Here is a 461,373-nt window from a genome sequence, read left to right as displayed (position 1 = left end):
CGCCGACTGCCGGGATATACTCCTTCGGAATCGCGCCGCCGACAACGGCAGAATCGAACTTGAATGTCTCCTCTGCGTTTGCATCCATCGGCTCGAATTTAACCTTACAGTGTCCGTACTGACCGCGTCCGCCGGACTGCTTTGCATACTTGTATTCCTGGTCAACTGCCTTTGTAAATGTCTCCTTGTAAGCAACCTGAGGAGCGCCTACGTTTGCCTCAACGTGGAACTCGCGGAGCAGACGGTCAACGATAATTTCCAGGTGAAGCTCGCCCATACCGGAGATAATGGTCTGTCCTGTCTCCTGATCGGTGTGAGCGCGGAAGGTCGGATCCTCCTCGGCAAGCTTTGCCAGGGCCTCGCCCATCTTCTGCTGTCCAGCCTTTGTCTTCGGCTCGATAGCGATGTCGATAACCGGCTCCGGGAACTCCATGGACTCAAGGATTACCGGATTCTGCTCGTCACAGATTGTATCGCCCGTTGTGGAGAACTTGAATCCGATTGCTGCGGCGATGTCGCCGGAGTAAACCTTATCAAGCTCCTGTCTCTTATTTGCATGCATCTGCAGGATACGTCCGACACGCTCCTTCTTGCCCTTTGTAGCGTTCAGCACATAGGAACCGGAGTTTAATGTACCGGAGTAAACGCGGAAGTAAGCAAGCTTTCCTACGAACGGGTCTGTCATAATCTTGAATACCAGAGCGGAGAATGGCTCCTCATCGGAGGAATGTCTCTCAACTTCGTTTCCGTCCATATCAACGCCCTTGATATCCGGGATATCTGTAGGCGCCGGCATATACTCTACGATAGCGTCGAGAAGCTTCTGAACACCTTTGTTTCTGTAGGCGGAACCGCAGCATACCGGGATAGCCGCGCACTCGCAGGTTCCCTTTCTCAGCGCCTTCTTCAATTCCTCTACAGAAGGCTCCTCGCCCTCAAGGTACTGCATCATTAAATCGTCATCTAACTCACAGATCTTCTCAATGAGCTCGGTGTGGTACAGCTCAGCCTCATCCTTCATATCCTCAGGAATGTCAACGATGGAAATATCGTCGCCCTTCTCATCGTTGTAGATGTAAGCCTTCATCTCGAACAGGTCGATGATTCCCTTGAAATCATCCTCCTTGCCGATGGGGAGCTGTAAGCAGATAGCGTTCTTTCCGAGTCTGGTGCGGATCTGCTCTACTGCGTTGTAGAAATCTGCGCCGAGGATATCCATCTTGTTGATGAATGCCATTCTCGGTACGTTGTAGGTGTCTGCCTGACGCCATACGTTCTCAGACTGTGGCTCAACACCGCCCTTTGCGCAGAATACGCCGACAGCGCCGTCAAGTACACGCAGGGAACGCTCAACCTCTACTGTGAAGTCAACGTGTCCTGGAGTATCAATGATGTTGATACGGTGCTCTAAAGCGCCTGGCTTCGGTTTGCAGTTCTCTTCCAGAGTCCAGTGACATGTTGTAGCCGCAGAAGTGATTGTAATACCTCTCTCCTGCTCCTGCTCCATCCAGTCCATGGTAGCATTACCTTCGTGAGTATTACCAATCTTATAGTTTACACCAGTGTAATAAAGGATACGCTCTGTTAATGTGGTCTTACCAGCATCAATGTGAGCCATAATACCGATATTTCTGGTTCTCTCTAACGGATATTCTCTTCCAGCCAAAGCTTTTTCCTCCTATTAGAATCTGTAATGAGCAAATGCCTTGTTAGCCTCTGCCATCTTATGCATATCTTCTTTCTTCTTTACGGAAGCGCCTGTGTTGTTGGCTGCATCCATAATTTCCTTTGCAAGCCTCTCCTCCTGAGTCTTCTCGCCTCTCTTGCGGGAGTAGAGTGTGATCCAGCGAAGCGCGAGAGCCTGTCTTCTCTCCGGCTTAACCTCGATCGGAACCTGGTATGTGGCGCCGCCGATACGTTTTGCCTTAACCTCGAGAACCGGCATGATGTTGTTCATAGCCTCCTCGAAAACCTCAACGGCATCCTTGCCTGTCTCAGCTGCTACACGGTCAAATGCGCCGTATACGATCTTCTGAGCAACACCCTTCTTGCCGTCTAACATAATGTTGTTGATTAATTTAGTAACAACCTTGTTGTTGTACAGCGGATCTGCTAATACGTCTCTTTTCTGAGTATGTCCTTTACGTGGCACGTTACTTCCCTCCTTAATATGGCTGCCTGAAACTTATTTTACGCTGCATATGCAGGCAGATTTCGTTTCCCGCAGCGTTTCATTAGATCTTAGGTACTCGCATGAATTCCAATGCGTGTCGTGCTCGGTTCTTATGATTAAACCTGCAACCTACAAGTCAATATCAAAGTCCGGCACTAAAATTCATCTGAATTTTCACCTAATTATTTCTTATCTTTCGGCCTCTTAGCACCGTATTTGGAGCGGGCCTGCTTTCTGTTGGCTACACCTGCTGTATCAAGTGTACCACGGATGATGTGGTATCTTGTACCTGGTAAGTCCTTAACACGGCCGCCGCGGATCAGAACAACGCTGTGCTCCTGTAAGTTGTGTCCCTCACCTGGAATGTAGCTTGTTACCTCGATTCCGTTGGACAGACGTACTCTGGCGATCTTTCTAAGAGCTGAGTTCGGCTTCTTAGGTGTTGCAGTCTTAACTGCTGTACAAACACCTCTCTTCTGAGGAGCAGATACGTTTGTAGCTCTCTTCTGTAAAGAGTTGTATCCCTTCTGCAGAGCCGGTGCTGTGGATTTCTTTTCAGATGTCTGTCTTCCCTTTCTTACTAACTGGTTAAATGTAGGCATCCTTTTCACCTCCTGTGATATTGTCTGTTGGTTGCGGCTTTTACGTTTAAAGCCCTGTTTTTACGCACAAAAATCCTGTATGAAAATTTTGCACGCTTACTCATTATAGCAGATTGTCATGTTCTGTCAAGGCTTCCAGAATATTTTTTTGCGGATTTTCCTTGTTTTTAGGGGGTTGAGAGGGGTTTGAAAGATTTAATGCCGGGGAAGACAAACGTGCCTGTGACTTAACGCTTCAGTACAGCGATGACCTCAGACTGGCTCCTCAGATGCAGGAATGGGGTGGGATTCAAATGAATCCCACCCCAACTATTAACATAGAACCATAAATCTACTTTGAAAGTTACGCACAACTTTTGGGGACTTATCCAAAAATGTTATTTTTCATAACAAATGACCAGGTTCTTGTGGAGCCCATTTTTAAATTAGTTGTTAAAGTCGCTCCGCAAATTCCTCCCATTTCAGGTAATACATATCCACTAAACCCTGTATTCACGCTAAAATTATTATTTACTGCCTTAGTTCCACTTTGAGAATGCCCTGTATCTGAACAACCATAAGTTAAGGATGCGCTGCTTACTGATACCCGAGAATCTAATATATCCCAATTCCCCGTTACCTTTGTCAGAAGATATTCACTATTTTGTCCATTGGGCTGTGTTTTGTAGTGTAAGTTTAAATATACTCTGATTGATTCAGAACCATCCGTCTGATTGCCAGATAAAATATACTCCGGATTTCCGTATAATATAAACTCATATGTAACCGTATTTTCATCTGACAAAAGTGTAATCGGAGTGTTAACACGTTTCCCTTCTACAAAAAGACTTTCACCTGTATCGCTTATAAGATAACCTTCAGCACTGCCCTTTACCTTTTCTTCGTTTGTTGCTGCAAAAGCCTGAATTGAAAAAGCTAATACAAAAATCGTTGTTAAGATACTAATTAGTTTTTTCATAATGTTTCTCCTTCCTAAAATGTTTCCTAATAACCTATTGCTATAAGAATTCCAGGAATTATAAATAACCACGGATTATTGACAAGAATAATAAATCCAAGAGGGTAGTTGTTTGTAATAAAAAAATATATCAACATTACTAAATATATTAACAATAGTAGTATACCAATTTTAGCTGCTAATTTAATAATGGAATCATTTTTTTGAAATAAGTATTGCTTTATAAGTCCTACTATAATCAATGCTGCTGTAAAATAAAATATTGGAAACGCTATTATGTACGCAATATTAAAATAAAATGCTGAATAATTCTTGGCATCTATATTTTTTAGAATTATAAAATAACTAATCAAGTAGAATAAACTTATAATACATGCTATATATTTCAGTAAAAAAATTTTTATTTTTATTCCAAACGCCTCCTTCATCTTCTCTTCTTATCTTATCTTATCTTTTTCTAGCTTACCATTTTACATCACCCGCCTCTTTGTTTTATCTATTTTGTTTGTTTTTTTATAAGAATATTATGTCATTTCTATGTTTTTTTGTCAATATTTTTTATTTATTGTTTTACCATCCGATTATTGCTAATTATTTATATATAAATATTATTATTTTTAGTCTTTTCTATTTTTTTATTATTTTTCCATTTACTTTACAATGCCAAAATTTATGCTAGACTATTTTATATTAAGGTTACGGCTTATCCGCCACCGAAAAAGCTCTTGTTTTTATTTAGGAAAGGAAGGAAAAATCCATGAAACTTGTTATCATTGAACCTTTAGGCGTGGAAAAGGAGCGGCTGCTTTCCATGGCGGCAGAGCAGCTCCCCAAGGAAATAGAAGTGGTCTATTACGACACACGCGTCACAGACACCAAGGCCCTGATTGAGAGGGGAAAGGACGCAAACATTATAGCAGTCTCCAACCTGCCGTTAAATGCTGAAGTCATCGACGGCTGCAAAAACTTAAAGATGCTCTCCGTGGCCTTCACAGGCATTGACCACATTGCCATGGATGCCTGCAGAAAAAACGGCGTCCTGGTGAGCAACTGCGCCGGCTACTCCACTGCCGCCGTGGCGGATCTGGTTTTCGGAATGCTGATCTCTTTATATAGGAACATTCCCGCCTGCGACGAGGCTGTGCGGCGCGAGGGGACTAAGGACGGTCTCATCGGCTTTGAGCTGGAGGGCAAGAAGTTCGGCGTGATCGGAACAGGCGCCATCGGCCTTCGGGTGGCCGCCATCGCCCAGGCCTTCGGCTGTGAGGTTCTGGCCTACAGTCGGACAGAGAAGGATATTCCCGGAATTACATACACGGATCTTGACTCTCTGCTCTCCCAGTGCGACATCGTCTCCCTCCACACGCCGTTAAATGATTCCACGAGAGGTCTCATCGGGCGGGAACAGCTGGCTCTCATGAAGCGAAGCGCCGTTCTCATCAATACCTCCCGGGGCCCTGTGGTGGACAGCGAAGCCCTTGCAGAGGCGCTGAATGAGGAGCGCATCGCCGGCGCAGCCATTGACGTATTTGAGACAGAGCCGCCCATCAGGAAGGAGCACCCCCTCTTAAATGCAAAGCATGTGATCGCCACGCCTCACGTTGCCTTTGCCACGAAAGAGGCTCTCATCAAGCGCGCCGCCATTGTCTTTGACAATATTACGGCCTGGATAGACGGAAAACCTCAGAATGTAATGTAAGCCCGGGACCTCCTCCCCGGCAGAAAACGGCGCCGGAAAGCCTCCTGCCTGCTTTCCGGCGCCGTTTTTGTACTGCTTTTTCCGGGACGTTTTCGTTTCTTCCCGCTTTCAGCCCACTCCTGCTCGCTTTTCCTCATTTCCATTCATTTCTTCTCTTGCATTTCTGCCCCTGCCCTGCTATAATGTTCAATATCTAATTATTTTTCAAATAAATGAACATTATCAGAGGATCAATGATTGCTCCCGCTGACCGTGTTCTGCTCGCAAGGAGGTATCATATGAACCGTATTTCCAAAAACAGCGGGGCGCCCCTTAAATCTCAGCTCGACTGGATTCCCATCGCCCTCCCCTTCGCCGTTATCCTGCTTTTGTGCGGCTGCTTTTTCGCCGCACCGGAAAGCTCCAGACAGACGCTGGATTCTGTCAGGGCCTTCCTGGGCGATCAGTTCGGCGTCTGGTATCTGGCTGTGGGACTTGGCTTTTTTCTGCTGTCTATCTATCTGGCCTTCTCGCCCTACGGTTCCATCCGTCTGGGGAAACCGGGCGAAAAGCCTCAGTATCCTGCCTTTGTTTGGGGTTCCATGATGTTCACCTCCGGCCTGGCTGCCGATATCCTCTTCTACTCTCTGTGTGAGTGGATTCTGTATGCCAATGATCCGCATCTGGCAGAAATGGGCTCCATCCAGGACTGGTCAAGCGTCTACCCTCTGTTTCACTGGGGTCCGATCCCCTGGAGCTTCTACCTGGTTCTGGCCGTATCCTTCGGCTTCATGCTCCATGTGAGAAACTGCAGGAAGCAGAAATATTCTGAGGCCTGCCGGCCCATTCTTGGCTCCCTGGTGGACAAAGCTCCCGGAAAGCTCATCGATCTTTTGGCTGTCTTTGCCCTTCTGGCGGGGACTGCCACCACCTTCAGCCTGGCCACCCCGCTGATGGGGCAGGCTCTGGCCAGCCTTCTGGGTCTTGACGCCTCCGGCTGGCTTGCGGCCCCCGGGCCCTTCGGCATTGCCTGCTCCAAATGGCTCACCATCCTCATCCTCGCAGCCACCTGCGCAGTCTACACCTTCTCCGTAGTCCGCGGGATGAAGGGCGTGGCAAAGCTGGCCTCCTCCTGTGTCTACCTGTTCTTCATCCTTCTGGCCTATGTGTTTCTGGCTGGAGGGGAGACAAGGTACATTGTAGAGACCGGGTTCTCTGCCCTGGGAAATCTTGCCCAGAACTTTTTAACTCTCGCCACCTACACGGATCCTGCGAGAACCACCTCCTTCCCCCAGACCTGGACGATCTTCTACTGGGCCTACTGGATGGTCTGGTCTGTGGCCTCCCCCTTCTTTATAGGAAGCATCTCCAGAGGGCGCACGGTAAAGCAGACGATTCTGGGTGGCTATCTCTTCGGCCTTGGCGGGACCTTTACCAGCTTTATTGTCCTTGGAAACTACAGCCTGGGACTCCAGGTATCAGGACGCCTTGACGTGATGGCCATCTACGGGGCAGCACAGGATCTGTACAGCACCATTATAGCCATCCTCCAGACCCTTCCCCTGGCCTCCCTCGTTTTAGTGGTCCTGCTGCTGGCCATGATCGCCTTCTACGCTACCAGCTTTGACGCCATTGCCCTGGTGGCTGCCTCCTACTCCTACAAGGAGCTTCCCGACAGCCATGAGCCTCACATGGGAGTCAAGGTATTCTGGTCCCTGATGCTGATCCTGCTTCCCATCGCCCTGGTGTTTTCAGACAGCTCCATGGCAAACCTTCAGACGGTGTCCATTATCGCGGCCTTTCCGCTGGCTTTCGTGATCGTCCTGATTGCTGCCAGCTTCTTAAAGGATGCAGGCAGGTATCTTAGGGAGCAGAATAAAAAAGCGGGCAGGCCCGCCTCAGCTCCCCATCCCCCTCAATCATAAGGGGCTTGCCTGCTTTTTCGCGCCGCCGCGCGGCTGCTTTAAGCAGCCTTTTCCTCTGCGCGGCGTGCGCATCCCGCCCGGCAGGGCTTTTTGTATTACAGGAAATTCCTCCGAATTTCCTGTAATACAAAAGAGCGGCCCTGAGGCCGCCCCATTCTGACTGATATGCTGTTCCGATTCACAGGCCCTTTTCACAGAGAGCTCAGTATTTTTGTGATAAAAGGCTTTGTGAGTTCATATACAGAGCGTTCTGTATAGTTCACATGGGCCAGCTCCATGGCCGCCTTCTGTTTGTCCGTGTGTGAGGTGTATGGGTAAACGCCGAACAGAAATGGGAAAAAGGCGCAGAGAAACCCTTCCTTATCCTCCTCTGTCATGGAAGGGAAGAATTTTTCCAGACAGCCGGTGACTGCCCCCAGTGCATGTCCATACACCTGCTTGAAAGCTGCCAGATTTTCCAGGCGGCTGTTTGCCTCCATATCATAGAGATTCATGCTGATCAGCCTCAGCATACAGCCTCGTTTTTCCAGAGTATGGGCCAGCTTATCTGCAAACTCCTCCGGCGGCAGGGACTCATTCTGTTCCCGGATCCTCTCCACATCCTCGATCCACGCCTCGTACTCCCGCTGAAGGAGGGCCAGGAAAATCTCTTCCTTCGTCTGAAAATAGTTATAAATCGAAGTGCGTGTAAACGAGGTCCTGGCCCCGATATCGCGGAGCGTAATATCCTTAAACCCCATAGTCTCATACAGCAGGGCACAGGCATTAATGATTTCTTCTTTTCTTGCATTCGTCAGCTCTTCTGAACCTTTTGGCATAACTGTTTCCTCTTTCCCGGCCTGCTTCCCTGCACACAGGGACAGCAGGCCGTTTCTGACAATCGTATGGGCATTTTTCGGCACCGGTCAAATCAGGGCCCCACAGCTCCGTCAAAAGCAGATGATGCTGCAAAGCTGTCTTTTCATCCTTTCAGAATGCGTTTCGCCCAGTCCCCGGCGCCGGAGCCGTTCAGAAGCTGCCCGCTCTTCCAGTTTGCCTTGGGGCAGTGGGCCTGCATGCTCTTCTCCGCCTTTCCGATGCCGCTGCCGCCGGAGGTGGCAAAGGCGATCATCGTCTTTCCGGAAAAATCATAGCTCTCCAGGAACGTATCCACAATCCGCGGTTCCACATACCACCAGATCGGGAAGCCCACCAGAACCGTGTCGTACTGCCCCATATCCTGTACCGGCTCTGCGATAGCCGGGCGGGAAGCAGGGTCGTTCATCTCCAGGGTGCTGCGGCTGTTTTTGTCCATCCAGTCCAGATCAGCGGAGGTGTAGGGCTGCTCTGGCCGTATCTCATACAGATCGGCTCCCACGGCATCTGCCATCTCCTTTGCCGCCTGTGCTGTCACTCCGCTGGCTGAAAAATAGGCAATCAAGGTTTTACTCATCATCCATTCCTCCTTTATTTATCGCTCAATCAGTTCATATTCCCGCTGTCCCATTCCCAGAGCAGCGGCAGCCTCTATGGTATGGATGCCGTTTCTGCTGTTCACCCGCTCCATAAAGTGTTCCCTGCCCGGATCGTCAGAGCCTGAAACCAGGTCAATACATGCCTGGTCGATGGCCACCGGATCCAGGGATGCCAGGATACCGATATCCCTCATGCAGGGATCCTCGGCCACGGCACAGCAGTCACAGTCCACTGAGAGATTTTTCATCACATTGATAAATGCGATTTTTCCTTTAAAGTGAGCGGTCACACTGGATGCGGCGTCGGCCATGGCCTCGGGAAAGACCGTGTTGTCTGCATGCAGCTTCCAGGTCTCAAAACGGTCATCGGTTCTGCCTCCGGAGTGGATCAGCGCCTTTCCGGCACGGGAGGCACAGCCGATGGCAAGCTGCTTGAGTGCACCGCCGTAACCGCCGGCTGGATGCCCCTTAAAGTGAGCCAGCACCAGCATGGAATCATAATTTTCTATGTGCCTGCCCAGGCGGTTCTCCTTCAGCACCCTGCCGTTCAGAACAGGCCAGACCACATCCGGCCCCTCAGCATCCATCAGATCCACCGGGAAGTATTTCGTCCAGCCGTGCTCATCCATCAGTTTTAAGTGGGATTCTGTGTGATCCCGCACCCCCGCTGTGGCATCTCCATAAGCAGTATTGCACTCCACGATCGTGCCGTGTACTTCCTCCACCATAGGCTTCCAGAACTCCGGATGCAGAAAATTCTGATTTCCCTTTTCCCCGGAATGAACCTTGACAGCTACCCTGCCGGGCAGCTCGATTCCCAGCTCATGGTAAAGTCTCACCACTGCCTGGGGTGTAATCTCCCGCGTAAAATAGACCTTTGATCCCATAATCATCCCTCCTGCTGTTTTCACCCTTATACTGCACTGTTTTCAGAATGCCGGCATTTCGCTGAAACTCCATGGCCCGGCAGATACCAGGCCATGGCACAGTCACTCCTGCACGCGGCAGATGCCGTCCGGCGTAAGAGTCCGTACCGGTTATCCCTCTCTGTTCTGACACTGTGTCATTATCTGTAATATAGCACCGTTCTGACACTGTGTCAATGTACCAGACAAAATTATTTCCTGCCTTTCTCAGAAACCCCCGCAGTTACAAAAAGAACCGGCCGGCAAAAAAGCAGGCGGCATCTCTGTCCCGTAAAAAAGGGGCATCCCGCAAGTCTTTCACGACCTCCGGGATGCCCTCATCCTTCCTGTTTTGCAGTTTCTCTGATGTTTCTCTATATTTTCCTACAGTTTCATGGTAAGCCCGATCCGCTTCTTTTCCAGATTCACATCCAGCACCTTCACCTCCACGATGTCGCCGACGCTTACCACCTCAAGAGGATGCTTAATATAGCGGTCTGTCATCTGGGAAATATGGACCAGCCCGTCCTGATGGACTCCAATATCCACAAAGACGCCGAAGTCAATAACATTTCTCACCGTTCCCTTGAGGATCATTCCCGGCTTCAGATCCTTTATGTCCATCACATCTGTCCTGAGAATCGGCTTTGGCATCTCGTCCCTGGGATCTCTGGCCGGCTTCTCCAGCTCCTTTACCATATCCCTGAGCGTGAGCTCACCGATGGACAGTTCCTGTGACAGTCTGCCGTAATCCCCAATCTTTCTTCCGATTCCCTGGAGTCCGGATTCCGAAAGTTCCTTCATCTGGTAGCCCAGGCGGGAGAGAAGCGCCTCTGCGGCTCCGTAGCTTTCCGGGTGGACGCTGGTAGCGTCGAGAGGATTCTCTCCTCCCCGGATTCTCAGAAAGCCCGCGCACTGCTCAAAGGCCTTGGGGCCCAGCTTCGGAACCTTCAAAAGCTCTCTCCTGTTATGAAAGCCGCCGTTTTCCTCCCGGTAGGCCACAATATTTTTCGCCACGGTCTTTGTGATTCCTGAAATGTACTCTAACAGGGAGGCAGACGCCGTATTCAGATCCACGCCCACGCTGTTCACGCAGTCCTCCACAACGCCCTCCAGCGCCTGTCCCAGGTTCTTCTGGTTCATGTCATGCTGATACTGCCCTACGCCGATAGACTTGGGATCAATTTTCACCAGCTCTGCCAGGGGATCCTGAAGCCTTCTGGCAATGGATACAGCGCTTCTCTGGCCCACGTCGAACTTGGGAAATTCTTCTGTGGCCAGACGGCTGGCAGAGTAGACAGAGGCGCCTGCCTCATTGACGATCACATACTGAACCTTCTCCGGTATCTCCTTTAACAGCTCCACGATCACCTGTTCCGATTCCCGGGATGCCGTCCCGTTTCCCAGAGAAATCAGAGAGATTCCATATTTTCGAATCAGGTTCTTTAGGATCTGCTTTGACTCCTCCACCTTATTCTGGGGAGCGGTGGGAAAGATCACCACTGTATCAAGCACCTTTCCAAGGCCGTCTACCACGGCCAGCTTGCAGCCGGTCCTAAAGGCCGGATCCCACCCGAGCACCACCCGGTCTGCCACAGGCGGCTGCATGAGAAGCTGTTTCAGATTTTTTCCGAATACGCGGATGGCCCCTGCCTCCGCCTTCTCTGTGAGCCCTGCGCGGATCTCCCTCTCAATGGCCGGCCCGATCAGCCTTCTGTAGCTGTCCTCCAGGACAGCCTGCAGAACGGGCGCCGTGTTCCGGCTGTCCTTTTTTATGATCTGCTTTTCCAGATAGCGGAGAATCTTCTCCTCCGGCGCCTCTATCTTCACATTCAGAAACTTTTCTTTTTCCCCGCGGTTCAGCGCCAGAATCCTGTGCCCTGCTGCCTTTTTAACCGGCTCGGAAAACTGATAGTACATCTCGTAGACGGAAGTTTCCTTCTCGTTCCTGGCAGAGGAGGTGAGCATTCCCTCCTCCATGGTTATTTTTCTGATGTAGGTCCTGTACTCGGCCGTCTCTGAAATCCGCTCCGCCAGAATATCCATGGCTCCGTCCAGAGCCTCCTTTGCCGTAGCCACTCCCTTTTCCTCCGATACGAAGCCCTCTGCCTCCTCTATGGCAGGGACGCTCATCTCCTGAAGGAAAATCTGATCTGCCAGAGGCATAAGCCCCTTCTCCCTGGCTATGCCGGCTCTCGTTCTTCTCTTGGGGCGGTATGGCAGATAGAGATCCTCCACAGCCACCAGGGTTTTCGCCTCCCGAATCTTCCTTTCCAGCTCTTCTGTCAGCTTTTCCTGCTCGCCGATGGACGCGATCACCTGCTCCTTTCTGTCCTCGAGATTTCTCAGGTACTTAAGCCTCTCGTCCAGGTTTCTCAGCACCTCATCATTTAAGGAGCCTGTGGCCTCCTTCCTGTATCTGGCTATAAACGGGATGGTATTTCCCTCATCAATCAGCTTTACGGCCGCCTGCACCTGTCCCTCACGGATCTGAAGCTCCCCGGCCAGTGTCTTTATTACATCCATATCTGTTTCTCCCTTAAACGGCTCTGCTCTCTGCTGCCGCTTCTATTGTTCTGTCTTTTCTGTACACCTGTTTATTATAAGGGATCCCCTGCTAAGTTGCAACCGGAACGCTTTTCTGGTATAATCGTGGGAGTCCGATGCGGTAAGCACGTCTGCCGCGTTCCTACACTTACTTACATTTACGGAGGATTTCTATGGAGTATTATGACGATTACGATAACAGAGAGTTAAAGGAGGCGAACGGGCCTTCACGGCAGCCGAAGCCGCCGGCCAACAATATGGCGATTGTATCCATGATTCTCGGAATCTTTGCCATTCTTCTGCTCTGCATGTGCATCGCTTTTCCGGTATCCATCCTGTTAGGCGCCGGTGCTGTCTGCCTTTCCATCATGTCGAAGAAGGGCGGACCGTTTTCCGGCTTTGCCGTGGCAGGGCTGGTTCTGGGAATTCTGGCTATTGTCTTCGGTATAATCGAGTTCCTTTACCTGATATTTGTAAGCCAGCTACTAAATGATCCCTATTTTACAGGGATATTAGAGGAGATGATGGAACAGTATCCTCTGAGCGATTAAAAAAGAGATGTATGGCCAAAGGGGAGGGAGGAAATTTTTTGTGACTTCGCTGGAACAAAAAATTTCCTCCCTCCCCTCCGTATTTCCAGATAAGCAGCTGAATGAGCAGAATAGAAGGACGGCATTTACCAGGCCCTCCCCGGCCAGCCTGCGGCGACTGAGTGGAGGTCGAGGCCCATGACGAGAAGCAGGTTTTTAATCAGAAATCCGGCGGCGGTCACTGCCAGGAGGCCCCACAAAAAGCAGAGAACCGGGCGCGGAAGGGCACTTTTCCTTAAGAATTGTGCCCTGTCTTTTTCTTCAGCCTTTCCTTCAGTTTTTCCTGCAGCCTCCAGCAGTACTGCCGCTATACACCACAGGCCGCCGAACAGAAGATAGGCCGGAATCGGGTTGTAGAGAAGACTTTTTACCACCTGACCCCGAAGGAGGGCCAGAGCTGCCCTCGTTCCCCCGCAGCCAGGGCAGTACAGACCCGTAATCATATGAAAGAGGCAGGGAATCTCTCCCTGCCCCAGCTTCATCAGCAACTCTGCTGCTGTATTCATAAGAATTCCCCTTTAGTCTGCCAGAGAGAACGCATCGTGAACGACTCTCATAGCCCTGTTGGTATCCTCCTCATTGATGAGAACCGTGATGCGGATCTCTGAGGTGGCGATCATACGGATATTGATATTTGCGCTGTAGAGGGCCTCAAACATTCTGGCCGCCACTCCGGGATTGCTGGTCATGCCGGCTCCGATAATGGAAATCTTGGCAACGCCTGTGGCACACTCTACGGACTGAGCCGTTAAGGACTCCCTGTTGTCATTTAATATGGTCATTGCCTCCTGAAGATCGGTTCTCGCCACGGTAAAGGAGATGTCCTTCCTTCCGTCACGGCCAATGGACTGGATGATAATGTCCACATTGATATGATGTCTTGCCAGAAGGTTGAACACCTTGAATGCGATTCCCGGCTCGTCAGCCACTCCTATCACGGAAATTCTGGCGGTATTCTTATCGGCTGCCACACCGCTGACTAACATTTTCTCCATCTTCGTACTCTCCTTCACAACTGTTCCCTCTGCCCTGGTAAGGCTGGAAAGAACCACTAACTGCACTCCGTACCGCTTTGCCATTTCCACAGAACGGTTGTGCAAAACCTTGGCTCCCAGAGACGCAAATTCCAGCATCTCGTCATAGGAGACCTCGGGGAGCTTTCTCGCATTGGGCACAATCCTCGGATCCGCCGTGTAAACTCCATCCACATCCGTATAGATCTCGCAGGCATCCGCGTGAAGAGCTGCCGCCAGGGCCACTGCCGTCGTGTCGGAACCTCCTCTGCCCAGAGTCGTCATGTCATCGAACTTATTGACCCCCTGAAAGCCTGTGATGATCACAATCTTTCTGGCATCCAGCTCATTTTGAATGCGCTCGGTATCGATCCTCTTCAGCTTCGCCTGCCCGTAGGCGGAGGTCGTTTTCATAGGGACCTGCGCCGCGTTCAGGGAAATGGCCTGAACGCCCAGAGACTGGATGGCCATGGCCATGAGAGCCACGGAAACCTGCTCTCCCGTTGCAAGCAGCATATCCAGCTCCCGTCTGGACGGACTTTCTGTAATCTCATGAGCCTTTGCAATCAGCCCGTCCGTGGTCTTTCCCATAGCGGAGAGAACTACTACCACGTCATTTCCCTTGTTATAATCCTCAATGCAGCGCCTGGCCACATTAAAAATCCTCTCCCTGTCAGCAACTGAACTGCCGCCGAACTTCTTTACGACTAACATGCTCTTCCTCCCTGGTATCATGCATCCGGGACTGGTTTTTGCAATTTCCCGCATCCCGGTTTCCGTCCTGCCCTTCTCTATATCTGAGCCCGGATCATCTGTCGGATGTCTCCGAAGGCTGCTGATACCTTTCTGTAATGTTCTTCCGTCATCTCTCCCGTGAGGACTGCAAACTCATCCATTCCCGGAAGCTCTGCAAACCTGGACGGGCCAAAAGCTGCCTCAATCTCAGCCCTCTTTTCCTCCAGCCTTCCCTCCACTCTCAGGAAGTAGGAGAACCTGGCCTCCGTAACCGGTGAAAGCTCCTGCCTCTCATCGCTCCAGCCTATGGGGATATTTCTGTCCATATTGCCTGCGATTTCCATTATATCCGCCACCACTGCACTGGCTGTAGGCAGTTTTCCCGCACCGCTTCCGTAGAACATCAGAGTTCCCACCATGTTTCCCTTCACCATCACCGCGTTGTACACATCGCTCACACAGTAAAGAGGGTTCTCCTGAGGAATCATCATAGGGCATACAAAAACTGTCACCCTTCCGTCTTCCATGCGGCTGCTTCCAAACAGTTTAATGGAAGCCTGAAATTTTGCCGCATACTGAAAATCCGTGTCTGTGACTGCCGTGATTCCCTCAGTGTACACATCCTCATAGTGGATTTCCTTTCCTGTAGCCAGGGCAGTCAGAATGGCAATCTTGCGGCAGGTGTCAAACCCTTCCACATCGGCTTCCGGATTTCTCTCCGCGTATCCCAGCTCCTGAGCCTTTCTCAGGGCCTCCTCAAAGGTCTGGCCCTCTCTGTCCATTTTCGTGAGAATATAGTTGGTTGTTCCGTTTAAAATACCGCTGATCTCCAGGATTTTCTCTCCCGCAAGAGCCTCTGTCAGCGGGCGGATAATCGGAATGCCGCCGCCTGCACTGGCCTCAAAGAGAAAGTTCAGATTCTTCTGCCTGGCAATGGAGAGAAGCTCCGTCCCATGTGCAGCCACCAGCGCTTTATTGGAGGTCACCACATGCTTTCCGGCAAGAAGGCAGGCCTTCGCAAAATCATAGGCCGGGCGCACACCGCCCATAGCTTCTACCACAATCCCTATCTCCTCATCCTTCTCAATCACGGAAAAATCGTGTATCAGCTTATCTTCATTGGGATCTCCCGGAAATTCCCTGAGATCCAGAATATATTTGACCTGAATCTCCTCTCCTGTCCTGGCCGAGATCACGTCTCTGTTCCTGTCAAGAACCTCCACAACTCCTGAACCAATAGTTCCATAACCCATTACTGCTGCATATATCATATCTGTCACTCCCTGGCAATAATTTTTACATGATGAATCCCCTTCTGTTCCTCCATTTCTTCCACCATACGGGAAATATTCCCGGTATCCGGGCGCACTTCCACACTCAGCGTCAGTGACGCCACATTGTTGACCGGAATACTCTGATGGATTGTCAGGATATTGGCCTTATAAACTGCCACGATATGCAGGATATCGGAAAGCAGCCCCCGCTCGTCGTCCATCTGGAGCACCAGGGTGATCGTTCTGCCCTTTGCATTGTCATAAAATGGAAAAATATCATCCTTATATTTGTAGAAGGAGCTTCTGCTGATCCCGACCCGCTCTGTCGCCTCCTGAACGGTCATGGCCCGCTCAGATTCTATGAGCCGTTTTGCCTGGACTACCTTCAGAAGCACCTCCGGCACAGCCTTCTGCTTTAGCACAAAATACTTTGTCTGCTCTTCCATTCCTCTCCCCTCATCTTCTGCCTGCAGCTTTCGGCACAAAGCCTTCTTTGAAAGGCAGACGGCACAGAGTCAAAGCGCTGCCGCTCCGGTGACGTTGTGTAAACCGCCTCAAAATGTTTGCGCCAGAAAAACATTTGTGTTCATAGGGAAGATATTATCACATTTATCAGACACAATCAATCACTTTTTTTATCGTTCAGGTTAATCCACTTCAAATACGCACTGATAAACAGGTCAATGTCTCCGTCCAGCACAGCGTTTACATTGCCGCTCTCCGCTCCCGTCCTGTGATCCTTGACCAGCGTGTACGGCTGCATTACGTAGGAGCGGATCTGGTTTCCGAAATTAATATCCTTCACATCTCCGCGGATGTCTGAGAGCTTTTCCGCATGCTCCTCCTGCTTCAGCATGTAGAGCTTTGTCTTCAGCATCTGCATGGCCACTTCCTTGTTCTGGAACTGGGATCTCTCATTCTGACACTGCACCACAATTCCCGTCGGAAGATGGGTAATGCGGATGGCGGAGGAGGTCTTGTTGATGTGCTGTCCGCCTGCGCCGCTGGAGCGGTAGGTATCAATCCGCAGCTCATCGGGGTTAATCTCCACATCCAGATCCTCCTTAATATCCGGCATCACGTCGCAGGAGACAAAGGAGGTCTGCCTTTTTCCGGCAGAGTTGAAAGGTGAAATTCGCACCAGCCGGTGGACGCCTCTCTCAGACTTGAGAAATCCATATGCATTTTCCCCGTTGATCTGGAGGGTAATGGACTTAATTCCCGCCTCTTCACCGTCCAGATAGTCAATGACGGCTGTGGTAAAGCCCTTTTTATCTGCCCACCGCTGATACATCCGGTACAGCATACTGCACCAGTCGCAGGCTTCCGTTCCGCCTGCGCCCGCATTCAGCTTCAGAATCGCATTATTATTGTCATACTCACCGGAAAGGAGAGTCTGGATGCGGATAGCTTCCAGCTTCTCTACAAAATCGTCCATCATTCCCTGAATTTCAGGAATCAGGGAGGGATCATTCTCCTCATATCCCATTTCCAGCATCACCTGGATGTCCTCATATTCCTGCTCCAGCTTCCGGTAGCTCTCCACCGTATCCTTGAGATTTTTGGCCTCGCGCATCAGCCTTGTGGACATCTCCGGATCGTCCCAGAAGCCGGGCTCCTCCATCGATTTATCCAGCTCGTCAATCCGTTTCACCTTGCCATCCAGGTCAAAGTGAATCCCTCACTTCCACCAGGGTATCGTCATACGTTGACAGCATGTACTTAAACTGATCTAACTCAACCATAGCTTCACCCACTTTCTTACTTTATTCTGGCTTACGCCTTACAGTTTCCTATTCTACATGATAGAAGGAATTTTAGCAAGGGCAGGAGCTGGAGAAGAGGCGGCAGGGAAAGAGGCGGCGTGGGAAAAAGCCGCGGAAAGAAAAGCGGCGGGAAGAAAAGCCGCGGAAAGAAAAGGGAAGGAGAGGAAGCTGACTGTGACTTCGCTGGAACTGTCAGCTTCCTCTCCTTCCCTATCCCCCCTCTCCTTCCCTATCCCCCCTCTCCTTCCCTCTCTGCTTCAAGTTTACATATCCCCCCCTTAACCAGGAAAAGGAGAAGATTTACTGTGACTTTTCCGGAACAGTAAATCTTCTCCTTTTCCCACCTGTATGCCTACTCGTCAGCCTTCTCGCTGCTGTCTGCCGTTTCTCCTGCGGCCTCCCTCTGGGCCATTCTCTCTGCCTTTCTGGCCTGTCTTTCCGCTCTCTGAGCTTCTTTCTCCGCCTGATGCTCCTTGCGTCGCTCATCTCGGCGGGCCTTCTTTTCCTGCTCGCTCACCTGGCGGGCCTGCAGGTTTGCAAGCATCTCACGTCCATGGCACTGCTTGAACTTCTTTCCGGAACCGCAGGGGCACGGATCGTTCGGATAAATCTTCTTTGTCTCTCTCTTCTGAGGAGCCTGAGGACCTGCATCCTTATTGGTTCCTGTCACCCTGGCTGCCGGTTCCCTCTCTACCTTCTGCTCCACGCGGATGTGGTAGAGGATTCTCACTGTATCCTCGCGGATTGCCGCTGTCATGGCGTCGAACATCTCGTAGCCGCTCATCTTGTATTCAACCAGAGGATCCTTCTGGCCGTAGGCCTGAAGTCCGATTCCCTCACGGAGCTGATCCATATCGTCAATGTGAGCCATCCACTTATTGTCGATTACCTTCAGAAGAACTACACGCTCCAGCTCGCGGATCTGCTCTGCCTGCTGGAATTCGGCCTCCTTGGCCTCGTAGAGCTTGGTAGCCGCCTCTTTGAGCATGTGCTTTAACTCGTTCTTCTTCATCTTCTTCTGATCATCCTTCAGGACAATCGGCTGAAGCGGGATGATGGAGAGCAGAAGGGAGTTGAGCTCTGTCAGGTTCCACTCCTCCGGACTCTGGTCATCGGAGATGGACAGATCCACTGCATTCTCCACAATATCCGTGATCATCTTCATGATCACATTTCTCATATTCTCTCCGTCCAGAACACGGCGGCGCTCCTCGTAGATAACCTCGCGCTGCTCATTCATAACCTCGTCGTACTTTAAGAGGTTTTCACGGATTCCGTAGTTATTTGTCTCAATCTTCATCTGTGCCTTCTCAATGGCATTGGAAAGCATCTTGTGCTCGATCTGCTCATTCTCCGGCACTCCCAGAGCATTGAACATGTTCATCAGCTTCTCGGAGCCGAACAGACGCATCAGATCGTCCTCCAGGGAAATGTAGAAGCGGGACTCTCCCGGATCTCCCTGACGTCCGGCGCGGCCTCTCAGCTGATTGTCGATACGCCTTGACTCATGGCGCTCTGTACCGATAATCTTCAGTCCGCCCAACTCCTTGGACACATCGTCCAGCTTAATATCCGTACCACGTCCGGCCATGTTGGTGGCGATGGTCACTGCGCCGTGAATTCCGGCATCCGCCACGATCTCAGCCTCCAGCTCATGGAACTTAGCGTTTAATACCTTGTGGGGAACACCGCGCTTTTTCAGCATCTTGCTCAGAAGCTCAGAGGTCTCAATGGTGATCGTACCCACCAGAACCGGCTGTCCCTTCTCGTGGGCTGCACAGACTTCCTCCACAACTGCGTGGAATTTCTCTTTCTTTGTCTTGTAAACTGCATCATTCTTATCAATACGGATTACCGGGCGGTTCGTCGGGATCACGATAACGTCCATCTGGTAGATGTTCCGGAACTCCTTCTCCTCGGTCTGGGCCGTACCGGTCATACCCGCCTTCTTCTTAAACTTGTTGAAGAAGTTCTGGAAGGTGATCGTCGCCAGAGTCCGGCTCTCCCTCTTGACCTCCACATGCTCCTTGGCCTCGATAGCCTGGTGAAGTCCGTCAGAGTAGCGGCGGCCCGGCATGATACGTCCTGTAAACTCGTCTACGATCAGAACCTCATTGTCCTTCACCACGTAATCCTTGTCGCGGAACATCAGATAGTTGGCCCTTAACGCCATGATCATGTTGTGCTGGATTTCCAGGTTCTCCGGATCTGCCAGGTTTTCAATATTAAAGTATTTCTCAACCTTCTTGACACCGTCCAGAGTCAGGTTGACAACCTTATCCTTCTCATTGACAACGAAATCTCCGGTCTCCTCAATCTCCTCGCCCATGATGGCGGACAGCTTCGTGAACTCGGCAGACGCCTCGCCCTGCTCCAGCTGCTTTGCCAGAATGTCGCAGACTTCGTAGAGCTTCGTGGATTTTCCGCTCTGTCCGGAGATGATCAGCGGTGTTCTGGCCTCATCGATTAAGACAGAGTCCACCTCGTCGATGATGGCGTAATCCAGATTTCTTAAAACCATCTGCTCCTTGTAGATGGCCATATTGTCCCTCAGATAGTCAAAGCCAAGCTCGTTGTTTGTCACATAGGTGATATCGCAGCCATAGGCCGCCTTTCTCTCCGGCGGAGTCATGGAATTTAATACCACGCCTACACTCAGCCCCAGGAAGCGGTGAACCTCTCCCATCCACTCGGCGTCACGCTTTGCCAGGTAATCGTTGACTGTAACGATGAAAACACCTTTTCCCGTAAGCGCATTCAGGTAAGCCGGGCAGGTGGACACCAGCGTTTTTCCCTCACCGGTCTTCATCTCCGCAATACGTCCCTGGTGAAGCACGATACCGCCGATGAGCTGTACCGGATAATGCTCCATCTTCAGCACACGCCTGGAAGCCTCACGGACAGTGGCAAATGCCTCTGGAAGAATATCGTCAAGGGTTTCCCCGTTTGCCAGACGCTCCTTAAACTTCCTGGTGTTGTCTTTCAGCTCCTCGTCCGTGAGCTTTTCCATCTCAGGCTTCAGAGCTACGATTTTATCCACAATGGGATAGATCAGCTTCAGCTCTCTGTCGCTGTGAGTTCCGAACACTTTCTCTATAAGATTCATTCCTTAATCTCCTACTTCTTTCGATTTCTCTTAATCTGGTTCTCCGGCTTTCGAATCCTGAGCGCCTGGGCTTTTCTGCTCCTGTTTTGTGAAACCTTCTGTCTGTTTTCTGCCCCGGGCGCCGGCCTGCCGCCTGCACAGTCAAATTTATCCTCCGCCTGCCATGGCGGTTTTATCAAAACGGCATAATCTGCCGCTGTACAATCTTAATTATTTTATCATTAACTTCCCTATCTTTCAATACATTCACAAATTTTTTACAGTTTGCTCGCATTTCGTTCATTTTTTATCCTGTTTTTCCCCAGGTCCATTCTCTGCCGCCCTTCAGCGCGGCATTTTTCTGGTTTTTCGCGCTGCGCTGCTTCTCTCTTTTCCTCTCCTGCCGGATCGATCTCAGCCCTGCCGCGCTCTGTGTCTCTTATGATTTCCCTTAAGCGCCTCCTTTTATTTACATAATTCGATTTATTATTGTAAACCCAGCAGGTTGCACAAAAAATATGTTCTGTTTTCGACTCATCCACACTATCCACAATCATTTTCCCGAAAATGTGCAAAAGTTATGCACATCAACTTCTGTCCGTTTTACAGGAAAAAGCAGTTATACACCGACTTATCCACATTATCCACATTTTTTCTCTGTTTATCACCAGTTTTCTCCAGACAAGGAAATCTGCGGCTCTTTTTGTACACATCTCATAAATTTTCCTTTTTCGACAAAAAATACACGATTCTGCCTTGACAGACTTTCCCACCCGACAGTCGTTTGTCAACCTGGTTTTAAAGAAAAAAAAGACACACAGGTCCTGTCTTTTTCTGTTTTTGCGCACCATCCGTCACATAACCCCAAAAACGCACCTCATTTCTTTACGGATGTCCAAATAAAAACCTTTTAGTGAAAATTAAGATTAATTTTCATAATATTTTTTATTTTTAATTGAATTTTTCTGATAAACATGCTATAATAAGGACATCCCAATAAAAAAGGAGCGATGACTTATGCGTTATACGATTACTGGAAGAAATATTGATGTTACGCCTGGACTTAGGGAAGCGGTTATTGAGAAAATCGGAAAGCTGGAACGCTATTTTAACCAGGATACAGAGGCCATCATTACCCTGAGTGTGACGAAAGACCGTCAGAAAATCGAGGTTACCATCCCGGTAAAAGGCCATATCATCCGTGCAGAAGAGCAGAGCACAGATATGTATGTATCCATCGACCTGGTAGAGGAGATCATCGAGCGCCAGCTCAAGAAATACAAGAGAAAACTCATTGATAAGAAACAGGCCCCTGTGGATTTCAGCGAGCTTTTTGTACAGGAAGAATCAGAGCCTGATGACGAGATCAAGATCGAAAAGGTAAAGAAATTCGCCATGAAGCCAATGGATCCGGAAGAAGCCTGCGTTCAGATGGAGCTGCTCGGACATTCCTTCTATGTATTCTTAAACGCAGAGACAGAGGAAGTCAACGTAGTATACAAGAGAAAGGGACACACCTACGGACTGATCGAACCGGAATTCTAAACCTTCATCTTTATAAACCATAAAATCTGCGGCTGAGACAGTACACGGCGGAGGGAACAAAAGCCCCTCCGCCGTGTACTGTCTCCTATTTTTTTGCAGCAGTTTTTTACTGCCGCCGTTCTTCTGCCATAGTCCGGCAGCTCTCCCTCATCCTCTTACCGCTCTCTAAACGCTTCTGCCAGCTCTCTGACCAGCCTCTCACTCACTCTGTCGTAATCCCTCTCGTGAGGCGCAGGGGCGATGCTGTAGTTCACCCCTTCCCCTACAGTAGTGACATCCCTCTCCCAGTATCGGCAGGAGGAGTGGAGCTGTCTGATACCCGTATACTCTGCAAGGGCCCTTGCATTTCCTGCATTGACGCCGCTTCCCGCCAGGAGCTGAATCCGGGAACCGTACGCGGCCTGAAGCTGCCTGAGAAGCTCCTTTCCCTGTTCTGCCTTCTCCTGCTGCCCGCTTGTGAGAATCCTGTCTGCTCCCAGCCCAATCAGCTCTTCAATAGCTCTCACCGGATCTTCTGTGCAGTCGAAGGCCCTGTGAAATACTGCTTCCCTTCCGTAGCTGTGAATCAGCTCTGTCATCCTGCCCGTTTTCTCCAGATCCACACACCTGTCCTCAGTCAGAAATCCAAAGGCAAGTCCGTCGCTTCCGTTCTCCAGAAGCTCCCTCGCCTCCTCAAACATCTGCTCCGTCTGAGCCTCTGTGTAGCAGAAACCGGCCCCCCTGGGCCGAACCATCGACACCACCAGCAGATCCGTACAGCGCTTCACCATTCTCAGGCAGGCGGCTGACGGCGTGAGGCCTCCCAGGGCCAGGGCGCTGTTTAACTCGATCCTCTCTGCCCCTCCCCGGGCAGCCGCCAAGGCATCCTCATAGCTTCCGCAGCAAATTTCAATCGTCATTTCTCTGTTTTCTGCCATTCTATCCCTTTTCCTTTCCTCTGTTTTCAATATCTTCATCTTACCGAACAGCCGGCTTCCCGGCTGCCGGTCATGGGTATTTCGCTCTTTCACCACACGCCCCAGGGCGTAAATCAGCCTTTTCCTTCCGGAGGGACCGGGATGTTTTCTGAAAGATAAAAAGCAGGGAAAAACTCCCTGCTTTTTATCATACCAAAATTTCAGTTTTTTCTGTAGCATTTTTTAATGTATATCTCTAGGCGCCCTTCTTCTGAATCTCCTTGGTGGCAATCACATCCACACCTGTCCCGCAGACATCCTTCAGAATCACATCCCCGATATGGACCGGCGCCTCCACGCAGACTCCCTTTAAGGCCCGCACGCAGTCGAAAATTTTCCCCTTGGGAATGTCGTTTCTTGTCTTAACGGAAACCATGTCGAGATTTCCTCCCTTAACCATCACTGTGGAGGTCACAATCCTCGTCGGATTCGTCACCTCCTTGCGGGCATAGTCATCGCCCCGCTTGCAGGTATTTCCTGTCACGCTCTTAATCTCACCGTTTTCCATCTCAACGGTTACCATACATCCCAGAGGGCAGCCAATACAGATCAGTTCTCTCTTTTCCATCGTCCTACGCCTCCTCTATTTTCAGTGTAATCGTCTTTAAGTCCGGACAGCCCAGAAGCTGCTCTTTTTTGAAGGTTACATTCTCCATCTCCCCCGGCGCCACCACCGGACGTTTTCTGTGAATGACCCGCTCATCGTCAAAGTATACGCTCACATAGCAGTTTTTGTAGACATTGCCCACACGGAAGCGCACAGTCAGAGCATCTGCCATCCGCTCCGGATCGATGGTCTTTGGAACAGTGTAGCGCACGCCCTCTGTGGGGATAAGCCGGATCTCTCTTCCGCTTCCCTCCGGAAGGGCTCCCTTCACATACTTGGCCGCATTTTCGCCTGCCACGGCCGCCTCCTCAGACACATAATCCACCAGATCGTGAACGTGGAGCACATTTCCGCAGGCAAACACGCCCTCTATGTTTGTCTCCAGGCTCTCGTTGACAGACGGGCCAGAGGTGACGGGCTCAATATCCACGCCCATTCCGCGGCTTAATTCATTTTCAGGGATCAGTCCCACAGACAGAAGGAGGGTATCGCAGTCATAGTCCTCCTCTGTTCCGGGAATCGGCTTTCCTTTCTCGTCCACCTGGGCCAGGGTGATGCCTGTAAGCCTCTCCTTTCCGCGGATCTCCACAACCGTGTGGCTCAGCTTTAACGGAATGCCGTAGTCGTCCAGGCACTGGACAATGTTCCTCTTAAGGCCGCCGGAGTAAGGCATCAGCTCTGCCACCACCTTTACCTTGGCGCCCTCAAGGGTCATTCTCCTGGCCATGATCAGCCCGATATCTCCGGAACCGAGGATGACAACCTCACGGCCCGGCATAAAGCCCTCCATATTTACAAGGCGCTGAGCCGTTCCCGCTGAGTAAATTCCGGCCGGACGGTAGCCGGGGATATTCAGAGCTCCCCTGGATCTCTCCCGGCAGCCCATAGCCAGGATCACCGCCTTTGCCTGGATCTCAAACAGCCCCTCCTCCCGGTTCATGGCTGTGACAACCTTCTCGTGGGAGATGTCAATGACCATTGTGTTCAGGTAATATTCAATCTGAAGCTCCTCCACCTGGTCGATAAACCGGCGTGCATACTCCGGTCCTGTCAGCTCCTCCTTGAAGGTGTGAAGCCCGAATCCGTTGTGAATGCACTGGTTCAGGATTCCTCCCAGTTCCTTGTCCCTCTCCAGAATCAGGATGCTGTCAATTCCGTTTCTCTTTGCGGCAGCGGCCGCAGCCAGTCCGGCAGGGCCTCCTCCGATAATGACAATATCATATGATTTCATGGCGTCCCCCTCCTTACAGTCTGTCCTTGTTGGTTCCCACTACGATTTTGGAATCGCCGCCGGACTTTGTAACCTCGTACATGCTGATATTAAGCTCCCTTGCCAGGATATCCATGGTTCTCGGTGAACAGAATCCTGCCTGGCAGCGGCCCATTCCCGCTCTTGTACGCCGCTTCACTCCGTCTAAGGACTTTGCTCCCAGCGGTCTGTGGATGGCGTCGAGAATTTCTCCCTCAGAGATCGTCTCGCAGCGGCAGATAATATTTCCGTAGGCAGGCTGCTCCTTAATGAGCCTGCTTCTCTCCTCCTTGGACAGAGATTTAGGATCGAGGATTCCCTTTCTGGTGGCAATGAAGTTGTCCTTCTCCTTCAGATCAGCCTTCTCCCTCAGAATGTCAGCGACCATCTTTCCGATGGCAGGGCTGCTGGAAAGTCCCGGAGACTCAATTCCGGCGCAGTCGATAAATCCTTTGCAGTCAGGAAGCTCCCTGATAATAAATTCATGGTGATCCTCATGGGCGCGCAGCCCTGCGAAGGAGGTGATAACCTGGCGCATGGGAATGTTGTTCACGCTGTTCTGCGCCTTCTCGATAACCTCGTCAAGCCCCTCTCTGGTCGTATTCGTCCCTTCCTTGTCATCGATGTCGATGGCAGTGGGGCCCAGAAGCAGGTTCCCGTGAATTGTCGGTGTGACGAGAATTCCCTTTCCGAACTTTCCGGGGAGGGTAAATACTGTCTTATCTACCAGATTGCCGGCTGTGCGGTCAAGGAGGCAGTAATCGCCGCGCCTTGGCGTAATATGGATTTTCTCCTCGCTCATCATGTTGTGGAATTTATCTGCGTATACGCCTGCCGCGTTCACCACAAATCTCGTCTTCAGTACCCCGTTGTTCGTGTGAAGCTCAAAGGTTCCGTCCTCCGTCTTCTTAATATCCTGAACCTCTGTGTTGAACTTGAATTCCACCCCGTTCATGTTGGCATTTTCAGCCAGGGCAATCGTTAAGCCGAAGGGACATACGATTCCTCCCGTAGGAGCGTAGAGTGCAGCTACTGCATTGTCCGTGATATTGGGCTCCATCGCCTTTAACTCTTCCCTGTTTAAAATACGAAGCTCCTTCACTCCGTTTTTGATTCCCCGCTCATAGAGGGCCTGAAGGTTCGGCAGCTCCTCCTCATGGAGACAGAGAACCAGGGAGCCGTTTCTCCTGAAGTGAAAGTCCAGATCCTTTGAGAGCTGCTCCATCATCTGGTTTCCTTCCACATTGAGCTTGGCCATCAGTGAGCCAGAGGCCGCGTCATATCCTGCATGGATAATGGCACTGTTGGCCTTGGATGTGCCGCAGCAGACATCCTCTTCCTTCTCCACGACGCAGAAGCTTCCCTGGTACCGTGACAGCTCTCTGGCTGAAGCACAGCCTGAAACGCCTGCGCCGATAATAATAACGTCATACATACTCCATTCCTCCTCGCTGCAGTTTGGCTGCTAAAGTGTTAAGGAAGCGCAGTGAAATACGCCTGGGCCTATTTCCCGCGTTCCAGTATCGGTCAAATCGCGCTGCGGACAGCGCATTTTCTTTTGCCGTTGGTTTAAAATCTGTGAAAATCAGACGGTGAAAATCCCGCCGCGCGGCTGCCTTAAGCAGCCCTTTTCCTCTGCGCGGTGTGCGCATCCCGCCCGGCAGGACTTTTTGTATCGCAGGAAATTCAAAGGGATTTCCTATGATACAAAAAGCCAGGCAAAAGAAACCAGCCTGTAAGCTGATGATTTCCTTGCCCGGCTCATCTCTCCATGCAATACCTATTTAATTAACTTCACGCACTCCGTGCGTTCAGTTGTGCTTTACCATGGAATAGCTCCGTAGAGCAATACAGCGACGATGGCGCCAATGATCGGGCCAACTACCGGAACGTATGCATAGCCCCAGTTGGAACCGCCCTTGCCCTGAATCGGGAGAACTGCATGGGCAATTCTCGGGCCGAGATCACGGGCCGGGTTGATTGCATATCCTGTCAGACCGCCCAGGGACATGCCGACGGATACGATGATTCCGAATACCAGGAATTTATCTAAGCCGACTTCTGCTGCTCCTGGAACATTGCCAAGACCCTTGATAGCAAATACAAGGACGAATGTGCCTATTGCCTCAGACAGAATGTTGAGCGGCTTGTTGTCGATAGAAGGACCTGTACAGAACACGCCCAACTTTGTGCCTGCATCGGGAGTTGCGTCAAACTGATCCTTAAACAGGATGTATACCAGGCAGGCTCCCACAAAGGCTCCTGCAAACTGAGCAATGATATAGCCCGGGACAAGTGCCCAGTCAAAGCTTCCGTCAATGGCCAGAGCCAAAGTCAGAGCCGGGTTGAAAGAAGCGCCGGAGGCAGCTCCGAAGATAAATGCCGGAACCATTACCGCAAGGCCCCATGCAAAGGTAATCTGGACAGAGCCTCCGCCCTTCATACCGGATTTGTTCAGATTCACGTTAGCTACAACGCCGTCGCCTAAAAGGATCAGCATCATGGTTCCCAAAAATTCAGCTATATATGGCAGCATAAAATTTCCCCCTTTTCTTCTCCTGTCACGGACGGCGGAAATTCAGTCTCTCCCGCCCGGGGAAAAACTGATGTCTTTCCCGCCGCCCTTTTATCAATCCACAAAATTCACACTGCATTGAGGCTGCCGGCAGTCTGTGCTTTCCCCCGCCTGCAGCTCACCCCGTGACCGCTGTCGGGATTAATCCTCCTTCGCCCAGCCGAAGGAATACTTCACTGCCTTATTCCAGCCTTTGACCTTCTTATCTCTCTCCTCAGCCTCAATCTGCGGAGCGAATACACGGTCAATCGCCCAGTTCTTAATTACATCCTCTTTGCTTGCCCAGTAGCCAACTGCAAGGCCTGCCAGGTAAGCAGCTCCCATGGCTGTAGTCTCTACACATTTCGGGCGATGTACCGGAGCCTGGATAATATCAGACTGGATCTGCATCAGCAGATTGTTGGCGCTGGCGCCGCCGTCCACCTTGAGTGCTCCAAGATGAATGCCGGAATCAGCCTGCATAGCCTGCAGTACGTCATTTGTCTGATATGCCAGAGATTCCAGAGTCGCGCGGATAATATGATACTTGTTGACGCCTCTCGTAATTCCTACGATTGTTCCTCTTGCGTACTGATCCCAGTGGGGAGCGCCCAGTCCCGTGAAGGCCGGAACGACGTAGCATCCGTTTGTATCCTTAACCTTCTTGGCCATGTACTCAGAGTCCGGGGAAGAATCGATCAGTCTCATCTCATCTCTCAGCCACTGGATCGCTGCACCTGCAACGAAGATGGAACCCTCAAGGGCGTAATTTACTTTGCCGTCAAGTCCCCATGCGATTGTAGTTACAAGTCCGTTCTTGGAGAATACCGGCTTTTCGCCTGTGTTCATCAGCATGAAGCAGCCGGTTCCATATGTATTCTTTGCCTCGCCCGGGTTAAAGCAGGTCTGTCCGAACAGAGCGGACTGCTGATCGCCTGCTGCGCCGCCAATCTTGATGGGGCCGCCGAACCAGGACGGATCCGACTCGCCATATACGCAGCTGGATGGCTTTGCCTCAGGAAGCATGCATTTCGGAATATTTAACTCTGCCAGGATCTCATCATCCCACTGCAGTGTGTTGATATTGAACAGCATCGTTCTGGATGCGTTGGAGTAATCCGTTACATGGACAGCACCCTTTGTCAGCTTCCAGATCAGCCAGGTTTCCACTGTACCGAACAGGAGTTCACCCTTCTCAGCTCTCTCTCTCACGCCCGGAACATTGTCCAGGATCCATTTTAACTTGGTTCCTGAGAAGTAGGCATCAATGACAAGGCCTGTTTTTTCTCTGAATTTGTCTGTCAGCCCCTTCTCCTTAAGAGAATCACAGTATTCGGAGGTACGGCGACACTGCCATACAATCGCATTGTAAACCGGTTCCCCTGTTTCCTTATCCCAGACAATCGTGGTTTCACGCTGGTTGGTAATACCGATAGCGGCAATATCCTCTGCGGTCGCACCAATCTGAGCCATAGCCTCCACTGCTACGGAGAGCTGAGAGGACCAGATCTCATTTGCATTGTGCTCAACCCAGCCTGGTTTTGGGAAATACTGTGTAAATTCCTTCTGCGCCACGCTGCACATCTCACCCTTTTCATTAAAAAGGATACATCTGTTACTGGTAGTTCCAGCGTCCAATGCCATTACATACTTTGCCATAAGAAACCCCTCCTTACATAATATAGTTTTATGGTAGCATCTTTATTGTCAAATGTCTTTAGACAATAATCTCAAATTGTTAAAACAGAACAACTTCAAGCTGTTTTTATCCTGTTTTTAGTATACTTTTCCTCGCTTTTTTTAGACGAAGATGCACATTTGGCGCAAATCAGCGAACATACCTGCAAAAGCTCCCTGAGATTCTGTGCATTCTGTTCCTTTGGAACCTTCCGACAGGATACATATCGGAAAATGTACTGGATCACCGATTCTGTCAAAAAATCCACAAGAAGTTCTCTTCCCCCTGAAAGACTCCTTGTCTCACTCTCTGTCAGCATATTCCCCACCAGGCGGCGAATCTGAGCCTCTACCGCAGGTTTCAGGTGGTTCGCAACCCGATCCCACTCCATCTCCTGAAGCATTTTTCTGTAAAACCACCGGTTCTCCTCTATCAGCGCCATGAGATGTTCCAGCCAGTGTGAAAAGCTCTCCTCCTGCCGGTAGGCAATCTGGTCAATCAGCTCATACTGGCAGATCAGTTCGATCACCTCATAGATGTCCTGAAAGTGATAGTAGAAACTCTGCCTCGTCATGTGGCTTCGCTCGACGATATCCTGAATTGTAATCTTTTTAATGGGCTTTTCCGCCATCAGCTCCTTCAATGCCTGGGCCAGCCTTCTTTTCGTGTCTGACATCCAAAAGCCTCCTCTCAGATAAACCAGGTGTTCTGATTCGTGGATGAGATGGAAATGGCTCCGGCCTCAATAGCCGCGTAGATATCTGCCTTCTCCCCAATCAGACCGCCTGCGATCACAGGCGCGGATACCATTTTTGTAACCCTTGTTATGATTTTCGGCATAATGCCGGGAAGAATCTCCACAAAATCCGGCAGAGCCGCATCATACTGCTTCTTAATATTGTCAAACGCCATGGAATCAATGACGAAGAAACGGAACACCGTTGCCATTCCCAGCTCCTTGGCTCTTCGGATGAGCGGCAGCTTTGTGGAGATAATCCCGTCGGCCCTTGTATTCCGGTGAAGGAAATCAACCGCTATCTCCTTTCCTGAAAGGCCGGATATCAGATCCACATGTATCATGGCAAATTTTCCCTTTTCCTTAATCCTCTCCACAATCTCCGGGATTCCGACAATATCCCCATACAGCACAAACACAATCTGGATATCTGAGCTAAGGCACTTCTCAAGCCCTGCCTCATCCTTGACAGCCGCGATCACCGGGCAGTCTGTCACTGTATCATACAGCTTCTGTTCCATATCACACCTTCCTTCAGTCCGCCGCCCGCCCATAGAGGCAGGCCGTCTCTGCGGCAAATTCTATTCTGCCGCAGTGCGATCCCCGCGGAGCGTTTTTATATAACAGGGAACGAAGTTTCCTGTTATATAAAAAAGAGCCGGGTTAAAAACGGCATCTCTGCCGTTATTCAACCTGCTCCTCTCTCCTGGTTCATCTTTGATTATAAATTATCCTAACACAATACACAATTTAAGTCAATATATCGTTATTTTATTATCATTTTTGCACAATTTTTTCTTCTCTTCCTACCGGAGAAGGGCTAAAAGCTCTTCCAGGCTCTTTTCTCCCATGTACATCGCTTCCCCGATCAGAATCGCCGGCACTCTCGAGAGCTTGTACTTTTCCACTAAATCCGGATACAGCCTTGCATCTACCATAGTACATTCCACATTGGGGCTCAGAAGAGCCAGGGTCTGCCCTGCTGTCACAACACTCTGGCAGTGGTGACAGGAAAGTGACACGAACACGCGGATAACATTTTTCTTTTTGAGCTTTGCGATTTTTTTAAGCAGTTTCTGATCCAGTTCCTTTTCAGGCCCCGCCGCATTGAGGATAGCCGCCACAAAAGAATTAATCTCCTTTCCTCCCGGAACTCCCAGAAAGGCTGCTCCCAGATAGCCGTTTTCCCCGAACAGCCCTGTAGAGGGAAGATGTTCTGTGTCCAGCGCCCCATCCGCCTCACTGTCCTCTCCCCGTTCCAGCAGCTGCAGTTCTATCCAGGGGCTCAGCTGCGCCACTGCCTTCAAAAAGGATCCCATCTCCACGCTGGCCGGCTGTTCCGGATCGAGTACCGCCTTCAGGCAGACCGGGCGCACCAGTCTCTCAAAAATCATCTTAAGGTTTTTTTTCAGCTCCTCATTCACCAGGCTGCTCTCACTTGGAATTTTCGCTTCCAGACTCTGACTCATATCCTGCTTTCTCCCTTCTGACTGTCAGCGCAACCGCTATCCTGCAAAATAGCTTCCGCATCTGCAGCGCGCCTTCATCTTATCCTCCTCGCTTTTTCTCTGCCCCTTTTTTCAGTCACACTGGTTTGGGGCTTTGTCATATGGTTCCATTATACCGGCAGTATAGAGAAAAAGCAACTCTTCGCCCCATAAATAGCAGACGAATCCTGAAGTCCCCTCCCTTGTTTCCCAAAAGTCTGTACAATTTTTTCTAATTGTCAAATTTTGCTCTTAATTCCTTTTATTTACAGCCGCCTCTCCTTGAATTTTTTCCTCTGTGCGGATATAATATGCTTATCAAAGTGTGAGGAGGTATCGGAGATGGAAGAAAAGAAACAGACTGGCTGGGCCAACTTAAACGGAATCAGTGACGATGACAAAACCTGCGGCTTGAACGATATGAACTGTCTCGGGGAGGACGACGATTCCAGCTGCGGACTCAACGATATGAACTGTGTAGATGGAAAAGACGATCTCTCCTGTTCTCTGAACAACATGAACTGCGAGGACGACAAGAAATAGCCTGCCTGGGCAGGATCAGATCGGATGTTGTCCTCATAAGAAAAAGGAGCCGGACTTACGCAAACGTCTGACTCCTTTTCCTATTATTCTTGCCGCTTCTTATTTTTTCTCCTTCTCCCATGCATGGCCAAGCCACATAAGAATTCCCACTGCCAGGCCTCCGGCCAGGTTCCCCAGTGTGACGGGAATCAGGTTTCCAATGAAAAATCCACTCCAAGTGAGGGCAGAAAGATTCACTCCTGCCTCCGCTGCCTTTGCCGCGTACTCCGGAACAGTGGCGGCAAAAATTCCGGCCGGTATGTAATACATATTTGCCACACAGTGTTCAAAGCCGCAGATGACAAAGAAACTGATGGGGAAAAAGACTCCCGCTATCTTTCCGGCCGTATCTTTGGCGCTGAGGCTTGCAAGGACAGCCAGACAGACCAGCATATTGCACATAATTCCCAGCACAAATGCATTTGCAAAAGGCAGAGTACTCTTAGTGACAGCCAGCTTCATCGTAAATACAGCCAGCCCTCCGTCAGAATAGTTAAACTGGCCGAACTTTGCGCATGCAAAGGCTATCAGGAGACTCCCGATCAGGTTGCCGATGTAGACTACAATCCAGTTTTTTATCATGGCGGAAATCTTCGCCTGTTTTTCCAGTACGGAAATAGAGATCAGGCAGTTTCCCGTAAACAGTTCTCCCCCCAGAAGGACAACCAGCGTAAGACCGCCGGGGAACAGCACTCCCAGAACGATCCGCATGGCTGAGACATTTTCAATAGAATGTCCCGCTGTATTGGTGGCCGCTGCCCCAAGGGCAATGAAAATACCTGAGAGAATACCGAGAATAAGCATTTTCATTGCCGGCATCTCCGTCTTTTTTCTTCCAGCTGCACTGTAATTTTTCACTATCTCTGCCGGTGTAAAAAAATTCATTTGCAAATTCCTCCCATCGTGTCTTCTGTGTCCATATCCTTCATCTGTGTCATTCATCCCGCTCCCCTTCTGCCCGCAGCCATGTCTCGGCCCAAATACATACTGTTTATGCAGGGATTTTTCTTACTGATTTTCCCTGAATTTCCACTGCGGAAGAAAGGGCAGTGCCGCAGGGAAGCAGTACGCTCCCCTGCGGCACTGTAAATCCTGGTCCGCTTGTTAAAGCGGCACAAATTTCTTTTTTAGAACAGACCTGAAATCCTTCCAGTTTCGTCCACATCGATTTTCTCTGCAGCCGGAACCTTGGGAAGTCCGGGCATGGTCATAATATCGCCTGTCAGAGCTACAATAAAGCCTGCTCCAGCCGATACCTTCAGATTTCTCACAGTTACTGTGAAATCCCTGGGCGCACCCGTCAGCTTCTGGTTGTCAGAAAAGCTGTACTGTGTCTTTGCCATACAGATCGGGAAGGAGCCGAAGCCCAGCTCTGTGAGCCTCTTTGCCTGCTTTTTGGCGCCATCTGTCAGCACTACCTTTGTACCCCTGTAGATCTTTGTGACAATGGCATTTAACTTCTCTTCAATGGAGAGTTCATCCCCATAGCAGTACTGGAAATGATTCTCCTCCTCGCAGAGGCGCACTACCTCTTTTGCCAGATCAATGCCGCCGTCTCCGCCTTTGCCCCAAACCTCGGAGAGAGCTACATTGACACCCAGCTCCCTGCACTTGTCGGCGATCAGCTGTAACTCGGCCTCTGTGTCAAACGGGAAGCGGTTGATGGCAACTACGCACGGAAGGCCAAATACCTTTGTGATGTTCTCCACATGCTGCAGCAGATTCGGAAGTCCCTTCTCGAGAGCCTCCAGATTCTCTGTATTCAGGTCTGCCTTGGCCACTCCTCCGTGATGCTTCAGCGCTCTCACTGTCGCCACTACCACTACGGCTGAGGGCTTCAGGCCTGCCATACGGCACTTAATGTCAAGGAATTTCTCAGCTCCCAGATCGGCTCCGAAGCCGGCCTCTGTGATCGCGTAGTCTCCCAGCTTTAAGGCCATGCGTGTGGCGATAATAGAGTTGCAGCCGTGGGCGATATTGGCAAACGGGCCTCCGTGGATAAAGGCCGGCGTGTGCTCAAGGGTCTGCACCAGGTTCGGCTTCAAGGCATCCTTTAAGAGAGCCGTCATGGCTCCGGCTGCCTTCAGATCTCCGGCTGTCACCGGCTCGTCATCGTAGGTGTAGCCCACGATGATCCTGGAAAGCCTCTCCTTTAAGTCTGTCACGTTCTTTGCCAGGCAGAGGACAGCCATAATCTCGGAGGCGACGGTAATGTCATAGCCGTCCTCTCTTGTGACTCCATCCACGCGGCGTCCCAGTCCGTCCACGATGTTTCTGAGCTGTCTGTCGTTCATATCCACCACGCGGCGCCAGGTAATCCGCTTCGGATCGATTCTCAGCTCATTTCCCTGGTAAATATGGTTGTCCAGCATGGCTGCCAGAAGATTGTTGGCAGCTCCAATCGCATGGAAATCCCCCGTAAAGTGAAGGTTAATGTCCTCCATCGGCACCACCTGGGCGTAACCGCCGCCTGCTGCCCCTCCCTTAACGCCGAATACCGGGCCCAGAGAAGGCTCCCTCAGGGCTACTACCGCATTTTTCCCCAGCTTTCTCATCCCGTCTGCCAGGCCGACTGTGGTAGTTGTCTTGCCCTCTCCAGCCGGAGTAGGCGTAATGGCTGTCACTAAAATCAGCTTTCCGTCAGGACGGCTGTCCTCGTTGAGCAGGTTATAATCCACCTTAGCCTTGTACTTTCCATACTGTTCCAGATACTTCTCGTCAATATCCAGGCTCTCTGCGATCTCTGTGATATGTAACGGGGTTGATTCCTGAGCAATCTCAATATCTGTCTTCATGTTTGTTTTTCCTCCTCCTGAAAATGATGCCGACTGTATGGTTCAATGCATTCTTCTATTCTATACTGTGTTTTTGTAAAATGCAATCACGTTTTTTCTTTCTTTTGTTAAGTGATTTTTAGCAGAGCGAATCTGAGAGCTCCGAGCTTTTTAAAATTCTCTTCTCATACTCCACTGCCTCTGCCTCCAGGCGGCTGACCTCCTTTTCCATTTCGGCCCTGAATTCCTCATCCTTGATGGAACCCAGGTTAATTTTTACATTAAACAGCGCGCCGATCACGGCTGTGCGGGCCATCATGGCAGCCACCAGACCGTCGGTCACCGCATTCGTATTCCCCCTTGCAATCACTGCCTCCGCCAGCGGAAAAATCTCTGCTGCCGTCCTGGCCACAGAGAGCGGAACCCTGGCCGCCTCCTTAAGCCCATTCTGCATGGCCTCCCTGCGGACTGCCTTCTGCTCCTCTGTGTCCTTCGGCATCCCCAGAGCTTTCATATAAAGGGTAAAGGATTCACTGTCTCTCTCAATGTCGTCCACCAGCGTTTTTCTTATTTCTGCTCCCTTTGCTGCAATCTCCTTCATCTCCTCCTCTGCATCGGCATACTTGGCCTTCCCCACAGTGAGATTTGCCACCATCTCAGCCAAAGCTGCCGCCAGGGCGCCTGCCACAGCAGAAACACTGCCTCCTCCCGGCGCCGGAGCGTCAGATGCCGCCAGGGCGGCAAACTCCTCAATACTTAAATCCTTTAACTCTGCCATCTCTACTCCTCCTCTAAAAGTCTGTTCTCCATTACCTGGGCGCTGTCAAAGTTTTCAACCTGAAGATAATACTCAGCGCAGTCAATTAATGCCTGCATGGGAAGGAGCCCCACAATCTCCGTTCCAACGGCCCGCACGCCGTAGCGTCTCGCCTCCATCTTTACAGCCTCAAAGGCGCGGTAGATTGCCGTTTTGGTATAGTCGGTCAGGTTCATGGAAACCTGGGCAATCCCCCTTTCCTCCAGCATGACGCCGATGGCCTTGACATAGCGGTATCCTCCGTTAATGTGGCGGATCTTTCTGGCGATCTGGTTGGCAATCTCCAAATCTGAGGTATCCAGGTTTACATTGAAGGCCACCAACGGCATTCTGGCTCCGACAGCTGACACACCTGCAGTCGGATGAATGGTTTCCGGACCAAAATCAGGGGTCCACAGCTCCTTGTCCTTCATCTTCTCAGCCATTCCCTCAAACTGGCCCTTCCTGATACTGGCAAGATTCACTCTGTGGGGAGCTGTGGCTGAAGATTCATATAGGAAGCAGGGAATTGCGTACCTCTCTCCTACTGCCTTCGCTACCTCCTTTGCAACGGCATCCGCCTCCTCCAGGGAAGTATTGCGGCATGGAATAAAGGGGACAACATCCACAGCTCCCATCCTCGGGTGCTGTCCCTCATGCTTTGTCATATCAATCAGCTCTGCAGCCTTTCCAAAGGAAGCAATGACTGCGTCCCTTAAAGCCTCCGGCTCTCCGATTGCAGTCACAACGCAGCGGTTGTGATCCTTATCCGTCTGATAATCCAGAAGTTTCACACCCTTTTTCCCCCGAAAGCAGTCTACAATCTGCTCTACCTTCTGCATATCGCGTCCTTCACTGTAATTGGGCACACACTCAAGCAACTTGTTCATCATCATTTTTACCTCCTGATTCAGCGCCTTATGCCGTTCTTGTCCGAATCACAGCAGCCGTCACTGTTTCCGCCTTACGCCGCCTCCCAGGCGGGCAAAGCCTTTCGCAGCCTTCGCCATATCCGGTCTCAAGGGCTATAATTTTTTCATTGTAAGATAATTCTAACATTTACGCAACATTATTGTACAGGTTTTTCATTTACTTTGATTATTCTTTTTCCTAACAAATCTGTTTCCGATTGATTAACCAGCTTACAGAATTCATTTACATTTCATCGTCAATGGTCTATACTATTATAGTTTGGGGAAGATACTGCAAAGGAGGAATCTGATTGGACAATACTGATATAAAAATCATCAATATCCTGCAGAAAAACTGCAAAACCTCCACCCGCGAAATCGGACAGCAGGTAGGCCTTACAGCTCCGGCCGTTGCGGAGCGGATCAATCGTCTGAAGGACTCAGGGGTCATCTCGGGATTTCACGCCAAGATCAATGACCGGCTGATGGGCAGCCATATCTCGGCTTTTATCTGGATCAACGTACCTCCCAAGGAATACGACGGCTTCTGCCGGTTCTGTGAAGCTGCTCCGGCTATTATCGAGCATCATCACATTGTAGGTCTGAACAACGCTCTATTGAAGGTGCGGGTTGCAAATTCCGCAGAACTGGAGTCCCTTTTGGAGCAGATACGAAAATTCGGCCTTTCCAACACCTCCGTTCTTCTTTCCACCTATTTCACCCAGAAGTCCTTTTCAGAGCTTGAAGCCTCCTCCGGGAAGACGGCTGGCGAACCGTAAGTATCACTGGAAATCATGTTCTTTCCTATAGATTAAAAAAGTGTGCGCCAAGGCGCACACTCGCGCCGAGCGCGGTTGCCTTCAGGCAACATCTACCTTGCGTGTGAGTGCGCATCAACGTCATTTCTTATTCAATAGGAAATGAAATTTCCTATTGAACAAGAAAGAATCCTGCAAAGCAGGATTCTCCGCCTGCGGCGGGTCGCAAAAGCGTCATTTTCCTCTCCAACCCAGTGCGATCCCCGCGGAGCGTTTTTATATAACAGGGAACGAAGTTTCCTGTTATATAAAAAAGTCCGGCATCAGAGCTTATGTCTCTCTGATGCCGGACTTTTTCTGACCTTTCCCTAATCCAGGAAGGTGACAGCCTTGCACGGTGTCCTGTAGTTGGACGGTGAAATGCAGATTCCCGTTTTAGGGTTGCTGGCGTGAATTACCTGGCCTCCACCTATGTACATAGCCACATGGTTGATGTAGCTTCCGCTGGCATAGAAGAGAAGGTCGCCCGGCTGAGCCTCATCCACCGGAATCTCCTTTCCTCTGGCCGCCTGATCCCTGGAGCTGCGCCCGGTAGTGATTCCGAAATGAGCATAAACCGCCTGAGTGAAGCCGGAGCAGTCTGCGCCGTTTGTCAGGCTTGTCCCGCCGTAAACATAAGGATTTCCCAGGAACTGCTTTGCATAGGCAACTACCGCCGTCCTTGTAGCTTTCTCAACCTTTCCGGAGCTGCCGGACGAGCCTGAGTTTCCGGAAGAGTTGCCTGGGCCTGCCGGAGATTTTGGCGAGTCATCCTTCTGGGTTTCCTTGGCCTTGGTAGTTTCCGGCGCCTTGGTAGTCTCCTGCTTCTTCGACTCCTGTGTTTCCCGAGGCGTTCCATCCGGGTTCTGCTCAATCGTTCCGCTGAATTCCGAATCCGGCTCTTTGGTTTCCCTGGCCTTGGTGGTCTCCTTCGCTTTTGTCGTCTCCTTGGCCTTAGTCGTCTCCGGCGCTTTTTCTGTCTCCTTGGCAGCCTCTTTCTTGGCAGCTTCCAGCTCTTCGAGAGCCTTCTTTGCCTCCTGCCTGCGCGCCTCTTCCTCCGCGGCTTTTGACTCCTCCTCGGAGCTGGAGACAGCCTGGTCAAATTCTACTCTTGTGTCCACATAATCCTTAAACACATAGCCCACCAGATCTGTGTCCACGGAAATCTTGTAGAAATCACCCTCCTGTCCGATTACCTCATACTCTGCATCAGAAGAGAGCAGGTCAAGGGTCGCACTCTCAAGATTCGGCTCCTGCCTCAGGCGGAGAGTTGCGGTATGAGCCACTTTCGCATAGGTAGTTCCGACCTCCCTGGCCTTTTTCTCCGCCTCAGCGCCTGTAATGAAGTACTGGGCCTTAATGTAGCCGTTCACAGTACCGGACTGAATCCTGTACCATTTTCCTCCCTCTCCGTCTACTGTGTCAAGAATGGTTGCAGCACAGTTGTTGTAAATCTTGCCCACCACATCACTGGTGGTATTCGGCTCTGTCCTGACATTGACATAGTTGGAAACCTGGGACACGGCCACCTTGTCGTAGTCAGAGGATGAGGAGGTCTTTACAACCGGCGCATCTTCTTTTCCGCTCTTTTCTACCTGGGCAAGCGTCTCATCTGACGAGAAGGCCTCTGCCAGCTCTGTTTCCGGATCAAGGCTGCCTGCATAGTAATTGTTCATCGCCACAGAAACTCCTGCCACAGACGCATCAGTTTCCAGGTTAATCGCCGCCTGCGCTCCGAAAGGCGCTGCCGCTGCTAAAGCGGCAACCGTACACAGGCAGGCCAGTGCTTTAAATGGCGTTTCCATCTGTACATTTCCTCCTATCTCTCTGCCAGATACCTCTCCGCGCTGGTGACACAGTTGGCCCCGTCCGCTGCCGCTGTGATCACCTGGCGCAGCTGCTTCGTGCGCACATCTCCGGCTGCAAACACGCCCGGAACTGAAGTTACGCCATCCTCCCCTGCGATGATATATCCCTGCTTATCCATTTCCAGAGTGCCTTTAAAGGGCGCGCTTTCCGGCTCGATGCCTACGGCAATGAACACTCCGTCCACGGCAATTTTTTTCTTTTCACCCGTCTTCTTATTGGACACGGCAATCTGCTCCACGCGGTTTTCACCCTCGATGGCATCCACCACCGTATCCCAGACTGTCTCAATCTTTTCAGACTCAAATATGCGGCTCTGAAGCGTCTTGGCTCCCCGCAGCTCATCTCTGCGGTGAATCAGATATACCTTGCTGCATATCCTGGACAGAAAAATCGCGTCCTCCAGAGCTACATCTCCTCCCCCGATCACTGCCACAGTCTTGTCTCTGAAAAATGCCCCGTCGCAGGTAGCGCAGTAGGAAACGCCGGCTCCGGAGAGTTCTTCCTCCCCCGGCACTCCCAGCTTTCTGTGATGGGCCCCTGTAGCCAGAATCACTGTTTTCGCACGGTAACTCTCTTTTTCACAGACAACCGTCTTAATCTCACCGGAAAGTTCAAGCTTCTCTATCCTGTCCTCTGCAAAGGAAGCTCCCAGACGGTCTGCGTGCTCCCGGAACTTCATCCCCAGATCAAAGCCGGAGCTTCCAGGAAGCCCGGGATAATTGTCAACCTCGTACGTATTGAGGATCTGTCCCCCGCTCATCATCTCTCTCTCAACTACCAGAGTGTCAAGCTCTGCCCGCTTTGCATATATCGCCGCCGCGAGCCCCGCCGGCCCGGAGCCGACAATAATCAAATCATATATCTTTTCCATCCAGTCCTCCCGACTCTCCCCTCGGAGCACTTCTCATGCATCATGTTTCATAACTTTAAGTATAACACAAGTTCTATAGGCAGTATACATCATTTTCTAATTTTCACCGCACAATTTTCTGGAAAAAGCTGGAAAATCCTTCTCTTCTTCTTTTCATCAAAAAAAGACAATTCTTCACTCACCTTCCCGGCAATTTGAGTACGAATATTCGCAACAAATCTCCCCCACTTTTTTTCTATGTGATATAATTACATTAACCTGGCAGCATATGGCATTGCGTTCCACAGTGCTGTCTGACATTTCAGAAAGGACGTGAATCTCTATGGCAAGAAAAACAGTACTCGTCACCGGAGCTTCCCGGGGAATCGGGAAAGCTATCGCTGTAAAATTTGCAAAAAAAGGCTACAATGTGGTAATCAGCTGTGTCAGACGTGAGGAACAGCTCCTTCAGACCAAAAAAGAGATCGAGAGTTTTCAGGTATCCTGTCTCTCCTACCTGGGCGATATGGGAGTTGCGGAAAACTGCGCAGAGTTGTTTAAAAAAATCCGCAAGCAGTTTGGCGGCCTCGATGTCCTGGTCAACAATGCCGGCATTTCCTACATCGGACTTCTCCAGGATATGAAACCCGAGGACTGGGAACTGATTCTGAGAACCAATCTCACCTCCGTCTTTAACTGCTGCAAACTGGCCATTCCCATGATGCTTGAAAAAAAGCAGGGAAAGATCATAAACATCTCCTCTGTCTGGGGCGTATGCGGAGCCTCCTGCGAGGCTGCCTACTCTGCCACAAAGGGCGGAGTCAACGCCCTTACTAAAGCTCTGGCAAAAGAGCTGGCCCCCAGCAACATCCAGGTCAACGCCATCGCCTGCGGCGCCATCGACACCGAGATGAATCACTTCCTCGACGATGAGGAACTGATTGGCCTGATCGAGGAAATCCCCGCCGGAAGACTGGGCCGCGCCGAGGAGGTGGCCGATTTAGCCTACCATCTGGGATATAAAGAAAACTATCTGACCGGACAGATTATCGGACTGGACGGAGGATGGGTGTAAAGGGGGGAAAAGGAGCGGTTTTTTTATTCCAGCGAAGTCATAAAAAAACCGCTCCTTTTCCCTGGGAAGTGAGTGGACGGCGAATGAGAAAGAGAATGTGAAAGGATGAGGGAGTCTGTATAGATGGGAAGTAATGGGGGATTGGTAGGATTTAATTTAATGGGAGTTTTGATGGGAGTGATGGGAGGTGTGGGGGTAAGCGGAGTTTGGGAGAGGAATTAAGCGGGAGAAGGCGGCCGGAGCAGGATGTTGCAGAAGCTTAAAAGACTTATGCTCGAAATGACTGCTGAATCGAAAAGGCACAGGAGAGCAGAAAGGAGCTGAAATAAGCCAGTATGTCTGTAACCATACATGAGCAAGCGACACCCTGCATCGGCCGGAATCTGAAGTTTCGGAAGTGGGAAGGAAGGGGAGAAATTTGTGACTTCGCTGGAACTAATTTCTCCCCTTCCTTCCCCCGTGCCAACACACTACCCGTACCATCCCGCCATCTGCGCTGTCTCGCTTCCTGCGCCATCTCACCGCCGCGCCAGCTTCCACACAAAAAACCCGCTTTCACCGAAAGGCTGTTTCACCTTCTCAGAGAAAGCGGGTTTTTATCCCGTCTGAGCACTACGTCCTGTCCGAGTCTGATTCTGCGCAGACCTGGCTGTGCCAAATGCTGTGCAGACAGTTTTCTGCAGGACGCCGCCCGGCATGGGAGGGCATGTCCAGCAGGCCTGATGCCTCTGTCCATACCGTCCCCCGGCCGATTATTTAATTCTATGTATCAGGCTGTATCTGAAATGATACCTGCCCAAATGTTCTGTCTGATCCGCAAATTAAGCGTTCTGAGCAGCCTTTGCAGCTTTCAGCTTCTCTGTTAATAACGGAACTACCTTGTTCAGGTCGCCTACAATGCCGTAGTCAGCTACGTCGAAGATCGGAGCTGTCTCGTCCTTGTTGATGGCGATGATGATGTCAGACTCCTCCATACCAGCTACGTGCTGAATAGCACCGGAGATACCGATTGCGAAGTAAACGTTCGGACGAACAGTCTTACCTGTCTGACCTACCTGTAATGCCTTTGGCTTCCAGCCTGCATCTACAACGGCACGGGAGCAGCTTACTGTTCCGCCGATTGCCTCTGCCAGATCGTCAAGCAGCTTGAAGTTCTCTGGGCTTCCAACACCGCGGCCGCCGGATACCAGGATCTTTGCGTCCATGATATCTACTGTATCAGCCACTGCCTTTACTACGTCGAGGATCTCAACATAGTTCTTGTTTGGAGTAAAGCCTGGGTTGTACTCTACTACATTAGCCTTAACGCCAGCCTGCTTTGGAAGCTTCTGCATAACGCCTGGACGTACTGTAGCCATCTGAGGACGGAAATCCGGGCAGGCGATAGTTGCGATTGTGTTTCCGCCGAATGCAGGACGAGTCATTAATAACTGGTTGTGCTTCTGCTCCTTGCCTGGCATTGGGTTGATTGGGAAATCGCCAATCTCAAGCTGTGTACAGTCAGCTGTCAGACCTGTATGGATTCTTGCGCAAACACGAGGTCCTAAGTCACGGCCGATTGCTGTAGCGCCGATTAAGAAGATCTCCGGCTTGAACTCATTGATAACGGATGCCAGTGCGTGTGTGTAAGGCTCTGTTCTGTACTCCTTTAACTCCGGATCGTCTACAACGATAACCTTATCTGCGCCGTACTCAGCCAGCTCGTCTGCAAGGCCCTTCACGTCAGAACCTACTAAAACAGCTGTAACCTCTGTTCCTAAATCTTTTGCTAAATCTTTTCCTTTGCCAATCAGCTCAAATGCGATGCCGCTGATCTCATTGTCAACCTGCTGTGCAAAGACGAATACTCCCTTATATGCTTCTAAGTTCATTCTTATTCACCACACTTTTCTCTTATTTTTAATTAGATAACATGTTTTGCTGCCAGCTTCTCAACAATGTAGTCAGCTGCTGCTGCCGGATCAAGAGTAACCTGCTCGCCTGCTCCCTTTCTAACCTTATCGGAAGCTCTTGCGATCTGTGTCGGGGATCCCTTAAGTCCTAAGTTGGAGTCCTCTACATCCTTCAGGTCATTTCTTCCCCATACGGTGATTTCCTTCTTATAAGCATCGAAGATTCCGCCTGGAGTCATGTAACGCGGCTCGTTTAACTCTGCCAGAGCTGTGATTAAGCATGGCATCTGAGCCTTTAATACGTGGTATCTGTCGTCGTACTGACGCTCAACGATAACGCTGTCGCCCTCGATCTTGATATCCTGAGCGTAGCTGATTACCGGAATATTTAAGTGCTCGGAGATCTGAGGACCTACCTGAGCTGTATCTCCATCGATAGCCTGACGGCCTGTGATAATTAAATCATACTCAAGGTTTCTGATAGCACCTGCGATTGTCTGGGATGTAGCCCATGTATCGGCACCGCCCAGTACGCGGTCTGTAACCAGGATTCCCTTGTCAGCGCCCATAGCCATAGCCTCGCGGAGAACCTCCTCTGCCTTTGGAAGTCCCATGGTGAGAACTGTAACCTCTGCGCCGTACTGATCCTTTAAACGAAGGGCTGCCTCAAGGCCTGCCTTATCATCTGGGTTCATGATTGTGAGCATAGCTCCTCTGTCGAGAGTTCCGTCCGGGTTGAATTTAACGCCGCCCTTAGTATCTGGAACCTGTTTGATACAAACTATAATTTTCACTGTATTTTCACTCCTTATTTTTTAATGTCATACAGCCTGTCCCGCTCCGAACGGGCTGCAGCTTATTTAGAGCCACCGTCTGTACGATTGCCTGGCCGGCAGACCGGCGCGGCAAACGGTCTTCTGCGGATAGATGCAGAATACGGATACTATTTTAACAGAGCGCCGGAGATAACCATTCTCTGAACCTCAGATGTACCCTCGTAGATCTCTGTAATCTTTGCATCGCGCATCATACGCTCTACATCGTACTCTCTGATGTAGCCGTATCCGCCGTGAAGCTGTACAGCCTTTGTTGTAACTTCCATAGCAACCTCTGCTGCATACAGCTTAGCCATAGCTGCCTCTACGGAATAGGTCTTCTGTGTAGCCTTAGCCATAGCTGCTCTGTAAACAAGGAGCTGAGCTGCCTTAACCTTTGTTGCCATATCAGCAAGCTGGAACTGTGTATTCTGGAACTGTCCAAGAGCGCGTCCGAACTGCTTTCTCTCTTTTACGTACTCGATTGTTCTCTCAAGAGCGCCCTCTGCAAGACCAAGAGCCTGAGCTGCGATACCGATACGTCCGCCGTCCAGTGTGTGCATGGCAATGTTGAAGCCCTTGCCCTGCTGTCCTAACAGGTTCTCCTTCGGGATGCGGCAGTCTGTGAAGATTAACTCATATGTAGCAGATCCGCGGATACCCATCTTCTTCTCCTTTGTACCAAAGGTGAAGCCTGGCGTTCCCTTCTCAACGATGAATGCGGAGATCTCTTTCTTCTTTCTTCCTCTGGCATCCTCTTTTGTGCCTGTTACAGCGATAATCACATAGATGTCAGCCTCTTTACCGTTTGTGATGAAGATCTTGGAGCCGTTTAATACCCACTCGTCTCCGTCTAAAACAGCCTTTGTCTGCTGGCCCTGAGCATCTGTACCAGCGCCTGGCTCAGTAAGACCGAAAGCACCTAACTTCTCGCCCTTTGCAAGGGGAACCAGGTATTTCTGCTTCTGCTCTTCTGTACCGTATGTCTGGATTGGATCACAGCACAGGGATGTGTGAGCAGATACGATAACACCTGTAGTACCGCAAACTTTGGAGAGCTCCTCCACGCACATCGCATAGCACAGCGGATCGCAGCCCTGTCCGCCGTACTCCTTCGGAACCGGGATGCCCATGAATCCGAGCTTCTGCATCTTCTTAACTGTTTCTGTCGGGAAGTGCTCTGTCTCGTCAACTTCCTGCGCTAAAGGCTTAACCTCTTTCTCGGCGAAGTCATGGAATAATGTTCTCGCCATCTCATGCTCTTTACTTAATGTAAAATCCATGTCTAATCCTCCATCTTCTTATATCACGCTAAAAAGGGGCCTGACCTGGACCCCTTATGCGGTTGTAAATCTATTATAACAGAAAACCAAAAAAAGTGGTATCCATTATTTGCTGTAATCGTAGAATCCTTTTCCTGTCTTCTGTCCTAAATAGCCGGCACGAACCATCTTTCTTAACAGCGGATGCGGACGGTACTTTGTATCTCCTGTCTCGTGCTGCAGAACCTCCATGATGGCAAGGCAGACATCCAGGCCAATCAGATCGCCCAGAGCTAACGGTCCCATCGGATGGTTTGCGCCTAACTTCATGGCTGTGTCGATTCCCTCTACAGATGCGATTCCGTCAGCGTAGATGCCGACAGCCTCGTTGATCATCGGGATCAGGATTCTGTTTACAACGAAGCCTGCGCCCTCCTCAACCTGTACCGGAGTCTTTCCGATAGCCTTGGAGATTTCGATTACCTTGTCAACCATCTCCTTCGGTGTGTTGAGTCCTGCAATGACCTCTACTAACTTCATAACAGGAGCCGGGTTGAAGAAGTGCATGCCTACAACCGGTCTTGCGCCTGATCCAACTTCTGTGATGGAAAGGGAAGAAGTATTTGTGGCAAAAATGCAGTCTGGCTTGCAGATAGCATCTAACTCCTTGAAGGTCTGTTTCTTGATCTCCATGTTCTCAATGGCAGCCTCCACAACCAGATCGCAGTCGCCGCAGATATCCTTAACGCCTGTGGTGATCTTGGCAAGGATCTTATCTGCATCCTCCTGTGTCATCTTGCCCTTAGCGATTCTCTTCTCAAATCCTTTGGCAATCTTTTTCTTTCCGTTTGCGGCAAACTCTTCGTTAATATCACATAAAACTACTTCGTAGCCCTCTGTCTGTGCAAATGCCTGTGCGATTCCAGAACCCATGGTTCCGGCTCCGATAACACCAATTTTCATTGTTATCTCCTCCTCTGATTTAAAACAACAAGCGGCGGACTCAGTCTTAACAGTACCGTCGTGAACATTATGTACCATAAAGATTAACGGTTCTTAAACTGTTTCTCTTTTCTCTTTTCAAGGAAGGCTGCCATGCCCTCTTTCTGATCCTCTGTCTCAAAGCAGGCGCCGAACAGCTTTTCCTCGATGACAATCGCCTGATCCATATCTGTCTGCAGTCCGTCGTTTGCTGCCTTCTTGCTGTTTCGCACAGCAATCGGGGCGTTTGCGGCGATGATGCCTGCCATCTTCTTGGCTGCCGGCATCAGTTCCTCCTGCGGATAGACTGCGTTGACAAAGCCCAGACGGTATGCCTCGTCAGCCTTGATATTTCTGGCTGTGTAGAGCATTTCCTTGGCCTTTCCCACACCGATGAGGCGGGCAAGCCTCTGAGTTCCACCAAAGCCTGGAGTGATTCCCAGTCCCACTTCCGGCTGTCCAAACACTGCGTTTTCAGAACAGATTCTGATGTCGCAGCTCATGGCAAGTTCATTTCCGCCTCCGAGGGCGAACCCGTTCACTGCCGCAATTACCGGAATCGGGAATGTTTCGATTTTGCGGAAAATATCATTTCCATATTTTCCGAAGGCCTCTCCCTGCTCCTTTGTCATCGTGCTCATAGCCGCAATATCGGCTCCCGCCACAAAAGATTTCTCCCCTGCGCCTGTGAGGATCACCGCTCTCACTGTGTTCTGATCAATGGAATCGAACGCAGCTTCCAGATCCTTAAGCACTTCCTCATTCAGAGCGTTTAATGCCTTGGGCCTGTTGATAGTTACAATACCAACAAATCCTTCCTGTTCGTAATCTACATAACCCATGCCGTTCATCTCCTTAGGCTTTTTTGCAGCCGGAGAGCAAAAGGCGCTGCCCTGTGCATCTGCCGGCCGCTGACTGCTGCTTTATTTAATTTTATGCTTCGCACTATGTGCTCAGCTGTTTTTTATTTCACTCGTTCCTCGTTTCATAAAAACGGACGGGAAACCCAAACTCCGCTTCGCTTCGTTCGGGTAGCAAACAGCTTCGCACTATGTGCTCAGCTGTTTTTTATTCCACTCGTTCCTCGTTTCATAAAAACGGACGGGAAACCCAAACTCCGCTTCGCTTCGTTCGGGTAGCAAACAGCTTCGCACTATGTGCTCAGCTGTTTTTTATTCTCTCTCGACGATGGTTGCGCAGCCCATTCCGCCGCCGATGCACAGGGTTGCAAGTCCCTTCTTTGCATCGCGTTTCTGCATCTCGTGGAGCAGTGTAACCAGGATACGGCAGCCGGAAGCTCCTACCGGATGGCCGAGAGCGATGGCTCCGCCGTTTACGTTCAGGTTCTCTTTGTTGAAACCAAGCTCACGGGCTACTGCGATAGACTGTGCAGCGAATGCCTCGTTGGCCTCGATTAAATCAAAGTCGTTTACTGTAAGGCCTGTCTTTGCCAGAACCTTCTTTGTGGCAGCTACCGGGCCGATACCCATGATGCGCGGGTCTACACCGCCAAGGGCTCCTGCAACCCATGTAGCCATCGGCTTAATGCCGAGCTCTTTTGCCTTCTCCTCGCTCATAACGACAACTGCTGCCGCACCGTCGTTGATGGAGGATGCATTTCCTGCTGTCACGCGGCCGCCGTCTGGCTTAAATGCCGGGCGCAGCTTTGCAAGGCCTTCCATGGTTGTGCCTGGACGCGGACCCTCGTCTGTGTCAACGATAACGGTTTCTTTTTTCTTCTTAACCTCGATCGGCACGATCTCGTCTTTGAATCTTCCGGACTCTCTCGCTGCGCATGCCTTTGCCTGGCTTGCAACGGAGAACTCATCCAGCTCTTCTCTTGTGATGCCCCACTCGTCGCAGATGTTCTCTGCTGTGATTCCCATGTGGTAGTTGTTGAAAGCATCCCAGAGAGCGTCATTTACCATGGTATCAATCATCGGAGCGTTGCCCATGCGGTATCCGTAACGCGCATTCTTGAGGGCATATGGAGCAGCGGACATATTCTCTGTTCCGCCTGCTACAACAATGTCAGCGTCGCCTGCGATAATCATCTCAGCAGCTGCATTTACGCACTGAAGACCGGAGCCGCAAACAACATTCAGCGTAACTGCCGGAACCTCGATCGGAAGTCCTGCCTTGATGGATGCCTGGCGTGCCACGTTCTGTCCAAGGCCGGCCTGGATTACACAGCCCATGTAAACGTGATCAACCTGCTCCGGAGCAACTCCTGCTCTCTTGAGAGCTTCCTTAATAACAACTGCGCCCATCTCTGCCGCCGGAACTGTGCTTAACTGTCCGCCCATAGAGCCAATGGCAGTACGGCATGCACCTGCTATTACGACTTTCTTTGACATAATCTGTTTCCTCCTTGTCATGATTAGCCTGTAAGATAAGATATTTGCATAAATGATAGTAATTCTATAGTACCACCGCTTGGCAAAACTGTCAATGAAAAATTGATAAATAATTATCAATTTATAATTTATTAACTTATTTTACCTGCATTTCATAAGTAATCTTATTGACCTTGCCAGCGGGTAATGATAAACTATTAACAAAACTAAATATAAAAATAAAAGGAACAGGTGAACAATATGGATTATAAGAACATGTATGATCAGAAACTTGTGTCCGCAGACCAGGCCGCCGCTGTCGTTAAATCCGGGGACTGGGTGGACTATGGCTGGACTACCGGTACGACGGTTGCCTTCGACGCAGCTCTCGCCAAGAGAATGCCGGAGCTTCACGATGTAAACTTACGCGGCGGTATCCTCATGTGGGTGCCGGAGGTTTTCAAGATTGAGAATCCGGCAGAGCACTTTACATGGAACTCCTGGCATATGAGCGGAATCGAGCGAAAGGCCATTGCCCAGGGCTTTGCCTACTATGCTCCTATCCGTTACTCTGAGCTTCCAAGATACTACAGAGAGTCCTCCACTCCTCTCGATGTAGCTGTATTCCAGGTTGCTCCCATGGATGAGCACGGCTTCTTTAATTTCGGCCCCAACGCCTCCCACATGGCCGCCGTTTGTGAGAAAGCCAAGGTTGTGATTGTGGAAGTGAATGAAAACATGCCGGTCTGCCTGGGCGGCTTCGAGAACTGCGTACATATCTCTGATGTAGACATGATCATCGAGGGGGACAACCCTGCCATCGGAGAGATGGGCGGCGGCGCAGCTGCCTCCGAGGTGGACGAGGCTGTTGCAAAGCTCATTGTGGAGGAAATTCCTGACGGAGCATGCTTACAGCTGGGAATCGGAGGAATGCCGAATGCAGTAGGCTCCCTGATTGCCAAGTCCGACTTAAAGGATCTGGGCGTTCACACGGAGATGTACGTGGACGCGTTCGTAGATATTGCAAAGGCCGGAAAGATCACAGGCGCCCACAAGGCTATTGACAAGGGACGCCAGGTATATGCCTTCGGAGCCGGAACAAAGAAGCTCTACGACTACCTGCACAACAATCCGGAGTGTATGAGCGCTCCTGTGGACTACACAAACGACATCCGCTCCATCTCCGCCCTGGACAACTTCATGTCCATCAACAATGCAGTTGACGTGGATCTGTTCGGACAGGTAAATGCAGAGTCTGCAGGAATCAAGCACATCAGCGGAGCCGGCGGCCAGCTGGACTTCGTGCTGGGAGCTTACCTCTCCAAGGGCGGAAAGAGCTTCATCTGCTGCTCCTCCACCTTCAAGGGCAAGGACGGCAGCCTTCAGTCCAGAATTGTGCCGACCTTAAATCCGGGCTCCATCGTCACTGACACGAGAGCCAACATCCACTATCTGGTAACAGAGTTTGGAAAGGTCAATTTAAAGGGACTTACCACCTGGCAGAAGTGTGAGGCCATTATCTCCGTAGCTCACCCTGACTTCCGGGATCAGCTCATCGCCGAGGCTGAGAAGATGCACATCTGGAAGAAGAGCAATAAGCGTTAAGCCTTCTGTTTTTATCTGGCTTTTATGTTATACCAAAACAGCCACAAATAAAGGAGCAGAGCCGCTTCCTGAGCGGCCTTCCGCAGGTCAGATTTCGGTCTGGAATCTGACTTTCGGCAGGTCGTCTCAGGGGGAGGCTTCTGCTCCTTTTCCTTACTGTTCATCTGCTTTCTTTTAAACACCGGCTAATCCGGATGGCTCTGCGCCGGGCTTTTCTGGTTCTGACTGCTCCGCGCCGGGCTGCCCCGGATTCTGACTGCCTGATGCCTGGCTGCCCGGTTCCTGACTGCCTGATGCCTGGCTGCCCTGGTTCTGACTGCCCGAAGCCTGGATATCCGGCCCCTGACTGTCCCGATTCTGACTGCCCGAAGCCTGGATGTCCGGCCCCTGGCTGTCCCGGCAGTCTTCGTAGGATATGGGGGTACCGCACCTGCGGCAGAAATTTACTTTTTTTGCATAGACTGCCCCGCACCGGGGACAGAAAAAGCGGGCTTCCTGTTTCTCCGTTTGTTTTTTCTCTGCCTTTTTTCCCTCTTCCTCCTCTGACTCTTTTTTTGTCCCTGCTTCTTTTTCCGGTTCCTTTTCTGACTTCTGTTCCGGCTCTTTTTCTGACTCCTGTTCCGGCTCTTTTTTTGACTCCTGTTCCGGCTCCTTTTCTGTCTCTTTTTCCGGTTCCTCTTCCCCGCAAAGCTCCTCATTATTCTTCAGAGCACGCAGTTCTCTGGATGTCTTTTCCAGACAGACAATGTCCTTCTCCCTCTCCTGATTTTCCTCTTCCAGCTCCCTGGCCTGGGAAAAAGCTTCCTCAAGCTCCTCCAGAAATTCCTCTCCTTTCTTCCACTTCTCATAGGCCTCCATGGCAGCCTGGGCAACCAGCGCTTCCTTTTCTCTCTCTGTCTGGGCGATCTCTCCCCTCAGATTTCCGGCTTCCAGGCGCAGGCGGCTGAGCTCCAGGATGAGAGCTGCCTTCCGGTTCACTGCCGCCGCCTTTTTTCCAAGTTCCAGTTTCACTCTCTTGATCGTATCCTCTGCCATTGGTATCCCTTCTTCCCTCTTTCCCGTATCTTTTCCTGTCTTTTCCGCTTTTTTTCAGTGTCTTTCAGTTTTTCCTCTGTCCTCTGCCTGACGGCAGAATGTGTTTTATCACCTTTATTAGCTGCCTTGCTGTTTTTCTGCCGGATGTCCTAGCGGATCTCCGTCTGCCGCACAGCTCCTCTCTCCCGGCCGTCCGCCGACTCTGCGTAATAGGCCCAGACATCCGTATCTATCTGCTCTGTTTTTTGGCTTTCTCTGTCATACAGGTTCAGCGCAGCCCGCCCCCTCTGGGGTTCGTAATCAGTAAAATAGAAAATCTGTCCGTCTGACGTATACCCGTATCCGGAAACATCCTCTCCTATCTGCCTGGTTCCCCCTTCTGTCACCTCCAGCAAAACTCCGCTCCGAGCCTCAGCGTCATACTGGGCAATGCAGTATGCCTTTGTCTGCGCGCTGTCCAGCGTCACAGAATCCATCTTCACATCATAGGCCGCTCTCTCTTCTCCCAGGTAGAGATCTCCTGCTTCTTCGCTTCCATCCCTCAGATAAAGGGGCGTTTCCCCCAGCAGGCCGCACCAGGCCTCCACTGCCTGCGCTATCTCCTCTGTTCTCCCAAAGCTGTCCGGTTCAAGGGATACCCGGCACAGCGACAGCGGCACTCCCGGCTCCGGCTCTGCTGTATACCAGGCGTACCCTCTTTCTTCGGCAATCGGGGTTTCCTGCCCGCAGTCTACAGCTGCACTGCCATATTGTGTCGCAATTCTCACTTCTTCCCCGCTGTCCGAAACGGCCTTGTAGGTGAGAAATCCATCCTCCCCGTGAATCAGAAACAAAAATTCCCGGTCAAGCAGATTCTCCTCTCCATTTTCGTCCAGAAAATACAGGCTCTCTCCTTCGCCTTCCTCCCTGGTGAAAAACAGGGTTTTGCTCTCTGCTTCCGGCAGAAAGAGCTGTGAAGTATTCTGCACAAGCCGTTTCTTCTCCTTTCCTCCGAGGAGCAGCCACACATCTCCATCCTTCTCGTATAGGATGGAGCTTAAATCATCGGATACGTCAAGCAGGGTATCTTCCCTCTCTAAGCACACATTCTCTGCGTCTCCTCCGTCCAGCTGTCTGTAAAACAGCTCCCTTGTTCCATCTGCATTTTCCTCCTCCCAGATAACAGAGCTTCCATCCTCTGAGAGCTGGTAGAAGGCCACGCCTGCCGACAGCTTATCTCTCCCTTCGCCGCGGCTGACATACAAACCTGTATTGTTTTTTTCATATACCGCTGTGCTTCCCGCCGCCTGGAAGGATACCACACCGCTGTCTATCTTTTCCTGCTTCTTCTTATTATAATGCATCAGAGTGAAGGAGCTGTCCCCTATTTTTTCCGGATACCAAATCTGTGTCCCGTCTGCCGTGATAACGGGAGCGCAGGAATTGTCATAGGGAAGCCGCGTCTCTTCCCTCCGCTTCCAGTCTGACAGATAGTAGTCTGTCAGCTCCTCTGCCGCTCCATCCCCGTCGATGGCAAACAGGCTGTTATCCTTTATGTATCCGGAAAAGCTTTGACTCCCTTCTGTCTCCTTTCCCGGGGCAATCAGGAGAAGAATTACTCCGCAGGCGGCAGCAGTCAGGAAAACGGCCAGTTTCTTTTTTCCAGCTGCATTCAGAAATAATTTTCCTGTCTTTTTGCCTTCAGGTTCATCTGCAGCGTCCTTAGTTTCCTCCTCTAGCTCCCTTTCTATTTTCTCTCCGCAGAACTCACAGTACACAGATTCTTCCGGAAGAGGCCTTCCGCAGCTGGTACACCAGATCACAAAATCTGCAGAAAAATTCTCTTCTCCTTGATCCGCCTTTTCTCCTCTGCCGTCCGGCTGGCTCAGCTCCCCGCCCGTTTTTTTCTGTGTCTCTTCTTTTTCATCCCTGCAGGATGTATGTTCCCTGTCCCTCATCCCAGTCCTCCTGCCATATCTGTTTTATCCTGTCTGGTTTATCACGGCTGTTTTATCCCAGCTGTTTTGTCCCGGCCGCTTTGTCCCGGTCGCTTTGCCCTGGCTGCTTTGTCCCGGCTATTTTATCCCGGCCGCTTTATCCCAGCTGCTTTTCCCCGCTTTCATCCGCTCCGGGAAGGATCGAACGGCTCGCATCATCTCTTTTCAGCCGTTTCCTTAACCTGCCGTTTTCCGGCATTTTGCTCTCTGTCCAGTCTACCATAAAAGCGCGGACAATGGAAGGCAGATGAAAAGGTGTCTTTACACCCTGCCGTCCATTGTCCGCGCAGTCTTATTCAGAGGCAGATTTTCTGCTCTGCTTTTTACTTGATTTTAAGGGCCCTCATGGCATTTAATATGGCAATAACCGAGACTCCCACATCGGCAAATACTGCCTCCCACATATTCGCCATTCCGAAGGCGCCCAGAGCCAGAACCAGAGCCTTCACTGCCAGAGCAAACACAATGTTCTGCTTTACAATCGCCAGGGTCTTCCTTGCTATCCGAACTGTCAGCGCGATGCGGGCCGGGTCATCGTCCATCAGAACAATGTCGGCAGCCTCAATCGCTGCGTCAGAACCCATGCTGCCCATGGCAATTCCAATGTCTGCCCTGGTGAGAACGGGAGCATCGTTGATTCCATCTCCCACAAAGGCCAGCTTCCTGCCCTCGCCCTCTGATTTCAGCAGTTCCTCTACCTTCTCCACCTTATCGGCCGGAAGAAGCTCTGTGCAGACCTCGTCGAGCCCCAGCTTTTCAGCCACAGCCTCGCCTACAGCTTTTCTGTCTCCTGTAAGCATAACTGTCCTTCTGACTCCTGCCTTCTTCAGAGCAGCCACAGCCTGGGCGGAATGTTCCTTGATAGTGTCAGAGATCACGATGGTTCCTGCAAATACACCGTCCCTGGCCACATAGACTACTGTTCCTATGCTGTCACAGCTTTCATAGGGAATTCCCATCTGTTCCATCAGCTTTCCATTGCCCGCAAGGACTGTGGATCCTTCTATTTCTGTCTTGATGCCGTGTCCGGAAATTTCCTCACTCTGACCGAGAGCAGAGGTATCCAGTTTCGCCTGGCTGGATGCCTCATAGGCCTCCCGGATCGATGCCGCGATCGGGTGGGTGGAATAGGATTCAGCCAGAGCTGCCAGCCTCAGCAGCTCCTTCTCCTCTATTCCCGCCGGGAGAACCTCCGTCACCTTAAACTCTCCCTTGGTGAGTGTTCCCGTCTTGTCAAATACAATCGTATCCATCTGCGCCAGCGCTTCCAGATAATTGCTTCCCTTTACAAGCACTCCGTTTCTCGATGCAGCGCCGATTCCTCCGAAGAAGCCAAGAGGCACAGAGATAACAAGGGCACAGGGACAGGAGATAACGAGGAAGATGCAGGCTCTCTGAATCCATTCCCCAAAGTCTTCTCCCAGGAGGACAGGAGGCACGACTGCGAGAAGCACGGCCGCGATCACTACTATAGGAGTATAATATCTGGCAAAACGTGTGATGAAGTTCTCCACCTTGGCTTTTTTGCTGCTGGCATTTTCCACCAGCTCCAGAATCCTGGCCACTGTGGAGTCGTCAAATTCCTTTGTGACCTCTACGCGGAGAAGCCCGCTGCCGTTGACACAGCCGCTTATGATCTCAGAGCCCTCGCTCACTCTGCGTGGAACAGATTCTCCTGTCAGAGCCGAGGTGTCTACCATGGATTCACCGGAAACCACACGGCCGTCTAACGGGATTCTCTCGCCTGCCTTGATCACAATGATGTCTCCTACTTCCACCTCATCCGGATCCACCTGTTCAAGCGTTCCGTCCCGCTCAATATTGGCATACTCAGGGCAGATGTCCATAAGCTCTGTGATGGACTGTCTGGAACGGTTCACCGCATAGCTCTGGAAAAGCTCGCCTACCTGGTAGAACAGCATTACAGCTACCGCCTCTGAATACTCTCCCACTCCAAAGGCTCCGAAAGTGGCCAGTGTCATCAGGAAGTTTTCATCAAACACCTGTCCGTTTGCAATGCCCCGGAAAGCCTTGTATACAATATCCCAGCCAATCACCAGATACGGGACGAGAAACACCGCAAACTGAACCAGCCGGCTCATGCCCTCCGTCACACCCATATGGGCGGCTGCAAACAGTGGTATATAGATAATAAATGCTGCGATAATCCTTGCCAGCATCACTTTATGCTTCTTTGTCATAACGCCTCCGCCTTTCTCAAAATACTGTATCCCTGCAGCTGCTCAACCTTTTTATCTCCCACAGGAATGCCCTGAAGAGGGGCTGGGACCGCTCAGTCCCCTTACGCCCTCTGCTACATGTTGATGATGCAGTCCGGCTCCACCTTCCTGCACACCTCTACGACCTCTTTCATAATCGCGTCGAAGCGTTCCTCATCTGCCTCAATGGTCATTTTCTGCATCAGAAAGCTGACGCTTGCATCGGAAACCCCCTCGATTTTCTTGATAGCCGCTTCCATCTTTGCAGCACAGTTTGCACAGTCCAGATCCGTCAGTTTAAATTTTTTCTTCATATCAGATTCCTCCATCCTTCTGCTGTTCTTTTATTTTCTCAGCCCTTCTTCGGGGCCGGACATACGTTTTTTTGTTTCTCTCTATTCCTCAATATGCTCAATTCCCTGGTTAATGATGCTTCTCACATGACTGTCTGCCAGGGAGTAAAACACTGCCTTCCCGTCCCGGCGGCTTTTCACCAGCCTGGACTGCTTCAGTATCCTGAGCTGATGTGAGATTGCCGACTGGGTCATATTCAGAAGCTGGGCAATGTCACAGACGCACATCTCCGCCTCAAACAAAACGTAAAGAATCTTGATTCTCGTAGAATCTCCAAACACCTTGAAAATCTCGGCCAGATCGTAAAGCTCATCCTCCTGCGGCATCTTGTCCCTTACGGCCTGCACCACATCATCGTGCACCTGGTAGAAATCACAGCACTCGATATCGTTCAATGCCATCCCGTCCTCTCCTTTCCGGATTCTCTGTGAAAAGCCCGGCTCCTTCTGCCTTTCTTTTCCCTTTTCCTGTAAATGCTTTTCCTTTGCTCTAAGATTCATTCAAACATATGAATGATTGTTCATGTGTTTATAGTAAGATATTTTTATACGAATGTCAATAGATTTTCAAAAAATTATTTTCCAAAGACTTCCGCCTTAATCCTTCACTTTCCGTTATCCTCCCGGCACGTCAAAAGAGGCAGGCACCACCGGCCAATCAGCCCGGCAGTGCCTGCCTCTCTTTCTTCTATATTTAAAATCTTAAAAATTCAAAATCTTAAAAATCCTTCTTCTCCAGAATTGCTGCCGACAGAAGATAGGAAGGAAATACTGCTGCCACAGAAAGGATAAAGCAAAAGGCAGTGATTTTTAACACTCCGCTTTCTGTCAGGCTCAGATATCCCCGGGACACCGCATAGGTGCCTCCAAAGGCGATCACTGCCGCAGCAGCAACCATGGCGAAGCGGGCTCTGTTTTCCCCAAGGCCGTAGATAGCCGGAAGAAGAATCACCTGCATCAGGAGCGCCACATCGAAGACAGCGGCAAGTGAAAGACCAGCTTCTGCCAGATCCTCTCCAAACAGCCGGCTCAGAACCAGAGCCGTCCCTCCAAAGACAAAGACAGCGGCAGCGTCCCAGCTCAGCAGGCAGACGTATCTGGCTGCCGCAATCTCTTTTCGCATCACCGGAAAAGTTCCGGTATATCTGTCGCTTCTGCTCATCCGCTCAACTGTAAACGGCATAAAGGTATGAATCATAACAGAAGCGCAGAGCCCTCCCAGCAGGGGCCCGATATCCCTTGTAAACAGGCTGAAAACAATAAAAAACAGGAGCAGCGCAAGCCATGTTTTAATCTGGGCCGTAAAAATACAGTATTCTTTATAGAGCAGTCCCCTCATCCCTGTTCCCCCTTTCTCTCCTCTCTTCTTCCTTCATCAGACAGACCACAATCTCCTCCAGACTGGCCGGCTCTGTGACGACACTCTCTCCCAAAAGTCCTTCTCTGCCTTTTACGCTCTCCCTGTCTAACAGGGCCCAGGTGCCGAAGCTGCCTCTGCGCGTTCCCAGAAGGCGGACTTTCTTCTGCTCCAGGGAGGAAATATCTTCCCACGAACCCTTTACCGCCGCATACCGTTCCAGCAGGGCATCCTTTTCCTCATAGAGAACCACTTTTCCATCCGACAGCATGACGAGATAATCTGAGATTTTGTCCAGATCTGTCAAAATATGGCTGGATATGAGAACCGTGTGTTCCTCATCTGCGGCAAATTCCCTGATAAGCTCCAGAACCTCCTCTCTTGATACGGGGTCAAGGCCATTTAACGGCTCATCCAGCAGAAGCAGGGAGGCCCGGTGAGACAGGGCCCCTGCTATGGCCAGCTTTACCTTGGTTCCGGCCGAATAAGACTGAAGCTTTTTTTCCTGAGGAATCCGAAGCTGAGCGGAGAGCTCGCCAAAGCGCTCCCGGTCGAAATCCTCATATATTTTTTCCCAGAGCTTCGCAGCGTTTTTTGCCGTAAAGGTGCCGGGAAGCTCAATTTCCCCAAATACAGCTCCTGTCCTCCGGCGGATCTCACGTCCCTCTTTCCTGATATCCCGTCCCAGACAGCGGATCTCTCCGCTTTCCGTGCTCACCATTCCCAGTGCCGTTTTAATCAGCGTGGTCTTTCCCGCTCCGTTCTCCCCTGCCAGTCCGATGATACAGCCCGAAGGCAGCGCAAGGCTAATCGGCCCAAGACAGAAATCTCTGTAGCACTTTGTGACGTCCCGAAATTCCAGTGCCCAGCTTTTATTCTCCCCTGCGGGCTCTGCGGCAGCCCCCACGTCTGCTCTGTTTTTGTGCAGCCACTGACTTTCCCTCATGATTACAGCCCCTTTCTACTCCTCATAAAGCGTTCTGACTAATTCCTCCATCTCTTCGCAGGTAATGCCCGCCATCCTCGCCGCTTCCACTGCGCAGCCAAGATAGGATTCCACCTTGCGGAACTGTTCCTCCCGCAGCAGCTCCCGATTCAGTTTCGCCACAAAGCTCCCCTTTCCCGGAACAGAGGTGATATAGCCCTCCCGTTCCAGCTCCTCATACGCCCTCTTTGTGGAAATAACGCTGACTCTCAGCTCCTTCGCCAGAAAACGCAGTGACGGCAGCGCCTCTCCCGGCTGAAGCTCCCCTGCAATGACCGCATTTTTTATCTGCCTGGCAATCTGATCATAGATGGGAATCTCTCCGGAATTGCTGATAATAATATTCACTTTCCCACCACCCCTCTCTTATCTCTCATCAGATATTTCACCTGCTTGATTTTTCGTTTTACTGTATATCAACATTATATACAGTAGTTACAGTTCTGTCAACCCCTGATGTCTTTCAGGGCTGCGCGTATGGCAGAAAAAGGCAGAACCTGGCCGGGAATCATCCTGTTCCCGGTCAGGTTCTGCCTTTCTTGTCTGATACCTCTTGTCTGGTACTTCTTATCCTCTTTCTCCTGTCTGTTCCTATTCCCACTGGCCGTCCTGTTTCTGCTCCGGCCTTTCCCCCTGGCCTGCGGCTTTTTTCGTCCCGACTCCCCATTCAGGGCCGGTCCGGCCGTACAGACGGCTCAGGCGGTACAGATTTCTGAACCGTCCGCTCCTCTCACGGATATCCTTCTCAGATACCCCGTAATAGGAAAAGATCTCCCAGAGCATTTTCCCTGCTTTGTCGAGAGCCGGCCTCTCCCCTGAGGCCTCCGCCCGGACTGCCTGGCGCTTTTTCTCGATTCCCACCCGTATGACTGCCCCTGTCTTCCTCCCCTCCGGCTGGCTGCTCTGGCCGGTCCAGCGGTTTTTCAGGGCTGTGTACAGCCGTCTTGCCCGGGACGGCGTCTCCGATACACGGATGCCTATCTCATAGAAGGAAAACTCTGCAGGAAATTCCTCATGGGAAATTTCTCTGGCCTTCTCCTCCCGACGCGCCATATAGTCAAAATACCGCTTCAGCTTTTCGGCATCGTTTCTGTCAGAGGGGTATCTGGCCGGCCTGGGAAGAAGCCAGGGGGCATCCCTGTCTATCAGCTCCGTCTTCATGCTGTCGCGCATCCTGCTGCACCTTCTGGAATCCTCCGGAAGCTTCCTGGCGTGGCAGGTCCTGATAAGGTACTCTTCAAGCTCTGTCCCGGAGCGCGCGCCTGCCTTCAGATACCTGGCATACACATTCATCTCCCACTGGTGCTCCCTCTGTCTGCCTGCTTCCCTGCCCCCGGTGGAAAAAATCAGCTCTCTGGACTCCCGTTCTGCTTTTCGGTCTCTCGCCCTCTTCTTCAGCCTGTCAAGCCCGCTCATTTTGATCATCTCTTTTCTTCTCTTCCTCCCAAACCCTTGGTTTCTTATCATCTTACCAGAAATCGCAGTCTGCCGCCATGGCCTTTTTCCAATCTTTAAAAAATCGTCATAAAAATGAAAGAATTCCCTCTTTCCCTCCTTCGATTTGGCAGTCTGTGCGGTTGCAATTAGGAGAAAATTATAGTACACTGTAGAATCATTGATAAATATATGACAGGAGGAAGAAACCATGAAAGCAGTTCAGATAAAAGAAGGCATTTACTGGGTGGGTGCCCTAGACTGGCATGTGAGGAATTTCCACGGCTATACCACGGACCGGGGAGCCACCTATAATGCCTATCTCATTATGGATGAAAAAATAACCTTAATCGATACAGTGAAAGCCCCATTCGCCGCAGAAATGCTGGAGCGGATCAGCGATGTGGTTGATCCGGCCAAAATTGACTATATTATCTCCAACCATGTGGAGATGGATCACTCCGGTGCACTGCCAAAGCTTTTAAAGGTATGCCCAAATGCAACCATTGTCACAAGCTCTCCTAACGGAATCAAGGGGCTGACTGCCCATTACGGCGATTACAGCTACCAGCCGGTAAAGAGCGGAGATTCTCTGAGCATCGGAAAGAGAACGCTGTCCTTCGTCTCCACCCCTATGCTCCACTGGCCGGACAACATGGTTGTCTACTGCCCGGAGGAGAGGGCCCTCTTCTCCAATGACGCCTTTGGCCAGCACTACTGCACAAGCTGCCGCTTTGACGACGAGACCGATCTGGCCATCACTCTGTTTGAGGCTAAAAAATATTATGCGAACATCGTTATGTGCTACGGCTCTCAGGCAGCCGGCGCATGGAAGATTGTAAAGGAGTTAAATCCTGAGATGATCATTCCGGGACACGGCGTAATCTGGAGAAGCCATGTGACAGAGATTCTGGATGCCTACGAGAAATGGAGCACAAAAGCCCCTGAGACAGGAGCTCTTGTGGTCTTTGACAGTATGTGGAATTCCACCGAGTCTATCGCCAGGGCCATCGCCGAGGGCTTCTCATGCAAGGGCGTTCCGGTTAAGCTGGTTGATCTGAAGACAGAGCACATTTCCAATATCATCCCGTTTGTGCTGGACTGCAAATACATCGCTGTCGGCTCTCCGACTCTTAACAACAATATGATGCCGAACGTGGCAGCCTTCCTCTGCTACCTCAAGGGACTTTCCCCGAAAAACCGCGAGGCCTTTGCCTTCGGCTCCTATGGATGGGGAGGACAGAGTGTCGGACAGGTTGAGGAAGAGCTGGTTAAATGCGGCTTTAACATTTGCATGGACAAGATCCGCATCCAGTATGTTCCTTCCAGGGAGCAGCTGGAGGAGGTAGAGGCAAAGGTAGAGGCTCTGATCGGCGCATAGCCGGCACAATTGACTCTCCGGCAGACGGCAAGTCTTCAGCCCATGTGGCGCTGCATCTTTTGCGATAGAGAGAGGGGTCAAAAACATCGGTTTTCGGCCTCCTCTTTTCAGCTGGTCCAGACAGCCTCGGACGGGCAGATACAGGACAGAGACAGAATTCGGTCCGTCTTCCGGAAACATCAGGAAGTTTGCGGAAAGAATACTTCAGAGTCAGGAGGAGTTTTATGTACGAAACTATGTTTTCCCCTCTCTCCATCGGGAGTGTTACACTGAAAAACAGAATTATATTTGCCCCGACTACCATGGGATTTGCAGGAGAGGCGTATCTGTCCTCCATGGAACGGATCGCGGCCGGCGGGGCAGCTATGCTGGTAATCGGGGATGTCCCGGCGTTAAATGAGCCGCCTTCCTTCGGGGCTCCTTCCCCTCTGACGGAGGACGGTTTTTTCTTTTACCAGAAGCTGGCAGAAAAGATTCACCGCCACGGGGCGGCTGCCTGTGCCCAGCTCCATATGTCTGACACAGACACGTCTGCCGTGTCCGGCCTCATACCGAATCTGAAAGCTGGCCTCATCTCCATGGATGAGATGCGCCGTTTTATACACAGCCGTGTCCGGCCGTTTATCACCCAGATGTCTGCAGATCGGATTCGTTTCATCGCAGAGGGCTTTGGAAAAAGCGCAGCCAGACTGGAGCAGGCCGGCTTTGACATGGTGCAGATCCACGGCGACCGGATGTGCGGCAGCTTTCTCAGCCCACTGTTTAATGAGCGGAATGACCGGTACGGCGGCTCTCTGAAAAACAGGGCCCGCTTCGCCCTGGATACGATCTGTGCAGTGCGCTCCTGCTGTCCCGAACTGCCTCTGGAATTTAAACTGGCCGTCCGCATGGAACACCCACATTACGGCAATGCCGGTGTTACAGAAGCAGAGCTTGAGCAGTTAATCCCCCTTCTTGAACATGCAGGGATCAACTGCTTCCACGTCACTTTGGCCAACCATTCCAGCCTGAGCGATACAATCCCCCCGGCTAATCACCCCTATTTTGGAAAGGAAGGATGTTTCCTGCCGTTTGCTGACAAAGTCAAAAAATATACCGCACGCCCCGTCTGCGGCGTAGGCGGTCTTTCCAATCCGGACTTCATTGAAAAGCAGCTGGCTTCCGGCCGTATCGACTATGCCGCCATGAGCCGTCAGCTTCTGGCCGATCCGGAGTGGCCCCAAAAAGCAGCCTCAGGGTGCACAGACTCTATCTTCCGCTGCATCCGCTGCAATAAAAAATGCCTGGGAGGATTGAAATCCCGCCAGGGCACACACTGTATCTATGACGATCAAAGGAGAAAGTGACATGAAATATCCGGTTTTTTACAGCAGCAGCACCGGAAATACCGGTCTTCTGGCAAAAGCCCTCTCTGACCATCTGGAGGGCACTCTGATTTCAACGGAGGAAGCTCTTAGCAAAGCCCCTTCCCAGACTGTGGACAGCCTGCCCCAGGTTGTCTTCGTAGGCTTCTGGACTGACAAGGGAAGCTGCGATACAGATACTCTGAACCTTCTTTCCACACTTCATGGAAAGCAGATTCTCCTCTTCGGTACTGCCGGCTTCGGGCAGAGCGAATCTTATTTTTCTCAGATTCTCAGCCGTGTCAGCGCTGTTATTCCCTCTGACAGCCAGTTTCTTTCTGGCTTCATGTGCCAGGGCAGAATGCCCTCCTCCGTTCGTTCCAGATATGAAAGCCTTCTTGGCGCTGCCGGATCCGACGAAGAACGGGCCCGCCTTTCTGCTCTGATCCAGAATTTCGACAGCGCTCTCTCACATCCGGACAGCTCTGATTTACAATCTCTCCTCTCCTGGGCTGACAGCCAGCTTCCGGCTGTCTCAAAAGAAATCTGTTAATTTTCTGTTAAGTTCATCAAGACTGAAGGACATTTTTATAGTATAATAGCTGAAAAGGCAGGAGGCGGAAGCAGAGCTTCCGTCTTACCTGCCCGTATACTATACAGCTCAGGAGGCGACAACTGTGAAACAGGAACTGCATTTTGATCTTCCCATTCATTTTCTTATGGCTCTCTGCGGAGGTTTTCTGGGGGCTTACGCCATTTTCAACCGTATGGCAGTATTTGCCAATGCCCAGACAGCCAATCTCATCGAACTTATCGGCGACCTTGTAGGACGGGACTTTACGGAGGGAATGATCCGGCTGGGGGCCTTTCTTACTTTCGCCTTTGGCATTGTTCTGTCGGTGTTTCTGGAACAGCGCCTTCACCGAAAGCTCAAATATCTGGAAATTTTCGTTGAACTTGGAGTCGTCTTTCTTGTCGGTTTCTTCCCGGCAGGCCTGCATCCCATTCTGGCCGTCTATCCCATTTTCTTTATCGCCGCCCTTCAGTGGTGCGTATTTCCGGGTGCAGACGGCTTCACAGCTGCCAATGTCTTTTCCACAAATAATGTAAAGCAGACTGTAGCCTCCTTCACAGAATATCTGATGGAGCGCAGAAAAAATCCGGAAAAAGCCGCCAAAACGGCAAGAAAGGCGCGTTTTTTCGGCGGGACCCTTCTCTCCTTTCACAGCGGGGTTCTCTGCGGATACATAGGAAGTCTGTTCCTGGGTCTGAAAAGCATCTGGCTGTGCATGATTCCCCTGCTTTCTGTTCTCCTTCTCCTTTTCACGGAGGACAGGAAACGGGGCGGACACCTATCTTAAAAGGTGCACCAGCACGCCTCCCAGGGTCAGCATGAGAGCGCCGCAGGAGCGCGTCACAATCTGTGCAAAGGGAAGCAGCTCCATTCTCTTTGCACTGCTTAAAACAGCCACATTTCCTGAACCGCCCATATTGGTGGTGCACATTCCCGCTGCGATGGCTGCCTCAAGGGGATAAAAACCCACTGCTCTTCCCACTGCGGCAGCTGTCAGGGTAATCACTGCCACAGACGCCACCACAGTAAACAGGTAAAACGGCGTCAGGGTGTGAAGAATCGTCTTTAAGTCAATCAGAGTCGCCCCGATTCCCGTCAGCGCGGCAGCTGTCCAGCTATGGATGGCAAACTGTCCCCATTCTCTCGCCGCATCCTCCAGCTCCTCAGACAGAATTCCGGTTCCCTTTACCACCACAACTGCTATGATCATCCAGGCGTAGGTGGGAATGATGCTCACAAACCGGTTGCACAGGGCTCCCAGCTCATAAAAGGCAAGGGAGAGAATCAGCCCCGTGCAGAGGAGGGCAAAGGTAGGCTTCATAGGCATCCGCTCCGGTGTTTTCTGCCCGTCGTTGACAAGACGGCCGTTTCCTGTCAGGGACGGCCGCCTCTCCCCGAGATTATTTGCCAGGCCTCCGAAAATGATGGCCACACAGTTTCCCAGCACAGTCGCCGGCGCGATCCTTGTGAGGATTTCCCCGGCCTCGATTCCCAGCACAGGGGCGTACATGCCGGAGAGAGGCACAGCCCCCGCTGTCATTCCCCCGCTGGTCATGGGGATTCCGATAAACAGGATTCCCTCCAGAAAGGAGTTTCCCATAGCCATCCCGAGAATCCCGGCTGTGGCCACCCCGGCTGCCAGAGCCACTGCCGCTGTGGGAAGCAGCTTCACTGTCGCCCGAAGAAGCAGATCCCTGTCAATGTTGAACAGGCTTCCCGTGATCAGCGCCGATATGTAAAACACCAGAAAGCCCTCCTGGTTGACAAAGCTGTCCATCATCTCATAGGCATCCTGGGTGAATACTCCGGCCGCCTGAAGGACGGCTGCTCCCAGAATGCAGATGACGGAGCCGCCCAGATAGGTCTTCACCACCGGCACAGTATTCCCCACAGCATTCAGCCCTTCCCCCAGAACCATCAGAAGGATGAGAGAGCCCACCAGTCCCCTGGGCAGGCAGCCTGCATACATGCAGACAGCCACCAGGGCCAGAACTGCAAAGTAGAGGGGCAGGGGAAGCCCTGCTATCCTGAACCCTGTTCCTGGCAGCTTCTGCCCTGGTTTTTCTGCTTTCACGCTGTCTTTCTTCTTTTTATCTTTATCCTCTGTTTCCCTGTTTTGTTTCCTGCCGAAAATTCCTCTCACCAGTTCTTCCCTCCCGTCTTTTCCAGGCGGTCCTTCCTCTCTCCCTGTCATTAATAGCTGCGGATCGGATCCGTTCCGTCGTCTCCGGTCTTTTCAATTTTTCTCACTTCCACATAGTAGCCGGCTCTGTCGTTTACCTCCACATAGACCCGGTCGCCGACCTTATGGCCTCTGACGGCCTTTCCGAGAGGTGACTCGATACTGATCTTGTTTTCCAGGGAATTTCCCCTGATGCTTGTGACAAGGCGGTACACATCCTCCTCGTCATCGTCCTCAAAATAGAGGGTAATGGTGTCATTGAGCCCTACCTCATCAGACCTGGACTTATCTGACACAACTCTGGCATTTTTAATCATATTCTCCAGATAGCGGATGCGGCTCTCGTTCCTGTTCTTGTCCTTCTTGGCCGCGTAATATTCAAAGTTTTCACTCAGATCTCCCTGTGCCCGGGCCTCCTTCACCGCCTCAATGGCTTCCTTTCTCACTACCAGCTTCCTGTAGTCTATCTCCTCCTGAATTTTCCTGATATCGCTTTGTGTCAGCTGTTCCCTCATCACTCTCACTCCCATTCTGTCAAAACGCAAAACCTGCCTGCTCTGTCTTCAGAGGCTTGTCTGCCTGAAGCGTCTTAAACCCGCCTGCTCTGTATATGGCCAGGCATCTTCGCTTTTATATCGAAGGGCCGGCAGCGGCGCACAGGCATGTTCGCCTGCGGCCCTGCCAGCCCTGTCTGGTTATTCTTCCAATTTCTCCTCTGCGCTGCAGCAGCTATTATCTTTTATCTATTATCAGCTCTGAGTCAGAGCCGTTCTGCGGCCTCTGTCATTACAGCACATGTCCCTTGGCCTTCATCACCTCGATGACCTGATCCACATACTTCTCGCAGATCTCATCGGTCTCAGCCTCTACCATGACGCGGACTACCGGCTCTGTTCCGCTCTGTCTTAACAGAATACGGCCTGTGTCTCCCAGAGCCTCAGCCACCTTCGCTACCTCTGCCTGAACATCGGCGTCATCCTGAGCCTCTTTCTTATCGTGAACGCGCACGTTCTTTAATACCTGAGGATAAATCTCAATCTCGTCGGCCAGTTTTTTCAGGCTCTCCTTCTTCTCCAGCATAACCTCCATCACCTTTAAGGAGGTGAGGATACCGTCTCCGGTGGTAGCGTGCTTGCTGAAAATGATATGGCCGGACTGCTCGCCTCCCAGGCAGTGTCCGTTCTGAGACATGTTTTCATACACATATTTGTCGCCTACAGCTGTCTTTTCAAAGCGGATGCCCTCACGCTCCAGAGCCTTGTACAGACCGAAGTTTGACATAATGGTGGTGACAACGGTGTTGTTTACCAGGCTTCCCTGCTCCTTCATGTACTTTCCGCAGATGTACATGATCTTGTCTCCGTCCACCAGATTTCCCTCACTGTCCACAGCCAGGCAGCGGTCTGCGTCGCCGTCGTAGGCAAAGCCCACATCCAGGCCGTTCTCAACCACATATTTCTGGAGTCCCTCGATGTGGGTGGAGCCGCAGTTTGTGTTGATGTTCAGCCCGTCCGGATTGTTGTTGATCACGTGGGTCTCTGCACCCAGAGCGTCGAATACATTCTTCGCAATGGCAGATGCGCTTCCGTTGGCGCAGTCCAGTCCCACCTTCTTATTCTTGAAGGAACGGGTTGCAATGGAAATCAGATAGCCGATGTAGCGGTTTCTTCCTGCTGCAAAGTCCACGGTCCGTCCGATATTTTCTCTGGTGGCATAGGGGATCTCTCCCATCTCTCCGTCCAGATACTTCTCGATCTCAGTAATCACATCCTCCTCCAGCTTCTCTCCGCGCTCGTTGATGACCTTGATTCCATTGTCATAGAATGGGTTATGGCTGGCAGAAATCATAATTCCGCAGTTAAATTCCTCGGTGCGCACCACATAGGAGACGCTCGGCGTCGTCGTCACATGGAGCAGATACACGTCAGCCCCTGACGCGGTCAGCCCGGCTACGAGAGAGTACTCAAACATATAGCTGCTCCTTCTCGTATCCTTTCCGATTACCACGCGGCAGCGCTCCCCCTCATTCTTCTGTCCGTAATACCAGCCGAGGAAACGGCCTACCTTGTAAGCGTCCTCCACAGTCAGAGTCACGTTTGCCTCACCCCGGAAGCCGTCTGTGCCAAAATATTTTCCCATTTTTACCTGTCCTCCTGTTTTATGTCAACTTATTCTTACATGATTTCCTTTAAATATCTGGAAAGCGCGTCCTGCCATGCCGGAAGCGGCTCAAAGCCGTTGGCCGCAAGCTTGCTCTTGTCCATGCGGCTGTTCATCGGGCGCTTCGCCTTGGCCTTAAACTCATCGCTTGTCACCGGAGTCACCTTCACCTGATCCATACCGGCCTGTCTGAAAATCTCCGATGCGAACTCATACCAGCTGCACAGCCCCTCGTTGGTGGCGTGATAGCGCCCATACTTCTCGGACTCAATCATATCCACCAGAAGCCTTGCCAGATCATAGGTGTAGGTAGGGGAGCCGATCTGGTCGTCTACAACGCTCACCGCTCCGTTTTCTTTTCCCAGGCGAAGCATGGTCTTAATAAAGTTCTTTCCGTTTACCCCAAACACCCAGGCGATTCTGACAATGAAGAACTTTTTCACAAGCTCCTCCACTGCCATCTCGCCCTCACACTTGGTCTGGCCGTAGACATTTAACGGCTCCCTCTCATCATCCGGCTCCCAGGGGCGCAGTCCCTGGCCGTTGAACACGTAATCCGTGCTGATATACATCATTTTGATGTCCAGATCACGGCAGACAGCGGCAATGTTTCTTGTTCCGTCCGCGTTTACCCTGCGGCACAGGTCCACATTGTCCTCGGCTGCGTCTACTGCAGTATATGCGGCGCAGTGGATGACTGCATCTGGTCCGGCCTCTGTAATTACCCTGCGGCATGCCTGCCCATCCGTAATATCCATCTCCTCCACATCCACGCCCACTGCCTCATGGCCGCGCTTTTTCAGTTCATTTACCACATCATAGCCCAGCTGGCCCTTAACGCCTGTAACAAGTACTTTCATTATAATCGATCTCCATACATCTTTTCAAAATAGTTCTGATACTCACCGTTTAAAATGTGCTTCCACCAGTCCTCATTGTCCAGGTACCACTGGATAGTCTGGGCAATGCCTGTGTCAAAGTTGTATTTTGGCTTCCAGCCCAGTTCTGTCTCGATCTTGGTGGGATCGATGGCGTAGCGGCGGTCATGGCCAGGGCGGTCCTTCACATAGCGGATCAGGCTCTCCGGCTTGTCAAGAGCCTTCAGGATCGTCTTTACAACCTGCAGGTTTGTCCTCTCGTTATGGCCTCCGATATTGTAGACCTCTCCCACGCGTCCCTTGTGGATAATCAGGTCAATGGCCTCGCAGTGGTCAGATACATGGAGCCAGTCGCGCACATTGGCGCCGTCGCCGTAAACCGGAAGCTCCTCATCTGCCAGAGCGCGGCTGATCATCAGAGGAATCAGCTTCTCCGGGAAGTGGTAGGGACCGTAGTTGTTGGAGCAGCGGGAGATAGTCACCGGAAGCCCGTAGGTTCTGTGATAGGCCAGTACAAAGAGATCCGCGCTGGCCTTGGAGGAGGAGTAGGGGCTTGAGGTGTGCAGAGGGGTCTCCTCTGTGAAAAAGAGATCCGGGCGGTCTAACGGAAGATCTCCGTAAACCTCATCAGTGGACACCTGATGGTAACGCTTGATTCCAAACTCCTTGCAGGCGTCCAGAAGCGTTGTGGTTCCCATCACATTGGTGCGGACAAAGCTCTCCGGGTCTGTGATGGAGCGGTCCACATGACTCTCCGCGGCAAAGTTTACCACCACATCCGGTTTTTCCTCCCTGAATAAGTCAAATATGAATTTCCTGTCCGCAATGTCGCCCTTTACGAACTTATAGTTGGGTTTTCCCTCCACTGGCTTTAAGGTTTCCAGGTTTCCTGCATAGGTTAAGAGATCCAGGTTTACGATCTGGTAATCCGGATACTTGTTTACCATATGGTGTACGAAATTTCCGCCGATAAATCCGGCTCCTCCTGTTACAATAATCTTCATGATTCTTTCTCCTGTTTTGTTTCTGTTTATTGAATGCACCTGGCTGTGCCGAAATACGCCGCCCGCAGGCTGCACCCGGCTGGGCGCACGCGCCCCGGTCCGGCCTTAGTTCTGGTGCAGTTTATCTACGTACTTGCCGTCCAGAATGTCCTTCAGGTACTTGCCGTACTGGTTTTTCTTGTATACCTCATAGGCGGCCAGAACCTCTTCGCGGCTGATCCAGCCGTTCAGATAGGCGATCTCCTCCAGGCAGGCAATCTTTCTGTGCTGGTGGGTTTCCACGGTTTTTACGAAATTCGTGGCTTCCACCAGAGACTCATGGGTTCCCGTGTCAAGCCAGGTAAAGCCTTGACCTAAAAGGATTACATCCAGCTCTCCCTTTTCCAGGTAAATGCGGTTCAGGTCCGTGATCTCAAGCTCCCCTCTGGCAGACGGCTTTAAGCTCTTTGCAAACTCCACCACGCGGTTATCGTAGAAATAGAGTCCTGTCACACAGTAATTGGACTTTGGATGCTCCGGCTTCTCCTCGATGGAAACGGCCTTGCCGTTTTTATCGAACTCTACAATTCCAAACCGCTCCGGATCGTCTACATAGTAGCCGAATACAGTGGCTCCCTGATCCTTTGATGCAGCCGCTCTCAGGCGCTTGGGAAGTCCCTGTCCCTGGAAAATATTGTCGCCCAGAATCATGGCAACCGAGTCGCTGCCGATGAACTTCTCGCCGATGATAAAGGCCTGGGCCAGTCCGTCAGGACTTGGCTGCACCTCATAGCTTAAGCTGATTCCAAACTGATGCCCGTCCCCTAAAAGCTCCTCAAACCTTGGCGTGTCCTCCGGTGTGGAGATAATCAGAATGTCTCTGATCCCCGCGCTCATCAGCACCGAGATCGGATAGTAGATCATCGGCTTGTCGTAGATGGGCAGAAGCTGCTTTGATGTTACCTTGGTAAGCGGATACAGGCGTGTGCCTGAGCCGCCGGCTAAAACGATTCCCTTCATGTCTCTCTCCTTGCACTGTGGATTTCCCACGTTTTCTTTTTGTAATGTCCTGAAGTCAGTCCTTCTAAGTTTTGAGATTTTCTCCGTCTGCCCGCTTCCGGCACATGAGCGCTTTTATAAAGCTGCTGCAGGGCTGGTGGCCCGGGACACTGATGCACGGGCAGACTTATGCACTATAGGTAATATAGCATAGATAAAACCGTTAGTAAATGTTTAAGAATTACAAAATCCTTAATAGTTTCAGCGTTTTTTATGTTTTTCAGTCATTAAATGTCCGTCTGAAACTCTCTTTCAGCCGGGGCACCGTTATCCGGTGCCAAATTCGGTGCCAAAATCACTCCGAAGCTTCGTGTTTAAGGAGCCGCCCCGGCAGACCCGTCCCGCCTATGGATTTCCCGTGCTCCTTTTCCAGCTCATGGTATACTCTGTTTCTCCCGCATCTTCATCAAGCTGTTCTGACTGTACGGCAAAGCCCTCCCGGAAATAGAAGGAAACGGCCCGCTCATTTTTCTGATAGACGCCTAATGACAGGGAATCATATAATTGCTTGGCGCAGTTTAGAAGCTCTCTTCCTGCTCCCAGGGAACGGTACGCTCTGTCCACAAAAATTCCCGCAATATATCCCCCCACAATTCCGATAAAGCCCTGGATTTCTCCATCCGCCTCATATACGAAAACCTCTGCCTGCAGAATCTGTTCTTCCACCATGGAATAGTTGGCTTCCCAGTACTCTTTTGGAATAAAAGGATGGGCATCCTTATTTCCGTTCAGCCAGATTCTCATCACCTGTCCCGTATCTTCTTTCTGAAATTTCCTTATCATAATCACTGCCTCCTCTGTTCTGCCGTATGGCGGACAGCCACAAGGGCTGTAATGACTGTCATGCTCACTCCGGATATGAAAAACCAGGTATTTACGCCAACCTTTTCTGCTATGGGGCTGCTGAACAGCAGGCCCACCGGCATTGTCACGGACGAGATCAGGGTGAGCACAGAAAATGCCCGTCCCATTTTTTCACCGGCCACTGTCTCCTGTATATATGCAGTCAGAGGGATTGTATGCACATTTCCTGCTGCCCCCAGGCCGATGCAGGAAACCGCAAAGAGAAACCAGCCTGCGTAAACCGGCGGGATCAGGCCGCAGACTGCGGCCATAATACCCATGCCGAACAGGCCTGCGAAGGAAACTCTGATTTTTCGCTCTACCTTCAGCACACTGGAAAATAACAGCGAGGACACGAGCATCCCTGCTGCGAAGGAAAGCTCCACCGCACTTCCATATACAGCCGACAGACTGAAGTATTCGCTTGTCATAAGGGGATAAAAGGAGGACAGGGGCCCATAGAAAAACATGCAGAGAGCTTCTGCCATTACGATATGGAACAGCTTTCTGTCTTCTCTGAATATCCGGATTCCCTCTTTCACCTCTGCAGCAAAATGCTGTTTTTCTTTTTCTGCTTTGGGCAATGGCGGAATTTCAACCGCAGCCAGGGCAATACTTGCCAGAATCGCCCCCGCCACATCCGTCAGCAGGACAACGGGCATGGGGAAAGCTGCATACAGTGACGCTCCGATTACTGGTCCTAACAGGAAGGAACCTGAATTTAAAAGCTGCATCCAGCCATTGGTCCTGACCAGCTGATCTTTTGGCACAAGCTGCGGAATAATCGACTGTATGGCAGGCTGCTGAAATGTACTTCCGATTCCGCGGATGCAGAGCATAATAAATACAGTCCATACAGGCAGCTCAAACACAGAAAGCAGTACCGCATAAATCAGTGCGGCCGTTCCCATTGCCAGGTCCGAGAAAATAGAGATAAATTTCCGGTTATAGCGGTCTGCCGCAATCCCCGCTGCCGGGCTGAACAGTGACATGGGCAGATATGCCACAATGCCTGATATTCCCAGCATAAGCGGGGAAGACGTTTTTTCAGCAAGCCACCAGATCAGTGCAAACTGAACGCCGTGACTGCCAAGCATGGAAATTGCCTGTCCTGATGCCACAGTGATAAATTTTGTTTTCCATCTGTCTTTTTCAAACATTTCAATCATCCTTCCGTACTGTACTTTTTCTGAATGAAAAGGACAATAACAAAGAAAACGGAATGTTCCTCCTGAGGGATTCTCTGCCCGGAGGCGGACCGCTCCAAAAACAGACTCTGCTCTGCCGCAGTGCAGTCCTGTTGACCGGGGCTTTTTCACTCACAGAAATCCGGCAGAATTTCTGTAAAATAAAAAACAGATAACCCGGGAGACAGGTTATCTGCACAATTATTCTGCTTGCTCTCTCAGCGCAGCCAGATACAGGCAAAACGGCACACAAACTAACAGGCCCGCAAAAGCGCCTGAAAAGAGCTGGCTGTAATGAAGCTGTCCGCAGAATAAGTACAACAAAATAACCCATCACCGTATGATGAGGACGAAATTCTTTCGTTCATTTTATTGTCCTGTAATCAGCGAACAGACGACATCAAGCCACCTCCCTTTACTTTAAAATCTTTCTGAAGTCTACCACAGAACGGTTAAAAAGTCAAATCTGATAAAATTTTCCTCCTATTCCGACAGCTTGACAATGATCATCCCCTCCTCAAACAGGATGGAACCTTCTGCCGGATAACACGGCATGTCCCGGGAAAGCTCTTTAGCGCGGGCATACTGGCTGTCTGTCGGGTAGGAAGCCGGAAGCCCCAGGCTGTTCATCAGGCAGACGATGCGCACGCTTCCAATTCTCGTGGTGGGATCTGTCTCAAAAATCGACGCTCCCAGGGCATCCCACTTCAGCCTGTTGGAAGGAGTCTCCACTGCCTTCCTGCCGCCGATGAACACGAAGGGCACCGCTTTCTCGTCAGCCGGATCCCGGACACTCTGTGTCTGGGCGTAGATCTTCTCCGCCAGCATCTGATCCTGAAGAGCCGTCAGATGCATGGCCTCATAATAGCGGTTAGCAGTCTTTGTCTGCTCCAGTCCCGAAAACAGGAAAAATACACAGAGCAGGGCCGTCAGGATTTTCCTGTCTCCCACCAGCTTCACAAGAGCCGCGCTGCAGAACGCCAGAACGAAGGGATAGACCAGCTGAGCCCGGAGAATCTGGGGGCCCCCCACCACAAAGGTCATGAAAAATGTGGAGAGCACCGTGACGGCGGCAGCAAGCAGCAGGAATACCTTTCCCTTCTTCTCAGCCCTCCAGCCTCTAAAGAGACACAGAAGGAAAAACAGCACTGTCACCGGAAGATAAAAGCGGCTGTAGGCCGGCAGTTCATGGGCGAGGACTCTGACCAGATCCTGCCGGATTCCCGCAGCTATGCCGGACAGTTCCATACTGCCCCATCTGGAATAGGTCTGAAACAGCTTTCCCGTCCCTGCCATGTGGCTGAGCAGGGCTGCGGACACCCTGGCCAGAATCAGATATCCCGCAAGTCCGGCTGCAAACATGGCCGCCAGCCGGATGCAGACAGAAAACAGCCCCCTGCCGTCCCTTCTTTTTCCCTGATCCTCCAGGTAGTAAAGGACAAAGACGGATGCATTGACTGCAATATAAAACGGAACCAGTACCTGATAGGTGGAAAATCCCCATATCATCAGTCCTGCCGCCGGCACACACCACCATGGGCTTTTTCCAAACCAGGCCCAGGAGAAGGCGCAGAAGGCTGCTGTCACACAGAGCAGAAAGGCAAACGCCACCTCAAAGGCCTGGAATCCGAAATAGAACTGGTGAGGAAATACCGGACTCGTCAGGTAGAGGGCATTGAAGGCATAAAAAAGCAGGCTATTCTTTCCCTGCATCCCCTGAGCCAGGAAAAAATCAAAGGCGAGGCAGGTGAGAATCATGGCTCCCATCATAAACAGAATAAAAAGAAAAGGCGTGTAGCCGTCCATCCTGAAGAGCAGCTTTGTAAACAGAAGGCCGAATCTTCCAAGCCCCACAAAGGTCTTAACAGAATCCCTCCACTCCATGATATAATATTCTGTATCTGTCAGGATATCCTGGCTGTTTACCAGAAGCGCCGTATGGCATACGGCACAAACAAGCACAGTAAAAAGACAGAGCCTGAGGTTCTGTCCCAGCCACTGTCTCAGCTCTCTGCCTGTCTCTCCCGCCTCTTTTATAAACTGCTTCATTTCACACTCTCCATTTCCCCTCATTTGTCAAAAGCCATTATTGCCTATCCTCCGGTTATGCTGCCTCCGGCGGAATTTAGCGCCCGGATTTCAGAAGTAAATGCTGAAACCGCTCTGCGGTCATTATACCATTTCCTTCCTCGGGCTACAAGGCGGTTTGGGGAAATGGGGGAAATAGGGAGAAACGGGGCAGCGCTGTGCCCCTGCTTCGTCAGCAGACCTTGCTCCCGTTTGCTATCAGCTTAAAGCGGCATCCGAGAACCTCCGCCGCCCGGCGGCACATCAGCATCCGCTGAAGAAAAATTTCAAAATAGTCCATGACGGAGCACATGGAGTCATCCAGCTCCATCTCCATCTGGATCACCTTTTTCTCCTTCTGTATCTCCAGACTGGAGGACAGAACTGCATAATTTACCCTGTCATGGGCATCAAAGGTGGCTTTCACACGGTTTCTGACCCGGTTTCTCCTGACATCCGTCTTGTCCGCGAGAATCAGAGCCGCTGAAATGGGATCCACCGCTGTCCCCGTTTCCTCATCGTGATTTCCAATCGCAGACGCTATCACGGCTGCTTCCTTCAGGGACATACCCTCCTCCCTCAGTATCTGCCATGCCAGAATGGCGCCGCTATGAGCGTGATCGTGGCGGTTTACACTGTTTCCGATATCGTGCATAAAGCCTGCAATTCTGCTCAGCTCAGCCTCCCTCTCGCTGTAGCCCAGCTTGCTCAGTATCATTCCCGCCGTGCTGGCCGTTTTGACTGCGTGGGCAATGGAGTGTTCCGTATAGCCGAGAGCTCCCAGAACCTCGTTTCCCCTCTCTATCAGGACATTTACCTCCTCATTTTTGCGTATCTGCCGGAAGGTGAGGGGTTCCTCTCTATTCCGCTCCCACACAGCCTCAGCCGGTATTTCACTCTGTCTGCCTTCCCTCAGGTATTCCGGCTTTTCGGCTCTCCTGTCCTTTGTTTTCTCTTTCACTCTATTTTTTATCTTCACATCTGTTTGAAAATTTACCGTTTTTTTCTCCCTTTCTCTCCCGGCATTCTCTGCTGACTTTCCGTTCTTTTCACTTTTCAATTTTTTGTTCTTCTTTTCCTTTTCACTCATTCTACTGCCTTCTTACATCTTTTGTTTGTCGCTCTCCTGCCGTCCGAAACGCCTGTACTGTCATTCTCCCGTACGGGTTCGGCGCTTTTCACACGGCTTCTAAAATTTAGCCCATTCTCTGAACGGCATCCATGGCAAGCTTTGATCGCTCGCACTCAGAGGCCTTCATGGATACCTGCCAGCAGAGAGGACTTCCCTTCATATGCTCTGACGCATAGCTGAGCCCGTTTGTCCTCTCGTCCAGGAAGGGTCTGTCTATCTGGTTTGGATCCCCGAGAAGAATCACCTTCGTGTCCTTTCCGGCCCTTGTAATGATTCCCTTTGCCTGGCGCGGCGTCATATTCTGGGCCTCGTCAATAATCAGGTATGTTTTCACAATCGAGCGCCCTCTGATAAAATTTAATGCCTCCGCCTGAATCAGCCCTCTCTCAAAAATCTCATCGATTTTCCCCTGAAGCTCTCTCTCATCTTCATACCGACTCTCCTCGTCTGAATCGATAAGCTGCTCTAAATTGTCCATAATGGGCCTGAGAAGAGGGGAAATCTTCTCCTTCTCATCGCCTGGAAGAAAGCCGATGTCGTCATCAAACTGGGCGTTGGGCCTGCAGATCAGGATTCTCCGGTACTCTCCTGTCGGGTGATTCAGCAGCTTTTCAAGCCCTACTGCCAGCGCGTAGAAGGTCTTGCTGGTGCCGGCCATCCCCTTGACGATAACGAGAGGAGCCTTTTCTGCCGGCTGCATTAAAGCCTCCTGAAGAAAGTACTGCCCCGCATTCCTCGGATTAATTCCGTAAGGCCTGCTCTTTTTGTATTCCAGCTTCCTGATTTTTTCATTTTCTACCCGCCCCAGCTGCGTCTTGTCAGGGGACATCTCATTGTGGAGAATCACAAACTCGTTCTCAAAAAACTCCGGATTCAGCTTTCTTCCTTCCCCGTCCACTCTGTAAACTTCTTTTAAGGGAATTCCTTTTTTCTTAAATTCCCGAAAGTTTTCCTCTGACACAAAGACGTCCGTCCTGCCTCTGTACTGATCCGTATCCTCCCGCACCTGCTCTGAGGTAAAGTCCTCTGCCCTGATTCCGATCATCTGAGCCTTAATCCGGAGAAGAATGTCCTTGGTCACCAGGACGACCTGCCTCTCCTCTGTCTGGGAAAGACCCAGGCAGATCTTCAGAATCCGGTTGTCCATCCGGTCCTCCGGCAGATCCTCCGGGAGCTTCACATCGATGAAATTCTTTTCCACCCGCAGGCTCCCTCCGTTCTCCAGCTCCACTCCCTTTGTCAGGTCTCCCGCTCCTCTGAGTCTCTCTAAAAGGCGGATCGCTGCTCTGGCGTTAGCGCCCCGCTCCCCCTCCGCCTTTTTCAGATTGTCCAGTTCCTCCAGAACTGCCAGAGGCAGAACTACCTGATTGTCCTCAAAACACCTCAGGGCATCTGGAGCCTGAATCAGCACATTTGTGTCCAGCACATAGGTTTTAATCATTGAATGACCCTTTCCCGTCACAGCCCCTGTCAAATCCCCTTTCGTCCCTGTCTGCGCTTTGGGGATACATCTGTTATGATGTATGACAAAAGGCTGTTTCCTGCATATTTGTCCTCCGGCTCAGCCGGATGTGTCAACAGCTTACAGTCCGCCTTCCAAGCTTTTGCCTGCCCTGTTTTTTGTGTTTCCCTGACGCGCTTAATTCCTGATTTTCAGAAAGCCGGCAGAACCACTGTCTTCCCGCAGAGGATACCCCTGCTGCCATAGCCGTTCTGCAGGCAGAAATACTGGAAATTCCCTGGTCCTCTGTAAGGACAGCCAAAGGTCTGAACTGTTATCTCAATGGTACCATTCTTTTGTAAACTGCCATGGTTGGATTCTCGAAATCCAGGTAAAAAATAAGTAATTTTCTGTATGCAGACTCCTTAGCGCCATTCCCCTGAGAGTATCTTCCCTGTGCAGGCCCTCTGTTCTTTTTCAGCAGAAAACAAAAGCTTTAAAAACAATAGCTTTAAAAAACAATAGCTTTAAAAGACAAAAGGCAGATAAGCATTCCGCTTATCTGCCCTCAGACTTTCATTAAGATCAATCCTCTGAAAAATTTCTAGCCGGCACATCATCTTCAGCCGCCATATCATACTCCCGCCGCTGTCCTCACAATCCCGATGAGAAGCAGGTGGGCCGGATAGTAAATATAAAAGAACCATTTTCCCCATGTCCTGCTGCCCTTTCCTGAATTCTCTTTTCCATTGTAGAGAAACAGGATTGTGAGGCAGGCTGCCGCAGGGGCGACGGCACTGCAGACAGCCCTGAGCAGAGCCTGTGCTGCCCCGTAGACTGTGCCGCAGGTACTCACAAAGGTGAAAATCAGGTACAAAATCACCACAAATCCGCAGGCCTTTTTCCTCTCCTCCCAGTCTGTTCCTGCATTGTAGAACAGGAGTGTAAAGACAGGAGCCAGAAACGGCCAGTCACAAAAACTGCTGAGAAATACTACCAGAAGCCCAGGTACCAGCCTTTTTCCGGCAAAGCGCTCATCTGTCCTGATAACTAACAGCAGAAAGCACAGAAACAGAGTAAACATCATATTCAGAACAGGATATCCGAAGGCCATAAAAAACGGGATCTGTGAAATAAAGCCAAACAGCAGGAGCCTTAAACCGTACCGTCTTTTAGAGCTTGTGTACCGGAATCCCTCTGCCAGAAAAAAGCACATGACGATGGCCGTAAAGTATCCGATATCCTGCATAACTGTCTTTACAAGGCCATCGGGGAGCAGCCCTGTCCCGATGTGGTTCACTGTCATGGCAGCTATGGCAATGTACTTGATCTGCTCTCTTGTAAGTCCTGTACCTCCTGCTTCTGATCGTTCTGCCGTCATCCTTCAAAGTCCTCCCTGATAACCTCCCAGGCTGCGTCAATGCTGAAATGGTTTTTAATATAATCCTGTGTCTTTTCTGCCATCTCCCGGAGCTTTTCTGTATCGTCGTAGAGCCTGACAACTGCGGACGCAAAATCCTCCGGCTGATCCCTGACCTCGAGAACCTCCTCGACGCCGGGGATTCCCTCGCTTCCCACTGAGGTTGTGACAATCGGCGCACCGTTGTAGATGGCCTCCACCACCTTGCCCTTGACGCCGGCGCCGTAGCGCAGCGGAACCACCACCAGGCGGCAGCTCCGATAAAGCTCAGAAAGCTCCTCCTCGCTGACGAATCCTTTTACGATAATTCCGTTTCCCGGCTGTTCCAGGGCCTTGATTTCCTCTGTCACCTTAGAACCGACCACATAGAAATTAACCTTAAGCCTTGCCCTGATAAGCGGGAATACTTCCTTCGCAAACCACAGCACTGCATCTGCATTCGGCGGGTGGGCGAAGCCTCCCACAAACAGAAGCCCCTCCCTCTTCTCAAAGTCCAGATTCAGGCTGTCTAAAAATTCTTCATAGACGTAGGCTGTGATGGCCTTCGCGTTCACCGTATCGTCAACCTCATGGATTGCCTCTATCTCCACCTCAGAAGGGTAATAGGAAACCGCAGCCTTGCGCATCAGTGTAAACTCAATGGATTTCCAGTAATCAGACTCCCTCTTCTTTGCCGGATCCCCTGTCAGCTCAAACTCCCTGAACTCTCTCAGGAAGTGGAGATCATGGCCGTAGAAGATAATCTTCATATCTGTGTGTTCTGCAATATAGTCCACATACTTGGTGGCAATGTGGGGCCTGTTTAAATAGGCCGCGCTGATCTCGCTGCCGTTCTTATCCAGCCAGTCCCAGATCCCTGTCACATACTCCGGGCCGTAGAGGATCTCGATTCCCATCTGCTGAAGAACGGTGGAATAGGGCTCCTCGTGGAGATAGTTGTCTCCCAGGAACTTCACCACATACCCTTTCTTAAGGAACATTTTCAGGTACTGGAAGGTGGTCTTGGATCCCGCATCCCTGTCAAAGGTAGGCACATAGTGGTCCACCACCAGAATGATTTTCTTTCCCTGGCTGCGCTCTCTGGCCCGGAACGGATTGGGATTTCCCGTGTTGACGCACTGCTTTTTCAGCTCATCCTTCCACTTTTCTTTGAGTTTCTCGCTGTTCTCTACCTGATAGCGCTTTAAACCGCTTCCATTGACGTCGGTTCCATTGGAAATTCCCTCAAAATGGATCACCTTGGAGAGAGGCTGGTAAACCACCCGGTAGCCTGCCTTTCTCACCTCAAAGGCCAGATCCGAATCCTCACAGTAGGCAGGCGCAAACCGCTCGTCAAAGCCTCCAATCTGTTTCCAGAGCTTTGTGGAGAGCAGGATGGCCGCCCCTGAGATGTAGTCCACATCCTTCACATAGTTGTACTCTGCCTTGTTCGGGTCGTCCAGCCGTCCGTAATTCCATCCGGAGCCGTCGCTCCAGATAATGCCTCCGGCTTCCTGAAGCCTTCCGTCCGGGTAAACCAGCTTGGAACCCACCATTCCGATGGTTTCATCCGACTCGATTAGGTTTACCAGGGAGCTGAGCCAGCCCTCCGTCACCTGGGTATCATTGTTCAGAAACATAATATACTCACCCCTGGCCGCCTTTGCCGCCTGGTTGCAGTTTCTTAAAAAGCCCTGGTTCGTCTTGTTCCGGCAGATCACGATATTCTCCGCAAACTCAGACAGGTGCTCTGTGGCGTCTGCAGACACATCGTCGGCAATGATTACCTCATAGCTCACATCCTTCGTGTGTTCTAAAATAGAAACCAGACACAGGTAGGTATAGTGAATCTGATTGTATACCGGAATCACGATGGACACCTTCGGATGCTCCGTTCTGGGGAAAACTACCTTTCCGTGGGCCAGATACTCGTCACCGATCTCAAAATGGCCTTTGATCCGGTTCTTTCCCTCCGCAGTCGTATACATCCTGAAATATCTGGCCGGGTGGAGGATGGTATTTTTCACATATCCCAGCTTCTTGCGCTTCACCGTTCCCTTTGGCACTGCCCTGTTAAAGGCCTGGCCAAGCTTCCTCTTCACCTTAAAGATGATGGCTTCGTGTCTGTTTAAGTAGGTCAGGGTCTTTCCCATCTCTCCCACTTCCCGGCGCAGATCTCCGATGATCACTTCCAGATTCGCCACATGGTTGTTGGTCAGCCGCTGAACCTCCTGGCCCTTTCTGAGGGCGATTTCTTTTTCGGAAAGCTCTGCCTTCAGCTGCTCAATCCTGTCCTTGGCCTGGTAAAACTCCTTAGCCATCTGCCTTAAATCCTTCACGGGTTTCGTGGAAACGTAGTAGTTTTCCAGGAAAATTTCCTGATTTTCCCCGTGGACATAGAATTGGAAAGAGTGTTCCATTCTCTCGTAAACAGAAATCATGGACGGGGTAATGGAAAATTCCGATAAAAACCGTTCTCTGTCCCCAAACAGCTCCTGCAGCTCTTCCCTGCAGGAATCATAGAAATAAAACAGCGCTCTGTACCGAAGGAAGCTCTCCGGCACAGGAAAGGAAAATACCCATTCATAGTCGAGGGCCAGCGGTACTTCCTCCTGGCTTATCAGGGGCTTAGGCTGTCCTGCCTCTTCTTCTTTTCCCTTCCCCCTCTCTGTACAGAGCATAACATTTTCAAAGAGGGCATCCACATTCGATGTTCGAAAGGCCAGGCTTTCCTTCTCAAAATCCAGGTCGGAAAGCTCCGCTTCCTGCTTTCCTTCACCGGCTTTATCTGCCTGCGCCCTGCCAAACACCTCCAGAAATTCAGGTGTCACCGCAAAGGGGCTGATAAACTCCGGCCGGCAGGAGACGGCGACGTGAAGCGCTTCCTCCACGGCTGAGATGACATCCTTTTTTCTGCTGTCCTCCTCGCTGCCTGACTCCCCTCTCTGAGCAATTTCAGAAATTCTCTCCTTCAGGCGCTCTGCCAGAGTCACTCCCGTCAGAAATTCAAATCTCGCCGTCCTTCCTCCGTCCCTCAGCTCTGGTTTCAGGTAGGAGAGAACGCCGCTCTCTTCTGAGAGCAGGCGGTATTTTTCTTCAAAGGAACGGATGTGCGCCTCCCCTTCGGGGGAGAGGGCAGTCTTATCTACCGCCCGCTTCCCATCCTCTGAGAGAATGGCCGTCTTGATCTGGAAGGGCTCCCGCCTCGTCCTGTTGTATTTTACATAAATGGTTTCTGCCATGGTCTACTCTCCTTTTTCCCAGATGATGAGGAAGGAATCCGCAAAATTTCCAAACTGTCCGTCCTCGCAGGCCGCCTCAAAATCTGCTCCCACGTCCGTGAAAGGGTACTCCGGGAAGTCATACAGGGGATGCATTCCTGCAAGCTCTCCCCTCGCCGGCAGACAGCGGTCCGAATAGATCACAGAAGGCACCCTGTAATCCGGCATGGGATAGTAAAATTCACAGCCAGGGAACAGTCCCGCAAGCTGTCCTCTCATGACGCTCACCGAATCTCTTGGGGCTCCGGCAAAATATTTCAGGCCAAAGCGGTTGCAGGCCGCAAGGAGCAGTGTTCCCCCCGGCTTTAAGAGGGATTTTAAAAGCTCTGCCCACTCACTGACCGGCTCTCTGAGGCTTCCGGCACAGACCACATAGTCATATCGCTTCCCTGCGGCCGCGATCTTCTCAAGGGGCTCACTGGTGAGAGAAAGGGCGCAGGAGGCGGAAGGCTGTTCTGCCTCCTTTTTTACCTCCGGGAACCGGGCTCTCACCACATCCAGGCTTTCCTCTGACTCATCCCACACCTCCACATGGTTCACCCGCTGCCTGAAAAGGCCTGTCAGGGCTCCGAAATCGGCGCCTACCTGAAGAAGTGATGCGTCCCTGCGAAACTCATACCACTCGAGCAGGTTTTCTCTGAGTGGGGAAAGAGCCATGAAATATTCCAGGTTCACATGGGCCCTCAGAGCACTCCTGTAATCATTTCCATATTTATCTATCAGAGAAATAACCTTCTGATTCAGATCTTTCATAGTGATTTTTTGTTCTCCTTTTCTCTGCATTTCTCTGCATTCATCCGGCCACCCTCAGGCTATGGCTGACGTTTTATGCATCCGCGTTTGCCGGCGTGAGCTTTGTCTCCACCTGGGACTCCATATCATAGACACCCACCGTGTTCTTGTTGGAGATAACCGTAATATTGGCCACATCGTAAAGGCGGTGATACACCACATGCTCGCCGTTCTCAAAGCCGGTACAGCTCATGGAGAGCAGGTACTCCCCGCCCTGCAGCGTCATCTTCTGCCTGAAGGAGACCTCATAGACATCTCCCCGCTTCACAGGCTTAATGTCCGTTCCCTCAAACATGGTGTTGGTTCCCGTCAGATCCGTACCCTTTTTATCTTTGATGGTGTAAGTGAAAATCGGCGCCTGGATCTCTGTGCTGAAACGGATTTTCTCCTTGATCGTAAACATCTCGCCCTTTAGCAGCAGGTTTGTCAGATTTCCCCTCTCGTCGAACAGGCCCAGATCTACAATCTCCGCGCGGCCGTCGCCGTACTCGGTACGGTTTGCATTAATTGTGATCTTATCCTTCATCAGTCCCTTCTGATGCTGCTCTGAGCCGTCTTCTTCCTTCTGTCCGGCTGTGTCTGTGCTGCTCACCGCGCTGTCTCCGGAGAAATCGTTCATCTGTGACAGCTCCTCATTCAGGGAATCCAGCTGGCCTGCCAGAATCTTCTTGTAGAGATCCACCATCTTTCCGGCCGGGCCCTCAGCTACGAACTCACCGCGGTTTAACAGCACTACCTTGTCGCAGTACTTGATCACGCTTCCCATATCGTGGGTTACCATGACAATGGTGGTTCCGCTCTTTCTCAGCTCGTCCATACGGCGGTAGCATTTAGACTGGAAGAACACGTCTCCTACGGACAGAGCCTCATCTACGATCAGGATCTCCGGTTCCACATTGATGGACAGGGCAAAGGCCAGGCGGACAAACATACCGCTCGAGTAGGTCTTGACCGGCTGGTAGACAAAGTCTCCGATGTCTGCAAACTCCAGTATGTCCGGGAGCTTTTCATCCATCTCCTTCTTGGAAAAGCCCATCATGGTTCCGTTCATGTAAATGTTCTCAATTCCTGTATAATCCTGGTTAAAGCCGGCTCCCAGCTCCAGAAGGGCCGATATCTTTCCGTCCACCATGACTTCGCCGGAGGTGGGGGTAAGTACCCCAGTGATAATCTTCAGGATCGTGGATTTTCCTGAACCGTTGGTTCCGATAATCCCCACCGTCTCCCCCTTTTTCACGTCAAAAGAAAGATTCTGAAGGGCATAGAAATCCTTATGGTAGTTTTTATGGGTAACGCTTAAGGATTCCTTGAGCCTGTCAATGGGCTTGTCATACAGACGGTAGATCTTTGTCACATTCTTGACGGAAATTGCATTGGCTCCTGCTTCAGTATGTGTATTCAATGGAAGGTTCCTTTCTGTTCTGTCTTTCATTTTTATACGGTTTATCTCTCCTGTGGATCGGGCAGGTGGAATAAACCCCTGTCTGCTTCCTTCAGCCTGCAGAACTGTCTGCCCTATCCCAGAGTCGGTTCCTGCCCGGAGCTGTCCCGCAGGCAAAAAAGCACAGTTTGTTTTAGTATATCATACTTTCTGTTATTTTACAGCCCCTTTCACATGTTTGGATTCACTTGCAAAAACAGTGAGAGGCCGGATAAATGCCCCTCACTGTTTTCTGTTCCCGGCTGGATTTTCAAATCTGTCTGGATCTCTCCTTCCAGTTCTTTCATCTACTTTCCTTCTATGATCTCTTCCGCCATAGAAAACATCTCCTCAGCCCCGGCGGTGCCTGTGATGTCCACCAGACTGTACGCCTGATCCTCTGTCCTCCACTCCATGGAGTGAACCTCCTGCACCTTCACCTCGTCGGAACCGTAGGAAATGCCGAAGTTCGGATTCTCCATATCCTTTTTGTCCTGCTCCGTCAGCTCATAGTCCGGCGGCACAACCTTCATCGTAGTTTCCAGATAGCTTACAGAGACTCCTCCAATCTCGCGCACCTCCTTGGCCTCGGGCATTCCCTCTGACGATTCTTCCATCCCCTTAAGCTTCGGTGTGACAGAAGCCAGAATTTCATTCCCATCCTTCTCGTAGCTCACAAAGATATCGGTGTACTCGGTTCCCGGGATCGGGTTTCCGTCTGCATCCACAGCAGCCCCGTCTCCCGTGTTCACATACTGGAACTGATAGCCGTTTGAAAAGCTCTCCGGCATTCCCGTCTCAAGCCCTGTCTTTTTCTCTGCATCCGCCAGCCCGCTGTACTCTCTCACCTCTGTCAGATGGCTGCTGCCGACCATGGAGCCTGCCATTTTTCCTGCTGCAATACAGGTAATGCTTCCTATCATCATAACCGCCGCTGCCGCCAAAACCAGTTTTCTCTTTTTGAATCTCATATCTGAACCCTTTCTTTCTGAATGCTCTTCATTCTCCCTCATGCTGTCAATCACGGCAAGCTCCCTGTCAATCCGGTCTTTCAGGCTGTCAGGGGCTGTCATTTTTCCCGCTTCCCTCTCAAAAAACTCCTTTAACCTTCCGTCCGTTTCCCTGTTCACAGACAACTCCCTCCTTTCCCGGCTCACTCATAAGCTCTGCCCTGATTTTTCTTCGCGCCGTAAACAGCCTTGATTTCACCGTTCCCTCCAGGCAGCCCATGATGCGGGCAATCGTCCTGGTGGAAAATTCGTTGAAATAGTAGAGAATCAGCACCGTTCTGTGTTTTTCATCCAGACGGTCCACCGCGTCCCTGATCCTCTGGCGTTCTTCCTCCTTAAGAAGACGTTCGGGAGTCAGATCGGTCTGTATATCTGAGGATGCGTCTGCGTGAGTCAGTATCTCGCTGTCGGGAAATTCCCGCCTTCTGCCCTCTGACTGTTTCCAGGCCGTCCTTGTGAGAATCCTGTAAAACCAGCTCTTGAAGCCTCCTGCATCTTTAAGCTGTCCGATATTCACATATACCTTGACAAAGGTATCCTGGACAATATCCTCCGCATCCGCCCGGTTTCCGGCCAGAAACCATGCGGTTCGGAAGGCCTGATCCTTATAAAGTTCATACAGCGCGTCAAACGCCTCCCTATCTCCGGCCGCAAACCGTTCTACAAGTTCTGTTTCTCTCAAGTCCTCTGCTCTCCTTCCCGTTTTGGTGCACCTGTCTATAAGAGCATTCTGCAGGCAGGCTGGTTCATTTTTCCTGCATTTATTTTTCCCCTTTGGCGTTATCAGAGCGTGGAGTAAAAAAAGCCGCCCTCATTTCAGAAGGCAGCTGCTTTTCCTTTTATTTATTCTTTCCCTTTTGTGTCCGTCTCACTTTCCTCCCCGGACAGGCTCCTCAGGAAAGCAAGCCTTTCCCCTATCTGCTTTTCATATCCGTTTTCTGAGGGCTCATAGAATACAGCGTCCTCCATTCCATCCGGAAGATACTGCTGCTTCACATAGTGATAGGGGTAATCATGGGCATACTTATAATCAAGCCCCCGTCCCAGAGCGGCGGCACCGCTGTAGTGGCGGTCCTGAAGATGCACAGGAACCGGGCCCAGAGGTCTTGTCTTAACTGCGTTCATGGCAGCTTCTATGGCCTTGACTGCCGAATTGCTTTTGGGGGCGCTGGCCACATAGGTTGCGGCATTGGCGAGAATAATCTGCGCCTCCGGCATTCCAACCCGCTCCACCGCCAAGGATGCGCTGACAGCCACACAGAGAGCCTGGGGATCTGCATTTCCCACGTCCTCTGAGGCGCAGATCATAATTCTCCTGGCAATAAACTTGATATCCTCCCCCGCGTAGAGCATTCTGGCCAGATAATAGACTGCAGCGTCCGGATCCGAGCCTCTCATACTCTTGATAAAGGCAGATATCGTATCGTAGTGGTTGTCTCCCCCCTTGTCGTAGCGCACAGCCCGCTTCTGGATGCACTCCTGGGCCACGGCCAGGTCAATGTGGATGAGCCCGTCCTCCCTGCGCTCTGTGGTAAGGACGCCCAGCTCCACCGCATTCAGGGCAGCCCTCGCATCCCCGTTTGCCGCCTCTGCCAGAAATTCCTCAGCCTCCTGTTCCAGAACTGCCCGGTACATTCCCATCCCCTTTTCATGATCCGCCACAGCCCGCCTCATCAGCTCTATGATATCTCCCTTTTCAAGAGGTTTCAGCTCAAAGATCCTGGATCGGGAAATCAGAGCTCCGTTCACCTCAAAATAAGGATTTTCCGTGGTTGCGCCGATGAGAATAAGGGTTCCGTCCTCCACAAAGGGCAGAAGATAGTCCTGCTGGCTCTTGTTGAAACGGTGAATCTCATCCACAAAAAGGATCGTCTTCTGCCCGTACATTCCAAGAGCGTCTTTGGCCTCCTTTACCGCCTCCTCCATGTCCTTTTTTCCCGCTGTGGTGGCATTAATCTGGGTGAAGCGGGCGCTGGTGGTATTGGCAATCACTCTCGCAAGCGTTGTCTTTCCAGTTCCCGGCGGCCCGTAAAAAATCACTGAGCCCAGCTTATCTGCCTTGATCGCCCGATACAGCAGCTTGTCCTTCCCGATTATGTGCTTCTGCCCCACCACCTCATCCAGGGTGGACGGGCGCAGGCGGGAGGCCAGCGGCGCCTCCTTCTCCATCGTACTGCTCCTCATATAGTCAAATAAATCCATTGCGGTTTTCTCCCCTTCACCTGCTCACTGATAGGCGGCTCCCAGGAGCTTCTCTATTCTATCAGCAGCTCGTCTACTGTAACAAAAGTATAGCCCTGCTCCTTCAATGTGTCAATGGCCGCAAGGGCTGCCTTCACGGTGGAGGGAAACGTGTCATGCATCAGCACAATCTGGTGCTTTCCCGCCTGTCTTTCAATTTTCCCAAGGACGGCTGCGCTGTTCTGACTCTTCCAGTCCAAGGTATCAATATCCCAGAACACAGGAGTCATCTGAACCTTCTCCTCCAGTTCCTCATTCCACGCCCCGTATGGAGGTCTTATATAAGCCGGCTTTGTCCCTGTAATCTCCTCAATCATCTCGTTTGTCTTCTCAATCTGGCTGACTGCGCTCTCCATACTCTCCCGGGTCAGATCCACGTGGCTGTAGCAGTGGGTCCCGATGAGATGGCCTTCCTCCTTCATCCTCTGAATCAGTCTCTCGTTGCCGGGAATATTTTCTCCCATCAGAAAAAAGGATGCCTTCACCCCTCTGTCTTTCAGCCCGTCCAGCAGCTCCTCCGTACAGGACGAGTGGGGGCCGTCATCAAAGGTGAGAGCCAGAAACGGGCTTTTCTGGTTTGGATCAATGGCAGGTCCATTCTCCCGCTCCGAAGCGGGGACAGCAGAAATCTCTCCCCTTTCTCCCCCTCCCGCTTCCCAGACCACTCTCCCCAGATTGGCCGCCAGCAGAATATCTGCAAGCAGGACAGCCGCCAGTACCCCTGCCTGTAATCTCAGTTTCTTCAACTCCTGTCCCTCCTTACTGCCGTAAAGTTCCCTTGTCTAAATATACGGTTCTCCCTTCCCAGATATACATGCCCCCGCCAGCGTTTTCCGATGCCAGAACAAAGCGGCGGGTCGCAAAAGCGACATTTTCCTCTCCAACCCAGTGCGATCCCCGCGGAGCGTTTTTATATGGGGCTGTCGCACTAAATAATTAGTGCGGCAGCACTTTTTTGCAGAGAATAAGAGCCAGGTCTGTGCAAGGCCTGGCTCTTGGTGTAAAATTTATTTATGCGAATAAATAAAATCCTACAGAAAGATTATACCTTATCTTCTCTGTACTATCAAATCAAACTTCCGCTGGATGTGGAAATTTTGATTCCGGCAGATGATCCGGTCCGTCTTCTGAGTGCATTTGTGGAGGGAATGGAACTCAGCGATCTTTATCAGACTTATGGAAAGATAAAGAAAAATCAGGCGACACCGAGACAGCTGTTTAAGATCATGGTCTACGCCAGCATGAATCGGATCTATTCCAGCCGGGATATCGAAACTGCATGCCGCAGGGATATCAACTTCATGTACCTTTTGGAAGGGAAACCAGCACCTGACCATGCAACCTTTGCACGTTTTATTTCTCTGCATTTCGCACAATGCTCGAAAAAGACATTGGCCGAGGTGTCGAAACTCTTATATTCCCTTGGGGAGATTTCCGGGAAAAGTATCTTTATTGACGGAACGAAAATAGAATCCGTTGCGAATAAATATACTTTTGTCTGGAAAAAAGCCATTACGAAAAATCAGGCAAAACTATTCGATAAGATTCTTGTCTTTGTGGAAGAGTGTGAAAATCTTTACGGTTTCAGGATCGCTTATAACGGGAAAGTCTCTCTTCACACATTAAAAAGGCTGCGAAAAAAGCTGTGCAGGATCAGGCAGGAGGAAGGGATTGTCTTTGTTCATGGAACCGGACGACGAAAAACACACCTTCAGAAATCGCTGGAAACTCTGGAAACTTACATAGCAAAACTGAAGGAGTACAATAAAAAGCTTTATGTCTGTGGAGACCGTAACAGTTATTCTAAAACAGACCCGGATGCGACTTTTATGCGAATGAAAGAAGATGCCATGCTCAATGGGCAGCTGAAACCGGCTTATAATCTTCAGCATGGAGTGGATTCAGAATACATCACATGGCTGGATATCAGTCCACGGCCTACGGATACGAGGACCTTGATCCCATTCCTGAAAGATATGGAGTTGTATCTTCCGTTTAAATATCAGGAGATTGTGGCAGATGCAGGATATGAAAGCGAAGAGAATTACCTGTTTCTCGAAGAAAACGGTCAGCTGGCCTATATCAAACCCCAGAACTATGAAATTTCCAAACCCCGAAAATACCGTCAGGATATCGGGCGGATGGAAAACATGAAATATGATGAGAAAGCGGACTGTTATTACTGTAAAAATGGACAGGTGTTGACGATGCAGTACGAAAAGAGAGAAAAGACGGCCAGTGGATACCGGAGAACCGTTACCGTATATCGAAGTAACGGATGCAGCGGATGCCCTTTCAAAACAGACTGCATCAAGGGGAACAACTGCAAAACACCAATGGAAGACCGCCAGAAAGTACTGTACGTTTCGAAAAAAATGAAAGAAAAACGTCAGGAGACATTGGAGCGGATTACCAGTGATTATGGTACACAGCTCCGAATGAACCGAAGTATCCAGGCCGAGGGAAGTTTTGCAAACATCAAAGAGGATATGGAATTCAGACGATATTTATATCGAGGGAATGCAAATGTAACCGCCCAGAGTATCCTGCTGGCGATCGGGTATAACATAAACAAACTTCATCATAAGATTCAGGCAGGAAGGACAGGGCGTCATTTATTTCCACTCAAACAAACCGCCTGATTTTGACAGCTCAAAAGTAAATCCTGAAAATGAACCTTTTTTCAGAAAAGGTTTATTAAAGTTCGCCTTTTTATAGAAACGGAATAAAAGAAGTGAATATTTCGGCTTAAAAATAGCAAAAAGATGCTGCCGCATCTATGATTTTCTAATCATTGATGCGACAGCCCCATATAAAAACGCAGGCTCTGTCTCCCTGCCCAGAAATCCATTCTGGACAGGGAGACAGAGCCTGCGCCCTTCTTTTTCGCACACAGTTTTCTCTGTCCTGCTTTTTTTCCGTTTCTCTCCCCAAAGGATCTCTAAGCAGCCACAAGTGCAGAGATTCCGAAATAGGAAAGCACAATGATTCCCAGCACGATTCTGTAATATCCGAAGAACTTGAAATCATGCTGCTTTACATACTCCATCAGGAATTTAATGGAGTAGACAGAGACGCCGAAGGCCACTGCCATTCCAAAGAGCAGGTAGAACACCTCATATGCCTGGAAGGTCATTCCGTCAACAAATATAAATTTGATAATCTTTAAGAAGCTGGCGCCAAACATGACAGGGATTCCCAGGAAAAAGGAAAACTCTGCCGCAGCCCCCCTTGAGCAGCCTAACAGCATGGCCCCTAGGATTGTCGCTCCGGAACGGGAGGTTCCGGGAACCATGGCAAGAACCTGAAACAGTCCGATGCAGGCAGCCGTCCGGAAGGAAATCTGTGTCACCCTCTGGATTCTGAACTGCACGCCCCGGTTCCTGTTTTCCAGCAGAATAAAGAAAACGCCGTAGAGAATCAGCATGGCCGACACCACATAGCCGTTCATAAGCTTATCTAACAGGTTGTCAAAGGGAATTCCGATGATCGCTGCGGGAATACAGGCCACCACTATCTTCATCCAGAGGCGGATGGTCGCCCGCTTCTGGTTTTCTGTCTTTCGCGGTGAGAAGGGATTCAGTCTGTGGAAATACAGCACCACCACAGCCAGAATCGCACCCAGCTGAATCACCACCATAAACACTTCTCTGAATGCCTGGCTTACGTCCAGGTGAATAATCTCATCCACCAGAATCATATGGCCTGTGCTGCTGATGGGAAGCCATTCCGTAAAGCCCTCCACAATTCCCAGTACAAGCACTTTTAAAATCTCAAAAAAACTCATACCATTTCCTCTCTGCTAAATATTTTCGATCTGCCAGTCAATGGGCTCGATTCCGTTTTCCTTCAGATATTCGTTGGTGCGGCTGAAGGGCCTGCTTCCGAAAAATCCTCTGAATGCGGAGAGCGGGCTGGGATGGGGTGCTTCCAGAATCAGGTGTTTCGGGTTGGTCAGCATCGGCTTCTTCATCTGCGCCGGTCTTCCCCACAGGATAAACACCATCGGGCGATCCTGCTCGTTCAGTGCCCGGATCGCCGCGTCTGTAAACTCTTCCCAGCCGATTCCCCTGTGGGAATTGGCCTGATGGGCGCGCACAGTGAGAACCGTATTCAGAAGCATGACTCCCTGATCCGCCCACTTCTTTAAATATCCATTGTTGGGGATATAGCAGCCCAGATCGTCGTGAAGCTCCTGATAGATATTCACCAGGGAGGGCGGCGTTTCCACTCCCGGCTTTACGGAGAAGCACAGCCCGTGGGCCTGGCCGCGGCCGTGATAGGGATCCTGCCCCAGAATGACCACCTTCACCCTGGAAAGAGGTGTAAACGCAAAGGCGTTAAAAATATCATCGGCATCCGGATAAATCACCCTTGTTTCATATTCGTGCTTCACTGTCTCATACAGCTTTTTATAGTAAGGCTTCCTAAACTCCGCACTGAGCGGCGCAAGCCAGTCATTGCTGATCGCTCCCATTCAAGCTTCCTCTCTTTCGTCTGCGCCGTGCCTTCCCAATCAGTCATAGCCTGAAACTTCTGTAGTGCCTGACGCCCTTTATTTCTCTAAAAATATTATCACAGACAGGCAGAATAAACAATCGGAAAGTGCAAATTTTCGTTTTCCCCTATCGGCTGGAGCCTGCCGCCTCTTCTGCCGCCTTCACAATGAAATCTACAGAATTTTCCTTTATGGAGACAGCCCGCTCTCCAATTTCTTCGGAAATCTGGGCAAAGGTCTGGTTCACACGGTACATATGCGCTTTTTTGTTAAAAAATACCGTCTTTTCAAAAGGCCATCGTATCAGCTTCGGCATCCGGAAGTCCTCTCCCAGCTCCAGCGCCAGAAGCCTCCTGTTCAGTGTCCTTCCCAGCCACTCCTGGTAGGCCTTCCACTGAGGCAGATACCCTTCCTCTATGTAAGTTTCCGCATGGATGGTATTTCCCGTCAGAGGCGCGCCGCAGTGGGGACAGAGACCGTCCGGAATCTCCCCCGGCTCCCATATGTCCTTTGTGCAGGCTCTGCTGCACTGCTTCCACTGCTCGTTTCCGCAGGGCGCCACAATACGGCTCTGATCCAGGGAGCTCTCCCTGACTTTTCCGTCGGTCACCGTGGTGATAATAAAATAATCCTTTCCCTTCACCATATCTCCCAATGCCTCGTAAGCTCTTTTCGCCTGCTCCGGCTGGAGAGATGAGGGCCTGCCCGCCCCGGTCTCCCACTCTGCTCCGATTCCGATTAAAAGACAGTCGCTCTCCCTCAACATCTCTGAAAAATTCTCTGCAGATAAACCATTCTGTTCCATTCTCTCATCTCCCTGTGTGTCTTCTCTGCGTCTGTCAGGCCTGTGAGCACAGACGGGCAGAGCCTTTACTGCCTTCCGTCCGGCTGTTCCTGTTTTCCTCTCCCCGTATACGCCTCAAGCATGGCCTTCACCGATCGGGCCATCTCCTTTGAAAAAGCAGCGCCTGTCTTTCTCTTATAAAACGCCTGGGCAAAATTGTCCGCCGTGACAGCCGGCCCTTTGACGAAGCTCTCCGCCTTCCCGGCAAACATATCCTCCAGCTCCTCATCGGAAAGTCTCCGGTAGGTCTCCTCAAACACCACATACTTTCTGTCAAATCGTTCCCTGTGTACCCGCCTGTAGCCTTCCCTGTAATATCCGAGGCAGAGCAGGGAAATGGGAACCGCGTGCTGGGGCAGTCTGAAAAGCTCCCTGTGATATTCGAAATTTTCCAGAATATCTCCGATGTAGCAGGAGCCTATTCCCAGTGATTCCGCCATAATCACTGCATTCTGGGCTGCAATCATGGTGTCCTCGATGGACAGCAGCAAATCCGCCTCATTGGGCTCCTCCCAGGCAAGCCCCTCCTCCCTGCCTGCAAACTCCCTGCAGCCTTTCAGCCTGTAATAATCAAACCATTTCTGCTGATCCGCCACAAACAGGAGCAGAACAGGAGCCTTGGCTATAAACGGCTGATGGTCACAGCTTGCTGACAGCTTTTCCTTCATCTCCCGGCTCTTAATTACTATCACGGAATAGAGCTGCTGGTTTCCCGCCGTAGGCGCAAGGGAAGCTGCCTCAAGAATCTGATCTAAATCCGCATCTGAAATCTGCCTGTCATCATAGACACGCAGAGAAACTCTGTTTTTTACCGCATCTGATACCCTCATTTCTGTCCATCCCTTCTTTTTATGTTTTGCCTACCGTTTAAACAGCGCGCCAAAAGGGCTCCGCCTGTTCGGCCCTGCCCATTCCCTTTCTACCGTCCTCCATCTCATCTGCGGAAATTCTGAGGAATTTCCTGTAAATAAGAAAGTGGGCAGGCCCGCCTCAGCTCCCCACTCCCTCAATCATTAGGGGCTTGCCTGCTTTTTCGCGCCGCCGCGCGGCTGCTTTAAGCAGCCTTTTTCCTCTGCGCGGCGTGCGCATCCCGCCCGGCAGGGCTTTTCATATTATAGGAAATTCGGAGGATTTCCTATAATATGAAAAAGCCCAGAGTGTGCTTTCATACACTCTGGACTTTCGGTGTGTAATGCATTTAGTGTTTATAGAATGGCAATGGATTACTTTAATGTAACCTTTGCTCCCTCTGCCTCTAACTTTGTCTTAAGGTCCTCAGCCTCTTCCTTGGAAACGCCAGCCTTAACTACCTTCGGAGCGCCGTCAACTACTTCCTTAGCTTCCTTTAAGCCAAGACCTGTAGCCTCACGAACAACCTTGATAACCTTAACCTTGTTAGCGCCAACATCTGTCAGCTCTACGTCGAACTCTGTCTTCTCCTCAGCTGCCTCTGCTGCGCCGCCTGCTGCTGCAACTACAACGCCTGCTGCTGCGGATACACCGAACTCTTCCTCGCAAGCCTTTACAAGCTCGTTTAACTCTAATACGGATAACTCTTTAATAGCCTCAATGAACTCAGCTGTTGTTAACTTTGCCATTTTAATTTCCTCCTGTTTAATAATTTATTCTCTAATGAAATGTTTTCATACCGGATTCCCGGCTTCTGCAGTTCTGACGCTGCAGAACGGCTCTTCCATCACGCGGCTATGCAGCCTCTCTCATGTATGGAATTAAGCCTCCTTTGCCTCTGCGATCTGGTTGATAACGCGTGCAAAGTTTGCGATCGGGGACTGGATGCTTCCCAGTAACTTTCCGAGAAGAATTTCTCTGGACGGGATAGTAGCGATAACCTGAATTCCCTTCTCATCGTAATATGTGCCTTCCACAACGCCGGCCTTTAACTCTAACTTGTCTGCCTTCTTTGCAAACTCAGCTAATACTCTGGCCGGAGCAGTAGCATCTTCCTTGGATACAGCTAAAGCTGTAGGTCCTTCCAGATGTGGCTCTAAAGCTTCAAACTCTGTTCCCTTTGCAGCAAAGCGAATCATGGTGTTCTTGTATACCTTGTAAGTAACACCAGCTTCTCTTAACTGCTTACGAAGCTGTGTATCCTGCTCAACAGTTAATCCACGGTAGTCAACAACTACAGCAGACTTAGCGCCGTTGAATAACTCAGAGATCTCAGCAACGATAGGCTGCTTTAACTCAACTTTTGCCATGAATGGTTTACCTCCTGTATTATTTTCGTCGTATGAACCGCCAGGAGTCTTACAGAAAAAGCCTCCCTGCCAGAGACAGGGAGGCACCGTTTACATCAGTAAGTGTACGTTTCCTCGGCAGGCGTTTTCACCTTATGCCTTGCGGCACCTGCTGTCTTAGGCAGTCAATACTTAAGTAAGATAGCATATTTTTTTGTGGTTGTCAAGCAGTAAAATCGGGGATTGGCTGATTTTTTCAGGGCTTTTTATATTATAGGAAATTCGGAGGAATTTCCTATAAAAAAAGCGGAGCCCTTCCCGGATTTCTCCGGCGAAAGGGATCCGCTCTCTTCTATCTGCCGCAATTAGTTCACAAGCTTTGCTACGTTTAACTTCACACCTGGTCCCATTGTGGATGTCAGTGTTACGCTCTTTAAGTAAGCGCCCTTTAATGTAGCTGGCTTTGCCTTCAGAACTGCGTCGATAAGCGTCTGGAAGTTGTCCGCTAACTGCTCCTCTGTGAAAGAAGCCTTTCCTACTGGCACGTGGATAATATTTGTTTTATCAAGTCTGTACTCAATCTTACCGGCCTTGATATCGTTGATAGCCTTTGTCACGTCCATAGTAACGGTTCCGGCCTTCGGGTTTGGCATTAAGCCCTTCGGTCCAAGTACACGTCCTAAACGTCCAACAACGCCCATCATGTCTGGTGTAGCTACAACTACGTCGAAGTCAAGCCATCCCTCGTTCTGGATCTTCGGGATTAACTCCTCTGCTCCTACGTAATCAGCGCCTGCTGCCTGAGCCTCGTCAGCCTTCGGTCCCTTTGCGAATACAAGGATTCTGACTGTCTTACCTGTTCCGTGCGGAAGAACTACAGCGCCGCGGATCTGCTGATCAGCATGACGTCCGTCACAACCGGTTCTGATATGAGCTTCAACAGTTTCATCAAATTTAGCACCTGCTGCCTTCTTAACGATAGAGATAGCTTCGGATGCATCATAAAGATTTGTACGGTCTACTAACTTAGCAGCCTCTACGTATCTTTTTCCTCTTTTCATTATAAATAACCTCCTAGTGGTATTGTCGGGGATTGCCCTCCCACGTTTCTAATTCAACATCTCGTTTCCGCAGATTGTAAGTAAAACTTACTCCTCTACTGTGATACCCATACTTCTTGCAGTTCCGGCGATCATGCTCATAGCAGCCTCGATGCTTGCTGCATTTAAGTCTGGCATCTTGAGCTCAGCAATCTTTCTGACCTCTTCCTTGGAGATGGTAGCTACCTTTGTCTTATTCGGTACTGCAGAGCCGGATTTCAGCTTGCATGCCTTCTTTAATAAAACGGCAGCCGGCGGAGTCTTTGTAATAAAGCTGAAGCTTCTGTCAGCATATACAGTGATGACAACCGGGATTACCAGGTCACCCTGATCTGCTGTTCTGGCGTTGAACTCTTTTGTAAACTGTACAATGTTAACGCCGTGCTGTCCGAGAGCCGGACCAACTGGCGGAGCTGGTGTTGCTTTACCAGCAGGAATCTGTAATTTAATGTATCCTGTTACTTTCTTTGCCATGATAAGGCACCTCCTAATATTGTGGTAATGGCGGGATGAACCCTCCCACGAGCCTCTCAGATATGACAGGCCGCATCTTACATCTTCTTAACTTCTGTGAAATTAAGCTCAACCGGTGTCTCACGGCCGAACATTTCCACGGTAATTTCAAGTGTCTGTTTGTTCTCGTTGATGGACTTGATAACACCAACGGTATCCTTCCAGGCACCGGAGATAACGACAACCGCATCTCCAATCTCGTAATCGACAACTACTCCGGCTGGTTTAAAGCCGAGATTTGCCATCTCATCCTCTGTCAAAGGAACCGGCTTGGAACCCGGGCCAACAAAACCTGTTACACCGCGGGTATTACGCACTACATACCATGTGTCATCATTCATAACCATGTTAATGAGCACATATCCGGGAAACATCTTTTTGGCAACCTGCTTCTGGGCTCCATTCTTGATCTCGACTACATCCTGCATGGGAACGGACACCTCCAGGATCTGATCCTGAAGACCTCTGTTCTCGATGGTCTTCTCAATGTCTACCTTAACCTTGTTTTCATAGCCTGAGTAAGTATGAACTACATACCAATTCGCTTCTGACATAATCTCACCTTATCCCCTGTTATTAGATGATATAGTGCAGCAGGAACACGATTCCGGTATCCAGTGCTGCAATAATCAGACCTAAAGCGACAGCTCCTGCAATAACAGCCGCTGTCTCCTTCTGAAGGGTTTCTTTGTCAGGCCAGATTATCTTCTTGTACTCAGCCTCAAGGCCTTTCCAAAAGCTCTTCTTCTGAGCCTTCTCGGTATTCCCTGTCTCACCCATTCTCTGTCCTCCAAAATGTTCAAGCGAATGCCTGATCCTTTATACTGGCACGGAAATTATTTTGTTTCCTTGTGCATCGTATGTCTCTTACAGAATCTGCAGTACTTCTTCGTTTCCATTCTGTCTGGATGAGTCTTCTTATCCTTGGTCATGTTGTAGTTACGCTGTTTGCATTCTGTACATGCCAGTGTGATTCTTGTGCGCACGACTTCCACCTCCACATAAATTCAAATTTTTCAGGCTTTTCTCTGCTTTTTTGAGCATAAAAAAAAGACCTGGCTCTTCCATTCGCCCGTCTACTATACCATAAAACCTGTGATTCGTCAATATATTTATAAATCTATTTCTTGATTTAATAATATAAAGCTGATTATACCATACCGGCAGGTAAAAAGCAATTAGTTTTTCCCTGCCGGTCAATGCCTGTTTCTGTTTTCCCCTTCCCGCTGCCCCTCAGCCTTTTTTCCGAACCTGGCAGCTTTTACTCTTCCCACACAACCGGCTCCGTCACATAACCCCCTGTTTCCCTGTCCTTCCACATCAGGCAGAAATCCGTGAGCGCAGGCCCGTCGGCGCAGAGGAATACTTCCGTTCCATCTGCAGTCATGGCGCTGTCATAAATTTTCATGGCCGTTTTCCTCTCCGGCTCTGGCTCTGAACCCTTTCCTTTTTCCGCAGACGTTATACCTGATTTCTCATTCGCCTGCCGGATGGCAAGGAGCAGGCTCTCCGCCTCATCCCTTCCGATAGCAGATACGTCCAGCTGGAAGAGCTGCCCATTCTCCATGACAAGCTCATACATGGCCGTGATGCTTCCGCGTTCTCTTACAGAAATAAAAACCGCCCCTCCTGCCGGAAGCACTTCTGTATTGTCCCCGCTCTCCATATAGGAGCTTTCCATCTCTGCCATATCCACAGAGCGTTCCGCCAGCCAGGAGCCGTCCTCCCGATGCCGAAGCAGGATGACTCCAAAGGGGCCGTGAATTACTGCAGTTCCCATCTGATCCGTTCTCGGACTCCACTCACCGCTTTCTTCCAGGACATAGACTCCGTCACTCCGGACGCTGTCCAGAAAAACTTTTCCCTCCCCGTCCGGATCAATCTGTGTATCCCCTGCCATTTCCCTCAGAGATGGGTAATTTTCTATCTCCTGGGCGCTGTCCGCCTCCAGTGCGATAAAAATTGCCGTCGGACCGTCCGCCCCTCCGATTATCTCCGCCCCCTCTTCCTCTGAGCTGCCGGTGACCTCCCCCTGCTCCTGTTTTGTCTGTTCCTGTTTTGTCTGTTCCTGCTCTCTCGTTTCTGCCTGTACGGACGCTGTACCAGGCGGAGCTGCTGCGCCGCCTGTGCTGCTGCCGCATGCAGTCAGGAAAACAGCCGCTGCCGCTGCCAGAGCTTTTAAAGATTTTCTCATTCTTTCTCCCCTCTCTCCTCTTCTGAAAGTTTTCCCTTTGTCCTGATTTCAGCTTATCATACGCCTGCACAGGCCGCAAGGAACAAATCTCTTACAAATCATTACAAAAAACAGCGGTCCGCCAGGGCACCGGTTTCTGTCTGCTCTTCCCTATCTCCACAAAAATAGGAGGCGCACGGCCAGCCAACACCGGCAGTACACCTCCTTATCTGTCTCCTGCTCCATTCCGGGGCAGCTGTTTTATATTTCTATTCTGTTAATATTCGGGGTCCCTCTCAGACAAGGAGCTCATAATTGACAATGTCCAGCATTCTGCCGAATTTCTCCCCTACCTCGTGCATCTTGCCGCAGAAGGAAAAACCAAGCTTTTCATGAAGCCGGATGCTGGCCTGATTTTCTGCTGTAATCACAGAAATGACAGTCCTGGTATTTCTGTCCTCTCTTGCCAGGCGGATGATCTCCTGCATCAGCGCCTCGCCCACTCCCCTTTTCCGAAAATCGGGCGATACATAAACGGACAGCTCCACTGTTTTTTTGTACGCCTCGTGGGGACGGTACTGGGACAGGCAGGCATAGCCTGCAACCCTTCCATCCTCCTCAGCCACAATCAGCGGATGATTCCCCGTGCCGTGGGCGTGAAACCATTCCAGGCGATCCTCATAGGTCTTTTCCTGAATCGCAAAGGAGGCTGTGGAGTTTCTCACCTCATAATTAAATATTTCCATCATCTCCCTGACATCCTGCTCCAGGGCACTGCGTATTTTCAAGCCGATCTCCTCCTCTTTTACCTTGCTGAGCTGAGTCTGCAGCAGCTGCCAAAATCAGCTGAATTTTCAGACTGCTTTCACAAATTTCCGGCGGACTAAAGCTCTTCTGCCTTCTCTTCCTCCTGTTCCGGACAGTCCGCATCATCACCTGTTCTGCCATCTGTCTCTTCCTCCTCGCCTGAGCGCGCGAGGATGTTCGCCATCTGACCAATCTTTCCCATTCCCGCAGTATTCTGGTTTCTGACCACGTAGCCCTCTTCCCAGATATTCCCTTCTGTCTCATCACTGCCGGTGCCTGCAATAGCCCCCGTCTCTGTTCTTCTGTACTTCTCGGGATTTTCCCTGGCGTCCGCCATCTTCTCTCTCAGGAAGCTGAGAAATTCCTGCTTCTCTTCCTCAGTAAACACTCTTTTGGCCACAAACTGGTAACTTCCGTCAGATGTCTTTAAAAGCAGAAGGCGTTCCAGCTCCACAATGTCCTCCAGGCTGGTGTACTGGTAATGTACATGCTCAGCTTCCCTGTCAGGCCCGAAGAGATCAAAGCCGTCCTCCCGCACTGCCAGGTTGATGGTAGGAAATCCTGTCTTTTCCATCTTTTTAAGCCCGCTTTTCTTCCAGATCATTTTCTCCTGGTTCTGCGGAGAAATAAAATAGAGCATGATTGCTCCTAGTCCGATAAACGTCACCACCGAGCCAATTGCAGCGGCAATGGGTCTTCCCGACGAAAAATTTCCGATCAGGGTGACAGCCAGAAGAGCCAGCATTACTCCCACTGTGATCAGCTTCGCCTTCCTCTGATCATGTTTTTTAATGTTCCACCGGATCCACTCTCTGTAATCCTCTTTTTCCAGTTGATAGGTATACTCCTTCATTTGCAACTCCTTTTCGCAGCTTTTCAGGCCTGCGCTGCCATGTTTCCCGCCGCCTGCATAGGCAGCAGGCAATGCTTCCTGTTCTTTCTGGCAGCCGTCCTCTTTTTCATATTCTGGCAGAAGTCTGCTCCTCTGCCGGACAGAAAGTCCTTTTATCATCATATCCTACTTTAGCGTCCATGTCCAATACAAACAGCAAAAAAATAAACCTTTTTTACTCCGGCGTTTAAAAGTGCCCTGGTGCACGCCTCAGCAGTGCTCCCTGTGGTGTAAATGTCATCCACCAGGAGCACCCGCTCGAAACTTCCCGCTTCCGGCAAGGCCCGAAAGGCCTGTTCCAGGTTTTTGAGCCTTCCTCCTGCCCCCAGGCCTTTCTGGGGATCTGTCCTTTTTACCCTCAGAAGAAGCCCGGCGGCCGGAATCTTAAGCTCCTTTGAGAGCCTATCTGCCAGCTCCCCGGCCTGGTTAAATCCCCTTTTCCGAAACCGCGACGGGTGAACGGGAACCGGCACAATCCTCTGGATCCCCGCAGCCCGAATCCTCTCCCCGAAACGCACTGTGGCCGCGCAGGAATAAAAATCCAGATACTCCCTTTTATTCCTGTACTTCACTGCCGCCATGGAAGCCGCCGCAGTCTTATTATAATTCAGAAGGGCCATTCCGTATTCAAAGCTCTTGGGGCGCCGCGCGCAGTCCGGGCAGTACTCCAAAAGCCCGCTGTCTATCTCCTTTCCGCATTTCATGCAGACCGGCGGCGTCACAAAAGACAGCTTTTTTACACATCCGGGGCAGATAAGCCTTCCCTTTGGAAGCACTACATCGCCGCAGACGGGACAGCGCCGCGGAAACAGCAGATCTGCCGCCAGGAGGGCCAGCTCCTGCGCAGAATCTCCGCCTGCCCTGCCATATTTCAGCCAGATTTTCTTTAAATCGAACTCCAAGAATATCTCCCTCCCCGCACGGACTCTGTGCTTTCCCTTCCATTGCCCTGCTGTGAGCAGACTTCTGCCGCAGCTTCAGCATCCGCGGCCGCGGCAATGCAAGGTGCAGCGATTAAAAATCACAAAGATGGCAAAATAAACAAAAAAGAAGAATGATAGAAGATGGTCAAACAAACGAAAAAGAAGAATAATAGAAAACAGTAAGATTCCCAAAGTAAATACGATACGAAAAGTGAATACGATATGATAAGGATATGTTCCAGATAAAAGCAGCCTGGAAAAAGCGGTTCTCCGGCTGCTGCTCCCGCTGCCGGATGGGAGCGGGGCGGTTCCGGCTTCGCGAAAGGCGCCCCTTTTTCTCTTCTGTCTTTTATATTCTCCCGGCTTTCTACATCAGGCTCTCCTCAATCTCCTGAATCCTGTCCTTTAATCCACAATATCTCTTCTGTTCTGAAGCGTTATCCACCATGCTCTGAAAGATCTGTGGAATACCCACCAGGCAGACGCAGGTTCTGGCTCTCGTGACAGCCGTGTAGATCAGATTTCTCGTCATCAGCATCCTGGGCCCCGGATAGACAGGGAGCACCACAGCCGGGTACTCGCTCCCCTGAGATTTATGAATAGTGATGGCGTAGGCCAGCTCCAGCTCCTCCAGCTGCTTGAAACTGTATTCCACCATCTTTCCCTCGTCAAATTCCACGGTGACCAGCTCGGAGAAGGTATTGATATCCCTTATGATGCCTGTATCCCCGTTGAACACGCCGGTTCCTCTGTCCACAGGAATCCCGTACCTGTTTCTCAGCTCCCACTCCATCTGATAATTATTTTTTATCTGCATCACCTTGTCGCCTGTGCGAAACGTAATTCCTCCCGTCTCCTTCTCCTTCTTGTCAGGCGACGGCGGGTTCAGGTGCTGCTGCAGGACAGTGTTCAGCCGCTCCACCCCCAGGGCGCCCTTTCGCATAGGAGTCATGATCTGGATATCAAACACATCAGCCTTCACATAGCCCGGCAGCTTGTCCTTCACCAGGGTGATCATGGAGCTGACGATGGCTGACGGATCCTCCTGCCTGATAAAGAGAAAATCTCTGCTTCTCTTTCCCAGGGGAATCTGCTCTCCTCTGTTGATCCTGTGGGCATTGACGACAATATCGCTCTGGGCTGCCTGGCGGAAAATCCGCGTCAGCTTCACTACATGGAAACAGCCGGACTCAATAATATCTCTGAGCACATTGCCCGGCCCCACGCTGGGAAGCTGATCCACATCGCCCACCAGAATCAGCCTGGTTCCCACATTCACCGCCCGCAGCAGGGAATGCATCAGGTGGATATCCACCATGGACATCTCGTCGATGATAATCACATCTGCATCCAGAGGATTTTCCTCGTTTCGCTCAAAGCGCATCCCTCCGTTTGCCAGCTTTCCCCTCTGTCCCGCGTCATTTCCCTTTTCCTCCAGGGGCGCTCCCGTCAGCTCCAGCAGGCGGTGGATCGTCTTGGCCTCACAGCCGGTAGCCTCCGTCATCCGCTTGGCGGCTCTTCCTGTAGGCGCTGCCAGCAGGATGTCGAGACCGCCCAGCTCAAAGTATCGGATAATCGTATTGATGGTTGTGGTTTTTCCCGTTCCGGGGCCCCCTGTAATAACCAGAAGCCCGCAGTTGACCGCCTCGATCACTGCCTGTATCTGAAGCTCGTCCAGCTCTATATTTTCCTGCTCCTGAATGCGGCCAAGGCTCTTTCTGATGGACTCCTCGGACTGATCCCCGGTAATGTTCAGATCGTGGAGCATCTTCGCCGTGTTGAGCTCCGTGTAGTAATACTGGGAGGCATAGACAAGCTGGGGGCGCTCCCTTTCAGAATCAGGCCCTTCTTCCCCTTCCTCTCCCGTCTCCCCATGGGAAGCCGATGCCGTCTGTGTGCCGCTCTCCTCTCCGCTGCGCCCGTACTTGATCACAAGCCGCTTATCCATCTGCATGTCCGCCAGGTGCTTTTCAATCTCCTCCTGCTTTACGCCGAGAAGCTCTGAGGCCTGGGCGCAGAGAACCTCCTTTGGAAGGTATGTATGGCCGCCTGCCGTGGCTTTTAACAGAGTGTAGAGAATCCCGCTCTTGATTCTGAAGTCAGAGTCCGTAAATATCCCCACCTTCGCCGCGATCTCATCTGCCATCTTAAAGCCCACGCCGGGAATGTCGTCCGCAAGCTTGTAGGGATTCTGCCTGATAATCCCGTACATGGCCGGGCCGTACTCCTGATAGATCTTGGCTGCCAGATTCATGGAGATGCCGTACTCCTGCAGAAACATCATGGCCTGGCGCATATCGCGCTTCTCCTCCACCTGCTCCGCAATGGCCATAGCCATCTTTTCGCTGATCCCCTTGATCTCGGCCAGCCGCTCCGGTTCCTCCTCCATGATCCGGAAGGTGTCCGTCTTAAATTTTTTTACTATCCTTGAAGCTAAAGCAGCCCCGATGCCCTTGATGGCACCGGAGCCTAGATAGCGTTCCATGGAAACCGTATCCTCCGGCGGCCTGATCTCGTAGTGCTCCACCGCAAGCTGTTCCCCGTAAACAGGATGTTCGGTTATATGGCCCGACGCCTCAATAAGCTCCCCCTCACTGATGTAGGAGAAGCTGCCCACAAGGATGTATTCCTCCCCATCCTCCGAGCCGGTGACGCTTAAAACCGTATAGCCGTTGTCCTCGTTCCTGTATTTAATTTTTTCAACAAAACCTTTCACTGAAGCCATAGCTGTCCCTAGTCAAAATTCCTGGAGCCCTCTCCGTGGGCAAACTCAATGAACTTTCCGGTTCCGATGGCAACTGCTGTCAGAGGATCCTCGGCAATCATCGTGGTGATTCCTGTCTTTTCCTCGATCAGCGCATCCAGTCCGCTGAGCAGCGATCCGCCTCCTGTCAGCACAATGCCGCGGTCAAAAATATCGGCTGCCAGCTCCGGCGGCGTTCTCTCAAGCACGTTGTGAACAGCGTCCACAATCTGCATGGCCGGCTCTCTGAGTGCCTCCAGCGTCTCATCGGAGGTCACAACAATCGTCTTCGGAAGTCCTGTCACCAGGTTTCTTCCCCTCACCTCCATAGTGATCATCTCAGGTCTTCTGTAGGCTGCGCCGATGTTGATCTTGATCTCCTCAGCCGTCCTCTCACCGATCAGCAGGTTGTGCTTCTTTCTCATATAGCGCACCAGCGCCTCGTCAAAGTCATCTCCGGCCACCTTAATGGAGGTGCTGACAACTGTTCCTCCCAGAGAGATCACCGCAATATCAGCCGTACCGCCGCCGATGTCTACGATCATGTTTCCGCAGGCCTTGGAGATGTCGATACCCGCTCCGATGGCAGCCGCAACCGGCTCCTCGATGATGGAAACATCCCTGGCTCCTGCCTGGTAGGTCGCGTCCTCCACGGCCTTTCTCTCCACCTCTGTGGCGCCGCTTGGAATACATACGCTGATCCTCGGCTTTCTGAGGGTTTTCTTTCCAACTGCTTTATTGATAAAGTATTTCAGCATTTTCTCTGTCACTGTATAGTCGGAGATCACACCCTGGCGGAGCGGACGGACTGCCACAATGTTGCCCGGCGTTCTTCCGATCATCAGGCGGGCCTCTTCTCCGATCGCCATGATCCTGTTTGTGTCGCGGTCAATCGCAACTACGGATGGCTCCTTCAGCACCACGCCCTTACCCTTGATATACACAAGGATACTGGCCGTACCCAGGTCAATTCCAATGTCATTAGACATCATCATAGTTGTTCTTCCTCCTGTTTTTCTCCCATTCATCCAGAACAAAACGGACAGTCCTGCGTCAGCTCTCCTGCCCGGCTGCCAGTCAACCCTTCGCATTAAATGTTTTCTGGCTATCTAAGAAGCTGCACCGAATCCGGCGGCAGCTTTCATACTGTCATCTGCGTATAAGCAAACTATACCATTTACTATTATATACAATTTTTACCTGTTTTTAAAGGGTTTTTTCTTTTTTTATGATCTTTATTCTTTTTTTATGATGCTGACACACTTTGGTCACATTTCCACCCTATAATCTAAGTATGTTATCCGAAAGGGTAACAGGCCTTTGTTTCAAGTATTGCTTGAAATAATAAAAGCTTTTTCATACTCATACCGGACGGCCAGAGCCGTCCGGCCCCCCTAAGCCAATTTCTTTTTTATATATACCTACCATTCCCAATATTACAAAATGCCCGCCGGAAAATCGGCGGGCATTTTGTCTGTCTCCTCTCCCGATCCACGCTCTCACGTCAGGACAGCCGTCTCGCCTCCTGCCTATGAGCAGGCATAAAAACGCTTACCATTCAGGCCCCACCAGAATATCCTGGCTCACCCTTGTATAAAACATTTTCTTCACTGTTTCAAACTCCGTTGACTGTCCCATAATCCACATCAGCTTCACAGCCGCAGCCTCAACTGTCATATCGTAGGCCTGGAGCACATTGTAGTGGTTTACCGCCCGGTAGCCCACCTCATAGACCTCGGCGTCGCTTCCCTCCAGCATCACCTGAGTGGCAATCACGACGATTTTTCCTTTCTCCGTCAGGTCCTCCAGTCCGCTCAGAAAATTTCTCTTATTGTAGAATGGGATTCCTCCCACCCCGTAGCTCTCGATGATAATCGCATCGTACCGCTCTCCGATATACTGCAGAATCTCCGGCTCGATTCCCGGTATCAGCTTGAGCACGAATACTCTCGGATTCAGCCTGTCATAAAACACCGTCTCCCCTGTCCGGCTCTCCCCGTCTACGTACTGGATAATTCGGTTCTCGTCTATAAAGGCGGCCACCGGATAATTGATGCTCTCAAAGGCGCTGTAGCTCTTGGATCGGATCTTTCTGGCTCTGGTTCCCAGAATGGCCTTCCCGTCAAACACCAGATAGACACCCCGCACCCCGTCCCTGGACGCAAAGCGCAGGCTGTCCATCAGGTTTTTCCTGGCATCGGTAATGGGGACGCTGATAGGCTTCTGGGAGCCGGTGAGAATGATGGGCTTTTCCGGATTCTGAATCAGGTAGGACAGAGCCGCCGCCGTGTATGCCATGGTATCTGTTCCATGGGTTACGATGAACCCGTCATAGACTTCGTACTCCCTTCGGATCTCCTCGCTGATGCGAATCCAGTGCTCCGGCTGAAAATTCGTGCTGTCCAGGTTAAAAAGCTGTCTGACTGAAATTTCACAGAATTTCCCTGCTTCCGGAATATAGCTTAACAGCTCCTTTGGCGTTGCCGCCGGGGCAAGTCCGTTTTCCGTCATCACAGAGGCGATGGTGCCTCCCGTTGAAAGTAGTAATAGTTTTTTCATCCTGCCTCCTGTATCTGTCCCTTTCCCGCTGTCTTTTTTCTGTCTGGCTTTCTTCTGCCCGGCTTCTTTCGCCTTCCTTATCAAAGCGTCTCTGCTCCGCTCTCTTCCTCCCAGTTTTGCAGAGGCATCAGGCTGCCTCCCAGTCCCTCTCCTTCATAATCATAAACGTAAATGACATAATTATACGCAGGACGGCTCAGCTCGTTTTCGGACCCCACAGCCTCCAGAATCTCTTCCTGTTTTACGGTGCCCTCCTCTCCTGCTGCAAAATCTGCCAGCTGCCGGAGAATTTCCGCCGCCGTTTCATTTTCATCCGGTGAGAAAGCATTGACAGATACACTGTGGACCTCGCCTGTAACCGTGTCGCCGTTTAAGAGAATGGACAGGCGCTCCTCTCCGTTTTCATCCAGTACGATGCAGAAAATGCAGGTATCATAAAATTTATAGGAGCCTCCGTCTGAATATATTATGTAATTATCCGTATACTCATCTTTTTCAGCCTGGAGGCCAAGCTGTGAAATCACCTCGTCCAGCCGCCTGTCCATATCGGTAATGCTGCAGGAAAAATGTTCCTCCCCGTCGCATCGGGTCCCTGCCGCCATTATCTCTGCCTCATCAAGCTCTGTTACCCCATAGCCGTACTCTGGCTCTTTGGAAGCACTGTTCTCCTGGCTCCATTCAGCTGCAGCATTTTCCAGGTGAGACTGCGTCAGCCGATCAACCATCCTGCCTGCCGCCTCAAAAAAAAGGTTGATGACAATTAAACACACCACAATAGCTATGACAACATAGACTGTGCGCCCCTTCTTTTTCTCCTCTGAGCGGTAAAAACCGCTCGTCTTCACACGGACTTTCGCTTTTTTGGAGGTTCCGGAACTTTCATACACCGGTCTGGCTCTCTCACTCTTTTTCCTGCCTTTTTCCGTTTTTTCCCCGGCGGTCCTGATTCCCTTCTGCAGGTTTTCCGCCTGCTTCATGGCCTTCTGGCAGTACCCGGCCATCTTTTCCCGCAGATCTGTTTTCCCTCCTGCCTCCAGCTGGTTTTCCTCTCCGATTCTCTTCTGATTCAGAAGCGTCTGGTTATCCGGTCTGTTTTCATTGAGGTAGTAGTCAACGTCGCGCACCACCGGCTTAAACACCAGCCTCCTGCACAGACGGCAGTAGCCGGCTGCTGTCAGCTCTCTGTCACAGACTGGACAGATTTTTTTTCTCATATGCATGCACCTCCCCCGGTTCCCCTGCACGGTTCTCCTGCCTGGCTACAGCTTCAGGCTCCATTCTCTGCAGTCCCACACCTTTGTAGCCACATCACTGTAAAACTCTGGCTCGTGGCAGATGAGAAGGATGCTTCCCCTGTATTCGCGAAGAGCCCTTTTCAGCTCCTCCTTCGCGTCTACGTCCAGATGGTTTGTCGGCTCATCCAGCAGAAGAATATTCGTTTCCCTGTTAATCAGTTTACATAATCTTACTTTCGCCTGCTCCCCTCCGCTCAGGACTCTCACCTGGCTCTCTATGTGCTTCGTCGTCAGCCCGCATTTGGCAAGGGCGGAGCGCACCTGATACTGGGTGTAGGACGGAAACTCCTTCCATATCTCCTCAATACAGGTGGTGGTATTTCCAGGCGCCATCTCCTGTTCAAAGTACCCGATTTCCAGATAATCCCCCAGCGTCACCTTCCCCGAGAGCGCCGGAGTCAGCCCGAGAATGCTCTTTAAGAGGGTGGTCTTTCCGATTCCGTTGGCACCCACCAGGGCAATCTTATCCCCCCTCTCCATGCAGAGATTTAACGGCCTTGACAGCGGTTCCTTTTCATCATAGCCGATCACCAGGTTCTCTGTCTCGAAAATGCACTTTCCGGCTGCTCTGGCCTCCAGGAAGTGAAACTCCGGCTTTGGCTTCTCCCTTGCCAGCTCGATGCGCTCCATCTTGTCCAGCTTCTTCTGGCGGGACATGGCCATATTTCTCGTGGAAACTCTGGCCTTATTTCTGGCCACGAAATCCTGAAGCTCGGCGATCTCCTGCTGCTGCCTTTTGTACGCCGCCTCCAGCTGGGCCTTCTTCACCTCATAGACCTCGCGGAATTTATCGTAATCCCCCACATACCGATCAAGCCTCTGGTTTTCCATGTGGTAGATAATGTTGATCACGCTGTTTAAGAACGGAATATCATGGGAAATGAGAATGAAGGCATTCTCATACTCCTGAAGGTAACGCCTGAGCCACTCGATATGCTGCTCATCCAGGTAGTTGGTGGGCTCGTCCAGCAGGAGGATATCCGGTTTCTCCAGCAGCAGCTTTCCAAGCAGGACCTTTGTCCTCTGCCCGCCGGACAGCTCTGTCACGTCCTTATCCATGCCGATGTCAGAAAGGCCCAGAGCCCTTCCCACCTCCTCCACCTTTGCGTCGATGGTATAGAAATCATGGGCCATCAGAAGTTCCTGGATCGTTCCCAGCTCCTCCATCATGGCTTCCATCTCACTCTCCGGCGCTTCTCCCAGACGGTCGCAGATCTCATTCATCTGCTCCTCCATCTCAAACAGGAAAGAAAATGCGCTTTTCAGCGCCTGGCGGACTGTCATGCCCTTTTCCAGGACGGAATGCTGGTCCAGATATCCCACGCGCACACGCTTGGCCCACTCTACCTTTCCCTCATCCGGCTGCAGTTTCCCTGTGATAATGTTCATGAAGGTGGATTTTCCCTCACCGTTGGCTCCTATCAGCCCGATATGCTCCCCCTTTAAAAGGCGGAAGGACACATCGTGAAAGATTGCCCTGTCTCCAAAGCCGTGGCTCAGATGCTCTACATTTAAAATACTCACTCTTATTGCTCCTTTATCTGAATCTGTTTTTTCTTTTCAGCCCGGTTACGTCCGTTTACTCTCCCCGGCTCTCCTGAATCTTTATCCAGGCCTGTATGGCGGAAATTTATACATACCCATTCTACCTGAACCCGCACATTCTGGCAAGCAGAAAGAGACAGCCCGGCTTCTCTGGCCGTTTGACATCGGGAAATCCCGTGTTATAATGGCAGAAAAGCGTGTTTGTCTGGAATAAAAACGGCTTTTTGATCCAATAGTAACAGCAGTACACTCGCAGAATTTTACCACAGGAGATATTTTATGTACGACTATTCCTTCCTTCAATGGCTCGCCTTCTTTTACATTTACAGCTTTTTCGGGTGGATTTTTGAATCCTGCTATGTATCCATTTTAAAACACCGCTTTGTCAACCGGGGCTTCCTCAGGCTGCCTCTGCTGCCTCTCTATGGCTCAGGGGCTGTCATGATGCTGTGGGTCTCCCTCCCGTTCAGGGAGCATCCGGCTCTCGTCTGTCTCTCAGGTGTGATTGCAGCCACTGCTCTGGAATACGTGACCGGTTTTGTGATGGAGCGTCTGTTCTGCGTCAAATACTGGGACTACAGCAATAAAAAATTCCAGCTGGACGGCTACATCTGCCTGAGCTCCTCCATCGCCTGGGGCTTCCTGACGATCCTTCTCACAGAGTATATCCACCAGCCCATCGCCCGTCTGGTTTTAGGCGTCAGCTATCCCGTCCTGCTTGTCTGTGTCTCTGCTGTCAGCGTACTGTTCCTTTTAGATACTTACGAGTCTGTGAGGGAGGCTCTCGCTCTCGGAAACGCTCTCAAAGCTATGACCAGGCTTCACTCAGAAATCGAGGAGCTTCAGAAGAGGCTGGAGGCGCTCCAGGAAGAAGCGGCCGGCTTCAGGCAGGAGTTTTTAGATGAGACAGAGCTGAGGCTGTCAGCGGCAAGAGAAAACGCAAGAGAGCGGCTGGACACAGCCAGAAGCGATTTTGCCGTTCGGTTAGACGAGGCCAGGACCGGCATACAGGAGCGGCTGGATGAGGCCAGAAGCAGCATGAGGGAAAGGCTGGACGAGGCCAGAGCAGATGCCAGAGAACGGCTTTCCGGCGCTAAATTTGATACGAGGGAGCGGCTCTCATCTGTTGCAGAGCAGCTGAGTGATGCCCGGCTTCGCCGGGAACAGCTGACCGGAGGCGGAAAGCTTCGCCGTTTCTATCGCCGGGGACTCTTTTCAGGCAATCCCGGTGCCGTTTCCCACCGATTCCCTGAGGCATTTCTGGAACTGCAGCGTCTGTCTTTAAAGCAGACAGACGGGAAGTCCAAAAAAGAACCTGATAAAGACGTGAAAGAAAAACAGGAGCAAAAAGATAGCGAAAATTCTCCGTCATAACTTTCTGTCAGTTAAAAATACATGTATATACCGCAAAAATATGCCGCAAAAAATACGAGGAGCGCCCCCGGAACTGTGTCCGGACGCGCCCCTCGTATTCTTCTGCTTTACTTTGCTGTCTTTATATTTCCCCTTTCAGGCCTTCCGCCTTTCTGCCCTCTCTTTATGGTTCCGGCAGCTTCTACAGAAGTCCGTTCACAATATCCATGACGGCCTTTCCAAGCTTCTCAGCCTTCTCGTCTGCATCAGCCAGGGAGGTTCCCTTCACGCCGTAGTAGAACTTGATCTTCGGCTCTGTTCCCGACGGTCTCACACAGAGCCAGGCGCTGTCCTCCAGATCATAGTAGAGCACGTTGGAGGATGGAAGTCCGGTGGGCTTCACCTCTCCTGTGGCTGTATCCCGGATGGTATCTGCCTTGTAGTCCCTTGCGGACAGAACCTTACAGCCTGCAAACTCTGCCGGCTCATGGTTCCTGAAATACTCCATGATCTCCTGGATCTTGGCAAGCCCCTCGATTCCCTTAAGGCCGATGGACTGAACGGAATCCTTGTAATATCCGTATCTCTCATACATTGCAACCATGGCATCCCAGAGAGTCATGCCCTTTTCCTTGTAGTAGGCAGCCGCCTCGCAGAGAGCTGCCGTAGCAGAGATGGCGTCCTTATCGCGGGCATAAGTTCCGATCAGGCATCCATAGCTCTCCTCCATTCCGAACAGATAGGTTCCCCTGCCCTCCTGCTCGTTCTTGAGGATCTGCTTTCCGATCCACTTAAAGCCTGTCAGAACCTCAATCAGCTCTGCCCCATAGTACTCTGCCACCGCGTCCACCAGATTTGTGGTGACAATGGATTTTACCACCTGTCCGTCTGCCGGGATCTGTCCTCTCTCCTTTTTCTGGCTGAGAACGTAGTCACACAGGAGGGAGCCTGACATATTTCCTGTCAGCGGAATGTATTCTCCGGATTTTGTATCCTTCACATAGACACCCAGGCGGTCTGCGTCCGGGTCTGTGGCCAGAACCAGATCTGCGTTCTTTTCCTTCGCCAGCTTCAGTCCCAGCTCGAAGGCCTCCGCAGCCTCCGGATTCGGATAGCTTACAGTCGGGAAATTTCCGTCGGGAAGCTCCTGCTCCGGCACCACGTACACATGCTCAAAGCCCAGCTCCTTCATCACTCTGCGGGCCGGAATATTTCCTGTGCCGTGAAGCGGCGTGTAGACAATGGCAATCTGATCCTGCATCTTGTCAATGGCTTCCTGATTCACCACCTGAGCCTTCACCTGGGCGATGTATCTGTCATCTATCTCAGCTCCGATTGTCACATACCTTCCAGATGCCACAGCCTCCTCCCGGCTCATGGTCTTTACGGAGGAGAGATCTGTGATAGCCATAACCTTCTCCGTCACCCCTCTGTCGTGAGGAGGAGTGAACTGGGCGCCGTCCTCCCAGTATACCTTGTAGCCGTTGTACTCCGGCGGGTTGTGGCTGGCCGTGATATTGATTCCGGCGATGCAGCCAAGCTCTCTCACAGCAAAGGAAAGCTCAGGAGTCGGCCGGAGCGATTCGAAGCGGTAGGCCTTTATTCCGTTGGCCGCCAGAGTGCGTGCCGCCTCATCCGAAAATTCCGGTGACATGCGGCGGGAATCATAGGCAATGGCAACGCCTCTGTCAGCGCCTCCCTGCTCTAAAATATAGTCTGCCAGTCCCTGTGTGGCGCGCCTTACTGTGTAGATATTCATGCGGTTGATTCCGGCCCCGATCACACCGCGAAGACCTGCAGTTCCAAACTCCAGATCCATGTAGAAGCGCTCCTTTATCTCGTTTTCATCCCCCTGGATAGCCCTGAGCTCCTTCTTTGTATCCTCGTCAAAGTAAGGGTTTGCAAGCCACTCCTCGTAGATCTTCATGTAATCTTTCATTCTGATACTCCTCCTGTGCCGTTTCTGCCACTAGATTTTGTCCTAATTATAGTATATGACGGTGAAAAAATAAAGCAGAATTATTAATGTCAGGCACAGCGCCGTCTATCGCGCCGATCCGGCCTGCGCCGCTTTTCTTCATCCCCGGATTCGGCTCAGGAAACGGTTCCTGTCCTCCTGCTGCTGTTCCAGATTTTTCAGTTTTTCCACATTTCTGGCAGGAATCCAGGCCTTGTTTGCATTAAAATAGAAGTTGATCTGCTTCCAGTACTTTTCAGGATAGAGGAAGAGATAGTAGAGATACTCCCTCTCTGTCTCCCCCATGGGAAGGATCCGGTCGTAGGCCTCCAGCATCTTCATTCCAAGCTCCAGGTTCCAGCTGTGCTTTTCCATGGCCTTTCTGATAAAATGGTACAGATCTGCCGCCTGAACCCCCAGGTGCATGCGGTTGAACTCGATAATCGGCGTATCCTGATCTCCCATCAGAATGTGGTGCTGGTTTAACTCTCCATGGCAGAGATAATGCTCCGGCTCCCGCCCCTCCCGGGCCATCCTCTCGAGCCCTCTCTGAGCCTCCAGCGCCTGGTCAAAGAACAGGCTGAAGTTTCCAATCACACACAGCTCAAAGTCCGACTTTCCCCTTCTGGCGCTGATAAAACTCCTGGCTCTGCGAAGTTCCCGGTTGTGGCGCATCATCTCCTCCTCCATGGGTTCAGCGAGAATCGAGCCCAGGTTCCACTCCTCCCTCACCTCCACTCCTCTTAAAATCCGGTGAAGTCTGGCAATCTGGGCAACAGCCCTCAGGATTTCCGCCTCATCCCTGACATCGCATTCTCTCTCCGAAAACCAGTCCTTGACAATATATCTCAATCCGTCCTGCCCCACTGACTGTAGCTCTCCCTCCCGGTTTCTCACATACTGATCCACCTGGGTGAGCCCTTCGTCCTTCAGGACATTCAGAACCTCTTCTTCAAACTCAAGCCTCTTTTTCGTCCCTTTATACTCCCGAAGGAGCTTAAGGCCCCTGTCGGTTTCGCATATCCAGGCGCCGCGGCCTCTCCTTGCGGAGCTTACCTCCATCTCATACTGTTCCAGAACCTCTGTATTCCTGTCGTTCACACGTCACCCCTCCATACCATTCGCTGGCTTTTTCTTCAACTGTTTTCAGCTAATTCTAAGGTATGTACAGGAGGGTAAAAATATGTTTCTGACCGGGGAGATTCACTGTTCAGGCCAGGCAGGACAGTGTTCTAGCCAATGCTTCTGCCCAGGTTTCTGGCCTCCTCCGGATAGCGGCTCTTCTCGATTTCCTCGGGAACTGCGCAGTCGGCAGCATATACGGCCCCGGCATCCTCCCACTTAAGATACTGACAGACTGCATGGTAGTGGGCCTTCAGTGCCTCCACAGCCGATTTGTCATCTGCGCAGGCCGCCAGCATACAGGCCTTTTTGGCGCTGCTTCTCAGCTCCTCGTTAAATGCATAAAAGCGATCAATAGCTGTCTTCAGCTGTGCAGACATTCCGAAGTAGTAGAGAGGCGTCACAAATGCCACCAGATCTGCCTGGCTGACTGCCTCCCGCACCACGTTCATGTTATCCCTGTGGACGCAGACGCCTCCATGCTGCCGGCAGTGATCGCAGCCCAGACACGGGTGAATATTCATGGAAGCCAGATTCAGGCAGGTAACCTCATTTCCCGCCTCCTCGGCTCCTTCTGTAAATGCCTTTACCAGAACGGAAGTCGTCCCGTTTCTGTGGGGACTTCCGGCTAACACTGTAATCTTCATCGCTCTTCTCCTTTCATTCCATCTCTATTCTGCCGGCCGCCGCAGACGGCTCTGCAGGTTTTATCACAGCAGATTCAGGCAGGCGCTTCCGGCGCTCTCGCCTTTAAAAGCCAAAGTAGGCATGAATCCCGGCTACCAGCCCGTCAGCCAGTCGGTTCAGCGTATCCTCAGAGTGGCTGGATCCCTTATCTCCCAGCTCGATGTCCACACTGGGAACAGTCGAATAGGAAGTCTGCGTCAGATCCATCTCCATGGCTCCGCTGGAAAAGATTTTATTTCCGGCGCCGCGCAGCCCTTCTACCAGAGCCTCGCCCAGACTGTTGTGCTGCTGCCAGTGAGAAGCCACCGGCTCCATGGAGCGGTATCTCTCATTGGAGGGAACACTCATAAAAAAGCAGCCCTTATCGCTGGAAGTTGAATCCCAGTGAAGGGAAATATGGCAGTCCGCATAGTTATTCGCAAGTACCGTCCGGGCAATATTGTCCAGCTGTACATCCTCCCCGTCCCGGAGCATCAGCACATCATATCCCTCTGCCAGCAGGCGCTCCTTCAGAATCTGCGCCATCCGGAGGGTCACTGAGGCCTCCGGTGTGCCGTCTGCAAATGTCATTCCGGCTGACACTGCAGCGGCAGTGGTGGCGCCTGCCGCAGTGGTACCACCTGTTACCTTGGCGCTTCCGTCCGGGTGGCACAGTGTCTTTACGCTGCCTCCTCCGGCTGTGCCGTGGCCTGCATTCAGGCCGATGGTCTTATTTTTTCTGTTTTCTGCTGTGCTCTTATACAGAACGGCTTTCCCGCTGTTTATCTTGGAAAATTCAGCATACTGGAGGCTGCTGTTAAGCCCCACTTCCGTCCCGGACTGCAGCTGAGTCCCTGCTTCACCCTGGCCTTTGGTCTCCTCCTTCACCGGCTGTCCGGCTTTTTGCCCCTCTGCCAGGTATGCGGAGGACACATAGAATTCTCCGCTGTCCGTCCTCACCACACTCCATCCATTTCCCTCGTAAAGCCGTTCCAGGACTGTGCCTCCGGGAACTGTGCCCTTTATATTGTCTCCCTCTGTGTCAGGGGAGGTGCGCAGCCGGAGGGCATCAGCTGTGACGGTCACCTTGTCATTTCTGGCTGTCATGCCCTGGCTCTCATAGGCATTGGCCGTGGTCCGGGAGGACTCGGAGCCTGGCTGCACTGTCGCAGCTCCTGCCTCTGCCTGAACCTGGGCGGCAGGCTGAACCTTTCCCCCTCCCACGGATGCAGCTGCCGCCCCTGCTGCCAGGGCTGCGCAGACAAGCATGCAGGCTGCCGGAATCATGTATCGTTTTCTCATAAACCTTCCTCTCTCTGCTCTTCCCAGATGCGGGGAGCAGGTTCCCTGTTCTGAAACCCGCCATCGGGCTTCTGACTGTCTATAGCCGCTCAGCGTACACGAAAACGCCTTACAGGCACATGTAAATCTGAACTGATCCTATCATATCACAGGGCGCCTGTTTCTCAACTGACATTTTTCTTACAATTATGTACAGCGTCCCCTCCGCCGCCTGAGCAGATGCGCGGCGCCTTTCCTGTCACTCGATGCGATATCCGTTTTTTGTGGTCCGCTTGACACTGTAGAGGGCCTTATCTGCTCTCTCGATGGCAGATTCCAGTTTTTCATCCGGGAGAATCTCCGTTCCCCCCACGGATATGCTGGGCCAGGCCTTCTCTGTCCTGTGCGCTGCAATACAGTCCACTATCCTCTCAGCCAGCCTGGCCGCCCCTTTCATGCTGCTGATTCCGCCGCACAGCAGCAGGAACTCGTCCCCACCCATGCGGCATACGAGATCGTGAGTGCGCACAACACGGTTTAAGAGACCGGCGATTGTTTTTAATACCTGATTTCCTTCCATATGGCCATAGGTGTCATTGATCTTTTTAAAATCATCGAGATCTACTATAAACAGCCATTTCTCAGTTCTGTCTCCTTTTTTCCATATCTCCTCAAAGGTGTGGTAGTTGATCAGCCCTGTGAGCCCATCCCTCTGAGCCAGAAGCGCCATTCTGCCCGCCTCCTCCTGAGCCTTCTGCACCTGCTCAGTCAGGGTTTTGGGATAGTACTCTCCCTCTCTCTGCTCCAGGTTCGGCATGGACTGATGGATATGCACGATTTTCCATCTGTCTCCTCTCCTCTCATAGAGAACTGAATAGCGGCTGTCCATATCGATCTGTACCTTCCCATCGGCACTGCTGCCCCTGATATAGAGAACCCCGTATACCAGGCAGGCGTCCTCCCCGGTCTTTCTTTCCCGGCACCGGAGGTTTTCAAAACGGAAGGAAACCTCTTCCACTTCCTCACTCTCCTGTGACATCGCTTTATAAAAATCCTGTTTATTGGTGTAAAACTCATGGGCTCCTGTGCCGATAATCACACAGTCCTCATCCAGCCATTCGCTCACCATTTTCTGCTTTTCACCGGCGTCACCGCAGAGGTAAACTCTCCAAAGTTCCTCCGTCAGTCTGCAAAAATCCATCTGCCATCCTCCCTGACGCAGCCCTCCTCCTAACATACCCTGTCCGGATACCGCTGTCTGGCTGCCGATTCTGATACTGCTCTGATTCTGATATTGGCAAGAACCGGTAGTCCGGAGAGACTTCCCTATACTACAAAAGGATGCCTGAAGCTGTTTCCATCTTCAGGCATCCTCCTTGCCAGCCTAGAGCCGTCACAAGGCTTTATGGCGTCCTTTCAGACGCCTCTGCCTTTACTCCTCGCTCAGTTCATCTTCATTTAATACGATCTGCTCTGCCTCGTCCAACTCTCCGCTCTCAGGATACTCCTGGGACAGGACGGCTTCCTCGCTGCCCATGGACGTCTCAAGCTCCTCGCCGTCGGTGCTCAGCTTGATGGAACGGTATCTCTTCATACCTGTTCCGGCCGGGATCAGCTTACCGATCAGAACGTTCTCCTTCAGACCGATCAGGTTATCCACCTTGCCGTTGATAGCTGCCTCTGTCAGAACCTTGGTGGTCTCCTGGAAGGAAGCTGCGGATAAGAAGGAATCTGTTGCAAGGGAAGCCTTTGTGATACCCAGCATAACCTGGCGGCCCACTGCCGGCTCCTTGCCCTCTGCGATCAGGGCCTCGTTCATATCGTTGAACTCTAGAATGTTCATGGAGGTTCCCGGAAGAACGTCGGAATCGCCGCTCTCCTCAACCTTGATCTTCTTTAACATCTGGCGCACGATCATCTCGATATGCTTATCGTTGATCTCCACGCCCTGTAAGCGGTAAACTCTCTGTACCTCCTGGATCATGTAATCCTGTACGGCGCGCACACCCTTAATCTTTAAGATGTCGTGGGGATTTACACTACCCTCTGTCAGCTCGTCGCCTGCCTCAAGCACTGCGCCGTCCTGAATCTTGATTCGGGAGCCGTAAGGAATCAGGTAAGTCTTGGAGTTTCCTGTCTCGTTGTCTGTGATAATGATCTCGCGCTTCTTCTTCGTGTCCTTGATAGTAGCCACGCCGCCGAACTCAGCGATAATCGCAAGTCCCTTCGGCTTACGTGCCTCGAAAAGCTCCTCGACACGGGGAAGACCCTGTGTGATATCGCCGCCGGCCACGCCGCCTGTATGGAAGGTACGCATGGTAAGCTGTGTACCAGGCTCACCGATGGACTGTGCAGCGATAATTCCGACAGCCTCGCCTACCTGCACCGGCTGTCCTGTAGCCATGTTGGCACCGTAGCACTTAGCGCAGACACCGATGTGGGACTTACAGGTTAACACGGTACGGATCTTCACAGAGTTTCTGCCCTGCTTCTCAAGGGCCTTCATGACAACGGCTGCACGCTTCGGCGTACACATGTGGTTTGCCTTGATCACGATCTCACCTGTATCCGGATCCACGATATCCTCGGCGATGAAACGGCCTGTGATACGCTCCTGGAGGCTCTCGATGGTCTCCTGTCCGTCTGTAAAGCCCTTGATCTCCATATAAGGGATCTCGCCTTTTCCGGCGCAGCAGTCGTCCTCGCGGACAATCAGATCCTGGGAAACGTCTACAAGACGTCTGGTCAGGTAACCGGAGTCGGCTGTACGAAGAGCCGTATCGGAAAGTCCCTTACGGGCTCCGTGGGCGGAGATGAAGTACTCCAGTACGTCAAGACCTTCACGGAAGTTGGACTTGATAGGAAGCTCGATGGTGTGTCCCGTCGTATCTGCCATCAGGCCTCGCATACCGGCCAGCTGCTTAATCTGCTTATCGGAACCACGGGCACCGGAGTCAGCCATCATGAAGATGTTGTTGTATGCGTCCAGTCCTGTCAGCAGGTCATGAGTAAGCTGGTCGTCTGTCGCCTTCCAGGTCTCGATAACCTCTTTATATCTCTCCTCCTCGGTGATAAGACCGCGGCGGAAGTTCTTTGCAATTCTGTCAACCGTTGCCTGGGCATCGGCGATGAGCTTCGGCTTGCTTGCCGGCACAGTCATATCGGATACGGATACGGTCATGGCGGCCTTTGTGGAGTACTTGTAGCCGATGGCCTTGATGTCGTCCAGAGTGATAGCTGTCTGGGTAGCTCCGTGGGTATTGATAACCTTCTCCAGGATCTGCTTCAGCTGTTTCTTTCCTACGTGGAAGTCAACCTCCAGCTTCAGCTCATTGCCCTCGATGCTTCTGTCCACAAAGCCCAGATCCTGAGGGATGATCTCGTTAAAGATAAAGCGTCCCACCGTGGACTCTACCATTCCAGTCTTAACGGTTCCGTCCGGCATCTCCTTCTGCATTCTTACTTTTACCTTGGAGTGCAGCGTTACTTCCTTGTTCTCATAGGCAAGAATGGCCTCGTTCACGTTCTTGAAGGCCATGCCCTCTCCCTTTACGCCCGGTCTTTCCTGTGTCAGGTAGTAGATACCGAGAACCATATCCTGGGAAGGAACGGCCACAGGGCCTCCGTCGGAAGGCTTTAACAGGTTGTTCGGGGACAGAAGGAGGAAACGGCACTCTGCCTGCGCCTCTACGGACAGAGGAAGGTGAACAGCCATCTGGTCGCCGTCGAAGTCCGCGTTGAAGGCGGTACATACCAGCGGGTGCAGCTTAATAGCCTTGCCCTCTACCAGAATCGGCTCGAATGCCTGGATTCCCAGTCTGTGCAGTGTAGGAGCACGGTTTAACATAACCGGATGCTCTTTAATTACGTCCTCCAGCACATCCCACACTGCCGGCTGAAGGCGCTCTACCATCTTTTTGGCGTTCTTGATGTTCGGAGCGTACTGCTTTGCAACCAGCTCCTTCATAACGAACGGCTTAAAGAGCTCAATGGCCATCTCCTTCGGAAGACCGCACTGGTAGATCTTCAGCTCCGGTCCAACGACGATAACGGAACGTCCGGAGTAGTCAACTCGCTTTCCGAGCAGGTTCTGGCGGAAACGTCCCTGCTTACCCTTTAACATATCGGAGAGGGACTTTAAGGCTCTGTTTCCAGGACCGGTTACAGGGCGTCCGCGGCGTCCGTTGTCGATAAGGGCATCCACGGCCTCCTGCAGCATCCTCTTCTCGTTTCTCACGATAATGTCCGGGGCTCCAAGCTCCAGAAGTCTTGCAAGACGGTTGTTTCTGTTGATAATTCTTCTGTATAAATCATTTAAGTCGGATGTGGCGAAACGGCCTCCGTCCAGCTGTACCATAGGACGGATATCCGGCGGAATAACCGGAATAACGGTCATAATCATCCACTCCGGCTTGTTTCCGGAGTTTCTGAAGGCCTCCACTACCTCAAGCCTCTTGATGATTCTGGCTCTCTTCTGGCCGGTGGCATCCTTAAGCTGTTTTCTCAGATCCTCGGAATCCTTCTCAAGGTCAATGCCCTTTAACAGCTCCTGGATCGCCTCGGCTCCCATTCCCACGCGGAAGCTGCCGTAGCCGAAGTTCTCCACCGCATCGCGGTACTCCTTCTCGGAGAGAACCTGCTTGAACTGCAGGCTGGTTTTTCCCGGATCCAGTACGATGTAGGATGCGAAGTAGAGCACCTTCTCCAGGGTTCTAGGAGAAATGTCCAGGATCAGTCCCATACGGCTCGGGATTCCCTTAAAGTACCAGATATGGGAGACCGGGGCGGCGAGCGCAATATGGCCCACACGCTCCCTGCGGACGCTGGCCTTTGTGACCTCAACGCCGCACCTGTCACAGATAACGCCCTTGTATCTGATCTTCTTATATTTGCCGCAGTGGCACTCCCAGTCCTTGCTCGGTCCGAAGATTCTCTCACAGAACAGTCCGTCCTTCTCAGGCTTTAAGGTTCTGTAGTTGATTGTCTCCGGCTTCTTTACCTCGCCGTGGGACCACTCCAGGATCTTCTCAGGGGAAGCCAAACCGATTTTGATTGCATCAAACGTCAATGGCTCATAAGTTTCATTTGTCTCTGGCATGAGCGGTACTCCCTTCTATTTATTCTTCATCGTCAGAATATGAATCATCCTGATCGTTCACATAGTCATCCGTGTAGTCGTCTGTATAACTGTCAGATTCTACAGAGGCCAGCTCTCCGTCCTCCTTGAATTCCTGACGCTGAAAGCCCATGCTCTCGAAGGATTCGTTCTGTGAGTAGCTCTTGCTGTCGCCTTCCAGAATCGAGCGGATGTCGGTGTCGCCGTAGTCAATATTCTCGCTCAGCTCTACCTCGGAGCCGTCCTCCCGCAGTACCCTCACGTCCAGACCTAAGGACTGAAGCTCCTTTAAGAGTACCTTGAAGGACTCCGGTACGCCCGGCTCAGGGATGTTTTCACCCTTGATGATGGCCTCGTAGGTCTTCACACGTCCTACCACATCATCGGACTTAACGGTAAGGATCTCCTGTAAGGTGTAGGATGCACCGTAGGCCTCCAGAGCCCAAACCTCCATCTCTCCGAAACGCTGTCCGCCGAACTGTGCCTTTCCTCCCAGAGGCTGCTGTGTAACCAGGGAGTATGGTCCGGTGGAACGGGCATGGATCTTATCGTCTACCAGGTGGTGGAGCTTCAGGTAATGCATGTGTCCGATGGTAACCGGGCTGTCGAAGAACTCGCCGGTACGTCCGTCTCTCAGGCGCACTTTTCCGTCGCGGCTGATGGGAACACCCTTCCAGAGCTTTCTGTGCTCCAGGTGACTTCCCAGGTATTCCATTACCCCTTCATCCACCTTGTCTTTATATTTTGCCTCAAACTCTTCCCAGGAGGTGTTTACATAATCGTTTGCCATCTCCAGGGTGTCTGCAATATCGTTCTCGTTTGCACCGTCGAAGATCGGTGTGGATACATTGAAGCCCAGAGCCTTGGCTGCAAGGCTTAAGTGAATCTCAAGAACCTGTCCGATATTCATACGTGACGGCACGCCCAGCGGGTTCAGCACGATATCCAGCGGACGTCCGTTCGGCAGGAACGGCATATCCTCAACAGGAAGCACGCGGGAAACCACACCCTTGTTTCCGTGACGTCCGGCCATCTTGTCGCCCACAGAAATTTTTCTCTTCTGGGCAATGTAAATGCGGACGGTCTCGTTTACACCCGGGCTTAACTCGTCGCCGTTCTCCCTTGTGAACACCTTGGCGTCCACAATAATTCCGTAGGCTCCGTGAGGAACCTTGAGGGAGGTGTCGCGGACCTCTCTTGCCTTCTCACCGAAGATGGCGCGCAGAAGCCTCTCCTCAGCAGTCAGCTCAGTCTCTCCCTTCGGAGTAACCTTTCCTACCAGAATGTCTCCGGCACGAACCTCGGCTCCGATGCGGATGATTCCTCTCTCATCCAGATCCTTCAGGGCATCCTCGCCGACACCCGGCACATCCCTTGTGATCTCCTCCGGCCCTAATTTCGTGTCGCGGGCCTCTGCCTCGTACTCCTCAATGTGAACGGAGGTATATACATCCTCCTGAACAAGACGCTCGCTCAGGAGAACGGCGTCCTCGTAGTTGTAGCCCTCCCAGGTCATGAAGCCGATAAGCGGGTTCTTTCCGAGGGCAATCTCTCCGTTGCAGGTGGAAGCGCCGTCTGCGATAACCTCGCCGGCCTCCACATGGTCTCCCTTGTAGACGATAGGCTTCTGGTTGTAGCAGTTGGACTGGTTGCTTCGTGTAAATTTCGTCAGGCGGTATACGTCCTTCTGTCCGTCAGAGTCGCGCTTTACGATGATCTCATTGGAAGCGGAGCGCTCTACCACACCTGCATTCTTTGCCAGCACGCAGACACCGGAGTCAACGGCAGCCTTGCCCTCGATACCTGTACCTACAGCCGGAGCCTCTGTGGTCAGAAGCGGAACGGCCTGACGCTGCATGTTGGAACCCATCAGGGCGCGGTTTGCGTCGTCGTTCTGAAGGAACGGAATCATGGAGGTCGCCACGGAGAATACCATCTTCGGAGAAACGTCCATCAGGTCGATTCTTCTCTTCTGGAACTCGGAAGTCTCCTCGCGGAAACGTCCTGATACGTTGTTGTGAACGAAGTGTCCTTCCTCGTCCAACGGCTCGTTCGCCTGAGCAACCACGAAGTTATCCTCCTCGTCAGCTGTCAGGTAAACTACCTCGTCTGTTACCACCGGGTTAGACGGATCTGTCTTGTCTACCACGCGGTAAGGCGCCTCCACGAAACCGTACTGGTTTACTCTCGCATAGGTAGCCAGAGAGTTGATAAGACCGATGTTCGGTCCCTCAGGTGTCTCGATAGGGCACATACGTCCATAGTGTGTATAGTGAACGTCTCGCACCTCGAATCCGGCACGGTCTCTGGAAAGACCGCCAGGTCCCAGGGCGGAAAGACGTCTCTTATGTGTAAGCTCGGACAGCGGGTTGTTCTGATCCATGAACTGGGACAGCTGGGAGCTTCCGAAGAACTCCTTCACAGCCGCTGTCACAGGCTTGATATTGATTAAGGACTGAGGAGAAATATTCTCCATATCCTGTGTCGTCATCCTCTCGCGGACTACTCTCTCCATTCTGGAAAGACCGATGCGGTACTGGTTCTGTAAAAGCTCTCCCACAGCGCGGATACGTCTGTTGCCCAGGTGATCGATGTCGTCCGGCGTTCCGATTCCGCCTTCCAGGTGCATATTGTAGTTGATGGAAGCGATGATGTCTTCCTTTGTGATATGCTTCGGAATCAGCTCGTGGATATTCTTTCTGATGGCTTCCTTTAACTCATCCTCGCCCTTTCCGTCATTTTCTGCCAGGATATTCTCGAGTACAGGGTAGAATACTAACTCTGTCACACCGATCTCCGCAGGGTCGAAGGAAACATAGGCAGCCAGATCCACCATCATGTTGGAGAGAACCTTGTGATTCTTCTTCTCTCCGGCAATCCATACAAACGGCACTGCCGCGTTCTGGATCTTTGTTGCCAGCTCCTTGTCTACAACCGTTCCCTTCTCTGCCAGAATCTCGCCTGTGGACATGTCGACCACATCCTCAGCCAGTGTGTGTCCGGCGATACGGTTCTTGAAATGGAGCTTCTTATTAAATTTATAACGTCCCACCTTTGCCAGGTCATATCTTCTCGGGTCGAAGAACATGCTGTTTAATAAGCTCTCGGCGCTGTCCACAGAGAGCGGCTCGCCGGGACGGATTTTCTTGTATAATTCGAGAAGGCCGTCCTGATAGTTGTCGGAGGTATCCTTCTCAAAGCTCTTCTCCAGCTTTAACTCATCACCGAACAGGTCGATGATCTCCGCATTCGTTCCGTAGCCTAACGCACGGATCAGGACTGTTACAGGAACCTTTCTTGTCCTGTCCACACGAACATAGAAAATGTCATTAGAGTCAGTCTCGTACTCAAGCCATGCACCGCGGTTCGGGATAACCGTGCAGCTGTATAACTCGGTTCCGATCTTGTCATGTCCAATGCCATAATAAATACCAGGGGAACGTACTAACTGGCTGACGATAACACGCTCTGCTCCGTTGATCACGAAGGAGCCGGTATCCGTCATAAGCGGCAGATCACCCATGAAAATCTCATGTTCGTTAATCTCGTCCTTGTCCTTGTTGCAAAGCCTTACCTTCACCTTTAAAGGCGCTGCGTAAGTCGCGTCGCGTTCCTTGCATTCTTCGATTGTATATTTAATATCATCTTTACAAAGCGTAAAATCTACAAATTCCAGACTTAAATGGCCCGCAAAGTCAGCGATCGGGGAAATATCATCAAACACTTCCCGTAAGCCCTCGTCAAGGAACCACTGGTAAGAGTTTTTCTGAATTTCAATTAAGTTTGGCATTTCCAGAACTTCCTTCTGCCTAGAGAAGCTCATTCTGATACCTTTACCGGCTTTGGCCGGACGCATTCTGCTTTTCTCCATTCGACGTTTCACCCCTGTTTTCTTTCTATGTTTAATGGCGGGTTTCGCGCGCTTCACGATGCGGTTCTCTGTATAGCTTTAGGCGCACGACACCACAATAGTGCATTTTTCATAATATCATGGCTGTGTCAAGATGTCAAGAGGGGGGATGGAAAAATTTTTCTGCGGTCGGGGAACAGGAGAGGGATATTTATTCCAGCGAAGTCACAAATATCCCTCTCCTGTTCCTGGGACGGGTACGGAATTTTTTCTGGTTCTGGGGAGGTTCCTGGTCTGGAGAAGGGAAGAGAGCGGCAAAATTTTTCTGAAGAGGGAAAAAAGCAGAGGGATAGGGAAGGTGAAGATTTCGGGATGGCGGGGGACAGGCGGGAATTGGCTTCTGCGTACAGAGGGCAGAAAAACAGACGAATATTGCAGAAAATGGCACAATATATATAGAATACGCCGCAATGCCTGCACAGGCATTGCGGCGTATTCTGTTATTATTATATTGATTTTTACCCTTTTAGAATTTTCATAGGGCAGTTACATATACGATCAGCAGTATGGCGGACAGAATATACGGGATCCTCTCAATAAGCGTATAGTTTGTCTTCTCCCTGCCTCCCTTTATCTGTAAACAAATCACCCCTATATTGCACACGACGGTCAAACCGGCGATTACTGCGAAATAAGCTTCTGCTTTAAAAACCCAGCAGCATACCATAAGCAGAAAAAGAATGCCCGCTGTAATCCGAATGTATGCTTCTTTGTTCTTCCTATCCTCCATATCCTGCCCCCTACTGAACCTGAATATCAATGTATCCTGGAGTCCATCCTAAAACGCCGTCATTGTTGTAGCCATAGGTGTAATTAATGATAACTGTTACCGTTTTTCCTGCTGGCAACGAACCAACCATCGCTGTAACTATAGCGGCTACCGCAGCAAAGGAAGGTACAGCCGCAGCGGCTATGGCATTAATGATTGCAATTTTAGCCTTATCCTGATCGGAAGGCAGTGTAATCGGCCCTACTTTCCATCCATATGTCTGTCCTATTGTCGGATTCGATGGAAAACTGTATGTTGAAATATTATTGTTGGTATTGTATGCAGAATAAAGTAGCTTAACCTCTTCTTCTGAAAATCCATACTCATGAACCAACAACTTGCAGATCTCTTCATCTGTTAATCCCGAAAATTTCCGCATGGCATCTTCATAATTTTTCTGAATAGTTGAATCATTAAAAGATATCTCAATCCCTACACTGTTAGCATTATAAGATGCATATGCTACAGAGTTCATTGCCAGGCACAGAACTAATAATGCAGAAATAAGTGAACACATTCTTTTATATTTTTTCATTGTCATACCTCCCCATCTTAAATTTTTACCTTCTGTTTACTTTTATCAATCTTACATTTACAAATCTTCAGTATCCATTTTTATCATCTTCTTTCTATTGAATTTATACTTATATTTTATACTTTAATTTTAAGTATATCAATATTGATTTTGCATAGTTTTTATTTATGTTTTTGTACAAATTGTCTATATATCTTATCTAACAGAAATAGTTCCACCTACATGTACTGTTGAATCTGTAGTCCCCACAATCGTTATTTTATATTTTCCTTTTTTTTCTACTTTAAAGTTATATACTATCTGACCATTCAATGAATAAAGGCTTTTTTGTTTTCCTGATGAATCAGAAATACTTATCTTAAATTGATCGGTTTCATTTTCTCCATATGCACTGATGCTAATGGTATCTCCCAATTCCAGAGAAAGCTCTGAGAGTTCTGCTCCTTTTTTTCCAATTAGATCCACAGAAAAGCTGGAAGTTCCCCTGGGGGCAATTTCTATGCTCTGTGTGATCGTATCGTTTCCCTCCTCTTCTACTATTTTTGAAAAGACATTTCTCACCTCAGAAACTGTTTCAAATACCGTGCGTTTCTTATCTTCCCTCTCTTCCAGTATCTTTCCGGTCTGTATCACTGCGGCGTTCGACGCCAGCACCGCCGCCGGGCTAGCGATAGCTAAAATACAGGCTATTGCAGCCATGCAGGCCGCGCTTTTCTTTCTTTGATTTAACGTATTTTCCAACCTCCTGATAATAATATTTTTTTTAGAAGCCTTCAGGGCCGACGCCGAACATCCTGCCAGAAAGGATGTGGAAGTTTCCCCTATCAGCTTTGCGTATCTTTTCTTTTCATGCCCCTCTATCAGGCTGATTACCCTCTCATCGCAGGACAGCTCGCATATATCGTAGAACTCTTTTACCAGAATCTTGATTACCGGGTTAAACCAGTAAACGATACTGATCAAACCGGCCATATTTTTAAAGAGGAGATCCCCTCTTTTATAATGGATTCCCTCGTGCAGGAGGATCAGCTTTATTTCTTCCGGCGTGCAGTCCTCGCTGTTTACCATAATGACCGGCCGCGCGCCGCCGTACAGGATGGGGGTATCTAACCCTCTGCACAGCTTCACAGGCGGCATTTTTCTTATTTTTAGAATCCCTCTGACTTCTTTAGCCTGCTCCTGTATGTTCCTCCTTGCCTGCTCTGAAAAATGCTCCTCATTTCTTTTAATCTCCCTGCCAATCCTGTAATTTACAAAGGCGCCCCGGAAAACGCCTGCCAGTATGCCCACCAGCCATAAGATCCCCGCTGCCTCAATGAATCTCACAATCCAGCTATCCGGCCATCTGAAAAACAGGCTCCTCCACCCGAGCTGGAAGCTGTACATATACTGAAAATCTTCGCTCTCCATTTCCAGAACTTCTATGCCTCCTATCCCATTCTGAAAAAGACATGCGGTTAATGCCATGGCAGGAATCAGGAAAAATATAAATACCACTTCCATCAGCCGCAGCAAGAAGTCCATACTATAAGATTTAAACCGCTTCTCCATCCAGAATACCAGCAAAAAAATTCCCGTTCCCGCTATCGAAATCGTAAACATCATCAAGACATAATATGGCATCCTACTGTTCCTCCAGTTTTTTCAGCAGTGTGTCAATCTCCTTCTTTTCCTTTTCTGTCAATTCCTCCTTTCCGCAAAACATTCCCAACAGCCCCGCCATAGAATCCACACCCAGATACTTTTTCATCTTTTCCTTCATCAGCGCTTTCTCATACTCTCTCTTCGTCACGTTTGCCCTGTATCTGTAATTTCTTCCCTCCTTCTTAACCGTTACATAGTTTTTCTCTGCAATATGGGCCAGCACTGCAGATACAGTCCCTCTGACGATCGGAAATCGCCGGTAAAGTTCCTCCGACATGATTCCCTCCGGCTTTTCCCAGATTACTTCCATAAATTCTCGCTCCTGGGGCGACAACTTTTTCCTCCCCCCAAGCCCCCTGAGTCCTTCATCCGGCATCCTTCCCATAAAGTTTCCTCCATTCTTGCTTCCATTCGCCTGCTGTCCTGACCCTGGTGTATTCATTTCTGAAAGTCAGGCAATTCCTTATATACTTAAATTAACATCTTTTTTATAAGTATTCAAGCAGTATTTTTATTTTCTATATTACAGCTTATCTTTCATCCGACTTTGTGCAGCTCCCTTGTACCAAAACATCTTAAACGGGAACTGACAGCGGACAGAAAAAGGCGCCGCATCAGGGTTTCCCTTTCTGAATTCTTCTGGGAAATCCGCTGCTTTACAGCGCCTTTTCTCTCTTTCTATTTTCTCTTTCTATTTTTGCTTTAATTGCTCACAGCATTTCCCGGATGTCCGGGAAGGGCTCGACGCTTCTTTTCAGAATCCCGTTCATGTGGGCGATGGCAATTCCGTAGTTGGTCATGGAGATCTGCTGGTCTTCGGCACATTTCAGGCGGTATTTCATCTCCCGGGCGTTTAACATACAGCCGCCGCAGTGGATGATCAGGCTGTAGGGGCTCAGATCATCGGGGAATTCGGTGCCGGAGGTGAAGGAAAACCTCAGCTCCTTTCCCGTGTGCTTCCTGATCCAGGCAGGGAGTTTTTCAGTGCCGATGTCGCCGCACTGGCGGTGGTGGGTACAGCCCTCACAGATGAGAATGTGTGCTCCGTCCTCCAGGCGATCCAGGGCGGCAGCGCCCTCGACTGCGGTTTTTAAGTTTCCCTTGTATCTGGCAAAGAGGATGGAGAAGGAGGTGAGGAGGATGTCGTCCGGGACTTCCCCCTTTACCTTTCCGAATACCTGGCTGTCCGTGACTACAAGTTTCGGCTTTTTCCCCAGAACGGCCAGTGTGGTGGAAAGTTCATCGTCCTTTACTGTAACCGCCACGGCCCCTGCATCGAGGATTCCCCGTATTGTCTGCTGCTGGGGGAGGATCAGGCGGCCCTTGGGGGCCGCCTTGTCCACCGGGATAACCAGGACGACAAAATCAGATGGGGAGAGCAGATCTCCTATGAGAGGGACATGATCCCTCCCCTCCTCCACGGTTTTTATGTGGGCCAGGGTTTCTTTGAGCTTCTCAATTCCAAAGCCTGTCCTGGCGCTGACAGGAAGGACGGCTGCGGCGCCTGAAAGGACGGCTGCTTCCCGATTTTCGGTTCCCCTGTCTTCCGGTACGCCTTCCTTTGCTCCCGTTTTGTTCGTCTCTTCCTTATATATGTCCGGGATGTGATTTTCTGTTAAATCACATTTATTGAAGGCAACGACATAGGGAACTTCCTTTTCCTGAAACAGAAAAGCCAGCTCCCTGTCCTCTTTTCTGATCCCTGTCTGGCTGTCTGCCACGAGGACTGCGATGTCTGTCATATTTAAAATCTGTCTTGTCTTTCTCACCCGTCTGCCGCCCAGACTTCCCTCATCGTCGATCCCCGGGGTGTCGATGATGACGGCCGGGCCCAGAGGGAGAAGCTCCATGGATTTTTTCACCGGATCGGTGGTGGTTCCCTTTACGTCGGAAACTACGGCCAGATCCTGACCGGTGAAGGCATTTAAAAGGCTTGATTTTCCGGCGTTTCTGCATCCGAAAAAGCTGATGTGAACCCGCTCTGCGGACGGAGTTTCATTCATTCCCATTTTTTTCTCCTGATTATCTTTACTTGGCTGGTTTTGCTTTTTTGATCCATTCGTTTTTCCTGATCTGTTTCCTGAGCAGGCGTTGTCTGAAGTTTCAGGCGGCTGTTCCCGGTGCCCCGCCTGCCGGCAGACTGATCCGGCAGATGCTTTCCTAGAACCTGAAGTCCCTTCTGCCCTCTGCGATAGCCTTCAGATTCTTTCTCAGAATCTCCCTGACCCTCTCACTGGGCACATTCAGGATCTCTTTTTCTATCAGCTGATCGCCCAGCTTTCTGGTCTCCTCAGAGGCGTAGTCCTCCAGATACTCTTTCAGAGTCATCAGAGCGTTTGGATGGCAGCAGTTTCCAATCTGGCCGCTCTTTAAAAGGCTCATAAAGCGGTCTCCTGTCCTTCCCTCCCTGTAGCAGGCGGTGCAGAAGCTGGGAATGTAGCCTAATTCCATCAGCCATCTCACCACCTGATCCAGCGTGCGGCTGTCGCTTACGTCGAACTGGGCGGAGCTTTCATCCTCCGGCTCCTCCTCGGCATAGCCGCCTACGCTGGTTCTGGAGCCGCCGCTTATCTGGGAGATTCCCAGATTCAGCAGCCGCTCCCTGCACTTGGCGCTCTCCCTGGTGGAGATGATCATTCCCGTGTAGGGAACAGCCACACGGATCAGGGCCACGATCTTTGCGAAGGTGTCGTCGTCGATTCCGTTGTCAAACTCGTCCGGGTCAATGTCGTCGGCTTTCTTCACCCTTGGCACGCTGATGGTGTGGGGGCCGACGCCAAATCGCGCCTCCAGATGCTCCGCGTGCATGAGAAGGCCGGCAAACTCATATTTGTAGAGTTCCAGGCCAAAGAGTACGCCGATCCCCACATCGTCAATTCCCGCTGTCATAGCCCTGTCCATGGCCTCTGTGTGGTAGCAGTAGTTGTGCTTCGGCCCAGTGGGGTGAAGTATCTCATAGCTCTCCCTGTGGTAAGTTTCCTGGAACAGGATGTAAGTTCCGATTCCTGCCTCTTTTAATTTTCTGTAGTTCTCCTCTGTGGTAGCCGCGATGTTTACATTGACACGGCGGATTGCCCCGTTTTTATGCTTAATGCTGTAAATGGTCTTAATGCTTTCCAGCACATACTCAATGGGATTGTTGACCGGATCCTCACCGGTTTCCAGAGCCAGCCGCTTGTGGCCCATATCCTGCAGAGCCGTAACCTCCCGCACGATCTCCTCCTGAGTCAGCTTTTTCCTGGGAATGTGCTTGTTCTTCAGGTGGTAGGGGCAGTACAGACAGCCGTTGACGCAGTAGTTGGACAGGTAGAGGGGTGCAAACATCACGATACGGCTGCCGTAAAATTCCCTCTTGATTTCCCTGGCCAGTTTAAAAATCTGCTCATTTCTCTCCTCATCCTGACAGGCTAAGAGGACAGATGCCTCCCTGTGGCTGATTCCCTTTTTCTTTCTCGCCTTCTCGATGATCGCGTCTATCAGTTCAAAATTTTCCCTGTTCTTTTCCGCATAGTCAAGGGTTTCCAGAATCTCCTGATGGTTGATAAACTCCTCTGCCTTTGATGATTTTGGATCGTACTTTGTACTGCTGTTCATGTCTCTTTTCTCCTCTCTTATTCGGGTCAGGCGGAACTCCTCCGGCTTTCCCTTCAGTATCAGACCGTATCTGTTTTTCCGGTCAGCGCTGCGGCGTTTTTTTCTGTGTCCTGTCAGCCTGCCGTCAGGGACTCACATATCCGGCACAGTCTCCCCGCTCTGCCACAATCTCATATCCGATGGACTCCATGGATTTTCTGAGAGCCGAAAGCCCCTCCGAAGCCTCACATCCGGTGCACAGCTTATTGTCATAGAGGAGATAATTTCCTCTGACAGCTGCCGGCGAAAGGTTCGGCATCACCACATTGGCTCCGCAGAGAATTCCCAGCTCCCGGCCCCCGTCAAACACCGTGCCAAGAGCCGTGGTGGCCGGAAGGAGCACTCTCGGAAGCAAAAGGCGCACCAGCCCCAGAAGGTACAGGGTAAGTTCCAGGCTTCCCGCCTCCTCGCCGGCAAAAGGTGTGGCGTGGTGGGGGAGAAAGGGGCCGATTCCAACCATCTCCGGCTGAAGCTCTCTGAGAAATACCAGATCTTCAGCAAGGTGACGGACGGTCTGTCCCGGTGAGCCGACCATCATGCCGGCTCCTGTCTGGAATCCGATATCCTTTAAGGCACGGAGACACTCTTTCCTGCGCTGGCCGGAAAGCTCCGTCGGGTGAAGCCTCCTGTAGTGCTCCTCGTCGGCTGTCTCATGGCGGAGCAGATAGCGGTCGGCTCCCGCCTGAAACCACTGCTCGTAAACCTCCCGGTCCCGCTCTCCCACAGAAAGGGTAACGGCACAGTCAGGGAAACGCCTCTTTATCTCCTCCACGACTTTTGCCAGTGCCCGGTCTCCTCTTAATCCTTCACGTCCCTCAAAGTTCAGATCCTCCCCGCCCTGGAGCACGAAGGTCCGAAAACCCAGCCGGCGGCCCTCCTCACAGCAGGAGAGGATCTCGTCCGGCGTCAGGCGGTACCGGGATACCTCCTGATTGCTGCGCCTGATCCCACAGTAATAGCAGTCGTTCCTGCAGTAGTTGGTAAATTCAATCAGCCCTCTGATAAATACCCGCTTTCCATAGTATTTTTCCCTGATGCGGCGGGCTGTGCGGAACAAAAGGCCTGCCGTCTTCCAGGTTCTCACAGACAGGATTTCTGAAAACTCCTCCTCGGTCAGCCGTTCTCCTCTGGCCAGACGGGAGAGCAGCTCAAGGCAGCGCCTCTCCCTGTCCCCGCCGGGCACAAAACGGACGTCTCCTCCCTCTCGTTCTGACCTGTCAGAAAACAGCTCTTCCGGGAATATTCCCGCCTTTCCCGTGTAAACCGCATCTGTGATATGTCTCATGGCTTCACTTCCTTTCCTTCGCCTGTTCCTGCCCAGCTCCGGCTTTCGCATACAGAGCCTTGGTGCTGACCCCCGGAATACGGCCCAGCTTTCCCGACAGGGCGCTGATCACGTCCATGGGGGCGTCCAGCACAATGCTGATGATGCTGACATGTTTCTTTTCATAGGGAAGTCCCATCCGGCCGATAATATAGCTTCCGTACTGGTGAAGGGTCTCGTTGACACGCCCTGCCGCCTCCCTCTCCTCAACAATGATGCCTATAACGGCAATCCTGGTTTCCAAAATTCTTCCTCCTTCTGCCTTACACACCTGAATATCCCCAAAAACTAAGAAAGGATCCTGCTTCGCAGGATTCTCCGCCTGCGGCGGGCCGCAAAAGCGGCATTTTCCTTTTCGCCGCAGTGCGATCCCCGCGGAGCGTTTTTATATAACAGGGACGAAGTTTCCTGTTTATAAAAGAAAAGCGCCTCCAAAAGGCGCGCAGACACAGGCCTCTGTCCCGGACAGAAACCTGTTTTCTCTTTCATCTGAATGTTGCGGCGGAATGTTCAGAATCCCGTTGAAAGAGAATCCTGTTTCCGTACCAGTTCAGCTTTTCTTGGCCTCGGAGCATTTCCTCGGTGTCAGCGCAGCTTTCCTCTTTAGCTCTCCCTGTGTTTCCCCCGGCGCAGGAGCTGTGCAGGAAGCCGGCAGTCTGCCAGGGCTGATTCTCCTGCTGTCTTCGGCAAACTCATCCGTCCGTCCCGGGAGCCCGTATCTGAGAGTGCATTTTCTTCATATTAGCTAATTCCTGCCCGTTTGTCAAATATGTTTTCCTGCATTTTCTACAAGTATTTCCCGGAAGTTGCAGCCGTTTGGCTTGCCTTTTCCTATAGGGAATGTTATAATAATCAGCGAGACAAAATTACGGAGGTACTTCTATGGACATATTCTTCAACGTGCTGCTGGGCGTTCTTATCGTCGCAGTCATTGTGCTGGCAGTGCTGTATTTCCTGGGTCGGAAAATGGAAAAACGTCAGGCTGAACAGCAGTCCATGATGGAGGCTGCGAAGCAGGTAGTTTCTATATTAGTCATTGATAAGAAGAAGCTGAAAGCCAAAGATTCCGGTCTTCCGAAGATGGTTACGGATCAGGTTCCGTGGTACATGAGACGGGCCAAGTTTCCGATCGTAAAGGCCAAAATCGGACCGAAGGTTACCACTCTCATTGCTGACGAGAAGGTTTTCTTACAGCTTCCAGTCAAGACTGAGGCTAAGGTCGTTATCAGCGGTCTCTACATAACGGAGATCAAGAGCGTGCGCGGAGGCATCCCGCCGCTTCCAAAGAAAAAAGGATTTTTCTCCAGATTTAAGAAGGATAAGACAGAGAAAAAAGCATCCAAATAGCCTCCTTGGGATAGATGCCGGGGAGGGAAAAAGGAGCCGTTGCAAAATAGATGAGAAATCATCTATGGAGCAATGGCTCCCTTTTTATGTCTTTCATCTGGCCTTTCATTCTTTTCTCTCGTCTGCCTTCTGTCTGTGTTTGCTTTTTTGCCGGAAGTTTTTCCTTTATATGTAGCATTTCAGCTTGTTGGATCGGTTTGAAAATCAGGAATGGAATTTTGGCGCAGGAGAGTCTATTTTTCAGGGGAGAAATGTGTGCTGGTGAAGGGCCGGGTGGTGACAAGTCACCCGGCCTCTGGGGCATCGCCCGGCTTTGCCGGGCGAATAAATACTAATCATGATAATTATACTTTTGATACATCAAATCAGTTTTAGCAGCTGCTTTTTCAATAGTCCATGACGGGGATGGGTTCAGGCTTGCTTTTCTTCATGCTGGCACTTCCCGCACCCGCCGCAGTTGCCTCAGCCCTGGCAGGCATGGGCCTCCGGCTCCAGGCCAGTGAGCGCGTCTGCCAGTTTCGACTGTAACAGGGCAAGGGGCAGGCAGATGTTCATGTGGACAGTGACGGGTAAATAATCTGCTTCATACAGTGATCTCCTTCAATGAATTTACTGTTAAATATTCGTGCAAAGTATTGTTTTCTTCGTGCAAATAGCATATACTAAAAGTACCAGAGAAAGGGGTTGATGATATGGCTGGCAATACCACAAACATCAGCATCCGCATGGACGCGGATTTGAAGGCACAGGCCGACGCCCTGTTTGCGGAACTCGGCATGAATTTATCCACGGCGTTCAACATCTTCGTGCGCCAGTCGCTTCGTGAGGGCGGCATTCCCTTTGAAGTGAAGCTGGAACAGCCCAACAAGGAAACGATTGCTGCCATGCTGGAAGCGGAAAGGATTGCAAAAGACCCGTCTGTAAAGGGCTGCAATGACCTTGACGAGTTGTTTGCCGACCTGCAAAAATGAGGAAAACGAAGTATACCGTCAAGTACACAACCAGCTTTAAGAAGGACTACAAACGGGCAATCAGGCGAGGCCTGAAAATTGAATTGCTGGAGCAGGTCGTGGCGCTGCTGGCGATGGGCGAACCGCTGCCGGAGAAGAACCGCGATCACGATCTGTCCGGCGATTGGGTGGGCCATCGGGAATGTCACATTCTCCCGGACTGGCTGCTCATTTACCGCATAGAGGATGATGTGCTGGTTCTGACGCTGTCCCGCACCGGGTCACACAGCGACTTGTTCGGCAAATAAACCGTCCGCCGCCGTATGGGGAAACCTATACGGCGGTTTTTCTGTATTGGTCAAAGTTCCGGCCCCCGGTCATGAGATTTGTCCTGTTCCTGTCGGGCCAGTTGGTCGGCGGCCTTTCGGAGCCGTTCAACGGCTTTCAGGTCCTCCCGCAGCTTGTTGTCGGAGACGATCTGCCGGTTGACTTCTCCCTTGTCAGTGCGGATAGCGCGCTTCTCCATCTGGCTGGGCGCTGGCCGTTCTCGTCCAGGTCGTATGCCTTGCGGCACTTTGCGTCCCATGCGCCATTTTCTTTCAGGGGCCGGACGGTCAGCATGATATGAACATGGGGGTTGCCGGTTTCCTTGTCGTGGATGGTAAAATCGGCTCATCCAGCATTATTGCGTTAAATATATTATTCTCTTGTTTTTACTACCTTTATATTGAAAAATGCGTCATAAGGCATAGCCTTTTTCATTATAATAGGGCAAAGACACATACAACCCGACTACTATAAATACAAATCGCAATATGCCATGGGTTAAACTATAAAAGAGGTGCATATTCTCTGATAAAAATTCTACCTTAATTCCAGCTATCCTCTTTCCGATTCCAGAACCCTCCAATAATAACCACACCATAAAAGATCGTTATATAAATGGTATATCTTTTTTCTCTCTCATAGGCAATTGTTTTTTCACTTATCACTGACTGCATAATCTTGTCGGCAATCTCTGTTAGTTTCGCGTTATTAGTTTGGAGTGAGGATACAATATCATTCCATGATACTCCCCACCATTTTTCTATTTTCTCATTTGGAACGTATTCATTTTTTTCCGCATCCCAATATATTCTTTCATATTCATGGAACTGTTTGAGGTAAGTCACTACATCAGCCTCCATTCCATATGAACAGCTGAATATGCGGTCAGAAATAATTATATAAATACGCGGAATTTCATCTTCTCTTGGTTCTATTTTGGATGACGTATAATTAATTTCGCAAAATTAATTTCATAAAAATAGACATGGTCTATAGCCGTTTGGTAAAATTAAGTCACCACAACCAAATCTATCAAAGGAGGCTATAAAACCATGTCTGATAAGATTATACAGCTAAATGAGGATTTAATAAAGCACGATTTAAAGGATCTTGTCCGCAGCAGTGTTGAAGAGACTTTAAATGCCCTGCTTGATAAGGAAGCCGACGAATTAGTTAACGCTGAAAAGTATGAGCGTTCTTCTGATCGCCAGGGATATCGTTCCGGCCATTATAAACGAAATCTCCATACAGCTGCAGGCGAAGTGGAGCTGAAAGTTCCAAAACTCAAGGGCATTCCTTTCGAGACGGCCATTATTGAAAGATATCGCCGCAGAGAATCTTCCGTGGAAGAAGCTCTGATTGAGATGTATCTGGCCGGTGTTTCTGTACGCCGCGTTGAGGATATCACCGAGGCTTTATGGGGAACAAAAGTATCTCCTGGAACCATCAGTAACCTGAACAAAAAGGCTTATGAACATATCGAAACCTGGCGTACCCGTCCGCTTTCTGGAAGCTATCCTTATGTTTACGTAGATGGCGTTTACCTGAAACGCAGCTGGGGCGGCGAAATCCAGAATGTTTCTGTTCTTGTTGCCATTGGCGTCAGCCAGGATGGCTGCCGGGAGATCCTTGGTGCCGCTGAAGGGATGAAGGAAGATCGTGAAAGCTGGCGTTCTTTCTTCGTATGGCTGAAGGAACGCGGGCTTACTGGTGTTCGATTGATCATTGGCGACAAGAACCTCGGCATGCTTGAAACGATTCCAGAAGTCTTTCCGGATGCCAGATATCAGCGTTGTACAGTTCATTTTTACAGAAATATATTTTCTGTTACGCCCCGTAACAAGATGAAAACAGTAGCGCTTATGCTCAAGGCGATCCATGCACAGGAGAGCAAGGATGCTGCTCGTGAAAAAGCGCTCCAGGTATCGGAAAAACTCCGGTCTATGAAGCTTGCCAAAGCTGCCAAAAAGGTGGAGGACGGAATCGAGGAAACCTTGACCTATATGGATTTTCCTACGCAGCATTGGACCCGGCTCCGGACCAATAACGCGATTGAGCGTCTCAACCGTGAGATTAAACGCCGTACAAAAGCGATCGGCGCTTTTCCTGACGGGCAGAGCGCCTTGATGCTCGTATGTGCCAGACTGCGTCATGTAGCAGCAACAAGCTGGGGAGCCAGACGTTACATGAATATGGATCATCTTTTCAATCCAGAAGAGGATCAGCTGTCTGATATCATAGCCGGCTGCCAAACGGCAAGATTTTAATTTTGCGAAAAACTATTGACACAATCCCGGCTCGCCGTCAATGTTGGTGAGGTGTAATGTAAAATACGCATGAATTGTGATTGCCTTATAGAAAGAAAAAGGCTGCCGGGATTAGTGAAAGCATTAAACCCGACAGCCAGACTTCCATGAAACCTTTCCCCCTATTCCTGTCTCTAAGGAAAAGTTTTTAAGCCATTTTCAACCTCTCTTTTAGGTGGCCTGGCAGAACCCTGTATTTGAGAAAATCCGGATTCTGCCATCCTGCCCCCCAAAAATGCACCGTAAAATCAATGGATTTGCAGTCAGCATACGAGATTTCTGAATGGAAACACGTTCTTGGCTAAAGCAGAGGCCTTTCTGATTACCATACGAAGAACTACTTTTTTCTTACCCCTGTGACGCGCCGTGACCATCCGTGTACCGATTTTCAAGCATCACTCGGAAAGGTGTGTCGGCAGTCTCAGTATTCGGCTTATTGGCCCGATTTGAAAAGAGAGTTTTCAGTCCAAAAAGCAATTTCAATGGGTCGAAATGTATGCTAGTGAAAGGTCGGGCACCCGACCGTGGGACGTCATCCGGCAAAGTCAAGTGATATATCAGATAATAACTACCAGTCTCCTCTCACCATTTTCCAGAAACATCATCCGTAAAATTAATCAGAAATATTTACGATATTACTATTTCCATTTTTACGCCACTAATATTTGAACTTTTAGTTAAATATAAATATCTGTCTATATTTTCTTCATTTTCATTAATAAATAAATTATATCTCGAATATCCGACAAAACCAACAAACTCTAAAAACAACTCTTTACTTAATTTTCTAGAAAAATCATATAATTTTATATTAATGAATATTATTCCTTCATTTTTCATCTCTATTGTATGATTTTTTATATCATTTCTCCCTTCAAAAAAAGCTTGAATATCTTTACTCATTCCTAACTCTAAATGTGATTTAGCCTCCTGAAACATTTTAAAAAAATTTGTGTCCATGGTTACCTCCCAATATTAATTTTTAGGAATATAGTTACCGCCGTTCAATGAGGTAGGATGAGAATAAACTGTGACTATTTTATCTCCCCACTCGTTTGTAATTACTGTATTTCCTCTTTTATCTTGATATCTCCAAGTCACCTTTCCTGTAAGTTTATCAATTTCTTTTGTACGATGCTTATAATTGTTATCAATAATGCTATCAATCTTCTGAGAGTCAAATCCTCTCTCATTCGCCCTTTCTGCACCATGTTTTGTATATTCACGCCCTTTTGGAGTTTTATCTCCAGCATGTATCTCAGTCTCCTTCTCCCCCTCTTCCTCTGTTCCTTTTCCTCCAGAGTTCGAAGCTCCTGACATTTCCGATATCAGGCTATTCAGTGCTTCCGCTATGGAATTCCCTTTCGCCGCTATCACAGTTGCTCCTGCCGCTATTTCCACCGTCGCCGCTCCCGCTGCTCCCAGTGTCAATGCCATCGCTCCGCCCATAAAAGCGCCGCTGATTGCTCCTCCTCCTGCGAAAAACATTCCGAAAATCGCCGCAATTGCCGCCGCATTTCCTACTATCCTTCCCAGTTCAAAGGCTGCCCTGTCATATCCTCCGCTGTCGATCAGAAAGTCAAGCAGCACAGAGGCCGGTTCCAATGCTCCGTAAACCGTTCCTATTATGAAACTGAATATGGCATTTCCCACATCATGTAAAAGCTGAACCGTATCACTGCACACGATCATGACGCTTGCTTTTACAGCGGCTTCCATTAAGTCTTTCACTTTATTCTTTACCGCATGGCTGACATTTTCGCTGATCATGTCTACTGCATTGGCTACGCCCTTTGATACGCTTCCCCAAAGCTCTCTGACCGCCTCTGTTCCTGATACCACTGACACCGGAAACTCGGTTCTCTCTGAACCTGTCTGTGACAGCGGATAGTTGTTGGCTTTCCACGAATCATCCGGATCATACGACGGGCCTGTCAGATACTCTGACACAAATCCGCTCGGATCGATATAGTTTAACGGATTACTCTTTACATAGTTATACCGGTTCAGCGTCAGCGGATCGCTGATATCTCCCAGGTAAGTATCTTCAGTTAAGAAATTCCCCCTCTCCACGTCATAGTATCTGGCTCTCAGGTACTGAAGCTCCAGCATCGGATTGTAGCTCTCGGCATTGTATCCGTAGATCTGGTTGTACTCCGGCTCGCCAAAGGTCATCTTTCCCGTGGCATTATACCGGTAGGACGCCCACAGGCCTCCGTCTGCGTCCGCCACTCCGCTTACGCTTCCCCTCGGATCGTAGGTGTAGTATCCCGTCCAGCCGGTAAACCGCTCCACGGTCAGCCTCTCGTTTCCATAAGCATATGCCGTATCCGGCTCGCCGTCAATGTTGATGAAGTGTAATGCAAAATGTGTATGAATTGTGATTGGCTTATAGAAAGAAAAAGGCCGCCGGGATTAGTACAAACACTAAACCCGACAGCCAGATTTCTATGAAACCTCTCCCCCTATTCCTGCCTCTAAGGAAAAGTTTTTAAGGCATTTTCAGCCATTTGTAACTTCTCTTTTAGCTAGCCTGACGGCACTCGGTATTTGAGAAAATCCGTATTCCGCCGCCCTACTCCAAAAAGCACCATAAAATCAACAGATTTACAGTCAGCATACGAGATTTCTGAATGAAAACACGTTTTCGGCTAAAACAGCGGCCTTTCTGATTACCACACGAAGAACTACTTTTTCTTACCCCCGTGACGCGCCATGACCATCTGTGTGTTAATTTTCAAGCGTTACTCGGAAGGGTTGTACCGTCTGCCGCAGGATTCGGCTTATTAGCCCGATTTGAAAAAGAGAGTTTTCAACCCAAAAGTGAGTTTAATAGGGTAGAAATGTGTGCTGGTTAAAGGCCGGGTGGCTTGATGCCACCCGCCCGTGGGGCGTCGCCCGGCAAAGCCGGGCGAATAAATACTAATCATGATAATTATGCTTTTTATACATCAAATCGGTTTTAGTTGCTGCTTTTTCAAGCATCTCACTCTCCCCAGTGTTCTCAAGGATACTTTGGGTTTTTGAAAAATCAAAGCCAAATTTTGTCTGGTAAAATTGTAAAAAATCAAGTGTTGCGCTTATAATGTTTTGATTATTAAGAAGTGCTACATCATTTCGATCTTTCCAATCATTATACACAGCTTTATCCATTGGTTTACCATCCTCCCACAGTTCAGGAGATATTGACCCTAAAAAACCTCCTAAGTCATTTTCTGGACACTGCTCATAACACTGATCCAAAATATAGAAAAACATTAAAAACGATTGCATAACTCTCATATTTTCTCCTTATCATGGCTTTTTCAGGCCTGTTTCTGGATTCCACGGTTTCGGTGTATTATTAACTCCACCTTCAAAAATATTTCCATTTCTTGATTCTACCCATACTTGACTCCCATCGCTCTGAATCTTTGTATACCATTCATTCCCATACTTATCAGTTCCACGGAAATTGGCAGGATCATTCGCGACATCTTCTAATAATGCTCTATTTTCTGGAGTATCTGGAATATGACCTTCTGCATCTCTAAAAATGTGTCCTGTCGTTGAATCATTATCAGGTATTTTATTCTTTTTAGAATCAGAATTCCCCTTACCTTCATCGCTTGTATTCCCTTTTCCACTGCTGCTTCCCTCATTTGAAACTGCGAGTGTTAAATGACCCTGTGTCAATGCATTCCAGGTTATTGCAATTGCTGATGTTGTGACAAGAACTGCCGCTCCTCCTATGACAATCGTTGCTCCTGCCGCGGCTCCTACTCCTCCCACAAACATTCCTGCCATGATTGACAATACCGCTATTATACCTGAGCGGCCCAGAATCTTTCCCAGGTTGTAGGCGTCTGCATGCTCACTGAATATTTCATCAGATACATCCGTAGGTATTGCAAATGCATTATCAATCCCCATCAGCATTCCGGCCAGAAATGATACGAGTACTTCTCCTATCTCTTCTCCTATTTCTACCACTTTTCCGCATACATCAACAACTGATGCACCGACTGCTTCCTCCATCCATTTTCCTATTTGTTTTAGATATTTCGTACCAATATCTATCGCCTGATCAAGCTCTCTGAGAAAATGGTCAACACCTTTAGAGACACTTCCCCAAAGCTCTCTGACCGCCTCTGTTCCCGATACCACTGGTACTGGGAACTCGGTTCTCTCTGAACCTGTCTGTGACAGCGGATAGTTGTTGGCTTTCCACGAATCATCCGGATCATACGACGGGCCTGTCAGATACTCTGACACAAATCCGCTCGGATCGATGTAATTTAACGGGTTAGACTTTACATAGTTATACCGGTTCAGCGTCAGCGGATCGCTGATGTCTCCCAGGTAAGTGTCCTCGGTTAAGAAATTCCCCCTCTCCACGTCATAGTATCTGGCTCTCAGGTACTGAAGCTCCAGCATCGGATTGTAGCTCTCGGCATTATATCCGTAGATATTGTTATACTCCGGCTCGCCGAAGGTCATCTTTCCTGTGGCGTTATACCGGTAAGACGCCCACAGGCCGCCGTCTGCGTCCGTCACTCCGCTTACGCTTCCCCTCGGATCGTAGGTATAGTATCCTGTCCAGCCGGTAAACCGCTCCACGGTCAGCCTCTCGTTACCGTAAGCATACGCCGTATCCGGCTCGCCGTCAATATTGACTTCCATCAGGACTTCTGCGTATTCCCGGTTCACGTCGCTCACATACTCCACCAGCTCATAATTCTTCTGATGGCCTTCCGTCTTAATCAGGTCAATAAGGCCCTGCTCGATGGCTGATACCGGCTTTTCCGGCATCAGGATTCCGCTCTGGTTCTCGCTTCCGCCTGTGTTGTTGGTATTGCCGTTGCCGTTGTTGCCTTTGTCCTTATCTTTGTTCCCGTTGTTGCCTTTGTCCTTGTCTTTGTTCCCATTACCGTTCCCGTTATTTCCCTGATCCGGCTTTTCCTCCGCATCCGACGGGCTGGCGGCGTCCCAGCCGTAGTGGTTTCCGTTTCCTCCATCTCCGTTGTTGCCGTTGTTTCCGTTTTCATTCTTCTTTTTAAACAGGGAAATGATCTGGTCAGCTTCCTCCCTGGTTTCTGTTTCCGGCAGAAGTGCGTTTTCCGTCCTCTTCTCCTCTGCATCGGATGCTGTCGCTTTGCTCTCCTCCTGCGGCCGGAGCAGTTCCTCTAAGGACAGGGTCAGAGCCTGGTAGGATAACAGGGCGTCTTCCGGACTGATGGATGTTTTCTCTTTTCCGCTTTCCTTTCCGTTGTTCCCCTTATTTCCGCTTCCCGTATTGTCCTTGTTGTTCCCGTTTCCATTCCCGCTGTTTCCCTTGAAGTCGTCGTCCGTATGCAGGTTGTAGGACAGCTGGAAGGTCCGGTTCCCGTCTCCGTCGTAGGCCATGGCTGCCAGCAGGTTGTCTTTTTCGTATACAGCCTTCAGACGGTTCTCCACCGTATAGTAGTAGCTCAGCTCTACCTTATCGGTCCCCTTTGTCCCGTTCTCGGAAACCAGGTTTCCGTCCGCGTCATAGCCGTACTCCATTTCGGTATGCTTCTTCCCGTCATAGAGTTTTGCATGGACTGGCTGGTTGGACAGGTTATAGGTGTACTCCGCACTCTCCTGTACGGTTCCATTCCGCTTCTTCGTATAGCTTAACCGGTTCCCCATGTCATCGTAGGTATACTCATAGGTGTAGGTTCCCTGGTTTTCTTCCTTCTCTGTGGATTTTAACAGCTTTCCGTCCTCGTCGTACTCGAAGGTGCGGTTTGTCTCCACGATCTGATAGTTGTCTTTTCCGTCCTTATCATGTTTGTTCCGGTGCTGGCCTCCGTGAGGGTACTTGTCGTCATGACGGCCGTTCTCGTGCTTTCCGTCATGCTTGTCATCCCATGCGTAGCCGTAGAGAGATTCGATGGCATCCTCACCGATGATGAAACCGCGATCATCATAGGTATAATCGTACTGGCTCACGACCCATCCGCAGTCGTCACAGGTATTTTTCATGGTAACGATCTGATCTCTGGCATTGTAGGTATTGTAGGTGCTGATACCGTTTGGACGGTGGATCTGGGTGATCCGGTTGATGGCGTCGTACTCATAGGTGGTGCTTTCCCCATCCCGTCCGATGACCTCGGTCAGGTTGTCGTTCTTATCGTAGCGGTAATGGACGCTGGTTCCGTCGGGATAGGTGATGCTCTCCAGCTGATCGGAACCGTCATAAGTGTAGGAGACGGTCTGCCCGGATCCGTTTGTCACCTGGGTGATGCGGCCGAGGCCGTCATACTGGTAAGTGCTTTCCCCGGTAAGATCCATCATGGATACCCGCTGGCCCAGAGCGTCGTAGCCGTAAAGCACGCCTTTTTCTGCCTCTTCGTCCTGTCCGGCAGCCGGTTCCCCGTTTTTCCCCACAATCACCGTGTCTTCTGCATTTTCGTAGGACTTCTCCACCAGGTTATTCAGCTTGTTGTAGTCGTACCGGATGGTGTCGCCGCTGTTGGTCGTATAACTGGTCAGACGTCCTCCCGCGTCGTAGCTCCATTTCTCCGTCCGGCCCTCCGCGTTTGTCAGGCTGGTACGGTTGCCCTCCAGATCGTAGGTATATCCGGTGACGCGGCCCATGGTGTCTTCCACAGCCGTCACATTGCCCATCTCATCGTAGGTGTACCGGGTCTTCAGGCCGCTGGGCAGCGTTACCTCTGTCAGATTATCCAGGATATCATAGGAAAACCGGGTATTTAAGCCGCTGGTTCCTGTGAAGGTCAGAAGGTTTCCGTGGGGATCGTAGGCGTAATGCTCGCTTAATCCCATCCGATCCGTATAGTCCGTAATCCGGCTGCCCGGATCGTAAACAGTTTCGGTGGTCTCGCCTAAGGGGTTTTTCGTTCCAATCAGGCGATCGTCTTTATCATAGGTATAGCTGTAGAAATATCCTTTCGGATCTGTGATTCCGATGAGGTTGTAGGCCGGATCGTAGGAATACTGCGTGGTTCTCTCTCCCGGTTTTGTCTGGGAAATCAGGCGTCCCACCTGGTTGTAGGCATACTCAGTGGCCTTTCCCTCCGGATCCACACTGGCCTTCAGCTGATCAATGAGATCATACTCATAGTTCCAGGTATATCCCAGGGCATCGGTGACGGCGTTCTGATTGCCGCGGATGTCGTATCCGAATTCCGTAATTCCCCCTTCCGGATCTCTTACCTTCGTCATCCGGTGCATCACGTCGTACTCATAGGAGCTGTTTCTTCCCAGACTGTCGCTGTCCTCTATGATATTGTCTGCCGGATCGTACTCGAAGGTACGGGTCAGGCCCAGTGGGGTGGTGATACCGGTCAGACGGTGGACAGGATCGTAGGTATAGACGTAGGAGCCCCCGTTTTTCTGGGTCAGCTTTGTCACCAGGCGGTTTAAATCCACCTCGTAGACGGTGGTGTTTCCCGCCGGATCGGTTTCGCTGGTCAGCTCGTCATGTTTGTCATAGGTATAGGAAGTCTTTGCCCCCTTCGGGGAAATGGCCTCGATAAGGTTTCCCATCACATCGTATCGGTACTCGGTGATCAGGCCGTTGGGATCCTTAACCTTCGTCACGTTCCCCAGGGCGTCATATCGGTATTCCGTCTTATTTCCCTCCGGCGTGGTGAAGCTCAGCAGACGGGACAGCTCGTCATACTCGTAAAGTTCCGTGTTTCTGCGCCCGTTGGTGACGGAGGTGAGCCGGTCAGTATCATCGTAGGCGTAGGAGGTTTCAGCCCCTTCCGCGTCCAGGGCGGACAGGAGGTTTCCCACTGCGTCATAGGTATACCCGGTGACTGCTCCCAGAGGATTGGTTTCGCTGGTGACCCGGTTGATGGCGTCATAAGCGTAGATATAGACCGCCTCTCCCGGTTCCGTGGTCTTTATAAGATTTCCTGCCGGATCGTATTCGTAGGCATAAGCGGTGCCGTCCGGCTGTATTACTCTGGTCAGACGGTCCAGGGCATCGTACTCGTAGCGGGTAACGGTCTGTCCGAAGTCGGTCTGTTCTACCAGACGTCCGAAGGGATCGTACTCATAGAAGGCGGTCCTTCCGATGGTGTCGCTCTGCCAGATGAGATTCCCGCTTTCGTCGTAACCATAGAGGGTGGTATTCCCGATATTGTCCTTCTTCTTCGTGACGCGGCCCATCTCATCATAAGTGTAGGCGGTTACGACGCCGGCCTCGTCCGTGCTCGTAATGATCCGGTTGTTCGCATCGTATTCCATAGTGACAGTATCGCCGTCAGGCATCTGAATCCTTACCAGATTTCCGTTCTCGTCATAGGCGGTCTGGTACTCGTGATCCAGGGCGTCAGTCAGCGCAACCGGCTGGTTTAACTCGTCGTAGACAATCCTGGTTTCCCCTTTCAGGGCATCGGTGGTTTTCGTCACATTGCCCACTGGGTCGTACTCGCGGGCAGTCACATGGCCCAAAGCGTCTGTCTGGGCCAGGAACTCTCCGATTTCGCTGTAATAGAATTCATCACTGTGACCGTTGGCGTCGGTGCTTTTCACTATGCGGCCGTTTAAATCATAATCAGTGGCGGTCACTCCGTCCAGGGCATCGATCACTTCCTGTAAGCGGCTGGCCCCGTCATAGCGATACCGGGTGCTGTGGCCGTTGGCATCGGTGAAAGTCAGAAGGTTTCCGGCTCCGTCGTAGACGCAGGCGGTTTCACCTCCCAGCGGATCTCTCGCTTTCGTGAGCTGGTTGTTGTGGTTGTAGGTAAATGTATAAACCCTCGTCTCGTCATCGGACAGGCGGACGATATTTCCGTTTCCATCATAGCCAAGCTCTGTGACAAGACCGTTTGGCGCTGTCATGCGGATCACACGGCCGTTTTTGTCGTACTCATAGGCCTGGGTGGTTCCGTCAGGGTTCGTCTGCCTGAGCAGGCGGCCGTTTCGATCATACTCATACCGGCTCTCGTAGCCCATGGCGTCCGTTACCAGGACGGGAAGACCAAGGATCGAATCGTATTCGGTATGTACCGTGTTTCCTCTCCGGTCAGAAGCTGCAATCTGGTTTCCCTTCGCGTCCAGGATATAGGAAATCTTCTGCCCTTTGGCGTCCGTCACGGAAATCAGGCGGTTTCTGCCGTCATATGCGTAGACCGTGGTGCGGCCCAGAGCATCCGTTTCGGATATCCGATTGTAGTTCCCGTCGTAGGCGTAAGTCAGAGTATTTCCCTTTGCGTCTGTCCCGCTCAGGATGTTGTGCATGGGATCGTAGGTGAAGGCAGTTTCCGTTCCCATAGGATCGGTAATGGACAGCACCTCTCCCGCCGGGCTGTATTCATAGACCGTGGTTCCCCCGTCCCCTGCTGTTTCTGTAAGATTCCATCCGTTTTTATTGTAAGTCCACTTCTCTGTGCGGCCGGAACCGTCTGTCTGAGTTAAAAGGCGGTTCATGGCGTCATAGGTGAAATGGGCGGTATGCCCCTCCCCATCGGTGATGGATGTCACCGCAGCGCCGTCATACTGAAGGGTAACAGTACCGCCGTTTGCATCCGTCATGGAAATCAGGCGGCTCTGCCCGTCGTAGGTGAGGGAAACCGTATTGCCCTCAGGATCCGTGGCCGTCAGGAGATTGCCTCTTTCGTCATAGGTATAGGCGGTGGTGCCGCCCTCATAGTCAGTGGCGGTTAAGAGCTGGTTTGCCTCATTATAGGTGAAGGAGGCCCTGGAACCGTCGGCCCTCGTCTCAGTCAGGAGATTTCCATTCCTGTCATAGGTGTAGGCGGTGGTATTTCCCAGCTCATCTGTCTCTGATGACCGGTATCCGTTTTCATCGTAGGTATAGCGCAGCTCGCTTCCGTCCGGGTATACAATCCGGGTGGTTCGGTACTGGCTGTCATAGCAGTATTCTGTGATATTGCCATTATTGTCGGTGACGGTGGTACAGCCGTCGGCATAGGTCAAAACGGCAGTGTTTCCATTTCCGTCCGTCTGCTTCGTCACACGCCCCTCCCCGTCATAGACATTTGCCGTGACGCAGGTGCCGTTCTCATCATACCAGGCCGTCATGCGGTGACTGTCGTCATACTCATATCGGCGGGTATCTCCGGCCTGGTTAGTATACTGAACCAGATTTCCATCCTCGTCGTACTCATAGCTTACCTGGGTGCCATCCGGCAGACCTGCCTCTGTGATCCTACCCTTCTCGTCCATGGTGATGTCGAGAATTTTTCCCGTAGGAGATTTGATCTGAAGCAGGTCATAATCGTCACTGTAGACGAAGGTGGTGCGGCGGCCCTGCCGATCCTCATGGTACTGGAGAAATCCCTGGGCGTCAAACACGAATGTACTTCCGTCCGTGTCTGTCACCTTCCATCCGGCGCAGGCCGGCGGGGCGATGGCGCTTTCTTTCTCCTCTTTCTCGCTGTCCGGTTCACCGGACTGCTTTCTGGCGTCTGAGCTGCTGGCTCTTGGAAGTCCTGTCACCAGATTTTCAGCAAAGCTCCTCCCGGACGCCAGCTTTCTCTGCTCTGCCTCCTTTAAAAGCTCCTCCGTGGTGACAACCCTTGTTTCTGTGGCAGGCCGGTCAGTTTTCGCATCCTTGCCGGTTTCCCCGGATTCGTTTCTGCCGCTCTCCTCTGCGTCAGAGGCGGTGGCAGTGTCGATCTCAATGGAGTCCAGGGGAGTAAGCGTCTGGGCATAGCCTTCCGGCGCCTCGTAGGTATCCCCGTTCTTTGTAAAGGGGATGCCCTTTCCATCGCTCCTCTTATAGAGGATCGTTCCGTCCGGCAGGATGGACAGGTGGTCGCCTAAGCCGGAGCTCCAGCCATAGCCGAACTCATTGTGGTAGTCCGGCAGGGAGGAGTTGTAGCTTCTCGTGATGCCAAAGCTGCCGTTTAATTCCGGAATCCCAAAGTCCTCCTGGGTCATGTAGAAGTTTCCTGTATTCAGATTCACAGGCTCCAGACCCAGCTCACAGTTGACATTGGCTCCTGCCAGCAGATTTTCCAAGAGCTTCTCTTCAAGAGGCGTCAGATTATCCTGCCAGGAGTAGGGCTCTGCTGTCTTCGGTCCGCGGATGAAGAGGATTGTATCCGCTTCTGCCAGCTGATTTTTGTACAGGTGGTTATCTCTTGCGATGGTGTTGGGATTTACCCCGTAGTGACGGGCAATCCGGTTTACCAGATCGTGCTGCTGCACCTCATAGAGCAGGAAGGTATCACTGTCTTCCGGTGTAAAGGTGATTTTCTCCCCCTCAGTATCAGCCGTTCCGTCTTCATTTAGCGGATATCCCTCGGCGGTTCCTGACACGTAATAGATCGTATCTGTTTCCAGGTCGTCCAGGGTCCATCCGCTCTCTGCCTGCCAGTTGGAAACCAGACTGGCATCATAATCGCTCTCCAGATCTGCTTTCTGGAAATCCGGGTAGATAAACTCCTCTGCGCCCTCTGTCTCCCCGCTGTCTTTTTCCTCCTCTGAGGCCTCTTCCATCAGCTGCCAGGAAATCTTTGCGCCCTCCTGTGTCTTTCCGTTTGTCAGGACGCCGGATACGCTGTATCCCCCAATCTCGGTGCTGACAATAGACGGAGTTACATCTATCGTGGTCTTTTCCAGATCCATGGCCTCTTCTTCCAGATTTCCCTCCCATACCACAGTGATCTTCGGGCCCTGGGCTGAATTGTAGGTATTTGCAAAGGTCTCTGCCGCCATGCGGTAGGCAGGATCCGTCGTCTCACCGGCCTCCACCTGGGCTTTCAGCATAAAGCCGCCCTGAGGCTCTGTCTTTGCGATCCAGGCGTTCATCACCTCAGTAAAGTCAAAGGACAGAGTCTGGTTCTCTCCGGCAGAGCCTGCAAAAATATGGCGTTCCGGCGCCGGGTTAACGGCCGGCATAGAATTCCAGGTCACGCGGTTGGCATCCCAGCCCACCACCGGAAAACCAAGCTCGAAGACACTTGTGCCCTTGCTGTTGTCTGTCTGCTGGTGGATCTCCAGGGTTGCCTGCAGGCAGTTTGTGGCAGAATTCAGAATATCCTGCATGTTGGCATCGTCGAACATATTGACTGCAATATAGACGCGGCAGTTTTTCATACTGTCGTCCACATATCCCACGTAAGACGGGCTTCCCCAGTCATAGTGGGAAGACGGATGTCCTTCAGACACCGTACACATGATAAGCTCATTGGATGGAACCAGGGGACTCGGATCGATACGGACCGGATAGGCTCGGTCCTCATCCTCCAGCCAGTCCTCGTCTGCCTTCACTGTCACAGTCACCCGGTCCTTCTTCCCGGACAGCTTCATAGTCAGATCGCTGCTTGTTTCTCCGTCGTCATCAATCATCAGAGGCGCATCCAGAAGAAATACCGGCTCCTCTTTTCTGTCCCGGTAAATCACAATGCGGCCGTCCTCTTTGGCCGCCTGGAGGCCCGGAATCTTTAACTGGTAGGTAAACTCATACTTCTCTGACGGTTCCAGAAGGATAATGTCCTCCTTCACCGTATTCCCAACTACCGTATACTGGTAGTCAATGTTTTCATATACATCCGTAAAACGGATAGCATTTCCCTCACAGAGGCTCCGTTTGAAGCTGCCGCCGGAGGGGATCAGCTCCATGCTGTCTTCCCCGGACTCGATGCGGATGCCCCGCGCAGACGTAATCCGCTCCGGGATCTGAATATCTGTTTCACCGCCTGCATTAGCCAGGTAGGAGGAGGCAGAAATGCTCCTTAAAGGCATGGCGTTAGAGCTGCTGGCCTTCTGCGGCTCATCTTCACCGGGTTCCTCCTTCTCTCTCTTTTCCTTCAGAGGAATCAGAGTGTCATCCACCTCTTCCACTGTGCCGTCTTCCCGCTCATAGAGTCCGGAATACCCGCCGATCACGGTTGTATACTCTCCGTCCCCGGTACGGTAGGTACGGACGGAGCCGTCAAAGCGCACCAATTCTCCGTCTGGCTCGTCAGCCTCAGGCTCCTCGTAAAAATCCTCGGGAGCGCGAAGCTCCTCTTCTTCCAGAAGCTGCTCTTCTTCTGGAAGCGTTTCCTCAGGAGGAAGCTCTTCCAGGGGGGGCTCCTCCTGCTGCTCCTCTGAGGACGGTTCTTTCTTTGGAGGCTGTTTCTCTTCCTCTGTCGGATCATCTATGGTGCCGGAGTCCTTGGAACTGTCAGGCTTTTCGCGCTGTCTAAGTCAGAACCGTCCCCGGATTCCCCGTCTGCTCCGCTATCATCTGTCCCGGAACCAGCCTGAGAGCTGTCTTCCTCTTCACTTCCGCTCTCTCCACCGGCTTCACTTTCACTTGTGCCGCTCCCACTTGTTTCGTCTTCACCTGTTTCGCTTTCGCCGGATCCGCTTTCACTCTCGCCTTTTTCGCCGGTTTCGCTTTCACTCTCGCCTTTTTCGCTGGTTCCGCTCCCGTCTGTTTTATCTTCTCCTTTCTCAGAGCCGGAACTGCTTCCCTCACTTTCAGAACTGCCTCCTTCGGAGCCTGTCTCACTCCCCTCAGAGCCGGAGCTTCCGCTCTCTTCCTCTTTTTTGGAGCTGCTGCTTCCGGTTTTGCTGTCTTCTGTGCGTTTTCCATCTGAGCCGCTCTCCTCCTGACTGCTGCTCTTCGGCTGGCTGCCTTCTGTCCCGCTGCCCTTGGACTGGTCTTTGTCGTCTCCCTGAGCGGCGCTGTTTCTTCCTGAGCTGTTTCCTCCCACTGACCCGGAAAATCCCAGTTCATTCAGCGTCAGGGCTGAAGGGCGTGAAAAGTCCACATAGCGGGGCATGTTTTTAACCTGCTCTGCCGCATCGGCCACCAGGACTGCCGTGTTCGGCAGCACCATGGATGCCGTCAGAACCCAGCTTATAATCTGCCTGCCAATCTGCCGTCTTCGTTTCTTTTTCATACAACTCCTCCTTTGCATGTTTTGATTTATCTTCAAAGCCTGTATCCGATACAGGCTTCGTGATTTTCTGCTGCCGGATCAAATGGAGTATTTGCTGAAATCTGTGAGAAAGCTAATCAATGATGTGAAAAGAGAGTAGATTCTATTATGTTTTCTGCTGTTGTTTGACTGTACTGATTTGACTGTTGTATCGTTCTATTTGCCCTCTTTATTATTTACACGAATTCGCAGAGATTAATATGACAATTTTTCTGTTCTTATTTATTTTTTCGTATTTTTTTAATGTCATTCCAGATTTTTTTGTCAAATTATGCTGTGTTTTGACAGCGCTTAACCTCCCGCAGTAAAAAAGCGGGCAGGGCTTTTTGTATAACAGGAAACCTCGTTCCCTGTTATACAAAAAAAGAGTCTGCCAAAGCAGACTCCAAAAACCGGTAAGCTCCCTTACCTCAGAAATGCCATCATGGGCTTCAGCCTCCTGGCAGTGAGACTGGCCAGAAAGCACAAAAGCAGATCTCCGCCGGCTGTCAGCAGGAAACAGTTCACAAAAACTACTCCGGCTGTTACAGGCATATGGATCACGTAATTGCTCAGAAAATAGAAATAGAACATGCCTGACAGATACATGACAGTGAAGCCGCAGAGGCAGGCTGCCATAAGGCTCTTCAGGGAAGAGCTCCTGAGCTTTTCGGAAACGGTTCCCGTCACCCATGCGGCGGCAGCAAAACCCAGCAGAAATCCGAAGGTAGGCCTGAGCAGATAGGCCGGCCCTCCCCCTGCTGCAAAAATAGGGACTCCTACCAGGCCCACGGCCAGGTAAGTGAGGACACAGAGAAATGCCTGCCTTGCCCCGAGAAGCAGCGCTGCCAGCAGAACAAAGAAAAACTGAAGGGTAAAGTTCATAGGAAAGGGCTGGACGGGGATGCTGATTTTTATAAATGCTCCCACTGCAATCAGCGCAGTGAAAAAGCCGCCGGCCGCCAGCTCTCTCACCCCAAGGCCGGCTGCAGCCGAAGCTGTTTTTCCCGCCTTTTTGTCAGTCTGACAGATTCCTGGCATCTCCCTCTGAGCGCTGGGCTGTCTTTCTTTTTTTGCACTTTCCTCCTGCCGCTTTATCATCCGTTTTTCCGCCTTTCCGTCGTTGAAAAGAGGACTCTCATAAGAGCTTTCTGCCCTCTCCTCCTTTAGTATGTTTCCAGTTAAGCCTTCTCCTTCTTCCCACTATGAATTCAAATGAAAATCAGCCTTTTCCTTTGACTGAATGTCAATGGAAATCCTGCAGTTTGACATTTTTTCAAAATTTACATCGAGAGTATAATCCACGTGAACGCTGATTCGATCTTCCTGCTCGTCTATGTCTATCATGTTTGTGCTGACACCCACCATCATCTGGCCGAAGGCGGTGGAATAGCAGTTTACATTCGTCTTGTTTTCCTCAAAAACCATATGGGAGCGGGCCGGACCGCTCTTCATCACATCCACCGTATTTCGTCCGATCCGGATTGTATTTTTCACCGCCCTGTCAAAACCCTCCACCAGCTCGTCATAGACGATATAGTGCTTATTGTTCTTAAAATAATAGCTTCCGGCCGTGATAACCTCCACATTGTCGGATTCCCCGTCCACCGTGTGGATTCCCCGGATACTCACAAGAACCTCTTTCGTCATTCATCATTCTCCTTCTGCTTTGGAATACCGCAGCCCTCTGTCACAGTCTTTTTCCTTCCCGGTCTTGTATCTTCAGTATTCCTCAATATTTATCTTTCTCGTCTCCTTCACCTCTCCCGGAAGGATTGCCGTTGCAAAGCTCTTGAACCGTTCTGCCATGTCGCTGACAAAAAACTGGTATTTTTCCCCTCCGGCCTCCCCCGGAATGCAGGTAAGCTCCTTTTCCCCCAGAAGGCTCTTAAGCTCCCTGGCGGTCTCGTAGGCCGGATTGATAAGCGTCACCTCCTCGCCCATCAGCCGCGCCAGCGTGGAGCGAAGGAGAGGGTAATGGGTGCAGCCCATAACAAGGGTATCAATATATTTTTCCTTGAGAGAGGCCAGATAGCGGGAGGCAATCTCGTCGGTGACAGAGTCGTGGAGCAGCCCCTCCTCCACGAGAGGCACAAAGAGGGGACAGGGCTTTCCAGTCACCTCGATTGCCGGGTTCATCTGCTTCATCAGCTCTGTGTAGACGCCGCTTCTGATGGTGGCCTCTGTGCCGATAATCCCTATCTTTCTGTTTTTCGTCGCCTCCACAGCAGCCCTGGCTCCGGCGTGGATCACGCCGATAATCGGAATGTCCAGATCCTTCTCCACCGTTTCCAGCGCGCAGGCAGTCGCCGTATTGCAGGCAATGACGATGGCCTTTACCTCCTTGGTCCGCAGGAAACGGATAATCTGCCTGGAATATCGGATCACCGTCTCCTGAGATTTCGTTCCGTAGGGAACCCTGGCGGTGTCTCCGAAATAGACAAGCTTCTCCTCCGGCATCTGGCGCATAATCTCCCTGGCCACTGTCAGACCTCCGACTCCCGAATCAAATACACCGATAGGCGCGTTTCTGTCCATATGCTCTCCTTTCCAGCCAGCCGTTATGAGTCATACCTTACGCGTCCATTTTCGATCAGGCGCGTTACAAGCTCTGTCTTATCCACTCCCGCAGCCTCGAAAAGCATCGGGTACATGCTGATGGCGGTAAAGCCTGGGATGGTGTTGATCTCATTGAACACAACCTCTCCCTGCTCTGTCACAAAGAAGTCCACCCTCGCCATTCCGTAGCCGTCTACAGCGGTGAAGATCCTTCTGGCAGCCTCTCTTACCTTCTCGGCAGCGTCCCCCGGCAGCTCAGGATTGACCACTGTTCTGGACTCTTCATTGTAATACTTGGCGTCAAAGTCATAGAAGTCGGCGGCCGCCAGGATCTCACCCACACCGGAAGAGATGACCTCCCCGTTTCCTCCTCCGAACACGGCGCACTCTACCTCGCGGCCCACGATCATTTCCTCTACCAGAATCTTTCTGTCATGCTTCGCAGCTTCCCTCAGTCCGTTCTCCAGCTCGCTGCGGTCTGAGGCTTTGGAAACTCCCCTGGAGGAACCTGCGTTGGACGGCTTGATAAAGACAGGATAGGAGAAATACTTTTCCACCCGCTCTGTCACGGATTCCATATGGGAGAGCTCCCCTCTCATAACCGGGACATAGGCTGCCTGGCGCACGCCCAGAGTGTCCGCCACAATCTTTGTGTACAGTTTATCCATGGAAACGGCAGAGGCCAGGACTCCGCAGCCCACGTAGGGCAGTCTGGCCAGCTCAAAAAGGCCCTGGATAGTTCCGTCCTCCCCGTAAAGCCCGTGAAGAACCGGAAACGCCACATCCACCGGAACCTTCTCCACTCCGCTCTCTCTCTCAATGAGCACACATTTTTCCGTGGCATCCGGAGAAAATACCGCGCGCACGGATTTGTCTCTCCAGCTCTCGTCCCGGATGGACTCCACGCTGTCCACATAGAGCCATTTTCCCTCCTCAGTTATCCCCACAATTACCACGTCGTATTTTTCCCTGTCTATATGGTTAATTACATTGACAGCCGACATGCACGATACGATGTGCTCTGAGGACTGTCCGCCAAACACTACCAGCACCTTTGTTTTCATCTGTCTTTCCTCTCCTTCTGTGTCCTTTTCTATATTGATTGTCATATTCCGGGCCAATACCTGCCGGATCGCCCGCAGTCTCTGCTTTCTGCAGACAGCGCTGCTTCTGGCGTTCTCAGGCGCCAGAAAAGAATCTCAAGCTGGCTCCCATTCAGTTTATTCTCATACCAGAGCAATTTCAACCTTTTTCTAATAAAAACTGTTTAAATTATATCATGCCTGTCAATACTCGGAGAAAACACAGCAGCAAAGGAGTTTGAGATGAAAAGTTTTTCCCGTTTCCTGAAGCGTTGTTCAGACGCCGGAAGTTATAAATGTATGTACCTCTCGCTGGCAGCCGCCTGCCTGGCTGTTTCTCTCACGCTGTATATCAGCAGCGCAAGAAAGCAGGAGGAGGCAGTTGCCTCGTCCGTGGCTCCCCAGGTACTCCGCTTTCACGTCCTGGCAAACAGTGATTCCAATGAGGATCAAAAGCTGAAGTTTGGTGTCCGGGATCTGCTCCTCGAGGAGATCCGCCGGGGCTTTTCTTCCGATGAGGAGGGAGAGGAGCAGACCTCACAGAAGGCCAGGCTCCAGTCCTACATACTCCTCCACCGGGATGAGCTTGAAACGCTGGCCGAGTCCTTTCTGGAAGAGCAGGGGAAACCGGACCAGGTACAGATACGTCTGGAAAGCGCCTACTTTCCGACCCGCTTCTACGGAGACATCGTCTTTCCCTGCGGAATCTATGATGCCGTGCGCGTGATAATCGGGGAAGGAAGCGGCCATAACTGGTGGTGTGTCCTCTATCCCTCCCTCTGCTTTACTGAGGAGGCCTGCGCTGTGGTTCCTTCTGAATCCAGAAAGGAGCTTGCATGCCTTTTAGATGAAAGTGTATTCGAGGAAATCTCCGCAGACAGAAGACTTGTATTCGGAGAGTCTGCCGGAATTGCCCAGAATGAAAGAGAAGGCGGCAAAGAGAGCCCTTTTTCCCGCCAGACGCCCTCCGGGGAGGATTCCCGGCCGGATGCCTCTGAAAAGCCTGTTGTTCACATCAGTCTCCGTATCCTGGAATTCTTCCGCTGACCGCAGACAGGCGCCAAACGGCATACTCCCCGGACAGCGGAAAAACTAAGACAGCGGGGAGCTCTCCTGCTGAAACCTGAATGGTTCCCTGTAAAGCATCCCCGCTGTTTTTCACTTCCGTGATTGTCTATGCTTTTTCCTGTTTCCTGTCTGCGCTGCCCTTCCGAATATCTGCTCTCCCGCCTGTATTCCTGAATGGAACATTCATTCAGCGCTCATCTCTCCGAAGCTTCTATATCTGAAACTTCTCTATCTGAAATTTCTCTATCTAAAACTTCTCTCTCCATACTCTCGTTTCTCTATGAGCCGGATGTGTTCATATATCCGTTCACAGCCCACTGGTAGGTTTCTATAGCCTGGAAGAGAGCCATATCAGCTGTCTGCTCTGCCACCTGCTTGCTCAGGTAGGTGGACTGCTCCTGCAGGTACTCGATGTCGCTGGCCATGCCGAGGCTCCTCTTTGTTTCCATGGCAGACATGGTCTGCTCCTCTGTGGCAAGCTCTGCCTGAGCTAACTGCCAGGCAATCTGCTTCTGCCTGATGTCGTTGTAGAGGTTTGTCATGGTGGCGCTCACCGTCTGCTCCAGATTTTTTACTGTTCTCTCCTGATTCTTTCTGTCTGTGGAGTTTTCCTGCATATTGCCAAGCGCCCGCCGGCTGTACTGGAGATCGTAGTTATTTGCCAGTGCCGTCTGCGTATCCGCCTCCAGATTAATCTGAGCTATGGCGTCACCATTGGCGTGGGGTACCTCTCTGATCTCCGGCTGTGCGTCGTAGCTCCATCCTGTCATCATGCAGAGATTCTGGCGAAGCGTTTCAAGGCTTGCCAGGGTTTCCGTCTGGGTGGACTGAATGGACTGAAGATTCTTCTGGGCCTTCAGCACATCTGCCTGAGTTGCCATGCCGATGGAAGCCTGGGTCTCTGTGGCCCTTAAGGCTGCCTCCATAACCTCCACGTTTTTCTGGATCAGAGCCGCATTTGCGCGGAGCTGGTTATAGGAATTAAAGAGATTCTGGGTGGACACAATAATTCCCTTCTGGTTTTTGACGTGCTGGATTTTCCTCATGTCGCTGTCCACGTAGGAGCTGTCAGCGGAAATATCTGACTTCAGGGCGCTGTTCTGCGTCATGGCTGCCGCTGACATGAGAGGCGCATACCCTGCCATGTAGCTGGCGGCACCTGCCTGAAGCTGTGCGGCAAGAGCCGGATTTCCGGCATCCAAAGCCGCCTGAGCCTGATCGCTCAGGTCATCGGCCATGGAGCTCAAATCCTCGGCCTGCTCTTTCAGATCCTCCGCAGAATCATACATGTCCTGGGCACTGTCTTTGGCGTCCCGGCGTATCTGCGCGGCATCGTCATCATTCTTCGTATCATTGTAGGATGCCTGCTCATTCTGGTAATTCGGGTTGTATTCCTCAACCAGAAGGGACAGCTCATCGTATTCCATAACATTATCTTTCAGTCTCTCCCAGGTTGCCTCGTCATGGGCAAACTGGGGATTTTCAGCCAACGCCTCCATAGGCGTGGCCGCAAGCGCCGCCGCTGTCAGAAGCGGCAGAACCCTCCTGTATTGTCTGTTCATTGTTCTTCCCTCCCTAGCTTCCTGACACCATCATGCCCTTCAATGCCCAGTCATAGTTCTGGATAGCTGTGAACAGCTCCGTCTGAGCCGTATCCCTCTCCGATTTGGCCGCCAGATAGGAGGCCTGGGCCTGGAGATAGGCAGTCCTGCTCATCATTCCCATGGCATTTTTCTGGTCTGCAGCCTGCATGTCAAGGGCTGCAGCCTGGAAGTTTGCCTCTGCTCCCTCATAGGCCTGCTTTGCAGCTACTGCCTTGGCGTAAAGCCCCTCCATGCCTACTGCTATGCTCTGGCGCATCTGGGAAACATTTCTCTTTTTTGCGTTTCTTGAAACGGAACCGGAGGCTGCGCCCTGTCTGAGGCTTATGAAACTGTAGTTGGCCTGAGTGGCCGTCTCTGTGTCAGCAGCCAGATTCATACTGTCAACCCTGGCCGGATCCGGCGCCGGAAGAGGGGCAATCTCCGGATCGGCATCTCCCTCCCAGCCGCATGTGATAAGAAGATTCTGCTTCAGATTTCTGATGGTGGAGTCAAGCTGAACTGCGGCGCTCTGAGCCTGGATCCAGGCCTGGTTGGCCTTCAGCACATCCTCCGAAGAGGCCATGCCAAGACTTGCCTGGGCTGTCACTGCGTCCAGGGAGGCCTTCGCCAGCTCCTCATTCTTGTCTGCCAGCTCCTTTCCGGAGACTGCGCTCTGATACTGGATCAGAAGATTCTGGGCCAGCATGGTCTGCTGGTTTTTCAGCATCTTCATGGAACGCTCCACTGTTCCTGAGAGTTCTTCCGTCGACAGCTCTGCTGCCTGCTTTCTCATGGCTTTGGCAGATTCCTTGTAGGACTCGTAGAGTGCCCTGGTGGCTTCATCCATGTCGTCATCCTTCAGATCAAGGGCCTCCTCCATCAGCTCATTGGCGTCCTTTCCCAGCTGCCTGGCCGCATCCAGGTTCTGGCTCTGGTTTACAGTCTGAGAATATGTATTCTTGTAAGTTACGTTGTAGCGCTCAACCAGTTCAGGCAGCTCGTCATACTCGAGAAGTCCGTCGTTCAGGCTGGCCTCCCTGGCCTCAGCTGCCCCGCCGTCTGCCCCGGAGGGTCCGGCTAAGGCCGCTCCCGGCACACCGACCGTCATCAAAAGCGCCAGAGCGGCAGCCGCCGCCTGTTTTCGTTTCATTGAATCACCTCCGCTGTCCAGGTGCCCGCAGCTGCTCTGCTGCGTCTTCCCTGTCCTGTTCTGTTTTTCTGCTGCATCAGACCGTCTGTCTGTTCTTGTCTGTCTGTTCTTTTCAGTCCTTTATTTTCTGAAAGCCGGGCCGCCACTCTATTGTACTATATTTTCTGACTGGAAGTGCTGGAAATATTAAGCAGCGTTTCCAGTCAGTCTGGAAGCTTCTCCCGCTGCGCCCTCCAGGACCTGAAACGGAGCAGGCGGCCGGCGATGGAACTCTTTATTTTGCCTGCATCCACTTATCCTAGTCTACATCCAGCTCATCTTCCTTGGGCTTTCTGTTCATCAGTGTGTAGTAGATCGGCAGCATCAGCAGGGACAGAACCGTGGAAGCCACCAGACCGCCCACGTTTACAAGGGCAAGTCCCTGCATGGTCTCTCCGCTGTCGCCGTAGGCCATTGCCATAGGGATCATGGAGACGACTGTGGTCAGCGTTGTCATAAGGATAGGACGAAGTCTCGTCGCTCCGGCTTCCACAAGAGCGGTGTCACGATCCATCTCTGCCCTGTACTGGTCAGCTGTATCTACATAGAGGATACCGGAGTTTACTACAGTACCGAACAGCATCAGGAATCCTAACAGGGATGCCATACTGATGCTGGCATCGGCTAAGAAGAGGAGACCGAAGGCTCCGATAAGGCTGAACGGGATTGTTGTCATAACCATGAGGGAGAACTTCGGTGACTCAAACTGAGCCGCCATAACGACAAACACCAGGAAAATGGCCATGGCGATGGCTCCTCCAAGAGATGCAAACTCCTCCGCCATACTCTCATCCATAGCGTTCTGAGCCCTTGTCACGTTCTCAGTCAGTCTTGGAGCTACCTCCTCGTCGTAAATCTGCGTTTCAATGGCATCCATCTGCTCTTCCTGCGTTCCATTGACGAAGTCTCCGCTGATGGTCACCTGATATTCCTTGTCTTTTCTGGTAATACTCTGTGGACTGTCCTTGAAGTAAATATCGGCAATGTCCGCCAGAGCCACAGAGTTTCCTGCCGCCCCGCTCACTACAATTCCCTTTACCTGGTCAACCGTTTCATACCAGCCGTCCGGGTACTCTACATTGACGCTGATCTCCTCGCCGTCCTGGTCAAGAGTCGTAGCCTCGCTTCCGCTGATCATCAGATAGACGCTCTGGGCCACCTGTGCCGGCACAAGCCCCTCTGCGGACGCCTTAATGGGATCGATGTCGATCTGGATAACGGGAGCAGAGTTTTCCAGTGTGGAGTGTACCTTTGTCACCTCCGGTCTCTGCTTTAAGGCCTCTGTGATCTGGTCTGAAATATTCTTCAGCTCATCGTACTGGGTACCCTGGAGAATGTACTCCACCCCGTCCGCTGAACTCGCCATCGTGGAGCTGGAGCTTACAGACTCAACCGTTACATTCATCTCCGGATATCCGGTCAGAAGCGGATTCCATTCCTTCACCACCTCATCGGTGGAACGCTTTCTGTCATCTGCCAGGTAAGCGGTGATAGTGGCTGAGGAGCCGCCTGAAATGCTGAGACCGCTGGCTCCATAGGACAGAATGTAGTCCTCCACGTCAGGATCAGCCGCCACATACTCCTCCACCTTCGATACAATCTCATCTGCCTTCTCAACCGTCAGACCCGGCCTCAGTTCCATGGTTACCTGAATAGTTCCCTCGTCAGTGGCAGGCATCAGCTCCGTGCGGATCTGAGTTGCCAGAACAAAGGAGAACAGAAGCAGGGCAATACTTGTAAACATAACCGTTTTCTTCTTCGGAAGAAGGAAGCGAAGGATCTTCCTGTACTGATCCTGCATTGCCCGAACTGCGCCGGACAGCGGAGCCTTAGTCTTTTCCGCCGGACGGTACATGGTATAGCACAGCGGAACTACCGTAATCGCCGAGATAAAGGAGGCCACCATACAGAACACGATTGTAAAGCCCAGAGGCTTGAACATCTGTCCGGAAAGTCCCTGAATCAGGGCCAGGGGAAGGAACACCACGCAGGTTGTGGCTGTACCGCCGAGAATGGAGGCGATCATGATTCTTGTTCCCTCAAGAGCCGCATCCCTGAAGGAGGTGGCACCGTTTCCAATCTTTTCTTTCGCCCTGAAGCAGCTCTCCAGGACGTTGATCGAGTTGTCTACCATCATTCCGACGCCCAGAACAAGGCTTCCCAGAGTGATAACGTTCAGGGAGAAGCCCATGGCTCTCATCAATATGAGGGCTGCCAGAATGGAGATCGGGATGGAAGTTCCTACAATCAGGGATGCCTTCACATCTCCGAAGAACAGGTAAAGGATTGCCATGGAGATGATGACAGCCATTACCATAGTCGTCATAACACTTTCCAGAGAGGAGTTGATGCTGTCACTGCTGTCATTAACTACAACGATTTCCAGGTTCGGATTACTTCGCTTTAAGCGCTCGATGGTGCTGTTTACCGACTTTGAAACCTCTCCGGCGGAAGCCTCCTGCTGCTTTTTGATTCCCAGAGAGATCGTATCCTTTCCGTTATAGCGGCCGATTCCCGCCGGATCCTCCAGGTTTGAGTAAATATTGGCCACATCCTCCAGATGGATGACATCTCCGCTTCCCACGGTGATCGGAATGGTCTTTAAGCTCTCCATGGTGTCGAAGGTAACTCCCGCGGACACGGACAGCTCCTGATTTCCCACGACAGCGCTTCCCGCCGGGAGGGAGAAATCGGCTGAGCCGATGGCAGAGATCAGAGAATTCATGGTCAGGTGGTACTGATCCATCTTTTCCGGAATAAGTTCTACTTTTACATACTGCTCCTGTCCGCCGCTGACGTCTACGCTGGCCACGGAGGAAATCTTTTCAAACTCCGGCACAATCTTCTCATTTACATAGTTGTAAAGATTGTCGGCTGTATCATCATTGACCGCCAGGGTCATGGTGGCCATATCGTTGATATTGAACTCCACAACTACCGGTTCTTCTGCATCTTCGGGAAGAGTTGCTGTAAGAAGATCTGTCTTTTTCTTTAAATCATTGTAGGCCTTATCCATGTCCGTTCCATACTGGTATTCCAGAAGAACCATGGAAATATTTTCCTGTGAGTAGCTGGTCACTGACTTGACGCCGCTCAGCGTTCCTATCTCATCCTCGATGGGCTTGGTCACCAGCTCGCTCACATCCTCCGGGCTTGCCCCCGCATAGGTGGTGAACACTACCATCATCGGCATCTCCATCTCCGGGATCAGCTCCAGCTTGGAGGACAGGACAGAGGAAAGTCCGAATACGATCAGGCAGAGCACTGCCAGGATCGTAGTGACGGGACGTTTCAGGACAAATTTCGTTAAACCCATATGTACGCCTCCTTACTCTGCCGCCTGCTCTTCAGTTTCGTCTGCGGTTTCGCCTGTGGTTTCGTCAGCGCCTGCAAGCTCTACCTGGGAGCCCTCATAAAGCTCCGAGCTCCATGTGACAATCACCTGATCGTCCGCCGTAAGGCCGGAAATTACCTCTGTCTTCTCTGCATCAAAAATTCCTACTTCAACGGGAACCTCGTGTACCGTTCCGTTGTCATAGGTGTACACATTCGGCTTTCCGCCGGAATAGTAAACGGCATCTGTCGGAACCGTCAGCACATTGTCCGCGTGCTCTGATACGACGGACAGCTTTACTCTGGAGCCTGTGGCAAGAGCCTGGGCCTCTGTCAGAGAAGCCTTTACATTAAAGAGGCCTGTGTCATCGTCAATCTTTGTGCTGACCTCGGAGATTGTTCCCTCATAAACCGTTCCGTTTTTGTCAATCTCCACCGTGTCGCCCACATGAAGGCCTCCCACGACTCTCTCTGTCACAGCGAAGTTGACCTGCTTGGCCCCCTCGCCTGAGATCACACAGATAATATTCTGGGTGCTCACATTATCGTGAACCTCCACACTCACGCTCTCCACTTTTCCCGCAATAGGAGCTGTGATAGAGCTGTACTCTACCTGGTTGTCGTAGGCGATCTTTGCAGAATCGTACTGAAGTCTGGCCAGCTCGGCGCTGCTCTGGGCCTGCTCATAGGCCTGCTGGGAAAGATTTCCGCTCTCAAACAGCACCCGTGAACGCTCCAGCTCCCTGTTCGCATTGTCCAGGTTCACCGCAGCCGTGTCCATACTGTTCTTTGCCGTATCCACCATTTTTGTGTCAATATGGCAGATAGGCTGTCCCTCTGTCACCACATCCCCGGCCTTCACGTAAATCTCCGTTACCTCTCCGGCAGCCTTCGGAATAATGGAAGCCATCTCAGAGGGTTCTATGCTCCCTGAAAGATCCGTGTAGATTTCAATCGTCCCGATCTCCGGATTCGCCACAGATACCACCGGAACGGCCGCCGAGTTTACCTCCTCCTTCGGCTTTAAAAACCGAGGAACAATCATAACCGCTGCCACAGCTACAACCGCTGCTATAACAATCTTTGATTTCTTCATGCTGTTTTCTCCCTTTGCTTTCTGTCTTTATTTCTATGATGCTGATGCCTGAATGTGCAGACATATCCTCTTATGCGCCCATATCTTCTGATTATGTATGATTCTGCATACGGAGGGAGGGATTTTCCTGAACATCACGCCTCATGCTTCCGTACTTGAGAATCTCCATTCTCTGGCTGTAATTTCTCCTGGCATCCTCCAAGGGTACTCCATCGTAGATTTCTCTGATGGCCATCGCCACCGATGCCATTCCCAGCGCAAACAGGCAGTGAAAATCCTCGAATTTCGTAAAATGCGTCTTTGCCTGATCGGCGTGCTCGTACAGCCATCGCTCCACCTGCTCCCCTGTCTTTGCATATTCCTCATTCTTCTTTTTGGAAAGCCTTCCTCCAAACATATCATCCGAATTCATGTGGAGCATGATGTTTTTGAGAAAATCGAAATTCGGCCTGGAACAGCAGAACTGAAGCATTTCCTGCATAATGCAGTCCATCACGGCGAATATATCTCCCCCTGTTTTCCTGGCCCTGTCCTTCACAAGAATAATCAGCTTCTCCTGAATATCCTCAAAAATGTAGGACACAATATCCCATTTATCCTCAAAGTAAGTATAAAAGCTGCCTCTGGAAATATCCGCGTTCTTGATAATCTGATTAATGGAAACCTTATCCATGGTCACTCTGGCAAATTCCCGAATTGCAGCCTCGCAGATAGTCTTTCTCTTTTCCTCCGACAGACGGTAAAATCGCTCTGACGGCATATTTCTCACCCTGCTTTCCTAAGTTTTCCGCTGTTTTGAATCCCTCCTGCCGGCATCCCCGCTGATCGGCAGGAAGGCAGACAGAAAAAACTCTGGTGACAAGCTGTCACTTATTATAGTGACAACCTGTCACTATGTCAAGAAGCGAACTGGTGATTTTACAAAATTTTCACAATTTGAGGAGGCTGACCGTAGAAACACCCTTTCCCGGTATCTGTGCCGCGGAAGAAAAAACGCTTTCCACAGCCTGAATCAGCTGCAAAAAGCGTTTTTCCTGAACTTTTCTTATTCTCTTTTCCTATTCTCTTTTCTTATTCTCGTACTCTTTTATCCCACAGTGCTTTTTCTGCCAGAATGGCAGACGGAGAAATTTCCTAGAGCGGCTTTCCCGCCAGCACCTCCATATAGTCCTTATAATTTTCCTCCAGAAGTCTCGGCGTATCAAGGCCGTAGGGGCATTTGCTCCTGCACTGTCCGCAGTGGAGACAGCCCTCGATCTTTTTCATCTTCTCCTGTCCCTCCGGCGACAGATGTCCCGCAGACGGAGAGCGGCGAAGGAGAAGGGACATCCTTGCACAGTTGTTGATCTCGATTCCTGCCGGACAGGGCATGCAGTAGCCGCAGCCCCTGCAGAATTCTCCGGCCAGAGCCTTTCTGTCCGCCTCGATGACTGCCTTAAGCTCGTCGTCCAGAACCGGAGGCTGCTCAATAAAGTGAAGAAACTCATCAAGCTCCGACTCCCTCTGCACACCCCAGATGGGGAGGACATTCTCAAACTGGGCCATGTACCCATAGACGGCCGCCGCGTTTGTCAGAAGCCCGCCGGAGAGGCCCTTCATGGCGATAAAGCCCATGTCCTTTTTCAGGCACTTTTCTGCCAGGGCAGTCTCCCTCTCTGTGGACAGATAATTGAAGGGGAACTGAAGTGTATCGTAAAGGCCTGACTCGACAGCCTCCTCGGCCACGTCAATCCGGTGGTTGGTGATTCCGATAAAACGGATCTTCCCCTGCTTCTTTGCCTCAAGCATGGCGTCGTAAAGTCCCGTCTCATCCCCCGGCTTCGGACAGACAGGCGGATTGTGGAACTGGTAGATGTCTATGTAGTCTGTCTTTAGTTTTAAAAGGCTCTCCTCCAGATCCTTCCAGAATTTCTCCGGAGTGTCCGCCATAGTCTTTGTGGCAATAAAGATCTGATCCCTCACATCGCTCAGGGCATAGCCAATCTTCTCCTCGCTGTCTGAGTAAGCCCTGGCTGTATCGAAGTAGCGCACTCCCGCATCGAAGGCCTTTCTCAGCAGGAGGGCAGCCTCCTCCTTTCCGATACGCTGGATCGGCAGAGCTCCGAACCCGTTTTTGTTGACAATGATTCCTGTCCTTCCAAGGGTGACAGGAGTTCCCTTTACCTTCTCATAGGAATCCAGAAGCTCCTTCAGCGCCTCATCGCTCTCGTCGATCCAGACGTCCTCTTCCTTTGCATTAAGTCCCAGGTACTTCGCCAGAGTCCGCTCATCGTCAGAGCGGTTCCATCGGCTGATATATCGATCGATCTCCTCAAACTCAATCTGGCCTGATACATATAATTCCTTGAATGTCATTCTTCCTGCTCCTTTATATTCTTAAGCACTGTGATCTCCTGGTTATCGATATGTTCCCTCATGGCCTGCTTGGCCTCCTCCACATGGCGGGAGCACAGGGCTCTGTAAATCTTGTTGTGCTCCACAAGGAGGATCTGGCGCTTGTCCTCGTCCTTAATATATTCCAGACGGTAGCGGTACATCTGTTCCCTCAGGTTATTTAAAATCTGCACCAGCCTCATATTTCCTGTGCTGTTGTAGATAATATCGTGATATGCCTCGTCTGTCTCCGCTATCTCCATGGCGCTGCCATGTTCTACGGCGCTCTTGAAGGCCTCCTGAGCTCTCTGAAGCTCCTTAAATTCCTCGTCCGTCATTCTCTGGCAGGCCAGCTCGATAGCCAGCTCCTCTAGGGAGCGGCGCACCTCCAATACGTCCCTCATGCTTTTCTCGGAGATGCGGGCCACCTCCGCCCCGCGTCTTGGAATCATCAGCACAAGCCCCTCCAGCTCCAGCTTGCGGATAGCCTCCCGGATCGGCGTACGGCTCACCCCCAGCTTTTCCGCCAGCTGGATCTCCATCAGCCTTTCCCCCGGCGCCAGCTCTCCCTTGAGAATCGCCTGCCTGAGCGTGTTGAATACCACATCCCTGAGCGGAAGGTACTCGTTCATATTTACCTGAAAATTATTTCCCATTTTTCTCATTCCCCTGTCTGTCCTGCGTCTGTACTCCTGTTGTAAAATCTGGTCAGATAGACCTGCTTTGCCATGGCGCTCCCTGAACCGTACCGCATTTCCTCATATGCGGCCTGGGCCTTCCCCGGGCTCATGAAGAGGCCGAACACCGTCGGGCCGCTTCCGCTCATCATAGCTCCCACAGCTCCCATATCCATCATTTTTTCCTTAATATCGCGGATCACCGGATGAGCCGGTATCGTCACGGTTTCAAGGATATTCCCCATATTGGAGACGATTTTCCTCAGATTTCTCTCCTTTATCGCCTCTGTCAGGAGATCAATATCCGGGTGAGCCTCCGCGGGCAGGCGATCCACGTGAAGATTTTCGTAGACAAACTTCGTGGACACGCTGACTCCCGGCTTCGCAATCAGCACCTGGCACTGGGGGACAGAGGCAAGAGGCGTCAGAATTTCCCCGATTCCCTCTGAGAGCGCAGTTCCCCTCATGACGCAGTAGGGCACATCCGCCCCCAGCTTCACGCCGCGCTTCATCAGCTCCTCCATGGAAAGTCCCAGGGAAAACATCTTGTTTACCCCAAACAGAAGAGCCGCCGCATCCGCACTTCCTCCGGCCATTCCGGCAGCGACAGGGATCAGCTTCTTAATGCGGATGTCGATCCCCTCGGTAATTCCGAACTCATCCATCAGGAGCCTTGCAGCCCTGACAGCCAGATTGTTTTCATTATTTGGGAGATAGTAGAGATTCGTCTCAATGCCGATGCCAGGTTTTTCCCTCCGAAACAGATCAATTCGATCATAAAGCCCCACTGTCTGCATAATCATCCGCACCTCGTGGTAGCCGTCCTCCCGCCTTCTGACCACATCGAGTCCCAGGTTGATCTTCCCATATGCTTTCAGTCCCAGATGTTTAATCATAGCTCTCCTCGTGCGTTTTGTATTTTTGTATTTTTGCATTTTTTTGTATACAATATATTATATACGCGAGGCATATAAAATACAAGGGGATTTTTAAGAGGAGAGACACGGGGCAGGCTGCAGGAAAGGCGCCCGGCTCTTTTGCAGTCGGAAGTACAGGAAGAGCTGCAGAGAAGGCCCGGCGGCTGCAGGCATCTACAGCGGGAGATGGAGAAGGATTTCCCCATCCTCTTTCTTTCCCTCTCCGTCTCCTTTCAGGGGGGGCTCTGTTTTATCCCCGGTAAATCCCAGCTTTTCTGCCAGCAAAAGGGAGGGGGTGTTGTCTGGCTTTATTCTGACGCTTATGCGGTCAAGGCCCTCTTTCTTTGCCCAGGAGAGAATTGCCCGGCAGGCTTCTTCACCAAAGCCTCGTCTCCTGTATTCTGAGTAGATATGATACCCCAGCTCTCCGTCTGTAATCCCTGCCTTTCCCACGATTTTTCCCGTAGCCCTCTCCTCGAGAGCCCAGAGGCCGCACTCATAGAAGCGGTACTGACAGGCAATATAGGAGGAGAGCAGCTCCGGCGTGGAAAATTCCTTTTCCTCAGCAGGAAGGCTGTCACTGGCCCTGAATTCCCGTATAATAAGCCGCCCTGTCACGGCAATCTCGAGGGGCAGCCCGAAGCGGCGGCAGACAGCTTTTCTGAGAAGCTCCTCGTCCACATCCTCCGCCCGCTCTGCCAGATAGAGGGCAGGGGACAAATCCGGAATCAGATCCGGGCAGGCTTCATCCGGTATTTCTGCACTCTCCTTCTCAGTTCTCTTACCGTATAAACCAACAACGGCTCCCCCTGCCGCATAAGCGGCCTGGAGAGCCTGTCTGTCATCTGACAGCGTTACGGAATAAACCGTCTGATTCATTTTAATCTCTTTAATTATCAGCATTTTTCCGGTTCCGGATACTCCTCGCCAAAGGTGTCCACTGTGACCTTTTTCATTTTCTGCTCCTTCATCGGGCGGTCACTCCAGTCTGTTCTGCACTCTGCGATCTTGTTCACCACGTCCATACCCTCAATGACATGTCCGAAGGCTGCGTACTCGCCGTCTAAGTGGGGAGAGGTCTCGTGCATGATAAAGAACTGGGAGCCTGCGGAATCCGGATGCATGGCTCTTGCCATGGAGAGAACGCCTGGCGTGTGTTTTAAATCATTCTTAAAGCCATTGCGGGCAAACTCGCCTTTAATGGAATAGCCCGGGCCGCCTGTTCCGTTTCCCTGGGGGCATCCGCCCTGGATCATGAAGCCGCGGATCACGCGGTGGAAAATCAGGCCGTCATAGAAGCCCTTTTTCACAAGACTTACAAAATTATTTACAGTGTTCGGGGCAATCTCCGGGTAGAGTTCTGCCTTGATCACATCTCCGTTTTCCATCTCAATGGTAACTACTGGATTCTGCATGTTTATGTCCTCCTGGGTATTCATTGTCCAGCCGGATGCTCCGGCTTTTCTGCTACCAGTGTATCAAATGTGGGGAGTCATTGCAAGATGGTTGTTTGCCGCAGCCTCCCTTTGTTCAAATTTTGTTCACAAATCATTTAAAAAACCGTTACACAATGCTAATGATTTCTTCACGAATGCCCCATATAATAAAGCCATAGTAATCAAACGATTGCTACAACGATTTTTTTCATAATACTTGAGCTGATTATTCAGCTCTCCTCCCTTTTTCAAAAGTTATAAATTCAAGATAGCCGCCCTGTTGCCGGGCGGCTGTTTTGATGTCCGGAGACTTTCGTCTTCTTTTTGCCTCTTCTCTTTTTTTCCTCTTCTCTTTTTTATTTCTGCCTCAGGGCTGGAAGCCTTACTTCCCTTCTCAGAAGGAACACCCCTATCAGGTTCGGGACAGCCATCAGCCCGTTAAAAATATCCGAGAGATTCCACACCAGGGTCAGTCTGGCGACGCAGCCGAAGAATACCGCATTCAGATAGAAAAAACCATAGCAGAGAACTGCCGTTCTCTGCCAGGAGAACCCGTCCGTCAGGTAGGCCAGAGCCTGCCTGCCCAGATAAAACCAGGCAATGATAGTGGCGAAGGCGAAGAGGCTCATAGACAGAGACACCAGAATTCCCCCTGCATCTCCGAAACAGGCAGAAAAGCAGGCGGCCACTCCCGCACTGCCGGAATATCCCTTCATGGGATTCTTCCCGCACAGAATCACAAGGGCTGTCATGGTACAGCTCACCATCGTGTCGAAAAACACCTCGAATACAGCCCACATGCCCTGCTCACAGGCAAAGCGCTCCCGGCTGCGCTCCTGATCCTCCTCGTCGGCCTCCCCATGGAGTACAGCCAGGCTCCCAAGCCCCGCCTCGTTGGAAAACACCCCTCTGGAAATCCCGTATCTGACTGCTCTGCTCACAAAAATTCCAGCCATCCCTCCTGCCGCGCTGTCCACAGAGCAGGCATCCCGGAAAATCCCGGCAAACACAGACGGAATTTCGGGAAGATTCGCCAGAATCACAGCTGCGCATAACCCCATATAGAATGCTGCCGAAAACGGAACAAGCCCCACCGCCGCCTGGGAGATGCGCCTGGCTCCCCCGAATATCACTGCCATTACCAGAGCCGTCAGGACAAAACCTGTCACAGTCAGAGGGATTCCGGCTGAAAAAGCGGCACTCTCTGCAACAGAGTTGGCCTGTACCATGCTTCCCATTCCCAGAGATGACAGAATGCAGAGCACTGCGTAAAGACAGCCGAGTCCCCTCATGCCAAGCCCCCGTTCCAGATAGGCATAGGGACCGCAGATTGGACGGAGGTCTGAGCCCAGATAGCGGTATTTTCTTCCCAGATAGACTTCCGCATAGGCTGTCATCATCCCAAGCAGCGCCGAGGCCCACATCCAGAACACAGCTCCCGGTCCGCCCATGGTCACGGCTGTGGCCACCCCTGCAATATTTCCCGTCCCCACAGTGGCCGCAAGGGCTGTACAGGCCGACGCGAACTGTCCCTTTTTCTCCCGGGTACGCCTTCCCGCTGCAAGGCTCCCTGCAGTTTCCCTCCACCACACATTGGCCCGCAAGACCTGAAAGAAGCGGAACCGGATGGTAAAGTAAAGTCCCGTCAGAAGAAACAGAGCCATCAGCCATGGCCCCCAGACCAAGTCACGCAGAAACTGAATCATATTTCATGCCAATGTCCTTTTTAACTATTTATTCCCCCGTTCCTTTGAATATGTTACTTTGAATATATTACATCTCCCCGTCTTCTCCCTGCCATATTTTCCATGGGCCTTTTATATTTTACACTTTCCCCCTGCACCTGCCGAAAATTTTGTGATATAATGAGCGCAAGCGAGCCTGCGGGAGCTTGCTCACGCAAGGCGAGCGGCGAATGACGATCACAGGCTGTGCCTGTGATATACTAACTCCAAAGCGGGAACGGATATACACGTCTCATGGGCCGGATTCCCTGCTCGAATTAATGAAGAAAGAGGGCTTTTCGCTATGCCAGGTTTTACTACTCACTATATTTTTGGCATGAAATCCTACAATGATCTTCCAAACAACCAGCTCAAGCACATTATTGCAAAACACCGCTGGCTCTACCAGCTGGGTCTGCAGGGGCCGGATATGTTCTTTTACTATATTCCCGTCCTGCGGCACAGGGATTACAGAAACGTGGGCTCCTACATGCACGAGCACCATGTCAATGAGTTTTTCCGGTGCTCCCTGAACCGCCTCTCCCATCTGAAGTCGAAGCAGCAGCGGGAGCAGGCTGTCGCCTATCTGGCAGGTTTTATGAACCACTACATCGCAGACTATGTCTGTCATCCTTACGTGTACGGCCGAATCGGCTATGACGTTTCCAACCCGTCCGCCGTCCATCACGGCAGACATGCGGCGCTGGAAAATGATATTGACGCTATTCTCCTGTATAAATATAAAAAGAAAAAGCCGTCTGAATTTAATCAGACGGCCACCATCTGCCTGAACGGACAGGAAATGCAGTTCGTATCACATTTTCTGTCAAGCTGCATCAATGACGCCTACTATCCTATCACCTACCGGAATAACTTCCAGGTAAAGCCTTCCATGGTGCACCGCTCTATCTGGGCCATGCGCTTTGGCTGCCGGACTCTGGCAGACAAATCCGGCAAAAAAAGAGGCGGCATCGCCCTGGTGGAATCTATCTTTGTGAGCCACCCGGTGGCCTCGGCAAAGCTGGTGACAGACACTTTCACCCAGCCCAGGAAGTGCTGCAACCTGGATCACGAGCCCTGGTGCAACCCGTGGAACAAGGCGCTGGCCTCCACCGACTCCTTTGTGGATCTGTTTCACCTGACTCTCAGAAAGGTGAGCAGTGCCTACTATTTCTTCAACGCCTGCCTGTCCAGCAGCGTTCCCTTGGAAGAGCAGGATTTCCACCAGCTCCTCACAGAGCTTGGAAATTATTCCTATCACAGCGGGCTGCCTGTAAGCTAGGCAGGCAGCGTCTCAGCCTTCCGTTTTCTCGTAATACTTACCGAGAAACGCCCTCGTCCTCTCATTGTCTGAGGCGAACACCTGCTCCGGACTTCCCTCCTCCACAATGACTCCGCCTGCCATGAAGATGACCCGGTCGGATATATCCTTTGCAAATGCCATCTCATGGGTGACAATCACCATGGCAATTTTCAGGTCTGCCAGGGACTTGATTACCTTTAAAACCTCCTGGGTCAGCTCCGGATCCAGCGCTGAGGTGGGCTCGTCAAAAAACAGGATTTTAGGATTCAGGGCCAGAGCCCTGGCGATGGCCACCCTCTGCTGCTGGCCTCCGGACAGCTGGCAGGGATACATGTCCGCCTTGTCTGAGAGTCCCATCTTTTCCAGAAGAGCCATGGCCTCCCTTTTCACCTCGTCGCGCCCCCGTTTCTGAACATGGATGGGCGCGTCCATGACATTTCTGAGAACGGAGTAATGAGGAAACAGATTGAAATTCTGGAAGACAAGTCCGTAGAGAGCGCGCAGCTCCCTAAGCCTCTTTTTGTCCGCGTACTGTACCCGGCCGTCCCCCTCATTCCAGACTGCCGGTTCTCCCTCATAGACCACAGAACCCCTGTCCATGGTTTCCAGCATGCAGGCACACCTGAGAAGTGTGGATTTTCCCGAGCCTGACGGGCCGATCACCGATACGATCTCCCCGTCCTTTACGCTCAGAGAAATATCCCTGAGCACCTTATTTTCTCCAAAAGATTTTTCAATGTTTTTGATCTCTAATATATTCATCCCTATATCCGCCTATCTGCCTTTTCTTCCTAATTATCAGGACATGCTGCCTCAGCCTTTCCGGCCAGGCCTTCTGTCAGCTGTAATAATTCAGCCTTTTTTCCGCATGCTCCATCACTACAGCCACTAAAAGGTTAAATACATAGTAAAACAGTCCCGCCGCCACAAAGGGAATCATGCTGACCTGAGAGGAGGCCAGAGCCTTGGCGACTGTGAACATTTCCATCACGCTGATGGTAAATGCCAGGGAGGTGTCCTTCACAAGAGTGATCACCTCATTCGTGATGGAAGGCAGAATCCGCTTTATCACCTGGGGAAAGATAATTCGAAAGAAGGTCTGCGTCCTGCTGTAGCCCAGCATCTTTGCAGCCTCATACTGGCCGGCCGGCATGGACTGAATACCGCTGCGGTAAATTTCCGCAAAATAGGCCGCATAGTTGATCACAAAGCCAATAAAGGCCGCCCACAGCCGGTAATCATTTCCCACCCGGATTCCCAGCAGGTAATAGGGGCCGAAATACACCACCATAAGCTGAAGCATCAAGGGCGTTCCCCTCATAATGGATATGTAAAACTTAACGATCGTCCTTATGACGGGATTCTTTGACATTCTCCCGAATGAGATGAGAAGCCCGAGAGGAAGGGAAAAGATGAGCGTCACTGCAAAGATCTCAATGCTGGTTCCCATGCCTCCTGCAAGCTGTTTTAAAATCTGAACTAAATCCATGGCTGTTTCGTCCCCTGTTCTGTGTTATCCTGATGCGGCTCTCTTATTTGCCGATTGTCGTAATATCTTCTCCAAACCACTTCTCGGAGATTTCCTTCATGGTTCCGTCTGACGCCATCTCATCGAGAACTGTCTGAACCTGATCTCTCAGCGCCTCATTTCCCTTCTTAAAGCCGATGGCATACTCCTCAGACGCCAGCGTGTCGTCAAGGATCTTGAATCCTCCGTCCCGCTGCTGGAGCTGGTAGCCGGCCACGATCACATCCATGGCAATGGCGTCCACGCTTCCCATTTCCAAATCCATAAATGCCGTATTATAATCCGGCGTTGTCTGAAGGGCTGCAAAGCTCTCTGTCAGCTCCGGCATCTCTTTCAGCGCAGCCTCTGCGGAGGAGTCAGCCTGAACCTCCACAATCTTTCCGGCCAGATCGGCTGTGGACTCAATTCCTGAATCCTCCAGAACCACCACTACCTGACTGTTTTCCATATACGGCTCAGACCAGGTGTACTCATCCTCCCTGCCTGTCATGGTGAAACCGTTCCAGATACAGTCGATGTTTCCGGATTCCAGTTCCATGTTTTTTGCATCCCAGGCGATTGGCTGAGGAACAAAGGTAAGTCCCAGGCGGTCAGCCACCTCTGCCGCCAGTTCCAGGTCAAAGCCTGTGTACTCTCCGTCGTCCCCTACGAAGCCCATAGGCGGAAAATCCTGATCAAAACCTACGGTAAAGGTATCTCCCGCTGCCTTGGTCTCTCCTGATGCGGCCTTTTCTCCCGCTTCTGCCGAAGCCCCACCTGAAGATTCTGCCGTCTCTGCTCCTGCAGCTTCTGTCTGGCTTGCCGAGCTCTGCGCCGCTGTCTCAGGCTCCTCCGTCTTAGCGTTTGTGGAGCAGGCGGTCAGGGAAAATACTAAGGCTGCTGCTGTCATTACACTGAATACTTTCTTTTTCATAATCGTTTTCCTCCTCAATTCTGTGGTGCTGCCTGCTTCCCATCTGCAGTCCCTTCTCGCTCAGGGTGTGCCAGGCATGATTAACATGTCGTTTTTTATCGTGCTATCATAGTAGCATAGTAAAGCGTTTTTGTAAAGCAAAACTTTTATTTTTTTCACGCTGCCTCCAAAGGGACAAGTTCCGTGCAGGCGTTTTCCATCTGCGGCGGGTCGCGAAAGCGGCATTCTTCCTTTTCGCCGCAGTGCGATCCCCGCGGAGCGTTTTTATATAACGGGGAACGAAGTTTCCCGTTAAACAAGAAAGAATCCTGCTTTGCAGGATTCTCCGCCTGCGGCGGGTCGCGAAAGCGGCATTCTTCCTTTTCGCCGCAGTGCGATCCCCGCGGAGCGTTTTTATATAACGGGGAACGAAGTTTCCCGTTATATAAAAAACGGGCCTGCGCCCAATAGGCGCCGCCCGCTTCGTTTTTCCTGTACTATATATGCTTTTCCTGCCGTTTTCTGCCACTTCACTTCTCTCAGCAAAACGTCTCAGAGCCTTCCCACAGACTGAGGCCTCTACTGGGCTGCCGCTTCTGAGGCTCCCTGAGTTTCACCTGCAGCGTCCGTACTCTCAGCGGAAGCTGTATCCTCTGAGCTCTCCCCGCTTTCTGCTCTGTCCATAGCTTTCTGAATCTCGCCGGCGCTTGGAAGTACAAATTCTGTTCCTGCCGGGTAGCTTGCGCTGATCAGCCAGGTGGACTCATCATCCTGGGTGCTCTCAGGGGCAATGCCGAAGGAAAGTCCGTACCTCTTCCAGAGCCCGCCGTAGGACGTGTCGCTGGACCTTTCGATGGAAAAGTCCTGTGTGGCAATCATATCGTTAAATCCCTTTATCAGTGTATCTGCATATTCAGCAAGCTCTGAGGATGGGAAGTCATCCTTCACCACCCAGACAAGCATAATCTCTTTTTTCTCCGGCTCAAGCAGGAAATGGAAGTCCACGCTGTAAGGGTATTCGTCGGTGTCCTCAAACATATCCTCTGCGTCTGTGCTTGCCTGCTGCCAGTCAATCTCTACATCATCCTTCACATCAAAGTCCGGCTCTCCTGCTACTGTCCCTTCTGTACTGTCAGGCTGGACAATGTTGCTCTTGGGAGCGCATCCAGACAGCGCAGCAGCGCAGGCCAATAAAACCAGGATTTTTTTCATTGCGTATACCTCCTTACTTCGTAATTGGTATTATATAATATCCCTCCTTGTTTTTACAGGGATTTTTGAAAAATTCAAAAAATCTTCATATTTTCAGCGGTTTCTTAAAAAATCCTTTACATACCAAAGGCCCCAGGCTTCGCCGGAATCCTTTCACCGGGCCGCCTGGGGCACCATTTTTCTCACTCTGCCTTTTCCTTCTCTTATTTCGTCTGACAGCCGCGCTCTCAGCGCTCCTCCACGCAGTTTTTTCCGTCCGGATTCTTCCTTCCGTCTATGTTCTGCGTCTCCTTGACGATATAGATCGGCCTGTCCTTTAACTCTGTAAAGAGGATTGCGATATACTCTCCGATGATCCCCACCAGCATAAACAGCATGGCGAACATAAAGCAGAGCAGCACCACAATCGTCGCGTATCCGCTTGGCGCTCCGTGGACTACTCTTCCGTAGATAGTGTAGATCATCACAAACACACCTAAAAGTCCCACGATAATGCCTGAATAGATTCCCAGCTTTAATGGAAGGTCCGAGAAGCAAAGTATCGTATTAATGGAAAATTTGAACAGCTTTTTCAGGCTGTACTTGCTCTCTCCCGCCACTCTGGCCCTGGCTTCGTACTCGATATTGGTGCGGTTAAAGCCGATGTTCTGCACATACCCTCTCAGGAAGCGCACCTTCTCCCTGTAGCTTTGCTTCAGCACCTGGGCCGCATTGGCCGTCATGGCAAAGAAGTCGGAAGCGTTGGCTTCCAGCTTTACATCAGAGATGGTATTGATCACCTTGTAGAAACCGCCGGAGGTTATATTTTTAATGAGGCCCGCAGACTTGTTCTTCGTCCGCACCATGTTGATGACCTCATATCCCTCCTCAAATTTTTCAATAATCTGTCTCACGCACTCCGGCGGATGCTGCAGATCCGCATCCATGCACACCAGTGCATCTCCGTCAAAGTGGTCAATCCCGGCGATCATGGCAGCCTCATGGCCAAAGTTTCTGGAAAAATTTACGAGCTTTACCTTCTCATCGCGGCCGGCCAGCTCCTTCAGTATGGCGAGGGAGCCGTCCGTGCTGCCGTCATTGACAAACAGCATCTCGTAATCCCAGGGAAGGCCGTCAAACACAGGCTTTGACTCACTGTAAAACTGCCTCAGGGCAGATTCCTCATTATATACCGAAACAATAATCGAAATTTTCTTCATTTGCGTTTACTCCTGTCAGACAAGCTTCCTGCATGCTTCTGAGGCCCATCCACGTCCTCTTCTGCAAAACAGGCTTTCCGTACATCCCGGCACGTCCTGCCGCCCCCTAATCCAGAATCTCGATCTCGATGCTGGAATGGGCCGGAACCTGCTTTTCCTTCGGCGGCAGCTTCATATAGTCGCCGTAAATCCAGGTCAGCACGTGATCGTACCCCTTGGGCGCCATGAGGACTGTGTCCTCAAATTCCAAATCCACGGTTTCCTCGCACCAGTCCGCATCCAGCGTCACATAGAGATAGTCCGGCTGGTAGTTGCTGTAATACCGTTTGTCCGTCTTTTTCTTCCAGTCCTTGGCCGCAAGCACCGTCTGAAGCTTTATGAGAAACGGCATGGGAATCAGTTTTCCCACTGTGGAGAGAACTCCCACTCTCACCTTGTCCGCCAGGCTGTACTTGGAAAAGTCAATCTGATCCCTGTGTCCGATGGCCATGCCGTAGACCACCTTCTGAAGAAATTTGGCAAAAAATGCCCCGAATTTTCCCTCCGGCAGACGGTCCAGAACAAAGAGGTCCACCCAGAGATGGTTCAGCTTCCCCTCGTAGAAGCGCATCTGCCCATTGTCCTCGTGGACGCGGCTGTTGTCGTACAGAATCCTTGTGGTGAAGTCGTAGAACACCCGTCCTCCCCGTATATCCTGGGGCCTCAGAAGCGTCATCCCTTTCGGAAGCTCACGCTCTGCCACTTTCAGGAATTTTTCGTAGTTGGGGCGGGTGAACACCACATCCGCATCGTCGTCCCAGGGAATAAAGCCCTTATGGCGGACAGCTCCCAGAAGCGTTCCCGAATCCAGCATATACTGGATCCGGTACTTTCGGCAGATCCGGTCAATCTCCTTTAACAGCTTTAAATTTGCCTCGTGAACCCTCGTCAGGTCACTGTGTTCCCTCTCTTCCATGAAATAGCTCCCTCCGGCTTTTTTCGTTCGGCAGCTTCTGCCTGTCCTCTGTCTCCCCCTGCTTTCTGCAGGCTATGGCCTAAAGCGTATCGATAGCCTCCCGGATCACAGACGCCATGTAATCGATCATCTCGTCAGTCATTCCCGGATAAACGCCTACCCAGAAGGTATCCGCCATGATACGGTCTGTATTCTCAAGGGTTCCGGCTACCCGGTATCCCTGGCCGTCTGCTCTCATCTCATCAAAGCAGGGGTGCTTGATCAGGTTTCCAGCAAAGAGCATCCTGGTCTGGACTCCTCTCTCCTCCACATACTGGACCACTCTGTTTCTGTCGACGCCCTCCCGGCAGGTGATGAGAAATCCGAACCAGCTCGGATCAGAGTGGGGGCAGGCCTCCGGCAGAATCAGCTTCTCCTCTGTTCCCTTAAGTCCCTCTCTTAAGCGGGCGAAGTTGTGCTTTCTCCTCTCCACGAAGGACGGGAATTTTTTGAGCTGGGCGCAGCCCACAGCGGCCTGCAGATCCGTGGCCTTTAAATTATAGCCAAAATGGGAGTACACATACTTGTGGTCATATCCTAAGGGCAGCTCCCCATACTGGCGGTCAAAGCGGTGGCCGCAGAGATTGTCATGGCCGGACGGGCAGACACAGTCCCGTCCCCAGTCGCGGAAGGAGCGGGCAATCTTATTTAAAAGAGGGTTGTCTGTGTAGACCGCGCCTCCCTCTCCCATGGTCATGTGGTGGGGCGGATAGAAGCTGGATGTTCCGATGTCTCCCACCGTTCCTGTAAACTTCATGGTTCCGTCTATCTCGTAGCGGCTTCCCAGAGCATCGCAGTTGTCCTCCACCAGCCACAGCTCGTGTCTGTCGCAGAACTGCTTCACTGCCCCCAGGTCAAAGGGATTTCCCAGAGTATGGGCAATCATCATCGCCTTGGTCTTTTCTGACAGGGCCTCCTCCAGCCTGGTCACGTCAATATTGTACTGGGGGATTGTGACGTCCACAAACACGGGAACCGCCCCGTACTGGATCACCGGGGTCACGGTTGTGGGGAAGCCTGCGGCCACCGTGATCACCTCATCCCCTCTCTTCACCCTGCGCTCTCCGAGAAGCGGGGAGGTCAGGGTCATAAAGGCCACCAGGTTCGCCGAGGAGCCGGAGTTTACCAGGGAGCAGTACCTTACCCCCAGATATTTTGCCAGCTCCTCCTCAAACTCATCCGTGTACCGTCCCGAGGTCAGCCAGAATTCCAGCGCACTGTCCACCAGATTGACCATCTCCTGCTCATCATATACCCGGGACGCGTAGGGGATCCTGTCCCCTGCCTTAAAGGGCGCCTTTTTATTATGATATTCCCTGCAATAATCGGCAACCAGATCAAGGATCTGCCTGCGGGCTTCTCTCTCGTTCATATTCTATCCTTTCTGCTCCTTTATTTCACTGCAGCCTAATTCCTGCTGCCATGCTGCGGCGAAGGCCTGCGGGCCTTTTGCCGAAGTGTCCTGCCATGGGACAGTCTGTGCTTTTGTGCTTTCTCTCTATGCCTCAGAAAACTCCTCTATCTGCCGGTCTGTGACTGCTCTCACATCGCCGCCTGAAAGCCAGAGCTTCGACCATTCCACCGTCTTTTTCACGGCTTCCTCCACATGCATGCCCGGCTTCCAGCCAAAGGTCTTTTTCACTCTCGAACAGTCCAGCTTCAGGAAGTTTGCCTCGTGGGGGCCTCCGTCGCTGCGGTTCATCCATCTGAGATTCTCACCCCAGAGGCTGCAGAAGAGATCCACAAGCTCTCCTGTTGTGAGACAGTCTGCGTCGTCGGGCCCTACATTATAGTATCCTGCAAAGGACGGATCCTCATACTGGGCCATGGCCACAGTCAGGTAGAGGAAGAGGGGATCCAGCACATGCTGATACGGTCTGGTGGAATGGGGATTTCTCACCACAATATTCTCGCCTTTTTCTGCCGCCCTTACACAGTCCGGAATAATCCTGTCGTTTGCGAAGTCGCCGCCGCCGATGACGTTGCCTGCCCGGCAGGTGGAAACAGCGGTGGAACTGCCGGCAAAAAAGGATTTCACATAGCTGTGTGTCACAAGCTCAGAACAGGATTTGCTGTTGGAATAGGGATCATAGCCGTCCAGGCGGTCTGTCTCCCGATAGCCGTACTCCCACTCCCTGTTCTCGTAAACCTTGTCCGTCGTCACATTCACCAGGGAGCGGACAGACGGGGTGAGCCTTGCGCACTCCAGGAGGTTGACCGTTCCCATCACATTCGTCTCATAAGTGTAAACCGGATCCTTATAGGAATCCCGGACAATGGGCTGTGCTGCCAGGTGGAGCACGATCTCCGGCTGTGTCTCCTCAAACACCTGCTTCATGTGTCTCAGATCCCTCACATCTCCTGTTACGCTGTTCATCCGCTCTGACAGTCCCAGAAGTTCAAAGAGGGACGGTTCCGTAGGGGGATTCAGGCTGTAGCCCGTCACCCTGGCTCCGGCCAGGAGAAGGATCTCGCTGAGCCATGAGCCCTTAAAGCCTGTATGTCCCGTGATGAGAATCTTCTTTCCCCTGTAAAAATCTAAGACTTCCTTTTTCTTCATCTGTCTTTTCCGCTCTCTTTCTTCACTCTGATTTCCTTTTTATTCTATCAGTTTTCCCAGGTTTTCCACGGGGCATTGCCGCTCTGCCACAGCTCCTCCAGGTGTTTTTTATCCCTCTGGGTGTCCATGCAGTGCCAGAAGCCGTTATGGCGGTAGACCATCAGCTGGTGATCCCGCGCCAGGTTTTCCAGAGGGGCCTTCTCGAACACGGTGGAATCGCCCTCAATATAGTCGAACACCTTCGGTTCCATCACCATGAAGCCGCCGTTTACAATCTTACCGTCGTCGTCATTTTTTTCCCGGAAGGCTGTGATGGCTCCGCTCTCGTCCACCTCCAGGACTCCGAAGCGCTGCCCTACATTGACGCCTGTGATCGTGGCAATTTTCCCGTGCTCCCTGTGGAACTTCAGAAGCTCGTCCAGATCCACATCGGAAACTCCGTCCCCGTAGGTCAGCATGAAGGTCTCATCCCCCACATAGTCTCTGATCCTCTTGATGCGGCCTCCTGTCATGGTGTGAAGCCCTGTGTCCACCAGAGTCACCTTCCACGGCTCAGAATAATTATTGTGAACCTCCATCTGGTTATTGGCCAGGTCAAAGGTCACATCTGAGGTGTGAAGGAAATAGTCTGCAAAAAATTCCTTTACCACATACTGCTTGTAGCCCAGGCAGATGACAAACTCATGAAACCCGTACTGGGAGTAGTGCTTCATAATGTGCCACAGGATTGGCCGTTCCCCGATCTCCACCATGGGCTTTGGCTTTAAATGGCTCTCCTCGCTGATGCGGGTCCCGAAGCCTCCTGCAAGTATTACAACCTTCATTTCTTACCTCCTCATTTTCCGTCACCGCTTCAGGGCCTCGTCTGGCTGCGAAACGCCTCCATTCCCGGAAACGGCCGGTAATCGAACTCCACATCTTCCGGGAGATCGTAATATTCCCTCATCCATACGATCATGAAGGAAAAATTCTCATCATAAACAACCTCATTTTTGCAGAGCAGGTCGGGAAGCTCGTAGACTTCTATCGAATCAATGTCTGCGCCGTTCTTGATCGCCCTCGCGCTCTCCTTAAACACTGCGTCATCGTACATGAGAACCTCGTAGTTGGACCGGTAGCCCTGGTAGATATTTCTGAGGTTCGGAATACTGACAGCCGACAGATAGAGGAGGGCAGCCAGTGAAACAACCGGCAGCCTTCCGGCCTCCCTCAGAAGGGCCTTCCCGTACAGGTAGGCAAACAGGAGCCATGACAGGTACAGGAACGGGTAAAAGATTCTCAGGGGAACCTCCGGCACAATGGCTGCCGAGCCTACAGACAGCACAGCTGCTGAAAATACAAAGGCTCCAAACGGCTGGTTTTCTTTCCTATAGAATAATATCACTTCCACAAAACAAAAAGCAATATATATCAGCAAAAGATTCGCCGCCGCCCCTGAATAATTTCCCGGCGGGAACACGGACAGCTTCTGTTTCATCAGATAGCCTGCAAACACCGCCGCCGAAATCCCTGAAAACGCCAGGTGAAGGGCCGCGCCTGCTCTTCCCCGGCCCCCTGCCTGACGGGCCATCACAAGGCCCAGAAGGATCATGACAGGGAAGAAAAAGAGCAGATAGCGCAGGTTGTCTCCGGAAAAGAACAGGTTCATCAGCAGAGGAATGTTCCTGCCCAGCTTTCCGAAAAAGCTCAGAGAGGCAAAAGCCGCATTGCCCTCACTGTTCATTCTGGCGCTTACGGCAGGGGAGAGAATGATTATGAGCCCTCCCGCCGCGCAGGCTGCAAAGGTAAGGCCGTCGTAAATCCTAAGTCTTCTGTTTCTCAGAAATTTGTACACAAGGCAGATAACGGCAAAAGAAACCGTGGTGACAAACCACTGTTCCTGGGACCAGGCAGCCAGAAAGCCCAGAAGCACACAGGCTCCTGCCCGGATAAGCCCGGGCTTTTCCCCAGGCCCATAGAGAGCAGTCCTGTAGAAGCAGAGGGCAAAGCCCAGAAATGAGACGGCCGGCACAACGTAGATAAAGCTGGCTGCATACCAGTAAGTGCCCATTCTCTGAAGCATGATCCCCAGAGTTCCATAGAGCAGACAGAGAAAAGCCGCCAGCAGTATCTTTCCAAAAGGAGTAAGCCCGGCGGATTTCCCCTGCTGTTCCTCCCCGCAAACCTCTCCTGCGCTCAGACTGCCCTCCAGCATTTTCTGGACAGTCAGAAAGATCATCACCAGCACAGCCAGCACAGCCGTAGCCATAAATACCTGGACTCCCCTGATTCCTCCTATCATGTGTACGAAGCAATAGAGGAACATATAGAGAAGCCTTCCATTGGAGTTTACATAATGTCCCTTTATAAAAGCCAGAAGATCCGAAAAGCCATAGTCAGCTCCAGCCACAGGGATATTGGTTCCGTAGCTCAGAGACAGATAGCCGTAGTCATCGTAGTAGATGAACACCTTCCCGAACTGCATCAAGAGAAACAGATAAAACACCGCGAATACTGCGATATATGCGTATTTCGGACACCGCTTCATCATCTCTCCTCCTTATTGTAGAAAATGTTGAGATTGTTTTCGTCGAGGATCTCAAGGGCTTTCCGGGCTCTCTTCCCGTCCGTGTGGAGCGCTTCACCCAGAGCCTCATCCGTCTCATTTTTGTAGTTGAGGGCAGTTTCCTCTGCTATCCTCAGGGATTCCTTTCTAAGGGGTGCCTTTAAGAGCTCCTGCCTGGTGGTGTAGAAATTCCCCGCCAGCAAAAGAACAGCAAAGACAGCGGCTGCAGCCGGAAGAATCCTTTCAGCCAGACTTTTCCTTCCCGCATCTGTTCTCCTTTCCTTTATTATCGAGAACACTGCCGCAAAGGTAAGGAGGATTCCAAAAATACCCATCTCATACTGGATCGCATACCGGGACGCCATCCCATAATTTTCCTGCAGAAAGATCCACCTGGAATAGAATACCAGGCAGTGGTTGACTCCGCCTGTCAGAATCAGCAGAAGCGGAAAAAGTGTTCTCTCAAAGACGCGGAATCTGACATTCAGATAGAGGGCGAAGAGATAGAAGGCGATTACCACCGCCCCCAGAAGGCAGACACCCTTTCCCGTTTTAATCACTCCGGAAATAACCTCAATTCCCAGTACCGGAGAGGCAAAGGCCTCCAGAAAGAATTTCACAAAAAACTTCGGATCTGCCAGGAGCGCAGACACCAGGGAGGCATCCGTCGCCCCTCTGTATTCATATACAGCAAAATGGCTGCTCAAAAGATAGAGTCCCAGGGCGCCCAGCACAAAAGCCAGATCAAACGCCCACTCCCGGTTCACTGTCCGCTCTGTTCTGAATTCCTTCAGGAGAAGGGCTCCATAGGCCAGAGTCAGGATCAGAGAGTAGCTGCCGCAGTAAGGCCCTGCCACAAGCAGAGTGAGAAGGGGCGGAAGCGCCTTTAAGAATATCCTGTCATACTTTCTCTCCTCCCCGCCTGCCACCCGGTCTAAGATCACAAAATTCCAGTAAAAACCGGCGATAGACAGAAAGCATACCCAGCCGCTTCCGTTTCCCAGCATCTCCCACTTGTTCAGGCTGAACAGGAGAAGCATGATGACGAGAAACCATGGGGCATAGCCGCGTTTTCCCCGGCAGTAGGCTGCAATGGCCAGGGCAGAGAGGCCATGGCTTAAAACGCCGAGCACCATATCAAAGGCGGGGCTGTAGTGAAACAGCGCCACATTGATGATTCTGCCAAGGTAGGTGATCGGCACCCTTGTCAGTACATCCGGCACGAAAAACTTTGCAGGATTTCCCACATCCGGCAGGTAAGAGACAATAAGCCTCATATAATCCGTGTAGGCCAGATCTGTAGTTGCAATTTTTAGGTAATAGAGGCAGAACACCACTCCCAGGGCAGGGAGCCCCAGATAAAACAGCCTTTTTCCCAGTTTCTGATTCATACTCCTTATCCTTTCCTGTGTCTATCTATCCGCTCATCATTACAGCTTCCCAAAAGCCTATCTGGCTGAAGGGAAAAAATGCTCTTCTAACATCAGGCACAGGGCGTGGTAAATGGGCAGGTGAAGCTCCTGGATCTTGTAGGTTTCCTGCTCAGGAGCGACGATACACACATCGGACTTTCCCTTCATCTTTCCTCCGTCACGGCCGGCCAGTCCGATCACTTTCATTCCCTTTGCGCGGGCAGCCACAGCGGCCAGAACCACATTTTCAGAATTTCCGGAGGTGGTGATCCCCAGGAACACATCTCCCTCTCTTCCGTAGCCGATCACCTGCTGGGCGAAGGCCATACCAGGGTCCACATCGTTTAAAAAGGCTGTGGTCAGGCCATTGTGCCCTGTCAGGGCAATGGCGGGAAGCCCCTGCTGAAGTTTTCCTGCCAGGGCTTCTCCCCTCTCCTGGTCGGCATTTTTCAGGGCCTCTTTTAGTCCCTCATCTAACTCTCTTCTCTTTACAAAGCCCTTCATAAGCTCCCCGACAATGTGCTCACAGTCGGCGCAGCTTCCGCCGTTTCCTGCGGCCAGCAGCTTCCCTCCGGCTGCATAGCAGTCCCTCAGAATCTCATAGGCCTTCTCAATTTCTCCCCTCACCGGAGTGAGCTTCGGGTATCTCTCCATCAGTTCATCCAGGTATCTGTACTCATTCATGTTTTTCCCTTCCTTTCGTACTTCATAGCTTCCAGTTTTCACGGCCGCCTGCGCGGATCAGCGGGTTTCTCCTGCCTGCTTCATCTCGTAAGTGAGGTAGTTTTCATCAAACAGCCTCAGATTCTCTCCCGACTGGCTGTCAGGCCTGCCGTCCAGATCTACGCGGGCCAGCACGTTTCCATGTTCAAATTTCAAATCCGTGAGAGTTCCGCGGCTGATCATCTGGCGCACCAGGCCATAGCTCCACTCCCAGCTTCCCTCCCCGATAAAGCCTGCCTCCACATAGGCGTAATCGGCCCTGGCATAAGCCATATACTCCTCAAAAGCCTCTACCGTATTCACCAGCTCCACATTTCCCCAGGGGGAGGTAATATCCTTGTAGGACTGGACTATACACGGGAACTGAAGACAGCCCGGATGGTCACCGAAGGCGATAACTCTCGTGGCAGAGTCCTGGGACAGAATATTCCAGATCTGTTCATTTCCTGTCTGCACCATTTTTTCGTGCTGGAGGGCTTCATGGTTGACCCTTCCCTTATTCACCCACTGGATCTCGGAAAAGCCCAGGCTCCACGCCCAGTTGGACTCAGCGGTCAGAAGCACATTGAAAGCCATAATCGGAAGCAGGAGAAGGCAGGCCGCTCCTGAAAATCTCCGAAAGCCCTTTCTCGAAAGAGACGCCAGAAGGCTGACTGCTCCGACGATAATCCCTGTATACAGAAGCATAAAATAGTTTCCGTCAATCTGGTAAAGCATCACAAGGCTCACCAGATTGACAGCCAGAAACGGCCAGAAGGCTGTGTGGGCGTAGGCGCTTAATAGCCTCTGTCCCTGCTTCCCGGTTTCTCTTTTTTGCGCCTCCGCTGCCAGAAGAAGGCAGGCCGCAAGACAGGCTCCCGTCAGAAACAGGATCAGAGGGCTTCCCCATGCAAACACCACATGGCCCATGTCGTCCCCGGCAGGCATGATCAGCATGTGAAACAGACGTCTGGCCAGCACCGCCCCATTGCTTTCCTCCTCCCAGTTCTGGGGGAGGGCACTGGAGGCAAAGGGATATTTCATCTGAAATCCCAGCTTCTCCAAGATAGAGGTAAAGACAGAGGTCACCGGCATTCCTGTAATAAGCATGGTCCTGGCCCAGATTCCCGTCAGGGCTGCAGCCGGAAACAGCATAAGAAGCCACTGGCGGATCGGCGCCCTGAGCTTCAGAAGCCTTCTGAATATCAGATAGAGCCCGCTCATGCCGAAAATGGCCGTTGAAAATACCAGGGATGTGGACTTCATGGTCAGGGAGAGCAGGTATGCTCCTGCGCTTAAGGCCAGCAGGGGAAATCTTCTTTCTCCCGTCTCTCCCGCCTCCTTAATGTATAAGGACATATAGTAGACCATGAAGATCTGAATCAGCCAGGTGATCACATCCGGCTTGGCGGTGATGGACATATTCATAATTCCCGGCACGCAGCTTACCAGAGCTGAGGCTAACAGCGCAAAACGCCTGTCCATATAAAGGCAGGAGAGGCGGTACAGGGCAAAAAGTCCTAATGCTGCAAGCCACAGGTTAAAATACAGAAGATAGCTGTGGCTGGCCAAATCGCACAGGGGGAGGGTAAGCGTTTCAAGCCCCTTGGCATAGACATAGGCCATCCCCACCATTCCGGGATTTTCATAGATCCCGGATCCATTGTCCAGGACATACTCGGAGCGGACACCGTACCAGAGAGTGTCAAAGTCCAGGGCAATATTCATTCTGCCTGCCTGGATAAGCACCATCACAATCAGAAAGGTGATGAGGAGATAAAAAACCGTCCGCCATCTTCCATCCAGCCTGTTCTGACTATCCTCCGGACATCGCCGTCCAGGCTTTCCCGCTTCTGTGCCAGGCCTCCTCTCCCCTGCCCCCCGGACTCCCAGCCAGAGCAGAAGGGCGGCACCTGACAGCAGGGAAAACCACCTCAGCTGTCTCACTGCCCCTGCATGGAAGGCGGACAGCAGACAGAAGGCGGCAATAACTGCAGATGTGCCCAGGATGAAGTCAGCCATCCATCCGTCCCGGAGTTCTCTCTGTTTAAACAGAACGACTCTCAGAAAATAGCCCGTCAGAAACAGATAGCCCAGATACAGGGCGGAAACCGCCATAGGGAGAAATACCACATGGGCCCAGTTAAACAGGACAAAGACCAGGGCTGTGAAGCTCCACCGAAACAGCGGCCTGCGTATCAGGAGAAGGCCGCCCCCAATCAGCACGAAGATAAGCGCGATCTCCGCCATCATCTTGGCTGTCTCCGGGGTTTTAAACTGCCAGGAATATGTCCCGTCTCCGGTAAAAAGTGTCACAAACGGGACAGCCACACAGACTGCCCCCAAAACAAGAAGAAGAAAAGCCAGAATCCTCTGGCCTGTCTGCTTTCGTTCCATACTAAACCGCCTCTCTGTCCATACGGCAGATGAGCCGTACAGCCTCTCTCAGATCTTCTGCATACCAGTCATACTCCGCGCTTTCGCCGCCGGAAAATTCCTGTCCCGAAGAGGAGCCCTTCTGTCTCTTACTAAGCTCCTGCTCTCTCTGCTCGGCGCCGTAGCCTGTTCCCACCAGGATGCTCCTGATGCCAAAATTATGTCCTGCGGCCGTGTCAATGAGCTTGTCCCCCACCATAAAAGACCGCTCTCTGTCCACGGGGCAGTCCCTGTCCGCAGCCTCAAACATCCCCGTTTTCGGCTTTCTGCACCTGCATTCTGTCTTGTAGATTCCGATCCCGTGCTCCGGGTGATGGGGGCAGTAATAAAACGCGTCCACATGGGCGCGGTCCCTGGCCAGAACTTCATTCAGGTAGCTGTGAAGCCTGTCGACATCCGCCTCCGTATAATACCCTCTGGCCACTCCCGCCTGGTTGGTCACCACCACCACGCGAAAGCCCGCCTCATTCAGCTGCCTGATGGCCTCCGGCACCCCCGGTATCAGCTTCAGATCCTCTGGCCGGTAGAGGTAATTGACCTCCACATTCAGAGTTCCGTCCCGATCCAGGAACACGGTTTTCGTCTTTATTTTCTCTCTGTTTCCGGTATCCGGCTTCACTCCGTCGTCCTCCCTGCATGTACCATTTTCAGGGCAGGTTTCTGTTTCCCTGCCCTGCTTTCCTGCTGCCTGCTTCCCATTCCAATCACAGCTTAAAGGTGTAATTCCTGTCAGGCATCCGGACACTGACCTCCCCGTACTTCCACCTCTCACTGTCGCAGCACCAGCTCTGGACACCCCGCAGCTCAAAGTTCCAGTCCATGAGCTGTCCGCCCACCTGCTCCATGCGGGCCGCCACCTTGTGCTTGACATTGTAGGGGCAGTACATGAGAAGGAAGCCGCCGCCGCCTGCTCCCAGAAGCTTTCCTCCCAGAGCCCCGGCCTTCTTGGCCTCATCGTAGAGCTCATCGATCTGTGGATTGGTTATCTTGCTGCTCATGCGCTTTTTGCTCTGCCAGCCATAGTCCAGGAGCTTTCCGAAGCTGTGGAGATTTCCTCTCAGAAGCTCGTCCTTCATGGCGTAGGCCAGAGCCTTCACCTCGCACATGGCGTCAAAGGCATCCTGTTTCTTGTAGTTGCTCACCTGATCCTTGATAATATTTGCGGAAACATGGATATTTCCCGTATAGCACAGAAGCAGGTTGTACTGAAGCTCATGGATAATATCCTTCTTAATCCGCAGCGGGTTTACAATCACATTGTTCCTGCCGTGAAACTCGATAAAGTTAAATCCTCCAAAGGTGGATGCATACTGATCCTGATAGCCTCCGGCGATTCCCAGGTCAAGTCTCTCCACGCCGTAGGCCAGGTCGGCCATGGCGTAGCCGTCCAGCTCGATTCCCTTCCACTTGGCCATGGCCGAGAGAAGAGCCACCATCACGGTGGAGGATGTTCCCAGGCCTGAGCCGGGAGGCGCATCGCACTGCAGATAGACCTCGCAGCCCTTCTTGATGTCCATGGCCTTCAGGGCTGCTGTCACCAGATCCAGCTTTCCGTCATAGACATAATTTTCCTTTGTATTATATTTCACCGTCATGTCAAAGTCCAGGGAGTGGACCACGATCTGGTCATCCTCTCTGGGAATGATGGAGCAGTATGCGTATTTATTGATGGTGCTCCCGATAATGGCTCCTCCCTGCTCTACGCAGAAAGGCTCTACATCCGTTCCGCCTCCTCCGAAGCTGACGCGAAGGGGCGCTTTCGCGCGAATTACCATGAAACGACTCCTTTCTTTACGTCCTCCTGGAACCTGAAATAATCCTCCGGGATTCCGATGTCGATAAAATATCCCTCATTGACAAAGCCTCCCAGGCGTTTTCCCTCCTTCATCCAGCGGGGGATCATCTCCTGCTCCAGGGAGACCTTCCCCTCCGGGATCTCCTTAAGCAGTCTGCGGTCCATCAGGTAAACGCCTCCGTTGATGGTGCCCGGGCGCTTCTCTCCCTCCAGCTTTTCATTGAAGCCGGTGAGCATGCCGTCTGTGAGCGTTGCCGCTCCATACCGGGAAATATCATCCACCTCTCGAAGCACCAGAGCCATATCGAGGCTCTTTTCTGCCTGCAGCTTCGCCAGGCGGCTGTAGTCCAGACTGTAATAGGTATCTGCATTGAGGACAAAGAAGCGCTCCTCTGTCACAAATCTTCCCGCATTCTTTATGGCCCCGGCTGTGCCGAGAAGCTCCTCCTCATATGCGTAGGACGCACGGATCCCAAGGTTGCTTCCGTCCCTGAAGTGCTCTTCCACCATACTGCCCTTATATCCCACGGCAAAGATAATGTCCGCAATCCCGTGGCGGGCAAGCCCCCTCACCACGTACTCCATAAACGGCCTTCCCTCGATCAGGGCCATGGGCTTGGGCCTGTCGCTTACCACGCTGCGAAGTCTTGTCCCGAGTCCTCCTGCCAGTAAAATTGCCTGCATGTTTCCCTACCTCCCGCTTCCAGAGCCTTCGCAAAGGAGGAGCTCCTCAAAGAGTCTGGAGGATTCTTCCTTCTCCATAAGCCCTGCATAAGCCGCGATGAGCCGGAAGGTTTCCATAAGTCCCCTCACATGGGTTCTCTCCTGGCCGTGGGAGGCGCTGACTCCCTGGCCGATGAGGGCTCCCCGGATATTGTTTCCTCCCTTTAAGGCTGCTGACACATCCGAACCGTAGTGGGGAAATATGTCAACTGTATAGCCGATCCCGTACTCCTTTGCCAGGGAAATGAGCCGGTTGGTCATATCGAAATCATAAGGTCCGCTGGAGTCCTTGGCACAGATGGAAACACGGTACTCATCTCCGTTTAAGTCGTCTCCCACGCATCCCATGTCCACTGAGATCAGCTCCTCCACATCCTCCGGGATATAGCTGCACCCATGGCCGACCTCCTCGTAATTGCTGATCAGCATTTTCAGAGTCTGCACCGGCTTCTTCCCCGTGTCGTGAATATACTTTAACACGCCCAGGATGACAGCGACGGAAGCCTTGTCATCCATATGCCTGGATTTGACAAACCCTCTCTCCGTCACCACAAACTTCGGATCAAAGCTCACGAAGTCGCCGGCTCCGATTCCCAGCTTTTCCACATCCTCTGCCGTGCGCACAATCTCGTCCAGACGGATCTCCATATTTTCCTCTGTCCTCTTCAGCTCCCGGCATCCGTCCCACACGTGTACGGACGGCTGAGTGGTCTGGATGGTTCCCGTAAACTCTCTGCCGTCTCTGGTGAGGATTTTGCAGTAGCTTCCCTCAATCGCCTCCATCATCATGCCTCCCACCTGGGTGAAGGCAAGCGTGCCGCCGGCTCGCACAGAGCGCACCATGGCCCCCAGAGTATCCACATGGCCGGAAAAAGCCACAACCGTTTCTGTCTGTCCGGGAACTGTGATAATCAGGCCGCCCTTGCGGTTGTACTCCGTCTGAAAGCCAAAGCCCTCCGCCTCCCTGCGGACGATCTCCATGACCTTTCCGGTGCAGCCGGAAGGGCTTGGGGTGTTCACAATCTTTTCCAGTGTGTCTAAAATATATTTCATATATTCCATCTTTCTTTTTTCTCCTTCTGTGCATTTTTTTGCCGTCTATGCCTGAAAAGGCACGGCAGGGCAGACAGAGGGCAAAACCGGACGGTCTGCCGCTGCCGCCGCTGCCGGATGGGTATCCTTGGCAAAGCACGAACTGTAAACATTCTATCACATATCCCCTGTATTTTCTAGTATCGTCCCGTTTCTGTAAGAAACTCTTCCATTTTTTTTAAACGCTCCTCATTCTGCTCTCTGCCCCTGCTACTCATAAGCCCGGTCAGAACCTCCATGGTCATGACGAGGCTTACATAGGAGTTATAGAAGGAGAGGTTTTCTGTACTGTTTAATAGAATTGCCTCCGCCCCGGCGCAGACAGGGGAGGATGGCCTGTCTGTCACTGCGATGATACGGCTGCCGGCCTTCCTGGCCATGGACGCCGCAAAGACTGCCTCGCTGGAATAGCGGTCATAGGAAATAACTGCCACTGCATCCCTCCCGGTCAGATCCACCAGGGTATCCACCGTCGGGCAGGAGCCGTTGACCACATGTACCCCCGGCCGCACACAGGAGAGCATAACTCCGAAGGAGGCCGCAAATCCGGCGCAGGCGCGAAAGCCCACTAAAAAGACACGCTCCGCCTCGGACAGGATGTCAGCCGCCCGGCTGCAGCTGCCGTAATCGCCGGGGTTCTGATCCCTCTCAATGTTTCTGAGGGCGTTCTGACGGATTGCACCTATCAGCTCCTCGTCTGTCAGCCCGTCGTAGCTTTTGATCTTCTCGTAGGGAATGGGACGGACTTTCATGCCGCCTTCCAGCTCTCTCTTCAGCTCAGCCTGAAGAGCCCGTTTAAACTGGGCAAAGCTCTCAAATCCCAGCCGTCCTGACACGCGCACCGCCGCGGAGGCGCTGACGCCCGCCTTCTTCGCAATCTGCGCCGCCGTCTCAAAACAGGCCTCCTTCTTATTTTTCACGATATAGTCCAGAACGGCCCGATCTCTGGGCGTCAGCCTTGCGGCCGCGATGCGCGCCTCCAGCGTTTCTTTTTCACTGACGGCCGTCCCTCCTTTTTCTCTCTGCTTTTTCGCTTCACCTTCTTCTGCCATCTCTCTCCCCCCTCTCTCTCTTATGCTCTCATCAGCTTTCTCTGTTTTCTTCCTCTCTTCCATATGAACCCTCTCTTTTCTCTTTCTTTTGTTGACAATCCCTGAAATAGTCTTATAATTGTGGTATGAATGATTTTTTATAATTATTATACAATAGTTTTGATTTTTTTAAATCATTTTATTTGTCAGGACAGCAGAAGGAGGACAATCTATGGCCAGAAACATGACGCAGGGAAGTATCACCGGCCACCTGCTTGTATATGCGGTTCCGCTGGTATTCGGAAACCTGTTCCAGCAGCTCTACCACACCGTGGATTCCGTCGTGGTGGGGCAGTTTAACGGAAAAGAGGCGCTGGCAGCCATCGGCGCGGCCGGTCCGATTATGAATATTCTGATTTTTCTGATCGTAGGTCTTTCCATGGGCGCATCTATCATCATGGCAGAGTACTTCGGGGCCGGTGACTTTCCGGCGCTGAAAAAGGAGATGGCCACCTCCATCGTGTCCGGTCTGATCCTCACCGTCATTATCACTGTGCTGGCTGTGGCGGGAAGCGGGCTTTTCATCCGCCTGACGCAGACACCTGAGGAGATCGCCCCTCTGGCATCCGACTATCTGAGAATCGTCACCGCAGGACTGATCTTCACCTTTTTTTACAATATCCTGTCTGCGGGACTTCGGGCCATCGGAGATTCCAAGGCCCCTCTGTATGTGCTGATAATCACAACTGTTGTCAATGTAGTTCTGGACATCCTTCTTGTGGGAACCTTTCACATGAGCGTCTATGGAGCTGCTGTGGCCACTGTGATCGCCCAGGCAGTTTCCTCCCTTCTTCTCTTTGCCTACATCGCTGTCCGGGCAAAAATCCTCTGGGTTCCCGTCAGAGAGCTCCGCATAGACAGGGATTTTCTGAAAAAGACCATTGATTTCAGCTCTGTCTCCGCCCTCCAGCAGACCATGCTGTACCTGGGCCGGCTTCTCGTCCAGTCCGGAGTCAACATGCTGGGCGTGGACGCCGTCGCAGCCTTCAATGCAGTCTCCATCGTGGACAGCTACGTGCTGGCCCCCGGCGACAGCCTGGCCTCCTCCATGACTACCTTTGCGGCCCAGAATAAAGGGGCAGGAACCTTCGGCCGGATCTCGAAGGGGCTGAAAACCATGCTCTGTATTGCGGAGATTTACGTGGCCCTGGTGGCAGTCCTCGTGTTCAGCCAGTGCCGGCTGCTTTTGGGCTTTTTCCTGAAGCCGGAGGAAACTGCGGCGATCGCAGCGGGGATCTCCTACCTGATTCCCATGTCCTTCGGATACCTTCTGTCCGGGATTACCAATACCTTCCAGGGATATTTCAGAGGGATCGGAAACCTGAAAATCACCCTCTGGGCCACCCTTCTGCAGATTCCCATCCGTGTGGCCCTGACCTACCTGCTTTTAGACGCCATGGGTGTTCAGGCTGTGGCAGCCGGAACCATCATCGGATGGATCTGCATGGCCCTGTTTGAGGTATTCTGTTACCGCAGGTGGGGAAGATTTGACGAGAGAGGGCTTGTGTGGGAGCGAAAAGGAGGGGAGGCCGGCTGAAAAAAAAAATCGGCGCCCTTGGAAGCAGTTTTTGCTTCCTCAGGTGCCGATTTTTATGCACTATTTTCTCAGAGGTCTGTTTTGCAGCAGACGATCACATCTGCTTGTTTCTGAACGAACTGCTCTGACTCTGCAGCGGTATGATTCTGATGCGGGAAAGGCTATCCTTCTATTAAAAGGCTGAGCCTGTCTGCGATTTCCTTCACATTTTCCCTGCTGGTGGCCAGGTTAATCCGGATATATCCCTCATACTCCCTGCCTCCAAACCACTCCCCAAAATCCACTGCGAGTCCGCACCGGTTCTGAACCAGTTCCTTCACTCTTTCTTTTTTCACTGCCCCCGATAAATCAACCCACGCAAGATAGGTTCCCTCCAGAGGTGAGATAACTGCCTCCGGAAGGCTCTGGCTCAGCGCTTCCTTCAGGCAGACATAATTATCCCTGACTAGGCAGAGTGCTTTCTCCAGCCACTGCCTGCCTCCCTGATAAGCAGCCTGCACGGCTATGTAGCCAAAGGCTCCCCCTTCTGTCAGATGAAGCCTCCTGGCCGTCTCGTCATATCTTTGCCGGAGACCGGAATCGGGGATAATCAGAAAGCCATTCTGGCAGCCTGAAAGATTGAAGGTTTTGGCCGCAGATGTCAGGGTTATCAGAATGCTGTCGTAACTTCCCACAGCTGCCGCCGCTGTCTGCTCCCGCTCCCCTGTAATCAGATCCTGGTGAATCTCATCAGCAATTACAAAAACATGGTTTTCCAGGCACAGGTCCAGAATCGTCTTCAGTTCTTCCCGCGTCCATACGCGCCCCACCGGGTTATGAGGAGAACAGAGAATAAACAGTCTGACCTTTTCCTCTTTGATTTTCTTCTCAAACAGCTCTGTATCCATCTCGTAGACACCGTCCCTGCAGCGCAGAGGGCAGCGAATCAGCCTTCGCCCTGTTTCCTCTGCCGCATGAAAAAACGGATAATAGACCGGAGGCATCACGAGAACGGAGTCCCCCTCCCCGGTCAGCATCTGAATCAGCCAGTAAATGGCCGGCACCACTCCCGGCACAAAGCGTATCCACTCTTTTTCCACCTGATAGGAATGGTACTTCCTCTCCCAGCTGATAAACGACTGCCAGTAGTCCTCCGGCACCTTATAATAGCCGTATACATTAAAGTCCACATACTTTCTGAGAGCTTCCTGCACACAGGCGGGAGCCTCGAAATCCATGTCTGCCACCCAGGCCGGCAGAAGCTCTGCTTTGCCGAACTGCTCCTTAAGACCGTCCCATTTCTCACAGTCTGTGTTTTTTCTGTCCCTATACTTCACTGTCTCCTGCATTTGTCCATTCCTTCTTCATGATCTCAGACTCACATCCATTGTGATACCTGTGACAGTTCTGGCAGTCAGAAATATCCGGGGCATCATCCCTCCGGATGATCTCAAAGCCAAGCTTTTTATAAAATTCCGGCACCTTGGCATTCAGATACAGGCACTGCGCCCCTCTTTTCCGGGCCTCTGCCTCTGCCCGCTGCACCAGAAGCCTTCCCAGTCCCCTTCCCTGAAACTCCTTTTTTACTGCCACTGTTTTCAGGATGAATACATCCTTGTCGTAAACCAAAGACGCTCCTCCCAGTCTTTGTCCCGTCTCTGTGTCCTTCACCTCCAGACAGGTTAAAAGTCCCTCCGGCTCCTCGGAGTCAGGTTCCATCTCAAGCCCTTCCTCAATAAACATGGGGATCATTTCTTTGTAATGGTCAGACAGGATTACCTGATATTCCTGTTTCTCTTCCAGCTTCAGGAACGCTCTGGTGCGTTTGTTTTTCGGATTTTTAAACATCTCCTTTGCTGTTCCCTCTTCCACAATTTTTCCATTCTCCATAAAAATCACCCGATCTGCCACCTTTTCTGCAAACTTCATCTCATGTGTCACAATGATCATGGTAAAGTGCTGCTCTGCCAGCTTCTCAATGACCTCCAGCACCTCCTGAACCCACTCTGGATCCAGGGCAGACGTGGGTTCATCGAAGAGCAGCACATCCGGCTCTACAGCCAGAGAGCGGGCAATGGCCACCCGCTGCTGCTGCCCTCCTGAAAGAGTGGCAGGATACTGCTGTGCTCTGTCTCCCATTCCCACCTTTTCCAGATAGTATTCAGCCTTTTTTCTGGCCTCCTGCCGGTTCATTTTCTTGGCAAAGATCAGAGGATCCATGACATTGTGGAGAACATTTTTGTTCAGAAACAGGTTGTAGTTCTGGAAAATCATAGCCGACTGCTTTCTCAGGGCGTGAATCTCCTTTTTCGTATGGCTTGCGGCGTCCACTGTTACTCCGCCGATGGTAATTCTGCCCTGATCCGGCGTTTCCAGATAATTCAGGCATCGAAGCAGTGTGGATTTTCCGGTCCCTGAAGAACCGATTACCGCCGCCACCTCTCCCTTCTTTATTTCCAGGCTGAGTCCCTTTAAAACCTCCTGATTTCCGAAACTTTTGTGAAGATTTTCAATCCTTACCACTTTCCTCCCCCTATCTTACATACCCTGCTGAAAATTTTTTCTCCAGCAGTGCCTCCGCCCGTTCCAGCACCAGGATAATCACCCAGTAAAGAAGCATCAGGAGCATATACGCCTCAAAGTAACGAAAGGTCACGGAAGCTCTCAGGTTTGCGGCAGCCGTAATCTCGATAACGCCAATTGTGAAGGCCATGGAGGTTCCCTTCACAATGTCCACCAGGTTGTTAAACAGGGACGGAATCGCCACTCTGACCGCCTGCGGAAAAACAATGTGGGCCATTGCCTGCAGGGGAGTCATCCCATGGGCCAGAGCCGCCTCCCTCTGTCCCGCAGGCACAGACAGAAGCGCTCCTCTCACCGCCTCTTTCATATAGGCCGCCGAGTTTAATGTCAGCCCTACAATACATACGGCAAAAGCCGGAATATCCCTCAGCTCGGGAATAAAGGTAGGGATTCCGAAATAGAGGAGAAACAGCTGAGGAATCAGCGGCGTTCCTCTGAAAAATGACACATAGACTGCGCACACCTGTCTCAGGACAGGCACCTTAAAATAATCAATCCCTGCAATCACCACAGCCAGCAGCAGGGACAGCACAAAAGACACTGCTGCCAGGCTCAGGGTAGTGGGAAGGGCGGCAAACATTGAGCGGAGGACACTGACTGAAAATTCCCAATCCATATCTAGCCGCTCCTTTTATAATTCCTCGGCGCCTTCCGGCTGCACGGAAATATCCATGTCAAACCATTTTTCTGACAGCTTTTTCAGTGTTCCGTCCTCGTGCATTTCTTTTATAGCCTCTGAAACGACAGAGCACAGTTCCTCTCCTCTTTCCGTCTTAGGAAATGGGTACACATTTGTCTCCAGTACATTCGTATCTCCCAGGATTTTCAGGTTGTCTACCTCCTCCAGCGTGGTAATGCAGGAAGTCTTTGCCCTGGGCCACAGATCGCACCTTCCAAGAGCCACTTCCTGAACAGACATTCCGTCATAGTAGACCGGCTCCAGCTTTACTCCGTACTCCTTCTCGATTGCCTCTACAATCAGCTCATCACTGGTGTTTGTCTCACAGGAGATGGTCATTCCGTCCTTCAGATCATCCATGGACTGAAGCTCTTCGTTGTCTGCCCGCGACAGAAGAGAATAGATATTGTAGGCGTAGGGCTCTGACAGGCAGTAGGCTTCCCTGCGCTCGTCAGTGGCCGATATCTGCTCCCCGACTGTATCCAGACGCTCGTCATTCAGCATGGCCCACATGCCGTCCCACTCCATAATCTGGTATTCTATCTTGTAGCCTGTCCTTTTTCCGATCTCCATCCATACATCATAGTCGTAGCCTGACAGATTTCCATTTTCATCCGTCTGAATCCACCCTGGTGTAGTAGCCTCACATCCGATGCGGATTACCTTCTCCTCAGCGGCTGCGCTGCTCTCCGTATTCTGTCCGCCGCCTCCGCATGCTGTCAGCAGCAGCGCCGCTGCGGTATATACTGCTGCTCTCTTCCATTTTCTGTTCATACCTGTCTCCTCCTCTGCTTTTTCGATAAATCGATGCCTGCCTTTTTATAAAACAGCAGGCCCTTTCCTGTGTACTCCTGTTCACAGCTTTCCTGCGAACGTCTCTTTTATGGTTCTATTCAAGTATATTCCATCTGCAGGGACAGTTCTAATTGTTTAATATCATAGACCGGATAATTATATAGATATTTTCTATAAATAATTTTTGAAAACTGGAAAGCGGCAAAAAAAGACCCCTGAAAGTTTCACACCTTCAGGGGTCTTACTATTATTTTTAACAGTCGGGAAATTATCGCTTGCTGAACTGCGGTGCGCGACGGGCTGCCTTGAGACCGTACTCACCTGACCTTGATCCAAAAAGACCAGTATTCATGCGGTTTTCCGGGCTTTCCTCTCTCAGTAAACCCATAGGTAAACCCACGAAATCGCGAAATTTTTGGTGCAGTTTAACGCAGCCCGAATGCAGCATTCACAACGCTGCTTAATTCCTCAGGTTTATTATACTTGACTTTCGCATAGATGTCCATAGTCGTTTTGCTGTTCTCATGGCCTGCCAGATACTGCACCGTCTTAGGATCAACACCTTTGTAAATCAGATTGGTGATGTAGGTGTGCCGCAGCATGTGCGGAGTCACCTTGAAGTCCATCGTATACACCAGTTTGGGATTATTCGGCTGATGCTCACCAAGCCTTGGCTTTATTCTATGCTTGATGGACTGTCCATTTACATAAGTGTAATAACAGCGTTCTGCAGTAGAACGGACTGTTATGTACTTCCAGACTCTCACAAACTGTGTTTCCGTCAAAACAGTTCCCTTCGAATTCGAGATCACATATTCCGATTCTGATTTTTCCCTTTCTTCCCTGAGACAGGCTACCAGGCATTTTGGAATCGGAACATCTCGTTTTGCTGCCGGTGTCTTCAATAGCGTGTTGACTACCGGCTCACCGCCTTCCACATGCCATGCACGCCTTATCGAAATGTACGGCGTTTTTTCATCCAGGAATACGCAGTCCCATTTTAATCCAAGGATCTCTTCTCTACGCAATCCCGCGTACAAACCGATCATCACGAAGACATACGGTGGAAGCTCACGAATGCTATCCAGCAAAATGGCAGTCTGTTCATCCGTCAAAGCCTCGCGCCGTTTCGCTGGCTTTCCGCCTCTTGCGCAAATCGTTTTGGATGGATTCTCTTTAATCACCTTGCTCTCTTCTGCTGAATTAAAAATGTTCTTAATCAGCATATTGAGCTGACCATACATTCCGGAAGAACCTTTTGATAACGGAACCATCAGCAGCCGCAGGTCATCTGTGGTCACCTCGTCCATATACATCTGTCCAATCGGACCCACGATGTACCGATTCACCATCCGTGCGTATCCTTCCAACGTATTAGTTCTTACCGTTCCAGACCGCATCAGCAACCATTTTTCACAGTACTCTTCCACGGTCGGATTCTCTCTATGGAAAACCACTTCCGCGATTTTCTTCTGGGCATCTTCCACCCGGTCATACAATTCTTCGCGTGTCAGCCCATAAATCGCCACTCTCTTTCCGTCTGCATCTGTAATCCGGGTGCGGTAATACTGTACCCCTTTCATCATCACTGTTCCGTATTCCGGAAGTTCAGCAGGACGCTTTTTCCCTTTAGCCATGTGTTCTCCTCCTATCTATCTTCATACATTGCGTGTTGTCACTTTTATTATCATGGCGTACAGCACTTCCTTCAAGGATGTCGAATATATGTAAAAAGGGCAGGGATTTTTGACCATCCCTGCCCTAATTTCTTTCTGATTTACTCTTAATCCCACGATGCAAAAGCATCTTCCAGCACTCCTGCGAGCTGCTCTGGGCGATTATATTTCACCTTGGCGTAAATATCCATGGTGATCTTGCTGCTTTCATGACCGGCAAGATACTGAACCGTCTTCGGATCAACCGAAGCATGAATCAGATTCGTAATGTAGGTGTGCCGCAGCTGATGCGGAGTCACCTCAAAGTCCAGACTGTAAACCACATTTCCATTGTGTGCTGCCTTTTCCCCCAGAACCGGCTTCACCGTATGCTTCACCCTCTTGCCATCTTCATAGCGGTAATAGCAGCGTTCCTTGGTGGTACGGGTTACGATATACTGCCATAATCTCTTGAACTGCGTATAGGACAACGGGTCTCCATCCCGGTTTGCAACCACAAAATCCGATGTCGATGTCTTCTTCGCCTCTTTCAGACATTCCAGAAGATTGTCCGGCAGAGGGACATTCCGATGCGCTGCCTTTGTTTTCAGCTCTGTCAGAATCACCGGACGATTATGCTCCGTATGCCAGGCTCTCCGAACGGTAAGGTACGGAGCCTCGCAATCAAGATACACCGAATCCCATTGAAGTCCGAGGATTTCTTCTCTCCGCAATCCTGCGTACAGCCCCAGCATCACGAACACATACGGCGGTAAGCCGTAAATGGCATCCAGCAGCTTATCCACCTGCTCATCCGTAAGCGGGAGGCGGTCCTTCTGGGGAATCCCGCCCACATTCTTCTTCAGATAGATGGTCGGATTCTCATCAATGATCTTACTCTCCATTGCTGCCGTGAAAATACACTTATATAGAACGTTCACTGATTTGTACACGGATGCCGACTTTTTCGATGCCGCCAACAGTGCCAGGCGAATGTCATCTGCTGTTACATCTCCCATATGCATATCGCCCAATGGCTTGATGATGTAGTTCTTCACTTTCGATGTATAGTCAATCAGCGTTGTCATCCTGATCTGTGCCGACTGCATCAGCAGCCATTTCTCGCAATACTCCTCCACTGTAGGTGTACTGCGGCGATACGTCTTGTTCTCAATCTGCTGGATCGCTTCCTGTTCCTTCTGGTACAGTTCCTCTCTCGTTCTTGCATATAAGGAAACCCGCCGTCCCTGCTGATCTGTTACACGGGTTCGATAATATTGCGTTCCCTTCATACTCACCGTACCATAATCGGGAAGCATCATTCTTCTTGCCGCCATATCATTACCTCCAATCCTGTTGATGCTTTCATTATTGCGGATTCATCGTCCATACTCAACGATGTCGATTTTCACCGCCGAAAGCTTCGAGGTTTGCGATATGTCGCAGCACGTTCCATCGGTTTTGCACGGTGCGTACATTTTGCAATGTACTCCTGAATCCCCACTTCCGTGAAATAAACGCAGCCGTTTTCCACATACTGAACATAGGAGATCAAACCGTCTGTTCTTGCAGCATCCAGTGTTTTTACGCTGATTCCCAGTATACTGGCTGCTTCTTTCCTTGTAATCAGTTTATCCATCGCCTTCTTCGCCATCCTTTCGGCATTTGCCCTGCCTTTTTTTCTCTACTTGTTCCGGAATGTAATATCCAAGTTGAATCCTTACAGCTTCATCAATCCCACGCATCTGCCCCTTACTTACCCGCCCAAGATAGCGAATCACGCATATCTTGTCGCAGGTGTCGAGCTGTTCTGCCAATACCATAGACGGTTTTGCCAGTCCCTTTGCTTTACGGAGAAAGAAATGCGTTGGCTGTTTTCGCTTCTTCTCAATTTTCGATGTCAGCGGAGCAATCGTGATCGTCGGCGCATAATAATTGCCGACATCATTCTGAAGAACCACAACAGGACGAACACCGCCCTGCTTTGATCCGACCGGAACACCGAGATTGGCGAGATATAAATCACCTCGCCGATAAACCCAGTTTTCTTTCATATGCTGTTGTCTCCAATCTCCATACACTGATATGGATAAAGCCTGCCAGGTATCATGCTGATACAGCACCCGGCAGCGCTTTCTGAAAATATGGTTTCTCTGTACTTTTTCTTATCACCCCAGAGATGTAGGATTTCTCACAGGCGGCAGTGTGCTTCACTGCTCCATTGGAATTTAACCATCCCGCCTTCCTTATGGCCGGACCGCGAATTACGGAAGTATCATTGTCCCTGTCTGGCTTTAACACCGCCGCCGGTTGCAATCCGGCATTTGCTTCTGCGAAACCGCTATCGCCCCGATGGGCTTCATGGCGTGCAGTCGAAGGCTCGACCAAACAGGAATGTACCTGAAGAATGAGTATGCAGTTTTCAAGGGACATCCGGACTTTCGTCCTTACAAAGTAAGTTTAACAAGAATCCTCCGGTTTCGCGTTGGCCTCGTAGGCGCACTTTGGTTGTCCTTGCAGGACTACATACGGTTCGTTTTGACTTTTTCAGTGTTCTATACAGCCGGATTGAGGCAAAAAAATACCCCGTTGGTTTCCCAACGAGGCATCAAAGACGATTCTATTCTATTTTCTATAAACTGGTACCCGTTTATCTCCTAGTGACCATTTGAGTCACGGCTAATGTATCAAAAAAGCAACGCTCATCTCAGCAAATCAGACAAGCTGTATTCTCCTTTGGGGATATTTGCTGTTCTGCGATACTCTTTTATGGCTTTCACCAAGAGCTGAGGATTACTGAAATACTGCTTCACAAAATCATACGACTTCACATCATGCATCCGAAGATTTATTTTACAAAATTCGCTTGGTTTTTTTCCAGAACGCTTAAACTGATCATATGCTCCTTCCGCATGAATAATCAGCATTTCAATTTCTGGAGCAGTAATGACATTTACCACGTCAATTTTCTGCTCATATGCTTTACTCAATCGAAATTCCTCTCTGCGAGAATCCAAAATCCGTATCACAGAAATCTGCTCATCGAATCCTTTCCGTAAGTATCGCTCCTCGAATCGTTTAGCACTTCTGCAACGGATGACACGTTCTTCCAACATTTCTTCTCTGTTGAAAATCAGAAGATCATTATCAACCAGTATGTCGATAATAGCTTCTTCGGCAGAGCCTTCACATATACACGCCTTGTATTTTGCTAATTCCATTCTGCCGCCTCCTTAATTGATTGAAGCAGCCAGGCTTTTCTTCAAGCGCATATACGCTTCATATGCTGGCGTTGTTCCCTCAAGGAAGCCGCTCTGGTAAGCATCACTCTTTTTAATATCATTACGTTTCAATATATAGCTCAGATTTTCTGCTGTAATGCCATTACGGTTTCTAACGATACAAATTCCGTCATTTCGGTCATATTCGTCCAGCAGTTCCGGATAATGCGTAGTGAAAATAAGCGTTCCGCCATTTTTGTTCAGTCGGCTGTCCATAAAGAAGCGCACTAAGGTCGTTACAATTTCCTTGTTGAAATGATTCTCTATTTCATCTACCAGAAGATAACCACCTGAATGAAGAACTTCCTTTACCATCGAGAATGTAATAATACCCTTAATCGTACCAGAGGACAGATACTGCTCAAGGTCTGCCGCATTATTCAGGATAATCTCTTCTTCATCCTTAAACTTCAAGTGGATAAATGTTTTTCCCTCTGTCTGCTCAAAACACAATTTCTCAATGGTCGGATCGAGAAATGCAATTACCTCCAATGGAATATCTTCGGTAAATGGAAGCACATTCACATTCGTATAGGAAAGCAGGCTGAATATTTCCACTGTATCATTTGCTTTTTTATTATGTGCAATGACAAAGCTGACATCATCAGAAAGGTATGCTTCATCGCTATTGCGCTGCTCTACAGGCTTCATTCCTGTAAAATCTGTCAGATACTTTTTCGACTTAACGGTTGCAATCGGTTTTTCCCAAAGGCTTTCAGACAGAATCGAATACACATATTCCCCTGTTTTCGACTTCTTTGCCGCAATTACAGTTTCCAAGCAGCAGACGTAGCTACGCTTATCATAAAAATATGTGCGGATTGTAACATTCTTCGCTCCGCCAAGAATGCTTTTTGCCTCCACATGATTGATGGGCTCATTTTTCACAATATTTAAGGCCAAGCTAATGACCTTTAATACCGAGGTCTTGCCAGATGCGTTAATTCCAATGAAAGCACAGGCAGAGTGGAGATAGTAGTTATCCGTCAAACGGTAAAGACTATCTTTGTCCTCTTCGCAAACACGTTGCTGCGTATAAAAGCAAATATCCAAGTCTTTTTTGAATAATGGGAGTCCTTGTGCGGTGATGCGGAGTATTTTCATAGGTAGTCCTCCTCTAAAAACAGTTTTTTCGTTTTTATTTTCTTATAATCTTATTATACGCCGCAAATCAGAAAATATCAACGGATTTTCCGTTTTTATTTTCTGATTTGTTTTTGACACTAAAAAGTATCCGTTCAATATGGCAAGCCCTGTGATTGCTGACCCGTTCCACCGCATGAAATACATGGAGCGTCATGGAAGCGGCCTACGCAAAATCGTCAGGGAAACCGAAAAGCCGCCTGGATATACAGCGGCATATAATCCGAAAATTTTCTCAACGGCAACAGATTTCAGAGTCATCTTGAAAAATGTAAATTACCAACTTAGTCAGAAAAACTTAGTCAATGACCAAGTTAGTGAGCAAGATAAATCGCCGGACATCCCACACACAGTTTTGAATCTTTGTATCCACCTTATTGCCCACGGCAGTGAGGGTGCTCAAATCACTCATGCTCACTCTATCATGGGTACAGCCAATGATAAGTCCTATGACGCAACCCATGATACAACCCATGATAACTTAGAGGATGACACCCATCAAGGTATCCACCAAGATAGCCACCATGATTCTACGCCGTCAGCAGTTATATTGCGCCTAATGCTTTTTAGATTTTTTTCGCAATCGTAGACAGCTCCGAAATAATACTAAGAAGATCATTTTTGACTTCCTCTTTGCTTGGCTCGCTGCCCATCAGAAGATAATCCGTGCTGACATGGAGGATGCAAGACAGTTCAATCAGCAAGTCAATAGAGCAGCTGCGTTCACCGTTCTCCATGCGGCTGACATGCTGCTTGCTTGCCAGGCCCAGGCGAACCGCCAGTTCCTCCTGCGTAATGCCACGGGAAGTGCGAACATCGTGAAGTCTCTTACCAAACTCTTTTGCGTCAAAATACATACGTTTCTCCTTCCGCACAGCCGGTACAGAACCGGATCGACGGAAGGTCAAAAAAAGAGCCGCATGACGGTGAAGAAAAATCCTGTGCCGATAAAACAGAACATGGGTATCCCATAATTCTGTCTCATGCGGCATTCGGAAGACTTCGCCTGTCAGCGGCTCCACAGCACAGCTATGACTTATAAAATTGTGTTAATAGGGTTATTTATTGTCATCTCAACCATTCAAAGACGAATAGTAGAGCTGCAATCTCCGTAATCTTCTCATCTCCAAAACATTGAAGACGGTCTCGCGTCCGCAGGCCTTGCATTTGGTCTGCACATGTCCTCTGGTATCCTCAAAGACAATGATTGAATTGTGTCGGCAATAAGGACACCTGACAATCCTGGGCTTTTGCGAAGCAATCGCATCCTTTGCCCGGATGATTTTAATCTGCATTTCCGCAGATGGTTCCGATACTCTGATATTCCTGCTCATGGCCACACCTCCAATGGATCACGATATTCATAATCCTTTTTCCGGTTCAGATAGCCCAGTTGTTCCAAGCGGATAGCAGCTGCCGATCTCGAAACGCCAAAGACACCACAGAAAGTATCTATCTTCACCTGGTCTTTGTTATAAAAACGCCATCCATAACATGTCAGAGGCTTTCTGCTGTTGATGAACCACATCGCCCGATCCACTTCTAACTGGGGCATCAGGATGGCAGCTCCCAGCGAATTGGCCTGCCACTCGTTCCAATCTTCCTGCGTTCTCAGAACGCGGGAACCTTTTTTCCTCACTTCCGGTCTCTTATGGCAGGCTATCTTTCGGTCATCGGCATCCAGCTGAAACAATATCTGGTGAGCGCACTCATGTGCCAGCGTAAATCTGCGTTTTCCGCAGAGTTTCCGAATATTCTCTGGTTCAATGAAACTCTTGTCCAGAACCACATCATTAGTTTTCAGGAAGATGCTCCTCTGACTTCCATCAACCTCTATCTGATATTCTGTATCCACATACGCGGTCAGACCATAGATGCTTCCGTCCGAGGACAACTTTTGAAATGACACCTTCAGGTTCAGATAATCGGATGCAAACTGGTCAATGGGTGTCGGAAGCGCAAATCTTGCCGGATCATCTGCTTCGCTGCCGAAAAAGGACTTTTGAAAATCTCTTATCACTGCAACAGCGATTTCTTCTATTTTTTTCTGTGAAAGGATCATAGGCACTGCTCCTTTGCCTCAACGAACCATTTTTCATCTTCGTTGAACAGAAAACTCTCATGCCCACCGATCATGACCGTATAACGAATTCCGCAGCCGCCCACTTTCGTGGAAGAAGCTCGGCACTTATGCTTCAATCGGTCGATCTCATACACCCGTCCGTCAATCCATCGAATTAGGCGCGGGCGAATATTTCCCTCTGCATCCACATCTAAGTTCACAGGTACATATACTTTTCTACATTTCTGTTCCGACATATTCTACGCTCCTCCTCTGTAAACCGGCGAATGTGTTGACTTCTTTTAGCAAAGAACTCACCAGATTCTACCGGTGCTGTATTAACCAATCATTCCTGTCGGCATAACCAAATCCACTTTTCGCTCTGTCGGCATCTTACTTTTCTGAAAAAGTACCCCATTTTTAATCGCATCTTTCCCGAATCGGAATCGAATCTGCTCAATCGCTGCGTCCAGCCGTTCCTGGCGATCCAGTGATTTCACGTCGGTGAATAGGTCGTATTGTATCGGACAATCCTCTTCAAACAGGTTGATTGCCCGAACCGTCACTGAACGAATCGGATGCTCCCACTGATAGTTCTTTGCAAACAGTGCAAATGCGGTTTTCGCCAGATAGGTAGGGCTTTGTGTCGGAATACCAATCCGGCACTGCCACTCTTTCGTGTAAAGCTCGTTGTTGCGGATGGAAATCGCTATTCCGCCAGCTTTCTTTTTATGTGCTCGCAGCTTGGTTCCGATCTCCTGCACCAGTTCCAGCATGACACACCAGACTTCGGCGTTATTCTCCAAATCCTGCATGGTCGTTATTCCGTGCCCAATGCTCTTTACTGGTGAGACATAATCGGAACGCATAACCGGCGAATCATCCAGTCCATTGGCATATTTCTTAATCGCCAGTCCATTCTTTCCAAGGCGGCACTTCAAGAAATCATCCGATGTTGCAGCAAGCTCTCCAATGGTATGAATCCCATAACCGGACAGAACCTTCTCGGTCGCTCTGCCGACTCCAAGCAAGTCAGAGGCGGGAAGACACCAAATCTTCTCCTGGAACGAATCTGCTTCGATGCAGGTAATCGCATCCGGCTTTTTCATATCCGACCCAAGCTTGGCAAAAATCTTATTGAAGCTCACTCCTGCGGAAATCGTAAGTCCCAATTCAAACTTAACCGTTCTGCGAATCTCATCTGCGATTTCAAATCCGGTTCCCATGCAGCCGCTTCCGGTCACATCCAGCCAGCATTCGTCCATCCCATACGGCTCGATCTGATCGGTATAGCGACCGTATATCCCACGAGCCAGCTTTGAAAACTTCATATATTGCTCATAGTGCGGCTCCACGATCACAAGATCCTGGCACTTCTGCTTTGCTTGCCAGATTGCCTCTCCCGTGGAAACGCCAAACGCCTTTGCTGCGTAGTTCTTCGCAAGTACGATACCATGCCGTTCCTCCACAGAACCACACACTGCCACCGGCTTGTTCTTCAGTTCCGGATTCAGCATACACTCGACAGAGGCATAGAAATTATTCATATCACAGTGAAGAATCACTCTTTGCATCCTGTATTCCTCCTCTCCGTTCGTGAAAGCACGAACAACTTTTCACGAACGCATTGACACACAGCATTTCTTGTGATACTATAATTACACGAATTGTATTTCGTGTTTTCATCGTCATTATAGCAAGCACAGTTTTTCGTGTCAATAGGTTTTTATGAAAAAGTGTTCGTGTTCGTTATCAAAAAAGAAAGAGGTATTTCTATGGTCTTCAAAGAAAGGTTGAAAGAAAAAAGAACAGAAGCCAATTTAACTCAGGTAGAACTTGCAGAGAAGGCCGGTGTAACCGCCCGCACAATTCAGAATTATGAGCTTGGCAGCCGCAAACCATCCAATATGGTTACGATCCAGAAGATTGCGGATGCGCTGAATACTACTACTGAGTACCTGCTGGGAAGCAGCGGCACCTATGTCGTAGAAGCTCATGAAAAAGGCGGCGCAAAAGCAGCGAAAGATATTGAAGAACTGGTCAGCGAAGTGACCGGTATGTTCGCTGGCGGCGAATTAAGCGAAGATGCCATCGAAGGAGCTTATAAAGCTCTGACCGATGCCTACTGGATTGCCAAAGAGAACAATAAAAAATACGCCCCGAAAACGAGGCGTAAAAAATCCGATCAGTGATATTTATCGTACACACTTTTCGCTATACTGTAAACTGGAGGTGGTATGATGAATGCGGAACAGCTTTCACGGGTCGGTGAGAAACTGGTAAAACGCTGCGGTTCCAGAGACCCTTTTGAAATTGCAAGGCAGCTTGGTATCAATGTCATGCTTTGCGAAAATTTCGGTTCCCTGAAGGGAATGTACCGGGTGATTAAGCGAAATCGCTTTATTTTCCTGAATAACAGTCTGGATGAAAATATGCTGCGCATCGTGTGCGCACATGAATTAGGGCATGATCAGCTTCACCGGAATATGGCGAAAACCACCCCGATTCATGAGTTCATGCTCTACGATATGAAATCCAAACCGGAATATGAAGCGAACATCGTAGCAGCAGAGATTCTGATGGACAGCGATGAAGTCCTTCGTTACATCTATGAGTATGGATACACAGCCGAGCAGATCGCCAGTGCGATGTCCACCGACATCAATCTGGTTGCGCTGAAGGTAGCGCACCTGGCTACACTTGGCTATAATCTGCACGCGCTGGAACACAAGAGCAACTTTTTGAAATAACGTACCTTTGAGGAGTCTGGACTGGCTCCTCTTTTTTGTTGCACAAATTGTGCAGGCGGTGCTTGCACAATTATCAACCTAACATCTGCATTCCATACAATCTCGATATTGTCCTCCTGTTGTTCTGCGTTATGCTTTCTCCGTGCATTTTCGTATTATTTATTCTGCCATCTGACTTCGCCCTTGGACAGAAGCGGATAACAGATCAGCTGATCTGAATCCAGATTTTCCGCATGCATGTCAACCGCTGTGATCTGATGATTATCATAAGTCGTATAATAGTAAATACCTTTTGCTGTATTACAACAGGACGTGTATATCGTGATCTCATATTTGCCTTCTGTCACCTCACAGCATCCACGCTGCTGATCTACGGATCCTAAGATATGGAAGAACTGACTTACACTCTCATCCTCTTCTTCACCGGAGATCGAATTTAATTTTGTAAAGGCAACTTTCACAAATCTTGACTGGCTGGAAAGATCTCCAGGTATTCCCATTCCACCCATTCCTCTGCTATATGCATCAAGCTGTAATACTCCTGCAAAAGTACTCTCCGGCTGTTTTCTGGATACTCCGGCATAATTATTCAGTGCAAACATCTGACTCGGGAATGGTGGATTATTGGTAAGCACTCCTACCGGATTATCATATACATGCAGCCCATCTTTCATAGACTCAACAACGATACAGGAGTCTTTGTCTGCAATGATCCAGTGAAGCTGTGCTGTCGGCAGCTGTTCACTGAATGCTGTACCTGTCAGTCTCATTGCTGCCAGCTTCTCTCTCGCCTCTGCTACAGTAGCACACTGTGTAAGGATCCATGGGATGAACTCGAACTGTGCCACCTGGCTGACTTCTGTTTCATCTTCCGGCAAAGCCTCTTCATATGCCGCATTGCCGACAAAATTAAGACCTGCCATTCCAAGGCCTTTTTCATTAACAGCATCATAATAAAGCGGATAACCTTCTGCAACAAATGCCATTCCGATCAAAGCATAATGGCTTTTTATCTTCCCGGCAAACCGGAAATCAAATTCGTAATTTCTTGGCGTTATCGTGATCTGTTCCCCATAGGAAAATTCATAATCAAGCGTTCTGCCCATATAAAAATCTTTTGTTTTGTAAGTTGCTGCTGTACACATATCGAACACCTCTTCTTTCTGCTATAATAATCCTGCAAACAATCGCATAAACAACTGTTCGAGCCGTAAATATGCACTCCGTCCTGTGCGGTACTTTTCGGTCACTTCCCTGCATTCATTCATGGTTGCTCCCAGATCATCTCTTATATCCAAAACTGTCTGACTATCCGCCATAAAACAACCATTTTCAAAGTGGTGATAAAGCAATGCCATTCAGTTAAGCATCATTTTAGTGGTTTTCTGTCATAGAAAGCCACTGTTTTTATACCTACAAATTTATATCAAAGGCTATAAACCTTTTGACACCCTAATCTTTTATTTTATCTTCTCCGGAGCAGTTTTTTACACTGGCTTACAGGTGCATCCGATTCCCAGTCCATCCGGACCGATATGACAGGACAAACCGAAGGAAAGTTTATCACACATGACTTCCATTCCCGGGAAACTTTCTTTAATCTGGTTTACCCATTCTTCTGTCACTTCATCGGTACTGCTGGACGCCGCCATCAGGTACACTTTACCAGCAGCATATTCTTCTCGGAAATTCGTTTCCAGCTCATGCTTCATTGCATCGATCATAACTTTACGTGATTTCTTCATACCACGGCATTTCTGGTAGATATCAAGCTTTCCTGTGCTGAAATGCATAACAGGTTTGATATTCAGGACATCTGCTGCCAAAGCTGTCACAGAGCTGACTCTTCCTCCTTTTTTGAGATATTTCAGTGTGCTGAGCCCGATATAAATTGTCATTTTTTCTCTGGTTTCTTCAAGAATTTTCTTGATTTCGACTACACTGTATCCTTCTTTTGCCATTTCTACTGCATCAAGAACAGAACGATGCATCGGGGTTGCCACACGACCGTTATCTACGACAAACACCTTACCGGCAAATTCATCTTCATTTGCCATGGCTTCTGCTGTCATACAGGACCCGCTTAAAGCACTGCTAAGAGGAATATAAACAATCTCCTCATATTCTTTCAGCATCTCTTTCCACATATCCATAACTTCTGTTGGTGACGGCTGAGATGTAGATACATCTACGCCCTTTCGAAGCATATCATAAAATTCATCTCTGGAAAGATCTACTCCTTCACGATACACTTTCTCTCCGATATAAAAAGGCATCGGTAGTACCTTAATTCCGAGTCTCTGCGCTTCTTCACTCAAAATTCCACTGTGGCTGTCTGTCATGATTCCTATTTTCTTCATAATATCTTCTTCCTTCGTAATCTATTTTTATAACGTCTTAATAATCGGCATTACACTTCATTTATATTTGTATCAAATCATTATTTTTCATTCGGCACAATAAAGGATGACGCAATTTCCTCCTCCGCATACTCTTCCACATCCGTTCTCGTTACTCGTTTTATATGTTGTTTTTTTAGGCGCAGATATACGAACTCCCGGAATATAGTATAAAATACCGATACAAGTGGAATGAAAATCAGCATACCTATAATTCCCATAAGATTTCCGCCGATTGTAACTGCCGCCAGTACCCAAATTGATGGAAGTCCTACTGATCCGCCAACCACATGAGGATAGATCAGATTACCTTCTATCTGCTGCAAAAGCAGAAAAACTATAATAAATAAAACTGCCTGTTTTGGATTTACCATAAAGATCAGAAAACTTCCCACGGCACAGCCAATAAAGGCTCCAAAGATAGGAACCAATGCGGTAAACGCGATCAAAATTCCAATTAAAAGTGCATATGGCATTTTTAAAATACTTAGCGTGATAACAAACATCATTCCGAGAATTACTGCTTCCAGACACTGCCCTGCAAGAAAATTTGCAAATGTCCGATATGTCAGCGAACATATGTTAAGAATTGCATCTGCTTTTTGTTTTGGAATAAAAGCGAAAATCACTTTTCTTACCTGTAAATGTAAGTTTTCCTTCTGAAAAAGAATATAGCATGCAAAGGAAAACGAAATAAAAAAGGTCGCTAATCCACTGGCAATGGAACCTACTGCTGACATCGTCGTATTCATCATATTTCCGACTCCGTTTCCAAGAAGACTTATTCCCCATTTAATTGCCTGATCAGACTGAAACTGCAGCTGATCTACCAATTTCATAATATCCTGATTATCATGTGAAAATTCTCGAATCCAGTTTTGCATCTGTGGAATAAAATCTGAAATACTCGTCATCAGATTTCCCATGGTCTGTGTAAGCTGTGGAATCACACCAAACATTACCAATATAATGACACCTGCTACCAATATAATTGTAAGAAGCAGGCTTATCGGTCTCGCAGCTTTTTTTCCTATTTTATTATTTTCTTTTATCTTTCCGAGCATTTTCTTTTCTAGGAAACTCATTGGTACATTAATCACAAAGGCAATTGCACCACCAAGCGCAAAAGGAAACACAATTTTCCATATTGACTTCAGCACTTCAATCACCACATCGAATTTCCACAAAGCAACTACAAGAAATGCCGTAAACACAATCAGTTCTCGAATTTTTTTCATAGAACATCTACTTAAATCCACTATCTTTCCCCTCTTTTTCTTAGTTTCATACGTATACACTTAAGTAATTGAATAATCAGAAGGCTTGCAAAAGCATATAAATATACACATCCAAGCTGCATCAGATTCAACGTTTCCACTTTGAATAAGTTATGGAAACCAGGAACCGTCAGTACTGTTGTAATGAGTACTGCACCTAACACAAATGCTCCCTGAAGCCACTTGTTATGAAAGAGACCTTTTGTAAAAATGACCGGATGATCTGATTTGCAATTATATCCATGAAACAAACGTGCCAGACAAAGAGTTCCAAAAGCATACGTGCTTCCAAGCAATGTACCATTCTGGTTGTATCCTGTCAAAAAACTGATCATTGTCATTGCTCCAATTACCAAACCTTCCAGACCGATTTTGCTAAGAAAATCTTTTGTCAATATCGACTCATCTGCCAATCTCGGTTTTTCACTCATCACTTCACTTCTATCCGGCTCTAAGCCTAACGCAATTGCCGGAAGACTATCCGTCAAAAGATTAATGAAGAGTAAATGTACTGGTGCAAATGGCACCGGAAGTCCTGCAACCGATGAACAAAGAACGGTTAAAATTGCTCCGAAATTTCCTGACAAAAGAAACTGTATCGCATATAAAATTGCTTATACAGTCTCTTCCTTAAGAGTCCTGGTATTCTGGATAATATACAGAGCGACCGATATGACCATCATTATAGCGCACAAACCAATCAACAGATCTGATACCATCGGTGTAATGTGGAACCATATAATATGCACCGCTGCAGTTCCATATAATAAAAAGGTTACTATCTTTCCATGCCAGTCTGCACCATGTACTTTTCCTGTCTTTTGTATCACAAGACATCCACTGACTACCATATACAGCTCCTTACCTGCCATTATTACGATTAAAAGAAGCACATGCGGAAAACGAGTAAACAGACAGATTAACATCGCTGCCTGTGTCAGCTTATCAGCCACCGGATCAAGTATTTTTCCTAAATTACTAATCCTATGGAATCTTCTTGCGATATATCCATCAGCAAGATCCGTAAGACCAGACAGCAATAAGATTTCATCAGCTAACAGAGGATTTTTCTTTACACAATAACTCCATATAATTACCGGAATCAGACAAAGCCGAAAAAAGAAAGAAGATTAGGAACCGTAATAATTCTATTCAAATTTTCTTCCTTATTCACTTCACTCTGCATGTACGGTCACCTCACTTTCCTTTTTTTTAGGCATAAACCAATAAAATATAACACAAAATGCTAAAGCAAACACAACACCAAAAACATTTTGACTCACTCTAAGACTAACCGCTCCTTGTAGTCCATATGTCTCTGCAGCAATGGCTAAAGCACCAAATGTGTTAAATACTGCCTGCCAGCCATATTGTGCTGAAAATCCTACACCGATTCCACCAAGAATTCCTATATATGCATAGATTGACGAAGGAAGCAGAAAATATAATACTGTAAAACATATAACACCTGCAATATTTCCGACAATCCTTTTACGGACTCTGTAGTGCATATCTTCCATAGACGGCAAAATCACGGACATGGCCGCAATACCAGCCCACATTGCACGTGGCATATTACAAAGTTCTGCAATGCAAAGGACAATCGGTACGCATAAAATCTGACATATCTGCCATTTTGTTCTGGAAGAAGTGATATCAAATTCTTGTATCAGATCTTTCAGATTTCTTTTATAAGTTCTGTTTTTATGATTTCGATAAAATACGAAGCAGGTAAGTGCTGCACCTAAAGCCATTCCGACTAATCGCATCTGATAGCTTTTTCCCGTAACATCATAACCATATAGCAGCAGATACCCAAGAACCAATGTAGATTGATTAAACATGGATGGATTATGGCATCCGAACAGAATCAACACAGCCAGTGCCGCAATATTTAACAGCATTCCAAGTACCGGTGAAAACTGATTTGCTAAATGCGGACATACAGTCATAATTACAAAGAACAAAGCCAAAAGCATCGTAGATTGTCCGGTGTGGATCCCCAGATCCGCATTCCTAAACACCATGAGACATAATAAGACTACTACACCTACAATGCTGTTCTCATTTCCAAATAGGATGCTGAAAATACTAACAAAGAAAAAACAAAATGCCATTGTAGCAGCTATCTTCACCAGATATACCCACATATGATATAGTTTTTCTTTTAGTGTTTCACTCTTTTTCAACAGGTTTTTAGAACCTGCCTGATTTAACTGCAACTCCTGATAAAATGTCATATAAATCCTCTCATCTTCTAATTTATCTTAAAACTAGATAATCTCATCTTTCTGCTTTGGCAGCTCTATAACAAATCTGCATCCACCATATTCACGGTTTTCTGCTTTGATTGTTCCTCCGGCACTATCTACAATCCGTTTTACAAGTGCAAGACCTAGGCCATTTCCTTCTGCTTTATGAGATCCATCTACCTGATAGAACTTGTCAAATATTCTGGATTTTACATCATCCTCTATTCCTGGTCCTTCATCTTCCAGAATGAACTTAACAGAATCCTGTTCTTGTTTCAGAAACATCGTAATTGTCCCCTTTGAAGGGCTGAACTTAATCGCATTATCTAAAAGATTTATCCAGATATGCATAAAAAGTCCTTCATTCGCAGTATATTTAACTTCCTCCAATTCTACCTGAAAACCAATTTCTTTTTCTGTCCATTTTGTTTCCAATGAAAGAACTGCCTGGCGGATCTGTTCATCCAGACGATATTCTGTTTTTTTCATTGGTATATTCTGATTCTCTAACTTGGATAACAGCAAAATATTACCAACCAATCCGGAAAGTCTTTGGGTGTTAAATAAGATTTTTTCTACATATTCCTCTTGATCCGGAGACAGTTCTTCTCCCTGAAGCAGCATTGTATATCCTTCAATGGCATTAATCGGGGTCTTAAACTCATGAGAAACATCAGATACAAAATCCATCTGCAGCACCTCTGTTGCACGAAGTTCTTTTGTCATAACGTTAAAACTTTGATAAGATTCTCCAACTTCTGCTATACGGCTATTCGTTTCCAAATGCTGTTCAAAATCTCCCCGAGAAACTTCCTTCATTGCTTTACTAAGTCTTGTAATTGGTTCCAGTAACTTTGCATTAATAAAGGAAGTGATCAGCCCTGCAATCAATGTATTGAAAATCAAAAGCCAGCCAAGCACAGGTATGCTGCCCGGCAGATTAAAAAAATGATTCAAAAAAGCAAATAATAACGCAGATATGACTGTTGAAAATACAAGTGCCAGCCAGATTGCACCAGTCAGACAGGATCGGATCCGCAATCCTTTTTCTTCCTTTTGTTCCATTATTTTTTCACCACCTTGTATCCAATTCCACGCATTGTTACGATTTCAAAATCAGGGTTATCTTTCAAACGCTCCCTGATTCTTCCTATATGTACCTCTATCGTATGTGGGTCTGCCTCCGTCTCGTATCCCCATACTTCATCCATCAACTGTTGTTTTGTAAATATTCTGCCTGGCGAAGCTGCAAGCTTATATAAAAGCAGGAATTCTTTTTTAGGCAAAACAAGACTTTCCTTATCAGTTGTAACCGTCATTGCATCATAATCAAACTCTGTTGAACCGATCACAATTTTGTGTTCATTCAGTATCTGTGCACGGCGAAGCAGTGCTCCGACTCTTAAAACCATTTCATTCACATTTACCGGTTTTACCATATAATCGTCACTTCCCGAAAGAAATCCCTGGCGCATATCATCAAAGGAACCTTTCGCAGTGATCATAAGTACAGGTATCTGATATCCTGCTGAACGGAGTTCCGACACCAGTTCATAACCATCCATAACCGGCATCATAATATCAGAAATGATCAGATCAATATATTCCTTAACCAATACTTCTAATGCCTGTGCTCCATCCGATGCACTTTTGACTTGATATCCATTCTTCTCAAGCACTTTTTGGAATAGCTGGCTTAATTCTTTATCATCTTCTACAATCAATATTTGAAACACGTTTTCCTTCCTCCTTATTAAAACAGATACCTTGCCCATCCAAGCAGATGCTGTACCAAAAATATTTTTCTCTGACGTTTCTTTGTTAATTCGATTGGCTCTACATGATATGGATCACGATAGGTTCCATCTTCCAATACCTGGCGGGACACTCTTTCATATTCCATCATGCCCTCTTCCAACTGTTTATTAATATCTTTACTGCGAATTACAAGCATCAGTTCCGTATCCAGATATGCACTTCTCATGTCCATATTAAAGGAACCGATTACAGACAGATCATCGTCAATCAGAATACTTTTTCCGTGGTATGAATAACCGCCTTCATATTCCCAGATATTAATTCCTGTACTTAAGATTCTATTTCTGTTTTTCGCATAATCGGCAGCCCCAAATGGATTCCCATTATTCGCAACTGAATTTGTCATGATAGAAAAATCTGAAACGTTCTCTGCAATCTCCTCCCATGTGTTATACATCATATCATTACAGATAATATATGGCGTGTGGATCTTCACACGATTTTTTGCATTTTTCATCAATTCTCCCAACTGATACCACACTACTGGTTCTTTGGAACCTGTGTGAATAGGATTTGACACTAATGCAATCTTTTCTGTCTCAAAAGTTTCGTCCGTGTAATCGGTATCGCAGATTCTTTCCTTATTCTCTTCAAAATATTTCTGATAGCCGTTCTGCAGCTCTAAAACTGCGTTCTTTACAGATTTTCTATTTGCCAGTTTTTTATTGTCATGAAAATAATCACTGTCTTCTTGTTCCCATATCGTTTCAAAATACTCTAACAACTGGTTAACTGAATTTTCTTTCTCAGGTTCATCGCAAACCACTAACACGTCTCTGTCATAGTTCTTATGTCCCGGAAAATCACCCAGGAAATAATTGTATGTATTTCTTCCCCCAAGAATATATCTCTTTCCATCTGCAATCAAATATTTATCATGCATTCTACCCATCATTTTCCACGGTTTCAACGGATTGGCCTTATTATACAGTTTAATTTCAACATTCTCATGGGAAGATAATCCATAGAAATACGGATTTCCTTCCATATCAATCCAGCTCTCCATTCCATCTACTAACAGACGAATATGTACACCTCTGTCTGCCGCATCATGCAGTGCTCCTAAGATCAATTTTCCACTTTCATCGGATTGAAATGCAAAAGTAGAAAGAATAATTTCCTTTTTTGCATTCTTGATCAAACGCACTCTTTGTAAAAGCGCTTCTGGATTCTTTTCTATGATTACTGCCCGTTCTGTATTTTCACTGCATTCGTTCCATGACCCATTTTTTGTTTCTTTTTTGGTTGTATTGGACACTTCCGGCTGCTTTTTATATGCAACGCAGATTCCGAGCAATTCATAAAAAGCCACACATAAAAAAATTGCCAGTATAACAAGAAGGATTTTACATATTTTATGCTTTTTCATTGTACATCACCTGATTCCTTTTTATTTCTTATTCTTATTCATTAGCAATACAATACAATGGAAAACTCAATTTAACCTCAACAAGGTTTGTTTTTTCATCCATGCAAAATCTTCTTTGTACAACAGACTGTTAGATATAGCAAAAACGGCCTTTCAAAAACAGTTAACTTCTAAATCAACTGTTTTTTGAAAGGTCGTTTCATCAGATTCTTATAGCAATCCAGCAAATAATCTCATAAATAATTGTCCCAGTCGCAAATATGCACTTCGTCCGGTTTGATATTGGTCTGTCACATCACGACATTCTCCCATCGTTCTTATCAGATCATTTTTTATTTCCACAACTGCCTGACAATCTGCCATAAAACAGCCGTTTTCAAAATGGTGATATAAACTTCGATAATCCAAATTAATTGTTCCACAAGTTGCCATACAGTCATCTGCCACACTCATTTTTGCATGACAGAAACCAGGAGTCCACTCATAAACACGAACACCATGTTTAACTAATCCATGATAAAAAGAACGAGTTACATTATAAATGAATTTTTTATCAGGGATACCAGGTGTGATAATTCTTACGTCTACCCCTCGCTTAGCAGCCAGACATAACGCATGCGTCATTTCATCTGTTATGATTAGATATGGAGTCATAAACCAACAATATTTTTCAGCTTTATTTATCATACTGATATAAACTTCTTCTCCGACCTGCTCATTATCCATAGGACTGTCTGCATAAGGCTGAACAAAACCTGTTTGCTGTGCTTTATAATCGTAATGAATAATGTATTTACTAAAATCAGTATCATTCGTAGCTTTTTCACTAACAGCATTCCACATTTCTAAAAATGTCACTGTAAGCGACTGAACAGCATCTCCTTCTAAACGAATACCTGTATCTTTCCACTGTCCATACGGGTGTGTGTAATTAAAATATTCGTTTGCTAGATTATATCCACCTGTAAATCCGACTTTTCCATCAATAACTGTTATTTTTCTATGATCACGATTGTTCAAAAACAGATTTAAACCTGGCATAAACGGATTGAATACACGGCAATGAATTCCTATTGCCTCCATTTTTTTCACAAAATCTGTGTTAATAAAGCCTATAGAACCCATATCATCGTAGAATACTCTAACTTCCACACCTGCTTTTACTCGCTCTTCCAGAACATCTTGAATCTTATGCCATGCTTCAGCGTCTTCTATCGCATGATATTCCATAAAGATAAACTTTTGTGCTTTCTCCAAATCCTTAAGCTGTGCCTCTAATCCTTTCACTGCTTCATCAAAATACACAATATCCGTATTCTGATAGATTGGATACTGCGAATTTCTTTGTATATAACTTGCAATATTTCCTGCCTTCGGAATCGTTTCGTTTATTCTGTTTAAGCACTCCTGATTATCGGAAAGCATTGGTAACAATTTGCTATCAATTTCTGCATATCGCTCACGCATTTTATGTGTGCCGCCATTCAAACCAATCAACAAATACAGGCCTACACCCATAATTGGGAAAATTAGAATTAAGATGACCCAAGGCATTTTCATAGAGGATGTCTTATCTGATGCATACAATCCCAAAACTAAAATTCCACTTAAAATCCTTGTAAATAGATTTATGATTTCTGCATATTCATTTAAGCGTGTTACAATAGTAATAATAAAAACTACTTCTAGAAGAATGCAGACTATGGAAAAACACAGCCGTTTTACCCCATTTTTTGTTTTTGCTTTGCCCTCTAAAGTATCTTGTTTCATATATATTCCGCCTTCCTACTTGCTCAGTTTTCTCCCTAAATTTCGTGGAACATACCAATTTTGTCTTTTATTCTCTGCATTTCATTATCTGCTTCAATGATAGCTTTTGCAGAATGAAGTAATTCTTCACTTATCTCATCATAGCCAGGCATTTCTTCAATTCCTTTTTTATAGCGAAGTTGATGTTCCAATGTTGCCCAGAAATCCATACCATTGGTTCGAATCTGTAATTCTACACGCATAGGTGTTTTACCCTTAGCAAAAAATACTGGTATTTCAACAATCATATGATAGCTTCGATAACCATTCGATTTTGGATTTTTTATATAATCTTTTATTTCAATAACTTTAATATCATCCTGTTGGGTAATCAAATCTGATATCATATAAATATCGTCAATAAACGCACAAACTATTCGAACGCCTGCTACATCATTGAGATATGTCTGTATATTTTCTGTTGTAAATTCATATCCCATCTTCTGCAGTTTATTGTAAATACTATTGGGCTTCTTAATTCTTGTTTTTATAAAAGAAATAGGATTTCGATTGTTCTCAACTGAAAATTCATCATCCAAAACCTCAAGCTTAGTTTGTATCTCCCGAATAGCACAACGATACATCATCATTAAATTATAAAATTTTGTAGCATTATTTAAAAACTGTAGTGATTCCGGACTGTCCATCCTGAGTTTTTTTACTTCATCTTTTGTCATGGAACTTTCCTTTCTACCTCATCCCTGATTTCAAAACATTATTTATTTTGATAGTTGATTCGTTCTCCTTGAATTACTGGATAACAAATCATTTTATCACTATCCAGATTTTCTACATGCATATCTACTGCACTGATCTGATGGTTTTCATAAGTATTGTAATAATACCATCCTTATGGCAGACCGTGGTTACGAAAGTTTTAATACCTTTGCACACCTGATCCGGAAGGGAATGTATTTCGTTATCCGCATGAAAGAAATCAACAGTAATGGTATCCTTTCCGCTTATGATTTGCCTGACAGCGAATTCGATACTCATATAAGAACAACACTTACCAGACGCCATACGAAAGAAACATTGGGGAATCCTAACACCTATAGCGGCAGTCACAGCATCCACATGAAAGCGTTCCCGGTAATGCTTGTTCATCTTTTTCGGCGAGCCGGTATAGGTGAGCAGCCACTGCTTGCCCTTTCGGAGGCGTGCTTCCTTTCGCTCAATCTTTGTCATTTTCTTTGCCATTTGCGGAATCTCCTGGATTTTTTGCTGATGACTTTGGTTTGCGCTTCTTCGGTGCCGTCAGCTCATAGCTCAAAGAAAGCAGGTCTTTGATGGCATCATCCAGTTCTGGTTTGCCAAGCTGAATACTGAGCCATTTTTCCTTGTTCATGTGATAGGCCGGAAAATAGCCGTCCTGCCCACGAAGAGAGCCGATCAGCAGCGGATCACTTTTCACATTAAGGACATCAACGATGCCTGCTTCCGGCAGTCCCAACTTATCAGCAGATACTTCCAGAACTACACCATACCATTTATTATTGTCATTGTGCCGCAACACCGCATTCCAGTCATGCCAGGGGTATTCCGGCTCTGTGCCGTACTGCTGGCGTATCCATATAAATAATTCTTGTCGTGTCATCTTTCAAGTTAATATTTTGCGATAGAATCTTGTACGCTTGATGTATCGTGGAATTCTTATCCTGTACACTCGCATAAATTCAAGAATTTCCGCCAAATCAAATGCTTTCTCTTTCGACCAATCAGAATATTTCCTATGCTGAACCAGCCATACTCCAATCATGTAGTAGTCCAGTGCATCCTCGTCATCTTCGCTCTGAATATCGTGACCACAGAGAAAGCGGTACTCGATCGGCGATTGTGCATAAAGCCTACGAAAACGCGCTTTGGATGCTTCTATATCATTCTTTGTCCATTTTCTATACACTCAGCAACCACCCCATCCTTTGATTTAAGATAAAATCATTCAATCCTCATACCATTCCTTATAGGCCAGTATCCTTATCCGTAATCGTTCTCTCCTGTAAATGATAATTTAGCGCAGCAAGCGCAACTGCTTTTTGACTTCATGTTCCAGGATATATCCGGCTCTAAACATATTGGTGACTTCATTGTACCTCAACGTGGGACGGCCCTTCTCTCTAAAGATGCAATTCCTGGCGATATTCCGGTCGTTGCGGGAGGACTGGTGCCATCGACATACCACAATGCAGCCAATACTGTAGCGCCTGTGATAACTATTTCGAGCTCTGGAGCGAACGCCGGATTTGTGAATTTGTGGGGCGTGCCTGTTTGGTCATCTGATTCGTCCTTCATAGATTTCAAGATGACACCCTACGTTTATTTCTGGCATGCGCTTTTGAAGCGCCACCAGAATAATATCTATAAAATCCAAACTGGTTCTGCACAGCCACACATTTATCCAAGTCATATAGCAAGCCTTCCTGTGTGTGATCTGGATTTTGGCAAAGTGGCTGACTATACAGAGCGTGTTACGCCGCTTTTCACGCTGATTTCCAAGAATTACAAAGAAAGCAACCAGCTACGAGCATTGCGAGATTGGCTCCTGCCAATGCTGATGAACGGTCAAGCCACCATCAGCGACTAAGCAGCTAAATTATCATTTACCTCGGAGTTCAATTTGATTTTCTTGTCAAGAACTAAAAGCACTTTTGCAATCTTATCCTGCTCTGAACGTGAAATACTCGGTATCTCAATCTCCTCAAAAACGCCTTTGCTCAAAATTGGTGTTCTGGTTACGGAGGAAATTGAAAAGAGATATTCCTTTTTTGTGCTTAACCAGTAGTAGAGAAAATAAGGACTATAGTCTTCTGATATTTGGGTTATGCTGTTGATCTGTTGGTTAGTTGCACACTTTTCAAAGCACATGGCAACATTGCCCATATCCCAACCAATGCAGCCTACTAACACACTTATTCCATCAATAGAATTAGTTTTGATAGATTCCAAGCCCGCCTCTGTAAGTGTTTTTTCAGATGAAGAAATTTTATATCCTCCATGTAACTCCGTTGGTGTTATAAACATGTAGTCACCACCATAGAATTCTGCATGAGCAGTTTGTGGAGTTTTTCCGGTAACCACATTCCCTATATCCTTGATTTTCATGCTTACCTCTCTATCCAATGTATTTTTTGTGAGCCAGCTTAACATTGCTCTGTTTTACCATCGCATAGTGCATTGTCGTGTCAATGCGTTGATGACCCAGCAAATGCTGTAGCTGCTCAATCGGCATTCCCTTATCTATTGCCATCGTTGCAAGCGTCCTGCGGAACTTATGTGGGTGAACCTTTGGTATATCCAACCGTTTTCCAAGCTCACGAAGCCTCAACTCAATTCCGCCAATCGTCAGCCGTCTATGTGGAGACCGCAAGGAAACAAAAAGTGCCGGTTCACTGTCTGTTCGACTCTGCAAATAGTTTTGCAGATGAATCTTTGTTCTTGCGTCAAAGTAAACAATTCTTTCCTTGTCTCCTTTGCCGAAAACGACGCATTCTCGCTCGTCAAAGCGGATATCGTCTCGATTCAGTCGTACCATTTCTCCAACACGCATACCAGTAGAGGACAGCATATCGATCATTGCTAAATCCCGCAAGCTATCGCATTTATCTCTCATCTTTTCGAGTGATTCATCAGAATAAGTCTCCTTGATGGTCGCAGCGGACTTCACCTTGTGAATCCGGCGTATCGGGCTTTTCAGAATATAGTCCTCATCCTCAAGCCATGTGAAAAAGCTGGATAGGATACGCCTGATGTTGTCTATCGTCACCTTGCTTGACTTCTTCTCAGCCTGATAGTCGGTGAGGTAAGCTCGCAAATCATCCGTTGTGATCTCCAACACCTGCTTTCCAATCTTATCTAGCATTGTACGAATCGTGGAAGCATAGTATTTCAGCGATTTTTCAGAACAACCTTCGACTTTCTTGGCTGCAATGAACAGCTCCTCAATCTTTCTATTTGAGGTATCGTCCTCCTTGGTTTCTGAACAGTCAACCGTTATAACTTCGACCTCTGAAAATGCAGCTGCAAGAACCTTTTGCAGATGTGCTGTCTGCGCATTATTCAGCACGGACAACATTCCTTGGATGATCTGATTAACTATTCTTTCTTTCATGTCGTTTCTCCTTCTGTTAAGAGAACGACAGCAACGGCAGTTCCTTATTTCTCCACTCTCGCCGTTGGTAAGAGTTTCTTTGTCCTATGCTAAATGATAATTTAGCGGCTTAGTCGCTGATGGTGGCTTGACCGTTCATCAGCATTGGCAGAAGCCAATCTCTTAGCTGAGTTAAGGCTTGTATCTCTTTATTCAGCTTGTATTGCAGCGAAAAAAGGGGCTTCGTCTGCTGGCTGAACTTGTCTACAACCTGCATAGGAGGTAAGAGCATCCTACTATCCAATAGAGTGTTGATTCGAATACCCTTGAAAACGCTACCGGTTGAGCATGCAGTCGATTCCTTGACAAAAGCTTCGCTCTGTAGGTGCATGTAAAGGTATTCCGGCGTAACAGTTGCTTTATTACAGCGAATGGAGAAGACAGATTCGTTGATATCCCAATCTTGCGGAAGTTCCTGAACAAGATGGCAACGACCTAATGGAGCAATGCTCGCAAACAAAATATCTCCAGTACATACATCAGAACGGCGATGTACTATCGCTCGTGCAGTTTCATCAATGGTATCACACCCTGAAAAGTCCAAAATACCATCAGAGCGGAGATTTTTGACTGTGATGTATTTGATCGTACCACTGCCCAGCTTAAAATTATCCCGAGGGTTTAAGCCTGTACGAATACCTTCGATTGCATCTGACATTTTTGTGCTGTTCCAACTAGCAGGTATCTCTTTTTTAGCATCATCGCTCCACACCATTTGCCCGCCAGATGAGCGGTATGGCTTACCGCTCTCGTCTGGAAAGTCAAATTGCGTGAACCAGTAGTCATACAGCAGACGGAGCTGTTGCGCTAAATTATCATTTATTTTATTGTTCAGTGCTATTTTTCTATCAATCTTCTTGAAACATTCAGCAATTCGCCTCTGCTCATTCATTGGTGGAAGAATAACATCTGTATCCATTAGGTCACTAATGCGAATCTCTTGTATAATACTTCCTGTTGTATGCAGCGATGCCATTCTAACAAAATAATCACTCGCCATATACAGACATAGATAATCAGGTAAAATAATTTTCCGATTCACTCGTATTGAAAATATAGATTCGCCTATATCGTAGTCATCTGGTTTCTCACATATCAAATGACAATGTCCGATAGGAGCTCTGCTAGAAAACAATATGTCACCTACTTGGATATCAGACCTTCTATGGATAATTCTTTTTGCTTGTTCATCTATAAAGTCACATTTTGAAAAATCAATTGTGCCAAACTGTGTCAAGTTCTTTGCTGTAATATATTTGAGGCTACCATGGCCTAGAGAAAAATGGTTTCTCGGATTCAATCCAGTGTTAAGCTGCTTTATGCACTCACTGAATTTTAGAATTTGCCAGCCATTGGTTAATAATCTCTCATTGCCTATCATGCTAAATCGTCCCATCCTTATGCCATCTGTGAGCAAATTCAAATCTGCTCATACTTCACCCTCTTCAGCTGCTCCATAATCTCCTTTTGCAGAACGTTTCCTTCATCGAAGTAGCTCTGCAAATTCGATGTCAACTCCGACATTTTGCTCTCAAATTCTTCCTGCGTAAGCTCCACATACTCAATCTTCACATCAAAGTACTGACCGGCTGCAAGAGAGCACTTTTTCGCTTCAATATCCTCATAGCTTACAGCAACCGAAAAGTCCTCCACTGTCTTCTTGTTGAGAAAAGTATCGACAATCATATCAATCTCAGAAGGTGTCAGGCGAACCTTTTTGTTGTTGCCCTCTTGGTACTCCTCACCGAGCTTTGATGCATCGATTAGGATAACTTTATCTGAAGACTTTGAATTATCGAAGAACACAACGGATACATTCGTACCGGTATTTGCAAAAACATTGGACGGCATACTGATAACGCCATATACAAGTCTCTCGTTTACAATATGCTTCAGCAGTTTGCCCTCGACGCTGCTCTTTGCCGTGAGGAAACCAGTTGGAAGTACAATCGCAGCTTTTCCGTTTGGTTTCATCGAATTCAGCACATGCTGAAGGAAGCATGTGTAGATGGACATGCTTTCTTTTTTCTTCTTCGGCACATTTGGGATACCTGCCCAGAAACGGGCTGGCATAGCCGCAAGCGTCTCTCTTGTCTCAGAGAAATCCAAGTTGAATGGAGGGTTGCAGACCTCATAATCAAATTGCCGGAGAGACTTTCCATCATCGCTCATATGGAACGGATCAGTCAAAGTATCTCCCTGGATTGCATGATCGAGCGAGGAAACCAGACCATTAAGAATCAGGTTTAGCTTGAGCATCTTATTACTCTTTTGGGAGCGATCTTGCGCAAAAATCGTGCAGCGATCTTCACCAATCTGATGAGCAAGTGCCATTAGCAGTGTACCGGTTCCGGCTGCCGGATCGTAGCACTCGATGTTATGCAAATCCTGTCTGTCACCGACAAGAAGTCGAGCCATAATCACGGCGATTGCATGGGGCGTGTAATACTCCGCATATACGCCACCGCCGTTTGTGTTATAATCCTTGATGACATACTCAAATACACCTGCAAAAAAATCGTAACTCTCTGCAAAAGCGTCCTCAAAAGAGAAATTGACGAGCTTATCAACCAGAGCTCTTGCAAATGGGGCTCTTTGCGCGTCATCGGTCACGAAATTAGTGAGCTTTTCAAACAGCGGAATTTTGGTGTTTTTCGTTGTTTGCGTGGAGAAAATGTCGATGTTCTTGTCAGCAATATCAACCATGGTGCTGTCGAAGATCAAATCAAAATCTCCCTTTGCCTGCTGGTTCCACAGCGTAGAGATCAAATGCTCCGGATAAAGCCGTGGAATATCAGGAGATAATGAATCCAGAAGATCAAGCCGGTCGTCCTCCGGCAGTTCGGAATATGCGGTTTCCCACTTTTCAGCACTGGCGATACGAGAATCCTTTTTCTTAATCTCATATCCAAATTTATCGTTCAAAAACTTATATAGAAATATCTGGGTAATGACCTTGTACTCGTTTCCGTCGTTTCCCATACCGTAATTGTGGCAGACAGCTTTCAGGTCATCTATCAACTTATAGGTTTGTGCCTTTATATCCATTGTTTTCTTCTCCTTATGCGGCAGGATATGTTTCTCTGTATTGCTCGAGATACTGCTTTGTAATTCTGCTCTGAATAAAAACTCTGTCTTCTCGGGAATTGACAACCCCCAAGGTATCCATGCCCGTTTTAATTTCCGTCATAACCGTCTGCTCAAAATAGGCATCTTTTTTCAGAATATCGTTACGATCATAAACCTTACGGTCAATATCGCTTTTTATGGTCATCAGTGCTGTGACAATGCTTTCGTCATATTCTGAGAGCATGACCGGTTTGCCTGCGCTTTTACGCTTCTTATTTTCTTCCCGGATTCGTTTATGAACACGAGCGAATTTTGCATCGCCGTTGTATCGTCTCAACAAGACTGCATTCTTTTTCTGTAGCTCTGCCAGCTTTTGGAGTATTTCATCCATAGCTTTAGAGTAGGAGTTGAACTCATCCATATTTTGAGGAGTAAAGCCGTGCTCATGAAACCGAGCATGAAATGCTTCTCTCAGCGTGATATATTCTGGATCTTCCGGGTCGATATTCTCCGCGAATTTACGCACCATCCTTTGAAGTTTTTCATTAAGCTCCTCGCCACCGGATACCATTTTTAACTCCTCTTCACCGATTTTGCTGAAGTTAAAAGTAATGTCCTGCATGGCTTCATTGACCATGATGCGTGTAGCATCGTCATCAGCAAAGGCTTCCCGCTGATTGATGATATTGATGTGTCTTTGCACTTCTGAGAGGATATCCTTCAGGCGAGAAATCTCGAAATTTGCGAATGCAGCCTTCAAGTCATCATCACCAAAGGTTCTCACAATATTACAGCAGTCACGCACCTCAATCAGTGCTTTTTTCAGGTCAAGAAGAACCGACTTGTCCTCGATGGTGGAAATCTCCGTGCTGAATTCCTCTGCATTATCAAGCGGATAATCAAAAAGCACTTGTCGAGCTTTTTGCATACGCTGAATCAGCTCAGCAGGGTCTTCCATAACCTGAGCAAAAATATTGGCCTCGTTTCCTTCACCTACTTCGTCAGGGTCATTGAATTTATTGAGTTCTGCAAGGTATGCGGCATTTGTTTCATCAAAATTCTTCTTGATGTCGGCAAAATCGATGATGTATCCATACCGATTATTCTTATACGGTCTGTTGACACGAGTGATTGCCTGAAGAAGATTGTGGTCTCTGAGTTTTCGCCCGAAATAGAGTCGCTTCAATCTCGGAGCATCAAATCCAGTAAGCAGCATATTGTACACGATGAGCATATCCACCTTAAAGTTATCCTTGAAGTCAGTAATGACATTTTCACGGGTGTCCTTGTCGTCGCTATCATATAGGATAAGTCCAACCTTGAAATGGCTCTTGCTGGACGCATCTTTGTTCAGTTCATTTTGAATCTCGTCAAAATACGCAAACAATCTGCGAGCCTGTTCACTTGTCTCGCAAATGACCATGCCGCCTAATGTATCATCTCCTCGAATAATCCGGAAACGCTTCAGGTCAGTGATGATATACCGGAGAAGTTCTTTTACATAGTTCGGATGCTCAATAATATCATCCTTTTTGACATCCTTCTTTTGTACCAGGTTCTCAAGGGAATGGTAGATTTCTTCCAGCTTCTCTTTGTAGGAAGTTTCGATATCCTCTCGAATAATTTTTAATGTATAACCATCTTGGACAGACTTATCGTAATAATATGTGTGCAGGTAGTTGCCGAAAACACGCCATGACTCGCGCTCACTTTTCAAGAGTGGCGTTCCTGTCAATGCAATCTTTATGGAGTTAGGGTCCGCATCGAACAAATTGGCGAGGAAAGAACCTTCCGGTTTATATCCACGATGTGCCTCATCAATAATAAAAACCCGTTGCAGGTTAGTCGCATAAGATGGAAGTACAACCTTATCCTGCCGTTCCTCAAATCGCTGAATGTTAACAACGGTAATTTCAGGCTCTCCGGTTGTTCCTTCCTGGGATTGATTTGTCCGAAATTGCTCCATTAACTCAGCTCTGGAACTTGCGGTTTTAACAACCAGTCCTCTTGCTGCGAACTCCTCCTTGGACTGCTTCATAAGGTCAAGACGGTCAACTATAAAGTAAAACTTCGTTACCTTGTTAATGCTTGCAAAATAGTCCGTGAGCACATAGGAAAGATGGAAAGACAGAGCAGTCTTGCCGCTTCCTTGGGTATGCCAAATAATGCCAGAGGTTGTACCTTCAGAGATACGCTCTCGAACAATCATTGCAGCAAAAAACTGCTGATATCGCATAATATGCTTCTGGTCTATTTGCTCGATTGTACCGTCATCAAGCTCCTTCGTCTTGTGGTAGTAGGTGATTCCATATTTAAGTAGGAAAAGTAGTCTATCCGGGCTGCACATTGATGTGAGCACACGGTTTGTCGGAGTTGTTGTCTGTAAGTTGGTTTGATATTCAGGGCTTGTATGAATGACCTGATTGTTGAAATCAGAAAGAATCTGCTTCTCAACTTCAGGGTCAATATCCTTATATGGAAAGTCTCTGTTATACGGTGCTACATCAAGATTCAGCGGATTTTCTTCTCTGAAGCAATTAAAAGGAGAGCCTTTCTTTGAACCAGTGCAATAAAAAACACCTTGAATAGGCACGATACCCCCCATAGCATCGTACTCCATGTTGTTTGAGAAGATCATCAACTGCGTAATATTTATAAACCTGCGAAATTTCTTATTGGGAAACCGCAGTTTGTTCATACGCTCAGCTTCGGCAACCATACCACCGATATTATTGGGCTTTTTCACTTCGATAAACACGAGAGGAAGCCCATTCACAAACAGCGTTATATCCGGTCGAAATTCATCCTCATCACGCTTGCAGGTAAACTCCGCCGAGCAATGAAATGTATTGTTTTCCGGATGCTCAAAATCAATTAGCCTTACTGGAGAAACAGCCTTAAGCCGCTTATAAAAACTTTCTCCAATATCATCGTTATCAAGCTCTTGTCGGATTATTCTGAGCATAGCTTCCGCTTCTCCGGCTCGTTCCGGATTGAGCTTTGCAAACTGAGACTTAAAAACTTCTATGAGGATATTTGTATCCGGGTCGTAAACAGTGCCAGCCTTATCTTCGGTAATTTTTCCAAAGTATGTGAAGCCAATTCGTGTCAAGTGGACAAGCGCTGGCATTTGCACCCTTGTTGCTTCATTCCACTGAGTTCTTTGACCTGACATATTATTCGCCCCCTATATAGCCAACCCACTGTTCTTCAATGAATTCATACGGTTGATTATTTTCTTCGCAGAAAGACTTGATTGCTCTCATAGCTTTCACGCTGGGTTTTGCTTTGTTCAATTCCCAACGGTTGACCGTAGACAGCGCAACATTTAGCTTATGAGCAAATTCCTCCTGCGTATAAAAGGATTTTTGCCGTGTAATTCTAATTGTTTCCCCCAAGCTCATTAAGCAACCCTCCTGCGATTTTTTCCTTTATTTTAGCATCAATTAGGCGTTTGGTCAATGAGTCAAACTCTTCTGCAAGCAGGGCTTTCGTGACACGAAAGCGATTTTCTGCTTGTTGGGGAAACTCCCCAATCCCCATAGAACGCTGCCTGCGGCATCGAGCTGCGCATCCGTTTCGGATGCTTTAACGGCAGTTCCTGCCAAATAAAAAAGCCTGGTGCAGTATGAGCATTACACCCACACTGCACCGGACTTTCCATCATCGACTACTTTGTCTATTTTCTTCTTCCTGCCGCACTTCCTGCTCATGCATCTGCTCTTTTTTCTGCTCGTCCTCTTTTAGGATTTCCTGCACAATCTTCTGTGCCACAAGCCAATCTTGCATTTCCGATTTGGTCTTGCGGTACTCTGCATAGGAGCTTTTCTTTCGTTCCAGAAGCATTGCATACTCTGCGTTCAGCTCGCTGATGCGCGGGAGCTTTTTGTCAGAACCGTTCTCTTTCTTATAGGCATCAAACGCCTTTTTCGCTGCGCTGCGTAAGGCCAGCGAATCCCGATGAACTTCATAGAACTCCCGATTGTAGCCGGATGCCTTATATGCAGCAAAGACATCTTTTGTCTTGGCATAATTGATTAGATGCTTCCGCAGCACCGACACTTCTGACATCCGTGCCTCATCCGCCTTTACAGATTCCAGCAGCGCATCGCATTTTTCAGAAATTCCATCCGCCTTTTCCTTCAGCTCTGCATAGCTCTTGATTCCATGCTCTTCCATGAACATCATGGCTTTTGCCATCTGCTTCAGATTGAATACTTTCGCCCAACGCGCATATCCCGCGCCTTTGCCTGCTTGCATTTTGGCACGGACATCAATAAGGAACGACAGCTCTGCCTTCTGATGCACCTGTGCTGACCTTGCGCTTGTGCGGGTTTTCTCTGCAAATTTGCTTTTATGAACCACATTCCCAGCAATCACTTCGCAGAGTTCTTCGACCGAATATCCTTTGCCAAGAGAGCGGAAGCGGGCAAATCTGGCATGGCCTTTTCCCCGCAGTGCAGGCTGTTTTCCATCTTTATACTCGTACCCTGCTTCTTGCAAAATTCCAATCAGTTCCTGGAAGTCTTTTGGCTTTATTTCCAATGCTGCATCAATGGCCTCACAGATTTCATCCCGCTGCGACTTTTTCTCCGGGTATTCCGTTCTCTTCTTCCGCTCCCCGTAGGGCTTTCGGACAATGACCGACAACCGGTGTTCCAGGCAGACGATATCACTGAGCCTTGCCAGCGCAAGACCTGATAAGCGAAAATCTCGGAATTTTCTGGTGCAGTCTAATGTAGTTGAATTAAAAATAATATGGTTATGAATGTGCGCACGATCAACATGGGTAGCCACGATAAATGCGTGTTTTCCCTTGGTGAATCGCATGGCCGTCTCATACCCAACCTTATTCGCCTCCTCCGGCGTGATCTCTCCGGGCTTAAAGGATTGCCGAATCTGATATGCAATCACATCATGCGCCTGGGTTCTACCGGTGATATGCTCATACTGCCGTTTAGAAAGCAGAAATTCTTCATCACAGGTCTTTGCGTCACAGGCATACGCGCTGATATATTTTCCATCTTCCGTCTTTGCTGCATTCTCAGAATAATCAGTACGGTCAGCCAGACACTGCGCTACCGTCTTTCCTTTATTGATATGCAGCGCAATTAGTCTTGTAGCCGCCATTTTCATATTCCTCCATCTAAAAAGAGCTACCCGAAGGCAGCTCTTACCAATCTACTATTCTCATTTTAACATCCGTTCCCGGTCATAAGCTCCCTGCAAATAAACGGCCTGCTTGATGATTTCTTCCATATCGAAATAGACGCACATAATGCTTTCGTACAGCTTCCACACATTAGATTCGCTGCCGCCCACCATTTCCATCAGCTGGTCTTCCATCTTCGATTGCTCAGACTGTTTTTCCTGATAAGCAGTCTCTTCCACAAAATGATTCTCTCCATCTGTTTCCTCGTACCGTAAATCATAATAATCTTTCATAAACTGAATATCCATCGAATCCCTCCTGAACTCAAATTGTCAAAACATCCTCTACACGCTCACACAGCTGTTCCATCAGTTCCATGATGCCGCCCACACCAACCGCAGCTGCGAACAGCCCCATCTCAATCAGGGTCAGCAGAAACACATCCGTCCAGCTCGCCCGAACCACCGAATAGATGCCGCAGCCAAAAACGAAAAGCATGATCGGCGAAAGCACCCACAGGGATAGCTGCATCAGCAGATTCCAGATAAAGCATAGAAATCGCAGCAGAAACGCAACTGGCAGCAACAGGATTTTCAGCATCAGCTTCAACAAAAAACATACGATCTTCATGGATTTCACCCCTTCGTTTTTCTTTTCATCTTCATTTTACTGTACCCGCTTGCCAAACACCACGATGTCAACAGGAAGACCTGCAAAAAATATGTAATGACACAGACTGTTTCATCTGTGCCATGTGCAATAGAAATTCCGCACGTTTGCGCCGTCATCGAATACCAGAAAGCCTCTTTAAGATCAGCTTTTGCATCTCCCAGAGTTCATCCAGTCGCTTCTGCAAATCCCGGATATCCTCCGCATAGATGCTTCCAGATTCATTGGCGCGTTTTGCGTACTGGTTCAGGTTGTTGCTGCATCGGCGAAGAAGTGTGGATACCTGCGCCACATCCGACAAATCAAGATTTACGCAGTACCCGTCCATCGCCATCTTTCTCATATAGGCACCGGTATTGCGGATGCCTAATTCTTTCTGCTTTTCACGAATTCTCGCCAGCTCTTCCGGGTTTACCCGGACATTGATCCAGTGTTCCCGAACACTCATAGTGCCACCTCCTCATCATTTCGATGTGTCATCGGCGGAATGCGCCCTGCACGGTCACGCAGCTCTGCCAGTACAGACGGCTTTTCCGTTGTTTTTTCACGGTCAGGATCATCATTTCCACGGTCATCCATATTTAGCAGTGCGTCCAGTTCTGCCAGTCTTGCACTCTTTTCTGCCAGTTCTGCCTCCTGGGGAAATGGCTTTCCAAGCTCGGCCTGCGCCGCTTCCTGCTGGCTCCTAAGATTGTCCAACTGCTGTTCCGCCTTTTCCAGCCTTGCAGGAATCCCGGCAAGAGCATTGTCCAGACGCTGGATATTGCCCGCAGCACTGGTGCCAATGGGCACCCGGTGGGTCATCTCACCTTTCAGCAGTACCTGATACTCTTTCTGGAAGCTGTCAAATGCCAGCTCCATCTTGAAACCACGGTAACTGCCAAGCGGCACCGGCTCCAAACTCTGATTGGCTTTACAGACCGCAAGAATTGCTTCACCGGCCTCGGCTTTTTCAGTAAATTGTGTGCCATTCACCTCCATACCGCAGAACTCCTCTTCCGGCAGCGGATGTGCCGCCACCGTCCGAATATCCGACTGAAAGCCCTTGATGAACCCTTGCGTTTTCTCAATCTCCGCAGGGAAATATTTCATCAATTTATCTTCCAATCGGTACTGCTGGCTCTGATGATCCGCCTTCAATACTTTCAGCCTTGCAACATCTACATCCAAGTCCATTTTCTCCTTGATTTGCGGGTCTCCGGCACAAAGTGCCTTGATCTCTGCATAGGAAAGAGCCTGCTCATCTACATCATCACAGGAACGTACCGGAGATTTGCTGGTCATGATCTGGCTGATAAATTTCTGCTTATTCTCCAGTGTCTGATAGAGGTAGGCATCAAAAGTTCCTTCCGTCACATACTGATAAACCTGCACTTCTTTGTTTCGGTTTCCCTGACGGATGATACGACCATTTCGCTGGGTCATGTCCGCAGGCCGCCAGCCCACATCCAGATGATGCACGGCCACCAGCCTGTCCTGCACGTTCGTGCCTGCACCCATCTTCTGTGTCGAACCTAACAATACCCGTACCTGTCCGGTACGCACTTTGGCAAACAAATCTTTCTTTTTTGCCTCAGTATCGGCATCATGAATAAATGCGATTTCTTCTTCCGGCACACCGGACTGAATTAGTTTGGCGCGGATATCCTCATAGACATTGAAGGTTCCATCGTTCTTCGGCGTGCTGAGGTCGCAGAACAGCAACTGGGTCAGCTTATCCGACTGTCCTTCCTCATAAATCCGAAGCACATTCCGCACACAGGCGTTGAGCTTGCTATTTGGGTCATCCGGCAGGAGCGGATTCATCAATCGCTGATCCAGTCCCAGCTTTCTGCCATCCGATGTGATTTTCAGCATGTTATCGACCGACGGGTCTACCACACCGGAATGCACAGCCGCCGCCCGTTCCGAAAGCTCCGCCACCATCGCCTGCTGATGCTCCGAAGGCTGCACCACCACGGTTTCAAATTTTGCCTCCGGCACCGGCAGATGCAGCTGATCGGAAGTCTTGATATCTGCCACTTCCTTGAATATATTCATCAGCTCCGGCAGGTTGAAGAATTTTGCAAATCTTGTTCTTGCCCGGTATCCGGTTCCTTCCGGTGCCAGCTCAATGGCTGTGGTGGTCTCACCAAAGGTAGAAGCCCAGCTGTCGAAATGGGTCAGCCCTTTCTGCTGCAACGTGCCGTACTGGAGATACCGCATCATGGTGTAAAGCTCCGTCATGCTGTTGCTAACCGGGGTGCCGGTCGCAAAAATGATGCCGCGCCCGCCTGTCAACTCGTCCATATATTGGCACTTCATAAACATATCCGAAGATTTCTGCGCTTCCGATGTGGACAAGCCTGCAACATTGCGCATTTTTGTGTAGAGGAACAGGTTCTTAAAGGCATGTGCTTCGTCTACAAACAGTCGGTCTACGCCCAGCTGCTCAAAGGTAATCACATCGTCTTTTCGGTCGGTTGCCCGAAGTTTCTCCAATCTCGCCTCCAATCCTTTCCGGGTCTTTTCCATCTGTTTGATGGAGAAACGTTCGCCATTCTGGGATTTCATCTCAGCAATGGCGTTTTCGATTTCATCAATCTGGGCAGTCAAAATCCGCTCCTGCCGTTCTGCGGACACCGGAATTTTCTCAAACTGGGAATGCCCGATGATGACTGCATCGTAATCACCAGTAGCAATTCGTGCGCAGAACTTCTTTCTGCGGGCAGTTTCAAAGTCCTTTTTGCTTGCCACCAGCAATTTTGCACTCGGATACAGACGCAGAAACTCGTTTGCCCACTGAAGGGTCAAATGATTCGGAACGACAAACATGGATTTCTGGCACAGTCCCAGCCGTTTTGCCTCCATAGCAGAAGCGGCCATCTCGAAAGTCTTACCGGCACCCACTTCGTGGGCCAGCAGCGTATTGCCGCCGTACAGCACATGAGCAATGGCATTCTGCTGGTGTTCCCGCAGCCGGATTTCCGGATTCATGCCGCCAAAGCGGATATGAGAACCATCATACTCACGGGGACGAGTGCTGTTGAACAGCTCGTTATACTTTTCCACAAGTTCCGCGCGGCGATAAGGGTCTTTCCACACCCAGTTCTGGAACGCATCCTTAATGGCCTGCTGTTTCTGCTGGGCGAGGGTGGTCTCCTTTTTATTCAGAACCCGCTTCTGCTTGCCGTCTGCATCCTCCACGGTATCGTAAATACGAATATCCCGCAGATTCAACGTATCCTCCAGAATTCGGTAGGCATTGGCACGGCTGGTGCCGTAGGTCATATAGGCATGAACATCATTCCGGCTCGGTGTACTCTTGCCGGTAATTTGCCATTCTGCCGTCATGGGAGAGAATTTCACTTCAATATTTCTGCACAGATAGAACGGCGGTTCAAAGGTTTCTTCCATAAACTGCTGGATATAATCCCGATTGACCCATGTGGCACCAAGGCGCACATCAATCTCCGACGCATCCAGGTCTTTCGGCTGTGCTTCCTTCAAATATTCCGTGTTTACCGCAAAGGCAGGGTCAGAAGCCGCAGCCAGTTCTGCCACGCGGAGTTTTTCCCGGACATTGCCGGACAGATATTCATCAGCCGTCACCCAGCCAGTTTCCTCGCCGCCCTGCGTCATCGGGTCTTTGAAAATGACACCATGCAGTTCCTGCTGGATTTTTTCAAATTCTCCCGGTGTACCTAAAAGCTCCGACATATAGGGCAAATCCACTTTGCCGCGCTCTCCGATGGAGATTGCCAGAGCCTCTGCCGGAGTATCTACGCTGGTAACAGCCCGTTCCGGTCGAATCGTCCGTTTGGTGAACATATCCGCCTTGGATTCCAGCCTGCCGTTTTCATCTACATTTTCCAGAGAGCAGAGCAGATAATAAGACGAATCTTCCGAAAAAGCCTGTGCATTTGCACGGGAATTGATAAGCCCATACTGATCGGCGAATCGGTCATAGGCTACATTCAGTTCCCGCTGTTTCTGGGCAATCGCTTCCTCCGGGTAATCGTTCAACTGATAGTCGATCAGTTCCTGCACAATGGTGCGAAGCTCCACCATGCCCTTGATCCTGCCGGTGGCTGTCGCAGAAAGGTCAGCCTTCCGCATGATGCTGTTCTCACGGAAATAAACATCTCCGTCCACCACCGCATAGGAGAAGTTCTTTACATTGGGGTCTGCCGGAATGGTTTCGCCCTGCAAGGACAACTCCTCCTCCGGTGCCAGCTCCTGTGCTTCATAATGACCGTCGATGTGCTGCACCGCCTCATGCAGCTGGTCTCCCAGATCCGCACCTGGAATCGGAATGACCGTACATTCTTCCTTGCCGTACTGGGTACTTTCCGTTGTAATCTCACCTAGCACCATTTCCGGGTGCTCAACAAAGTAGCTGTTGAGGGTAATACCCTCCGATGTCAGCCCCAGATGCACCCAATCCGGTTCGATATCAATGGGATGGTCTCTCTTTTGCAGGAAAATGATATCCGACACTACATCTGTACCGGCATTGGCACGGAATGCGTTGTTGGGAAGTCGGATAGCTCCCAGCAATTCTGCCCGCTGCGCCAGATACTTTCGTGCGTCCGGATTCTTGGAATCCATCGTATAGCGGCTGGTAACAAAGGCCACGATACCACCGGGGCGAACCTGATCCAGTGCCTTGGCAAAGAAATAGTTGTGGATAGAAAATCCGAGTTTATCATAGGGCTTATCGCTGACACGGTAGTTGCCAAAAGGCACATTGCCCACGGCCAGATCATAAAAATCACGCCGGTCAGTGGTCTCAAAGCCTGCCACCTTGATTTCTGCCTGCGGATACAGCTTTTGCGCAATACGCCCGGTGATGGAATCCAGTTCCACACCATACAGCCTGCTTCCCAACATGAAATCCGGCAGCATACCGAAGAAGTTGCCGACACCCATCGACGGTTCCAGAATGTTGCCTTTCTCAAATCCCATACCGTCCAATGCCTCATAGATTGCACGGATCACGGTAGGACTGGTGTAATGCGCATTCAGAGTCGAAGCTCTGGCTGCGGCATATTCTTCTTCCGTAAGAGCTGCTTTCAGCTCCTTATATTCGCCTGCCCAGGCAGTTTTCTCTGCATCAAAGGCATCTGCCAGTCCGCCCCAGCCGACATAATTGGCCAGCGTTTCCTGTTCCTCTGGTGTCGCATCCCTATGCTGGTTTTCCAAGGTTTTCAGCGTGTAGATGGCATCCATGTTGGCACGGAATTTCTGCTTAGGACTGCCTTCACCGAGGTGAAAACTGTTGATGCGGTAGTTCTCCGCATGTTTTGCTTCATGCCCTGCCCGGAACGCTTCTTCTTTTCCAGAATTCAGATCAACCACCAGATTGTGCAGGTGAACATTTTCCTCATGCCCCAAAATTCTTGCCAGATTTTCCTTGCTTTCCGAGCGGAAGATCGGATACACGGAATCCGGGTCCCGAAGTTCCACATCGAAAAGCCCGACTTTTTCAATCGTAAATGCCTTTCCGTCCAGATACAGCGTATCGCCAACGCGATAATCCGGCTGCACCGGAGCTGCGGGTTCTGGCTGCACAGTTGCAGGCTCTTTTTCAGCCTCCATGTTCCTGCCGCGAATCTCCTGCAACGCCTCTGATGCACTCACATAATCGGCAAATGTCTGCACTTTTCCGTCCGAATATCCGTAATACTCTTCTTTGACATAATCCCAGATGGCAAACGCATCTTTAGAATCCGGAAAGTTCTCGCCGGTCATTGTGACCACAAACCGTTCATCCGGTGCATAGCCAGACTCTCTGGAAAGTTCGCTGGCGTGTTCCTGCATTTCCAGTACCAGAGGATCTGTCTCTGCGTGAGCCGATTCCTGTACTTCTTCGGATTCCACATCTGGGAATGGAATGTCCTGCTGCAAATTCTGCTTGCTCTGTTCAACATAGAGCCAGTCTTTTGCTTCCCGTTCCTGAACTTTTTCAATCAACTGCTGGCGGTAGGTCTCTGCCTCCCATTCGCTGGTAAACTCTTCGCTGACACCATCCGGCTCCACATGAATGCCGTCCTGAATATCATCCCAGACCGCATAACCATCGTCTGTCTCCATCACGGTAAACCGCTGTGGTGCCGCCAGTTCACTCCGGGCATATACATCCGCAGCCGTATTCAGCATGTTGTCCACATGCTCATTTCCGGTATCATAGCGTTCCGGTGGCGTTGGCGGAAACACATGGGCGGCAGTCGGCATAGGAAGCGGCGCGCCGTATTCCTGCTCCAGCTTCCGATACTCTTCCATTTCCAGCGCGGTCAGGTACTGATCATTTTCCACAAGCCGGTCTAACCGCTTATCCACCGCCGACCATGTGAGTCGCACTTCCCGGTCATGGTCATAATTGCGAAGCAGAATACCTCTTCCGTTATAATCGGCAAAACCGCGACTGCCATCCATAAAGGTATAGCTGTGGCCACCGAGACCGTATTCCGCTTTCAAGAATGCAGCTCGTTCTTTTGCGTCCCCTTGCTGCTGATACAGCGCATAAATACGGATCTTTCCGCCTTCAAAATTGGAGCCTGTCCGCAGCATCCGGTCGATTTCATCCTCAGAAATAACAAAAGCGGAGGGCTTTTCGCTCTCCGCTTCTTTGGCTGCATTTTCTGCCGCCGCATCAATTTTCTGAATCTGCTCTGCTTCGGACTGAAACAGACTCATGAAGTTTAACTGTTGATAAGTTCCGTCAGAATGACTTCCTCTGCCTGCGCTTTCAGCATGTTCATGTGCTGCACCCAGGCCATCTGGTTCAATTTCTTGTCCGGTGCCGGATTCGCTTTCAGAAGATCCGCCATCATCTGCTCCATCCGTGCGGTCGCGGTCTCCTGAATCTCCCACAGGTGCGGGTACAGCTTCTCGGTCAGGATCAGGTGATTGTACAGCAGCGTGTTGTTCTCCTGCAGAAACGCTCTGCGCATCCTCCCGTACTTGCCCAGGGGCTTCTGTTCCTGCACCGACAACTGGATGCCCGGAATCAGGTAATCGCCGTTCTTCGTGTAATTCAGCTCCATCATAGTTTTGGCTCCTTTCTGCCTGCTTATCTCTTTCATAGGTTCGGATCGTGCGTTCAATTTCCCGGAAGATCTGGCTGGACATTTCGCTGACCGCAGTTCCCAGCACATTGGCGGCAGCCTGCGTATTAAAATCAAAGATGTCCAGAAAATCCTCGTGCTCAAAATAGTCATCTGCATTGCCCACCGTCCGGGTAAAGACGGAATATGCGATGCTGACAGCGGCAGCTCTCTTAAAGGAAGCTCCGATGTTGAGTTCATCATATCCTTCCAGATAGGAATCTGCAACGATGTCACTGATCTGCCTGCGGTTTTCCTCCCAGTAATCCCTTGCAAGGCGTTCTGCCGCTTCCATGATATGATTTTCCAGAGACCCAGCACCGGCAGAAACATCAAATGCTGCATCCAGTGCGCGAATGATTGGCTGCTCATGCTCCGCATTCATTTTCCAGAGCTGTACCGGTCGGGAATTCTTCCGTTCTCCGGTATCTGCCACATCAAATACATACCGCAGTTTCGGCTGCTCGCCGCGCATGTCCAAAAGAGCAATGCCCTTGGAGCCACGCTTCACATAGCGGTTCATCCGATCATTCCAGAGATCGTACTCTGCACAGGCCGTCGCTTCTGGTCTCTGCTTATAGATCATCAGCTGCTCCGCAAAAGGATACTTATAAAGCCGTGCGGATGTGGTCAGAAACGCTGTCCACTGCTCTTTGCTGCCAGTGATCTGTGCCGCAGCTTCCTGCGCCATCTGCATATAATAAGCCGTTTTCGTCATCATCTGTCTTTTTCCTCCTCTCCTTTATTCGTCCGGATACAAATCCAGTGCCTCATATTCTGCATCCGTCATCTCTGCCAGTTTTGCAAGCAGCGAGGCCGTCCACCTGCGCAGGTTTCTGTCTCTGCCCGTCAGACTTTTTTGCATCTTTTGAAGCTCTTCGATCAGCCCTGTCCGTGTGCCAGGGCTGTAAAGCATCATGAGCATCCATTCGTCATCCGTAAAACGCATTTATAACTCCTTTTCTTCGCAGCGCCTGCGAGGCGGCGCAGGCGGCACCGCCTCCTGCTTTTCCTTCAGCTGATCCAGAACCGATGCTTTCTCCGCCGGTTCTTCCTTCTTTCCGTTATTGATTACGCCGTCAATCATACCGTAATCGTCTTCCATTGCCATTTCTGCGGCTTTCAGATAATTCTCCGGTTTCAAAAATCTGGGCAGCTCCTGGAAGCCGATGGAATCCACATAGTGACAGCTTACAACACCATTCTGCCGTAAAGCCACGATGTCAGACACAGAAAGACTATGCCCAGTAAAATCATCAGGGCGGGAAACATTGAATTTCGCATACAGTTCCTCCAACATCGTATTCTGATCCTTGTAGGGAAGCAGCGGAGCCGTATAAACCACTTCATAATGGTCAATATCCGGTTCCAGCCCCATCCGTTCCAGTTCGCGCATAGACGAAAAGCGTTCATATACCGTATCCTCGATGCGGCGAAGCTGCAAAATCGCATACTGGTCGGTAGCACTGTCGAGAAATGCCATCATTCTTTCGTCCGGTGCCTGATTTCCATGCACTTCATCCCATTTTTCAATTCTTGCCATCGTTCATTTCTCCCTTCTCCATAAACGGCAGGCCGTTTTCCTTTGCTTCCTGTCGCTGCTGTTCCCGCCGCTTTTCACTGTACGGCGGTCGGATACCAACACAGCGTTTCGGAATCGTATAAGTGACCGACCCATGCTCCCGGTGCTCCAAAATAAACTGCTCCGGATACTGTTTTCGCAGTTCCCGAAGCTTCTTAATCAGGCGGCTGTCATGGGTATAAATGCTGGCGGTATCCAGTTCATTATCAAAATTGATGACTGTTTCCTGCTCTGCCTTCGTAAGCTTGTATTTCATCGCTCTGCCTCCTTCGCCTTGGCAGCTTTCACCGGCGTATCCGTTCTGAAAGACAAATCCGAGAGTTTACCCAGCACAGATTCCCGTCTACTGATTTCCGCTTCCTCTGCACGATCACAAAGTTCATCATAGTCAATCCGCGTCATGGTGCGGCCACCGAACCCATAATCCGAAAGAATCTGGTCTCTGGCTGCATTCATGCTGATTTCCGTGTTGTCAATCTGTCCACCGTCAATTTCCGTAAAGTCCTTATGATATAAGGTATAGTCGTAACCGTCCTCACAGGTCTGAATGGCAAGAAAGCCCTTGCTTCCCAAATCCCATGCACTGCGTTCTTCCGTAATCAGCGGCTCCGGGCGGCATGTACCACCGCCGCGTTCCAGCATTTCTGCCAGCTGACAGATGTGCAGAACATCATACCCCAGGCGCAGATGATATTCGTCCATATATTCGCAGCGAGCTGAGAACTTCCGGTTCGGATACTCGATCTCCACTGCACTGCCATCCGGAATTTTGAACCGATCCTCGTAGTTGCTGGTGATAAACCGGATATTTTTTGCATTCTCCAGCTCAGGATCAGCCTTTTTCATCTGCCAGAGAACCTTTCTGCCGCCGCGTACCTGCTCCAGCATCTCCGGAGCTACCGGCGCAACGGCAAGACCGTCAAGCTGGGGAATCTTCTGAAGTACTACCACCCTTGCGCTTTCTTCCAACGTAGAAGACGGCTGTTTATCCAACACATCCCAGCCAATGTGTCCCTCGGTGGTCTGCACCTTGCTGTCCATATCAAAACAATGGAATTCCACGCCGTCCTGCTTTTCCTGCAAGGAAAGCAGAGCGACATTATCCACCAGATAAGCTGCATTCATCATTTTCATGCTCATTTTTTACCTCCAAACTCCAGCTTAAATGCTGCTACACCGTCCTCGCCGGTCTCTACATGAACGGTTGTGTCATAGTAACGATTGGACTTCCTGGAATAGCAATGGGTAAGCCGTGCTTTTCCACGATTTACCAGTTGCTTTGCCAGTTCCTCTGTCATCTGCTTTCCCAGTGTCTGAAAAAACCTGTTTTCCTTCCAGAGCGCAAATTTACAGCTCTTATCCCTGCAAAACCATCCTTTTGCCGTTTCGCAGACATCACTGCCGCAGGCGGGACAGGAACCAATGACCTTGCGTTCCGGCTGCATCAGCACATCGGCTCCTTTTACAGCCTCGTAGGTTTTAACAAGTCCGCTGACCATGCTGCTGATTTCGCCCATAAAGGCATCGCTGTCATACTCGCCGTGTTCTATTTTCAGCAGTTTTTCCTCCCAGTCTGCCGTCATGGATGGAGACTGAATCTGTTCCGGCACCACCGTCACCAGCGCATTTCCCTTGTCCGTAGAGCAAAGGTATCTCGTTTTCTTATCACCCCTACGCTCGATAAAGCCTTTCTGCACCAGTTTTTCGATGATGGCAGCGCGTGTAGCTGGTGTGCCGATGCCTTTTCGCTCTACACCAGCCGGAAATTCATCCGAGCTGGCACTCTCCATCGCTGAAAGCAGAAGATCTTCGGTAAATCTCTTAGGCGGGCTGGTCTTGCCCTCTTTCAGATCGACACCGGCAAGTTCCAGTGTCATGCCTTCCGAAAGCTCCGGAAGATCACCCGCCTCCGCATTCTTCTCAGCATCTTCAACCGGCTTTCCTGCATATTGCCTCCAGCCCATATCCGTGACTGTTTTGCCTTTCGTGCGGAACTTCTGACCGGCACACTCCGCTTCTACTATGGTTTCTGCATAGTGGCAGGGTGTTCCGACCGCACAAATCAGCCGCACCGCCAGCAGAGTAAGAATCGCTTGTTCTCCACTGGGAAGCGAGGAAATGTCATAACCCACCGCTGTTTTTGTAGGGATAATGGCATGGTGATCGGTGACTTTCTTAGAATTGATGACCTGCGCTGCATTCACCGGTGCCGGTACATCTGCCTGAATCTGAAAGCTCTGCTGGATCACAGAAACAAGTTCCAGCACCAGCGGTGCCATATCATCCGTCAGATACCGGCTGTCGGTACGGGGATATGTCACGAGTTTCTTCTCGTACAGAGCCTGTGTGTAATCCAGGGTCTGCTGGGCAGTGAATCCCAGCTGCCGATTTGCTTCTCTCTGAAGCGATGTCAGATCAAACAAGGCCGGGGGCTTCTCTGATTTTTCTTTCTGCTCTACCTTGGTAATGATGGCACTTCCTGCCTGGCAACACTCTGCCACCAGTTTTTCTGCTTCTGCTTTTTCTTTCATTCGCTCACCGCCCGCTTGAAAATCCCGAAATTTTAATTCTGCCGAGTAGAACGGCTCCGGCTTGAAAGCCCGGATTGCTGCATCCCGCATGACCACCATCGCAAGCGTTGGTGTCATCACGCGCCCCACATTCAGGGTCTGCCCATACAGGCATGAAAAAAGCCGGGTTGCGTTGATTCCGACAATCCAGTCGGCACGCTCCCGGCATAAAGCCGCCTCATATAAGGCATCATATTCTGTTCCCGGTCGGAGCTTCTGAAAGCCTTCCCGGATCGCACTGTCCTCCATCGAGGAAATCCAAAGTCGTTCCACCGGCTTTTTGCAGCCGCACTGATGGTAAACCAGCCGGAAAATCAGTTCTCCCTCACGCCCTGCATCGGTTGCACAGATCAGACTCTCCACATCTTTCCGCTGCATGAGCTTTTTCAGGATTCCGAACTGCTTTTTCGTGCTGGCAGATACCTGATACCGCCAATGATCCGGCAAAATCGGAAGATCATCATACCTCCACTTGGCATACTTTTCATCATAGGCTTCCGGCTGGGAAAGTTCCACCAGATGCCCCACACACCAGCTGACAAGGTAGCCATTGCCCTCCATATAACCGTCTCCGCGCTGATTTGCCCCGATCACCTTCGAGAGACTCATGGCAACCGAGGGCTTTTCCGCTAATACAAGCTTCATTCGATACTGCTCCTTTCGCAAAAAAATTAGCAGCCAGGCACCGAAGCGCATGACTGCTATGTAAGGAACGGTATTCTGTTTTAGGTCTACAAACTGGGGCTTTTATGATCTTGCCACAGCTTATCAGTCTATGCACGTCAACTGTTGAAACCGCCGTGTACCGAACGGTACGCACGGTGGTGTGAGAGGACGGCGGCTAGTCACCGCCTCCTACTCGCTTGTGCCCATGTTTCGGCCCTCCACATCATCACTCCGCGCATGCGTTGTGCCTCGCCGCAACGCATTCTGCCCCTCGCTGACTCATCGCCAGGCATCGCTGATGGTGTTCGTCTGCCCATCCTCACTTCTGCAGTATCTGCTTTTCGTTCTCCTGCACACGCCGCTCGAGCGCTGTATACTGCCGGAGCTCGTCCTCGGTAAATCCCCGGAACTTCGCCTGCTCGTAGTCACGCTCCGCGGCCGCGATATCCTGCAGCACCGCATCCGACGCCGGCAGCAGCTCGAGACGAATCTTCCGCGGCTCGCGTTTTTTCTTCGTCATTCCGTTCGCGTCTGCATCCTGTGCCTCGCCACGCTTTCCGAAAAGACCGGTCGCCTCGGCTATTTCCGCCGCTTCACGTCGTTTCCTCGGCACGTCGACCACTTCGAGCATCCCGCGTGAGACCAGCTTCTGCAGCGCGGCGCGCAGATCCCCGCGGCTCATATGCATCAGCTCCGCGAGATCCTTCCGGCTCAGCGCCTTTCCGGCATCCTTTCGATCAGTCGCCTCCACGGCATCTTCCCGCGCAGGCATCTGCGCTTCAGCCCCTCGAGTGAGCGCCTTTCCCGCGTCCTTCCGATACAGCAGCAGCGACAGCTCCGCCAGCGTCATATCATACTTCAGCGCCACCGACTCGAGATAGCGCTCGAGCAGCTTCCGGTCGCGGTACTTCTCCACGATGATCCCATCCTCCGAAATCACCTCCTGCAGCGCCTGGCTCCGCTCCTCACCGAGCTTCTGCGTCCCCGGAATCGTCGCCGGGAACACGAAACCATCCTTCGCCGCATCCACTAGAAAATGATAGACCTGCAGCCGCTTCCGCTCATACGCATCCTCATCCAGCACATGCTTGAAGAAGTCGTTGTAGCACTCGAACATCGCGAGTTTCATCTCCACCGTCCGCGCGAAGCTGATCTTCTGATTCACCAGCGAACCCTTCGTCTTCACATAATAGTAGACCGGCGTCCGCAGCGCATAGAACGTCGTCGCATAGCGCACATACTCGAGATTAAACAGAAAATCCTCGCACCAGCTGAGCTTCGCATCCATCCGGATCCCGTGCGCCTCCACAAGCGAGCGCCGGTACAGCTTATTCCACAGCACCCCATAGTAGTAGTCCGCCGGGTTCTCCATCATGAAGCCAACGAACGCTTCACGCCCGATCACCTGGTCCGCGTCGATATCCCCCTTCTGCGACACCATCTCTCCGACGACACGATAGAAATCCGCGATCACCATGTCGCAGCCCGTCTCCTCGGCCGCCCGCACCATCAGCTTCGTCGCATCCGCCGTCAGCCAGTCATCACTGTCCACGAACTGCAGAAACGTACCCCGCGCCCGCGCGATCGCCTGGTTTCGCGTATCCGACACCCCCGTATTCTCCTTATGCACGACCACCACGCGCGCATCCGCCCGCGCATATCCGTCGCAGATCTCCCCGGACCGATCCTTACTTCCATCATCCATGAGGATCAGCTCGAAATCCCGAAACTCCTGATTCAGAATACTGTCCACACAGCGCGCGAGACTCTTCTCCGCGTTATACACCGGCACGATGATACTGACCTTCGGCTCCATAGGCACCTCCATCAAAAAACTACTTCTAGTTGTACCATAAAACCCTCCCGTTGACACTCGTATATTTCTGCTCACTTTTCCCGGGCCAATGTCTCGGCCCTCCGCCTGCTCACTCCGCGCCCACGCGTCCGCACCCTCCACCTTCTCACGTCGCGTCCACCCATTCGCACTCGTTGCCTTTATCGCGCCCATGCCTCCGCCCACTACCTCCTCACGTCGCATCGAAGCACCAATTCCCTCATGAAAATGTCATATTACAGCATAAATTCGCTCATGAAAGTGTAATGAAGCACGGATTATTCCCTCATGAAAGTGGCAAAATACTGAAAAGAACGCTCATAAAAGTGGCAGAGCACGGAAATCTGAATGGTAAAATTCCGAGTTGTTGAGCTGTTCTTACTTTCTATTTTATCAGATATCGCCTACAGAGTCCATAGCTTCATAGCTCAAAACAGTTCACCCACCAACCATTTGGCTATGTAAAGGGGACGGCTTTTCAGCCGCCCCACCGGTCAACGCTGCGTTAATCAGACAGGTTCATCGTCCGATTCCGCTTCATAATCCTCGTTGACATCCACTTCTTCGTCCTCGTCACCATCATCCTCCGGCAGCTGGAGCGTATCTTCATCCTCATCGTGATAATCCGCATCCGGGTCCGGCTGATTTTTCTTGGACGCAGGCTTTACGCCCTTCATCTTGATATAGAGATAACCGCCGACACCGGCTGCACCGATCACAAACAGAAGCAGCATAATCATCGGAAGCGGAGACGATTTCTTCTGCTCGCTCTCTGTTTTCTGCTCTTCCGGTGCCGGTTCCGTCTCCTGCGGCTTTTCGGTTTCCGCAGGTTCCGTGACTTCCGGCTCCTTCTCCCGATACTTGGCAGCTTCCTCTTCATCCATCAGCGCAAGCAGATCGGCCTCGTCCACCATGTTCAGGAAATGCACATTCTGGTTGCCGTCTTTATCGCGGTCGATGATCAGATAAAAGGTGTTGCCCGCCTTTGTCACCAGCGTAATGAACTGCTGGCTGGATTTATCTTCTTCCTCACCGATATCGTCCACCAGCGTCATATTTCCTTCCGGAGTCAAAGCTGCACTGGATTTCGTCTCATCCTCGTATGACATTCCACTCTGCATCAGATCCAGAAACAGCTTCAGCGCATCTTCACTGAACATGCTGCTGTCTTTTGCAGAATCCGTGACATTCAGGTACTTTCCATGTGCATACCCGGTTTTGCCGTTGAAGTTTACCTTATACCAGTCACCGCATTTTTCGACAATCTCCACCGTATCGCCGGAATGCAGATATCCGATAATCTCCTGATCCATGCCGGGACCGGAACGAAAATGCAGACTGGTGATCCCCGGCACCACCGTACCAGTCTGCTTTTGGGACTTTTCGCTGCCGATATTGTATTCTTTGCCGCCCACCGTAACGATCAGGTTCCCATCCGCATCCGTAGAGACCTCATAGCCATCCGGCAGAACCTGCATGTCCGGGTCGATTTCGATGCTGTCGGTATTGTCCGTTTTCCCCGCATTTGTGCTTTCTGCTGCATCCGTCTCCTGTGCAGCGGTACTGACAGGCGTGTTCTTCTGCACATCATCGCCCGTATAGGCAAATGCAGTGGTCGTAAAGGTTCCTGCCGCCATCACGCTGGCAAGCAGCATTGCCATCATCTTTTTCATTCCATATCCTCCGTTTCTTTCTCATCCAGTTTCAGGTTCTCCGGGTTGGGAACCGCAGCCTGCGCCAGCTGAATGATGACTGCCAGCTGTTCCGGGGTCAGGCTCTGGGCATGTACCATTTCACAGATTTCGCTGTTTTCCTGCTCGTGGTACTTTCTGTCCCATTCCTTTCTGCGCTCCTCCCATTCATCGCGTTTCCTGCGGGCTTTCTCGCGCTCCGCAGCAATCTTTTCCAGTTTCAAGCTCATATCGTATCCTTTCCGGGCGAATAAACGCCCTATTTTTATCGAATTCTTCCCATGCAGTAGTAGTGCTGCCGCCAGTAGCTCGTCTCAATGGAAGCATAGGAAATTGGTGAGCCACAGTGGATCATCATCCCGTTGCCGACATAAATGCCCACATGGGATGCGCCACTGGTGTTGTAGGTTTTCTGGAAGAAGATCAGGTCTCCGGGCTTTGCCTCACTCTTCGGGATAATGTCGCATTTTCCCATCAGACCGTTGGCCGTCTGCCTGCCTACATTCCAGCCATTGCCGCAGTGGTTGATGACCCAGCTTACAAAACCGGAGCAGTCAAAACTGGTACTCGGCGAGCTGCCGCCCCAAACATAGGGATAACCGAGATATTTCTCTGCTTCGGTAATCATCTTCCGGAATTTTTCATCCGTCAGAGCTTCGCCCGGAATGTCGTAATCCTGGTATTCTCCGCTGGAACCCGCGCCATCCGGCGTTGCAAAGGCTATGCCTGCAAACAGGTCATCTCGATTGCCCCGGCACTCCAGTGTGACTTCGTATCGTTGCAGCTGGTCATCTGTAAGGCCGGAATTTCTTGCAACATAGTCAACGCCCCGATTGAGCAGTGTTACATTGAGGATTTTATACTCATACTGTACCGTCACCTGATAGGTGTAGGTGTGTCCGGTTCCGGTGATTGGATTGTAGCGATAGCCCACACGGGTTTCCTTCCTTGTCCGGATTTCCACCTTTTCCTCCAACTTCAGCTCATACTGCGCTTCAAAAATACTCTGGAGCCGCGCCTGCACCTGGCTTCTCGTATAGTTTTCAAATTCTACGGTCAGCAGAGATGCAAGCTCATAGGGATTGTGACCAATCTCTGCCAGATTGTAGCGATACTCGTCATAGCCCGGATGGTCGCTTTCAATGCGGTCGATTTGTTTGCGAAGTTTATCTTCCAGCTTGGTATAATCCGTCTCCACGCCTTTCAAATCTTCATCTTCTGCCGTGTAGGAAGTCCCCAGCACCACATTGCCGCCGCCATTGATCAAGACGGAGCATGACGAAACCGACCCGGCAATCACCAAAACAAGCAGTCCCACGGCTGCGATACCGATGATGATATGCGAGTGGCTCTGCACAAACTGAAATGCCTTTTCCGTTATACTGGCAGTACCCTGCGCAGCTTTGGCTGTGCCAGCTGCTGTGTTCTCCGTAGCGGCCGCACCTGCCTTCGCAGCGGCATACTCTTTTTTAATGGCCTGCTTCTGCCGCCATCGGGAAAAGAAATTGGAGGCAGCCTGCGGATCAGACTTCATGCGTTCCGTAAAGATGGAATCTACGGCATCTTTATCTGCCTTTTTCTCCAACCGCTCCAGCTTTTTGTACTGCCGCAGCTTTCGACCATACTGGAACCGGGAACCCGCGCGGGCTGCTCCCTCCGCTGAACCTTCGGTAAAATGCGCTGCCTCCACGCCGGAATTATTATCCTGGTCGGCATTGCGCACACTCTGATGCGCTTTGGCTGAAAGTGCATCTGCCGCAAGATTTCCCGGCTTCTTAGGCTTTCCGCCCTTTTTCCCGGAAGCGGCTGCATTCTTCTTTGCCTTTACCTCTTGCTCCGATTTCAGCTTCTTGCTGCGCATCTTGGCAAGATCGGCCTCGTGACGAATCTGCCTTCGGTGTTCCGCTTTTTTCTTGTTGCTGTCTCCCGTACTGCTATCGGCGGCTTTGTTCCTGGAATCGCGAAGGGTGTTCTCCGCACCCTCGCGCTCCTGCCGCAGCTTGTCTCCGAGATTCGGATTTTTCTTGCCAGCCATTGCTTACGCCTCCTTTGCTTCCTTAACTTCGGTTAATTTGGTCGTCATAATCCGGTACAGTTCCAGATCGGTCGGGAAACGATCAACGAACGGCAAAATCACATTTCCGTAGAACAGCAACCCTTCGCCTTCGCCGGAGTAGGTCACATAGGATAGCTGGTGCGGGCTGATATTCAGCTGATCCGCCAGAATCTGACGATCACCGGCTGCCTGATTCAGCATATAAATGAAGTCGCTGTTCTCAAAAATGTTCGTCACTTCGCGGGAAGAAAGCAGGTCTTTCACATTCTGGGTGATGCCGGTGGGAATGCCGCCCCATTTACGGAATCGCTTCCAGATTTCCACGCTGTAGGCCGCTGTCTGCTCTTCTTTCAAAAGCAGATGGAACTCGTCCATATAGTAGCGGGTGGCTTTACCGGCATTACGGTTGGCGGTTACACGCCCCCAGACCTGATCCTGCACCACCAGCATCCCGATCTTTTTCAGCTGCTTGCCCAGCTCCTTGATGTCATAGCAGACCAGACGGTTATTGATATCTACGTTGGTGCGGTGGTTAAACAGGTTCAGCGAACCGGTTACATAGATTTCCAGTGCCGTTGCCACATGGTGTGCTTCCTTTTCATCCTGCCGGAGCAGTGCCTCGTACAAGTCCTGCAACACCGGCATGTTCTCCGGCACCGGATTCTCAAAATAGGTCTGGTAAATTTGATGAACACATCGGTCGATGACCGTCTTTTCTACCGGCTGCAAGCCTTCTTTTCCGCCCACGATCAGCTCACACAGGGACAGGATGAAATCTGCTTTCAGGGCAATCGGATTATCCTCTTCCGAATAGTTCGCATTGATGTCCATCGGGTTGATATACTGCGTGCTGGAAGGGCTGATTTTAATGACCTGCCCCTCAAATTTCTTCACCAGTGCCGTGTACTCGGCTTCAGGATCGCACACAATTACATCGTCATCCGTCACCAGGAACGCATTGGCGATTTCTCTCTTGGCAGAGAAGGATTTACCGGAACCGGGAGTACCCAGAATCAGCCCGTTGGGGTTTTTGAGCTTTTTCCGGTCAACCATAATCAGGTTGTTGGACAGAGCATTCAGCCCATAGTACAGAGCCTCTTTCCCGGTCTGAAACAGTTCCTGGGTGGTAAACGGAACGAAAATTGCCGTGCTGCTGGTAGTCATGCTGCGCTGAATCTCAATCAGGTTCTGTGCCAGCGGCAGACAGCTCATCAGCCCCTGCTCCTGCTGAAAGTCCAGACGGCGCAGGTTGCAGTTGTACTTCTGCGCGATACTGGAAGCTTGAAACACATTGGTTTCCAGCTCCTGCTCCGTCTCGCCGGTGTTCATCACCAGAAAGGTCAGCAGGAACATACGCTCATTCTGGCTCTGCAATTCCTTCAGCAGTGCCTTTGCGTCCTTGCCGTAAGTTGCCAAATCTGACGGAATGATGTCCATATCGTATCCGGAACGGACAGCTTTCTTCTGTTCCTCAATCTTGGAACGATCCAGCTCCGTAATGGTGTGCTTGATGGATTTGATTGCTTTATTCTGGTCTACCGACTGAATGTGCATAGTCACGATCTGGCTGGATTCCATATCCAGAAAATCCTTCAGCAGCTGATCCGACAGGTCGGAAGCCGTGATCTGGAGATAGGACATGGAGCCATACATCCCGCCCATCTGAAAAATACGGTTCTTCGGAAAGGCAAAACCGGTCGGTGCAATAAAGTCCTTTACCGACAGCCCGCTCTCCGGCAACCACTTCCAATCGAAATTGAATCGGTCATGGTCACCCATGTGGAACATATCGTGCATCAGATGAAGCCGTTCCTTGCCGTTCAGCAATTTTGCCCGGACACCCAAGCGTTTGAAGTTGTTCATCAGGTCGATCTCGATGTGAATGAGCCTCGGCTTTGCCTGTTTCATGGATTCCGCCTCAATGCCAAACGTCAGGTACTTCGTCTTGGTCAGGCCGTTGTTGCCCTGGGCAAGCTGGCGGCGCAGCATGGTGCTGTACTCCGTGCGCACCGGATTGAAATGATCCTTCTGGTACGGGATACGCACCATCTTCTCAAAATTCGAGGCATCCGTAGCCATATTCATAAAAGAAAGCTCAAAGCGGATGCTGGAATCAAAGAAGTTCAGGAAGCTGCACCATTCCTCAAAGATAGCCGTCTGATCCTCCTGCTGTGCCAGCTGGTAATTGATGTCCTGAAACTGAATGGTTTTGGTGTAGTAGTTGTCCGTCACACGGCAGATACCATCCGGGAACATCCGCTGAAAGGGAATGCTATCCTGAGCTGAGTGCGGAACCGTGCTGTCACCCCTTGCTCGGTCAATCACCGTCTGCACCTGTTTTTGCTCTGCGGCTGACAGATGAGACGGCATTCGGATGTTATCCTGCTTTTTATTCTTCGCTGTCAGCTTTTCGAGAATTTTGAACAATGCGATTTACCTCCATTTCCACATCTGCCTGCTGCACCAGCAGTGCATAGTAATTTTTTGTTTTGTAAGGCCGCGTTTTCGGCCTCTTGAACTTTGCCTCATAGAAGTGCTTTGCCACCACTTCCAGCGGCTGACCGTCTTTCTCGTACATGGCGAGAAAGAAAAGCGGCAGCATCACTGCCATCATGCCAAGTGCGGCAAGGCTCAGATTTCCGCTGGATTTGAGCAAAAAGAAAACCGGAACGCCAATCAGCGCACCGGCTCCAAAGCAGAGAATCTGCCGTTTGGTCAGGTTCATAAAGACCTTGGTTTTGACCTTTGAAAGGTCTCGCGGCACAGAAATATAAGATGCCATGAATCATTCCTCCTTCCTTAGTGCGCTGCAAACACGGATTTCGCAAGGCTTCCCGTCTTAAACAGTGTAAATGCCAGCAAAACCGTATAGCCCATAACGCCCCAAATGCTGCTGATGATGTTATCCGAAAAGGACAGGTTCTGAATCAGAACTGCATAGATGCCTACACAGATCATGATAAGAAAGCCTTGGAATCCCAGTGCAAACAGGGAACGCAGGTAGTTTTGACCGGTATGGCTCTGCTCATGGTTTCCAAAGGTTGCGAACGGAATCGGCGCAAGGCTCACCATGAGATATATTTCCACCATTCGGCCATACACGATGACAAAGATGATAGCCGACAACGCCAGCATCGTGACCTGAACCACAAAGGTCTGCAAATACAGTCCCAGCAGCGGTCCCAAGTCCATTCCTTCCAGTGTAGCCTGCATTGCTGTCAGGGTCGCATCACTGACGGACGTACTGCCGGAAATCAGACCGCCGCTTCGGGAGATCACTTGCTGCGCCACATCAAAGACAGCCATCGTGATATTGAATGTGTTCGAGATCAGAGTCACTGCCAGAAAGGTCTTAAAGACCCATTTGAAAAATGTCCACGTCTCGAAATTTGCCAGATTGTTATGCTCGATGAGCATCTGGATCAGCTCATAACAGGCGATGAAAGTCAGCACCATTCCGGCAATGGGCAGGATCACGGATTCCGAGATGTTGCGGATCATAGAAAAGACCGCAGGTGAAAAGTTCGCCGGTGTGGTTCCCACATCGCCTGCGATCTGTCCAACCTGCTGGTTGACCGAATCAAACATCCCTGAAAGATTTCCCATGATACCGCTGATGATCATGCTCTTGAGCCAATCTGTGATCTGTTCAAGGATACTCTGCATGAGCCGCCTCCTTCCTTACGCAAACACACCGAACAGCTTCGCCATCCGGGACAGAAGCATGAACAGCTGTGAGAAAAGAGACAGTGCCGATGCAGTTGTAGTAAGAAACGCCATAGATTTGTCCTCCTGTAACTTGTCCGGCCTATCAGCCGGTGCGATTCTAAACTGCGGTTCTGCGCCAAACTTCCAACATGTGCACCTGCCGGAGAGCGCAGAAAATAGCCAGCTGCGGATATTGCCTGCACCTGACTATGTAACAGGCAGCTTTCGCCGCCCGGTCGGAATCTTCGCTCCGACAGCTTTCGCTTAACCGAACAGACCGGAAAGCAGCGGCACCAGAGTCGTGCCGATCAGTGCCACGCCGCCGCCAGCCATCAGCTGCTTCATGCCCTGAGACTTTGCTTATGTGTGATAAAGAAGCAATAGAAGTGCAAAAAATTTTGCCGTTCCTATCCGACACTTGGCCATTGTGTCGGATAGGTCGGGCGGTTATTCGGGCAAGTCAATCTTGCCGACAAAGCTGTAATAAATCTCAATGTCCTGCCTGCGGGTGCCGTTCTCATCATAGCTGCACTCATGCACCACAATTTTCTCGATCATTTCCCGCAAGAGAGTGGGGGTCAGTTCTTCAAAGGCAAGGTGCTTGCGGACAATGCCCATAAATTTCTCGGCGTTGACGGTAGCTGCCTGTGACTTGTCCAGTTCGGCTTGCAGGGCGGCGGCTCTCTTTTTCAGCTCCGCTTGCTCGGCTTCGTAGTCAGCCGACAGTTCCATGAAACGCTCATCGCTGATTTTGCCGTTTACATTGTCCTCATACAGCCGCTTGATAATGCGGCTGATTTCAGAAATGCGTTCCTGCGCCTGTTCAAGCTGCTTGATGGCTGCGGCGGTCTTTCGCTTGCCGCCGATCTCGTTCTGCTGGACAAGTAGTTTCACAAACCGGCTCTCATGCTTGGCTGCGTATTCGGTCACTTGCCGGAGATTTGCCAGGACACCAGCGGTCAACAGATCGGTGCGGATAAAGTGCGCCGTACAGTTGCGGGTGCGCTTCTTGTAGCTGCCGCAGATGTAGCAGTCCTGTTTGCGGTCTTTGTTCTGATACCGCTGCTGATACAGCACATGGCCGCAGTCGGCGCAGAACAAAATCCCGGAGAACAGCCCCACTTCATCGTAGCGGTTCGGGCGTTTGCGCTGTTTGCGTAACTCCTGCACCCGTTCCCATGTTTCCTTGTCGATGATCGGCTCATGGTGGTTCTCGAAAATGGCCTGCTTCTCGACGGGGTTCTCTATGCTGTGCTTGACCTTATAAGAAGGCTTTTCCGTTTTGAAGTTCACCAGACATCCGGTGTACTCTCGGTTTTCGAGGATATGAACGACGGTGTTGGTCGCCCATTTGCACTCATAGCCTGGGTGATAACGGCGGGTGCTGCCTGTCCGCTGATATTCCAGCGTCCCCGGCGTGGGGATTTGCTGCTCCGTCAGCATACGGGCAATCTTGGTCGGGCCGTTCCCGGCAAGGCAAAGCTGGTAAATCTGCTGCACCACCGGGGCGGCTTCCTCGTCTATAATAAAATTCTCGTCCTCGTCCATCACATAGCCGTAAACCGGCTTGCTGGTAACAGGCTTGCCGCTCATGCCTTTTGACTTTTTCACTGCCTTGATTTTCTTGCTCGTATCTCTCACCAGCCATTCATTGAACAGATTTCGCAGCGGGGTAAAATCGTTGTCCATGCCCTCGCTGGCACTGTCCACATTATCGTTGACAGCGATAAAACGCACACCCTTTTGAGGGAACAGCATTTCACTATTATAGACAAGAGCACAAAAAGGATAGGTACGGTGGGGATTAACCCGTCAGATTTTCCATTCAATTTCTACCTTTTCATTTGTTGCCCGGATGACCGTTATCAGTGCGTCCACCACCTGCCTCTTGTCCTCAAAGCTGACATTCTCCCAGTCATCCAGATACCCGGAAATGCTTTCCATCTTCTCCATCGGCACAGCGTCCGCAGAGAGTTTTGCAATCTCATTGGCAATGGACTGCCGCCTTGCGTCCAGCTCCTCAATTTTGCTGTTGGCATAGGAGAGCAAAACAGGGCTTGCGCCCGTCAGCGTGTCAAGCAGCTTTTCAATCTCGCTTTCCACCTGCGCCAGTTCCAGCCGCTTTGCCGCCAGCTTCGGGGAGATTTTCGCCGCTTTTTTCCGGCCTGTCAGCGTCTTAAAATCTTTCAGCTTCTTCACCATAGCCCCATAGACCACCGCTTCCAGTTCGTGCAGCTTCACGCACCCGCAGCCGGGACACGCCTTGCTGTCCGCATGGACGGTGCAACGCATATAGAGGATGCCGTTGGAGTGCGCCGACATAAGCGCATACCCGCATTTCCCGCATTTGATTTTTCCCGCCATCCATGTGTTCCGGGCTTTCCTTGCAGGCTGGTAGGTGTGGCTGGCAAGCAGCTTCTTCCGGCATTTCAGCCACAGCTCCGATGGGATAAACCCCTCATGTGGAGCCAGTACCAGCGTCTGTCCTTGCAGGTGCTTGTGCTTGTCCTCTGTATTCCCCTTGCCCTGATAGTAATAGCAGCCGTTTGTCCCGGCAAAGTCGGCGGCGTCATTGTAAATATCCGTCCCCTGGCTTTTGTAAAACTCGTATATGTCGAGGTCAGCCATGACATAAATCGGGTTGCGGAGAATAACGCTCAAAGTAGCCCTTGACAGCGGCCTGCCATAATAAGTACGCATACCGTCCGCCGTCAGCTTCTTTGTAATGTCATGCAGCGATACCTGCGGGTCAGCGTACATCTCATACATCTGCCGGACAAAGGCCGCTTCGGTTGGCTCTATTACCAGCCTCTTTGTGCGCACCCCGTCCATCACATAAGGCTCTGTCCGAAATCCGTAGGGCGTTTTGCCGCCCATTTTGAAGCCCCGCTGACAGCGGGAGTACCATGCGTCCTGCACCCGCTTCTGTATCGTTTCCCGTTCAAGCTGGGCGAACACGATACAGATATTTAACATCGCCCGCCCCATCGGGGTGGAGGTATCAAACTTTTCCGTAGAGGACACAAACTCTACATTGTACTGCTGGAACAGCTCCATCATGTTTGCGAAGTCCAGAATGGAACGGCTGATACGGTCGAGTTTGTAAACCACGACCTTTGCAATCAAGCCCCGCTTGATGTCCCGCACCAGTTCTTGAAACTTCGGACGGTCTGTGTTCTTGCCGCTGTACCCTTTGTCTGTGTATTCCTTGCAGTTACCGCCTTTCAACTCATATTTGCAAAATTCAATCTGGCTTTCAATGGAAATGCTGTCCTTTTTGTCCACCGATTGTCTTGCATAGATTGCGTCTATTCGATTATTCATATTGTCGCTCCTTTTCTTAAAAAAGAAACGGAGCTGCTGACACTTTTATTATACCGTCAGCAGCCCCGCAAATCAACGATGGCTTCGGAAAATCTTATGCCCCGGCTTCCTCACTCTGCCGCTTGTCGGCATACTTGCGGAACACCTCATAAAGCTGCTGTTCCAGCTCCCGGCGTTTTGCCGCTTCCTGCTCCGGCGTGAATACCGGGGAGAGATTTTCCAGCGTGATTTCCTTTCCCTGAAAAGTCACGACTTCGGTTTCTTTCTTGTATCTGATATGCTCCATAGTACCTCCGTATTTAATTTTCAAAGTGCGGTGCTGCTATGCTGCGGCGTGAAATGTTTTCTGTCATCGATTACCGTTCCCTTGTGTATCGTTGCTGCCGTTTCAGTTCTGCCAGCACCTCCGGCGGGATACGGTCTATCAGCCGCTGAATGTCGTGCAGCTCGCTTTCCAGCTTTGCCCGTTCCATCGTATCTTTCATCTTGCCTTTTTCGCTGGCTTTGGCTCTGGCTTCCAACTGTTCATTTTCCGCCAAAAGGTCGTTTATCGTGACCTTGTATTTTTTGAGCTGCCCGGAGAAGTTCTCCATCTGCGGAAACCACTTTTTCAGCAGGGAGAGGGCTTCCTCTTTCTTCTTCCCGGCGTTGAACGGGGTAATGCCGTCCAGCGTGGCTTCAATGGCTCTTGCCTGTTTGGAGAGATTGACCGCCTGCTTGAACAGACGGGTGGGGATATGCTTCCTGCCCGTTTTGCTGGCGCTTTCCCCACGCTCCAAGTCGGGATATTTCTCCACCATATAAGCGTGAAAATCGTCCTGCCATTTTGTGAGGTTGGCTCTATTCCCTATAATCTCCTTTGCACACAGGCGGTTGTCCGCTGTCAGCGGGACAAAGACCAAATGCAGGTGGGGTGTTTTCTCGTCCATGTGTACCACCGCCGACACGATATTTTCTTTCCCTACCCGCCCGATTAAGAAATCAGCCGCCCTCTGGAAAAATTCCTGTATCTCCTTTGGGGACTTCTTCTTGAAAAATTCCGGGCTGGCGGTAATCAGCGTATCCACAAACCGGGTACTGTCCTTACGGGTACGGCAGCCTGCCTGTTCAATACGGTTCTGTATAAAGTGGTAGTACCTGCCCTCTGGCTTAACGATATGGAAGTTGTACTTGCTCCGGCTGGTGTCAATGTCGGGATTGCTGGCGTACTGTTCCTTTTGCCGTTCGTGATGGGCTTCCAGCGGTCTTGCCGGATTGCCCTTGTGTTTTTCAAATCGCAAAATTGCGTGTTGTGCCATGAAACTCCTTTCCCCATTCCGTTCCTTTCCGGGACTTTTCCCCAGGGAAATCCCGCAGAAAATATCTCGGATCGGATAGGAATGGATAAGATATAAATAAAATCGTTTTAATCTCTGTATTTCTATATACCGTCCGGTTTTCGTACTTCAAGAGGATTGATTATCGTACTTGTGGAGTGCGGTTTTCAGTCTTCCGGCGTTCCATAACCGGATTTCTTGAAGTCGGTGTTTGGAACCGCTTCGTAGGATTTTGGGTAAATGCGGTTGGGTTTTCCACAGCCCTGCTTCTGGATTTCCACCAGTCCGGCATATTGCAGTTCCCGCAGGGTGTTGACCGCCTTCTGCCGCCCGCAGTGGAGCAGCTCCACTACCTCGTTGATGGGATAGTAGAGGTAAATGCGCCCATATTCGTCCGCCCAGCCGTTTTTCCGGGACAGGTCTGTCCGGCGCAGGATAAAGGCATACAGTACCTTTGCTTCGTTGGACAGGGGCGTGAATGTGGGGGCTTCAAAAAGGAAATTGGGAAGCCGGGTAAAGCTGACCGCCTTTTCCGGCTGATGGATATAAATGGTGTTTGTCATATCGTGTTTTGTGGACGGTTAGAAGCCCGTTTCCGGGGGTAGACAGTACTTTCTATTGCCTGCCCCTGTTCTGTGCTTGCAAAGCCTTGTAAATCAAGGACTTTTCAGCCCCTAACTGTCCACACAAGACCTCCTTTTCCGTTCACTTTCTGTTTTCTGCCGCCTGTGAACTACGGCGGCACAATCGAGACAGTATTTCGCCCGGTTGGACTTTGGGACGAACACCCCGCCGCAGACAACACAGCGTTTTAGCTCCGTATCCCGGAAAATCTCTGTTTCCAGCGTCCCGATTTGCGGCAAGACCGACCAGCGGAACCACTTGCAGCAGACCGAGAAAGAAATGGTCTGGGGGCAGGTGTGAATGTCCCCATCGTCAAGGAGCATACAGTTCCCGTCCTCATAACAGCAGCACTCCCGGCGGATCAGGGCGTTTGCCTGTTTCCTCTGTGCCGGTGTCATGCGGTAAAGGGAACCGTCCGGCTTGCGCTCTATGGGTGGCAGTCGTTTATATGTGTTCTCTCTCATGTGTTCCCTCCATTTTTCCTTAGCCGTTCTCCCCGAAAAGGCTTCCTGCCCCATTCCTGCGGCGTGTTCCAGCGTTGGCACGCTCCCCGGACTTCGGGACATTTTGTCCCGAAGTGGCTCGTTGCGGTGCTTCCCCTGCCGGGGTATTCCTTTTCGGACGGTTATTCATTTTTCAAGGTGCAGCTCATCGATGAACTACCCTAAGTCTACACCTAAAAGACCGCCCGCCCCGTATATCCATAAGGTCGGAAATCGGCTTGAAAAACAGCCTATTTCCACGCTCTCGGAATTGTGATAGAATGGAAGAAACAGAACGGAAAATCAGAATTATGGAGGGAACTATATGACAAAGGAAGAATTTTTAATTCGTATAAAAGAAGATGAAAATTACTCACCTGGCTGGCAAGCTATTGATGACGCCTTTGAGAAACTTTATCCAGGGCAAACCCCAGACCATTTTGGGACAATTCTGACTTCAAGAGCAATGATGGGCGGAGATGAATATTTAGACGGATTTTCCATATACAATTCTCCGAAAGGTTACAAGCATTTGGTTACTTATGGAATGACAGTTCTTTACGGTGACGAGGATGCTTTTGGTGGCGAATGGAACGGCTGGGGTTATGAAATGACTATGAAGCTGAAAGAGCATGACACAGAAAGTTGTATGTGGGTGGTTGATATGATGTCTAATTTGGCAAGATATACATATACAACTAACCGTTTTTTTGAAGCAAATCAATACATTAAAGGCAATGGAACCTCCTTGCACATCGGCGCAAATTCTTCAATTACTGCACTTTTATTGGTAAACGATACAGAAGCGAAACCGCAGATGTCTGTGTATGGAAAGACAGAATTTATTCAGCTTGTCGGAATAACTGAATCGGAACTTCAGGCAATTATTGCGGATCGCAATAACATTCCCAAGTTGATTGCCTGCATGGAAGCAGACGGTAATACGGATTTGGTTACAGATATGAGAAGAAGCAAGTCCTATTTCTAATTTCCCATTTATTGAGCAGACAAGGGGGGAGGGCATGGAACTATCCATACAAGAGCGATTGAAAGACCTGCGTGTGGAGCGTGGGCTGACGCTGGAACAACTTGCGGAGCAGACGCACCTCTCCAAGTCTGCGCTGGGTAGCTATGAAGCGGAGGACTTCAAGGACATCAGCCACTATGCCCTTATCAAGCTGGCAAAGTTTTATGGCGTGACCGCCGATTATCTGCTGGGGCTGTCCCAAACAAAAAATCACCCAAACGCCGATCTTGCAGACCTGCATCTGAGTGATGATATGATTGAACTATTAAAAAGTGAGCGGGTGGATAATTCCCTCTTGTGTGAGCTGACAGCGCACCCGGATTTTCCCCGGCTCATGGCTGACCTTGAAATCTATGTGAACGGTATCGCTGGCAAACAAGTGCAGAGTGCAAACGCCATTGTAGACGCTGTAAGCGCAACCATTATGAAGCAGTACAATCCCGGCTTGTCCGACCCGCAGTTACGACAGCTTATCGCCGCCCATATTGACGATGACAGCTTTTGCCGCTATGTGATACAGCAGGACATAAACAAGATAGCTCTTGACCTGCGGGAAGCACATAAGGAAGATTTTTTCAGTGTCCCGGAGGACAATCCACTGGAAGATTTTTTGCAAGCCGCAGAAGCAGCGTCCACTCCGGGCAGCGACCCGGAACAGGCTGCGATGGCGTTTATCTGTAAACGGCTCAAGCTGAACTATGGGAAGCTGTCGGAGGAAGAAAGAAAGTGGCTGAAAAAGATTGCACAGAAGTCGGACTTGCTCAAAAATCCAAAGCCGCAACGAGGTAGAAAGTAAGAGAGCGACAAATCGGAATTTCGGAGGGATTAAAGTATGAGGCAAATTGAACAATTAGATATTAGTTATACAACACGGGAAAATCGCTGTTCGGTTTTTGTTGGTGTTTGTAAATCGCAGGAACTGTTTGAACAATATTGGGAAAAGGATTATGACCTTTTACATAATGAGTATATAGGTTTTGAAATGGGTGTTGATTTTGGTATCAATACCTATGATGAAGATTTTGCTATTATGATATGGCGAAAAAACTTGACTGCCAAAATAGATGAGCTTGTTGAAGATGCGGAAATTTTTGACATTGATGCATTAAAAAGACTGCATCCTGACGGATTAGACAGGCCCTATAATGCAATAATCGTTTTGGACAGAGTAAGTTATGATGGCTCAATTCAAGAAGTACAAAATGAAACTTTTGGCTATTTCAAGTTTTTGGGGGTATTTGATAGCTTGCAATAATTTAAGCACTTCCCATTTATCGGGGAGATAGCAAAGCCCGTTGAGTCGGTCAACGGTCAAGATGAACGGCGCACAAATGCGCCGCCGTTGACAGTCCCACCCGCCTTTGCTGATGGGTAATCAAGGCGGGAAAGCCCTAAAATGACTTTCCCGCCCATTCCGATTTTGAGAAGAAAGTCCGTCTGCTTTTTCGTAAGTGTGGCCACAAGTTCGGGACATTTTGTCCCGTAGTCCGGCGTGGGACGAGGGACGGGGGCTTTCATATACGCCCTGTCTGCTGCTGAAACCAGTCCTGCGCTTGCGGCTCCACGCCACGCAATCACAGCCCTGTTTTCCTGCCGCTTCAAATGCCCTTGCCCTCCCCGGCGGAAACGGCATTTCCGCGGCAACGCCGACAGAGCGTATAACACACTACACTTTGCAAGCAAAGTCGTGTGCCAAGGGGTAAGCCCCTTTGGAAACCCCAAACAACAAAACAGGCTGAATATCTCGCACTTCCCCGGTGCTTGATATTCAGCCTTTATTTGTTGTCAGCAGCCCCCGTTTCTCGGTCTGCCTTTTTTGTCCTTGTCCATAATGTTTCCGTGTAAAACCCTACCTGCAAGTAGTTTCGCCCTAACCGGCTCATGTCCTTGACGATGACCGTACCCACTTTCCCGGCTTCAATGTCCGCAAGCATGGCTTGAAATCCGGGCCGCTGGAAGTTCGCGCCGGAAAAACCGTCGTCGGTGTACCAGCGCAGATTGGTAAAGCCGTTCTGTTTTGCGTAGGTTTCGAGTATCCTTTTTTGGTTCGATATGGAATTACTCTCGCCTTGCAATTCATCCTCGTGGGACAATCTCGGATAAAGGGCGGTAATGAGGTTTTGGGTGGCTTGTCTTAACATAAAATCCTCCGTTTCCGACAGCCAGCCCCACTATTCCGTGGTTTCATTGTACCACGGAACGGCGGGGGCTGTACAGCGGCAAAAGCGTTAAATTTGCTTCTTTACAGCTTTTCAATTTTCCGATTTTTATGGTATGGGTTGTCGTCCCATATTTGCAGTAGAAAAGTTCATAACTCCGTGGTATACTCTGATTTAACAAAAAAATCAGAAGTTAAAGGAGAAAACATGAAGTATACAATAGATGAATTAACCGCGGCCAAAAGGCAAATTGATTCAACTCTGCACAAGCTAAGAGAAACAGTAAAAACATTTGAATCAAAGGATAATTCCGAGCGTTATAAATCACAAATCACATTGGCAAAGAGAAGAATAAAAGCCTTTGAAATTGCAAATTATTTTATAGAGAATGAGATTAAGAATTGCTAAAGCACTTCCGATTTTCGTTCCAGCGGTCATGCTCCCTGGCATGGCCGCTTTTCCATGCCCCGGTTCACGCCGGATAAGTCGGCTCCTGTGTAGCAGCGGCTTCCGCTTCCAGTACCCGCGCCATTTTGTCGGCGGCTGTGGTTGTGGTGTCTTTCTTGAAATAGCCGGACACGACAAGGACGGAATTGCCCATGCGGATTTCCGTCACACAGTCAGGGCGGCGGGTGGTGCGGGTGTCGTGCTGCTTGTTATCTGCCATAGGCAATACTCCTTTCAGTCGGTAATCAGTTTCTTCATGCTCTCCATTTTCCGCTTGGCGGTTTCCTGCCGGAAGTTGTCGCCGGTAAAGCGTACCGGGACGCACATGGAAAGCAGGCGGTCATAAATCCGGGAATGGGCGGTGTCCTCCGGGTTGTGCAGGTCGTCCAGCGTAAGGTTGGTCGTGACGATCAGCGGCTTGCCGCTGCGGTAACGGCTGTCAATCACATTGAACACCTGTTCCAGCCCGTATTCCGTCCCGCGTTCCATGCCGAAGTCGTCAAGGATCAGCAGCGGATAACGACAAAGGCGGGAAATGTACTCGTTGCGCCCCTCAAAGCTGGCGGCAAGGTCATTGAGGATAAGAGCAAAGTTCGTCATGCGGACGGGGATTTCTTTCTCCATGAGGGCGTTTGCGATACAGCCTGCAAGGTAGCTTTTGCCGGTGCCTACGCCGCCCCAGAACAGGCAGCCGATATTGTCTGTCCGCATATCTTCCCAATGCTCCACATACCGGCGGGCAAGCCCGGTCTGCGGGTTCCTGCCGTTGTCGTTCTCGAAAGTCCAGTCCCGCATGGTGGGGTCGGTAAAGCCCCGGCGTTTCAGTTCTTCCACGGTGTCAAGGTGTCTGCGCCGCTTTTCGGCGGCTTCCCGTTCCTCGCGGGCGGTTCTCTGGCAGTCGCACTCTGCCGGGTGGCGGTCGCGCCCGAAGATAGCGGCCTTATCCGGCGCAAAATAGGCTTCTTTCGGCTTGCGGCACTTGCCGCAGTACAGTAAACCGTCCTCGCCGGTGTAGTCCTCCGGCTCCGGGATGGTGGTCGTCATATTCTCCAAAACCGCGTTGATTTCATTCTTCATAAACTCTCGCCCTCCTTGCATGAGTAGTCTGGTATGCCCTTTTTAGGGGCTTCCTTTTTGTCGTTCCCCGCCCATATCCGCAGGGCGGCGGCATAGTTCTGGTAGCTTTTCCCGTTGGCGGCAAGGTAGCGGCTCATTTCCTCGATGAACCGTTCCAGCCTGTCAGGGTACTCTGCCTGCAACTCGTCGTATTCGGTCTGTGACAGAAAAATATTTCCATATCGGCCATAGGGCGCGGACGGCCCCCCACTCACTCCCTTTGTTTGGCTCTCTGTAAGGTTGTTTATAGTAGTTTGGTTAGGGGACGGTTTTCCGACCATCATAAGGTCGGTTTTCTGACCATCAGTAGGACGGTTTTCCGGCTCTATGAGGGGCGGACTTCCGGCCATCAGTTGGTCTGAAAACTGTACCTGTGGCACTGGCGGTACTTTGACATAAAGCCGGTTCGGTGCGGAGAAGCCGCCCCGTTCCCGTTCCAACAGCCCCGCCGTGTCCAGTTCATTAAGCGCCCCCTTGATGGTGGTGCTGCCTTTATCCAGTATTTCTGCTATCTCCGCGATGGGATAGATAATATAAATCCTGCCCTCGTCGTCCAGCCACTTGTTTTTCTGGGAGAGGGTGGAACGGTCTAACAGCAGCGAATACAGCAGCTTGGCGGTCTGTGAAATCTCCATTTTCAGCAGGAAACGGGGATACGGCAGATAGGCGGGCAGCCGCGTGTCTGCCCTGATATAATCAGCGATAGGATCACCTCCCTGTGTTCGGGTTGATTTTGGCGTATTGTCACGCATTAAAACGCCGTTTCCGGGGGAAAAGGATAAATGTATCGCGTACCCTTTGACACCCACGAAAAAAGCCTTGATTTATGCGGGTTTGAAAGGCTCTAAAGCGTGACATCTCTGCCTTTGTTTCCGCTTTCTCTCGGCGGCTTTGATTTTCTTCATGCGCCCGGCGCAGTCGGGGCAGTATTTTCCCCGGTTGGATTTGGGGACAAAGGCCGCCCCGCAGACGGCACACCGTTTCCGGCTTCCCCGGCACAAGAGGGCTGCGGCCAGCTCCCCGTCAAGGGGCAGGACAGCCACACGGAACCAGTGGCACATGAGGGAAAAGGAAATGCTCTGGACGCACACGCAAGGCTCCCCGTCGTCCAATAGCAGGCAGTTCCCCTCATCGTAGTTACAGCACTCATGTACCAGCCGCCGCGCCCGCCGGTGCTGGCGGTAGTCCATGTGGGGCAGGTTATCGCTCATGGCTCTGCTCCTTTCTGCGGTGCGGCTCGTCCCGGCGCAAAATCTGGTCGATGTTCCGCTTGACGGTCTGCAACTCCTTGAACCGCTGTTTCTGTTCGTGATAGGTGTTATACAGGCCGTCTTTCTCGGAGATAAGCTGCTCGATCTCGGCCTGCAACGCTTTCCGGGCGGGCAGCTTGGTAATGCCATGCGCCTTGAAATACCGGGCTGCTGCGTCGGCTATGATAAAATCGCTCTCATGGGCCTGCCGGTATGCGGCGCGGGCTTTCTCGGATTTCTGTGCCCGCAGCCCGTCGCGGGCGGCCTTGGTCTGGGCGTAGGCCAACACCTGCCGCTGCAACTTCTTTTTCCCTTGCAGCTTCGTTTCCAGTGCTTTCAGTTCGCCGCTGGTCTGGCGCATTTTCTGATAGGCGGTGTCAACGGCGGCTTCTAACTGCTCCGGGGAAGTAAAGCCGTATTGCTGGTAGACGGACAGCGTTTTGGCGGCCTGCTTCAGATTGTGTATCTTCGCCCAGCGTTCATAGCCCCGGCCTTTGCCCTCGGCCATTTTCTGCTCAATGTCCACAAGCCGCTGCACTCCGTCCTGTTTCGGGGCGGCTATCTCGGCTCTGGCAACCTGCAAGCGGTCTTTTATGGTGCGTGGGGGATCGGGGGATCTGGCTGGCGCTTCGGCTGCTCTGGCGGCGTTTTGCTCTAAAACGGCAAAGACAGCGGCGCGGTCAAAATCGTCGCCCAGCTTCCGGGCGGTAATTGGCTTTGTCCTGTCCGGCGTGAGGTAGGAAAGCCGCCCCCGGCTCTCCTTGACGGTCACACCCTCCTGCAGCAACAGAGAGGAAAACTCGTCAAAGCTGGCGGCGGTGGCAAGGGCTTTCCGTAGGGTCTGCCGCAGCTTCTCCTTGTTCGTTTCAAACTTGGTCTGCCGGGGCGTGATACTATCGGCAATCATGGGGGCGTTCTGCTTGTCCAGCGCGGCCTGTCCCTTTTTCTGCGCCCAATACTCCCGGTCGGTGACGCGGTTCTTGCTGCCGTTCAAGAGGTCGATTTGATAAAGCCCCTCCCGGTGGCACATCTCCATGACTTCGGATTTGAAGTAGCGCAGGGCAGCGTCGGTACATCGGTGCTTGCAGCCGACTTTCGTATCGGCCGGCCTGTCCATGTAGGGCAGGAACGGCACTTCCTCAATCCGCAGGCTGTTTATGACGATATGCACATGAATGTTGCCGCTGTGGTTATGCCCGTCCGGGTGGGTGCAGACAAGGGCCTGGTGGCCGGGAAAATGCTCTTTACAGAATTGTTCCCCCAACGCCTGCGCCCGGTCTACGGTCAGGCCGTTGTCCGGCCCGTCCCGCGGGTCAAAGCTGATGATGTAGTGGTGGCTTTTCACATCTTCCCGCCGCTGGTTTTTCTGATAGCGGAGATTGGCCCGCATACACGCAACGGCAAAATCCTCCCCGTCGCAGTTCAGCGTGGACAGCCGGTAGTCCTCGCGGGGGATAAGCCTGCCGGTTTCATCAAGGACGGGCTTCATGGTAAACTCGTCATGCTCAAAGAGAAGATATTGCTCGGCGGCTCCGTAGTCGGCGTTTTTAGAGTTGATATGCTTGAGTGTTGCCAACCGCGTCACCTACTTTCTTGAGGACTTCATACTTGAGGACGGCAAGGTCGGATATGGCGGCGCGTACCTCGCCGGAAAGGGTGTTGTAGGGTACGCCGTATTCGTTCAGATACCGGGCAATCTGATTGAGGTTGCCGCCGATCCTGCCGTACTCGGCTGTCAGCTTCCCGACAGCGGAAAGCAACTCGTCATTGACCGACGACACATGGACAACCGGGCGTATGGTCGCCCGCCGTATCGCCTGCCGGAGAAATTCGGACTGGCTGATACCATAGGGCGCAAGCCGCGCTGTGAAGTCGGCATACTCATCTTCGGACAGCCGGGTTTTCACAACGCGGCTGCGGTGGGGCGTGTTGTATTTCTTTCGCATGGTGTGACCTCCTTTCTCGCCCGTAAGGGCGCATGAGCAGGGTTTGGGGAAGGCACTCCCCAACAAGTTTCCCGCGAGGGGCAAAACTGCAGAATTGCGGATTTTGGCACCGTGGTAGAAACTTGCTCTCCGTGACTGCAAACTTTCTCTCACTTCCGTCCGCCACTTTTTTGGAAAACTGCAACCACAAAAGTTTGTTTCTCTTTTTCTGCTACTACTAATCCTGTAAAGGGCATTCCTGCCCGCTTTCGCTAAAATGACACCGGACGCAGTGGTTTCTACCCGGTGTTGGAGAAATCCTTTCTCTTTGCCCTCTACTACGGGTAAATGCTCCAAATGCCAAACACCAGGGCAGAAAAATTCCCTCCTCGCTTACTACTACAACCGGCAGGGGGCAAAATGGCCGGGAGCGGAGCCGGACAACAAAAAAAGCAGTAAATCTTTTTCAAGACTTACTGCTTTCGCTGGCCGCGTCGGTGGCGGCTGGTATTCAGTTTTTATGACTTGTCCGGTGGTTCGTCAAGCCGGAACTTGAATTGACAGTCAATTAACCGCTGCTTTACATAGTCCTCCACCTCGGCGTTGACCTGCCCGTTCACTTTTGAGAAATAGCGGATATATCCGGCGTAGTGGAGCAGGACAGCGTTCACGGCTTCTGGGTCGCCCTCACGGGCTTTGAGGATTGTTTCATAGGGGAGAAGTCTACTCATACCGGCTCACCCCCATTTCTTCGCGTAGCCGCTGCAAGGCAAGCTGGATATGCCGCCCCGCTGTGCTGCGTGACCGGCCAATACACGCGCCGATCACGCGCTGCGGCTGGCGCAGAAAGTAATAGCGCAGGATTTCTTCCCGCGTCTGCTCCGGCAAAACAGAGATCGCGTCGGCAAGGGCGGCGTTGCAGAGCAGGACGGTCTGACCGCAGACGGTAAATGGGTATTCCTCGTCCGGCTCCGACGCGGCAAACTGGACAAACTTCTCGTTCATCAGATAGTCAAGGGAAACTTGCCGTTCCCATTGCCGTTTAAGCTTCAAAATCTTGTCCAAGGCGGCACAGCGGATAACAGTCTTGCAAAAGGCGTTGTACCTGCGCTGGATATATTCTTGATAGGCTATCTGGTCGGTCATGGAAATTCCCCTTTCTGAATAATAGTGCGGGGCGGTGGCACTTCTTGCTGTCGCCCCTTGATTGCCTACCAGCAAAGGCGGGCGGGGCTGTCAACGGCTGCGCATATGCGCCGTTCATCTTGACCGTTGACTGGCTCGGCTGGGTTTGCTATTTACCCGACAAACTTGAATTTATTTTAAGCTATCACGTTTTACCTTCTTAAGCCTTACTATCATTACCATAGGAATTTCTTTGTTGGTTTTAAAACATTCTTCATAAAATCCATCAATGACAAATCCAGCTCTAAAACAAAGGTTAAAAATATCTTGTATGGAACGATGATAATAAATCTGCTCTTTCGGTTGCCCTTCAATCGCTATATCATAGTAACTGTGCGGTGTCATATATTTTTCAGTCAACGTGACAAAACAAGGGTGTTGCGTTGCAAAGACAAAAATTCCGCTTTCCTGCAACAGTTCATAAACAGCCATAAGAAGTGGTTCAATATCCGTAATATCCATAATTGCCATATTAGAAACTGCTTTCGTAAAGGCTCGATTTCTTTTTAATTCTAATATACTTTTTCTATCGGTCGCATCCGCCACACAAAATTCAATTTGTTTTGCATATTGTGATTGCCGTCTTTTAGCCAATTCTATCATTTTTTTGCTGTAATCAAAAGCGACAACCGAAGCGCCTCTTTGTGCAAGATACGAAGAATAATTTCCATTGCCACACGCAATATCCAAAATGTAATCCGCAGGATTAGGAGATAGAAGTTCCGTTACTTTGGGACGCACTACCTCTCTGTGAAATTCATTAGATTCGTCACCCATTGCATTATCCCAAAATTGTGCGTTCTCCTCCCAGATTTTTTTACTTTCCTCTGTTCCCATGTTCTCTCCCACTCCCCAAATTTGCTTTTTTGCTTCCATTAAATCTTCCTTACTATATTCCATTGTTACCCTCCATAACTTCTGATTGTTGCCGTCTTGACGATTATGTATCTTTACATTACCTTCTGAAACATATGGCGCACCTTGTCCAGGCGGCTGTTTGGACGGCGGGGCTGGATGACCGGCTGACCGACAGCGGCCTGATATCCTTTCAGCTCTGTAAGGCATACGCTCCGCCCGTTGGTGTAAAAGGCCAGATCAGTACGGTATGCCTGTATACAGCGGGCGGGAATCTCGCCAGTAAAGACAACTTCATCCTTTTTTACCTGGGCCGTTTCGATGGTGGCACAGTATTTCGGTGCATCATGATAAGCCCTGGAAAGGTATTCCTGGGGCGCATAGAGGATGAAGGAGAGATAAGGTTCCAGCAGCTGCGTCCCCGATTCCTTCAATGCCTGTTCCAATACAATCGGGGCCAATGAGCGGAAGTCCGCCGGCGTGCTGACCGGACTGTAATAAAGCCCGTATTCAAAGCAAATCTTACAGTCCGTTACGTTCCAGCCGAACAAGCCCTGCTCCAGCCCGTAACGGATACCATCCCTGACAGCGTTTTGAAAACTCTGGTTCAAGTATCCCAGCGAAACCCGGCTCTCGTATTGTACACCGGAGCCAAGCGAGAGTGGTGTAACAGACAGTCCTATGGATGCCCAAAACGGGTTGGGCGGCACCTCGATATGGATGGTGTGGCTGGCTGCTTTGAGCGGCCGCTCCATATAAATGACGGAGGGTTCCTTTACCACTGTTTCAAGCTTGTATTTTTCCGACAGCAAAGCGGAAACAACCTCCAACTGCACCCGGCCCAAAAAAGAAAGAATGATCTCATGGGTGATGGAATCCACTTCGCAACGCAAAAGCGGGTCAGTATCCGCAAGTTGCGTAAGAGCGTCCAGCAGCCGTTCTCTTTGCGCTGCCGTTTTCGGCGCAATCGTCGTCCGCAGCATGGGGAGGGGGTCCTCGCGCCACCTTTTACGAGGGAGCCGGGTTTGGTCCCCTAATACATCGTTTAACCTCACGCTGTCGCTGGGAAGGATAACAATTTCACCCTGATAAGCGGTGTCTGTCCGAACAATTTCCCCTTTGGATGGAATACGCATCTCTGTGATTTTCAGCTTTTCTCTCCCGGCCAGGGCCACCGTATCCCGCAGGCGCAGCGTTCCGCTGTATAACCGTAGATAGACACGCCGCTGGCCGCAATCGGTGTACTCAACCTTGAAAACGCTGCCGCATAGGGCGGCGCCCCCCTGTTCCCCAATCGGTTGGAACAGCCCTGTCACCGCATCCATCAACGGTTGAATGCCAAGGCCATTTTTGGCGCTGCCATGATAGACTGGGAACAGGGAGGCGTCTTGAACCCGCTGCTGTTCCTCCCGCGCAAGTTTTTCCCGGCTGATTGGTTCTCCTGCGATATACTTTTCCAATAATTCATCGTTATTTTCGATGACCGCATCCCATGCTTCTATGTCGGTATTTTCCTCCAGGACTATTTCCGGGGACAGCGACACCGTCTGCTTGATGATAATATCGGCGGAGAGCTTATCCCGAACAGACTGAACCACGCTCTGCAAATCAACGCCAGCCTGGTCGATCTTGTTGATAAAGATAACGGTGGGAATGTTCATTTTCCGCAGGGCATGGAACAGAATACGGGTCTGGGCCTGCACGCCATCTTTAGCGGAGATCACCAAGATGGCCCCATCTAAAACAGCCAAAGAGCGGTACACCTCCGCCAAAAAATCCATGTGGCCGGGCGTATCCACAATGTTAACTTTACATCTGTGCCACTGGAAGGAAGTGACTGCCGCTTGAATGGTAATCCCACGCTGCCGCTCCAAAAACATGGTGTCCGTCCTCGTTGTCCCTTTTTCGACGCTCCCCGGTTCTGAAATGGCTCCGCTGGCATATAGCAGGCTCTCCGTCAAGGTCGTCTTTCCAGCGTCTACATGGGCAAGAATTCCAATATTGATTATTTTCATGTGATTGTCCTCCCTTTACAGCCCCAAAGGGCATAAAAATCCCCAGCAGTAAAATACTTTTACCACTGGGGATTATAAGTTGCGGACATACACATATACAGCATACACCTGTTTGTGATTGCTGTTTTTGGGGATATGTCAAAATTGATAAGGCAAAAGTATTCTTAAATTGGGTACAAAAAACTAAGCCCCTACAAAAGGAGCTATCATAATCCTTTGTTCCCACTATTTGATTATAGTTTTATTTAAGAATACCTTGCCGCATATTTTTTACTCCTTTTCTGGATTAAATCATTGTATCACATCAGTTTTAGGAAAGCAAGTACCTAAAAGAAATTTTTCTTCCCCTTATATGTAACAATCATACCGGCTTCCTAGCGTTCAGAATGTTTTCTGCTGTCTGCTGTGGTGTTTGGTTGGAATTGTCCAACCAAAAGCCGATCCGTGGTGTTGTCTGCATTTTACTAAATACAAATTCAATGTATACAGAAAGATATAAGGAGTGGGAGGGATTCCGCCGTAGTTGGCATTGTAGGAAAATCCAAAAGTTTAGATTTTCCCACAATGCTTATCTTTTGGTCTTTGGTTCGGAATAGTGTAGTGCTGGCGGTCTATCTCTTGTTTTCGGTTGCTTGCTTCCTTACCGTACATGAGCATTGGCGCCAGGGTTGTCATTGCCATAACCTTCCAACAGGTTGATGACACCCCAGATACCAAGACCAGCACCCAGAGCGATAACGAGAGTCTGAAGAACGGTAATTGCCTGTTCAAAAAATGCCATAAATAATATTAGCCGGAATCATTTGAATGATTAGTTAGGTTTGTTTCATAAGCGCACAAAAGCCGGAACAATCTGCCCTCGATATATGAGAGCCTGATCCCGGCTGTCCTCCTTTTTCATTATTTTGTTGATGATTGCCCGCTTTGTACGCCAATGGCCTCAACAGAGGCAGTTGCGGCAAATAGATACGATCACTCCTTTCTCAGCGGAACCGTATTACACGCCCTCCGTGTCTACTTCATATACATCGCAGACCTCATCAGGCTTGAGTTTTAGTCTGGCAGACAAAAACGCTTCAATATCAAAGGTATTTCGCTTGTCTGCATCAGCTGTGTATTTGAAATTAGGGTGTCTGGTAATGTCATACTTGTCTGAAAGAAACGGACGCACACCGCGCAACTGCAAGATGCACTTGCCGCCATCCATAACTGCCAGCTCATCCTGGCTCATCAGCTCTTTTCCCAATTTCTGATAGTTGAGCGAGTGGGAGGTCTCCCGTCCCCGGCTCTCTCCGGTGTTGTAAGTGTCTATGGTCTCCTTTCCCAGAACAGCCGCCAGCTCTTTCAGCGTTGTTGGCTCTTTGCCACCCAGGAAGATGGAAGTATCCATATTGCCGATGATGGTATCGGCATTATCTTTGTAAATTGCCTTGAGCTGGCTCTGTGCCTGCAACACCAGACAGGCAGAGATTTCACGACTTCGGATGGTGGCCACCAGCTTTTCCAGCTTCGGAATCTGCCCGATATTAGCACACTCATCAATCAGACAGCGCACATGAACCGGAAGCCTGCCACCATACACATCATCGGCCTTTTCACAAAGCAGGTTGAATAACTGGGTGTAGCACATGGAAATGAGAAAGTTAAAACTGTCATCCGTATCACTCATAATGAGGAACAGAGCCGTTTTTCTGTCTCCCAGCGTATCCAGTTCCAACTCATCGTAGGATGTAACCTCACGCAGCTCCGCAATATCAAATACGGCAAGACGCGCACCGCAGGAAATCAAAATCGACTTAGCGGTTTTGCCAGAGACGAAAAGTCAAGGACTTTTTCATCAAATTCAAAAAGAAGTCACATTTTGCGGACTTCCTCACGGAGCAGACGCTTGATTTTGTCCTCCATCGTCTCTTTTGCGGTCTGGCTGAAATGGACACGGGCGATATATGTGGTCTTGCCGATCTGCTTTCTGACAGTCGGGCAAGTGGCGGTGTTGGTTGCGGTATTGTTCATTCAAAATCCTCCTGTAAATGAAAAATGCCCGGTGACTGTTCATCATCGGGCGGTGTCGGTATGAGGGAAGAAGGCAAGGCGGCAACATTAAGGTATCTATAAAAACCTTGCCGTCTTTGCCACGCTTGCCTTGTTCCTGTTGTTAGTCTCGGAGATAGCAGACCCATGCTGTGCCGTCTTTCTCGGTCACAAGTCTGTCCCCGATACGGCTCTTTGCCGTTCTCATGGTGCGTGAGGAAATCCCACGCTCATTGACTGCCTTTTCCAGCTCTGCGCTCGGCATACGCTTTCCGTCTGCAAGCAGTTCCAGAATGAGCATTTGCGCCTGTGCGGTCTTGCTCTCGGTCTTGGCGGTGTCCGTCCCGGCAAGAAGCTCGTCAGCGGTAATGTCATAAGCCCCTATCCATTCAAAACCTTTCTCGTCTCCCAGAGAAAAGGCAAGGGACTGTCCGGGCGGCGCAAGAGAGCTTTTCTCATGGATCAGTACCCTTGTTGTGGGACTGTCCTTCAGCTTGCCGATAAAGAGTAGGCTGCGGACTGCCGCCGTAATGTCGATAGACCCTAATCCCCGGTAGGTGCTTTGCGTTCCTGCGGCTTTGTTCAGGTGTCCGATCAGCACGATAGCGCACCCGGTAGCCTGTGCAATGTCTCCCAGACTGCGGAATATCGGGCGCACCTCGTTTGCCCGGTTCATGTCCACATCTGCGCCCAGAAACGCCTGTACCGGGTCAATGATAACCAGCTTTGCGTTGTTTTCCCGGATTGCCCTTGCGATGCGTTCATCGGCAAGGGTCAGCGGTGTGTCTCTATCGTCAATGACAAGCACTTTTTCAAGGTCTGCGTCTGCTTCCATCAGTCGGGGCTTGACCGTATCACCCAGACCGTCCTCGGCAGTCTGGTAAATGATATTGAACGGTTCAAGGGTTTCCATACCGGGCAAGGGCTTTCGGTTGGTGCAAGCCGCCGCAAGACGCATGGCAAAGTAGGTCTTGCCCTCGCCGGGGTTGCCCTGTATGATCGTCAGCTTTCCAAAGGGGATATAGGGAAACCATAGCCATTTCACGCTCGTCAGCTCCACATCTGCCATGCGGAGCATGGGAACAGGCTGGGCGGTGGGCAGCTCTCGCAGCGTGATTGTCTCGGCTATGAATTTGCGGCTCGGAATGTCCCCTTGCTGACGGAGAACATCGTTCCAGTCTTTCCTTGCCGGGACAAGGCGAATGACGGCGATCTCGCTGGGAATGGACTGTGCCAGTCGGGTACAGGCTTCGCTTCCTGCGGTGTCGCTGTCAAGGCAGAGGAACACTTTTTGGGTGTCCTTGCGCTCAGAAAGAAAACGGTCAAGGGCTTTGCCAGAAACGCCGCCCAGGGCAAGATAGCTTCTTGTCTGCCAGTCCTGCGGATAAAGGCAGATGAATGATAACAGGTCAATCGGTGCTTCAAAGACAAAGAGCTGATTGCCGTTTCCCTCATAGCGGAACGGATAGGACTTGTCAGCCCCGGCAATGTCCTGTCTGAATGGGTCTGCCGTTCCTCGCACATGGGCGTATCTCGGCGTACCACTTCGGTCTCTGCCGACAAACACAACATTGTGCCGCTTTGCGTCCTCGTAAATATCCCCGGAAAGAAGAAAAGTCTCAACAAGCGTTTTGTTGAGACCTCGGCTTTCGCAAAGATATTGAATTGCTCTGTCGGCTGTTCTGTTGTGCAAGGGCAAGTGGAACGCTGTGGGCGGTGCTGTGGTGGCTTCGGTCTGTCCCTCGCCGTTTTCGCCTGTCAACATCTGGACAGCTTCGGGAAAGGACTTGCCGTAAAACTCCATGACGAAATCAATGGGATAGCCGCCCTTGCTCTGGCTGTGACGAAACCACTTGTTTCCCCGGACGGTCAGACTGTCATGTTCTTTCCAGCGGTATTCCCGTCCGCTTTTGATAAGTGTCTCTCCCTGTGTGCGGAGAAAATCTTCCAGACTGACGGCGTTCGCCCGGTCAATCTGTGCTTGGGTGTAATTCATCGGGATATATCCTCCTTTTTGTGTCGTGTTTGGGGTCGATTTTGGTGCATTTGTTCCTCTGTACGCTCGTTAAATCGGGCGGCAGTATCTACACATGACTTGACCTTCCAAAGACGGTGTAAATCGTCTCTGACGGTCTTAAACTCGCCATAGGTGGTGTTGTGCGCCTGTTCCAGCTCGTCATACTCTTCGGTCAGCTTTTTCATATCCACCTTGCCGTCCGGGAACTCTCCGGTCAGCTTGCGTCTGGCGGCGTAGAACTGTTTCAGTTCCGCTTCATGCTCTGCCTTGTACTTGGCTCTGGGCTTCTCAAACTTGATTTTCTGCAAGCCGTCATAGACAGGCTTCAAGCTCTGGAAAGCAGCGGAGCTGTCATAGAGCTGCTTAATTGCTTTCATTCGGGCGGTCTGTTCGTCCAGCGTTTTCTTCAAGCTCTCTGTGGCAGCACTGTGTTCGCTGACACGGCTTTCCAAATCTTCAAGGGAGTAAATGCCGTTTGCCCGGAGATAATTGAAAGTCTCGTTCATCTCCTTTAGATTGCTGACCTTGCCTTTCTGCGAATATGCCCCGGCTCTGCGCTGGGTGTAATAGGCGCTCAGCAGCGAAACAAGGTCGGGTGCCTGCGGCTTGGCAAGCTCCGCTTTTGCTTCGGCAATCCAATCGAACAGGAGAGCGATTTTCTTCTTGATGTCACGGATAACGGCATTGGTGGCTTTGATCCAGCGGTTGAACTCGCCTTTCTCGGTGCGTATGCCTTTCTTCTCCATTGCCCGAACGGTTGCGCCCTCGTGGACGGTGGGAAGAAGCTCCACGCCCTGACGCTCATAGCTTCGGTGGTCGATACGAACATCAATACCTTTTTCCGCAAACTTGGCGTTGCATAGTTCCGCCCATGTCTGACGCCAATGTTCCAGCGTTTCGGGACTGCCCCAGTCGGTAGTGGGAACGGCGTTGAACACAAACTTTCCGTTTGCGTCTCGAATACGGTTGCCGTCCTCGTCCAGCTCATACAGCCGGCGTTGCTTTAGTCCCCATTTGCCGTTCTGCTCAATGGGACGGATGGGGCAAAGCACATGAAAATGTGGATTGGGTATGCCGCCATCCTCCCGGTCTGGCTGGTGTACGGCGAAGTCAACCACCATGCCCCGGCTCACAAAGTTCTCCAATAAAAATTGCCTTGCAAGAGCGATGTTTTCCTCAAGGGAAAATTCATTCTGCAAGGCAATGTCAAAGCTGTATGCGAGCTGGGCGTTCTTTCCACGCTCGGCTTTTTCCACGGCGTTCCATAGGGTCTGGCGGTCTGCGTATTCTGGCGGGGCATGGGACGGCAGGAGAATATCGGAGCAGATCACGCCGCCCTTGCGGGTGTAGTCGCTGTATTCGCCGTAATACTCGCTATACAATCGCTCCCCGGCACGGTAGGCGGCAGAAGCAATAGCGGACTGTCCTGCGCTTCGCTTAGTCTGCGTGACGCTTAGATGAAATAGTGCCATCGGCTTTCAACTCCTTTTCTCTGTTCGCTTGGTTGGTGTGAGTAATCGCCATGTGACGGACGGCTCGCTGGACTTCGGACAGGGAAAAGATGTGTTCCATCAGCTCTGTCATTTCGGTGCGTGTGAGATCTTTGACCTCCGGGGCAAGGCTCTCAATCGTGCCGCCCAGATTGCAAAGACGATGGGTGCGTTGCTGCCTTTCGCCTTTCTCCAGATATTTCTTTCTGTTCTCAAGACGGTTGAGCTTGTGCTGTTCCTGTGCAAGCTGCGTCTCGGCCCGTTCCTTTTCGGCTCGAAGCTGATCGAGGGTTTTCGGTTTTGTCATTGTGATTGACCTCCTTTTTTGATTTTTGGGATAAAAAAGACCGTCAACTTTTCGCACATTGCGACCAGTCAACGGTCTGATTTTCGGTATTTATTTTTCCAAACTTGCTGGCGGCGAACAGCATTTCATGCTGTTTGCGGACGGCAAGTACACAGGGGATAGTCGCTTTAGCGGCGCAAGGGGGTGTAGCCACCTTGACGGAACAAAGTGACGCAACATTCTCGGTCGTGCAGTTTTCTTCTGCTGACCGGGAATGAAGCTCCGCAGGACGCACATACTCCCGATAGGAGAGTATAGAAGTGCGCCCTTTAGTTCCTAAAGGGATTTTCTTCTGACCCAAATTACATAAAATGTAGATCAAGACATTTCTAAGAGGTACTCTCAGATTTTCACAACATAAGATTCATCTTCAATAATACCCTGATCGTGGGTAACAATGATAACCGTTTTACCTTCTTCATTGAGTTCGTGCAATAACCTCATAACAATATCTCTATTTTTCTTGTCAAGTGAGCCAGTAGGTTCATCTGCCAAAACAACAGAACATTTTTTCATCATAAGACGAGCTAAAGCAACTCTCTGTTGTTCACCACCGGAAAGCTGATAAACTTTTTTGTTAACTTCCTTTGATAACCCCACACGATTAAGAGCTTCTTTAAGTGATACTTTAGTTCGGCTTGATTTTTTAATCAAACTTAAATTTTCTTTAACTGTCTTATTTTCAAGCAGTGCAAAATTCTGAAAAAGAAACCCCACTGTATCCGCAAAAAAACTGTTTTTATTTTTAAGCCGGGTAATATTCAGCCCTTCGATTATGATACTGCCGCTATCCGGCTTTTCGATACCACCAATCATATTGAGCAAAGTGCTTTTTCCACTGCCGCTATCCCCGCTGATTACTACAAAACTTCCATCCGGAATTTCCAAATTAAAGTTGGAGAAAATTATTTTCTCTCCAAATGCTTTATTTAAGCCACGAATTATAATCATAAACATCCTCCCTTCAATGACTTTGAGATATTTGTTTTTTCAACCCACATAATATTTGTGAAAATGATTGCCATTTCAATAATGGTGAGCAATGATCCAATCAGTAAAGCAATCCCGACACTTGCGTTAGATATAAAAATCGAAACAATGCAAATCAATATCACAACGGCTATATTTTCTATGAGATTAACGGAAATAAATCTTTTGTGCCTTTCATAAAAGCTATAACCTAAAACCTTTTTGAGGGAGATTTCCATAGAGCTAAGTCTAAATTCCATTTTCGCTTCAGATACGATGATAGCTATATCTAACAGCAATACTAATACGCAAAGAGAGCTTATAAAGCTAATCAATTTTACAAGGAAACTATGACTATAAATGTAATCCTCTCCGACATTCGTCAGCATAAAATAGTGTGAACCAAGCTGTTCTGCATATTTTTTCGCAGCATTACGAATTGTGCTTTCATCGCATCCGTAGATTACCTCACCATTATATGTTCCTGTTTCGATATAACTTCCATTTAAAGCAACAGCCTCATTTGCCTGATAAATCACAATCGGATTTGTTACTCTTGACAATCCGTCAATAGCCTCTTCTCTGTTCGAATTGAGATAATAAAATTGCTCTCTGCCAGAATATTCTTTATAAACAACACGCAGTTCTTCTGCATTTTGGGTAAGAGAGCCAATTTCCTCTTTTGCGATATCTTTGTATGATTCCGCATTTCTTCCCTTTGGCACGAAGACCACGATATCCTCTTTTTCATCATCTTCAGTAAGCATATCAGAAAACCCTTGTAGCATATCTCTGGCATTATGATTTACAAAAATATAATTATCCGTATCGCTTATCCGGCTGCCTATGCAGACCACCGGATTTATAGTGTTGTATTCATTTTCGTAAAGGTCATTCCAAAATTTGCTCTCTTTGGATTCCTCCTCATTTTCTTCAAAAGGAGGTTCAATCTGCATAACTCCAAAATAATAATCATTATAATGATTTTCTAAAAGAGTCGTGTTTGTAAGTAAATTACCTTGAATGCTACTGAGATTTGTAGTTATTGTAAAAATTGTCATAGCAGTAGCAAATACTTTAAGACCGTTCAGAAGATAAAACATACCTTTTTTATCTGAAGCATTGGCAAAGGCTTTTTTTACATCAAAGCGGACAAAAGCAGCATAAGGAATTACGGAAAGAACTGCTCCGGCACAATACACTGCCAAAATGAGATGATCTTCATACGCTCCCGATATAAATTGAGAAACAAGCAACTTTGCTAAGACGAATAATGCAGCATATGAAATCATATCAGCCACTACAGCTTTTAGAGCAATCACAGCAGCATTTTCGCCCAGAGAAGCTCGTACAACTACTTCCTTTTGTCTGCGTATCACCTCAATCATATTAAGTACAATCATCAATATGGCAACCAGGCCCCAAACAATGAACATCATATCAGTTTCGGTTGATTGCCAAAACTCTGGCTGCGATATAGAATATTCTTTTGCCAAATCTTGATATGTGGCAATAATGTCATCATCGTCACCGATATAGCTGACCATTATTTCCTGTCCATTGCCTGTGTTTTTTGCTTCTCTAAAATCTTCAAATTCTATTACGGTGATTCCGCCTATCAAAGCCGTATATGTTTTTTCCTCAATATCCATTGTGCTTTTAAGACTATCCCGAACAACGGTATCATCACCATAAATATAAAGTCTTGTCTGATAATTAGAAACTCTCTGATTAAAGGTCGAAAAAATATGAACACCATGCTTCTCAGCTGTATCTTCTGCATTGGCTAAAAATGAATCCATATCGTCATTGGTAGTTGTGTATCTGGACGATAAATAATAAGCACCATTAAAGTTCCAGAGCATATTTTGATATACTTCAGCTTGCATAACAAAAGCAAAAATAATCGTAATCAACAGCAATATATTTCTTATATGTTTCATTTGAAATTCTTAAACCTCCTTTGAATAGGTAACAGACACACGATTGCCCAAAATACTAATATGGATTTTTTCATACAACCACATTCTCTTGTTAGATTCTAATTTTCCGTTTTCTTTATTCGCATAAATTGTACCATAAAACTCGTGAACAATTCTACCGTAACTTTGGACTACATGAGAAAAGTCCGAACAGTTTTCTGCCCGGACTTCCTCGCTCAATCATAAATCAATTCCACTTTCACAATCTCCTCTGCCTGTGCCTTGCAAGCGTTCATCTGCCGCACCCATTCCATTTGGTTTTCGGCTTTCAGTTGCTCGGTCACGCCGTTTTGCTCTGCCAGTGACCGCACGATCAGCTCCATGCGGTTTCGTGCTGTTTCGTCAATCTCGGCGCAATGCTCAAAGAGCTTGTCGGATAGCACCAGCTCATTGAACAGTATCGGACGGTGCATTTCCAGATACGCCTTGCGAAGTCTGCCGTAGTGTCCGAGGGGCTTGATCTTGCGGATAATGATGTTTGGGATAAGATAATCGCCGTTCTGTGTGTAAGTGATATTCATGCTGTTTGTACTCCTTTCATCGGCTCTCTCTGCGGTAAACTGCTGACCGGGACGAACACGCCCTTTGCAATATCCTCCGCACGAATGGCGGCTTTCTTGGCTTCGATTTCTGCCTTTTTCCGCTTCTTGATTTTGTCCTCGTATCGCTTCTGCGCTCCGCTGGCTTTCCGCTTCAAGTAGTTCTGATGAAGCCTGTCCTTGCGTTCCTCACGTTTGCGGATTTCCTCTAATTCTTCCGGGGTCAGCTCCACTTCTCCAAACGCCGGGGGAACAAATCGCCCAACAAAATTGAAGTAAATCTCGACCTCCTGTGTGGTCTGTATACTGCCTTTGCGGTCACGCTCATGCACAAGGATTTTCTCGATAAACTCGTTGAGCATGGCAATGGTCAGCTTGTCGAAGTTCTCATATTTGTCGATCAGAGCGATAAAACGGTCAGCGTCCTTTTCGTGCTTCTCATAGCTCTTGACAGCCTTTTCCAGAACAGAGATTTCAGCGGTAAGCTCGGACTGTTCCTTTTCGTATTGAGCGTCCAGAGTGGCGTATCTGCTGTCGGACAGCTTGCCTAAAATGTTGTCCTCATAGATTTTGCAGAGCAGGACTTCCAGCTCGGAAACTCTCTGCTTTGCTGTGGCAAGGCGTGTGCGCTGTTTTCTGACCTCTGCCGTCTGCTGGCTGGACTGCGCTTCCTGCACCACACGGACAAACTCGGCTCGGTCATGCTTGGCATACTCGGCAATAGCTTTGAGCATTTCGGAAACAAGGGACAGTACCACATCTTCATTGATACGGTGCTGTGTCGTGCAGAGCTTTCCAACTGGGACTTTGCTGTATTGGGAACAGGTATATTGAGAAATACGCTTGCCGTTGTTGGTACGGTGGACATACATCTTGCCGCCGCAATCGGCACAATAAAGCAAGCCTGTGAGGGGAGCTGCTTCGCCCCAGCCGTCCGGGTAGCGTCTGACATTCCCACGGATTTTCTGCACAAGGTCAAAGGTCTGCTGGTCAATGATAGCTTCATGGGTATTCTCGAAAATCGTCCATTCGTCCTCCGGGACATAATGGCTTTTTTTGTCCTTGAAGTGCTTTCGGGTCTTGAAATTGATGGTGTGTCCCAGATACTCACGCTTTTCAAGAATGTTGCAGATGGTGGAAGAACCCCAGCCGTACACATCTTTGAAAGTCTTGTTTTTGTTCACGCCCTCGCCGTGTTGGGCAAGGTAAGCAGACGGAATAAGCACCTTTTCCGATTTCAGTTTGCTGGCGATCTGATACGGACCGTAGCCCTCAATCGTCATGGCAAAGATGCGCTTGACCACCTCTGCGGCTTCGGGGTCAACCAACCATTGGTCTCTGGCTTCGTTCCAGAGATAGCCGTAAATGACTGTGCCTGTGAGGTGCTTGCCGGACTTGCCTTTGGACTGGAAAGTGGAACGGATTTTACGGCTGGTGTCTCTGGCGTAATACTCGTTCATAATGTTGCGGAAAGGGGTAAAATCATCGTCACCTCTGGCGCTGTCCACGCCGTCATTGATGGCGATAAGGCGAACGCCACGCTGACGCAGGATTTCCATAATCTGACCGACTTTCAGATAGTCACGACCCATGCGGCTCATGTCCTTGATACACAGATACTCCACATTCCCGGCTTCAACCTCTTTCATCATTGCCAAAAATCCGGGACGGTCAAAGCAAGTGCCGCTAATGCCATCGTCCGTGAAATGGACAATGTTTGTAAAGCCCTGCCGTGCGGCGAACTCCTCCAACATAGCCTTTTGATTGGAAATGGAATTGCTCTCACGCTGTTGGTCATCATCTTTGCCAAAGTCATCACGGCTCAGTCGCTCGTACAGAGCTGTGATTTTCTCGTTTTTTCTCATAACTTGCGCTCCTTTCTTCGGTTTTAGGTTGTGTGTTCTAAGAGACTTCCCAACTGCTTGATTAAGAAGTCTTTTAGAGCATACAACACCGGCTGCCAGCTTATATTTCTTATACTGCCGCACTGCGAAGTGGTTTGGCTTTTCCGATTCCAGTGCATCAAACATCAGGTCTACGGGATTTTTGAACTCCTCGTCATCCTCCCGGACTTCCATGGCGTTGATGAACTCGATGAGGGTGGAGAAGTTTTGCTCCTCCACCGGAGCTTCATAGTGGATATATCCAATCAACGCGCAATACAGCAATGTTTCCGCCTTGACCCAGAAATCGTCTCCGGCCTTGCCTTCGCCTTTGGTATTGGCAATCAGCGTTGTTACCAGCTTCAAGATGTCCTTTTCGCTATGGATATAGGCGAAAGGGTTATAGTGCATGGACTTCTTGAAGTTGATGGTATTTAGGACCTTGATTCGGTACGGCTCATAAATGACCTTGCCGTGCTTATCCTTCATGGGCTTTCTGTCCTTCCCCAGCTTTGGCGCACCCCTTTGGAGCATTTTTCCGCATTCCACCAGAATTGTTCCCTTCGGGTCCGTCACAACATAGGAGCTGTGCATCTGCATCAGGTTGGGTTTCAGCCAGAATCGGGTCTTACCGGAACCGGAGCCGCCAATCACCAGTACATTTTTGTTTCTGGCAGTCTTGGGGTCCTTGGGGCGGCTGTTCATGGTCAGGCTCTCCGTTTTCGTCAGAATCACGTTGTTCTGAAATACAGGATCAACGTAAGGTGCAATATCCTCACGGGTTCCCCAGCGGGCCGAACCATATTCCAAACCATGTCGATATTTCTTGGCGTTCTTGCTTTTAAGATACACCGCCAGCCTCAGACTGCCTCCACAACACAGTCCTACCAACAAGTCCAACGGATGCAGGCTTGGCCAGAAACTTTGCAGCGCCCCAGGCAGAACCGCAACCAGCGAAAGAAACTTTTCTGAAGCATCCGCCCCTTGTGCCATTCGCCATGCCTCTCCAAAATTGGTAGCAAACAGCCCCAGCAGGATATACGGCATATTCAGCAAAACGAGCTTTTTGATGTCCAATGTCTTTTTCATCGTTCCAGCTCCTTTCGCTTGGTGCGATCCACCACAGCATTTTTAACCATCTCTTTGAACTGGTTAAGTTTTGCCAGTACGGACGGGCGCTCTGTTTTCGTTGCCTTTTTGACCTTTTTGTTGGTGTACTCTGTAAAAGCTGCTGTCAGAGCATCTGCATCACGGCCTTTGAAAAAAATCAGGTACTTTGGCGGAGAACTGCTGCGGTCCTTTTTCACCGCATAATCCACACCATATTTCCGGGCGATTTTCTCAAACTCCTTGATAGAGGGGTCTGTGATCTCAATGTTGGATATTCCCTGATTCTGCCCGACAAGCTGCTTCACAGTCTGTTTTCCATGCGGAACAACCAGCGCATCACGGCTTCTCTGTTTTTCCAGCTTCTTTTCCTTTCGATGTGCCATGTACTTGCTTATGGCAGCCTTAAACATTCTGCCGGTAAACTTTGTTCCACTGACAACCAGCGTCAAAGTTCTGTTTTCCACTTCTTCCTGCATTTTCTCGCCTCCTTTCCACGAAGTTTGCAGGGAATCTCTTTTTTTGCTAAGGCGGAACCACCAGCCGCCGCAGAAGATAACGCTTCATACCGCCCTCCTTAGCGTAACTGGTCAGAACGGTCATAGTGCAGATTGCCCTGACGTACCTTTGCGTGGCTCAAAATCTTAATCTGCCCCTTTTCCTGACTATCCAGCGCTTTTTCATAACCGGTATCCGACAGGAACAGGCGGGTTCGTTCGCCTTTCCAGCCAACAGGGGAATCGTTCGTCAGCACATCAAAAATAATCATGTGCCGGGTGTCCTCCGCAAAACGCTGGAGATCCATATATCCATGACCGTGATAATTCTGCGCTCCTGCCTTTGCCCGCATTTCTTCCATCAGCTGCCCTATGGTCTTTCCCTCAGACATCATGCTTGCTCCTTTCTCCCGGCAGTTCCGGGCAATAAAAAAGCGACCATTTACCAGCCGCCATACAGATCGTGATTTACTTGTGAGGTGTAATGATTGCTTATCGTGGTCGGTGCATTGAACAGAACGGTCAGAAGATACTGCTTCATGTTACGAATTTCCGTGGTGTTCTTCTGTAAACAGTCCATGACAAACTCAATGTGCGAGTTATCCAGCTTCAAGAATCTGGAACGAACGATTTCATGCGGAAAATCACTTCCTGCAATACGGGTGGTCTTTCGCTTTGCACAGACCGTTTCCACGATTAGCTCCACAATCTCATCCAAATCCTCCCGATAAGTTTCATACTGCTGACACAGGTATTCATACCCGATATTCTCCTGAATCAATTCCCGATAACTCTCTATCTCTGTGAGTGACATCGCATCCCTTCCTTTCCGTTCCGGCAGACAATCTGCCGCGCAATCCCGGAAGGGAATGGAATCGGTACTTGATCCATAAATATTTTGTTTTTGAGTATTTGATTTCTCTATATTTAATTCTGCGGGCTTTTCCGTATCCGGTTTATCCATATACGGGTTTTCCGTATCTGGTGAATCCGTATCCGGTTTTCTAAGCTGTGGCTGCTCGTATATGACATACTCTGTATCGCTGATGCGTCCCTGCCGGTCACGCAGCTTGTGCCGTACAATATAACCGGCGGCCTCCAATTCCCGCAACGCAGCGCCTATGGCATCCACGCCCTCCTTACAGATCTTTGCAAGACCACGGGTGGTGTAATTCCAGTCCTCTGGCAAAGACAGCATCATGGAAAGCAGCCCCTTGGCTTTTAACGACAGGTTTGCATTTCGTAAATGATGATTGCTCATCACGGTATAATCACGGGTCCGTTCAATGCGAAAAACGGCCATCGACCTCACTCCTTCCGAATTTTGGGTACAAAAAAACCACAATCCTAAATCAAAGAATTGTGGCGTTCAACTTTCTCTATATTTTCTTGTGCATTTCTTTCCCGGCTTAAAGTCGAGAATGTGTCCCTCAACAACACGGGCATACCGCTTGATTTTGATTTTCCGGCGCTGATGATCTTGGAGAGCGTTCTGATAGCTGTCCTCTGCAAGAAACAGACGCATTTCATCACCTCTGCTCCCGTAAGCACTGCACGGATGTAGAACAACAAACTCAATCATCCATCGGGTGCTGTCCTTAAAGCGTTCCACAGCAAGAATGTTATGTCCTTTCAGCTCCCTTGCTGAAATATCTTTCATAGGCGGCTCCTTTCATCGTTCCTGGTCTCTCTGACGCTTTTTCTGCCATGCCTCCAGCAGCTTGATGATGGTTTCCTGCATCCGCTGGGGCGTATAGCTTTTAGGAAAATACTTCCGCAAGGTGTCAGAGGTAAATGTCACTCGGTCCAGATCGCTTTTCTTTTCCTCACCCATGATGACACGCATCATATCGAGGGTCAGATGCCCCTCCTGACTGTATTTTTTGAGCCGCTGGGCTTGAGAAAGAGAAGGGGTAGCCTGTTCGCTGTCCATTGCATCCAGCAAATCCCTCTGTTCCTCTTTTTTGAGGAAGGACAGCTCATAAGCAGGATTTAAGGCAATTTTCTTTTCATCCACCATGTCCAGCAGTTCGGAAATCAGCTCGGTCAGACGGATAAATCTCTGAATTTGATTTTTACTCTGTCCAACCTGTTCAGCTAAAATATCTCTGGATTTTCTACCATCGGACTTGTGCCCAACTTGGGCACAAGTTAAATCCACTCGCTCTCCCTGGTGCTTCATAGCCTCCAACTTCATTTTATAAGCAAAGGCCCTTTCACTGGGAAGCAGGCTTTCTCGTTGTAAATTGCTGTCAACCATAATGATCGTGGCGGCATCATCATCCAGATCACGGACAATTACCGGCATGGTCTCTTTTTCTGCCAGTTCACTTGCCCTGTGCCGTCTGTGTCCGGCCACCAGTTCATAACCACCCTCCGGGTCAGGACGGGCAATCGCAGGAACCAGCACACCATACTGCTTGATACTGTCTGCGGTTTCCATCATTGCTTCGTCATCCTTGACTTTGAATGGATGCCCTTTGAACGGGTGCAGTTCCGACAGCGGGATTTCTACTATTTTTTCTCTCTGAGCATCGGCACGGCTCTCCTCCGTAGAAAACAGATCATCTACCGATGCCAGCTCTACTTTTTTCGCGCTGCTTTTCAAGTTTCAACACCTCCTTCGTCAGATTTCGATACCCCTCTGCCACCTTGCCGCCAGGGTCATGGGCGAAAATACTTTTTCCTTCTGCACTAATTTCCTTTGCCCGGACAGAATGGGGGATTTCCGTTCCAAAGACTTTGATTTTACTTCCATAGGTGTCCCGCAGCAAAGCAGCAATCTCTTTGGCAAAGTTGGTGCGGTTATCCACCATCGTCAGCAGGATACCGTCAATCTGGAGCTTTGGATTGATCTGCCGTTTCACCTTACTGACCGTAGATAGAAGCTGTTCCAGCCCTTTGGCGGGCAGATACTCTGCCTGAACGGGAATTATGATCCTGTTCGCAGCCGCCAGCGCATTGACCGTAAGCATCCCCAACGAGGGCTGACAGTCAATCAGGATATGGGAATATTGTCCCTTCAGTGTGTCCAGGTATTGCCGTAAAATTGTTTCACGGCTCATGGCGTTTACCAGAGAAACCTCCATACCGGAAAGCTGAATATCCGCAGGCATCAGGTCAACGCCTTCTGCATGATGCAGAATACCTTCTCCGGGGCGTATAGGATGATCCATCAGAATTTTGCCCATTGCATCCGACAGTGTAAATGGCAGCTTGTCCGGTTGCGGATTTCCCAAGCTGATTGTCAGGCTTCCTTGTGGGTCCCCGTCGATCAGAAGCACTTTCTTTCCGGCCTGTGCCAGACCTATTCCCAAGTTCGCACAGGTTGTTGTTTTGCCAACGCCGCCTTTCTGGTTGGCGATGGCGATGATTTGTGTGTTCATGACTTCACCTCATTTCTGATTGTTGCTGTTGTTTCTGGAAATAGAAAAAGCCGCCACTTCAAAATCATAAAGTGACGGCCCTTTCTAATGCCGGAATCTCTGAAACAAAAAAAGCACCCAGTTATTTGTTACTGAGTGCCTGCATTAGAATCGTATTTAATTGTTCAGATTTGGTCAGATTATGCCAAACCCTCCAGCGAAAAATCCGGTGTCTGAGAGTGCCAAATCACCCTCAAAAATACCCCCGAAATTGCTCTCTGGTTGTCCTATTTTTTAACCACTAAGGCCGTTTTTTGACCCCATTTTTGCCGGTTGTCCTATATTTAACCACTAAAAATTGGGTGAAATCGGCTCTCGTTTTGCCAAATTTGGTCAAACCATATCAGCCCGTTTAGATATAGCAAAAGCCCGGAAAACCTTGATTTTCCGGGCTTTTTGAACCATTTTGATATAGTCTGAGCAGTCGATTATCGCTTGCTGAACTGCGGAGCGCGACGAGCTGCTTTGAGACCGTATTTCTTTCTCTCTTTCATTCTCGGATCACGTGTTAAGTATCCTGCCTTCTTGAGAACTGGTCTGTACTCAGCGTCTGCCTGAAGAAGCGCTCTGGAAAGGCCGTGACGGATAGCGCCTGCCTGTCCTGTGAATCCGCCTCCGTGTACGTTTACAAGTACATCGAACTTGTCAACTGTCTCTGTAGCAACAAGCGGCTGACGAACTACAACCTTTAATGTCTCAAGGCCGAAATACTCGTCGATGTCTCTCTTGTTGATTGTGATCTTACCTGTACCTGGTACAATATATACTCTGGCGATAGATTTTTTTCTTCTGCCTGTTCCGTAGAATTTTGCGTTAGCCATTAGTGTTTCCTCCTTCCAGCACCTTTAATTAAAATTTGATCTCTAAAACTTCCGGCTTCTGAGCTGCCTGCTCATGCTCTGGACCTGCATATACGTGAAGTTTCTTAATCATGCTTCTTCCTAAAGGTCCCTTTGGAAGCATTCCCTTAACTGCTAACTCGATAACCTTCTCCGGCTTCTTAGCCATCATCTCTTTTAAGGTTGTCTCTCTCATTCCGCCTACATAGTCGGAGTGATTGTAGTAGATCTTCTGGTCAAGCTTCTTGCCTGTAACCTTGATCTTGTCAGCGTTTACTACGATTACGTAGTCGCCGCAGTCGATGTGTGGTGTGTAGATCGGCTTGTTCTTTCCTCTTAAAATCTTTGCTACCTCAGATGACAGACGACCTAATGTATAACCTGTAGCGTCAACTACATACCATTTTCTCTCAATTGTTGCTGGACTAGCCATAAAACTCTTCATTGGTTGACCTCCTGTTTACTCAGTTTTCGAGATTAACTTTATCAATAAAATATCTGTTCCGGGGCTTTGGTACAGACATTTCTCACTGATGTCACAGTTATACATTATATTACACGTTGCCAGACGTGTCAACCTCTTTTTCCCTTTAAAATCAAGGTTTTTTCCGGTTTTTATGGCAGTCCCGCCCCACCGCCTGCGTGCTTTCTGCAATTCTTCCGGCAGGGAGAGGCGCCTCTTTGATGGATTCTCCTGTATGGCTTCCTATGTAAACTTTATATAGATCATTTATATAGGAAGAAACTCCTTCTGCTCAGCGGCGCGGCCCTTTCCCGCGAGAGCCTTTCCGTGAGAGCCTCTACCTGAGCCCCGGAACCTCCGTCTCCAGCTCTACGATAAATTCTTCTCCGTCCACCACTACGCGGTATTTTTTCTTTGCCACATAGGGGTTTCCGGACGCTGCAGCTGACGCCACGGCCATGGCTACGGCCTCCCTCTCCTTTGCGCTGCCCTTCTCAGGCACAAAGTCGAGTTTTTCCCTCATTGCCTTTAATTCCTCTAACTCCTTTACGAGGGCATCCTGCGCTTCCTCCACGGTAACGGCCCGGAAGGTTACCTTGCAGCCTGGCTTCAGCTGAGCTGCCTTCGGAAGATCCACAGAAATCACCCCGGCAATCTTCGTGTAGCCGCCGGTTGTCTGGTGATCTGCCATCATCACGATGGGCTGTCCGTGGGACGGAACCTGAACGGCGCCGAAGCTGATGCCGTCTGTGATAATGTCTCCGCCGTTTTTGTGCTCAATGGTCTCGCCCTCAAACCGCAGTCCCATGCGGTCTGCCTCGTTGGTGAGGGTGTAGGTGCTGCTCAGAAAGGTCTGAATTCCCTTTTCTGTAAAGCAGTCGTCCTGAGGTCCCAGGATCACCCGCAGCTCGCAGGAGGTCCCTGAGAAGTCATCGGCAGAGAGAACGCGTCTGCTCATGTTCGGAAGAGTGGTCTTTGGAGCAGTGAACTCAATCTCATCCCCAGGTCCCAGCTTCCTTCCCTCGAAGCCGCCGAGGTTTGATTTCAGGTGGGTGGACTTGCTGCCCATCACCACCGGAATATCAAGCCCTCCGGCAAATGCCACATAGGCGCGGCTTCCGCTCTTAATTCCCATAAAGCTCATGGTATCGCCTTTTTTTGCAAGGACTGCCTGATACATGGGGATATCCTTTCCGTTGAGCTTCGCCCCCAGATCGCCTCCGGTCACTGCGATGATATTATCAGAGGTAAAGGTAAACATCGGCCCCATGAGTGTCACCTCCAGGACAGCCTCATTCTCATCATTTCCCACCAGAATATTGGCCTTTCTGAAGGACAGAGTGTCCATGACTCCCGCTGCCGGAACGCCGAATTCCTGGTATCCGGTGCGGCCCATGTCCTGGATCGTTGTGATAAATCCTCCGTTTGCAAATTTAATGCCCATGTCCTACACCTCCTTCGCGTATTTCACATACTGGTACGTGCTGTCTGCTACCTGTTTCTCGATCTCTCTGTACTCCTTCTCTGTGACAGAGCGGAATTTGATATACTGACCTGCAGAGAGAAGGATCGGCTCCTCCCTGTCGGCGTCGTAGAGCTTAAGAGGGGTACGCCCGATTAACTGCCAGCCTCCCGGCGAGGCCACCGGGTAAATTCCCGTCTGCTCTCCGGCAATTCCCACAGAGCCGCCCTCGATCTTTACCCTGGGGCTTGTGAGACGCGGCGTCGCAATCTCCTTGCTCATTCCGCCCAGGTAGGGGAAGCCGGCGATAAAGCCCAGCATGTAGATCAGGTATTCCTTCGAGGTGTGAATCTTTATCACCTCGTCCACCGTCTTGTGGTTGTGCTTTGCCACGTTCTCGATGTCAGGCCCCATCTCTCCTCCGTAGAGGACAGGGATCTCGATTACCTCAGGCGGTGGAATCACGATGCTTCCCAGGGAGCCCATAAGCCCCTCAAACTCCTTCGTCAGCTCCTGAAAGCGGATAACCTCCGGCCTGTAATTGACCAGCAGAGAGCGGTAGGTGGGAACGGTTTCCACGATTCCAGGAATATCGCTCTTTTCCACCGCAATCTTAAAGGCCCTGATCTGTCTGTTGATCTCAGGGCTTATCTCATTTCCAAACTCAACGCTCACAGAGCTGTCGCCTGCGGCGAGATATCTGATTTTTCCCATGGCCATTTCCTCCATTCTTCCAACATGCGCCGGAAACCCATTCCGGCCCCGGCGCATCAATTTCTGGTTCCTATCAATGATAATTCTGTGTACAGCGCACCTTCGCGGCTGACTCTTATCCGAAGATGGTGAGAATGCTCGGAAGCGATCTCACCGCTCCGATTCCCGTTAAGATTACAGCCACTATGCCGAGAACCAGGAGAATCGTCGGATGCTTATAGTGCTCTCCCACAATCTTCTTATTCCTGCTGGCTGCCAGAATCGTGATCAGCGTCAGCGGAAGAATCAGTCCGTTGACAGCGCCTGCCAGTACCAGAAGGGTTGCAGGCTGTCCGAGCAGCGTCATAACAACGGTTGATACGGCGATAAAGCCAATGACAAACCACTTCTCATTCTCCATAATAAACGGATGCAGCGTCTTTAAGAAGGAAACAGAGGTGTAGGCTGCTCCGATAATGGAGGTAGTGGCGGCAAAGAAGATAACAAGGCCGAAGATCTTATATCCGATCACGCCTGCTCCTGCCCGGAAGGCCTCTGCCGGCGGGCTGGCAATCCATCCCTCTGAGCCTACAATCTCAGGCATGGCTGTCACCACACCCAGAACTGCCAGGAACAAAAGGATTCTCATGGTTCCTGAAACGCCCACGCCCATTAATACAGACTGGCGAACCTTCGGAAGATCCTTCTCACCCTTGTATCCTGCATCGAGAAGCCTGTGGGCTCCTGAGAAAGCGATATAGCCGCCGCAGCTGCCGCCCAGAAGGGTGATTAGCGGAAGCACCAGATCTCCCGCCTGGTCAAAGCTGGCGATTCCTGCCACAGCCTCTCCCACCGGAGGCTTCGACTTGATTACCACGTAGAGAACCACAAGAATCATAATGCTTCCCAGATACTTTGTCAGCTTATCCATGCCTTCCTTCGCGTCCTTGGATAAGAAGATCAGGATTCCGATGGCTCCTGAAATGATGCAGCCTGCCGGAATCGGAAGGCCGAACATGACATTCAGTCCCGTGGCTCCGCCGCCGACGTTTCCGATGTTGAACACAAAGCCGCCCAGAGCCACTAAAAATGCGATGAAATATCCGAGTCCGGGGATCACCTTGTTTGCGATATCCTGCCCTCTCATGCCGGATACGCCGATAATCGACCAGATGTTTAACTGTGTCGTCACGTCCAGAAGGATCGTGCACACGATTACCATGGCGAATGTAGACATATACTGTCCTGTAAAGGTGGCCGTCTGCGTCAGGAAGCCAGGTCCGATGGCAGAAGTGGCCATCAGAAATGCTGCTCCTATGAGGGCAGTCATATTGCCCTTCTCTTTTTTGTCTCCCATATGTAGTTTCCTCCAAGATTTTGTTTTCGCCCCTCGCCGGGCACAGGTCTGCTATCTCATCAGATTGGAGATAACAACTCCCTCTTTCTCAAGGGTTTCTCTGATATTCTTCACGAATTCCAGAGCCTTCGGGTTATCCCCGTGCACGCAGATGGAGTCTGCCTTGATGTCGATGTCCTTTCCGCTGATGCTCTCGACCTTTCCTTCCTTTACCATGCGGACTACTCTCCTGATGGCCAGATCCTTATCCTTGATCACAGCTCCTGGGAGCTTTCTGGAGACCAGAGTTCCGTCATCATTGTAAGCCCGGTCTGCGAACACCTCGCTGGCTGCCCGGAGGCCTACTTCCTCAGCTGCCGTGATCATCCTGGAGCCTGCAAGTCCCATGAAAATAATGTCCTTGTCCACCTCGTAAACTGCCTCACACATGGCTCTGGCCAGCTTCTCGTCCACAGCGGCCATATTGTAGAGGGCTCCGTGAGGCTTCACGTGCTGAATCTTTACCCCATGGCCCTTGGCAAATGCCTGCAGCGCGCCTAACTGGTATTTCACATAGGCCTTGGCCTCCTCGGGAGTCACTGCCATGTTCCTGCGGCCGAATCCCATCAGGTCCGGAAATCCCGGATGGGCTCCCACTGCTGTGCCAAACTGCTTTGCCAGGGCAACAGTCTTTTCCATCACCATGGCATCTCCTGCATGCCATCCGCAGGCTACATTGGCAGATGAAACGTACTTTAAAATCTCCTCATCCATTCCGATCGTGTAGTTGCCGAAGCTCTCTCCCAGATCACTGTTCAAATCTACAAAATACATAGCACTACCTCCTGTTGTTCCTTCCTGTGAAAACGGGCAGTCAGCTCTGCCGGCTGCTATTTTCGTTTATATAGACAAAATTTTAACTGATTCACCTGTGCTTTTCAATCATATTTTCTTTTTTCTTAATTTTATTTTTAGAAATAGAAAAAAATCGTGCAGAAACGCACGATTGTTCTGTGCGTTTCTGCACGATGTGTATTTTCGCACCAGAGGGCTGCCTCTGTCACTGCAGCTCTTCCTTTCGCTCCAGCTTTCTCTTCATGGAAAACCGGGTAATACCAAGCAGCGCGGCAGCCTTTGTCTGGTTTCCGGTGCACAGCTTTAAAGCCTTCTCCATATACAGCCGCTCCAGCTCCTGCACCTCCTTTTCCAGATCCACCGGTCCCTTCTCCAGATCCTTTATGGGGAAGCTCTCCCCCTCCTTATCTGTCTCCTCCCTGCTTCTTCCCGCCAGCTCTACGTGTTTTTCCAATACCCGTCCGGGACTCAGAAGGAAGCATCTCTCAAAAATGTTTTTCAGTTCTCTCACATTGCCCTTCCAGTCGTAGAGCAGAAGTTCCCGCATAAATGAGGGCTCCACCTGGTCTATGCTTCTGGCAAACTGCTTATTGTAATAGTCCAGATAGTAATCGCAGAGGACCGGGATGTCCTCCCTCCTCTCCCTGAGTGGCGGAATCACAAGCTGCATGACATTCAGCCGGTAAAACAGATCCTGCCTGAACAGCCCCTGCTCCACCGCCTTTTCCAGATTTCTGTTTGTGGCTGCAATGATCCTCACATCCACCTGAATATCCTCCAGCCCTCCTACCCTCTTGATCTTCCTGTCGTCGAGGAAGGTCAGGAGCTTTGACTGCATGGAAAGGGGCATCTCCCCTACCTCGTCGAAAAAGACGGTCCCTCCGTCTGCCATCTCGATGAGCCCCTTTTTCGTCCTCATGGCCCCTGCAAAGGCCCCCCTCTCATAGCCGAACAGCTCATTTTCCAGAAGGTTTTCCGGGATAGCTCCGCAGTTGATCCGAACCATCAGGCCGGGACGTCTGCTCATATCGTGGATCAGGCGGGCGGCCACCTCCTTTCCTGTTCCGGTCTCCCCCCGGATCAGCACATTGACGGAGCTGTTTTCCCCCAGTATCTCGATATGCCTTCTGATCTGGCCCACGGCGTCGCTGATTCCCAGAAACTCCTGTGTCTCTCCCTTTAGATATTCCAGAGACTCTCTGCTTCTGGCCTGCTCCACGCTCCTCTTCACGGCCAGCTCGATGTCATCAATGTCAAAGGGCTTTAAAATATAGTCATAAGCCCCTCTCTTTACGGCCTCCACTGCCTGCTCCACCGAGCCGTAGGCTGTCATCAGAATCACCTGGACATTGGGATCCAAAGCCTTGAAGGTGGCTATCTCGTCTATGCCCTTGCTCTTTTCCAGCAGATTGTCAAGCAGCACAGCCTCCGGGTGGAACTTTTTTGCTTTCTCCACCCCCTCCTCCACAGTTTCGGCAGACCAGGTTTCATGGCCCCGATCCCTCAGCCCCTCCTCTAAGGTGTAGCGGATCAGAAATTCGTCGTCTACGATTAAAATTCTGCTCATATCATCCCTCCATGCTCAGAAAACATTCCTCCTGCAGTCTCATCAGCTCTCCTGCCCCGTATGTTTCTCCGGCTCTTCCAGACTTTTTGTCTCAAAGCAGAGCCGTACCCTGGTCCCGGCCCCCGGCGCGCTCTCAAGCTCCAGAATGCCCCTGTTCTGCTCTACCAGCTTCTTCACGATGGCAAGTCCCAGTCCGATCCCGTTGACGCTTTTCGTGTAAAACGGCTCCATAGCCCTCTCAAGTTCTTCCGGCGTCATCCCGCAGCCATTATCCGTAAGGGTGATCTCGGCCAGGCGGCCGGGCCGCTTTTCTCCGCTGCCCTGAGAGCTGCCCGCGGTCCGGGCCGTCAGGCGGATCACCCCCTCCTGTCCCTTTCCTATGGCCTTGACACTGTTTCCGATAAGGTTGTGGAGTATCTGGCGAAGCTCATTTCCATTGAGCCAGGCCTCAGGCTCCCCCTCCACTTCCGCGAAAAAGGAAATTCCCTGCTGCTTCAGCCCCTTCACGTAAAACAGCTCCAGCTCCCGCAGAATCGGCTCGAGGGCAGTCAGCTCCCTGACGCTGTCCTTTTTCACCGACAGGGTAAACAGATCGGTAATCAGGGCAGTCACCCGGTCAATCTCCCGTATCATACTCTCGCAGAGCATCCGGTCGCCCTCCTTTGCAGCCCTTCCCTGCAGCAGCTGAATGCCTGAGCGTATGCCGGCAATGGGATTTTTGATCTCGTGGGCCAGCGCTGCAGACATGCGGCTTGTATACTCCATCTTCGTATAGTTGTCCATATTTTTCAGGAGCAGCTCAAAGGTCGTCGCCAGCTGCCCGATCTCATCCCGGCGTCTGACCGCCTCGAAGCGGTAGCTTCTGTAGCCTCCCCTGTTTTCATTGATCTCCTGGCAGGTACGGCTCATATTCCGGATGGGCAGGGCGATATTGTAGGAAATAAAAATGCTGGCCTGTATGATAATAAGGAGAGCGGCGATGGCGCCGATGACCACATATCTCTGGCTCTCCACTATCTGCTCCAGAAATGCCTTCCTGTCCACCAGAAATTCCAGCTTCCAGCCAAGGGTATTTCCCCCTTCCTCTGCAAGCACCGCCAGTTCCCTCCCGGCCGGAATCCCGGGATCTGCAATCACCTGCCCTCTGCCGTCCGTTATCCTCAGATACTCATGGCATTCTTTCCGATACCGCTCCCGTATCTCCTCCTGTGAAGCCCTGGGCGCCAGGAAATCGATATTCTGGTTGGTGACAGTAAACATCTGCCTGGCCATGGATTCCAGGCTGTTTTTCTGAATGGTATAGCCATTGTAAAAGGAAATGGCGCCGAATCCGCAGATAACGATGATACCCACCGCCAGAAACGGAAGCAGAATCTCATTTTCCAGCTGAAACAGCCAGCTCTCAAATCTTCTCACCAGACGCTTCACCGCCATCTCCCTCCTTCCCCTCTTTCTTAGTGTCCCGGCCAGCTTTTCTCTCTCCCCAGAGTGAAACAAGCAGATACACTGCCGTGGAGCAGGCTGTGGCAGGAAAGGCCCAGTATACGGGAAGGGCCATCCGGTAGAACAGACCGCTGCAGACCGCCCCTGTGAAAAAGGCTGCCAGCGCTCCCTGCCTGCTGCCCCGTTTCCAGTACAGTCCTCCGTAAATCAGAGGCGTAAACATGGCTGAAAACAGTCCCCAGATATCGCTTCCGAAGGAGAGAATGTCTCCCGGCGGGTTGAGCGACAGGAGAAGGGCAGATGTCCCGCCGATGAAGATGAACAGCCTTGTGAGATTTAAGAGCCGTTCCTCTGAAAGTCTCCGCCCGGCCAGCTCGTTTGTCACGTCGTAGGACAGGGAAGAGCCGATCAGAAGGAGCTGGGAATTGGCCGTAGAGATGCAGGCCCCTATCACGCTCAGCAGGAAAAAGCCGCTGAACCTGGAAAACATCATGTTGTTGACTGCATAGACAAAAATATCATCCGTGGCGCACCGGTCTATCAGCTCAGGGTACAGAATGCGAAGTCCCAGCCCGATCTCTGTCAGAGCAAAGTAGACGGCGGCCAGAAAAAGAAGGGCCCACACAATCATCTGCCGCGCGCTTCTGTGATCCTTCGCCGCCACTATGCGGATCAGGTACTGAGGGTTCGCCGCCAGCCCCATTCCCCATCCAAAGAAGGTGGTAGCATACATAAAGCCAGAGTATCCCTCAAATATGCCTCCCCCTTCCGCCGCAAAGCCCCTGGCCGCTATCCGCTCTTTCACCAGGCTGTCCGTCAGAAACCACGCTCCCTCCACACGGCTCAGCACTGTAAAGTACACGATGGCAACGCTGATCGTGAGCATCACCAGGTTGCAGGCATCTGATTTGGTGACCGAGTTAAATCCTCCGAAGGTAGAGTACAGGATAAACAGATAGACGAGAAACACTGCCACCTTATAGTCAATGTTCAGAAGGCTGGCAGCCGCAATCCCGAACCCCTTGATCTGGATCACCAGATAAAGGATGTAGCCTCCCGCCGTCAGAAGGCCCGACATCACCTGCAGAAGCCTGGAATCAAACCGCTTTCCAAACAGCTCCGGTATCGTATAAATTTCATACTCCCTGAGTCTCCCCACAATGGAGTACAAAAGCAGGGCTCCGATAAACCACGGGATCACGGACACTGCCAGCACCCGCGTTCCGTTCTGGTACACATTTCCCGTATAACCCAGAATCGTGGCAGCCGAGATCCAGGTTCCCACGAAGGTAAAAAAGAGCGCTCTCGTCCCGTTCTTCCTTTCCCCGATGAAAAACTTCGAGATGGAATCGCTGTCCCTCAGAGAAGATTTTCCGATAAATAGAAGAAGAAAGGAGTAGAGCGTAAAATAGATCAGATATACCAGTGTCCGGCTCATTGCCAGGCATCCTCCCTTTCCAAACTTTTTCCGCACAGGCCCCGCAGGCGCCGCCCCCTCTTCAGAGGCCGCGCCCGTCGCCTCCGGCCGAAGCCTTACCCCTCGTACACCGCCGTCAGGAAGCCGTCTGCAGGTGTTTCGTCTCCCCCATCCGGCTCTGCCAGGCGGTAGTAGCCAAACTTATCCCCCGGATGAAGCCTTCCGGCTGCCCCGCAGGTTCTCTCCCCTGTCCCGGCGGCCTCCGGGCCTGCAGAGGCAGGGCCTGTAAGCCCGGTGTCTGTCACATACACCCGTTTGGCACCGTTTCTCACCGCCTGGTGAATCATGCGCCGCAGGACGCCGTCAAGCTCCCCTTCCTCGCACCGCTCAATGGTTAAGACAGAATAGCCCTCTGAGAGATGCCTCTGATCCAGGCAGTAGCTCCAATGTCTGTTTTCTCCCCTCACACAGTCTGCCGGCTCCTTCTCATACTCCATACTCACCAGCGTCAGCCCCTTAGCCGGGATCGTCGGCCCTGCCGCCGCCCTGTCCCTGGCCTCCAGAATCTCCTCCATATACTCCGGCGGCCATACGCCCATGCCGATCTTTACAAGGGTTCCCGTGATAATCCGTACCATATTGTAGAGGAAGCCGCTTCCGCTGATGCGGATCACAATCACGTCGTCTGCCCCCCTGTCAACCGTAAGGCTGTAGATCGTGCGCACCGTCTCTTCCGCCTGGGTTCTCACCGTGCAGAAGCTCTTAAAATCATGCTCTCCCACCAGAAAGGCGGCTGCCCTCCTCATTTTCTCCACATCCAGGTCAAAATAGCAGAAATGACAGTACAGCCGGTTTAAAGGCATATCGATTTTCCGGTTCAGGATCTTATACTCATACGTTTTCACACAGTTGGCCTTCCTGGGGTGAAACGTCAGAGGCACCTCCTCTGATTTCTGAACCCTCACATCCTCCGGCAGCCTCTGGTTCAGAGCAAAGCAGATTTTCTCCGGCGGGATCCGGCTCTCTGTGTCGAACACCGCAATATTCCCCATAGCGTGCACGCCGGAATCGGTGCGGCTGGCTCCCACCACCTGAATCTCCTCCTTCAAAAGCTCTGAGAGCGCCCTGTTTAAAACCTCCTCTATGGTGATTCCGTTTGGCTGCAGCTGCCAGCCGCAGTAATTGGTACCGTCATAGGCAACCGTCAGTCTGATCCGTTTCATCTGAACATTCCTTTCCTGTCTTGTATTCCTGTTGTTTCCATCACCAGACACATTTTAGCGGTTTATCTTCCCTGGCCGGAGAGACAAACCGCTAATCTGGGTTATAAGAATATTTTAAGAGCTGCCATAACTGCCAGATAAGCAAAGAACAGCACATAGGCAATTCTGTCCCTGCTTTCGTAGCGCAGAGGCTTCATCTTCGTTCTTCCGTCTCCTCCCCGGTAGCACCTGGCCTCCATGGCCATGGCCAGATCCGTGGCCCGGCGGAAGGCAGAGATAAAAAGCGGCACCAGAATCGGGATCATGCTCTTGGCTCTCTGAATCAGGTTTCCGCTCTCGAAGTCGGCTCCTCTGGCCATCTGGGCCTTCATAATCTTGTCCGTCTCCTCCACCAGAATGGGGATAAAGCGCAGCGCAATGGACATCATCATGGAGATCTCATGCACCGGAACCCGGAAGCGGTTTAAGAAATGAAGTCCCTTCTCCAGACCGTCTGTCAGCTGGTTCGGCGTTGTGGTGAGCGTCATCACCGACGAGCCGATCACCAGATAGATCAGGCGCAGTCCCATGAAAACGGCAAGCCTGACTCCCTCCCTCGTAATCTGCAGAAATCCCACCTTCACAATAGGGGTACCCTGCGTGAGAAACAGGTTGAAGCTGACGCTGATAATCAAAAGAAATACCACCGCCTTAAGCCCCTTAACCATGAATTTAAACGGAACCCTGGAACAGCGGATCACAGCTGCCAGCACAAGGGTGGCCAAAACATAGCCCCACACGCTGTCAGCCAGAAACAGCGAGATAATAAATACCATGGTTCCAAACAGCTTTGTTCTGGGATCCAGACGGTGGATACACGAATCCACCGGATAATACTGTCCCAGCGTTATATCTCTAATCATACTCTCTCCTGCCTGCCGAGGAATGAAAGCAGCGCATCCCTGGCCTCCTCTACTGTGGTAATTGTATCTGAAATCCCGACGCCCTCAGCCCGAAGCTCCTGCACAAGGTAGGTCACCTGAGGCGCCGCAAGCCCCATGGATTCCAGCTCCTTCCAGTGCCTGAACACCTCTTTGGGCGTCCCGTCAAACACCTTCCGGCCGTGATCCATCACCATCAGCCGATCCACGTACCTGGCCACATCCTCCATACTGTGGGAAACCAGAATAATGGTGAGTCCGTGCTGGCGGTTCAGCCGCTCGATCTGTTCGAGAATCTCATCTCTTCCCCTGGGATCCAGCCCTGCCGTGGGCTCGTCCAGGATCATCACCTCCGGCCGCATGGCCAGCACTCCTGCGATGGCCACCCGCCTCTTCTGTCCTCCGGAAAGCTCAAAGGGGGAGCGCTTATAGAACTTCTCGTCCAGTCCCACCAGCTTCAGGGCATGTCTGGCCCTCTTCTCCACCTCCTCAGCGGAGAGCCCCAGGTTTTTAGGCCCGAAGCAGACATCAGAGAACACATCCGCCTCAAAGAGCTGGTGCTCCGGATACTGGAAAACCAGCCCGACCTTGCTGCGCAGCTCCTTCATGCTGTATCCCTCGCTGTATATGCTCGTCCCGTGGAATAAAATATCCCCGGAGGTGGGCCTGATAAGCCCGTTCAGGTGCTGAATCAGCGTAGACTTTCCTGACCCGGTATGGCCGATCAGCCCGATAAACTCTCCGTCCCTGACCTCAAAGCTGACATCCTTTAAAGCCTGCTGCTCAAAGGCAGTTCCGGAGCTGTACTTGAAGTTTAAATCAATGGCTTTGATGGCAGTTTCACCCTGCCCCTCTTTCCCGCCGGCTTCTTTGGCCGTTTCAGAAGACCGGGGTTCCTCCGCTGCCGGCTTCTTAAGAAGCTCTCCGGGGCAGACAGAGAGAAAGGCATTTGTAAATTCCTTCCGATCCAGAATGCCCTCCGGCATATTTACCCCGGCATTCTTAAGCTCCCAGGCCAGCTCTGTCACCTGAGGAACGTCCAGGCGGTATTCCTTCAGCTGCTGCACCTGAGCAAACACCTCCCTTGGCGTCCCATCCATCACCACGCGCCCGTCATCCATCACAATCACCCGGTCTGCATGGATCACTTCCTCCATGTAGTGGGTGATGAGAACAACTGTGATTCCCTCCTTCTGGTTCAGCTCCCGCACTGTGCGGATCACGTCTGCCCGTCCATTGGGATCCAGCATGGCCGTGGGCTCGTCCAGAACGATACACTCCGGCTTCATGGCCATCACCCCGGCAATGGCCACCCTCTGCTTCTGTCCTCCCGACAGGCGGTTCGGTGACTTTTTCCGGTAAAGGGTCATTCCCACCGCCTTCAGGCTTTCATCTACCCGCTTCCAAATCTCCTCTGTGGGGACGCCGAGATTTTCCGGACCGAAGCCCACATCCTCCTCCACAATATTTCCGATAATCTGGTTGTCCGGGTTCTGAAACACCATGCCCGCCGTCTTTCTCACATCCCAGAGACGATCCTCATCTGCCGTGTTCATGCCGGCCACCCAGACTTCGCCCTCTGTGGGAAGCAAGATCCCGTTTATGTGCTTGGCAAAGGTGGATTTTCCTGAACCGTTATGGCCCAGAACCGCTACAAAGCTCCCCTTCTCAATCTCCACATCCAGATGATCGATGGCACGCTTTTTCTCCTCAATTTTATCTTCCTCATCCCGCCTGATATAGTCAAACACCAGGCCTGCTGCTTTAATTATATTCATCTCAATTCCTTCTAAAATCCAGACCCTGCCGTTCCTGCGACCTGGCAGAAAACGACAGTTTCCCACATCAGCTGTCTTGTTAAATTTTAGATTACTTTCAGGAAAGAGTCAAGCGGTTTACTCGCGATGCGGCGTATTGGAAGCCTCTCCCTTCCCGCCGCTTTCTCAGGCCTCCCTGAAAGCTGCCTCAAAGATGGATGCACAAAAGCAGAAAGCGGAGGGAGTGCAGATGGCTTTTCCCGCCTGCACGCTCTCCGCCTGCTTCTCATTATTCTGCCCCATCCGGCTCCGGCTTTCGGCATCTTCTGTGTCCGTCGGCCCAGAAGGCCTGTGAGCCTGTGAACTGCTTACAGACTACTCTGCCCGGCCATTTACGTCCAGGCGCCGGCCGTCCACTACCGTATCATAGAGCATTTTTCCGCTTGCATCAAAATAGTAGGCATTTCCCGGTCCCAGCTCGTACCAGCCGGTCGCCATGGCCCCTGTCGGATCCAGATAGTACCAGATTCCGTTTTCATTCAGCCAGCCTGTCTTCATCCTTCCCTGTTCGTCCAGATAATACCAGCGCCCTCCGACATTCTGCCAGCCGGTTGCCGCATTGGCATCCTGGTCAAAATAGTACCAGCTTCCGTCAATATATCTCCACCCTCCGGAGGCTCTCACACCGTTTTTGTCCGTGTACTGGTATCTCCCGTTCACCTGTTCCCAGCCCTCGCTCATCCTGCGCAGGGTGACAATCCTCTCCGACTCAAACGCGTCTCCGGCAGACAGGGCTTCCCCGCTGCCTGAAGCCAGCGCCTTGACAGTGTAGAAATAGACTCCCTCCTCCTGCATATAGGCAGTGAGATCCGCAGAGGTTCCCGTGAGAGTCAGCATATTCACATACTGGTTATCTGCAGCATTTTCCTCTCCGCTCTCCTGAGTTCCTGCGCGGTAGAGCCTGAGCTGATACGCCTTTGCATAGGGAACCGGTCTCCAGACAGCTGTTCCCTGGCTGGCACTGTCCCATCCGGCGCTCTCCGTCTGCCCCAGCTTCAGCACAGGCGTGTAGGACACCGTAACCTCCAGAACGCTTCCGTTTTCTCTCTCTTCTGCTGAAATATATTCTGCCCCGCTTACCTGCACAGACGGGCTGTTTCCATTTTCACCAAATGTCAGGCCTTCATCCGCTCTCAGGACAATTTTCCCGGTGCGTGCCTTTCCCGGCTCCCAGTCTGACACCCTGACATCCCATGACACGTTTTCCACCGAGCTTTCGCTTCCGGTAACCTGTACCTTTGGCTCTTTCACGGTCCCCGGCTCATACTCGTTTCTTATGCCAATCTTCACCTCGGCAATTTTGCCGTCTGCCAGGGCGGGAAATACCATCCCCGCTGCCAATGATATGACCGCGCCTGCCAGGACCATTCTCCTGTTTCTGCTTCCTGCCATCCTGCATCCCTTCCTATTGATCCTGCCCTGTCTGCTCTGAGCTGACTGCCTTTCCTGTTTTCTCCGGCCGCCTTGCCTGCTCTGAGCTGCCTGTTCTCTCTGTTTTTCTCCGGCTGCTTATCTTCTCCAGATTCCATTTCCATCTACATAGAAGGTGTCGATGGTCGTGTTCACCGCCAGCTCCCCGCTTCCGGGATAGAAATAATACCAGTCGTTTCCTATCTGCCTCCATCCCTCATACATGGCGCCGGAGTCGCCCAGATAATACCGCTTTCCATTCAAATCCAGCCACTGATTCCTGTACATGGCCCCCACAGTCCCGTCAGGCCCCGGATTCAGGTAGTACCAGCCGGAATTAGTCTGAATCCAGCCGGTGAGCATAACTCCCCTGTTTCCATCTGAGACAGGGTTCAGATAATACCAGTTGTTGTTCTTATACTGCCAGTCCGTCAGCATCCATCCGTCAGCGTCGAAAAGGAACCACTGATTGTTGAGAAGAAGCCAGTCATTCTTCTGATAGCTGCCGTCCGGGTAGCGGTACCACCAGCGGTCGCCCTGCTGGATCCATCCCACCTGGGCGGTTGTGTTGTTACCTGCGCTGTTCTGATTGTTGTAATCGATTTTTCCGGAGCCGTCTGACACTGATTCCTTTCCTATATAAATCTCATCTGAATCTGTCCAGTCGCTGCTCTTTGCATAATCCTTCTGGCTGTCATTCTTGGCCACAGAGCGCACTTTAAAGCTGTAGGTTCCAGCGCTGGTCATATAGGGATAAAAACTAATCTTGTTGCCCTGATACCCTTTCACCTTATATACCGTGCTTCCTCCCCGGTAGAGGGTAATATCATAGGCATCCACCCGATCCACGGAATCCCACTTTGCAAGCCCCAGAGTCGTATCGCTCCACTCGGCCTCCTCCGGAGCCTCAAAAGTTCCCTCCACCGGATCTGTCTTGATCGTAACCTTCAGCCGGTCGCTTCCGGAACGGCTGGCTGAGACAAATTCTCCTCCGCTCACCTTCACATTGCTGGACTTATACGTGCCCTTAAAGGTGTACTCATCCGGATCCTTGGCCTCCAGAATTACCTTAAACGTGTAGGTGCTTCCGATCTTAACCCCGCTGCTGCCGACGGAGCTGCTCCACTCAGGATCTTCCACAATCTCATACTTGGCGCCGTCTGAGACCATGACATTTGCCCCTTCTCCCTTGGAACCGTAGGATAAATCCGGCAGATCGTCCCCCGGCTCCAGCTCTATCTTAACATCAATATCCACCTTGGAGATCGTCTTGGAAGCCGCAAACACAGTAAGGCTTCCCCCTGCCGCAAGTAAGGCAGACATACAAATCAACGCCAGCGCCTTCGCATACCCCGCTCTGCTTTTCATACTACCATCCTCCTTTTTCCTGCTCTATCTTATGTCCTCCCCATCGATCGCCTGCTCTCTCTGCTCTCCTGCAGGGTGCCGGCGCCGGGAAATCCCTCAACGCTATTTTTCTATCTTTATTATAAACATCGGGGCCGACAGGCGTCAACTTACGATATTCTTGCGAAATCTTAAATATATTTCCTTATTTTTCCTGACGAAAGGCCTGGGGGAAGCTCGTTTTCAATGACAGGGAGGCCCTGAGCCTTCTCTGAAGGCAGTCGGAAATACGGCTGCCTGAGAAGAAAGGTATCAACCTTCTCACCGCTTCCCCTCATCTCCATCCCCATCCGGAAGCTTCCCCATCGCTTTGTTATTTTTTTCATATCAAAAGTAAGCCGGAACCTATGGCAGAAGGAGAGAGGAGGAAGGCATTTTGTGACTTCGCTGGAACAAAATGCCTTCCTCCTCTCTCCGCCCACCACCACCCACCCTTCCTTTTTTCCCCACAAAAAAATCCCCCGGGGAATTCTCTCCCCGGAGGATCGGTACAGTCAGTCTTATACTAACTCAAGCAGAACTTCCATCGCTGCATCGCCCTTACGAAGGCCGATCTTAACGATTCTTGTGTATCCGCCGTTGCGGTTAGCATACTTTGGTGCGATCTCGTCGAACAGCTTAGCAGCCATATCTACGGACTTTGTGTTTTTCTTTCTTCCAGCCTTAGCGGTCGGAACCTCGGTTACTCCGTAGAGAACCTTTAACATCTGTCTTCTTGCGTGAAGTCTGGATGGCTTATCCTTCTTGATTTCCTTCTCAACTTCCTCGTAAACAGTTACTTTCTTTCCGTCAACGACTTCCTTCACTCTCTTGCCGTCAGCGTCCTTCTTGGCAACCTTTGCTGTTACCTTAACAGTCTCGTAGTTGTCCTTCTCCTTAACTGCAAGTGCAATTAAGCCCTCGGCGATCTTCTTTACTTCCTTGGCTCTTGCCTCAGTTGTAACGATCTTTCCGTTGTATAACAGGTTTGTCACCTGGTTTCTTAATAATGCTTTTCTCTGGCTGGAAGTTCTTCCCAGCTTTCTATATCCTGCCATTATAAAATCCTCCATTTGTGGAACATCCGCCCACGCATCTTCGGGCTTACTGGACGGATGCTTTTTGTCCATAAATCAGTTTCGGTTCAGAAGGAACCTCCCTCCTCAGAAAGGAATGCCCTTCTGCGAAGGCGGGGAACGTATTCCTCACTCTCCGCTCTCCTGCAAAGAATCTGCCCTTTGCAGGACTCCGGTTTCCCGGCTTTCGCTGTCCTCCAGCCATCTTAGGACCGTGGATTACTCCTCGCTCGGATTTAACTGTAAGCCCAGCTCCTTTAACTTGGCAAGCACCTCTTCCAGGGATTTGCGGCCCAGGTTTCTCACCTTCATCATATCCTCCGGAGTTCTGTTGCACAGCTCCTCCACAGTGTTGATGCCTGCGCGTTTTAAACAGTTGTATGAACGGACGGATAATTCCAGTTCATCAATGTTCATCTCGAGAACCTTCTCCTTCTCATTGTCTTCCTTCTCCACCATAACCTCAGCGGTTCTGGCGTTTTCGGAGAGGTCAATGAAAAGGTTCAGATGCTCGCTTAATACCTTAGCTGCAAGGCTCACTGCCTCGTCCGGAGCCAGGGTTCCGTTTGTGAAAACGTCCAGAGTCAGCTTGTCGTAATCTGTAACCTGTCCCACACGGGTGTTCTCAACAGACATGTTCACGCGCTCTACCGGAGTGTAGATGGAATCTACTGCAATCACGCCGATCGGAAGATCATCGCTCTTGTTCTTGTCAGCGCTGATGTATCCGCGTCCCTTTGTGATGGTCAGCTCCATATAGAACTTGCTGTCAGCTCCGCCGCTCAGTGTGGCGATTACCTGATCCGGATTTAAAATCTCAATGTCAGAATCAGCATTGATGTCAGCGGCTGTCACGACGCCCTCGCCCTCGAACTCGATATACGCTGTCTTAGGCTCGTTTGTTTCGCTGCTGTTCTTGATTGCCAGACTCTTGATGTTCATGATAATCTCAGTCACATCCTCCTTCACGCCGGGGATGGAACTGAACTCATGCAGAACGCCGTCGATTTTCACCTGACTTACTGCTGCTCCAGGCAAAGAAGAGAGCATAATTCTTCTTAAAGAATTTCCTAATGTAGTGCCGTAGCCTCTCTCGAGCGGTTCCACTACAAACTTGCCATATCTTTTGTCTTCTGAAATCTCAGCAATTTCAATTTTCGGTTTTTCAAAATCGAACACTAATAGCCCCTCCTTCTGGGAAGTTAATTAAGGGCTGGCCTTAATTATTTGGAGTATAACTCGACGATAAGCACTTCGTTTACAGGAACATCAATCTCGTCTCTGGTCGGTAACTCTTTTACTGTACCTCTTAAGTTCTCCTGATCAACCTCTAACCAGGCCGGTACAAGTCTTCCTGCTGTTACCTCTAATACGTCTTTATATCTCTGTGAAGATTTGTATTTCTCTTTGATCTCGATTACATCTCCGGCCTTTACCAGGTAGGACGGGATGTTTACGCACTTGCCGTTTACAAGTACGTGCTTGTGGTCAACGATCTGTCTTGTCTCTTTTCTTGTGCGGCCGAATCCCATTCTGAACAGAACGTTATCCAGTCTGGACTCCAGAATAATCATCAGGTTTGTACCAACCTGTCCGTTCATTCTGGAAGCCTTTGCATAGTAGTTTCTGAAAGGTTTCTCTAACACACCATAGATGAATTTTGCTTTCTGCTTCTCTCTTAACTGGAGACCATACTCGCTCATCTTCTTATTAGCTCTCTTTGAATTTCTATTTGATTTCTTGTCGATTCCTAAGTAAATTGGATCAAGGTCAAGAGATCTACATCTTTTAAGAACAGGAACTCTATTTACTGCCATCTTAACTCTCCTCCTATATTAGACTCTTCTGCGCTTCGGCGGACGGCATCCGTTGTGTGGTACCGGAGTTACGTCCCTGATGCTTGTTACTTCCAGACCGCAGGCCTGAAGGGCGCGGATTGCTGCCTCACGGCCTGAACCAGGTCCTTTTACCATAACGTCTACAGATTTTAATCCATGGATAAGAGCTGCCTTTGTTGCAGTTTCTGCAGCCATCTGTGCTGCATATGGAGTAGATTTCCTTGAACCTCTAAATCCCAGACCGCCTGCACTTGCCCAAGATAAAGCATTTCCCTGTGCATCTGTTAAAGTAACGATTGTGTTATTAAAAGATGACTGGATGTGCGCCTGTCCGCGTTCAACGTTTTTCTTTACACGCTTTTTTGTCACTTTCTTAGCAGTTGACACTTTTTTAGCCATTTTAAACTAACCTACTTTCTCTGATATTGAATCCTGTTAAACCTACTGTATCACCTAACCTGATTCACGTTTACATTGTTACTTAATTATTTCTTCTTGTTTGCTACTGTCTTCCTTGGTCCCTTACGTGTTCTCGCGTTGGTCTTTGTCTTCTGACCGCGAACCGGAAGGCTCTTTCTGTGACGGATTCCTCTGTAGCATCCGATCTCCTGAAGTCTCTTGATGTTCATGGCGATCTCTCTTCTTAAATCACCCTCAACAACCTGAGTATCAGCGATGATTGCTGCCAGCTTTTTAACCTCGTCGTCTGTTAAATCCTTAACACGTGTGTCAGGATTCACGCCAGCCTCTGCGAGAATGCGGTTGGAACTTGCTCTACCGATTCCGTAGATGTAAGTTAAACCGATCTCGACACGTTTTTCTCTTGGTAAATCAACACCTGAAATACGAGCCATGTGTTTAGTACACCTCCATTAGTTTTTCTTTCATTCAATCCACAAGTATTGCTAAATGCTTGATTCATATGAACAACTTATCCTGGTGGTTCACATGAAAAGCGGTGTGCGAAAAAATCAGGCAGACTATTTATCAGCCCTGTCTTTGTTTGTGCTTTGGATTTTCACAGATTACTCTGATACTGCCTTTTCTCTTGATGATCTTGCATTTTTCGCAAATTGGTTTAACCGATGATCTAACCTTCACAGTAATTCTCCTTTCCGTAATAGTCCGTCCACCTAAGGACACACAACGCGCAGTTTGTTGCATATTGCAGTCCTCAAATGCGGGCCTACAGGTACATCTATCAAACAGTCCGGCCTCTCTCAGCCTGGGTTCACAGCTTCAAAAGGGCAGATCTATTCTGATGCCTCAACAAAGTTCGCTAGAGCATTATAACACTTATTTTTATAGATTGCAAGCGGATCTTTGCTTATTTTTCCTTGTTTTTACGGGATTTTCCGGTACCCGGAGACTGCCCGGGAAGGGGAGGCTGCAGGAAGTGCAGATGGATGTAGCGGGACGGGATGGAGGATGGCGGGGAAGATAGCTCGGAGGATGGTACGGAGGAGACGGAGAATGGTACGGAGGAACGAGTGAGAAAATTTTGTTCCAGCGAAGTCACAAAATTTTCTCACTCGTTCCTCCTTCCACTACGGTGCTGCCCGCTTTCGGCTGAGCACAGAATTTTCTGCCGCCGTGCTTTTTCTGAATCGTTTTTCCTGAGCATTTCTCCCGATTGAGCGTTTCTCCCGAGCCGTCTTTTCCAGTCCTTTTTTCCGGCCCGTTTTTTCCGGTCCTTCTCCCCGTAAAACTCTCCCGCTCCGTCTTCCTCCCTATCTCCCAATCTCCCCATCTAACTATCCGCCTATCTCCCCGCTTTCATCCGCTCTGTCCCCTTCCCCCACCCCACTCTTCTCCTTCCCCAGAAAAACAGAAGGAATGTCCCGGAAGGCAGAAGAAAGGTGCGGATTTTGTGACTTCGCTGGAACAAAATCCGCACCTTTCTTCTGCCGTACCCCCATTCCCCCTGTATCTTTTCTCTCCTTCTACTTATCCCTCCAGATAATGCGTCCCTTGGAGAGATCGTAAGGGGACATTTCCAGTGTTACCCGGTCACCCGGTAAAATTCTGATATAGTTCATGCGGAGCTTTCCGCTGATGGTTGCAAGCACCTTGTGGCCGTTTTCCAGCTCTACCTGGAACATGGCGTTGGGGAGCTTCTCCACAACGGTTCCCTCAATCTCGATTACGTCTGCTTTGGACATTATACTCTACCTCCCGGCTAAATTTCTCTCTCTTTTTTCCAGTTTCTGATAAAGAGGCGGATTTCCTCATTTACTGTGGGACGTCCGGCAAGAATTGCCTCTGTGAGCCCTGCCTCTGAAAAATGTGTCGGCTGCACATGTTTTTTCTTCTTTTTCTTCGGCTTTTCCACAGGGCGCAGCTTTCCGTCCGACAGGTAAACGTATTCCGGTGTTTCCTCTGTTATGATAAAAAAGCTGTCCTTGTCATGTCCCGCAAGGGAGCGGACAAGGCTTCCGACTTTATATTCTGCCATGTTTCACCTCAAAAGTCAAGGCGGCGCAGCCCGCCGTCTGTTCCTGTCAGCGCAGAGATAAGATCTCCGGCTCATCCTCGGTTATCAGGATTGTGTTTTCATAGTGAGCTGAAAGAGAACCGTCATCTGTCACCACGGTCCAGTCATCGTCCAGCCACACAACCTCATAGGAGCCCTCGTTAATCATCGGCTCGATGGCCAGAGTCATGCCTGGCTGCAGAAGAATTCCCTTCCTGCGCCTTCTGAAATTGGGGATCTCCGGATCCTCGTGCAGGTGGGAGCCGATCCCGTGTCCTACCAGATCCCGGACTACTCCATATCCAAAGCTCTCGGCATAGGCCTGAATCGCTGTGGAAATGTCGTTCAGGTGATTGCCCGGCTTCGCAAACTTGATGCCCTCAAAAAAGCTCTGCCTTGTCACCTCAATCAGCTTCCTGGCCTCCGGGCTTATCTCCCCGATGCCGTGGGTCCTGGCTGCGTCGGAGTGGTATCCCCTGTAAATCACTCCCGCATCCAGGCTGACAATGTCGCCCTCGTCGATGATGTGATCCTTGTGGGGGATTCCATGCACCACCTCGTCATTGACCGACACGCAGATGGAAGCCGGATAGCCGTTATAGTTCTTGAAGGAGGGGATGCAGCCGTAGCTGCGGATAATTTCCTCTCCCAGCCGGTCAATGTCAAGGGTTGACATGCCCGGCCTGAGAGCCTTTGCAAGCTCCTCGTGGGTGATGGCGAGAATCCTTCCCGCCTCCCTCATCAGTTCAATCTCCCTGGGAGATTTGATGGTCACTGCCATAATATCTGCTCCTGAAATAAAATCCTGTCAACTGTATCTTCCAGGCTGCCCTGGGCAGTGCGGACTGCCCTGCCATATCCGTTCCCGGCGGCATGCCGGGGCAGATGGCCGGGCACCGCTCCGTCCAGACTTATCCGAAAATTTTTACAATGCTCTCGAATACCTGATCCATACTCTGTGTGCCGTCTACAGAAACGAGGACGCCTGCCCTCCTGTAGTAGTCGATTAACGGCTGTGTCTGCTCGTGGTAAACCGCCAGGCGCTTCTGCACAGTCTCCGGCTTGTCGTCGTCCCTGAGAACCAGCTCTGCGCCGCACTTGTCGCAGATTCCCTCTGCCTTAGGCGGAGCAAACTGTACATGGTAGGTGGCGCCGCAGGTAATGCAGGCCCTGCGCCCGCTCATTCTCGATACGATGTTCTCATCCGGTACATCCACATCAACTGCATAGTCAATCTTCTGTCCCATCTCCTCCAGAGCCTTTGTCAGGCTCTCTGCCTGAGGAATGGTCCTCGGGAAGCCGTCCAGCACATAACCGTTCACGCAGTCCTCCTTCTTGATTCTGTCGAGGAGCATTCCGATTGTCACCTCATCCGGAACCAGAAGTCCCTGATCCATGAACTCCTTCGCCTTCATACCAAGCTCTGTTCCCTCCTTGATATTCGCTCTGAAGATATCTCCGGTGGAAATGTGAGGAATCCCGTATTTCTCGGCAATCCTCTTAGCCTGTGTTCCTTTTCCCGCCCCTGGTGCGCCTAACATGATAATCTTCATAAGATCCGCCTCCCGTGTTATAAAATACCCTGATATTGAAAATGTTATATAGTTTTTATATCAGAAAAGGATTTCCCCTCTTTTTGCAGGGTTCTCCCAACCTGACTTTCCCATACCTGAGGCCTGTCTCTCTACCCGGCCTCTCCCATCGGGACGCCCCGGCCGCCGCAGTGCGATCCCCGCGGAGCGTTTTTATATAGCAGGGAACGAAGTTTCCTGTTATATAAAAAAGAAACGCCCTCTGCCGGGAGCAGGCAGCATACACATGCCGCCTTCCTCTCCCGCCCAGAAGGCGAATCGTTTAGTCGTTCAAAAAGCCTCTGTAATTTCTTACAAGCAGCTGAGCCTCTATTGCCTTGATTGTCTCCAGGATTACGCCCGCGATGATGATCAGGGACGTACCGCCGAAGGACAGTCTGTTGATATTGAACACACCGGATGCGATGATCGGGATCAGGCATACAATTACCAGACCGCAGGCACCGATGAAGATAATATAGGTCAGAATGCCTGACAGATAATCGGACGTCGGTTTTCCGGGACGGATGCCCGGGATGAAGCCGCCGGCCTTTTTCATATTGTTTGCAATCTCCAGCGGATTGAAGGTAATGGATGTGTAGAAGTACGCAAACACTACGACCAGTCCGATGTAGATTAACACGCCCACTGAATAAATCGGAGCCTCCGGACGGAACCAGGAGCTGGAATTTAAGGCCCTTAAAATATGGCCCGGTACAGAGAGCGGATCAACCTTCAGGAACTCGGAGATGACAACCGGGAAGCTCATCAGAGAGGATGCAAAGATAACCGGGATAACGCCGGCTGTGTTTACCTTCAGAGGGATGTTTGCGGACTGGCCGCCAACCATCTTTCTGCCCTGCATCTTCTTTGAATACTGTACCGGGATAATTCTCTTAGCATCCTGAAGAATAATAACAAATACCACGATGGCAGCGATAATAGCCACAATGATGACCACAGATACAACCGCAGCACCGATGGGCCTTCCCTGAACGAAGCGCTCGTACAGAGAAATCATGTCACTTGGAATCGTGGAGAGGATATTAAAGAGAAGGACTATAGAGATACCGTTCCCTACGCCGTGCTCTGTAATACGCTCACCAATCCACATGAGCATGGCGCTTCCGGCGGTCATGGCCGCAATCGTCACGATGACGCTCGGCGCTGTGAACTCCAGAAGCAATCCCTGGCCTCCGAAGCCGATTGCCATGGCTGCTGACTGCATCAGGGCAAGTCCGACTGTCAGATAGCGGGTGTATTCCTGAATTTTCTTTCTGCCCTCTTCCCCGTCACGCTGCATCTCCTCCAGTTTTGGAATCGCAATGGTGAGAAGCTGCATGATAATGGAAGATGTGATATATGGTGTGATGCTCAAAGCGAATACCGAGAGGTTCGTGAAGGAACCTCCGGTAATCGTATTGAAGAAACCAAATGCATCGTTAGACTGTCCTGAAAACAGCTCGGCAAAGAAATCCGTCTTTACGCCCGGAATGGGAAGCTGAGAACCGATACGGATCACAACTAACATCGCAAATGTAAAGAGCAGCTTCTGCCTTACCTCCTTCACTCTAAAAGCGTTCTGGAGTGTTTTTAACATACTAGATCACCTCGCAGGTTCCGCCAACAGCCTCGATCTTGGCCTTTGCTCCTTCACTTACTGCATCTACTTTTACAGTGAGCTTCTTTGTGAGCTCGCCGTTTCCGAGAATCTTAACGCCGTCGCGCGGATTCTTAACGATACCTGCTTCGATTAATGTCTCTACTGTCACTACTGTGTCATTCTCAAATCTCTCAAGAGCGCTTACATTGATGCCGATAATGTCCTTACCGTTTCTGTTTGTGAAGCCTCTCTTAGGAAGACGTCTGTATAAAGGCATCTGACCGCCTTCAAATCCCGGTCTTGTAGCTCCGGAACGTGCCTTCTGTCCTTTATGTCCTTTACCAGCAGTCTTTCCGTTTCCTGAGCCATGGCCACGGCCTCTTCTGAAGCTGTCGCTGTGCTTAGAACCTACAGCTGGCTTTAAGTTGGATAATTCCATGACTGCACCTCCTTACAAAATCTTAGTTCTCTTCAACTTTTACTAAGTGTCTAACACTCTGAATCATGCCTCTAACAGCGCCGTTGTCCGGCATCTCAACTGTCTTGTGAAGTTTGTTTAAGCCTAATGCTTCAACAGTTGCTCTCTGCTTCGGAACAGCACCGATAGGGGATTTTACTAATGTGATCTTTAATGTCTGTGCCATTTCTAATCTCCTCCTATTAGTTCAGAATCTCTTCTACAGATTTACCGCGGAGCTTTGCAACCTCTTCCGGAGTCTTTAATGCGCATAATCCTGTTAAAGTAGCTAAAACAACATTTGTCTTGTTGTTGGAACCTAAGGATTTTGTACGGATATTTTTATATCCTGCAAGCTCCAGTACGGAACGTGCCGGACCTCCGGCGATGATACCAGTACCTTCAGGAGCCTTCTTTAAAAGCACGTTAGCGCTTCCGAATTTTCCAAGGAAATCGTGCGGAATGCTGTTATTCTCATCAAACGGAACTGCTACAAGGTTCTTTGCTGCGGCCTCCTTACCCTTGCGGATAGCTTCCGGAACCTCAGCGGCCTTTCCAAGGCCGGCACCTACGTGGCCGTTCTTGTCACCAACTACTACTAATGCGGAGAATCTCATTGTACGTCCGCCCTTGACAGTCTTGGATACGCGTTTGATTGCCACTACCTTATCTTCTAACTCGAACTGGGTAGGATCAATGATTGTACGTTTCATCTGTATTGTTCTCCTTCCTACTAGAATTCCAGACCAGCCTCACGAGCTGCGTCTGCTAATGCCTGAACTTTACCCTGATAAATAAATCCGCCTCTGTCAAAGACAACTGTTTTGATACCCTTCTCTAATGCTCTCTTTGCGATTACAGTACCAACATAAGCGGCAGCCTCTACGTTGTTTGTCTTAGCAAGCTCGGCCTTAACTGCCTTCTCTGCTGTGGAAGCAGCAACTAAAGTATTGCCAACTGTATCATCAATGATCTGAGCATACATATGATTATTGCTTCTGAACACTGCTAAACGCGGTCTCTCGGCTGTACCGGAGAAACGATTGCGTAATCTAGCGTGCTTTTTCTCGCGAATTTCGCTTCTTGACTGTTTGCTAACCATCTTCACACTCTCCTTAATTATTTCTTACCTGTCTTACCAACTTTGCGTCTGATTACCTCGTCAGCGTACTTGATTCCCTTGCCCTTGTACGGCTCAGGTCTTCTCTTGTCTCTGATCTCGGCTGCGTACTGGCCAACCTTCTCTTTGCTGATACCCTTAACGATGATCTTGTTCTGTCCGTCGAGAACTGTCTCAATTCCCTCCGGATCCTCCATCTCTACCGGATGAGAGTATCCAAGGCTTAATGTGAGCTTCTTGCCCTGCTTAGCTGCCCTGTAACCAACACCGTTGATCTCGAGAACCTTCTCATATCCCTCTGTTACGCCGTGGATCATGTTGTTGATTAAGGTTCTTGTAAGGCCGTGTAAAGATTTCATCTTCTTTAAGTCGTTCGGTCTTGTAACGACGATCTGTCCGTCCTCTTCCTTGATGGACATTTCTACTGGTAACGCTCTCTCAAGTGTTCCCTTTGGACCTTTTACAGTCACTACATTGTTCTCTGCGATTGTAACAGTTACACCTGCCGGAATCGCAACTGGCATTCTTCCGATACGTGACATGCCTGTCTACCTCCTACTTAGATTTTCGGAGAAGCCGCATGGGGCTTCTCTGTTTTCAGTTTTCTATCTATGGAAATTCCCGTCAGGCCGGAGGCCTGTGGGATTTTCTATCGCGGGTTTTTGGTGGGGCAAAGAAATGCGTCTCGGGACGTATTTTCGGCCACCACAGTTCGCTCAGCTAAGCTCTGCTGTCGCCTTTGGCTCTGCATCGCTAAGATTCGCGAACGGCCTCGCACTAAATTCGCCTGTCGCCTGACGGCTCGGGCTCATTAAGTTGCTTTCGGCCTACCAAACAAATGCGAGGACCTCGCCGCCTACTCCTAAGCGTCTTGCCTCTTTGTCTGTGATAACGCCCTGGTTTGTGGAAACGATGGCGATTCCAAGGCCGCCGAGTACCTTCGGCATATCCTCTGTGTTAGCGTAAACACGGAGACCTGGCTTGGAGATTCTCTTGATACCGGAAATGATCTTCTCGTTTTTGTCCTTTCCGTATTTTAACTCGATGCGGATGGTGTTGAAACCGTTGTCCTCAACGATGTCATATTTCTTAATATATCCCTCTCTTACAAGGATGTCAGCGATAGCTAACTTCATCTTGGAAGACGGAACATCTACTGTATCGTGCTTAGCAGTGTTTGCATTACGGATTCTGGTAAGCATATCTGCAATCGGATCGCTCATTGTCATTTTGAGTTTGCCTCCTTATTTTCTCTTCATATGAGGTTCAGCCTGTTCTTCCGGACTGTTCAGATTCGGGCGCTGAACCCGGGAGAGCTTCCCGTACCCACGGGGCTTTCTCCCTGTTTTATTTGCTTTCGCGGCAAAGATGCGTTTCACCACGTTCTCTCTGCCACTACAGTCCGCTCAGCTGAGCTCTGCTCTCGCCTGCGGCTCGGCCTCGCTAAGATTCGCGGACGGCCTCGCACTAAGCTCATCCTTCGCCTGCGGCTCGGATTCGCTAAGTTGCTTTCGGCCTACCAGCTTGCCTTCTTTACTCCCGGGATTTCGCCCTTGTAAGCTAACTCGCGGAAGCAGATACGGCAGATGCCGTATTTTCTTAAATATGCGTGTGGACGGCCACAAATTCTGCAGCGGTTGTACTCTCTTGTGGAGAATTTTGCCGGACGCTGCTGTTTAATCTTCATTGAAGTCTTAGCCATGATAATCCTCCTAATTATTTCGCAAACGGCATGTTGAATAAGGTTAACAGTTCACGAGCTTCCTCGTCTGTCTTAGCGGTTGTAACGAAGATGATGTCCATACCTCTTACCTTATCAACCTTATCATACTCGATCTCCGGGAAAATCAGCTGCTCCTTGATTCCGAGCGCATAGTTTCCTCTTCCATCAAATGCGTTAGGATTTACACCGCGGAAGTCACGTACTCGCGGCAGAGCCAGGTTGATTAAACGGTCAGCAAACTCATACATCTTCTCTCCGCGAAGAGTAACCTTGCATCCGATAGCCATACCCTCTCTGATCTTGAAGTTAGCCACAGACTTCTTAGCCTTTGTTAAAACTGCCTTCTGTCCTGTGATGATTTCCATATCTCTTACTGCGGAGTCCAGAACCTTAGCGTTTTCCTTAGCCTCGCCAACACCCATGTTGACAACAATCTTGTCTAACTTCGGCACTTCCATGATATTCTTGTATCCGAATTTCTTCATCATAGCGTCTACGATTTCGCTCTGATAAATCTCTTTTAATCTAGCCACTTTTGTTCCTCCTCTCCGTAATTAGTCGATTACCTTGCCGGTAGCCTTTGCAACGCGGACTTTCTTGCCGTCTCTTACCTCAAAGCCAACTCTTGTAGCCTTGCCGTCAACAACAAGCATAACGTTGGAAATGTCAACCGGACCTTCCTGATGAACGATGCCGCCCTGCTGGTTCTGAGCGCTTGGCTTTGTGTGCTTTGTAACCATGTTGCATCCCTCAACAGTTACGGTATTCTTCTTTGTATTTACGGCGAGAATTTTGCCGGTCTTGTCTTTATCTTTACCTGTGATAATCTTTACCAGATCACCTTTTTTGATTTTATGCACAGTCGGCACCTCCTTACAGTACTTCCGGAGCCAGAGAAACGATCTTCATGAACTGCTTCTCACGAAGCTCTCTTGCTACCGGCCCAAAAATACGAGTTCCTCTTGGGTTCTTGTCATCTTTGATAATTACTGCTGCGTTCTCATCAAACTTAATGTAGGAACCGTTACTGCGGCGAGCGCCCTTAACGGAACGTACGACAACGGCCTTTACCACGTCGCCTTTTTTTACAACACCGCCTGGTGTTGCATCTTTAACGGAAGCGACGATAATGTCACCGATATTAGCATATCTTCTTGTAGATCCGCCCATAACACGGATGCAAAGAAGCTCCTTCGCACCTGTATTATCAGCAACCTTTAATCTGGTTTCCTGCTGAATCATGCCGAATACTCCTTTCTGATTAACTACCTTGCTTTCTCGATAATCTCAACAAGTCTCCATCTCTTGTCCTTGGATAAAGGTCTTGTCTCCATAACTTTTACAGTATCACCGATTCCGCACTGATTCTCCTCATCATGTGCTTTTAATTTATAAGTTCTCTTAACGATCTTGCCGTATAAAGGATGTTTTACGTGGTCTTCGATAGCAACTACAATTGTCTTGTCCATCTTGTTGCTTACTACCTTGCCAGTACGTGTTTTTCTTAAATTTCTTTCCACGGTAGAGCTTCTCCTTTCGATCATTTCCTCGTACAGAGGATTGCATCTGTTCCCTCTTCTTCAGAGGACTCCGTTATCTCATCGGGCATCGCGCAGGTTTTCCTGCCCCGCCCTGTCATCAGCCATGAAGGCTATCTATAAGCTGTGCAGATTAAGCTAACTTGGATTTCTCTGTAATAACAGTCTGAATCCTGGCGATGTTCCTGCGAACTTCCTTAATTCTGCTTGTATTGTCTAACTGGTTGGTTGCATTCTGGAATCTTAAGTTGAAAAGTTCCTTCTTAGCAGCTACTAATTCTTCATTTAATTCTGCAGCTGATTTTGCCTTTAAATCTTCTACAAACTTATTAATTTTCACTGTTATCACCGCCTTCTAAATCTGCCTTAGAAGCAATTTTGCACTTGCATGGAAGTTTGTGCATTGCAAGACGTAATGCTTCTCTCGCTGTTTCCTCTGGTACTCCCGCGATCTCAAATAATACGCGGCCTGGTTTTACTACTGCTACCCAGTATTCAAGAGCGCCTTTACCGGAACCCATTCGAGTCTCTGCCGGCTTCGCAGTTACTGGCTTATCTGGGAAAATCTTAATCCAAACCTTACCACCACGCTTGATGTAACGTGTCATGGCGATACGGGCTGCTTCAATCTGGTTGCTTCTAATCCAACATGGTTCTGTAGCGACTAAACCGAACTCACCGTAGCAAATTACGTTTCCTCTTGTAGCTTTTCCTCTCATGGAGCCACGGAACTGTTTACGACGCTTAACTCTCTTAGGCATTAACATTATTTATCGCTCCCTTCCTTATTTCCTTTCACAGGAAGAACCTCGCCTTTGTAGATCCAAACCTTAACGCCAAGCTTTCCGTAGGTTGTATCTGCCTCAGCGAAACCATAGTCAATATCTGCTCTTAATGTCTGAAGCGGGATTGTACCCTCGCTGTAGAACTCTGTACGGGCCATATCAGCACCGCCAAGACGTCCTGCAACGGCTGCCTTGATACCCTTAACTCCTGCCTTCATGGATCTGCCCATAGCGGACTTCATGGCACGGCGGAAGGAAACACGGTTCTCAAGCTGCTGTGCAATGTTCTCTGCAACCAGCTGAGCATCTCTGTCTGGTCTCTTAACCTCTTTGATGTCGATAAATAACTTCTTGTCGGTAAGCTTCTGAACCTCAGCCTTAACCTTCTCGATCTCGGAACCGCCGCGGCCGATAACCACGCCTGGCTTAGCTGTGTAGATGATTACCTTTACTCTATCAGATGCGCGCTCGATCTCAATCTTGGAAACACCGGCGCTGTATAATTTCTTCTTAAGGTATGTTCTGATCTTGTGATCCTCAACCAGATTGTCAGCAAAATCAGCTTCAGCATACCATCTTGAGTCCCAGTCTTTAATAACACCGACTCTTAAGCCGTGTGGATTAACTTTCTGTCCCATATTTGCCTCCTTAATTATCTCTCGTCAAGCACTACAGTGATGTGGCTCATTCTCTTCTCGATTCTGTAAGCTCTTCCCTGTGCTCTCGGTTTAACTCTCTTCATTGTCGGTCCCTTGTTTGCGTAGCACTCTGCTACATACAGGTTCTCAACATTCATCTGGTTGTTGTTCTCAGCGTTTGCGATTGCTGACTCTAACAGTTTCTTTATTAAAGTAGAAGCATATCTGGGATTGTAAGTTACAATACCAAGTGCTGTCTGCACGTCCTTGCCTCTGATGGCATCTAATACGAAGCATGCTTTCTGAACGGATACTCTAGCGTAAGATAACTTTGCGGATGGTCTTGTATCCTTGTTAGCATTTCTTTCTCTCTTAATCTGGGATCTATGTCCTTTAGCCATTTGTGAAACCTCCTTTCAAAGCGTAAGTCTATCTGCGGGCTTTCTTCTCGTCTTTTCCGTGGCCTCTGTAAGTTCTTGTGGCAACGAACTCACCAAGCTTGTGTCCTACCATATCCTCTGTTACGTATACCGGAACATGCTTTCTTCCGTCATGAACTGCGATTGTGTGTCCTACCATCTGTGGGAAGATAGTGGAACGGCGGGACCAGGTCTTGATAACCTGCTTCTGGCCTGCTGCGTTCATAGCATCGACTTTCTTTAAAAGATGCGCGTCTGCAAATGGTCCTTTTTTAAGTGAACGAGCCATTTAATTACCTCCTATCGAACGATTACTTGTTAGCGTTTCGTCTTCTTACGATTAACTTGTTGGACTGTTTGTTTTTCTTTCTTGTCTTAAGACCAAGAGCTGGCTTGCCCCAAGGTGTGCATGGACCTGGACGACCGATACCAGTCTTACCCTCACCACCACCGTGTGGATGGTCATTCGGGTTCATAACGGAACCGCGGACTGTAGGTCTGATACCCATGTGACGCTTTCTACCAGCCTTACCAATGTTAACCAGGTTGTGATCTCCGTTTCCTACAACGCCGATAGTAGCGCGGCAGATAATCGGAACCATTCTCATCTCGCCGGAAGGTAATCTTAATGTGGCATATTTGCCCTCTTTCGCCATTAACTGAGCGGAGTTGCCAGCGGAACGAACCAGCTGTCCGCCCTTTCCTGGGTAGAGCTCGATGTTGTGAATCTGAGCACCAACCGGAATCTCGGAAAGCGGTAAGCAGTTTCCTACCTTTGCCTCAGCCTCCGGGCCGGACATAACCTTCATTCCGTCTGTCAGTCCCTGTGGTGCCAGGATATATGCCTTCTCGCCGTCTGCGTAGCAGATTAAAGCGATATTTGCTGTTCTGTTCGGATCGTACTCAACACCGATAACGGTTGCCGGGATACCATCCTTGGAATTTCTCTTGAAATCGATGATTCTGTATTTTCTTCTGGAGCCGCCTCCGCGGTGTCTCACAGTGATTTTACCCTGATTGTTACGACCAGCGTTCTTCTTTAAGGATACTACTAAGGATTTCTCTGGTGTTGTCTTTGTGATCTCGGAGAAATCAGAGCCAGTCATATGTCTTCTGGAAGGTGTATATGGGCTGTATGTTTTGATTCCCATGACTTAAACTCCTTTCTGATGCCGGATATAGTGTTCATCCGGTTGGTTTGCCGGAGGACTTACAACGCCTCCTGGTGTGTTCTCAATAAAAAGCGACATAAGGTTCGCCGCTTCCCTTAATTATAATCCTGCGAAGATCTCAATCTCCTTGCTGTCCTCTGTCAGCTTAACGATTGCCTTCTTTGTCTTTGCAGTCTTTCCGAATACCAGACCTCTTCTCTTTGTCTTTCCGTCGAGGTTCATGGTGCTTACAGCTGCTACCTTTGTTCCTGGGAACATTCTCTCAACAGCCTCTTTGATCATGGTCTTGTTTGCTTCCGGATGAACTAAGAAAGTATATTTCTTGTCGCTCATAGCGTTCATGCTCTTCTCAGTTACAACTGGTTTGAGGATTACATCATAGAACTGAATATTTGCCATTATGCGTACACCTCCTCGATAGAAGCTACAGCAGCCTTAGTTGCCACTACAGTGTTATATTTCAGAATGTCATATACGTTGATTGTGTTTACGGAAGCTGTCTTAACTGCCGGAATATTTCTTGCAGATAATGCAGCGTTTGCGTCAGCGCCTACTACCAGGGCCTTCTCAACCTTTAAGTTCTTCAGAACCTCAGCAAATTTCTTTGTCTTGATCTCTGCGAAGCTTAACTCGTCAACAACGATGAACTTGTTCTCGTTTACTCTGCTTGTAAGAGCGGACTTGAGAGCCAGTCTCTTCTCCTTCTTGTTTAAGCGGATTGTGTAGTCACGTGGTGTCGGAGCGAATACTACGCCGCCGCCTGTCCACTGCGGAGCTCTTGTTGAACCCTGTCTTGCGTGACCTGTTCCTTTCTGTCTCCACGGTTTTCTTCCTCCGCCGGAAACTTCGGAACGTGTTTTAGCTTTCTGTGTTCCCTGACGCTTGTTGGCTAACTGAGCTACTACAGCAAGGTGAACTAAGTGCTCGTTCACTTCTACGCCGAATACAGCATCGTTTAACTCTAATGTGCCAACTTCGTTGCCTTCAATATTGTAAACAGATACGTTTGCCATCTGTATGTTCCTCCTTTCCTATAAAGCCTACTTGCTGACTTTAACAGTCTCTTTGATTGTTACTAAGGATTTCTTTGGTCCTGGCACTGCGCCCTTAACAAGGAGCAGGTTGTTCTCTGCGTCAACCTTTACAATCTCCAGATTCTGGATTGTCACTTTTACGTGGCCCATCTGACCTGGCATGCCTTTGCCCTTGAATACGCGTCCTGGTGTTGTAGCGGAACCGTTGGAACCCTGATGACGATGGAACTTGGAACCGTGAGCCATAGGTCCTCTGTGCTGGCCATGTCTCTTGATGGCGCCCTGGAATCCCTTACCTTTGGAAATAGCAGTAGCATCAATCTTGTCGCCTGCAGCGAAGATGTCTGCCTTAATCTCATCCTTTACGGAATACTCGGAAGCATTCTCAAAACGGAACTCTCTGACATATCTCTTGTAGGAGACGCCTGCCTTGTCGAAGTGTCCCTTTACCGGCTTGCTGACTAACTTCTCTCTCTTGTCAACAAAACCAACCTGTACTGCCTCGTAGCCGTCGTTCTCTGCTGTCTTAACCTGTGTAACCACACATGGTCCAGCCTGAAGAACTGTTACTGGAGTTAAAACTCCGTCTTCGTTGAAAATCTGAGTCATTCCAACTTTTGTAGCTAAAATCGCCTTCTTCATTTTTTGACCTCCTGTCTTTTTCTACAGCGGAACGCGGGATGTTTCCGCGTTCATCCTAGAACAGTCCAGAAATCTATCTAAACCCTTCAGGATAACTGACAAATCTTATTTGTTCTTCATCTTGATGTTGATGTAAACACCTGCCGGCATTTCCAGTCTGGATAAAGCATCCACTGTCTTCTGGCTTGGTGTGATGATGTCGATGAGTCTCTTGTGAGTTCTCTGCTCAAACTGCTCTCTGGAATCTTTGTACTTATGAACAGCTCTTAAGATTGTAACAACCTCTTTCTTTGTTGGTAACGGTACCGGTCCGCTCACCTTAGATCCGTTCTTCTTTACAGTCTCGATGATTTTTGCAGCAGACTGGTCAACCAGCTGATGATCATAAGCTTTCAATGTGATTCTCATTACTTGACTTGCCATAAAAAAAGTCGCCTCCTTTTCGTACTATTTGAAGCACGACAAGCGGTGACTGTACACATATCCGTGTGTGTCATACAAAACTCCACACTGAATCCTCCATATAATCAGGTATTCTCTAAAGTTGTACAGTGACTTGTCGCCAGTTTCCTAACTTGACATTCGCTCCACGGAAAACCTGCCATCTCTCAGGCAGCAACCTCACGCTTCATCGCTATCATGCCACAGCCTCTGTATCATATCATAAGTTTCCTTGAATTGCAAGGGATTTTTCAGGGTTTTTCCTCATTTTTTTCAAAGAAATTTCCGTGGATTTTCAGAGGTTTTTGGGCATTTTGACGAGGGGAGGGTGGGACGGGGATACACGGCAGAAGAAGGAGGTTTTTCAGTTCCAGCGAAGTCACTGAAAAACCTCCTTCTTCTGCTCCCCACTGTACTCCGGCCCGCCGAAAAGAGAGGAGAAAAGGTGAAGAGGAACTTCCTTTCCGGCCCCTCTCGTTTTCGCTCCCCCCGGCAAAAAGAGAAGGAAGGACAGATTTTTGTGACTTCGCTGGAACAAAAATCTGTCCTTCCTTCTCTTTCTCTTGCCCCTTTAATCCCACGGAACCGGCTCGTAGGGGTCTCTCGCGTACTCGTCGCCGTTGTTGGACTCTTTATCTACTTCAATGACGATTCCCGACTTGTTCGTCTCAAACCGTGTGCCGCTGGAGTCCTTGACGGTTGTGTCTTTGGCAATCTTGCCTGATGTATTTACAAGGTAATTGTTTCCGTCCACACGGATTACCTCGTACTTCGTGCCGCTGTCAGCCTCCTGAAGCTTTCCTTTATAAAAGAGGTAATTATTCTTCACTCCCGTGTACCCGCGGCCGGCCTTGCTGCCGCTCTCGGTAAAGTAGTACTCGCACTTTGTGCCGTCGCCCTCCTCGATATCCATGCGGCCCTTCTGCACGGAGCTTGTCTGCCTGTCGCCGAAATAGTAGGTTTCAAAATCATTTCCGTCCTTCAGGTTTCTGAGGCCGTAGACAGGGTTTCCGTCATTGTCAAACAGGTAGGTCACGCCGCCGATCTTTTCCAGATCCCGGACAGTGGCTTCCTCCACAGCCGGGCCTACCTTTGGCTCGCCGTCGCTCTCGAAATAATACCACTGTACCTCGTCCTCCACATCCCCGTCATAGTCCTCCGGCGGATAGGTGGAGTACCAGCCCACAGTCAGCTTTCCGTTGTCCTGGAGATAGCGGTAGTCGCGGAAGTTGTCCTCATCCCCGGTCACGCAGATCCAGCCGGTCTGCATCCGGCCCTCCTCGTCGAAGTAATAGTTGACGCCGTCTATCTTGTATTTTTTGTAATTGTCTCCTCCTGTTTCCGGCATGTAGCGCTTGCCGGAGCTCTGGAAGTAATACCAGTGGTGATCCTCGTCGTCCTCATAGGGGCGCATCTTGTCGTCGTCATCGTCGTCCGCATCGGGATCTTCCAGATACTGCCAGCCTGTACGCATGGTTCCGTCGTCTCCCAGATAATAGAGATCGTCATCTGCCCAGCCGGTCTGCATCTCGCCGTCGCTGTTGAAATAATACCACTTTCCGGAAATCTTCTGCCAGTTGTCGGAAACAGCCTTTCCGTCGCTCTCGAAGTAGTACCAGACCTGTCCGGCATTTGTATCCCAGCCGTCATCCTTCGGAGCCAGCTGTATCCACTTTCCGGCCACCATGATTCCGTTGGAGTCCACATAGTACTCGTCGTCCACCCAGGTGTTGAGGGCCATGTTCCCATTATAGTCGAGGTAGCGCCAGAGGCCGTCAGCCCCTTTTCTCCACTCGTTTGTCACTTTATTTCCGCTTGAATTGTAATATACCCAGTTGCCGCCGGACTGCTGCCACCCTTCGGCGAGGCTGGCCGTCGCTCCGGCCAGAGCCAGCGCGACCGAAAGGCCCAATACGGCGATTCCTTTTCTCTTCATTCAAAATCCTCCCGCAAATACCCATTTTTTCCTATCTACCATTCTAGCAAGAGCCGGACAAATATTCAAGCGAAATAATCTTTCAATTCTATTACGAAATTTTCTGCAGTATGGCTGAATCCTTTCCCCACAAAACGCAAAACCTCTTTGACACCCGTTCCTGCGGAATATATAATACTCATATGCATCATGCATAACCAAAAAAACGGCAGCCGTAAGGTTCTTTAAACCCCGGGTCTGCTGTTTTAGCCGAAAATAAAAAAAATTGTAACAATTCAGCCATATATCTTCTTGCCCGCTTGAAGCGGACAAGAAGCGTCTGGCGTCTGCCCTATGAAGATTAGGACAGGAAAACTCTTATGAAAGCACGCTTTCAACGCATTTTCCTGTCCTAATCTTCGCATGGCTGAACTGTTACAAAAAATTCAATTTTAAGGAGAACAATACATATGTGGATAGCTGACGGCTGGAAAGATTATGAAGTAATAGACTGCTCCAAAGGTGAAAAGCTGGAGCGCTGGGGCAGGTATCTGCTTGTCAGGCCGGATCCCCAGGTTATCTGGGATACGCCGAAAAGGCACAAGGGATGGAAGCGGATGAACGGCCATTATCACCGAAGCTCCAGGGGAGGAGGCGAGTGGGAATTTTTCGATCTGCCCGAGCAGTGGACCATCCGCTACAGAGAACTGACCTTCAACCTGAAGCCCTTCAGCTTCAAGCATACCGGCCTGTTTCCGGAGCAGGCCACGAACTGGGACTGGTTTGGAGAGAAGATACGAAAGGCCGGAAGACCTGTAAAGGTTCTCAACCTGTTTGCCTACACCGGAGGCGCAACCCTGGCGGCCGCCAAGGCAGGCGCCCATGTCACTCACGTGGATGCCTCCAAGGGAATGGTAGCCTGGGCCAAGGAAAATGCCCGTTCCTCCGATCTTGCCGATGCCCCCATCCGCTGGATCGTTGACGACTGCGTCAAATTTGTGGAGAGGGAAATCAGGCGCGGCAATCACTACGACGGAATTATCATGGATCCTCCGTCCTACGGAAGAGGACCTAAGGGAGAGATCTGGAAAATTGAGGATTCCATCCACCCCTTTGTGCAGCTCTGCGCCAAACTTCTGTCGGATCAGCCTCTGTTCTATCTGATTAACTCCTACACAACAGGGCTGGCTCCGTCTGTCCTCACCTACATGCTTTCCACAGAGCTGGTTCCGAAGTTCGGCGGAACGGTGCGCTCTGAGGAAATCGGCCTCCCGGTAACAGAGAGCGGACTGGTTCTCCCCTGCGGAGCCTCCGGCAGGTGGGAGAGCAAAAACTAGGCTGCCGCCTGTTTTCTCATCTTCCCCCACTGATTACCCTCCACAGAGGCCCTGCATATTTTCTCAGGAACTCTCCCAGCTTCCAGGCCAGAATCACACAGATAACCGGAATCGCCAGGTAGAGAAGCAGGGCCGTGAGGGCGGAGTGGGGAAGGAGAGCTGCTCCCAGCTTGTTGATTCCCCTCGCCAGTATAAAGTGGATAGTATAGAGAAAAAATCCGTACTTCATCCACTCCCTGGCGTCCGGCAGCCTCATTCCCGGCACCGCCATCCAGAGGGTAACAGGCACGGTAAATCGGTAGAGAACTGTCTCAAACACGGAATGCCTGACTGTGATGCCCTGGTAAAAGTAAACTGCAAGCACGGTTCCGAGCACTGCAGCGGCGGCTCTGACAGCCGTCCCCTTCCTGCCCTGCAGCCGCCGTTCCTCCAGAAAATCTTCTGCATGGAGCGCTCCGTAGGCGGCTGCGCTGTAGTAAAAGAGGGCGTCCATATTGACAATCGGTATCTGGATCAGATTTTTGATGCAGTACAGCTCCGCCGCAATCACAACAATACCGGAAACCCTGTTTTTCAAGAGGGGATACAGAAGCGGCGAGAGAGCGATCAGGAAAATAAGCTGGTACATATACCAGAACACCGGATTATAGGTAAAATGAAGCACCGCATCTGCCATAGCCGGAATGCTGAACTCCACCGCTGTCTTGTCTGAAATCCCGGCCAGATACGGGATACGTCCGGCTGCCGCATAGCCCAGGTAGTAGAGGAAATTCCAGAGCAGGTAGGGAAGCAGAACCGTCCGTATCCTCCGCTCCATCTTGGGCCCTATATCTTTATAGGAACACTTCCTGTAAAACTGGTAGGCAGACAGCATGAAAAAGCCGGGCACTGCCACCGGCCCCAGAACGTCTGCCAGAATGTGCTGGAACTGCCAGACCACTTCTGCAGCCCCGCCCTCAGCCGGAAGCGTCAGAAACATATCTGCATTATAGCTGTGAATCATCACCACCATAAGGCTGAACAGAAAGGCCGCAAAGCACACCTTATTGTAAAATTTCTTTTCTGTCAAGGGCATCCCTCCTGTCTGCCTGTCCCATCGTTTTCCTGTTCCCGAACCAGATGTTCTCTTTCATCCTGTTCTGTCTCCTTTGTCTTCTCTGTCTCCTCTGTTTTCCCTTTTCCTGTTCCGCTTTGTTTCTGCCGGTCTTCCCCGCTGCCTTCCAATATATCAAAAGCACAGCCTGTGATCGTCATTCGCCGCTCGCTTGCGCTCATTATATCCTTATACTCGGTCACAGTGCTTTCGTTTCTGCATACAGCCGGCAGATAAGATATGTCCACGCAGCCAGAGCAGTGAGCGTAAGCCCCCATGCGCTCAGGCGTCCTGACTCCATCCACGTGCCGAAGGCGGCCGCATCCAGGGTCAGCGCTGTCAGATTCGCCGCTATGTGAACAGAGGCAGCGGCTGTCACTGTGTGAAAGCGCTCTGTAAGGAATGCGAGAAAAAGTCCCATGAGCCCCGCATAAATCCCCTGCTGTACATTTCCGTGATAGATCCCGAATACAGCAGCCGTTGTCAGAGCGCAGGCCCAGACGCCAAACCTCCTTCTGAGCCTTTTATACATCAGGCCCCGGAACAGGACCTCCTCGGCAAACGGGATCAAAAAGCCAGTACAGAGGAAAGTCAGAGCTGCAGCCGCCGCGCCGCCCGCCCGGGAAACTGCCGGCTCCGCGGCGCTCACAGCCGTCTGTGCCAGCGCAGATTCAGAAATCTCTGCCGGCACCAGGGCAGCTGCGGAAAGGCAGATGAGTCCGCTCATCCCAATACAGTAGCAGACACCTGCGGCGGGAAGCTTCCAGGCAGCTCTCACCCATTTTCCCTTGCTCTGCGGTCCTCCAAACCGGCCGCCTCCCTCCTGCTCCATCCTGATATTTCCAGGCCTCGGCCAGTACCAGAAAATTATGACAGCCGCCCCCATGCCGCTTGCAGCCTGGGGAAGAACCTCAGTCAGAAACACAGCCGCTCCCGCCTCCCCGGCAGAAGCCCAAATACCTGACATACGCCAAACAGCTTCCAGAACAATCAGTGCCGTCTCCGCTGCAAGCCCGTAGAACAGCAGGGGCAGAAATGCGCTCAGGACAATCTCTGCAGTTTTATGGCTTCCTGCATCTGGCTTTTCTGTCTGTCTCCTCTCGGCGCCTGTCATTTCAGCCCTCCATCTCTCCGTTCCCCGTCTTTTATCTTTCTGCTCCATCCGGGTTTCAGCCCTATGCCCCTCCGGCCAGCTCCATGGCTTTCCCGGCATCCAGCATTCCGCCTGTGGCCGTCTTTCCATCCATAGCGCTGTTCTCCTTTACAGAGGAGAGGATGAGCTGGCGAAGTCTTCCCGCATCTGTATCCGGGTAAGCAGATTTTATCATGGCAGCAACTCCCGTCACCATGGGAGCTGCCATGGAGGTTCCGCTCATGTAGGCGTACTGGTTTCCGGAGATCGTGCTGAGAATATACTTTCCCGGAGCTGCCAGGTCAACGCCTGCCGGGCCGTAGTTGGAGCTGGGATCCAGGTTTCCGTCCAGCCTCATGCTGGCCACGGAGATCACATTGTCCAGGTCAAAGGCCGCCGGGTACACCGGAGACTCATCAATATTGATACCGTTTCCGCTTCTGTCGCCGTTTCCGGCGGCAACCACGAAGAGCATGCCGGAATTTTTCATAGTGTCATAGAGCTCCTGATTAAATCTGGCTGTGCCGAAGCTCAGATTGCAGATAGATGCCCCGTTGGCCTCTGCGTAGCGTATGGCCTGAGCCACATGTTCCGGCGTCCCAATCCCCTCTTCCGTTCCCAGGACTTTGATTGGCATAATCTTCACATAGGCAGGATCGCAGATGCCGGTGATCCCTCTCCCGTTTTTAGCCGCAGCAATGGTTCCGGCCGAGTGAGTTCCGTGGTTATCCTCCCTGCCTGAATAGAGCTGATTATTTCCGGCATAGAAGTTCCATCCGTTCACATCGTCCACATAGCCGTTTCCGTCATTGTCTGTCCCGTCTCCGGGGGTCTCATCTGCATTTGTCCAGATTCCGCCGGACAGCTCCTCATGATCCGTCTGAATTCCCGTGTCGATAACAGCCACAACCGTTTCGGTTTTCCCCTCCACGGCATCATAGGCAGCTCTGGCAGGAGTCAGGTTGATATCCATCCCTGCTTTGGCAAAGGTAGTTCCCCGGCTGTCCACCTCAGGCCCGTAGGCAGGCCCGCCTGTCCGGGAGGTCAGATTCTGAAACGCGGCTCCCTCCCCGCTGTTTTTGTCAGTCAGACGAAACAGGCCATTGTTCAGGAATCCCCACTGATACTCATTGTAAGGGTCTCCTCCTGGATAGGCCTGTGTTCCCGGGCCCGCGGCAAACGCCCTCACGGCCCTCTCCTTTTCCTGTACCTCTGGCAGAGAAGACCTTACCGGTACCGGAAGGGCTGAACATCCCGCCTGCAGCAAGGCTGCAGCCGACAGTACAGCTGCAGGCAGAAGCACTGCAGACAGAAGCGCCCCGGACACGGCCGGAGCCCTGAAAAGCTCCCGTCTCTGTTCCCTGCTGTTTACTTTTCTCATATTATTCCTTTTCCTCATCATGACTCCGGCCTTTCACGCTTTACTCTCCGCTCTGCTCCGGTCCTTTCGCAGAGGCCTTTTTCTCGGATTTCTTTTTTCCGTCCTTTTCTTTGGCCTTCTTCTCCTGGTCCTTCTTTGCCCTTTTCTTTTCCTTATCTGCCGGCTGCTTTTCCTTTTTTCCTCTCTTCTCTCCCCGGTTCTCCTCCGCTCTTTCCTTTAAGCCGATGAAGACTACGATGGTTCTGGCCGGTACCAGAAACTGCTTCTGCTGTTCCAGGCACGGCTCCTCTCCCTCTTCGTAGATGCCGTTTCTCTCTCTGTCATCTGTGTTAAAGGCCAGATGCCATTTCATCCCTTTGGGGAGCTTTGGCAGGGCAAACTCGTGGGGCTCCCAGTGCATGTTATAGGCGGTAAAAAAGTAGTCATCGGGTGTATTGTCCGCCTTTTTTGCGTACTCGCCGCAGTACATGATCCCCAGCTGGCGGCGGAAGTTTTCAAACTCCGGGCACCAGGCCTTCACGCCGTGGTAGGAGACATCCGGGTGTCCGCAGGCCAGGTAATCCATCACCTTCGGCTCCTGGGCCATATGGAAAACAAGGTGTTTCTTTCTGAAGGCAATCACCTGTTTCGCAAACTCAAAGATATCTCTGTTTGTCTTAAGCAGCCCCCAGTCCAGCCACGAAGTCTCGTTGTCCTGACAGTAGGAGTTATTATTTCCCCCCTTGGAAAATCCAAATTCGTCGCCGGACAGCAAAAGAGGCGTGCCCTGGCTTAAGAAAAGTATGAGCAGCGCATTTCTGATCTGCTTGCGCCTCATGACAGCTACCTTTTTCTTGCGGCTTGGCCCCTCTACGCCGCAGTTCCAGGTATAGTTCCAGGAACTTCCGTCCTGATTGTTCTCTCCGTTCTGCTCATTGTGCTTCATCTCATAGGTGACGGCATCCATGAGGGTAAAGCCATTTGTATTGGCCATATAGTTTATGACGCCATAGCCCTTCGGATTTCTCCTGTTTCTGAAAATCAGGCTGTTCATCTGATCCTCGTCGCCCTTCAGAAGCCTTCTCATGTCAACCAGGAAACCGTCATTGTACTCCGCCAGATGGCGCCGGCCCGGCGTTTCCTCCTCCCAAAAGGCAGCAAACAGCTTGGTTTCTGACAGCCACGGATCGTCTCTTAGGGCCGGGCAGCCGGCAATTCCCACCAGGTGCACGCCGTCCACGTGGTACTCCCTCACCCAGAAGCGCACTGCCTCTGAGATGACAGCGGCGCTCTCCTTTCCGGTGAAGTACAGCTCGATAACCAGTTCCAGGCCGTTTTGGTGAAGCTCCTTCACCAGCTCCTTGAACTCCCGCACCGGATTCTTCTCCCCACACGCCCCGGAAGCATAGGACTCCTTGGGCGCAAAGAGCATGCCGGGGGTGTATCCCCAGTAGTTGAGTTTTCCGGTGGGCCGGTCCACGCCGTAAGGATTTCCGTCTGCGCCGTCAGGCAGCATGACCTCCTCAAATTCGTTGGGCGGCATCAGCTCCAGGGAGGTGATGCCAAGCTCCTTAAAATACGGGATCTTTTCTGCAATGGCCCTGAAGGTCCCAGGCTCTGCTCCGTTTTCAGCTTCCTCCTCTTTTCCATCCGCGCCCTTTGAACCAGCCCGCATGGTCAGCCCTCTTGTATGGATCCTGTAGAGGATCATATCCTCATACGGGATCTGAAGGGGCCTGTCGCCTTCCCAGTCAAAGCTCTCAAGCTCAAACCTGCTCCTGAGGGGAGTATCCACATGGGAAAGCTCTCCCCAGGTTCCATGTCCAGTAAAAGAGCGGCCAAACGTGTCCGGCATCTCCTTTCCATCCGATAAAACGGCATAGGTCAGGCCGGAAAAATCCTCTCCCAGGAGCTTCATGCACCGCATCCTGCCCATTCGGGAGCCCTTCGGGAACGGGAACACTCTCCGTTTCTCCTTCTCCTCTCCATCCGGCCCCTGCTCCTGCTCATATACTGCGAGGCTCACCTCTTCCCCGGCAGCCTCCGTGCAGATGTACACGCCGCCTTCTGTCTTTGTCACTCCCGGCTGAAAATATCCCGGTTCTTCCTCTGACATAATCAGTTTTTCTATTTTCACGCCAATCTCTCCAATCCCGGGCTTCACGCCTGTATAAAAATTATTTTCTGTTTCTTCCTAAATATAACTAACAGCTAACGGCTGTTCTGCTGCGCAATCCGTTCTGACAGTTCATTTAAGTACATCCATCGCTCCATTTTCTGCTCCAGAAGCGCTTCTGTCTCTTCCTTTTCCTTCATCAGAGCAGACAGCTTTGCATAATCTCTGGCAGCCCTGTCGATCTCAGGCCCCAGTTCTTCGATCCTCTGTTCCAGCTTTGCAATTTCATCCTCGATGGTCTCCCACTCCTTCTGCTCCATGTAGGTGAATTTGAGCTTTTTAACCTGGCCCTCCTTCCAGTTTTTTCTGGAATTTTTCTCCTGACTGCCGTCGGCCTCACCGTCCCCGGCAGCCTCTCTGCCTTTTTCTCTTCCGGCCCTGGCTCCTGCAGTTTCCTCTGCCTCCTCTCTCTCCTGTCTGGAAGCCTGGTAGTCTGTAAATCCGCCCTCATACTGGCAGATTTTTCCATCTCCCTCGAAAGCAAAAATCCTTCTCACAACCCTGTCTAAAAAGTACCTGTCGTGGGAGACAGTGATGACAATGCCCTGGAAGCTGTCAAGATAGTCCTCCAGAATCGTGAGCGTTCTGATATCCAGGTCATTGGTAGGCTCGTCCAGAATCAGCACGTTGGGAGCATCCATCAGGATTCTCAGCAGGTACAGCCGCCTCTTCTCTCCGCCGGACAGCTTTCCGATCACCGTATACTGCACAGACGGAGGGAACAGGAACCGCTCCAGCATCTGGGAGGCGGAGACGCTGCCGTCCGGCGTCCTCACATACTCGGCCACATTTTTAATGTAGTCAATGACTCTAAGGTCATTGTCCATGGCCTCATTTTCCTGGGAAAAATACCCGAGCTTCACTGTCTGGCCGATCTCTATCTCCCCGCTGTCAGGCTTCACCCACCCGGCAATCATCTTCATCAGAGTGGATTTTCCGCTTCCGTTGGGTCCGATGAAGCCGACTCTGTCATTTTTCAGAAAAATATAGCTGAAGTCCCGGATCAGAGTCTTTCCTTCGTAGGCCTTGCTAAGATTCTTAAGCTCCACCGTGGTCCTTCCCAGGCGGCTTGCAATGGAGCCAAGCTCCACCTCCCCGTCATACTCAGGGCCGCTTTTGGCACTCAGGGCCTCAAACCGCTGGATCCGCCCCTTCTGCTTGGTGGAACGCGCCCTGGCTCCCCGCTTCATCCACTCCAGCTCCACCCGGAGGATGGACTGGCGCTTTCTCTCTGACGCCTCCTCCATGGCCATCCGCTCCGCCTTCAGCTCCAGAAAGCCCTCGTAATTCGTCTGGTAGCTGTAGAGTTTCCCCTTGTCAAGCTCCACAATCCGGTTGGTCACACTGTCCAGAAAGTACCTGTCATGGGTGATCATGAGAAGGGCGCCCCTGAACTTTTTCAGATACTCCTCCAGCCAGTCAGCCATGGCGCTGTCTAAATGGTTGGTGGGCTCGTCCAGGATCAGAAGATCGGCTGTGGAGAGCAGGACGCTCGCCAGGGCTACCCGCTTTCTCTGGCCGCCGGAGAGCGTCTCGATCTTCGCCGTCCAGTCCGGCACATCCAGCTTCATCAGCATGTTCTTGGCCTGTCCCTCCAGATCCCACGCCTGTTCATGGCCCTCATTTTCCCGGATCACGCTCTCCAGCACCGTATACCCGGGCTCAAAGACAGGGTTCTGGGGAAGGTAGCGGATATAGAGGTTCCTCCCCTTCACCACGCTTCCCTGATCCGGCTCCTCAAGTCCGGCCGCTATCTTTAGCAGCGTGGATTTTCCGGTTCCGTTGATTCCGATCACTCCTACCTTTTCCCCCTCGTTGATGGAAAATGCAGTGTCATCAAAAAGCAGACGCTCTGTGTATGATTTTGTGAGATGTTCGATTGTCAGTAAATTCATGTCCGTTCTCTCCTGTTCTGGCTTCCCGCTTCAGCCGTTCCAGCCTATAGTTTTGACTGTTTCGTCTTTTGGTTTCAGCGGTGTCGGCTTATGGCTTCTGGCTGTCTTGAATGTGCAGGGTTCTTATTCCCGCTTTCTCCGGCCCTCAGCCCTTTACTTGATCACCAGCTCTACCGGGCAGTGGTCAGAGCCCATAATCTCCGTGTGGATGGAAGCGCTCACCAGCCTGTCCTCCAGGCTCTCTGAAACGCAGAAGTAGTCGATACGCCACCCGGCGTTCTTCTCCCTGGCCTTAAAGCGGTAGGACCACCAGGAGTAGACCCCCTCCGTATCCGGGTAGAAATGTCTGTAGGTATCGATAAAGCCTGCATCCAGCAGGGCGGAAAACTTTCCTCTCTCCTCATCGGTAAAGCCCGCATTCTTTCTGTTTGTCCTGGGATTTTTCAGATCGATCTCCCTGTGGGCCACGTTTAAGTCTCCGCAGAAAATGACCGGCTTTTTCTCTTCCAGCTTCTTCAGATAGGCGAGAAAGGCGTCCTCCCACTCCATGCGGTAGGGCAGACGGGCCAGCTCATTCTGTGAATTGGGCGTATAGCAGGTCAGCACATAGTAGTCCTCATACTCTGCCGTAATCACCCTCCCCTCGTGGTCGTGGGCGTCAATTCCCAGGCCGTAGACCACGCTGATGGGCTCCTCCTTTGAAAAAAGCGCAGTTCCTGAATAGCCCTTTTTGTCAGCGTAGCTCCAGTACTGATAGTACCCCGGTATATCAAGATCAATCTGACCGGCCTGAAGCTTACTCTCCTGAATGCAGAAAATATCTGCGTCCAGCTTACGAAATACGTCGAGAAAGCCCTTTCCCACACAGGCCCTCAGGCCGTTCACATTCCATGAAATCATCTTTTTCATTCTGTATTGTTCTCCTTATCTCCCTAAGCCCTGTCCCTGTCTTTCGGCGCAGAGACAGAGCAAAAGGGCACTGCACGCTGCAGCTTGCTCTCTGCCGGCAGCTGTCTCACTGTGGCTTTAGTATAGCATTTTCTTGTATATTTTGGAAGGGGATCGGATCGCTTCAGCCGCAGACTTTCCTCTGCCGCCATGTGTTCCTTCTCGCTCCTCCTTCATCACGGGAGAGCTGATGGGATTTCCATAAACAAAAAACAGAAGCCCGCTTCCCGCAGATATCTGTCCTTCGGGAAGCGAGCCTCTGTCTGATTTTAATTTCTTTATACCCGGGAACCGTACAATGGCTCTACAGTCCTGCACTAATCTTCTGACGGGCAATTTTATGCTTTTCCACATATCCGGTCAGTATCAGGGTGAGGGCTCCGTCTCCGGTTACATTGCAGGCTGTTCCGAAGCTGTCCTGAAGGGCAAAGATAGTCAGCATCAGGGCAGTTCCCATCTCATCGAAGCCGAGGACGCCTGTGATAAGTCCCAGGGATGCCATAACCGTTCCTCCAGGAACACCGGGTGCTCCCACGGCAAACACGCCCAGCAGCACACAGAACAGCACCATGGTAGGCAGATCCGGGATCGCTCCGTAGAGAATCTTCGACACAACCATGACGAAGAAAACCTCTGTCAGCACAGAGCCGCACAGGTGGATATTGGCAAACAGCGGGATTCCGAAGTCGACCATGTCATCCCTAAGCGTAGGCTCAGACTTCTTGGCACACTCCAGAGCCACTGCAAGGGTAGCGGCCGAGGACATGGTTCCCACAGCCGTGATATAGGCGGGCCCATAATTGCGAAGTACATTCAGAGGATTCTTTCCTGTATACAGACCGGCAAGTCCATAGAGAAGGGCCAGCCAGATATAGTGACCCACCATAACAATCAGAATCACCTGCACAAACACCGGGAACTGCTTTGTAATGGAACCCTCATAGGCCAGGGAGCAGAAGGTCATGGCAATGTAAAACGGAAGAAGAGGAATAATGATCTTCTTTACAATATCCAGCACAATTCTCTGAAACTCATCGAGCACAGAAGTAATAGTGCCCGCCTTTGTCCAGGTGGCTGCAAGGCCGATGAGCACAGAAAATACCAGCGCGCTCATAACCTCCATAACCGGCGGTATGGAGAGCTGGAACACCACCTCTGGAAGCTCTTTCAGCCCCTCCACATTGGGGTTGATGGACAGCCCGGGAATGATTGCAAATCCTGCTGCCATGGAAAACAGGGCTGCTCCCAGGGAGGATGCATAGGCCGCCAGAAGAGCGATTCCCAGCATCCTGGAGGCGTTGCTGCCCAGCTTTGTGATGGACGGGGCAATAAACCCGATAATAATGAGGGGGACACAGAAATTGATAAACTGTCCCATAATGTAGTTCAGCGTGACAACCAGATTCATCAGCCCTTCATTTGCATAGAGGCCGATGAGAATACCTGCCGCCACTCCCAGAAGGAGGCGAAACGGCAGACTGCCAGTCAGTTTTTTCATAAAAAATCTCCTTTCCTACCCGCATTCCCCCTCTCCGGCCGCCGTGTTCTGAGGTTTGAAAACAGGGTTCTGAACTCAGCCAGGGCTGCCGGAGCGGGAATGCATCTTTCCCTTATATAAATTATGCACCGCTTCTGTCTGCGAAACAATTATAACAGAAATTTTTATCTTTTCCATCTTTGTTTTTATTTCCAGAAATATTTTCCAGCCAGATGAAATAAACTGGAGATATGCGTATTTAAGTCCTGATCCCAGACTGCAGTCCTCCAGCTCCTGATAACAGGAACCCGGCGCAGTGCGATCCCCGCGGAGCATTTTTATATAACAGGGAACGAAGTTTCCTGTTATATAAAATAAAGACAGCCCTCTCGCCCCGTATCGGGCAAAAGCGGCTGTCCTTCAGGCAGGTCTTCTTTCCCTGCTATCTTCTGTTATTTTCTGTTATATCCTGCTATTTTCCGTTTTCTTCTGTTTTCTCCGTTCTTCTTCCAGGCTTCGCTCTCCCGGCTATATGCCTGAAAGCCCGCCCGGCGTATTTTCTTTCTGCAGGCAGAGGCAGCTTTCCACTACTGCTCCTGCCACAGCTTCTGAGGATAATATCCCGAATCCTTCAGTCCCTGGATGGCATCCATCACCATCGGCTTATCCTCTTTATAGGTAACACCGTACCACTTGTCGGCGCTCTTTAAGACTGTCACCTCAGCCTTCCCCTCTTTTAAAAGCTCATCTACCACAAAGGGGAGGAAATACTCGCATTTTTCCGGGTTTACGGGGAGGTTTTTGTCGAGAAATACTGTAAAGCGCCCTTCCAGCTCCTTAAGCATACTCTCTGTAAAGCCCCACATGTTCATGGACACCAGGGTATCTTCAGGAAGGAAGGTCCAGGTAGCTCCTCCGTCCTCTGTGTATTCCGCCCTGTCCCCATGCTTTTCGATCCGCGTGCGCTCGTGAATGTCAGCCAGATGGCCCTTCTCATCTGCCGTGCAGACGCCCCGGGACACATGGCCGTTCTCTGTCAGGGTGTTGTACAGTCTGTAGCCCACCATGGCATACTGGTACTTCTCGTTGTCCCCCTGCTCAGAGAGCTGGCGGTAGATCTCGCGGAAGGCCGTCTTTCCATAGTAGTCGTCTGCGTTGATCACCGCAAATGGGCCGTCTATCACATCTTTGCAGCAGAGGACCGCGTGCCCTGTTCCCCATGGCTTTACACGGTTTTCCGGAACACTGTAGCCCGCCGGAAGGCAGTCTGTCTCCTGGTACACATATTCTACCTGAATGTGCTTCTCCATCCTGTTTCCGATGTGCTCCTTAAATTCCTTCTCAATGGCCTTCTTGATAATGAAGATAACCTTCTCAAAGCCTGCTTCCTTTGCGTCAAAAATGGAAAAGTCGATAATCAGATCTCCGTCGTGATCCACCGGATCGATCTGCTTTAAGCCGCCGTAGCGGCTCCCCATCCCTGCTGCCATAATCACCAGCACCGGTTTCTTATTCATGGTATGCCTCCTCGTTTTGAAACAGCAGGCAGCTGCTTCGCCTGAAAGACAGCTGCCGGCTTTCTTCTGCCCCTTAGTCCTCGTTCTCCTCAGCCTCTGTCAGCGTAAATACCTGGCGCTTTCTTGCCATCTCATCGCTCTCCAGGTACTCGTCGTAGGTGGTGATCTTGTCGATCAGCTTGCCGTTTACGATCTCCATAATGCGGTTGGCTGTGGTCTGGACAATCTGGTGGTCACGGGATGAGAAGATAATCACGCCCGGGAATTTTGTCATTCCGTTGTTCAGCGCAGTGATGGACTCCATGTCCAGGTGGTCTGTAGGCTCGTCAAACATCAGCACGTTTGCACCGGAGATCATCATCTTGGAGAGCATGCAGCGAACCTTCTCTCCTCCTGAGAGAACTCTCACCTTCTTCACGCCGTCGTCTCCGGCAAAGAGCATACGGCCCAGAAAGCCGCGGACATAGGTGACATCCTTCACCGGCGAATACTGTGTCAGCCAGTCTACGATAATGTCGTCATTGTCAAACTCTGCGCTGTTGTCCTTGGGGAAGTAGGCCTGGGTGGTGGTCACGCCCCACTTGTAGCTTCCCTCGTCCGGTTCTATCTCTCCTGCCAGGATTTTAAACAGCACGGTCTTTGCCTGCTCATTGGGGCCTACCAGAGCCACCTTGTCCTCCCTGTTCAGGATAAAGGAAATGTTGTCAAGCACCTTCACTCCGTCGATGGTCTTGGAAAGGTTCTCCACGGTCAGCACCTCATTTCCGATTTCACGCTCCGGGCGGAAATCGATGTATGGGTACTTGCGGCTGGAAGGACGGATCTCGTCCAGCTGGATCTTTTCCAGAGCCTTCTTTCTGGAGGTCGCCTGCTTGGACTTGGAGGCGTTGGCGGAGAAGCGCTGGATGAACTCCTGAAGCTCCTTGATCTTCTCCTCCTTCTTCTTGTTGGCCTCCTTCATCTGCTTGATCATAAGCTGGCTGGACTCATACCAGAAATCATAGTTTCCGGCATAGAGCTGAATCTTGCCGTAGTCAATGTCGGCAATCTGTGTACAGACCTTATTTAAGAAATAACGGTCATGGGAGACCACGATAACGGTATTCTCAAAGTTGATCAGGAACTCCTCCAGCCAGGCGATGGCATCCAGATCCAGGTGGTTTGTCGGCTCGTCCAGAAGAAGGATATCCGGATTTCCGAAAAGGGCCTGGGCCAGAAGCACCTTGACCTTCTGGGCGCCTGTCAGGTCGCCTACCATCTGGTAATGGTACTCTGTCTCAATTCCCAGTCCGTTTAAGAGGTTCGCCGCATCAGACTCGGCCTCCCAGCCGTTCATGGTGGCAAACTCGCCTTCCAGCTCTGCAGCCTTGACTCCGTCCTCCTCCGAGAAGTCCTCCTTCATGTAGATAGCTTCCTTCTCCTTCATGATCTCGTACAGGCGGGCATTTCCCATAATAACCGTGTCGAGAACCGGGTACTTGTCGTACTTGAAGTGATCCTGCTGTAAGAAGGAAAGACGCTGTCCCGGGGTGATAATCACATCTCCGTTTGTAGGCTCCAGCTGTCCGGAAAGGATTTTTAAGAAGGTTGACTTTCCTGCTCCGTTGGCGCCGATCAGGCCGTAGCAGTTGCCCTCCACAAACTTGATGTTTACATCCTCAAACAGTGCTTTCTTCCCTACCCGTAATGTTACATTGCTTGCACTAATCATGTTTTTTCCCTTTCATTTTCCTAATTTGGCTTTTATGGCTTCCTTTGCTGCAATCCACGCCCGGCTGTCATCTATCTTTGTATCTGCAGCTGCACCTGCAGGCGCCGGGGCGTGTTTCTCTATGTTTAAAAGAGGGGGATTTTTACGTCCCCCTCTGAATTCTGCCTATTCTATTGTACAGGAAAATTTGTATTTTTCAAGTACCTTTTCTCTGATTTTCCCTGATTTTACCTTGCTTTTCGGGGTTTCAGGGGCTATCCTGCTCTGCTTTGCTTTTCGGAACCCGGCAGTGCAGCTTATGGGAGTTCTCTCTGGTACACTGTTGAAGTCCGCCAGCAGACATTGTATAATATCTCTATATATTATCCGAATACTGACGCCGTAATTGATCCTGTAAAAAAGTGTGTACATTTCTGATTCACAGCTCTATTTTTTATGCAGGATTTTCTGCTGCTATTATTTTTGACGGAAGCCGGCAGAGCCTGAACTCTTTGTCAGGATGATCTATCCCGTAAACATTTCGGGCGTGTACGAGACAGGCTATAGTATCGTATATCCGGGCGTCATCTGCCGATAAGTCCGCTCGTCATTATGCCTGTATTCTGTGCTATGAAAATACCGGAAAGCTCCATGGCAGGAGCCGTAAAAGGATAAGGCCAGGTCTTTTTAAATGAGTTATAATTTTGATTAATACAAAGACAGGAGCGGCACAGACAGCGCTGAATTTGAAGTCCTGTCAGACAGGCAGCCTCCCCATAGGGAGCGTGAGGCCAGTCAGGCTGAAATTCAGCCGGCAGGTCTCCCTCCGCTGACCTGCAGTCTGAGCTGTATTGCCGGGCTGTCTGCTCTGCTGTTATTATTATTCATCACTTTATCAACCAGGAGGAAGCAAACATGAAACACTCAGAAAACATTCCAAAAATCAAGGTGGGAATCGTGGCTGTCAGCCGCGACTGCTTTCCTGAATCCCTGTCCGTTTCGCGTAGGGAGGCTCTTGTCAATGCCTACAGGAACAAATATGATGCCGACGATATCTATGAATGCCCTGTCTGCATCGTGGAAAGCGAGATCCACATGGTTCAGGCCTTAGAGGATATTAAAAAGGCCGGCTGCAGCGCTCTGTGTGTATATCTGGGAAACTTTGGCCCGGAGATCTCCGAAACTCTGCTTGCCAAGCATTTTGACGGGCCCAAGATGTTTATTGCCGCCGCCGAGGAGAGCGGCTCCAATCTGACACAGGGGCGCGGCGATGCCTTCTGCGGAATGTTGAACGCATCCTACAACCTGGCTCTCAGAAATATCAGAGCCTACATACCAGAGTACCCCGTAGGTGACGCGGAGGAATGCGCCGACATGATCCACGAGTTCCTTCCTGTGGCGCGGGCTGTGGCAGCCTTAAAGGAGCTTAAGATTATCAGCTTCGGCCCGAGACCCTTAAACTTCCTGGCCTGCAACGCCCCCATCAAGCAGCTCTACAACCTGGGCGTTGAGATCGAGGAAAACTCAGAGCTTGACCTTTTCGAGGCCTTCCACAAGCACGACGGGGATGAGAGAATCCCGCAGATTGTAAAAGAGATGGAAGAAGAGCTGGGAGCCGGCAACAAAAAGCCGGAGATCCTTCACCGTCTGGCCCAGTATGAGCTGACCTTAAAGGACTGGATCCGGGATCATAAGGGCTACCGCAAGTACGTGGCCATTGCCGGAAAATGCTGGCCTGCCTTCCAGACCCAGTTCGGATTTGTGCCCTGCTATGTAAACAGCCGTCTGACCGCCCAGGGAATCCCGGTTTCCTGTGAGGTTGACATTTACGGCGCTCTCAGCGAGTTCATCGGCACAGTGATCAGCCAGGATGCGGTAACACTTCTGGACATTAACAATACGGTTCCGAAGGATCTCTTCGAGGAGGACATCAAGGGCAGATTCCCCTATACCTTAAAGGATACGTTCATGGGCTTCCACTGCGGCAATACCGCCTCTGAAAAGCTGTCCTTCTGCGAGATGAAGTACCAGATGATCATGGCCCGCTCCCTTCCCGAGGAGGTGACGCAGGGAACTCTGGAGGGAGACATCGCTCCCGGAGAGATTACCTTCTACCGCCTTCAGAGCACGGCAGACAATCAGCTTCGTGCCTACATCGCAGAGGGCGAGGTACTCCCTGTGGCGACGCGATCCTTTGGCTCCATCGGAATCTTTGCCATCCCCGAGATGGGGCGCTTCTACCGCCATGTGCTGATTGAGAAAAACTTCCCTCACCACGGGGCCGTTGCCTTCGGGCGCTTCGGAAGAGAGCTCTTCGAGGTATTCAAATATCTGGGCGTGCCGGTGGAGGAGATCGGCTACAATCAGCCGAAGGGCGTCCGTTATCCGACGGAAAACCCCTTTGGACGGATGGAATAGGGAAGACCTATTGTTTATGAATGTTTTGAATTAATTAGGAATCATTTTGAATGTTTTATCTGCAGCCCGGCCGGATTTTCCTGTCCGGGCTGCAGATATATGGGAGGAATTTATGTATTTTATAGGAATTGATCTGGGAACCTCGGCCGTCAAGCTCCTCTTGATGGACGAGGAAGGAACTGTATGGAACACGGTAACAGAGGAATATCCCATCTGTTTTCCGAAACCGGGCTGGTCAGAGCAGAACCCTTCCGACTGGTTTGAAAAGACCATGGCCGGTTTAAAGAAGCTGACGCAGGGAATTGACAGGTCACAGATCCGGGCAGTCAGCTATTCCGGACAGATGCATGGACTGGTGGCCCTTGACGAGGAAGATCGGGTGATCCGGCCGGCCATCCTGTGGAATGACGGGAGAACCGGCCGTGAGACAGACTGGCTGAATCAGGAGATAGGGAAGGAATGGCTGTCCGAGCAGACGGCCAATATCGCCTTTGCAGGCTTTACCGCCCCGAAAATCCTGTGGATGCAGCACCATGAACCTGAATTGTTCAGACGGATCCGCAAAATCATGCTTCCGAAAGATTATGTAAACTATCGTCTGACGGGACAGTTCTGCACGGACTATTCAGACGCTGCCGGAACCCTTCTTCTGGACGTAAGAAACAGGTGCTGGTCAGAGGAAATGCTCCGTCTGTGCGGCATCAGCGAATCTATCCTGCCCCGTCTCTGTGAGAGCTTTGAGCAGACAGGAACTCTGCTCCCTGAAATCGCAGCAGAACTGGGCTTTCCAGACACAGTCTTCGCTGCTGCCGGAGCCTCTGACAATGCGGCAGCCGCTGTGGGAAACGGGATTATCGGCACAGGCGCAGAGGGAACCGGAGAGGGAACAGGCCACAGCCCGGCTGCTGCCGGCGGATGCAGCCTGTCTCTTGGAACCAGCGGGACCATTCTCATTCCCTCCAGCCAGTTTTGTCCGGTCCCCTCCAATGCCCTTCACGTCTTTTCCCATGCCGACGGGGGCTGGTACATGATGGGCTGCATGCTCAGCGCCGCCTCCTGCTGGAAGTGGTGGACAGAGCAGGTCCTGCACACCAGCGACAATGACACAGAACAGGCTCAGATAGAGTCCCTGGGCCATAACAGGGTTTTCTATCTTCCCTACCTGATGGGAGAGCGATCCCCCCACAATGATCCGAACGCCAGGGCCGCCTTTATCGGAATGGATGCCTCCACCACCAGGGCAGACATGAACCAGGCCGTTTTGGAGGGCGTCCTCTACGGCCTGCGGGATTCCCTGGAAATCGCCAGGGCTCAGAAGAACGCGCCGTCCTTTGCCCGCATCTGCGGAGGCGGCGCCAAGTCTCCTCTCTGGAAGAAACTGGCTGCCAATATCCTGGGCCTTCCGGTGGAAGTGCCGGCCAACGAGGAGGGGCCTGCCTTCGGCGCAGCCATCCTGGCCGCAGTTGCAGGCGGTGCCTTTCCATCTGTTCCTGCAGCCGTGGAGAAGCTCTGCAGGGTAAAGGAGACGGTACTCCCCGAAAAACCTCTTGTGAAAGCCTATGAGGAGGGATATGAAACATTCCGGCTTCTCTATCCGGCCTTAAAGAAGGTATTCGAAAAATAGTGCGGCAGAAGAAAATTGATTTTCTACAGCGCTGTCCCCTTCTTTGGCACATAGAAGGACTTCATATCAGCGCCCTCCAGCCTTAAAAGCTCCGTCTTTGCCTGGATTCCGCCGCCAAACCCCGTCAGGTTTCCGCCGGAGCCCACCACGCGGTGGCAGGGAATGATAATGCCGATGGGATTATGTCCTACTGCCCCTCCCACCGCCTGGGCGGACATGCGCTTAAGCCCTTTCTTCTCTGCCACTGCCCCGGCAATGGCTCCGTAGGTGACGGTCTTGCCGTATGGGATTTTCAGAAGCTCCTCCCACACCAGGCGGCGGAATTCACTTCCCTCCGGTGCAAGGGGGGGAGTAAAATCAGGGTCTTGGCCGGAAAAGTAGAGATCCAGCCACCGAAACGCCTCTGCCAGAACGCCGGAGGGCTCCTGAACCACAGTGATCCGGGTTCCCTTTTCAGGAATCCTGGGATACCGCTCCTTCTCAAAGGCAAGGCTTTTCAGGGCATCGCCACTGGCTGTCAGCGTGAGGAGTCCCACCGGAGAGTGATACACTGCCCGGTACTCTGTGCTTATCTGCTCTGCTTTTGTCTGGTGTTCTTTCATCTGGTTCGCATTCACTTTCTCTGTGACCGCCCTGTCCTTTTTGTTCCCGTTCTTTTCAGACATCTTTATAAACCTCCGTTCTTCTGTGACGCTCCATTCTCCTGTGACCCTGGCCGGGTATTCTGCCCCATTTTCTCTCTCGCCTCTGTTTCGTTGTGCGCAGCTGCCTCCATTCCCGCCTGTTTTCATCCCTGCTCGAAACTGAAGCCATAAACCTGCGCTCTCTGCCATATATTATAATAAATTTCCTGCAGAAAAGAAAGCCGGACAGCCGGACTGGAACAGTCCCTTCCAGGATCCCCGGGGGACTGACCAGTTCCGCTCTGGCTGCCATTTTGCAGCGTATCTGTAAAGGACACAGACCATGAATTCTAAAAAATCTCCCTCCTCCTTTTCGCCTCTGGCCGCGGCAGTCTTTACCCTCTTTCCGCTCTTATGGGGCTTTCTGTCCTCTCGGGCCTCCGGGGACATCCCCTCGGTGTACGCCTCTCTCCATCAGCCTCCCTTGAGCCCTCCCGGGGCCGTCTTCCCGGTGGTATGGACCCTCTTATATCTTCTCATGGGTTTTGGCTTTTATCTGGTCATCCGTGAGGGGATCAAAAAAGGGGCAGACCTGAGGCCTGCCTCTGCTTCCTACCTGTTTCAGCTCCTTTTGAACCTTCTCTGGCCCATCGTCTTTTTCCGGCTCGGGCTTCGCTTCGGGGGAACGGTTCTGGCTGTTCTTCTGGCAGCGGCCGTGCTCCAGATGATCCGGGAATTTGGAAGCATCAGCCAAAGAGCTGCCCTCCTTCAGCTTCCCTATCTTCTCTGGTGTCTGTTCGCCTCCTATTTAAGCGCCGGCACTGCAGTCTTAAATCTGGGCTGGATTTGAGGTTCTGTTAAACGTCCAGGCATAGCTGCATTTCCGCTGAAAAGCTGCAGCTGTGCCTGCCTCTCTTTTTCTTAATCACCTCTGTATCAGAAATTTTGAGATTTCTCATCTGACCCACACTTTTCCAGACGGGCGGTTCAGAGCTTTTTCCTTTTATCCATGTTGAGATCTCCATGCTCTTTCACATAGGGAATGGAGCCCAGCTTTTTATCATAACCTCTTCCCGAGGCAAAGTATTCAAAGCCAAGTCTCTTTTCATTTCCTCTTGTCCTGTCGTAATACACGGACAAAAGACCTGCGATAATCTTCTGAAATCCCAGATAATTTTCATGTTCTCTGTGCTCAAAGAGGAAATAATCAGCCTGTTTTTTGTCTTTTTTCCGGGCTGCTCTCTTTTGGGGCCGGATTTGCAGACAGACCACCGGCTCAGCACTCCTATGTATCCGGGAAACCAGTCATAACGGTTTTTTCCTTCCTGACAGAATATCCTGTCCAGACTGGCAAACACTTTTTCTCCCTGGCGCGCCGCTGTATCACTTTCCTTTGTATCCATGGCAGCCAGCGCTAAAAAGGGGCCCTTAACCTCCTGATCCAAAGCATTTTTCCCCGTGCACAGTCTCCCCGCCTGTTTAAGAGCATTGATCTCCTGCTCAAACTGAGAAAAGTACAGATTCTTTTTTACTGAAATTACGCCGATAACTCCTTCCGGCGGAACAATCGCATGATCTCCCATTCTCAGAAATACAGGATAGGATGCAGAATCAAAGATAATCAGATCCAGCTGGGAGGAGTGAGCATCCCTGTCCCCTGCCCGCTCCTTTTTCCCGCTCCCGGTCTTGACCGCAGGCCGAAGGATGAAACCAGTCATCACCTCCAGACCTGCCGGAAGAAATTTCTGAATATAACTTTTGAGCAGCGCTTCCACATACATCCCGTCTTCACCGGTGTGAGCGGCCCCTTCCCTCCCATCTGCAGGTATGAGAACCTGAAACTGCCTGTAAGTTTTAAGCATCGCTTCCGCCTCGTTTTCTACGAAGGTTCTGATCCTTGTCCCGTCCATTCACTTCTCCTCTGTTTCATATAAGTTTTCAGGGATTCCCCTCTCTACTCAATGTGGAACCACCATCTCTGGCACTGGTCGATGAGTTTTTCCAGATTCCTGATCTTTCCCTGCAGGGCTCTCTGGGAAGAACCCTGTCCATTTTCCCCTTTCAGGAAGGTGATCAGAAAGGCTCTGTAGCCGCACAGATAATTGATCAGAGATTTTTTATTGCTGAACCTGGCAACAGAGCCATCTGGAAACATTAAATTCACGTTATCGATCACTCTGGGATCTCGCAGCTTTTTTATGTCTGCCTCATAGGGGCAGCCGTCCAGCTCCCTCCTTGCATCGAAATAAGCGAGAATCCTGTTAATCTCTCTCAGCCGCTTTCTGGAAGGCCTGACAGAACAGCCATTTTCCTCTCCTCCCACCACAAACCCTGACAATGAAATCTCACCTTCTGCCATATAGGTTTTCTTTACATTGAGAGAAAAACCATTTTCTTTGAGAATATGCTTGATCATCCTGTACACGAACAAATCCCTTCTGAAGTCCAGATAGTCACTGGAAAACATCATATCATCTGCGTATCTGGTATAGATCAGATCCTCCTGATAAAATTTTTTTCCTTCCCTGACCTTCCTCACAGACTGGCAGTACTTTAAAATACGCTGATCGATCCTTCTGAAAACAATATTTGACACAGCAGGGGAAGTGACAGCTCCCTGGGGGAGTTTCCCATTAAAAGTCGTAATCTCCCCGATATTTTCTCTGATTTTCTCATCCTGGACAAATTCCTCCAGGCTTTTTATCACCTGTTCTTCTGTCACATGATCAAAAAAATGGTGTATATCCAGGCGCATATGGAACTTCTTTCCGCAGTGAGATCTCAGGTAATCCTGGTAGCTCAGCCCCCTGACAAAGCCTGCCGCTGCCTTGGAAAGCGGAATTTTCGCAAGCAGATTTCTGTTCAGATTGTTCTGAAGCTGATATAATCCGCTGGTCTTGTCCACCTGGCAGATAGTCCTCTCTTTTCCCCTGTCTCTGATGTCAAAGACGATATAGCTGTTTTCCTTTTCTGCCAGACTGTTCTCAATAAACAGCTGGCTCTTTCGCAGGATCCTTTCGCAGTAATAATCCCATCCATAAATCTTCTTCATCTGCATCGCTCCGAACGGGCACCGTCTTGAAAATTCGCAAGGTGTTTAATAATTCCCCGCCATCCTTCCCATTTTCTGCCGGTACCCCAGTCAGAAAGTGGCTCTCTCACCCTGGTCTGTGGAACTGTCGCTCCCTCAGGGTCTGTCTCTCTGCTAGTATTGAGATCAGGTTGCTGCCCGTTCTATGATTTTTTCTACTATGTTTCTCTGTTTTCCGCTTCTGAATGCCAAACCTCATCCGAAAAGCTCTGGCTCCTCCAGCCTATTCCTGGCTCATCCCGCATACCATATGCATCAGTTCTCCTAACTCCGGGAAATCTCTCTCAAAGGTCTTTCTGAAAAACTCCCTCCTTCCTTCTTTTTCCATCTTTCTGAAAAATTCTCTCTGCTCCTGCGGACCAGAATCCTCAAAGCCTGCCAGCCGGCAGAAATAAAAGCAGAGCCAGTCGGCTGCCCAGGAGGTCTTCGAGATCAGATTTCTCTCCATCAGCCTTTTCAGGTCCTCGTCCATGGCCGGATTTTCCTTTTTAATCCCCCGGTAATTCATTCCATAGTCGCACTCCCCTCCCAGCAGGAGACGCACGAAGGTGAGCCTCTCTCCCTCTCCCGGAAGGCCCCTGTAAAACGGAATGATATTGTGATAGCACACCGGAAAACGCTTCTCCAAAAACTGCAGGAACAGAGGAAGATTTTCCGCCGTCACCAGCATTCCCTCAATCGTTGTGCGGGCAATAAAAATCCCGTATTCTTTAAAATATTCCTGAATCAGACTGACAAACTCCTGATAGTTTTCATCCTCTGCAAGATAGAACGGCTTTATGTAATGAAACCGGCATTTTTCCGCCATTCGGTATATGCGGTTTCTTCTTGCCGCCAGGGTAGCCCTGGACGAGGAGCGGGATTCTGTTTTCTTATAGAAAAAATAATTTTCCCCTGTCCTGCACATATGAAAGTATTTTTTCTTCAGCTTCTCCGGATAGGTGTAAACCTTATCCAGATCCATGAGAATGGTTACCGGTATGCGGTATCCCCTCTTTTTTGGGGAAACGATGCGGTACACCACGTCGTCACTCATGCCTTTGATCAGCTCTGCCTGCCCCAGCAGAGGATAAAGCTCCTTTAAAAACCGGCTTTGAAATACCTCCAGCTCCGTTTCTCCTTCCACCAGAAACAGGGCCCTGGCGAAGTATGCACTGGCATGCTGATCCGTGATAAAATAGCGCTCCCTCATTTCACTGTCCTGCCGGAACATCTGAAAACGGGAGATTTTCGTCTCCTCTCCTCTTCGGTAGACCTGATAGAGCTGGTTCTCTCCCCCCTCCTGCACCAGAATATTTCTGATCAGTCTGGCCGAATGGGTGGCCAGCAGAACTCTCACATCATACCTGCACTGGCTGAAAATTTCCGCCAGTTCATCGATCATGTGACTGTGAAGGGAGATTTCAGGCTCATCCAGTATCACTAAAGGTTCCTTCATCTTCGTTTCCGCCATCAGCCTCAGGATATGGAAAAGCAGATTCGTAAAATTGAACGCATTGGTGCCATTGGAAAACTCCGCCAGGCTGCTCTCGTCAAACTGATATCTTTCCCCGGACAGATACAGTTTAGACAGGGCCACTGCAAACTCTTTTCTGGAGTAGGGCTCAATTTTAATGTTCTTCCTCTCCAGCCCGCCCTGTATCTGATCCAGCCGGCTTTTCATCTGTCCGCTTACCTCTCCAATGGCATTTACCAGCTCCTGGCGAAGTTCTTTCTCCACCGTATTTTCCGGCTTTACAAGATCACCCACCAGCTTCCAGAGTACTTCCCAGTTCACCAGATCGATCTGTCTCGCATCCACAAAATAGAGGGGAAAGAGGCCTGCTATCAGCTTTCTGGTATCGGCATCATGGCTCCAGCGCACAGGCATATCCCGGATCTTTATCATCCGCACAGTCATCATATCCTCTGCAGAAATTCCCAGAATCTTTTCATAGTAGCTGGCATACCTTGTTTCCTCATTTCTCAGGTTGACCCGGGCGTACTGCTTCAGCCGGCCCAGATCGTAGGTCAGGGCAATTTCTACACGGTTATTCAGACGGTTGTTGTGGTCGAAAATCTCATCCGACTCGGAGCGGGAGATAAGATTATCATAAAAGTACCTGACAGCGGAGAGGATATTGCTCTTTCCTGTTCCGTTTTCCCCTAAAAGAGCTGTGACACCGTTCAGGCGGAATACGCAGCTGCTGATAGACTTATAATTTTTAATTGAAATCTCAACTAAAGACACGGCATGCCTTCTTTCCTGTGTAAAATCTGCGCATAAAATCAGTTAAAGCAAGGTGATTTTCTGTCTTTTCTTTTTCTGTATCACAAACTCAGCATTTTGATTTTATTCTACAAAAAAATACCAGAAAATTCAACCATTTTCATCATGCCGTGTCTGATGATGTTATGTCATAAGAAAGAATCCTGCTTTGCAGGATTCTCCGCCTGCGGCAGGTCGCAAAAGCGACATTTGCCTCCCCCGGAAAAATTAATGGCAGATACGGTTTTCATCGTATCCGAAATTCATGTAATGTTCGTAGTAAGCAGGCAAGTTGTCTCCAAAGGCCTGCACCAGATCTGCATTATTTTCTTTGTATACGCTTATATTAAAGGCTTCTGAGGCCACACGCCCCTCCTTCATTCCTGATGTCAAGAAGTGATTCAGAAGGTCCTCCTGGTTATATCCGAATGCCCCGTACAAATCTTCATTGTGATCGGCATAATATACAGCGTCAAAGATTCTGTCTATATGCTCAGGGACAGCTGGTGTAGCCGGCTCCTGTGCCGGAATACCTGCCCCAGTTCCAGTGCTGCCGGAGCCGGTGCTGCCAGAGCCACTGCTAACGAAGCCGCCGCTGTACGGGCAGACACCGTTTGTATGCAGGTGAGCCGGATGACCGCCGCAGTGATAGTGATAATTTCCCAATCCGCTTTTGTTTTTATTGTCCCTGTGTCCTCCGTATGCGTCGGTGCGCCCGCTGTGGGCCTCCGCCACAATCAGGCCGGAGGTTCCCACAACGGTCTGGGGCGCCCATGTGCATAACGCCAGCGCGGTCAGAAATACTGCTGCTTTTTTCTTTTTCATACTCATTCTCCTTTGTGGTGCATCATTCTGTTCGCTCTCTGATTTCTCATCCTTCCGGTGAGACATACCGGAGAGAAAACCAGAGAGCAGGTATCCTGAGTATATCATTTTTCGCAGCCGACTTCTACTGGCTCACTATTAACCATATCAGGGTCTGCTAAGCCTTTTCAGTGCCTTCATTCCGTAATGGCCTGCAAATACGAACAGTTCCATGATTGCCATGTATTCTGCAGCAAACAGAATGACAGGGCGTTCAAAGTCAAAATATACGAAGTGGGGGGTGAGAAACAGATAGGACAGTAACTGATTTTTTTAAAACGCGTACAGTCCATACACGGCTGCTGCTGCGCCGGCGATACCCAGGGCCGTCCGGGCAGGCCTTGGGAGAACCAGACCGGCCGCCCTTCCGATATGTCCCAGAATCATGTTCCAGTGAAGCCCCAGATGCAGCGCCATCAGCACAAAGCTCCAGAAGGCACACAGGATATGCATAGACCGCGCCAGTGATATTCCTCCAGAAATCGGCAAAAAGCGAAATACTTCCCTGGAAAGAATCACTGCGCTGATCATCATGCCAGCCATGGAAATGAACAACAGCAGGTTGACGGCCAGCTGGAACATGCGGGGCGGCGTATATTTCCCTTTCCCTATGTGACTGTACCATTTAAAGTTCAGGATGTGGTGCAGGATCCACAGCGCAAACATTCCCGCTCCCAGCCATTCGTGGGCAGCCTCTCCTGTGAGCTGTCTGGCCATCAGCAGCAGAAGGAGAACTGTCATGGCAAAGTCAATACTGAGCCTGATAATCATTTTTGATTTCATAACTGCCTCCTGTTTAAATGGAAGTTACCCAAGAGGATTTCTCCGCCTGGGAGCGGGCCCCCTCAGGGACAGACTGTGCTTTGCCCCAGTGTATTTCTGCCCGAAAAACCCTGCCCGCAAGTAAGCGGGCAATCAGAGTCCCAGACCGGCAATCCATTCTGTCACAGCATCCTGCGCCTCAGAAACGCTGTTTCGGGAGATGGAAAGGCCGTCCTCCACAACCTTTGCATCTGGCTGCAGCTCAGAAATGGTATCAATGGTTCTGGAAAAGCCGCTGCCTCCGTGAACGGTAAAGGGGATGATAGTCTTCCCGCCAAAATCGTATTCCTCCAGGAAGGTATACAGCGGCATGGGAAGATCGGCGTTCCAGTTGGGGTATCCGAGAAAAATCGTGTCATAGCTGTCTAAATCTTCAATCTGACCGGCAAGCTTTGGCCTGGCCTGCTCTGCCTTCTCCTCACAGGCAAAGTCCAGGAGCGGATCGTGGCTGCCCGGATATTCCTGCACCGTCTCAATGCGGTACAGCTCACCGCCAACCTCCTGCTGAATCAGCTGTGCCACATACTGGTTGTTTCCCAATACCTCTCCGTCAGCCACAACCCGGCTGGCTCCGGCCACGGCATCCACACCGTCTGTTTCCGGCACGGAGAAATAGGCAATCAAAATTGAGCCGGCAGAAGCGCCTTTCTCTGCCGCCTGGCTGCCGGAATCATCCGATACCGTGTCTGCTGATTTCTGCTCTGAGCCGCAGGCTGTCAGAACAAAAACCAGAACCGAAAAGAGAAAAATAACCTGCAGTCGTTTCATCTTTTAATCGCTCCTTCCTGTCTTAAATCCCTGTCCCATTTATCATCTGCCTCTCGTCCTGCTGCCCTGCTTACGGCTCCCTCCCGGCTGCTGTATAGAGGAGCCGGACTCCGTCCCCCCTGAGCACCTCAGCCTTTTTAAGACGAAATCCCACCGGCACGCTCTCAGACAGAGCAGGCGCCTGCTCAAACACCGATACAGTATCCGGACTTCCATCGGCCACAGGAGCCAGCAGCAGACTGAATTCATCCACCACACCCTGCTGCAGGAATGTCCAGTTGATCATTCCGCCGCCGCAGATCAGCATGGTTTTAATCCCGAAGAACTCATACAGCTTTTTAACGGCAGTCCGGCAGTCCAGCTCCTCCTTCCCGGCAATGATATAAGATATGCCCTGCCGGCGCAGGTACCCGCGGTAGGCCGTCGGCGTCTGCTCTGTCAGAACCTCGATTACGTGGGCATCAGGCCTTCCGCTTTTCCTGAAGGTTCCCGAGGACCATGCAATTTCTCCCAGTGTATCGATGGAAACATAGTAAAGCGACTCATGGGCCCCGGCAATGAAATCTCCCTCCGGGACATCCGTTTTGCCTTCATCCAGCACCGGCTTCTGAAAATCTGTAAATTCCTTCGTGGTTTTCGTGCCGTAGAGCCATGCATCTGCATGGTATTCATCCCGAATCCTCGCGTACTCTCCGCTGACTGCCGACACTTCCGGCATCCCCATAAAGGGGCCTGTAATCTTGCCGTCGAGGGCACTTAAAATATGGCATATGGTATAAGGCCGTTCCATCCTTTCCTCCTTCTGAATCAAACAATTCCCTTTTTCCTTCTGTCCAGTCACAGCCTGAATCCAGACAGTAAACTCCATCCCTGCACAGATTTTACTGAATGAGCCCATTCTCTGTCAGGTACCTGTCTATGGCTTCCGTGTCGGAGGGTTCTGCAAAAAGACCCTCGTGGACATTGGCGTTTCCCGCGCTCTCCCGCACAAAATCCATGGAATTTTCAAACTGCTCTGTGTCCATAGATGCTGACTGGCTGAATGGATAGATATCGGTTCCCGTCAAATCATAGCTCTCTAAAAATGTCCCTATTATCATGGGCGCTGTGTGCCACCAGATCGGATAGCCCACCAGGATGGTATCATACTGCTCCAGGGATTCCGGCAGGTTTTCGATGGCAGGACGCTCATCTTCGTCACGCTCATTTTTGGCAACATCCCCGCATTCGCTGTAGTCTTCCGGATACGGAACTGCAGGCTCTATCTCCAGCAGCTCTCCCCCCGCCTGTTCGGCCAGATAGGAGGCCATTTCTTCTGTATTTCCAGACCAGGAGAAGTACACGACCAGTGTATTTCCTGTACCGGAAGCAGTCTGCTCCTGCTGAGCTGCCTCTGTTTCATCCAAAGAGGTCCCGGGTTCCTGCGCATCCTTCTCCTGTCCATCAGGCACCTGTCCACCGGGTGTCTCTTCTATGGAGACGGAGATCTCGCCGTCCTCTGGCCGGGCTTTCCCGCAGGCAGACAGAGAGAATATCATCACGGCGGCCATCATAAGGCACGCTATTTTTCTGAACATATTCGCATCCCCGCTTTCTATACTGATTTATCTATACTGACTTCTCTGTGCTGATTCATCTATGCTGTTTTATCTATGCTGTTTTATCTATGCCGATTTATCTATGGCGATATATCTATGCTGATTCATCCCGGAAGCTTACAGGCATTCCAGCAAAATATCGTAGATTTCATCCCTGCTGAGCTCACGGGGATTGCATTTGATGATATTGCAGGTATCCGCAACCTTTCTCAGCACCTCTGGCGTAATCTCCACTCTGGATTTCAGTTCCCTGAGTTTTGTGGGCAGACCGCACTCCCTGATAAAGGATGACAGCGCCTCAATTCCTTCTTCGGCTGTCTGGACTGCGAACACCTCTCTGGCAAAGCGGGTAAACTTTTCCTCTGCATCCCTGACGATATGGCGGTAGTAGGCCGGGTGGATGACAGCCAGCCCCTGGCCATGATTGCAGTCTGTAAATGCTCCCAGCTGATGCTCCATCTGGTGTGTCTGGAAATCCGTCAGCCGGCCCACCTTCAGAATGCCGTTCTCAGCCATGGCAGAGTCCCACATCAGGTTGCCCCGGGCCTGCAGGTCGTTCTGATCGGCAAGTAAGCGTCTCATATTCACAACCGTGTTCCGCATGACTGCCAGTGCCACATCATCAGACACATTATCCTCGTCCGACTGGCCAAGATAAGTTTCCATGGCATGGCTCAGGGTGTCGAATGCCCCGGAAATCACCTGCATGGCGGGCACTGACAGGGTGTAGGAGGGATCCAGCACTGCGAACCGGGGAGCGCAGGCCATCACGCCGGTTTTAATCTGCAGCTCCTCATTGGTGATCACGGCGCCCCCGTTCATCTCTGCCCCCGTTCCGGAAGCAGTGACAACTGCCCCGAGAGGGATTGTATCCTTCGGAAACCTTCCCTGGACAAACTCCATCTCCCAGATATCTTCTTCTGTTTTTGCCTGAGCCGCGATGATCTTGCAGCAGTCGATAACAGAACCTCCGCCCACTGCCAGAATATAGTCTGCCTTCTCTTTTTTCGCCAGCGCGGCGCCCTCCTGTACCTTTTCATAGGTGGGGTTGGACATGATGCCGGAGAAGTCCACAACTCGCTTCCCCATCTCCTTCAGGATGGCTGTAATCTCATCATAGATCCCGTTTTCTTTTACAGAACCTCTTCCGTAGGCTACCATGACCGTACTGCCCGCGCTGCACAGTTCCGACTTCAGAGCCTTTTTGGCAGCCCCCTCTCCAAAGTAAACATTGGTAGGATAAGAAAATACAAAGTCTTTCACCGTTCATTCCTCGCTTTCTTCATTTTCTTCACATTCTGTCGCCAGACCTGGGCTGGCGCTCTTTCCATGCCCCTACGGCAGTTTCTATTTTCCCGCCCACTGAGCTGACACTTCGTCAATAATCCCCATAGCGTTCAGGGAGCGGGGATAGCCGATATAAGGCATACACTGCTCCACGACGCTGTACAGCTTCTCCTTATCATTGCCCACACCGAAATTTCCTGCAGTATGCCCTCTGAGCTGGTTTTCACATCCGCCCTGGGCCATCAGGAAACAGAAGGTGATCATCTCCCTCTCCTGATCATTCAGCCCGGCGCGGGTGTAGTAATCCCCAAAGCAGTTGTCCGCCAGCCAGCGGTTGATAGTTCGGCGCAGAGCAGGCCCCTCTGTCTGCACCCTGGCCATATCCGGGCCAAACAGCTCTACCTGCTTGGCGAGGCCTTCTGTGAATCTGCTGTTTTCATCCACAGTCGCCTGGGGAGCAAGGGGCAGTTTGATCCCATGCTGCTCCATAATCTGATTTGCCTCTTCAAGGAAGTCATATATCCTGCCGATCCCCAGATAAGCTGTAGCCTGATAAATAACCTCCCTGACTGCAACGGGGTCGATCCCTTCATTGAGCGCTGCGTGGAGCATATTTCGGAATTCTCCTCTCCCCTGGCAGCCCAGCAGAGCCGACAGAATGCAGAGCATCCGCTCCTTCTCTGTCAGCCGGCTCTCCTTTACCGCTTCATTCTGAGAAAAATTCACCACAATCTCCACCCATTCCGGATCGGAAGCACTCAGGCTGCTGTCAGCGCCTTTAAATCGTTTTCCCAGTCTTTCTCTTGTCTCATGATTCATTCTTCTAACTCACCTCTGTCTGATATCTGACTCTATGTTTTCGGGGTTCTTCGGGTTACTTTGGAGCTCTCCGGGGCACTTTTAGGTTCTCCTGGATCCTTTGGAGTCCTTTGGGGTTCTCTTGAGTATCTCCGGTATTTTCGTGCAGCGCCCTCCGGACCGTCTGTCGGGTTCTGCAAAGCTGAGCTGCCGCCAGTAAGGGACGCTCCCCTCTGCTATTTCTTGCGCAGAATCCGGAAACATGATATAATCCGATTGATTCAATCGCTCTTTACTATCGATTATAGTTTCCGGTTGTTACAATCGGTCAAGACTTTTTTACAGCTTATTTTGTGAATCTTTTGTGAAATGTAGAGTGAAATGCTTTGAAAGTGTTCGTTCGTTTACATCAGTCTGATTTTTGCAGAGAATGGAGGATACCATGTTATATACCATGATGCAGGTGTGCAGAGAGGCGGATCTGACCTATCAGGCGCTGAAATTTTACTGCAACGAGGGCCTGATTCCCAACGTCAAGCGAGATAAAAACAACCGCCGCGTCTTTGATGAGCGTGATCTGAAATGGATTAAGGATCTTGTATGTCTGAAGAAATGCAATATGAGCATCCAGGAAATGAAAGAATATCTGGCCTTATGCCTTCAGGGACAGGCTACGATCCCCCGGAGGAAAGAAATGCTGACTAAAAAGCAGGAAGCTCTGCGAAACTCCATCCGGGAGCTGGAGGAAAGCGTTGCCTATATTGACTGGAAACAGAATTTCTACGATGAGGTGCTGTCAGGGAAACGCCCTTATATCAGCAATCTGATCCCTCCAGAGGAGCAGGGACAGGGAGCATAGCTCACAGAAGCATTGCTCCTGTTCCTGCCACAATCAGCAGAAGGCCAGCCGCGGCTTTGCGGCTCAGCCGTTCTTTTAAGACGATGCCGGAAAATACGATAGTCACTGCAATACTGAGCTTATCAATGGGAACTACGACGCTGGCCGGGCCGTCCTGCAGTGCATGGTAATAGCACAGCCAGGACAGCCCTGTGGTAATTCCCGAAAGAAACAGGAAAATCCAGCTTTTCCCGTCAATCATTCTGATCTTCTTTTGTTCCCCTGTGAGGAAAACCATCAGCCATGCCATAACCAGCACCACAAGGGTGCGGATTGCCGTTCCCAGATTCGATTCTATATGCTCCACGCCGATTTTTCCGAAAATAGAGGTCAGGCTCGCAAACAGCGCAGACAGGACAGCAAAGGCCAGCCACCCCCTCTGCTGCGGTCTGTCCTTTTCTTCCTCTTTTTTGGAGATCATAAGAAGCGTGCCGATGCCGATTCCCAGCACACCGAATACCTGCGCTGCGGAAATCGGTTCTCCTAACAGAAGAAAGGCCAGAAGAATCGTCAAAACCGTACTGGACTTATCAATCGGCGCCACCTTGTTTACATCCCCGAGCTGAAGGGCTCTGAAATAGCACAGCCAGGAAGCCCCTGTGGAGAGTCCGGACAAGATCAAAAAGCACAGCGTTGTCCCTGTAATCTGCAGGATCTGAGCCTGCGAACCGACCATAAACACCAGGAGCCAGGAAAAAATCAGCACCACAGCCGTCCGTATGGCGGTGGCCAGGGTAGAATTAACTGTTTGAATCCCGATCTTGGCCAGAACTGCCGTAATCCCGGCAAAAAATGCCGAACCAACTGCAAAACAAAGCCACATATGCCATCCCTTCTCCTTTTCTCTGTATCAGCCGGCTGTCTTTATCCGGCTTCTCCTCCCTTCAAAGGGGACTGCCGGACGGAGCGAATCTCTCCGCCATGCAAAAGAGCAGCTGCGCTCCTGCAGCTGCCCGTTCTTTCTGCCCTGTTTTTCTGCGTCCTGCCAGACACTCCCGTTTTCTGTGCTGTCACGGCAGCCGGCAGAATTTCAGCGGACCGGCGTATAGTCCAGCTCAGATATTTCGTCTGTAGCCTCCAGCTTAAAAATCACCGGTCTTAAGCCGTCATTGCAGCTGCAGATCGCAATCCCCGGTTTTCTGATCCAGTCCCCATAGTAAAACACTTCCCTGCCGGCTCCGTGGGCCAGCGCGAACACGTACTGGTAAATCGCCTTCCACGCCTCGTCGCAAAATCCGTCCGGCTTTGCATAATCCGCATAGAAAACCTGCCCTTCCCGAAGCATCGGACAGGCTGTCAGCCCCTCAGCTCCATATTCCTTTGCCAGCTCTTCATCCAGGGTGGTTTTTAAAACTGTAATTTTTACCTTCTTCATCTTATCACTCCATCACATATCAGCTGATGATTTCTGCTGTCTGTTATACCATATCCTCCGGATATGCTATTCTCTCCGAGGGATGCGCACTCGCCGCAGTAGTGTTTCGGCTCCCTTCGGGCGCCAGCGGCTCGGCGCAGGTATAATGACTGTTTTACAGTCATTATACCATTTCTTCAGAAAGCTGCAATGGGAAAAGAGCTTTGGAATTTATACTCCTGGAATATACTAAAACTGCTATACATCCTGATATGGTTTATCTGCTCTCCTGTTTCAGATAGACAGACTGAACCACTTCTACACATTTCTCGATTCCCAGAAGGCTGCTGTTCAGGCAGATGTCATAGTTTTTGGCCTCCCCGAAGTTCTGGCCGGTGTAAAATTTATAGTAGGACGCACGCTTCTTATCTGTTTTCTCGATGCTGCTGAGAGCCTTCTCATCTTCTTCTTTGTATATATGTTCAATTCTTTCTTTGCGGCTGTCTAAATCCGCATAGACAAAAACCTTTAACACATTCGCCCGATCTCTGAGCACATAGTCTGCGCACCGCCCTACGATAATGCATCCGCCCTTACTTGCAATTTCCCGAATTACCGAGGACTGGTGCAGAAATGCCTTATCACTCAGTGACAGATCATGATGCACACCTGCTGCCAGCTCATCCAGGAAGCCTCCGGCGCCTTTTCCGTCGGCATTTTCAAAAAAGCTCTTATCTATGGAGCTGGACTTCGCTGCCATTTCAATCAGCTCATGATCATAAAATGGAATCCCCAGGCGTTCGGACAGCTGTCTTCCAACCTCTCTTCCGCCGCTTCCATGCTGCCTGCTGATGGTGATAACCGTATGCTTCATGCTCTCTTCAGGCATACCTGATAAAGCGCTGTCTCTTGCGAATTCTCCTGCCCATTCAAAACCTTTTTTGGCAACAATAACAGCAATAATCTCGTTGATCACCGCAGCCGCTGCGATTGTTCCCTGAATAATTCTGGCACATTCAGGAGCCGGCGTATTCAGTACGGAAACCGCGATACCTGTAAACACAAGGGATACACCTGAATGGGGCAGAAGCGTAAGTCCCAGAAACTTCTTCACAGCTGCCGGAGATTTCGTGATGCTGGCGCCGAAATAAGCGCCGAAATATTTGCCGAATGTTCTCGCTCCAATATAAATCACGGTAAACAGCCCTGCTCCCATGATCAGGTGGTAATCCAGGGGGGCACCTAAATTCAGGATCACAATGATCATCGCTACACCCAGAATCGTATTGAAGCCATCCATGATCTGTTCCAGCCGCTTCTCTGTTACCATATTGGAGAAAGTTGCAGAAAACGCCATGCCAATCAGCATGAAATTCAAAACCGGCTTTGGCATTACCACATTATTGAACAGGAATCCAACACCTGACGCAATCAGAATATTGCCAATCAGAAGAACCAGCGTGACAGAAGAACCTCGCTCCTTCTTTAAAATAACTCCGGCCAAAAGTCCCGTCACAACTCCTATGGCCAGAGGAAGGATGACAACCAGTGCAATCATATACGCCGGCAGCTCCCCTGCCGAGAGGTTTCCCGCCACTATGGCTATGGTTGTAAAGAAAATAATACAGCCGATAATATCATCCAGCGCCGCCATGGGGATCAGCGTATTAGTCACAGGCCCGCTTGTTTTGAATTCACGCACAATAGACAGTGCCGGCGCAGGCGCTGTTGCCAGAGCGATACCGCCGAACAGGAAGGCAAGGTACAGGGGAATATCCTGGACATAAAATACAATTCCAAAAACAAGCGATACCATCAGAAAGGTTCCGACAGACTGTGTGAAAGTCGTAATCACAATCGCCCTTCCGGAGCGTTTGATCTTATTCCACACCAGTTCCGTGCCAATCATCAGACCCACAGCGCACTCTAAAACGTGTATAATGAGCTGATACCACTGAGAATCCAGTATTTCCTGATTCATCAGAGAAACTGCGTGGGGACCCAGAATCATTCCCGCAATCAGCCACCCTAATATAGACGGAAGCTTTAATTTTGATATAAGTTTTCCTGCCAGAAATGCGAGTATCATTGTTGCCAACAGGCGTATTACCAGTAATATCATGTCTCCAATCCTCCAGGTTAGCTTAAAATATCGTCATTTTTCTATCCTTCTTAAATGTCTGCCCGTAACCCCCAGGCGAGCGTGTGCCTTATCAGCGCGGTTTATGCCGGCTCTGTTTCCCTAGGTTTTTCCCTCCTCCTGCTTTACAACCCCATACAGCATAATATCGAGAATTTTAGAAACATTCACTTCGTGATCCTCCATCAATGCGTGCATATCTTTTTTTCCATAATATTTACTCTGAAAATAGCCATTAAACATCTCGAAAAATATCATAAAATACTCCATGGCCGTGTCGGCTGTGATTCCCTCCCTAAGGTGTACCTCCTGCAGAAGCGCCCTGAAATAGTCTGTATAAAATTTATCATACCCCTGTCTGAGTACACCGATTTCCCTGCGCAGGTGCTCCGGCGGCTGGAGAACTGTGTTAAAAAATATGTTGCAGTAATACGGATTTTCCTGAAAAAACTTTTGCCGCATGTTCAGGAGATTCTGTATATTTTCCCCCATACTTCCGGCTTTCGATTCCATGCGCCGGAAATATGCGGTCATCTCGCAAAAGCATTTTTCTACGCACTTTAAATATAATTCATCTTTATTCTTAAAGTTATGATATACCAGCCCCTTGGAGATCTGGTTCTCATTGCAGAGTGTCGTCAGGGAAGCGCTGTCATAACTCTTTGTCCCGAATTCTGCTATTGCGGCAGACAGGATTCTCTCGTAAGTGCGTCTCGTCTTCTCCTCTTTTCTCATGTCTGCACCCCTCTATTCTTATTATTAACCATGTGGTCAATAATAGTTTATGCCAAACAGACCCCATAGTCAATCCCCTGTTCTTTACTTGCCCCCTTACATATCATTTCCCATATTTTTTGAAATGCTCCGCTTCATAGTATTAAACAGGAGGACGCATACAATGATTGTTAAAATATCAGCCGCCGGCTGAGAGAAGTATATCCCTTTCACTCCCAGCATGCCCGGCAGTATCAGGATAAAGGGCACGTAAAACAGACACTGGCGGATAAGCGACAGAAACAGTCCCATCCGCGGGGAGCCGATTGTCTGAAATGTAATAGTCATCATGTAGCACAGGCCAAATGCCGGATATAGAGCCACCTGTGAAATCAGCAGCCATTTCCCGTAGTCAACGACCAATGGATTTCTGTTAAACAGCAGAATCAGAGGCTTCGCCAGCACAATATAGAATATTGCCACCGCAACAGTTAAAACCAGGGAACCCTGCAGAGCAAACCTTGCCGACTGTCTGAACCGCTCCCTGTTTTTTGCGCCAAAGGCATAGGAGGCTACCGGCTGATATCCCTGCATAAATCCCATAATCACATAACATCCAATCAAAACCAGCCTCTGGACAACGCCGTACGCTGCAATAATCAAATCGGAATCCGGAAGGGTTTTTGCCGCTATATTAGTCAGAGAGGCAGCAGCTGCCAGGCATATCTGAATAACTGCCGTGGGGATTCCTATTGAGACAACCTCCCATATCAGGCCTGCTGAAATTTTGAAGTATTTCGGTTTAAGCTGAATCACAGAGAAGCCTCCCACATAAAAAATCACTAAAATAACAAAGGTAACACACTGTGAAACGGTAGTTGCAAGAGACGCGCCCTCGACACCCATATTGAGTCCCCACGAAAACATAAATATGGGATCCAGGATTACGTTCAGCGCAGCTCCAGTAATTCCAGAACGCATAGTCCCTGGCCTGAGGAAGCACAGCATCAGATGCGCCGAAGGCCCGCAGCAGCACTTCCATGAAAATAAGACCTGTTATACACAATCCGGCACCAATCATCATGGAAAATCCCACAATCGTCGTAACCGTGCGGCTGGCTGCCTCTCTGTCGTTGGCTCCCAGCTGCCTGCCCGCCAGAACACCGGCCCCTGCAGCAAAAATATTCTCTATAGAGACCATAATGAGGAGCAGCGGCAGAGTCACTCCCACTGCTGCAAGGGCAGTGTCGCTGCCCAGCATACCGATATACACCGTATCAACAATGTTATAGACAGCTTTTGCCAATAATGCCAGTATTGCAGGAACCGCCAAATCGATAATCGCTTTGGAAGGTTTTACAGAAGACAAAATAGATTCTTTTTGGATATTCTTATTTTTCGTCATTTCCCTCACCTACATTTCAAGACAAAACGGTTGTCAAATTTCAGTAATCTTTCTGTGTTCACAGATACCATTGACGGCTGAAAGGAAAGCGCTTTATTGACCGATCGGTCTATAAATGTATATTATCGCTTATAGACCATACGGTCAATATTATATTCAGTATTATGTTTATATTTTGGGATTATTCCAAAAGATGTGATTTGTGATTTCAGAAAGATGTCTCGGCAGAAGCCAGCTGACATCCAGAGTTTCTGGACAGCTTTTGTCTCTGATAAAGCTGAATATTTCATATTAAGTATGGCTGTTTCGCCTGCGGCGGGCCTCTTTACCGGAAAATGCTGCTCCGCCGGTGACTTTCCGGACAGAATCGTTCAGTCACGGACAGCCCGGCGGATGACAGGTTTCGTTGATTACCGTTCGGCCTGAGTCAATAGGGCGGCGGTTTCCACATGCCCCGACTGCGGAAACATATCCACACACCGTACTCTCTTCACCTCATACCCCTTCTCTCCAAGGTACTTCACATCCCTGGCCAGCGTAGCGGAATCGCAGCTTACATACACCACCTTCTTCGGCCCCATCCTGACGATGGTTTCCAGGCACTTCTCATCGCACCCCTTCCGCGGCGGGTCCACCACAATCACATCCGCATACACCTGGTTTTTCTCATACTGCTCCGGCAGAACCTCCTCGGCCTTTCCCACGAAGAATTCCACATTCTCCATTCCATTGATTTCGGCATTCCCCCTCGCGTCGTCTATCGCCTGGGGCACAATCTCCACGCCGTACACCTGTTTTGCCTTCTGGGCCAGAAACAGGGAGATTGTCCCTATGCCGCAGTACAAATCCCACACAGTCTCATCTCCCGTCAGCCCGGCATACTCCAGAGCCGTCCCGTAAAGCCGCTCCGTCTGCACCGGATTGACCTGATAAAACGAGAGGGGGGAGATTCTGTACTTCACATTCCCGATATAGTCGGTAATATATCCCGGCCCGTAGAGATTCACAATCTCCTTTCCAAGGATCACGTTGGTTTTCTCCCTGTTTATGTTAAAGGAGATACTGGTCATTCCGGCAATTTTCAGCAGCCGTTCCACCAGAATCTCTTTTTTCGGAAGCTCTGTGCCGTTTAGAATCAGGCACACCATAAGCTCTCCCGTCCGAAAGCCCTTTCGTATCAGCACATGGCGCACGAGTCCCCTGTGAAGTTCCTCATTGTACGGCTCAATCTTATATTCATTCATGAAATTCCTGATAATATCAAGAATTTCCCTGTTTTCCTCCACACCCAGCAGGCAGTCCTCATTTTCCACTATGCAGTGGGTCCTCCCCGCATAGAACCCTGCTATAATCCTGCCGTCCTTATCCCTTCCAAAGGGAAACTGAGCCTTATTCCTGTACCGCCAGGGCTCCTCCATCCCGATAATGGGCTCCATTCTGACTGTCTCTTCCCTCTTCTTTTCAGTACCCTTCAGGTTCTCCTGCCCCTTTTCCTCTGGAAGCAGAAGCCCGGAAAGCCCTCCGATCCGCTTCAGATTATTGTATACCTTCCTCTCCTTAAACCGCAGCTGCTCCTCATAGGCCACTGCCTGCATCTGGCAGCCTCCGCAGCGGCGGGCCACAGGACATTTTTCCTCAACCCGGCAGGCGGACGGCTCTATCACGCGCACCAGGCGGGCAAAGCCAAAGTTTTTTTTCATCTTCATTGCGCTTGCCTCAATCCGGTCGCCGATCACCGCATCCTTCACAAACCAGATATAGCCGTCCAGACGTCCAATGCCCTCCCCGTTTTCTCCCATGTCCTCTATATCAAGTATAAACCTGTCATTTTTCTTCATCTCCACGCTCGTTTCGTATCCTTTCCTTTTTTCGCATCTCCCTTTTCGGTTTTATCCGTCTCCCCCTGGCCAGCTGTCACTCTTTCAGCTTTCTCCGGGCCGCTTCCATCCACTTTTTCTCTGCTCTCCCTGTCTCTTCTCTTTTCCCTCTCTTATTTTCTCCTTCTACCTGTACCTTGCCCTCTCTCCGCCGATGTATTTAAGCCTCGTTCTGGCGCAGTTTACATGGGCGCTTCCGATCTCCCGCAGGGAGGTTCTCACCGGAACAGCTACGGGGCGAAGATGCATGCCGATCAGGGTATCGCCGATGTCAATTCCTGCATGGGCCTGTATGCGCTCTACAGCCACCGGATTCTCAAATCCCGCAAAGGCGGCAGTGGCAAAGGAGCCTCCTGCCTTGAGCTGCGGCACGACATTGACCATCTCAAGCCCGTATTTCAGGGCACACTCCTCCTCCACAATCAGCGCTCTGTTTAAGTGTTCACAGCACTGGGCAGCCAGATAGATGCCCCTGCTTTTAAGCTCCCCGTAAATCACCTCAAACACAGCTCTTCCAACCTCCTCGCTGGAATAAGAGCCAATCCGATGGGCCTCTATCTCGCTGGAGGAACAGCCTGCCACCAGTATCTGTCCCTCTTTCATCACGGCGGCGTCGAGAAGCTCCCGAAGCACCTGAGCCGTCTGCTCCTTTATCCTGTTAATCTCCTCCCTGTCTGTGGGATTCTCTGCAACTCCCTTAACTGACATATGCCTGTTCTCCTTTCATTCTGTCTTTCTCTGTCTTTCACTGTCTTTCACTGTCTTTCGCATCATTCCCATATCCAAAAGAAGATGCCGCGAAACCGGCATCTTCCCACACTGCAGACGGCAGACAAATTCACGGCTGCGCCGTCCGCTTACCTTGCGTAAAACTCCTTCACCCGATCCATCCTGGCGCCCATTCCGCACAGCATCATGTCAGCCACTGTGAAGGCGGCCATGGCCTCCACCACAACCACTGCCCTTGGGACAATGATCGGGTCATGGCGGCCCTTGATGCTTATCTCAATCTCCTCGCCGTCCCTGTTCACGGTCTGCTGAGGGGATGCAATGGACGGCGTCGGCTTAAATGCAGCCCGGAATACAATATCGCTTCCGTCGCTGATTCCTCCCAGGATTCCGCCGGCATGATTCGTCGCTTTTACAATCCTCTTTCCTCCCCGCATTTCTTCCGGGCAGGCTTTTCTTCTCTCTGCGGCTTTCTGAGACTCTTCCCTCAGGATCTCCCTATCCAGGATCTCTTCCTCCTGAGGCCCTTCCTCACGAATCTCCTCCGCCCAAATCTCTTTCTCACGAAGCACTCTGAACGCATCGTTATTTTCGGCTCCTGTGGAGGCTGCGGCGGCAAAGCCGTCGCCGATCTCAAAACCCTTCACAGCTCCTATGGAGCAGACGGCCTTGGCAAGATTGGCGCTGAGCTTCTCAAAGACAGGTTCCCCCACGCCTGCCGGAACGCCGGAAATCACACATTCCACAATCCCTCCGGCTGAATTTTTCTGTGCCATCTTCTCCTCCAGGAACTGCTCTGCCTCCCTGGCAGCCTCCTGATCCGGCATATAGAGGCGGTTTTTCTCCCTGTCCTCCAGGCAGAAACGCTCCGGCGATATGCTTACAGGCCCTATCTGCCTGGTATATGCCTTTACGGAAATCCCCAGCTCCCCCAGAATCTTTGCCGCTACGGCTCCCGCCGCCGTGCGGCCGATAGTTTCCCGGCCTGAGGAGCGTCCGCCTCCCCGGTAGTCCCGAAAGCCGTATTTTGCGTCAAAGGTATAGTCTGCATGTCCTGGCCTGTAGCAGGATGCAATCTCTCCATAGTCCCTGGAACGCTGATCCTGATTCCTGACCATCATGGAAATGGGAGTTCCCGTCGTCCTTCCCTCAAAGATGCCGGACAGGATCTCCACCCGGTCGCTCTCATTTCTCTTTGTGGAATATCTGCTCTGCCCCGGTTTCCTCCTGTCTAAATATGCCTGGATATCCTCCTCGCAGAGCGCTATCCCCGCCGGGCAGCCGTCCACCGTCACGCCCACCGCCGGGCCATGAGACTCTCCCCAGGTTGTCATCATAAGAATCGTGCCAAATATTGATCCTGCCATCTGTAATTCTGCCTCCTGCCTCTCACTGCCGTGTTTCTCTATCTGATTCTCTTTTCCGTCCTCTTTTTCCTCTGCCGGCCGGGCCTTGTACGGCTGCGGCTTGCTTCTCCAGCCTGACCGGCACTTTCTTTCTCTGCCTTTCGCCGCCTTCGTCCTTTTCGTACTATTCCTTTGGAATCTTTGTGATCACGCAGCAGTTGGGCTCATTGACCTCGATGGAGCGGTGATTCATCATCAGAAGCCCGTTCTCATAGTCGACACTGAAAAAGGAGATCGTACCGCTGGCGTGATTGATGCTGGCCAGATGCTTCTGATCCGGGAAAACGGCAATATCTTTCGGATAGTCTCCGCTGATCGGGAGACAGCATATCAGGGTGAGAAGTCCCGTTTCCAGATCTCTCCTGTAGATGCTCACACTGTTGTCCCCTGCATTGCTGCAGTAGAGGTACCTGTCATCCGGCGACATGCGGATGGCGCAGGCTGCCGTAAGCTGGCCGGCCGGTGCATCCCCTGTGGAGGAAACGGTCTGGACTCTCTCAATGACCGGGACTCTCTCGCCTGTCTCATAGCTGAACACGTCGATGGTATTCTTTAACTGGTACATTAAATAGAAATATTTTCCGTCCTGGCTGAAAATAAACTGTCTGGGAGCAGATTCCAGCTCGCAGCGCAGGGCATCCACCAGCGTCATGGTTCCCTTATCCCCGTCGAATCGGTAGATTTTCACCTGATCGATTCCCAGATCTGCCACCATCAGGAACTTTCCGTCCGGCGTCCGTCTGGTGCAGCTGATATGAGGCCTGAAATTTCTCTCTGCCACGCTTCCCAGACCTTTGTGGAATACCTTGTCCGCAATCTCCCCCACAGAGCCGTCCGGGTTCAGGCGGAGGGTAGTCTCTTTTCCGTCATGGTAACCGGATACAAAGATAAATTTGTCCTCCTCGTCCGTGGCCAGATGACAGCCCCTCATCCCCTTGATGCTGGCCCTGTTTAAACGCGCAAGCCCCCCGTTTGGAAGGATACGGAAGGATACCACACCCTCGTCTGCAATGGAATACAGAGTCCTGCCGTCGTGGGACACAGTCAGGTAGGAGGCGTTGTCCACCTCCATCTCGCATCTGTATTTAAAGTATCCGTTCTTCACATCTACATCGTAAACTGTAATTCCCTTTGCCTGTCCATTGTAGGAATAAGATCCCACGTAAGCCATGTACTTGCCTGTCATAATACGTTCTCCTCCTAACATGCCGGCAGCTGCCGGCTCTACCAAGCCTTCCGGCCGCAGCAGTCCTCCGCCTTGCCCGGCAAAACCGTCAAGGCCAAACCGCCGTCTCAAATCAGCCATTTTGATAAACACATAATAGCACAGTTTTTACGGTTTGTGAACCTCAAAGACCTTATTCGGGAACCTGTCATTTTCTGACAGATACGTGTCGAATAATGGTTGACACCCTGGTAAAACCATGTATAATGATAGTTGCTGTCTGTTTATTATTAGTAAACTTTATTTTTATTTTTACATTCATTTAGCAATAATAAACTTTAAACTTATTATCATACAACCTGCGCTCCTGTTTTCCAGGCGGCGCAGGCAAAGAGCGCGCCGGCTAAGAAGCGGAGACGAAACAGAGCCAGAAATGAAGCGGCACCGGAGATAAAACACACCGGAGACGAAGCAGCACCGGAGATGAAAAACGCCGGAGACGAAGCAGCACCGTGACACAGACAGAGCGTGCCGCAGACAGGGCCGCAGCAAAACGAAGGAGGGAAGGCATTTGAGCATCGGAGCAAAATTAAAGGAGCTGAGAGTCCTCAAGGGACTTACGCAGGAGGAGCTGGCCGACAGAGCCGAGCTGTCCAAGGGCTTCATCTCGCAGGTGGAGCGCGATCTCACCTCTCCGTCCATTGCAACGCTGATGGACATTCTTCAGTGCCTCGGCACAACCATCGGAGAGTTTTTTGCGGAAACTGCTGACGAGCAGATTGTATTTGGAAAAAATGATTTCTTTATTAAAGAGGACGGAGAGCTTAAGAACACGGTCAAATGGATCGTTCCCAATGCCCAGAAAAACTGCATGGAGCCCATTCTCCTGACACTGGAGGCCGGAGGCGCAAGCTGTCCCGATTCCCCCCACGAAGGCGAGGAGTTCGGGTATGTTTTAAGCGGGAGCATAGCCATCCATCTGGGAAACCGGGTTTTTAAGGCAAAGAAGGGAGAATCCTTCTATTTTACAAGTGACAAAACCCACTATATTGAGAGCAGAAGCGGAGCCTCCCTTCTCTGGGTCAGCTCACCGCCCAGCTTTTAGGAGGATGCGGGCAGCTGCCTGCTTACTAACTTTACGGAGGATTTGGAAATGAGTCAGCCACTGATTGATCTCGTAAATATTACGAAAAGCTATGACGGCACGATTGTCCTGGACGATCTGTGCCTGTCTGTCAAGGAAAATGAATTTGTCACCCTGCTGGGCCCCAGCGGCTGCGGGAAGACCACTACCCTGCGCATTATCGGAGGCTTTGAGTCGCCGGATAAGGGAAGAGTGATCTTCGGCGGGCAGGACATCACAAACGTGCCGCCCAACAAACGGCAGCTCAACACGGTTTTCCAGAAATATGCTCTCTTTCCCCATATGAGCATTGCAGAAAACATCGCCTTTGGACTGAAAATCAAGAAAAAGCCGAAAGCCTACATTGACGATAAAATCAGGTATGCTTTAAAGCTCGTAAACCTGGACGGCTTTGAGAACAGAACCGTGGACTCCTTAAGCGGAGGCCAGCAGCAGCGAATTGCCATCGCCAGGGCCATTGTCAACGAGCCGAAGGTCCTGCTTCTGGACGAGCCCCTCGGCGCCCTGGATCTGAAGCTTCGCCAGGATATGCAGTATGAGCTGATCCGGCTGAAAAATGAGCTGGGAATCACCTTCATCTACGTCACCCACGACCAGGAGGAGGCCCTCACCATGTCCGACACCATCGTCGTCATGAACCAGGGCTATATTCAGCAGATGGGCTCCCCGGAGCAGATTTACAATGAGCCGGAGAACGCCTTTGTGGCTGATTTCATCGGGGAGAGCAACATTATCGACGGCCTCATGATCCACGACGAGCTGGTGGAGATCGCCGGGGCGAAATTCGCCTGCGTGGACAAGGGCTTCGGGAACAGCAAGCCGGTGGACGTGGTAATCCGGCCGGAGGACATCGACCTGGTAAAGCCGGAGGACGGAACCCTTCAGGGCACAGTCACCCACCTGATCTTCAAGGGCGTCCACTATGAGATGGAGGTAACAACTCCTGACGGCTACGAGTGGCTGGTTCACAGCACAGACATGTTCCCGGTTGGGGAAAAGGTAGGCATCCATGTGGAGCCGTTCGACATCCAGATCATGAACAAGCCTGCCTCTGAGGACGAGGAGGCCGTGGGAATCGATGAATAGGAAACACAGAAAATCACTGAAACAGTACCTGGCAGGGCCTTACCTGATCTGGATGACCGGCTTTACCATCATCCCCCTGTTTCTAATCGCATGGTACGGACTGACGGACGCCTCCGGCTCCTTCACCCTGGACAACGTGCTGTCCATCGCCACGCCGGAGCACGCAAAGGCTCTGTTTCTCTCCCTGGGACTTTCCCTCTTGAGCACGGCAATCTGCCTGCTTCTGGCCTATCCGCTGGCCATGATTCTGAGGAAGAAGAACATCGGCCGGGGCAGCTTCATTGTCTTTATCTTTATTCTGCCTATGTGGATGAACTTTCTTCTGAGAACACTGGCATGGCAGACGCTGCTTGAAAAAAATGGTGTGATCAACGGAATTCTGTCCGCACTCCACCTGCCGAATATCGCGATAATCAACACTCCGGCAGCCATCGTGCTGGGCATGGTGTACAACTTCCTGCCCTTTATGGTGCTTCCGGTCTACAACGTGCTGATCAAGATCGACGACAATACCATAAACGCCGCAAAGGATCTGGGCGCCAACAGCTTCCAGACATTAATCCACATCTGGCTTCCCTTAAGCCTTCCGGGAATTATCAGCGGCATCACCATGGTGTTCGTGCCTGCCCTCACCACCTTTGTTATCTCCAATCTCCTTGGAGGCAGCAAGATCCTGCTCATCGGAAACGTCATTGAGCAGGAATTTACAAAGGGAAGCAACTGGCACCTGGGCTCAGGCCTTTCTCTGGTGCTGATGGTCTTCATCCTGATCAGTATGGCTCTCATCGCCAAATACGATAAAAACGGGGAGGGGTCTGCATTCTGATGAACGGAAAATTAAATGTAAATGAAAATAAAATGATAAATACTGCGGCGGCGGACGTCATCTCTTCCTCCGGTGAAACAAAAAACAGCTCCCATCTCTGGAAGAGAAGGCTTCGGAAGTTTTTTCAGGATTTTTACCTGGTGATCATCCTGATTTTCCTGTACGCCCCGATTTTCACCATGATGGTTCTGTCCTTCAACGACTCCAAGTCCAGAACCATCTGGGGCGGTTTTACCACAAAGTGGTACGCGCAGATGTTTGAGAACCAGTCTATTATGGATGCCCTCTACAACACGCTGCTCATCGCCTTCATCTCAGCCCTGGCGGCCACCATCCTCGGAACTCTGGCAACCCTGGGCATCAACAGCATGAAGCGGGTTCCGAAAAACATCACCATGGGCATCAACAATATCCCGATTTTAAACTCCGAGATCGTGACCGGTATTTCCCTGATGCTCACCTTCATTGCCTTTGGAATCTCCCTGGGCTTTAAGACTATCCTGATTGCCCACATTACCTTTAACCTGCCCTTTGTCATTTTAAGCGTCCTGCCCAAGCTTCGGCAGACCAGCCGCTACACCTACGAGGCTGCCCTGGACCTGGGCGCAAACCCGCTTCAGGCATTTTTCAAGGTAGTGTTTCCGGACATTATGCCCGGCGTGCTGTCAGGCTTTCTGATGGGCTTTACCCTGTCCCTGGACGACTTTATCATCACCCACTTTACCAGAGGCGCAGGCATCAACACCCTGTCCACCCTGATCTACAGCGAGGTGAGAAGGGGAATCAAGCCCTCCATGTACGCCCTGTCCACGATCATCTTCGTGACCGTGCTGGCCCTCCTTCTGATTACCAACTTTGCTCCGAAGGAGAGTGGAGCGAAACCGCAGAAGAACATGCAGCAAAGCGCAGATAAGGGAAGGAAAATCTCCGGCCCGCATCTGAAGAAAGGGCTTTTGGCCGCTGCCTCCTTCGCCATTGTGGCCGTTGTCTGCTTTACCACCTACATCAGATATACGTCAAAGCCGGCGAATGAGCTCTACGTGTACAACTGGGGTGAGTACATTGATCCGTCTGTCATCGAGGAATTTGAGGCGGAGACAGGCATCAGGGTTACCTATGACCTCTTTGAGACCAACGAGGAAATGTATCCCGTTGTGGAGGCCGGAGGCGTAAGCTATGACGTGGTCTGTCCTTCTGACTACATGATCCAGAAAATGGCGGAGAACGGCCTTCTGGCTGAGCTCAACTACGACAACATTCCAAATATTAAGAACATTGACAGTCAGTATCTGGAAAAGTCCGAGAGCTTTGATCCCGGAAACCGGTATGCGGTTCCCTACACCTGGGGAACGGTGGGTATCCTCTACAACACAAAGCGGATCGAGGAGCTGGGCGTACAGCCCCCATCCAGGTGGGCGGATCTGTGGGATCCGGCCTACAAGGGCGAGATTCTCATGCAGGACAGCGTCCGGGACGCCTTCATGGTAGCTCTCAAATCCCTGGGATATTCCATGAACTCCACAGACGAGGGAGAGCTTGCCCAGGCAAGAGATCTGCTGATTGCCCAGAAGCCCCTCGTACAGGCCTACGTCATTGACCAGGTGAGAGACAAGATGATCGGCGGCGAGGCTGCCGTGGGCGTCATCTACTCCGGCGAGATGCTCTTTATCCAGGAGGAGGTTGCCAGACAGAATCTGGATTACAGCCTGGAATACGTGATCCCGGAGGAGGGAACGAATATCTGGATTGACGCCTGGGTGATCCCGAAAAATGCGAAAAATAAGGAAAATGCAGAAAAGTGGATTAACTTCCTGTGCAGACCTGATATTGCCAAGAAAAATTTTGAATACATTACCTATGCCACCCCAAACAAGGCGGCAAAGGAGCTTCTGGAACCGGAAATCCAGAATAACAAGGCTCTCTTTCCTGACACGGACAAGCTGGAAAATTCCGAGGTGTTCCAGTATCTCGGCGATGCGGTGGATATGATTTACAATAACCTCTGGAAAGAGGTAAAATCTCAGTAGGCGGCAGAAACAGCTCTTATTTTAGGCGAAGAAAGGAGTTTTTTATGAAGATAGCAATTCCCTATGCAGACGGCCTTGTCTTTCAGCATTTTAATGAGGCCTCCCTTTTTAAGATTTACACGGTGGATGATTTCGACATCCTGTCCTCCGGGCTCGTGACCATCTCCCAGGGCACGCCGGCGCAGACTGCTGAAAGCCTTCGGGAGCAGGGTGTCAACGTAGTCATCTGCGGAAATATCGGAGTGGCATCGCTTCTGAACCTGCAGGATGCAAAGATCCAGGTCATGGGAGGCGCCTACGGGGAGGCGGACGCCCAGGTGGAGAGCTTTCTGAACGGCCAGCTCCACTTTGAGACAAAGGAGAGCCGCAGGGAACAGAAAGACGGGGAGAGCAACGGAAACGTGAGCGCCTGCGGCAGCACCCAGTGCTTCTAAACTTCTCCTTCTGCTTATCTGCCCAACAGGAACTTTCCTGCAGGGCAGGTAAGAAGAGTAAACAAGCGCAGCGCCGGACAGGCTTTAAAAGATGCCTGTCCGGCGCTGCGCTTATTCTTTCTCTCTGTTTTTTAGTCAACCAGCTTGTCCAACTCTTTCACATGCTCCGTCTCATTGGAGGTCTTGTGCTTTGCCTTGGCCGCATACTGGTTTACTGCAACCTGAGACTTCTTGATCGGCTGCATGGTTCCTGCTCCGGCCACACATCCGCCTGGGCAGGCCATTCCCTCAAGCAGATAGCCGTTGTACTTTCCTGCCTTTGCCAGGGTTAAGAGCTTGCGGCAGTCCTTTAAGCCCTCTGCGTTGGCCACCTTGATCTCCCGATCCGGGAACCGGTTCTTGATAACGTCCACCACGGACTTGGCCACGCCTCCGGCTACGGCAAAGTTACGTCCGTCTGTGGAGGCGTCATTTACACCGTCCGGATCTTCTTCGATATTCTCAATATCCACATGCTTTGCATCAAAAATTCCCGCCATCTCCTCAAAGGTCAGAACGAAATCCACCTCACTGCGGACGCTCTTTCTCATGGCCTCCAGCTTCTTTGCAGCGCACGGTCCGATAAATACAACCCTGGCATTCTCGTGCTTGCTCTTGATCAGCCTTGCTGTCAGAGTCATAGGAGTCAGGGCCATGGAAATGCAGTTTGCATAGTCCGGGAACAGTTTCTTGGCCATCATGGACCAGGCCGGACAGCAGGAGGTTGCCATAAACGGGAGCTTCTCAGGCACTTCCTTCACAAAATCAATGGCCTCCTGAGTTGCACAAAGATCCGCTCCGATCGCCACCTCAAATACATCGGCAAAGCCCAGAGCCTTCATGGCTGCACGGAGTTTTCCAGGTGTTACCTTCGGGCCGAACTGTCCCACAAACGCCGGCGCCACAGCAGCGTACACACGCTCACCGGACTGAATCGCCCTGATGACCTGGAAGATCTGGGACTTATCTGCAATCGCTCCGAATGGGCAGTTTACAAGACACTGGCCGCAGGAAACGCACTTGTCATAGTCAATGTCAGCCTTTCCGTTCACGTCGGAGTGGATGGCATCCATGCCGCAGGCAGCAGCGCAGGGGCGCTCCTGAACGATAATGGCGTTATATCCGCAGACCTCCTTGCACTTTCCGCACTTGATGCACTTATCCTGATCAATGTAGGAGCGTCCGTTTGTCCGATCCAGGGTGACAGCTCCCTTGGGACACACCTCCACACACGGGTGGGCCAGACAGCCCTGGCAGCCGTCTGTCACATAGACGCGCTTTTCATGACAGGCGTTGCATGCAAATTTGATTACGTTAATTAACGGCGGCGTGTAATAGGTCTCGGCCCTGTCAGCCGCCTCAATATTGTCAGACAGCGGCGCGTGCTCGCCGGCTCCCCTGCAGGGAAGGCCCATGGCAAGTCTCAGCCTCTCGCCTACGATTGCCCTCTCCAGGAAGACGTCGTTTCTGAAGTTTCCTACCTCTCCCGGGATAATCTTGTAGGGAAGCTCCTCAATTCTCTTGTCCACCGGCCATTCTGTGTGATAGGCCATGCGTGCTACTTCGCGGAAAATCCTGTGTCTGATTTCCTGGATTCGTGTTTCTACTCCTCTCATACTGTAACCTCTCTGTCCTTTTCCTCATACTCTGTTTGATGGTTTTTATTTGCTAAAGGGCGCTTCATGCCCTCTATATGCCTGAACCGTTAAGAATATAACGCATTTCCGGACAAAATAGCAAGTTTTTAATTGCATACAATCCACATTTTAACAGGTTTTTTCTACCTTTCCCAGGTTTCGGCTTCCTCTCCGCCTCTTTTCCTCTCCTTTTTGTCTGCCCCCGCTTCCAGAATTTCCCTGTCCTTTTTGCCTTTCCCGGTATTCTGCAGAGCATCCATAGTCAGTTCGTGCAGTGCCTCTTTGCGGAAGCGGTCGCTCTGCATATAGTGAGAATAGAGAATATCTACCAAAATGAGAATAGGGAACTGAGGGGAAATGGCTCTTCCGTTTTCCATGTGCTCTTTCACCGCAAAGAGAAGCACCTCATCGCAGAAGGCGTCAAAGCTCCGATCCCTTCTGGAAGTCATTAAAACTACCCTGGCCCCCTGGGCCTTGGCCGCCTTCAGCGAATGGATTACCTCCTCCGTCTGTCCGCTGACGCTGATGCCGATCACCAGGCATTCATCTGATACGAGAACCGAGTGCATCTTCATCAGGTGGCTGTCTGTGATGGCCTGCACGTTGACGCCTATCCTCATGAAGCGAAACTGCATCTCCTCTCCCGCCAGACCGGAACTGCCCTTTCCGTATATATAGATTCTCTTCTTTGCCAGAAGCAGATCGAGAAAACGGCCTACCTGCGACTCGTCCACCACGGCATACGTTCTGCTGAGAAGCTCCTGGTAGGTTTCCAGCACATGCTTGGTGGTGTCGTTGGCCTTTTCCTCTGTCCTCTGCTCCTCAAAGCTGTCCAGATAATAAAAGAGAAATTCCCTGTAGCCCTTATAACCGCATTTCTTTGCAAACCTGGACAGGGAAGCCTCTGAGACAAAAAGGCGTTCTGCTACCGCCTTCGCTGCCAGATTTTCGCGCTCAGTATTGTGAATAAAGAAATCGCCGATTACCTTTTCCATGGGAGTAAAGGTGTGATAGGACGATTCAATAAAAGGGACGACGGTCTTCTTTCCCATAATCATCACTCCTGTCTACATCGGGAGGCCGCCATGGCGGCTCATAAAATGGCACCAGGCCCCCAGCATTCCTGCCTGATTCTGGTTCTCAGCGAAGGCCAGTCTCGTATGTTCTGATACTGCGGGGATCAGGTACCGGTCCATTGCCTTTCGGATCCTCCCATACAGGTACTCCTTCTGAGCCATAATTCCTCCTCCCAGCACTACCACCTGGGGATTCAGAACGTAGCAGATATTCGCAATTCCCATGCCCAGAGCGTCAGTCATCTCATCGATGGCCTCCACACAGTCCGGATCGCCTGCCTTGGCGTGCTCGAAAATCCATTTCCCATTGATTTTCTCCGCCAGCTTCGGCTCTCTTTCAGCCTTCCGCTGTGACACCCTCCTGGTCAGGATACGGCTGGCACCAATCTCCTGAAACGTGCTCCCCATCATGTGCATATAGCCTACCTCGCAGGCGCTCCCGGAATATCCGTGGAATACCTTTTTGTCTATTACGATAGCCCCTCCGATTCCCGTTCCTATGGTCAGGCAGAGGCTGATCCCTGCATCCCGGGCCGCTCCGAAGTGCGCTTCTGCAAGCCCTGCGCAGTTCACGTCATTTTCCACCTCACAGGGCAGGTGAAATTTCTCCTCTATCAGCTCCTTCACCCTCATTCCCGTATAATCCGGTATCAGGTGAGGCGCAGCGTGGAGAATCGTACCTGCCTTTTCGTCTACCATCCCTGCCGTGGAGATACAGATTCCGGCAATTTCTCCTGAGATCTGCCCGTTCAGGGCCTCCCCGGATTTCACCTCATCGATAATCCGGTATATTTTTTCCATTATCGCAGGCCCGCCGGCCAGAGCATCCGTAGCTGTCTCCCCTGTCATCAGGAATTCTGCCTTTTCATTTAACAGGCCGTACTTGATGGAGGTGCCTCCCACATCGATGCAGATATATCGTTTCATACACTTATTTCCTTTCTGAAAACCGCACATGCTCAAACAGGGGGCCTGAAAAAGCCCCCTGCTCCCCTCTCGGGGATCAAATCTGAATTTTAAAAATTGCTTTTTTGATCATCCGGCTCACTCCGCCGGCGGCTACAGCCGTCCTGTGCCCGTCCTTCGGATAGCAGATGAGGAAATCTCCTTCTGTCAGAACCGCATGGCTGTTGGGTTCTCCCTCGCATGGAAGGAAATCGTCCTTCTCCACAAACTCCTTCTGAACCATATTGTCGATAAAGTTCAGATCGATCTGCTCTGTCCCGTCCAGCATAAAGTGCAGATCCAGATACTGTCTGTGGGCCTCCCAGAAACGGTTTTCCGGGACTGTTGTCTCGTACTCCACAATATTGACAAACAGTCTGTCCCCGTCAATGGGGTGGCTTCCCTTATCAAAGCTCTTTAAATCGTGCTCCTTTGCATAGTCAAAGCACTTCTTAACGGCGTCCGGCAGAAAACCATAGTCCCCCAGATCCCTGATATTTCCAAATATCATACTGTCTCCCTCTCTCTTTCTGTTTTCACTGACAGAATACCACATCCGGCACTAGCCGTAAATGGTCGTATGCTCCGGCGGTTCCTCCCCTGCTTTCTTCGTCGCCAGGCTGACTGGGATGCCCACAATCAGGGACACAGCGATGGAGATAATGGAGTAGGACCAGATAGATACTGCACCTGGCGGCGTCATGTACTTAATGGCAATCATCACAATGGAGGCCACCACAAAGGCTGCGTATGCGCCCTTTGTATTTGCACATTTCGTAAAAGTTCCAAGAATAAAGGTTCCCACGAGAATTCCCAGTACCAGTCCCATGAATCCGTTAAACCACTCATAGGCAGATTTGATTTCTCCGTTTGCCAGAATCATGGAGACAGCGATGGAGAAGATACCGACGCCCAGAGATACAAACTGGGCGATTCTCGTCTGCGTCTCAAAACTCAGCTCCTTCTTCGTAAGCCTCTCCTGAATGTCCAAAGTCCAGCTGGTTGCCACTGAGTTGAGGCCTGTGGACAGAGTAGACTGGGAAGCCGCATAAATCGCTGCCAGAAGAAGTCCCGTGATTCCCACCGGAAGCTGGAATGCAATGTAGGATGCAAAAATCTGATCCTGCGCCCACAATCATCAGGAACACGCTGTCCCTTAACAGGTTCGGGTCAAAGATCGGCTGGTCTGCAGCCAGGAATTTTCCTCCCGCCGTAAACTCGTGCATAATGGCGCCGAAGCCTCCGTCGATTCCTGAAATCAGGTAAATAAGGGCGAAGGTAACGCCTACCAGAAGGACGCTTCCCTGGATAAAGTCTGTCCAGAGGACGGATTTGAGTCCTCCTGTATAGGAATAGATAATTGCAATCACGCCCATTACGATAATCAGGATATTGACGTTGATGCCTGTAAGCTGTGACAGAACCATGGAGGGAAGGTACATGATAATAGACATACGTCCCACCTGGTAGATAATGAACATAGCCGCGCCCAGAATCCGAAGCCCCTTGCTTCCAAACCGGATTTCCAGATAGTGATAGGCCGTATCAATATCCAGCCTGCTGTAGATCGGCAGGAAAAATTTGATGGTCAGCGGAATGGCAACCAGCATACCAAGCTGGGCGAACCACATGATCCAGGTTCCCGCATAGGAGTTTCCTGCCAGAGACAGGAAGGAAATCGGGCTGAGCAGCGTGGCGAAGATGGAAACGGAGGTTACCCACCATGGAATGGTTCCGTCTCCCTTAAAAAATTCTTTTCCCTTCATCTCCTTTTTAGAGAAATGAAGACCTGCAAACAATACGGCTGCCAGGTAGACAACCAGAATGACTAAGTCTATGACTGTGAATCCCTGCATTTTCTCTCCCCCGTGCTATTTTACACGTACTTTTGGATTGTTTCTCTTACCATTGCCGCTGCTTCCACAGCAATTTCTCTGTCAGCATCATTTAATCCTGTCAGAGGCTCCCGCACGCTTCCGATGTCAAGACCTGCATTAATGCGGAGCATTTCCTTTGCAACTGCGTACATGTTGCCGTGTCCGCTGCACATCTTGTAGATAATGGCGTTCACTGCGTGCTGAAGTTCACAGGCCTTCTCATTCTCATGGGCTTTAATGAGGTCATTAAGCTTCAGGAACAGCTCCGGCATCACGCCGTAGGTTCCGCCGATTCCGCCGTCTGCACCAATGGCCCGCCCGCTTACGAACTGCTCGTCGGGGCCGTTGAATACGATAAAGTCCTCTCCGTCTGCTGTTCCGGCAGCCTTAAACATCTGGATGTCCTGTGTGGGCATGGAAGAATTCTTGACTGCAACCACCCTCGGGTTCTTCTTCATCTCTGCAAACAGGCTCATGGTCAGAGCTGTGCCGGCAAGCTGAGGAATATTGTAGATGACGAAATCTGTATCGGGAGCTGCCTCGCTGATGGTGTTCCAGTAGGCAGCGATGCTGTACTCCGGAAGGCGGAAGTAAATGGGAGGGATGGATGCGATAGCGTCCACTCCCACGCTCTCGGAGTGTCTTGCCAGCTCTATGCTGTCCCTCGTATTATTGCAGGCCACATGGTTGATTACCGTGAGTTTTCCCTTAGCCACTGCCATAACATTCTCAATGATAATTTTTCTCTCTTCCACGTTCTGATAGATACATTCACCGGAGGAGCCGTTTACATATACGCCCTTTACTCCCTTGTCCACAAAATACTGTGTCAGTGCGCGCACCCGCTCCGGGCTCACGTTGCCATTATCGTCATAGCATGCATAAAACGCCGGAATAATTCCTCTGTACTTGTCTAAATTTCTCATTTTACCCTTCCTTTCAGGCCTCTTTGGCCACCCTGCGAAATCATTTATCTTTCCTGTGCCGCCTTTTCTCTCCCAAAAAGCAGCGGCGCCGCTGCCAGGCTCTTTGCCTACTTCCCGGCCAGTGCGTCTGTAAACGTCTTTGTAATTACCTGGGGTCTGGTGATAATGGAGCCCACCACCACGCTGAAGCATCCAAGCTCAATCACTCTCTTTGCTTTTTCCGGCGTGTTGATATTTCCCTCGGCAATGACCGGGTGCGTTACCTTTTCCAGAATCGTCCGTATGATCTCAAAATCATTGGCCTCAATCCTGTCTCCCCGGCTCTGCTCTGTGTAGCCCACCATGGTTGTCCCGATGAAGTCAAATCCCAGTTCATCTGCATGAAGGGCTTCTTCAATAGTGGAGCAGTCTGCCATCAGAGGCTGATTTGGATATTTTTCCCTGATTTCCCGGTAAAATTCATCCAGCGTTTTTCCCTCCGGTCTCAGCTCAATGCCGGCCTGAACGGCTATGATCTCCGGTTTCACCTCCATCAGCTCATCGATCTCCTTCATGGTCGGAGTAATGTATACCTGGCTGTCCTCATAATCTCTCTTTACAATTCCAATAATCGGCAGATCGACGTTTCTTCTGATCTCTGCTATATCCTCCTTCGTGTTCGCCCTGATTCCAGAGGCTCCGCCCTGCATGGCTGCCAGAGCCATTCTTCCCATAATGAAGGAAGAGTGGAGAGGTTCCTCCGGCAGTGCCTGACACGATACAATCAGATGCCCTCTCAGTCTCTCTAAGCATTTATCCATCATTCCGCTCCCTTTCCGTGTTCAGCAGCTTTCTCGCCTGCTTTATTCCGTTTGTGGCCTTAGTATAGCATTGCTGAAATTTTTTTTAATATAAAAACGATCTTCTGAAAGTTCTTTCACGAAAACCAGAACTTTACCTCTCTTTTTCCTGAAATACTCCACCTCTTTTTGTGGAAAATGCATAGTTTTTGAAAGTCCTTTCAATTTTTAATTCCCATTGAAAAAACATATTCTTTTCGTTTATAATGGGTTTAACAGAATATAGATTGCCATATAAAGGAGATTTCAATCATGAGAATTATCAGAACTGAGAATTATGAGGAATTGAGCCGCAGGGCAGCCGATCTGATCGCTGCCCAGATCCTTGTAAAACCGGACTGTGTGCTGGGCCTGGCCACAGGCTCCACTCCTGAGGGAACCTACAAAGAGCTGGTAGACCGCTATGAGAAGGGGATCCTTGACTTCTCCCAGGTTTCCTCTGTGAATCTGGACGAGTACAAGGGCCTCTCCGGCGACAATGATCAGAGCTACCGGTATTTTATGAACCACCACTTATTCGATCACGTAAACATTGACAAGACGCGCACCCACGTTCCAAACGGCCTTGAGCCGGATTCTGACAAAGCCTGTGCAGACTACAACGCTCAGATCCAGGCCATGGGAGGCGTTGACCTGCAGCTTCTCGGAATCGGCGGCAACGGACACATCGGCTTCAATGAGCCCTGCGAGGAGTTCATCGTGGAAACCCACTGCGTGGACCTGACTCAGAGCACCATCGAGGCAAACGCACGCTTCTTTGCCTCCATCGACGAGGTTCCGAAGAAGGCCTACACTATGGGCATCGGAAATATTATGGCCGCAAAGAAGATTCTTCTCCTGGCCTCCGGCAAGGGCAAGGCTCAGGCCATCTATGACACCTGCTTCGGCCCGGTTACGCCTCACGTTCCGGCCTCTGTCCTTCAGCTTCACCCGGATGTGGTGATCATCGCTGACGAGGACGCTCTCTCCCTGGCTAAGGAGAAGGGTGCCATCTAAAAACGGTCCTTTCATCAGAAAAGGCTGCTGTCGGAATTTTCATTCCGCAGCAGCCTTTTTTAATAACAGCAAGAATGCCGCTTTCGCGGCCCGCCGCAGGCGAAGAATCCTGCAAAGCAGGATTCTTTCTTATTTCATGCAAATTTCTACAGCATTTTCTTTCCCCTGCAGTACGTCTGGGCCACATCGTAGTTATCTTCCAGAACCACAAGATCCGCATCGTATCCTGCGCAGATTTTTCCCTTCCTGTCGTCCACGCCCAGGCATCTGGCCGGGTTGATGGTGCAGGAGTTGAGCGCATAGTCAAATGGAATCATGGCCTTCTCCACCAGGATCTGAAGCCCTCTGTTCATATGGAGGGTACTTCCGGCGATGGTGTTCGTGCCCTTCAGATAGGCAAGGCCCTCCCTGCTGATCTCGATGTCATGGCCGCCAAGCTGGTACTTTCCTCCCGGAGGGCAGTGCTTAGCCCGGAGGGAGTCGGTGATCATCATGGCAAAGTCGCGTCCCTTCAGCTGATAAAAATTGTTGAGGGCGGACACATCGGAGTGATGGCCGTCCGCAATAATCTCACCGTAAATATCCCTCACCCGGAATGCAATTCCTACCAGCCCCGGCTTTCTGTGGGTAAACGGCGTCATCCCGTTGTACACATGAGTCATGGATTTCGCTCCGTTTGCGATGGCTGCCATGGCCTGCTCATAAGTTGCGCAGGAATGTCCCATACTGGCCACAACGCCTGTCTTTGCCAGATAGCGCAGAAGCTCCATATCTTTGTCATGCTCCGGCGCGATGGTGATATAGCGGATATGGCCTCTGGCCGCCTCCTGGTACTTTTTAAACTGCTCCACGCTTGGCACTGCAATGGCCTCCGGCGGCTGAGCCCCCTTGTACTCCATGTCCAGAAACGGCCCTTCGAAGTGGATTCCGAGAATCTCCGCGCCCTCATACTCCCCTTCCATCACATCCGCCACATTTCTGACAGCCGCTGTCAGAACGTCCGGCATCTGCGTCACGGTAGTCGGAAGAATGGAGGTAACGCCCTCCTCAGGGATCCTTCTCATCCAGTTTTTCAGTCCCTCCGGCTCTGCGTCATTTGTGTCAAAGCCGTAGGCGCCGTGGGTGTGTACGTCAATGAACCCCGGTACAATCCGCTTCTCCTCCCAGTCCTCGTCGGCCTCTCTCTCTCCGTAGGCCAGGACCCGTGAAATCACGCCGTCCTCAATCTCAAGCTGGAACGGAAGGAACTGCCCTCCGATCCATACGCGTTTACTCTGAAGAATCATACTATTCCTCCTTTTCGTGTCTGACTTCCCATCTGCGCTCTGCCTTTTCAGCCATTTTTCGCGGCGGCAGAACTGCCGCTTTCTGTCTCCTGTCCTCTATTCCCACTCGTAATTTCTCAGATGCCCCTGCATGGTCATCTTCTCGAAGCCGTTCTGTCTGAGCGCCTCATAAAGAATGATGGAAACGGAATTTGACAGATTCAGAGAGCGGATATCGCCCCACATGGGAATCCTGACACAGGTTTCCTGATTTTTCACCAGGATGTCCTCCGGGATTCCCCGGCTCTCGGGGCCGAACATGATATAGCAGTCCGGCTCATAGCTGGCCTCTGTGTAGACATTGGGCGCCTTGGTGGTAGCCATATAGATTTTTGCCCCTGGATTTCGGTCGAGAAAATCCTGATAATCGCTGTAGACCGTCACATCCAGCTTGTCCCAGTAATCCAGCCCAGCCCGTTTTACAGCCTTCTCGCTCAGCTTAAAACCCAGCGGCTCTATCAGATGAAGCCGCGTGCCCGTAGCCACACAGGTTCTCCCGATATTTCCCGTATTGGCCGGCATCTCCGGCTCATAAAGCACTATGTTCATCTTACGTCAACCTCTGCTTCTGTTCTGTTTTCCCGCCGCATATCTGCAGCGTTTCTTTCTCCTGCCTGTGGGCTTCTCAGCGCCCTACAGTGTCCAGCCTGACTACGAACCGTCGGATCCTTCTGATCGCACGCTTCAGATCTTCCATGGAATAGGCGTAGGATACCCTCAGATAGCCCTCTCCGCAGTCGCCAAAGGCAGTTCCCGGCACTATAGCAATTTTCTCCTCCCTGAGAAGCCTGGTGGCAAACTCCTCCGAGGTCATGCCAAAGCGCTTGATACAGGGGAACATGTAAAAGGCTCCGTAGGGCTCAAAGCAGTCCATTCCCAGGGATCGGAACTCTCCTAACAGGTATTTTCTCCTCTCATTGTAGGAGCGCTTCATCTCCTCAATATCGCTGTCCCCGTTTTTGATCGCCTCCACTGCCGCATACTGGCTGGTGGTAGGAGCGCACATGATCGCGTACTGGTGGATCTTTAACATCTGTTTTAAGATCTGCTCAGGCGCGCAGGCGTAGCCGATTCTCCACCCGGTCATGGCATAGGCTTTGGAAAAGCCGTTGATCAGAACGGTTCTCTCCCTCATGCCAGGAAGGGAGGCAATGGTCACATGCTTTTTCCCGTAGGTCAGCTCCGCGTAGATCTCGTCGCTGATGACAAAGAGATCCTTCTCCCTCACCACCTGGGCGACGGCCTCCAGATCCTCCTTCTCCATAATGGCGCCCGTAGGATTGTTCGGGAAGGGCAGAATCAGGATCTTCGTCTTGGGCGTAATCTTCTCCAGAAGCTTTTCCCTGGTGAGCCTGAACTGATCCTTTGCCTCCAGCTCAATCACCACAGGAACTCCGCCGGCCAGAATGGTGCACGGCACATAGGACACATAGCTGGGCTGAGGGATCAGCACCTCGTCGCCCGGATCCAGCATGGCCCGCAGCGCGATGTCAATGGCCTCACTGCCTCCGATGGTGACCATGACCTCACTGCTGTAATTGTATTCCACCTTCATCCGCCGCTTCATGTAATTGCAGATTTCCACCTTCAGCTCCTTGAGTCCTGCATTGGAGGTGTAGAAGGTTTTTCCCATCTCAAGAGAGCGGATGCCCGCATCTCTCACATGCCACGGAGTGTCGAAGTCAGGTTCCCCCACTCCCAGAGAGATGGCTCCCTCCATCTCATTGACAACGTCAAAGAATTTCCTGATTCCTGACGGCGGAATCGTCACGATTGTACTTGATAACGGATTTCTCATGGGTTAATCAACATCCTTTCATCCTGGGGGCCGTCACTCAAGACAGTCCCATGGTCTTTATATTTTTTCAGTACAAAATGGGTGGCCGTGCTGATGACGGAATCGATGGTCGCCAGCTTTTCAGATACAAACTGGGCCACCCCGCGCATGGTCTTTTCCTCCAGGATAACGGTGAAGTCATAGGCCCCGGACATCAGATACACTGATTTCACCTCGCTGTACTGGGAAAGCCTCTCCGCAATCTTGTCAAAGCCCATCTGTCTCTGGGGAGTCACCTTCACCTCAATCAGGGCAATCACCTTCTCTTCCTCCGTGTTGTCCCAGTTAATCAGGGTGTGGTAACCGCAGATAACATGTTCTTCTTCCATTTTCGCGATCTCCGCCGCGACTGCCGCTTCGCTCTCCCCAAGGATTTCCGCCAGCTCCGCTGTGCTGATCCGGCTGTTCTTCTCGATGACCGCTAAAATTTTTTCTCTCATACTTTTACCTCCCGCTGATTTAAAATTTTCTCTATCTCATCCGGCTTTGGCCGGTCAAGAAACGTCTCTGTCTCTCCATTCAGGATCCGCCTTGCGATCCCTTTCTCCACTTTTCCGATGACGGCTCCCTCAACGCCTCTCTTCCTGAGAGCGTTTAACGCCGAAAACCCGTTGTCCGCCGCCATGAGAAGGCATCCGCCGGAGCTTAACCGGTACGGGTTTATGTCAAATACCTCACACACCTCCACCGTTTCCTGAAGAATGGGGATGGCGCGAAGCTCTATGGTACATCCAAGCCCATAGGCTTCCAGCAGGTTCCAGAGGCTGTTCATAATGCCTCCGTCTTCAGCCGGTTCTGCCTCCGTCACCCCTGCCTCCCGGAAAAAAGCTTCCCCAAGTCTGTTCTGCGCAAAGTTTTCTGCATCTTTGTCAAGGCTTAAAAGCCGCTCTGCATAGGAAGCGGAAAAACGTTCCCTGAGAGCCTTCTCACCGGCCCTCGCAGCTGCTGCGGCGCCGGTGAGACCGATGCTTCCCGCCACAATTAAATCCTGGCCCGGCTTAAGAAAGCCGGGCCTCTTTTTTTCTTCTCTGCTGTGATGTCTGTTCATGCCTTTCCTCCCCTTCCTCTAAGCCGCCGGGCTTACAGGATCTGAGGGCGGAGCCGCCGGACTCTGGGCTGCCCCGTCAGGCGCAGGTGAAACAGGGCTTACCGCCTCTCCTGCCGGGCCCTGGGAGTCGCTTGCCGGGCCTGCCGGCTGCGTCTCTGCCGGCTGCGTCTGCGCCGGCTGTGTCTCTGCCGGAACGGTCGGTTCTGTCACTGCCGGAGCTGCCGGGCCGATACGGTACACCGCCTTGGAAGCCATGTAGGTATCCGTGTGGAGAATCTCTCTTTCTGTCTCCACTCCGTCCACATAGACCACCTTCCAGAGCCTTGACTTCTTCCCGATATGGCCGGAGGACTCCTTCACCCTTGCTCCGGGCGCCAGGGAATTGTCCACCTTCTCTGTGGGGGCGCCGGGATCAATCGTTCCCAGTGTCTCTGACACGAACTCAATGGTGCGGTTTGCAGGCCTCGTCTCCTTGCCATAGGCTGTAAAAGTAAGTGTACTTCCGGAAACGCTTCCTTCAATATAAATCGGAGTCTCATAGTTATTCTTAAATTTCAGGTCCTTGTAGGTTCCGGCAATGGCCGCGTCCTCAGATGGTTTCACATACCCCACGGTCATGGAGTGGTTCTGTCTCTGGGTCACCTCCAGCTCAGCCCGAAGGACTGCATTATACAGGGTCGTACACAGCTGGCAGGCACCGCCGCCGATGGAATCCACCGTCCGGCCGTTCTCATAGGAACCGGCGGCTGCATAGCCATTCTCTATGGTGAACGGTGTCAGATACTCATAGGCGGAAAACTGATCCCCCGGCATCAGCACTGCTCCGTTTATCTTGGCCGCCCCGGTCTTTAAATTCTGGGTTCTCGACCTGTCACCTGCGTTAAAATTCGTGCTGAAGGTTCCCAGCACGTCAGAGATGGTTTCCAGATCCGCGCGCCTGATGCGGGGCTGTGTTTCTGTCACCACGGCCTCCACCGATACGCCCTCGGAAAGCCCCTGATTTAACGCCTCATCGAGAGCCGCCTTCGTGGCCTCCAAATCTACGGCAAGCCCTGTCACCTCATCTGTGATGACAAAGGCCCCGTTCTCCCTGGAAACAGAGGCATCCTTCGCCTCCCTTACATAGGGGGCGCAGTTGTCATTTACAAAAGCCTGCAGCTTTCCGTCATCAAGCGACGTCTCCACAGACAGGCCGGCGCCGCCGTCTTCCAGCTCCTTCACATGGACAAACCGCTCCAGAAGGTTGCCGCCAGCGTATTTCTCCAGCTCTGCGCCGATCTCCTCCCTGTTCTCCCAGTAAAAACCCAGATCTGCCGCTGTGGAGGCCAGGCTGTTTCCGTCTATGGCAATGGAAACCTGCTGTCCTGCCAGTGAATTAACATAAGTTTCCAGCTCCGCCTCCGCCTCGCTGGCCGTCATGCCGGAAAGGTCGAAGCTCTTCTCCCCGGATCCGCTCACCGAAAATCCCTGGGGAAGAACTCCGGCGGCTGCGTCCTGCGGCGCAATAAATAAAATTCCGGCTGACAGCAGAGCTGCCAGACCGGCAATCCGAACATTCCCTTTCATACTTTCCAAACTCCCTCTGCCTAGAATAACGAGGACAGACCTGCAATCACGGTTCCTCCTACCATGGTTACGAGAATAATGACAACCATCACTGTAGTGAAGATTTTTTTTGATTTATTATTCCCCATAAACATATATCTCACCTCTTTTTCATTCTTCCATAGTTAAGTATGATTTTATCTGTGAGCCTGGACGCTTCACTGCGCGTCAGATACTCTATGTCAACAGATAGATTTATTCTATGATATTTTGCTAATTCCCGCAAGCCTTCTTTTTGTCTTTTTGAGGCCGGCTGCTCTCTTTTTACTTTGTAAATCAGAGGTTTTGCAGCAAAGGCCTCTTCATTTTCCTGAAAGTGGCAGTCTCTGAGACTTTGGTAGAGAAGGTGGGCAGCTTTTGCGTCTGCCAGCGCCCTGTGAGCCGTTTCCCGGGGAATCTGAAACCAGCCGCAGGCGGCTGACAGGTTCTTTTTCTCCTCCGGCGGCATAAAACGCCGGCAGAGGGAGAGGGTATCTATGCCGTTCTTTTCAAAAGGAAGCCCGGCATTCACCGCCGCATGCTTTAAAAAGCTGTAGTCGAAGATGACATGGTGGCCTAACAGGGGAAGCTCTCCTACAAAGGCAGCGATCTCCCCTATCACCTCCTCGATTCCTGGCGCATGCTCTACCATCCTGCCTGTAATTCCTGTGAGGAGTTCCACCCGCTCTGAGATCTCCCTGTGGGGATTAATAAGAAATGAAAGCTCCCTTTTCACCTTTCCCTGCTCTACCAGACAGGCGCCCACCTCGATAATCTTGTCGCGCTTCGGATCAAGACCTGTGGTTTCCAGGTCAATGGCCGCGTAGGAATCCCCGAAAGAAACCGGGTCAGCTGTCTTTTGATTCTTTTCTTCCATCTGATTTTTTCCTGCCTGTATTTTTTTGTTCTGCCTGTTCTCTGGCGGTACGCTTTCCAGAGGCATTTTTCCTGCCCTCTCCTTTTTCAGATGTGCCTTTCCTCCTGCCGGCGGAGCCTGGAGAGGCAGGGACGGGGATGACGCCGGCGCTGGGGCAGTCGTATCTTAAAAAGCACTCCCTGCACCTGGGGTTTCTGGCCGTACAGATGGTCCTGCCCAGGGTGATGATGTGAATATTCCAGAGGATCCAGTGATCCCTTGGCAGCACCTTCATGAGGGCATACTCGATTTTTTCCGGATCCTCCTCCTTCGTAAGCCCCAGCTTCCTGGAGATCCGCTTTACGTGGGTGTCCACCACAATGCTCGGCTCATTGTAGATGTTTCCCCGGATCACGTTGGCAGTCTTTCTGCCCACTCCCGCCAGGGAGGTCAGCTCCTCCATGGTTTCCGGAACTCTTCCCCCAAACTGCTCCACTAAGGCTCTGCAGCACGCGATGATATTCCTTGCCTTGGAGTGGTAAAATCCAATGGAGTGGATGTCCTGTTCCAGCTCCCGGATATCTGCCGCTGCAAATTTTTCCAGTGTGTCGTACTTTTTAAACAGCTTCTCCGTCACCAGATTCACCCTGGCGTCTGTACACTGGGCGCTCATAATGACAGCAATTAAAAGCTGCCACGGCGTTTCATGGTTCAGATAGCAGCGGTACTCCGTCCCGTACTCCTGGTCAAGCAGCCCCAGAATACGCGCTACCCTCTCCTCTCTCTGTGCTTTCGTTTCCCTTTTCAAACTGTCTGTTCCCCTTTTTCGTGCAATTTCTTTATTTTCTCTGTCTGTGAGCTGCGTTTGTCCGGCGCCTCTATACTTCTGCTTCCTCCTGCCTTCTTACCTCTCCCAGCTGTCCCACCTGAAAGATCTTCGCATTCCCAAGCAGGGCATCCCGGTGAAGGTAGTCAAACAGCACCATCGTTCCTTCTCTCAGAACCTCTATATGGGCCATCTTTCCCATCTGTCTGGAATCGTATTCCTCATATCCTTTCAGATAGCGGCGGCTTTTTCCCTCTTCTATAAAAAATGCCTTCACCGCCTCCCTGAAGGGCGACAGATCTCTGGCAAAGGACGGACGGCTTTTGGCGTTTTCCCTCAGGTATACGTCCAGGATCAGCCGGTCCCGGTATTCCTCCAGCCGCTCCTGACCTGCCGGCAGTTCCCTTGGCGCCTCGTCCCCTCCCTCTTTCTCAGGTGTTTTCTGCTCATATCTTGCCCTCTTCTTTTCCAGAAGCTCCCCGATAAAGCGAAACAGGATCTCATACCTGGCCAGCCGGCTGTGGCTGACGGCAGAAAGCCCGTTTTCCTCATAATACACGGAAAGGGCCGAAAACATGTCAAAGGGAGAGTCAAATTCCTGTGCGAGGGCCTCCAGGGTATTTTCAAACTGACCGCTGTTGTAGTAGGTCTCCACCATCTCCTCCACGCCCTTCAGGCGGAGCAGCTCCCCGTAGGACAGCCATCTGGTGGAGAGTACCTCATAGGGCGGAGCCTCCTTATACCGGAGGCTATACTCTGCTGCCATCTCCATCATATGGGAGCCGGACAGCACCTTCAGAAAGCCCAGCTGGAGCTGCTCCGGCCTCATGGCAAAGACTTCGTTGAAGGAGTGGCGGAAGGATTCAAAGCCTTCAAAGGGCAGACCTGCGATTAAATCCAGGTGCTGGTGGATATTGTGAAAGCTGCCTATTTTCTCCACGTTTTTCTGCAGGCGGCCAAGATCCATTTTCCGGCGGATTTCCTTTATGGTTCTGGGATTTGTTGTCTGCACTCCGATCTCCAGCTGCACAAGCCCGGGGCGCATCTTTGAGAGGAGGGCCAGTTCCTCCTCAGACAGAAGGTCCGCCGAGATCTCAAAGTGAAAATTGGTAATACCATTGTCATTTTCCAGGATAAACTGCCAGACTGCCATGGAATGGCTCTTTCTGCAGTTAAACGTCCGATCCACAAACTTGACCTGGGGCACCTTTTTCTCCAGGAAAAAGGCAAGCTCCTCCTTCACCAGCTCCAGATCCCGGAAACGCACGGATTTGTCGATAGAAGACAGGCAGTAGCTGCAGGAAAACGGGCAGCCCCGGCTGCTCTCATAGTAGATAATCCGGTGCTCCAGCCCCTGAAGATCTCCGTAGGCAAAGGGGATTTCATTCAGATCCAGAAGCGGGGCGGGAGGCGTGGCCACAATCTCCGCCTCAGCCCGGACTTTGCCATCCTCCCGGTTTTCGCCGTCCTTCCGATTTTTGCCGTCCTCCCGGTTTTCGCCGTCCGCGCCCAGTGCCCGGAACACAAGACCGGGAATGAGAGAGAGGGCCTGATCCTTCCAGATGCTTCCCGCAGAGGTCCTCTCACCGGCAGCTCTGAGAAGTCTATAGAAGGTTTCCTCCCCCTCCCCTGCCATGATCCCGCGGACATAAGGCTCTTCCCTCAGAAGCTCCGAAGCCCTGTAGGACACCTCAGGCCCGCCGAGCCAGATTTCCGTATCCGGCAGGATCTTTTTTAAGTCGTGCACCAGCTCTCTTATATAGAGGATATTCCAGATGTAGCAGGAAAAGCCCACAGCGTCAGGCGCTCTCCTGTAAATATCCCTCAGAATATCATCCGTCCGGTGGTTAATGGTGTACTCCCCAATCTCAATCTCCCAGGCGGGGCCGCCACCGGAGGGTTCTTTTTCCTGCTTTTCCCCTGACTGCTTAAGACGGCTGTCCGCATATTTTTTCAGGCTGTAAATGCCCAGGTTCGAGTGAATGTACTTCGCATTGACTGCTGCCAGCAAAAACTTCATCTACAGGCACACCTCAATCTTTCTCCCCGTATGGCTGTACTTGTAATATCTTACCCCCGCTGCATCCAGCATCCGCTTGGAAGCGCGCACAGAAGGAGTGTCCTGGTACTTGTCGCTGTCATAGACCAGGGTGCGGATTCCTGCCTGGATAATGGCCTTGGCGCACTCATTGCAGGGAAATAAGGTCACATACAGCTTGCTCCCCTCAAGGCTTCCCCCTCTGTAGTTTAAAATCGCATTCAGCTCGCTGTGGGTCGTGTAGAGGTATTTAGCGTTGTATGGATCGTCTGTCTCATGCTCCTTTCCCCACGGAAACTCGTCGTCGGAGCACCCGATGGGAAACCCGTTGTACCCCATGGACAGAATTTTATTGTCGCTGCTGACAATGCAGGCCCCCACCTGGGTGCTGGGATCCTTTGAACGCATGGCTGCCAGCTTGGCAACCCCCATAAAATACTCATCCCATGTGATATAATCCTGACGCTTTTCTGACTTATGAAAGTCCCCCCTGATTTTTGCTGTCTGCTCCATTTTTCCTCTCTTCTCCTTCCTGTCTGCGAAACTGCGGCCGGGGTCTGTCCCCGGAATTTCCCCGGCATCTCTCCCCGGTCTTCTGATCTCCCTACACCTGAATCTTGTGGTATCCGGCGGCCTTGTTTAAGCGGTTCATGATTGCCTGTCCCAGATCGTCGGCCTGAAAGCTCTCTGAGAAGATGCAGTCCACCTCCAGATCGTCAAACTCTCTGAGAACCGCGTACAGGTTGTGGGCCACCGTGGCCTCGTTGGCTCTCATTCCGATGCTTTTTAAAATGCCTGCCGGATACCGGTCCTTCGTCTCCTCTGTGCAGATGATTCCCACCCTCTGGCCTGCACCGAGCTTTTCTGCCGCCAGGGCATTGATGCGGGACACTACTGCGTCTGTCTCTCCCTCCACCAGCGTCAGATCCGCCTTCGGAGCATAGTGGCGGTACTTCATTCCGGGAGCCTTTGGCTTTATATCTGCTCTCATGGGGCCGGTGATCGCCGGATCAACCGCAGTCTCCCCCACAACGCTTCTCAGCATCTCCATCGTGACGGCTCCGGGTCTTAAAAGCGTCGGAATCTCCTCGGTCACATCTACAATCGTGGACTCTACGCCGATCCCCACAGGCCCTCCGTCTACAATCATCTCGATTTTCCCATCCATGTCCTGAAGCACATGCTCCGCCCTGGTGGGGCTTGGACGGCCAGAGGTGTTGGCGCTGGGCGCCGCTATGGGAACTCCCGCCAGGCGGATCAGCTCCCTGGCCACCGGATCGCTTGGCATCCTGACAGCCACTGTCTCAAGACCTCCCGTGGTGCCGTGGGGCACCACCCCGCTCTTTTTAAAAACCATGGTGAGAGGCCCCGGCCAGAAGGCCTCAGCCAGCTTTCTCCCCGCCTCCGGTATCTCCGCCGTGAGAGGGGCAAGGGCCTCAAAATCTGCAATGTGGGCGATCAGCGGGTTGTCGGAGGGTCTTCCCTTGGCCTCGTAAATTCTCCTGGCCGCCGTCTCATCCAGCGCGTTTGCTCCCAGGCCGTAAACCGTCTCTGTGGGGAAGGCCACCAGTCCTCCCTCCCGCAGGACAGCAGCCGCCTCAGCAAGAACCGCCCTGTCCTCCTGGGTCAGCCCGCCGTCCCCGTTTGCGGCTCCAAACGCCGCCTCAAAGGCCTCGCTCTCCTTTTTCTTCCTGTACTCCTCGTGGATTCTCACCACCCTCGTCTTCTTCTGTTCCATTGTACAACCTCTTTATTCTATCTCTCTTCCGTGTTGCTCTTTAACTCTGTTCACCTTTTTCTCCCTATCATAGCACATGAAAAAGGCCCATGCAAGACAGGGCAAAGGACATCTCATCCTCCTCCAAAACCCTTTTTTCCCTTTCTCCCCGGCGAACAGCTGCGTAAATCCATCAGAAAAAAGGAGGGTTTTCAGTGACTTTCCCGGAACTGAAAACCCTCCTTTTTTCTGCCTCGCCTCTCTTCTGCCCTTCTTTCTTTTACTCCAGCTCCCCGAACTCCTTCCTCTCAAACTCCTGAATGGAGATAAACTTTTTTCCCGGATTTGCAAACACGAAGGTCTTGTCTACATTTTCCAGGTAGTTCTGGATCTTGTCGTTGGTGGCGCTGATGATCGCCTGGAAGCCCAGGCCGCGGATCAGGCGGATACAGCTTGCCACCTTTTCCGCATCCATCTTGGAGAAGGCCTCGTCCAGCACCACCAGGCGGATGGTTGTGTTTCTTCTGAACCGGGCCGGCAGGTTGATGCGGTAGGCCTGGGCAAAGCTGGCTAAGAGTGCCACATAGAAGGGGTTCTGCCCCTCTCCGCCGGAGTTTTTCTTGATCATCCGGCTCAATGGAATGTACATGGTCTCCTCCCCCTCGATAATCTGCTGCATGTCAAAGGAAAGATAGGTTCTGTAATCTGCATACTTTTCCATCTGCCTTCTGGCCTCCTCCTGCTCCCTGGCGGCGGCCTGATCCGGCGGAATGAAAATGTCTATGAGCTCGTTCATCATCGCCCCGTACCGGTCCTCGTGGGCCATGGTGAAGAAATTCATCTGGTTGTCCATGTTCTGGCTCAGACTGGCCGGATTAATCTCCAGGGCCTCATCCATAAACATGTCGTAATACTTTCCGTCAGCCCCCCTGTTTTTCTCGATGACAAAACGGTACTTATCCTTTCCGAAATCCAGCGAGCTGATAATCTCGTTCAGCTCGTCTCTCCGGTGGTAGGCCTCCTTGATGGCGCTTCTTATCTTAAAGATAAAGTCATCCTTAAAGTGCTCCACTGCCGTTCTGGCCTGCTCGGCCGCCTTCTCCCTGTACTCTGAAAGGCGGTCACAGGAAAGCTCCGCCAAAAGTTTGTCGTACTCCTCATTTCCTCTGTCGGAGGGCGAGAAGCGGCGGCCAGGATGGCGCCTTAAGTACTCGATCCGCTGCTTTTCCAGCCTCTCAAAGCGGCTCTCTCTGCGCTCTCCTGACTCTCTTTCCAGGTTTTCAAAGGTCTCCCTCAGCCTCTCGCACTGAGCCGGCCGCTCCAGGGCGTATTCTGCCGTGGAATAGCCGTCCGGAACTGCCTTAAAAGCTGACAGCAGGGCCTCCTCCTTCTTCGCTTCAAACTGCTCGAGAGCATGGGTTCCGCTCTTTTCCTCCATCTCTTTTTTCATTTCGGAAAGCTCTCTCTCCCTCTGTGACAGCTCTCCCTGAAGCTCTATATTCTGCTTTTCCCTGCCCTGAATATCACGATTCAGCTTCCAGAGGTTCTCCTCCAGGGCCTTCAAAGCCCCGCGGTCCTGCTCTATCTCCTTCTGAAGCTCCTCCCGCTCTTTCTCCCAGGCGCTTATCTGTCCCTCAGAAAGTTCGAGAAGGGCCTGCTCCTGGCGTTTTTTCTCAGCCCTCTTCTTTTTCAGGTTCTTCAGGTCCTCAAACATTTCCCCATACTCAGACACAGTCAGAGAAAGAGGTTCCAGGGACAGAACCTGATCGCAGGTCTGCCTGGTTTCCTCCAGAGGCTTAAGTTCCTCCCCAATCTCCCGAAGCTCCTCCTCCAGGTTTTCAATTCTCTTTTTCATGCTCAGGGCGCCGATATAGGCTCCCCTCGTATAATTTTCCGGGTTTATATACTGCAGGCGGCAGCTGTGATAGAGAAGGCAGTCGTCGGTGATGCCGATCCGGCACTGGCGAAGCTCGTCAATCCCCTCACACTTTATCACCTTTCCCAGCATAAAATCCACATAGGACCGGACGTACTCCGTCTGAGCGGACACCTCCTCCGACAGGGCATGGTCAAGCACCGGGTGACTGTCCCTGACCGCCTGCTCCGTGTCCACCACAGACACCCGGTAATAGGCCCTTCTGTCCAGCTCATTGTAAAAGCGCATGGCAGAACGCACGTACCTTGGCTCTACCACCAGGGACAGCTTATTGCCTCCCAGATAGCCCTCCACCGCATTTCTCCACCGCTCGCTCCTGATGTCCAGAAGATCCGCCAGAATATCCACCTGAACCGGCTTCTGGAACTCCTCCAGGAAGCGTTTCTGAATGTAGGTTCTGGCATTCAGGAGCTCTTTCGGGTAGGCCTTGCGCCCCTGTTTTAACTCCTTCAGGTTCTCCCTCGCCTCCGTCTGAGCCCGCTTCAGCCGGCGTATCTCCGACTCTGCCTCCTTTCTCTCCTCATCGGCCTCCTTCCTCATGGCCTCTATGCTCTGCTTCAGGCTGTGAAGCCCCTCCTCTGAGATCTCTCTTTTCTCAAAGGCCTCGATGTCCCAGAGGGTCTGGTTTGCAGTGCAGTCAGCCTCCTCCCAGCCCTTTAAGCCTGCGGCAGTTTTCTGAAACCTCGCCTCACTTTTTTCGTACTGCTCAATCAGCTCCTTCAGGGTTTTCAGCTTTTCCTTCAGATCCTCATAGCCGGTGGAAGCGATTTTTTTCAGAAGTTCCTCTCTCCCGGCTTCCTTCTCCTGAATCCGCTCCTCAAGCTGCGCTTTCGACTCAGACTGTCTTTTTGCCTCCTCCCTTGCCGCCTCTGCCTCACGTCCAAGGCGCCTGACTCTTCCCTTCAGGGCCAGAATCTCCATTTCCTTTGCAAGGGCATGATACCCTTCCATCTCCCCCTCGGCCTCCCGGACCTGCAGAAAGGCCTGATTCAGTTCTGAGAGCTCCTCCATCTCCCGGACCGTATCGTCGATTTTTTTCTTCATGCGCCCATACTGCATGACGCTTTCCTGCATATCTTCGATGTGAATGTCATCCTCCGTACAGATGTACTCCTTCACAAAATCCTCCAGGCGGATATTCATCTTAAAGGGAATGGCCCTCTTAAAAAGAAGGGGGAACTTCTCCTTGTCGAGGCCTCCCAGATAGGTGCTGTAGAGCTGAGAGCGGAATCTCTCGTTGTGAGGGCCGTAGAAGCTGTCCTCCTTTGTGAAATTTTTCTTCAGGAAGTCTCTCACCTCGCTGATGGTCATGGTGCGATCGGCAGTCCGGTAGAAATGCTCCGGCAGTCTCCCCTTATGCCAGAAAAACAGGCGGTTCACCTGGTTGGACGCCGTCTCCACGTCAAAGGCCACGCCGACACACTGGGCCTCACCGCCCTCCGTCTCCGTAAATTCCAGGGCGATTGTCGTGGAAAAGTTCTGATTCCTCAGATAGGCAAACCGGTTGTTTTCCTCTATATTCACCATTCCCCTCAGGTATTCAATCAGGCTTCTGTCTGAATCATCGGCAGCCGCCTTATTGAAAAACCCGCGGCCGTCTGTGTTTGCATAGAGAACGATCTGCATGGCGTCAATGATCGTGGACTTTCCGCTCCCCGAGTGTCCGGTGAAAAAGTTGATCCCGCTGTTTAAGGACAGCACCTTATGGCTGATATAGTGCCAGTTGTTCAGGCAGATCCGCGTCAGCGCCTTGAATCCCTTGTCATTCATCTGGAATCCTCCTCTCCGTCCGTCTCATTTTCTTCCCCGTCTGTCTCGTTTTCTTCTCTATCCGCCGCTTCTTCTGTGTCTCGTGTCAGCTGCCTGTCCTGCCCTTCTCCTTCTCCAAGCTCTGACAGAAGCTCTCTCACATCGTTTCCGGTCAGGATCAGGTTAATGGTGGGATAGAGGATCAGCCGCATATTTCCATCCAGATCGTCCATCAGATCCAGCGGCTCGATGATCTGATACTTTTTCAGAAGGCTTAACGCCCGTCGGATTTCTGTGGGAGCCGTCCTCCCGGTCAGGCCAAACACGCCGAGCCTCTCGCTGAGCTCTCCCAGGGTCGTGTGGACTGCAAGGCTGTTGGAGGCCTCTGTCATCTGCTCATCGTAGATCACCTTTAAGATGAGCAGGTACAGGGTGGCGAGCTTCGGCAGCTTTTCTGCCAGGACTGCCTCCCCTTTTATGTAAATCACACCCAGCTGAATATCCTCATAGATAGAAATACCGGATATTTCCAGGTATTCCCGCAGAAACTCCATGTGGCGTTCCAGGGTTCTGTACACACCGGAATACTGGTAGCGCCCCGTTTTCCTGTCATATTTTCTCTCCAGCACATAGGTCTGCCGCTCCAGAAGCCGGATAGCCTGGGTAAGCTCCTCCCGCTCCTCCTGAAGCAGCTCATTAAAATATGGTATCATCTTCTCTTATCTGTCCCTTTCCTGTATGGTAGCTGCCCTTCGTCTCCTCCCCGGCGCGCCTCTCTGGCTCCCCCGCTTTTGTCTTTTCTCTGAATACAAGAGCCGGAAACACATAGGCTCCGTTGTCGATGGACTCCGGCTCCCCCTCTGTCCTGAAGGGGCTTTCTTTTTTTAAGGAGTAATCATAGGCCAGGATCAGCTTTTCAAAATCTTCTTCGCTTCGGACGCTGTCTCCTGTGATCGCCGCAGCCTTATCCTCCATCCGCTCTCTGATGAAGTCTGTAATCTCTTCTCTGGTGTATTTTGCCGAAACCCGGTTCAGGCTCAGAAGCTCTTCCCTGGAAAGCTCCTTGGGAGCCTCCTCCGGCTGCAGCTTCTCCCGGAAGGCTTCCCTGGGCTTTCGCTTCCTGTAGAGGGATTTGTCAGAGAGCAGCTCTCTTCTTGAAAGGTTCATCCTGGCCGCCGTCTTTCTGATAAGGGGCTCCGGATCCTCCTCCCGGGACATTCGGTTCAGAAGCTGTAAAATCAGCCCTTTCGTGTCCTCTTCCTTATTTAAGAGATAGTAGAGACGGCTCACTGTAACTCTCACATAGCGGGTGTGCTCCCTGTCCATGTTGGCAATCCGGCGTTCGATGTCATCAAATCCTCTCTCAATGTCATCGAGCAGGCGGACTGCCTCTGAAAGCTCCAGCTTTTTTCCTCCCCGGCGGATGGTGAGCTCCAGGTACTCCGGCTCCTCTCTGAGGAGCTTCAGCCACTGCTTGATATCTGCCTTGTACAGGTAGAAATTATCGGATGTCTTTAAAATATGGTATTTTTTCTTTACAATCTCTTCCACATATCCGTCCAGGTGTTCCCGCAGCAGCTCCCCGTAAAATTTCTGATCCAGCAGGCTTGTAAAAAATTTGTCCATGTTGTGAAGCATGTCCTGAAGGGTCTTGTTAAGCCTTCTGGTATTTACAAGGGCTGTGTTTAACAGGGCGATGGATGCCCGGGGATCGTTCCGGTAGGAGAAGAGGTTGGCATAAATGTTCTGGATATAGATGTCCGCCTCGTCTCCCTCCTCCCCGATCAGCCGCTCGAATGCGCCGATAAAGACCGCGGCATAGTCGGGAATGACGATATTGACCGACAGGTTGACAAAATCCTCCTGGCGGCGCAGCCACCTGGTTCTGATCAGCCAGTTGAGAATACGTGTGGCCGGCGGCTCCAGGGTATCTGCCTCAGCCTCCTCCTGTTCTCTCTCAATCTCCACCTGGCGCCTGGAAAAGTAATCGCCCAGCACCTGGATGCACATCTCCCTGCTCAGGAAATAGTTGCTGTACTGATACTCTTCGTTGATTTTTAAGAGGGCTTCTATATATATTTCCCTGTTTGGGGAACGGAAAAGTCCCCAGAATGAGGACGGGATTTCGTTCAGAAGTTTCATGTGGTGACTCCTTTGAATGGGGTGTAATCGAGCGTAAAGGGGCTGCAAGAAAGGATCCGGATTTCTGCCGGGGCGCGCCCTGCTCCTGCCGGGTAGGGGGACTGCTCGTCAAATGCAGGCTCATGCAGGCATGGCATGCATTTTCCTCGCTAGTATACCACATCTTCCCTTCGCGCTGTACCATTTTTTGTTTCGGGTGTCGTTTGCTGCGGTTGATTCCCGGGAGGACACAGAATTATCATGGTTTTCTCACAGAATGAACACAGAATTTTCACTTTTTCTTTCTATGATCCCTCCTAGATGCAGGGGACGTTTTTCTGATGCCCTGGAGTGGTTTATGGCTTCGGGGCAGGCGGTTTTGCGCCCTCGGTGAAAAAGGAGGATTCTATCTTGATTGAAGTGAAAAATCTCGTTAAGGACTACGGGGGATGCCTGGCTGTGGATCACCTGAGCTTTACTATCCGGGACGGAGAAATTATCGGTTTCCTCGGGCCCAACGGAGCGGGGAAATCCACAACCATGAACATTATGACCGGATACCTGGGCGCTACTGACGGGGAGGTTCTGATCGACGGGAAAAACATTCTGGAGGAACCGGATGAGGCCAGGCGGCTCATCGGCTATCTGCCGGAAATCCCGCCTCTCTACCTGGATATGACGGTGCTGGAATACTTAAGCTTTGCAGCCGAATTGAAAAAGATTCCTAAAAAAGACAGGGAAGAGGCCGTCTCCAAAGCCATGGAGCTGACGATGCTTAACGACGTAAAAGGGCGTCTGATTAAAAATCTCTCCAAGGGCTACAGACAGCGCGTCGGTCTGGCCCAGGCTGTGCTCGGTATGCCGCCTGTCATTATCCTCGATGAGCCTACGGTAGGACTTGATCCGAAACAGATTATCGAGATACGTGATCTGATCAAATCTCTGGGGAAAAAGCACACGGTTATTTTAAGTTCCCATATTCTTTCAGAGGTCAGCGCCGTCTGTGACCATATTCTGATTATCTCCCACGGAAGGCTGGCGGCAAACGGCACCCCGGAAAGCCTGGAAAGCCAGATGGCAGGAGCTCAGACTGTGGTTATGACGGTGAAGGGCTCCCCTGATGCAGTGAGCAGCGCTCTGTCATCTGTAGACGGGATCGCTTCCATCGAGACCTCGGAGCCTGAAATAAAGTCTGAGATGAAACCTGAGATAAAATCTGAAATGGAACCTGAAATGGAATCAGAAATGGAATCAGAGACAGAGCAGGCTGAAAATCAGGAGGCAGACAAAGCTTCTGACCGAAGCTGCCTTACCAGCCTGCGCCTCTCCCTCTCTCCCTCTCAGAATCCTGACAGGGACAGCGTCAGGGTCCGAGAAGATATTTTTTATACCTTATCTGAAAACAGGCTCCCCATCCTCTCCATGCAGCTGGAAAAGACCTCTCTGGAGCAGGTATTCCTGGAACTGACCCAGTCCGGCCAGCAGCAGCCCGAACAGGGGGAGGAAACAGCGGGCCGTGGAAGAGCCGGAAAGCACGTTTCAGAAAAGAGGCACTGGCGTCCGTCCAGACATCACGGGAATGTATCCGGCTCCCTGCCTGCAGAAGGAGGATCTGTGCATCTTCACGGAGAAGACCCGGCTTTGACTTCTGGAGCTACAGAACAGGCCGGAAGCGATATACCCGATTCCTCACTTTCATCTGTGAGCAAAACTTCAAGCCCCGAACAGGAGGACAGCAATGGCAGCGATTTATAAACGTGAACTGAAATCTTATTTTTATTCCATGACAGGCTGTATCTTTATCGCCTTCATGACACTTTTTCTGGGCATTTATTTTATGTCCTACAACCTGGGAAGCGGTTATCCCTACTTTTCCTTTTCTCTGACAGGCATGCTGTCCATTATGATGTTCTCCATTCCTGTCCTGACCATGAGAAGTCTTTCCGATGAGAGAAGGAGCCGGACTGACCAGCTTCTCTTAACCTCCCCTGTGTCTGTCACGGGGATTGTCCTGGGCAAGTACCTGTCCATGATAACAGTGTTCGCCGCAACGGTTCTGGTTGCTGCCCTCTGTCCTCTCATCATTATGGCAAACGGCACGGCGTATCTGGCCGCTGACTATGCCTCCCTGCTGGCCTATTTTCTGCTGGGCTGTGTTTACATCTCCATCGGACTGTTTCTTTCGTCCCTGACAGAAAGCCAGATTATCGCAGCAGTTTCCACCTTCGGCGTGCTGCTTCTTCTGTTCCTGTGGCCCAGCCTTATGATGTTTCTGCCGACAACGGCATCTGGATGTGCCGTGGGCTTTTTCCTCATCTGGACAGCGGCAGTGCTGATCATTCTCCGGGTAACGGACTGGGCGGCCCTGGGATTTGTGCTGGAGGCGGCCGGTGCGGCAGTCCTGGCTGTCCTCTATTTTGCAAAGCCGTCCCTTCTCGAGCACAGCCTCTCTGATGTGCTGGGAAAACTGGCATTTACAGACGTGTTCCAGACCTTTGTGGCGGATCACATCCTGGATATAGGCGGACTTTTACTGTACGTGAGCACGATTATTTTCTTTATTTTTCTCACCGTTTTGTCCGTAGAAAAGCGCAGATGGAGTTAAGGAGGGCATTATGAATAAGAAGCTGAAAAGAGGCGGGTATACAGCCATCCTTGCTTTAATTGCGGTGGCCGCCCTGATCCTGTTTAATATGATTGTGGGAAAGCTTCCCGAAAATCTGACAAAAATTGACCTGAGCAATACGAAAATCTACTCGATTGGCGAAACTACGAAGGAAGTCCTGGACGGACTTGACAAAGATGTGACCATCTATGTGGTGGCTGATCCCGATTCTGTGGATACGAGAATCACCCATTTCCTGGAGCAGTACGAATCTGCATCCTCCCATGTGAAGGTGGAAACCCTTGACAGCATCCTCCATCCGGATCAGGTGCAGGCTATGGAGGCGGAAAATAATTCCCTTCTGATCTCCTGTGAGGATACAGGCCGAAAGGAAACTGTCCCCTTTGACGATATTATCCAGACAACCTACACCATGTACGGCTATCCTCAGGAGTCTGCCTTTGACGGAGAGGGACAGGTGACAAGCGCCATCAAGGGAGTGGTAAGCGATATTCAGAAAATCGCCTATCAGACCGGCAGCCACGGAGAGTCACAGCTCTCTGAATCTGTGACATCCATGCTGAAAAAATCCAATTTTTCCCTGGCTGACGTAAATCTTCTGACAGCCGGCTCCGTGCCCGAGGACTGCAGTCTTCTGATCATCAATAATCCCCAGACGGATCTGGCCGAGGACGAAGCAGACATGATCCTCTCCTATCTGGACAGGGGAGGCCATGTAATGATTCTGTCAGGCCCTCTCACAGAGGAGCGTCCCCACTTTAAAAAGGTTATGGACGCCTACGGCATAGAACAGCTTCCGGGATACGCTGCAGATATGGATCGGTATTACCAGAACAACCCATTTTACATGTTCCCGATCTATAACAGCGCCCATCCGATTACAAGCCCGCTGGATTCCAGAAGTCTGGCCCTTGTGGCCCAGAGCGGTGCGCTGAGGATCTCAGATTCTGTTCCTGAGGGAGTCACAGCTGAGGCCTTCCTCACCACCTCTGACAATGCGGTGCGCATTGTCTCTGACACAGAGCAGGTACCGGGAAGCTTTGTGCTGGCTGCCTCCGCTGAGAAAGAAACAGACAATGGAAAGGCAAGTCTCGTTGTGTTCTCCTGCCCGTCCCTGATTGATCCAGGCATCACAGAAGTATTTTCCAACCTGACCAACCTGGACATTTTCATGAACGCAGCAGTCTGGAACTTTGAGGATGTGGAAAATGTGTCCATCCCTTCAAAGAGCCTTGAGATGACCTTCAACACGATTTCAGGCAGCGGAACCCTATCCTTTATTTTCATCCTTGTGATTCCTGCCGCAGTGGCTCTTGTCGGTTTTATCGTCTGGATGAAAAGAAGAAAACTGTAGAACAGATAAAAGGAGGGACAAATATGTCAAGGAAACATACTCTGGCCATCGGCTGCCTTCTTCTGGCAGCCCTGGCTGCAGCCTATGCCTTTGTGTCCGGCTTTTCGGCAAGAGAGGACAGGAAGCGGGAGCAGGCGGAGGCAGCGGGCGTGATCCCGTTTACAGACTGCGCTGAGCTTGCTGCTCTCTCCTATACTTCGGCAGGCACCTCCATCTCCTTTGAGAAGGACAAAGATGGAATATGGAAGTATACGGAGGACGACGATTTTCCCGCTCTTCAGGCCTCTGTCCAGACCCTTGCCAATGATCTGGGAGACATAACTGCCAAACGGGATCTGGGCGAGGTTACGGACCTTTCCGTATACGGGCTCGACGCCCCTGCTGCCACCTTTTCTTTTACAGGCACTGACGGCCAGGATACCGTTATAACCATCGGAAATGAAACAGAAGACGGCGATTACTATGCGATAAAGAGCGGAGACAGCCATGTTTACACCATAAGCGATGTGCTGATGAACTACTCCGATTACACACTCTATGACTGGCTTAAGACAGATGAGCTTCCCTCTGTTTTCACAGCAGATGTGAAGGAATTTAAGATTGACGCAGAAGGCAAGTCCTCCCACTATATCCGTACTGGAAAGGATGACGAAGGTAATTTTATCTGGTACCGGGATTCGAAAGAAAGCGAGGAAAACCGCGTGGAGGACGTAAGCGTTCCCAACCATCTGGCCACAGCCATCACGAACCTTGCCATCTTCGACTGCGCAGATTACAAAGTCACGGACAGCGAGCTGTCCCAGTACGGTCTTGATAACCTCCAAGCCGTCATCTGGTTTTCCTACGAGGAGGAAGATTCACAGAGCGATTCCGGCTCTGAGACAGAGGATGAGACAGAAGCTGCAAAGCCCTCTGAGGAAGATTCCTCTGATGATGAAAATGCCGAAGATGCCGAAAATGCGGAAAACGGCTCTGATGACGGTTCCGGGATGAGCTCTCTGAAGGAGTTTTCCATTGAAATCGGAAGCCTGGACGAGTCAGGCGAATACTACTATGTCCGTCCAGCCGGCTCCATGGCCGCAGACCGGATTGAGAAATCACTGGTAGATGACTGCCTGAATGAGCCGTCCTCTAACGCCGGTTCAGATACTCCATAATTCCCATATGTATTGTCCACGCGAGGCGGTCCTGATATTCATCTGTATTTAACAGGGCCGCCTCCTCATAATTGCTCAGGAAGCCGCACTCCACAATCACAATGGGGCTTTTCACATGAAGAAGCAGGTAATAGCTGTCGTTTGCCTTCGCCTGTCTTGTATTCTTTTCTCCAAGCACATAGTCAAACCGTTTCTGCAGAATCTCTGCCAGCTTTTTCCCCTTTACCGAGCCGTTATAGTAGAACACCTGGCCTCCCGAGACATTTTCCTCATGGTAGCTGTTCTGATGGATGCTGACTACCAGATCCGGCTCTGCCTCGTCAATCAGGCTGCATCTGGCCTTCATGTCTGCCGACTTTTTCCTGCTGTCCGTTTCACTGTAAAGCCCCTTGTCCTCGCTTCGGGTCATCACCACCTCCACGTCCGCCAGCTCAAGATAGCGAGCCAGCTTTTTTGATATGGCAAGGTTAATGTCCTTCTCGAGACTCTGATCCACCCCCACCTTGCCGGGATCATTGCCTCCATGAGGAGGGGGCCGGATGCGCTTCTCCTCCCTGCAAATCCCCGTAGAGGCAGACCAGCTCCACACTCCCGTCCTCAAAAATCAGGATTTCCTCCGCCATCTGTGCAAGGAGTCTGCGCATGGAGCTGTCATCCCGCCTTACGAGAATCCCGGAAACGCCTGCAAGAGGCCAAAATTCCTCCTCCCTTTCCTCGTTTTCGGCCTCCTCCTGTCCGTTTTCTGCCCTTTCAGCCAGTTCCCACGGCCACTCCGTCTGCCACCTCTCCTTTTTCCTCCCCCCTCTCTTTTCTGATACCGCTCCTGTACCCTGTTTCATTCTCCCTTTCTCTGCTCTCTCAAACAGCTCTGCAAGGCTTCCCCTCTGCTGTTCCTCCTCCACTGCCCGGGCAAGTTCTGCGAGCACGATCTCCTCCAATTCCTGCCTTTTCACCCCATGGCCTGAACAGTAGGCCTTTCCGGCCCGCACATAAGTTCCGCACAGGTACCGGTCTCTTCCCTTTCTGACCATGGCCCGGCCGCAGTCCCCGCACCTGATAAAGCCGGCAAACACATTTTCTCCTGCTGCAGGCTGAAACGGGGCATAACGGCTCTTCAGAAGCTTCCTGGTCTGCTCCCATACCTGCCTGTCTATGATTGCCTCATGGGTTCCCTCCACCACAATCCAGTTTTCCCTGTCCACCTGCCTTGCCTTCCCCCGCATCCTCTGGAAACGCCGCCCCTGTACCATATTGCCCAGATACATCTCGCTGTGGAGGATCTTATTAACGGTGGAATACGTCCAGCAGGACTGTCCCGAAAGACGCCCTCCGTTCCTGTAGTTTTCCCCGTTCAGCCGCTTGTACTCGGACGGGCAGGGAATCCCCCGGTCATTCAGCATCCTGGCAATGGTATTTTTTCCCTTTCCCTCCAGAAAAAGCTGAAAGATCATCCTCACCACCTCAGCTGCCCTCTCATCCACCACCAGGCGGTTTTTGTCGGACGGCGACTTCCGGTAGCCGTAGCAGGCAAATGCTCCGATAAACTCTCCGGCCTTCTGCTTGGTTCTGACCACAGCGTGAATTTTTCTCGAAATATCTCTGGCATACTGCTCATTGAAGATGTTTTTGATGGGGAGCAGCATGTCGTACTCCTGCTTTCTGCTGTCAATCCCGTCGGCAAGAGAGATAAACCTCACTCCCATGTCAGGAAAATATCGTTCCAGCAGCCGCCCCGTGTCAATGTAGTCTCTGCCCAGGCGCGACAGATCCTTCACCGCCACGCAGTCCACAAGCCCGGCCTCAATATCCCTGATCATGCGCTCAAAAGCCGGCCGCTTAAAACTGGTCCCCGACCAGCCGTCATCTACATACTCAGAAAACAGGGAAAGCTCCGGCTCCGACTTAAGAAAATCCATCAGAAGCTTTCTCTGATTTCCCACGCTGTCGCTCTCTGCCTTATCGCCGTCCTCCCTGGAAAGCCTGATGTACACAGCTGTCTGGTAGACTGCAGCTTTTCCGCCTCCCGGCCGGCTCACAGGCTCGCCTCCCGGCCCGTCTTCTGTCCCTCTCTCTGATTCCTTTTGCAGACAGCCTGCCCTTCCTGTAAGCTCTTTTTCTCACCTTCCCCTGTATCGCGCTTCAGAATTCCGGCCTCTATAAGCCTCCTCAGAAACTCTGCTCTGGAGTACCGGTCAAGGCTTTTTCTCCTCACGCTCCTGCCGGAAATTCCATCCGGTTTGCCCTTTTTTGTCTCCCTTTTTTTCTCTTCCATCTCTTATCTCCTGTCCGTTTTTGCTACAGGTTATTCGCCGCTGCCTGTCCACTATTCCGGCTGTTTCAGAGCGTCTTCCTCTTTATCTGCTAGTTTCCTCCCGTCCTTTTCTCCATCATGTAATTCGTCAGCATAACCCCCTTTCTCTCCACCTGCTGCTCCTTTACCACCCTGTATCCCCGTTTTTCAAAAAATGGTCTCGCCGTAACAGAGGCGTGAGTCACAAATCTCTTCTCTTTTCCTTCTGTCCTGCTCCCCGCCTCTGCCTGCTCCCCTTCCAGATAATCACAGATAGCAGTCCCGATTCCCTGACCCTGCTCCTCCCTGTGAACGTACAGCCTGTCCAGATAACCGTCCGGCGCCATATCTCCAAAGCCCGCAATCCGCCCTCCAAGCTCGGCAATCACCGTCCTGTGGCGGCAGAAGGACTCGTGCCAGGCCCTGTGATCCACCTCTTTGTCCGCCCAGGCCCAAAGCTGCTCTTCTGTGTAATCAGCTGCGTTTACCGTGTGCACTGTCTCAAAAAACAGACGCTCCATCTCCTCCAGATCCTCTCTTCTGTACTCCCTCAGTCTAAGCTCCCTGTCCTTTCTGTTCTCTTTCATTCTGTATCCTTCCTTCACTATTTTACTTATCTGTGCCTGACTTTTGCCGGATTCTCCCTGCCGTTTTTCCTCTGTACGGCCGCATCCGTCCCCTGCCATGCCCTGCGTCAATGACCACCACCGGCTTCTCCTTTCCGATATGGACACTGCGCCCAGCTGCGTCCAGCCCGGTATAGCGGAACACAGAAAACAGAAAGACAATTAAAAACACAGCCGCCAGCGTTCCTGCCAGATGGCGGTCCAGAAAGCATACAATTTTCAAATTACTTCACCTGGAAATCGTCTCCTTACGCCCAGTATATTCCCTGTTTTCCTCGTCCCATTCCACCAGGGCCAAAGCCTTTCCCCTTCTGCCCTGGGGAGGCTGCTTTAAAAAACTCCCACCCGGCATTTCTCACCCGGCATTATAACACCATAACAAAATAACAAAACGGGAAAAACCTCCCGGCTCGCGCCGAAACCGTCTCTCCCGTTTTCGTTTTATCTCTTATCTTTCCGTCTCATTTGTCCCGGTTTTGCCTGCTCTTTTTACTCACCTTCTCCTAATTGCTGCTGTCCGGCTGTTTTTCCTCTCCGTCCGGCTGATCCCACTGGATTACGTCCCAGATCTCCTCACTCTCAAGCCCCAGCTTCCAGCAGGCCACGCCTGCCAGATCATTCTGGCGGATCAGATCCATCTTAAGCCCAAGGGAACGCTCCTCCTCCATCCAGAGATAGTCCATGGTTCCGTCTGACTCCTCAAGCTCCCCGTAATACTGGCCTGTTTCATCCTGCCAGGAAAGCTCCACATGATTTTCCTCTATCCAGTCCTTGGCCTTATAGATTCCCAGAGCAGAAGAGGTGGTCTCGCCGTCCTTCTCCTGCCACAGCCTTGTGTAGAACGGCACGGCATTGATCACCTTTTCCTTCGGGACCTCCTGAAGCGTGTCCCTGATTCCCTGCTCCACAAAGCCTAAAGAAGCGGTGGAGCCCTTCTCTCCGCCGGCAAAATGCTCGTCATATCCCATAACGATCACATAGTCTGCCACAATGCCCTGCTCTTTTCTGTTATAGCCCGCTGTGTAGGCAGAAGGCACGTAGTTGTCAACAGAGAGGACAATCCCTTCCTTCCGGCAGGACACAGACAGCTCCCTGATAAACTGGACATAGTGAGGCAGAGCCTCCGTCTTCATGCTCTCAAAATCCAGGTTAAAGCCGTCAAAGCCATAGGTTTTGGCCTCATCCATCAGGCTTTCAATAAGCTTTCTCCGGGTGGAGGTTTTCGACAGAAGGATCTCGGACTGGACATTCCTGCTGCACTCTTTGCTGAAATTGTCAACCATGGCCCACACCTGAAGTCCCCTCTCATGGGCCTCTTCCACATAGCTTCTGCTGGCCAGGGACTCATAGCTTCCCTCGTTGTCGCTGAGCGTAAACCAGGTAGGTACAATGACATTGACCCCTTTGGACGGCTCCAGCAGCTCCCCCATCTTCTGGTTGGCCTCAGGTATCGTCACCTGGTGAAATGCAAGCACGATCTTTTCATCCAGAGAAATATTTTTGTATTCCGGCTCCTTAAAGTCAGTTTCCGGCACCACGGAGCGCAGATTCTTAAGCTTTCTGTTTTTCACATATCCGATATGGCCGTCTGCTGTGGCGATCTTCACCCACTCGTCTGTAGTTTCCAGCACAGTGACGCTGTCGCCTCTGTAGCACTCTGTCAGAATAGGGCTTTTTACGTCCGCCTCCACGCGCACCTTCACCCTGCCCCTTACATCTGCAGTGGGCGTCCCGTCCCAGTCATTCTCGATAAATACCCTCTTGATATCTGTGCTGTCGAAGGCCTGTATCCTCACCTTTGTATAATTGAGCACAAGACCCATGGACAGATAAACGCCGTCCTCCCGCTTCACAATCAGCGGCTCCCCTGAGCTTCCCACGGCAGTGTCGTCTGTATAGAGAATCTCTTCCGGGAGGGCATAGACCAGCATCTCCTCATTCTCGTCCCAGTAGAAGCGGCTGTTGACATGCTCCGCCACCCAGTCTGCCGGCAGATAAGTCTGCCCGTTCTCATAGATTCCCTGGGCCTCCTGTTTTTCATAGTTCAGATATAAAATCGTTCTGTTCTCCTCAGCCTGATAAACCTCCCTGAGATCTGCCCTCTCCCTGGAAGGCGCAAATTTCCAGTACAGAAACGCTCCGCCGGCCAGTACAGCCAGGATCAGAAGGAACAGGAAGGCCTTCAGGATAGGATTTCTCCTGCTTTTCATACATATCCTCCGAAAATCACGTGAAATGAATCATATCAATTCAGGCGCCGGGAGATTCTCTCCCCGATACCTGTTTCTATTCTAGCATATCCATATACAACAGACTACTTTATTTTTTCTTACAATTTTTATGGTTCTCATTTTTTATTCACGTAATTTATCCCTGTTTTGCGTTGGCGATATTTTCCTTTTCGCCGCAGTTCTATCCCCGCGGAGCGTTTTTATATCACAGGGAACGAAGTTTCCTGTGATTCAAGAAAGAATCCTGCTTTGCAGGATTCTCCGCCTGCGGCGGGTCGCAGAAGCGACATTTTCTTTTCCGCCGCAGTGCGATCCCAGCGGAGCGTTTTTATATAGCAGGGAACGAAGTTTCCTGCTATATAAAAGACAGCCGGTTTGGACAGCAGACATGTTCTCAGGTTCCCTGTCAAGGCATAACAGTATCCTCCGCATTTCCGTCTTTTTGTCCTCTCCGGCTGTCAGTGGGTTTTAAAATGGCGTTTTCCTGTTTTTTTCCGGCGGCCTTGTCCTAGCTACCCTCCCCGGTCAGGCCAAAGTCCAGGTTCATGTATCCCATGGATTTTTACCTCCTCCTTTCCCGATTCTTTTCCTCTTTCAGCTTATCCGGGCTTTCGCTCAGTCTTTATTCTGCGCCGCCCGTCCATTCCTTCTATCTGTGGTAAACCTTGTCGAAATGGATCTCCACCAGTTTTCCTGTTTCGTCAGTAATGTAATCGCCCATATAAAAGGCTCCATCCTCCCTGACTTCCACAATCTGCTCCAGCTCGCCTGGACCCGGCTCTTTTCCATCTACCAGCACGGTTACTCCCACACTCTGATATCTCCTGATTCCATCCAGATAGCGGCGCTTTTCCTCCTGTTCCCGCTTTTTCTTCTGTACTGTTCTCAAGCTTTTATCCCTCATGTTATATCTCCTGTCTGGAAAACGGTATGAAATCCCTCCAAGGAGGCTGTGTGATATATTATTTTACCATTTCCCTAATATTCCAGAAATTCCCCAAAGAAATCCATCGCCTCCCCCGTCACGGAGAGTGCATCCTCTGTTCTCGGAATACGTCTGATAACAATCCCAGGATACCGTTTCAGTTCTGTCTCGAGCTCCCTGCTTCCCGAGCAGGCAAAATATTCCCAAAGCCCTTCCGAGTGTTTTTTCCCCTCTATCAGCTCCAGGAACGCTGCCAGTTTCCATTCAGCCAGGGATCCTACGAGAAATTTTTTCCGGCAGAGCAGGAATTCCGGCCTGGCTGCATCGAAATTATTTCCAAAATCAACGACAACCGTATCGAAGTCTGAATTAGCAAGATCTGAAAATGCATGGGATCCGGCTCCCTTGATAAAGGAAATTTCCAGAATATTGAACGAACATCCATTTTTCTTTAATACAGGATGTGTCTCAAACACCTCCTCTATCCGGGCAAAATCCCCGCTGTCATTGCGCTCCAGCAGGGCAGTTTTCTTTCCCAGGACTCCAGACAGATAGGCGGCTGTCATGATGGAAAAATGCGTTGTTCCAACGCCGCGGCTGCTGCCGGCCACCCCTACCATAAGGGGTGCACCGTAGCTTTCGCCTGGCTCCGCTTTTTTCGGAGCCTTGTCTCTTCTGCCCATCAGATATATGTCCTTTCTCTCTTTTATCTTCGGTTTTGGCCTTTAATCAGCCTTAAAAGCCCTCTGATACGGTGTTTCCGTCCTTTCTGCTCTCTTTTGAGGAGCCACTTTGCGGCCTCTGTTCCTGAAAGGAGACTGTAAAATGCCTCCGTGGCTGTCTCCTCCTCTCCGGAAATAGGATCCTCAATCCAGGGCAGAAATCCTGCGGCACAGTCCCTGGCTTCCTCCGGAAGCAGAATATTGCCCGCAGACTCCCTGCGGTTTACAAGAATTTTTATCCTTGCTTTCTGTGACTCCCACGGCTCCTGGGACGTCTGTGATTCCCGAAACAGCTTCCCTGCCGCCCTCCGGCAGTCTGAAAGCTCCCACGGCCTGCCCCCGCAAACCAGAAGGAACAGCTGTGCCTGGAACGCCTCATGATCTTCCCGGGAAATCCCCTTCAGATTCTGGCTGTCCAGAGCTCCCATGTCCAGAACCCGGATTCGGAAGCTGTTCTCATCGGGATGAACATTTTTCCCAAAGAGAGGTTTGACAGGCACGATTCCCGCCTGAAAAATCCCTCTTCTGTCAGGCCGCTTTCCCATAGCTCGTCCCAGTGACGCCGCTGCCCCCGAAGAATTTCTCTCCTCGTAAAGGCAGGGGCCTGCATGAAGGTTCAAAAAGGCTGACAGAGCCAGGGCCGCAAGAGTAGTTCCCGTGCCCGGGCGGCTTCCGGCCACAGCAATCGTAAGAAGTGGCATTTGATTCTCAGTGAAAACTCCCGTTCTGAGGGCGCCAAGCGCCTCCAACAGTTCCTTTGCAGTCTGAAATCGCTTCTCTTTTTGCGGACTTAAACACTGCTCAATAACCGCTTCCAGCCTGCCGTCAAAGCCGGCATTCTCCACACAGTTTTCTCCCTCCGGGCTTCGCCCCGTCCCCATATAGAACAGAAGGGCACCAATGGCATAGATGTCTGCTCTCTCATCAGGAGCTTCGTTCCGATAAAGCTCAGGAGCCGCAAACCCGGGAGTCCCAAAGCGCAGAGCTCTGCCCTCATTTCCGGCAGAAAAGACAGCCTGGTCAAAATCAATTAGTTTCAGTGCGCCGCCGCAGATCATCAGATTCTTCGGCTGCAGATCCAAATGTAAAATAGGGTTTGGTTTCAGCGAATGCAGATAAACCAAGATCCGGCAAAGCTCGCTCCCATATGCTGCGATCTCTGCTCGGGTAAGACTGCCCCTCTCTTTCATCAGGGCAGATAAAGAATGACCTTCCAGATATTCTTCGATAATATAGAAATAGTTCTGATCCTCTTCCAGATCGTAGATAACCGGTATTCCCGGATCTCTCAGGCTTTTTAAAATCTCAGCCTCCCTCAGAAAGACGCCTGGCCGCTGCTCCTTCCTCACACGCTTAATGGCTCTGTATTCACGAAGCCCCAGGTGTACCGCCAGAAGGACGGTGCCGTTTCTTCCGGTTCCCAGCGTTCCGGTTATCTGGTATTTTCCAAACAGTACGGTGTCTTCTGTCTCCTGCACCTCCTTTCGGAACTACCACTTCTTAACCTGTATTCTAATATACGCCGCGGTGATTTACAACCATTTTCAGGCAAATTTCCTAAAATTTCTTTTAATTTTTTTACATAGGAATTGCCAATCTGTTATATTATATAGTATATTGGGTATATAGAACCCAAATTCAGGCTGTAATGAAAGGCGAGTGATCCGATGAAGATAGAACGTATCAATGAAAACCAGATTCGCTGCACTCTTACCAGCTTCGACTTAAGCATACGGAACCTGAATATCGGGGAGCTGGCCTATGGCAGCGAAAAGGCCAAAAAGCTGTTCCGCGAGATGATTAAGCAGGCTGAAGCCGAGGTTGGCTTTGACGCAGAGGACATACCGCTGATGGTTGAGGCAATTCCGCTCTCAGGAGAGAGCATCATGCTTGTCATCACGAAAATAGAAGATCCCGAGGAGCTGGACACGAGATTTTCCAGGTTCTCCCCAGCCTCAGAGGAGGAGGATTCCCCTCTCGGCTCTCTTCCCCAGGATCTGCTGGAGGGAGCAGACAGTCTTCTGGGGCTCTTTGCCTCCAGCCTTCCCGACGGGAAGGAAGGCTCCCAATCGGGACTGCTGTCCCGGCTGAACGCAGCTTCCGCCCCGGAGAGCAGTCCGCACGCCGCCGATAAACAGCGCGGAAGTCAGGGAAAATCTGATTCCTCCGTTTCCGGCGCTGGAAGTTCAGGAAACGTAGAAAACGGCAGAACCTATGCAGACACCCTGTCGCAGCGCATCTTCTGCTTTGACTCCCTGGACGCAGTAACCAGGGCAGCCCGCATCGGCGGACAGGCATTTGAGGGAGAAAGCCGCCTGTATAAAAACAGTCGGACTGGCAAGTATTACCTGGCCCTTCAGGAGCTCACTCCGGGATGCGAACATTTCATACGATTCTGCAATCTGCTGATTGAGTACGGAAGCAGCGTCCGGGCAGAGTATGCATCCCGCGCTTATTTCGATGAGCATTATGACTGCATCATAAAGGAGAATGCCGTAGCTGTCCTGAGCCGCCTGTAGCATTTTCGGCGGCAAGGCTGAAAATGCGGACTGCTTACGGCCCTGTCTGCATGAATCAAATACGCCGGAGTACCGGCAGCTGTCAAGCGCTGCCGGTACTCCGGCGTATCTTTCATTTCCCAGCTCTTATTACTTCTGAGCCAGGTATTCATTGATCGCATTTACTAATGTATCAACCTGTATTCCATGAACCATACTGGCCTCTTCCAGAGACTCCATCTGAGAAGCCGGTCAGCCTAAGCAGTGCATTCCAGCTCCCATAAGGATAGGTGCAATTCCGTCATCCAGACGAACCAGATCTCCGATTAACATTTCTTTATTAATCTGCATGTTTGTACCTCCTTCTGTTTTTATACCCATAATATAATACTTTTCGACTTCTATTGCAAGGCTTAATTTCGTCAGAAAAGTATGTAAATTTGCAAAAATTCTGAGCAGAATCCATCAAAATCCGTCTGTTCTGCCGCCCCTGTCTCTGTAACTTTGCAATTTTTTCCTTTGCTTCTATTTTAGAACAAGGATTTTTCTGGTACCATCTTGAATATTTCGCATTTTTAGTTTAAAATGTAGGAACAGATTAATTAAAGGAGGTAATTTATCATGGCATATGTAATTACAGATACATGCGTTAGCTGCGGAGCTTGCGCTGGCGGATGTCCAGTAGGCGCAATCAGCGAGGGAGACGGCAAGTACGAGATCGACGCAGCAGCTTGCATCGACTGCGGAGCTTGCGCTGGTACATGCCCAACAGGCGCAATCGAGGAGGCTTAATTTAAGCTGAGTGTTCTGCCGTAAAGGCAGGAGTCATGCGATTGCACAGGAGGGTAACGCCGGAGTTGTTTTTACACTCTGACGTTACCCTCTTATTTTTTTCCGGGTTTTACAGTACTATTTTCTGCAGGCATCCGCAAATTATACGCGGGCTGCCGATGCTTTCAAATCATTTTTCTTTCTGCCGGTCATAATCCCTCTTCTTTCAGAATACCCTTTATACAATAAAACAGAATGCTCAGGCATCAGGGAGTGTAATCTTATCATGTATCACTTTCTTACAGCCGGTTTCAGAAATGAGCGCCCGGAGGGCAGACTTCCCCTTATCGGCCTCTCACCAGGGCAGACTGACGACGGCAGCCTGTCCCTTCGCCGTTTTTATATGGACGCAGTAAAAAAAGCAGGAGGGCTTCCCGTCCTGCTTCCTTTCCTGTCAGACGCCTCTGAGGCAGTCCCCTTTGCCGACCGGCTGGACGGACTTCTTCTCACCGGAGGGCCGGATCCGCACCCCTCCCTCTTTGGCGAGGAGACCCGAACCGGCTGCGGCTTTGTTTCCCCTGTCCGCGATCAGACGGAGCTTTCTCTCCTGCACGCCTTTTTCAGGGTTCAGAAACCTGTATTCGGTATCTGCCGGGGCGCGCAGATAATCAATGTCTGTTTTGGCGGAACACTGTGGCAGGATCTTCCCTCCGACTGTCCCGAAAGCCGTATCTGCCACAGTCAGCCCTATTCGCCCGACCTTCCCGCCCACAGGATTTCCATCCTTCCTGGAAGCCTTCTGCACCGGATCGTCGGAAAGGAGACGCTTTCCGTAAACAGCTGTCATCACCAGGCCGTCCGCGCTCCAGGGTCCTGCCTGACTATCTGCGCCCGCGCCTCTGACAAAGTTGCAGAGGCTGTGGAGCACAGAGAGCATCCCTTCCTGCTGGGTGTGCAGTGGCACCCTGAACGGCTCGGCAGAGACGAGGGGGAAGTGCTGTTTGAGGCCTTCTGCAGGGCCTGCCGGCAGAATCTCTGAAACAGCCGCCCAGAATCTTCTCTTTCCCTAAATCATGCCCATGGTCTTAAAAAACAGTACCCACAGGAAAATGGTTACAATAGACACCGCTGTGCTGATAACCACGAACTGTCCCGCCAGCTCCCCGTCGCCGCCCATATTCTGGGCCATGGAGTAGGAAGCCGTCGCCACAGGAGTCGCATACATTGTAAAAAGCACGAAGCGTTCCAGATTTCCAAAGCCCATGGCTGTCGCCAGAGCTGTGATCACTGCCGGAAGAAACACCATTTTCACTGTCAGAGACGGTACCAGATATTTCAGGTTTCCTCTTACCGCGGAGAAGTGAAGGGTGCCTCCCAGAACGAAAAGCGCCAGCGGCGTTGTGAGATCGGCAAACTGTGCAGCCGTTTCGTCAATGCAGGCCGGGAGTTTAATCTGAAGCATGAAAAAAATAAATCCCACAAGCGCTCCTAAAATCAGAGGGTTCGTGCATACATTTTTTACGAGGACACGGATATCTGACTTGCCTCCGTGAAACAGCTCCAGGATAATCACTGCCGTTACATTGTAGATGGGAATGACGATGGCCACCATCATAGAAGCCAGGACAGAGCCTGTTTCTCCGAACAGGCTTGTGGTCAGGGGAATCGCAAACAGCACAAAATTGCTGCGGTAGATAGCCTGAATCACGACGCCTCTCTGGGGATTTCCCTTCACAAATTTCGGCACCAGAAAGACTAAGATGAGCTCCAGAAGGAGCACGCTCCCGACGCCCACAGCCACCAGACGTCCGTCCAGCGTAAAGCCCGGTTCTACCTTATACAGATTATTAAACATCAGAATCGGGAAAAACGCCCTGAAAATCAGCTTATTCAGCTTGTTCATAAAGGCCTCGTCCACCAGTCCGCTCATTCGGACTCCATATCCAAAGGATATATAAATCAGAAACGGCATAACTGCGTTGACGGCCACAAGAAAGCTCTCCATAATACCTGTTCCTCTCCTCTGCCAGAATTTTCAAGCGGCAGCCGCAGGTTCCAAAGCACCTGAAAAGCCTTGCGCCTTACCCTGCAGCACCTTACCAAAATAGAGCATTATGCACTCTATTATAAGAGTTCGCAGAAGGTTATTCAACCAAAAGCAGCCATAATTTTTAATTTGAAACGATTATATACCAGGACAGCAAAACAGCGGACAGGGCCCATTGCAGGAAGCCTGTCTCTGTGTTATACTGTCCTTACGAAAGCATACATTCCCCATATCGGGCCTTTTCCACAGGCCCAGGCGTTATTTTCATTTCTCTCAGAACATCAGAAAATCTATGCTTTTCCCACTATCATACAAGAGCAGAAGGTTTTCTGGCTTCAGCAGATGCACATGCTTCTGAGCGCTTAAAGGCCTTCTGCGAAAGGAGGTTCTATGAGTGAACAGGAAATGAAACAAAAGAAGGCAGGAAGGGGCAGTCTCGCTCCCGTCCGGCCCAGGCGCGATTACAAGGATACCCTGTTTCGCATGCTTTTCAATGACAGGGAAGCTCTGCTCTCCCTCTACAATGCAGTAGGAAATACGGACTACCGGGATCCCTCCCTGCTCCAGATCGTTACCCTGGAAAATGCCGTCTACATGAATGTGAAAAACGATCTGGCATTTCTCCTGGGCTTTGAGCTGAATCTCTATGAGCATCAGTCCACCTGGAATCCGAACATGCCTCTTCGGGATCTGTTCTATGCTGCCAGAGAGTATGAGATGCTGATTCGGGATCAGTCCCTCTATTCCTCCCGACTGATAAAACTGCCTGTTCCCAGGTTTATCGTTTTCTACAACGGCAGAGAGAAGCAGGAGGAGCGGTGCGTCTTAAAGCTCTCCGACGCCTTTGAAACGCCTGTGGAAGAATGTATCCATGAGGGGATCCTCAGAGATTTTTTATTGAAATATCGGGCGGAGGTGACCAATGTGAGCATTTTTGAGTACAACGAGGAGCGGGAAAAAGAATTGCTGAGGAAGGCCGAGTATGAATTCGGCAAAAAAGAGGGGATGGAACAGGGAATGGAGCAGGGGATCTGTGCCCTGATTCAGACCTGCCGGGAGCTGGGGGCCTCCAGGGAGACCGTTTCATCCGCCCTCATCAGGCGGTTTTCCATTTCCTGCGAGGAGGCTGAAGGGTATCTGGAGAGGTTCTGGGAATAACAGGAAACCGTTTTTAAAAGGGAACTTTCCAGAAGCCGCCATTTTGCAGCGGCGGCCATACGGACAGGGAGCACTGAAGGAGTATCTCACTGATCATTTTTCGGCGCTCCCCAAGCGTTTTGGCTCCGTCTTATGTAAAATCATTTCCCAGTATGATCCTGGAGATCCCTGCCGGCAAACAGATACAGGATTTTCGAGCCTGCCCTCCTGATTTTAGAGCCCGCCCAAACCGCCGATGACCTCAATAGATGGAAGAAGTCAAAGGAAGGATCAAATAAGTATCTCAGACTAAAATATAATAAAATAAAAACCGCCTCTGTAACACAGACATAAATACAGAGAACCGCATCGGAGGCGGCACAGAGCACAGTTTTTGCCGACAGCAGCACTATGCTTAAAATTGTATATACAAGAATCTTTCCATGGCCTGAAACGCATAATTTCATCGTGCAAAACAGTATGGATATTTCTAGCAGCCACAAAAAACCGTCTCTTTTAAGCAATACAGTCATCATCGTTAAGAAGAAAATTCCCAATAAAAAAGATATATTCCACACATCAGACAGCTTTCCTTCCTCTCTCATAGGAAATAGAATATCTGTACTTACTGTGCATTCCCGATGTTGAGACATCTTTTCAATCAACGTATTGCAGTAAGATTTTGTGATTCGCTCCCCGCCCCTCTTTTGTGTGAAAGCTTCATGTGCCCAGGGAAGGACAGCAGAGAATTCTCCCAGACACATGTAGGAAAGAAATAAAAGAAAAAGGAGAATATTCATATTTGTGCTGCCTGCCGCCTCTGCCTTTCGATTCCAGAAATCCGGACAGGACGCCCAAAGGCCTGAGAAAAATCTGACCGGATAGCCGAAGCTTACCAAAAAGAACACCATTCGGTCCCATTTCTTCGTTCTTCCCGCCTCATACATAACAGAAATCACCAGAATCACCGACATACTCACCGCCAGCGGAACGGCAATCTCTCCGCCAAACTGAATAACTATAAACCCTGCGGCAATTATCCTGGTGAAAACGATAAAAAAAGCCGCTAGTCCTGCTCTCCTTTCCCCAAGACAGTGAACCGGCAGGCGCCCCTTCTCCCCTTTCCTGATATCGCCGATTCCTCTCACATCATTCCAGAGATACCTGGCCTGATAGACAAGAAACTCAATTACAAAAAAAGAAAGGAAAAAAGGATTCCACATCTGCCAGGTCATATGAGCGTCATAAAACAAAAAAATACCTGTTGCAAAGCCGATGCCGATGATAAAGGATTTCTGAAAATCCTTCTTTTTCGGATAAAGATAATACAGAAAAATTTGTATTTTGTCTTTTAATTGTAACTTTGTCTCTCCCCCCAGTACCCTTTTTCTCCTTCTCTCCCGCGACACGCGCGCTGCCCAGCAAAACATCTTCTGCGCTTTGACAGACATGATGACAAATGCACCGCAGTCAAGGACAGCTATGGCTCCTAAAACAAATATAACTGCTTTATCCACCGTGTCATGAGGCTTAATACTGATATACTGGACATACTGGATCACCAGGCAAAAAGAAATCGCACATACCGTCGCTATCGCATAGGACAGATAATGAAAAATACTGTACCCATTCTTCAGATGAAGGGGATTTCTGGTTGTTATGGGAGAAGAGAAGCTCATCCAGTGCACCATATCATTCCGATTTATACAATATAGTCTGTCCTCCAAATCCCTGATATAATGAAACCGAAGTACATTTCTCATTCCCAGCGCGGTAATATAGGACAGTGTCAGGATCAGTACAAGCGAACTCAGGTAAAATAAATAATGACGCATCTGCGCCATCGAGGCATCTATCTCTTTCAAATATGAAGACACACCAAAAATAACGCTCAAAACTGTCCCGGCAGTAGAGATCACCTGGACAATCTGGTTCTGAGCGCTCCTCTCATCCTCCCGGCATTCACTGAGCTCCATCCGAAGCTCCTCTGCAGTTTCTTCCGAAACAGTCCCTTCCTTTTTGACTTCCAAAATTTCCCGCCCCCTATTTTGATATCGCTGTTACCATGCCACTGTAACATATCCTTCTGGTATGGCAGTCCCCGGCAGAATTTAGTGCCCGGCTTCTTCTGTCATCCTGATCTCCTCCGTCACCTTCGCCTGCACCACCCACCGGTGGGTGTAGCCGTTCCCCGTACAGGTGACCAGTGTCACCAGGTGATCGTCCGCCCCGGCCTCAGTCCCCGTATCATAGTAGGCCCTGGACTTCATCCGGCTGATGAATGCCAGCTTCTCCTCCTCCATCTCAAAACGGGTGGGGAAATTTTCCTCTGCCGCCTCCTCCTGATGGCTTGACAGAACCGTGCAGCGCAGGATTCTTCCCGGCAGATACAAGTCAATCTCCGGGTGGCTCTTATAGAACTCCTCATCGGCATAATGGCTCAGGATTCCGAACATGGAGCCGTTTCTCATGTTGTGTCCATAGAGGATCGTATTGTCATCTGCGAGGGACGGATCGTTCCGGAAGTCCATGAAAACCGTCCCGGCAAAATTGTAGGAACCGTTCAGACTCCGTTTCAGGTAATAGTCATTGTCCGCCGCCTGGGCCACCGGGTAGCTGACAGAGGTGCCCGGAATGTCAATCCAGAGCACCACATTTTCTGAGATCTCCTGCAGGGCCCCGAAATCGATGGTGAGGGGCTCCCAGACTGCCTCTGCACCTTCCCCTTCTTCCCCCGTGTCCGTTCCCTCCTGCCGGGTGACAACGGCCTCCTCCAGCTCCTCATAGGCCTTCCCGGCCGAATAGTAGGAATACCATACTACTCCCAGATACCCCAGCGCTCCGAGAAAAATAAGAAGCGCCAGAATAAATACGACTTTTTTCAGCTTCATCACTCTATCCTCCTGCCTGTCTGATTTGATCAGCTGCAATAACCCCGGGATCAGCAGAAGGCCCTGAATTTCTCAGGGCCTTCCTGTTTCTGAAATCGGTCTTCGTTTCTTTTGCTTTGCTGATTTTCTTGATTGTTCCTGCCTGGTCTTTGCTTTCTCGTTCCTGTCCTAGCTTGGGCTCTCTGTCTCTTTCTTCTTTCTCAGGGAGCTTCCCAGCCACAGCAGGATAATTCCGCTTCCCAGTAAGGTCACCACTGCCGGGATAATCGGTGTCTCGTCACCGGTCTTTGGCAGGACGGCTAACGGTACCGGTTCGTCCAGGATGGTCTCGTCGGTAAGCGGTGGGGAAAGAGGCGTCTCATTGTCAGCGATGTCAATCCGTCTTCCGCCTCCGCCTCCGCTGCTTCCTCCGCCGTGGCTTCCGCCTCCGCCGCCATTGTCTCCATTTCCGCCTTCGGTCTTAACCTCTGTGACCATAAACTGCCAGTCGATCTTGGAAAGTACCCCTGCGTAGTGGTTGACCAGGCTGCTCTCTCCTTCTCCCGGAGTAAGGCTTGGATCTTCTTCCAGTACCAGATTCGGATCCAGAGTAAGCTCTACCCGGATATAACCGTTTTCCCCTGCATCGTAGTTTCCGATGTACACCGCACGCATTCCGTCGGCTCCGTCGGCGTTTCCTTCGTCTGTCAGGAAGGTGGAACCCATGGCAGTTCCCTCATAGAGCTTTGTCTCGTTCTCCATGTCCGGCGTCTTATACCACACGGTCATGGAAATCTTCTCGAGAAGTTCATCTTTGATGGCTTCCTGCTCTCTCGGGAGGGCCCTCATATAGAGGTTCCACTCTTTATTGCTGGCGTTTTCAATGTTTAACAGATCCTTGTACACACCGCCGGGAACCATGTCGGTAAAGCTCATGAACCAGTTGCCTTCCTCCACATTTCCGTTTCCGTCCCGGTAGGGCACATAGGTCATGGTTCCGTTGGTCTCGTCGAATTTCAGCGTCTTAACTTCCGCTGAGTGGTCGAAGACCGCCTCATCCGCCAGCTTTACCAGGTAATCCAGAGTCTGGCTGTCTGCATCCGTACCAGGATCTTCTTCTGCGTTTCCTGATCCGAAGATCTCCTCCACCGCTGCCTGGGTGGCCTGCACGGTGGTGGCGTTGATGGTCATCGTATAGCGGGCATTCTCATAGCCAGGAACCTCTCCCACCGTGTCGATGGTGATCTGTTTTACATTGCCCTTCTCATCCCTGGTGTAGACGGTGTCCTTTCCCGTCACACTTCTCGGGATGTCCGGGTTCATGGTCACGCTGTCCAGAAACTGCGGAGATTTCGCCCCTGCCTCGATGGTCCCCATGTAGTAGAGGGTGAAAGTTCCCTCCTCCCCCTGAGGCTCCTCGTTCATCAGCAGCCACTTTCCCTCTGCCTGGCCAAGGGTTTCTGCTTCCTCAAGGCCCCAGCGGTTTCCCGGCTCTCCGTCCGCATCGGCGGAGGATGCCAGAAGAACTACATTTTCCCTGCTGAATTCAGGAACTGCTGCATATTCCCTGCCATTTCCGGTGTCAAACGTCAGAGGAAAGGATTCTCCTGCCAGTGGTTTTACTGGTACCTCCTCTGTTGCGTTTCCGTCACTGGCGAGCACAGTAGCCATTACATCCTCTGTCCGCACCCAGCTCTGACTGATTACAACCTTTGCCATGGCGTCCACTGTCCCGTCGTTGGCAACCCACACCGCTTTCTGTGTGGTGGTTCCCGGCTGCCAGTTGTCTGGAGATTCAAAGGTTTCGTCCAGAGAAGTATGATAGTCCCCGGTCATAAACTCATTTCCGGCTTTCAGTTCCTGAGTCCAGCTTGCCCATGTTGCGCCAATGGCAGCCACTGATGCGAGCGCTGCCAGGCCTAATACTGCATGTTTGCCTTTCCTCATATCGTTCTGTCTCCTGTCTTTTACCCCTCCCCGGAAGCCGACAGGCGTCAGACGTCCGCCGGCTTCCGGGGAGGAGCGGGATTCATTCCTTTCCGGAATGATCAGCTATTTACTCATAATTGGCATTAATTGGCGTTGCTTGAAGTAGCCTCCAGGTATGCGTCGGCAATATCATCAGCATTTGCGGAAAGGAAACCATCCACATCTACGCCCTCATACTGGGAGAAGATCTCGCGGATTGCATCGCCTGTAGCCTGAACGGTGTTTACATGGATGTCCATGGTATACTGGGCGTCCTCATAGTTCACTTCCATCCATCCTTTTTCTTCCACCTGCTGCTCTCCGTTTTCGTCATAAAAATAATTCTTCTCTGATACCCATGATTCGATTTTGGAGTTTAATGTCACGGAATTCAGAAGTTCCGGTGTTTCCTCCCCAGCTGGAACGATGCCGTTGTAAACGAAGATCAGCTTGGAATAGTCATCGCTCACATCCACTAAAACCCACTTATCTTTCGCCTCGCTGTCCCCTAAACTGCTGACAGAGGCAGTGATTCCCATCTCCCTGGCTTCCTCCGCCACAGAGTCAATGGCTGTAATATCATGCATTGCTGTATTCTCGCCCCAGTTGATGACAGCTGCATTTTCGTATCCCCGAGTTATTGGAGAAGGATCCGGAGCTGCGAACCGAATCGGAAGGCTCTCCCCCTCCCGGTTCCACTCCTGCGTAATCTCTGCTACAAGGGCCATATCTACGTCGCCGCTGTTGGTAACCTTTACATTCTTTTCTGTGGTCACGCCAGGAAGCCACTCGCCCACTGCCGGAGGTGTAAACTGCTCCACAATATCAGAATCAAATTTTCCTGTCTCAAACTCATTGGTCGCTGTCAAATCCTGGCTCCAGTATGCCCAGGTTCCGCCAATCACTGCCACTGCTGCGATTCCCGCAAGGCCTAACGCCGCTTTCTTTTTCATCTCGATCTACCTCTCTTTTTTGCAATGTATCTGCCGGCCGGCTTATCAGCCGGTATTGATTCACTCTTGTGCAGATGGTTCTTTTTTCTTCTTTTCCTTATCCGGGAAAATCATGTCAAGAACAATATTTATAATGATGATTGCCGCCATCACGGCGATTGTTGTTATGTTTTTGCTGTAATTTACAAAATATCCTGCATAGGGTATGTTTATCTTCCATACCTTACCGAGTACATCGCTGTATTCAACGGGATTTGGATCCTCGGAAAGGTTCGCATCTCCTTTGGTTGTAAAGGTCTGGGAAAGCTCACTCTTTTCTGTTACCCGGTGAGTTACCATGCCATCCTCTCCTGCCCGGAAAGTGATAGCATCGCCGACATTAATATCTGCGAATTCCGCTTCTTTATAATAGATCACACTTCCAACATGAAAGGTAGGCTCCATACTGCCGCTGAGAACGACGACGGGATGGTATCCCGCCAGCATCGGAGCTGCGATCAGAAGATAGCAGGCGATGCAGGCGTATACCGCCCAGGACAGGATAGTAAATAGTCCTTTGATTAGCCGCATGAATTGTGTCCTCTTATCAAGCAGTCATTTTATTCTGCCTCAGCCCAGGCAACCAGATACTGAAGGCTGTCCTCTCCCCACTCTGCAATAACTGCATCTTCTGTCGGCTGAACCATCTCAACAGTAATTGTCAGCTCATATTCAGCATCTGCATATCCTGCAGCATTTTCATCAAGTGCAACCTCTTTCTTAACATGGAAGGAATCTCCCGCCTTCTTGGCAGCCTCCGCTGCAGCCAGCATGTCTGAGTCCTTCTCTCCACCAGGAGCTACTGTCCACTCAGTGTCTCCATCTGGCAGAGAATCTTTTCCCTCTGTCGTGCAGTACTGATACGTTGTCGTATACTTACCAAGGTCAACATTTTCAGCCAAGGTTACAGATTCAAGAAGAGCCTCGGTACTGGTTCCAGGGGCTAACTGGCCATTGTAATACCAGTATCCATCTCCTCCCTGAGTCCACATATTATTGTTAGCAAAGTTTTTACGCACTACTGTCTGATCACCTACAGTATCTCCATCTTCTGCATCCACCTGATCCACTACTAAAAATGCTTCTCCATCTGCACTGGTAATATTGGGAAGTGTCCCTGCCATTTCATTTCTGGACCAAGTTTCTGCCATCTTTACACGAACTAATAATGGCTGATCTCCTGTATTCTGAGCGATAACTTCCTTGTCTACAGTTGCACCTGGCTGCCAGTCACCGCCGTCGCTGGGGTTGAAGTGCTCGATTACGCTTCCGCCGTATTTTCCAGTATCAAATGGGTTCGTAATCTCTGCTGTCTGATTGAAATATGCCCATGTTCCTCCCACTGCTGCAAGCGCTACTAAGCCACCTAATGCCGTCACTTTTTTGTTCATTTTCATAGCTATTTCCTCCTAATAATTAATAGAAAATTATAAAATCAGTTCTACTGATTTTTTACTACATCTTCCTGGAATTCCCAAAGCCAGCCGCTTTCTTTTGCGTGGAACAGTACGTCTTCGCCAAACAGATCTCTGACCGCTTCCTCTGTGGGCTGAACTGACTGTGCTGTAATAATCAGGTTATAATCTGCATCAGAGTATCCCGGAGCCTCAGCACTGACTACAATTTCTGTTTTCAGATGATAAGCCGTTTCTCCGTTTTCTTTCAAAAACTCCACAAGCTCTCTTTCTGACATCTGTTTTCCATCTGCATTTAAAGGAAACTCCTTCCAATCGCTTTCTATAAGGTCATTTCCCGGTTTGGTAGAATATTTTTTAACAAACAGCATCTCTCCCAAATCAATATCCTTATCCAAGGTCACAGATTCCAAGAGCGCATTTGTAGTCGTTCCCGGCGTCAGTGTCTTTTCGTAATAGTAATATCCTTTATAGTAGGCCCAGTCGTCACCTGCATCTGTCTGCAGCTCCTTCCAGACGACCGAATCATCCCTGTCGTTGCCGGCCGCCCCGTCCGTATTATCGGACTGAAACACGCTTTCAATCTTATTGTCCGCTTCCGGATTATTCCCCAGTATCTCTGGCTCTTCTGAGGAATCAATGGAAAGGAACGGCTCTTCTTCTCCCTTCCGCGTCCAAGTTTCCTGAAGTTTCACCCGCACCAGTGAATCAATCGATCCGGAATTTTTCACGGAATACTGTTTATTTACCGTTACTCCCGGCTGCCAGTTTTCTCCTTCTTCTGGATTAAAGATCTCCACAACCTCTGTGTCGAACTTTCCCACATTTAAAACATTTACTGCTTCCAGATTCTGATTGAAATATGCCAGGGAGCCGCCGACTGCAAACACTGCTGCGATACCTGCTAATGCAGCGATATGTTTCTTCCTCATTTTCTGTCTCCTCCTGTCCTGCTTCCCTGATATTCAGGAAAGGTTTTCCAACGATTTTTCCGTGTTCTATGATTCTGGAAGCAGTTTTGCCCAGTCTAACAATCCGCCTGCATCTGTCTGAATTAAATCCCAGTCTGCAACTTCGATGGCCAGCTCATCTGCCGGAACTGCCTCCGCATGAAAATCAACTATGAATTTGCAGCCGCTGTAATCTGCTGCATGCTCATCGTTGGAAACCTCTGGACTTAAGGTCAGATGATCCAGAAAATTTGAAGTCGTGTTCTGAACGCCTTCCTCCTTGCCGGGAAGAATGTGCTTATAATAGTAGTAATCCTCTATCTGCACCCAGTCGTCATCCCATCCATCCGGAAGATACAGAGTGACATAATCATCCTCCTCAGGTTGTAAACCCCCGAAAATATACGCCCCTCCCAAATCATCTTTTCTGTTCCCGTTCTGATCGATCCAATAGGTATCCATCTTAAGCCGGAGCACTAAATCTGTGCTTCCCTGGTTGACAAAATATGGCTCCTTCTCTACGGTTTCTCCCGGCAGAACCGTCTCTGCCGGGTTATAATTCTCAATCATGTCAATGGCGCTGTTGCTTGTATGAAACGGGTTGGCAATATCATTTCTGTCGGAAAAATACGCCCACGTCGCGCTGATTCCCACCGCCAGGACACCGCCGGCCAGGATGATACCTAATTGCTTATAATACTTCATAATTAGTTACCTCCTTCCTCTGTCCAGTCAATATAGGCGTTTAACCGATCTTCCTGCCATGTCTCGCTGTTCATCTCTTCTTGTTTGTCTGCCGTCTCATATGGAACAAAACCTTCCCCAAACAGCTCCTCAGCCGCATCCATACTTACCTTCAGCTCATCGCTGGCCTGTACGGCCTCTGTCTGAAAATACAGTTCGTAGCCGGCATTCTGATAATCTGTCAGGTTTTCATCGATTGTACCTGTTAATTTGGAGAAATCTACACTCTTTAAAACAGGTTCCGTTGTCCCTCCGGCAGGGAGAATCTTTGTATAGTAGTACCAGCCGTCGATATAAACCCAGTCTGACCCGCTCAGAAATCCCTCCGGACTATTCTGCTTGGTCACAACAGGAATCTGGCCCTCTTCATCATAATTGTTCAGAAGTTCCTCTGTCCCGCCGCCTGCATCCAGCTTCCAGCTTTCTGCATAGGAAACTCTCAAAAATATGTCCGCCGTGCCATTGTTGGTAAATTTCACCTCTTTGGGTTTGTCTCCACCTGTCAGATCCCCGTCTAAGTTTTCGTTCACGCTGACCTCAACAGTAGGAGTGGCAATCTCATTTCGCATATTTACCTGATGGCGAATGACAGCGGCCGTGCCTCCAATCCCTGCGGTGAGGGCTGCCAGGAGGGCGATTCCTGTCAGCTTCACCATATTCTTTTTTGCTCTGCTTTTATACAAGTGGCTCACCCTCCTCTGTCTCAATTTCTACCTTCTTTTTAGCCGCCTCCGCTCTCGGAAGCTCACTGGCAGCCTGCTGCGCTGCTGAGCCGTTGCTGAACGGTTCCTCAGGGTCTCCGGTTGTCGTATTCTTTACGTCCGCCGTACTGTGGAAATATCCCTTGTGTCCCAGAATATTCTCTACGGTCACTTCCAGTTTGTCTGCCAGATGAACGGTAAAGTACACAGCCTCCCCGTCCTCTGTCACGGAGACTTCCTCAGACTGCCCGTCTGCATTCTTCGTCACAGTGATCCCGCGCAGGCTGTATTCCATAGGAACAACCTCTGAAATTCTGAATGTTCCTTCGCCCTCTGTCCTGATTTCCGGCGATCTCTCACCGTTTGCAAGGGCTACGGAGGAGTAGGGAACCCACTCTCCCTCTTCCGTCTGCTTTTCAATATAAATGATAAACTTCTGGTCTGGATCTGCTCCCTCTGCCGGATTTCCATCCTCATCCACAATTAATTTCTTAACTGTGAAGCTGCCTTCCTCGGGAACCTGGAGAACCGGATGCCTGTATTCCAGATCCGGCTGCGGGTATCCGTCGTAGGAGTAGGAAAGCGTTGCCTCCTCGTTGGACGGGAAGCCAGGCTTTCCAGAGCTGTGGCTTCCGGTATCTTCCTCTCCGGTTGTCTCCGTATCGGAGAGCAGCCCATCATCACCCAACTCGTAGTAGCCTCCGTTTGCTGCAAACTGCTCTTCCGCATACTGGCTCGGCTTTACCTTAAACCGGATTCCGTAGGTCACACCATCTTCCAGCGCATAGCCGGGCTTAAACGTAACAGTTATCTCATTCCCATTTATGCTTATGCTTTCTACTGCCTCCGCAGATTCTCTCTCACTCATTGGACTGCCATCTTTTAAGATTTCAACCTCGCCTTCTGTGGAAACCATGTCCGCATATTCGCTGAGAGTATCTTTGATTACCACGCTGCTGATTCCTGCCGGAGGAGTGCTTGTACTGATAATCTCGTCCTTTATCTGAGTAAACGCATCTCTTATCAGCTGGGCAGACGTTCCTTTAAATGTCGCAGGGGCGTACATTCCGTTACTTAATGCCGTAGAACGTATACCTTCCATCAGGTTAGTTGACGCGTCAGAGGAAACTCCTATTGTGTAGATGCTGGCTCCCGGGACAGCATGATTTCTAACAGCATTGTAAGACCAATCCTCTGGTTCGGTAGGCTCTCCGTCTGTCATGAAAATCAGATATTTCTTTACATTACTCTGATTCCGGTGGGCCGGCGATCCTGTTTTCAGCATATCCAGCGCATCCGCCAGCGCCTGTGATGGCTCCGTAGAACTGCTCGTCCTCGCAATCTTCAGTCCGCTGAGTACCTGCTGTTCCTCTCTGCTCCAATCCAGAACACGAGTGCTGCTGCCGCTGAACTGATACCCGGCAATCTGAATATCATACTGCTGGGAACACAGATCCGGAATTATCTCTTCCAGAGCGTCGTTCACTATATCCTTCCTGCTCTCCGTTTCATCATCCCACCATTTAATCTCATTGCCGTCTATATCGTAATCCATACTGAGCGACTTATCGATCACAAACACAAGATCCACCGGATACTTCGTGGTTACTGTAGCCGGATTGCCCTCAATTCCCGTCACATCCAGCGTCAGGGAATAGGTGCCGTCATCATTGGGTTCGATGCGCTTATTGTACTCATCCGGCAGTACCGGTTCTGGAATCTGGAGCACCGGATGCGGATATTCAAACCTCCCCGTCCCTCCGTCATAGGTATACTGAAGCGTCGCCTTTTTATTGGCCGGGAATCCGGGCTTTCCGGAGCTGGTCTGGGAATCTTCTGGTACAGATGGATCGTCTGTCTTTTCATCACCCTTATACTGATTTTCTTCTGATGGTTCTTCTCCGTCAGCTAAAATGTAGCCTCCATCTTCATTCCGGTAGTACCCGCCGTCCTTCTCGAATTTGTTATAGGCCTCTTCTGAAGGCTTCACATCAAAGGATATGCTGTAGGTCGCATCCTTCTCCAATTCATAATCTGCTCTGAACTGAACGGTAACGGTTCTGGTCGCCTGATCATAGGTTGCCGTATAGTCGCTGGCTGACAGCTGGACACCGTTGCTGCAGCTGACTGTTATACTGCCCGGATTTACCATGTCGGCGTATTCGCTGAGCGTATCTGTGATTACCACATTGGCAGCTCCCGGAACTGTCGTTCCGGCGCTTCCTGAAATCTCAGCCGCCATCTGGGAAAAGGCAGCGTTCAGCTCATCCGCGCTGTTTCCGACAAATTTCTGTGCCGTAACGCCATCTACAGAATTGGCATTGCTGACCATAGATTCCATAAAACCGTGGGAATCACTGTTAGCTACCTGAATCGCATAAAAGGTAGTGCCCGAATCCAGATTTTTAATTGCAGAGTAACAATTTTCTGCCTCTTTCTCGCTGAAACTATAACTATTTTGTCCAGGTTCTCCGTCTGTCAGGAAAATCAGGTATCTCTTCCCGTTTTCGCCAAGTTCAACATTTTCTAATGCGCTAATGGCTGAGCGCAGAGTTTGGGAGGGGTATGTACTTCCATCCGTTTCCCGGGATGTAAGCTTTAAATGGCTGAGCGCATTTGAAGTATCAGTTTCCCAATATTCAGTCTCCCATCCCTGATCGTTAAAGTTGACTCTTTCTCCGCTATCGCTGAACTTGTATCCGCCAAACTGAATATTGTAGTCTCCGTCAGAAAGCTGATTGAAAAACAGCTCGAGTGCCGAATTCACTACTTCTCTTCTCGCATCACTATTTCCGCTTCCAAAACTCTGATCCATACTTCCCGACTTGTCGATCACAAACATAACTGCTGTCGGTGTCGGATCCTTCTGTCCGGTTGTCACAGAGCCTACATCAGACTTTACATCCAGCGTCAGAGTATAAGTACCGTTTCCATTATCCTTAATATATTTTCTATACTCAGGATGATTGGTGGCCGGAGCCGGGATAACCGGGTGCGGGAATCTTACCTTTGTCGTTCCATCCTCACCGAAGGAGAAGTAGGCGTCTTCATTGGTTAGCACTCCCCTCTGGCCGGAGCTCAGATTTTCGTTTTCTCTGTAATCTGTATTTTCATCTCCCTCTATTTTATCTGCTGCAGTAATCTCCACTCCTGCTTTTAACTTGATGTCAAAGGACAGCTCATAGACGGTGCCTGACTGGAGTTGTCTGTCTTCACCGAACCTCAGCTCAATCTTGCCGTTTTGCTCATCAAATATAATATCCTCGTAGTCTGTCCCTTCCTGAAGGAGGCCTCCATCGACAAGCTCTCCCCTATTGTTTCTCGTAAACTTTCTGACCTGTACATTCGATGCACTTTCATCTCCCGCAAAGGTTACAAACTGGCTCAGAGTATCGGAAATTGTTACGTTCTTCATTTTCAGGTTATTCAGAATACTCTGGAAAGCGGTCGTCAGTTCGGAACTTTCTGCCTCCACCTCGATTGTTGTGGCGCTTGCCGTTGGGGCTATATACTTGCCGTCCCGATCTGTCGTCCAGTCGAGTCCCTCGGCAATTGTGTACAGGTACTGTTCTGGAGCGTAGCGGTCGTAGTCGTTGTCCTCCAGCTCTGGAATGCCAAAGCCCACACAGTAAGTGATCCCCTGCAGCGCCTCCATCTCCTCATGGAACCTGCCTGCAGCGAAAATAGTGCCGTCGCCTGTATCTGTGTCAATACTGCCGCCATCACCCTCGCGGTTATCATAGTTACCTATCATGGGCAACCATCCTGTCTCCAGTCCATTGAACTCATCTACATCTGAATAATAGTATGTCGGCTTTCCATCGCTGAGGAAAATCACAACCGGTATATTGCTGCTGTTTCCGCGTTCTTTAAGCACTTCCACGGCCTGATATAAACCGGCCTCATAGTTCGTACCGCCGTTTGCCTGAAGATCCCCTATCGCCTTTTTGATTGTCTGCTGACCGCTTCCATTCCGGCCATACTCTGTCCATCCCAGCTCTGTGGAGGCATCCGTTGAATATGTCACGATAGAGAAACGGCTGTTCGGAGACTGTTCAAACAGCTCATCGATAAAGCCTTCTTTTCCTTCTGTTGACGGCCTCCCGTGAGAGCCATAACTTGTCCGATAGTACCCCAGAGTATCTTTCAGCACTTTCAGTCTGCTGTCACTGCTGTCCTCTGAGATTCCGTCATCCATGCTGTTTGACAGGTCGATCACCAGAACAATATCCAGTCCCTGCTGATCGCCGCCGGTAATGCCCAGATGCAGACGGTAGGTTCCATCACCGTTTGCCTCTATCTGTTTGTAGTAGGTATCCTCAGAAGGAACCAGGTCGCTTAACGCCGCTGTCCCGGCCATCACCACCGCCGGTGTCTCCTCTGCAGCCGCTTTCATGCGGAGCAGGCGGGCGATCGGGTTGGCTTTCTTCTCTTTCTTCACCGTAGCGCTTACTGCCGGAAGCATGCTCATTCCAAGATAGGTCGTTCCGTCTTCATCCTCATAGGCCAGATCGGTCTCTTCTATGTAGTCCTCGTAGTCTTCCTCTTCTTCCTCCTCGGCCTCTTCCATCATCTCCTGCCACTCGTCGAAGCTGATGTCATCGCCGAATTCGTCGCTCTCAAACTCTGCGTTTGGATTCGGGCCCATAACAACAGGGACATCATAGCTGGATTTTGACAGCTTCGCTGTGTCAGAGCTTCCGCCCTTGTCGGAGCTTCCTTTATCAGAACTGCTGCCGCTGTTTCCTGTATCGGAGCTTCCCTTGTCAGAAGAGCTGCTGCCGCTGTCTCCCTTATTGGAATCTCCCTTTCCGGAGTCTCCCTTGTCGGAGCTTCCTGTGTTTCCTGAACCTGTGTTTCCTTCACTTCCGGAGCCACTGTTCTTGTCCCCTTCTGTTCCGGAGCCGCTGTTTCCTGTATCAGATCCATGGTCAGAACCGGAATTCTGGCCATCATCGGAATCATCCGGTTTCTGGCTTCCCGCATCGCCGGATCCCTCTGCTTTTCCGCTGTCGGTGTCACCGGAACCGGAACCTGACTGGGAACCATTTCCGTCCTCTGCGCTGTTTCCTGCATCCTGACCGCCGTTCTGGCCGTCATCGGAATCATCCGGCTTATCTGCATCTTCTGCGCCGTCAGAGCTGTCGGAGTTTCCTGCATCCTCGCTTCCCTGACCGGCTCCATCTGTGCTGTCCTCCGAGCCTCCATCTGTGCCTGACTCGGAACCCTGGCCGTCGCTAGAGCCGTCCGGCTTATCTGCGTCTTCTATTTCTTCCATATCCCCGGCGCTGTCGGAGCTTCCTGCGCTGCCGCTTCCGGAGCCGCCTGCGCTTCCTCCGTTCTCACTTCCGTCATCTGCCGGAAGTGTGGCCGGGTTATTGGCTTCTGATTCTTCCTTGCTTTCCTCTTCCTCTGCCTTCTGCTCCTCCCTAAGCTCACTGTAGCTTGGAACCACAATGTCATCTGCCTGGAGGTTTTCAATATTTAATGTGAAGGTTACGCTTCCGTCATCTGCATTGATGTAGAGGAATACTAACTCCTCGTCTCCCGTAAGCGTCCAGCTTCTCTCTGCCGCATCAGAGTCCGTGGCATTGGAATCCGTCGCTTTAGCGGCTCCTGCCTCCTCCTCAAATGCTTTATAGTCTTTCTCATCTACCTGAACAAGAATATAACCATAGGCATTGGGATTGTCCCCCTGGATGCGTCCGCCGTTTCCGTTGTCCGCAAACAGCACAAAGCTTCTTCGGCCCTTAAACAGCTCCTCATATCCCTCGTCCTTTCCCAGGTCATCCTTCTTCACCTGAATCTCAGAGTCAAAATCAAACTCATTTCCCTCCGAGATTGCCCGCGCTGCCTCTGTGGCCAAATCCTCTCCGCTGATTACTTCCTCCGGCATCAGGATTTCCATGGCATCGCTGTCTGTTGCCTTTGCGTCGCTGGGAGTTGCCGCCATAAGAGCGTTGCTGGCAGTGGCAATCTCAGCCGCGAATGCTGCCGAGTTCATGTTCGCCATACACATGCAGAACACAAGCAGCCATGCAACTGCCCGACGGAGGCTTCTCTTCAAAGGCCTGTTACTTTTTCCACGCGATTTTCCTCTTCTGGAATCCATTCTTACTCCCGCCTTTCCTTCCATTTTTTCAACTCAACCTCCTCTTTTTCTATATCAAGGGCACTGTCCATCATCTTTAACAGTTCCAGCATACTTTTAAAGCACCTGAACGCTTTTTGTCTGCCCATATTGCCTGCCCATGCCAGGCGGCATCGCGGCGATACTTGATGTTAATTACGAAAGCTGCCTCCACTTTTCTGTTGTCTGATGCTTTCTGTATCAATACCTGCTCCCCTTTTTTGTAAAAATATGTTTTGTTTATAAATTTTCTTAAAATTTTCTTAGGCTTTCTTATAGTGTATTAGAAGGGCAATCACAAAACCTATCACAAAAAATGATTTTTTTTGTTTTTCTTATTATTTTGAGGACATAGCTGAAACCGCAAAAGATTGTAAAAATTTGTTCTGAAGATGAAGGGAATTTTCCCCTCTGAGATGATGCCAGAAGATTTGTTTTAATGATTTCTTTGCCTCCCGGCTTTTCAGGTTTTTCGCCTGCCGCAGGCTGCTTCGTCGGTAAATTCTGACCTGATGTGTTCCCGCCAGGCAGGGCTTTTTGATTATAGGAGATTCGTAAGAATTTCCTATAATCAAAAAACCGGCCCTTTCTCCAAAGGCCGGTATAGACATATATTTTTTGTTTTTCTGTCAGAAAAGAGTCTGGCGTTCTCCGCCCTTTTCTCTGTACGCCTCTTAAAACCTGATTTCCTGTCCGGTCTGGTAAGCGGATACGGAGAAATTCACCTCCGCCCTCTTTCCGCACAGAGTCTTAAAATAACGGCTGATTCTGTTTCCAATGGAATGGCTGCTCTCCACGCTTACGCCTGTAAGAAGAATCAGGTACTGATATGCGCTGTACCTGGCATAGACGTCGCCTCTTCTCAGCACATGTCCGATAGCCTTTTTCAAAAGCTCAGAACGGGCCTTCTGCTTTTCCTGGTTCTGAATAATTTTCCCCTCATAATCTACCAGTGTACACAGCATCAGGCACATAGGCTGTCCGCTTCTCTCACTCCTTCTGGCCATAAGTCTGTAGATATCTATGAAACTTGGATAAGAGCAGTAATAGGCATTCTCCCCATCTGTGCCGTTTCTCTCACATAGTTCGGCCCTGATATTGTCCAGGCCGTCGGGACAGCTCACAAACTGCTGGCTCATCTTCCGGTAGCATTCCAGCATCTTATCAGAAGGAGGCAGTCCCATCTCCTCGGAATATCTTCTGGCTGTCTGATCATAGAGGCGGAAAGCTTCCTTGTATTGCCCATAAATATCATGCTCTCAATCTGCCCGGTCTGCCAGCCGTCAAACGGATACACCTGAGCGGCCTGTCGGTAGAGCCGGTACATTCCCGGATAATCCTTCTGAACCTTCAGATAATCCCCCAGCCAGGAAACCGCCTTCTCATACATTCTCTTAAAACGCAAGCTCTCCACAATCACCCAGTTTTCTGTGGAATTGGCGCTCAGAAGCTCTCCCTGATAGAGTTCCTCCGCCTGTCTGTAGCATTCATACGGATCCTCTCCCCGCTGCTCCATGCGTTCTCCTGCTTCTATAAGGTTCTCAAATTCTCTGGCATCCACCCACACCGGAATCTCCTGATCCCAGAAATAGACTCCGTCACGATTGATGACATACTGAGACTTGGGAAAACCTCCCAGCGGCAGGACATGGCGCAGGCGGTAAATGAGATTATTGAGGCTGTTGTTGAGACTGGACAGAGAATCCCTGTCATAGAGCATTCCCACCAGATCGTCTCTGCCGATCCCCTTCTCACCGGACAGCCACAGGATCTGAAGAAGCTGGGCGAGCTTAGAGGCGCTGTTTCTCCCCAGTGACAGAACCTCATCCCCATACTGAAGTGAAAAGCGTCCCAGCATATGAACTGTCAGTTTCTTCTTTCCCTCACCATTCACAGATCCGTCCCCCTTTCCGTCAAAACAGCAGCCAGCCGCTGTCCCTCCGTACTTTCTCCGCCGTATTTTTTATCATACAACAAAGTGGAAGGTTCGTCCAGATTGATTGTGAAATATCGGCCTGAATTACGCAGCAGTAATGAAATATTTTTCCTCCTCTTTCTGATCCGCCGCAGTGCGATCCCCGCGGAGCGTTTTCATATAACAGGGAACGAAGTTTCCTGTTATATGAAAAAACACCGTCAAATGCCTCCCTGCCCGACTTTCATCGTCAGCCCTCCTCATTTGACAGTGTTTTATTTATCCGGCCTCTACTCCAGATGCCTTTCGCCAATCTTCTCTGCCAGCTCTGCTATCAGCTTTTCCTCTCCAAAGCCTCCTGATTTTGAGATAATGCTGTAGGTTCTCCCATCTATATCGACCTGGGAGAGCACTGTTCCCGGCGCCATCTCGCACGCAGGCACAATCTCGTCACAGCCGATGTGCCTCATAAATCCCATAAGCGTATCTCCGCCTGTCAGAAGCATGGTGCTTTTCACGCCTGCTCTGACCAGGTGCTCCACCACCCGGCCGAGCGTATCTGCGATCCGCACTCTCAGCTCATCCAGCGAAAGCCCATGGCTTCCGGCATACTCGCAGGCAGCGCGGCAGCCAGGCAGATCATTGGTATCAAAGATGCAGCACTCCTCCTCCAGTGCCGTCTTCGTCCACTCCTCTAAAGCCCTGTTTCCTTCCTCCGATTCCAGATAGTCCTTTTCCAGTTTCTGCTCTGGCGTCAGACGGATCCTCTTCATTCCGGCCCTCTCTGCATAATCCAGCTGTCTGACTGTGATTGGATTGACGCTTCCGCAGGCTACCAGAAACTTTTTATCCAGGGAAATCCTCTCACGCCTCTTTCCAGAGAGTCCAAGAAGCTGCGGAAGAACTGCTGCAAAGCCGGCGCAGCCGGCAATCAGCCCAAGCTCTCCCTTTTCCTTCAAAAAGGAGCCTATACTCATCAGCTCCTCATCTGTGGATGCATCGTAAACCATAACGCCGTTCTGCCTCTCCCAGCCGTCCATACTCTCCACAACCGTTACGGAAACCTCTCCCCTCATTATATCCGGTATGTAGGAGCAGGTCACAGGCTCAAACGGATCCTTTCCAAACACACTCTCATGGACCGGACTTCCGTCAATATAGTGGATACCGTTTCTGGTCACCCGGTTCATTCTGGGAAATGCCGGCAGAAAGTGGAGAGTGTGCTTCCCCGCAGCATCGAGAACTGCTTTTAATTCACTTCCGATATTTCCCCTGAGCGCTGAGTCTGTCTTTTTATATAGATACGGGATCCCGCTCTCACAGGCTCTTTTGGCGATACCGTAGACCATGCGGTAGGCCTCCTCCCACTTCACATGCCTTGTCTCTGCTACCAGCACCAGAACCTGAACCTCTCTTCCAGTCCGGCTGAAATCATACTCAATATTTGTAACTACTCTCGTCTCTGCTCCACTCGCCGCAAACTGTACTCCTGTATCAAGTGCGCCAGTGAAATCATCTGCAATAACCAATAATTTCACCATAGTCAATATTCCTTTCTGTGCTCCCCTCGAGCATCAGTCGCTTTTTTATTTATTCTACCTGAGATGTCCTGCTCACACAACCTTTTGCCTCTGCCTTTTTGTTTAATTTTGAAACGATAATTCGTTATAATTTCAGAAACCTTCATATTTATGAAAAAGCGTTTCATATTGAAATCATTGAGGGCGCTGCACTCTTGAATGAACCGCCTCCATCAAAGGACAGGGCCTTCTCCAACCCCATTTTACCGGAACCGGTTTTTCTGCTCTTGACACCCCGGATTGCCGATGATAGTATTTTTTGTAACAGCCTGCCATCAGGCGTCTGCAGCATAAAAAGAAAGAGGAGGACTTGGGTATGTATATTGTATGTTTGGATATGGAGGGAGTTCTGGTTCCTGAAATCTGGATTGAATTTGCAAAGGCCAGCAATATCCCGGAACTTACGCGCACTACACGGGATGAACCGGACTATAACCGTCTGATGCGGTGGAGACTTGACATTTTGAAGCAGCACGGGCTGGGCCTTGGGCAGATACAGGAGACCATCTCAACCATTGATCCGCTGCCGGGCGCAAAGGAATTTCTTGATGAGCTCCGCTCCTTTACCCAGGTAGTCGTCCTAAGCGATACCTTTGAGGAATTTGCCATGCCTTTGATGAAGAAGCTGGGCTACCCCACCCTTCTGTGCAACAGCCTGGAAGTGGCACCGGACGGCACGATCACGGATTTTAAGATGAGAGTGGAGCATTCCAAACTCACAACTGTGCGCGCACTTCAGTCCATCGGCTATAAAACCATTGCCAGCGGTGACAGCTACAATGATCTGGATATGATACGCGCAAGCCATGCCGGCTTCCTCTTCAGAAGCCCGGAAAGCATCCGCTCCTCCGTCCCGGAGATTCCGGCTTACGAGACCTTCGACGAGCTGCTGTCCGCTGTCAGGGAAGCTGTAAAGCAGAAAGACTAACCGTTTCAAAATTGGTTATGATTTCTTTAGTTTTCCGTAAGATTGATTTAGAAGTTTTTTAGAGAATAGACAAAAATTGGACACATTTATCCTTTATTATAATTCCTGTAAACAACAAGAGGCCAATGAATCCGGAACATGCGCGCATTGTTTCATTGGGCTCGCCTAACAACAATTTCCTTTATATAGATTTTCTGGAACCCTTTTCCTTTCCCCCCTTTTACGTTTCAGAAAAAACGGGAGCACTGCATGATACGGCGCAATCGCCTGGCAGTGCTCCTCTTTTTTGAGTGTTCCTCTTTTTTGTCCTCTTTTTTCCTGTTGTCTGCATTCTTCCGGCAGTTTATACCGTCCGTTTATTTCAGCAATTTATTCCAGATGAGCCCTTTCCATCCTGCTGCCGGCAGTTTCCCTACCAGCACAGAACCTCATGGCCATTTTCTGTCACAAGTACCATGATCTCCCACTGGGCAGACGGTTTCCCGTCCTCCGTATAGACGCCCCAGCCGTCATTGTCATCTACATAGACCTCGCTGCCGCCCATATTCACCATCGGTTCAATGGTAAAAACCATTCCCGGGGCCATCATCATTCCGGTTCCCCTGTCCCCGATATAGCCCACCCACGGCTCCTCATGGAATTCCAGGCCCACTCCATGTCCTCCGATCTCACGGACAACGCTGTAGCCGTTCTTTACCGCATGCTCATTGACCGCATGTGCCATATCTCCTAAAAATCCCCAGGGCTTCACCTCCTTAAGGCCAAGCTCCACACACTCTTTCACGACTTCCACCAGCCGTTTCTTCTCAGGGCTGACTTCACCGATGCAGAACATGCGGGAGGAGTCGGAATAATATCCATTATATATAGTAGAAACGTCCACATTGATGATATCTCCGTCCTTCAAGACTACCTCCTCAGAAGGGATCCCGTGGCATACCTGGTCGTCGATAGAAGTGCACACGCTTTTCGGAAATCCCTCATATCCAAGGGGGGCAGGAATCCCTCCCATCCGCGTGGTTTCATCATACACCCACTGATCAATCTCAGCTGTCGTTACGCCCGCCCTGATATGCTCGGCCACATAGTCCAGCACCGCAATATTGATTTTACAGCTCTCTCTTATCTTCTCAATCTGCTCCGGCGTCTTAATCATATCGTGGGACGGAATGAAATGTCCCTCCCTGGCTGCCGCCTCCAGCTTTTCATCAAATGCCTCATGGCAGTGCTTATACTTTTTCCCGCTGCCGCACCAGCAGGCGTCATTTCTTCCCAGTTTTTTCATTTTCTGCTCTTCCCTTCTTTATTCATCATTTTATTCATGTTCTTCATGCTCAATCCATTTTCCTAATTCCGATGGATAGGCAGGGCAGCTTCCGTTTTCATCGATTTTTGCCCCTATATCCATCCCAACACCAGAAGTCTATCACATAGGCCTGGAAAAATCAATTTTTCCCGGATCTTATCATATTTTTTACTTTATTTTTTACAGGAAACAGGTATAATGAACTCTAGGCTCAGCTGGCCGGAAAGCCTTACTGCTGCCCAAACCGCGCAACAGGAGAAATCATCAATGAAAAAATGCAAGAATAAACTGCTTCGTTTTCTGGAGTCGCAGACCAGGGTTTCCAATACCGTCATCATGCTGGTTCTGCTGTTTACGGCCACGGCAGTTTCCTTTTTCTTTTTTGCGAAAATGGAAGCTCCGTCATCCAGCATCAGTCTGTGCTATATTCTGGCTCTGTTCCTGACTGCCAGGTATACGTCCGGATATTTCTATGGAATCCTCTCAGCCCTGGTGGGAGTCGTATGTGTGAACTTCCTGTTTACCTACCCGTACTTCGAGCTGAACTTTACGCTGAGCGGATACCCCATTACCTTTATCGCCATGTTCACCATCTCCATTATCACAAGCGCCCTGACAACCAACATCAAGGAGCAGTCAAGGATTATCTCTGAAAGAGAAAAGATGCTCATAGAGGCGGAAAAGGAAAAGATGAGGGCAAACCTTCTGCGGGCGATCTCCCACGATATCCGGACGCCGCTTACGAGCATCATCGGTTCCAGTACCGTTTATCTGGAAAACGAGACATCCCTCAGTGATTCCGACAAAAGAGCGCTTGTGAGCCATATTTTAGAAGATTCCAACTGGCTTTTGAATATGGTGGAAAACCTTCTTTCCGTCACCCGAATCAACAATGAAACGGCAAAGGTAAGCACCTCTCTGGAACCAGTGGAGGAGGTGCTCGGCGAATCCATCAGCCGCCTTAAAAAGCGCCTTCCGGACGCGCAGGTGAAGGTGAGCGTCCCGGACGAGTTCCTGATGATACCCATGGATGCGATTCTCATTGAACAGGTATTAATCAATCTGATGGAAAACGCAATCGTGCACTCCAAAAGCACAAAGCCCATTGAATGCTTTGTAGAGGCAGGCGTCTCTTGCGTCACCTTCCATGTGCGGGACTACGGAATCGGAATCCCTCCGGAGAAGCTGGAAACCATTTTTGACGGCTCCTCCTCTACTACCAGCACGTCCACAGACGGACGAAAAGGAATGGGAATCGGGCTTTCCATCTGCAAGACCATTATCACCGCCCACGGCGGCACGCTGGCCGCTGTCAACCACGCTGACGGGGCGGAATTTTATTTTACACTTCCAAAGGGGGAACAAAACATTGGCACATAAAATTTCTATTTTATTAGTGGAGGACGAGCCAAACATCTGCGGATTTATCACCGCCGCCCTGGCTTCCCATGACTACAAAATCACTCTGGCCCATACAGGAAAGGATGCTCTCTCCATCATCACTTCCCTCTGCCCGGATCTGATTCTTCTCGATCTGGGACTGCCGGACATAGACGGCATGGAGATTATCCGCCAGGTGAGGACATGGGCAAGTATCCCGATCATTGTTATCTCCGCGCGCACACAGGAACAGGAAAAGGTGACTGCTCTGGATCTGGGGGCTGACGATTATCTGACCAAACCCATCGGAACCTCTGAGCTTCTCGCCCGCATCCGTACAGCCATGCGCCACAGCAACAAGCTGAACACAGACTCTCTGCTGTACAAACGGCCTTTCCAGGCAAAGGATCTGATCATCGACTTTGAGAAGCACCTGGTGACCCTGAATGGGAACGAGATCCATCTGACACAGAATGAGTTTAAAATTATCTCCCTCCTGGCCAAAAATTCCGGCCGCGTCATGACCTATGACTCGATTATCGAGAATATCTGGGGCCCCTACGCAGACGGGGACAACAGCATCCTGAGGGTAAATATGGCGCATATCAGAAGAAAGCTGGAAAAGAATCCGGCAGAACCGGAGTATATCTTTACGGAGATAGGGATCGGGTATCGGATGATTGAAGATGAGATGAATTAATCCGGAGAATACCACAGCTGCAGGCCGGAAGATGACGATAGGTTTTCCGGCAGAAAAAGAGCCTTGGAAATCAGGCGGCTTACCCGCCTGACTTCCAAGGCTCTTCTGTTTCTATCTCTATCCAAGCGCCACATCCAGCGCCATCATCACCGCAAATCCGACGGCAAATCCAATAGTCGCCGTATTGCTGTGCTCTCCCTCACTGGCCTCCGGAATCAGCTCCTCCACCACCACATAGATCATGGCGCCCGCTGCAAAGGCAAGAAGATACGGCAGCACCCCTGCTATCTGAGATGCCAGGAGAATAGCCAGAGCCGCTCCTGCCGGCTCCACGATGCCGGAGAGCATTCCTGCCGTAAAGGCCTTAAGCCTGCCGGCCCCCGCGCTTCTTAAAGGGAAGGAAATGATAATCCCCTCGGGGAAATTCTGGATTGCTATTCCTATGGACAGGGCAAGCGCTCCCGCCATACTGATCTGCCCGCTTCCGGAAAGGACTCCCGCATAGGCCGCTCCGGCTGCAGCTCCCTCAGGAAAATTGTGGAGCGTCACTGCCAGCATGAGGAGCGTTGTCCTCTGAAGCCGGCTCTTGGGGCCCTCCGGCTGGGCATTTCCCAGATGCAGATGGGGGATCACCTTATCCATTGCCAGCAGAAAGGCAACTCCTGTTAAAAATCCTACGGCCGCCGGAGCGAAGGCAAATTTTCCCAGATGCGAAGACATATCCATCGCCGGGATCAGAAGGGACCACACAGATGCCGCCACCATCACCCCCGACGCAAACCCCAGAAGTGCCTTCTGTACAAAGGGTCCTATTTCCTTTTTCAGGAAAAATACTCCCGCTGCTCCCAGCGTTGTCCCGATAAACGGGATCATCAAGCCCAATAAAACATCCATATTTTACTCCTTTTTTTCCGCGCAGCTTCCAGGACCACAGGACGCTGTCCGTCCTGTTCCCGTCTCTTCATCTACTGGATAAACAGCTGAACCCAGTAATGTACACCATTTTCCACATAGCAGGCCGCTCCTGTCTTTGTATACCTTTCCTTCAGGAGATTCGCCCGGTGCCCTTCTGAGCTTAGCCAGTCCTCCATCGCCTCCTCGGAAGTGAACTGTCCTTGGGCAATATTTTCTCCCCATGCCATTGTGACAATACCTGCTTCATCGATAACCGTTTTCCAGCTTCTCCCGTCCGGCCTTGAATGTGCGAAATTTTTCCCGATTTCCACTGCGCGCGTGCGGGCGCATCCTGCCAGACCCTCGTCCCATTCCAGTGTTCCCACTCCTGCCTCTGTTCTGGCCTCATTTGTGAGCTTCAGCACCTCCTGCCCGCTCTCCTCATCAAAACGCCCTGATAGCTGCGCCTCTTTTCTTCTGTCTGTCTCACTGACAATTTTTCCGTTGCTGTCTGTCTGGTAATAGATTCCATTCTCCTCAAAGGAATCCATCCTCAGGCTCCCGTCTGAATTGAGATAGTACCGGTCGCCTGACACATAAATCAGCCCTGTAGCCATGTTTCCGTTCCCGGAAAAATAATACCAGTTTCCGCGGGTGTACTTCCATGCATTCCTGAGGAAGCTGCCGTTTTCATAATATTTCCAGCCGCCGTTTTCATAATGCCAGCCGTCTGAACCGCTCGTTTTCCCTGACTGAACCTGCTTTGTCTGGACAGTGCCATCCACAGTCCATGCTCCATTCTCATTTACCATATATCCGTCCGGTGTGACCGTGGATTCCAGCATATAGCCATTTGAGTCAAAATGGTAACACTCTGCCGCCCCGTCAGAATTTCCGTCCACCCACTGCCAAATCCCGGCCGGCCATGAGCCGTCATCATTTCGATACCACCAGCCGGCTTCATTTTTCTGCCAGCTTCCCGCCATAGCCGGAAAAATTGTCCCTGCGCTGAATACCGCAGTCAGTAAAATCACCGCCGCCTTATGTTTCATCTGAACCTCCCGCCCTCCAAGCCTGTTTTGCCTGCGTGCAACGGCCGCAGGCACCGCCTTGCTTTTAAGCTGTTTTCTTCTGCATTTTCCTCTGTATTTTCCTGTCCTGCCGGAATACCTTCTGCGTCTGCAGATATATAGATTATTATAACGGCAGAAAATCCTATCCGCAATCGCCTTCTTTCTTACATATTTCTTTATATTCTTTTCTTTTAACCGGCGTTCCTGTTCCAGTCCCTTAACTGGACTGATTATTTTTTACTTTTTTGGCTATTTTTAATCTGTCTGCATCCTGCTATACTTTTGTCATCATAATAATCGTTCTGCAAGCGAATCCCCCCGGCAGGCCTTCCTTCGGCGGATTCCCATGGCAGGAAAATTCAGGAGGACAAGACCAATGAAACGAATTATCACATTACAGGATATTTCCTGCGTAGGACGCTGTTCCATCACCGTAGCCCTGCCCATTCTCTCTGCAATGGGTGTGGAGTGCGGTATTCTGCCCACAGCGGTGTTATCCACCCACACCATGTTTAAAACCTTTACCTGCAAGGATCTCTCGGATCAGATTGAGCCGATTTCCGAGGCCTGGGAGAGAGAACAGATCACCTTTGACAGCATCTACACCGGCTATCTGGCCTCCGGTGAGCAGTGCCATCAGATCTGTCAGTTCTTTGACCGCTTCGGCACGAAAGATAATCTGATTCTGGTCGATCCGGCCATGGCGGACAATGGAAAGCTGTATGCCGCCTTTGACGCTAGCTTCCCGGCAGAGATGGCCAAGGTCTGCGCCAAGGCGGATATTATTCTTCCCAATATCACAGAGGCCTGTCTGCTCACCGGAACGCCCTACCGTACAGAGTATGGGCCTGACTATATCCGCTCCCTGATGGAAAAGCTTTTGGAGCTGGGCTGCAAAACTGCCGTCCTCACCGGTGTCAGCTACCAGCCGGATCAGCTGGGGGTGGCCTATCTGGACCGCAGCGGAAAGGAATTTTCCTATTTTACCCGCCGCTGTCCCCAGAGCTTCCATGGAACTGGGGATCTCTACTCTTCCACCGTACTGGGCGGACTGATGCGGGGATTAGATCTAGGCGACGCTCTGGCCCTGGCAGCAGATTTTGTGGTAATCTGCATTGAGGCAACCGCTGCCTCCGAGTCTGCAAGATGGTATGGAGTGGAGTTTGAATCACAGATTCCGAAGCTGTGCCAGATGCTGGAGGAGAGGTTGGATAAAGCCTGATAGGTTTCACAGCGCTGCCTCCCCCGGGCCGGATTAAGCCGGATACGTCCCCAGCATGGCAAAAGCCTGGAATGAAACGCTTGAGCTCATTCCAGGCTTAATTACCCTTCCTGTCCTGTTTTCTGCTATCCGGCCGTATATAGCAGCCGTTTTCTCTCCCCCACTCCCTCTCACATTCCGTTTGACTGGTAAATGTAGAAGGAACAGTTTTCACCGTTAAATATCTGGACTCCCACATACAGAGGCTCATTATCCTGGGTATATGTGACGCTCTTAATAAAAAGCAGAGGAGATCCCTTGCTTACTCCTAACAGCTTTGCTTCCGAGGCAGTAGTCCTGCAAATTCCAATCCATTTTTCTGACGCTGAAACGGTTACTTTTGCCTTTTCATGAAGAAATGAAAATAATGAATTATTATCAAATGTTTCATCTAATAAAAACGCATATTTTATTGGAAAATAATTTTTTTCGATTGCCACAGGCTGTCCGTCTGCATATCTTAAACGTGAAATGGAAATAACCTGGCTGCCTTTCTCCAGTCCTAACAGTTTCCTGGTTTTCTCATCTGGGGATACAAGACAGTTTTCCAGCATCTTTCCCCCCGGCTCCATGCCCATATAGCGGCACATCTCCGTAAAGCTCTGAAGATTTTTCATATCCTTGGTGAATTTAGGCCTGGAAACAAAGGTTCCCTTTCCCTGTTTCTTCTCTACCAGCCCCTTTTCTACTAAGCCGCTGACAGCGCTTCTTACTGTGATAATGCTGACTCCAAAGGATTTTGCCATCTCGCTTTCAGACTGGAGTCTTTCACCTGGCTGATAAACGCCGCACCGTATTTTTTCTTCTATCTGCTTCATTAACTGCACGTATAATGGGGTCACTGTCTTTCCATTCAGCATAGCTATCGTTCCTCTATCTCTTTTTCAAGTAATGTTACTGGCAAAACATATTAATATGTCTCGTCAATAACATTATATCTCAATCTTTTATAAAAGGCAAAGAATTTTCCTTATTCTTCCATGGTTTAAGCAGTATTTTGCTTAGTACTCTACTTTCCACATATAACGTCTCTCATCCATAGAATGGCCTCTCACCTCTGCCATCTGAGCCACGTAGAATCTCTCAATCGGGATCATGACAACCGGGTTAAAGAATTCTGCTACTTCCGGCGCAATTCTGCCCTGGTTTAACTCCTTAAAGTCAATGGTAATGTAATTTTCTGCATACTGCCTGAGGAACTTCAGGCATCTCTCATCTAAGGCCCTTGTTCTCCCCTCGCTCATTAAGAGTACTATCGGAAGCTGTTTATCTGTAGTCTCGAACGGCCCGTGGAAATACTCTCCCGTATGAAGGCAGACGGCATGTTTCCACTGCATTTCCATGAAATGGCAGCAGCACATGGAGTAAGCCACACCATAGTTAGGGCCGGATGCCAGTACGTAGAAGATCGGCTCATCCTTGTAAGTGTCTGCCCACTTCTGGGCGATTGGAAGGGCCTTCTCTTTTCCCTCTGCAACGATCTGGTCAATCTCTGTATAGGCTGCCATGGCCTTGTCATAGTTTTCGTAGTTCTCAAACTGCTTTAATAACTCAAATCCAATGCGGAGAGCATTCGCCTGGTTGGAATCGCTGTATACCTGGTCGTCTCCATTGGAGTAGGTTACAACATACTGGCCTACCTTTGCCATGCCCGTCTCCATAGAACCTGTCATGGCAACCGTCACTGCGCCTGCGGCATTGGCTGTCTTCACTGCCTCCACGGTCTCAGGTGTTGCCTTTAAAGAGCAGATCACAGCCACGCATCTGTTATCCAACCCCTTCGGTACAGCGTGTACAAACTCATTGCTTGTATAGGTAGTAGCGCCAAAGGTCTTCGCCTCGCTCTGAAGCAGGTAAAGACCTGGGAAAATCGCAGCCTTAGAGCCTCCGCAGGCAACAAAATACACATGCTTTAATCCACCCGCCCGATCCATTTTCTCCTTAATCTCTTTAACAATTTCCTTTACCGTTTTCGTCATGATTCTTCCCTCCTGTTTTTCTGTTCTTACAGCGCTATACCAATGCCCTTCCGTATCCAAAGGCTCCCTGCACCATACAGGTTTTTGCCGCGAATTCGGCGCCTGCCGCCATCGCCTTTTTGATAAAGGCTCCCTGGTCTGCCCTGCCCTGCGCCTTTTTATCCTCCAGGCTTCCAATATAGGAAAGCAAAAACGCTGCGGCAAAGGAATCCCCGGCTCCTAGTGTATCTACCGCTTCTACCAGCTGCGGTTTCTGTTCATAAAACCTGTTTCCGTCATATAACATCGAACCATAGCTTCCTCTTGTAGTAATTACCATCGGGCATCCTGCCTCATGAATAGCGCGGCAGATTTTTTCTGCCTCCTCCACTGGTATCGAACCGCAGGATAAAAAAGCATATCTGATATACGGAGCCACCCGAGCCACTTTTTCCGGATCTGTCCACTGTCCGGAAAAATCATAGGAAACCGATAAGCCTGCTTCTGCTAGCTTAGGCAGCTGACTGTCGAAATAGCTGTTATTGCTTGTATGAATATGGGAAAACTGCTTTACATATTCCATATCGTCAGAATCCAGCACTACCGGGTGCTCTTTTGCAATTCCGCCTTTGTTGCTTCCTAAAAATACCCTGTCTCCATCTACCAGAGTTACTCTGGCATATCCATTTTCACCATCGTACTGTCTGCAGCGCTCATGCTTCACTCCCAGCTCATCCAGAGTGGCCAGTATGTGCTCCGCCACTTCATCACGGCCAAAGGTTCCCATATATGAAGAATCCGCTCCCAGCATTTTTGTATAGACAGCAAAATTTAAAGCCTGTCCTCCAGGAAACATGGTATTCAAATAAATGTACTTGTCGCACACATTGTCTCCAATACCGATCACCCTCATGCCTTTGCCCTCCCAGCAAATATAATATTATATAATGTTATATTATATTATAATAGTGTCCCCCATTTTGTCAACACCTTTTGTATGCCACGGAGCGGAAATCTCCACTCCCCTGTAAAGCTTTTTCCAATAGCCTCCTCCCTCTGATTTACGCCCCTAATAAAAAATACCTGCCCGACAGAGCCAAATAAAATTCTATCCCAGACTCTGACAGACAGGCAAAGCGCTTATGATTCCTCTTTTGCTACTTCTTTCCTCTCTCATAGACATAGAAGGAAAAACATTCTCCCTTTACAAGCTGAACGCCGGCATAGATCGGCTTTCCCTGAATGTTATACGCCACGCTCCTGATTCGAAGCAGCGCCCCTCCTTTTTTAACTTTTAAAAGCCTGGCCTCCTTTACTCCCGCTCTGCACAGCTCAAACCATTTTTCTGATCCATCCACCGTCACCTCTCTTTTGTCCCTTAAATACTGAAACAGCGAATTATCATGAAAGGTCTCTCCCAGAAGAAATGAATAGCTCAATGGAAAATAATTATGTTCAATCACCACAGGCTCCCCGTCTGCGCACCGTACCCTAGAGATAAATACCGTTTGGCTTCCCGGCTCAAGCCCTAAGAGCCTGGCTATCCTTTCATCCGGCACAACAATCCTGTTTTCCAGCATTCTTCCTCCAGCCCTTACCCCATATCTGCCGCACAGCTCTGTAAAGCTCTGAAGGTTTTTCATATCCCGTGTATATTTCTTTTTGGTGACATAGGTTCCCTTCCCCTGCTTTTTTTCAACCAGCCCCTTTTCTGCCAGGCTGCCGACGGCCTTTCTGACCGTTATAATACTTACCCCATATTGCTTCGAAAGCTCGCTTTCAGAGGGCAGGCGGGCCTCCGGTGTTAAAATTCCTTCTGAAATTTTAGCTTCCAGCTCCTGTATCAGCTGAACATATAATGGTGTAGCCGCTTTTCCATCCAGCATAATTCCTCACATTTCCCCTGTCTAACATAACCAGACATTTGTTTCTCTCCTCGCTCTTTCTTTGCTTTACTGCTCGTTTAATACGCCGCCTTCCACATATACCTCCTCTTATCCACTAAACGATCCGGATCCTGGCCTCTGGGATACACAAAATCCGTTTCTTAGTCCCAGTCCTTTTTCTGTCTCTCTATGCCAGCCTGTACTGATTTCCCTCTCGGATTACTCTGACTCCGTACTTGCTTTCTGCCTGATCCACAGATACCTTGTGTTCAATACAGTCCCGAAGCACTGCCTTTGGATCTCTCTTTTTGGGATCCCCGTATCCTCCGGCTCCCGGCGTATGTACCGTCACAGTATCTCCCTTATGGAGGGGAATATCCGTACATTTTGACATCAGCTTTTCCACGGTTCCGTCTGCCCTTGTGATAAAATACTCGCCTCCGGCTCCCGGCAGTCCTCCGTACAGTCCCCACGGCCTGTAAAGCTGCCTGTCTCCCAGCCCTGTAAAGCTGATATTGTCATACATAGCCTCAAAAATCCTCTCAATTCCCAGGCCTCCCCTGTACTGTCCCGCACCTCCGCTGTTTTCAATCAGGCCATACTTGTGTACTGTCAGCAGAGGAAATTCCATTTCAAGAGCCTCCACCGGCAGATTGGAGGTGTTCGTCATATGTACCTGAACCCCGCTCAGGCCATCCCGGCCTTTCTGCGCTCCGGAACCTCCGGCAATTGTTTCCAGATATACATAAAAATGAGAGGAATCCTGCGGGTCAGCGCCGCTGAAAATGGCTGAGGTGCAGGAGGAATTGCAGCCTGCCATAGCCCTCTCTGGCACTGCAGGCCCAAGGGCGCCGAAAATCACATCCGCCACCCTCATACAGGTGTCTATTCTCGCTCCCACCGGAGCCGGATTCACCGCGTTCACAATGCTCCCCTCCTCGGCTTCCACCTGGAATGCCCGGTAGATCCCCGCGTTTGACGGAATCTCCGGATCAATCAGCGCCTTCAGGCAGTAGAACACCGTCGCCAAAAGACCGTTTTTTGTCACATTATTGGGGCCGTTCACCTGGGGATCAGTTCCGGTAAAATCCAGATACATAAAGTCGTCTTTAATACTGATTTTCACGTGGATTTTAATAGGACTTGGATGATTAATGCCGGCGTCGTCCATATAGTCCGTAAACTCATACTCTCCATCCGGAAGAGCTTTGATTCCCGCCCGCAGTCTCCGCTCCGCATAGTCCTGAAGCTCATGCATGCTGTCAATCAGAAGCGTATGATACCGGTCAAAGGCCTCCAAAAGCCGTCTTGCCCCTACCCGGTTGGAAGCGATCTGAGCCTGCAAATCCCCCTGCCTCTCTCCGGGTATCCGGCTGTTGGCCAGCAGAAAGCTCACAATATCCTCCTTAACCTTTCCTTTTTCGCATACCCTCACCAGAGGAATTTTTAACCCTTCCTGAAAAATGCTTACTGCGTCTCCTGAGGTAGAGCCAGCCACCTTTCCCCCTACATCGCTGTGGTGGGCCAGATTTGCCACCCACCCGATCAGTGTTTCCCCTGCAAAGACAGGCTGAGCCACTGTAATGTCCGGCAGATGTGTTCCGCCTCCATTGTAGGGATCATTTCCCATAAACATATCTCCGGGATGTATTTCAGATATGGGATGCTTTCTGTAAACCTCCTTGATAATCCCTAGAAGGGAACCCAGGTGCATGGCCACATGCTCCGCCTGCGCTACCATGTTCCCCTCCGGATCAAACACAGCAGTCGAAATATCTCTTCTCTCTTTTATGTTCGTGGAATAGGCGCTTTTTATCAGAGCCACTCCCATCTCCTCGGCGATTGAGAGCAGGAGATTTCCCACAATCTCCACTGTCACCGCGTCCACTCTCTTTCCCATTACCTCTTCCCTCCCTCATAAGTCACGCGAAGATTCCTGTAACAGTCTGTATATGCCGTCCATCCCGGCGGAATCACAGAGGTAGAATCCATCTGCTCAATAATCGCCGGCCCTTCGATCTGGCTTCCCGGCACAAAATCCTCTCTTCGGTAAATGTTCGTGGGAATATATCTGCTTTCTCTGTCAAACAGCACCTGCCTTACAGATACCGGCAGGGGCGCGGCGGCATCCTTTGCAACCGGCTCCGCTTTCAGATCCGGCTTCACAATGTCTCCTACTGCGCTTACCCGGTAATTGACCATCTGAATCCGCATCGCCCGGTTGAAATATCCGTAAGAGCGGTTGTGCTCCTGATGGAATTTTTCTATCATCTCTTCCATGGCTTTTTCTGTGAAGCTTCCCTCTACCTCTATCCCGATCTCATAATTCTGCCGCTCATATCTGCACTCAATGAAGTACGTAAAGCTTCTGTCCTTCCTGTCTATTCCCTCTCGATCTAAAAGCTCGCTGCCTTCCCTTGTGAGAGAATCAAATATCTCCTGTACCCTGCAAAGATTCTCTCTGTCCGCTATCATCACACGGGAGCGGCTGATATCGAACTTTGTGTCTGCCATCAGAAGCCCCAGGGAGCACAGGGTTCCCGGTGAGGGCGGAATCAGCACAGAGGTAATTCCCATGTCCTGTGCAACCTCGCAGGCGTGCAGCGGGCCGGCGCCTCCAAATGCCATCAGCGTAAATTCCCTGGCGTCATAGCCCCGCTCTACAGAAACCACACGGATCGCTCTCGTCATGTTGGAATTGACGACTGAGATAATTCCGGCAGCCGCCTGGGCGAGAGTCAAATCGGAAGGCCTGCAGATCTGCTCCTCCACAGCCTGTCTGGCCAGTTCCGGATATACCTCCATCCTTCCTCCCAGAATCCTTTCCTGATTCAGCTTCCCCAGGATAAGGTTGGCGTCTGTCACACAGGGCTGTGTTCCTCCTCTCCCGTAGCAGGCAGGCCCCGGCGTTGCTCCGGCGCTGTCCGGCCCTACCTTGAGGGCTCCTCCTGCGTCAATACGGGCGATAGAGCCTCCTCCCGCTCCCACTGTCACAATATCGATCATGGGAATCCGGGCCGGGTATCCCTCCACCAGGCGTTCATTCGAGAGAGACGCCTTTCCATGTTCTATCAGACTTACATCAATACTCGTTCCACCCATATCGAAGGTGATAATCTTGTCAATGCCGCACTGCTTTCCAATATAAGCCGCCCCAATCACTCCCGCACTCGGACCGGATACAGCCGTCTTGATCGGGCAGTCAATAGTTTCCGCAATGGAGATCACAGAGCCGTTCGACTGGGTAACATAGGGAGCTACCGTGATCCCGGCCTCCTTAATCGAGTTCTCAAAATTGTGAACATACGTCTCCATCACGGGGCCCAGGTAGGCGTTCAGAACCGTTGTGCTCATTCTTGAGTACTCGCGGAACTCCGGCACCAGCTCGTGGGAGACTGATACATAGACCTCCGGATATTCCTCCCGGATGATCTCCTTAATCCGTTTCTCATGGGAGGGATTCAAAAAGGAAAACAGCGTACACACAGCGATGGCCTTTGCTTTCCTGTCCTTCAGATACCTCACGGCTTTTCTGACACTTTCCTCATTCAGCGGCGTCCTCACCGTGCCGTCATAGAGAATCCTCTCCTCTGCTTCGCAGTTCATTCCATCCGGAATCAGGCTTTCAGGTTTCTGTTTTGACAAATCATACAGGGAAGGACGCTTCTGCCAGCCGATTTCCATCAGATCCCGGAATCCCTTTGTTGTGATAAGTCCCAGCTTTGCCCCCTTCCTCTCTATCAGAGCATTGGTAGCCACCGTTGTCCCGTGGGCCAGATAGCCAACCTGAGAAGGGGAAATTCCATTATCTGAAAGTACATAAAGGATCCCGCTGACAATAGCCCGCGACGGATCTTCCGGCGTCGAACTCTGCTTAAAGTGCTTCAGGACTCCCGTCTCCGTATCAAACGTCGAGAAATCCGTAAATGTTCCGCCCACATCTACCCCAATCAAAAAACTCATACTGTCACCTCATAATGTTTTATGTAAATTCCGCCCTGCATCCGGCCATCAGGGCCGCCCCTCTCGCTCCATCCTCCAGAAGCTTCTCCATTGCTTCCAGCTTATCCCTGTACTCTGCATACAGATTAAGTTCAATCTCGGTATGCTCCGGAACCTTTACCATGTCTTCATCCCCTGTCTCCAAAATCCTCGCCGTGAAAAAGGTTCCCGTCGGGAGTCTCTTCCTTGCAAATTCCAGAATAATCTGAAACATCTCCAGGGCTTCCAGGGCATTCCCCATTTTGGAATTTGCTTTCCCTGTCTGCCGTTCTGCAAGCCCGTCGTCTTTTACGCCGGTAAAAACGGCCCTGATTCTCTCCTTCATTTCCTATTCCCTCCCATTTTCTGTCACAGTCCTGGCATTTAACGGAATATAAGTGTAATTTGGCCGCTTTCTCTCAAACTCCTCCCTGACTGCCTTTAACGCCTCTGGATTAGAAAACAGCTCGATCCCTGTCAGTCCCATCACCTTCGCCGCCACCAGCATTCCCTTCATGCAGATGCCGCTTCTTCCCTGCGCTACCTCCTGCCAGCTGTGCCCCAGTGTATCCTTTGCATAGCAGGCCACAACACACTGGGCGGTAGGCGTTGTCCAGCTTACATCGCAGATATCTGTGGAACCCGGCTTATGTATCTCTATTTCCCTGAACGGGTAAAGGACATCATTGTACGGCTTTCCTTTTACCCGCTCGATAATATCCTCGGCCTGCTCCTCATAGAGGAGACGCATCAGGTCGAAGGTCGGCTCTTCGCACCCATCAGGCATAGCCTGATGCATTTTTTCTGCGTACCGCCAGTCCTCTTCTGTCATGGGCACTGTACCCACCTTTTCATACTTGGAGTACATGATGCGCTCCAGGCTGCGGTTTGGCAGCAGCTCGCTGTAGCCGGTTTTGTACTCCGCCGTCAGCCGGCACCCGCTGGCCACTGCGGCGCCCTTGGCGACACAGTGGAGAAGGCTCATAGCCTCCCGGATCTGAGCCCCCGTATGGGCCCGGTAGGAATACAGAATTTTTGCCCGTTTGGGCAGCTCCCCTTCCCTCTCATCTCCTGTTTCGAGAATAGAGGAGCGCACGACAAAGCACGGTTCCAGATGATGCCTGAGATTCTGGGCCCCCATCAAAAACAGGTTTAACCCGTCCAGGGCGCTGGCCCCGTTTCCTCCCTCAAAGGTATACTCTACCTTCTGCTGGGCATGGAAATTGATAGACCAGATCCCGTTGTCATCGGTCGGATGCCAGCTGATCGCTGCCGCGCAGTCGTCAAACAGGCCCGCATTGTTCATCAGAACCTTTCCTCCTCCGCCCTCCTCCGCCGGGCAGCCGTAAAACCTGACCGTTCCCCTCCTGTGGTTGGATTCCAGATAATCTTTGCAGGCCACAGCCGCTGCCGCTGCTGCCGTTCCCAGGATATGATGGCCGCAGCCATGACCGCAGCCGCCCGGTTTAATGGGCTTTCTCTCTGTCGTATCGGCCTCCTGGCTGATGCCTGGAAGGGCGTCATATTCCCCCATAAACCCTATCACCGGCTGCCCTTCGCCCCACTCCGCAACGAAGGCGGTAGGCATACCGGCTACACCGGATGTAATCTGGAATCCCTCGTCTCTCAAAAGTCCAGCCAGGCATTCAGAAGACTTGTACTCCTGAAAAATCGGCTCTGCCCAGTCCCAGATCTTCAGACTCGCGTCAATATAGTTCTGCCTTTTCTTTTCTATCAGCTCTAAAATCTCATTTTCTGTGATCATATGCTCTCCTCCTGTTTCCCGCCGGCTCTGTGGCAGGCAGCATAATGTCCCTTCTTATATTCCCGAAGCTTTGGTTCCTGCTCCCTGCACACCTGACAGGCCAGGGGACAGCGCGGATGAAAGCGGCATCCGGACGGCGGATTCAGAGGGCTTGGTACGTCTCCCGCAAGAATTATCCGTTTTCTCTCCACAAAAGGATCCGGAATGGGGATCGCTGACATTAAAGCCTTTGTATACGGATGAGCCGGATTTTCATAGATTTCTTCCTTGTCCGCCAATTCTACCAGCTGCCCCAGATACATGACCGCCACCCTGTCGCTGATATGCTTGACCACGCTTAAATCGTGAGATATAAACAGAAAGGTCAGGTTCAATTTCTCCTTCAGCTCATTCATCAGATTCAGTACCTGGGAGCGAACTGATACATCCAGCGCAGAGACAGGCTCATCACAGATCACAAGCTCCGGGTTCAGCGAGAGGGCTCTGGCTATCCCGATTCTCTGCCTCTGCCCTCCTGAAAACTGATGCGGATACCTTCCCATGATCCGGCTGTCAAGTCCCACCAGAGTCAGCAGCTCTGCCACCCGCTCCTCCATCTCGTCCTTTTTTACAAGCCCATGAATTTTCAGAGGCTCTCCCACAATATCTCCCACAGTCATTCTGGGATTCAGAGAGGCAAAGGGATCCTGAAAAATGATCTGAAGCTTCTTCCTGTACTGTCTGAGCTCCTCCTGATTCAGCTTCCTGATATCTGTTCCATCCAGGAGGATTTCACCGTCTGAGGGCTCTGTCAGCCTTAATATACTCCTTCCAAGAGTAGATTTTCCGCAGCCGGATTCCCCTACCAGTCCCAGAGTTTCTCCTCTTTTTATTTTGAGGTTTATGCCATCGACAGCCTTTACATATCCCACGGTATGCTTAAACAGTCCTCTTGTAATGGGAAAATATTTTTTTAAATTTCTAATCTCCAGTAAAACCGGGCTATCCCCCATACTCCCCATCCGCCTTTCCCTCTTTGTACAGCCAGCATCGTGCCTTCTGACCGCCGTATACAAACAGATCTGGTTCCTTTTCTCTGCATATTTCCATGGCCTGCGCACATCTGGGACAGAATCTGCAGCCTTTGGGCATCTCATTCAGCCCCGGAACCATACCTTTTATCACATGCAGCTTCTCTACCGTCTGATCCAGACGGGGAATTGACTCCAGCAGCCCTCTTGTATACGGATGAAGCGGATTCCTGAAGATTTCCTCCACAGCCCCGTATTCTACTACCTGGCCTGCATACATGACCAGCACCCTGCGGGCCATCTCCGCAACCACTCCCAGATCATGGGTAATCATCATAATCGAGGTTCCAAACTGCCTCTGAAGCCGTCTCAGCTCGTCAAGAATCTGCGCCTGTATCGTCACGTCCAGAGCAGTGGTCGGTTCATCTGCAATTAAAAGCTCTGGCCGGCAGGAGAGCGCCATGGCTATCATCACTCTCTGCCTCATTCCTCCGCTGAGCTGATGAGGATACTCTCTCATTCTCTGCTCCGGAGATGGAATTCCCACAAGGCGAAGGGTTTCCACTGCCCGTTCAAAAGCCTGTTTTTTATCTGCCTGCTGATGAAGGACAATCGCCTCCATGATCTGTTTTCCCACCGTATAGACTGGGTTAAGAGATGTCATAGGTTCCTGGAAAATCATGGAAATCCTGTTTCCCCGGATTTTTCTCATCTCTTTTTTATCCAGCTTCAGAAGATCCCTGCCATCATAAAGGATCTCTCCCCCAGTAATATAGACAGGGGGAGAAGAAACCAGCTTCAAGATGGACAGCGCCGTCATGCTCTTGCCGCAGCCGGATTCCCCCACAATCCCCAGGATCTCTCCTCTGTTTAACTGAAAACTGACATCCTGCACCGCATGTCTGTATCCCTGTTTTGTTTTAATACTTGTCCTGAGGTTTTTTACTTCAAGCAATGGCTCCATTTCTGCCTCCTGTCCCTGCTCATCCGGCCGCAGCTAGAATCATCTCTCACGCCGCTACCGCCAGACTTCTTCATAAACCAATTTCCAACCCTTCTTCCCTCTCCTGTTACTGCTCGAACGTCCAGGCGTAGGCATTAAAATTCAGATGGATGAAGTCGTCGGCCGGAATATTTTTAATGCTGTCTTTATAAACAGGCGAAGCGTTGTCATGGTAAAGCCAGATATACGTCGGCTCATCGTGAAGAAGCTGCTGATACTCGTCATAAATACGCTTTTTCTCCTCCACTGTCATCGCGTCATGTCCCTTCTGAGCCAGCTCATAATACCTGGGATCTGTAAAATTGCAGAAATTCTGCGCGCCGTCCGGCTGCATCAGAACCCTGGAATCGTCCGGATCCAGAGAACCCGCTCCTCCCAGAATAGACAGATCGCATTCGCCCTCTCTGGCCATCACAATCAGAGTCGCCCAGTCTACCATCTGCACATTGACCTTCACCCCGATATCAGCCAGATTCTGCTGGATAATCAGCGTCGCCGCCTCCCTGGGAGCGCTGGTATTATAGCTTACAAATGTCAGCTCCCTGTCAAAATCCCATCCTGCCTCCTCAAGAAGCTCTCTGGCTCCTTCCGGATCATAGGGATCTCCTGCTATAGCGTCGTTAAAGTACTGGTTATCTGGATTTAAGGGGCTGACCGCAATCACTCCGTTTCCATAAAGCCCCTGCTCAATAATGGCATTTCTGTCAATCGCCTTGCTGAAAGCCAGCCTTACCCGGTAATCCTGAAAATATTCCTTTTCACAGTTGACCGACATGTACGTATATTTCATAGACGGCCTGGATTCCGCCACCAGCCCCTCCGTTGACTGCAAAAGCGCCAGATCCTGCAGCGGCACATCGTCGATAACACAATCCAGTTCCCCGCTCATAAGAGCTGCCGAAAAATTCGCGGGAGCCATTACCTTAAAGACAATGCGATCCACATTAGGCGCTCCCAGAAAGTAATCCTTATTAGCCAGAACTGTTATGCTCTCTCCGGAAACCATACTGTCAAAAATAAAGGGGCCTGTCCCTATGGGATGCTGCCAGTACTCGTTCTTTTCCATCTCCTCCATCGGCACATCCTTCAAAAGATGATACGGCATGGGGTAATATCTCTGCGCGTCAATACTCAAAAAGGTGGAAACTGCCACAGGGTTTTTAAAATGATACTCTACCGTGTGATCGTCTGCCGCCACAACCCCCAGTGCAGACAGATCCGTACATACTCCATTTTCATCCGTTCCTTCCAGAGAAGAAAAATAGCTTCTTCTTGTCACAGTAGAAGCCTCTGCCGATCCGACCTGCGCGGCAAAAACCATATCCTGAGCGGTGAAGGGCTCCCCATCGTGCCATTTTACGTCTGGATTCAGATGGAAAGTGATTACTTTTCCGTCCTCTGACTGCTCCCAGCTATCTGCCAGCCTTGAGGAGAACGTGCCGTCGTAGCTTGTATACACAAGCCTGTCATAGATAAAATCATAAATCTTGTCGCCTGACGTAGATGTAGCGTTATAGGGATGATACGTATTCGGCTCAGAGCTGATGCCAATCGTAATCACATCTTTGTGCACCGTGCCGCTCTCCTGCGCAGCCTGCCCTTCCTGGGAAGCCGCCTGCGTACTCCCGCTCTCTCCCGCTCCCTCTCCCTGACAGGCTGTCAGGCCAACTGCCAGGAAAATTCCCAGTGCTGCCATCCATAATTTTTTCATAACCCACTCTCCTTTTTATTTTGTATTAAAAAAAATAATAGTATCTCAAAAGACAGATTCCCTGCGTCCCCCGTTTCTCCTCCCCGCTGTATCTACACCTTCATCCTGGGATCAAGTGCGTCTCTCAGCCCGTCTCCGATAAAATTCACGCAGCATATGGTAATAACCAGGAGAAGCCCCGGCGGAATCCATACCCATGGCCGGGAGGTGAGGACCGTCAGAGACTGGGCCCCATTCAGCATGTTTCCCCATGAGGCCTGCGGTGGCTGAACACCCATTCCCAGAAAGCTCAGGCTGGATTCCTGGAGAATCGCGCCTGCCACGCGGAAGGTGGCCGCCACAATAATAGGGGCTACCGCGTTAGGAAGCAGATAGCGCGTAATAATCCTCCCGTCTTTAGCTCCCACCGCCCGCGCTGATTCTACATACTCCTTCTGGCGGATAGCCAGTACATTTCCCCTGATCAGCCGGGCAAATTCCGGCCACCCCATAATCCCGATAATTACAATCACTGACCACATGGAAGGGCCAATGATGGAAACCAGCACCAGAATGAGGATAATAGAAGGGAAAGAGATAAAAATATCTGCTATCCTCATGATCACCGCGTCTGCAATCTTCCCGTAATAGGCGGCAATCAGCCCCAAGGGTACCCCGATTCCAATACTGATCGCCGTAGAGAGGAGGCCTACCAGAAGAGATACCCGTCCCCCATAGATCAGCCTTGCAAAGTTGTCCCTTCCCGTACTGTCAAGCCCCAGCGGAAGTCCCTTCTCAGGAGTCCCATAGGGAAGCCCTCTTCCGATTGTATAGGGATCCAATGCTATAATCATGGGAAGCACCGTAACTGTTACAATTAACAGGAAGAGCACGACCGTTCCTGTAATCGCAAGCCTGTGATTTACAAACCGCTTTAACACATCATTAAAATAAGACTGCTTCTTTAAATTCCCCATATATTACCTCTCATCAATTATACGTAATTCTAGGATCCAGGTAGGCGTACAAAATATCTACAAGGAGGTTTGTAACCAGCACCACAATCGCTATGACAACCGAAATTCCCATAATCACAGGGTAATCTCTGGAGGTAATGGAATTAATCATGAGAGTCCCGAGCCCAGGCCATCCGAACACCTTTTCCACAACCACAGAGCCGCCAATCATAAAGGGAATCGATCCGCTCAGAACCGTAACAATCGGAATCAGCGTATTTCGGAAGGCATGTACAATCACCACCGCGCTTTCCCTGACTCCCTTTGCCCTGGCTGTCCTCACGTAATCTTCATTCATCACCTCCAGCATATTGCTTCTCACATGGCGCATCACTTTTCCGATTTCCGGTATAGCGATAGCAGCCGCCGGAAGTATCAGGTGCCTGATAACCACGCCGATAGAGTTAGAACCGCTGGAATCATACATGCCGCCGAAAGGCAGGAGCTTTAATTTTACCGCAAAGATGTAAATCAAAATCATCCCCAGAAAGAAGCCGGGGACTCCTGTCATCACAAAAGCTGCTGTGGATACGGAATAATCCCGAAGCGAATATGGCTTCAGCGCCGAGATGAGCCCTAAAGGGATTCCTACCAGATAGGACAGCAGAATCGCCGTCACCGTAAGAGAAAGAGTGGCTCCAATCCGTTCTGTTATCATATCTGAAACAGGCCTGTAGGAGGTATAAGAAAATCCCATATTTCCATGCAGAAATTCCTTCAGCCAGGACAAATATTGAATGTAAACGGGCTGATCCAGTCCCAGTTCTGCGGAGCGTCTGGCAATCTCCTCTTTTGTCATTCCAGGATCTGCTAACAGCGCGTCCAAAGGAGAACCAGGCGCTAATGTAGACATAAAGTAGACCAGAATGGTAATTCCAAAAAATGTGATCACCGCCAATGCAGTTCTCCTGATAATATAGTTTGTCATGGCATCTCCTCCCCGTTACCCCTCTTTTCTTAAGCACATATATTTCATATCTTTATATATAACTATATAACTTTCTATAATGTTCTATTCTTATAATAGATAATATCATGTAATAGTTGATATGTCAATATCAGATTATTTATTCTGTTTTGTTTTAATTTTAAATTTATTCAAATTAAAATTGCCTAAATAAGCTTTAAAAATAAAAAAGCTTCAGCTTGCCAAACAAATCTGGCTTTGCTAAAGCTTTTGAATTAATCTTTATCGTTCTCTATCTCTTAATTACTAAAACTTCCCACACCATATTGGTGCGTTGATCCTTGATAATTCAATATTTCAGCCAATAAAAAAAGCATAAATCTGTTCCGTTTGGTATAATGGAATTGACTAGAAACCATCTTTACAAAGGAGATTTATGCCATGTCCAGTATACCACAAAACTATTTCGTTGAGAACGACTTAATTGACTGTGTTCAGAGATTTTTTTCCAAACATCATGTTGGCAGGCTCCTTGCCAGATGTAATGGAATGAAGGAAAAAGGTGTTTCATCTGTTTCCCTGCTTCGTTATAAACTCAGCAACATTTTTGTCGGAAGAAGTATGTATATGCAGCAGCGGACTGGCTCTTTTAAGGAGGCGTTTTCCAAGAACACTTTCTACCGTTTCCTTAATTCTTCAAAAACAAACTGGCTTCGTTTTACTTCTCTTCTTGCAGCTGATATTGTCAATCATGACATTCGTGATCTGACAGATCCGGAAAGAAAAAATGTCTTTATCATTGATGACAGCCTTTTCAACCGTACCAGCTGTAAGAAAACGGAACTGGGATCAAAAGTTTTTGACCACACGGATATGCATTTCAAAAAGGGCTTCAGGATGCTTACTTTAAGCTGGAGTGATGGAAACACACTGATCCCTGTAAACAGCTGCCTGTTAGCGTCTGCAAAGAATACAAATATCATCGGCCCGGTAAAGGACTTTGACAACAGAACCCTTGCAGGAAAAAGACGTGCGCTAGCCCAAACAAAAGCACCAGAGGCAATGATGACTTTACTGAATACAGCCCTCAGTGCAGGGCTGAAAGCGGATTATGTCCTGTTTGATTCCTGGTTTTCCAATCCAGCACAGGTCACAGCCATCCATGCAAAAGGCATGGATGTGATTGCCATGATTAAGAAAAGTAGCCGGATCAAATATTCGTACGGTGGTGAACAGCTGAATATCAAAGAAATCTATTCCCGGAACAAAAAGCGCCGTGGCAGATCAAAGTATCTGCTTTCTGTTGATGTTATGGTAGGAAAGGCGAATCCAATTCCGGCGAAAATCGTATGCGTAAGGAACAAGGCAAACCGCAAGGACTGGCTTGCTTTTATCTGTACAGCTACAACACTTTCCGAGGAAGAGATTATCCGTATTTATGGAAAGCGCTGGCAGATCGAGGTCTTTTTCAAAACCTGCAAATCCATGCTGAATCTGGTTGGAGAATGCCACAGTTTATCTTATGATGCACTGACAGCCCATGTGGCGATCGTGTTTACCCGATATATGTTACTTGCAATGGAGCAGCGCCAAAATGAAGATCAGAGAACGCTTGGTGAACTGTTCTTCTTCCTTGTTGATGAAATGGCAGACATTACTTTCAACAGGTCACTTTGCATCCTGATGGAAGCCTTGATGGCAAGTCTTCAGGGAATCTTTAAACTAAGCGATGAGCAACTGAATGCTTTTACCGCTGATTTTGAAGCAAGATTGCCGGAATATCTGAGAAAAGCACTCCATTTGGAAGCTGCAGCGGCATAAATCGCTATTTTGTTAGCTGAAATATTGAATTTTCAAGGAACGAATCCCATTTTAGGTATGGGAAGTTTTAGTTAATTATAAAAAAATAGAGGCCGTTCCAAAATGTAAAATTTCTGCACAATATGGTTTGTTTTAAATAATCACATCCAATATTATGCATCAAAAGTTCATTTTTCAACAGTCTCCGCCGTAAATAAAAAGAGCGCGAGACGGGATTCGAACCCGCGACCCTCGCCTTGGCAAGGCGATACTCCACCACTGAGCCACTCGCGCATATTTCAGATAATAGGATGACAGGACTCTGTCATCTATATCTGCTTATTCGGTTATCAGGTATTCACACATACCCTCAAAACCACACATTGAACTTCCGCTCTTCCTTCTTCTTCCTACCTTCCATCCTTCCTACCCAACCTCTTGGTTAAGCCCTCGACCGATTAGTAACAGTCAGCTCCATGCATTACTGCACTTCCACCTCTGCCCTATCTACCTCGTCGTCTTCAAGGGGTCTTACTACTTGCGTATGGGATATCTCATCTTGAGGGGGGCTTCACGCTTAGATGCCTTCAGCGTTTATCCCGTCCCGACTTGGCTACTCTGCCATAGACTTGATAGTCTAACAGATACACCAGAGGTCAGTCCATCCCGGTCCTCTCGTACTAAGGACAGCTCCTCTCAAATATCCTACGCCCGCGCCGGATAGGGACCGAACTGTCTCACGACGTTCTGAACCCAGCTCGCGTACCGCTTTAATGGGCGAACAGCCCAACCCTTGGGACCTACTTCAGCCCCAGGATGCGATGAGCCGACATCGAGGTGCCAAACCACTCCGTCGATGTGAACTCTTGGGAGTGATAAGCCTGTTATCCCCAGGGTAGCTTTTATCCGTTGAGCGATGGCAATCCCACTTTCATACCACCGGATCACTAAGTCCTACTTTCGTACCTGCTCGACCCGTCGGTCTCGCAGTCAAGCTCCCTTCTGCCTTTGCACTCTTTGAATGGTTTCCGACCATTCTGAGGGAACCTTTGAGCGCCTCCGATACCCTTTCGGAGGCGACCGCCCCAGTCAAACTCCCCACCTGACATTGTCCCACTGCCGGGTCACGGCAGCTGGTTAGAAACCCAGTACCACAAGGGTGGTATCCCAACAGCGACTCCGACGAAACTGGCGTCCCGTCTTCTTCGTCTCCCACCTATCCTGTACATGCAGTACCGAATCCCAGTATCAAGCTAGAGTAAAGCTCCATGGGGTCTTTCCGTCCTGGCGCAGGTAACCAGCATCTTCACTGGTATTTCAATTTCACCGGGTGCATTGTCGAGACAGCGCTCAAATCATTACGCCTTTCGTGCGGGTCGGAACTTACCCGACAAGGAATTTCGCTACCTTAG

At 50.4% G+C, this 461,373-nt stretch carries 410 protein-coding genes, 1 tRNA gene, 1 rRNA gene, 14 pseudogenes and 1 other annotated feature (2 of these 427 cut by a window edge); of the genes and pseudogenes, 53 read left to right on the top strand and 373 right to left on the bottom strand.

All coding sequences use genetic code 11. The annotated features are described in order from the left end of the window. From fusA to LK436_RS06100, 4 genes are all read right to left on the bottom strand, one after another. A protein-coding gene (fusA, locus tag LK436_RS06115; RefSeq protein ID WP_021965692.1) for an elongation factor G crosses the window boundary here: on the bottom strand, positions 1 to 1,666 show its 5' portion. Its footprint begins 455 nt before the window's first position; only the first 1,666 of its 2,121 coding nucleotides appear in the window; the start codon lies at positions 1,664 to 1,666; the stop codon falls past the left edge of the window. A gap of 15 nt (positions 1,667 to 1,681) precedes the next feature. Next, a complete protein-coding gene (gene rpsG, locus LK436_RS06110) occupies positions 1,682 to 2,152 on the bottom strand; it encodes a 30S ribosomal protein S7 (protein WP_008399336.1) in 471 nt (156 codons plus the stop codon). A 203-nt stretch (positions 2,153 to 2,355) separates the two neighbouring features. After that, positions 2,356 to 2,775, bottom strand: coding sequence for a 30S ribosomal protein S12 (gene rpsL, locus LK436_RS06105; RefSeq protein ID WP_008399337.1), 420 nt, complete (start codon positions 2,773 to 2,775; stop codon positions 2,356 to 2,358). A 364-nt stretch (positions 2,776 to 3,139) separates the two neighbouring features. Further along, entirely contained in the window at positions 3,140 to 3,733 is a 594-nt protein-coding gene (locus LK436_RS06100) for a hypothetical protein (protein WP_008399338.1), read from the bottom strand. Between the two features lie 757 nt (positions 3,734 to 4,490). Here LK436_RS06100 and LK436_RS06095 point away from each other — a divergent pair. Together LK436_RS06095 and LK436_RS06090 are read left to right on the top strand one after the other, a co-directional pair. Further along, the gene (locus LK436_RS06095) at positions 4,491 to 5,432 is read left to right on the top strand and encodes a 2-hydroxyacid dehydrogenase (RefSeq protein ID WP_008399341.1); all 942 of its coding nucleotides are present in this window, start codon (positions 4,491 to 4,493) and stop codon (positions 5,430 to 5,432) included. Positions 5,433 to 5,710: 278 nt separating this feature from the next. Next, positions 5,711 to 7,336 carry a BCCT family transporter gene (locus tag LK436_RS06090; RefSeq protein ID WP_044931859.1) on the top strand — a complete coding sequence of 542 codons (1,626 nt, stop codon included), beginning with the start codon at positions 5,711 to 5,713 and terminating at the stop codon, positions 7,334 to 7,336. A gap of 191 nt (positions 7,337 to 7,527) precedes the next feature. Here the strand turns inward: LK436_RS06090 and LK436_RS06085 are convergent, their stop codons facing one another. The 4 genes from LK436_RS06085 to LK436_RS06070 all read right to left on the bottom strand — a co-directional run bounded on the left by LK436_RS06085 (position 7,528) and on the right by LK436_RS06070 (position 12,221). Further along, the gene (locus LK436_RS06085; RefSeq protein ID WP_021965486.1) at positions 7,528 to 8,154 is read right to left on the bottom strand and encodes a TetR family transcriptional regulator; all 627 of its coding nucleotides are present in this window, start codon (positions 8,152 to 8,154) and stop codon (positions 7,528 to 7,530) included. A gap of 143 nt (positions 8,155 to 8,297) precedes the next feature. Beyond that, positions 8,298 to 8,768: a flavodoxin gene (locus LK436_RS06080; protein WP_015544332.1), complete on the bottom strand. Its 471-nt coding sequence runs from the start codon at positions 8,766 to 8,768 to the stop codon at positions 8,298 to 8,300. An 18-nt stretch (positions 8,769 to 8,786) separates the two neighbouring features. Beyond that, complete coding sequence (locus LK436_RS06075; protein WP_021965484.1) at positions 8,787 to 9,677, bottom strand: DUF362 domain-containing protein; 891 nt, start codon at positions 9,675 to 9,677, stop codon at positions 8,787 to 8,789. A gap of 402 nt (positions 9,678 to 10,079) precedes the next feature. Further along, on the bottom strand, positions 10,080 to 12,221 hold the full coding sequence (locus LK436_RS06070) for a Tex family protein (RefSeq protein ID WP_008399350.1): 2,142 nt from the start codon (positions 12,219 to 12,221) through the stop codon (positions 10,080 to 10,082). Between the two features lie 194 nt (positions 12,222 to 12,415). Between LK436_RS06070 and LK436_RS06065 the strand changes: the two genes are divergently transcribed. Further along, the gene (locus LK436_RS06065; protein WP_008399351.1) at positions 12,416 to 12,793 is read left to right on the top strand and encodes a DUF4190 domain-containing protein; all 378 of its coding nucleotides are present in this window, start codon (positions 12,416 to 12,418) and stop codon (positions 12,791 to 12,793) included. A gap of 125 nt (positions 12,794 to 12,918) precedes the next feature. Here the strand turns inward: LK436_RS06065 and LK436_RS06060 are convergent, their stop codons facing one another. The 6 genes from LK436_RS06060 to secA form a co-directional block, all read right to left on the bottom strand. Beyond that, a complete protein-coding gene (locus LK436_RS06060; RefSeq protein ID WP_008399353.1) occupies positions 12,919 to 13,338 on the bottom strand; it encodes a DUF2752 domain-containing protein in 420 nt (139 codons plus the stop codon). 12 nt (positions 13,339 to 13,350) lie between these two features. Then, on the bottom strand, positions 13,351 to 14,559 hold the full coding sequence (locus tag LK436_RS06055; RefSeq protein ID WP_021965480.1) for an aspartate kinase: 1,209 nt from the start codon (positions 14,557 to 14,559) through the stop codon (positions 13,351 to 13,353). A 77-nt stretch (positions 14,560 to 14,636) separates the two neighbouring features. Next, positions 14,637 to 15,851 (bottom strand): homoserine dehydrogenase, encoded by a 1,215-nt coding sequence (locus LK436_RS06050; RefSeq protein WP_008399355.1) that lies wholly within the window; start codon positions 15,849 to 15,851, stop codon positions 14,637 to 14,639. 5 nt (positions 15,852 to 15,856) lie between these two features. Continuing rightward, positions 15,857 to 16,300, bottom strand: coding sequence for an ACT domain-containing protein (locus LK436_RS06045; RefSeq protein ID WP_008399356.1), 444 nt, complete (start codon positions 16,298 to 16,300; stop codon positions 15,857 to 15,859). A gap of 176 nt (positions 16,301 to 16,476) precedes the next feature. After that, positions 16,477 to 17,599 (bottom strand): peptide chain release factor 2 gene (gene prfB, locus LK436_RS06040; RefSeq protein WP_147594816.1). Its coding sequence is split into 2 segments (ribosomal slippage): positions 16,477 to 17,523 and positions 17,525 to 17,599, totalling 1,122 coding nucleotides; the frame shifts between segments, so codons are not numbered across the junction. Between the two features lie 373 nt (positions 17,600 to 17,972). Then, positions 17,973 to 20,726 carry a preprotein translocase subunit SecA gene (gene secA, locus LK436_RS06035; RefSeq protein ID WP_008399363.1) on the bottom strand — a complete coding sequence of 918 codons (2,754 nt, stop codon included), beginning with the start codon at positions 20,724 to 20,726 and terminating at the stop codon, positions 17,973 to 17,975. A gap of 996 nt (positions 20,727 to 21,722) precedes the next feature. Between secA and hpf the strand changes: the two genes are divergently transcribed. Next, positions 21,723 to 22,250: a ribosome hibernation-promoting factor, HPF/YfiA family gene (hpf, locus tag LK436_RS06030; RefSeq protein WP_008399368.1), complete on the top strand. Its 528-nt coding sequence runs from the start codon at positions 21,723 to 21,725 to the stop codon at positions 22,248 to 22,250. Between the two features lie 155 nt (positions 22,251 to 22,405). On the opposite strand, the gene LK436_RS06025 is transcribed toward hpf, so the two are convergent. From LK436_RS06025 to LK436_RS05985, 9 genes are all read right to left on the bottom strand, one after another. Beyond that, on the bottom strand, positions 22,406 to 23,167 hold the full coding sequence (locus LK436_RS06025) for a copper homeostasis protein CutC (RefSeq protein WP_227910178.1): 762 nt from the start codon (positions 23,165 to 23,167) through the stop codon (positions 22,406 to 22,408). 235 nt (positions 23,168 to 23,402) lie between these two features. Then, positions 23,403 to 23,774: a DUF1667 domain-containing protein gene (locus tag LK436_RS06020; protein WP_008399373.1), complete on the bottom strand. Its 372-nt coding sequence runs from the start codon at positions 23,772 to 23,774 to the stop codon at positions 23,403 to 23,405. Positions 23,775 to 23,778: 4 nt separating this feature from the next. Then, complete coding sequence (locus LK436_RS06015) at positions 23,779 to 25,044, bottom strand: NAD(P)/FAD-dependent oxidoreductase (protein WP_008399375.1); 1,266 nt, start codon at positions 25,042 to 25,044, stop codon at positions 23,779 to 23,781. Between the two features lie 13 nt (positions 25,045 to 25,057). After that, entirely contained in the window at positions 25,058 to 26,497 is a 1,440-nt protein-coding gene (locus tag LK436_RS06010; RefSeq protein WP_008399376.1) for an NAD(P)/FAD-dependent oxidoreductase, read from the bottom strand. Between the two features lie 387 nt (positions 26,498 to 26,884). Continuing rightward, on the bottom strand, positions 26,885 to 27,598 hold the full coding sequence (locus LK436_RS06005; RefSeq protein ID WP_008399378.1) for an MIP/aquaporin family protein: 714 nt from the start codon (positions 27,596 to 27,598) through the stop codon (positions 26,885 to 26,887). Positions 27,599 to 27,778: 180 nt separating this feature from the next. Beyond that, positions 27,779 to 29,275, bottom strand: a complete 1,497-nt coding sequence (gene glpK, locus LK436_RS06000) for a glycerol kinase GlpK (protein ID WP_008399380.1) — start codon at positions 29,273 to 29,275, stop codon at positions 27,779 to 27,781. A gap of 95 nt (positions 29,276 to 29,370) precedes the next feature. Continuing rightward, positions 29,371 to 29,970 (bottom strand): TetR family transcriptional regulator, encoded by a 600-nt coding sequence (locus LK436_RS05995; RefSeq protein WP_008399382.1) that lies wholly within the window; start codon positions 29,968 to 29,970, stop codon positions 29,371 to 29,373. Between the two features lie 14 nt (positions 29,971 to 29,984). Continuing rightward, on the bottom strand, positions 29,985 to 30,551 hold the full coding sequence (locus tag LK436_RS05990) for a glycerol-3-phosphate responsive antiterminator (RefSeq protein ID WP_008399383.1): 567 nt from the start codon (positions 30,549 to 30,551) through the stop codon (positions 29,985 to 29,987). A 285-nt stretch (positions 30,552 to 30,836) separates the two neighbouring features. Next, positions 30,837 to 31,499 carry a thioredoxin family protein gene (locus LK436_RS05985; protein ID WP_008399384.1) on the bottom strand — a complete coding sequence of 221 codons (663 nt, stop codon included), beginning with the start codon at positions 31,497 to 31,499 and terminating at the stop codon, positions 30,837 to 30,839. Between the two features lie 360 nt (positions 31,500 to 31,859). On the opposite strand from LK436_RS05985, the gene LK436_RS05980 reads away from it, so the two are divergent. Next, a complete protein-coding gene (locus LK436_RS05980; RefSeq protein WP_008399385.1) occupies positions 31,860 to 32,060 on the top strand; it encodes a hypothetical protein in 201 nt (66 codons plus the stop codon). Positions 32,061 to 32,159: 99 nt separating this feature from the next. On the opposite strand, the gene LK436_RS05975 is transcribed toward LK436_RS05980, so the two are convergent. From LK436_RS05975 to ftcD, 4 genes are all read right to left on the bottom strand, one after another. Next, positions 32,160 to 32,984 carry a formate/nitrite transporter family protein gene (locus tag LK436_RS05975; RefSeq protein WP_015574750.1) on the bottom strand — a complete coding sequence of 275 codons (825 nt, stop codon included), beginning with the start codon at positions 32,982 to 32,984 and terminating at the stop codon, positions 32,160 to 32,162. 242 nt (positions 32,985 to 33,226) lie between these two features. Beyond that, on the bottom strand, positions 33,227 to 34,894 hold the full coding sequence (locus LK436_RS05970) for a formate--tetrahydrofolate ligase (RefSeq protein ID WP_008399388.1): 1,668 nt from the start codon (positions 34,892 to 34,894) through the stop codon (positions 33,227 to 33,229). 118 nt (positions 34,895 to 35,012) lie between these two features. Next, positions 35,013 to 35,651, bottom strand: coding sequence for a cyclodeaminase/cyclohydrolase family protein (locus LK436_RS05965; protein WP_008399390.1), 639 nt, complete (start codon positions 35,649 to 35,651; stop codon positions 35,013 to 35,015). A gap of 2 nt (positions 35,652 to 35,653) precedes the next feature. Then, a complete protein-coding gene (gene ftcD, locus LK436_RS05960; RefSeq protein WP_015574747.1) occupies positions 35,654 to 36,562 on the bottom strand; it encodes a glutamate formimidoyltransferase in 909 nt (302 codons plus the stop codon). A 329-nt stretch (positions 36,563 to 36,891) separates the two neighbouring features. Here ftcD and LK436_RS05955 point away from each other — a divergent pair, with 329 nt between their 5' ends. Next, on the top strand, positions 36,892 to 37,359 hold the full coding sequence (locus tag LK436_RS05955; protein ID WP_008399393.1) for an Lrp/AsnC family transcriptional regulator: 468 nt from the start codon (positions 36,892 to 36,894) through the stop codon (positions 37,357 to 37,359). A gap of 347 nt (positions 37,360 to 37,706) precedes the next feature. Here LK436_RS05955 and LK436_RS05950 read toward each other — a convergent pair whose 3' ends face one another. Further along, positions 37,707 to 39,182: an NlpC/P60 family protein gene (locus LK436_RS05950; RefSeq protein ID WP_008399397.1), complete on the bottom strand. Its 1,476-nt coding sequence runs from the start codon at positions 39,180 to 39,182 to the stop codon at positions 37,707 to 37,709. 14 nt (positions 39,183 to 39,196) lie between these two features. Beyond that, entirely contained in the window at positions 39,197 to 40,117 is a 921-nt protein-coding gene (gene trxB, locus LK436_RS05945) for a thioredoxin-disulfide reductase (RefSeq protein WP_008399399.1), read from the bottom strand. 322 nt (positions 40,118 to 40,439) lie between these two features. Here trxB and ymfI point away from each other — a divergent pair, with 322 nt between their 5' ends. Further along, complete coding sequence (gene ymfI, locus LK436_RS05940) at positions 40,440 to 41,171, top strand: elongation factor P 5-aminopentanone reductase (RefSeq protein WP_008399402.1); 732 nt, start codon at positions 40,440 to 40,442, stop codon at positions 41,169 to 41,171. Between the two features lie 821 nt (positions 41,172 to 41,992). Here ymfI and LK436_RS05935 read toward each other — a convergent pair. The 6 genes from LK436_RS05935 to LK436_RS05910 all read right to left on the bottom strand — a co-directional run bounded on the left by LK436_RS05935 (position 41,993) and on the right by LK436_RS05910 (position 48,478). After that, a complete protein-coding gene (locus LK436_RS05935) occupies positions 41,993 to 43,042 on the bottom strand; it encodes an electron transfer flavoprotein subunit alpha/FixB family protein (RefSeq protein ID WP_008399406.1) in 1,050 nt (349 codons plus the stop codon). Between the two features lie 32 nt (positions 43,043 to 43,074). Further along, complete coding sequence (locus tag LK436_RS05930) at positions 43,075 to 43,857, bottom strand: electron transfer flavoprotein subunit beta/FixA family protein (RefSeq protein ID WP_008399407.1); 783 nt, start codon at positions 43,855 to 43,857, stop codon at positions 43,075 to 43,077. 149 nt (positions 43,858 to 44,006) lie between these two features. Next, positions 44,007 to 45,161, bottom strand: a complete 1,155-nt coding sequence (locus LK436_RS05925) for an acyl-CoA dehydrogenase (RefSeq protein WP_008399409.1) — start codon at positions 45,159 to 45,161, stop codon at positions 44,007 to 44,009. A gap of 105 nt (positions 45,162 to 45,266) precedes the next feature. Continuing rightward, positions 45,267 to 46,103: a 3-hydroxybutyryl-CoA dehydrogenase gene (locus LK436_RS05920; RefSeq protein ID WP_015544237.1), complete on the bottom strand. Its 837-nt coding sequence runs from the start codon at positions 46,101 to 46,103 to the stop codon at positions 45,267 to 45,269. 83 nt (positions 46,104 to 46,186) lie between these two features. Next, a complete protein-coding gene (locus LK436_RS05915; RefSeq protein ID WP_015574745.1) occupies positions 46,187 to 46,963 on the bottom strand; it encodes an enoyl-CoA hydratase-related protein in 777 nt (258 codons plus the stop codon). A gap of 330 nt (positions 46,964 to 47,293) precedes the next feature. Further along, positions 47,294 to 48,478: an acetyl-CoA C-acetyltransferase gene (locus tag LK436_RS05910; RefSeq protein WP_021965618.1), complete on the bottom strand. Its 1,185-nt coding sequence runs from the start codon at positions 48,476 to 48,478 to the stop codon at positions 47,294 to 47,296. A gap of 240 nt (positions 48,479 to 48,718) precedes the next feature. Here LK436_RS05910 and LK436_RS05905 point away from each other — a divergent pair, with 240 nt between their 5' ends. Then, positions 48,719 to 50,062: a butyryl-CoA:acetate CoA-transferase gene (locus tag LK436_RS05905; RefSeq protein ID WP_008399415.1), complete on the top strand. Its 1,344-nt coding sequence runs from the start codon at positions 48,719 to 48,721 to the stop codon at positions 50,060 to 50,062. A gap of 174 nt (positions 50,063 to 50,236) precedes the next feature. Here the strand turns inward: LK436_RS05905 and LK436_RS05900 are convergent, their stop codons facing one another. The 9 genes from LK436_RS05900 to LK436_RS05860 all read right to left on the bottom strand — a co-directional run bounded on the left by LK436_RS05900 (position 50,237) and on the right by LK436_RS05860 (position 59,412). Then, entirely contained in the window at positions 50,237 to 51,097 is an 861-nt protein-coding gene (locus tag LK436_RS05900) for a zinc ribbon domain-containing protein (protein ID WP_008399418.1), read from the bottom strand. A 149-nt stretch (positions 51,098 to 51,246) separates the two neighbouring features. Continuing rightward, positions 51,247 to 53,034, bottom strand: a complete 1,788-nt coding sequence (locus LK436_RS05895; protein WP_008399419.1) for a zinc ribbon domain-containing protein — start codon at positions 53,032 to 53,034, stop codon at positions 51,247 to 51,249. 362 nt (positions 53,035 to 53,396) lie between these two features. Next, positions 53,397 to 55,274, bottom strand: coding sequence for a heavy metal translocating P-type ATPase (locus LK436_RS05890; RefSeq protein WP_008399423.1), 1,878 nt, complete (start codon positions 55,272 to 55,274; stop codon positions 53,397 to 53,399). A gap of 113 nt (positions 55,275 to 55,387) precedes the next feature. Continuing rightward, positions 55,388 to 55,606 carry a cation transporter gene (locus LK436_RS05885; protein WP_015574739.1) on the bottom strand — a complete coding sequence of 73 codons (219 nt, stop codon included), beginning with the start codon at positions 55,604 to 55,606 and terminating at the stop codon, positions 55,388 to 55,390. A gap of 81 nt (positions 55,607 to 55,687) precedes the next feature. Continuing rightward, positions 55,688 to 56,047: an ArsR/SmtB family transcription factor gene (locus LK436_RS05880; protein WP_021965613.1), complete on the bottom strand. Its 360-nt coding sequence runs from the start codon at positions 56,045 to 56,047 to the stop codon at positions 55,688 to 55,690. A 316-nt stretch (positions 56,048 to 56,363) separates the two neighbouring features. Further along, positions 56,364 to 56,984, bottom strand: a complete 621-nt coding sequence (locus LK436_RS05875; protein ID WP_008399426.1) for an ABC-2 transporter permease — start codon at positions 56,982 to 56,984, stop codon at positions 56,364 to 56,366. Then, the gene (locus LK436_RS05870; protein ID WP_008399427.1) at positions 56,965 to 57,948 is read right to left on the bottom strand and encodes an ABC transporter ATP-binding protein; all 984 of its coding nucleotides are present in this window, start codon (positions 57,946 to 57,948) and stop codon (positions 56,965 to 56,967) included. Before LK436_RS05870 ends, LK436_RS05875 begins: the two co-directional genes overlap by 20 nt. 15 nt (positions 57,949 to 57,963) lie before the next feature. Further along, entirely contained in the window at positions 57,964 to 58,335 is a 372-nt protein-coding gene (locus LK436_RS05865) for a GntR family transcriptional regulator (protein WP_008399428.1), read from the bottom strand. Positions 58,336 to 58,578: 243 nt separating this feature from the next. Next, complete coding sequence (locus LK436_RS05860; protein ID WP_044931873.1) at positions 58,579 to 59,412, bottom strand: hypothetical protein; 834 nt, start codon at positions 59,410 to 59,412, stop codon at positions 58,579 to 58,581. A 220-nt stretch (positions 59,413 to 59,632) separates the two neighbouring features. Here LK436_RS05860 and LK436_RS05855 point away from each other — a divergent pair, with 220 nt between their 5' ends. The 4 genes from LK436_RS05855 (at position 59,633) to LK436_RS05840 (ending at position 63,506) form a co-directional block, all read left to right on the top strand. Next, positions 59,633 to 60,802, top strand: a complete 1,170-nt coding sequence (locus LK436_RS05855) for an FprA family A-type flavoprotein (protein ID WP_008399432.1) — start codon at positions 59,633 to 59,635, stop codon at positions 60,800 to 60,802. A gap of 224 nt (positions 60,803 to 61,026) precedes the next feature. Next, positions 61,027 to 62,148 (top strand): bilirubin reductase, encoded by a 1,122-nt coding sequence (gene bilR, locus LK436_RS05850; RefSeq protein ID WP_008399434.1) that lies wholly within the window; start codon positions 61,027 to 61,029, stop codon positions 62,146 to 62,148. Between the two features lies 1 nt (position 62,149). Continuing rightward, a complete protein-coding gene (gene bilS, locus LK436_RS05845) occupies positions 62,150 to 62,698 on the top strand; it encodes a flavodoxin family protein BilS (RefSeq protein WP_021965608.1) in 549 nt (182 codons plus the stop codon). A 124-nt stretch (positions 62,699 to 62,822) separates the two neighbouring features. Continuing rightward, a complete protein-coding gene (locus tag LK436_RS05840) occupies positions 62,823 to 63,506 on the top strand; it encodes a YoaK family protein (RefSeq protein ID WP_008399437.1) in 684 nt (227 codons plus the stop codon). Here the strand turns inward: LK436_RS05840 and LK436_RS05835 are convergent. From LK436_RS05835 to LK436_RS05745, 19 genes are all read right to left on the bottom strand, one after another. Beyond that, positions 63,498 to 64,862 carry a 2-hydroxycarboxylate transporter family protein gene (locus LK436_RS05835; protein ID WP_227910177.1) on the bottom strand — a complete coding sequence of 455 codons (1,365 nt, stop codon included), beginning with the start codon at positions 64,860 to 64,862 and terminating at the stop codon, positions 63,498 to 63,500. The two genes, LK436_RS05840 and LK436_RS05835, sit on opposite strands and share 9 nt — an antisense overlap. 50 nt (positions 64,863 to 64,912) lie before the next feature. Next, the gene (greA, locus tag LK436_RS05830) at positions 64,913 to 65,431 is read right to left on the bottom strand and encodes a transcription elongation factor GreA (RefSeq protein ID WP_008399440.1); all 519 of its coding nucleotides are present in this window, start codon (positions 65,429 to 65,431) and stop codon (positions 64,913 to 64,915) included. Positions 65,432 to 65,687: 256 nt separating this feature from the next. Further along, a complete protein-coding gene (gene glmM, locus LK436_RS05825; RefSeq protein WP_008399441.1) occupies positions 65,688 to 67,040 on the bottom strand; it encodes a phosphoglucosamine mutase in 1,353 nt (450 codons plus the stop codon). A gap of 35 nt (positions 67,041 to 67,075) precedes the next feature. Then, complete coding sequence (gene rfbD, locus LK436_RS05820; protein WP_008399443.1) at positions 67,076 to 67,921, bottom strand: dTDP-4-dehydrorhamnose reductase; 846 nt, start codon at positions 67,919 to 67,921, stop codon at positions 67,076 to 67,078. Next, positions 67,921 to 68,943 (bottom strand): dTDP-glucose 4,6-dehydratase, encoded by a 1,023-nt coding sequence (gene rfbB / locus LK436_RS05815; protein WP_008399445.1) that lies wholly within the window; start codon positions 68,941 to 68,943, stop codon positions 67,921 to 67,923. Before rfbB ends, rfbD begins: the two co-directional genes overlap by 1 nt. 105 nt (positions 68,944 to 69,048) lie before the next feature. Then, entirely contained in the window at positions 69,049 to 69,942 is an 894-nt protein-coding gene (gene rfbA / locus LK436_RS05810) for a glucose-1-phosphate thymidylyltransferase RfbA (RefSeq protein WP_008399448.1), read from the bottom strand. Between the two features lie 384 nt (positions 69,943 to 70,326). Further along, entirely contained in the window at positions 70,327 to 70,764 is a 438-nt protein-coding gene (locus LK436_RS05805) for an N-acetyltransferase (RefSeq protein ID WP_008399449.1), read from the bottom strand. 2 nt (positions 70,765 to 70,766) lie between these two features. Then, the gene (locus LK436_RS05800; RefSeq protein ID WP_044931888.1) at positions 70,767 to 71,984 is read right to left on the bottom strand and encodes an MFS transporter; all 1,218 of its coding nucleotides are present in this window, start codon (positions 71,982 to 71,984) and stop codon (positions 70,767 to 70,769) included. Positions 71,985 to 72,494: 510 nt separating this feature from the next. Then, the gene (locus LK436_RS05795) at positions 72,495 to 74,060 is read right to left on the bottom strand and encodes a glucosyltransferase domain-containing protein (RefSeq protein ID WP_227910176.1); all 1,566 of its coding nucleotides are present in this window, start codon (positions 74,058 to 74,060) and stop codon (positions 72,495 to 72,497) included. 211 nt (positions 74,061 to 74,271) lie between these two features. Beyond that, positions 74,272 to 75,168: an HD domain-containing protein gene (locus tag LK436_RS05790; protein WP_008399455.1), complete on the bottom strand. Its 897-nt coding sequence runs from the start codon at positions 75,166 to 75,168 to the stop codon at positions 74,272 to 74,274. A 106-nt stretch (positions 75,169 to 75,274) separates the two neighbouring features. Further along, positions 75,275 to 76,651: a PhoH family protein gene (locus LK436_RS05785; protein WP_191445245.1), complete on the bottom strand. Its 1,377-nt coding sequence runs from the start codon at positions 76,649 to 76,651 to the stop codon at positions 75,275 to 75,277. A gap of 634 nt (positions 76,652 to 77,285) precedes the next feature. Then, a complete protein-coding gene (locus tag LK436_RS05780; RefSeq protein WP_008399461.1) occupies positions 77,286 to 78,032 on the bottom strand; it encodes a TraX family protein in 747 nt (248 codons plus the stop codon). Next, positions 78,029 to 81,292, bottom strand: coding sequence for a glycosyltransferase (locus LK436_RS05775; protein WP_008399462.1), 3,264 nt, complete (start codon positions 81,290 to 81,292; stop codon positions 78,029 to 78,031). The genes LK436_RS05780 and LK436_RS05775 overlap by 4 nt, the downstream gene beginning before the upstream one ends. Positions 81,293 to 81,295: 3 nt before the next feature. Further along, positions 81,296 to 82,084 (bottom strand): class I SAM-dependent methyltransferase, encoded by a 789-nt coding sequence (locus LK436_RS05770; RefSeq protein ID WP_015574728.1) that lies wholly within the window; start codon positions 82,082 to 82,084, stop codon positions 81,296 to 81,298. A gap of 73 nt (positions 82,085 to 82,157) precedes the next feature. Further along, positions 82,158 to 83,555 (bottom strand): ABC transporter ATP-binding protein, encoded by a 1,398-nt coding sequence (locus LK436_RS05765; protein WP_015574727.1) that lies wholly within the window; start codon positions 83,553 to 83,555, stop codon positions 82,158 to 82,160. 296 nt (positions 83,556 to 83,851) lie between these two features. Continuing rightward, the gene (locus LK436_RS05760; protein WP_021965443.1) at positions 83,852 to 84,673 is read right to left on the bottom strand and encodes a hypothetical protein; all 822 of its coding nucleotides are present in this window, start codon (positions 84,671 to 84,673) and stop codon (positions 83,852 to 83,854) included. Then, positions 84,633 to 85,235: an RNA polymerase sigma factor gene (locus LK436_RS05755; protein WP_008399469.1), complete on the bottom strand. Its 603-nt coding sequence runs from the start codon at positions 85,233 to 85,235 to the stop codon at positions 84,633 to 84,635. Before LK436_RS05755 ends, LK436_RS05760 begins: the two co-directional genes overlap by 41 nt. 161 nt (positions 85,236 to 85,396) lie before the next feature. After that, on the bottom strand, positions 85,397 to 86,755 hold the full coding sequence (locus LK436_RS05750; protein WP_008399471.1) for a replication-associated recombination protein A: 1,359 nt from the start codon (positions 86,753 to 86,755) through the stop codon (positions 85,397 to 85,399). Between the two features lie 53 nt (positions 86,756 to 86,808). Further along, positions 86,809 to 87,540: a polysaccharide deacetylase family protein gene (locus LK436_RS05745; RefSeq protein ID WP_008399473.1), complete on the bottom strand. Its 732-nt coding sequence runs from the start codon at positions 87,538 to 87,540 to the stop codon at positions 86,809 to 86,811. Positions 87,541 to 87,807: 267 nt separating this feature from the next. Between LK436_RS05745 and LK436_RS05740 the strand changes: the two genes are divergently transcribed. Further along, complete coding sequence (locus LK436_RS05740; RefSeq protein ID WP_008394701.1) at positions 87,808 to 89,436, top strand: IS1182 family transposase; 1,629 nt, start codon at positions 87,808 to 87,810, stop codon at positions 89,434 to 89,436. A gap of 299 nt (positions 89,437 to 89,735) precedes the next feature. Here LK436_RS05740 and LK436_RS05735 read toward each other — a convergent pair whose 3' ends face one another. The 20 genes from LK436_RS05735 to LK436_RS05640 form a co-directional block, all read right to left on the bottom strand. Continuing rightward, the gene (locus tag LK436_RS05735; protein WP_008399585.1) at positions 89,736 to 90,581 is read right to left on the bottom strand and encodes an undecaprenyl-diphosphate phosphatase; all 846 of its coding nucleotides are present in this window, start codon (positions 90,579 to 90,581) and stop codon (positions 89,736 to 89,738) included. A 15-nt stretch (positions 90,582 to 90,596) separates the two neighbouring features. Continuing rightward, positions 90,597 to 91,271 carry a uracil-DNA glycosylase gene (locus LK436_RS05730; protein WP_008399583.1) on the bottom strand — a complete coding sequence of 225 codons (675 nt, stop codon included), beginning with the start codon at positions 91,269 to 91,271 and terminating at the stop codon, positions 90,597 to 90,599. A 148-nt stretch (positions 91,272 to 91,419) separates the two neighbouring features. Further along, positions 91,420 to 92,097 (bottom strand): hypothetical protein, encoded by a 678-nt coding sequence (locus LK436_RS05725; RefSeq protein WP_008399582.1) that lies wholly within the window; start codon positions 92,095 to 92,097, stop codon positions 91,420 to 91,422. A 65-nt stretch (positions 92,098 to 92,162) separates the two neighbouring features. Then, entirely contained in the window at positions 92,163 to 92,966 is an 804-nt protein-coding gene (locus tag LK436_RS05720) for a nitroreductase family protein (RefSeq protein WP_008399580.1), read from the bottom strand. A gap of 393 nt (positions 92,967 to 93,359) precedes the next feature. Next, positions 93,360 to 93,734 (bottom strand): 50S ribosomal protein L7/L12, encoded by a 375-nt coding sequence (gene rplL / locus LK436_RS05715; RefSeq protein WP_008399578.1) that lies wholly within the window; start codon positions 93,732 to 93,734, stop codon positions 93,360 to 93,362. Between the two features lie 132 nt (positions 93,735 to 93,866). Continuing rightward, the gene (gene rplJ / locus LK436_RS05710) at positions 93,867 to 94,355 is read right to left on the bottom strand and encodes a 50S ribosomal protein L10 (RefSeq protein WP_008399574.1); all 489 of its coding nucleotides are present in this window, start codon (positions 94,353 to 94,355) and stop codon (positions 93,867 to 93,869) included. Between the two features lie 45 nt (positions 94,356 to 94,400). Continuing rightward, positions 94,401 to 94,534, bottom strand: a sequence feature (ribosomal protein L10 leader region). A 165-nt stretch (positions 94,535 to 94,699) separates the two neighbouring features. Next, positions 94,700 to 95,395 carry a 50S ribosomal protein L1 gene (gene rplA, locus LK436_RS05705; RefSeq protein WP_008399572.1) on the bottom strand — a complete coding sequence of 232 codons (696 nt, stop codon included), beginning with the start codon at positions 95,393 to 95,395 and terminating at the stop codon, positions 94,700 to 94,702. Between the two features lie 87 nt (positions 95,396 to 95,482). Next, positions 95,483 to 95,908: a 50S ribosomal protein L11 gene (gene rplK / locus LK436_RS05700; RefSeq protein ID WP_008399571.1), complete on the bottom strand. Its 426-nt coding sequence runs from the start codon at positions 95,906 to 95,908 to the stop codon at positions 95,483 to 95,485. A 77-nt stretch (positions 95,909 to 95,985) separates the two neighbouring features. Further along, on the bottom strand, positions 95,986 to 96,501 hold the full coding sequence (gene nusG, locus LK436_RS05695) for a transcription termination/antitermination protein NusG (RefSeq protein ID WP_008399569.1): 516 nt from the start codon (positions 96,499 to 96,501) through the stop codon (positions 95,986 to 95,988). Positions 96,502 to 96,523: 22 nt separating this feature from the next. After that, positions 96,524 to 96,727: a preprotein translocase subunit SecE gene (secE, locus tag LK436_RS05690; RefSeq protein WP_008399567.1), complete on the bottom strand. Its 204-nt coding sequence runs from the start codon at positions 96,725 to 96,727 to the stop codon at positions 96,524 to 96,526. 56 nt (positions 96,728 to 96,783) lie between these two features. Next, positions 96,784 to 96,933: a 50S ribosomal protein L33 gene (gene rpmG, locus LK436_RS05685; protein WP_022346358.1), complete on the bottom strand. Its 150-nt coding sequence runs from the start codon at positions 96,931 to 96,933 to the stop codon at positions 96,784 to 96,786. Positions 96,934 to 97,208: 275 nt separating this feature from the next. After that, positions 97,209 to 98,141 carry a hypothetical protein gene (locus tag LK436_RS05680; RefSeq protein WP_008399564.1) on the bottom strand — a complete coding sequence of 311 codons (933 nt, stop codon included), beginning with the start codon at positions 98,139 to 98,141 and terminating at the stop codon, positions 97,209 to 97,211. A 275-nt stretch (positions 98,142 to 98,416) separates the two neighbouring features. Continuing rightward, entirely contained in the window at positions 98,417 to 98,908 is a 492-nt protein-coding gene (locus tag LK436_RS05675; RefSeq protein WP_008399563.1) for a GNAT family N-acetyltransferase, read from the bottom strand. A 95-nt stretch (positions 98,909 to 99,003) separates the two neighbouring features. Then, positions 99,004 to 99,942 carry a YcxB family protein gene (locus tag LK436_RS05670; protein ID WP_008399561.1) on the bottom strand — a complete coding sequence of 313 codons (939 nt, stop codon included), beginning with the start codon at positions 99,940 to 99,942 and terminating at the stop codon, positions 99,004 to 99,006. 8 nt (positions 99,943 to 99,950) lie between these two features. Continuing rightward, the gene (locus tag LK436_RS05665; RefSeq protein WP_008399559.1) at positions 99,951 to 100,721 is read right to left on the bottom strand and encodes a ComF family protein; all 771 of its coding nucleotides are present in this window, start codon (positions 100,719 to 100,721) and stop codon (positions 99,951 to 99,953) included. 388 nt (positions 100,722 to 101,109) lie between these two features. Then, positions 101,110 to 103,467, bottom strand: a complete 2,358-nt coding sequence (locus tag LK436_RS05660; protein ID WP_008399555.1) for an ATP-dependent RecD-like DNA helicase — start codon at positions 103,465 to 103,467, stop codon at positions 101,110 to 101,112. 8 nt (positions 103,468 to 103,475) lie between these two features. Continuing rightward, positions 103,476 to 104,477, bottom strand: a complete 1,002-nt coding sequence (locus LK436_RS05655; protein WP_347476105.1) for a rod shape-determining protein — start codon at positions 104,475 to 104,477, stop codon at positions 103,476 to 103,478. A 559-nt stretch (positions 104,478 to 105,036) separates the two neighbouring features. Continuing rightward, positions 105,037 to 106,044 (bottom strand): asparaginase, encoded by a 1,008-nt coding sequence (locus LK436_RS05650; RefSeq protein ID WP_021966491.1) that lies wholly within the window; start codon positions 106,042 to 106,044, stop codon positions 105,037 to 105,039. 80 nt (positions 106,045 to 106,124) lie between these two features. Continuing rightward, entirely contained in the window at positions 106,125 to 107,258 is a 1,134-nt protein-coding gene (locus LK436_RS05645; RefSeq protein ID WP_147594698.1) for a hypothetical protein, read from the bottom strand. Between the two features lie 45 nt (positions 107,259 to 107,303). Continuing rightward, positions 107,304 to 108,863, bottom strand: a complete 1,560-nt coding sequence (locus LK436_RS05640; protein ID WP_008399547.1) for an ABC-F family ATP-binding cassette domain-containing protein — start codon at positions 108,861 to 108,863, stop codon at positions 107,304 to 107,306. Between the two features lie 300 nt (positions 108,864 to 109,163). Between LK436_RS05640 and LK436_RS05635 the strand changes: the two genes are divergently transcribed. After that, positions 109,164 to 110,258 carry a putative ABC transporter permease gene (locus LK436_RS05635; protein WP_008399543.1) on the top strand — a complete coding sequence of 365 codons (1,095 nt, stop codon included), beginning with the start codon at positions 109,164 to 109,166 and terminating at the stop codon, positions 110,256 to 110,258. Positions 110,259 to 110,439: 181 nt separating this feature from the next. On the opposite strand, the gene LK436_RS05630 is transcribed toward LK436_RS05635, so the two are convergent. The 14 genes from LK436_RS05630 to LK436_RS05565 all read right to left on the bottom strand — a co-directional run bounded on the left by LK436_RS05630 (position 110,440) and on the right by LK436_RS05565 (position 132,438). After that, on the bottom strand, positions 110,440 to 112,176 hold the full coding sequence (locus LK436_RS05630) for a phospho-sugar mutase (protein ID WP_008399541.1): 1,737 nt from the start codon (positions 112,174 to 112,176) through the stop codon (positions 110,440 to 110,442). Positions 112,177 to 112,314: 138 nt separating this feature from the next. Further along, entirely contained in the window at positions 112,315 to 113,295 is a 981-nt protein-coding gene (locus LK436_RS05625; RefSeq protein WP_008399540.1) for a phosphotransferase, read from the bottom strand. Positions 113,296 to 113,426: 131 nt separating this feature from the next. Continuing rightward, positions 113,427 to 113,963 carry a flavodoxin family protein gene (locus LK436_RS05620; RefSeq protein WP_008399539.1) on the bottom strand — a complete coding sequence of 179 codons (537 nt, stop codon included), beginning with the start codon at positions 113,961 to 113,963 and terminating at the stop codon, positions 113,427 to 113,429. Between the two features lie 103 nt (positions 113,964 to 114,066). Then, positions 114,067 to 115,284 carry an N-acetylmuramoyl-L-alanine amidase gene (locus tag LK436_RS05615; protein WP_021966495.1) on the bottom strand — a complete coding sequence of 406 codons (1,218 nt, stop codon included), beginning with the start codon at positions 115,282 to 115,284 and terminating at the stop codon, positions 114,067 to 114,069. Positions 115,285 to 115,522: 238 nt separating this feature from the next. Next, the gene (locus LK436_RS05610) at positions 115,523 to 116,464 is read right to left on the bottom strand and encodes a diguanylate cyclase (protein ID WP_021966496.1); all 942 of its coding nucleotides are present in this window, start codon (positions 116,462 to 116,464) and stop codon (positions 115,523 to 115,525) included. Between the two features lie 231 nt (positions 116,465 to 116,695). Continuing rightward, positions 116,696 to 120,361 carry a DNA-directed RNA polymerase subunit beta' gene (gene rpoC, locus LK436_RS05605; RefSeq protein WP_008399534.1) on the bottom strand — a complete coding sequence of 1,222 codons (3,666 nt, stop codon included), beginning with the start codon at positions 120,359 to 120,361 and terminating at the stop codon, positions 116,696 to 116,698. Positions 120,362 to 120,380: 19 nt separating this feature from the next. Then, the gene (locus LK436_RS05600; RefSeq protein ID WP_008399533.1) at positions 120,381 to 124,250 is read right to left on the bottom strand and encodes a DNA-directed RNA polymerase subunit beta; all 3,870 of its coding nucleotides are present in this window, start codon (positions 124,248 to 124,250) and stop codon (positions 120,381 to 120,383) included. Between the two features lie 779 nt (positions 124,251 to 125,029). Beyond that, positions 125,030 to 125,593 carry a hypothetical protein gene (locus tag LK436_RS05595; protein WP_015574713.1) on the bottom strand — a complete coding sequence of 188 codons (564 nt, stop codon included), beginning with the start codon at positions 125,591 to 125,593 and terminating at the stop codon, positions 125,030 to 125,032. A gap of 195 nt (positions 125,594 to 125,788) precedes the next feature. After that, positions 125,789 to 126,979 carry a M56 family metallopeptidase gene (locus LK436_RS05590; RefSeq protein ID WP_227910206.1) on the bottom strand — a complete coding sequence of 397 codons (1,191 nt, stop codon included), beginning with the start codon at positions 126,977 to 126,979 and terminating at the stop codon, positions 125,789 to 125,791. 238 nt (positions 126,980 to 127,217) lie between these two features. Further along, complete coding sequence (locus LK436_RS05585; RefSeq protein WP_015574711.1) at positions 127,218 to 127,622, bottom strand: BlaI/MecI/CopY family transcriptional regulator; 405 nt, start codon at positions 127,620 to 127,622, stop codon at positions 127,218 to 127,220. A 325-nt stretch (positions 127,623 to 127,947) separates the two neighbouring features. Beyond that, positions 127,948 to 129,246 (bottom strand): [FeFe] hydrogenase H-cluster maturation GTPase HydF, encoded by a 1,299-nt coding sequence (gene hydF / locus LK436_RS05580; protein WP_008399522.1) that lies wholly within the window; start codon positions 129,244 to 129,246, stop codon positions 127,948 to 127,950. Between the two features lie 151 nt (positions 129,247 to 129,397). Next, a complete protein-coding gene (hydG, locus tag LK436_RS05575) occupies positions 129,398 to 130,831 on the bottom strand; it encodes a [FeFe] hydrogenase H-cluster radical SAM maturase HydG (protein WP_008399521.1) in 1,434 nt (477 codons plus the stop codon). Positions 130,832 to 130,955: 124 nt separating this feature from the next. Next, the gene (gene hydE, locus LK436_RS05570; RefSeq protein ID WP_008399520.1) at positions 130,956 to 132,155 is read right to left on the bottom strand and encodes a [FeFe] hydrogenase H-cluster radical SAM maturase HydE; all 1,200 of its coding nucleotides are present in this window, start codon (positions 132,153 to 132,155) and stop codon (positions 130,956 to 130,958) included. 4 nt (positions 132,156 to 132,159) lie between these two features. Further along, positions 132,160 to 132,438, bottom strand: a complete 279-nt coding sequence (locus LK436_RS05565) for a TM1266 family iron-only hydrogenase system putative regulator (RefSeq protein WP_044931917.1) — start codon at positions 132,436 to 132,438, stop codon at positions 132,160 to 132,162. Between the two features lie 638 nt (positions 132,439 to 133,076). On the opposite strand from LK436_RS05565, the gene LK436_RS05560 reads away from it, so the two are divergent. From LK436_RS05560 to LK436_RS05550, 3 genes are all read left to right on the top strand, one after another. Beyond that, on the top strand, positions 133,077 to 133,541 hold the full coding sequence (locus LK436_RS05560; protein WP_008399516.1) for a hypothetical protein: 465 nt from the start codon (positions 133,077 to 133,079) through the stop codon (positions 133,539 to 133,541). A 692-nt stretch (positions 133,542 to 134,233) separates the two neighbouring features. Further along, positions 134,234 to 134,512 carry a type II toxin-antitoxin system RelB/DinJ family antitoxin gene (locus LK436_RS05555; protein ID WP_008399513.1) on the top strand — a complete coding sequence of 93 codons (279 nt, stop codon included), beginning with the start codon at positions 134,234 to 134,236 and terminating at the stop codon, positions 134,510 to 134,512. After that, the gene (locus LK436_RS05550; protein ID WP_008399512.1) at positions 134,509 to 134,799 is read left to right on the top strand and encodes a type II toxin-antitoxin system YafQ family toxin; all 291 of its coding nucleotides are present in this window, start codon (positions 134,509 to 134,511) and stop codon (positions 134,797 to 134,799) included. The genes LK436_RS05555 and LK436_RS05550 overlap by 4 nt, the downstream gene beginning before the upstream one ends. A 226-nt stretch (positions 134,800 to 135,025) precedes the next feature. Here the strand turns inward: LK436_RS05550 and LK436_RS18520 are convergent. After that, positions 135,026 to 135,163, bottom strand: a pseudogene (locus LK436_RS18520) (MobA/MobL family protein); the annotation flags it as partial. A 197-nt stretch (positions 135,164 to 135,360) separates the two neighbouring features. Continuing rightward, positions 135,361 to 135,663 carry a hypothetical protein gene (locus LK436_RS05540; RefSeq protein WP_044931914.1) on the bottom strand — a complete coding sequence of 101 codons (303 nt, stop codon included), beginning with the start codon at positions 135,661 to 135,663 and terminating at the stop codon, positions 135,361 to 135,363. Positions 135,664 to 135,870: 207 nt separating this feature from the next. Here LK436_RS05540 and LK436_RS05535 point away from each other — a divergent pair, with 207 nt between their 5' ends. Continuing rightward, a complete protein-coding gene (locus LK436_RS05535) occupies positions 135,871 to 137,085 on the top strand; it encodes an IS256 family transposase (RefSeq protein ID WP_227910175.1) in 1,215 nt (404 codons plus the stop codon). Between the two features lie 666 nt (positions 137,086 to 137,751). Here the strand turns inward: LK436_RS05535 and LK436_RS05530 are convergent. The 9 genes from LK436_RS05530 to LK436_RS05490 all read right to left on the bottom strand — a co-directional run bounded on the left by LK436_RS05530 (position 137,752) and on the right by LK436_RS05490 (position 154,651). Then, the gene (locus tag LK436_RS05530; RefSeq protein ID WP_008396622.1) at positions 137,752 to 138,084 is read right to left on the bottom strand and encodes a hypothetical protein; all 333 of its coding nucleotides are present in this window, start codon (positions 138,082 to 138,084) and stop codon (positions 137,752 to 137,754) included. Positions 138,085 to 138,099: 15 nt separating this feature from the next. Then, positions 138,100 to 139,419, bottom strand: a complete 1,320-nt coding sequence (locus LK436_RS05525) for an RHS repeat domain-containing protein (protein ID WP_008396621.1) — start codon at positions 139,417 to 139,419, stop codon at positions 138,100 to 138,102. A gap of 627 nt (positions 139,420 to 140,046) precedes the next feature. After that, entirely contained in the window at positions 140,047 to 140,406 is a 360-nt protein-coding gene (locus LK436_RS05520; protein ID WP_008396620.1) for a hypothetical protein, read from the bottom strand. A 12-nt stretch (positions 140,407 to 140,418) separates the two neighbouring features. Further along, complete coding sequence (locus LK436_RS05515; RefSeq protein ID WP_147594702.1) at positions 140,419 to 150,018, bottom strand: DNRLRE domain-containing protein; 9,600 nt, start codon at positions 150,016 to 150,018, stop codon at positions 140,419 to 140,421. 197 nt (positions 150,019 to 150,215) lie between these two features. Then, on the bottom strand, positions 150,216 to 150,965 hold the full coding sequence (locus LK436_RS05510; protein WP_008396617.1) for a hypothetical protein: 750 nt from the start codon (positions 150,963 to 150,965) through the stop codon (positions 150,216 to 150,218). 444 nt (positions 150,966 to 151,409) lie between these two features. Next, positions 151,410 to 152,084: a biotin transporter BioY gene (locus tag LK436_RS05505; protein ID WP_008396615.1), complete on the bottom strand. Its 675-nt coding sequence runs from the start codon at positions 152,082 to 152,084 to the stop codon at positions 151,410 to 151,412. Positions 152,085 to 152,186: 102 nt separating this feature from the next. After that, positions 152,187 to 152,633 (bottom strand): DUF1934 domain-containing protein, encoded by a 447-nt coding sequence (locus LK436_RS05500; RefSeq protein ID WP_008396614.1) that lies wholly within the window; start codon positions 152,631 to 152,633, stop codon positions 152,187 to 152,189. Positions 152,634 to 152,705: 72 nt separating this feature from the next. Further along, the gene (murI, locus tag LK436_RS05495; RefSeq protein WP_008396613.1) at positions 152,706 to 153,521 is read right to left on the bottom strand and encodes a glutamate racemase; all 816 of its coding nucleotides are present in this window, start codon (positions 153,519 to 153,521) and stop codon (positions 152,706 to 152,708) included. 23 nt (positions 153,522 to 153,544) lie between these two features. Continuing rightward, positions 153,545 to 154,651, bottom strand: coding sequence for a D-alanine--D-alanine ligase family protein (locus LK436_RS05490; protein ID WP_008396612.1), 1,107 nt, complete (start codon positions 154,649 to 154,651; stop codon positions 153,545 to 153,547). A gap of 216 nt (positions 154,652 to 154,867) precedes the next feature. Between LK436_RS05490 and LK436_RS05485 the strand changes: the two genes are divergently transcribed. After that, positions 154,868 to 155,671, top strand: a complete 804-nt coding sequence (locus LK436_RS05485) for a stage II sporulation protein R (RefSeq protein WP_015544434.1) — start codon at positions 154,868 to 154,870, stop codon at positions 155,669 to 155,671. 299 nt (positions 155,672 to 155,970) lie between these two features. Here LK436_RS05485 and LK436_RS05480 read toward each other — a convergent pair whose 3' ends face one another. From LK436_RS05480 to LK436_RS05430, 11 genes are all read right to left on the bottom strand, one after another. After that, positions 155,971 to 157,254 carry a TolC family protein gene (locus tag LK436_RS05480; protein WP_008396607.1) on the bottom strand — a complete coding sequence of 428 codons (1,284 nt, stop codon included), beginning with the start codon at positions 157,252 to 157,254 and terminating at the stop codon, positions 155,971 to 155,973. Between the two features lie 13 nt (positions 157,255 to 157,267). Beyond that, positions 157,268 to 158,425, bottom strand: coding sequence for a TolC family protein (locus LK436_RS05475; protein WP_008396606.1), 1,158 nt, complete (start codon positions 158,423 to 158,425; stop codon positions 157,268 to 157,270). 298 nt (positions 158,426 to 158,723) lie between these two features. After that, complete coding sequence (locus LK436_RS05470) at positions 158,724 to 161,780, bottom strand: efflux RND transporter permease subunit (protein ID WP_008396603.1); 3,057 nt, start codon at positions 161,778 to 161,780, stop codon at positions 158,724 to 158,726. A gap of 12 nt (positions 161,781 to 161,792) precedes the next feature. Further along, positions 161,793 to 162,893, bottom strand: a complete 1,101-nt coding sequence (locus LK436_RS05465) for an efflux RND transporter periplasmic adaptor subunit (protein WP_008396601.1) — start codon at positions 162,891 to 162,893, stop codon at positions 161,793 to 161,795. Between the two features lie 91 nt (positions 162,894 to 162,984). After that, entirely contained in the window at positions 162,985 to 163,653 is a 669-nt protein-coding gene (locus LK436_RS05460) for a TetR/AcrR family transcriptional regulator (protein ID WP_008396600.1), read from the bottom strand. A 374-nt stretch (positions 163,654 to 164,027) separates the two neighbouring features. Next, a complete protein-coding gene (locus LK436_RS05455; RefSeq protein WP_008396599.1) occupies positions 164,028 to 165,248 on the bottom strand; it encodes an aldo/keto reductase in 1,221 nt (406 codons plus the stop codon). Continuing rightward, the gene (locus tag LK436_RS05450) at positions 165,245 to 165,922 is read right to left on the bottom strand and encodes a GntR family transcriptional regulator (protein WP_044930929.1); all 678 of its coding nucleotides are present in this window, start codon (positions 165,920 to 165,922) and stop codon (positions 165,245 to 165,247) included. The genes LK436_RS05455 and LK436_RS05450 overlap by 4 nt, the downstream gene beginning before the upstream one ends. A gap of 5 nt (positions 165,923 to 165,927) precedes the next feature. Continuing rightward, complete coding sequence (gene ispE, locus LK436_RS05445; protein WP_044930844.1) at positions 165,928 to 166,839, bottom strand: 4-(cytidine 5'-diphospho)-2-C-methyl-D-erythritol kinase; 912 nt, start codon at positions 166,837 to 166,839, stop codon at positions 165,928 to 165,930. 195 nt (positions 166,840 to 167,034) lie between these two features. Continuing rightward, entirely contained in the window at positions 167,035 to 167,739 is a 705-nt protein-coding gene (locus LK436_RS05440; RefSeq protein ID WP_227910174.1) for a GNAT family N-acetyltransferase, read from the bottom strand. 17 nt (positions 167,740 to 167,756) lie between these two features. Continuing rightward, the gene (locus tag LK436_RS05435) at positions 167,757 to 168,275 is read right to left on the bottom strand and encodes a peptidylprolyl isomerase (protein WP_015574691.1); all 519 of its coding nucleotides are present in this window, start codon (positions 168,273 to 168,275) and stop codon (positions 167,757 to 167,759) included. Between the two features lie 377 nt (positions 168,276 to 168,652). Then, positions 168,653 to 170,002, bottom strand: coding sequence for an alanine/glycine:cation symporter family protein (locus LK436_RS05430; RefSeq protein WP_008396594.1), 1,350 nt, complete (start codon positions 170,000 to 170,002; stop codon positions 168,653 to 168,655). Between the two features lie 322 nt (positions 170,003 to 170,324). On the opposite strand from LK436_RS05430, the gene LK436_RS05425 reads away from it, so the two are divergent. After that, complete coding sequence (locus LK436_RS05425) at positions 170,325 to 171,302, top strand: zinc dependent phospholipase C family protein (RefSeq protein ID WP_008396591.1); 978 nt, start codon at positions 170,325 to 170,327, stop codon at positions 171,300 to 171,302. Between the two features lie 12 nt (positions 171,303 to 171,314). Here the strand turns inward: LK436_RS05425 and LK436_RS05420 are convergent, their stop codons facing one another. From LK436_RS05420 to LK436_RS05335, 18 genes are all read right to left on the bottom strand, one after another. Further along, positions 171,315 to 172,085, bottom strand: a complete 771-nt coding sequence (locus tag LK436_RS05420) for an amino acid ABC transporter ATP-binding protein (RefSeq protein WP_008396589.1) — start codon at positions 172,083 to 172,085, stop codon at positions 171,315 to 171,317. A gap of 76 nt (positions 172,086 to 172,161) precedes the next feature. Next, the gene (locus LK436_RS05415; protein WP_008396588.1) at positions 172,162 to 172,812 is read right to left on the bottom strand and encodes an amino acid ABC transporter permease; all 651 of its coding nucleotides are present in this window, start codon (positions 172,810 to 172,812) and stop codon (positions 172,162 to 172,164) included. Positions 172,813 to 172,855: 43 nt separating this feature from the next. Continuing rightward, positions 172,856 to 173,764 carry an amino acid ABC transporter substrate-binding protein gene (locus LK436_RS05410; RefSeq protein WP_008396586.1) on the bottom strand — a complete coding sequence of 303 codons (909 nt, stop codon included), beginning with the start codon at positions 173,762 to 173,764 and terminating at the stop codon, positions 172,856 to 172,858. Positions 173,765 to 174,322: 558 nt separating this feature from the next. Continuing rightward, positions 174,323 to 174,955 (bottom strand): hypothetical protein, encoded by a 633-nt coding sequence (locus LK436_RS05405; RefSeq protein WP_008396583.1) that lies wholly within the window; start codon positions 174,953 to 174,955, stop codon positions 174,323 to 174,325. 227 nt (positions 174,956 to 175,182) lie between these two features. Further along, positions 175,183 to 176,154 (bottom strand): glycosyltransferase family 2 protein, encoded by a 972-nt coding sequence (locus tag LK436_RS05400; RefSeq protein WP_008396582.1) that lies wholly within the window; start codon positions 176,152 to 176,154, stop codon positions 175,183 to 175,185. Positions 176,155 to 176,260: 106 nt separating this feature from the next. Next, the gene (locus tag LK436_RS05395; RefSeq protein ID WP_008396581.1) at positions 176,261 to 177,109 is read right to left on the bottom strand and encodes a LicD family protein; all 849 of its coding nucleotides are present in this window, start codon (positions 177,107 to 177,109) and stop codon (positions 176,261 to 176,263) included. Between the two features lie 79 nt (positions 177,110 to 177,188). Further along, positions 177,189 to 178,520, bottom strand: coding sequence for a lipopolysaccharide biosynthesis protein RfbH (gene rfbH / locus LK436_RS05390; protein WP_008396580.1), 1,332 nt, complete (start codon positions 178,518 to 178,520; stop codon positions 177,189 to 177,191). Positions 178,521 to 178,646: 126 nt separating this feature from the next. Continuing rightward, entirely contained in the window at positions 178,647 to 179,708 is a 1,062-nt protein-coding gene (gene rfbG / locus LK436_RS05385; RefSeq protein WP_008396579.1) for a CDP-glucose 4,6-dehydratase, read from the bottom strand. A 47-nt stretch (positions 179,709 to 179,755) separates the two neighbouring features. After that, positions 179,756 to 180,532, bottom strand: a complete 777-nt coding sequence (rfbF, locus tag LK436_RS05380) for a glucose-1-phosphate cytidylyltransferase (protein WP_008396577.1) — start codon at positions 180,530 to 180,532, stop codon at positions 179,756 to 179,758. Positions 180,533 to 180,561: 29 nt separating this feature from the next. Next, a complete protein-coding gene (locus LK436_RS05375) occupies positions 180,562 to 182,238 on the bottom strand; it encodes a DUF6056 family protein (protein ID WP_008396576.1) in 1,677 nt (558 codons plus the stop codon). Next, the gene (locus LK436_RS05370) at positions 182,235 to 183,644 is read right to left on the bottom strand and encodes a hypothetical protein (protein ID WP_008396575.1); all 1,410 of its coding nucleotides are present in this window, start codon (positions 183,642 to 183,644) and stop codon (positions 182,235 to 182,237) included. Before LK436_RS05370 ends, LK436_RS05375 begins: the two co-directional genes overlap by 4 nt. A 57-nt stretch (positions 183,645 to 183,701) precedes the next feature. Next, positions 183,702 to 184,349, bottom strand: coding sequence for a D-sedoheptulose-7-phosphate isomerase (locus LK436_RS05365; RefSeq protein ID WP_015574681.1), 648 nt, complete (start codon positions 184,347 to 184,349; stop codon positions 183,702 to 183,704). Positions 184,350 to 184,406: 57 nt separating this feature from the next. Next, positions 184,407 to 186,764, bottom strand: coding sequence for a glycosyltransferase family 39 protein (locus tag LK436_RS05360; protein ID WP_008396573.1), 2,358 nt, complete (start codon positions 186,762 to 186,764; stop codon positions 184,407 to 184,409). Between the two features lies 1 nt (position 186,765). Then, positions 186,766 to 187,422 (bottom strand): D-glycero-alpha-D-manno-heptose-1,7-bisphosphate 7-phosphatase, encoded by a 657-nt coding sequence (locus tag LK436_RS05355; RefSeq protein ID WP_008396572.1) that lies wholly within the window; start codon positions 187,420 to 187,422, stop codon positions 186,766 to 186,768. 85 nt (positions 187,423 to 187,507) lie between these two features. Next, on the bottom strand, positions 187,508 to 188,578 hold the full coding sequence (locus LK436_RS05350; protein WP_008396571.1) for a GHMP kinase: 1,071 nt from the start codon (positions 188,576 to 188,578) through the stop codon (positions 187,508 to 187,510). Continuing rightward, positions 188,572 to 189,282, bottom strand: coding sequence for a nucleotidyltransferase family protein (locus LK436_RS05345; RefSeq protein WP_008396570.1), 711 nt, complete (start codon positions 189,280 to 189,282; stop codon positions 188,572 to 188,574). The genes LK436_RS05350 and LK436_RS05345 overlap by 7 nt, the downstream gene beginning before the upstream one ends. Before the next feature lie 6 nt (positions 189,283 to 189,288). Continuing rightward, positions 189,289 to 190,383 carry a M42 family metallopeptidase gene (locus LK436_RS05340; protein WP_008396569.1) on the bottom strand — a complete coding sequence of 365 codons (1,095 nt, stop codon included), beginning with the start codon at positions 190,381 to 190,383 and terminating at the stop codon, positions 189,289 to 189,291. Positions 190,384 to 190,550: 167 nt separating this feature from the next. Next, on the bottom strand, positions 190,551 to 191,528 hold the full coding sequence (locus LK436_RS05335) for a MurR/RpiR family transcriptional regulator (protein ID WP_008396568.1): 978 nt from the start codon (positions 191,526 to 191,528) through the stop codon (positions 190,551 to 190,553). Positions 191,529 to 191,676: 148 nt separating this feature from the next. Between LK436_RS05335 and LK436_RS05330 the strand changes: the two genes are divergently transcribed. Then, on the top strand, positions 191,677 to 193,041 hold the full coding sequence (locus tag LK436_RS05330; protein WP_008396567.1) for an MATE family efflux transporter: 1,365 nt from the start codon (positions 191,677 to 191,679) through the stop codon (positions 193,039 to 193,041). A gap of 161 nt (positions 193,042 to 193,202) precedes the next feature. Here the strand turns inward: LK436_RS05330 and LK436_RS05325 are convergent, their stop codons facing one another. From LK436_RS05325 to LK436_RS05275, 11 genes and pseudogenes are all read right to left on the bottom strand, one after another. Next, the gene (locus LK436_RS05325; protein WP_008396565.1) at positions 193,203 to 194,369 is read right to left on the bottom strand and encodes a MalY/PatB family protein; all 1,167 of its coding nucleotides are present in this window, start codon (positions 194,367 to 194,369) and stop codon (positions 193,203 to 193,205) included. Then, the gene (locus LK436_RS05320; protein ID WP_227910205.1) at positions 194,347 to 194,739 is read right to left on the bottom strand and encodes a GNAT family N-acetyltransferase; all 393 of its coding nucleotides are present in this window, start codon (positions 194,737 to 194,739) and stop codon (positions 194,347 to 194,349) included. Before LK436_RS05320 ends, LK436_RS05325 begins: the two co-directional genes overlap by 23 nt. Positions 194,740 to 194,826: 87 nt before the next feature. Next, a pseudogene (locus tag LK436_RS05315) lies at positions 194,827 to 195,543 on the bottom strand (amino acid ABC transporter ATP-binding protein); the annotation flags it as partial. A gap of 10 nt (positions 195,544 to 195,553) precedes the next feature. Beyond that, positions 195,554 to 196,219, bottom strand: a complete 666-nt coding sequence (locus tag LK436_RS05310) for an amino acid ABC transporter permease (protein ID WP_008396563.1) — start codon at positions 196,217 to 196,219, stop codon at positions 195,554 to 195,556. Positions 196,220 to 196,234: 15 nt separating this feature from the next. Continuing rightward, positions 196,235 to 197,056: a transporter substrate-binding domain-containing protein gene (locus tag LK436_RS05305; RefSeq protein ID WP_008396562.1), complete on the bottom strand. Its 822-nt coding sequence runs from the start codon at positions 197,054 to 197,056 to the stop codon at positions 196,235 to 196,237. 446 nt (positions 197,057 to 197,502) lie between these two features. Continuing rightward, positions 197,503 to 198,714: a tyrosine-type recombinase/integrase gene (locus LK436_RS05300; RefSeq protein WP_008396561.1), complete on the bottom strand. Its 1,212-nt coding sequence runs from the start codon at positions 198,712 to 198,714 to the stop codon at positions 197,503 to 197,505. 146 nt (positions 198,715 to 198,860) lie between these two features. Then, positions 198,861 to 200,069, bottom strand: a complete 1,209-nt coding sequence (locus tag LK436_RS05295; protein WP_008396560.1) for a tyrosine-type recombinase/integrase — start codon at positions 200,067 to 200,069, stop codon at positions 198,861 to 198,863. 71 nt (positions 200,070 to 200,140) lie between these two features. Then, positions 200,141 to 200,371: a hypothetical protein gene (locus LK436_RS05290; RefSeq protein ID WP_002576363.1), complete on the bottom strand. Its 231-nt coding sequence runs from the start codon at positions 200,369 to 200,371 to the stop codon at positions 200,141 to 200,143. Further along, complete coding sequence (locus tag LK436_RS05285) at positions 200,364 to 200,786, bottom strand: type II toxin-antitoxin system PemK/MazF family toxin (RefSeq protein ID WP_008396559.1); 423 nt, start codon at positions 200,784 to 200,786, stop codon at positions 200,364 to 200,366. Before LK436_RS05285 ends, LK436_RS05290 begins: the two co-directional genes overlap by 8 nt. 648 nt (positions 200,787 to 201,434) lie before the next feature. After that, complete coding sequence (locus LK436_RS05280) at positions 201,435 to 201,953, bottom strand: hypothetical protein (protein WP_002576365.1); 519 nt, start codon at positions 201,951 to 201,953, stop codon at positions 201,435 to 201,437. Between the two features lie 12 nt (positions 201,954 to 201,965). Next, the gene (locus tag LK436_RS05275; protein ID WP_008396556.1) at positions 201,966 to 203,117 is read right to left on the bottom strand and encodes an AAA family ATPase; all 1,152 of its coding nucleotides are present in this window, start codon (positions 203,115 to 203,117) and stop codon (positions 201,966 to 201,968) included. A gap of 139 nt (positions 203,118 to 203,256) precedes the next feature. Here LK436_RS05275 and LK436_RS18515 point away from each other — a divergent pair, with 139 nt between their 5' ends. Further along, the gene (locus LK436_RS18515; RefSeq protein WP_008396555.1) at positions 203,257 to 203,745 is read left to right on the top strand and encodes an ATP-binding protein; all 489 of its coding nucleotides are present in this window, start codon (positions 203,257 to 203,259) and stop codon (positions 203,743 to 203,745) included. Here the strand turns inward: LK436_RS18515 and LK436_RS05265 are convergent. From LK436_RS05265 to LK436_RS05245, 5 genes are all read right to left on the bottom strand, one after another. Then, entirely contained in the window at positions 203,723 to 204,013 is a 291-nt protein-coding gene (locus LK436_RS05265; RefSeq protein WP_002576367.1) for a helix-turn-helix domain-containing protein, read from the bottom strand. The genes LK436_RS18515 and LK436_RS05265 overlap by 23 nt on opposite strands. A 216-nt stretch (positions 204,014 to 204,229) precedes the next feature. Further along, the gene (locus tag LK436_RS05260) at positions 204,230 to 204,490 is read right to left on the bottom strand and encodes a hypothetical protein (RefSeq protein ID WP_008396552.1); all 261 of its coding nucleotides are present in this window, start codon (positions 204,488 to 204,490) and stop codon (positions 204,230 to 204,232) included. Next, positions 204,487 to 205,218, bottom strand: a complete 732-nt coding sequence (locus tag LK436_RS05255) for an ImmA/IrrE family metallo-endopeptidase (protein ID WP_008396551.1) — start codon at positions 205,216 to 205,218, stop codon at positions 204,487 to 204,489. The genes LK436_RS05260 and LK436_RS05255 overlap by 4 nt, the downstream gene beginning before the upstream one ends. Beyond that, complete coding sequence (locus tag LK436_RS05250) at positions 205,215 to 205,475, bottom strand: hypothetical protein (RefSeq protein ID WP_008396548.1); 261 nt, start codon at positions 205,473 to 205,475, stop codon at positions 205,215 to 205,217. Before LK436_RS05250 ends, LK436_RS05255 begins: the two co-directional genes overlap by 4 nt. Positions 205,476 to 205,556: 81 nt before the next feature. Further along, positions 205,557 to 206,792 carry a DNA polymerase Y family protein gene (locus LK436_RS05245; protein ID WP_008396547.1) on the bottom strand — a complete coding sequence of 412 codons (1,236 nt, stop codon included), beginning with the start codon at positions 206,790 to 206,792 and terminating at the stop codon, positions 205,557 to 205,559. Between the two features lie 201 nt (positions 206,793 to 206,993). On the opposite strand from LK436_RS05245, the gene LK436_RS05240 reads away from it, so the two are divergent. Together LK436_RS05240 and LK436_RS05235 are read left to right on the top strand one after the other, a co-directional pair. After that, positions 206,994 to 207,410 (top strand): helix-turn-helix domain-containing protein, encoded by a 417-nt coding sequence (locus LK436_RS05240; RefSeq protein WP_002576372.1) that lies wholly within the window; start codon positions 206,994 to 206,996, stop codon positions 207,408 to 207,410. Positions 207,411 to 207,455: 45 nt separating this feature from the next. Continuing rightward, positions 207,456 to 207,968: an ImmA/IrrE family metallo-endopeptidase gene (locus LK436_RS05235; RefSeq protein ID WP_008396542.1), complete on the top strand. Its 513-nt coding sequence runs from the start codon at positions 207,456 to 207,458 to the stop codon at positions 207,966 to 207,968. A 155-nt stretch (positions 207,969 to 208,123) separates the two neighbouring features. On the opposite strand, the gene bsh is transcribed toward LK436_RS05235, so the two are convergent. The 15 genes and pseudogenes from bsh to LK436_RS05170 all read right to left on the bottom strand — a co-directional run bounded on the left by bsh (position 208,124) and on the right by LK436_RS05170 (position 220,489). Continuing rightward, positions 208,124 to 209,113 (bottom strand): choloylglycine hydrolase, encoded by a 990-nt coding sequence (gene bsh / locus LK436_RS05230; RefSeq protein ID WP_008396540.1) that lies wholly within the window; start codon positions 209,111 to 209,113, stop codon positions 208,124 to 208,126. 21 nt (positions 209,114 to 209,134) lie between these two features. Then, positions 209,135 to 209,317 (bottom strand): annotated as a pseudogene (locus LK436_RS18425) (hypothetical protein); the annotation flags it as partial. Positions 209,318 to 209,455: 138 nt separating this feature from the next. Further along, the gene (locus LK436_RS05225; protein ID WP_008396538.1) at positions 209,456 to 210,328 is read right to left on the bottom strand and encodes a DegV family protein; all 873 of its coding nucleotides are present in this window, start codon (positions 210,326 to 210,328) and stop codon (positions 209,456 to 209,458) included. Between the two features lie 80 nt (positions 210,329 to 210,408). Continuing rightward, entirely contained in the window at positions 210,409 to 211,626 is a 1,218-nt protein-coding gene (locus LK436_RS05220) for an AI-2E family transporter (protein ID WP_242648901.1), read from the bottom strand. After that, entirely contained in the window at positions 211,626 to 212,171 is a 546-nt protein-coding gene (locus LK436_RS05215; RefSeq protein ID WP_007890374.1) for a cation transporting ATPase C-terminal domain-containing protein, read from the bottom strand. Before LK436_RS05215 ends, LK436_RS05220 begins: the two co-directional genes overlap by 1 nt. Positions 212,172 to 212,258: 87 nt before the next feature. Next, positions 212,259 to 212,830 (bottom strand): annotated as a pseudogene (locus LK436_RS05210) (CDP-alcohol phosphatidyltransferase family protein). Further along, positions 212,820 to 213,884, bottom strand: coding sequence for an FUSC family protein (locus tag LK436_RS05205; RefSeq protein ID WP_005946426.1), 1,065 nt, complete (start codon positions 213,882 to 213,884; stop codon positions 212,820 to 212,822). The pseudogene LK436_RS05210 and the gene LK436_RS05205 overlap by 11 nt, the downstream one beginning before the upstream one ends. A gap of 33 nt (positions 213,885 to 213,917) precedes the next feature. Beyond that, positions 213,918 to 214,961 (bottom strand): HAMP domain-containing sensor histidine kinase, encoded by a 1,044-nt coding sequence (locus LK436_RS05200; protein WP_008396529.1) that lies wholly within the window; start codon positions 214,959 to 214,961, stop codon positions 213,918 to 213,920. Beyond that, entirely contained in the window at positions 214,961 to 215,671 is a 711-nt protein-coding gene (locus LK436_RS05195; protein WP_005946428.1) for a response regulator transcription factor, read from the bottom strand. The genes LK436_RS05200 and LK436_RS05195 overlap by 1 nt, the downstream gene beginning before the upstream one ends. Next, on the bottom strand, positions 215,650 to 217,083 hold the full coding sequence (locus LK436_RS05190) for a phospholipase D family protein (protein WP_008396524.1): 1,434 nt from the start codon (positions 217,081 to 217,083) through the stop codon (positions 215,650 to 215,652). Before LK436_RS05190 ends, LK436_RS05195 begins: the two co-directional genes overlap by 22 nt. Positions 217,084 to 217,293: 210 nt before the next feature. After that, a complete protein-coding gene (gene cls, locus LK436_RS05185) occupies positions 217,294 to 218,853 on the bottom strand; it encodes a cardiolipin synthase (RefSeq protein WP_008396523.1) in 1,560 nt (519 codons plus the stop codon). A 35-nt stretch (positions 218,854 to 218,888) separates the two neighbouring features. Continuing rightward, positions 218,889 to 219,569, bottom strand: a complete 681-nt coding sequence (locus LK436_RS05180; protein ID WP_008396521.1) for a GTP pyrophosphokinase — start codon at positions 219,567 to 219,569, stop codon at positions 218,889 to 218,891. Positions 219,570 to 219,607: 38 nt separating this feature from the next. Beyond that, a pseudogene (locus LK436_RS18420) lies at positions 219,608 to 219,742 on the bottom strand (linear amide C-N hydrolase); the annotation flags it as partial. Continuing rightward, a complete protein-coding gene (locus tag LK436_RS18510; RefSeq protein WP_008396519.1) occupies positions 219,694 to 220,092 on the bottom strand; it encodes a hypothetical protein in 399 nt (132 codons plus the stop codon). The gene LK436_RS18510 and the pseudogene LK436_RS18420, both read right to left, overlap by 49 nt. After that, complete coding sequence (locus tag LK436_RS05170) at positions 220,067 to 220,489, bottom strand: MmcQ/YjbR family DNA-binding protein (RefSeq protein WP_008396517.1); 423 nt, start codon at positions 220,487 to 220,489, stop codon at positions 220,067 to 220,069. The genes LK436_RS18510 and LK436_RS05170 overlap by 26 nt, the downstream gene beginning before the upstream one ends. 567 nt (positions 220,490 to 221,056) lie before the next feature. On the opposite strand from LK436_RS05170, the gene LK436_RS05165 reads away from it, so the two are divergent. Then, positions 221,057 to 221,476, top strand: coding sequence for a restriction endonuclease subunit S (locus tag LK436_RS05165; RefSeq protein ID WP_207706472.1), 420 nt, complete (start codon positions 221,057 to 221,059; stop codon positions 221,474 to 221,476). On the opposite strand, the gene LK436_RS05160 is transcribed toward LK436_RS05165, so the two are convergent. The 32 genes and pseudogenes from LK436_RS05160 to LK436_RS05005 all read right to left on the bottom strand — a co-directional run bounded on the left by LK436_RS05160 (position 221,473) and on the right by LK436_RS05005 (position 258,852). Beyond that, complete coding sequence (locus LK436_RS05160) at positions 221,473 to 221,994, bottom strand: restriction endonuclease subunit S (protein WP_008396512.1); 522 nt, start codon at positions 221,992 to 221,994, stop codon at positions 221,473 to 221,475. The two genes, LK436_RS05165 and LK436_RS05160, sit on opposite strands and share 4 nt — an antisense overlap. A gap of 10 nt (positions 221,995 to 222,004) precedes the next feature. Beyond that, positions 222,005 to 223,000, bottom strand: coding sequence for a site-specific tyrosine recombinase/integron integrase (gene xerA, locus LK436_RS05155; RefSeq protein WP_008396511.1), 996 nt, complete (start codon positions 222,998 to 223,000; stop codon positions 222,005 to 222,007). A gap of 109 nt (positions 223,001 to 223,109) precedes the next feature. Next, positions 223,110 to 224,420 (bottom strand): restriction endonuclease subunit S, encoded by a 1,311-nt coding sequence (locus tag LK436_RS05150; protein ID WP_008396510.1) that lies wholly within the window; start codon positions 224,418 to 224,420, stop codon positions 223,110 to 223,112. Between the two features lie 38 nt (positions 224,421 to 224,458). Beyond that, complete coding sequence (locus tag LK436_RS05145; protein WP_008396509.1) at positions 224,459 to 226,087, bottom strand: HsdM family class I SAM-dependent methyltransferase; 1,629 nt, start codon at positions 226,085 to 226,087, stop codon at positions 224,459 to 224,461. 13 nt (positions 226,088 to 226,100) lie between these two features. Then, a complete protein-coding gene (locus LK436_RS05140; protein ID WP_008396508.1) occupies positions 226,101 to 229,283 on the bottom strand; it encodes a type I restriction endonuclease subunit R in 3,183 nt (1,060 codons plus the stop codon). 1 nt (position 229,284) lies between these two features. Further along, entirely contained in the window at positions 229,285 to 229,512 is a 228-nt protein-coding gene (locus tag LK436_RS05135) for a helix-turn-helix domain-containing protein (protein ID WP_008396506.1), read from the bottom strand. Next, entirely contained in the window at positions 229,490 to 229,651 is a 162-nt protein-coding gene (locus tag LK436_RS05130) for a hypothetical protein (protein ID WP_008396505.1), read from the bottom strand. Before LK436_RS05130 ends, LK436_RS05135 begins: the two co-directional genes overlap by 23 nt. 120 nt (positions 229,652 to 229,771) lie before the next feature. After that, the gene (locus tag LK436_RS05125; protein WP_008396504.1) at positions 229,772 to 231,244 is read right to left on the bottom strand and encodes a relaxase/mobilization nuclease domain-containing protein; all 1,473 of its coding nucleotides are present in this window, start codon (positions 231,242 to 231,244) and stop codon (positions 229,772 to 229,774) included. Between the two features lie 54 nt (positions 231,245 to 231,298). Further along, positions 231,299 to 231,568: a hypothetical protein gene (locus LK436_RS05120; RefSeq protein WP_008396502.1), complete on the bottom strand. Its 270-nt coding sequence runs from the start codon at positions 231,566 to 231,568 to the stop codon at positions 231,299 to 231,301. Between the two features lie 16 nt (positions 231,569 to 231,584). Continuing rightward, entirely contained in the window at positions 231,585 to 231,890 is a 306-nt protein-coding gene (locus LK436_RS05115; protein ID WP_008396501.1) for a hypothetical protein, read from the bottom strand. 154 nt (positions 231,891 to 232,044) lie between these two features. Beyond that, complete coding sequence (locus tag LK436_RS05110) at positions 232,045 to 232,377, bottom strand: plasmid mobilization protein (protein WP_002576391.1); 333 nt, start codon at positions 232,375 to 232,377, stop codon at positions 232,045 to 232,047. After that, positions 232,374 to 238,346 carry an SNF2-related protein gene (locus LK436_RS05105; protein WP_416207820.1) on the bottom strand — a complete coding sequence of 1,991 codons (5,973 nt, stop codon included), beginning with the start codon at positions 238,344 to 238,346 and terminating at the stop codon, positions 232,374 to 232,376. Before LK436_RS05105 ends, LK436_RS05110 begins: the two co-directional genes overlap by 4 nt. A 266-nt stretch (positions 238,347 to 238,612) precedes the next feature. Continuing rightward, on the bottom strand, positions 238,613 to 238,957 hold the full coding sequence (locus LK436_RS05100; RefSeq protein WP_227910203.1) for a TnpV protein: 345 nt from the start codon (positions 238,955 to 238,957) through the stop codon (positions 238,613 to 238,615). Between the two features lie 802 nt (positions 238,958 to 239,759). Further along, positions 239,760 to 239,966, bottom strand: coding sequence for a transposon-transfer assisting family protein (locus tag LK436_RS05095; protein WP_005929883.1), 207 nt, complete (start codon positions 239,964 to 239,966; stop codon positions 239,760 to 239,762). Next, a complete protein-coding gene (locus LK436_RS05090) occupies positions 239,967 to 240,560 on the bottom strand; it encodes a YodL domain-containing protein (protein ID WP_008396498.1) in 594 nt (197 codons plus the stop codon). Continuing rightward, positions 240,547 to 240,855: a hypothetical protein gene (locus LK436_RS05085; RefSeq protein WP_008396497.1), complete on the bottom strand. Its 309-nt coding sequence runs from the start codon at positions 240,853 to 240,855 to the stop codon at positions 240,547 to 240,549. The genes LK436_RS05090 and LK436_RS05085 overlap by 14 nt, the downstream gene beginning before the upstream one ends. Beyond that, positions 240,852 to 241,739 carry an LPD16 domain-containing protein gene (locus tag LK436_RS05080; RefSeq protein WP_008396496.1) on the bottom strand — a complete coding sequence of 296 codons (888 nt, stop codon included), beginning with the start codon at positions 241,737 to 241,739 and terminating at the stop codon, positions 240,852 to 240,854. Before LK436_RS05080 ends, LK436_RS05085 begins: the two co-directional genes overlap by 4 nt. Then, positions 241,736 to 243,814, bottom strand: a complete 2,079-nt coding sequence (locus LK436_RS05075) for a DNA topoisomerase 3 (RefSeq protein WP_044930836.1) — start codon at positions 243,812 to 243,814, stop codon at positions 241,736 to 241,738. The genes LK436_RS05080 and LK436_RS05075 overlap by 4 nt, the downstream gene beginning before the upstream one ends. Before the next feature lie 340 nt (positions 243,815 to 244,154). Then, a complete protein-coding gene (locus tag LK436_RS05070) occupies positions 244,155 to 245,651 on the bottom strand; it encodes a glycosyltransferase (RefSeq protein WP_242410986.1) in 1,497 nt (498 codons plus the stop codon). 527 nt (positions 245,652 to 246,178) lie between these two features. Beyond that, a complete protein-coding gene (locus tag LK436_RS05065; protein WP_005929902.1) occupies positions 246,179 to 247,342 on the bottom strand; it encodes a CD1107 family mobile element protein in 1,164 nt (387 codons plus the stop codon). Further along, positions 247,339 to 247,590 (bottom strand): DUF4315 family protein, encoded by a 252-nt coding sequence (locus LK436_RS05060; protein ID WP_005929904.1) that lies wholly within the window; start codon positions 247,588 to 247,590, stop codon positions 247,339 to 247,341. The genes LK436_RS05065 and LK436_RS05060 overlap by 4 nt, the downstream gene beginning before the upstream one ends. Before the next feature lie 35 nt (positions 247,591 to 247,625). After that, complete coding sequence (locus LK436_RS05055; RefSeq protein WP_008396492.1) at positions 247,626 to 249,395, bottom strand: C40 family peptidase; 1,770 nt, start codon at positions 249,393 to 249,395, stop codon at positions 247,626 to 247,628. Positions 249,396 to 249,398: 3 nt separating this feature from the next. Next, positions 249,399 to 251,786 carry a VirB4-like conjugal transfer ATPase, CD1110 family gene (locus LK436_RS05050; protein WP_044930918.1) on the bottom strand — a complete coding sequence of 796 codons (2,388 nt, stop codon included), beginning with the start codon at positions 251,784 to 251,786 and terminating at the stop codon, positions 249,399 to 249,401. 19 nt (positions 251,787 to 251,805) lie between these two features. Next, positions 251,806 to 252,198 carry a PrgI family protein gene (locus tag LK436_RS05045; RefSeq protein ID WP_002576402.1) on the bottom strand — a complete coding sequence of 131 codons (393 nt, stop codon included), beginning with the start codon at positions 252,196 to 252,198 and terminating at the stop codon, positions 251,806 to 251,808. A 17-nt stretch (positions 252,199 to 252,215) separates the two neighbouring features. Then, positions 252,216 to 253,082 carry a VirB6/TrbL-like conjugal transfer protein, CD1112 family gene (locus LK436_RS05040; RefSeq protein WP_002576403.1) on the bottom strand — a complete coding sequence of 289 codons (867 nt, stop codon included), beginning with the start codon at positions 253,080 to 253,082 and terminating at the stop codon, positions 252,216 to 252,218. Between the two features lie 306 nt (positions 253,083 to 253,388). After that, positions 253,389 to 253,484: pseudogene (locus LK436_RS05035) on the bottom strand (Maff2 family mobile element protein); the annotation flags it as partial. Positions 253,485 to 253,571: 87 nt separating this feature from the next. Next, positions 253,572 to 254,894 (bottom strand): annotated as a pseudogene (locus LK436_RS05030) (recombinase family protein); the annotation flags it as partial. Positions 254,895 to 254,936: 42 nt separating this feature from the next. Continuing rightward, positions 254,937 to 256,448 (bottom strand): recombinase family protein, encoded by a 1,512-nt coding sequence (locus LK436_RS05025; protein ID WP_227910173.1) that lies wholly within the window; start codon positions 256,446 to 256,448, stop codon positions 254,937 to 254,939. Between the two features lie 94 nt (positions 256,449 to 256,542). Continuing rightward, positions 256,543 to 256,734 (bottom strand): hypothetical protein, encoded by a 192-nt coding sequence (locus LK436_RS05020; RefSeq protein ID WP_002566025.1) that lies wholly within the window; start codon positions 256,732 to 256,734, stop codon positions 256,543 to 256,545. A 70-nt stretch (positions 256,735 to 256,804) separates the two neighbouring features. Beyond that, a complete protein-coding gene (gene mobV, locus LK436_RS05015) occupies positions 256,805 to 257,746 on the bottom strand; it encodes a MobV family relaxase (protein WP_008396251.1) in 942 nt (313 codons plus the stop codon). Between the two features lie 185 nt (positions 257,747 to 257,931). Then, a complete protein-coding gene (locus tag LK436_RS05010) occupies positions 257,932 to 258,327 on the bottom strand; it encodes a replication initiator protein A (RefSeq protein WP_007889413.1) in 396 nt (131 codons plus the stop codon). A gap of 111 nt (positions 258,328 to 258,438) precedes the next feature. Continuing rightward, complete coding sequence (locus LK436_RS05005) at positions 258,439 to 258,852, bottom strand: cysteine-rich VLP domain-containing protein (protein WP_044930800.1); 414 nt, start codon at positions 258,850 to 258,852, stop codon at positions 258,439 to 258,441. Positions 258,853 to 259,195: 343 nt separating this feature from the next. Here LK436_RS05005 and LK436_RS05000 point away from each other — a divergent pair, with 343 nt between their 5' ends. From LK436_RS05000 to LK436_RS04990, 3 genes are read left to right on the top strand one after another with little or no spacing between them, the layout of a single operon-like run. Continuing rightward, positions 259,196 to 259,858, top strand: coding sequence for a suppressor of fused domain protein (locus LK436_RS05000; protein ID WP_008396254.1), 663 nt, complete (start codon positions 259,196 to 259,198; stop codon positions 259,856 to 259,858). A gap of 34 nt (positions 259,859 to 259,892) precedes the next feature. Then, positions 259,893 to 260,693 (top strand): helix-turn-helix domain-containing protein, encoded by an 801-nt coding sequence (locus tag LK436_RS04995; RefSeq protein WP_008396255.1) that lies wholly within the window; start codon positions 259,893 to 259,895, stop codon positions 260,691 to 260,693. 36 nt (positions 260,694 to 260,729) lie between these two features. After that, the gene (locus LK436_RS04990) at positions 260,730 to 261,152 is read left to right on the top strand and encodes an immunity 22 family protein (RefSeq protein ID WP_008396256.1); all 423 of its coding nucleotides are present in this window, start codon (positions 260,730 to 260,732) and stop codon (positions 261,150 to 261,152) included. 56 nt (positions 261,153 to 261,208) lie between these two features. On the opposite strand, the gene LK436_RS04985 is transcribed toward LK436_RS04990, so the two are convergent. Both LK436_RS04985 and LK436_RS04980 read right to left on the bottom strand, forming a co-directional pair. After that, positions 261,209 to 261,499 (bottom strand): hypothetical protein, encoded by a 291-nt coding sequence (locus tag LK436_RS04985; protein WP_008396257.1) that lies wholly within the window; start codon positions 261,497 to 261,499, stop codon positions 261,209 to 261,211. A gap of 224 nt (positions 261,500 to 261,723) precedes the next feature. Beyond that, positions 261,724 to 262,038: pseudogene (locus LK436_RS04980) on the bottom strand (recombinase family protein); the annotation flags it as partial. A 225-nt stretch (positions 262,039 to 262,263) separates the two neighbouring features. Between LK436_RS04980 and LK436_RS04975 the strand changes: the two are divergent. Next, a complete protein-coding gene (locus tag LK436_RS04975; RefSeq protein ID WP_002596235.1) occupies positions 262,264 to 262,464 on the top strand; it encodes a hypothetical protein in 201 nt (66 codons plus the stop codon). A gap of 64 nt (positions 262,465 to 262,528) precedes the next feature. On the opposite strand, the gene LK436_RS04970 is transcribed toward LK436_RS04975, so the two are convergent. The 74 genes and pseudogenes from LK436_RS04970 to LK436_RS04610 all read right to left on the bottom strand — a co-directional run bounded on the left by LK436_RS04970 (position 262,529) and on the right by LK436_RS04610 (position 324,432). After that, the gene (locus LK436_RS04970; protein WP_002596234.1) at positions 262,529 to 262,723 is read right to left on the bottom strand and encodes a transposon-encoded TnpW family protein; all 195 of its coding nucleotides are present in this window, start codon (positions 262,721 to 262,723) and stop codon (positions 262,529 to 262,531) included. Positions 262,724 to 262,737: 14 nt separating this feature from the next. Further along, positions 262,738 to 263,580, bottom strand: coding sequence for an ATP-binding protein (locus tag LK436_RS04965; RefSeq protein WP_002596233.1), 843 nt, complete (start codon positions 263,578 to 263,580; stop codon positions 262,738 to 262,740). After that, positions 263,577 to 264,371: a replication initiator protein A gene (locus tag LK436_RS04960; RefSeq protein WP_006356266.1), complete on the bottom strand. Its 795-nt coding sequence runs from the start codon at positions 264,369 to 264,371 to the stop codon at positions 263,577 to 263,579. The genes LK436_RS04965 and LK436_RS04960 overlap by 4 nt, the downstream gene beginning before the upstream one ends. A 72-nt stretch (positions 264,372 to 264,443) precedes the next feature. Further along, entirely contained in the window at positions 264,444 to 264,830 is a 387-nt protein-coding gene (locus LK436_RS04955; RefSeq protein WP_002596231.1) for a cysteine-rich VLP domain-containing protein, read from the bottom strand. Next, positions 264,820 to 266,445, bottom strand: a complete 1,626-nt coding sequence (locus LK436_RS04950) for a relaxase/mobilization nuclease domain-containing protein (protein ID WP_002596230.1) — start codon at positions 266,443 to 266,445, stop codon at positions 264,820 to 264,822. The genes LK436_RS04955 and LK436_RS04950 overlap by 11 nt, the downstream gene beginning before the upstream one ends. Then, a complete protein-coding gene (locus LK436_RS04945; RefSeq protein ID WP_002596229.1) occupies positions 266,417 to 266,815 on the bottom strand; it encodes a plasmid mobilization protein in 399 nt (132 codons plus the stop codon). The genes LK436_RS04950 and LK436_RS04945 overlap by 29 nt, the downstream gene beginning before the upstream one ends. 497 nt (positions 266,816 to 267,312) lie before the next feature. After that, positions 267,313 to 267,525 (bottom strand): helix-turn-helix domain-containing protein, encoded by a 213-nt coding sequence (locus tag LK436_RS04940; protein WP_002586615.1) that lies wholly within the window; start codon positions 267,523 to 267,525, stop codon positions 267,313 to 267,315. Further along, a complete protein-coding gene (locus tag LK436_RS04935; protein ID WP_002586616.1) occupies positions 267,518 to 267,940 on the bottom strand; it encodes a sigma-70 family RNA polymerase sigma factor in 423 nt (140 codons plus the stop codon). The genes LK436_RS04940 and LK436_RS04935 overlap by 8 nt, the downstream gene beginning before the upstream one ends. 171 nt (positions 267,941 to 268,111) lie before the next feature. Continuing rightward, the gene (locus tag LK436_RS04930; RefSeq protein ID WP_002586626.1) at positions 268,112 to 268,879 is read right to left on the bottom strand and encodes a class I SAM-dependent methyltransferase; all 768 of its coding nucleotides are present in this window, start codon (positions 268,877 to 268,879) and stop codon (positions 268,112 to 268,114) included. A 50-nt stretch (positions 268,880 to 268,929) separates the two neighbouring features. Then, positions 268,930 to 270,849: a tetracycline resistance ribosomal protection protein Tet(W) gene (gene tet(W) / locus LK436_RS04925; protein WP_002586627.1), complete on the bottom strand. Its 1,920-nt coding sequence runs from the start codon at positions 270,847 to 270,849 to the stop codon at positions 268,930 to 268,932. A gap of 652 nt (positions 270,850 to 271,501) precedes the next feature. Then, a pseudogene (locus LK436_RS04920) lies at positions 271,502 to 271,630 on the bottom strand (Maff2 family protein); the annotation flags it as partial. Between the two features lie 216 nt (positions 271,631 to 271,846). After that, positions 271,847 to 272,662, bottom strand: a pseudogene (locus LK436_RS04915) (VirD4-like conjugal transfer protein, CD1115 family); the annotation flags it as partial. Positions 272,663 to 272,703: 41 nt separating this feature from the next. Next, complete coding sequence (locus LK436_RS04910) at positions 272,704 to 272,862, bottom strand: transposon-encoded TnpW family protein (RefSeq protein ID WP_008396264.1); 159 nt, start codon at positions 272,860 to 272,862, stop codon at positions 272,704 to 272,706. A 142-nt stretch (positions 272,863 to 273,004) separates the two neighbouring features. Beyond that, positions 273,005 to 274,876, bottom strand: a complete 1,872-nt coding sequence (locus LK436_RS04905; protein WP_008396266.1) for an AAA family ATPase — start codon at positions 274,874 to 274,876, stop codon at positions 273,005 to 273,007. Beyond that, positions 274,873 to 276,369 carry a MobQ family relaxase gene (gene mobQ / locus LK436_RS04900; RefSeq protein ID WP_008396268.1) on the bottom strand — a complete coding sequence of 499 codons (1,497 nt, stop codon included), beginning with the start codon at positions 276,367 to 276,369 and terminating at the stop codon, positions 274,873 to 274,875. Before mobQ ends, LK436_RS04905 begins: the two co-directional genes overlap by 4 nt. Beyond that, positions 276,335 to 276,694: a DUF3847 domain-containing protein gene (locus LK436_RS04895; RefSeq protein ID WP_008396269.1), complete on the bottom strand. Its 360-nt coding sequence runs from the start codon at positions 276,692 to 276,694 to the stop codon at positions 276,335 to 276,337. Before LK436_RS04895 ends, mobQ begins: the two co-directional genes overlap by 35 nt. 381 nt (positions 276,695 to 277,075) lie before the next feature. Further along, on the bottom strand, positions 277,076 to 277,684 hold the full coding sequence (locus LK436_RS04890; RefSeq protein WP_044930696.1) for an ATP-binding cassette domain-containing protein: 609 nt from the start codon (positions 277,682 to 277,684) through the stop codon (positions 277,076 to 277,078). Continuing rightward, on the bottom strand, positions 277,681 to 279,645 hold the full coding sequence (locus LK436_RS04885; RefSeq protein WP_008396273.1) for a hypothetical protein: 1,965 nt from the start codon (positions 279,643 to 279,645) through the stop codon (positions 277,681 to 277,683). Before LK436_RS04885 ends, LK436_RS04890 begins: the two co-directional genes overlap by 4 nt. A 215-nt stretch (positions 279,646 to 279,860) precedes the next feature. Continuing rightward, on the bottom strand, positions 279,861 to 280,205 hold the full coding sequence (locus LK436_RS04880) for a TnpV protein (RefSeq protein ID WP_008396274.1): 345 nt from the start codon (positions 280,203 to 280,205) through the stop codon (positions 279,861 to 279,863). Further along, positions 280,202 to 282,088, bottom strand: a complete 1,887-nt coding sequence (locus LK436_RS18505) for a DUF4368 domain-containing protein (protein ID WP_416207819.1) — start codon at positions 282,086 to 282,088, stop codon at positions 280,202 to 280,204. The genes LK436_RS04880 and LK436_RS18505 overlap by 4 nt, the downstream gene beginning before the upstream one ends. Before the next feature lie 60 nt (positions 282,089 to 282,148). Continuing rightward, positions 282,149 to 283,195, bottom strand: a pseudogene (locus tag LK436_RS18500) (type IV secretory system conjugative DNA transfer family protein); the annotation flags it as partial. Then, positions 283,192 to 283,692, bottom strand: coding sequence for a PcfB family protein (locus tag LK436_RS04870; protein ID WP_008396276.1), 501 nt, complete (start codon positions 283,690 to 283,692; stop codon positions 283,192 to 283,194). The gene LK436_RS04870 and the pseudogene LK436_RS18500, both read right to left, overlap by 4 nt. A 98-nt stretch (positions 283,693 to 283,790) precedes the next feature. Continuing rightward, complete coding sequence (locus LK436_RS04865; RefSeq protein WP_008728385.1) at positions 283,791 to 284,102, bottom strand: DUF5720 family protein; 312 nt, start codon at positions 284,100 to 284,102, stop codon at positions 283,791 to 283,793. 50 nt (positions 284,103 to 284,152) lie between these two features. Further along, complete coding sequence (locus LK436_RS04860) at positions 284,153 to 285,013, bottom strand: DUF6017 domain-containing protein (protein ID WP_007886611.1); 861 nt, start codon at positions 285,011 to 285,013, stop codon at positions 284,153 to 284,155. Between the two features lie 66 nt (positions 285,014 to 285,079). Then, positions 285,080 to 285,370, bottom strand: coding sequence for a DUF5720 family protein (locus tag LK436_RS04855; RefSeq protein ID WP_008396277.1), 291 nt, complete (start codon positions 285,368 to 285,370; stop codon positions 285,080 to 285,082). Between the two features lie 12 nt (positions 285,371 to 285,382). Next, complete coding sequence (locus LK436_RS04850; RefSeq protein ID WP_008396278.1) at positions 285,383 to 286,318, bottom strand: ParB/RepB/Spo0J family partition protein; 936 nt, start codon at positions 286,316 to 286,318, stop codon at positions 285,383 to 285,385. After that, entirely contained in the window at positions 286,275 to 287,096 is an 822-nt protein-coding gene (locus tag LK436_RS04845; protein WP_008396279.1) for a ParA family protein, read from the bottom strand. The genes LK436_RS04850 and LK436_RS04845 overlap by 44 nt, the downstream gene beginning before the upstream one ends. Positions 287,097 to 287,563: 467 nt before the next feature. After that, positions 287,564 to 287,956, bottom strand: a complete 393-nt coding sequence (rpsI, locus tag LK436_RS04840; RefSeq protein WP_008396280.1) for a 30S ribosomal protein S9 — start codon at positions 287,954 to 287,956, stop codon at positions 287,564 to 287,566. Between the two features lie 28 nt (positions 287,957 to 287,984). Beyond that, positions 287,985 to 288,419, bottom strand: a complete 435-nt coding sequence (gene rplM / locus LK436_RS04835; protein ID WP_008396281.1) for a 50S ribosomal protein L13 — start codon at positions 288,417 to 288,419, stop codon at positions 287,985 to 287,987. 355 nt (positions 288,420 to 288,774) lie between these two features. Continuing rightward, a complete protein-coding gene (locus tag LK436_RS04830; protein ID WP_008396282.1) occupies positions 288,775 to 289,881 on the bottom strand; it encodes a biotin-dependent carboxyltransferase family protein in 1,107 nt (368 codons plus the stop codon). 3 nt (positions 289,882 to 289,884) lie between these two features. Then, positions 289,885 to 290,613 (bottom strand): 5-oxoprolinase subunit PxpB, encoded by a 729-nt coding sequence (gene pxpB, locus LK436_RS04825; protein WP_021966013.1) that lies wholly within the window; start codon positions 290,611 to 290,613, stop codon positions 289,885 to 289,887. Positions 290,614 to 290,728: 115 nt separating this feature from the next. Then, positions 290,729 to 291,949 carry an NRAMP family divalent metal transporter gene (locus tag LK436_RS04820; RefSeq protein WP_008396284.1) on the bottom strand — a complete coding sequence of 407 codons (1,221 nt, stop codon included), beginning with the start codon at positions 291,947 to 291,949 and terminating at the stop codon, positions 290,729 to 290,731. 51 nt (positions 291,950 to 292,000) lie between these two features. Further along, positions 292,001 to 292,762 (bottom strand): LamB/YcsF family protein, encoded by a 762-nt coding sequence (locus tag LK436_RS04815; RefSeq protein WP_008396285.1) that lies wholly within the window; start codon positions 292,760 to 292,762, stop codon positions 292,001 to 292,003. A 226-nt stretch (positions 292,763 to 292,988) separates the two neighbouring features. After that, positions 292,989 to 294,350 carry a sigma-54-dependent transcriptional regulator gene (locus LK436_RS04810; RefSeq protein ID WP_008396286.1) on the bottom strand — a complete coding sequence of 454 codons (1,362 nt, stop codon included), beginning with the start codon at positions 294,348 to 294,350 and terminating at the stop codon, positions 292,989 to 292,991. Positions 294,351 to 294,392: 42 nt separating this feature from the next. After that, positions 294,393 to 295,784, bottom strand: coding sequence for a sensor histidine kinase (locus tag LK436_RS04805; protein ID WP_008396287.1), 1,392 nt, complete (start codon positions 295,782 to 295,784; stop codon positions 294,393 to 294,395). Further along, positions 295,753 to 297,231: a sodium:solute symporter family protein gene (locus tag LK436_RS04800; RefSeq protein WP_008396288.1), complete on the bottom strand. Its 1,479-nt coding sequence runs from the start codon at positions 297,229 to 297,231 to the stop codon at positions 295,753 to 295,755. Before LK436_RS04800 ends, LK436_RS04805 begins: the two co-directional genes overlap by 32 nt. 95 nt (positions 297,232 to 297,326) lie before the next feature. After that, on the bottom strand, positions 297,327 to 298,433 hold the full coding sequence (gene truA, locus LK436_RS04795; RefSeq protein ID WP_008396289.1) for a tRNA pseudouridine(38-40) synthase TruA: 1,107 nt from the start codon (positions 298,431 to 298,433) through the stop codon (positions 297,327 to 297,329). A gap of 101 nt (positions 298,434 to 298,534) precedes the next feature. Further along, positions 298,535 to 299,335 carry an energy-coupling factor transporter transmembrane component T family protein gene (locus LK436_RS04790; RefSeq protein ID WP_008396290.1) on the bottom strand — a complete coding sequence of 267 codons (801 nt, stop codon included), beginning with the start codon at positions 299,333 to 299,335 and terminating at the stop codon, positions 298,535 to 298,537. Further along, entirely contained in the window at positions 299,332 to 301,131 is a 1,800-nt protein-coding gene (locus tag LK436_RS04785; RefSeq protein ID WP_008396291.1) for an energy-coupling factor transporter ATPase, read from the bottom strand. Before LK436_RS04785 ends, LK436_RS04790 begins: the two co-directional genes overlap by 4 nt. A 354-nt stretch (positions 301,132 to 301,485) precedes the next feature. Further along, entirely contained in the window at positions 301,486 to 302,562 is a 1,077-nt protein-coding gene (locus LK436_RS04780; RefSeq protein WP_044930702.1) for an N-acetylmuramoyl-L-alanine amidase family protein, read from the bottom strand. Between the two features lie 117 nt (positions 302,563 to 302,679). Further along, positions 302,680 to 303,948, bottom strand: a complete 1,269-nt coding sequence (locus LK436_RS04775; RefSeq protein ID WP_008396293.1) for a cell wall-binding protein — start codon at positions 303,946 to 303,948, stop codon at positions 302,680 to 302,682. Between the two features lie 539 nt (positions 303,949 to 304,487). Continuing rightward, entirely contained in the window at positions 304,488 to 305,024 is a 537-nt protein-coding gene (locus LK436_RS04770; protein ID WP_015574664.1) for a bL17 family ribosomal protein, read from the bottom strand. A 237-nt stretch (positions 305,025 to 305,261) separates the two neighbouring features. Beyond that, positions 305,262 to 306,221, bottom strand: a complete 960-nt coding sequence (locus tag LK436_RS04765; protein WP_008396298.1) for a DNA-directed RNA polymerase subunit alpha — start codon at positions 306,219 to 306,221, stop codon at positions 305,262 to 305,264. A gap of 44 nt (positions 306,222 to 306,265) precedes the next feature. Next, complete coding sequence (gene rpsD, locus LK436_RS04760) at positions 306,266 to 306,859, bottom strand: 30S ribosomal protein S4 (RefSeq protein ID WP_008396299.1); 594 nt, start codon at positions 306,857 to 306,859, stop codon at positions 306,266 to 306,268. A gap of 18 nt (positions 306,860 to 306,877) precedes the next feature. Next, positions 306,878 to 307,279 (bottom strand): 30S ribosomal protein S11, encoded by a 402-nt coding sequence (rpsK, locus tag LK436_RS04755; RefSeq protein ID WP_008396300.1) that lies wholly within the window; start codon positions 307,277 to 307,279, stop codon positions 306,878 to 306,880. 86 nt (positions 307,280 to 307,365) lie between these two features. Then, complete coding sequence (gene rpsM / locus LK436_RS04750) at positions 307,366 to 307,734, bottom strand: 30S ribosomal protein S13 (protein WP_008396301.1); 369 nt, start codon at positions 307,732 to 307,734, stop codon at positions 307,366 to 307,368. Positions 307,735 to 307,867: 133 nt separating this feature from the next. Then, entirely contained in the window at positions 307,868 to 307,981 is a 114-nt protein-coding gene (rpmJ, locus tag LK436_RS04745; protein ID WP_003497809.1) for a 50S ribosomal protein L36, read from the bottom strand. 842 nt (positions 307,982 to 308,823) lie between these two features. Beyond that, a complete protein-coding gene (gene infA, locus LK436_RS04740; RefSeq protein ID WP_008396304.1) occupies positions 308,824 to 309,042 on the bottom strand; it encodes a translation initiation factor IF-1 in 219 nt (72 codons plus the stop codon). A gap of 17 nt (positions 309,043 to 309,059) precedes the next feature. Beyond that, entirely contained in the window at positions 309,060 to 309,335 is a 276-nt protein-coding gene (locus tag LK436_RS04735; protein ID WP_008396305.1) for a KOW domain-containing RNA-binding protein, read from the bottom strand. 46 nt (positions 309,336 to 309,381) lie between these two features. After that, entirely contained in the window at positions 309,382 to 310,134 is a 753-nt protein-coding gene (gene map, locus LK436_RS04730; protein WP_008396306.1) for a type I methionyl aminopeptidase, read from the bottom strand. Between the two features lie 130 nt (positions 310,135 to 310,264). Then, on the bottom strand, positions 310,265 to 310,906 hold the full coding sequence (locus LK436_RS04725) for an adenylate kinase (protein ID WP_008396308.1): 642 nt from the start codon (positions 310,904 to 310,906) through the stop codon (positions 310,265 to 310,267). Between the two features lie 301 nt (positions 310,907 to 311,207). Continuing rightward, positions 311,208 to 312,524, bottom strand: coding sequence for a preprotein translocase subunit SecY (gene secY, locus LK436_RS04720; RefSeq protein ID WP_008396310.1), 1,317 nt, complete (start codon positions 312,522 to 312,524; stop codon positions 311,208 to 311,210). 1 nt (position 312,525) lies between these two features. Next, complete coding sequence (gene rplO / locus LK436_RS04715) at positions 312,526 to 312,966, bottom strand: 50S ribosomal protein L15 (RefSeq protein WP_008396311.1); 441 nt, start codon at positions 312,964 to 312,966, stop codon at positions 312,526 to 312,528. A gap of 22 nt (positions 312,967 to 312,988) precedes the next feature. Continuing rightward, positions 312,989 to 313,171 carry a 50S ribosomal protein L30 gene (rpmD, locus tag LK436_RS04710; protein ID WP_008396312.1) on the bottom strand — a complete coding sequence of 61 codons (183 nt, stop codon included), beginning with the start codon at positions 313,169 to 313,171 and terminating at the stop codon, positions 312,989 to 312,991. Between the two features lie 16 nt (positions 313,172 to 313,187). Then, positions 313,188 to 313,697, bottom strand: a complete 510-nt coding sequence (rpsE, locus tag LK436_RS04705; protein WP_008396313.1) for a 30S ribosomal protein S5 — start codon at positions 313,695 to 313,697, stop codon at positions 313,188 to 313,190. Positions 313,698 to 313,717: 20 nt separating this feature from the next. After that, the gene (rplR, locus tag LK436_RS04700; protein ID WP_008396314.1) at positions 313,718 to 314,086 is read right to left on the bottom strand and encodes a 50S ribosomal protein L18; all 369 of its coding nucleotides are present in this window, start codon (positions 314,084 to 314,086) and stop codon (positions 313,718 to 313,720) included. A gap of 17 nt (positions 314,087 to 314,103) precedes the next feature. After that, positions 314,104 to 314,646 carry a 50S ribosomal protein L6 gene (rplF, locus tag LK436_RS04695; RefSeq protein ID WP_015544466.1) on the bottom strand — a complete coding sequence of 181 codons (543 nt, stop codon included), beginning with the start codon at positions 314,644 to 314,646 and terminating at the stop codon, positions 314,104 to 314,106. Between the two features lie 285 nt (positions 314,647 to 314,931). After that, positions 314,932 to 315,333: a 30S ribosomal protein S8 gene (rpsH, locus tag LK436_RS04690; RefSeq protein ID WP_008396316.1), complete on the bottom strand. Its 402-nt coding sequence runs from the start codon at positions 315,331 to 315,333 to the stop codon at positions 314,932 to 314,934. 287 nt (positions 315,334 to 315,620) lie between these two features. Beyond that, positions 315,621 to 315,806, bottom strand: coding sequence for a type Z 30S ribosomal protein S14 (locus LK436_RS04685; RefSeq protein WP_008396318.1), 186 nt, complete (start codon positions 315,804 to 315,806; stop codon positions 315,621 to 315,623). 14 nt (positions 315,807 to 315,820) lie between these two features. Beyond that, positions 315,821 to 316,360, bottom strand: a complete 540-nt coding sequence (rplE, locus tag LK436_RS04680) for a 50S ribosomal protein L5 (RefSeq protein ID WP_008396319.1) — start codon at positions 316,358 to 316,360, stop codon at positions 315,821 to 315,823. Between the two features lie 21 nt (positions 316,361 to 316,381). Further along, positions 316,382 to 316,687 (bottom strand): 50S ribosomal protein L24, encoded by a 306-nt coding sequence (gene rplX / locus LK436_RS04675; protein ID WP_008396320.1) that lies wholly within the window; start codon positions 316,685 to 316,687, stop codon positions 316,382 to 316,384. A gap of 13 nt (positions 316,688 to 316,700) precedes the next feature. Next, positions 316,701 to 317,069 carry a 50S ribosomal protein L14 gene (gene rplN / locus LK436_RS04670; RefSeq protein ID WP_008396321.1) on the bottom strand — a complete coding sequence of 123 codons (369 nt, stop codon included), beginning with the start codon at positions 317,067 to 317,069 and terminating at the stop codon, positions 316,701 to 316,703. Between the two features lie 23 nt (positions 317,070 to 317,092). Beyond that, positions 317,093 to 317,371: a 30S ribosomal protein S17 gene (gene rpsQ / locus LK436_RS04665; RefSeq protein ID WP_008396322.1), complete on the bottom strand. Its 279-nt coding sequence runs from the start codon at positions 317,369 to 317,371 to the stop codon at positions 317,093 to 317,095. 127 nt (positions 317,372 to 317,498) lie between these two features. Beyond that, positions 317,499 to 317,705 (bottom strand): 50S ribosomal protein L29, encoded by a 207-nt coding sequence (rpmC, locus tag LK436_RS04660; RefSeq protein ID WP_008396323.1) that lies wholly within the window; start codon positions 317,703 to 317,705, stop codon positions 317,499 to 317,501. After that, complete coding sequence (gene rplP / locus LK436_RS04655; RefSeq protein WP_008396324.1) at positions 317,695 to 318,132, bottom strand: 50S ribosomal protein L16; 438 nt, start codon at positions 318,130 to 318,132, stop codon at positions 317,695 to 317,697. Before rplP ends, rpmC begins: the two co-directional genes overlap by 11 nt. Further along, positions 318,132 to 318,788 (bottom strand): 30S ribosomal protein S3, encoded by a 657-nt coding sequence (gene rpsC / locus LK436_RS04650; protein ID WP_008396325.1) that lies wholly within the window; start codon positions 318,786 to 318,788, stop codon positions 318,132 to 318,134. The genes rplP and rpsC overlap by 1 nt, the downstream gene beginning before the upstream one ends. 14 nt (positions 318,789 to 318,802) lie before the next feature. Beyond that, on the bottom strand, positions 318,803 to 319,189 hold the full coding sequence (gene rplV / locus LK436_RS04645) for a 50S ribosomal protein L22 (RefSeq protein ID WP_008396326.1): 387 nt from the start codon (positions 319,187 to 319,189) through the stop codon (positions 318,803 to 318,805). Between the two features lie 28 nt (positions 319,190 to 319,217). Further along, the gene (gene rpsS, locus LK436_RS04640) at positions 319,218 to 319,496 is read right to left on the bottom strand and encodes a 30S ribosomal protein S19 (protein WP_008396327.1); all 279 of its coding nucleotides are present in this window, start codon (positions 319,494 to 319,496) and stop codon (positions 319,218 to 319,220) included. 22 nt (positions 319,497 to 319,518) lie between these two features. Continuing rightward, positions 319,519 to 320,358 (bottom strand): 50S ribosomal protein L2, encoded by an 840-nt coding sequence (gene rplB, locus LK436_RS04635; RefSeq protein ID WP_015544470.1) that lies wholly within the window; start codon positions 320,356 to 320,358, stop codon positions 319,519 to 319,521. 120 nt (positions 320,359 to 320,478) lie between these two features. Then, positions 320,479 to 320,778: a 50S ribosomal protein L23 gene (rplW, locus tag LK436_RS04630; protein WP_008396329.1), complete on the bottom strand. Its 300-nt coding sequence runs from the start codon at positions 320,776 to 320,778 to the stop codon at positions 320,479 to 320,481. Then, on the bottom strand, positions 320,778 to 321,392 hold the full coding sequence (gene rplD / locus LK436_RS04625; protein ID WP_008396330.1) for a 50S ribosomal protein L4: 615 nt from the start codon (positions 321,390 to 321,392) through the stop codon (positions 320,778 to 320,780). The genes rplW and rplD overlap by 1 nt, the downstream gene beginning before the upstream one ends. Positions 321,393 to 321,419: 27 nt before the next feature. Further along, complete coding sequence (gene rplC / locus LK436_RS04620) at positions 321,420 to 322,055, bottom strand: 50S ribosomal protein L3 (RefSeq protein WP_008396331.1); 636 nt, start codon at positions 322,053 to 322,055, stop codon at positions 321,420 to 321,422. Between the two features lie 105 nt (positions 322,056 to 322,160). After that, the gene (gene rpsJ / locus LK436_RS04615) at positions 322,161 to 322,478 is read right to left on the bottom strand and encodes a 30S ribosomal protein S10 (RefSeq protein WP_008396332.1); all 318 of its coding nucleotides are present in this window, start codon (positions 322,476 to 322,478) and stop codon (positions 322,161 to 322,163) included. Between the two features lie 589 nt (positions 322,479 to 323,067). Further along, positions 323,068 to 324,432: a cell wall-binding protein gene (locus tag LK436_RS04610; RefSeq protein WP_008396334.1), complete on the bottom strand. Its 1,365-nt coding sequence runs from the start codon at positions 324,430 to 324,432 to the stop codon at positions 323,068 to 323,070. Positions 324,433 to 324,881: 449 nt separating this feature from the next. Between LK436_RS04610 and LK436_RS04605 the strand changes: the two genes are divergently transcribed. After that, positions 324,882 to 325,748, top strand: a complete 867-nt coding sequence (locus LK436_RS04605) for a class I SAM-dependent methyltransferase (RefSeq protein WP_008396336.1) — start codon at positions 324,882 to 324,884, stop codon at positions 325,746 to 325,748. 16 nt (positions 325,749 to 325,764) lie between these two features. Here the strand turns inward: LK436_RS04605 and LK436_RS04600 are convergent, their stop codons facing one another. The 10 genes from LK436_RS04600 to LK436_RS04555 all read right to left on the bottom strand — a co-directional run bounded on the left by LK436_RS04600 (position 325,765) and on the right by LK436_RS04555 (position 339,057). Next, positions 325,765 to 326,817: an acyltransferase family protein gene (locus tag LK436_RS04600; protein WP_044930706.1), complete on the bottom strand. Its 1,053-nt coding sequence runs from the start codon at positions 326,815 to 326,817 to the stop codon at positions 325,765 to 325,767. Continuing rightward, positions 326,814 to 327,023 (bottom strand): hypothetical protein, encoded by a 210-nt coding sequence (locus LK436_RS04595; RefSeq protein ID WP_147355626.1) that lies wholly within the window; start codon positions 327,021 to 327,023, stop codon positions 326,814 to 326,816. The genes LK436_RS04600 and LK436_RS04595 overlap by 4 nt, the downstream gene beginning before the upstream one ends. 17 nt (positions 327,024 to 327,040) lie before the next feature. Continuing rightward, positions 327,041 to 328,084, bottom strand: a complete 1,044-nt coding sequence (locus tag LK436_RS04590; protein WP_227910172.1) for a CPBP family intramembrane glutamic endopeptidase — start codon at positions 328,082 to 328,084, stop codon at positions 327,041 to 327,043. Further along, complete coding sequence (locus LK436_RS04585) at positions 328,017 to 329,354, bottom strand: S8 family peptidase (RefSeq protein ID WP_147594788.1); 1,338 nt, start codon at positions 329,352 to 329,354, stop codon at positions 328,017 to 328,019. The genes LK436_RS04590 and LK436_RS04585 overlap by 68 nt, the downstream gene beginning before the upstream one ends. Before the next feature lie 40 nt (positions 329,355 to 329,394). After that, positions 329,395 to 331,470 carry an alpha-amylase gene (locus tag LK436_RS04580; protein WP_198006623.1) on the bottom strand — a complete coding sequence of 692 codons (2,076 nt, stop codon included), beginning with the start codon at positions 331,468 to 331,470 and terminating at the stop codon, positions 329,395 to 329,397. A gap of 74 nt (positions 331,471 to 331,544) precedes the next feature. Next, entirely contained in the window at positions 331,545 to 333,404 is a 1,860-nt protein-coding gene (locus LK436_RS04575) for an ABC-F family ATP-binding cassette domain-containing protein (RefSeq protein ID WP_008396342.1), read from the bottom strand. Between the two features lie 153 nt (positions 333,405 to 333,557). After that, positions 333,558 to 334,313 (bottom strand): exodeoxyribonuclease III, encoded by a 756-nt coding sequence (locus tag LK436_RS04570; protein ID WP_008396343.1) that lies wholly within the window; start codon positions 334,311 to 334,313, stop codon positions 333,558 to 333,560. Positions 334,314 to 334,656: 343 nt separating this feature from the next. Continuing rightward, positions 334,657 to 335,850: a dicarboxylate/amino acid:cation symporter gene (locus LK436_RS04565; protein WP_008396345.1), complete on the bottom strand. Its 1,194-nt coding sequence runs from the start codon at positions 335,848 to 335,850 to the stop codon at positions 334,657 to 334,659. A 566-nt stretch (positions 335,851 to 336,416) separates the two neighbouring features. After that, positions 336,417 to 337,346 (bottom strand): sugar phosphate nucleotidyltransferase, encoded by a 930-nt coding sequence (locus tag LK436_RS04560; RefSeq protein ID WP_008396347.1) that lies wholly within the window; start codon positions 337,344 to 337,346, stop codon positions 336,417 to 336,419. 73 nt (positions 337,347 to 337,419) lie between these two features. Continuing rightward, complete coding sequence (locus LK436_RS04555) at positions 337,420 to 339,057, bottom strand: ABC-F family ATP-binding cassette domain-containing protein (RefSeq protein ID WP_008396348.1); 1,638 nt, start codon at positions 339,055 to 339,057, stop codon at positions 337,420 to 337,422. A gap of 894 nt (positions 339,058 to 339,951) precedes the next feature. On the opposite strand from LK436_RS04555, the gene LK436_RS04550 reads away from it, so the two are divergent. Continuing rightward, positions 339,952 to 341,454, top strand: coding sequence for an L-fucose/L-arabinose isomerase family protein (locus LK436_RS04550; protein WP_008396351.1), 1,503 nt, complete (start codon positions 339,952 to 339,954; stop codon positions 341,452 to 341,454). 112 nt (positions 341,455 to 341,566) lie between these two features. Next, positions 341,567 to 343,078 carry a xylulokinase gene (xylB, locus tag LK436_RS04545; RefSeq protein ID WP_008396352.1) on the top strand — a complete coding sequence of 504 codons (1,512 nt, stop codon included), beginning with the start codon at positions 341,567 to 341,569 and terminating at the stop codon, positions 343,076 to 343,078. Positions 343,079 to 343,101: 23 nt separating this feature from the next. Here xylB and LK436_RS04540 read toward each other — a convergent pair whose 3' ends face one another. Continuing rightward, a complete protein-coding gene (locus LK436_RS04540) occupies positions 343,102 to 343,743 on the bottom strand; it encodes a methylated-DNA--[protein]-cysteine S-methyltransferase (protein ID WP_227910171.1) in 642 nt (213 codons plus the stop codon). 301 nt (positions 343,744 to 344,044) lie between these two features. Here LK436_RS04540 and LK436_RS04535 point away from each other — a divergent pair, with 301 nt between their 5' ends. Next, a complete protein-coding gene (locus LK436_RS04535; RefSeq protein ID WP_083794725.1) occupies positions 344,045 to 344,551 on the top strand; it encodes a TspO/MBR family protein in 507 nt (168 codons plus the stop codon). A 181-nt stretch (positions 344,552 to 344,732) separates the two neighbouring features. Here LK436_RS04535 and LK436_RS04530 read toward each other — a convergent pair whose 3' ends face one another. The 10 genes from LK436_RS04530 to LK436_RS04485 form a co-directional block, all read right to left on the bottom strand. Further along, positions 344,733 to 345,611, bottom strand: a complete 879-nt coding sequence (locus tag LK436_RS04530) for a DUF6602 domain-containing protein (RefSeq protein ID WP_008396356.1) — start codon at positions 345,609 to 345,611, stop codon at positions 344,733 to 344,735. Between the two features lie 44 nt (positions 345,612 to 345,655). Further along, complete coding sequence (locus LK436_RS04525; protein WP_147594789.1) at positions 345,656 to 346,753, bottom strand: reverse transcriptase family protein; 1,098 nt, start codon at positions 346,751 to 346,753, stop codon at positions 345,656 to 345,658. Positions 346,754 to 347,015: 262 nt separating this feature from the next. Further along, entirely contained in the window at positions 347,016 to 349,022 is a 2,007-nt protein-coding gene (locus LK436_RS04520; RefSeq protein ID WP_008396358.1) for a retron Eco8 family effector endonuclease, read from the bottom strand. Positions 349,023 to 349,268: 246 nt separating this feature from the next. Next, on the bottom strand, positions 349,269 to 349,865 hold the full coding sequence (locus LK436_RS04515) for a YHYH domain-containing protein (RefSeq protein WP_015574633.1): 597 nt from the start codon (positions 349,863 to 349,865) through the stop codon (positions 349,269 to 349,271). A 312-nt stretch (positions 349,866 to 350,177) separates the two neighbouring features. Further along, positions 350,178 to 350,687: a DUF4405 domain-containing protein gene (locus tag LK436_RS04510; protein WP_008396360.1), complete on the bottom strand. Its 510-nt coding sequence runs from the start codon at positions 350,685 to 350,687 to the stop codon at positions 350,178 to 350,180. Between the two features lie 132 nt (positions 350,688 to 350,819). Continuing rightward, a complete protein-coding gene (locus tag LK436_RS04505) occupies positions 350,820 to 351,494 on the bottom strand; it encodes a flavodoxin (RefSeq protein WP_008396361.1) in 675 nt (224 codons plus the stop codon). 70 nt (positions 351,495 to 351,564) lie between these two features. Next, positions 351,565 to 352,284 (bottom strand): dihydrofolate reductase family protein, encoded by a 720-nt coding sequence (locus tag LK436_RS04500; RefSeq protein WP_044930813.1) that lies wholly within the window; start codon positions 352,282 to 352,284, stop codon positions 351,565 to 351,567. A gap of 91 nt (positions 352,285 to 352,375) precedes the next feature. Next, positions 352,376 to 353,071 carry a flavodoxin gene (locus LK436_RS04495; protein WP_008396363.1) on the bottom strand — a complete coding sequence of 232 codons (696 nt, stop codon included), beginning with the start codon at positions 353,069 to 353,071 and terminating at the stop codon, positions 352,376 to 352,378. 138 nt (positions 353,072 to 353,209) lie between these two features. Next, positions 353,210 to 354,355 carry an iron-containing alcohol dehydrogenase gene (locus LK436_RS04490; protein WP_008396364.1) on the bottom strand — a complete coding sequence of 382 codons (1,146 nt, stop codon included), beginning with the start codon at positions 354,353 to 354,355 and terminating at the stop codon, positions 353,210 to 353,212. Positions 354,356 to 354,439: 84 nt separating this feature from the next. Next, entirely contained in the window at positions 354,440 to 355,198 is a 759-nt protein-coding gene (locus tag LK436_RS04485; RefSeq protein WP_008396365.1) for a carboxymuconolactone decarboxylase family protein, read from the bottom strand. A 421-nt stretch (positions 355,199 to 355,619) separates the two neighbouring features. On the opposite strand from LK436_RS04485, the gene LK436_RS04480 reads away from it, so the two are divergent. Continuing rightward, on the top strand, positions 355,620 to 356,036 hold the full coding sequence (locus LK436_RS04480; RefSeq protein WP_044930712.1) for a MerR family transcriptional regulator: 417 nt from the start codon (positions 355,620 to 355,622) through the stop codon (positions 356,034 to 356,036). 1 nt (position 356,037) lies between these two features. Here the strand turns inward: LK436_RS04480 and LK436_RS04475 are convergent, their stop codons facing one another. From LK436_RS04475 to LK436_RS04430, 11 genes and pseudogenes are all read right to left on the bottom strand, one after another. Then, the gene (locus tag LK436_RS04475) at positions 356,038 to 356,898 is read right to left on the bottom strand and encodes an EamA family transporter (RefSeq protein ID WP_008396368.1); all 861 of its coding nucleotides are present in this window, start codon (positions 356,896 to 356,898) and stop codon (positions 356,038 to 356,040) included. A gap of 207 nt (positions 356,899 to 357,105) precedes the next feature. Further along, positions 357,106 to 357,450 (bottom strand): TIGR04076 family protein, encoded by a 345-nt coding sequence (locus LK436_RS04470; RefSeq protein ID WP_008396370.1) that lies wholly within the window; start codon positions 357,448 to 357,450, stop codon positions 357,106 to 357,108. A gap of 256 nt (positions 357,451 to 357,706) precedes the next feature. Beyond that, a complete protein-coding gene (locus tag LK436_RS04465; protein ID WP_227910202.1) occupies positions 357,707 to 358,303 on the bottom strand; it encodes an AAA family ATPase in 597 nt (198 codons plus the stop codon). A 39-nt stretch (positions 358,304 to 358,342) separates the two neighbouring features. Continuing rightward, positions 358,343 to 359,551 (bottom strand): annotated as a pseudogene (locus LK436_RS04460) (cation:proton antiporter); the annotation flags it as partial. A gap of 120 nt (positions 359,552 to 359,671) precedes the next feature. Then, the gene (locus LK436_RS04455) at positions 359,672 to 360,304 is read right to left on the bottom strand and encodes a TetR/AcrR family transcriptional regulator (protein ID WP_008396373.1); all 633 of its coding nucleotides are present in this window, start codon (positions 360,302 to 360,304) and stop codon (positions 359,672 to 359,674) included. A gap of 96 nt (positions 360,305 to 360,400) precedes the next feature. After that, positions 360,401 to 361,099 carry an MATE family efflux transporter gene (locus LK436_RS18495; RefSeq protein ID WP_008396374.1) on the bottom strand — a complete coding sequence of 233 codons (699 nt, stop codon included), beginning with the start codon at positions 361,097 to 361,099 and terminating at the stop codon, positions 360,401 to 360,403. Then, positions 361,086 to 361,688, bottom strand: a complete 603-nt coding sequence (locus LK436_RS18490; RefSeq protein ID WP_008396375.1) for an MATE family efflux transporter — start codon at positions 361,686 to 361,688, stop codon at positions 361,086 to 361,088. The genes LK436_RS18495 and LK436_RS18490 overlap by 14 nt, the downstream gene beginning before the upstream one ends. 410 nt (positions 361,689 to 362,098) lie before the next feature. Next, on the bottom strand, positions 362,099 to 363,526 hold the full coding sequence (gene rlmD, locus LK436_RS04445) for a 23S rRNA (uracil(1939)-C(5))-methyltransferase RlmD (protein WP_008396378.1): 1,428 nt from the start codon (positions 363,524 to 363,526) through the stop codon (positions 362,099 to 362,101). Between the two features lie 165 nt (positions 363,527 to 363,691). Next, the gene (locus tag LK436_RS04440) at positions 363,692 to 364,273 is read right to left on the bottom strand and encodes a TIGR01440 family protein (RefSeq protein ID WP_008396379.1); all 582 of its coding nucleotides are present in this window, start codon (positions 364,271 to 364,273) and stop codon (positions 363,692 to 363,694) included. Between the two features lie 149 nt (positions 364,274 to 364,422). Further along, complete coding sequence (gene aroC, locus LK436_RS04435) at positions 364,423 to 365,661, bottom strand: chorismate synthase (RefSeq protein WP_008396380.1); 1,239 nt, start codon at positions 365,659 to 365,661, stop codon at positions 364,423 to 364,425. A gap of 163 nt (positions 365,662 to 365,824) precedes the next feature. Further along, entirely contained in the window at positions 365,825 to 367,006 is a 1,182-nt protein-coding gene (locus tag LK436_RS04430) for a lactonase family protein (protein ID WP_008396381.1), read from the bottom strand. A 430-nt stretch (positions 367,007 to 367,436) separates the two neighbouring features. Here LK436_RS04430 and LK436_RS04425 point away from each other — a divergent pair, with 430 nt between their 5' ends. The 5 genes from LK436_RS04425 to LK436_RS04405 are packed head-to-tail and all read left to right on the top strand — an operon-like array spanning position 367,437 to position 372,382. Continuing rightward, on the top strand, positions 367,437 to 367,970 hold the full coding sequence (locus tag LK436_RS04425) for a helix-turn-helix domain-containing protein (protein ID WP_008396383.1): 534 nt from the start codon (positions 367,437 to 367,439) through the stop codon (positions 367,968 to 367,970). Between the two features lie 48 nt (positions 367,971 to 368,018). Continuing rightward, the gene (gene potA / locus LK436_RS04420; protein WP_015574627.1) at positions 368,019 to 369,095 is read left to right on the top strand and encodes a spermidine/putrescine ABC transporter ATP-binding protein; all 1,077 of its coding nucleotides are present in this window, start codon (positions 368,019 to 368,021) and stop codon (positions 369,093 to 369,095) included. Continuing rightward, positions 369,088 to 369,921 (top strand): ABC transporter permease, encoded by an 834-nt coding sequence (locus LK436_RS04415; RefSeq protein ID WP_008396386.1) that lies wholly within the window; start codon positions 369,088 to 369,090, stop codon positions 369,919 to 369,921. Before potA ends, LK436_RS04415 begins: the two co-directional genes overlap by 8 nt. Beyond that, a complete protein-coding gene (locus LK436_RS04410) occupies positions 369,921 to 371,948 on the top strand; it encodes an extracellular solute-binding protein (protein WP_008396387.1) in 2,028 nt (675 codons plus the stop codon). The genes LK436_RS04415 and LK436_RS04410 overlap by 1 nt, the downstream gene beginning before the upstream one ends. A gap of 44 nt (positions 371,949 to 371,992) precedes the next feature. Continuing rightward, positions 371,993 to 372,382: a NifB/NifX family molybdenum-iron cluster-binding protein gene (locus LK436_RS04405; RefSeq protein ID WP_008396388.1), complete on the top strand. Its 390-nt coding sequence runs from the start codon at positions 371,993 to 371,995 to the stop codon at positions 372,380 to 372,382. Positions 372,383 to 372,513: 131 nt separating this feature from the next. On the opposite strand, the gene LK436_RS04400 is transcribed toward LK436_RS04405, so the two are convergent. The 7 genes and pseudogenes from LK436_RS04400 to LK436_RS04370 all read right to left on the bottom strand — a co-directional run bounded on the left by LK436_RS04400 (position 372,514) and on the right by LK436_RS04370 (position 379,685). After that, on the bottom strand, positions 372,514 to 374,037 hold the full coding sequence (locus tag LK436_RS04400) for a 4Fe-4S dicluster domain-containing protein (RefSeq protein ID WP_008396389.1): 1,524 nt from the start codon (positions 374,035 to 374,037) through the stop codon (positions 372,514 to 372,516). 164 nt (positions 374,038 to 374,201) lie between these two features. After that, complete coding sequence (locus LK436_RS04395) at positions 374,202 to 375,110, bottom strand: MurR/RpiR family transcriptional regulator (protein ID WP_021966710.1); 909 nt, start codon at positions 375,108 to 375,110, stop codon at positions 374,202 to 374,204. A gap of 15 nt (positions 375,111 to 375,125) precedes the next feature. Continuing rightward, positions 375,126 to 376,061, bottom strand: coding sequence for an ROK family protein (locus LK436_RS04390; protein WP_044930714.1), 936 nt, complete (start codon positions 376,059 to 376,061; stop codon positions 375,126 to 375,128). A gap of 76 nt (positions 376,062 to 376,137) precedes the next feature. Beyond that, on the bottom strand, positions 376,138 to 376,590 hold the full coding sequence (locus LK436_RS04385; protein ID WP_044930818.1) for a YhcH/YjgK/YiaL family protein: 453 nt from the start codon (positions 376,588 to 376,590) through the stop codon (positions 376,138 to 376,140). A 51-nt stretch (positions 376,591 to 376,641) separates the two neighbouring features. Next, positions 376,642 to 377,935, bottom strand: a pseudogene (locus LK436_RS04380) (sodium:solute symporter family transporter). Positions 377,936 to 377,955: 20 nt separating this feature from the next. Then, a complete protein-coding gene (locus LK436_RS04375) occupies positions 377,956 to 378,882 on the bottom strand; it encodes a dihydrodipicolinate synthase family protein (protein WP_008396395.1) in 927 nt (308 codons plus the stop codon). A gap of 107 nt (positions 378,883 to 378,989) precedes the next feature. After that, positions 378,990 to 379,685: an N-acetylmannosamine-6-phosphate 2-epimerase gene (locus LK436_RS04370; RefSeq protein ID WP_008396396.1), complete on the bottom strand. Its 696-nt coding sequence runs from the start codon at positions 379,683 to 379,685 to the stop codon at positions 378,990 to 378,992. Positions 379,686 to 379,973: 288 nt separating this feature from the next. On the opposite strand from LK436_RS04370, the gene nagB reads away from it, so the two are divergent. Further along, entirely contained in the window at positions 379,974 to 380,717 is a 744-nt protein-coding gene (gene nagB / locus LK436_RS04365; RefSeq protein WP_008396398.1) for a glucosamine-6-phosphate deaminase, read from the top strand. A 146-nt stretch (positions 380,718 to 380,863) separates the two neighbouring features. Here the strand turns inward: nagB and nagA are convergent, their stop codons facing one another. The 15 genes and pseudogenes from nagA to LK436_RS04290 all read right to left on the bottom strand — a co-directional run bounded on the left by nagA (position 380,864) and on the right by LK436_RS04290 (position 397,775). Continuing rightward, positions 380,864 to 382,003 carry an N-acetylglucosamine-6-phosphate deacetylase gene (gene nagA / locus LK436_RS04360; protein ID WP_008396400.1) on the bottom strand — a complete coding sequence of 380 codons (1,140 nt, stop codon included), beginning with the start codon at positions 382,001 to 382,003 and terminating at the stop codon, positions 380,864 to 380,866. 96 nt (positions 382,004 to 382,099) lie between these two features. Further along, positions 382,100 to 382,591 (bottom strand): tRNA (cytidine(34)-2'-O)-methyltransferase, encoded by a 492-nt coding sequence (locus tag LK436_RS04355; protein WP_008396401.1) that lies wholly within the window; start codon positions 382,589 to 382,591, stop codon positions 382,100 to 382,102. Between the two features lie 76 nt (positions 382,592 to 382,667). Further along, complete coding sequence (locus LK436_RS04350; protein WP_008396402.1) at positions 382,668 to 383,840, bottom strand: aminotransferase class I/II-fold pyridoxal phosphate-dependent enzyme; 1,173 nt, start codon at positions 383,838 to 383,840, stop codon at positions 382,668 to 382,670. Further along, complete coding sequence (locus tag LK436_RS04345; RefSeq protein ID WP_008396403.1) at positions 383,837 to 384,319, bottom strand: Lrp/AsnC family transcriptional regulator; 483 nt, start codon at positions 384,317 to 384,319, stop codon at positions 383,837 to 383,839. The genes LK436_RS04350 and LK436_RS04345 overlap by 4 nt, the downstream gene beginning before the upstream one ends. Next, the gene (locus tag LK436_RS04340; RefSeq protein WP_008396404.1) at positions 384,316 to 384,927 is read right to left on the bottom strand and encodes an AIR synthase-related protein; all 612 of its coding nucleotides are present in this window, start codon (positions 384,925 to 384,927) and stop codon (positions 384,316 to 384,318) included. The genes LK436_RS04345 and LK436_RS04340 overlap by 4 nt, the downstream gene beginning before the upstream one ends. Positions 384,928 to 384,945: 18 nt before the next feature. Then, positions 384,946 to 386,493, bottom strand: coding sequence for a VanW family protein (locus tag LK436_RS04335; RefSeq protein WP_008396405.1), 1,548 nt, complete (start codon positions 386,491 to 386,493; stop codon positions 384,946 to 384,948). Positions 386,494 to 386,632: 139 nt separating this feature from the next. Then, positions 386,633 to 387,388, bottom strand: coding sequence for a PolC-type DNA polymerase III (locus tag LK436_RS04330; protein WP_008396406.1), 756 nt, complete (start codon positions 387,386 to 387,388; stop codon positions 386,633 to 386,635). A gap of 154 nt (positions 387,389 to 387,542) precedes the next feature. Beyond that, positions 387,543 to 388,175, bottom strand: a pseudogene (nth, locus tag LK436_RS04325) (endonuclease III); the annotation flags it as partial. A gap of 70 nt (positions 388,176 to 388,245) precedes the next feature. Continuing rightward, positions 388,246 to 390,213 carry a B12-binding domain-containing radical SAM protein gene (locus LK436_RS04320; RefSeq protein WP_008396408.1) on the bottom strand — a complete coding sequence of 656 codons (1,968 nt, stop codon included), beginning with the start codon at positions 390,211 to 390,213 and terminating at the stop codon, positions 388,246 to 388,248. Next, positions 390,214 to 390,744, bottom strand: a complete 531-nt coding sequence (locus LK436_RS04315; RefSeq protein ID WP_008396409.1) for a deoxycytidylate deaminase — start codon at positions 390,742 to 390,744, stop codon at positions 390,214 to 390,216. Positions 390,745 to 390,835: 91 nt separating this feature from the next. Continuing rightward, positions 390,836 to 391,969 carry an L-threonylcarbamoyladenylate synthase gene (locus tag LK436_RS04310; protein ID WP_008396410.1) on the bottom strand — a complete coding sequence of 378 codons (1,134 nt, stop codon included), beginning with the start codon at positions 391,967 to 391,969 and terminating at the stop codon, positions 390,836 to 390,838. Positions 391,970 to 391,981: 12 nt separating this feature from the next. After that, positions 391,982 to 392,260, bottom strand: a complete 279-nt coding sequence (locus tag LK436_RS04305) for a hypothetical protein (protein WP_044930717.1) — start codon at positions 392,258 to 392,260, stop codon at positions 391,982 to 391,984. Then, a complete protein-coding gene (locus LK436_RS04300; RefSeq protein ID WP_008396412.1) occupies positions 392,229 to 395,654 on the bottom strand; it encodes an ATP-binding protein in 3,426 nt (1,141 codons plus the stop codon). Before LK436_RS04300 ends, LK436_RS04305 begins: the two co-directional genes overlap by 32 nt. After that, positions 395,651 to 396,346: a DUF4194 domain-containing protein gene (locus LK436_RS04295; RefSeq protein WP_008396413.1), complete on the bottom strand. Its 696-nt coding sequence runs from the start codon at positions 396,344 to 396,346 to the stop codon at positions 395,651 to 395,653. Before LK436_RS04295 ends, LK436_RS04300 begins: the two co-directional genes overlap by 4 nt. Next, positions 396,330 to 397,775: a Wadjet anti-phage system protein JetA family protein gene (locus LK436_RS04290; protein ID WP_008396414.1), complete on the bottom strand. Its 1,446-nt coding sequence runs from the start codon at positions 397,773 to 397,775 to the stop codon at positions 396,330 to 396,332. Before LK436_RS04290 ends, LK436_RS04295 begins: the two co-directional genes overlap by 17 nt. A 399-nt stretch (positions 397,776 to 398,174) precedes the next feature. On the opposite strand from LK436_RS04290, the gene LK436_RS04285 reads away from it, so the two are divergent. Genes LK436_RS04285 through LK436_RS04270 form a run of 4 tightly spaced genes read left to right on the top strand, consistent with a single transcriptional unit; the run spans position 398,175 to position 402,891 of the window. Next, a complete protein-coding gene (locus tag LK436_RS04285; protein ID WP_347476048.1) occupies positions 398,175 to 399,509 on the top strand; it encodes an ABC transporter ATP-binding protein in 1,335 nt (444 codons plus the stop codon). Then, complete coding sequence (locus LK436_RS04280) at positions 399,493 to 400,359, top strand: ABC transporter permease subunit (RefSeq protein ID WP_008396417.1); 867 nt, start codon at positions 399,493 to 399,495, stop codon at positions 400,357 to 400,359. The genes LK436_RS04285 and LK436_RS04280 overlap by 17 nt, the downstream gene beginning before the upstream one ends. Before the next feature lie 10 nt (positions 400,360 to 400,369). Continuing rightward, positions 400,370 to 401,734, top strand: a complete 1,365-nt coding sequence (locus LK436_RS04275; protein ID WP_008396418.1) for a GldG family protein — start codon at positions 400,370 to 400,372, stop codon at positions 401,732 to 401,734. A gap of 23 nt (positions 401,735 to 401,757) precedes the next feature. Then, positions 401,758 to 402,891, top strand: coding sequence for a DUF4340 domain-containing protein (locus LK436_RS04270; protein ID WP_008396419.1), 1,134 nt, complete (start codon positions 401,758 to 401,760; stop codon positions 402,889 to 402,891). On the opposite strand, the gene LK436_RS04265 is transcribed toward LK436_RS04270, so the two are convergent. From LK436_RS04265 to LK436_RS04225, 9 genes are all read right to left on the bottom strand, one after another. Next, a complete protein-coding gene (locus LK436_RS04265; protein WP_021966693.1) occupies positions 402,866 to 403,387 on the bottom strand; it encodes an N-acetylmuramoyl-L-alanine amidase in 522 nt (173 codons plus the stop codon). The two genes, LK436_RS04270 and LK436_RS04265, sit on opposite strands and share 26 nt — an antisense overlap. 16 nt (positions 403,388 to 403,403) lie before the next feature. Continuing rightward, positions 403,404 to 404,927: a recombinase family protein gene (locus LK436_RS04260; RefSeq protein ID WP_008396421.1), complete on the bottom strand. Its 1,524-nt coding sequence runs from the start codon at positions 404,925 to 404,927 to the stop codon at positions 403,404 to 403,406. Continuing rightward, positions 404,924 to 405,163, bottom strand: coding sequence for a hypothetical protein (locus LK436_RS04255; protein ID WP_008396422.1), 240 nt, complete (start codon positions 405,161 to 405,163; stop codon positions 404,924 to 404,926). Before LK436_RS04255 ends, LK436_RS04260 begins: the two co-directional genes overlap by 4 nt. Before the next feature lie 89 nt (positions 405,164 to 405,252). Then, entirely contained in the window at positions 405,253 to 405,768 is a 516-nt protein-coding gene (locus LK436_RS04250; RefSeq protein WP_015574601.1) for a GNAT family N-acetyltransferase, read from the bottom strand. Positions 405,769 to 405,790: 22 nt separating this feature from the next. Further along, complete coding sequence (locus tag LK436_RS04245) at positions 405,791 to 406,030, bottom strand: hypothetical protein (protein ID WP_044930720.1); 240 nt, start codon at positions 406,028 to 406,030, stop codon at positions 405,791 to 405,793. Between the two features lie 280 nt (positions 406,031 to 406,310). Then, positions 406,311 to 408,017, bottom strand: coding sequence for a glycosyl hydrolase family 18 protein (locus tag LK436_RS04240; protein ID WP_008396425.1), 1,707 nt, complete (start codon positions 408,015 to 408,017; stop codon positions 406,311 to 406,313). A 670-nt stretch (positions 408,018 to 408,687) separates the two neighbouring features. Then, positions 408,688 to 408,942 carry a hypothetical protein gene (locus tag LK436_RS04235; RefSeq protein WP_008396427.1) on the bottom strand — a complete coding sequence of 85 codons (255 nt, stop codon included), beginning with the start codon at positions 408,940 to 408,942 and terminating at the stop codon, positions 408,688 to 408,690. A 74-nt stretch (positions 408,943 to 409,016) separates the two neighbouring features. Beyond that, positions 409,017 to 409,646 carry a hypothetical protein gene (locus LK436_RS04230; RefSeq protein WP_008396428.1) on the bottom strand — a complete coding sequence of 210 codons (630 nt, stop codon included), beginning with the start codon at positions 409,644 to 409,646 and terminating at the stop codon, positions 409,017 to 409,019. Positions 409,647 to 409,669: 23 nt separating this feature from the next. Beyond that, positions 409,670 to 411,163: a serine/threonine protein kinase gene (locus tag LK436_RS04225; protein WP_008396429.1), complete on the bottom strand. Its 1,494-nt coding sequence runs from the start codon at positions 411,161 to 411,163 to the stop codon at positions 409,670 to 409,672. A 189-nt stretch (positions 411,164 to 411,352) separates the two neighbouring features. On the opposite strand from LK436_RS04225, the gene LK436_RS04220 reads away from it, so the two are divergent. Next, a complete protein-coding gene (locus LK436_RS04220; RefSeq protein ID WP_008396430.1) occupies positions 411,353 to 412,204 on the top strand; it encodes an adaptor protein MecA in 852 nt (283 codons plus the stop codon). A gap of 129 nt (positions 412,205 to 412,333) precedes the next feature. Here LK436_RS04220 and LK436_RS04215 read toward each other — a convergent pair whose 3' ends face one another. After that, the gene (locus tag LK436_RS04215; protein WP_118750952.1) at positions 412,334 to 412,534 is read right to left on the bottom strand and encodes a DUF1858 domain-containing protein; all 201 of its coding nucleotides are present in this window, start codon (positions 412,532 to 412,534) and stop codon (positions 412,334 to 412,336) included. A gap of 270 nt (positions 412,535 to 412,804) precedes the next feature. Between LK436_RS04215 and LK436_RS04210 the strand changes: the two genes are divergently transcribed. Further along, positions 412,805 to 412,975, top strand: a complete 171-nt coding sequence (locus tag LK436_RS04210) for a DUF362 domain-containing protein (RefSeq protein WP_008396432.1) — start codon at positions 412,805 to 412,807, stop codon at positions 412,973 to 412,975. Between the two features lie 265 nt (positions 412,976 to 413,240). After that, a complete protein-coding gene (locus LK436_RS04205) occupies positions 413,241 to 413,993 on the top strand; it encodes a gamma-glutamyl-gamma-aminobutyrate hydrolase family protein (RefSeq protein WP_008396433.1) in 753 nt (250 codons plus the stop codon). A gap of 27 nt (positions 413,994 to 414,020) precedes the next feature. On the opposite strand, the gene LK436_RS04200 is transcribed toward LK436_RS04205, so the two are convergent. Continuing rightward, positions 414,021 to 414,959, bottom strand: a complete 939-nt coding sequence (locus LK436_RS04200) for an AEC family transporter (RefSeq protein WP_008396434.1) — start codon at positions 414,957 to 414,959, stop codon at positions 414,021 to 414,023. Positions 414,960 to 415,391: 432 nt separating this feature from the next. Here LK436_RS04200 and LK436_RS04195 point away from each other — a divergent pair, with 432 nt between their 5' ends. Next, a complete protein-coding gene (locus LK436_RS04195; protein WP_008396436.1) occupies positions 415,392 to 416,159 on the top strand; it encodes a hypothetical protein in 768 nt (255 codons plus the stop codon). A gap of 140 nt (positions 416,160 to 416,299) precedes the next feature. Here the strand turns inward: LK436_RS04195 and LK436_RS04190 are convergent, their stop codons facing one another. The 14 genes from LK436_RS04190 to LK436_RS04130 form a co-directional block, all read right to left on the bottom strand. Continuing rightward, positions 416,300 to 418,168, bottom strand: coding sequence for a hypothetical protein (locus LK436_RS04190; protein WP_008396437.1), 1,869 nt, complete (start codon positions 418,166 to 418,168; stop codon positions 416,300 to 416,302). A gap of 81 nt (positions 418,169 to 418,249) precedes the next feature. Next, positions 418,250 to 419,029 carry a class B sortase gene (gene srtB / locus LK436_RS04185; RefSeq protein WP_049931977.1) on the bottom strand — a complete coding sequence of 260 codons (780 nt, stop codon included), beginning with the start codon at positions 419,027 to 419,029 and terminating at the stop codon, positions 418,250 to 418,252. A 168-nt stretch (positions 419,030 to 419,197) separates the two neighbouring features. Then, complete coding sequence (locus LK436_RS04180) at positions 419,198 to 420,955, bottom strand: BsaA family SipW-dependent biofilm matrix protein (RefSeq protein WP_008396439.1); 1,758 nt, start codon at positions 420,953 to 420,955, stop codon at positions 419,198 to 419,200. Between the two features lie 125 nt (positions 420,956 to 421,080). Further along, the gene (locus tag LK436_RS04175) at positions 421,081 to 421,929 is read right to left on the bottom strand and encodes a BsaA family SipW-dependent biofilm matrix protein (protein ID WP_008396440.1); all 849 of its coding nucleotides are present in this window, start codon (positions 421,927 to 421,929) and stop codon (positions 421,081 to 421,083) included. Between the two features lie 60 nt (positions 421,930 to 421,989). Next, positions 421,990 to 422,499, bottom strand: a complete 510-nt coding sequence (locus LK436_RS04170) for a signal peptidase I (RefSeq protein WP_008396441.1) — start codon at positions 422,497 to 422,499, stop codon at positions 421,990 to 421,992. A 29-nt stretch (positions 422,500 to 422,528) separates the two neighbouring features. Then, positions 422,529 to 423,365: a BsaA family SipW-dependent biofilm matrix protein gene (locus tag LK436_RS04165; protein ID WP_008396442.1), complete on the bottom strand. Its 837-nt coding sequence runs from the start codon at positions 423,363 to 423,365 to the stop codon at positions 422,529 to 422,531. A gap of 44 nt (positions 423,366 to 423,409) precedes the next feature. After that, the gene (locus tag LK436_RS04160; RefSeq protein ID WP_008396443.1) at positions 423,410 to 424,315 is read right to left on the bottom strand and encodes a BsaA family SipW-dependent biofilm matrix protein; all 906 of its coding nucleotides are present in this window, start codon (positions 424,313 to 424,315) and stop codon (positions 423,410 to 423,412) included. A 66-nt stretch (positions 424,316 to 424,381) separates the two neighbouring features. After that, positions 424,382 to 425,038 carry a TasA family protein gene (locus tag LK436_RS04155; protein ID WP_008396444.1) on the bottom strand — a complete coding sequence of 219 codons (657 nt, stop codon included), beginning with the start codon at positions 425,036 to 425,038 and terminating at the stop codon, positions 424,382 to 424,384. 2 nt (positions 425,039 to 425,040) lie between these two features. After that, on the bottom strand, positions 425,041 to 425,760 hold the full coding sequence (locus tag LK436_RS04150; protein WP_044930726.1) for a hypothetical protein: 720 nt from the start codon (positions 425,758 to 425,760) through the stop codon (positions 425,041 to 425,043). Beyond that, entirely contained in the window at positions 425,753 to 431,890 is a 6,138-nt protein-coding gene (locus tag LK436_RS04145) for a vWA domain-containing protein (protein ID WP_227910170.1), read from the bottom strand. The genes LK436_RS04150 and LK436_RS04145 overlap by 8 nt, the downstream gene beginning before the upstream one ends. A gap of 2 nt (positions 431,891 to 431,892) precedes the next feature. Continuing rightward, complete coding sequence (locus LK436_RS18355; RefSeq protein ID WP_008396447.1) at positions 431,893 to 432,018, bottom strand: hypothetical protein; 126 nt, start codon at positions 432,016 to 432,018, stop codon at positions 431,893 to 431,895. Positions 432,019 to 432,582: 564 nt separating this feature from the next. Next, positions 432,583 to 433,047, bottom strand: a complete 465-nt coding sequence (locus LK436_RS04140; RefSeq protein ID WP_008396449.1) for a hypothetical protein — start codon at positions 433,045 to 433,047, stop codon at positions 432,583 to 432,585. Next, positions 433,044 to 433,802 (bottom strand): AfsR/SARP family transcriptional regulator, encoded by a 759-nt coding sequence (locus LK436_RS04135; protein WP_008396450.1) that lies wholly within the window; start codon positions 433,800 to 433,802, stop codon positions 433,044 to 433,046. Before LK436_RS04135 ends, LK436_RS04140 begins: the two co-directional genes overlap by 4 nt. A gap of 311 nt (positions 433,803 to 434,113) precedes the next feature. Beyond that, positions 434,114 to 435,364 (bottom strand): four-carbon acid sugar kinase family protein, encoded by a 1,251-nt coding sequence (locus tag LK436_RS04130; protein WP_008396452.1) that lies wholly within the window; start codon positions 435,362 to 435,364, stop codon positions 434,114 to 434,116. 355 nt (positions 435,365 to 435,719) lie between these two features. Between LK436_RS04130 and thrH the strand changes: the two genes are divergently transcribed. Further along, positions 435,720 to 436,331, top strand: coding sequence for a bifunctional phosphoserine phosphatase/homoserine phosphotransferase ThrH (gene thrH / locus LK436_RS04125; RefSeq protein WP_008396455.1), 612 nt, complete (start codon positions 435,720 to 435,722; stop codon positions 436,329 to 436,331). A 412-nt stretch (positions 436,332 to 436,743) separates the two neighbouring features. Here thrH and LK436_RS04120 read toward each other — a convergent pair whose 3' ends face one another. Beyond that, entirely contained in the window at positions 436,744 to 437,616 is an 873-nt protein-coding gene (locus LK436_RS04120; RefSeq protein WP_008396456.1) for a methionyl aminopeptidase, read from the bottom strand. 288 nt (positions 437,617 to 437,904) lie between these two features. Here LK436_RS04120 and LK436_RS04115 point away from each other — a divergent pair, with 288 nt between their 5' ends. Next, positions 437,905 to 439,017: a DUF4118 domain-containing protein gene (locus LK436_RS04115; protein ID WP_044930729.1), complete on the top strand. Its 1,113-nt coding sequence runs from the start codon at positions 437,905 to 437,907 to the stop codon at positions 439,015 to 439,017. Then, positions 439,007 to 439,717 (top strand): response regulator, encoded by a 711-nt coding sequence (locus LK436_RS04110; RefSeq protein ID WP_008396458.1) that lies wholly within the window; start codon positions 439,007 to 439,009, stop codon positions 439,715 to 439,717. The genes LK436_RS04115 and LK436_RS04110 overlap by 11 nt, the downstream gene beginning before the upstream one ends. A gap of 117 nt (positions 439,718 to 439,834) precedes the next feature. On the opposite strand, the gene LK436_RS04105 is transcribed toward LK436_RS04110, so the two are convergent. Beyond that, entirely contained in the window at positions 439,835 to 440,611 is a 777-nt protein-coding gene (locus LK436_RS04105; RefSeq protein ID WP_008396460.1) for a ZIP family metal transporter, read from the bottom strand. 71 nt (positions 440,612 to 440,682) lie between these two features. After that, a complete protein-coding gene (locus LK436_RS04100) occupies positions 440,683 to 441,663 on the bottom strand; it encodes a CAP domain-containing protein (protein WP_044930730.1) in 981 nt (326 codons plus the stop codon). A 397-nt stretch (positions 441,664 to 442,060) separates the two neighbouring features. Here LK436_RS04100 and LK436_RS04095 point away from each other — a divergent pair, with 397 nt between their 5' ends. Then, the gene (locus LK436_RS04095; RefSeq protein ID WP_015544537.1) at positions 442,061 to 442,906 is read left to right on the top strand and encodes a pyridoxamine kinase; all 846 of its coding nucleotides are present in this window, start codon (positions 442,061 to 442,063) and stop codon (positions 442,904 to 442,906) included. Between the two features lie 170 nt (positions 442,907 to 443,076). On the opposite strand, the gene LK436_RS04090 is transcribed toward LK436_RS04095, so the two are convergent. The 13 genes from LK436_RS04090 to LK436_RS04030 all read right to left on the bottom strand — a co-directional run bounded on the left by LK436_RS04090 (position 443,077) and on the right by LK436_RS04030 (position 458,182). After that, entirely contained in the window at positions 443,077 to 443,805 is a 729-nt protein-coding gene (locus tag LK436_RS04090; protein WP_008396465.1) for a GntR family transcriptional regulator, read from the bottom strand. A 141-nt stretch (positions 443,806 to 443,946) separates the two neighbouring features. Further along, on the bottom strand, positions 443,947 to 444,924 hold the full coding sequence (locus LK436_RS04085) for an SIS domain-containing protein (protein WP_008396466.1): 978 nt from the start codon (positions 444,922 to 444,924) through the stop codon (positions 443,947 to 443,949). Between the two features lie 34 nt (positions 444,925 to 444,958). Further along, positions 444,959 to 445,816, bottom strand: a complete 858-nt coding sequence (locus LK436_RS04080) for a PfkB family carbohydrate kinase (protein ID WP_008396467.1) — start codon at positions 445,814 to 445,816, stop codon at positions 444,959 to 444,961. Between the two features lie 244 nt (positions 445,817 to 446,060). Next, complete coding sequence (locus LK436_RS04075) at positions 446,061 to 446,789, bottom strand: GntR family transcriptional regulator (protein WP_008396468.1); 729 nt, start codon at positions 446,787 to 446,789, stop codon at positions 446,061 to 446,063. A gap of 187 nt (positions 446,790 to 446,976) precedes the next feature. Continuing rightward, a complete protein-coding gene (locus tag LK436_RS04070; protein ID WP_008396469.1) occupies positions 446,977 to 448,689 on the bottom strand; it encodes a hydantoinase B/oxoprolinase family protein in 1,713 nt (570 codons plus the stop codon). Beyond that, a complete protein-coding gene (locus LK436_RS04065) occupies positions 448,689 to 450,752 on the bottom strand; it encodes a hydantoinase/oxoprolinase family protein (RefSeq protein ID WP_008396470.1) in 2,064 nt (687 codons plus the stop codon). The genes LK436_RS04070 and LK436_RS04065 overlap by 1 nt, the downstream gene beginning before the upstream one ends. Positions 450,753 to 450,771: 19 nt before the next feature. Further along, positions 450,772 to 451,116, bottom strand: a complete 345-nt coding sequence (locus tag LK436_RS04060) for a hypothetical protein (RefSeq protein WP_008396471.1) — start codon at positions 451,114 to 451,116, stop codon at positions 450,772 to 450,774. A gap of 3 nt (positions 451,117 to 451,119) precedes the next feature. After that, positions 451,120 to 452,535, bottom strand: coding sequence for an amidohydrolase (locus tag LK436_RS04055; RefSeq protein WP_008396472.1), 1,416 nt, complete (start codon positions 452,533 to 452,535; stop codon positions 451,120 to 451,122). Continuing rightward, entirely contained in the window at positions 452,532 to 453,527 is a 996-nt protein-coding gene (locus tag LK436_RS04050; protein ID WP_008396473.1) for an ABC transporter ATP-binding protein, read from the bottom strand. The genes LK436_RS04055 and LK436_RS04050 overlap by 4 nt, the downstream gene beginning before the upstream one ends. Further along, on the bottom strand, positions 453,517 to 454,509 hold the full coding sequence (locus LK436_RS04045) for an ABC transporter ATP-binding protein (protein ID WP_008396474.1): 993 nt from the start codon (positions 454,507 to 454,509) through the stop codon (positions 453,517 to 453,519). Before LK436_RS04045 ends, LK436_RS04050 begins: the two co-directional genes overlap by 11 nt. Positions 454,510 to 454,615: 106 nt before the next feature. Next, positions 454,616 to 456,259: an ABC transporter substrate-binding protein gene (locus LK436_RS04040; RefSeq protein ID WP_008396475.1), complete on the bottom strand. Its 1,644-nt coding sequence runs from the start codon at positions 456,257 to 456,259 to the stop codon at positions 454,616 to 454,618. A gap of 92 nt (positions 456,260 to 456,351) precedes the next feature. Next, a complete protein-coding gene (locus tag LK436_RS04035) occupies positions 456,352 to 457,215 on the bottom strand; it encodes an ABC transporter permease (protein WP_008396476.1) in 864 nt (287 codons plus the stop codon). Positions 457,216 to 457,228: 13 nt separating this feature from the next. Continuing rightward, positions 457,229 to 458,182 carry an ABC transporter permease gene (locus LK436_RS04030; RefSeq protein WP_008396477.1) on the bottom strand — a complete coding sequence of 318 codons (954 nt, stop codon included), beginning with the start codon at positions 458,180 to 458,182 and terminating at the stop codon, positions 457,229 to 457,231. 420 nt (positions 458,183 to 458,602) lie between these two features. On the opposite strand from LK436_RS04030, the gene LK436_RS04025 reads away from it, so the two are divergent. Further along, on the top strand, positions 458,603 to 459,982 hold the full coding sequence (locus LK436_RS04025) for a transposase (protein ID WP_008394736.1): 1,380 nt from the start codon (positions 458,603 to 458,605) through the stop codon (positions 459,980 to 459,982). A gap of 201 nt (positions 459,983 to 460,183) precedes the next feature. Here the strand turns inward: LK436_RS04025 and LK436_RS04020 are convergent. Further along, positions 460,184 to 460,255: transfer RNA gene (locus LK436_RS04020), tRNA-Gly, on the bottom strand. Positions 460,256 to 460,399: 144 nt separating this feature from the next. Next, positions 460,400 to 461,373: ribosomal RNA gene (locus LK436_RS04015) — 23S ribosomal RNA — on the bottom strand (it continues 1,912 nt past the right edge of the window).

Origin of the sequence: Clostridium sp. M62/1 (genome assembly GCF_020736365.1) — a bacterium.
Taxonomy (GTDB): domain Bacteria; phylum Bacillota; class Clostridia; order Lachnospirales; family Lachnospiraceae; genus Otoolea; species Otoolea saccharolyticum_A.
Note: the sequence above shows the minus strand (reverse complement) of the source record. Positions and strands in the feature narration are given on the sequence as shown.

What these genes read in the sequence shown, in the direction of transcription:
- rpsL (WP_008399337.1), bottom strand. Translation starts at nt 2,775, where the DNA reads ATGCCTACATTTAACCAGTTAGTAAGAAAGGGAAGACAGACATCTGAA.
- LK436_RS06100 (WP_008399338.1), bottom strand. Translation starts at nt 3,733, where the DNA reads ATGAAAAAACTAATTAGTATCTTAACAACGATTTTTGTATTAGCTTTT.
- LK436_RS06095 (WP_008399341.1), top strand. Translation starts at nt 4,491, where the DNA reads ATGAAACTTGTTATCATTGAACCTTTAGGCGTGGAAAAGGAGCGGCTG.
- LK436_RS06090 (WP_044931859.1), top strand. Translation starts at nt 5,711, where the DNA reads ATGAACCGTATTTCCAAAAACAGCGGGGCGCCCCTTAAATCTCAGCTC.
- LK436_RS06085 (WP_021965486.1), bottom strand. Translation starts at nt 8,154, where the DNA reads ATGCCAAAAGGTTCAGAAGAGCTGACGAATGCAAGAAAAGAAGAAATC.
- LK436_RS06080 (WP_015544332.1), bottom strand. Translation starts at nt 8,768, where the DNA reads ATGAGTAAAACCTTGATTGCCTATTTTTCAGCCAGCGGAGTGACAGCA.
- LK436_RS06075 (WP_021965484.1), bottom strand. Translation starts at nt 9,677, where the DNA reads ATGGGATCAAAGGTCTATTTTACGCGGGAGATTACACCCCAGGCAGTG.
- LK436_RS06070 (WP_008399350.1), bottom strand. Translation starts at nt 12,221, where the DNA reads ATGGATGTAATAAAGACACTGGCCGGGGAGCTTCAGATCCGTGAGGGA.
- LK436_RS06065 (WP_008399351.1), top strand. Translation starts at nt 12,416, where the DNA reads ATGGAGTATTATGACGATTACGATAACAGAGAGTTAAAGGAGGCGAAC.
- LK436_RS06060 (WP_008399353.1), bottom strand. Translation starts at nt 13,338, where the DNA reads ATGAATACAGCAGCAGAGTTGCTGATGAAGCTGGGGCAGGGAGAGATT.
- LK436_RS06055 (WP_021965480.1), bottom strand. Translation starts at nt 14,559, where the DNA reads ATGTTAGTCGTAAAGAAGTTCGGCGGCAGTTCAGTTGCTGACAGGGAG.
- LK436_RS06050 (WP_008399355.1), bottom strand. Translation starts at nt 15,851, where the DNA reads ATGATATATGCAGCAGTAATGGGTTATGGAACTATTGGTTCAGGAGTT.
- LK436_RS06045 (WP_008399356.1), bottom strand. Translation starts at nt 16,300, where the DNA reads ATGGAAGAGCAGACAAAGTATTTTGTGCTAAAGCAGAAGGCTGTGCCG.
- secA (WP_008399363.1), bottom strand. Translation starts at nt 20,726, where the DNA reads ATGAATCTTATAGAGAAAGTGTTCGGAACTCACAGCGACAGAGAGCTG.
- hpf (WP_008399368.1), top strand. Translation starts at nt 21,723, where the DNA reads ATGCGTTATACGATTACTGGAAGAAATATTGATGTTACGCCTGGACTT.
- LK436_RS06025 (WP_227910178.1), bottom strand. Translation starts at nt 23,167, where the DNA reads ATGGCAGAAAACAGAGAAATGACGATTGAAATTTGCTGCGGAAGCTAT.
- LK436_RS06020 (WP_008399373.1), bottom strand. Translation starts at nt 23,774, where the DNA reads ATGGAAAAGAGAGAACTGATCTGTATTGGCTGCCCTCTGGGATGTATG.
- LK436_RS06015 (WP_008399375.1), bottom strand. Translation starts at nt 25,044, where the DNA reads ATGAAATCATATGATATTGTCATTATCGGAGGAGGCCCTGCCGGACTG.
- LK436_RS06010 (WP_008399376.1), bottom strand. Translation starts at nt 26,497, where the DNA reads ATGTATGACGTTATTATTATCGGCGCAGGCGTTTCAGGCTGTGCTTCA.
- LK436_RS06005 (WP_008399378.1), bottom strand. Translation starts at nt 27,598, where the DNA reads ATGCTGCCATATATAGCTGAATTTTTGGGAACCATGATGCTGATCCTT.
- glpK (WP_008399380.1), bottom strand. Translation starts at nt 29,275, where the DNA reads ATGGCAAAGTATGTAATGGCATTGGACGCTGGAACTACCAGTAACAGA.
- LK436_RS05995 (WP_008399382.1), bottom strand. Translation starts at nt 29,970, where the DNA reads ATGTCAGACACGAAAAGAAGGCTGGCCCAGGCATTGAAGGAGCTGATG.
- LK436_RS05990 (WP_008399383.1), bottom strand. Translation starts at nt 30,551, where the DNA reads ATGGAACAGAAGCTGTATGATACAGTGACAGACTGCCCGGTGATCGCG.
- LK436_RS05985 (WP_008399384.1), bottom strand. Translation starts at nt 31,499, where the DNA reads ATGAGTCAGAGTCTGGAAGCGAAAATTCCAAGTGAGAGCAGCCTGGTG.
- LK436_RS05980 (WP_008399385.1), top strand. Translation starts at nt 31,860, where the DNA reads ATGGAAGAAAAGAAACAGACTGGCTGGGCCAACTTAAACGGAATCAGT.
- LK436_RS05975 (WP_015574750.1), bottom strand. Translation starts at nt 32,984, where the DNA reads ATGAATTTTTTTACACCGGCAGAGATAGTGAAAAATTACAGTGCAGCT.
- LK436_RS05970 (WP_008399388.1), bottom strand. Translation starts at nt 34,894, where the DNA reads ATGAAGACAGATATTGAGATTGCTCAGGAATCAACCCCGTTACATATC.
- LK436_RS05965 (WP_008399390.1), bottom strand. Translation starts at nt 35,651, where the DNA reads ATGGCAGAGTTAAAGGATTTAAGTATTGAGGAGTTTGCCGCCCTGGCG.
- ftcD (WP_015574747.1), bottom strand. Translation starts at nt 36,562, where the DNA reads ATGATGAACAAGTTGCTTGAGTGTGTGCCCAATTACAGTGAAGGACGC.
- LK436_RS05950 (WP_008399397.1), bottom strand. Translation starts at nt 39,182, where the DNA reads ATGGAAACGCCATTTAAAGCACTGGCCTGCCTGTGTACGGTTGCCGCT.
- trxB (WP_008399399.1), bottom strand. Translation starts at nt 40,117, where the DNA reads ATGGAAAAGATATATGATTTGATTATTGTCGGCTCCGGGCCGGCGGGG.
- ymfI (WP_008399402.1), top strand. Translation starts at nt 40,440, where the DNA reads ATGGCAAGAAAAACAGTACTCGTCACCGGAGCTTCCCGGGGAATCGGG.
- LK436_RS05935 (WP_008399406.1), bottom strand. Translation starts at nt 43,042, where the DNA reads ATGAACTTAGAAGCATATAAGGGAGTATTCGTCTTTGCACAGCAGGTT.
- LK436_RS05925 (WP_008399409.1), bottom strand. Translation starts at nt 45,161, where the DNA reads ATGGATTTTACATTAAGTAAAGAGCATGAGATGGCGAGAACATTATTC.
- LK436_RS05920 (WP_015544237.1), bottom strand. Translation starts at nt 46,103, where the DNA reads ATGAAAATTGGTGTTATCGGAGCCGGAACCATGGGTTCTGGAATCGCA.
- LK436_RS05915 (WP_015574745.1), bottom strand. Translation starts at nt 46,963, where the DNA reads ATGGGTTATGTAGATTACGAACAGGAAGGATTTGTTGGTATTGTAACT.
- LK436_RS05910 (WP_021965618.1), bottom strand. Translation starts at nt 48,478, where the DNA reads ATGTCAAAGAAAGTCGTAATAGCAGGTGCATGCCGTACTGCCATTGGC.
- LK436_RS05905 (WP_008399415.1), top strand. Translation starts at nt 48,719, where the DNA reads ATGGATTATAAGAACATGTATGATCAGAAACTTGTGTCCGCAGACCAG.
- LK436_RS05900 (WP_008399418.1), bottom strand. Translation starts at nt 51,097, where the DNA reads ATGGCAGAGGATACGATCAAGAGAGTGAAACTGGAACTTGGAAAAAAG.
- LK436_RS05895 (WP_008399419.1), bottom strand. Translation starts at nt 53,034, where the DNA reads ATGAGGGACAGGGAACATACATCCTGCAGGGATGAAAAAGAAGAGACA.
- LK436_RS05890 (WP_008399423.1), bottom strand. Translation starts at nt 55,274, where the DNA reads ATGACAAAGAAGCATAAAGTGATGCTGGCAAGGATTATCGCAGCATTT.
- LK436_RS05885 (WP_015574739.1), bottom strand. Translation starts at nt 55,606, where the DNA reads ATGAAGAAAAAATTTAAACTGACGGATCTGGACTGTGCAAACTGTGCT.
- LK436_RS05880 (WP_021965613.1), bottom strand. Translation starts at nt 56,047, where the DNA reads ATGGCATTGAACGATATCGAGTGCTGTGATTTCTACCAGGTGCACGAT.
- LK436_RS05875 (WP_008399426.1), bottom strand. Translation starts at nt 56,984, where the DNA reads ATGAGGGGACTGCTCTATAAAGAATACTGTATTTTTACGGCCCAGATT.
- LK436_RS05870 (WP_008399427.1), bottom strand. Translation starts at nt 57,948, where the DNA reads ATGAGGGAAAGTCAGTGGCTGCACAAAAACAGAGCAGACGTGGGGGCT.
- LK436_RS05860 (WP_044931873.1), bottom strand. Translation starts at nt 59,412, where the DNA reads ATGATCAAAATGAGCGGGCTTGACAGGCTGAAGAAGAGGGCGAGAGAC.
- LK436_RS05855 (WP_008399432.1), top strand. Translation starts at nt 59,633, where the DNA reads ATGAAAGCAGTTCAGATAAAAGAAGGCATTTACTGGGTGGGTGCCCTA.
- bilR (WP_008399434.1), top strand. Translation starts at nt 61,027, where the DNA reads ATGTACGAAACTATGTTTTCCCCTCTCTCCATCGGGAGTGTTACACTG.
- bilS (WP_021965608.1), top strand. Translation starts at nt 62,150, where the DNA reads ATGAAATATCCGGTTTTTTACAGCAGCAGCACCGGAAATACCGGTCTT.
- greA (WP_008399440.1), bottom strand. Translation starts at nt 65,431, where the DNA reads ATGGGAGTGAGAGTGATGAGGGAACAGCTGACACAAAGCGATATCAGG.
- glmM (WP_008399441.1), bottom strand. Translation starts at nt 67,040, where the DNA reads ATGGGAAAATATTTTGGCACAGACGGCTTCCGGGGTGAGGCAAACGTG.
- rfbD (WP_008399443.1), bottom strand. Translation starts at nt 67,921, where the DNA reads ATGAAAGTACTTGTTACAGGCGTTAAGGGCCAGCTGGGCTATGATGTG.
- rfbB (WP_008399445.1), bottom strand. Translation starts at nt 68,943, where the DNA reads ATGAAGATTATTGTAACAGGAGGAGCCGGATTTATCGGCGGAAATTTC.
- rfbA (WP_008399448.1), bottom strand. Translation starts at nt 69,942, where the DNA reads ATGAAGGGAATCGTTTTAGCCGGCGGCTCAGGCACACGCCTGTATCCG.
- LK436_RS05805 (WP_008399449.1), bottom strand. Translation starts at nt 70,764, where the DNA reads ATGATAAGGAAATTTCAGAAAGAAGATACGGGACAGGTGATGAGAATC.
- LK436_RS05800 (WP_044931888.1), bottom strand. Translation starts at nt 71,984, where the DNA reads ATGTTTGAAAAAGACAGATGGAAAACAAAATTTATCACTGTGGCATCA.
- LK436_RS05795 (WP_227910176.1), bottom strand. Translation starts at nt 74,060, where the DNA reads ATGAAGCAGTTTATAAAAGAGGCGGGAGAGACAGGCAGAGAGCTGAGA.
- LK436_RS05790 (WP_008399455.1), bottom strand. Translation starts at nt 75,168, where the DNA reads ATGAGTGAAAAGGAAAAGAAGAACAAAAAATTGAAAAGTGAAAAGAAC.
- LK436_RS05785 (WP_191445245.1), bottom strand. Translation starts at nt 76,651, where the DNA reads ATGATTAAAACCTATGTGCTGGACACAAATGTGCTGATTCAGGCTCCA.
- LK436_RS05780 (WP_008399461.1), bottom strand. Translation starts at nt 78,032, where the DNA reads ATGACGGCAGAACGATCAGAAGCAGGAGGTACAGGACTTACAAGAGAG.
- LK436_RS05775 (WP_008399462.1), bottom strand. Translation starts at nt 81,292, where the DNA reads ATGGCAGAAACCATTTATGTAAAATACAACAGGACGAGGCGGGAGCCC.
- LK436_RS05770 (WP_015574728.1), bottom strand. Translation starts at nt 82,084, where the DNA reads ATGAAAGATCTGAATCAGAAGGTTATTTCTCTGATAGATAAATATGGA.
- LK436_RS05765 (WP_015574727.1), bottom strand. Translation starts at nt 83,555, where the DNA reads ATGAAAGACAGAACAGAAAGGAACCTTCCATTGAATACACATACTGAA.
- LK436_RS05750 (WP_008399471.1), bottom strand. Translation starts at nt 86,755, where the DNA reads ATGGATTTATTTGACTATATGAGGAGCAGTACGATGGAGAAGGAGGCG.
- LK436_RS05740 (WP_008394701.1), top strand. Translation starts at nt 87,808, where the DNA reads ATGCGAATAAATAAAATCCTACAGAAAGATTATACCTTATCTTCTCTG.
- LK436_RS05735 (WP_008399585.1), bottom strand. Translation starts at nt 90,581, where the DNA reads ATGAGTTTTTTTGAGATTTTAAAAGTGCTTGTACTGGGAATTGTGGAG.
- LK436_RS05730 (WP_008399583.1), bottom strand. Translation starts at nt 91,271, where the DNA reads ATGGGAGCGATCAGCAATGACTGGCTTGCGCCGCTCAGTGCGGAGTTT.
- LK436_RS05725 (WP_008399582.1), bottom strand. Translation starts at nt 92,097, where the DNA reads ATGGAACAGAATGGTTTATCTGCAGAGAATTTTTCAGAGATGTTGAGG.
- LK436_RS05720 (WP_008399580.1), bottom strand. Translation starts at nt 92,966, where the DNA reads ATGAGGGTATCAGATGCGGTAAAAAACAGAGTTTCTCTGCGTGTCTAT.
- rplL (WP_008399578.1), bottom strand. Translation starts at nt 93,734, where the DNA reads ATGGCAAAGTTAACAACAGCTGAGTTCATTGAGGCTATTAAAGAGTTA.
- rplJ (WP_008399574.1), bottom strand. Translation starts at nt 94,355, where the DNA reads ATGGCAAAAGTTGAGTTAAAGCAGCCTATCGTTGCTGAGATCTCTGAG.
- rplA (WP_008399572.1), bottom strand. Translation starts at nt 95,395, where the DNA reads ATGAAAAGAGGAAAAAGATACGTAGAGGCTGCTAAGTTAGTAGACCGT.
- rplK (WP_008399571.1), bottom strand. Translation starts at nt 95,908, where the DNA reads ATGGCAAAGAAAGTAACAGGATACATTAAATTACAGATTCCTGCTGGT.
- nusG (WP_008399569.1), bottom strand. Translation starts at nt 96,501, where the DNA reads ATGTCAGAAGCGAATTGGTATGTAGTTCATACTTACTCAGGCTATGAA.
- secE (WP_008399567.1), bottom strand. Translation starts at nt 96,727, where the DNA reads ATGGGTGAGACAGGGAATACCGAGAAGGCTCAGAAGAAGAGCTTTTGG.
- LK436_RS05680 (WP_008399564.1), bottom strand. Translation starts at nt 98,141, where the DNA reads ATGAGAAAATCTTTAAAAGCTCTGGCAGCGGCAGCGGCTGTTTTCCTG.
- LK436_RS05670 (WP_008399561.1), bottom strand. Translation starts at nt 99,942, where the DNA reads ATGATGATAAAAGGACTTTCTGTCCGGCAGAGGAGCAGACTTCTGCCA.
- LK436_RS05660 (WP_008399555.1), bottom strand. Translation starts at nt 103,467, where the DNA reads ATGGCTTCAGTGAAAGGTTTTGTTGAAAAAATTAAATACAGGAACGAG.
- LK436_RS05655 (WP_347476105.1), bottom strand. Translation starts at nt 104,477, where the DNA reads ATGATGTCTAATGACATTGGAATTGACCTGGGTACGGCCAGTATCCTT.
- LK436_RS05650 (WP_021966491.1), bottom strand. Translation starts at nt 106,044, where the DNA reads ATGAAAAAACTATTACTACTTTCAACGGGAGGCACCATCGCCTCTGTG.
- LK436_RS05645 (WP_147594698.1), bottom strand. Translation starts at nt 107,258, where the DNA reads ATGAGAAAAAAAATCTGTCCAGTCTGTGACAGAGAGCTGACAGCAGCC.
- LK436_RS05635 (WP_008399543.1), top strand. Translation starts at nt 109,164, where the DNA reads ATGTACGACTATTCCTTCCTTCAATGGCTCGCCTTCTTTTACATTTAC.
- LK436_RS05630 (WP_008399541.1), bottom strand. Translation starts at nt 112,176, where the DNA reads ATGAAAGATTACATGAAGATCTACGAGGAGTGGCTTGCAAACCCTTAC.
- LK436_RS05620 (WP_008399539.1), bottom strand. Translation starts at nt 113,963, where the DNA reads ATGAAGATTACAGTGTTAGCCGGAAGTCCCCACAGAAACGGGACGACT.
- LK436_RS05615 (WP_021966495.1), bottom strand. Translation starts at nt 115,284, where the DNA reads ATGAGAAAACGATACATGATTCCGGCAGCCTGCATGCTTGTCTGCGCA.
- LK436_RS05610 (WP_021966496.1), bottom strand. Translation starts at nt 116,464, where the DNA reads ATGGATTTTTGCAGACTGACGGAGGAACTTTGGAGAGTTTACCTCTGC.
- rpoC (WP_008399534.1), bottom strand. Translation starts at nt 120,361, where the DNA reads ATGCCAGAGACAAATGAAACTTATGAGCCATTGACGTTTGATGCAATC.
- LK436_RS05600 (WP_008399533.1), bottom strand. Translation starts at nt 124,250, where the DNA reads ATGGAGAAAAGCAGAATGCGTCCGGCCAAAGCCGGTAAAGGTATCAGA.
- LK436_RS05595 (WP_015574713.1), bottom strand. Translation starts at nt 125,593, where the DNA reads ATGAAAAAATATAAAAGAATGTGTTCACTTATTTCTGCATTATTAGTT.
- LK436_RS05590 (WP_227910206.1), bottom strand. Translation starts at nt 126,979, where the DNA reads ATGTACAGCTTCCAGCTCGGGTGGAGGAGCCTGTTTTTCAGATGGCCG.
- LK436_RS05585 (WP_015574711.1), bottom strand. Translation starts at nt 127,622, where the DNA reads ATGGGAAGGATGCCGGATGAAGGACTCAGGGGGCTTGGGGGGAGGAAA.
- hydF (WP_008399522.1), bottom strand. Translation starts at nt 129,246, where the DNA reads ATGGGAATGAATGAAACTCCGTCCGCAGAGCGGGTTCACATCAGCTTT.
- hydG (WP_008399521.1), bottom strand. Translation starts at nt 130,831, where the DNA reads ATGAACAGCAGTACAAAGTACGATCCAAAATCATCAAAGGCAGAGGAG.
- hydE (WP_008399520.1), bottom strand. Translation starts at nt 132,155, where the DNA reads ATGAGACATATCACAGATGCGGTTTACACGGGAAAGGCGGGAATATTC.
- LK436_RS05560 (WP_008399516.1), top strand. Translation starts at nt 133,077, where the DNA reads ATGGACATATTCTTCAACGTGCTGCTGGGCGTTCTTATCGTCGCAGTC.
- LK436_RS05555 (WP_008399513.1), top strand. Translation starts at nt 134,234, where the DNA reads ATGGCTGGCAATACCACAAACATCAGCATCCGCATGGACGCGGATTTG.
- LK436_RS05550 (WP_008399512.1), top strand. Translation starts at nt 134,509, where the DNA reads ATGAGGAAAACGAAGTATACCGTCAAGTACACAACCAGCTTTAAGAAG.
- LK436_RS05535 (WP_227910175.1), top strand. Translation starts at nt 135,871, where the DNA reads ATGTCTGATAAGATTATACAGCTAAATGAGGATTTAATAAAGCACGAT.
- LK436_RS05530 (WP_008396622.1), bottom strand. Translation starts at nt 138,084, where the DNA reads ATGGACACAAATTTTTTTAAAATGTTTCAGGAGGCTAAATCACATTTA.
- LK436_RS05520 (WP_008396620.1), bottom strand. Translation starts at nt 140,406, where the DNA reads ATGAGAGTTATGCAATCGTTTTTAATGTTTTTCTATATTTTGGATCAG.
- LK436_RS05510 (WP_008396617.1), bottom strand. Translation starts at nt 150,965, where the DNA reads ATGAAAAAGAAACGAAGACGGCAGATTGGCAGGCAGATTATAAGCTGG.
- LK436_RS05505 (WP_008396615.1), bottom strand. Translation starts at nt 152,084, where the DNA reads ATGATAAAGCGGCAGGAGGAAAGTGCAAAAAAAGAAAGACAGCCCAGC.
- LK436_RS05500 (WP_008396614.1), bottom strand. Translation starts at nt 152,633, where the DNA reads ATGACGAAAGAGGTTCTTGTGAGTATCCGGGGAATCCACACGGTGGAC.
- murI (WP_008396613.1), bottom strand. Translation starts at nt 153,521, where the DNA reads ATGGACAGAAACGCGCCTATCGGTGTATTTGATTCGGGAGTCGGAGGT.
- LK436_RS05490 (WP_008396612.1), bottom strand. Translation starts at nt 154,651, where the DNA reads ATGACAATCAATATAGAAAAGGACACAGAAGGAGAGGAAAGACAGATG.
- LK436_RS05485 (WP_015544434.1), top strand. Translation starts at nt 154,868, where the DNA reads ATGAAAAGTTTTTCCCGTTTCCTGAAGCGTTGTTCAGACGCCGGAAGT.
- LK436_RS05480 (WP_008396607.1), bottom strand. Translation starts at nt 157,254, where the DNA reads ATGAACAGACAATACAGGAGGGTTCTGCCGCTTCTGACAGCGGCGGCG.
- LK436_RS05475 (WP_008396606.1), bottom strand. Translation starts at nt 158,425, where the DNA reads ATGAAACGAAAACAGGCGGCGGCTGCCGCTCTGGCGCTTTTGATGACG.
- LK436_RS05470 (WP_008396603.1), bottom strand. Translation starts at nt 161,780, where the DNA reads ATGGGTTTAACGAAATTTGTCCTGAAACGTCCCGTCACTACGATCCTG.
- LK436_RS05465 (WP_008396601.1), bottom strand. Translation starts at nt 162,893, where the DNA reads ATGAAGAAATCAAAGATTGTTATAGCAGCGGTTGTAGCTGTGGCAGCG.
- LK436_RS05460 (WP_008396600.1), bottom strand. Translation starts at nt 163,653, where the DNA reads ATGCCGTCAGAGCGATTTTACCGTCTGTCGGAGGAAAAGAGAAAGACT.
- LK436_RS05455 (WP_008396599.1), bottom strand. Translation starts at nt 165,248, where the DNA reads ATGACATTCAAGGAATTATATGTATCAGGCCAGATTGAGTTTGAGGAG.
- LK436_RS05450 (WP_044930929.1), bottom strand. Translation starts at nt 165,922, where the DNA reads ATGGGAAATAATTTTCAGGTAAATATGAACGAGTACCTTCCGCTCAGG.
- ispE (WP_044930844.1), bottom strand. Translation starts at nt 166,839, where the DNA reads ATGATTAAACATCTGGGACTGAAAGCATATGGGAAGATCAACCTGGGA.
- LK436_RS05440 (WP_227910174.1), bottom strand. Translation starts at nt 167,739, where the DNA reads ATGAATCAGACGGTTTATTCCGTAACGCTGTCAGATGACAGACAGGCT.
- LK436_RS05435 (WP_015574691.1), bottom strand. Translation starts at nt 168,275, where the DNA reads ATGCAGAATCCAGTAGTTACCATTGAGATGGAAAACGGAGATGTGATC.
- LK436_RS05430 (WP_008396594.1), bottom strand. Translation starts at nt 170,002, where the DNA reads ATGATTCAGTTTCTGCGTGACTTGGTCTGGGGGCCATGGCTGATGGCT.
- LK436_RS05425 (WP_008396591.1), top strand. Translation starts at nt 170,325, where the DNA reads ATGCCAGGTTTTACTACTCACTATATTTTTGGCATGAAATCCTACAAT.
- LK436_RS05420 (WP_008396589.1), bottom strand. Translation starts at nt 172,085, where the DNA reads ATGAATATATTAGAGATCAAAAACATTGAAAAATCTTTTGGAGAAAAT.
- LK436_RS05415 (WP_008396588.1), bottom strand. Translation starts at nt 172,812, where the DNA reads ATGGATTTAGTTCAGATTTTAAAACAGCTTGCAGGAGGCATGGGAACC.
- LK436_RS05410 (WP_008396586.1), bottom strand. Translation starts at nt 173,764, where the DNA reads ATGAAAAAGAAAGTATTCAGTGTAATGACAGCAGCAGCCTTAGTATTT.
- LK436_RS05405 (WP_008396583.1), bottom strand. Translation starts at nt 174,955, where the DNA reads ATGAAAAAAATCCTGGTTTTATTGGCCTGCGCTGCTGCGCTGTCTGGA.
- LK436_RS05400 (WP_008396582.1), bottom strand. Translation starts at nt 176,154, where the DNA reads ATGAAGAAAATTTCGATTATTGTTTCGGTATATAATGAGGAATCTGCC.
- LK436_RS05395 (WP_008396581.1), bottom strand. Translation starts at nt 177,109, where the DNA reads ATGGAAGAGAGGGAACACAGTGACCTGACGAGGGTTCACGAGGCAAAT.
- rfbH (WP_008396580.1), bottom strand. Translation starts at nt 178,520, where the DNA reads ATGAACGAGAGAGAAGCCCGCAGGCAGATCCTTGATCTGGTTGCCGAT.
- rfbG (WP_008396579.1), bottom strand. Translation starts at nt 179,708, where the DNA reads ATGAAGAAAAAGGAAGTCTTAGATTTTTACAGGGGAAAGAAGATTCTC.
- rfbF (WP_008396577.1), bottom strand. Translation starts at nt 180,532, where the DNA reads ATGAAGGTTGTAATACTTGCAGGAGGCTTCGGGACCCGCATCAGCGAG.
- LK436_RS05375 (WP_008396576.1), bottom strand. Translation starts at nt 182,238, where the DNA reads ATGATGAAGCGGTGTCCGAAATACGCATATATCGCAGTATTCGCGGTG.
- LK436_RS05370 (WP_008396575.1), bottom strand. Translation starts at nt 183,644, where the DNA reads ATGAATCAGAAACTGGGAAAAAGGCTGTTTTATCTGGGGCTCCCTGCC.
- LK436_RS05365 (WP_015574681.1), bottom strand. Translation starts at nt 184,349, where the DNA reads ATGAATGAGTACAGATACCTGGATGAACTGATGGAGAGATACCCGAAG.
- LK436_RS05360 (WP_008396573.1), bottom strand. Translation starts at nt 186,764, where the DNA reads ATGGAACGAAAGCAGACAGGCCAGAGGATTCTGGCTTTTCTTCTTCTT.
- LK436_RS05350 (WP_008396571.1), bottom strand. Translation starts at nt 188,578, where the DNA reads ATGGTAATTCGCGCGAAAGCGCCCCTTCGCGTCAGCTTCGGAGGAGGC.
- LK436_RS05345 (WP_008396570.1), bottom strand. Translation starts at nt 189,282, where the DNA reads ATGCAGGCAATTTTACTGGCAGGAGGACTCGGGACAAGACTTCGCAGC.
- LK436_RS05340 (WP_008396569.1), bottom strand. Translation starts at nt 190,383, where the DNA reads ATGGAATATATGAAATATATTTTAGACACACTGGAAAAGATTGTGAAC.
- LK436_RS05335 (WP_008396568.1), bottom strand. Translation starts at nt 191,528, where the DNA reads ATGGAAGAGAGGAAGAAAACAGAGAAAGCTGATGAGAGCATAAGAGAG.
- LK436_RS05330 (WP_008396567.1), top strand. Translation starts at nt 191,677, where the DNA reads ATGGCCAGAAACATGACGCAGGGAAGTATCACCGGCCACCTGCTTGTA.
- LK436_RS05325 (WP_008396565.1), bottom strand. Translation starts at nt 194,369, where the DNA reads ATGCAGGAGACAGTGAAGTATAGGGACAGAAAAAACACAGACTGTGAG.
- LK436_RS05320 (WP_227910205.1), bottom strand. Translation starts at nt 194,739, where the DNA reads ATGGAACCTGACTCCGAGGAGCCGGAGGGACTTTTAACCTGTCTGGAG.
- LK436_RS05310 (WP_008396563.1), bottom strand. Translation starts at nt 196,219, where the DNA reads ATGGATTGGGAATTTTCAGTCAGTGTCCTCCGCTCAATGTTTGCCGCC.
- LK436_RS05305 (WP_008396562.1), bottom strand. Translation starts at nt 197,056, where the DNA reads ATGAACAGAAAATGGAAGAGAGCAGCAGTATATACCGCAGCGGCGCTG.
- LK436_RS05300 (WP_008396561.1), bottom strand. Translation starts at nt 198,714, where the DNA reads ATGGCTAAAGGGAAAAAGCGTCCTGCTGAACTTCCGGAATACGGAACA.
- LK436_RS05295 (WP_008396560.1), bottom strand. Translation starts at nt 200,069, where the DNA reads ATGGCGGCAAGAAGAATGATGCTTCCCGATTATGGTACGGTGAGTATG.
- LK436_RS05290 (WP_002576363.1), bottom strand. Translation starts at nt 200,371, where the DNA reads ATGGATAAACTGATTACAAGGAAAGAAGCAGCCAGTATACTGGGAATC.
- LK436_RS05285 (WP_008396559.1), bottom strand. Translation starts at nt 200,786, where the DNA reads ATGAAAGAAAACTGGGTTTATCGGCGAGGTGATTTATATCTCGCCAAT.
- LK436_RS05280 (WP_002576365.1), bottom strand. Translation starts at nt 201,953, where the DNA reads ATGGAATTAGCAAAATACAAGGCGTGTATATGTGAAGGCTCTGCCGAA.
- LK436_RS05275 (WP_008396556.1), bottom strand. Translation starts at nt 203,117, where the DNA reads ATGAAAATACTCCGCATCACCGCACAAGGACTCCCATTATTCAAAAAA.
- LK436_RS18515 (WP_008396555.1), top strand. Translation starts at nt 203,257, where the DNA reads ATGGCAAGCCCTGTGATTGCTGACCCGTTCCACCGCATGAAATACATG.
- LK436_RS05265 (WP_002576367.1), bottom strand. Translation starts at nt 204,013, where the DNA reads ATGTATTTTGACGCAAAAGAGTTTGGTAAGAGACTTCACGATGTTCGC.
- LK436_RS05260 (WP_008396552.1), bottom strand. Translation starts at nt 204,490, where the DNA reads ATGAGCAGGAATATCAGAGTATCGGAACCATCTGCGGAAATGCAGATT.
- LK436_RS05255 (WP_008396551.1), bottom strand. Translation starts at nt 205,218, where the DNA reads ATGATCCTTTCACAGAAAAAAATAGAAGAAATCGCTGTTGCAGTGATA.
- LK436_RS05250 (WP_008396548.1), bottom strand. Translation starts at nt 205,475, where the DNA reads ATGTCGGAACAGAAATGTAGAAAAGTATATGTACCTGTGAACTTAGAT.
- LK436_RS05245 (WP_008396547.1), bottom strand. Translation starts at nt 206,792, where the DNA reads ATGCAAAGAGTGATTCTTCACTGTGATATGAATAATTTCTATGCCTCT.
- LK436_RS05240 (WP_002576372.1), top strand. Translation starts at nt 206,994, where the DNA reads ATGGTCTTCAAAGAAAGGTTGAAAGAAAAAAGAACAGAAGCCAATTTA.
- LK436_RS05235 (WP_008396542.1), top strand. Translation starts at nt 207,456, where the DNA reads ATGATGAATGCGGAACAGCTTTCACGGGTCGGTGAGAAACTGGTAAAA.
- bsh (WP_008396540.1), bottom strand. Translation starts at nt 209,113, where the DNA reads ATGTGTACAGCAGCAACTTACAAAACAAAAGATTTTTATATGGGCAGA.
- LK436_RS05225 (WP_008396538.1), bottom strand. Translation starts at nt 210,328, where the DNA reads ATGAAGAAAATAGGAATCATGACAGACAGCCACAGTGGAATTTTGAGT.
- LK436_RS05205 (WP_005946426.1), bottom strand. Translation starts at nt 213,884, where the DNA reads ATGACATTTTATCAGGAGTTGCAGTTAAATCAGGCAGGTTCTAAAAAC.
- LK436_RS05200 (WP_008396529.1), bottom strand. Translation starts at nt 214,961, where the DNA reads ATGGAACAAAAGGAAGAAAAAGGATTGCGGATCCGATCCTGTCTGACT.
- LK436_RS05195 (WP_005946428.1), bottom strand. Translation starts at nt 215,671, where the DNA reads ATGGGCAAGGTATCTGTTTTAATAAGGAGGAAGGAAAACGTGTTTCAA.
- LK436_RS05190 (WP_008396524.1), bottom strand. Translation starts at nt 217,083, where the DNA reads ATGAAAAAGCATAAAATATGTAAAATCCTTCTTGTTATACTGGCAATT.
- cls (WP_008396523.1), bottom strand. Translation starts at nt 218,853, where the DNA reads ATGAAACAAGATACTTTAGAGGGCAAAGCAAAAACAAAAAATGGGGTA.
- LK436_RS05180 (WP_008396521.1), bottom strand. Translation starts at nt 219,569, where the DNA reads ATGACAAAAGATGAAGTAAAAAAACTCAGGATGGACAGTCCGGAATCA.
- LK436_RS18510 (WP_008396519.1), bottom strand. Translation starts at nt 220,092, where the DNA reads ATGGCAAAGAAAATGACAAAGATTGAGCGAAAGGAAGCACGCCTCCGA.
- LK436_RS05170 (WP_008396517.1), bottom strand. Translation starts at nt 220,489, where the DNA reads ATGACACGACAAGAATTATTTATATGGATACGCCAGCAGTACGGCACA.
- LK436_RS05160 (WP_008396512.1), bottom strand. Translation starts at nt 221,994, where the DNA reads ATGAAAATCAAGGATATAGGGAATGTGGTTACCGGAAAAACTCCACAA.
- xerA (WP_008396511.1), bottom strand. Translation starts at nt 223,000, where the DNA reads ATGAAAGAAAGAATAGTTAATCAGATCATCCAAGGAATGTTGTCCGTG.
- LK436_RS05150 (WP_008396510.1), bottom strand. Translation starts at nt 224,420, where the DNA reads ATGATAGGCAATGAGAGATTATTAACCAATGGCTGGCAAATTCTAAAA.
- LK436_RS05145 (WP_008396509.1), bottom strand. Translation starts at nt 226,087, where the DNA reads ATGGATATAAAGGCACAAACCTATAAGTTGATAGATGACCTGAAAGCT.
- LK436_RS05140 (WP_008396508.1), bottom strand. Translation starts at nt 229,283, where the DNA reads ATGTCAGGTCAAAGAACTCAGTGGAATGAAGCAACAAGGGTGCAAATG.
- LK436_RS05135 (WP_008396506.1), bottom strand. Translation starts at nt 229,512, where the DNA reads ATGAGCTTGGGGGAAACAATTAGAATTACACGGCAAAAATCCTTTTAT.
- LK436_RS05130 (WP_008396505.1), bottom strand. Translation starts at nt 229,651, where the DNA reads ATGGGGATTGGGGAGTTTCCCCAACAAGCAGAAAATCGCTTTCGTGTC.
- LK436_RS05125 (WP_008396504.1), bottom strand. Translation starts at nt 231,244, where the DNA reads ATGAAAATGGCGGCTACAAGACTAATTGCGCTGCATATCAATAAAGGA.
- LK436_RS05120 (WP_008396502.1), bottom strand. Translation starts at nt 231,568, where the DNA reads ATGGATATTCAGTTTATGAAAGATTATTATGATTTACGGTACGAGGAA.
- LK436_RS05115 (WP_008396501.1), bottom strand. Translation starts at nt 231,890, where the DNA reads ATGAAGATCGTATGTTTTTTGTTGAAGCTGATGCTGAAAATCCTGTTG.
- LK436_RS05110 (WP_002576391.1), bottom strand. Translation starts at nt 232,377, where the DNA reads ATGAGTGTTCGGGAACACTGGATCAATGTCCGGGTAAACCCGGAAGAG.
- LK436_RS05105 (WP_416207820.1), bottom strand. Translation starts at nt 238,346, where the DNA reads ATGGATGGCAGTCGCGGTTTTGCCGATTATAACGGAAGAGGTATTCTG.
- LK436_RS05100 (WP_227910203.1), bottom strand. Translation starts at nt 238,957, where the DNA reads ATGGAGCTGAATTACACGAAGAACGGCGATTACCTGATTCCGGGCATC.
- LK436_RS05095 (WP_005929883.1), bottom strand. Translation starts at nt 239,966, where the DNA reads ATGCGTTTTACGGATGACGAATGGATGCTCATGATGCTTTACAGCCCT.
- LK436_RS05090 (WP_008396498.1), bottom strand. Translation starts at nt 240,560, where the DNA reads ATGGCAAGAATTGAAAAATGGGATGAAGTGCATGGAAATCAGGCACCG.
- LK436_RS05085 (WP_008396497.1), bottom strand. Translation starts at nt 240,855, where the DNA reads ATGAAATACAAGCTTACGAAGGCAGAGCAGGAAACAGTCATCAATTTT.
- LK436_RS05080 (WP_008396496.1), bottom strand. Translation starts at nt 241,739, where the DNA reads ATGAGCATGAAAATGATGAATGCAGCTTATCTGGTGGATAATGTCGCT.
- LK436_RS05075 (WP_044930836.1), bottom strand. Translation starts at nt 243,814, where the DNA reads ATGAAGCTTGTATTAGCGGAAAAGCCCTCGGTTGCCATGAGTCTCTCG.
- LK436_RS05070 (WP_242410986.1), bottom strand. Translation starts at nt 245,651, where the DNA reads ATGGAGCCGAAGGTCAGTATCATCGTGCCGGTGTATAACGCGGAGAAG.
- LK436_RS05065 (WP_005929902.1), bottom strand. Translation starts at nt 247,342, where the DNA reads ATGAAAAAGATGATGGCAATGCTGCTTGCCAGCGTGATGGCGGCAGGA.
- LK436_RS05060 (WP_005929904.1), bottom strand. Translation starts at nt 247,590, where the DNA reads ATGAGCTTGAAACTGGAAAAGATTGCTGCGGAGCGCGAGAAAGCCCGC.
- LK436_RS05055 (WP_008396492.1), bottom strand. Translation starts at nt 249,395, where the DNA reads ATGGCTGGCAAGAAAAATCCGAATCTCGGAGACAAGCTGCGGCAGGAG.
- LK436_RS05050 (WP_044930918.1), bottom strand. Translation starts at nt 251,786, where the DNA reads ATGCCGTCTCATCTGTCAGCCGCAGAGCAAAAACAGGTGCAGACGGTG.
- LK436_RS05045 (WP_002576402.1), bottom strand. Translation starts at nt 252,198, where the DNA reads ATGGCATCTTATATTTCTGTGCCGCGAGACCTTTCAAAGGTCAAAACC.
- LK436_RS05040 (WP_002576403.1), bottom strand. Translation starts at nt 253,082, where the DNA reads ATGCAGAGTATCCTTGAACAGATCACAGATTGGCTCAAGAGCATGATC.
- LK436_RS05025 (WP_227910173.1), bottom strand. Translation starts at nt 256,448, where the DNA reads ATGAATAATCGAATAGACGCAATCTATGCAAGACAATCGGTGGACAAA.
- LK436_RS05020 (WP_002566025.1), bottom strand. Translation starts at nt 256,734, where the DNA reads ATGGAGCATATCAGATACAAGAAAGAAACCGAAGTCGTGACTTTTCAG.
- mobV (WP_008396251.1), bottom strand. Translation starts at nt 257,746, where the DNA reads ATGGCACAACACGCAATTTTGCGATTTGAAAAACACAAGGGCAATCCG.
- LK436_RS05010 (WP_007889413.1), bottom strand. Translation starts at nt 258,327, where the DNA reads ATGACAAACACCATTTATATCCATCAGCCGGAAAAGGCGGTCAGCTTT.
- LK436_RS05005 (WP_044930800.1), bottom strand. Translation starts at nt 258,852, where the DNA reads ATGAGAGAGAACACATATAAACGACTGCCACCCATAGAGCGCAAGCCG.
- LK436_RS05000 (WP_008396254.1), top strand. Translation starts at nt 259,196, where the DNA reads ATGACAAAGGAAGAATTTTTAATTCGTATAAAAGAAGATGAAAATTAC.
- LK436_RS04995 (WP_008396255.1), top strand. Translation starts at nt 259,893, where the DNA reads ATGGAACTATCCATACAAGAGCGATTGAAAGACCTGCGTGTGGAGCGT.
- LK436_RS04990 (WP_008396256.1), top strand. Translation starts at nt 260,730, where the DNA reads ATGAGGCAAATTGAACAATTAGATATTAGTTATACAACACGGGAAAAT.
- LK436_RS04975 (WP_002596235.1), top strand. Translation starts at nt 262,264, where the DNA reads ATGAAGTATACAATAGATGAATTAACCGCGGCCAAAAGGCAAATTGAT.
- LK436_RS04970 (WP_002596234.1), bottom strand. Translation starts at nt 262,723, where the DNA reads ATGGCAGATAACAAGCAGCACGACACCCGCACCACCCGCCGCCCTGAC.
- LK436_RS04965 (WP_002596233.1), bottom strand. Translation starts at nt 263,580, where the DNA reads ATGAAGAATGAAATCAACGCGGTTTTGGAGAATATGACGACCACCATC.
- LK436_RS04960 (WP_006356266.1), bottom strand. Translation starts at nt 264,371, where the DNA reads ATGCGTGACAATACGCCAAAATCAACCCGAACACAGGGAGGTGATCCT.
- LK436_RS04955 (WP_002596231.1), bottom strand. Translation starts at nt 264,830, where the DNA reads ATGAGCGATAACCTGCCCCACATGGACTACCGCCAGCACCGGCGGGCG.
- LK436_RS04945 (WP_002596229.1), bottom strand. Translation starts at nt 266,815, where the DNA reads ATGCGAAAGAAATACAACACGCCCCACCGCAGCCGCGTTGTGAAAACC.
- LK436_RS04940 (WP_002586615.1), bottom strand. Translation starts at nt 267,525, where the DNA reads ATGAGTAGACTTCTCCCCTATGAAACAATCCTCAAAGCCCGTGAGGGC.
- LK436_RS04935 (WP_002586616.1), bottom strand. Translation starts at nt 267,940, where the DNA reads ATGACCGACCAGATAGCCTATCAAGAATATATCCAGCGCAGGTACAAC.
- LK436_RS04930 (WP_002586626.1), bottom strand. Translation starts at nt 268,879, where the DNA reads ATGGAATATAGTAAGGAAGATTTAATGGAAGCAAAAAAGCAAATTTGG.
- LK436_RS04910 (WP_008396264.1), bottom strand. Translation starts at nt 272,862, where the DNA reads ATGAACAATACCGCAACCAACACCGCCACTTGCCCGACTGTCAGAAAG.
- LK436_RS04905 (WP_008396266.1), bottom strand. Translation starts at nt 274,876, where the DNA reads ATGAATTACACCCAAGCACAGATTGACCGGGCGAACGCCGTCAGTCTG.
- mobQ (WP_008396268.1), bottom strand. Translation starts at nt 276,369, where the DNA reads ATGGCACTATTTCATCTAAGCGTCACGCAGACTAAGCGAAGCGCAGGA.
- LK436_RS04895 (WP_008396269.1), bottom strand. Translation starts at nt 276,694, where the DNA reads ATGACAAAACCGAAAACCCTCGATCAGCTTCGAGCCGAAAAGGAACGG.
- LK436_RS04890 (WP_044930696.1), bottom strand. Translation starts at nt 277,684, where the DNA reads ATGATTATAATTCGTGGCTTAAATAAAGCATTTGGAGAGAAAATAATT.
- LK436_RS04885 (WP_008396273.1), bottom strand. Translation starts at nt 279,645, where the DNA reads ATGAAACATATAAGAAATATATTGCTGTTGATTACGATTATTTTTGCT.
- LK436_RS04880 (WP_008396274.1), bottom strand. Translation starts at nt 280,205, where the DNA reads ATGAATATCACTTACACACAGAACGGCGATTATCTTATCCCAAACATC.
- LK436_RS18505 (WP_416207819.1), bottom strand. Translation starts at nt 282,088, where the DNA reads ATGAGAAAAAACGAGAAAATCACAGCTCTGTACGAGCGACTGAGCCGT.
- LK436_RS04870 (WP_008396276.1), bottom strand. Translation starts at nt 283,692, where the DNA reads ATGCAGGAAGAAGTGGAAAACAGAACTTTGACGCTGGTTGTCAGTGGA.
- LK436_RS04865 (WP_008728385.1), bottom strand. Translation starts at nt 284,102, where the DNA reads ATGTCTGAGGGAAAGACCATAGGGCAGCTGATGGAAGAAATGCGGGCA.
- LK436_RS04860 (WP_007886611.1), bottom strand. Translation starts at nt 285,013, where the DNA reads ATGGCCGTTTTTCGCATTGAACGGACCCGTGATTATACCGTGATGAGC.
- LK436_RS04855 (WP_008396277.1), bottom strand. Translation starts at nt 285,370, where the DNA reads ATGAAAGATATTTCAGCAAGGGAGCTGAAAGGACATAACATTCTTGCT.
- LK436_RS04845 (WP_008396279.1), bottom strand. Translation starts at nt 287,096, where the DNA reads ATGAACACACAAATCATCGCCATCGCCAACCAGAAAGGCGGCGTTGGC.
- rpsI (WP_008396280.1), bottom strand. Translation starts at nt 287,956, where the DNA reads ATGGCTAACGCAAAATTCTACGGAACAGGCAGAAGAAAAAAATCTATC.
- rplM (WP_008396281.1), bottom strand. Translation starts at nt 288,419, where the DNA reads ATGAAGAGTTTTATGGCTAGTCCAGCAACAATTGAGAGAAAATGGTAT.
- LK436_RS04830 (WP_008396282.1), bottom strand. Translation starts at nt 289,881, where the DNA reads ATGGGCATTAAATTTGCAAACGGAGGATTTATCACAACGATCCAGGAC.
- pxpB (WP_021966013.1), bottom strand. Translation starts at nt 290,613, where the DNA reads ATGGGAAAAATCAGATATCTCGCCGCAGGCGACAGCTCTGTGAGCGTT.
- LK436_RS04820 (WP_008396284.1), bottom strand. Translation starts at nt 291,949, where the DNA reads ATGGGAGACAAAAAAGAGAAGGGCAATATGACTGCCCTCATAGGAGCA.
- LK436_RS04815 (WP_008396285.1), bottom strand. Translation starts at nt 292,762, where the DNA reads ATGTATTTTGTAGATTTGAACAGTGATCTGGGAGAGAGCTTCGGCAAC.
- LK436_RS04810 (WP_008396286.1), bottom strand. Translation starts at nt 294,350, where the DNA reads ATGAGCAGAATTTTAATCGTAGACGACGAATTTCTGATCCGCTACACC.
- LK436_RS04805 (WP_008396287.1), bottom strand. Translation starts at nt 295,784, where the DNA reads ATGGCGGTGAAGCGTCTGGTGAGAAGATTTGAGAGCTGGCTGTTTCAG.
- LK436_RS04800 (WP_008396288.1), bottom strand. Translation starts at nt 297,231, where the DNA reads ATGAGCCGGACACTGGTATATCTGATCTATTTTACGCTCTACTCCTTT.
- truA (WP_008396289.1), bottom strand. Translation starts at nt 298,433, where the DNA reads ATGAAACGGATCAGACTGACGGTTGCCTATGACGGTACCAATTACTGC.
- LK436_RS04790 (WP_008396290.1), bottom strand. Translation starts at nt 299,335, where the DNA reads ATGATTAGAGATATAACGCTGGGACAGTATTATCCGGTGGATTCGTGT.
- LK436_RS04785 (WP_008396291.1), bottom strand. Translation starts at nt 301,131, where the DNA reads ATGAATATAATTAAAGCAGCAGGCCTGGTGTTTGACTATATCAGGCGG.
- LK436_RS04780 (WP_044930702.1), bottom strand. Translation starts at nt 302,562, where the DNA reads ATGGCAGGAAGCAGAAACAGGAGAATGGTCCTGGCAGGCGCGGTCATA.
- LK436_RS04775 (WP_008396293.1), bottom strand. Translation starts at nt 303,948, where the DNA reads ATGAAAAGCAGAGCGGGGTATGCGAAGGCGCTGGCGTTGATTTGTATG.
- LK436_RS04770 (WP_015574664.1), bottom strand. Translation starts at nt 305,024, where the DNA reads ATGGCAGGATATAGAAAGCTGGGAAGAACTTCCAGCCAGAGAAAAGCA.
- rpsD (WP_008396299.1), bottom strand. Translation starts at nt 306,859, where the DNA reads ATGGCAGTAAATAGAGTTCCTGTTCTTAAAAGATGTAGATCTCTTGAC.
- rpsK (WP_008396300.1), bottom strand. Translation starts at nt 307,279, where the DNA reads ATGGCTAAAAAAGTGTCAACTGCTAAGAAAGTGACAAAAAAGCGTGTA.
- rpsM (WP_008396301.1), bottom strand. Translation starts at nt 307,734, where the DNA reads ATGGCTCGTATTTCAGGTGTTGATTTACCAAGAGAAAAACGTGTCGAG.
- infA (WP_008396304.1), bottom strand. Translation starts at nt 309,042, where the DNA reads ATGTCCAAAGCAGACGTAATCGAGATTGAGGGAACCGTTGTGGAGAAG.
- LK436_RS04735 (WP_008396305.1), bottom strand. Translation starts at nt 309,335, where the DNA reads ATGGCAGAATATAAAGTCGGAAGCCTTGTCCGCTCCCTTGCGGGACAT.
- map (WP_008396306.1), bottom strand. Translation starts at nt 310,134, where the DNA reads ATGGCAGTGACCATCAAATCTCCCAGGGAGATTGAACTGATGAGGGAG.
- LK436_RS04725 (WP_008396308.1), bottom strand. Translation starts at nt 310,906, where the DNA reads ATGAAGATTATCATGTTAGGCGCACCAGGGGCGGGAAAAGGAACACAG.
- secY (WP_008396310.1), bottom strand. Translation starts at nt 312,524, where the DNA reads ATGTTAAAAACACTCCAGAACGCTTTTAGAGTGAAGGAGGTAAGGCAG.
- rplO (WP_008396311.1), bottom strand. Translation starts at nt 312,966, where the DNA reads ATGGAATTATCCAACTTAAAGCCAGCTGTAGGTTCTAAGCACAGCGAC.
- rpmD (WP_008396312.1), bottom strand. Translation starts at nt 313,171, where the DNA reads ATGGCACAGACATTAAAGATCACATTAGTAAAATCCCCTATCGGTGCT.
- rpsE (WP_008396313.1), bottom strand. Translation starts at nt 313,697, where the DNA reads ATGAAACGTACAATCATTGATCCTACCCAGTTCGAGTTAGAAGATAAG.
- rplR (WP_008396314.1), bottom strand. Translation starts at nt 314,086, where the DNA reads ATGGTTAGCAAACAGTCAAGAAGCGAAATTCGCGAGAAAAAGCACGCT.
- rplF (WP_015544466.1), bottom strand. Translation starts at nt 314,646, where the DNA reads ATGTCACGTATCGGAAGAATGCCAGTTGCGATTCCGGCAGGTGTAACT.
- rpsH (WP_008396316.1), bottom strand. Translation starts at nt 315,333, where the DNA reads ATGACAATGAGCGATCCGATTGCAGATATGCTTACCAGAATCCGTAAT.
- LK436_RS04685 (WP_008396318.1), bottom strand. Translation starts at nt 315,806, where the DNA reads ATGGCTAAGACTTCAATGAAGATTAAACAGCAGCGTCCGGCAAAATTC.
- rplN (WP_008396321.1), bottom strand. Translation starts at nt 317,069, where the DNA reads ATGATTCAGCAGGAAACCAGATTAAAGGTTGCTGATAATACAGGTGCG.
- rpsQ (WP_008396322.1), bottom strand. Translation starts at nt 317,371, where the DNA reads ATGATCGAAAGGAGAAGCTCTACCGTGGAAAGAAATTTAAGAAAAACA.
- rplP (WP_008396324.1), bottom strand. Translation starts at nt 318,132, where the DNA reads ATGTTAATGCCTAAGAGAGTTAAGCGTCGTAAACAGTTCCGTGGCTCC.
- rpsC (WP_008396325.1), bottom strand. Translation starts at nt 318,788, where the DNA reads ATGGGACAGAAAGTTAATCCACACGGCTTAAGAGTCGGTGTTATTAAA.
- rplV (WP_008396326.1), bottom strand. Translation starts at nt 319,189, where the DNA reads ATGGCTAAAGGACATAGATCCCAGATTAAGAGAGAAAGAAATGCTAAC.
- rpsS (WP_008396327.1), bottom strand. Translation starts at nt 319,496, where the DNA reads ATGGCTCGTTCACTTAAAAAAGGACCATTTGCAGACGCGCATCTTTTA.
- rplB (WP_015544470.1), bottom strand. Translation starts at nt 320,358, where the DNA reads ATGGGAATCAAAACATACAGCCCATATACACCTTCCAGAAGACATATG.
- rplW (WP_008396329.1), bottom strand. Translation starts at nt 320,778, where the DNA reads ATGGCAAATATTCAGTTCTATGATGTAATCCTCAAACCAGTTGTAACT.
- rplD (WP_008396330.1), bottom strand. Translation starts at nt 321,392, where the DNA reads ATGGCAAACGTATCTGTTTACAATATTGAAGGCAACGAAGTTGGCACA.
- rplC (WP_008396331.1), bottom strand. Translation starts at nt 322,055, where the DNA reads ATGAAGAAGGCGATTTTAGCTACAAAAGTTGGAATGACTCAGATTTTC.
- rpsJ (WP_008396332.1), bottom strand. Translation starts at nt 322,478, where the DNA reads ATGGCAAGTCAAGTAATGAGAATCACATTGAAAGCTTATGATCATCAG.
- LK436_RS04610 (WP_008396334.1), bottom strand. Translation starts at nt 324,432, where the DNA reads ATGAAGAGAAAAGGAATCGCCGTATTGGGCCTTTCGGTCGCGCTGGCT.
- LK436_RS04605 (WP_008396336.1), top strand. Translation starts at nt 324,882, where the DNA reads ATGTGGATAGCTGACGGCTGGAAAGATTATGAAGTAATAGACTGCTCC.
- LK436_RS04595 (WP_147355626.1), bottom strand. Translation starts at nt 327,023, where the DNA reads ATGAGCGCAAGCGAGCGGCGAATGACGATCACAGGCTGTGCTTTTGAT.
- LK436_RS04590 (WP_227910172.1), bottom strand. Translation starts at nt 328,084, where the DNA reads ATGGAAAGACGGCCACAGGCGGAATGCTGGATGCCGGGAAAGCCATGG.
- LK436_RS04585 (WP_147594788.1), bottom strand. Translation starts at nt 329,354, where the DNA reads ATGAGAAAAGTAAACAGCAGGGAACAGAGACGGGAGCTTTTCAGGGCT.
- LK436_RS04575 (WP_008396342.1), bottom strand. Translation starts at nt 333,404, where the DNA reads ATGAATTTACTGACAATCGAACATCTCACAAAATCATACACAGAGCGT.
- LK436_RS04570 (WP_008396343.1), bottom strand. Translation starts at nt 334,313, where the DNA reads ATGAAAAAGATGATTTCATGGAATGTGAACGGCCTGAGGGCCTGTGTG.
- LK436_RS04565 (WP_008396345.1), bottom strand. Translation starts at nt 335,850, where the DNA reads ATGAAAAAACTGACTGGCAGTCTGCCGTTTCGCCTCCTTCTGGGAGTG.
- LK436_RS04560 (WP_008396347.1), bottom strand. Translation starts at nt 337,346, where the DNA reads ATGAATAAGAAACCGGTGCTGGTGATTATGGCAGCAGGGATGGGGAGC.
- LK436_RS04555 (WP_008396348.1), bottom strand. Translation starts at nt 339,057, where the DNA reads ATGATTAGTGCAAGCAATGTAACATTACGGGTAGGGAAGAAAGCACTG.
- LK436_RS04550 (WP_008396351.1), top strand. Translation starts at nt 339,952, where the DNA reads ATGAAACACTCAGAAAACATTCCAAAAATCAAGGTGGGAATCGTGGCT.
- xylB (WP_008396352.1), top strand. Translation starts at nt 341,567, where the DNA reads ATGTATTTTATAGGAATTGATCTGGGAACCTCGGCCGTCAAGCTCCTC.
- LK436_RS04540 (WP_227910171.1), bottom strand. Translation starts at nt 343,743, where the DNA reads ATGTCTGAAAAGAACGGGAACAAAAAGGACAGGGCGGTCACAGAGAAA.
- LK436_RS04535 (WP_083794725.1), top strand. Translation starts at nt 344,045, where the DNA reads ATGAATTCTAAAAAATCTCCCTCCTCCTTTTCGCCTCTGGCCGCGGCA.
- LK436_RS04530 (WP_008396356.1), bottom strand. Translation starts at nt 345,611, where the DNA reads ATGGACGGGACAAGGATCAGAACCTTCGTAGAAAACGAGGCGGAAGCG.
- LK436_RS04525 (WP_147594789.1), bottom strand. Translation starts at nt 346,753, where the DNA reads ATGAAGAAGATTTATGGATGGGATTATTACTGCGAAAGGATCCTGCGA.
- LK436_RS04515 (WP_015574633.1), bottom strand. Translation starts at nt 349,865, where the DNA reads ATGAAAAAGAAAAAAGCAGCAGTATTTCTGACCGCGCTGGCGTTATGC.
- LK436_RS04510 (WP_008396360.1), bottom strand. Translation starts at nt 350,687, where the DNA reads ATGAAATCAAAAATGATTATCAGGCTCAGTATTGACTTTGCCATGACA.
- LK436_RS04505 (WP_008396361.1), bottom strand. Translation starts at nt 351,494, where the DNA reads ATGAAACGACTGCAGGTTATTTTTCTCTTTTCGGTTCTGGTTTTTGTT.
- LK436_RS04500 (WP_044930813.1), bottom strand. Translation starts at nt 352,284, where the DNA reads ATGGAACGGCCTTATACCATATGCCATATTTTAAGTGCCCTCGACGGC.
- LK436_RS04495 (WP_008396363.1), bottom strand. Translation starts at nt 353,071, where the DNA reads ATGTTCAGAAAAATAGCGTGCCTTATGATGGCCGCCGTGATGATATTC.
- LK436_RS04485 (WP_008396365.1), bottom strand. Translation starts at nt 355,198, where the DNA reads ATGAATCATGAGACAAGAGAAAGACTGGGAAAACGATTTAAAGGCGCT.
- LK436_RS04480 (WP_044930712.1), top strand. Translation starts at nt 355,620, where the DNA reads ATGTTATATACCATGATGCAGGTGTGCAGAGAGGCGGATCTGACCTAT.
- LK436_RS04475 (WP_008396368.1), bottom strand. Translation starts at nt 356,898, where the DNA reads ATGTGGCTTTGTTTTGCAGTTGGTTCGGCATTTTTTGCCGGGATTACG.
- LK436_RS04470 (WP_008396370.1), bottom strand. Translation starts at nt 357,450, where the DNA reads ATGAAGAAGGTAAAAATTACAGTTTTAAAAACCACCCTGGATGAAGAG.
- LK436_RS04465 (WP_227910202.1), bottom strand. Translation starts at nt 358,303, where the DNA reads ATGAAGCATACGGTTATCACCATCAGCAGGCAGCATGGAAGCGGCGGA.
- LK436_RS04455 (WP_008396373.1), bottom strand. Translation starts at nt 360,304, where the DNA reads ATGAGAAAAGAGGAGAAGACGAGACGCACTTACGAGAGAATCCTGTCT.
- LK436_RS18490 (WP_008396375.1), bottom strand. Translation starts at nt 361,688, where the DNA reads ATGACGAAAAATAAGAATATCCAAAAAGAATCTATTTTGTCTTCTGTA.
- rlmD (WP_008396378.1), bottom strand. Translation starts at nt 363,526, where the DNA reads ATGAAGAAAAATGACAGGTTTATACTTGATATAGAGGACATGGGAGAA.
- LK436_RS04440 (WP_008396379.1), bottom strand. Translation starts at nt 364,273, where the DNA reads ATGTCAGTTAAGGGAGTTGCAGAGAATCCCACAGACAGGGAGGAGATT.
- aroC (WP_008396380.1), bottom strand. Translation starts at nt 365,661, where the DNA reads ATGGCAGGATCAATATTTGGCACGATTCTTATGATGACAACCTGGGGA.
- LK436_RS04430 (WP_008396381.1), bottom strand. Translation starts at nt 367,006, where the DNA reads ATGGCTGATTTGAGACGGCGGTTTGGCCTTGACGGTTTTGCCGGGCAA.
- potA (WP_015574627.1), top strand. Translation starts at nt 368,019, where the DNA reads ATGAGTCAGCCACTGATTGATCTCGTAAATATTACGAAAAGCTATGAC.
- LK436_RS04415 (WP_008396386.1), top strand. Translation starts at nt 369,088, where the DNA reads ATGAATAGGAAACACAGAAAATCACTGAAACAGTACCTGGCAGGGCCT.
- LK436_RS04410 (WP_008396387.1), top strand. Translation starts at nt 369,921, where the DNA reads ATGAACGGAAAATTAAATGTAAATGAAAATAAAATGATAAATACTGCG.
- LK436_RS04405 (WP_008396388.1), top strand. Translation starts at nt 371,993, where the DNA reads ATGAAGATAGCAATTCCCTATGCAGACGGCCTTGTCTTTCAGCATTTT.
- LK436_RS04400 (WP_008396389.1), bottom strand. Translation starts at nt 374,037, where the DNA reads ATGAGAGGAGTAGAAACACGAATCCAGGAAATCAGACACAGGATTTTC.
- LK436_RS04395 (WP_021966710.1), bottom strand. Translation starts at nt 375,110, where the DNA reads ATGGGAAAGAAGACCGTCGTCCCTTTTATTGAATCGTCCTATCACACC.
- LK436_RS04390 (WP_044930714.1), bottom strand. Translation starts at nt 376,061, where the DNA reads ATGAAACGATATATCTGCATCGATGTGGGAGGCACCTCCATCAAGTAC.
- LK436_RS04385 (WP_044930818.1), bottom strand. Translation starts at nt 376,590, where the DNA reads ATGATATTTGGAAATATCAGGGATCTGGGGGACTATGGTTTTCTGCCG.
- LK436_RS04375 (WP_008396395.1), bottom strand. Translation starts at nt 378,882, where the DNA reads ATGAGAAATTTAGACAAGTACAGAGGAATTATTCCGGCGTTTTATGCA.
- LK436_RS04370 (WP_008396396.1), bottom strand. Translation starts at nt 379,685, where the DNA reads ATGATGGATAAATGCTTAGAGAGACTGAGAGGGCATCTGATTGTATCG.
- nagB (WP_008396398.1), top strand. Translation starts at nt 379,974, where the DNA reads ATGAGAATTATCAGAACTGAGAATTATGAGGAATTGAGCCGCAGGGCA.
- nagA (WP_008396400.1), bottom strand. Translation starts at nt 382,003, where the DNA reads ATGATTCTTCAGAGTAAACGCGTATGGATCGGAGGGCAGTTCCTTCCG.
- LK436_RS04355 (WP_008396401.1), bottom strand. Translation starts at nt 382,591, where the DNA reads ATGAACATAGTGCTTTATGAGCCGGAGATGCCGGCCAATACGGGAAAT.
- LK436_RS04350 (WP_008396402.1), bottom strand. Translation starts at nt 383,840, where the DNA reads ATGAGAAATCCGTTATCAAGTACAATCGTGACGATTCCGCCGTCAGGA.
- LK436_RS04345 (WP_008396403.1), bottom strand. Translation starts at nt 384,319, where the DNA reads ATGAGAGAAAAAATTTTAGCGGTCATCGAGAAGAACAGCCGGATCAGC.
- LK436_RS04340 (WP_008396404.1), bottom strand. Translation starts at nt 384,927, where the DNA reads ATGAACAGACATCACAGCAGAGAAGAAAAAAAGAGGCCCGGCTTTCTT.
- LK436_RS04335 (WP_008396405.1), bottom strand. Translation starts at nt 386,493, where the DNA reads ATGAAAGGGAATGTTCGGATTGCCGGTCTGGCAGCTCTGCTGTCAGCC.
- LK436_RS04330 (WP_008396406.1), bottom strand. Translation starts at nt 387,388, where the DNA reads ATGGAAGAAAAGAATCAAAAGACAGCTGACCCGGTTTCTTTCGGGGAT.
- LK436_RS04320 (WP_008396408.1), bottom strand. Translation starts at nt 390,213, where the DNA reads ATGAAGTTTTTGCTGGCAGCAGTCAATGCGAAGTACATTCACTCGAAC.
- LK436_RS04315 (WP_008396409.1), bottom strand. Translation starts at nt 390,744, where the DNA reads ATGGAGCAGACAGCAAAAATCAGGGGGGACTTTCATAAGTCAGAAAAG.
- LK436_RS04310 (WP_008396410.1), bottom strand. Translation starts at nt 391,969, where the DNA reads ATGGAACAGAAGAAGACGAGGGTGGTGAGAATCCACGAGGAGTACAGG.
- LK436_RS04300 (WP_008396412.1), bottom strand. Translation starts at nt 395,654, where the DNA reads ATGAATGACAAGGGATTCAAGGCGCTGACGCGGATCTGCCTGAACAAC.
- LK436_RS04295 (WP_008396413.1), bottom strand. Translation starts at nt 396,346, where the DNA reads ATGATACCATATTTTAATGAGCTGCTTCAGGAGGAGCGGGAGGAGCTT.
- LK436_RS04290 (WP_008396414.1), bottom strand. Translation starts at nt 397,775, where the DNA reads ATGAAACTTCTGAACGAAATCCCGTCCTCATTCTGGGGACTTTTCCGT.
- LK436_RS04280 (WP_008396417.1), top strand. Translation starts at nt 399,493, where the DNA reads ATGGCAGCGATTTATAAACGTGAACTGAAATCTTATTTTTATTCCATG.
- LK436_RS04275 (WP_008396418.1), top strand. Translation starts at nt 400,370, where the DNA reads ATGAATAAGAAGCTGAAAAGAGGCGGGTATACAGCCATCCTTGCTTTA.
- LK436_RS04270 (WP_008396419.1), top strand. Translation starts at nt 401,758, where the DNA reads ATGTCAAGGAAACATACTCTGGCCATCGGCTGCCTTCTTCTGGCAGCC.
- LK436_RS04255 (WP_008396422.1), bottom strand. Translation starts at nt 405,163, where the DNA reads ATGGAAGAGAAAAAAAGGGAGACAAAAAAGGGCAAACCGGATGGAATT.
- LK436_RS04250 (WP_015574601.1), bottom strand. Translation starts at nt 405,768, where the DNA reads ATGAAAGAGAACAGAAAGGACAGGGAGCTTAGACTGAGGGAGTACAGA.
- LK436_RS04240 (WP_008396425.1), bottom strand. Translation starts at nt 408,017, where the DNA reads ATGAAAAGCAGGAGAAATCCTATCCTGAAGGCCTTCCTGTTCCTTCTG.
- LK436_RS04235 (WP_008396427.1), bottom strand. Translation starts at nt 408,942, where the DNA reads ATGAGGGATAAAAGCTTGAGAACAGTACAGAAGAAAAAGCGGGAACAG.
- LK436_RS04230 (WP_008396428.1), bottom strand. Translation starts at nt 409,646, where the DNA reads ATGGGCAGAAGAGACAAGGCTCCGAAAAAAGCGGAGCCAGGCGAAAGC.
- LK436_RS04220 (WP_008396430.1), top strand. Translation starts at nt 411,353, where the DNA reads ATGAAGATAGAACGTATCAATGAAAACCAGATTCGCTGCACTCTTACC.
- LK436_RS04210 (WP_008396432.1), top strand. Translation starts at nt 412,805, where the DNA reads ATGGCATATGTAATTACAGATACATGCGTTAGCTGCGGAGCTTGCGCT.
- LK436_RS04205 (WP_008396433.1), top strand. Translation starts at nt 413,241, where the DNA reads ATGTATCACTTTCTTACAGCCGGTTTCAGAAATGAGCGCCCGGAGGGC.
- LK436_RS04200 (WP_008396434.1), bottom strand. Translation starts at nt 414,959, where the DNA reads ATGGAGAGCTTTCTTGTGGCCGTCAACGCAGTTATGCCGTTTCTGATT.
- LK436_RS04195 (WP_008396436.1), top strand. Translation starts at nt 415,392, where the DNA reads ATGAGTGAACAGGAAATGAAACAAAAGAAGGCAGGAAGGGGCAGTCTC.
- srtB (WP_049931977.1), bottom strand. Translation starts at nt 419,029, where the DNA reads ATGAAGCTGAAAAAAGTCGTATTTATTCTGGCGCTTCTTATTTTTCTC.
- LK436_RS04180 (WP_008396439.1), bottom strand. Translation starts at nt 420,955, where the DNA reads ATGAGGAAAGGCAAACATGCAGTATTAGGCCTGGCAGCGCTCGCATCA.
- LK436_RS04175 (WP_008396440.1), bottom strand. Translation starts at nt 421,929, where the DNA reads ATGAAAAAGAAAGCGGCGTTAGGCCTTGCGGGAATCGCAGCAGTGGCA.
- LK436_RS04170 (WP_008396441.1), bottom strand. Translation starts at nt 422,499, where the DNA reads ATGCGGCTAATCAAAGGACTATTTACTATCCTGTCCTGGGCGGTATAC.
- LK436_RS04165 (WP_008396442.1), bottom strand. Translation starts at nt 423,365, where the DNA reads ATGAAAATGAACAAAAAAGTGACGGCATTAGGTGGCTTAGTAGCGCTT.
- LK436_RS04160 (WP_008396443.1), bottom strand. Translation starts at nt 424,315, where the DNA reads ATGAGGAAGAAACATATCGCTGCATTAGCAGGTATCGCAGCAGTGTTT.
- LK436_RS04155 (WP_008396444.1), bottom strand. Translation starts at nt 425,038, where the DNA reads ATGAAGTATTATAAGCAATTAGGTATCATCCTGGCCGGCGGTGTCCTG.
- LK436_RS04145 (WP_227910170.1), bottom strand. Translation starts at nt 431,890, where the DNA reads ATGGATTCCAGAAGAGGAAAATCGCGTGGAAAAAGTAACAGGCCTTTG.
- LK436_RS18355 (WP_008396447.1), bottom strand. Translation starts at nt 432,018, where the DNA reads ATGGGCAGACAAAAAGCGTTCAGGTGCTTTAAAAGTATGCTGGAACTG.
- LK436_RS04140 (WP_008396449.1), bottom strand. Translation starts at nt 433,047, where the DNA reads ATGAGCCAGCAGTTTGTGAGCTGTCCCGACGGCCTGGACAATATCAGG.
- LK436_RS04130 (WP_008396452.1), bottom strand. Translation starts at nt 435,364, where the DNA reads ATGGTGAAATTATTGGTTATTGCAGATGATTTCACTGGCGCACTTGAT.
- thrH (WP_008396455.1), top strand. Translation starts at nt 435,720, where the DNA reads ATGTATATTGTATGTTTGGATATGGAGGGAGTTCTGGTTCCTGAAATC.
- LK436_RS04120 (WP_008396456.1), bottom strand. Translation starts at nt 437,616, where the DNA reads ATGAAAAAACTGGGAAGAAATGACGCCTGCTGGTGCGGCAGCGGGAAA.
- LK436_RS04115 (WP_044930729.1), top strand. Translation starts at nt 437,905, where the DNA reads ATGAAAAAATGCAAGAATAAACTGCTTCGTTTTCTGGAGTCGCAGACC.
- LK436_RS04105 (WP_008396460.1), bottom strand. Translation starts at nt 440,611, where the DNA reads ATGGATGTTTTATTGGGCTTGATGATCCCGTTTATCGGGACAACGCTG.
- LK436_RS04100 (WP_044930730.1), bottom strand. Translation starts at nt 441,663, where the DNA reads ATGAAACATAAGGCGGCGGTGATTTTACTGACTGCGGTATTCAGCGCA.
- LK436_RS04095 (WP_015544537.1), top strand. Translation starts at nt 442,061, where the DNA reads ATGAAACGAATTATCACATTACAGGATATTTCCTGCGTAGGACGCTGT.
- LK436_RS04090 (WP_008396465.1), bottom strand. Translation starts at nt 443,805, where the DNA reads ATGCTGAATGGAAAGACAGTGACCCCATTATACGTGCAGTTAATGAAG.
- LK436_RS04085 (WP_008396466.1), bottom strand. Translation starts at nt 444,924, where the DNA reads ATGACGAAAACGGTAAAGGAAATTGTTAAAGAGATTAAGGAGAAAATG.
- LK436_RS04080 (WP_008396467.1), bottom strand. Translation starts at nt 445,816, where the DNA reads ATGAGGGTGATCGGTATTGGAGACAATGTGTGCGACAAGTACATTTAT.
- LK436_RS04075 (WP_008396468.1), bottom strand. Translation starts at nt 446,789, where the DNA reads ATGCTGGATGGAAAAGCGGCTACACCATTATATGTTCAGCTGATACAG.
- LK436_RS04070 (WP_008396469.1), bottom strand. Translation starts at nt 448,689, where the DNA reads ATGGGAAAGAGAGTGGACGCGGTGACAGTGGAGATTGTGGGAAATCTC.
- LK436_RS04065 (WP_008396470.1), bottom strand. Translation starts at nt 450,752, where the DNA reads ATGAGTTTTTTGATTGGGGTAGATGTGGGCGGAACATTTACGGATTTC.
- LK436_RS04060 (WP_008396471.1), bottom strand. Translation starts at nt 451,116, where the DNA reads ATGAAGGAGAGAATCAGGGCCGTTTTTACCGGCGTAAAAGACGACGGG.
- LK436_RS04055 (WP_008396472.1), bottom strand. Translation starts at nt 452,535, where the DNA reads ATGATCACAGAAAATGAGATTTTAGAGCTGATAGAAAAGAAAAGGCAG.
- LK436_RS04050 (WP_008396473.1), bottom strand. Translation starts at nt 453,527, where the DNA reads ATGGGGGATAGCCCGGTTTTACTGGAGATTAGAAATTTAAAAAAATAT.
- LK436_RS04045 (WP_008396474.1), bottom strand. Translation starts at nt 454,509, where the DNA reads ATGGAGCCATTGCTTGAAGTAAAAAACCTCAGGACAAGTATTAAAACA.
- LK436_RS04040 (WP_008396475.1), bottom strand. Translation starts at nt 456,259, where the DNA reads ATGAAAAAATTATGGATGGCAGCACTGGGAATTTTCCTGGCAGTTGGC.
- LK436_RS04035 (WP_008396476.1), bottom strand. Translation starts at nt 457,215, where the DNA reads ATGGGGAATTTAAAGAAGCAGTCTTATTTTAATGATGTGTTAAAGCGG.
- LK436_RS04030 (WP_008396477.1), bottom strand. Translation starts at nt 458,182, where the DNA reads ATGACAAACTATATTATCAGGAGAACTGCATTGGCGGTGATCACATTT.
- LK436_RS04025 (WP_008394736.1), top strand. Translation starts at nt 458,603, where the DNA reads ATGTCCAGTATACCACAAAACTATTTCGTTGAGAACGACTTAATTGAC.